Below are 461,373 nucleotides of genomic sequence, written 5' to 3' on the forward strand. Positions count from 1 at the left end.
TATCCCAGGAATCAGAAATCACCAGTTGTTCCGTATGCGGAGCATTTTTCAAAACATTATTGGTTGCATCGGCTTCACCGTTGGCAATTTCATCAATCTCTTTTTTGATAGAGATCAGTGCATCTGCAAAACGATCGATTTCTGCCTTGCTTTCAGATTCTGTAGGTTCGATCATTAATGTTCCGGCTACCGGGAAAGAAACCGTAGGCGCATGGAAACCATAGTCCATTAATCTCTTCGCTACATCAGCGACCTCAATTCCTAATGATTTGAACTGACGGAAATCTACAATACATTCGTGGGCCACTCTTCCGTTCTCATTTGAGTATAAGATCGGGAAATGCTCTGCCAGTATCTCTTTTAAATAATTGGCATTTAAAATGGCATGTTCTGTGGCTTTTTTCAGGCCTGAAGTTCCCAGCATTTTAATATAGGCATAAGAAATATTCAGGATCAGCCCTGAGCCGTATGGTGCGGCAGAAATTCCTTCAATAGCTTCTTTAGTCCCGATTCTGATATTTGCATTCGTAGGAAGGAAAGGAACCAGGTGTTTAGCCACACAGATAGGGCCAACTCCGGGGCCACCTCCTCCGTGAGGAATGGCGAAAGTTTTGTGAAGATTAAGGTGGCAAACATCTGCCCCGATGTTACCCGGACTTGTAAATCCAACCTGAGCGTTCATATTGGCTCCATCCATATAGACCTGTCCTCCGTGCTGGTGAATAAGGTTGGTAATTTCTTTAATATTGGCATCGAAGAAACCGTAAGTAGACGGATATGTGATCATCACACAGGATAAGTTCACAGAATGTTCTTCCGTTTTGGCTTTCAGGTCTTCGAAATCGATTTCCCCGTTTTCAAGGTTCTTCACTACCACGATCTTCATTCCCGCCATTGCTGCGGAAGCAGGATTGGTTCCGTGCGCAGATTGAGGGATCAATACTACATTTCTGTGGCCTTCTCCTCTTGAAATGTGATATTCCCTGATCACCATTAATCCTGCATATTCTCCCTGTGCGCCAGAGTTCGGCTGCAATGAAGTTCCTGCAAAACCTGTGATCTCAGCAAGATCTTTTTCCAGCTCACGGATCATTTCCTGATACCCGGTTGCCTGATCTACCGGTACAAATGGATGTACACTTCCCCAATGATCCCAGGAAAGCGGGAGCATTTGAGTTGCTGCGTTCAGTTTCATGGTACAGGAACCAAGAGAGATCATTGAATGCGTCAGTGACAAGTCTTTTCTTTCCAGACGCTTGATGTAACGCATCAATTCTGTTTCCGTATGGTATTTATTGAATACTTCTTCCGTAAGAATTTCGTCTTTTCTTAAGATATCTGCAGGAATATTGTAGGCTTCTTTTATTTCCAATTTGAAAGCCTGCTTATCTTTAAACTGGGCAAATGAAGTCATCAGATAGTTCAGTTTCTCCAGCGTTGTACTTTCGTTGATCGCAATGCTTACAACACCTTCTGTGAAATAGTTCAGATTAAGCTTGTGATCTCTCATCATTCTTCCTAATCTTCCTTTTTCATCCTCACTCATTAAGATTTTCACCGTATCAAAGATGGGCTCTTCTGCGGTGTTATATCCTAAAGCTTTAAGGCCGTTACGTAAAGCATTTGCTTTAAAGTGGATCTGATCAGCTATATAATTCAATCCTTTCGGGCCGTGATAAACCGCATACATCCCTGCCATTACCGCCAAAAGAACCTGAGCCGTACATATATTTGAGGTCGCTTTTTCTCTCTTGATGTGCTGCTCTCTTGTCTGTAGAGCCATTCTCAATGCACGTTTCCCGTACATATCCTGAGAAACCCCGATAATTCTTCCCGGAATGTCTCTTTTATACTCTTCCCTGCAGGCAAAGAATGCCGCATGGGGCCCGCCGTATCCCATTGGAATACCAAATCTCTGGGTCGTTCCCACAGCACAGTCAGCACCCATCGATGCCGGGGATTTCAGCTTAACCAAAGCCATCGGGTCACAGGCTACTACCACCTGAAGATCCAACCCTTTATATCCGGCGATATCTTCCGTATAATCTAAAACGATACCGTTTTTACCGGGATATTGTAACAATACTCCATAATAAGAAGCATCAAACTGGTGGGTCCTGTGATCTCCTGTTACAATTTCGATTTCCAGCCCTTCTGCTTTCGTTTTTAAAACTGATACGGTCTGAGGCAGAACCAATTCGGAGACAAAGAATTTATTGGCTCCGTTTTTCTTCTGGTCTTTAGTCCTGTTGTTGAGGAACATATGCATTGCTTCAGCAGCAGCCGTAGATTCATCCAGCAGAGATGCATTAGCTAATGCAAAACCTGTAAGATCGCATACAACAGTCTGGAAATTAAGAAGAGCTTCCAGTCTTCCCTGTGCTATTTCCGCCTGGTAAGGGGTATAAGCCGTATACCAGCTCGGATTTTCAAAAATATTTCTCTGAATAGCCGATGGTAAAAGCGTATTGTAATATCCAAAACCGATATAGCTTGTAAACTCAGTATTTTTCGATGCTAATTCTTTCGAGTGATTCAGCATTTCGTATTCTGAAAGGGGTTCTGAAATTTCAAGGTCTTTTTCTAAACGGATAGAAGATGGGATGGTCTGAGAAATCAACTCTTCAATACTTGAAACGCCAACTTTTTCCAACATCGCCTGTTTATCGGCTTCATTAAGGGAAATGTGGCGATTCACAAACTGTTCTGTATTCATTTTTTTTATTAGATTTTGTTTGTAAAAAAGATGGGTAAAAATACAATTTTTTAAGGGATTGTACAACAAGTGTAAACAGCAGATAATTCACAGATGATTTTAATGCCCCACATTGAGATCAGCAATATAAACTGTTTTACCGGATAAGTTCCAAAATCTTATCCTGTTTTCTGAAGCTGTAAAACATACCCGGCTTTAACAATAAAACATGCTGATAATCAGCTTTTAAATATTTTTCAAAAATTTATTAATTATATTTATTCTAAATTAATATATTTGTAGCATGAATATGATCGTTCCTTTCAAAGTACCCCCATTAACGCCTGTATTTGCTTTCAATAATGAAGACCTATACTGCGAGAAAAAGTCTTGCTGTAAGAAGTTCAAGAAAGGGAAAAGGTGTAAAAAGTGTCCCGGAAGAAAAAAATTAGCTTAGTCTAATTAAAGCTTTTGACCAGAAAATAAATGGCCAGTATAAGCAGTACTACGGCCAGAAATATTCTCATAATTTTCGGCTGGCCATGTGGGTTGGCAACAGTTCTACGCTGAGATTTGAACAGATCTTCCACATTATTCCTGAATTTCTCCGTATCATTTTCAAAAACCTCCGTGATTGTAATTCCTCTGACAACAGTCTTATGCAGTAATGAATTAGTTGCATGAAGCAGGATCTGGAATTTTCCGTCTCTAAACTCGGTAATCTTAAATATTCTTTCACCATACGCTTTTTCCAGACCGAAAGGCAGGACTTTCACTACATCAGCGTTGTGAGTCTGCCAATTGATGATGATTTCTTCCCCTTTTTTGGCATGGATTTTATTAGCCGTAAAGGTTTTGATCAGGGGCGGAAGATTGTATCTGAAATTTTTCTGATGGCTTTCTAAATTCTGATCGTAAGCCTTTTTTCTGACCGAATCCGTCAAGACCTCATAAGCTTCCTGAATTTCACGGAAACGATCGGCAAAGAAATCATCATTTCCGTTTTTATCCGGATGGTATTTTAAAGACAGCTTTCTATATGCCTTTTTGATGTCTTCTTCCGAAGCATCATGAGAAATTCCCAGGAAATAGTAGTAGTCTTTCATGTAACCCTGCAAAAATAAGGATTTATTTTTCGAATTTATTTTTATTTGTTGCTAAAATGGTTAGAATACTTGTCATTTAGTATGCTTTTTAAACGCAAAGGGTGCAGAAAAATTTAAAGTTTTTTACTGTTTTTGAAGAGCACAAAGGCGTTCCACTTAGCGAAGATTGGATAAAATTGCCATTCCGGACAAAATCACAGGTTTTATTTAGCATGCAATCTTTAATAAGATCTATTTATACTGTATTTATCATTCCGAATATAAATTGAAGACTTACGAGTGTAGTTCAGAAGTGTAGTGAAGGATCTCTATTCTGGCATATAATTGCTAAAGTCTCCGATATTGAAAGTATGAGCCATTAAGATTGAAATAAGTAATTCAGATTATTAAGTTTTAGATTCTTCAGGAACTACGTTCGCAAAACTTTGTTTTGTGTTCAGAATGGAATGGCAGAGGGTGTTAAAAAGAATGCTAAAATAGAATACCTATAAAAATATTTTCAGGATTTTGTTCGACATAAGGGCATTGATGTTGTATAAAAAGGCTCCGGCGCGGGAAGCTTTGCTTCCCGCGCCGGAGCTAACAATTTCAATTGAGTTTAATAGTCTGATTATGCTTCAAAACTTTCGTTTTTCTTATTGCAGCATCTTGAATTGAATTTCTTTTTAAATTTTCCTTTCATTTCCTGATACTGCTCCTCATTCATTTCCCGGATCTTATCTGCAAGGCCGAAAGGCGATCTTTCTTTAATTCCATATTCATCAAATATACCTTTCATGAATTTTTTTCTTTGTCCTACTTTTTTAGCAGCTAAAGCTACTCCTACAACGGCCAGTGCTCCCAAAGCACCTTTTAATGCTGAATTTTTCATTTTTCAAAATTTTAAATTTTACTACTTCTTGTTTTTTTATATAGACGAATGAAATTTAATTTTACTTTACTACTTCTTTAAAAATTTCAGATCATTCGTTGTTTCTGTTGAAGAATCCTCCTGCACATCTCTTTCTCCATACTTCCTTAAATTTTTCTCTCTCCTCAGGAGACAGTTTATCCATTTTCTCCATCATTTTTCTTTCTTTAAAATCCCGTACTCCTCTTCCAAATTTACCATGGAAACCTCCAAAAAGGATCTTACTTAGCACCAATATTCCCATTGCCTGCCAGAATGTAATGGATTTTACCCCAAGGATTTCGGGAAGTAAAGCATTCCAAAGCCACATCACGATCCATGTAACCGCTAAAAAGATCAATGGCGGGCATAGGATTAAAAGAGGCCAGGCTTTTTTGTATTTGTTATTCATAATATCTTCTTTCTAACTGTTTAAATCTTCGTATAACTTTCTTAATCTGTTCCTTAAATGCTTCACAGCATAATTTTTCCTGCTGATGATAGTTTTAATATTTTCGCCCTGTTCATCGGCTATTTCCTGGAGCGTTCTGTCATTTAATTCGTTTTCAACGTAAACCAGCCTCTGCTTTTCAGGAAGTTCTTCGAGGGCTTCAAAGAGCTTTTTCCAGATCTCATCCTGAAACATCTTCACTTCCGGTCCGGCGCTTTCATCCATAAGCAAAATATCTTTGATAGAAAAATCACCATCCTCATCTTCATATACAAAATCCTCAAGATTCTCTGTTTTCTTTTTACGGTAACGGTCTGTGATCTTATTGGCCGTAACCCGATACAGCCAGCCCCCGACATTCACAATCTCCGAAAGATTGGTAAGGCTGCTGAACTGATACCACACTTCCTGCAGAATATCTTCCGCATCCTCCGTATTTTTTACTTTGGGACGGATATAGGACATCAGTTTCCCGCCGTATTTAGAAACGGTCTGCGAAATGATATTTTCCTTTTCCTGTTGTGGCATTATTATTTTTTCGACGATCTCCATATTGCTATGACGATCGGCCTTTTGTTTTTACTTTAATAAATTTAAAATATTTTTATTTAAGGCTGATTTTGCTTGTCATTCTGTACACAAAACAAAGTTTTGCGAACGTAGTTCCTGAAGAATCTAAATTACTAATTAAATCTTCATGGTTCAAATTTTAAATTGCCAGGAACCTGATCAGATATTTATAAAATAAAGAGATTCTTAACTACGTTGTGCTTCATTCTGAATGACAGCACCTATATTTACAAGAAACGGAAAGCAAAATACTTTCCGTTTTATTTTTTCTGAAAATTTGTCAGTTTTTAATTCAAATAAATACCGAAATACCACGTCCATGCAATTAAAATGATCTGCATCGGAATCCTTTCCTTATAAAGATATTCCATTCCGGGACCGGTATAATCTGCCTTAAATATATTGATATTTTTCTTTGATGAATTGATATTAGCTACAAAAACCAAAAGGTAAAAAATAATCAGCAAGATAGCAGTGGTCTCCCGGATCGAGGGGATCATCAGTCCGATTCCTGCTGCAATTTCAATGATTCCCGTGGCATATACCCAAAACATTTTAGCAGGAATAAAATCCGGAATCATCATGGCCATTCCTTTCTGAAATTTAAAATGGGAAAAGCCGGTGAAAATAATGAAGACCGCCATTCCGAGATTGCCCGGGAATAAAAAATTCCAGCTCCCCTGTAATACTTTTGTCCCCAGCAAAGCCAGAATAAAGGCGCCGAAAAGGATTATCAATAACTTCATATGTAATATATCTCGCAGATTGTGCAGACCAGGCAGGTTTTTATTTTGCTTGAAATTAATAAGTTTACATGTTTATTTCTTTCTCAATAAAATACCATACTATCTGTGAAAATCCGTGTAATCTGTGGTTAATAAATACTCTCTCTAATTATTTTTTTTCAGCCAGTTCCTTTATCACTTCAAAACCTTTTATAAAGCCGGTATTCATATGCTCTTCCCAAGCTTTATCTATCTGCACTTCTGCGTGAAGCTTCGTTTTTCCGTCCAGATCGGTCAGAAAGTACTTTTCAAAGGAACCGCTCCACTCCATCACTTCTTTGCTTTGGGTATCTTCTACTCCGTTGCTTACCATTCCCAGATGTTTAAAAACAATCTGATTAGGCTCGTCCAGACTATCTATCGTAGAGACCATTCCTTCATCATTGGCATTAAGGAAGTATGTTTTTCCGCCTACTTTCCAGTCAGATTTCATTTTAGATTCCGATCCCGGACTGAAAAATTTCGTCCATTCAGTGTATGTTTCAGCTCCCCAAAGAATATCCCATACTTTTTGTAAAGGTGCATTGATCACTGTTTCAAAAGATAATGTTTCCATTGTAATACATTTTAATTTGATAATAAAGAATAATAAAAATAAACCATTAAGGTCACATTAAGTTGTTAAGAATATTAAGCTTTTGCTTTTTAATACTATTCTTATTTTTTTATGACATCAAAGTTAATTTAAAGCTGGTTTTCTGAAAGATTTTTCACGATTCCCAATGCTTTTGGAAACCTGTCTTCAAAAAATCCTTTGAATTCAACAGGTGTTTGGATTACTCCTTTCAAAAGAGTGCCTTCTTCCGTTTCTTCTAAAATATACGATTCGGTGGCTTCACCCCAATCCTGTGGCTGCTCAACACCATCGTAGATCTCTCCCAGATGCAGGAATTTCATTTCTCTGTCAGGCACATTTTTCTCTACACGGCTATACATCCCGTTATTCTCTGGGTCAAAAAATTTCACGATACTCCCTTCCTCCAGGCTTCCCTGGTAAAAAGAGCCTTCCGTGAAAGCAGTAGTCCACTGCCTGTACGTAATGTCGTTCCAAAGCACATTCCACACTTTTTCGGGAGATGCATTAATGTGAACTTCAAAAAATAACGTTTCCATATTTCTAAATAAATCTTTGTAATTAATTATCCGCCTACGAAGCCACCGCCATTGATGTGGATTACTTCTCCCGTCATATAGCTTGCATCTTCAGAAGCAAGGAAAACAAATGCCGGCGCAACTTCTGAAGGTTGTCCTGCACGTTTAAGCGGTGTATCTTTCCCGAATGTTGAAAGATCCCTGAAAGTCTCTTTTACAAGCGGTGTCCATATTGGCCCGGGAGCAATTCCGTTGACGAGGATTTTTTTCCTGGCAAGATTGGATGATAATGACCGGATAAACGATAGAATGGCTCCTTTTGTCGCTGCATAATCGATCAGATGGTCACTTCCGCGGTAGGCTGTAACAGAAGTAGTGCAGATAATCCTTCCTCCTTCTTTTATTAAAGGTAAAAACTCTCTTGTAAAGGCAATCATCGAAATAATATTGGTATTGAAGGTATCCTGTATCTGATCATCCGTGATCTTTTCAAGGGAGCTTCTGGAAGTATGGATCCCGGCATTATTCACCAGGATATCCAGATTGTCCCACTTTTCCTTAATCTTTTTCAGGCATTTTGTCCTGAAAGTCCTTTTGGTAAGGTCTCCTTTAAGCAAAACACATTGTTTCCCTTCTTTTTCCACCAGTTTCTTTGTTTCTTTTGCATCTTTGTCGCTTTCTTTATAAATGACAGCGACATCTGCACCTTCTCTTGCAAAATGAATGGCTACAGCTTGCCCTATTCCACTGTCCCCACCGGTGATTACCGCTTTTTTATTGAATAATTTCCTGCTTCCCAGGTAATTTTCACGGATAATTTCAGGGAATATCCCATCTTTAGGGACTTTTGACTTAGATTGTGACTTGTTCTGTGTTCTCATAAGCAAATCTTTTATAGATCACATCAAACAACAAGCCGAAACAACTTTAGGAATGATAAGCTTCTTCTAAATCCTTTACAATAATCTTCTGCATTTTCAGCATAGCCTTCACGACTTTCTGAGCTTTTTCCTGATCAGAGTCACTCATCAGCTGGATCAGCCTCTTAGGAACAATCTGCCAGCTGAGGCCAAATTTATCCTTTAACCAGCCGCACATGCTCTCTCTGCCACCATCAGAAACCAAAGTATTCCAATAATGATCTGTCTGCTCCTGATCATCCGTCATGACTACCATAGAGATCCCTTCGCTGAAATCAAACGGATGGTCATAAGAATTATCCATACAGAATACACTGTAATTATCGATCACAAAATGAGCATGCTGAACATTTTCAGCCGGTTCCGGGATATCATGTCCTTCAGCTCCTTGTCCATATTCCAGGACATTCCCGATTTTTGAATTAGGAAAAGTGCGGGTATAAAGTTCCATAGCTTCCATAGCTTTCCCATTATTCTGATGAATGAACATCAGGGTCGGAATAATTTTCTGGCCACTGGCTTTTTCACCCAGGAATAATTGCCATGTCACTCCATACTTATCCTTAACCCAGCCATATTTTTTGCTCCATGAGTAAGAATCCAGAGCCATTAACGCCACTCCCCCGTCCAATAACTGATCCCAATATTGCTGAACCTCATCTTCGGTTTCACAAATGACCATAAAGGATATGGAAGGATTCTTTTTAAAATGAGGCCCGCCGTTCAAAAGCATCAACTTCTGCCCAAACAGGTCTATATTGATGACCATAGGGGTATCCGCAGTAATTTTTCCATCGAATATATGGCAATAAAAATCTGCGGACTGTTTTGCGTCTCCATCATACCAGAGACATGGAAAAATATCGTTATTCATAGTTTTATATTTAAGAATGGGGTAAATAGTTTATACTTGTCATTATGAACTTAGAAATTTCTTTGTGCCGAAATCCACATTATGCTTCTGAATTTCGTTGGCAGGCCTTTCAGTCTGTATTCTGAATGACAAGGTATTTGCTTTAAATTTTTATCTATCTTTAAAAATAAGATTATTTGCTTTCATATGATCTTTCAACTTTTTCATTGTATTTTTTCCAAAACCATGGAACTGCATCACCTCTTCTTCGGAATAATTCGACAGTTTTTCCAAAGAATCTATTTTTTCTTTTTCCAAAGCCCGTCTGGCGGGCATTGCAACAATGCCCTGAAGAAAATTCCCTTTCACGATATGGTCATCAGTACAAACGGAATTTAAACATTTTGCCATTATCACCAGATTGATCATGACTGTCAGAAGAGGGATTAATGATTTTCAACGTATTTGTGGAAATGATTAAGAATAGCGTACCAGCCTTCTCTCTGCATTTCTACGGAATTCTGCTTTTCGGGATCAAAAATTTCGGTAACTTTCGTAGTGTTGTCATCCACCTTATCAAAGATCACCTCTACTTTTCTTCCATCTTCCATATGATATTTTATTTTTTCATTAGGAATAACCTCATCATAAATTCCTTCGAAATCGAATCCGAAACTTTTATCTTTTGCTTCCATCCTGTTTTTGAACTTCCCGCCGACCCTGAGATCATTTTCAGAACTTGGACAATGCCAGCTTTCATGGGCAAAGTTCCATTTTGTAATATGTTTAGGAGTGTTGAAATAGTCCCATACTTTTTCGGCAGGAGCTAAAATGGTAATATCAATTTTAATAGGTTCCATAGGATTATATTTTTATAGTGGTGGATGTAAAGGGTAACCGGAATTCAGCTACCCTTTTATAATCAGGTTAAATATAAGATTATTTTGTGTATTCTTCATTATAATTCACCATCCAATGAACACCATATTTATCCTGGAAGCTTCCGAAATAGTCTCCCCAGAACTGGTCTTCGATCGGCATTTCTACATTACCGCCTTCGGAAAGCCCTTTGAATATCCTGTCTGCTTCTTCTCTTGAGTCCGGAAAAATGGAAACATAATTGTTGTTACCCACATTCAGGGTCTGCCCGAATGCCGGAACGATATCTGAAGCCATTAAAAGATCCTGCCCGATCGGAAGGGCAATGTGCATTACTCTGTTTTTCTCTTCTTCCGATAAGTTTTCGGTTCCGGGAGCATTACCCATTCTGTGAATATCGCCAAGAAATTCTCCCCCGAAAACAGATTTGTAAAAGTTGAAAGCTTCTTCTGCTTTTCCGTCAAAGTTTAAGTACGGATTTAATTTAGCCATGATTTTTAAGTTTAAAAGTTAGTATTAAAGTTTATGTTTTTATGTTTTGAGCCTTTAAGCTTTGGTTAGTTTGTTAAGGATATAAGATCTGTTTTCTTCTTAAAGCTCAAAATCAAGATGATGTATTTTCGCTCAGCGTAATGTCTTAAAAAAGAATCTCAGAATCTGTTTAAGTTTCATTTATACATTTGATTTTTTAGCATTATTATTGTTTACAAAAAATAAGAATGATCAATTTTCATTAATTCTTAACAGTTTAAAAATTTCTCCACCTCATTCGTGGTTGTATCTATTAAACTTTTATCAATATTTCCTTCAAAGTCAGCCATCATATAGGAGCCATGAGTAGCCGGAAGGATCATTAATTGGGAATGAGGTGCCAAACGCCACATTTCGACCGTATGTTCGGCCTTCATGACGTCTTTATCTCCACTGATGAATAAAGCCGGGGATTTTATGGATGTTAAAATATCTTCACTCCAGTCCCGGAAATTCTGCATTCTTTTGCTGTCTTTATCAAAAAGGTTTTCCAGCTTTGAAAAATCAGGATTCTGGTTCAGGAAATTAATTTTAAGAGGTTCAGGCATTGACTCCAGAGTGGCTTCCTGCATTCCTTCGAAAAAACCGTCCATCATTCCGTTCCTTTTGAAAAATGCAGAGGCAACGATCAGTTTTTCTACTTTCTCAGGAAACAGATGAGCAATCTGCATCACTGTATTCCCGCCATTACTGAATCCCCAGAATGAAGCTTTCTCAATGTTGAGTTCCTGTAGAAGAGCAACTACATCACGGGCATCCTGTTCAAAGGTTTCAGGGATATCCCGGTGTTCTGTCTTCCCATGATTCTGAAGATCAATTCCGATCAGCTGGAATTTGCTTTCTAATCTTGAGATAACTTCTTTGAAGTCAAACAAAATTGATGAACCGCCACCATGTATCAATATCAACGGCTGCCCGGAACCATATATTTCATAATACATTCTGATCCCGCTAACTGTTTTATAGCCTTTTTCGCCCGGTGTCATGATTAATATTTAAGGTCTTTGTCAAAATCATATTTCATTCCTTCATAACCGAGGATTCTTCTCATCAGCCCGATCTGACCACACAGATAATCTTCCCGGCCTATGCACATTCCTACAAAGTTGAGAACTGTTTCAGGAAAAAAATCTATATTCATCCCCATCGGAAAAGCTTTTTCCAGTTCTTCATCGGAAACTTCCAATAATTTCTGATAAACAAGAGGTGAAATTTTATGAAAATCGTCTTTAAGCTGCTGCAACGAAGGATATTTTAAGGTTTCATCCAATGCTTTTCCCTGAAAGAAGAAGTCTTTATATTCGAATTCTTCACTCAGGCCCAGTACATTCCCCATTGCGTATCGCATATCCAGAAAATTACCTACCATCCAGATAATATGATTGGTCTTGCCTTCAATCCTTTTCAATGCGTTTTCTTCGGAGATCCCGTCAAGAACCATCAGGAAGTTCTGACTGTGTCCCCGAAAAGCAGGAATAATAATGTCTAATTTTTTTGATTTCGGTGTATCCATTTTGATTGATTTAATACGTTTAATCTTAACAATTATCTCTTTCTGAATAAGGTATATGAAGCCCCTCTTCTACGAATTTTTTCAGTATTCTCAAATACATTGCCCAACAGAATGAGGTCTGCCGGAAATGTTCGTTTGTATCTTTCCATCCGGTATGATAGAAACTGATCCCGGTTCTGTTCCCGGCTTCTTTGAGGATGAAGCCAACTTTGGTTCCAACCCAGTCTGCATGGGCTTCTGCCATTACATATTCCATTTCAAAAGGAGGATCAAATTTTGAAACCTTTCCTTTCCAGATGTATTCTTCGGAAAATTCAAATGTATATTCTGAGTCCGGTCCGGGATTGCCACTGCTGAAATGTGTCCACCATTCATTGAGAAATTCGGGAACGGAGACCATCTGAAAAACATTTTCCAGAGTAGCATCAACCTCTAAATCATGAAGGATTGAAAATGAGTTTTCCATAGTTTATGTAATTTAGATTTTTGTTTTTTTAGTCTCTCGCTGATTTTGCAGATTAAGCAGATGTTAAATTTACTTTTGTTAAATGAAAAGCTTCCTTTTTCATGCTTGATTTATATTTTATTTTGTGGGAGCTTTAGCTGCGCTACGTGTAGATTTTTTCTCCCGCTGATTTGGCAGATCAGGCAGATTTTTTCAATACTGCTTTATTTTATGGCTCCGGGTTTTCCGAGGATTCTTCTGATATAACCCAATTGACCACAGTGATAAATCTCGTGAAGACAAAGGGTTGAAATATCTTTTACGCTTTCTGTGCTGATCTTTTCAAGACTATTGAGTCTGTTTTCAAGTTTATCCTGACAGTTTTTCAGATAGGTTTTTAATTCTTCAAAGCTTACAAATTCATCTTTCCTGTCCAGCGGAAGCTCTCCTCTGTTATAACAGGAAAATGCATCGCTATCCCAAACAGATTCTTCTCCTAAAATATTCAGGAAAGCATTTCTGATATAGATCAAATGTCCCAATACCCAATTCATACAATTGGCATCTCCATTGGGAAAGATCATGGATTCTTCATGGGAAATCCCGGCAATATTCTGTGAAATGACCCAGTAATTGGCAGTTACCTGATTTTTTATAATTTCGATATCGTTTGACATGATTACTATTATTATACTATTTGTGGATTTATTTTTTCTCCCGCAGATTATGCAGATTAAGCTGATTTTTTAATTGAGAATGTATGCAAATAAAATTCTTACTGGTGTAAATAATTCTTCTAAAGGTCTATGAGAGGATTATTTAGATTTTTTAGTTACTCTGCCGGGAATTGAGAAATATCCGCAAAGGCAACTTCCCACTGGTGTCCGTTCAGGTCTGCAAAAGCACTCTGATACATCCAGCCGTGATCCTGCGGCTCACTGTATTTTGAACCTCCGTTCTCTATGGCTGTTTTTACAATCGTATCTACTTCGTCACGGCTATTGACTCCTATGGCAAGAAGCACCTGTGTAGTATCCCCTTTGGCCAAAGCCCTGTTGGTAAACGTCTGAAAATATTCTTCTTTCAGGAACATTGCATAGATATGGTCATCCTTAAGGACTACACATATCGCATTTTCATCTGAAAACTGTTCGTTGATGGAAAAATCGAGCTTCGTCCAGAATTCTCTAGTCTTCTGTACATCCGTAACGGGAAGGTTGATGTAAATCTGATTGACTTTCATATGGCAATTTTTTTAATGTTAAACTTTTAACCAAAATTACCAAGTCATGATGAAAATCAACTTGCCATAAGACAAGAATTAAATTTTCTTCGGATGGGAAACCAATTCTTTACGGATCCTGCTTAAAGAAGTATCTGTAACCCCCAGATAAGAAGCGATCTGTTTTAAAGGGGCATACTGTACCACCTGGGGTTTTTGTTCCAAAAGATTAAGGTAACGTTTGGTCGCCGAAAGAGTAAACATTTCTACGGAACGCTGCTTATAAGCAAAAAGCTGCTGCGACATCCATGATCTTCCCCATTCTCTAAGGTTAGGAATTTTGTGAAAGAGCTCCTGAAAGGTATCAAAACCAAATCTCCAGCATTCGCAATCGGTAATGCAGACGATATTTTCCTGGGTGGGAATTCTCTGGAACAGTGAGGAAACTTCAATCACCACTTCATTTTCTACGAAGAAATTTGTGGTTACTTCATTGCCGTTAAAATCATTAACAAATGAGCGGGCAAGGCCTTTTTCTATAATATAATATTCATTGGCCGTTTTACCTTCTTCAAGGATGAAATCTCCTTTCTGAAACTCAACTTTTTCATGAGCCTTAAATATCTCATCTAATTCTTCCGGTAAAAAAAATGGGAAATCATAAGAAATTTCTAAGGCTTTGTAACTCATCTTACAGAATGTTTTTTAAGGTATTAAAAATATAATTTTTCTTGTGTCTGAAACAAAAAAAGTTATTCTTTAACAATAAAGCTGTTTAAGTTTATAGAAAAAGAAAAAATTAAACCACAAAAGACACAAAGGTTTTTCAGGAACACTCTAGGGTTAAAATTCAATACTCTTATTGTACACCAGGTCTGTCGTTCCAGAGGAATATAAATTTTGTCAACATTTTTGAGATTCTTCAATACGCTACCGCTTCTTTCAGAATGACAACGTCGATATATAAGCTTTTGCAGCTAAATTAAAATCAATGCATTGAGGAAAATTTTAAATCCTTATGCTTTGTTTCATCAAACTTTTCATTAAATATAATTTTGTTCCCGAAAGGATCATCTACTGTAAAGGCAACCGTATCATAAAAGGTTTTTTCAAGCCCGGGCCGGTTATATTTATATTTTTTTCCTATTAATTCCCTGTGATATTCCGCAACTCCTTCACCCCAGATAAAAACCCTGCTCCCAGGTGTTCAGTCACCGTGATGCTCACTTAAATGGAGAGTAATGTTATTTTTCTTCACTTCCATATAAACCGGAGTATTTTCTTCAAAAGAATGTTCCCACACGATTTCAAAACCCAGCCAGTCAACATAGAACTCAACTGTTTTCCGGTAATCAAAGATCCTGAGGATGGGAATAACCTGTTCTGCTTTCATATTCAATAAATTCTTAAAGTCAAAAAAGCCCTGCGAAAACACGATCTCCACAAGGCTTTATAATTTATCTCTCTATAGTTATTTTAAGGCTGCAATTGCTGCCTCATAATCAGGTTCGTGGGTAATTTCGGAAACCTGCTCTGTGTAAATTATTTTATTGTTCTCGTCAGTAACAATTACTGCACGGCTCAGAAGTCCTTTCATCGGAGAGTCCGTAATAGTCACTTCATAATCATCTCCGAAGCTGCTTCTGAAATCTGAAAGTGTCTCCACATTATTCAGTCCTTCCGCTGCACAGAATCTTCCGAGTGCAAAAGGCAGGTCTTTGGAAACATTAATAACAACAGTATTGTGCATCTTTGAAGCTTCTTCATTGAACTTTCTTGCAGAAGCGGCACAAATCCCTGTATCTATACTTGGAAAAATATTGAAGACTTTTTTCTTTCCGTCAAAGTTGGAAAGAGTTTTTACCTGTAAACCGGAATCTACCAGTGCAAAATCCCTTACGGTAGTTCCTACAGACGGAAGAATTCCTATGGTATGCACTTCATTCCCTTTTAAAGTAATCGTAGTTGACATAAACTCTGTTTTTTTTAGTTTCATCAAATTTACTCAAATTGCACCGCATTTCTTTTCAAATAAAGGTTAAATAATTCTTAAAGTGCAAAAACAAAAATAATCTTTACTAAAAATTGATTCAGACATTATTTTTTAGTTATATTCGCAGACTTTACTAAAAAAACTAACCATGCAAAAAAAAATTATTGTGTTGTTATTGGCAACGCCATTTTTGGGTTTTGCCCAGTCTGCGATTGGGAATCTCAATTCAGGGGCGGTATCTGCGGATAACTTTACACATTCTGTGGGAGAGATCTATGTGATCCCCACAGATCCTAACCAGAGTAACTCCGGTACAATGGGAATGCTTTACCAGACTGTTTTACAGGTTTTAGGGGTCAATGAGCTTGAAAAGGAGAATATAAAAATCTACCCAAACCCTACCACAGATTTTATTTATGTAAAATTAAATTCAATATCAAAAATTGATGAGGCTGAAGTATATGATGCTTCGGGAAGGCTTGTTTTAAAAACAAAATTAGAATCTGAAAAACTGGATTTGAGAACATTAAGTCAGGGGATTTATACTATTTCTTTCAAAAATTCAGACATCAAACCTATTAAAATTATCAAAAAACCTTAAAAAAACTATTCATGAAAAAACTTTATACTACTATAGGATTATTTATTGCCACTTTATTCAGTGCTCAGGTTCCACAGGCTTTCAGCTATCAGACTATTGCTTTTAATGCTTCCGGAGCTCCCATTGCCAACGGGAATGTTTCTTTGAGAGTAAGCATTATGGAAAATGGTGCAACAGGAACAGTTTTATATACTGAAACTCATAATAAAACCACCAATGCCAAAGGACTGGTGAATCTTAACATCGGACAGGGAACCCCTGCTACCGGTAATTTCGGAGGGATCAACTGGGGAACCAATACCAAATTTGTAAAAGTGGAAATGGATCCGCAAGGGGGCTCCAACTACACCAATGTCGGAGTAAATCAATTGATGAGCGTTCCTTATGCCCAGGTAAGTAAAACCGTGGTTACAGGAGCAGGGCAGGGAATTACCCTAGTTTCTCCTAACGGAACCAATTATACTCTAAGTGTAAATGATGCGGGAACTTTAAGTCTGCCTACAAATTCCGGCACATCCGGTAATAATCTGCCATCAAATCTTTATATGTATGGCTCTTATAATTCTTTCAATGCTTCTTCTGCAGAACTGTTAAGAGGAAACGGACTCCCAAAAGTAGGCTATAAATATTTCCAGGCGAACACCCAAGTAAAATTTTTAGCTTCTCCGGGGAACGGGGCACAGACATATGGTTCTGATTCTTTCGGATCGCTGGTTGCCAACGGAGGTAATTACAATATTTCTTCCAATGGATTTTACCAGGTTTTGGTTGATTATAATACCGTGACGACTATAGGTGCTAATTTTGAAAATTTTAGCCCGCAAATTCAATTCACTTCATTATCAAGCCCGGTCCCTACAACTTCTGTTTCCTACAATACTTCTACAGGAAAGTTTACAATAAATGTTAATGGAGTTACTACCAGCAATGGGGGTACTTTCTATTTAAGGTTAGCAGCGCTCGGTCCAAATTCTGAAGATATAGGAGATAATCTGAATGACGGGTCCTTTGATATAAATGGTGATCCAATTACCTTTCCAAATCTTTCCCCTACCATTCCTAAGAATTATAAAATTGAATTCAATATCAATTTTGATGCAACCGGAACATATACAATAACCCAAATATAAACTGAAAGAGGCAAAAGCCTCTTTTTTTATTTAAACACTCCAATTAAACCGTGATATTTATTAAATTTGCGAGACTTAAAATTTCAAATAATAAATAACAGTATAATGTCAGAAAAATCAAAAATCTATTACACCTTAACGGATGAGGCTCCCATGCTGGCTACCCACTCGTTTTTACCTATCGTAAAAGCTTTTACACAATCAGCGGATATCGAAATTGCTGTTCCGGATATTTCTTTGGCAGGAAGAATTTTAGCGAACTTTCCTGAATTCTTAAAGGATGACCAGAAAATGGGTGATGCTTTATCAGAATTAGGGCAATTAGCCACTCAGCCTGATGCCAATATTATCAAATTACCTAATATCTCTGCATCTGTTCCTCAGCTGGACGAAGCCATTGCTGAATTACAGGCAAAAGGTTTCGCAGTTCCAAATTATCCTGCAGAGCCTAAAAATGATGAAGAGAAAGCCATCAAGTCTAAATATGCGAAAGTTTTAGGAAGTGCTGTAAATCCTGTATTAAGAGAAGGAAATTCTGACAGACGTGCTCCAAAAGCTGTTAAAAACTACGCAAAAGCAAATCCTCATAAAATGGGAGACTGGGCTTCTGACAGCAAAACTGATGTAGCTCACATGAACAGTGGAGATTTCTACGGAACCGAAACTTCAACTACTTTAGAAAACGCCACAAAATTCAGGATCGTATTCAAAGGAAATGATGGTTCTGAAACAGTATTGAAAGATTTTGCCGGTCTTCAGGCCGGTGAAGTAATTGATTCTTCCGTAATGAATTTAACAGCATTGAAAGCTTTTGTTCAGCAGGCTATTGATGAAGCTAAAAACAGAAACGTACTTCTTTCTGCTCACCTGAAAGCTACCATGATGAAGATCTCCGATCCTATTATTTTCGGGGCTATCGTAGAAACTTACTTCAAAGATGTTTTCACAAAATATGCCGGGACTTTCAGGTCTTTAGATATTAATCCAAACAATGGTCTTGCAGACCTTTTCGAGAAGATCAAAGGAAATGCGCAGGAAGCAGAGATCAATGCGGATATTGAAGCTGCTTTAGCGAACGGGCCAAGAGTGGCGATGGTAAATTCTGATAAAGGGATTACCAACTTCCATGTTCCTTCCGATGTTATTGTTGATGCTTCTATGGCTGCTTTGGTAAGAGGCGGAGGGAAAATGTGGAACAAGGACGGAAATGAAGAGGATACGGTCTGTATCATTCCGGATCGTTCTTATGCAGGATTCTACCAAGCTGTAATTGATGATATGAAAGCTCATGGAAAACTAGACCCTACCACTATGGGTTCGGTTCCGAATGTTGGTTTAATGGCTCAGAAGGCTGAAGAATATGGCTCTCATGACAAGACTTTCCAGGCTACCGCTGCAGGAACTATTGAAGCTCAGGACGAAGCCGGAAATGTTCTTCTTTCTCAAAAAGTAGAAAAAGATGATATCTTCAGAATGTGCCAGACCAAAGATGCCCCTATCCAGGATTGGGTAAAATTAGCAGTAAACAGAGCAAGATTGTCTGACACTCCTGCTATTTTCTGGTTAGATAAAGGTAGAGCCCATGACAGAGAAATCATTAAGAAAGTAGAAAAATATCTTAAAGATCATGATACAACAGGGCTTGACATCAGAATTCTTGATGTAAAAGATGCCATGACCGAGACGTTAAAAAGAGCAAGAGAAGGTAAAGATACTATTTCCGTATCTGGAAACGTATTGAGAGATTACTTAACAGACCTTTTCCCAATCCTTGAGCTTGGAACTTCTGCAAAAATGCTGTCTATCGTTCCACTGATGAATGGAGGCGGTTTATTTGAAACAGGTGCAGGTGGTTCTGCTCCGAAACATATTGAACAGTTTGTAGAAGAAGGATATCTGAGATGGGATTCTTTAGGTGAATTCCTGGCGCTTCAGGCTTCTTTGGAACATTTGGCCCAGACTCAGGGGAATACAAAATCCCAGATTTTAGCAGATGCATTGGATGAGGCTAATGCTAAGTTCTTAGCTACCGACAAATCTCCGGCAAGAAAGGTAGGACAGATCGATAACAGAGGTTCTCATTTCTATTTAGCGATGTATTGGGCCGAAGCTTTGGCCAATCAGACCACCAATGCCGAAATTGCTGAAAAGTTCAAGCCGATCGCTCAGAAGATGCAGGAAAATGAAGCGAAGATCAATGAAGAACTGATTGGTGCACAGGGTAAACCTCAGGATATCGGTGGTTATTATAAAGCTGATGAGCCTAAAACTTATGCAGCCATGAGACCAAGCTCTACATTGAATGCTATTATTGACGGAATTTAATTCAATTGATATGATAAACGAAAGCTCCTTTTTCAAGGGGCTTTTTTATTGGAATGATTTAAACTAAAAGTTTAAAAAATATCTTTTACGGGATGGCAAATATTTAAACACGTTAGTTTTATAAGTTTTCAAGCTATTCTCTTTATAATAAGTACACTTTAGAAGATTATTTTAATTGAACTTAATATTTGATTTCCAAAAAACTTATATGTTCTTCCATATATATTTAGCATTTAACTAAAGTGTTATAAAAAAGCTTTTGCGGCTTTGTGGTTAGAGAGGAAAATTTCGATTAAAGCCCGTTCACTAATAATTTATTTCATACAAAAATAAACCCTCCCAAAGTAGAATGAGAGGATCTGTCATTGAAAATTATGAGTAGAAAATATAATTTTTAAGGTTGATGCAAAGTTTAAGACAAAATCTTTTAATCTTTTAATAATTAATTATATACCTTTCTTATCCTGATCATACTTAAAATAAACAGTCCCAGCATACCCAGTATAAAATACCCTTCCGCAACCTGCAACTGAATCTCAGGCCTGATGAACGCCACAATTCCATAGCTTACTGCTGAGGTAATGATGAACGCTACCCCACCTGTTAAACCACCTGCAAGTCCCGCAGAATTTGGAAATCGTCCAAGACAGTAAGAAAAATAATTATTAAAAATAAATCCTGCAGTAACATGAATAGCAAAGGCAAAAGCCACTAAAGTATAGAGGGTACTTGTAAAATAAGATACGGCAAACATCAGGACGATCAGGGCAAGCTGAATGAAATTAGCATACCGGATCTTGGGCAGAAATGCCTTATTGATCAACGCCCGCCCTAAAAATCCCCCTACCATCCAGGCAAAGCCCAAGATCAGGGAAACATAGCCTGCAATGACTTCAGAATACCCCATTTTATGCTCAATAATGAATGCGCCGCAAAGATTAAAGAAGATCACCATGGCATAGCTCAGCCCGCACATCAGCATTCCGTAGAAGAAATCTTTGGCTTTGAACATCATCTCATATTCTTTCAACAAAAAGCTGATATGAAAAGGATTTCTCACTTTTAAGGTCTCCCCTGAAAATATCAATTCCAGGATCAGCAATAATAAACTGTATCCTGCCAATACGTAAAAATTGGACTGCCAGCCGAAATGCTTCTGCAAATACCCTCCTATAAACGGCGCAATGATAGGCCCTACTGACCATACGATCGTCATAATGCTTAAATAATGCTTACGTTCTTCTCCTTCATACATATCCACAAAGAACGCCCGTTTGGAAACTACCGCAAGCCCGGACAGCATCCCCTGCAACACCCGCATTGTGTAGATCACCATAATATTTTGAGTGGATGCGGTAATCAAAAACGTAACCACAAATAAAGCCAGGGAGATCAGGGCAATTCTGTATCGTCCAAATGAATCCACCACACTTCCGGCAAAGAACTGGGTAAGCCCATAACTGATCAGGAATATGGATAAGGTAAGCTGAATGCTGCTTTCCGGAAGATTAAGCTCTGTTGCCATACTCGGCATGGAAGGCAGGTAAATATCCGTCGCCAGGCCGGACATGGGGATCATGGCAAAAGCAAGGATCGTAGCGATAAATTTATTTTTCTCTTTAAGGGTCTTCATTTCCTTCATTCCTCTTTTTTGTAAAAATAAGGATCCCCGAATGGTTTTTCAGGAATCCTGACGATATTGATGTTTAATTATTGACCAGCTTCATAGAACCTTCGCTGTATCTTTCTCCTGTATTCGGATATTTTTTCAGAATGGCATCTATAGTATCCAGATCGGATGGAGAGAGCTCAATCCCGGCTGCTTCAATATTTTCTTCAAGGTATTTGATCCGTTTTGTCCCGGGGATCGGAATAATGTCTTCCCCCTGGTTCAACACCCATGCTAAGGCCAGCTGCGTTCCTTTTACTCCTTTGGATGCGGCAAAATCATTGATCTCTTTTGCTAAGTTCCTGTTGTTCTCAAGATTTTCCTGCTGATAACGTGGTAAAGATTTTCTGAAGTCATCATCCCCAAAGTTCTGAACTTCGTTAATATTGGCAAAAAGACCTCTCGCCAAAGGAGAATAAGGCACTAAAACAATTCCAAGTTCCCTGATCGTTGCCAGAATCTCTTTTTCAACATCTCTGGTAAGGATAGAATACTCGGACTGTAATGCTGTGATCGGATGGATCTTATTGGCTTTCCTGATCGATTCTGCTGAAGCCTCCGACAGTCCCAGATATTTTACTTTACCCTCTTTCACCAACTCAGCCATGGCTCCTACCGTTTCTTCTACAGGAACATTGGGATCTACCCTATGGGCATAATAAAGGTCTATGGTGTCTATCTTTAATCTTTGTAGACTTTGATCCACGGCCTGCCTGATCCATTCCGGAGAGCCGTCAAAATAGGTTCCCGGCGCCCCGCTGTGGCTGGCTTTCTCATCTTTGAACCTGAATCCGAATTTGGTGGCAATAAAAATCTTATCACGATTCGGGACCAGAACTTTAGAGATCAGCTTTTCATTTTCTCCGTTGGCATACATATCTGCCGTATCCCAAAAGTTGACCCCGAGATCCAAAGCCCTGTGCAATGTGCTGATGCTCTCCTGCTCGTCTGCAGGGCCATAGGCAAAACTCATTCCCATACATCCCAGTCCGATGGCAGATAACTGCTCTCCTGTGTTTCCTAATTTTCTGAATTTCATAATTGTTTGTGATTTTAATTACAGGAACAAAATTAGAACAAGAATTCGTTGCGCCCGATATAGAATTCAAACCAAGAATTATAGAATTCAAACCAGATTACTTCTCAAGGTATTGGGAGCATATCCTGTCTGTTTTTTGAAGTAGTTGGTAAAATAGGCGGGTTCCTCAAATCCAAGGCCATATGCAATTTCGGAAATATTCCAGTCCGTATGTTTTAAAAGAGCATTAGCTTCCTGAATAATCCTTGCCGTGATCTGTTGGGTCGTAGTTTTCCCGGTGATCTCTTTTACGGAACGGTTCAGGGAATTTACGTGAATAGACAGGCTTTCCGCAAAATCATTAGGTGTTTTCAGCCTGAGATATGCCTCCGGGCTGTCGATGGGAAATTGTCTTTCAAGCAGCTCCATAAACAGAGAGGCCACCCTTTGCGAAGCATTCTGGTAATGCTCAAAATTATCTGCAGGTTGCATTTTCATGGTTTCATGGACCAGAAGATGCAGGTATGCCCGAAGCATATCATATTTATGAATATAATCGGACTGAATTTCAGCTACCATTTTAAGAAACAGCCCGGAAACCGATCTTTGCTGCTCTTCGTCAACAAAGAATACCGGACTTCCCCCGATTTTGAAAAGCGGCGAGTCCTGAAGGTTTCCCATACGGTTTCCATTTTGCAGGAACTGATCTGTAAAAAGACAGAACCAGCCTGTCTGATCTTCATCTTCCGCTTCCCATGAGTAAGGCACTACAGGATTTGAAAATAACAAAGCAGGCTTATCCACATAGATCCATTTATCGGCGTAATGCAGCCTTCCTTTTCCTATGATCAGTGAGATCTTATAATAATCCCTTCTGCTGTAAGGCGTGACTGATGAACAATTTTCCCGGGAAAAAACATTAAAATGACCGATTCCGGGAGTTTTGATGCATGAAAAACCCTCTTTGGCATTACGCTCATAAAATCCTTTGACTGTTTCTATTGATTCCATGTCTCAAAATTATAAAATTCAAACATCACTTTTTCATGCAATCATCATGATCGATAAAATAAAAAATGACCGGCTCAAAAAAACCGGTCATAAAAAACTGAATATATAGTTGATCGCTGCCTAATGCTTATGGTCTTTACCATTATTCATATGAACAGCTTTGCTTTTTTTATCGATATGTTTATATTTCTTATCATTATTTTTATTTCTGTTGTATACCGCAACAGGATTCTGTCCTTTATAATATTTGTTTTTAAATTTTACATATTTATCATTTCCCAAAATCCTTTCTATCTCAGAATACCGGTCTGCTCTCCATCTGTCGGGGCTATCTCCATATACCCTGAGCCACGTGTTATAATCCGCATACCTGTCATTAAGAGCATTGAGCTGCTTAACCTGGGTGGAAGAGAGAAGCAGATCTGCAGCTACAGCCCCCCAATTAACATCTGTGACACTTCTTCTATAATCATTGTAATAATCGGACTGTGCATAACTTAAAGTGAATGCGCCTAAAAATAATATAGTCCATGCTATTTTTTTCATCTCTGCCAGTTTTCTGATTAGATTATATTTAGCAATGACAATTAAAATGCCAAATCAATTAACTCAGCTCATAATTTTTGTTAAAACAATAGGACAATTTGATTATGACTGCAATATTTTCTATATTTATATAGAATCATCAGATCTTAATTATGGAGGTCGTTATTATCATTCTTCTTATTTTGCTCAACGGCATTTTCTCAATGTCAGAGATGGCCTTAGTGTCTTCAAGAAATTTTAAACTGAAAAATGAAAAGAGAAAGGGCAATTCCAATGCTAAAAAGGCCTTAGACCTTTCTGAAAATCCCAACAAATTCCTTTCAACAGTACAAATCGGGATTACTTTGATCGGAATCCTTCTCGGGATTTATTCCGGAGACAGACTTACGGCAGGTTTGGCAGATTATATCTCAAAATATGAGTTTTTGTCTCCTTACTCTAACGGAATCTCCTCAGCACTTATTGTAATCATTATTACTTTTCTATCTATTGTTTTCGGAGAGCTGATTCCCAAAAGGCTGGGACTGAAATTTCCTGAAAAAATTGCCATGCTTGTTGCTAAACCGATGTATTGGCTTTCTATGCTTGCCTCTCCTTTCGTATGGCTTCTCACAATTACTAACGAGGGCTTTCTAAAACTTTTCGGGATCAGCAGTGATGAAAAAGAAGCGGTGACCGAAGAGGAAATAAAATCCATCATTAAAGAAGGAAAGGAAGACGGAGTTATTGAGGAAAAAGAACATGATGTCTTAAAGAATGCTTTTGAGCTGACCGACAGGAAGGTTAGTTCTCTTGCCACCCACCGTTCTAAAGTGGTCTTCCTAGATGCTGATGACTGCTATAAAACCGTAAAAGAAAAACTCAAAAACAGTACCTATTCCACCTATCCCGTGACAGAAGGAAATAATCCTGATCATATTATAGGGATTGTAAAGATGAGGGACCTGTTTGATCTGGATCATGACCATTTTAATCTACGTGAACACTTTAGAAAAGCGGTCTTCGTGAGTGAAAACTCATTCATCTATCCGCTTATGGAAAGCTTTCAGAATAATAAATCCCATATTGCCATCGTGATCGACGAATACGGAACGACTAAAGGGATCATCACTCTCAACGATATTCTGGACGATCTGGTAGGCAATATTCCTGATGGTTTCGATAAGGAGCCGGAAATTATAAAACGAAACGAAAATTCATGGCTGATCGATGGGAAGTGCTCTATTTATGATTTTAAAAGGTATTTTAAATTAGAGATTGATGAAGGAGTTGAGAAAAACTTCGTCAGTGTTTCGGGGCTGTTCATTGGCGAGAGCGGAACTGTTCCCAAAACAGGAGACAAAATAAAGATAGGTAATCTGACCCTTGAGATCATTGACAAAGACGGAAACAGGATTGATAAGATACTGGCGATGAGGACGGATAATCAATGATAAGGGATAAGGGATAAGGGATGAGTGATGGATTTGAGGTATTAAGGAATTTATGTTATTTACTTTATTATTCCTTAAACTTCGGGCTTTTCAATCATTAAATTTAAATTTAGAGTATTATATTATTTTTAATTTGTAATTTTAAAGGAGTGAATCTATACAGAGAGGTTCTCCAACCATTTTTTAATCCCAAAAATCTCAATAATTATGGAAAATATAAAATTTGGAATATCTCCATATCAGGATGAATTGCAGATATTAATTAATGGAGAAAAGGCAGGCTATATGTCCATAGAGATCGATGGAAGACTGTTAATTGTATATTATACGAAACTAAACCCCGAACATGAAGGGAAAGGATATGCAAAAATGCTTTTGGATGAGCTTGTACGCTATGCCGGAGAAAAAGATCTCCTGATCGATCCTGAATGCGACTTTGTAAGGCAGCAGTTCGAAAACCACCCCGAAAGGTATAAAGACATCTGGCATGCCTGAGCTAATCTTCCCACCATGCTCTGAAATGATGATCTGATGTATTCAGATCCATAACTTCCCCGATCATTGGGGTAAGAATAGTTAGGTTTTTCTCTTTTCCAAGGCTTGTTACCCTTTTTAAAGGCTCATCCCAGGCATGAAGCGCCAATGCAAATTTGGAAGAGTGAACGGGAATGATATTTCTGGCATTAACGTCTATACTTGCCTTGATCACATCTTCCGGAAGGGCATGTATGTATTTCCATGCATCGTTATACTGCCCGTTTTCAATAATGGCATAGTCAAAAGGGCCATAGGTATCCCCAATTATCTTAAAGTGGGTATCATAACCGCTGTCACCTCCTAAAAATATTTTTTTCGTAGGGGTCTCCAGTACATAAGAGGTCCATAATGTAACATTCCTTTTTACTTTTCTGCCTGAAAAATGCCTTGCCGGAGTAAAAGTGATCCTGATATGATTTTTCAGCTCACGGGATCCCCCCCATTCTTCTTCAATAAGCTGGTCTTCTTTATATCCCCATCTCTCCAGATGTGCACCTACTCCTAACGGCAATATTACTTTAGCGACTTTGTCTTTTATTGCTTTAACGGTCGGATAATCCAGATGATCGTAATGATCATGTGTAATAACCAGGTAATCCAGATGGGGAATGTCTGCCGGTTTAAAAATATCTGCTCCGGCAAAAGCTTTGTTAAAGTATTTGAACGGTGATCCATAACCACTTAATACAGGATCTATGAGAAAAGAAACTCCGTCTGTCCGGATATAGTATGAAGAATGCCCTAACCAGATAAATACGTCTTCATCCTTAGAAAGTGCTGCCAGATCGGTATGAATAGACGGAATATTTTTCAAAGGTTTCAGAAGGGGATCTTTTTTGGCAAAAAAGAAGTTATATATCACTCCCGGCATGCTGTATCCTTCTGTAAGAGAGGGGGTGTGGCTAAGGTTCTGAAATTGTCCATCCTTATAGTGTCCGGATTGCTGCATCCGCTTTAGCCTTTCTCCTTTTGGCTCAGCTCCGAAAACTTCCCTCGCGGTAATGATAAAATACAGTGCTGTTAAAATAACTATTGTAATAATTAAGTAAATCATTTTGTCTTTGAAAATAGGCCTCAAATGTATTAACTTTTTAGTATGTTTAAACTTTTTTAACCACAAAAGTTTCTTATTTATGAAACTCTTCTCCAAAAGTTTGTATCCTGAAGTTCACATAAGAAGAATATTTCGACCGAACTTAATATTAGATTCAGGGGCTAGAGTGTACTCATTATACTTCTTAAAACCTTTTTGATTTATGTTTTTTCATATATTTTGTCATGCTGAAAAGCATCTCCAAGTGTTTTATATTCCTTCTGAATGATAAACTGAATGCTATTAATTGTAAGTCTAAGCATGTCTATTCAACAGGTGACTGAAGTATTCATTCTGTATTTAACTAAAATTATAAAGATTTCAGAATAATTTATCAATCATTTCATCATTTAATACTCTCAAACTTTTAATTTAGCGGTTTGATAAAAAACCAAATTGCGTTGAAAAATTATTGGATCATTCTATCGGTTATTATTCTCGCTTCATGCTCGTCTGTCAGAAAGTATAATAAGCAGACAGATACTCTGATCGCTCCGGATAGACTGAAGGAAGATGTAGATTATGCCTATCTTAAGCTTCAGAAAATGCATCCGCAGCTCTATTGGTATATCCCGAAGGAAGAATTGGACCATAAATTTGACAGCGTTAAACATACCATTAATAAGCCTCTTACACCGCTTCAATTTTATTTTAAATTGCAGCCGGTGATCGCAAGCATCCGGGAAGGACATCTTGCACTCAGGGTTCCCCGGAAAGAATTCACCAGAAAAGAGATAAGAACTTTAAAAAATAAAAAGGGAATGTTCGGGCGTTTCGAATATTACGTTCAGGATGATCACTTATATATTATTGAAAACAAAGATTTTCTGGAAGGCATAAAGCCGGGGACAGAAATAGTAGCCATCAATAATATTCCTGTTGCCGAATACCTGAAAAGATATAAAAGCCTGATCAGCAGCGACGGATACAATACCACTTTCCATCCTTATTTCCTAAAGGATATGTTCTTCAATTTTTATACTGCAGAAAAAGGAATAGCCGACAGCGCTATGATTGAAACGCTTTATCTTGATGAGAGGAAAACCTATACTTTAAAAAGGGAATCCAAATCTGAAACCGATCTGAAAAGGGATAAGGAACTGGAAAAACGTACTTCTGAGAAGAAAGTAAATGATTTTGTGGCATACAGCAATTCTTACAACCGGAATTTCACCTTTCTGGATAAGGACAGTGTGATCGCTTATGTGAAGGTAAGGAGTTTTTCCCGGAATTATTCGGATAAATTTTATAAGGAAACGTTTGCGAAAATTAAAAATGCAAAGACCTCTTACCTCATCCTCGATGTCCGTAATAATTATGGCGGCTCTCTATACGAGATCAACAACCTGTATTCTTATCTGGCTCCGGAGCCTTACGTCCTGATCAAACCCTCACAGCTCAGTTCCAGGAATACCCCTTTAAAAACGAATTATTTCAGAAAAAGCAGTGTTCTGGAATATGCCCTGAAAAGCCTTGCCTATCCGACCTATTTATTTGCCCAGGCATTCAGCACTTATAAAAAAGACGGAAAAGCCTATTATAAGATGAAGGCTGATAAGTCTACAAAGCCGAATAAAGATGCCTTTCATGGAAAAGTTTTCGTACTGATCAACGGCGGAAGCTTTTCTGCTTCTTCCATCATCACTGCCAAGCTTAAACATGACAAGCGAGCCGTCATTGTGGGTGAAGAAACGGGAGGTGCCAACGATGGTACTGTAGCCGGATTTTATTCTTATCAAAAGCTTCCTAATTCTAAAATAAGTTTGCCTATAGGATTACTCCTGGTACAGCCCAATATTACTTTCTCTAATACACAAAGAGGGGTCATGCCCAATGTCATTGTTCCCGAAAGCATTCAGGATATCATCGATAAAAGAGATCCGCAACTGGATTGGGTAGTCAATGAGATTGCACGGGAAAAAAATATTTCTGCAAGATAACGGCAATCTTATGGCAAAAAACTTCCTGAAAGGGATCAAAATCCTATTGTCTTTATTGGTTATCTGGTTTGTTGCCCATTCTGTTTATAGTACGGCAGACGGATTATCTGATAATAAGCAGAAAGCTGATATCGCTGTAATCCTGGGAAGTAAGGTGAATGAAGACGGAACACTGTCCAAACGGCTTGAAAAAAGACTGGAAACCGGAATTGGCCTTTACAAAAACCATCAGGTTAAAATGCTTCTGGTAAGCGGAGGCCTGGGCAAAGAAGGATTCTATGAAGGAGATAAAATGAAGGAGTTTTTAATCTCTAAGGGTATTCCCAATTCTGTAATCCTGGTCGATAACTATGGAAATAATACCCGTGCAACGGTTGATAATACTTTGAAGTTAAGAGATCAATTAAAGTTTAACAGTCTGATTGTAGTCTCACAATATTTTCATGTTACCAGAACCAAAAAATTATTTAAGGATAAAGGCTTTGTAAATGTAAGCAGTGCATGCCCTGATTATTTTGAAGTAAGGGATATTTACTCCATGATAAGAGAATTTCCTGCTTATTATATGCAATAGTTTCGGGTTTTTCGGCGGGCTTTCAGCCCGCCGAAAAACCCGAAACTTTATTTTTTCAATTGCAGGATAAGAGCTTCTACCTGATCAATATGCCTTCCGTAAAACCTTTTAAACCACCAGGTTCCCACGACAGACAGTGTAAATAATCCTATTACAAGGGCACTGATGAGGGTAGTTGCAATCTGTATTTCCGTAAGGGGTACCGGGCGTGGAATAAACTCCAGTACAATAACCAGCTCACAAACCAGAAAGGGGGCAAAAGCTACATAAAATGACAGGTAATATTGCTTATTCAGGTTGAACTGATGTAATAATTCATTCAGGCCGTCATAGGTATTCAAAACAGGATTGCTCATTTCTTTATAAAGGGTAAAAAACTTACTGAAAAAGAAAAATGTGACAAACACCATAGAGGCAATTAATATGGCTACATAAAATTTAAATTTAAAAGGCGCTTCACACAAAGCAATCAATGCAAAAGAAAATATAAAAATGGCAACTGTGGACCAAAGCTCCATGCGCATATTTTTACGCATTTTTTCTAACGGGAGATTGATCTTATTTTTATGTTCAATACTGATCTCGGGTGTTTCTTCAAAAGAATCATCTTCGTTCCAGGTATTTTTTAATTCGTCTATATTCATTGGTAGTGGTTTAAAAATTAATATTTATTTTGTGTTTAAGATATCTTTCAGTTTATTTTTGGCGCGGTTCATTTTTACCCTTACATTTCCCTCGGAGATCCCCATCTGTTCCGCGATCTGTTTTCCGGAAAAATCTTCCAGGTAATAGAAAATAAATGCCTTATCAATGGGATTTAGCTGATGGATCGCGTTGTACATTTCAATCAGTTTTTCTTCTTTTTCGTGGTCATATTCATCCTGTACAATCCTGTAATTGGAAAAGTCTTCATTGGCAATAAAGCTTCTTTTCTTTTCCGACTTCAGGAAAACAATAGCGGTATTCAAAGCAATTCTGTAAAGCCAGGTTGAAAACTCGCTCTGTCCTTTAAATCCCGGATAAGCCTTCCAGACCTGATAGGTGATTTCCTGAAAAAGATCATCACGGTCATCTTTATCGTCCATATACATTTTGGAAATCTTAAAAATGACTCCTTTATGTTTTTCGATTCTGTTTAAAAATTCCTGTTCTGTTGAGGTCATGGCTTATTACTCTGTAGAGTTAGTTCCGGGAAAAAATAATTGTTACAAATTTTTCAAAAAATAATAAAAACCCGGCAGAAAATTTCCGCCGGATCTTTACTTTACTATCTTAAACTAAAACATTTTTTCGTTATACTAAACGATTACGATTCTTCTTTACAGAGTAATCACTCCTCCGGAATAGTAATGTGAGTTATGATGTTCATAGTCTTTGTCATACTGTAAGCATCTGAATTAAGCATAAAAAGGCAGTGTTTAGATTCTTTCTTCGTCAGAATGATCAGAGTGAGAAATCTTTTTTATAGTCTTTATCATACAGAAAACATCTCCTCTATTATTTGGATTACAGGCAATGGGAAAATATTATGTCATTAATGATACACAATATTTGTATACGGTTAAGCAGATTTAAAATTAAAAAATATAATCCGTACTCAGGAAATTAGAATCATGTTCCCTCACAATGGTATTAAGTAAGTTTTTATTGGATTCCGTTAGTTTGGCGGCCACCAATGACCTGATCGAGAATGAGCGCAATGCGTCAAAAACAGATAATGTTCCCTCCGCACTATCTTTTCTTCCTGTAAACGGGAACACATCCGGCCCTCTCTGCGCCTGGCAATTGATGTTCACACGGCTTACAAGATTCACAAACGGATCGATCAGCCTTGATACTTCCTGCGGATCTTCACTGAAAATACTCACCTGCATCCCGTGGGAAGCATTCACCTGATAATCAACAGGCTCTTCAATATCATCAAAAGGAACCACAGGAATGACAGGCCCGAACTGTTCTTCGTGGTAAAGCCTCATCTCGCTATTCACAGGATATACCACTGCAGGAAAAACAAATGAGGCTTTATTATAACCCCCATTTTCATTCAATACTTTAGCACCTTTAGCTAATGCATCATCGATACATTCTTTAAGATAATCAGGTTTATTTGTTTCGGGAAGCGGTGTGATCTTTACATCTTTTTCCCATGGCAGGCCGGGTTTTAGAGCCGAAACTGCAGCAGTCAGCTTTTCTGTAAATTCGGCAGCCACTTCTTTTTGAACAAATATCAGCTTAAGGGCGGTACAGCGCTGTCCGTTAAAAGAAAGTGCTCCCAGGACGCATTCATTTACTGCAACATCCAGATCGGCATTTTTAGTGACAATAGCAGCGTTTTTGGCATCCAAACTTAAGATTGCTCTTAAGCGGTTGACCTTCGGATGCAGTTTCTTCAATCCATTGGCCACTTTACTAGACCCGATGAACGCCAAAACATTTACCTTACCGCTTTCCATGATCGGGGTAATTATTTCCGAGCCTTTACCATACAGTGTGTTGACGGTACCTTTAGGAAATGCTTCTTTAAATGCATTTAGGAGAGGATAATGGGCCAGAACACCATGTTTAGGAAGCTTGAACAAAATTGTATTCCCCATGATCAGTGCGGGGATTAAGGTAGTGAAGATCTCATTTAAAGGATAATTGAACGGTCCCATACTCAAAACCACCCCTAATGGTGCCCTTCTTATCTGGGCTATAGTTCCTTCTGCCTGCTGAAAACGTGAAGATTCACGATCAAGATCTTTCAGCGCATCAATGGTTTGATTAATATAATCTACCGTACGGTCAAATTCCTTGGTGGCATCTGGTAATGTTTTCCCGATTTCCCACATCAGCAGCCTGATGACAAGATCACGTTCCCGGATCATCAGGTACACAAATTTCTGCATGCATTTGATGCGGCCTTCCACGGACATTGTCGGCCATTCGCCAAGGCCATTATTATAAGCACTGACACTGGCGTCAAGAGCTTCCATTGCTTCTTTGGGAGTGGTATTGGGGATGCTTCCCAACAGTTTTCTTTCCAGTCCATTTTCCGTGGGAAGGCAAACCGGGGAATATACGTTGGTTACTTCTCCTTTCCATTCTACCAGTTCACCATTCAACAGATAGGTTCTCTGGTGGATCTCAGGGACTTTATATTCTTCGGGGATTTCGTTTTCGCTTTTAAAAATGTCTTGAAATGACTGTGCTGAACTCATAGATCTTTGCTTATTTTTTGAAGAATAAAGGTAGAGGTTAAAATTTACTTACCTATAGGCTCTTTAATAGATTTAGTCTATTTGAAAATAAAATGGTTAGGCGTCTCCACCAATTCCATTGAATTCCCTGGTAGAATAATGTAAAAAAAGTAAAATCAACAAATCTTCAGCTGAATCTTCAGCCTCAATACTAAAAAAAGAATCTTTAAACCATTTTTTATGGGTTCGAATTTCTACAATTAACCTGCCTTTTTCAAATAATTGATTTATTCTGCCTAATTTAAAATGATAGATCTTCACATTTTCACCAGATTTAATAATTCTCTCTTTCGCCAGATCTGTAAAATAAACCACCTTTTCAAAATCCATAAACTCTGCATCATTCCCCAAAAAGCCTACATTTTTAATGTTGTACTTTTTTGAATGGAGAATAAGAGCATACCTTATAGAAAAAACTTTAATTTCTTCAATAATTCTCCCCAGTTCAGAATTGTCTTCTGAAAACAGGATTAAATTCGTCTTATCATTTCGGGCTGTATATTTTTTCAAAAGAAGATCAACTTATTAGCTTTGGAAATATCTTTTTCCTAAATATAAAAATAATCAATCCGGAGAAAAACAAAGCAAAAACGGAAACTATAATTCCCATTAGTTGAGATCTCCTTGATTTTTTAGTTTGAAATTTTATTTCTTTTACAACCTTTTTTTCAACATGTTCAATAACCGGTGGTGAATAAAACTTCATTCTTTCCTTTAAAACAGGATCATGAAAACCATATTCTTTGGCAAGTTTATAATTTTCAGTTGCTTCATCCCTATCACCCAATAAGTAAGACAGATTTCCCAGATCAAAAAGAAGCCGGGCAACGATCTTATCCTCTGGTTTAACGAAAAACATCCTTTCATTGAGCTGAAAGTAAAGCTGTTGCCTAAGGGCTTCCAGACTATCATTATCCATATCGGATTTGGGAAAACTGTCTTTTCCGAAATCTTTCCCAATCAAAAAACCTGATGTGATATATTTTTCTCCTTTAATTTTTGCTTTCAAAATATTGACATGAATCCATTCTGAATAAAAATGAGATTTAGAACTGATATTTATAGACTTCTCTATCCATTTTAATGCCTCCAAATTATTCCCTGTTAATTCGTAGGCCGTTCCAATATTAGAAGCTGTTGAGTACCGTCCTGGTTCAATTGATTCAATCTTTTTATAAAGTTCTATAGCCTCCTGATATTTCCCCTGGATAACTAATATATACCCCTTATCTGAAAGATAGTCCATGTCTTTCGTCTTAGCATATCCTTTTTCCAAAGAAATTAAAATTTCCTTCAAATGTTCAGCACTACCAAACTCATGACCATGCGGAACAAAGCCTTCATAATCTTCATAAAGCAATGTTCCGTTGGCTAAAATCTTTGTAGTCCCATTCAGGCAGGCCAATGCAGGAACAGAAAATAAAACACCAACTACTAAACCTAGAAAAACCTTCTTCATACTTTAATCTTCTTTCTTTTTACTTTCAATAACAATTACTCCATATTTGCCCGCTATACCATACAATTTTTCTGCTCCCTCTCCCGAAAACACTTTTATGCTTTTAACTTTATCTGCCTTAATTTTTTTCATCCTGTCTTCAGAAATTTTCTTTCCATCCAGCATGATTAAGGGCTGTGTGGATTCTATATCTTTTTTACTCGGCATTCCTAACCAATATGTCCTGTTTATTGTTCCATTGATTACTTCTACCCCATCAATTCCTTTTTTAAAGTCAACTTTTTTTACTTCTTCATTTTTTAGCTCCTGCCCGTTTACAGTGACTAATCCTCCGCCAGCTGCCAATAATCCCAATGCTATTTTACTCAGTACCGGGAATTTTAAATTTCTTCCCATCTGATTATCTGTAAATCTTCCACATAGATTCTTTTCCGGATCCAGGGAGTTTATCATCTCTTCATCTGATACATTAGTAAAATCTCTAACTGTTTTAGAGCAAATGGGGCAAAATCTTCCGCTTTCATCAAGGATCATATTCTCCCAGTTTTCATGACATGGTTTTGGTATCGTAATTTTCATAATATCTTTTTATATAAAGATGCTTTTTTAAGTAAAAAAGTTGGAATTACTCTTTTTATTTTCCTGCTTTCTGATACTCAATATTAGAAACCAGAACAGAATCATTCAATGTGGATAAGAAAGCTAAAAGATCTTCCTTTTCCTTTGCATTAAAAACAATAGGTTTTTGAAGTTCCTTAGCCAGTGTGGCACTTTTCTCTATTCCTTTTTCATAATGTTCCAATACTTCGTTCAGTGTCCGGAATCTGCCGTCATGCATATAAGGATAGGTATAGGAAAGATTTCTGAGACTTGGGATCTTGAACATCAGTTTATCTTCCGGCTCCATGGTTTTATTCCATTTTCCATAGTCTTTGAGCTCAGAGTTTATGGGAAGCCCGTTGTTCGCAAATCCGTAGTTGGAAAATAATGGTTCGGTATGACAGGAGCTGCAGTTTTGTACATATAATTGATATCCTCTTATTTCTGTTTCTGTAAACTGTGCTTTGCCCTGCCTCACTTTATCATATCTGGAACCCGTGGAAACAATGGTAAGCTGAAATTGTGAAAGCGCTTTCATGAGGCGTTCTGCTGTTGCCGCACTGTCTCCAAAACTCTGATAAAAGAGAGCTTTATATTCTTTGGATCTGTTCAGTTTCCGTACTGCATTGTTGATGTCTTCTCCCATTTCCTTCGGATGATTGATAGGTGCTAAAGCCTGAACATCTATATTAGTTACCGAACCGTCCCACATAAATGTATTTTGCCACGCCAGATTGAAAATGGCAGGTGCATTTCTTTCCCCAATCCCCTCTTCTATGCCTTTGCTTAAACTGTTTCCGGCATGAGAGAAAGCTTCATGGGCATTGTGACAGGATGAGCATGAGACCGTATTATCCCGTGATAAAATGGGATCATAAAATAATTTCTTTCCAAGCTGGATTTTAGAATCTTTTAATGGGTTTTTCTTAAAATCATAAAGCGGTTTTGGAAAATAAGAAGGATAAACCAACGAAACTTCCTGAAGGCTGTAAAATGCCATCATTACAAAAAGTAAGGGAATTCCGAAGGATTTAAGATTCATTGCCGGCAATTTACAACAAAACTTTTCAAAATTGATCGGAGATTTTAAATTGAATGCTGTGATGGTCTTTTTAACTACAAAAGAAATAAAAGTTTTTTTGCACTTTAGAACACTTAAGACTCTAAAAGCTTTACTCCTTTGAAAATAAAAAGTTCACACAAGACACCTATTTTTGAAACAAGCCTCCGCAGTTCTCCAAATATCAAAATACCAATTACTATAACTCTAATAAATCATAAAAGTTTTAGCCTTTAAGTTCTTTCAGTATAAGTACCGCAAAGAAATTCACTTAATTTTCCGGAAAACTAATATTGAATAAAATCGAAATGGTTGCGACTTGCAAAGGTGCCGGGTATTAAGAATAATGCCATTTAATAATAAGAAGTCTATGCTATAGAAGAGATTACACAAAATGGTAATTGCAGTTAATCTTAAGGTTCTGTATATTTATATAGCTTCCGTCTTCAGTATCTAAAAAAACTACAACTATGAAAAATTATAATGACAAACTCCTGATTTCTGCCAGAAAACTATGGAAAACATTAATTCACAACAAATCATTTATAGGAGGTGAACTGCTGGCAGAGCGTATAGAGCAATACAAAAAAATGCTTAATATATTTCAGGTCGGAGAGTATTATTATATGCTTTTTGATCTTGTATATGGCGAAGTAGCAAGCGTAAGTAATGAAGTAACCAATGTATTGGGATATGAGCCTGAAGTTTTGAGTTCTCAAATCCTGCTGGACAGTATACACCCCAATGAAAAAGATTTTTTTCTAAATATTGAAGAAAAAATAACGTCTTTTCTTAATTCTATCCCTGTTGAGGATTACCAGTATTATAAATTTCAATATGATGTAAGGCTGAAGACCAAAAGTGGCCAATACAAACGTATACTTGTACAATATCTTATGGCTGATTATGATGACCACAATATCTACCATAGTTTTCATATTCATACTGATATTTCCCATATCAAGCCGGAAGGAGCCTCCTGCTTTTCTATCATAGGAATAGAAGACAGGCCTTCTTATTACAATATACAGAATCTGAATCTTCAAAAATCCTTCGACCTGTTTACCAAAAGAGAGCGTGAGATCTTAAAAGAAATCATCGAAGGAAAAACAACCCTGCAGATAGCAAAAAAATTGTTCATCAGCCACTATACCGTAAATGCCCACCGAAGAAACATTATGGAAAAAGCGGAGGTCAATACACCATTAGAACTGGTAAGTAAATCTATAAAAGAGGGCTGGATATAAAAAAAATAACCATGAAAACTAATTCTAGCTTTTTTCTCACCGCCAAAAAATTTTGGAGAACGGTTGTCAGCAAAGAAACCAATCCTGATATAGAAAAATTACAGCAACAAGTAGACTTGCATAAACGTCTGCTGAATATTTTTCATGCAGGGGAATATTATTATTATGTTTTCAGTATGCATATTACTCAATTTGATATTATGAGTGATCACGTGAAAAATGTTCTAGGTTATGAATCGGAAGAGCTTACAGTTGACTTGTTTATGGAAATCATTCATCCTGACGATAAACCTTATTTTCTAAATTTTGAATATAAAGTGGTTGAGTTTTTCAAATCATTACCTCTTGAAAAGGTTCCTTACTATAAAGTACAATATGACTTACGGCTGAGAAAGAAAAATGGAAGTTATATACGTATTTTACATCAGGCTGTTCAGGTGGATTATGATAAAGAGAACTATTACCGGACATTATCTATAGACACAAATATTACTCATATAAAACCTGAAGGAAACCCCTGTTTTTCTCTTATCGGGCTTGATGGTGAGCCTTCTTACTACAATATACAAGATAATTTTTTTAAAAAGTCTTTTGATTTGTTTACCCGAAGAGAACGTGAAATCCTAAAAGAAATCATTGAAGGCAAAACCAGCCTGCAAATAGCCAAAAAACTATTCATCAGCCACTATACCGTAAATTCTCACAGAAGAAATATCATGGAGAAAGCAAAGGTCAATACTCCATTAGAACTGGTGAGCAAATCCATAAAAGAAGGCTGGATATAACCTCAAAAATAGTTAGTTCTATCTATTTTTTTGAATTTAAAAGTAAAATAGCTTTGTCATATAAATAATAAGGCTGTGAGAAATTATTTTCTTTTATCAAGTAGTACAAAGCCTTCTTAGATATCCAAAACTTTAAACTAAGAATACGTTCTGTTAAGATATGTTAGGAAAGCACGTACAAACATTAAATAACATAAAAATGAGCAGTACTGTCATTTAAAATGGTGACAGAATTAAAAAGTTTAAGTACAACTAATTCCAAATAAAAAATATAATTATGAAAAAACATTCTTCAGGTTCCTGGAACTCTGACACAACACTAACAGTCCAAGGAGGTCAAATTATGACATTCAAAGTAAAGAATACGAATATTCTTGGAACCACCCTAACTATTAACAGCGATAAAGGAGGCTTAAAATCATTAATAATCGCCCCACTTACCACAATGGATTTTGAATTTTCCTGTTTTGGAGCCGAACCCATGGGATGGAAATTTGACATTTCGACTAACAGTGATGCATTTATAGTTACATGGGAACTATTTTCAACATGGATTCAGGGAGACCCACCCAATGGATAATTTTCAATAAAAACAAAATATTAATACTTTACATTATGTCTACTACACCTACTCCCGGAGCCGGAATAGATTTAAATCTGCTTAATCTGTATAAAACAGTGACCATTAAATCTATCGGCAATTTTCAGCTAGCTCTTTATAAGAATGATAGCGATTCTGTATTTTTCACTCCTTTTATTTTTCCGGATTGGAATAAGTTTGAAGAAAGCCTGAAAAAACTTGACAAAAACAGTACCGAAATTCAAAAGATTGTTTTAAGAATTTCATTTTACACGGAAACAATGATCCAAGAAATAAAGAGCCAGTTAAGTTTATTAGGTGATACATTTTCATCAGTCAGCGTGCTTCCTCACACATTTTTCACTATTTCTGTAATACTAAATAAAAGAAAAGTCTATTTGAATACTGATGATTTGATAGATGATGAATCTGGCCAGAGTGCCAATAAGAAAATTGACTTCGTTATGAATCAAAATTTTATAATAGAAGCTACTTACTCAGAGTTATCAGAATTTTATAATACAAGATCAGTCACTCAAATTAATGCAAAACTTCATTCGGACGGATATTATTATTCAACGGAATCCATAAAAGCGCTTGCGAGTTTTTTTAATGATACAAAAATCAGAAATGAACTGACAGGAGATGAAACTTTAGTTGACAAACTCATTGTTACCAGTGAAAAATCCGGTAAAGGGGCTGCTATGAATCTATTTGGGTCTAAGAAAAATAGTAGTGATGATAAAACTATTATTACTAAAGATAACATTAAACAACGTTATGTCAACAGGCAATTTCTGGCAGAGTTCTTTAGCCGATACGAAGAAAAATTACAAATAAAAGTAATAGCAAATGATATTGAAAGTAAGGAAAAAGAGATAGATAAAATACTTGACAGATTTTTAAAACTCTGTGATGAAGTTATTTTTGAAATCAATAAAAAAGAAGATGATAATTGGGAATTGGTGTCAAAGCAATTGAATTATGTAACATCAATTCCACAGACAACTTATGAGGAGCTATTAAAGGTAAAACCTTTTAGAGACAACAAAGTAAAAGATGATGCAAACGTAAAAGTTCTTGGCAACGTAGTTGATGTTGATGTGAAGAAGGACGGCAGTATAGTAACCAGTGATGATATTGAATGGAAAAAAAGCGGGACAGAATTCATCCCGACTAAGGTTAAGATGTTCATTATTTCTGACAGCACTTTAAATAAAGGGTTCAATACATCTTTACTATATATTGATAAAGACGGTGCAAGACAGGTTGTAACGGAGTTCATATATCCTGCAGACTGGTGTGCCGATAATTCTGATCAATTAAATCAAACAATTACTAATTTCGACAACCCCGTAGGCTCTATACTACCTTATGCCGGTGTTGTTAATGAAAATATTTCAGGCTGGTTGCTTTGTGATGGCAGTAGAAAAAATATAGATGATTACTCTGCTTTATTCAACGCTATTGGTTATAGCTGGGGCAAAGGAAAGGACGATACAGAATTTAAACTACCCGATTTAAGAGGACAATTTTTAAGAGGTGTAGATTTTAGCGGAAATGTTGATCCTGATTATAAAACCAGGAATCCAAACGGGTTAGGAATAAGTAATGAAGTGGGAAGCTTTCAAAGTGACACTATACAGAATATTACCGGAGAAATTAATGGGATTCATTCTGATCAAAAAGGAAATAGTGCTACCAATGTATTCAATATAACAACATATTATGGTAATGGTGACGGGGGAGAAAATCGTGGTTGTTTTAATGTAAGATTTGATGCATCCAAAGTAGTAAGGACCTCGACAGAAACCCGGCCTAAAAATGCATACGTAAATTATATTATTAGAGCTTTTTAAGATGACTATATCTGACATTTCAAAAATTTTAGAGATCACCATTTGGCCTTTATTTTTTCTCGTTGCCTACTTAATAAACAGAAAAAAATTCAATGAATTAATTAACATCCTGTTTGAACGCATTAAAGGAGGCTCATCTTTTAAAATTAGTTCTATAGAAATAGGGGCCGTACCAAGTTCACTTCCTACAATTAATAAAGGAGAATTAATTACGGAAAACCACTTAGGAATTGTTCATACGAGTTGGAGATATCCGGTAAAGGATAAGGAGTTCAATAAAAAAATGTTTGTCATTCAGATCATAATTCAGGGAAATGAGAAAGTTTTGGATGAAATTGAATTTGTCGAATATAAACTTCACTACTCCTATCCTAATCCAATACAACGTTCTTTTGACAGAAACAGTAAATTTCAATTAAAGGAACTAGCATGGGGAGAATTTAATCTCATCGCCTCAGTTAAAATAAAGAATCAAAATGATCTCATCAAATTGAAGCGTTATATCAACTTAACTGAAACCGGACAAAATTTATTTGAGTGATTTATAAAAACCTGCCTTACGGCAGGTTTTTCATATCTAACAAGCTCTAAAACAAACTCTCATTCACAAAATTCTAAGACATTATTATACAATACAACCCACACTACTAGTCTGGCAATTTAATAAAACAAAAAACATTTTTCACAAAACAACATATTTTTATTGTTTATCAATAATTATTTATTATTTTAGCAACATGAAAATAATTTATGATGTTATGAAAAAAGTATCAATAGTATTTCTTCAGGCAGTCATTGTGCTTATCAGTATTGTAGCACTTGCCATTTTGATCCGGTTTCCTTTAACTGAAGGAAGAGCTAAAAACTTAGACTTGTTTAGCATTTACGCTGATCCGTTTATCCTGTATGGATATATATCGTCCACAGCTTTCTTTATTGCATTGTATAATGCTTTCAAATTACTTGGATATATCGGGCAGAATAAAGTATTTTCCCTGCCCTCTGTTAAAGCTTTAAAGAATATAAAGTATTGCGCAGTCGCAGTAGGCATTTTAATTGTGATCGCCGGGCTATACATCAATATGGCTCATCATAAAGACGATGATCCCGCAGGGTTCTTTGCTATTTGTTTTGTGACCTGTTTTGCTTCTGTTGTAGTCGCAACTGCTGCTGCAATATTTGAAAAGATCTTACAAAATGCCGTGGATATGAAATCTGAAAATGACCTAACCATTTAAGCTATGCCCATTATTGTAAACTTAGACGTAATGATGGCCAAGCGAAAAATTTCCCTGAATGAACTTTCTGAAAGAGTGGATCTGACGTTATCTAACCTTTCCATTTTGAAGACGGGAAAAGCAAAAGCCGTTCGCTTTAGCACCTTAGAAGCCATTTGTAAAGCATTAGACTGCCAGCCAGGTGACATTTTAGAATATATTCCTGACGAAAAAAAAGAATAATGAGGAGATAGGTGAAGTTAGATTTCTTAATTGAAAAATTCCTTAACTTTATTAGTTTAAGCCTACAAATTTGTGCTTCTCTATACTAAAATTATAAAATAAATCTTAACAATGTTTCAAGAATCAGAAATTATAAAAATTGCAAAGAATTACGTAAAAGAACGTAGTAAAAAATCTAATATTGATATGACAATCGTCACTGAACATACTATATGTAAACCATACGGAATGATATTTTCTTATGTAAGAAGAGAATATTATGAGACAAAAGATGAACAGTACAATACATTACTCGGGAATGTCCCATTTTTAGTAGAAAGTAAAACTGGAAAAATAATACCATTTGGTTCATCTCGCTCAATAGAATATTATTTGCAAGAATATGAAGCCGGAAGGTGGATTATATTAGAGGATGGATCCAGAGTAATTGTTTAAAAAATCATTTTAAATGAAAGAATTAGATGTTGGGCATTATCTTGATATTTATACCCTTAGAAAAGAGATGCAAGAGGAAGGGATTACAAACCCAAGCAAGGATATCAGAAAGTTTACCCACGAATTTGTTGAGAAATTAGAAAATATGCCATTAAATGAAAAAATTATTCTAAAAAATCATTCTTTTTTTGACAGTTCAGGAAATTTAATAATAAAATTTCCTGATAATGATAAATGGTAGTTCTTAATAAATGATCTCCTAAACATAAACCCGAAACCATGGTATTCTTCTTGAATAAAATACGAAAACCTGCTTTACAGCAGGTTTTTTTTATCTAAAAAGTCTTTAAAACAAACTCTCATCCACCAGATTCGGCAACGTCACTTTCAAATTCGGTTCCGCTTCCATTGCTCTTTTAATGGCAAAAACAGCTCCTTCATTTCTGGCCCAGCTTCTTCTTGAGATTCCGTTGTTCACATCCCAGAAGAGCATGGACTTCAATCTTCTGTCGGCATCATCGCTTCCATCAAGCAACATTCCGAAACCGCCATTGATCACTTCTCCCCAGCCTACTCCACCTCCATTATGGATGGAAACCCAGGTCGCACCACGGAAACTATCTCCTATTACATTATGGATCGCCATATCAGCCGTAAATCTTGAACCGTCATAAATGTTGGAAGTCTCCCTGTACGGCGAATCTGTTCCGGAAACATCATGATGATCCCTTCCTAAAACCACAGGCCCGATCTCTCCATTTTTAATGGCTTTATTGAAAGCTTCTGCAATCTTCATCCTACCTTCCGCATCGGCATAAAGAATTCTAGCCTGTGAACCAACCACCAGCTTGTTTTCCTGCGCACCTTTGATCCACTGGATATTATCCTTCATCTGCTGCTGGATCTCTTCCGGAGAATTCTTTTGAATTCCCTCTAAGATCTGGCACGCAATATTATCGGTTTTTTGTAAATCTTCCGGCTTTCCGCTTGTACAAACCCAACGGAACGGCCCAAAACCATAATCAAAGCACATCGGCCCCATAATATCCTGAACATAACTCGGGTATTTAAATTCTCTTCCTAAAGTCGGATTTTCCGCCATTACATCAGCTCCGGCTCTGGAAGCCTCCAGTAAAAAGGCATTTCCGTAATCGAAAAAATATGTTCCTTTTTCCGTATGCCTGTTGATCGCTGCAGCATGCCTTCTCAAACTCTCCTGGACTTTTTCCTTAAACAGTTCCGGGTCTTCAGCCATCATCTTATTAGACTCTTCAAAACTTTGCCTGACAGGATAATATCCTCCAGCCCACGGATTGTGAAGCGAAGTCTGGTCTGACCCGATATCAATTTTCAGATTTTCCTGATCAAATTTCTCCCAAACCTCCACTATATTCCCTAGATATGCTATGGAAACTGTTTCTCTATTTTGCTGTGCTACTTTTACTCTTTCCACCAACTGATCAAGATCTTCATAAATTTCATTCACCCACTTCTGATCATGACGGATTTTTGTAATCTTTGGATTGATCTCTGCACATACCGTAACACAACCGGCAATATTCCCGGCTTTTGGCTGAGCTCCACTCATGCCGCCCAATCCGGAAGTTACAAATAGCCCACCTTTCGATTCTTTTTTAATTTTCCTGAAAGCATTCAGAACAGTAATTGTTGTTCCATGAACAATCCCCTGCGGGCCAATATACATATAGCTTCCCGCCGTCATCTGTCCATACTGTGTCACTCCCAAAGCATTGAACTTTTCCCAGTCATCCGGCTTTGAATAATTCGGGATCATCATACCATTGGTCACCACCACTCTTGGTGCATCCTTATGAGACGGGAACAACCCCATCGGATGACCGGAATACATCACCAAAGTCTGCTCATCTGTCATTTCAGACAGATATTTCATAGTCAGAAGGTATTGAGCCCAGTTTGAGAATACAGCTCCATTTCCCCCATAAGTGATCAGTTCATGCGGATGCTGAGCCACCGCATAATCAAGATTATTCTGGATCATGAGCATGATCGCTTTTGCCTGCTCAGATTTTCCCGGATAATCTGTGATAGGCCTCGCCTTCATTTCATAATCCGGGCGGAAACGATACATGTAAATCCTTCCATAATCTTCCAGCTCCTGCCTGAATTCAGGTAATAATTCCGCATGAAATTCAGGTTCAAAATAACGCAATGCATTTTTTAAGGCCAGCTTTTTCTCTTCTTCACCTAAAATCTCTTTACGCTTAGGTGCATGGTTAATATTGGATTCATACGGTTTCGATTGGGGTAGTTGATTAGGGATTCCCTGTTGTATCTGTTCCTGGAAAGTCATATTGTTATTCTAAATTCAATGTTTAACATTCAAATGTTTGAAGTTTTAAAGATATTCAAATTAGAAAATACAATGCAACTAAACGTGAAAAATTCCCCTCCTCTGGAGGGGTGGATTTCAAAATTCATGGAATTTTGGAAGACGGGGTGGTTCCATACTGCCCTACAATAAAATCTTCAAGGTCTTTCATTACGATGGAAAGATTATGTTTTACATCAAAATCAGCAACTCTGAAAACAATTAATCCCAATGATTCCAGAAATGCCCGCCTTACTCCATCATAAACCTGCTTTTCATTATGGTTTGAACCGTCAATCTCGATAACAAGCCCCAAAGTTTTCACATAAAAATCCACGACATAATTCCCGATTATTCTCTGCCTGTCAAAATCAATTTGATGAAAATTTTTGGCACGTACCTGCTTCCAGAACAGCACTTCATTTAGGATTCCTGCTTTGCGTTTGTCCCTTAACAATATTTTAAATGGGGATTATAGGGCAGATTTTCCACGAAGTTCCTGCGGATGAGAACTCCTTTTATTTGAGTTAGGATTTCTTTCATTTGTGTGTGTGTTTCTTTTTTAACCACCCCGTCTTCTCCTTCCAGTCGAATCCACCCCTCCAAAGGAGGGGAATTTTTCATTTCTCAACACCGGGTAATCTCTCAAAAATAAAAAAACTCACTGAAATTCAGTGAGGTAAATTGATATTTTTAGATCAGCCACAGCTTTATGCTGTGGCTGACTATTTTAATTATTACTTTTTACAACAACCCATCCGTTAAAGGCTCTGCCATCCGGAAGAGTAATGACATACCAGTAGCTGGCTGTAGGCACTGTTCTTCCTGCTATAGTTCCGTCCCAAACAATCCGGGTATTTGTATCCTGTTCGAAAACCTTAAATCCGTAACGGTCATATATTTTCACATTGGATTTCTGATTTCCGAATATATGGAGATCCCTTACGATCCATCTGTCATTAAATCCGTCTCCGTTAGGGGTAATGGCATTTTTAATATCCAGTATTACACCGTCCTGTTTAACGATACAGTCTCCTTCCACATATTTTACATAAAAGGTGGTAATTCCTGTTGGCAGGTTATAAAAGACATTACTGTTTTGCCATGTCACTCCGTCTATAGAATACACAATAGGCTGTGTTCCCGTTGCATAAACAGTATAGGTATTACCATTAGCTTCCAGTTTTTGGATAACAGGTACATCAAAATGTTTAATCTCAAAAGTATCCGTATAAGAACATCCGTTATCTGCCGTTACGGTAAGACTGTACATTCCGACCGCAGTGATCCCTGAAATTGTGTCCGTTGTAGAGATCACCTGTCCCGAAGCATCAGTCCATACATAACTTACAATAATATAATTAGTGATCTGTACTGTATAATCCAGAGATCCGTCCGGACAGAAATATAATGTGCCTATATCAAATATAGGGGTAGGTTTAAGAGAAAGATGGATCTCCGCCACTGCCGGACAAAAGCCGGGAACGCTTACCTTTACATAAATAATATCAGGTCCCGTATTTTGATTGAACTGATAATTGGCAGGAGTGCTGATCGCATTGGTTCCTGCATTCAGGTCTGCCTGTGACGGATAATAGGTAAATGTAACATTAGCTCCGGAATACATCTGGGACTGAAACTGTGTTAAATTAACGATTTCAATTCCATCATTTCCTGTATCACACACATTATTAAGCTGGAAAGGTCCGTTATTCTGAAGAACGACTTTGGTTCCCAATATAAAATTAATACTTGCAATATCATCACATCCCGGAATGTTCTGTACTTTTACCCAGATCTGTGCAGGAAAAGGATTAGCGGTAAAGTTTTGAGGATTGGCAATGGCATTAACTCCGTTTTGAGCATCCTGCTGGGTAAGATAAAAAGTAAATGTATTGACAGGATTCGGGATATCTACCATGAGATGGGTATAACTCATCAGATTCACTTCATAGCTGCCATCCAGGTTTTCATCACATACCGTAAGGGTTGAATTAATGGCTTTAGGAGGAAAATAGGTATTTAACTGAATGGGAGCCACAGAATAACATCCGGTGGTTTGGGATTGAAATCTAGCCCAGACTTCCACTGTTGAAATACTCGTTGTAATGCTATTTCCGATCTGATTTGCCAGGTTTCCCACATTTGCTTCTGCAGCGGTACTATAATAAGAGATCGTCATATCAGACAATGGCTGTGTATTTTGTGAAGGTATGAACAACTGCGAAATGGCATTATTCAGCTGGAAAGTCTCGCTCAGGTTGAAATCCTCATCACATGTATTCAGAACAGCACTATTAAGTACTACAGGCGGCAGGAAGGTCATCTGGATATTCAATTGGGCTACGGAAAAGCATACACTGTTGTTAAATTTCACTTTAACATATACAGTGACACTGCCCTGAACAACAAACTGGGCAGGATTGGTAATTTCGCCGGAAAAGACCTGAGTTGCGGGATCATAAGAAGTATAGTAGGTAAAGGTAACATTGGATCCGCTGTATATCTGTGCCTGAGCCTGGGTCAGGTTATAGATCTCCGCTCCGTCATTATTATTATCACAAATATTGGTTAAAGAGATGGTTACCGGAGAATTGACGGCAGGAGTGGAAGCCAGACTAAGGTTAACAGGATATATCTGCTCGCAGTTGTGCGAAATGACTTTTACAAAAATCTGTTTGGTCCCCGGAACAATTACACTGGTTATGGGATTGCTGCCATTCTGCGCATCAGCCAGGGTAAGGTAAAATACCGTAGTTGCATTCTGCGTTCCTGTTATGGCTCCAGAAAACTGGGCAAGCTGTACATTCTCCGTATTGTCATTATCCATATCACAGATCGTAAAATTCGACTGCACGGCTACCGGATGAACCAAATGAACGTTGATTGCCTTCACCGTGAAACAGGTATCCGATTGTTCAAAACGGACATAAAATGTTTTCGTCACAAAATTGCCATTTGTTGTAATGACCTGACTTGAACTTATTGTGGCAGTTCCCTGCATTGCACTGTTAAAATCCGCATAAAATTCTGTTACAGGTACCGTTGTAGGAGAAACCAGCATACCGGATGACAAAGTGTTCAGATCTACCGTAACATCATCGGTACCGTTAAAACAAATGTATTCATGTTTTTCATCCACCACGATTTTGGTAAACATGACATCCATATTCACCTGAGCAACAGCAAAACACCCGTTTGGGATCTGCACTCTGATAAAGACCTGGTACTGCCCTCCTTTTATAACCCCTAAACCGGGGCTCGTACCGGCAAATGCCGCTGCATAAGTTTCATAAGCTGTAAAAGTGGCTCCTGATTGTGAAGAAACAAGCGGCCCTACGTTTACGGCAAAATCAAAAGGTTCCTGGTTATCTGCATTAATGTCACAAATCGTGTAAGGGAATGCAATGGGAGAATTAATATCAGCTCCAGGCTTAAACTGGAAATGAACCGGGCCTAAAACATAAGTACAGTTGGTATCCTGCAGCCTTACCCAGATATTGGTACTGGTAGTTATATCTGCTGTGAGGATTGCATTGGTATTATTTTGAGCTGCAGCCTGAGTGAGATGATAGGATATTCCTGAAGTTCCTGGTGCGAAAAGCTGATTATTCAGCAAACTAAGATCATAGCCCTGTTCTATTCCGTTATTATTGGTGTCACAAAGCAAAACAGTATCTTTAAGTAAATTTTTGGTAAGGAAATTCAGTGTTAGAACAGCCACCCTGAAACAGGTTGGAATTGACGGATTCTGAATTCTTGCATATAAAACGGTATTGGCGGTCAGAGAATAACTGGAGGGCAGGGCATTCTGCCCGCTCTGCGCATCCTGTAATGAGGTATGGAAGCTGAAATTAAAATTAGCGGGGTTCTGGGAAGTAAGATTAGATTGTAAGCTATTGAGGTTTACATTCACCGGGGCATTCCCGCAAAAATTCTGAGTATGATTTTTAGCAACCGGATAATTGGCAGCAAAGGTCAGCGCAAAGTCATCTGTAAGGGTAAGGATGCTGTTTCCGCAAATATTGAACTTGACATTGGCCGTATACACTTCATTCTGTGTAGGGCAAATATTGGTTTGAATACCCGTACCTACAGTCTGTCCCGCAGCATTGATCCAGGTTACCTGCGGCTGGATCACATTTCCCAGGGGACTGAACCTCCACCCTTCCTGTGAGGCCTGCCAGTTTCCGGTATTTCTGGTTGCCGGTGAAAATCCTGCCGTCCCGTCACTATTAATAACTCCTATCAGTGCATTTTCAAACTTTCTGGTAGGGCACGGAGCAGGCTTTTTATCCACAAAAACCTCAATGACATTGGTGGTTTCATGAAGAACGATCTGAGAAGATGATCGATCTGTACATCCTGCTATCCTTCCTTCATAAAAATTAATCACAAATTTCCGGTAAGGAGCTGTCCCGACCGTGGAATAATAGATCTCGGACTGATCCCCGGAAGAAAATACCATATCATGATATGCCCCGAAAATGGAATTCTTCGGAAGGCTTGTACTTGGATTCGTCCATTGTACATTGGGATAATTAATATTTCCGAGCTGGCTCTGATCGAAAGTCACCATACCGTTGGAACCTACGACAAGGGCTTCAAAATACTGGTTAAAGAAACAAAATCTGAAAGGCAGATCAAGCTTTGCAGCAAACAGGTCATCGTAATTCGCATTAAGGGAAGTCCCTTGGTTCATGGGAACAGCAGGGTTATAAGATTGGGGTCCCACTTCATAGCTTGTCGTTTCTTTAAGTACAGGATATTCTACATGAAGCTGTAAACACCCGTTCGCATCCAGGTCATTCGTACAGCTTACATTGAAATTTTCATTCCCGAAAGCATCCTTGACTTTCACGTTTACAGGTGCCTGAGAGGACGCAAAAACACTTATAAACAGGAATAAAATTTGTAAAATTCTTATCATATATATCAAAAAATTAATTCGTTATTCTATATAATAAAGTTACAAAAAATACAAAACAGAATTCATTTTTCATGAGAAATATATAATAATAAACATTTATTAATATATAATTTAAATTAATAGCGCATAATTATTAATACAAACATCTCTATTCAGTGCCGGAATACCTCACTGTTTCGGTGATCTGTCAAATAAAAGACCTCACTTTTTAACAAGAGTGAAGTCTTTTACTTTAATCTTAAAGTATGTTTAAATTTATTTTCTTTAAGCATTCAGTTTGTTATTCTGCAGGAATCCATATTGTACAGAGATGCTTACAGAATGACTAACAGAATGCTTAGTTTAACAGTATGACAGTACTAAAAATCAAAGATATAAGCGGAATTTAAACAGGCTCTTAATATTAAGAATGTTTTTAAATAAAATCAGAATTACTAAATCCTAGTGTTTTAAAATTACTGATTAGTGTTTCCCAGCATCGGAACAAATTTATATGCCCCGAATTCTTCCTTCTCAAATTCCGTCGGGGAAACTTTGGTAAACCTGAATAAAACCTGCTCGTCAGTCGGTCCTAACGGAATCACCATCTTACCGCCCACTTTTAACTGCTTCAGCAACTCCGTGGGTAGAACAGATGCCCCACAGGTAACAATGATCTTATCAAAAGGTGCAAATGTAGGAAGGCCGGCAAAACCATCCCCAAAACTCTGAAATTTGGGATGAAGATGAAGTTCCCTGAATTTTTTCTTTGAAAAATCAAACAGATCTTTTTGCCTTTCCACCGTGTATACCAAGGCTTTCATAGCCAGGAGAACAGCAGTCTGGTAACCGCACCCTGTTCCGATCTCAAGTATTTTTTCACCCGGTTTTACCTGCAAAAGCTCACTTTGCTCCGCTACCGTCGAAGGATGGGAAATCGTCTGATGTGCCAATATCGGAAATGCACGGTCTTCATAGGCATAGTCCTCGAAAATACTTTCAATGAAGAGATGCCGGGGAACCTCACTCATCGCCGAAAGTACATCCTCATCTGAGATTCCTATTTTCTGTCTGAGATAATCGACTAGGATCTTTCTTTTTCCTTTATGTACAAACGAATCATGCATTCTTAAAGTAGTAAGTATTTAGGTAGCGGGAATTAGTTTTTCACAAAAATATAAAAACAATCAGTATTTGTCAACCTAAAACCTATCATCTCTCTCCTAATGCCTAAAATTATTATATTTACAAAAATTAATATAAGCTATGTTAAAAGCAGGTTTGGTAGGTGCCGGACATCTGGGAAAAATACATTTAAGACTTCTGAATCAGTCAGATAAATATGAATTGGTAGGTTTCCATGATAAGGATGCGGAAAACGGAAGAAAACTGGAAGCCGAGTTCGGTTACAAATATTTTGAAAATTTCGATGATCTCCTGGATCAGATTGATATGCTGGATATTGTGACCCCCACGGTCTACCATTACGACTACGCATTGAAGGCCATTGAGAAAAAGCTTCATTTCTTCATCGAGAAACCCGTTACCCAAACTCTTCAGCAGGCGGAGGAAATCCTTTACAAATGCAGGGAGAATCATATTAAAGCCCAGGTAGGACATGTGGAAAGATACAATCCTGCCTTCATTGCCACAAAGGAATACATACAGACCCCTATGTTTATTGAGATTCACAGATTAGCGGAATTCAATCCAAGAGGAACGGATGTTTCCGTAGTGCTGGATCTAATGATCCATGATCTGGATATTTTATTAAGCATTGTAAAATCCAAAGTCAGAAATATTCATGCAAGCGGTGTATGCGTAGTGAGCAAAACCCCTGATATTGCCAATGCGAGGATAGAATTTGAAAACGGGTGCGTTGCGAACCTTACGACTTCCAGGATTTCGATGAAAGCCATGAGAAAAAGCCGATTCTTCCAGAAAGATGCCTATATTTCTGTTGATTTCCTTGAGAAAAAGGCAGAGGTGATCAAAATGCAGGAAGCTCCGGAAAACCCTACTCCGTTCGATATGATCATTGAGAATGCAGATGGCGAAAAGAACCAGATCTTATTTGAATATCCTAATATTCAGCCTAATAATGCCATTCTGGATGAGCTGAATTCTTTTGCGGATGCTATTACCGAAGACAAGAACGTAGAAGTTTCTCTGGAAGATGGTACGGAAGCACTGAAAATTGCCCTACAGATCATGAAGCTGATCAGTTAATTATATCCTGATAAAAAATTTACCGCAAAAGTCACAAAAGAGTTTTTGGCACTTAAGTTTACGGTTGAGATAGTATATAAAGTAAATATAAGAACATATAGGTTTTCTGAAAATCTTTAATTTTCAACTTAAGTATACTTCTATTAACTTTAACCTGATAAACTTATGATACACTAAAGTGTTAAAACCTTTTTATAGTTAAACTTTTGCTGCTTTTATAGTTGAAAAATAAAATTAAAACATTCTTCTTTACTATTAATCCATCTGAATTATTTTTTGAAGTAAAATAATAATTGTCTTAAATTGCAGATCCCTTTCAGGCTCTAAAAGGGGTTTATTTTAATTGCTCCTTCTTATGAAAAAAATAGCGCTTCTTTTTACCCTTATTTCTGCATTTACTTTTGCCCAAAAGGCGGTTTTGGAACAAAAGATCAATTCTATTATCAAAGATAAAAATGCAACCGTAGGAATATATATTCTGGGGTTTGAGGATGGTTTCAAATATCAAAAGAATGGTGATAAAAAGCTTCCCATGCTGAGCGTTTTCAAATTTCATATTGCCTGTACTGTTCTGGATCTTGTTGATAAAGGAAAATTGTCCTTAGACCAGAAGGTTTTACTGAAAAAATCCGATATGCTGCAAAATACGTGGTCTCCCATGCGGGATAAGTACCCTGACGGGAATGTTGAAATTCCCCTGAGTGAGGTCATAGATTTTACCGTTGCGCTAAGCGATAATAACGGCTGCGATATTCTTTTAAGAATGATCGGGGGCACAAAAACCGTTCAGAAATTCATGGATTCCAAAGGGGTTAAAGGCTTTCAGATAAAATTAAACGAGGAAGCCATGCATAAGGACTGGAAGGTGCTATATGAAAATTACAGCACTCCTGTTTCCGGTGCAGAAGTATTGAAAAAGTTCTATGACGGAAAAATACTTTCCAAAAAATCCACTGACTACCTGATGAAGATGATGCTGGGAACAAAAACCGGAACCAACAAGATTGTACAACAACTGCCTGAAAACACTCCCGTTGCCCACAGAACCGGCTCTTCCGGAAAAAATGAAAACGGATTAACGATTGCAGAAAATGATATGGGAATCATTACTTTACCTAATGGCAAGCATTATGCATTAGTAGTATTCGTAAGCAACTCTATGGAGACTGAAGCGGTAAACTGTAAAATGGTTTCAGATATTTCAAAGGCTGCATGGGATTATTTTAATAAATAAATTGTAAAGCTTAATTTTAGGACTTTAATAAAAACCGATCGATATGAAAAAAATATTTTTAACACTCAGTATATTTTGTTTTGCATTCTTTTATTCACAAAAGAATCAAAATTATGTGGAAATCAGCTATGCCAGTATCTGCTGCGGTCCACCATCTGCAGACCCAGTTGTCAATTATGTAACACAGTTTCAAAAGAAAAACAAACTTAAGTCTCTTGAAGTTTTACAGCGGTCTGGTTTAGGCAGAGAAGGTGAATTTAGTTTATACATTGGGGTGGATAAACTTTCAAGGACCCAGAAAAATAAATTTATCAAAGGACTGAAATCAGCCATTAATTCACAAAACAGCAAAAGAGATGAAAACAAGGACGGAATTGTGAATTTTGACAGTACAATGCTGATAAAAAAAGAGGATCTGGCAGGAAAAAGAAAACTTACTATCTATAAAAAACAAAATTCTAATTAAACAAGTAAAAATGATCAAGAACATCGTAGTTATCGGAGCAGGAACCATGGGAAATGGTATTGCACATACATTTGCACAAGGCGGCTTTAAAGTAAATCTTGTAGACGTATCCCAGGAAGCTTTAGACAGAGGCCTGAAAACCATTACCACCAATCTTGACAGGATCATTGCAAAGGGGAATCTCACCGAAGAACAAAAAGCTGAAACACTGGGGAACATCACTACTTTTACAGCACTTCAGGATGCCGTAGGTACCGCTGACCTGATCGTGGAAGCGGCTACTGAAAATCAGGAACTAAAATTAAAGATCTTCGGACAGATGGATGAGTTTTCTCCTGAGAACTGTATTCTGGCAACCAACACTTCCTCTATTTCCATTACTAAAATTGCATCAGCCACCAAAAGGCCTGAAAAGGTAATCGGAATGCACTTTATGAACCCCGTTCCGATCATGAAACTGGTAGAGATCATCAAAGGTTATTCTACTTCAAAGGAAACATTTGATGCCATTTATGAAATGAGCAAAGCTCTGGGCAAAGTTCCTGTGGAAGTAAATGACTATCCCGGCTTTGTAGCCAACAGGATCCTGATGCCAATGATCAATGAATCCATAGAAACATTATATAACGGTGTTGCCGGTGTTGAAGAAATAGATACGGTAATGAAGCTGGGAATGGCTCATCCGATGGGCCCGCTGCAATTGGCAGATTTCATTGGCCTTGATGTGTGCCTGGCTATTCTGAATGTCATGTATGACGGTTTCAAAAATCCTAAATATGCTCCCAATCCGTTGCTAGTCAACATGGTAATGGCAGGAAAATTGGGGGTAAAATCAGGGGAGGGATTCTATGATTATTCGGAAAGCAAAAAGGCAGAAAAGGTTTCGAAGATGTTCCTGAGATCATTATAATGGAAGAAAGATAAGATTATTCGTTATCCGGAAAGGCAATGATACATTGCTAAAAAATGAATTTCTTCCATGAGAAAAAAAGAAAAAACCATTCAGATCATATTGATCATCATTACTTTAATGATGATCATTTTGCGTTTTTTAATGAACGAAAAAGGAAGGGTGAATCCGGATTCCATACGGTATATGCGGTTTGCCCACGGACTGCCGGTTATTGATAATACCACTACTCCGCTAGGTTATCCTGCCAGCATCAGATTCTTCACCTTCTTCGGTTTTGATGAATTCTGGAGCAGCAAAGTGGTAGGGATTGCTGCATTTTTATTCATACTGTTCTTTGCAAAGAAAAAGAATTTCTATTTCCGGGAAGCCGTTCTTGTAAGCGCATTGTTCAGCTTTCTTTCTATTTACTCCTATACCATGAGCGAGGCCCTGATCCTTCCCTTTGTATTCCTGTTCCTGTATGCCGCCAAACTGATTATTATAGGGAATTTAAAAAAATGGGAAGGCATTCTTTATTTGTCTCTGGCACTGATTGCTCTTTATAATATACGATACAGTGCATTGTTCATGATCGCAGGGACTGGTCTTTATGGCCTGATTTCATGGAGGAAAAAAAATGCATCCGTCTTTATCTGCTCTGCTGCGATAAGCTTTGCTTTTGTGGTTTTGTATAAATTCTTATTCATTGATCATTTTAATGAAAATTATGTAAAGGAATTCCTGATCACAGGATTGAATACTACTCCTGAACTGCTGGTTGAGTTATTTCAGGGGCTTACTACCACGTTTAACCCTTTTATCCATATTGCCAACCCGGGCGGAGGGATCATTAATTATGCGATCTACGGGATCGGATTGCTGAATATTATACTGATGGTATTTCTGTTTGTGAAAAATAAGCTTTCGGAAACAGAGTCTTTCTTTATTTTTGTTGCCATGGTAAGCATTATATGCTCCTATTTCATCCAGTATTTCTATTCCGTAAACCCTATAGACTACAGACTGATGGCACCCTTCAGTTTTCCGGTATGGCTGGTCTATTTCAGAAAGCTTTTCCATATCTTCGGTATTAAAGTCTATGTCATTGGCGTCCTGAGCATTATGACCGGAGCTGCCTTTACCTGGTTATCGAGAGGAAATTATCTTGAGAACCGGAAAATCGTTGCTGATTATCTTAAAAAAGAGAAGCTTGATAAAGTACCGCTTAAATTTTACCTGATAGAAGAAAAGGATCTGGAAAAGATACAGATCGCGGAATTGATAAGTACTGTAAATCCGCAGATTACCCTTACATTCAATCCTAAGGACAGCCTGCAGAGAACTACCCTTACGAGGCATAAAGTTTTGCAAAAAATTAAAATCGACAAGAATAAATATCAATAATTTTATTATCTTTGAGAAAGTTAAAACATTAAAAAAATGAAATTACCAAAGTTTTTATTAGCAGATAATTCGGAATTTCCAGAAGATTTATTCGTTGTTCATACAGAGTATCCAAGATTTATCCTGAACGTTGAGGAAGAGGAAGTTGAGTGGTTGGATGATCTGGAAGGCGATGATGAGGAAACTATGGCAGATGAGGCTACTAAAGTAGTGGAAGCTGCTTTCAAATGGTGCGATGAGGAGCTGGCTAAATACGATGACGAAGAGGAAGAATAAGATAAAAAACAAACATAAAAAAGGAACTCAATCGAGTTCCTTTTTTTATTTCTATTCGGATTTATTGAATTTCAATAGCAGTAAATTGTCTTTATACAGCTCCAAGGTATTTCCGGAAACTACATATCTATTGGCCTTCCCCATCATATCCATAAAATTCTTCTCCACATTTATATTATCACACATCATTTTCGTGGAACCCATTTGCCCGGCAGAGAAATTACCGGTAGCCGGATCTGTTGCAGCCGTCCCGAAGTAATTATTGCATCCTGCATTTCCATTGATCTTTTCTCCTTCAATGTTTAATGTAGGAACCTTCCCTTTCACATTATCCGCCAAAGTCCATTTCGTATTGGCCAAAGATGGCTGAGATTTACCTGCTTTTGAGGTGGACGAACCAGACATTGCTCCACACGACACCAAAACCACTGCTGCACATGCACTTAAAAAAAAGTTTTTCATTTTTTTCTTTTTAGATTTAACTCAAATTTACGGAAATTATATTATCTGAACGGTTTTCGGGGTATTTTATTATTCTCTTAACATTTTGTTCTAAATAATTTTCACATCAAAATTTAACCCGTAAAACTTTCAGAATGACAATTTATACTGATTGAGTTATAATAGTTTTGCAATATTTGAGCTAAATAAAACCCATTGGAAAATCCGGACATAAAAAAACGGGCTAAAGCCCGTTTCTATTGATATGATATATTATCTTCTGTCTTTATATTAAGATCTCAGTTCTGCATTAAATTCTTTCTGGAAAGATTTGATCAAAGAATCCATCACCTCCGAGATGTCTTTTTCTTCCAGTGTCTTTTCTTCATTTAAAAGCTCAAAACTCATGGCATAGGATTTCTTGCCTTCCGGAAGGTTTTTCCCTTCGTAAACATCAAATAAGTTGATATTTTTAATGAATGGAGACTTATTTGTTTTAGCCACCTGATAAAGATCCTGATAGTTGATATTTTTATCGATCAGCAAAGCAAGGTCTCTTCTGATTTTGTTGAATTTAGGAATATCATGGAACTTCAGTTCATTTTTAGAACGTAATTCCTGAGCCAGTTCCAGTTCTATTTCGGCATAGAAACATTCCTGGTCAATATCAAAATCTTTCAGCATCGCAGGAGCTACTTTTCCTATCCTTACCAGGGTATTACCATCTGCTTCATAGGCAAGGGCATCAGAGAATCTTTCGTCTGCCAATGCTACTTCCTTATAATTCAGGTGCAGCCTCTCCAGTAAGACCTTTACATAAGCTTTAAGGTTGTAGAAACTTGTTGCTGATTTAGGCTGAAGCCAGTTTTCCGCAGCATCTCTCCCTGAAACCAAGATGGCCAGCTGCTTTCTTTCCTCGTATTTTTCTCTTTTATGATAAATCTTTCCCAACTCGAAGAATTTAATATCCTGATTCTTCCTGTTGATATTATAAACCGCATTCTGAAGAAGCCCTTCCAAAAGTGATTTTCTCATAAAGGCAAGGTCATTGCTCAAAGGGTTAAGCAGTTTTACCGCATCTGTTTCATCCTTTACCGAAGTCAGAGAGTTATTCATTACCTCGTTGAAGCCTAATCCCTGTAATGTTCTTGCCCAGTTGTTTTCAAGCTCGTCCTGGTCATTCGCATTCAGTTTTACAGGGGTGAAGGAAATCTTTTGTGGTGCATCAATTTTGTTATATCCGTAAATCCTTAAGATCTCTTCTATAACGTCTATTTCCCTTGTCACATCAGCTCTGTATGCCGGAACGGAAATTTCGAAACCGTTCTGGATTTCATTCAAAACCTGGATCTCAAGGGCTTTTAATATTTCTTTTACTTTTTCCCTGTGAATTTTAGTTCCTAAGATCTGCTCGATTTTAGAAAATCTGATGATCACATAGCTGTCCTCAATTTTTTTAGGATATTCTTCCAGAAGTTCTCCTACCATCTTTCCTCCGGCTATTTCCTCGATCATTTTGATGGCATGGGTAATTGCCGTTCTTGTAATATTCGGGTCTACACCTCTTTCAAACCTGAAAGATGCGTCGGTATTCAATCCATGGAATTTAGCCCCTTTTCTTACCGCTACAGGATTGAAATAGGCACTTTCCAGGAATATGGTTTTGGTTTCTCCGGAAACTCCCGAAGTAGCCCCGCCGAAAACGCCGGCAATACACATAGGCGTATCTTTACCATCCTTGATCATGATCTCTGAACCGTTCAACGTTCTTTCAACACCATCCAGGATTGTAAATTTTGTACCTGCTTTTACGGTTCCCACTTTTACTTTTTGATCTGCAATCTGATCTGCATCAAAGGCATGAAGCGGCTGTCCCAAACCATGAAGGATATAATTGGTAATGTCTACCACATTATTGATCGGGCTTAATCCGATGGCTTTTAACCTGTTTTTTAACCAGTCCGGAGATTCTGTCACTTTTACTCCTTCTATCACTGCCCCGATATATCTTGGACATAATTCAGCATTCTCCACTTCCAGCGTAAAACCGTGAGAACCTTCATTCTTTAAAACCTGGGAAGATACTTTCCCGAATTCTGATTTTTGCTTATTGGTTGAGAGGTAGGCATTCAGATCTCTCGCCACACCATAATGAGACATGGCATCCATTCTGTTCGGCGTAAGGCCGATCTCAAAAACGTCATCATTGGTCAGTTCAAAATAATCAGCAAATTTTTTCCCGACCTCATATTGAGCTTCATCCAGAACCATAATACCGCCGTGGTCATCACTAAGCCCCAATTCATCTTCTGCACAGATCATCCCCTGAGAAACTTCGCCTCTTATTTTTGCTTCTTTGATCTCAAAAAAGCTTCCTGTCTTATCATAGATCTTCGTTCCGACAACGGCTACAGGAACGGTTTGTCCGGCCTCCACATTCGGGGCACCGCATACGATGTTCAACACCTTCCCGTTTCCTACATCTACTGTTGTTTTCTTTAGTTTATCAGCATTCGGATGTTTTTCGCAGGTCAATACCTTACCTACAACAATTCCTTCCAGGCTTCCTTTTATGCTTTCAAATTTTTCTATCCCTTCCACTTCAAGACCTATATCTGTAAGGAACTCCCCGATCCTTTCAGGTTTCAGTTCCGTTTTGATGTAGTCTTTCAGCCAGTTATTTGATATTTTCATTATAGCAGTTTGAAAATTTTACTTGAATTTTTGAGTTTACAAATGTCGTGTTTTTTTGAGAAACAGCGAAATTTAGAGGTAACTTTAAGATACTTTATTCTTTCTGTGTTATTCTATTTTCCTATGGTGTGATCGCTTCCAGATCTCTTAGAATATAATCCGGCGGAAATTCCCCAAAGTAGCTTGTGTATTTATTTTTATAGAGGATTACATAGCTGGAACAGGGGTAATGGTACTTAAAAAAGGTATTTTCAATAATATTCCGGGGATCTTTGTGCCATTTGATCTTATTGATCGTCTTCACTCCCTTTTTATCTTTATAAATATGGATAAATTCGGATTTTTGTATCTTATTGGCTTTCTTTTCCAGTTCTTTAAACCACAAAAATGCACTTTCCGGAGTTGAGGTTCCGGTAGAGTTACACCGGTCTTTCCCAGGATGATAGATGATGATCACAGGACGGTCTTCTTTCAATTTCAGTCCTAATGATGCATTTAACTGATCTATAATTTTCCCGGAGCCGATCTCCCCGCTCTCCGATCTTTCTGATAAAATTTTTGTCGTTTTTAAAGAATCATTATAAACTTTCAGCTCTCCATTCTTAAGTTTTCTGCCGTGAAACTGTTCTTTTGTAATGGCATTATCATTTTCATCAAAAAAAGCCGACTGCGCCCATGCAAAGTTGCTTATTAAAAGGGCTGCCAAAATAAATTTTCTCATTAGTCTTTTTTTATTGACAAAAAAGAGGTTTTGAAATTCAAAACCTCTTTTTGTTCTTTATATTTTAAATGTTACAATCCAATTACAGGCATTGACAACATTAAGATATTTTCATTTTCTTCAAGACCGTCAAGAGGTTCTATAATTCCCGGTCTGTTAGGCTGAGACATTTTCATCGTAATATCATCGGCTCCGAGAATAGTCAGCATTTCTGTTAAAAACTTAGAGCTGAACCCGATATTGATGTCTTCTCCGTTGTAATCACACGGAATCTGCATATCCGCTTTGTTTGCATATTCCGTATCTTCTGCATGAAGATGCAAAATGTTCCCGGAAAGCTTAAATCTCACCTGGTTGGTAGATTTATTAGACATGATGGATGCTCTTTTGATAGCGCCCAATAAAAGATTTCTGTTAATTGTCAGTACATTTGGGTTTTCCTTTGGAATTACCGCCGTATAATTAGGGTACTTCCCGTCGATCAATCTACAGATCCATGTATGCTTGCCAAAGGTAAATTTGGCCATATTCTCATTGAAATCGATGGTAACGTCCTCATTAGAGCTTGCCAGTATGTTTTTGAAAATATTCAGAGGTTTCTTGGGCATGATGAATTCCATAGGTTCGGCATTCATCAAATCGGTTCTTTTATAAACCACCAGCCTGTGGGAGTCTGTGGAAACGAAGTTTGTCTCATTTTCTCCAAACTGGAAAAGAACTCCTGTCATTACCGGGCGAAGGGAATCATTACTTGTAGCAAAAAGTGTGTTGGTCAATGCTTCGGATAAAACCCCTGCAGACATGGTTACACTTTGAGAAGCATCAAATTCCGGCAGTTCAGGATAGTCATCCGCATTGTCCAATGCTACCGCAAAATTGTCTTTTTCGTCCAAAATTTCAAGCTGGCTTCCGGTACCTTCTGCATTGTCTTTCACAGAGAATGTGAGAGGCTGCTCGCCGTAGGTTTTGATAAAATCCTGAAAGATCTTAGCAGGAACGGCAAATTTACCTGAGTCCTCAGATTTTACTTCCAGAGAGGTTACAAGAGTTGTTTCGCCATCAGATGCTGTAATGGTAACATTATTTTCGTTTAACTCAAAAAGATAGTTTTCTAAAATTGGTCTCGATTGAGAGCTTGATATTACGCCACTTACAGTTTGCAATGCCTTCTGCAGTTCACCACTTGAAATAATAAATTTCATAGATTTAAAAATAAGTTTTTACAAATATAATAAATAGAAAACAGATTATAAAAAATAATCCGGTGAGTTATTAACAAAAATCAATTGTCTGTTTTTAAACTGGATATGACATTCAGATTTCTGTAATTATTCGTTTTTGCATCAAAAATCTCAGCCGTATAGTAAGTAATATTTACTTTTTTATTCAAAAGAGAATTATATTCTTTAGGCAAATCCAGATCGGATTCTACTGCTGATACCCAATACAGCTTATTCAGGGTTTTATTTTCACCTACCAGATGGAATACGACAAAATTTTCCTTTTCTATCTTTGTGATGGTTCCGTTCAACATAAGCTGCGGGCTTTCCGCCTCTTCTTCCGATTTTCCCATTATATCCAAAAACAGGTCAGAGCATTCCGTAGCCATCAACATTCCCACACTGGAAAACAGTTCTTCCATTGCCTTATCATTGGCCTCACTTGTCATATTTGAAACATCGATGTTATAATCCCGTTTAAGCTCTTTTTCAAAAACCATTGAAGATTTGATAACGCATAATCCGAACTGGGTATCCAGATTTTTGGCATCAGGATTTTCTGATTTTATTTTGCTGACGCATTCACAGGAAGCTTTGGCAATTTTCTTTTTATACTCCTAGGAAAAGGCAAAACCCGATATAAGAATTGAGAATACGATTAGTAATTGTTTTTTCATGGTATTAAAATTTTTCAAAGATAGTAGAATTAATGAAATATCATCAAAATGCAAATCTTATCTTTGCTAAAAATATTAAAAATGCGGAAACCATCTCTTTATAAAAGTTTTCTTAATGCTTTGCGGGGTGTTTTTCTGATGGCAGGAAGCGAAAGAAATTTTAAGATCGAGCTTTTTGTCTTTTTTATTAATGTTTTTCTGATCTTTTACCTGAAGCTTTCAGCTACCGATGCTATTCTTATCCTTATTGTTTCTTTTGGGGTTTTAGGTGCTGAGATCTTCAATACGGCTGTTGAAAAACTCTGCGATATAGTTCAACCTGATTTTGACAGGAGGATCGGTTTTATAAAAGATATTTCAGCCGGAGCTGTTTTGCTGATGGCTATTGCTTCCGTTATTGTTGGGATCGTTGTTTACTGGAAGTATGTTTTCATTCAATTCTCCACATTTTTGTCATTCTGAATGAAGTGAGGTGAGAAATCTCAATGGTTGAAAGTAGGGCTAGATTCTACCTTTAAAGAGAAGAGCATTCAATTAAACTAATAGATTCCTGAGAATACAATTCATATTCCGATTAAGAATTAAATCTCCTTTATTCATCAAAACTTCGATAGAAATTTGGGAAATAAATCCCACTAGTAAGGTATTAAGTAAAGATGAATTCTCTGCTCTATTTGTAAAATTATAAATTAAAAGTATGGAAAAAATTGTAATAGGTATTGATAAAACAAAATTATTTACAGGATTTTTACACTTATAAAAAAATGAAAAATCTCATGAAAAAAATTACATTAATAATTGTATTATGTCATAGAAATCGGAATAACGCACTTTGTGTGTAATGTCTGATTATAAAAAATAGAAATATTATAGAATCGGTGGAAAGAAAAAAGCAACCTCTTTCGAAGTTGCTTTTTATTTTGAAAATCTTTGCAGATTATTTTCTTAGACCTAGTTCAGCAATAATTGCTCTGTATCTTGCGATATCTTTTTTCTTAAGATAATCTAATAAGCTTTTTCTTTTACCTACTAATTTCACCAAAGATCTTTCTGTGTTATAATCTTTGTGATTGCTCTTTAAATGAGCAGAAAGATGGTTGATTCTGTAAGTGAAAAGGGCAACCTGTCCTTCAGCGCTTCCTGTGTCTTGTGCAGATTTCCCGTGCTTTGCGAAAATTTCTGCTTTTTTTTCTGTTGTTAAGTACATTCCAATATTGTTTAATGATTATTATGTAACGGGTGCAAAGGTACAACTATTTTCTCAGCTGACCAACGTTATTGATTTCATTTATCAAAAATGATAGAAAAAAATGTTAAAAATTTCTTAACAAGTTATATGTTATCCCATTAAAACGCAGTAATTTTGCAAACGAATCCATGATGAAAAAAATTTTACTTTTAACAGCGTTTACTTTTTTTTTAATGATCGGCATTGCCCCGGTGAAAGCACAGGAAAATGCGGATGACAGAATAAAGAAAATCTTATACTTCAACCCTGAAGTGGAACCTGATATTGAGGAAATAAAAGAACCTACCAATCACGCTTTTTTCAGTGCCGTTTCCGATAATATAAGCGGCCGGAAAAACAAAATGCTCCGTGCAGAAATACAGATCCCTTTTGATAATATTGATAAACAAACTATTACAGATTACTGTATCAACAATGATGCGGATTTTGCCGTTGTTCCCAAAGTAAGATATTTTAAGGTAGGCATCGGTAAATATGTATTTTCTAACCAGGTTGTGGTAAGCCTTAAGGTTTTTGATGCCAAAGGGAATTTTATCGCAGAGTCAGACCATGACACTTACCGCAAGAATATGCGCCTTTTGGGTTCTGCCGAAAATTCCATTAAAATCGGGACCAATGGTGCCATAAAAGGCATCCTGAAAAAATTGAGAAAAGTAAAGCATACTGCCGGATCTGATTTTTAGATTTTTATAGAGTACAATAGATTTTTTTCATCTTACAGTTTATACTCAGAAAATGAGAAGACATAAAGTTTAATTAATTCTTAATTTTATCACACCTCTACCTCATTTTAAAAATTTGAATTATTTTTGCATTGCCAAAAATTTCATGTTTTGAATTCCACGGACGAACTTATCTTTAATCCTGCCGATATTGCCGAAACACTCAGCGGACTTCCTGCTGATGAAAGGCTACTGGCATTTTTAAAAGTTCCGAAAGAATACAAAGCAGAAGTTTTTTCCCACCTTGATCCGGATTTCCAGGAAGAAACCATCAGAAGCATAGGAAGTGATGATGTTTCCGAAATTCTGAACGCCATGACTCCTGATGACAGGACTGCCCTGTTTGAAGATTTCCCGGACGAGCTTATCAAATACTCCATCAATCATCTTAATCCGCAGGAAAGAAGGATCGCTTTGAAGCTTCTGGGCTATGATTCAGATTCTATTGCCCGTCTGATGACCCCTTATTACATTCAGATCCGTAAGGAATGGACAGTAAAAAGATGCCTGCAGCAGATCAAAAAAGTCGGAAAAAGGGTTGAAACCATGAACCACCTGTATGTGGTGGATGAAAGAAACCGCCTGATCGATGATATTGCGTTAGGAAGCTTATTACTGGCAGAAGAGGATACGCTGATCTCCGAGATCACAGATAATCATTTTGTGGCTATTACCACAACGACTTCAAAAGAAGATGCGGTTACTTATTTTGAAAAATATGACAGGACTGCCCTTCCGATCATTACGGAAGCCGGAGTGCTGGTAGGTATTGTGACGATTGATGACATCTTAGACCAGATCGAGCAACAAAATACGGAAGACATTCAGAAGTTCGGGGGTGTGGAAGCACTTGATGAGCCTTATATTCAAACGCATTGGTTTGAAATGATCAAGAAGCGGGGATTATGGCTTATTGTCCTGTTCTTTCTACAGCTTATCACAGCATCTGTAATGGGTTTTTATGAAAATGAAATTGAGAAGGCTGTAGTACTTGCCCTTTTTATTCCTCTGATCATTTCAAGTGGCGGTAATTCAGGATCGCAGGCAGCAACCTTGATTATCCGTGCTATGGCGCTCCAAGAAATCACTATAAAAGACTGGTGGAGGGTAATGAAGAAAGAACTGGTAACCGGGCTGGTTCTGGGAACACTTTTGGGTGTAGTCGGGTTTTTCAGAATTATGATCTGGCAAAAGCTGGGCTGGTTCAATTATGGGGATTATTGGTATTTTGTGGCCATCAGCGCAGCAATTTCTCTTGCCATGATCGTACTTTGGGGAACTCTTTCCGGCTCTATGGTGCCATTTATCCTTAAAAAATTCAATCTCGATCCGGCCACCTCATCGGCTCCGTTCGTAGCCACCTTAGTGGATGTTACCGGACTTATCATCTATTTTACCATTGCCGGGCTTTTCTTAACCGGAAAACTTTTGTAATTTTAGGCAAAGTCTGAACATGAAAGTTATTTCTCTGGTTCCTTCTATTACGGAGGCTTTATTTGATTTGGGTCTGACTGAAAATGAAATCATCGGAAGAACAAAATTCTGTATTCATCCCAAAGAAAAGATAAAGCATGTAGAGATCATCGGCGGTACAAAAAACCTGAATATTGAAAAGATCAAAAGCTTAAACCCTGATCTTATAATTGCCAATAAGGAGGAAAATGTAAAAGAGCAGGTACAGGCCCTGATGGAGGAATTCAAGGTTGTGGTAACTCATGTGGAAAGTGTTGAAGACAATTATTACCTGCTTAAAAGCTTGGGGAATATCTTTAAACAGGAAGAGAAAGCCAAAGCCTATAACGTGAAGATCTACGAGGTTTTAAATCAGGTTAAAACAGACTCCAAAGTAAAAATAGCCTATCTGATCTGGAAAAATCCTTATATGACGGTAGGTTCAGATACTTTTATCCATCATATTTTAACGGAAATGGGGTTTGAGAATATTTTTAAAAACAGGACCCGGTATCCGGAAATCACAGCAGAGGATCTGGTCGGAGCCGAAATTATAGTGCTTTCTTCGGAACCGTTTCCTTTCAAAGAGAAACATATTGAAGATCTTAAGGTGCTTTACCCTGAAAAAAAGATCATGATTGTTGACGGGGAAGCATTTTCATGGTATGGGACACGCCTTGCGAAATGTGAGGGCTATTTTAAGGAACTATTATCCGGTATACATTCTCTCAAATAAAAACTCCGGTTGAGCCGGAGATATTTTTTACTATAAAAGTTTTTTAAACACTTTAGTTATTATAAGCTGACAAATCAGATGCTGTATAGTCCACTTAAATTGAAAATCTTTTGTTTTCAATAGTTTTTTAAGTGCTTACCTTTATGGTTATATGTAAGACTATAGGATCTTGGAAACTTCGTGACAAAGCCATTCCAATAGCTCCAGATCTTCTTTGGTAAAAGGATTTAATGTGTGTGAGTCTATATCGATTTGCCCGATATTGACCCCGTTTTTAAAGATAGGAACCACAATTTCCGCCTTTGTATCAATAGAGCAGCTTAGGTAATTGTCCTGCAGCTTTACATCAGGAACTATAAACGTTTCATTGGACACGGCAACCTGACCACAAATCCCTTTTCCGTAAGGAATAATCGTATGATCTGTAGGTGCACCTACATACGGCCCTAAGATCAGCTCGTCCTTATCTCCGTTTTTAAAGTAGAAACCCGTCCAGTTAAAGTATGAGATCTCCTGATCCAGCAGATGGCAGACTTTCTGAAGCTTTTCTTCTGTATTATGTTTCGGGCTTTCAAGAATGGAGGAAAGCCTTTTCTTTAGTTCTGACATTGTATGTTATTTTAAGAGAATTGTTTTAAGGAAAGTTCTTCCTTATATCCGAACATTCCGCGCTCTTTGATCATTTCTGAAACTCCATCAGGCAGCTGATTTTCCCAGCCTTTTATACCGCCTGCAATTTTCCTCAGTATTTCCCTGGAATAGATCTCAAGAAACTCCGGATTATAGTTTTTAATGTCTACGATACGGTTGTTCAGTTTGAAATATTTATATAGTTCTTTCAGGTTTTCTTCTACTTTAAGGTTCGAGGCATCTAAAAGCTCATGGGTTTCAGGGTCTTTATAAGGATACAGGTACACTCTCATTCCGTTACGGAAGAATTTACCGAATGCTTCCAGAATTCCTCCGGAAAGGTTTTTATAATATTTTTCGTCAAATACCATCAACAGGTTGTTCACCCCCATTGCCACTCCGATATTCCCGTTGGTATAGGACGCAAAATAATCAATCAGTCTATAATATTCCGAGAAGTTTGAGATGATAACGGTATATCCCAGTTTACCCAGGATGTCCACCCTGTCCAGGAAATCCCTTTCATCAATATCTCCATCAGCACGAAGGTTGGAAATGGTAATTTCGATCAGGATCTCTGTTTCTTCCTGGGTGCAGATCGCATCCTTCAAAAACATATCGATCCCGTTTTGCAGCATATCAATGTTTACTTTGGTTACCGGCCTGAAACTTCCTCTTACCGCAAAAATATTCTTCTTATATAAGCTGTCTGCAGGAAGCATATTATTTCCTTCAGAATTAAAGATCACAGCATCCGTCATCCCGTTCTTTACCAACTGCAGGGACATCAATCTGTTATCAACATAAGCAAAAGCCGGCCCGCTGAAATCGATCATATCTATTTCCAGATTGTCAGTAGCCACATCGTCGTATAAAGATTCAATCAGTCTTCTTGGATTATCATAATAGGTAAATGCGCCGAAAATAAGATTTACGCCCAGGTTCCCTAATGTCTCCTGCTGTAAAGTGGCATCATTTTCCTTGAATTTAACATGAATAACGATCTCGTTATAGTCTTCATTAGCTCTTACCTGGAAACGGATTCCTACCCAGCCATGCCCTCTCTGGGTTTTATCAAAATTAATGGTCGTTACTGTATTGGCATATGAAAAAAACTTTCTGTTCGGGCTGTTTTCCCTTGAGATCCTTTCTTCGATCAGGGATACTTCATAGCGAAGCATTTTACGAAGTCGGTTTTGGGTAACGTATCTGTTTTTTGCTTCTTTTCCATAGATGGCATCACTAAAATCCTTGTCGTATGCAGACATTGCTTTGGCAATGGTTTGTGAAGCGCCTCCTGCTCTAAAAAAATGCCGAACAGTCTCCTGCCCTGCCCCAATTTCCGCGAAAGTACCATAAATAGTAGGATCTAGATTAATTGTTAATGCTTTTTGTTTAGGAGTCAGTTTCTGATACATTAGAACATTAAATTTTTTGTAAATTTACCAAAATTAATACCAACCTCAAAACAAAATGAAGTTGAAATTTTTAGGGACCGGCACTTCTCAGGGTATACCTGTTATTGGCTGTACATGTGAAGTATGTACCTCGGGCAACCCAAAAGACAACCGTTTTCGGTCTTCTGTGATGGTCACTACGGAAGAGAATAAAAAAATCCTGATCGACTGCGGTCCGGATTTCAGACAGCAAATGCTGCTCAACCATGAACACCTTGTAGATGTTATCCTTCTCACCCACGAGCATAATGACCATGTCATAGGACTGGATGATATGCGCCCGCTGATTTTCAAAAGTGGAAAGCATATCCCCATCTATTGTTATGAAAGAGTCGGGAATGAAATTAAAAACCGTTTTCCCTATGCATTTACGGATGTGAGGTATCCCGGTGCTCCGGCCTTTGATCTTTATACCATAAACAACGAGCCTTTCACTGTTCTGGATACAGAAATTGTTCCTGTTGAAGTGATCCACTACAAGATCACCGTATTCGGTTATAAGTTTAAAAATATGGCCTACATTACAGATGCCAACTTCATTTCAGAAACAGAAAAAGAAAAACTGAAAAACCTTGATGTCCTGATTCTAAACTGCATTCGTAAGTTTGATCCGCATCCTGCCCATTTTGTCCTTGCAGATGTCATACAGCTTTATAAGGAGCTAAAACCTGAAAAAATGTTCCTTACCCATATCAGCCATCATTTGGGAGTGCATGACATTGAAGATAAACAGCTTCCGGAAGGGATGCATCTTGCCTACGATGGCTTGGAAATAGATTTTTAAAGAATTCTTCACGAAAAGTTTTCAAATAGTAAAAAAAGTTTTTATATTTGCACACCAATTTAAAGCAGCCCAGGTGGCGGAATTGGTAGACGCGCTGGTCTCAAACACCAGTTCTTAGGAGTACCGGTTCGATCCCGGTCCTGGGTACAAAAAACCTCTGATTTTTTCAGAGGTTTTTGTTTATATTTCACTTAAAAGTAACTATTCCAGATTTTATAAACAATAGAATTTAGTATTTGATCTCTGGAAACAATAAAACTCAGTTCCTTGTCAAAATCTTCAAACTTATTATCTACGCATTCCGGTATATAATTATTTTTAAAAAGAAATTCTATTCTTTTACTTGGAGATTTCCTATAAAATTTATCTGCATCATATCTTTTAATGAGTACATAATTAGCAACAGAATTAAGATGAAACGATACAAAATTTTCTTCTTCTTCATAATTTCTAAAATCATCTGCCGTAAAAATTGGCACTAAAATAAGTGAGGATTGTTTTCTATTCCTCATTAAATCCATAAAATCTTGTTCTTTGCTATCTAAATAATACAATAATCGCGCATAAAAATAATGATAAAATCCCCAGTTATTCATTGGTTGAAGGTTAGAAAATATATCTCCTTCTTTAGATTCTCTTATTTCATTTACTTTAGCTTTAAAAGTTTCATCTAATATGGATAAATCTGCATTACGAATATCCCTAATTAAATCATACATATAGCTTCTAATGGAGCTTTGTGTGATAGATTTTCCTTGAATAGATCTAAAAACAGTATAAGCGTCTATAAAACGGTTTACTAATTTAATTTTGGCCTCAATTATAACTTCATCGTCGGCTTTAGATAATGGAGCAAGAAATAAAGGATAAGCCAGTGATTCTGCTATAGTATAAAAATTGGTTATATATAATTCATTAAAATCTTTATTATTATAATTTCTATATTTATACAAGTCCATATAAAGAATTGAATAAAAGTCAAAATCAGATTTTATAAATAAGTAAAAGTCATCAGACTTTTTAAGATACAGACGTGTTGAATTATTTTTCACCCAAGAATGGAATTGAGTTCCTATCTGTTCAAAATCTAAATTTTCTGCTCCTTTTACATTAGATCTACGACTCTCTGCATATTTAGCTCTTAACCAATTTCGGAAAAAATCTACATCAGTATCAGCACCTACCAGTGCTTTTAGATCAAAAATCCTTTCTTTCCAAAACTCATTCATTTCTTCACTTTTCTCTTCCTCTTCAATCATAGAAAGCAAATATCCTTTTAATATTTCTGTAGGATTCAAACTCATCCCCCTATCATTCATAGTTTCAAAAATTGTATAAGCACTTTCCATACTAAAGGCTGTAATTTCTACTAACACTACATTATTTAATAACCATTCTATAAAAATTAGCAATACTTCTTGTTCTCTTAAATTTTCAGGAAATAGCAAAGTAATATCTTCATATCTCGCCAGAATATTTGGAATTGATTCATCTTTTAACTTTCTGGTGTCACTAGGAATATCCTCTAGTTCCTGCATTTCTTTAAAGGGATGCTCTGGATGACTTATCAAACTTTCAATTACATCATTCCGGGATTCTACGTTAAGAATTAAAGTATTTTTCCCTCCTCTTCTTACATAAAAGTGCTTTTTAATTTCATGCTTAATGTCTTCATCATTTACTTGGTGATATAAATATATAAGTAATAATGTAAGAGAAGTAAGGCGTTGTTGACCATCTACTATAGATAACTCTTTATTATCGTTATATAATACTACAGGCCCCATATAATAACTACCATAGTCTGCATAAGTTTCTATAGTATCACCTTCTTGATAATATTTATCAAAATTAGTAGCTAGGTCGCTAATTAAAGCTTCTATATGTTTACGTTGCCAACGATATTCGCGTTGAAACGAATCAATACGAAAACGATTATTAAATAATATATCGGCTAATTTTTGGTCTTTGGCTTCTAGAAATCTCATCGTTATTGAAGTTCTTGGATTAAAATTTGTTGAATTAGAAATGCGTATTTATAAATTTTCTGATTTGTATCAGTCGGGTTAATTTCCCCATGAAATAAAATACATCGTAGATTATATAGCATTTCAATCAATGCTTGGCTTATTAAAATAGGATTATTGACGAAGTAAATACTAAATTCTCTATCTATAGTAACACCACCCAAAGGTGCCATTTTTTTTCCATTACTTTGAATTTTAGGGTCTAGGATAATATTCTCTGTCCTCTTTGGATTCACTTGTAAAAAACATTCTTTTAAATATTTCTTTTTAGTCTGTGAAAGAGCCTGGTAGGGAAAATGATTATCAAAAAGAGTTTTATCCCATGTAGGCAAGTCCTCTAAATAAATATTTCTTAAGTTTTGGGTACTGTCAAAAATTTCACATTTTAATCTATTTTGGTTTTTGGGTATTGTTTCGTCATAAGTAACTTTGTATACGAATTTTCCTTGTGACAGAGTATGAGACGAATTGGGGTTCTTTTTCACAAATAATGATCTGAAACTAAGTTTATTGTCATGAGAAGGAACTGTATGCCCCTCTAATTCAAGATGTAATTGTGCTAAATAATGTTTAAATTCTAATCCTGTGGCTGTTGCATCCATCAAAAGATTAATAATCCTATCTCTAAATGGATTTGAATTATCTTTAATATGATCTATTATCACTCTATCTTTATCGCTATTTAATGCTATACTATAACTCACCATATACCAAGCATTAAAAGGAATCCATGCTTTTACGAATTGAGTATAATAATCAATTTTAAGTTCAGCAATATTCAACCATCGAGCTACATTATCACTGAAATTATTTTTTTTTGCCATTAGTTTTTTATTTATTTCTATAAATAGTGAAAATAATGAAATAAATATATGAAATAAATATCTTATATAATAAAAAACCGTTTAAATTCCTCAAACCTCTTTAGACTAAAGCGTCCTCTGAATTGGTGTTATATTCGTGTAATTCCTATAGCCTTCGAACCGTGTAAAAGCTCGTTCAGTGATTTACTTTTAGAAAGCACATTGAGATACTATTGAATAATCATGTTCTTTATAGTAATATAATCAAAATATTTCACAGTTTTCTTTTGATTTTCCCTAAAGGCTTATATGCAATGCAGACCGATATTATAAGAAAATAATAGTTTCTGGTTTTTAATTATTACATTTACTCAATATTCTGTACTCTTCATGATAAAAGCAGAACCAAAAACATGTAAATGACAAGCAAAATTATAGGCGTAGGCAACTACATTCCATCACAAACTATCACCAATTTATTTTTTGACCAGCATATCTTTCTCAATGAGGAAGGAGCGACATTGAAAGAAAGCAATGCAACCATCACAGATAAATTAAAGAAAATCACCGGAATTGAAGAAAGAAGATACGCTGGCAACGAACAGGTGACTTCGGATCTGGGATTAATTGCTGCCCGGACTGCTATTGAAGATGCAGGTATAGATCCTGAAACTTTAGATTATATCATATTTGCCCATAACTTCGGTGATGTACGTTTCGGTACTGTGCAGTCGGATATGGTTCCGAGCCTTGCCTCAAGAGTTAAACATTTGTTGGGAATTAAAAATAATTTCTGTGTTGCGTACGATATTTTATTCGGATGCCCGGGCTGGATCGAAGGGATGATACAGGCTAACGCATTTATTAAATCCGGTATTGCCAAACGATGCCTTGTCATTGGGGCTGAAACCCTTTCCCGTGTGGTAGATATCCATGACAGGGACAGTATGATCTATGCGGACGGTGCCGGTGCTGCCATTATGGAAATCACTGAGGATGATTCCGGGATACAATCTCATTTGTCAGCATCTTATACTTTAAATGAGAAAGACTATTTATACTTTGGGAAATCATACAATAATGAGAGCTGTCCTGATACAAAATATATCAAAATGGATGGAAGAAAAATATATGAATTTGCTCTTTCCAATGTTCCGGTTGCTATGAAGGACTGTTTTGATAACAGTGGTTATTCTATTGACCAGCTAAATAAGATAATCATACATCAGGCTAACGAAAAGATGGATGAGGCTATTGTTAACCGATTCTACCAGCTGTATGATATCCCAGTACCATCAAATGTGATGCCCATGGTGATCCAAAAGCTGGGTAACAGCAGTGTTGCGACTATTCCTTCATTGCTTGCCATGATCCTGAAAGGTGAGCTTCCACTGCATACTATTCAGAAAAATGACATTGTCTTATTTGCTTCAGTGGGTGCAGGGATGAATATCAATGCTTTTGTTTATAAGTTTTAAGAATAACCAATTGGATTCTATTTGATATTCCTGCTTTTCTTCCATCTCCGGACTCTTCCCCTTGCATTGGTATAAGGAGAAGAAGTATTCAGTTGGATCATTCTTCCCAATGTCCATTTCTCATACCAGCTTTTCCCATAGAGTTCCTCGTTGGTTTTACGATTGATGATTGATAGGATATCTTCAACCGTTTTATCAAGTTTTTGAATTAAGCAGGCAAAATCATCATTCCTGTAATCTTCATAAAATTTCTGAGCCAGTTTTCCCAGCTCATTCCATTGATATCCTGTTTCCGGAAAATCAACGGGCTCGTTGTTCTCTCTCTTTTTATTCCATTGTAAGACCAGCTCTCCCCAGCCAATAAGGTAAGCCATAAGATCATTGATGCTCATTAAAGTTCCTTTGGAATGTCCTTCCAGTTCTTTAATACTGGTTAATTCAAAAGGAATTGTATCTAAATCTTTTTTGAGCCTGCCATAATTTGCTATGATCGCATTGAGAAGCTCTTCTTTATTTGTCGGAACAGGCATTTCAATAGGTATCAGAATTATTTTTCAGATGTTACAAAGGCTATCATTTGTAAATCCACATCAAAACAGGTCTTTCAGAATCCCGGATCATAGGATCTATCTCCCGCATCGCATTATTGGAAACCGTAGGACAGCCCCAGCCTTCGGGTGAGCCTTTGGGATATACCTCGTCATCACTCATCATATCCCAGGAGTGGAAAACAATGAATCTTTTTAAAGCATTATTATTGGTCTCTTCAAGGCCATGCATTAAATATTTGATATTAATTCCCCAATCACTGTGTCCTCTTCCTTCCAGTTTATATTTCCCTAAAGAAGAAAGATGGCTTCCATCTTCATTGCTGAACTGAGGATCATCTTTAGAACCATCGCTACTCCATTGATTCGTTCCACAGCCATGTCCTACCAGATATTTTTTTGAAACGGAATGGGTTTTAAGATCCCAGACTACAAATCTTTTAACTCCCGAAGGCAGACTCATATCAATTAAAATACAGAAATCAGTATTAAAGCCTTTGGATTTACAGAACTGTAAAGCTTCTTTCCCTTTTATTTTTGTTTTGGAGATATTAATTTCAGGTTTCTTTTCAATAGTATGGGTCAGATTTTTCACCATACTACTATTTCCGTTCCCGGACTCACTTCCGCATGACAGCAGAAGCAGGAATACAACCGTTAAACCAAAAACTTTCACCGGATCTTATTTATAGTGCTGGAATATTCCGAAATCTGAAGGCGTCCAGAAAGCAGCCTTCTGCCCGGCAGCTTTCAATGCATCATTTGCCCATGTATTGCAGGTATAGAGGAAGCTATATGTTCCTTTGGCATCATAGAAAGCATCATTGTCGCTATACACAGCATCTGTAGGGATCAAAATAAAGTCCCCGTTCTGATCTCTGTCAAATTTATTTTCAACAAATGTCACAAGGTCTTTGTACTGTTTTTTGCTGATCATGATCACCTTACAATCGCTGCCTTCTTTCATCTTTTCATAGTAGGTACAGTGCATTGCAGATTCGCTGAGCCAAAATGCTGCTTTAAAAGCTGTAGAAAACTTTAGATCAGCCCAGGTCGGGGTATCCAGATAAAAGCCTTTATCTCCCCATCCTACCCCTATGTACTGGTAATCTGTTCTTTTGGAAAGCGTATTGGAAAACGGTATCCTACCACTCCAGTCCTGCAGGTCATTTTTTACCGGCATTACGATATCCGTATGTACTCCATTGGTATAAATATAGATTGGGACTTCCTTTTTCTCCCCGTCATCTTTTGCAGAGACTTCAATAAAAGGTAGCAGGTAGCCTAATAAAGCGTATACTGCAACAATTCCGACAATGATCCCCAAGGTTTTCAGGAGATACATCAATATCATTTTCACATTCATGTTTTTTAATTATATCTGAAAAATTTAATTTTTAATTTTTCGTAAAAGTATTTGTTTTAATCGAAAAAATGATTAAATTTAAGTACGAAATTTTCATAAATATGCGTAAAACTTCTAAATCAAATAAAAGATTTAAAATAAGAGTTAAAATAGCTCCTAAAAGAGTACAAAAAAAACGTTGATTTTCTGTGGGATCCTGATCTCCTGAAAGTCAATTTTTCTTTTTTAGGAAAGGCTTTAAGAACTTTTACCGATATTAATCTTTCTCTCCTTAAAAGCAAAAAATTTAAGGAATGATCTGATAACCTCATTAGTTTTGGACACTGCAATTTCCAAAGAAGGAATCATCACCAAAAAACAAACTCAAAACTGATCCGGAGAAGGCTTCAAAAATTCGATATTCCTCTTCAATCCCATGAATTTGGTTCTTTTTACAGGTGATTTCCTGAATATTTCGGAGAATAGCTCCTGGGTAAGTTCTTTCCACTCACCTTTTTTGAAATTCCTGAGTGCTTCATTCGGGGTAAACCTGCTTTGGAGATGGGGTTTTGAAAATCTGTTCCACGGGCAGACATCCTGACAAATATCGCAGCCGAACATCCAGTCTTCCATTTTGTCCTTAAAATAATCCGGTATTTCGTTTTTCAATTCTATGGTTGCATAGGAAATACATTTGCTTCCGTCAATGATTTTGTCTGAGACAATAGCATCCGTCGGGCATGCATCAATACATTTCCTGCAGGTGCCGCAATGATCGGTTGTTTCATGATCCGGAACCAGATCCAGATCGCAGATAATTTCAGCCAGGAAGTAGAAAGACCCATTTTGCTTAGTGATCAGATTGGCATTTTTGCCTACCCATCCTATCCCGGATTTCCTTGCCCAGCTTCTTTCCAGAACCGGCGCCGAATCTACAAAAACCCTGAATCCGAACTCCCCGATCTCTCTTTGCAGTTCGACTACCATATCACGAAGGATCTCTTTGATGACCTCATGATAGTCTTCGGCATAGGCATATTTTGAGATCTTAAAATTTTCCAGGGTGGAAATGGTTTCTTTCGGAAAATAATTATAGGAAAGCGAAATCACGGATCTGGAGCCTTCTACCAGCAATCTTGGGTCCAGCCTTTTATCGAAGTGATTTTCCATGTACTTCATTTCGCCATGAAAATCATTCTTCAGCCAGGTTTCCAGATGCCGGGCGTCTTCTTCCAAAAAATCAGCGTTGGAGATGCCACAGCTTTGAAATCCAAACTTTTCGGCTTTGGATTTAATTAATCGGGAATATTTTTCGGCAACTGAATTCATGATTTTACATTGCAAAACTAAGATTATTTTATAAATTTGTTGGAGTTTGGATGCCTGAAATACTTCATCATCCATTAATTATTTTAACTCTAAATATTTTTAAGCTATGTCGTTAACAGAAGTAATAAAAGCAGGAAATTATGAACTGATCGATGTCCGTGAACCTATGGAACTGGAAATGGACGGAAATATAGAAGGTGCCAAAAACATCCCGTTGGGTGAAGTAGAAGAAAGAAAGGAGGAAATCCTGTCTGTTGAAAAACCGGTGATCCTGTTCTGCAGAAGCGGAAACAGAAGCGGCAAAGCTTTGGAATACCTTAATTCCCAAGGGTTGAGGGAAGGCTATAACGGCGGTGGCTGGGCTGACTTAAAAGCAACTTTGGAAGCGAATCAGGGAACTTTTTAAAAGTTCCTTTTTTTACCTGTTTAAATTTGTTAAAAAATTAAACCACAAAAGTCTCAAAAGTTTTTCAAACACTTAAGTTTATGGTGATACCTTTTAAAAGTATAACAAGTACACATTAGTCTTTAGTCTTTGAAAATCCAATACCGAATTAGGTCGGAAAATTCATCTGATGTGAACTTTTTACTTCTCCGGATACCCGTTTTTGAGTTGAAGTATTTTATCAATATGAAACTTTTGTGGTTAAAAATTCAAACAGATTTTTTATCTAAATCTATTATTGGGAATGGAACTGAAAGAAAGATTTATACAAAATTGCCTTCTGCTTTCTGAAGACCATGATCTCTTTGAAGCCTTATGGCAGGAGATCGAGAAGAAATATTCTGCAAAAAGCAGATTTTATCATAACCTGACACATCTTGAAAGTATGTTTTATGAGCTGGATGCCGTAAGGGATTGGATCTCCAATTTCACTCCTATTTCTTTTTCGGTTTTCTATCATGATGTGATCTATGATTCAACTTCAAAATCCAATGAAGAAAAAAGTGCGGATTTTGCTGTAGAAAGGCTTAAAAAACTTCGTCTGAATGAGGAAGCCATCAGAAACATTTCCGTGCAGATACTGGCCACCAAAAAGCATCAGAAATCTAATGACGATGATATTAATTATCTTTTGGATGCTGACCTGTCTGTTCTGGGAAAGGATCCCGCAACCTATCTTGAATATACCCAAAAGATCAGAAAAGAATATTCCATTTATCCGGATCTGCTTTATAAACCGGGAAGAAAAAAGGTACTGCAGCATTTTTTAGAATTGGAAAGCATTTTTAAGACTGAATATTTTAAAATGAAATATGAAAAACAGGCGAAAGAGAATTTGCTGATGGAAATCGGGTTGTTATAATGAAGTGTGATCTGTAAAAACCACCCCGTCAAAAATTCTTTGAATTTTTGACACCCCTCCAAAGGAGGGGAATTGCGATTTCCTATCAAATGTTTTCGGAGTTTATAAAATCTGCCGATTTTTTCAAAACCAGTCCGGGAGTTTCTTTGTGCGGAGTGTGCCCAATATGGGGAATGATATACTTTTCTGTGGCTCCGCTTACCTGGGCAATTGTTTTTTCTACCTGATCCAATGTTCCGTATTCATCGGCTTCTCCCTGAATAAATAATAAGGGACAGGTAATATTTTTCAGAAGATATTCGATGTTCCAGTTTCTAAAGTTTTCACTCAGCCAGATCTCTGTCCAGGCTTTGAAAATCATTTCAACCTTATCTCCATGATATTTTTGCAGGCGTTCTGCCAGATTGGTTGTCTGGTAGGCTTTCAGGGCATCCTGAACTCCTTTCACCGTAATATCTTCTACGAAAATATGGCCTGCCTCGCAAATAACGGTTTTTATTTTCTCTGGATATTTGGCTGCGGTGATCAGGGCAATGGTACCACCATCACTGTGCCCGAACAGAATCGATTTTTCTATGTTTAATTCATTTAACAGATCATTCAGAAGATCTGCCTCCTGTTCCATATAATCATTCTGCCTTTCATGAGTAAGCATCGGGGATGATTTTCCGTAGCCTGAACGGTCATATACAAGGACATTACATTGAACAGCTTCTGCAAGTTTAGACGGAAAATCACGCCAAAGCTGAACACAGCCTAAAGAATCATGCAAAAAGACAATTGTGGGGTTGTTTTCAAATGAATTGTTGTATTCTATATAAAGGAGTTTCCCTTTTACTTCAATTAATTTACTTTCTGTCAAAGCTCAACTTCATTATAGTACCGGCATTCTTGTTTCCTCAAACTCCTTTAAAAGGTTTTTGAATACTGCTTCCACCGGAAGAATATCTTCAATTAAAGCCGAGACCTGCCCGATCTCCAGTTCCCCTTCTTCCATATCTCCTTCAAACATCCCGCGCTTTGCCCTTGCTCTTCCTAAAGCAGTAACTAATGCTTCTGCATTTCTTCCGGTCTGATAAATGGTCTCCAGTTCATTAAAAAATTTATTTTTCACCATTCTTACCGGCGCCAGCTCTTTCAGGGTAAGATGGGTATCGCCTTCCTGCAGTTCCGTGATCTTTTTTTTCCAGTTATCATGGGCACTGGCTTCAACGGTGGCCGCAAAACGGGATCCTATCTGCACGCCATCAGCCCCCAAGATCATTGCTGCTTTCATTTGGGAACCTAAGGCAATTCCTCCTGCTGCGATCAGAGGTTTGGAAATATGTTTTTTTACGTTGGGAATGAGGCAGAAAGTAGTGGTTTCGTCTCTACCGTTATGGCCTCCGGCTTCAAACCCTTCTGCGACCACGGCATCTACCCCGGCATCTTCGCATTTCATGGCAAATTTTGTGGAGGATACCACATGAGCCACTTTCAGGCCTTCTTTCTGTAGTGTCTCAGTATAGGTTTTAGGGTTTCCGGCAGAAGTAAAAACGATCTTCACTCCTTCTTCCAGAATAATGCTGATGATCTCATCAAGGTTTGGATAGAGCATCGGAACATTAACCCCGAAAGGTTTATCGGTAGCCTGCTTACACTTTTGAATATTTTCTCTCAGAATATCGGGATACATACTTCCTGCCCCTATTAATCCCAGCCCGCCACAGTTTGAAACCGCCGAAGCCAGTCTCCAACCTGAGTGCCAGATCATTCCTGCCTGTATCACCGGATATTGTATGTTGAAAAGGTTTGTAATCCTGTTTTGATTGTGCTGCATCTCCTGAAACTTTTTAGCCGAATTGAAATCTATAAAATTACCCATGCTGTAAAAATAATAAAAAACAAAGTGTTTTGAGGAATTTACCTCCTGTTTCAAATAAAAAACCTTCAGAAGTTCTGAAGGTTTTTTATTTATTTCGTTAAAGATTCTTTTTTCCAGTTGGATCTAAACTGACATGAGTCGTAACGGCTGTCAATGGATATGAACGTTGTGGATAGTTTGGAGTTGATAAACTTCCCAACCATTTCATCCCGTTTCTTGTTAAGGGCCATCTGCTTTATTCTGTCATAATCTGTTTCCAGAGTGATCTGGTGTGAAGGAATAGCGTCTTCAATTTTTACAATTTTAACCACTTTTCTTCTACTGTCTTCATCTTCAAAAGCGTTTGTAATATCTCCTTTATTTAAGCCCGCCAATTCATAGCTGATGGTTCCCGGAACACTTTCTCTTTCAATTTTACTTGAACCGTCTGCACCAGGGATCAAGCCGGCATTAAATTTAGTCCTTTTATCGTCAGAATACTTGAAGGCAGCGTCTTTGAAAGTTATTTTACCATCAACGATTAATGTCTTGATGCTGTCTAATTTTTTCTTAGCTGAAGTAATTTCCTCTTCCGTAGGGGTTGATTTCAGGAGAATATGCCTTGCATCATATATTTTCCCTGATCTTCTTACCAACTGGATGATATGGTAACCGAATTCAGATTCCACAGGGTCTGAGATTTCTCCTTCCTGAAGGTTTAAAGCGGTAGCTTCAAAGGATTTTACCATCTGCCCTCTGTTAATATTCTTATACAATCCTCCGTTGGCAGCAGATCCTTCATCTTCAGAATAGATCCTTGCCTGGCTTTCGAAAGTTTCTCCACCGGCAATATCCTGCTTGATCTTTTTAAGTTTATCGATCAATTCCTGCTTATGAGCTTCCGTTAATTTAGGATACATCATGATCTGAGCCAGGGAGACCTCATCTTTTATTTCAGGAAGCTGTAATTTATGCTTGTTATAGAAATCCGTCACTTCGTTAGGAGTAACGTCAGCTTTTTCGGTAATTCTCTGGTATTTTGACTGCCCGTAATAGGTATCCGTATCCATTTTTTCAATAGCATTCTTCATTTCATATGCCGTCCTGAACTTGTATGCCGTAAGCATCGTTTTTTCGTCCGGAAACTGGGAAAGCATTTGGTTATATTTTGCATTCGCCTGTTCTTTAATGGCCACAGAACGGTTTTCGATCAAGGTATCTTTTTTGGCTTCGTAAACAAGAAGTTTATTATTGAGCAGATTCTCCAAAAATTCACACTTATCTATATTGGAAGCTCCCTGCTGTTTTGCATAGTTCAGGTTTTCTTCTACATCGGATTCCAAAACAATTTCATCTCCTATCACAGCCGCAATCCCGTCTACCAACTGCCCCTGCTGTAACTGAGCCTGTATATGCCCGGAAAACATCATCATAAAAACTCCTACAAGAAAAGTTATTTTTAGTTTATTTATCATTTTACTATTTTAAACAAGTTGCAAATTTAGAATTCTTAACGAATTACACTAAATTTTTTATTATAAATATTTCTTAAAAAGATTTATTTATGATAGTTCAATATCAAATGTTGTCAGTTCCTTAAATTGTCTTAATCTGCTGAACATATCGGATTCTTTTACCTCCTGAAGCCTTTCTGTACCAAACTTCTCAACGGTGAATGAAGCCATTGCAGAACCTACGATCAATGCAGATTTCATGGTTTCGAAATCGAACTTTCCTTTTTTGGCAAGATACGCGGCAAAACCTCCTGCAAAGGTATCTCCGGCACCGGTAGGATCGAAAACCTCTTCTAACGGAAGAGCCGGAATGGCAAAAATCTTATTGTCATGGAAAAGAAGGGCACCGTGCTCCCCTTTTTTAATAATCACAAACTTTGGACCCATAGTATGGATCTTTTTAGCTGCTTTTACCAGTGAATATTCTCCTGAAAGCTGTCTTGCTTCTTCATCATTAATGGTGATCACATCTGTTTTGGCAATCATTTCCATGAGAGTATCCCAGGCTGTGTCCATCCAGAAATTCATGGTGTCCAGTATAACAAGCTTAGGACGCTGATTCATTTTTTCAAGAACGGATAACTGAACTCCCGGATGTAGGTTTCCTAAAAGTAAAACTTCGGAGTCCTGCATGGAATCAGGAATTTTAGGATCAAAGTTTTCCAGAACGTTTACTTCTGTTACTAAAGTATCTCTTGTATTCAGGTCATTGTGGTATCTTCCTGACCAGAAAAACGTTTTTCCGTCTTTTATGATTTCAATTCCTTCGATGTTTACGTTTCTATCGGTAAGCATATCAAGATATTCCTGTGGAAAATCTCCGCCCACTACGGAAACAATGCCCGAAGGCACTCCTAAAATGGATGAAGTGATCCCGATAAAGGTGGCAGCACCTCCTAAGATTTTATCTGTTTTACCAAATGGTGTCTCGATTGCATCAAATGCAACGCTTCCTACAACTAAAAGTTTCATATATTTTTCAATGTATTTGTAAATAATTTATTTTTTCCATTCAAATGTGTCCAGCAGGTGCATCATATCTTTTTTGATATAATTGACTGCGGGAGCCAGTGAATCCGGTTTTGGTCTTGTATTAAAGTATAAATAGGCCGTTACAAAGTGTCTTGTGCTGTCTGTAACATAGAACTGAAGGTTGGAAGCACTCTGCCCCTTTAATTCATAGAAGTTCCCGTAAACTTTTTTTTCAGGATACTCAAATGATTTTGTATCGATGGCACTGGCTCTTTTGGTATGATCATATACCATTCTTTCGGCTTCTTTGATATGGTCTGCAAAGTCATTTTGGATTGGATAATAGGTAATGAAAATCTTGGCTTTCATTTTGGGATAGCTCATGTAATACCAGCATGGCCTTTTGGCATCCGTAATCTTTGAAAAATCTGAATATTCAAAACTATAGGCACAGTTGTTCTCAAATTTCTGATACTTCGGTGTGGGATATTCCAGACGGAGCTCACCAGAGGGCTTGGGAACAGGGTCTTTTCCGCAAGACAATAAAAGAAGTGATACGAAAATAAAAATGACGTTTTTGATCATTTTGCAAAAGTACAAATTAGATTTCAGATTTCGGGAGACAAATTTCAGTCTTTCAGTAGGTTTATATTTAAATCTTTTAAAAATAAATTAAACCACAAAAGTCACAAAGGGTTTTTATTTTAATACACTTTAGAACACTTAAGTTTGAAGTTCAATATTTTGAAAAAATAACATATCAGAAGAAAATCAGAGATTTCCGGATGCTTAAGCAGGCTTTTTAACAGCAATATTTTAACTTACTACAACCAAAGTATTTAAAATTTTATGTCTTTTGTGGTTTAAAATTTTATTTCTGATTTTGAATATAGTTTTCCAAAGGTTTCGGAAAAGACTTTTCATGGGAAGCCTCAAGATCTGTAATGATATACTGATTTTGGGTTACAAATTCGTTCCAAACGGCTTCCGACGTCACTTCCACATCTACCACCTCAATGGTCAGATTCTTATGGGTCAGTTTATGGCTGATTGTCTTTGTTCCTTTACTGAATGGTTCCAGTTTTTCAGAAATGGAATCCGGAAATTCGAACAGCTTCTTCCAGATAAAGTCATCTTTCCTCTGCCGGATGAGGAATCTGCCGTTCCTATGGACAAAATAGTATTTCAAATGTAGGTCTTCAGTCTTTATTTTTTTAGTTTTTACCGGAAATTCCGAGGTTTTGTTCATTGAGAAAGCCAGACAATCTTCTTGCAGCGGACATTCATGGCATAATGGATTTTTCGGTTTACAGATCTCCGAACCCAGATCCATCATCGCCTGATTAAAATCGCCTACATTTTGAGGCATGATCATTTCCGCCAGTGCCGAAAAGTAATTGAATGCCCTGGAATTGGAAATATCAAAATTATCTGCAAAAACCCGGCTTAAAACCCGGTAAAAATTTCCGTCCACTGCCGGAATCTTACCTTCAAAGCATATACTGGAAATAGCGGCTGCCGTATACTTCCCTACTCCTTTCAGCTTTAAAATATCCTCATACTGAGACGGAAAAACACCATTATAGTCATTCATGATCTGCTGAGAGGCTTTATGTACGTTGATAGCCCTGGAATAGTACCCTAAACCTTTCCAGTATAATATAACCTCATCTTCTTCAGCATCCGCCAGTGTTTGTACATCGGGAAATCTCCGAATAAAATTGTTATAATGATTTAAGCCCTGACTGATCCTGGTCTGCTGGAAAACAATTTCACAGATCCATATTTTGTATGGGTCTTTTGTCTGCCTGAAGGGCAGGTCTCTGGCGTTTTCTTTATACCAATCCAGAAGTTTGTTGCCTATATGCTGAAAGTCTGAGTTTTGAGTATTCTTTTTCAAAAAAATCTGGTTTTGTGTGCTTAGATGCTTCGACTCCGCTCAACATGACAGAAAATTATTGATAAAAGATAATTGATGAATGATAGATTTTGATGTACCTATAATTTCTGTTTTCTGTCATGCTGAGCGGAGCCGAAGCGTCTACAATATTTGCAAAGATAAGTTTATTTGTTTTCTTTATTTACAGAATATTTCAATCACATTATACAAAAAAAGGACATCAATTGATGCCCTTTCTTTTCTAACAATTTTTGGTATAATTACCAGATTTTTATTCTTTCCTGGGGAGCTTTGTACATTTTATCCCCGGCTTTTACGTCAAATGCTTTAATAAATGCATCCTGATTCACCAGCGGCCCAAATGCCCTGAAATATCCCGGTGAATGCGGATCGGTCTTCACTTGGTTGATCATGTACTGATCGGTAGACTTGGTTCTCCATACGGTTGCCCAACTCATAAAAAATCTCTGATCCTGTGTGAATCCGCTGATCAGTCCCGGATTACCGTTATCTTTTAAATACATCTGAAGGGCATCATAAGCAACTGCTACCCCGCCTAAGTCGCCGATATTTTCACCACTTGTGAATTTACCGTTAACGAAGCTTCCTTTTACAGGCTCGTAGGCACTGTATTGTGCTGCAAGCTGGGCTACTTTGGCATCAAAATTCTTACGGTCCTCATCCGTCCACCAGTTATTGAGATTTCCGTCTCCATCGAAACGGGAACCGCTGTCATCAAATCCGTGAGAGATCTCATGTCCTATTACTGCCCCAATACCTCCGAAGTTAATTGCTGCATCAGCTTTAGGATTATAGAAAGGAGGCTGAAGGATGGCTGCGGGGAATACGATCTCGTTGTTTGATCCGCTATAATAAGCATTCACCGTTTGCGGAGGCATTCCCCATTCTGATTTATCGACAGGTTTCCCCACTTTATCCAAGCTTCTCTGATACTGCCATGCGGCCACATTCTGAAGATTGGAATACAGGGTCGCTCCCTGATCCGATGCATCTACTTTCAAGTGGGTGTAATCTTTCCATTTGTCTGGATACGCAATCTTCACAGAGAATTTGGACAGCTTCTCCTGAGCTTTCACTTTGGTTGCAGGAGACATCCAATCCAGTTTATCAATATGGGTCTTAAATGATTTTAAAAGATAATCTATATAAGTTTCCATCTGCTGCTTGGCTTCCGGCGTGAAATATTTTTCAACATAGAGCTTACCAAAGGCTTCACCCAAAACTCCGTTTACGAGCGTCAGGCCTCTTTTATTCATCGGGCGCTGTTCTTTCTGTCCCTGAAGGTATTTCGAATAGAAATCGAACCGGATCTGCTCCAGATTTTCATCCAAATTGCTTGCATTACCATTGATGACATGGTATTTTAAGTAATCTTTCAGCAACGAAAGGTTCTTTTGGGTAAGGAACTGATCCATATTCTGGTAATATTTAATCTCTCCAATGATTACTTTATCAGTTTTCACGCCTGCTTCCGTAAGGTATTTTGCCAGGTTGATATTTTTGACGAGTCCCGGTAATTCGGATACGTTTTTAGGGTTGTATCTCAGGTTGGCATCCCTGTTCTGCTCAAGGGTCAGCAGGTAATTAGCCAGCTGCTTTTCAAAAGCCACTACATTCTGAGCTGCCTGAGCTGAGTTTTTATAGTCTAAGACACCGAATAACTTAGCTATATAATTTTGATATTCTGCCAATGTTTTGGTGTTGGCCTCATTGACTTTCTGATAATAATCTCTCCCTAATCCAAGATCCGGGCCGCCAAGATATACTGCATTCATTTTAGAATCTTTCATATCTGCTCCCACTCTCCATCCATAGAAAGAGTTATCTCCGAATTTGGTTCCTTCCAAAAGGTAATTTTGCAGATCGTTAAGGTTTTTAATGGCGTCAATTTTTGCCAGATCTCCCTTGATCGGGGCCAGACCTTCCGCATTTCTTTTCGCGGTATCCATGAATGATGCATAGAGATTCTGTATCTTCTGCCCTTCGGAACCTTCAGGATACTTTTCAGATAAAATCTTATTCAAAATATCCAATGAAGCGTCATCTACATTCTCCCTTAATGCATTGAAAGAACCCCAACTTGATTTATCGGAAGGGATCTGGGTAGTTTTCACCCAGTTTCCATTGACATAGCTAAAAAAATCATCCTGCGGGCGAACATTTTTATCCATATAAGATAAATTGATCCCCTCATCTTTTATTTCTTCTTTCACCGGTTCAGACACTGCTACTTCGGTCTCTGTTTTCGTACTTACTTCAGCAGTTTTGGCTGTACCGCATGAATTTAAAAATACTATGCCGGAAAGGGCTAGTATTCCGATATTTAGCTTTTTCATTAAGGATATTTTTTGATTTTTACACAAACTTATCAAATATACGAATTTATGTTAAATGAATGTTTAGTTTTATTACAATATGGGTTTACTCATTTGAAATGCTTTATGAGCTGCATTTGAAGGTCTTTTGCCTACTGTATCTATCAACCACAAAAGTCACAAAAGTTTTTTCCCGGATTTTATTTAACACTTAAGTATAATAAGTTAAGATAATGTTTGAGGATAAAGTTCACATAAGGGAATACTTTGGCTTGGTTCAATATTAAATTAAAAAAAACGGATGTATTTTGTCCTCTTTTTTAAGCAGTATCCTAATTATGTTAAGTGTTTTAAATTAATCTTTATGGCTTTTGTGGTGAAGTAAATTCCTATAAAAAACCGCTCATTGCTGAACGGTTTAAAATATTTTTACCAGATCTTGATTCTTTCTTCCGGTTTTTTGTATAATTTATCTCCCTGCTTTACATCGAAGGCTTTATAGAATGCCTCAACGTTGATCAGCGGGCCAAAGCTTCTGAAATATCCCGGTGAATGCGGATCTGTTTTCACCTGATTGATCATATATTTCTCACTGGATAAGGTTCTCCATACGGTTGCCCAGCTCAGAAAGAATCTCTGATCCTGTGTATATCCGCTGATAGGTCCGGGATTTCCTTTGTCTTTCAGATACATTTGTAATGCATCATAGGCAATATTTACTCCTCCAAGATCTGCAATATTTTCCCCGTTGGTAAAAGTTCCGTTTACAAAAGTTCCTTTTACCGGCTCATACTTGTCATATTGGGCTGCAAGGGCTTTGGTTGCTTTTTCAAAGTTGGCTTTATCTTCGGGTGTCCACCAGTCTACCAGGTTTCCTTCCGCATCAAACTGAGCACCTGAATCATCAAACCCGTGGCTCATTTCGTGCCCGATCACGGCACCAATTCCACCGAAATTTACGGCAGCATCAGCTTTCGGATTAAAGAACGGGGGCTGAAGGATGGCCGCAGGGAATACGATCTCGTTGTTTACCGGATTGTAATATGCATTCACCGTCTGCGGGGTCATTCCCCATTCTGATTTGTCAACAGGCTTGCCGATCTTGGCCAGATCTCTACTGTACTCCCATTCTTTGATATTCAGAAGATTGTTGTATAACGTTCCTCCCTTGGATTCGGGAACGATCTCTAATTTGGAATAGTCTTTCCATTTATCCGGATAGGCCACTTTCACTGTAAATTTATTCAGCTTAGTCATTGCTTTTTCCTTTGTTGTGGAAGACATCCATGCCAGGTTATTGATATGCACCGCAAAGCTTTTCTTTAAATAATCAATCAGCTCCACCATTTGAACTTTGGCTTCAGCCGGGAAGTATTTATCTACATACAATTTCCCAAAAGCCTCTCCCAAAGTACCATCGATCAGCTCAAAACCTCTTTTGTCAAGGGCTCTTTGTTGTTGCTGCCCTTGTAAATATTTGCCATAGAAAGCAAATTCCATATCACCAAGCTTCTCACTCAGGTAAGATGAGCTCCCGTTGATCATGTGAAACTTCAGATAATCTTTGATCACCGGAAGGTTTTCTGCATTCACCAGCTTATCAAAGTTTTTATAATAATTGATCTCTCCTACGATCACTTTATCCGTATTTACGCCTACTTTTTTCAGATAAGCAGGAATGTCTGCGTCTTTTACCAGGGCTGAAAGCTCCGCCATGGTCTGGGGATTGTACTGAAGCGTTGCATCACGTACCTGCTCATTGGTAAGATAGGTATTGGCAATGTTCTTCTCATAATTTACAATTCCTTTTGCTGCCTCATCAGCATTTTTATAGCCCAGTTCTTTCAGCATAGAAGCTACATACTTCTGGTACTCAGCAAGAGTTTCCGTATTTTTTTCGTTCACTTTCTGATAATAATCCCTGCCCAATCCTAAAGTGGCATTCCCCAGGTATACGGCATTCATCTGTGAATCCTTAAGATCTGCATACACTCCCCATCCGTATAAGGTATTTTCTCCGGCTTTGGTCGCAGAAATCAGATAATTTTGCAGGTCACCAAGACTTTTGATCGCATCGATCTTTCTGATATTTTCCTGAATAGGTTTGATCCCGTCTGTATTCCTCTTCTGCATATTCATATAGGTTGCATACAGATCCTGTATTTTTCTGCCTTCGCTTCCATCCGTAAATTTATCTTTTAAAAGGGAGTTCAGAATCGTCATAGAGTTGTTATCCGTATCTTCAGCCAGCTTGTTGAAACTCCCCCAGCTTGGTTTATCTGCCGGAATTTTGGATGTTTTCATCCAGGTTCCGTTCACATAGTTATAAAAGTCATCCTGTGGGCGAACAGATTTATCCATAAGGTTAAGGTCTAATCCTTTATCTATAGAATTGACTACTGTTTTAGTTGCTTTAGTCTGAGCAACGACCATATTCTGTGAACAAATCCCTGATAATAAAAACAAAGAAAGCGTAAGTTTTTTCATTATAATTACAATTTATACAATATGTATAAATTTTCTCTAATTTGTTACCGGAAATTTTCATTTTGAAGTAACCTCATTTTGAAGTCAGATGATCTTAAATCGGATGCTATTTCAGCGGATCTGATATCAGCATTCCGATCAGATCCTGAATGACCTTCTGGGAAACAAAATTCATGAAATCCAGCCTTTCGAGATGCGGCATATAAAGTTTTGAAGTCTGTTCTTTATCTTTAATTCTGATGGTATAAAAAACAGTTCCCACCTCTTTTCCGTCTTCTCCTTTTCCCGGACCGGCTACTCCCGTGGTGGAAAGTGAAATATGGGTATCAAATAATTTCTGGCAGCCTTCTGCCATTTCCTGAGCCACCTGCTCACTTACAACGGTATATTGATTTACAGTCTCCTGTGAAACTTTTAATATTTCGATTTTTTTCTCTGTGGCATAGGCTACCATTCCTCCTAAAAAATATTTTGAGCTTCCTGAATTCGAGGTGATCATTTTGGCCAGTTCTCCTCCGGTACAGCTTTCAGCGGTAGAGATTGTGAGCTTTCTTTCGCTTAAAATCTCTCCAAGAATTGTTTCGATCTTATCCTGCGAAGTGGCAATAACATGGTCTTCAAGCAAGGGAAGCAGTTTTTGAATTTCATCTTCCAACTGATTCTGCAAAGCAAATTCTTCATCGCCAGTAGCGGTTATCCTCAATTTTACCCTGGTTCCAACGGGAAGATAAGACAGGGCTAAATTTTCAGGCAGGGAAAGTTCCCAGTCTTCAATGGTATCTGCCAGAACACTTTCCGGAACCTCCACTACGGACACTACTCTTGTACTGATATATTTCAGATTGAATTTATCTTTCAGGTATGGGACGATCTGATCTTTGATCAAAGGTTTTACTTCATAAGGAACTCCCGGTAAACTGAAACACAGTTTGCCATTCTGCTCCATCATCATGCACGGAGCCGTCCCGTAATAATTCTGGAAAACCAGAGATTTTGTTGGGACGAAAGCCTGTTCCCTGTTTCTTTCGAGGATATCAAGGCGCCCGCGTTTTTCCATATACTTTTTCAGATGTTCAAAGGTTGCTTCATTAAGGGCAATTTCGTCATTGAAAAATTCGGCAAGTGCTTTTTTGGTCTTATCGTCCCTGGTAGGGCCTAATCCACCTGTCGTAATGATCAAGTCTCCAACCTCAAATGCAGATTGTAATGTATTTTTAATGGTTTCGATCTCGTCCGAAATAGTGAAGATCTGTATCACTTTTATTCCTATATTTTTAAGTTCGGCAGCAATAAAATTAGAATTGGTGTCTATTGTATTTCCGGAAAGGATTTCATCGCCGATGGTAATCAGAACAGCTTTTTCCATATATTAATTTTCGAAAAAAATTCTTATACAAATGACGGGAAAAAGTTGTGAGCGGGCAATAGATTTAAGATGAAATTGTAAAAAGGTAAAACTGCAAATTCGTAAAACCGCTAAAAAGCGAAGTGGTATTAAGTGAATTCATATATATGGTAAAATCGCGAAACCGCAAAATCGTTAAAAAGTGAAATGGTATTAGGCAATTTTACGGTTTTACCTTTTTATTGATTATGCTTCACCCAGATCAGGTTATCGGTATTATAGCCTATCTTTTTCGCTTTTTCAAGAAACCTCTGTCTTATGCTTTCGGGAATTTCTGTGGTGCGGGACAGTATCCAAAGGTATTTTAAACTGCTTCCGGCCACCAGTGCATATTGGTAGTTATCATCAATATCGATCACATTATAGCCTGACCACAGGGGTTTAAAGAAAGATACTTTCAAGCGGGCTTCATTTTGGTTTTTTACAAACCTCGCCTCACCTGTAGCTTCTTTCCATTCTTTTTTAACGTAATTGTAACCTCTGTTATTCACGCGAATGCTTCCGTCCGGGTTTGGTGAGTAATCAGCGGTTACATTATCCATATTTTTTTCGAATTTATAATCGAAACGGGCAATTTCGTACCATTTACCCAGGTATCTCCGCGCATCAAAGTTTTTCACGGCAACCGCTCTTTTCGGAATTCCTACTGAGCATGAATGAAAAAGAGCCAATCCTAAAATTCCCAGGGAGACGGGAATTATTATTTTCTGAATATTTTTCATAATCATATAAGATTGTGGTTATGATGAAAAACGTCAAAAATGATGCCTTTGGGCTCTGAAACTAATAAAAATCCTAAGAAAAAACTTTCAGGAAATTGTCTTTAAAACTGCCCGAAACTTCAATTTCGGTATTATCTGATAAGGTTACTGTTCCACTTTTATGGTAAGATTTTACAAAACCGGTATTGATAATATGGGAGCGATGCACTCTTACGAAAGGGTTTTCCAACAGGTCATCAAAATGTTTTAGAAATCTGCAGACCATTTTTTTTGAATTATCCGTAAGGTAGACCTGGGTGAAGTTCCCATCTGCCTGCAGCCTTACAATATCTTCTGTTCTTACCACGTCGAAACCTTGCAATGTGGGAAGGATAAGCTGCTGCTTTTCCGGTTTCAGTTTTAAATTCTCGAGTAAAATTTTGTTCCTGTTAAGCTCTTCTTTTTTTTCAAGGCTTTCCACTACCTTGTTTACGGCAACAATAAGTTCCTGTATGTCTATAGGTTTTAAAATATAATAGCTCGCAGATTTATTGAGCGCCTGTAGGGAATATTGTGAGAATGCCGTGATGAAAATGGTTTCGTAAGAAAAATCTTTGGTGGCTTCGAGAACATCAAAAGCATTCCCGAAAGGCATTTCCACATCCAGAAAAACCAATTGAGGCTGTTTTTCAGCAATCAAAGGAACGGCTTCTTTTATATTTTCCGCCTCGCCCAGAATTTCGACCTGCGGGCAGTATTTTGTGAGGTAATTTTTCAAAACATCTCTTGCAATTACTTCATCGTCTACGATTACGGCTTTTATTTTCATGGATTTAGGGTTTAGGCTTTACACAGTTTAAATGATAAATGATAAATGATAATTCATAACTCATAATTTATAACTTATCTCCACCAAAACTCCCTGCTGATCTTTTTTGTCTGTGATCTCACATTGTATTTCCTGACGGTATAAATCATTTAATAAGGCTATTCTTTCGAGTGTATTTTTCATTCCCCTGCCTTTCCTGGTTTTCTGATGCTGGGTTTTCTGTTTTTTGCTTTCCTCAATCCCTATTCCGTTGTCTTCTATAGTGATCTTTAAATGCTGGTTAAGTTTTTCAAAATTCAGTTTCAAAAAACCTTTTTCCGTTCTGTACCGTAATCCATGCCAGATCGCGTTTTCCAAAAACGGCTGAACAAGCATTCCCGGAACCTGAAGGCTTTGCATACTTAGATTTTCGTCTACACTGATCTCATAATCGAATTTATCTGTAAAACGTGTTTTCTCCAGGGCAAGATAGTTCTGCAGCAGGTCTAATTCCTGCTGAAAAGGGATAAAGTCTTCGGTAGAGTTTTCCATTACCCCACGCATGAGTTTTGAGAATTTGGTTAAATACTGGTTGGCTTCCAGCTCGTTATTTGTGGCTATGAAATGATTGACACTGTTCAGGCTGTTAAAAATAAAATGCGGGTTCATCTCACGACGGAGCGACTGCAGGGCAATTTTCTTGTTTTTCACCTGCACTTTTTTCAGGGTCCAGAAAATGAAGCCAATAAGTGCAAGAAGCAAAACCAAAGCCCCTATGAGGCTGTAGTTGAAGATATTCTTCTTACGGATCAATTCATCTTTTAATTGCTTTTCCTTTTCAAGCTGTGAAATTCTCTGTTCGGTATCTTCTAAAATCTTATCATCCACAAGGCTTTTATCTTTGGAGACCAGATCAGGAAGTCTTCCCAGAAAATCCCGGTATAGCTCTACTGAGGCGGATGTATTCTCTGAAACAGCATACAGGCTGTCCAGTTTTTTAACACTTTTCTGAGCCTCCAAGGTATGGCCTTTTTCAATGGCAATTCCGTAAGCATTCTTCAACAGGCCAACGGCTTCTTCAGCATCGTTCTTCTTAATGTAAATATCTGCCAGTTCCTGTATCTGATTGACTTTTTCCTGAGAATTTTCTTTCACGAAATCTTCTTTCAGCACTTTCTTTTTGGCTTCAATGGCTTTGTCAAAATTTTTATTTTCAACATAGAAATTGGTGAGTTTCTGATTGATTTCCAAAGCTTGCTGTGGAGCCTGCTCTTTGGAGAGCTGGTAAGCATTGTTGAGGTTTTCTTCAGCTTTCGGAATGTCTTTCTGCTGGATATTAACATCTGCCATCTGGCTGTAACTTTCTGCCAGATCCCCTTTTTCATTTTCTTTTCTGCTGATATCTATATTGCTCCGGATGGCTTCGGCTTTCAATTCTGCTGACGGAGAAGCCAGCCTTGCTGCATCATTCTGATTGACGGCCCTGTTCTCTTTGGAATAGCCTATTTCCGCCGCCTTACTGTAATTGCTGATGGCGGGGTTGATTTTATTTTGCTTTTCCTGCGACTGTGCCAGTTTCCTGGTTACTGCTTCCAGATTTTTTTTATCTTTTAAATTCTGATAGGTATTTCTGGCTTTGATCAGGTATTCCTCACTTTTGGCATAGTTTCCCTGATTATAATAGTCATTGGCTATTCCTACATAAGTATCCGCAACGCCTTTTTCATCATTATTATCAACTGCCATTTTCAGTTTCGAGGCAGATTTAAGGGCTTTTGAAACCCGCGCAGAGTCTTGGGCAAAGGAAAGATTTCCAACTGCCAGTATGACGATTAATATGATCCTGAAAAGTAATTTCACTATTTCCCAATCTATAATGCAAAGTAACTAAATCTTTATCTATAGTTTCTCATTTTCCACCAAGTCAAAGCCCCTTTTCACCAAGTTTCCCTATTCAAGGCTTTCTAAATAACAAAAAAACACATCCTTGAAATTTTATAATATCTTATCCGGCTTGTTTCGTTATTTTTGTTCAAATAAAAAGAAACTTAATTAAACCATGAAAAAAAATTGTTATTTATTCCTTATTACATGCCTTCTAAGTTGCTTCATCCATACACTGCATGCACAGACTTATATTGAGAATGTCACCATTGTAGATGTTATCAATAAAAAGCTGATCCCTAACCAGACCGTTATCATTAATAAAGATATCATCTCTGTGATTAGACCCTCCGGAAAAATAAAGCCACCCCAAAATGCCAATATCGTTAACGGCAAAGGAAAATTCTTAATCCCCGGAATGACTGATGCCCACGTTCATTTCTTCCAAAGCGGAGGTTTGTATGCCAGACCTGATGCTCTGGATTTTAGGAAACATACTCCCTATGAAAAAGAAATTGACTGGGTTCACGATAATATGGAAGATTTTATGCAGCGCTACCTTAAATCCGGGATCACCTCCGTAATTGATGTAGGAGCTACCTATAATTTCCTTACTCTCAGAAATTCATTTTCGCAGAAAACTACTCTGCCTACTGTATATATGACAGGGCCTCTTTTGACGACCTATGAACCTGAGGTATATAAAAAACTGGATAAAAATGAGCCTTTCAGCCTGGTGACATCCATAGAGGATGCGAAGAAACTGGTACAGGATCAGCTTCCTTACAAGCCCGATTTTATCAAAATATGGTATATCATTGAAGGAAAAGAAGTGGAATCTATTGCAAGAAAGCACGAGCCTATTATAAAGGCAATTATTGATGAAGCCCATAAAAATAATTTAAAGGTAGCTGTACATGCTACAGAAAGGATCACGGCACAGATCGCGGTTCAAAACGGGGCAGATTTTTTGGTACACAATATTGAAGATGAGGTAGTTTCTGATGATTTTGTAAAATTGTTGAAATCAAAAAAGGTGGTTTTAAGCCCTACACTCATTGTAGCGGATAATTACTACAAAACCTATGCTCAGAAAAACGCCTACAATACCTATGAACTGGAAAATTCCAACCCCAGAGCAATCGGGTCTATAGAAGATCTGAAGCACCTGTCTGATACGGCAGATTCATTAATGATCAAAAAATTGAAGACAAGATTTAATCTGCCCCAGATCAATGCCTATGTAGCCAAAATAGATTCCATCAGGATGGCTAATTTAAAAAAACTGGCTGATGGCGGTGTGACGATAGCTGCAGGTACTGATGCGGGAAACATCGGTACCCAGCATGCTACATCATTCATTGCAGAGCTTAAAGCCATGAAAGCGGCCGGAATGAGCAATTGGCAGATTTTAGAGTCCGCCACGATTAATCCTGCCAAAATATTTAACAAGGAAAACAGCTCCGGAAGTATTTCTTTGGGTAAAACTGCTGATCTGGTCCTACTGGATTCAGATCCTGTTGAAAATTTGGACAATCTTACTAAAATAAATCTGGTATTTAAAAACGGACAGGCTTTAGAACCGGACAAAATAGTAAAAGTAACTCCTGAAATTCTGGTTCAGAAGCAGCTGAACGCCTACAATGCAAGGGATATTGATGCTTTCCTGGAGCCTTATGCGGAGGATGTGGAGCTTTACTCCTTCCCGAATAAGTTATTAAGCAAAGGAAAGGAAAGTATGAGAAAAGATTACAGTAGTATGTTCCACAGGCTTCCTAACCTTCATTGTGAATTGAAGGGAAGAATAATCAATGGTAATTTCGTCATTGATAAAGAAAGTGTTTCCGGCATGAATCCGACCAAAAAGGTGGAAGCAACTGCTATCTATGAAATTAAAAACAATAAGATCTCCAAGGTTTATTTTATACAGTAACCCGTTTTTTCAGTACCATCATATAAAGACAACTCTTATCAGGGTTGTCTTTTTTTGTTTCACCAAGTCAAAAAGAGGTTTCATCAAGTCTTCTGTTTTCAGGTTCCTGATCCGGGTAATTTTACTTCAGAAATTAAAAAAATAAATCATGAACAAACTGTTATCCATAGCATTGCTATCCCTGATCATAAATTGCGGAAATGCACAGGAATTAAAAAAAGCCCATGTGGATTTTGACTATCTGCAAGACTTAGTAACCCAGGTAAAACCCCACAGAGAAAAAAGGCTGATCGATCTTGATGAGTTCCTGAAAAGATCAAAACAAAAAAACACCGTGATCCTGGATACCAGGTCAAAAGAGATGTTTGATAAAAAACATGTAAAAGGAGCTGTTAATATTAATTTTTCAGATTTTACACAATCGGCATTAGATAATTTCTTTAGGAACTATGAAGGAAAGAATACGCGAATCCTTATTTATTGCAATAATAATTTTGAGGATAGATCAGCTGCCGATCTTCAGGATCAATATTTCATCACCAAAGCCGTACAGCCACGATCTGCCAAAATAACAGAAAACAATTCCCGGACGCTGGCCTTAAATATCCCTACCTATATCAATTTATTCGGATATGGATATAAAAATGTATTTGAGCTTCATGAACTGGTAGACGTTAACGATCCGAGAATTGAATTTGAAGGAACAGATTCAAAATCAAAATTAGCCGTAAGGTAAAAGTTAAATTCCGACATCATGAAAATAAGATTTTTAATAATAACGGCTTTCCTGTCTGTCCTTTTTAATGCACAGGAAATAAAAAAAGAAATTGAGGTAAAACAGGCAACTATTTTTTTACAGAGCGCAAAAGTTTTCGGCACCACCCATGTTAATCTTCAGAAAGGGCGAAATACGGTACGGATCGTCAATCTTCCCAACGATCTCGATGAGAATACCTATAAGATTAATCTTGAAAAGACCACCACCCTGCTTTCGATCACGCCCCAAAGTAATTCACTGAAATCAGAGGAGCTATCCGAATCAGAAAAAAAGTTTGAAGTGGAAAAAAAGAAACTTCAGAGGCAGGTCGGCCTTCTAAACATCCAGATCAAAAACCTTACCGGAGAACAGGATATTATCAATGATAACCTCAAGGTATCCACCAACGATAAATCCACTCCACAGGAACAGCTGATCAAACTTACTGATTTTTACAGGAAAAGAATGCTTGAGATAGACAATCAGGTATTTTTACTGAATGAACAGAAAAGCATACTGGATGAGGGTATTACCAAGATCGACAAACAATTTGCAGAAGAGCAGGCTCTGAAAAACAAAAATAAAAATAAGAAAGAGCTAGTGCTTGAGATTCTTGCAGAGCAGGAAATAAACCTGGATCTTGGAGTAAGCTATATCGTCGCCAATGCGGGCTGGGTTCCTTCTTATGACCTGAGGGCAGAGTCTGTAAAGAAACCTCTTGAAATAGTGTACAAAGGTAAGATCTACCAGAATACGGGCCAGGACTGGAACAATATTAAACTCTTTGTTTCCACATACAAGCCGTCTTTTAACCAGGACAGGCCTGTTTTATCCCCTCTTTATGTAGCGGAATATGCAGCTTATGATTACGAGAATGCAAAAGCAGGTTATGATAAAAAAGATGTTTCCGCACTGGCCAATGCTTATCAGATGCGTGAAGTTGCTACCAAACCTGCTCAGGTCCCGGTGGCAATCGTTTCGGACAACCAAATGAATATTTTATATGAACTGAAGTTTGATCAGACCATCATAAGCCAGGAAAAAGAACAGTATGTGATCCTGGATAAAAAGAATATAGAAGCCACCTATAAACATCATACAGTCCCTAAGCTTAGCACCCAGGTTTTCCTGATGGCTTTTGTAAAAGACTGGCAAAACCTGAACCTGATCTCAGGAGAAGCGAACATTTATTTTGAAGATAATTATATTGGGAAAACCAATATCACAAGTAATTATGTAAAAGATGAATTTCCAATTTCTCTTGGAGCAGATGAAAGAATTGTTGTAAAAAGAATAAAGCTTGAAGACAAAACTTCCCAGAAAGCACTCAATTCCAGCAAGTGGGAAACAGAATCTTACCAGATCACAATCAGGAACAATACCAAAGAAAGTATTGACCTTGAGATCCTTGATCAACTTCCAATAAGCGAAAGCTCTAAAATTCTGGTAAAAGCACTGGAACTGGGAGACGGGAATTTCGATGAAAAAACCGGAAGCATTCTCTGGAACAGAAAGATAGGCAGCGGAAGTTCAGAAAAGATCGGTTTCTCTTTTGAAGTAAAATATCCTAAAGAAATACAGGTACAGTATTACAGCAGGTAACCAGATTATTGTCAACTCAAAAAATAAAACAATCCATTCTAAAGACAGCTCTTACCGGCTGTCTTTTCTTTTGAACATTCTACCAAGTCAAAAAGCGGTTTCACCAAGTCTTCCGTTTTCGGGTTCTTAATCCGGGTAATTTTACTTTAGAATTTAAAACGAGAAATTATGAGATTGAGACATTTTTTACTGATAGGATTCTTTACCATAGGGAGTTTTATAAGTGCACAGGAAGTAAAGAAAAATGCAATTGAAGTAACGGGAATTGCAGAAATGGAAATAGAGCCGGATGAGATTATTTTTAGTATCGGGATCAAAGGCGATAACAAGAATGATCTGGCCGATAATGAAAAGAAGCTGTTTGAGATCTTAAAAGGCAATAACGTAAAAAATGAGGACATCGATTTTAAATCCATGTATCAGAATATGTACTCGAAAGCCAAAACTTTCACAAAAAGCTTTCAGTTTAAGGTAAATACCCAAACAGACATCAACCAGCTATTTGAAAGCCTGAATCAAAAGTGGGTAACCAGCCTGCACATCACCGAAGTTAAAAACACCAGGATAGCAGACTTTAAAAAGACTGTAAAAATAAATGCCCTGAAGGCTGCCAAAGCCAAAGCAGACTATCTGCTGGAAAGCATCGGTAAAAAAACCGGGAATCCGATAGAAATTACAGAAATAGAAGATTATACAAGCGATATGATAGTTCCGGCAGCTTACGCAAGACAAAAGGTAAGCAATATTCAATTGGAAGCCAGCAATGCCGGCATGGACTATTCTTTTGACAATATTGAAAACATCAGGCTGAAATACAGCATCAAAACCAGATACGAAATCCTTTAAATAATAACATCATGACCACTTTAAAAACCATAACTATAGCAATAGGCACAGCCTTTCTAAGTTCAAACAACCTTTCGGATACTCATTGCGCAGGAAGAAACAAATCTGCCGTAAGTGAAAACGCATTGATGCAAAGTGCTTCCATAGCACCTGTAACCCCTGTAAGCAAAGAAAACAAAATCCAGGTGGCCCTTTTACTGGATACCTCCAACAGTATGGACGGGCTGATCGATCAGGCAAAATCAAGACTCTGGAATATAGTAAATACCCTTACGACTTTAAAGTATAACGGACAGGCTCCCCAGATAGAGATCGCATTGTATGAATACGGAAATGACGGAATACGTGATGAAAACTATATACGTCAGGTGACTCCGCTTACCCAGAATCTGGATCTGATATCAGAAAAGCTCTTCGCCCTAAGAACCAATGGCGGAAGTGAATACTGTGGTGCCGTGATCCGTGATGCCGCCACTAATCTGAACTGGGACAACAGTGAAGCCAGCATGAAACTGATCTACATCGCCGGGAACGAACCTTTCGATCAGGGGAAAGTCAATTATAAGGAAGTGGTATCATCTGCAAAGGCCAAAAGGATCTATACCAACACTATTTTCTGCGGAGACAGGAATGAAGGTATCCAGACATTCTGGCAAAACGGCGCTGTCATAGGGGACGGAAAATATTTTAATATTGACAGTAACAAAAAGGTGATCTATATAGAAACTCCTTATGACATCCGTATCTCCGAGTGCAATGCGAAACTGAACGATACTTACCTGTACTACGGAAACAGAGGTTCTGAATATAAAAGCATGCAGCTGGTACAGGACAAAAACGCAGAAGTACAGTCTGCATCCAATGCCGTGGAAAGAACCGTAGCCAAATCCAAAAAGAACGCTTATAAGAATGATCACTGGGATCTCGTAGACAGAGCTGAAAAAGATGCAGACTTCATCACCAAGGTTAAGGAAGAGGAATTACCTGCCGAATTGAAAGGTAAAAGTAAGGAAGAAGTAAAAAAAGCAGTTGCAGCAAAGGCATCAGAAAGAGGGAAAGTTCAGAAGGAGATTGAAGAACTGTCTAAAAAACGCCAGGATTATATTGATGTGGAAATGAAAAAACGAGGCAGTGCAGATGCCGATGACCTTGGAAAAGCCATTGAAAAATCCATTTTAGACATCGCGAAGAAAAACGGATATAGTTTGTAGTTACAATGGTGTTAGGAAAGGCCGGCTCAAATGAGCCGGCCCTTCCATAAAAACACAAAAAACAAGAAATATCATCTTATCTGATGAATAGTGAATAATGATGAAGATCCTGATAAAAGATCCAGTGACGGTATAGATGCTTTAGCTCCAAAGAAAACCTGATCTCCGGATTTCAGTGCCACTATAACCTGTGTTCTTCTTGTGGCAGGAGACACGGGGATTCCGAGAAGGCTGAGATTCGTATAGCTTTCTTCCGCTACCAGTTCCGGTTCTTCCATACCTTTCTGCACAAAAATTCCTATTCCCAGTTCCCCGGCAGAAATAGCTGATGAAACCTTATATTGCACATATACCTCATAAATACCATCCAAAGGAGCTACAAATACATTGTTTGTAATATCGAAATCATTATTGTCATCTATAAGCTCCTTATCAAATAATATTTTCCCCCAATTGGCAGAAGTGGTAATTGCCACCAGAATCAAATTGCTGTTCCCCGTACCCGATACAAATGATCTGTTGCCTGGTGGAATGAGCTGCGTCTTTGAAATAGTCTGAACATATCCCTGTGTATTCTGTACCAGAATAGAATCTGCACAAGAGGATACAAGGCATTTTTCAGTGGTGCGAATACGGAAATTTCCGTTAACATCCAAGGTAGCCTGCGGATCATTGGTATTGATTCCCACCTGTGACCAGCATTGCACTCCTACCCACAAGAGCAGCAATACTGTAGTTAAATTTTTCTTTTTCATGATTTGGTTAATTTTAAATTCATTAACAAATTTAAACCCTTCGCATAAATAAATTATCACAATCATTATAAATACAGCAATTTATTAGCAAAAGTTAAGTAATTCATTAACATTTGTTAATTTAAAAACAACAAAACCTCACGCTTCATTGCTTTTTATTCATCCATAATTGCCTGATTTGAAATAATATTTTTAAATTAGTTCGTAAAAAACACACCATGAGATCTAATGAATTCACTCAAAACTACTTTGAACAGAATAGTTTTCTACATGACAGTGATAAGGAAAAATTATTGGAATTGGTACAGATGGTCACCTTTCCTGAGAATAAAATAATCTTACACCGCGGAGAGCAGATCAGCCAGGTTGGCGTTGTATTAAAAGGACTGATAAGAGTATATGATAAAAACAATAAAACCGTATGGTTCGTTCCTGAGAACAGTGTATATGGCTGCATGGAGATTTTAGCACTTAAGCGGCCTTCATCGCTCACTTATGAAGCATTGGAGGAAACCACCATGTTTCTGCTTAATTATGATGAGCTGGAAGAAACCATAAAAGATTATCCCAATATAGCAACCCTGCTTTTAATGTATTGGAAAAAAACTGCGATGGATATTTACAGTAATTTTTATTCTTTCCTTCATATGACACCTGAAGAAAGGTACCTTCAATTGCTTAGCCAAAACTCCAGACTGATCCTGAGGGTAAAATCGAAAGACCTCGCCACCTATCTGGGCATGCATCCGGTTTCGCTGAGCAGATTAAAAAAACGATATTTTAATTCCGGCAATGATAAACCCTGATTTATCTTCCGAATTTAAAATACTCTGATAAGGGATGCTTTTTATTTTTCATATAGAGAGAAACCATCTGCATACCCGTAACTGAAAAGGTAATTCCATTTCCGCCAAATCCAAGAACAAAATAAGAGTTTCTGAACCGTTCATGCGTTCCGATATAAGGAAGCCCGTCTTTAGTCTCCCCGAAAGTCCCGGCCCAGACAAAATCTGTATAAAAATGACAGTCGGGTTTTATTTTCCGTAAAGCCTTCAGAATTACTTTTTCCTTTTTATCAAGAAGAGCATCACGCTTTTCCGCATTATGAAAATCTTCATCCGCACCCCCGATCAGCATTCTGCCGTCATCAGTGGTCCGCATATAAAGGTAAGGTTCGTCCGTATTCCAGACCAAAATATCGGCAATATCTTTGAATCCGGCCTCATCTATTTCGGAAACCAGGGCATAAGTGCTCTTTAAATCGACAAAATTGTCTTTAATAAGATTTTTACTTTCAAACCCTATGCAGTAGATGACTTTCTTAGCCTTGATCTGAGGCCCGTTTGCCGTAAAAACTATATTATGTCCTTTACAATACTTAACGGATCTCATTTCCGTTTTGTCAAAAATCCTTAATCCTCTTTTTACATTGAATTTAAATAATTCATGGGCAAATTTAAAAGCATCGATACTAGCTCCCTGCTCTGATAAAATCCCCCCATAAGTATTCTCAAAGCCAAATCTTTCCGAGACATCCCCACTTTCCAGCCATTTGACTTCAAAACCCGCATTTTTCCTGGCCTCAAACTCATTTTTCAGCCACGCAACATCTTTCTTTTTCGCCACGAAATACAATGATTTTTTTCTTTTAAAACCCGCATCAGATCTTATCTTTTTTGTAAGCTTTTCAATACGGTCAATGGAATCCGAGCACGCCTTATAGCTTCCTACCGCACCTCTCTCCCCTATTTTTCCGATCAGGTCAAAAAGCGGAACATCTATTTCATACTGCAGCATTGAAGTAGTGGCCGAGGTGCTGCCATTGCAGATCTCCCTCCGGTCAATAAGTATTGTTTTATAACCGTCTTCCATCATTTGATGGGCCATAAGGCTTCCCGTAATTCCACCGCCTATGATGAGGACATCGCATTCTTCATCCGACTTTAATGAAGGATACGAAGCCATCAGCCCATTCTTCAGTAACCAGAAAGGTTCATTGGATTTCAGATCCATATTAATATTTTACACTAAAATAGCCAATATTTATGACTTTTTTAACGATCCTTATTATATACGTGGTGCAATTCTTGATGCCATTATATAATCCAACCACTTTAAATACCAGATTATGATCACGATTATTCCAGAATCACCGGATAACGTTGCCGCTTTCAATGCAACAGGTGAAGTAACTAAAGAAGATTTTGAGAATGTTGTTTTTCCCCATGTAAAAGCTAAAGTAGATGAATTTGAAGAACTTAATTATTTACTTTATCTGGATACCGATCCTGGTAATTTTACGATGGGAGCCTGGCTTCAGGATGCATTTTTGGGATTGAAGAATTTAACCCGATGGAACCGCACAGCCATTGTCACGGATAACGAAGGGGTACAGAATTTCACGGATATTTTCAGTGTTTTAATGCCCGGAGAGTTTAAATCCTTTCCAAAGGAAAACTTATACAATGCCCTTTATTGGTGTAAAAACGGCAATGAAGTGGAAGCCTGATATTAAAATTATTGATAATAATAAAGAGAAGCAATTTGGCTTCTCTTTATTATTATAGGTCATACGAAACACCTTCTGTGAAAACTTCTTTGTCTTCATCTGTCCTGGATCTGTACAAATACTTATACTACCTACTTATCATTTAGGCATTTAAAGCTTTTTGGCAGTTTATTTTTATAGGTTTTGACAGCTCAGTTCCCTTGGTTTTTTAGAAAAATATAAACCGAACCGGAAGTTTTCAGGTTTAATATATAAAATTCCGAGGAAATATTAGTTTTTACTTCTCCGATCACGATACAAACTTGCTCTGTATTAACCTTTTAAATTAACTTATTCGTTATAAACAATCAAAACAAATTCCAATGAAAATCCGGAAAGAGACCGTTGAGTTTGAAAAAGGAAAATCTTTCAAATTGTATTCTCCGTCTTCAAAAAATTGTTTTTTCTGGCATTATCATCCCGAAACAGAGCTTGTATATGTAGAAGCCGTCAGCGGAATCCGCCATGTCGGAAAAGATATTTCCCACTTTACCGAAAGTGATCTGCTCCTGATCGGGTCCAATATTCCCCATCTCAATTTTGATTACGGAATTCAGACAGAATGCCTGCAAATAGTTTTGCAGATGAGAGAAAACTTTCTTCAGGATCTTATCTTTCCTGTTCCGGAATTTGAAAACATAAAATTTCTTCTGGAACGCTCTCATCTCGGGCTGTCATTCTACGGAGAAACCAAAAAGATGGTGATCGAAAAACTTTACCTCCTCAAGAATATGTCCCCATTTAATGCTTTGATAAAGCTGATAGAAATTTTACAAATTCTGGCTGTTTCTGATGAAGTAAAAGAACTCAACAATGAGCATATCGGAATAAGCTGGTTCCTGAATGATAAGATCAGAATGGGAACGATCTACGATTACATCCATGAAAATTATGACCGGAAACCCAATGTGAATGAGATTGCCGGTATTATAGGCCTGAGTACTCCTGCTTTCTGCCGGTATTTTAAGAAACAGACCAATATAACCTTTACAGATTTTGTTAATCATTACAGGATCAGTCAGGCCAGGATATTCTTATTGAAAGATTACCCCGTCACAGAAGTTTGTTTTCAGGTTGGTTTCGAAAGTCTTTCCTATTTTAATAAACTGTTTAAGCAGCATACCGGGGAAACACCGTCTGAATTTAAGAAGAAACACCTGAAAAAGGCTGAAAGGTGATTGGTGAAATGGTAGAAAGGTAAAATCGTTTTAAAACCTATCTGTTTCTATTATAGAAGTCATCTTTGTCATTCCGAAAGAATCTCAATACGCATATTTTGTGACTATTTTAGATTCCTTCGGAATGACAAATACTGTTTATTTTCTCTGGTACATTTTTGAGCAGACTTAATTAATGATTAAATATCAATAAGGATATGAAGATATCTTAAAACGAAGTCTACTTTAATATTTTTACACTTTCAGCTTAATATTCTTCACCATTTAATCACGCCTTAATGATTCAAAATCATAGTACATAAAAAATCGCCCCAAAATGGAGCGATTATATTTTAGTGGATATGTTTTTCCGCATGATAAGAACTTCTTACAAGTGGCGAACTTTCAACATGCCTGAATCCTAAGCTTCTTGCAAAATCTCCAAATTCATCAAATTCCTCAGGTGTAATGAACTTCTTAACAGGTAAATGTTTCTTGGTAGGCTGCAGGTACTGTCCCAATGTGATCACATCCACATTGGCATTCCTGATGTCTTCAATGGTCTGGAAAACCTCATCTCTGGTTTCTCCCAATCCGAGCATCACGCCTGTTTTTGTTCTTCTTTGGCCAGCTTCTTTAAGGTACCTCAATACTTCAAGGCTTCTTTCATATTTAGCCTGGATCCTCACTTCTCTTGTCAAACGTTTTACAGTCTCCATATTATGGGAAATGACTTCGGGAGCTACCTCAACCAGCCTGTCAAGATGCTTGGTAATGCCCTGGAAGTCAGGAATTAAGGTTTCCATTGTAGTCCCGGGAGAGATTCTTCTCACAGCATTTACCGTTTCACCCCAAAGAATAGATCCCATATCTTTCAGATCATCGCGGTCTACAGAAGTAAGAACTGCATGCTTGATCTTCATCAGCTTGATCGAACGGGCTACTTTTTCAGGCTCATCCCAATTTACATCAAGGGGTTTTCCTGTTTTTACCCCGCAAAATCCACAGCTTCGTGTACAGATATTTCCTAAGATCATGAAGGTAGCCGTTCCTTCTCCCCAACATTCACCCATATTCGGGCAGCTTCCGCTTTGGCAAATTGTATTTAATTTATACTTGTCAACCAAGGTCCTCAATTCCCTGTAGTTCTTTCCTGTAGGAAGTTTTACACGGATCCATTTTGGCTTTTGAACGGTAGTATCTTGAACTGAATTTTCCATTTCTAAAATTGAAGTTCAAAGTTAAGGATTTTTTAATGGAAACCATCTAACAAAGAAATTGATGGAACATATAATTGGGATATAGTTGTATCTTAGCTTTATAATTTACCGGATGAAAAAAGTACTTTTTCTTTTATCAGTTATTCTCGGCACCTGCTGTTTTGCACAGAAAGAATTTCAGCCCAAAGGATCCGAGGTTATTGAGACCGTAGACGGAGATCTCGATGGTGACAAAATCCCCGAAAAAGTAATCGTATATAATACAAAAGACACTACGGATATGGGAAACATCCGTGAAATTCAGATCCTGAAAAAAGCGAACGGAAAATGGACCTTATTGGAAAAATCCAGAAATGCTGTTCTGGAAAGCAAAGGCGGCGGAATGATGGGCGATCCTTACGGGGAAACTTCCATAGAAAAAGGAGTCCTGATCATTCATCAATCCGGCGGAAGCAGCTGGAAATGGGGATATACTGATAAATACAGGTTTCAAAACGGGCATTTTGAACTGATAGGTTATAGCTCTACCTATGGAAGGCCCGGAGATTACTGGATAGATGTGGATTTTAACCTTTCAACCGGAAAACTTATCTATAAAAAGGAGGTAGAGGACGAAACTATTTCCGATTACGGAAAATCAGTCCAGGAAACTATTACGAAAAAGGGATTAAAAATCAATCTGCAAAACAGGAATAATAAAGAAGAAAGAAAGATTGTACTCCCAAAAACGAAAAGCGAGATTTATATTTAACCGGATCAACAGTTAGGTTTTAAAACGATTTTCCAATTCTGCAACTTTGTGATTTTACCTTTCTACCATTTCACCAATCACATTTCAGTCGCCTTCAAATTCATTATTTTTCAAAAGCTCGGCTAAGACCTTTTTAGCACGCATTACCCTTACTTTCGTATTGGCAATGGAAATCCCGAGCTCTTCAGCAATCTCTTTGATGCTCTTTTCCTCAAAAAACCTTAACCTGATGATATCCTGATAATTGGCATCAAGGGATTCTATGGTCTTGATGATCTTCTTCTGCTCTTCATCGGAGATCATTAGTTCTTCGGGAGACTTTGCATACTGATTTTTAACTTGTTCAAGGTTTTCGGTAGCATCCTGATTTTCTCTGCTTTTCTTTCTCCAGAAGTCAATAACGGTATTCTGGGCAATGGTCAGCATCCAGGTTTTAAACTGAAAATACGGATCATACATGTCCAGCTTTGATAAGACCTTCGAAAAAACATTGACGGTAATTTCATCCGCATCATTCTCATCTCTTACTTTTTTCATGACAAAAGAAAATACATCTACCCAAAAAACATTAATGAGCTTTGTCTGGGCTTTCTGGTCTTTTTCCTTCGCCTTCTGGATGAGTGAAAATAGCTGTTCGTCGTTCATGTATAACAAATATAATTTATTTTAGGTAAAATCGCAAAAAAGCGAAAGGGCGAAAGGGCTAAAAAGCAAAATCGAAAAACTGTAAAATCGTTTAATTATTGTTGTTTATATGAGCATTCTTTGTCATTTCAATCTTAAAATAAAGTTCTTTTTTAATACTTCTTATCCACTTAATCCAAACTTAATTGGTTCAAAAAATAAAAGTTTAAACTTATAATCTAAAGCACACTAGCAGAGAACCGTATTCATCACTTTGCTTTTTTACTTTTTAGCCCTTTTGCTTTTAAGCTTCTTAACCTGAATTTATTATCTTTGCACCATTAATTTTTAAAGAAAATATAAATGAATTCCTTTATTGAAGAACTTAAATGGCGTGGTCTTTTTGCCGATATGATGCCCGGAACCGATGAACAACTGAATAAAGAGGTAACTACTGCATATATTGGCTTTGACCCTACTGCTGATTCTTTACATATAGGAAGCCTTATTCAGATAAAAATCCTAGCCCACTTTCAGCAGCATGGTCATAAGCCGATTGCTCTGGTAGGGGGCGCAACCGGGATGATCGGGGACCCTTCCGGGAAATCTGCGGAAAGAAACCTGCTGGATGAAGAAACATTGCTGCATTATGTGGAATGTTTAAAAAAGCAGCTTTCAAGATTTTTAAATTTTGACGGGAATGAGCCTAATAAAGCAGAACTGGTGAATAACTATGACTGGATGAAAGACATTTCTTTTCTGGACTTTGCCAAAAATGTGGGGAAGAATATTACCGTAAACTATATGATGGCGAAAGACTCCGTAAAGAAAAGGATTTCCGGGGAAGGCGGTGCTGAAGGAATGAGTTTTACAGAATTCACCTACCAGCTTATTCAGGGGTATGATTTTCTTCATTTATATCAGAATAACCAGGTAAAACTGCAGATGGGAGGTTCTGACCAATGGGGAAACATTACTACAGGTACAGAACTGATCCGGAGAAAAGCCCAGGGAGAGGCATTTGCCCTCACGGTTCCCCTGATCACAAAAGCGGACGGCTCCAAATTCGGGAAGTCTGAAAGCGGTGAAAATTACTGGCTGGATAAGAAGAGAACCTCTCCTTATAAATTCTACCAGTTCTGGCTGAATGCTACGGATGAAGATGCTGAACGGTTCATCAAATTCTATACTTTTCTGGGAAAGGAAGAGATCGAAACTTTAATCGAAGAGCACAAAGCAGCTCCACACGAAAGAAAGCTCCAGAAAAAGCTGGCTGAGGAAGTTACGGTATGGGTTCACGGAAAGGATGAATACGAAAAGGCTCTGAAGGCTTCTGAAATACTTTTCGGGCGTTCTACCGCCGAAGACCTGGTAAGCCTTGATGAAGAAACGTTTCTTGAAGTTTTTGATGGCGTTCCGCAAAAAGAAATAGCAAAAACAGATGTATTGGGAGTAAGCATTATTGATCTGCTTTCTGAAAAATCAGGTTTTCTAAAGTCCAAAAGTGAAGCTCAAAGAGAAATTAAGGGAAATTCCGTTTCCGTGAATAAGCAAAAAGTAAATGAGACTTTTACCGCTAATGAAAAGGATCTTATCGATAATAAATTCTTATTACTGCAAAAAGGTAAGAAGAGCTATTTCATTATCAGGGTTCAATAATCCGGAAAATAGCATATAAAATAACTATAGAAACACTTTGATTACAAAGTGTTTCTTTTTTAATACAAATTAACAGCATTTCATCTGCAGCATGTTCGAAAAATATATATAATATCAAAGGCTATGAGATAAATCCTGATATTTTTCAGATAATCGGATGATAAGAACCGGATAATAAAGAATTCCGCAACCTTTATTCAGAAGGCTATCATTTTGAAGCATACGAATATAAAATTTCACCCGTAGAAGTGCCTTCTTTCTTCAGCACTCCATCTACGAAGATCTGAACTTTCAGTGTTGATGATGCATTTACACCCTGGGCATCTACTCTACTCCTAAAGACACCAACTGTCTATATCGGATAACGGACAAAAAAAAATACCGCCGGATGGCGGTATTTTTCTATATTTCAAATTTTGATTTATAATTCTAAGAAACTGTGTGCAAGGGAAACACTTTTCGTTCCGCTTCCTGTTACGGTAACCGTTTTAGCAATTTCTCCGTCAACCCAGATATTGATAGTTAGTTTAGAATCTGCATGCAGAAGTTCTGCATTAGCTGCTAAATTCAATTGTGCCTGGCTTGAATTGACAAAAAACTCCCCGCTTGACCATGTAAAGCCTGCAGGATCAAAATAAGTCTGCGAAACAGTTCCTACCTGGGTAACAACAGTCTTGAACTTACTAAATGTAGTTGGAGGAGGAGTGGATGGTCCGCCATTAACGATTTTAGCTTCAAACTGAACAATGTGGTCCGTATATTCTTCATCGTCATCATCTTTACAAGAGCTGACCAAAGAAAACGCTGAAAATAATACGATGAATAAAAATGAAAGTCTAAGTAAACTTTTTGATTTGTAAAATTGCTTCATTTCTCCAAATAGATTTTTAATGTTCCAAATATAGGTTTTTTATCAATATAAAAATAACTTTTTTGAAAAATTTCCAACAAAGATTTACAAACAATATCAAATCATCAAAAAGTAAAAAAAGAGTCATTTTGATAAAAAATTATATTAAACTAAAGTATAAATAAATTACATAATTATTTATTTATCAAATGTTAAAACAATATTTATTTAAATTAAAGTTTAAATAATAATCATCACTGTAAAATTCATTCATTTTTAATATAATTTATAAGTATATTTGTCTTATGAATTTAGATTACATCATCAGGGAACCGAAAAATATCACCTCTAAAACACCGGTTCTTTTTATGCTTCACGGTTACGGAAGCAATGAGCAGGACCTTTTCAGTTTCAGGGAAACTCTTCCCTCCGATTGGCTTATCATAAGTTACAGAGCTCCAAGAGACACTCAGTTTGAAGGATATTCATGGTATGATATAGATTTCAGTAACCCTGAGAATTTTGTGGATGTTCCGCAGGCAAAAGAATCCCTGCAGGCTATTCTGGAAAGTATCCTGTCGGTCATCAATCATTATGGGTTAACGGAGAGCCCGGTTCATTTATGCGGGTTCAGCCAGGGTGGAATTCTGTGTTATGCTTTGGCTCTAACACATCCTGAAATGTTCAGTAATGTGGCCTGCCTGAGCTGTTATCCGGAAGAGAAACTATTGGTAAATACCGTTAAAGAGAAAAAGAAACTGGAACATCTCCGTTTTTTTGTATCCCATGGAACCGACGATGCAGTCATCCCGTTGGAATGGGGAAGAAAAGCTGCCGATCTTTTATATGATCTGGGATGTTATTTTACCTTCCGGGAATATATGAGCGGACATGGTGTGAACCAGAAAAACTATCTGGATCTTATGGATTTTTTCTCAAAACAGAATTAAGGAAAAACCAAGAGTTTCCTGCTTTTTATTGAAGTTTGTATAAAGATTCTTGCTTTTGAGAATCTTTTTTATTTTTTGTAAGAATATTTCATTAAATTCAGTATATGAATTTCAGACACTTTATATGGACTCTGTTTCTATGCATTTTTGTGAATGCTCAAAATACTTTTGAAATAAACAATGCGAAAAAAACCGTCATCCCTTTTAAGCTTATTAATAATCTTATTTTCATACCGGTTAATATAAACGGTGTTGAGCTCACTTTTTTATTGGACACGGGTGTTGCCGAGACCCTGCTTTTCAGCCTGGATAATAAAGAGGTAAAGCTGAGCAATGTTGAGAAGATCAAATTTTCAGGTTTAGGCGGGGATTTAAGCATAGATGGCTTCCGGTCGGATAACAATATTGCAAAAATCGGTAATCATTTTGCCAACAATTCTCTTACTATTTTCATTATTACTAATCAGGAATTCAATATCTCAACCCATATCGGAATTCCCGTAAACGGAGTGATCGGGTATCATTTCTTCAAAAATCATCGGGTAGCGATAGATTATCTCTCCAAAAAAATTACGGTTTACAATGATGAAAACCTGTTCAGGAAAAAAATTAAAAAATACGAAGAATTCCCCATCAGCATTGAAAAAAGCAAGCCTTACCTTAATACTGACATTGAGATGACGAGGGAAAAGAAAAGCTCCAAGCTCCTGATCGACCTGGGAAACAGCGATCCTATCTGGCTCTTCCCTACCCTCATCAAAGATTTCGTTTACAACCGTCCCAATATTGATGATTTTTTAGGAAGAGGCTTTAACGGTGATATCTACGGCAAGAGAAGCAGGATCCATAATTTTTATATCGGTAATTTTAAATTTGAGAAACCTCTTACGGCCATGCCTGACGAATACTCTATTCAGCATGTACATCTGGTGGAAAACAGAAAAGGTTCCGTAGGAGGTGAAATAATGCGCCGTTTTTCCCTTATTTTCGATTATCCTAACCAGAAGCTTTATTTAAAAGCAAATAAGGATTATAACGATCCTTTCCATTTCAATATGAGCGGCCTGGATTTTAAGCAGGACGGCCTTCAGTGGGAACAGGATGTGGTATCTATAGAAACCACCAAAACCAATAAAGCAGGCAGTGAATTTACGGCAGGCAATGAGAGGTTTCAGTACAAATTTGTCCTGAAGCCCATCTTCTCTATTTCCGGGGTACGAAAAGGCTCGCCTGCGGATAAGGCTGGCTTCAAAAAAGATGATCAGATCCTGAGCATTAACGGCAGCAGAACCTCTGATATGAGTTTGGAGAGAATCATGGAAATTATGAGGTCTGAGGAAGGGAAAACAATCAACATGGCCATTCAGAGAAAATTACAGAAATTAACTTTAAGCTTTAAACTGGAAGATCCCATTCCTTATCAGGACCAATATTAATATGAAAACCGAAGAAACCACCTTAGACAAAATAAGAACCCGGCCGCGATTCAAAATGTTTACCAGCCTAAGCAAAGAAGAATACGCTGAAAACTTAAAGAAGTATCTCAGCGAACACAAGGATGAATTTTCCGGCAATATCAACAAAGAAGTGGCTACTATCCAGGTAGAAACTGAAGATGATAATTACTGGAAACCCAGATTATCCTTAAGGATAGAAATAGAGGACGAACAAACCGCCGTCAGGGGAATCTTCGGTCCCAGTTCCGCCGTATGGACCTTCTTTATGTTCCTGTATTTTTCATTTTCAATTTTATGGATGACCTTTTTCACCATGTATTATGTTGAAAAACAAATTAACAGCAAGGAATTTCCGTGGGCCTTAAGTGCTTCATTTGCCATGCTGCTGTGTATTGGATTAACATATGCCGCTGCAAGGTTTGGACAGAGTAAAGCCAAAGATGAAATGCAGAGGCTAAGAAGGTTTGCAGAGGAATCTACCCTGCCATTCGAAAAGAAAAACTAGGCAGAAGGTACTTCGGCAGGTTTTTCACTTTCTTTTGTTTCTATTTCCAGTGCTTTTGCTGCCCGGATAGAGTCCGCAATTTTTTCCCTGTTCGACTGTTCTCTGATAATCCGGTCAACATTCGGCTCGATAAGCCTGGTCATTTCTTCTACTGAAATATTATTTGCATTGGGATCATTCAAGAGTTTTCTCCAGGGTTTTCTTCCACCCCATTTGTAATCACCAAATACCATGACAGCCGTTCCTCTCGCTTTTGTGGTAGCTCCGCCAGGATTCAGGATCCAGGTATCGGCATAGGAATAGAGCCATTGGGCATCTTTCATCAGTAATCTTAAACATGAATGGGAAGCAGGATACCCGGGAAGGTCATACTGGTGCCATCCTATCCCTTCTGAGTTAAAAATATTGAAATTATACGGCAATTTCCATTCGCTGCTTACTGTGGAGATGGCCAGTTTCTTTTTCCAGTTGGCAAATGTAAGCCCTCTTTTGGTCTGTGCGGCTTTTTTCCCCATACTTGTTGGGCCCCATTTCACCAGGCTGCCGTTGGAATACACCCCGTAGGCCTGAATAGGATATGAAAAAACAACAAATTTCTTCACATTGCTCAGCACATCCAGCTGCATCGGAAAAGGTGAATAAGATATCAGCGTGGTGTCTATTTTCACAGGAACCACCAATGTGTCCGCATTCCATTTATTTTTAGAGTCCAGCCTGTTCAGTGCCAGGATCGCGTAACGTTCTTTTTCAGTATATTTCTTACTGAATACCGAGAACATGGAATCTCTGAGTTTTTTATCTTTCGGAAGTATGAAAGCTCCATAGAAACCATTATCCTTCATTTCTGCAGGAATGGATTCTTTTTTTACCATCGAATCTTGTTTGATCGAGTCGGCTTTTACTGGCGGAACTTCTGTTGAAGATGAATCTTGCAAAGTATCGCTTATCTTCTCTATTTCCTTTTTACACGAAACCAATACCATAGCTAATAAGCATGCATATAAAAATGATGTTTTCACAGATATCTTCATAAAATAATCAGGTTATTTAGTTGGTGCAAATATCAGACCTAAAATCGAATAATACTAATTATTAGGAAAAATACCGTAAAAAAACGGAGAAACATAAAAAGGAAAATCTACATATAAAAAAGTCGCCCGGAAATGGAAGGGTTCTCTGCGATCCCGAATAATATGATCCAAATTCAAAGAATCCCACAGAGCTCAAAATCTATGGCAGACATTACCAAAACCACAGGGCAGCTTAATATCGGTACATCATCCATCTAAGATGCTTTCAGCTTTTCTCTACATGGTATTGTTTTCTTCCCCTTTTAAATTCTGTATAAAATAAAATGGAGTTACCCCTACTATTTTTCTGAAGGCAGGAATAAATGCCTGTAATGAAGAAAATCCGCATTCCTGGGCCAGATAGGCTATTTTATATCCTCTGTATATGGGTTCATGGTATAGCTTATGAACAATATAATTTACCCTTAAGCCATTGATATAATTATTGAAATTCTGAAACTTGTGCTTTTTAATGATATCCGACAAATATCTCGGATTGGTCTCGAATCTGCTGGCAAGAGCCCCAATAGTAATGCTATTTTCGAGAAATATGTCCGATTGCTCAAAACCCTCCAGGTTTGTCAGTATTTTTTGTTCAGTTTTATCCGTGATGAACTTTTTGTTGCCCGGATGTTCCGATTCATTATTATTGATTTTTACCGGATTGCTTACGGACTCATTTTTTAGCTGATGAATGATCTGCTCATATTTCCGACGCATGATCCTGCTTTTTCTTATCCAAAGAATACATATGGCTGTTGCAGCCACCAGAGCCAGTACCGAAATGTATATTAATTGTTTCTCCGTGTTTTTCTTATGACTGTCATCTACCTCCGCTATCATTTCTTTCATCGTAGTATCAGCATTGAGCCTATTGGCTGTATTCAGACTGTCTTTAAGGCTGGTATATTTCCGCATATAGAATGCCGCCTTCTCTTTTTCGCCAATCTCAGCATAGCATGTGGCAAGAAACTCAAAAGATTCTACCCGGGCCGTTGGCCGCTTATACAGCTTTTCTAATTCCAGTGCACGATTGGCAAAATCAATAGATTTTTTATATTCCTTTTTCTCCAAATACAGCCAGCTCAACTGATTCAGCAGTATAGTCTTGCCAAGGGCCGGGGGTATGTTGTAATCTTTGTTTTCGTAAATCTTTTGGGCTTCCAGAAGATTTTTCTCTGCCAGTTCCAGATTACCTTTTGTAGCGGGGTACTCCAGATAGAATATACCTAAACGCATATAGATAGATTCTATTTCATTATATTTTATATACCTGGATATCTGCCCGCTATTGTCACTTATCTTTTTTCCTGCCTTAAGGGCTTCCTGGAGATAGTATAGCGTTGAGTCTTTGTATATTTTCTTATCGGACTGATTCTTCCTACTGTTATAATAACTAAACAAGTCCATATAGCATTGGGTCAATCTGAGTTGTTTCCTGTCCGCATCCTTTATAGTTCCTACATATGTGATCGCTGTTTCGACATCCTTTTTACCTGCATCATCAAGACCTAGATAAGATAAAGCGAGTCCACATGTTCGGTACATATTGGAGATCCTGCCAGAGGGGTCTTTTCTTTGATTTTGAGCTATTTTTTTCAGTTGATTCCCCAGCTCAACGACTTCTTTATTTTTACTTTGATTGAGATATAAGACCATCAAAAACTCCCCACTCTCTAATATTCCTCTTTCATACCCTCTTTTTTCAGATTCGGCTTTTAACTGAAGTAACAAAACTTCTTGTTGTTTAAGACCTATGGTATTCTGATTTTTTGCGAGAGAATCCAGCTTCTCTATAACAGATGATTCTGTCATTGGGGCAGGATCAGATTGTTTTGAATTTTGGGCAGAAGAAGTATGAAATGAAAGAAAGGTGAGAAAGAGGTAAAAAAACTTTTTCATACAATATGATATATTATTTTAATTCTGACGTGCTATAAAGATCAATAGAAAAAAACATTGCGGATATTATATGTATGCCGATCCATCATTAAAAGATTATCAGCTTAAGAAACCTAACACATCCAAAAATACGATATTAATATACAGAGAATGTAAAACCTGTGTTAAAATAATCACCAATCCCAATATGTGCAACAAAATAAATAACAATTTGATTATCATAGTATTTTATTTGTAAAACATCAATATTTCATCAGAAAGATTCAAATATCCGGTAAAAAATTCCGCATTTTTTATCAGTAACCTTTGCAAGCATTACTTAAACAGGGCTAACATTGCAAAGTTATTATGCACCCGTGTGCTTTGATATTACATCATTAAAATTATAAAGCACCTTATCTGGTTGATTTAAACAAAGATAAGTTATAAAATAATAATGATATAAAAATATAAATGATGAACTCTTTTTTAAAACACAATCTTTCAGCTTTCATTAAGAATCTTACGATTTCTTTAGTATCCGCCCGAAAGCCTATGCTTAAGGCGCATACATGTATTTTTATTTTTTTTGCAACTGCTCTGTTGGAATAGCATCATGGCAGTATTAATTAATAACACATATTAACAATCCTTTAAAAATTTATAAAAATGATGATAAAATCTACAAACACAATACTACTGACGATAATGACGGTATTAACAGCAAACTTAAAAGCCCAGAACGTTCCCAATCCCGATTTTGAATTAAAGGTAGGTTGCCCCTTCACACTTCATGGAGTGTATTATGGGTATGTCACCTCTTGGAGTTCGCCCACAGAAGGATCAAGTGATTATTTCAATACATGCGGGTTTATGCCGCCCATAGTAACTCCTTACAGCGGAACGGGCTTCGTCGGAAGTCTTGCGGAAACATCTGGAAACAGAGATTCCAAAGAGTATGTAATGAGCATGCTTTCGGCTCCCCTTGTAGCTGGAGTCACCTATACAGTTTCGTATTATGTGGCTGAGGCATTTTTTTCGAACCCTGGTATGGGAACGTTTGAAGATCTACCCATTGCGGAAAGAGGGTACCTGGGACTGTGCTTCTCTACTGTTGCTCCTACAACTGCCAATATAACGGAATGGCCAAATGACTTTGGGTCTATCCGTGATGATTTTGCACCAACTGGCAGGGTGTATATACCGGCAGATCATCCTGCTTACACTTCGCGCAACAGCTGGGTGCCGGTGACCTTACAATATACCGCAACTGGCGGGGAACAGTATATGACAGTAGGACAGTTTCGTGAGGGAATATCTTCGGCAGTGTGGAGTGCGTATTTCTTTTATGATGGTTTTAGTAATCTTTCGGTTGTACAGCCTGCAGCAACCCCGGCAGTTACAACGGGTTGCCCTGCCAACACCTATAACTTACAAAGTGCCGTTACTTCCACTACCCCATCCGGCGCAGAACTTCGATTCTTTAATAATTCAGAGCATACAGGTTCACAACTTACACCAGCACAGGTAGCCGCTGCTGCACCGGGTACTTACTATGCATTTTATTATTATACCGCCAGTGCTACATATTCTGCAGCTACCGCTATTACTGTAGCTGATGGTAACTGCTGCCCTGCCGGTGATGTAGCCCCGGTAATTCAGTAATCCTTTAATCTTTAAAGCATTTTATGATGATAGAAATAAAAAGAAATATAAAGGGGCTTTTCGGGGTGATGATGCTTGCAGGCTTCCTTGCCAATGGACAGACCGTAGACCTCTCCACCCATATAGCAGGTACTCCCCCTACTAATGCGGTAGTGCAATGGCATACCTCCGCCACCCCTTCTTCGGGTACCCTGTTAAGCAGCACCATAGTAACCGCAACACCTACCTCCACTCATTACTGGGCATTTTATTACAGCAGTAACAATGGAGGATGCTACAGCCCAGGTGCTAAAGTAACGGTGATAGGCAACGACTGTACTGTAAGCGAAACTACCGTAGATCTTACAGCATTACCTCATTCAGCGGTTCCTACAGGTGCTGATCTCGTCTGGTATACTACACCTACTCATGATCCGGGAACGGAAGCAGCCAATCCTGCAGCAGCAGAGAACGGCATCTATTGGCCTGTATTTTACAGCAGTAGTAATGGAGGGTGCTTTTCTCCGGTAGGCGATCCGGTGATCATAGAACTTACGACCTGCAGCTCTGCCTGCTATAAACCGGGAGTTTTGACAGGCGGAAGTATTTTAGACAGTAGGGCAGGAATTACGTCATTAAGCAGAGCCGGATCTGATGATCCTGACAACTGGCCAATGGTGAGAAAAGGAGGATGGCTGGTACTGGAATCTAAAACTAAAGCCTTTGTGCCCAACCGTGTAGCATTCTCCGATGCGGATAATAACCCTGCTACTCCGGATGTACCTGCTGGCATAAATGCTTCCAATTTTGTGGAAGGAATGATAGTATATGACACCACTAACCAATGCCTTAAGATCTATACTTCTACGGATGGCGGTAATACTTATGCCTGGTATTGCATCGGTACGCAGACCTGCCCGGACTAGAGAAGAATTAAAAGTGAATAATTAATAATGAAAAGATATTTCGACAAACTCAATAGGGCTATAAAATCCTAAAGCAATACAACAACACTACATGAAAAAGAATATCATAACCACAGTATTTATCTTTATGACAATCATGCTCATAAAAGCGCAAGTGGCTATTGGGAAAACAGGAGTAACCAATATTTCTGTATCCCTGGAATTTGCCAACACAGAGAATAAAGGGCTTATACTCCCCTATATAGAGAACAGGACCGCCATCACAGAAAACGGCTCAATCATTTATGATATTACCGACCATAAAGTAAAATACCTGAAAGACGGGAGCTGGTTTGACCTGAGTGTAGATACTACCGGTACTGCCGATATTTCCATACAAACCGGTAAGACAGAGATCGCAACTGCAAAAACGGCTATAGGAGCAAACGGAGCAACAGATACTGCTGATGGTATCCTGGTGCTTACCGATTCCAATAAAGCCATGATCCTTCCAAAGGTAGCCAGCCCGCACCTGAATATCATTAACCCGGCTCCGGGAATGATGGCATATGATACCGTAAAAAAGCAACTGGCTATATACAATGGGAACGTATGGAGCTTTTGGAAACCATAAACTACTATTTTCAGGTACTGTTTTTTATGATATCACAAAAAAATAAAATTTGTTGATGACATCATGGTGTTTTTAATTCTCTATTGCCTAAAAAAGAGCATATTCTATTCATTGAAATGAGGCAAAAGTCTAAGCTAAAACAATATATGATACACAGTAGTCAATAAAAACATTTTTGGTTACTATCAATCAAAAGACAGTATATTCCTGTTAATTCTGTGTGAAAACTTATTTCTATTTGACCCAGTCAGATAAAAACCCGTTTGGTATCGGTAAAGAACATGCTTTTTTCTGTATCTGCAAAATAAATAATGACAGCTATGAAATTATGTCATTCTCTACATAAGAGTATATTATTTACATTTCAACCAATACAGCCAGATCGGCATCCCAGCACTTACCCTAGTTTGAAAACTAAAATAAAAAATATAGTTTAGTATGGAGAAAGAAAATTTTAAAAAAATCCATATCGGTGAATTAGTTCGTAAAAAAGTAAAAGAATATGATATAGATATATTGCGTATATGCAATTTCTTCAAATGTACCATTGATGATATTTTGCAAATGTATGATTCGGAAACCCTTGATACGGGAATATTATTAAGATGGAGTAAGTTATTGAAATATGATTTTTTCAGATTCTACACACAGCATTTGATATTATATGCTCCTCCTTCTTCTGTAAAAGAGAAAATAAAAACGGTGAAAACATCATTTCCGAAGTTCCGCAAAAATATGTATACCCGGGAAGTCATCTACTTCATATTAGAATTGATCAGCAGTGGCGAGAAAACAAAAAATCAGGTGGTGGAAGAATACCGGATTCCCAAAACCACTTTATACAAATGGATAAGCAAATACAGCAATGAAAACAAATAGCAATGGGATCCCAAAATGGTAATGAATGGGCCTTTATTTATTCCAACTTTTCGTATGGCATATCTGTCTTTTGAAAAAATATTAAATTCTATAAAATTATATCATGACACCGGATTATAAGCGCATTTATTCTGATATAATCAAAAAAAAATTCCCTGATAAGAAAGAAGATTGCAAGATATTATTGGCTAAAGAAAATTTATCGGCTATGGATATCATTAAGCTCAATACAAAAATCTTCGGAGCATTGAACAGACAGTCTGAGAACATCAACCAGAGACATAATTCATACAACAAATCCGATATTCTGCAAATATTGGATTATCAGAAAAAAAACAGGCTGAATAACAGCCAGCTGGCAAGGCATTTTAAACTGAGCCGGACTACGGTTTCCAGGTGGCGGAAGATCTTTCAGGTTTAAGAATGACAAAAAGGTAAACACTATTTTATCTGTATAACATATTTCATACGATAGGCCTAAGGGGTATTGAAAATAACAATTTCAAAATCCGAAATCTGATATGGAATTAATCATTAAAGATCCAATATTTTATAAAACTTTATCAGTTTTTATTTGATAATACCCGAGTAAACACTCCCGATTTTTCCGTTGAAGATTACTTTTAAAAAAAACATAAACCACCCCTTCAGGCAGTTACAGTTTAATCTTCTTCAAAAATACTTAAATATAAAGGCTTTTCATTTGCCAAACATTTTTTTACGGTTTCATAAAGTTTTAATAAATCCCGTATGGCTTTATCATTACTATCTGTTGGGCGAGTATCAAGCTCAATAGTTTCTCCTTTGTAAACCACAGTATATGTACTTTTTTTATAGGAATATGAACTCTTGATGACAGCCAATATTCTATTTGCTCTTCTAAAACTTTATTGAATACTATAATTTCTTCTTTACTTAAGGAAGCATCTTTAAAATCAGATCCATTCAAATATTGAGGAATCGATTTTTCAATTATTTGTAAATAGTCTTCATCAGAATACATATATTTTGATCCATGAACATATTTATTTTCTCTGTTGGCAATAAAATCAAAAGGATCCTGAGTATATTTTATTGCATTGCTAAATGTGACTTCCATTTTATTTATTATGTAGGTGCCAAAAATTTTTGGATACTTTCTGATAAGTTTAAACAGGTTTCATATAAAAAAAAATATTACTCAATAAAAGTGGAATTAGTCAATATTCAAATTATTTCAGAGTACTATTATAACTTTTTGATCAAATATTGACTAATTCAGATATTATCAGTACTATAGTTTCCAGAAAAACCATACGGTACCATTATATACAGCAAGCTGATGCGCCTGTAGTATCTCCAGTACGTGGATAAAGATAATGACGGTAAATAACATTAACGTTTTCCGGAGCCGCACAATATAGCCTGGACATACAATTTTTATCACATTGATATTATTAATTTTGAATAATGGCGTAATAAGATTTTTCAGAAAAAGTTTATTAAGAATTTCATTAAAGGGTATCACAAAATGATACTCTTTTTATAATATGCAGTCATATAAAATTATAAAGAGAAGCCCGTCTCTTAAGAGACGGGCTTCTTTCTATTATATATAGGTTATAATTTTGAATGATTAATTAACTTCGACTGCCTGAGAAGGTTTATTCTTCTCCGGATTCTTTGGAAGAACCACAGTCAAAATACCATTGTCATATGATGCTGAAATCTGATCTTCCAGAACTTTTTCCGTAAGCTGAAATCTGCGCTCAAAAGAATTGGGATAAAATTCCTGATAGATCATATGCTCATTTTTATAATCCTCTTCATTGGTATAAGAAAGCGTTAATACCTGATCCTTCACCGCAATTTTAAACAAACTTTTATCTAGTCCTCCCGCATAAAGACGGATGGTGAAATCATTGTCATGCTCTGTTATATTTACAGGCTTGTGACTGCTCATTTTCTTGGCAAACATCTCTTTGAAAGGATGATAGCCTCCAAAATGATCTTTAAATTTCCCAAACTTTCCTCTTTCAAAACCACCATATTTATCCTGTTTTCCGAATGGTCCCTGTGCTTTATCTTGTGTATACATAATTTTTAATTTATTAATTGTTATTTTAATTTTTTAGTTCTTAATATTGTTTTGTTTTCTAATGAATAGGAATAATCGCCAGATTTTCCTTATCCATTGGGGTAAATGCAGATTTTCGCTGTACCGCAAAATCGTTATCATAAGGCAGGAATTTTTCATTAAAACGCTGGTATGGCATATGTTTTTCGCGCTTATTCCTAATGATTTTAGCTACTAATGATCCAATTGCTGCTATAAACAAGCTGGCAAGTAATAATTTGAAGACCATTGACAATACAAATGCCGCTAAACCTGCTAATACTGTTATCCCTAATAATCTCGGCAGTATAAATTTAATTCTATTGTTCATTTTTTTATTTTTACTTGTTAAACTATTCTAACTTATTTTTAAGTTCTATCTAAGTAAGACGAGAATGATTTAATTTTACTTTAAGTTTGATTTAAAGAGTTTGAAATCATTTCCTATCATCCTTTTTTCCTACAGACGAAAGTGAATATGGCTTTACTTTGTCTTTCGGGAACATTCTGTAAGATTAGCCGTTTTATAACAGAAACAAAAAACGCAAGCTATTTTGCAGGCTACCCATTTTGTTACTCTTTTTCAATGATGGAATCCTTTATTCCTTTTTTAACCGATATATACCACGATTAGCCTTTATATACCATTTTTAAAGTAATAATATGATTACCTTTGAGAAGTAAGAGTTATAAAAAAGTTTATTAAGATCCTATCAAAAAGAGAATCATATAATGATTCTCTTCTTTTATACTATACCTCATCAAAAATCTTATATAGACAGACTTTATGGTTAAAATCATCAAGAGTAATTTAAGATAGTGTATCTCAGGAAAGCTATTATAGAGATTAACATCATTGTAATTCTATTAGTATCATTTATTTATAAGTAAATGATAATCTTTTTAATGACTACTATTGTTTGTTTATTTTTAGTATCAATAGGACTATTGAGGTATCTGCTCCACCAAAATTTCATTCCCCATTTTATCGTAGTAAGTACAGGTCATTTTCTCCATACAGATTTCCCATTTTTCTATTCCAAATACCGCGCACATTCTGATAAAGGTCAGAAAGTCCGTTCTGCCATGCTGATGAGCTTTCAGCTCTGCCTTAAATTCGTCGATCTTTGCCGTATCGGCAATTGTCAACAGATCATATTTTCTTGGTACTTTTGCAGTATAGTTGTTTGCCCCATGATAGTCGATATGCCCATCGCTTACATAGGTTTCATAATGCGTTACCCCCAATGCTTTGATCTCTTGGATGTATGAAGGAAAATCTGCCCCTGATTTTACTTTACCGTGAATTTCTTTGATCTGTTCTGCCGTAAATGGAGGCTTCTGACCGGAAATATCGGGAATATGCTCTACCCAGACTTTGCTGCCGGCTTTATCAACATATGTGCAGGTCATGCTTACTAAGCAAACCGCCCATTTTTCTATTCCGTTGTTTGCCGATTGACGGCTTATTTCAAAGTAATCCGATTTTCCCTGCTGATGAGTCGCAATGTCAGCTTTCAACTGCTCTATATTTACCTGATCAGCTACTACAATGGGTTCATAGCCTGGGCCTGTGGACAGTTCGTAACCGTTTTCACCGTGGTACGTGCTGCGCCCATCCTCCATTTTGGTTTCATAATACGTTATCCCGATATTTTTCAGGTTCTTTGCCAAAGCAGGAAAATCTGCACCGGTTCTCACTTGTGAAAGTTTTTCTTTGATTTGTTCTACTGTAAACATTTTTTCTTGATTTTTAATTGCTAAACGATTGGTTGAACTACACGAAATCATAATGCATATACCTGACGAAATGACTATTGATTTTAAGATTACATTTCTCATTGCTCTTACATTAAGATTACAATGCAAAAGTGCAAATGCTAAAATCCCTGTAATTGTAAAAAATCGTTTTTATAAAAAATGTTTAAAATTTTCGGGGGTGTCGCCCGTAAACTGTTTAAAGTCCTTAATGAAGTGAGCCTGATCAAAGAAATTATTTTCATAGCATATTTCAGTCAGGGATTTTGCATTATTAAGGTTATTAAGCACCGCATTGAACCGGACAATGGAAGCAAACTTTTTTGGGGTGGTCCCTACAATTTTTCTGAACCGCTTTTCAAAAGGGCTTTGGCTGATAAACAACCTTTCATTCAGCTCTTTTATACGGATCGTTCCGTTACTTTGATCAATAAGCTTAACCGCTTCAACAATAAGTTTGTCTGTCTGAATATCTTTAAGCTGTGACAGTAAAAAACGTTCAACAATTCTGATTCGCTGCAAGTCTGTAGCAACCATTGCCAATTTTTCTTCTACTTCGGTAACGTTCTTTTTATTAAAAATATCATCGAGTGACAGACTCAAATTAAATAGTTCATTTGCCGGATGTGAGGCAAAATGAGTAAAACCGATTTCAGTAAAGAAAACCAGTATAGTACCGATATCAGCTGAATTTTAAAAAATCTTATAACTCCCTGATATTCCTGTTATTCCTGCAGAATCAAGTTTATTTTCATTATTCCCTTTTATAATTGAGAGCTTGCCTTTATACTGAAATCCAATGACCAATCCTGAAGAGGGAAAAATTTTATATTCCTCTTCCCGTTCATTCTCGGACACTACAAAATATTTGATGTAGGGCTTTAACCGGTCGGTCGGTACAAATTTATCAAATCTCATAGTTTTATACTGGCAAATTTTATAGAAGAAAAAAATTGATAAAAATATACGATCTGGGTTTTTCCATTTAGCTAATTTATACAAAGTTGGCAGGAATATTAAGAAAAACATTTTCCGACCTCTCTTTAAATAAACTAGAAGGAATGCAGCTGCATCAAAGTTTTTTAGGAAAGGCTTTGAATCTCGGAACGTTGGTTGTAACTACCGGAGATGTAACCAGTACGTACTTCATTGAAAATCCGATGGAGCTGAGGAATGCTTTAATCAATGCTAAAAAATAATTTGATTAAATGAATTATCTATTTAATTCGTAATAAATTCCAATAAAATCAGCTTCGCAAACTCTTTTCAAAAAACAGCCCAAGTAAAAGTGCTGGAAATGTTTTTGAAATATGGCTTCTCTAATTTTCTGCAAAAACGCTTTTATAACCACAAGGAGGAAGTGTCTATTTGGGATATATGAGTTAAATATTTTACTTAAAATCAATTGAATATATATTTATTTTCATAAATTTATGTAAACTAAAAACATCATGAAAATGAAAAATAAATTCTTTGCTATACTTGCATTGTTATCAATTGCCAGTATTTAGGTACAAACTTCTTTCAACAAATTTTTAGATTATCATACATCTTTTGATAACATTATTTCCAACAAGAATGAAAATAAATCAATTTTAAAATTATCGAAATTATTTTTAAATCTAAATGACGAAAGGCTCATTCAAACTGCAAATATCACCCAAAAGTGTAATTGATTATGTTTCTCCAAAATTTTAATTTTACAAAACTTACAAAAACTATAAATATGAAAACAATTTTATCCATTGTACTTATTTTTTGTACAACTTATTTTTCTGCACAGGTTTCTCACATTTTTTCGATTGGTGATAATGACACCTATTCTATTACATTTTCTAAAAATGGTAACAATTATGATTTCGATGTTTTTAAAGTAGGAGAAAATGACAAAAAGAAAAACTTTACATTGCCAAAGCTGGATATTGTAACATTTAAAAATGTTATTTTTCAAACATTAGATAGCTTAACTAGTCCTAATAAAATTGCAAGAGATGATAATAAAATAAATAAAACCATTGATGAGATTTTCTATACTGTTGTCTCAAATATTGACATTATTGATGATTTGAACTATGCTCCAATAGCCGGAAATTTGGAGACAAACAAAATTGTTAATTTATATAGGGATAGGAGATATTTAAAGCCTCCATATTCACAAATTAAAGGATTGAAATTTGAAATTACCAACACTCAAATTGTTTTTCAAAACGGATTTATCCAAGATGTAATTGTAGACGGAAAAATTATAAAAGATGCTGATTCAAAAATAGATGAATGCATAAAATTAAAAGACTTTGAAAATACTGAGTTAAGATTTACAAACACATATGGAATTGGCCTTTCAAGTAAAAAAAACATTCGTAATTTGGAACGAATCTCACTCTATATAAATCAGAAAAAAAATGTTGATAAAAATCTTTTATACAGCAAGAGAGGTGACTCTGTTGATCTATTTAAGAATAATGAGATATTTATAAAATTAGGAGAGGTCATAAAATCTTATGAATTTAAAAATGATTTATATACCAATGATTTTAGCCCTGCCAACATTAAAGTATCAATTGAAGGTGGAAAATCGACAACACTATATAAAGATAAAACATACAAAATATTGGAAGCTCGTGTTTTTAGTGATTTCTTGGGATTTGATTCCAATAAACCAAATGGGTTAATTCAATTTGAGTTGGAAAAGCAATTTAACTTCAATACAACGAGAGTAAAATTAATGACTTACCTCTTCAGGAGTGGCATCGGGTTTATGGAGTATTTAAAACTTGCAGGCGGGGTCACTAAAATAGAAGATAATAACAGGTATCTAATCCCAGAAATGCAGGATATTAAAGAAACCTCATATCTAGGACAGCCAATTCTTATCAATAAGAGATACACAACACCTATTGACGTAACCAATCATCAGGTTTGGAATATTGGTTTAACTTCAAATATTGCATTGATAGATATGCTTTTAATAAAATCTCAAGTACACATCAATGCAGGATTCAAGTTCGCACAAACAAAGGTTCAGGATAGCTTAAGAGTTTTGAACTCTGACGATACAGTTAAATCTACACTCAAAGAATATAACCTTAACCATTGGCAATTTTTCCCCGAACTTGTTCTTAATGTTTTACCAGAGACAAGATATGGATTCTATGCTTCTTGGAGACCAAAATATTTAAGTTTGCTTACAGATGGATTGGAATATTACGGAGCATTAGATCCATTGACCGGAGCCAGGAGAGGGAACATATCCAAATGGGTTAATGAATATGAACTTTTAGGGTATTTATATGTTAATGAGGAAAAACAAAATGGGAAACTTTTTGTAAGATGGCGATTAAATGCTGAAATGGGATACCGAAAAAATAATTTTTCACAATTTCAGTTAGGATATTCCTTTTATGTTTTGGGAAGAGGAAAACAAAAATAAAATAATAATTATTATTAAAATTGCAACCTTTTTTCAAAAACATCCCAAGGAAAAAGTAACGAAAATGTTTTAGAAATGTGGTTGCATCCGTTTTAAACTGCAAAAATGCAATTCCTCCCTTTGGTCGGAATTGCATTTTTGCAGTTTAAAACGGATTTTCATCGAGCGACTTTTATGGGTTGTGAATGAAAGTTTTTCAGATTAAGAAAGAAGCCTCTGTTTTCGGTTAGTCCGTTGCGGAATAAATTCCATAAAAGAGAACATCCCATTTGTGCTAATGTGGAATTGATATACAAATTCTGCTTTTCGAGAGCTTCCGCCAAACTGCAACTTGGTGTATCGTCCTGCTGTTCAGACTGCTTTAAAAGTTCGCCAAACTCTTCGGTAATAAAAGGAAGGTTATTTATCGTTTCGTATCTCTCTGATTTGGGTTATCTGATTGCTCCGACTGTTGATAATAATACCTGTCCCGTATATTAGCTGTTCCCGAAATCCAACCAATATTTTGGTTCATTGCTATAATTCCTATAGTCGCTTTTTTCTTTCAGAATTTCAGTAACACCAAGCCTTGCCGGTACATTATCAACACAGGTAATGGTAATAGTTGCATGTGCATTGTCAGACAATCTGCCGAAACTATCTTTTTCAAATTTTACGGTCTCAGCTTTCCAATTTGTTCCTGCTCAACGGTTGGCACGATTGATTAATGCTACGGATTTATACAATCCTGTTTCACTTTCAGCAAAACGCTGTCTGCCTAAATTGCCACTTGTAATAATATCATCATCCCAAAGACGAACCTGTAATCCTGCATGTCCTAATTCGATTAAACTATGGTTCATTTCCATTAAAGCAGTTAAAACTTTTGATCCTGTTCCTCCTGCACCGATAAAGTTTACCGAAATAGGATTGGTCGGACTGATTAACTCATTGTCTATAAAATGGACTATATTTTTTATATTCATCGTAATAGATTTTTAAGTGTTTTACTGTTCTTTTTTAATGTTTCAGCAGGAAAGGTTTCGCCTATTTCCATTAATGTTTTCCAAAGGTTTACACAATTTCCTTTTATCGGATTGTAGTTATCCAATAAATGACTGAAATAAGAGTTGAAAAAATAATTTTCCCAAGCAGTGGTAAATTCTTCTACGGAAGCCGAATTTTTGATATTTACATTTACTGTTCCCATACACACCGCACCATCCTCATACACATTGAAAAATGGCGCATAGTATAAAGGGGATTTTTCGGCTGGTCTTTTATCACTTGCCAATGCAAATACGGAAAGGTTTTCTTTATCAGCAAACCAAAGCATTGCAGGAACCTGTGTTTTTCCATTGGGTATTCCCAAATTCTTCACAAAGTACATCTGTCACTATTGTGATTGGGTGTACCAAAGTACGGAACCGTTTTAGCTCGGATTGATATTCAGAATGTTGGTAGGTAAAATCCCTTTTGATTTTAAAAAAGTTTTGTCCTTTTCTTCATCGGTGTTTAATGATTTTGCCAATACTTCGGCTTCGTTTACGGTCAAAGGATGCGCATTGATTAGATTTCCGTTTCTGTCCATATCAAAATGCTCAACATACATCATTGCATTTTTATCTAAGGACTTATAAAAGACCAATGCAGATTTTGGCTCATATAGTGTTCCGGTAATGGGAATATAAACAGTAGGCTCTTCAACACTTCCGTATTCACCAAACTCTGTATTAATATTTTCTTCAATATTGCTATATAAGTAACCTTTGGTATCAGCAACAACCGAAATATACATTTCCATTCCAATGGTCTTATTCTCATCATCAAAATATGGGTTTTTATCAGGGGTTGGCTGATTTCTGAATATGGTTGTTTTCGGATATTCCGAATATAGGGCAAAATCATCGAAAGCCACTTTATAGCAATCATGGTCGAAAGCAGTATGGCTGTCAAAATTATTTAAACGCTGTTCAAACATTTCCAGATTTTTACGGTTAAATAACTTTTGCTCTATCTTGTCGCCTATGGTTTTTGAGATTTTAAATTCACGCCTGAACTCCTGCATATCTTCTTCCACTTCATCACACTGTTTTATCCAATCTTCGTGCATTTCGTATATCCAATACAGATAACTTCTTTGCTATCTGTAATACGGAATGTCCGCTATATGATACATATCTTTTTTTTTGTCTCTTTTCAGAAAGAAAAGGACTTTGAATGTACTTCTCATACGCTTCATTTTATTGTTGTAAAATTAAATTCAACCTCTAAAAATGAGCAGTCTGCAAGGAGGACAATAACAGCCATTTATAAGTCAAATGCAGCCTTTTCAGCCTTTTTAGTATCTCCCTTTTGTCTGCATAAAAAAGGGGTACGATTTAGAGCACTATCTTTGGTGCTCAATGACCGTTTTATGGCTTTTTTTGTCTAAATTTGTACCCTATAAAACCATCTATATGTTGATATTTTCCCCTTTTTGTCGCAAAGTGCCTGCATAGTGGGGATTATTTCGTTTTTTTTGCGCCAAAAATAGGTAAGCTATACTTCTAAAATTACTTTTTCAGATGTCAGCCTTTGCTTTGGATTCAATTTTGGCTGGTTAGCGTCAGTTTCAGATCTTTCCCCGATTGCAACGGCAAACAATGTAGTATAATTTTCATTTTTCAGAATATCGTCATATTTATCTGCTTCTATTCCCTCCATTGGTGTAGAATCTATTCCCATATCTGCACATGCAGACAGTAAAACCCCTAATGATAAATACACCTGATTGGCCAGCCATGATTTTACGGCTGCATCACCTTTAGGCTTAACCATATTTCTGTAATAAGCAACCGCACCTTCGGGAAGATATTCTTCGATCTGCTTTTCAAAATCTTCGGGATTTCTGATCACCTGAAAAATAATCAACTGGCTGGAGTCCAAAACTTTTTCCTTATTGAAATAGGAAGCTTCTGCCAGTTGTTGTTTTGTTGTAATACTGCTTACAAAAACAAAATTCCAGGGCTGACTGTTAATAGATGACGGACTCAAACTCAAAATTTCCTTAAGCTGCTCTGTTTGTTCTTTACTAACCGTTCCCTGAGGGTTATACTTTTTAACGGTATACCTCGTTTTCATTTTTTCTAAAAAACTCATAATTTTATACTATCATTTTTATAGTTACAAAAGTAATTTAAGTTTATTATCTTTGCAATAACGGTAAAAAATGATAGTATAAAAAATGTATATAATTGATAAAAAACCATATCCCTGCTGTACAAGTGTAACGATGAGATTCATAGGCGGTAAATGGAAAGCAGTGATTCTCATTCATCTGGCTAAAGGTTCAAAAAGATATAATGAACTGAGAAAACTAATTCCCACAATTACGGAAAGAACCTTAAGCCTTCAACTCAAACAACTGGAGGAAGACAACATTATTGACCGAAAAGTTTTCACAAAAAAGCCTCCACTGATGGTAGAATATACATTAACAGCCTTTGGAAAAACGCTGCTTCCTGTTTTAAATGAAATTGCGAAATGGGGAGAGCAGGCCACTGAGAAATCAAAAAAAATAATCAGGAATGAAATTTCCTGATTATCTCCTTTCATTCTACTCTCAATAAATTTCTATTAATTTATTGGGTCTTTTCAATAGATTTTTTCACACCATCAGATTTTTTATTCGTCCGCAGATCTCCTGATTTTTCAAATTTTAACTCATTACCATCCCAATGAACAGGTTTTCCTTCAGCAGAAATATCAGCCTCATTATGTAAAACCTCAGCCATATTTTTGTCATAGTCATTGGCTAAAATTTCTTTTGGGGCAGAAAAATTTTCAAAACCTTTTCTTGTTCCTACCGCTATATATGAAAATTTCACATAGCCTGTATCATCCACCTTGGCACTAAAACCGGATGCTGTAGGTTCTCTTTCTAAGTATATCTGCGAATTTCTCCCGATCGGTGTCAGCGTAACCACAATAGAATTGTCTGCAACCAGAGTTGAGAAGTTTTTATCAAATTCAACATTGATCAGCCCGCCTTTACTAATTTCCGCAATTCCTCTGGTATAGATATCTGCAGTAGTTGATGTAGGGACATAGGTAGTAATCCTGTCAGTATGATTCTCCGCAGTACTTACATTGGCAATGATATTATTAGTATATGTTGCCCCGTCAATATACATCCCATAGCGATTACCACTAATATTCATTCCATACACATCACCTTTAAAAGCAGCCCCCATAAGATCTCCTATTCCCATTACTCCGAATCCTTTAGCTCCTTTATTATCTCTGGCCAATCTTCCGGCTCCTGTAGACATAGCCGCGTTACCATATACACCAGCATTGGCTGACGCTGATGTTCTATACCCTAAAATGCCAAAGACTCCTGCCGATTGCCCATTTCCTAATACTCCCCCTGAACGATCTACGGCAGCTGATCCTCCCACAGACAAAACTTCTCCTATCACTCCAAAAAGGTAGGAATCCGTTGTAGAAGATGTTGTAGCATTTCCCATAGAACCATACAGAGATGTATGAGCCAAGGAACTTGAAGCAGATCCTGGCCCGCTATATCCGCTTCCCTGATTATTACCTGCGGCACTCCCTATTGTTCTATCCGCCCAAATACCTGCTCTTCTGGTGCTTACGGAAGTGGTAGGGTCTACGGATCCTGTACTTGCTGTTGTATATATAGCATTAGAAGCTCCTGACTCTAATATATTAATACCATCCCCGGTATTGGCTGTTCCCTGCATTTGTATTTTAATTCCATTTCCTATAGAATTTCCGTCATGTAAGATCAATATTCCGTCACTATTATTCAGGGTATTATTATTTTGAATCCTAAGCCCCTCTCCTGTTCCGGTATGATTAATAAACCCTCCCATAGAACTATTTGTGGAATTCATCGTAATATTTAATCCTCTTGAATCAGCCGCTGTCCCATTCTGATTGATCACTAATGCCCTGTCTTGTGAGGCTGAGCCCATATCTATATACATTCCTTTAGAACCTGTTCCAACTAAGCTACCCGTCGCAGTTGCATTACTTGCCTGGCTTACAAAAATTGCAGATTGGTTGGTAGTTCCTGTTTCCGCAATATGTATTTTAGACAAAGGAAGCAGGATCCCGAAGCCTGAGTTGCCATTATTCAAAAGAGAAATACCGCTACTGGCCGTATTATTTGGCTGTAACCTCGCAAAAACTCCGGTAGATACGGATGGAGCCGCATTATTGATTATTCTTATCAGGCCATTAGTAGAATTTAAAGCACTATTAGCTGTTCCAATATCCAACAACGTACCTGTAGTTAATGCATTCGCCCTTAAAGTTAATGGCGTTTGTGTACTTGCAGTGGTCCAGTTCCAGGTTTGATCAAAATTTTTGCTGTCAATTGTATTGGCAGCTATCCCATCTGTAAGTCCTGAAATAGGAGTCTTTGCAGCAATTCCCCCATTATTTATTGCCACCCATTTTGTTAAACTATGATTATAATAGTAAAAACCGGGTGAAGTAAGATCTGCGGTAATCCCTGCCGGAGCCGTCACCGCACTTGTAGCATAAATGAGCATCGAGTTTTGCCCCATACCTAATTGCATATCCATTGTTTGGATCTGATTCCCGGTTAACCTGGGAATTAATATACCTTCCGGTCTTGATCCTGTAGTTTTAGGAGTAATCTCCAAAGAAGCACCCGGCGAGTCATTATTTATACCCACCTGGGCATAAGCACCTGAAAAAGCAGCAAGAATTGCTGCTAAACTGAGTAATTTTTTTTTCATTTGTTTTAATATTTAATTGTTCTGGCTATATAATAATTAGAACTTTATTTGATAATCCTTAATGCAATCCTTTGTAATTAAGCATATTAAAATTGCCATAAGTTGGAATATTTAAAGTTCAAATATTATATTATTTCAAATGTACAAAATGAATTCACACAAGTTGGAATTTTTAAAGCCCAAATGCAATATTATTTCAAATGTATAAAATGGTATGAAATGCAGGCAATGTCTGGTATAAAAAAATGAAACCAAAAGGGTATTTTCCTATTGGTTTCATTCAATATTATTTTATTATGGACAAGTAATAGAAACTGATAGAAACTGATGTAAACGTATCATCACTAACTTTGATACACTACCACTCTCTTTTCAATTATTAGAAAGTATCAATGTAAAACTATTTTCATTACTCTCAAACAATGAAACAGAAGAATCCAATTTTTTTTTAGTTATCCAAATAATTTTACGTTGAAACAATTCTATATCAGATACTTTGTAATGATCAATCATTATGTAACCTTTTTTATTTTTTAGATTATCATAATTACTATCTATATAAATAGAATAACTTTTTAAATATGCTTCTTCTTTCAGATTTTTGCAACTCCCTGATAAAGAATATTTTAAAATATAATCACCTTTTGTGAATCTCATTTGAAAAAAAACACAATCATTAGATATTCTATTTTCAGTTAGAATATAATTTTCGGGGATTCCAATTTCATCATCATACTTCTTACATGCTATTATGGCAAACAATATTATTGTAATTCCATAAACTATAAAGTTTAATCTACTTTTTTTTATCATAATCTTGCACCCATATATATACTTTAATGCTTGTTTTAGGTAAAACATCTTCTTTTAAATATGGTCCCACATCTTTTCCTGAGGAAAAAGACAAATCCCAACCCCAATCTTCATAAATTAAATCTGCGTGACCAGTAGCTCCATAAGCTTTAGCATCATCTGCAACATATATTATTATACCTCGCATATCATCATATTTTTCATGAATATCTGCAATCATCTTGTCAACACCTTTATTAGTTTTAATAGTATATGTTTCTGTTGGTTTTTCTTTACTCTTTAAATAGTTTGCCATACTTGCAGCATCTAATACAAAATTTCCACTATCTTCTTTTTTACCATTTTGGACTCTAACATTGCTAGGAGTTTCAGAACTTTTAGGAATTGCATAGCCAGATTTATTTGCAGCGTCAGATAATTTAATAGCACAAGTGTTAGTATTTTTATTTGCCAAATAATTGAGACTTTTTTCTCTTTGAAGAATCCCTTCTCCATAACGATCATAGTTTCTTTCAAGTTTATCATAACTCATGTCTGTTACTTTAACTTGCTTTCCATTTGGGTCTACATAAATGATAGGATTTTGGTAAGTATAAATATAAGGATTAAGATTCCCCCAAAAGAAAACTCCTCTATTATGTTCTCCGTCTCCATAGAACTGGGTTTCCATTACAGGATTGTACACTGCCAGCGGATCCACCCCATACCATATACTCGCCTTCGGATTATAATACCTGGCTCCATAATAATATAAGCCTGTTTCACTATCCAGTTCCTTGACATTAAACTTATATGGATTAACATAGGCTGTTGGTTCCTGCTGCTCTACCATAGTTTCTCCAAATGATAAGTTTAGGAAAAGATAAATAATTCGTGAGCTTAAGAAAACATTCGGATTAGCTTTAATCCGAATGTTTCTATTTTTCCGTTAAACAGTGAAAGTTTTATCCTGACAGATGTAATAGCTCCATTTTAATTAGAGAAAAATTATTGGAGAAAAATTTCTATTAAATTTATTTAAAATTTTTGTTAGATTGCCGTTTCTCGTTATAATCCATCCAAATTCAGAATTCTGCAGTCCTTCTTTATCAACATCAGTTACTATTCCGCTTCTAAAGATGACTTTATCATTCTTATAGATAATAATTTCATTCTCAACAGTAGCAATATCTGCGCCGGTATATCTAAAATTAATTGTACTTAACTTCTTAATCAGTTCTTTATCTGAACATTTAAAAACTTGACCCAAAGGTATTTCTTTTGAGATATTTATTCTTTCTTTTATTATAAGTATAGCTTTAAAATTATCATTCTTGTTAAAATCTATCTCATTAAAAAGTCTAATACTATCATTTTTTTCTGTAAAAGAATTTTGATTTTTAAAAGAATACTCTGTCTGATCTATAATTATAGGTCTATAGATAAAATATAAATATATCAATAGAAACACAGCGCTAATGGTAAAAACTTTTATTCTCATTTTTTTGTACCTTTTACTGTTACAACTTTTCCCTTATTTTCCTTTACTAATTCTTCATCTGTTCTTACACCACCATCATATTGAGTCCTTACACTACTTCCATTAACTGTTGATTTTTCATCTACTTTTTCTTGAAATTTATCAACGACACTATCATCCCAGATCCATGATTTATCAACATCTGTACGGCAGCCTCCGGTACAATTAATCCAAGTCCCACTAGAAAACGCTTTATCTCTAAGGTCTTCAGGATCAAGTGCCTCTTCTTTATTAGGATAGCCTGGATTTAAAGTACCAGGGATAGCGTGCCCTAAATAATAAAAGCTGGTTATTTGGTCTTTGTCTCTTGCATCATTTTTACCTGTTCCTTTTGTATTAATATAATCTTCAATTTGATCTACGGAATTTACTACTTTGAAGTTAATACCTAATTTTTGTGCTTTTTCTTTGTAGGATTTTAACATTTTGGCACTATGCCCATTTTTAGAAGAGCCATCATTATAAATTATCCAAGTTACTTTTTCAGAAGTATTATGTCTCTTATCTAAGGCTCTTCTTGCTCTGTCAAGTCCATTAGCCAAGAAATGTTCTTTATTCTTATGACCACCTGGTTGTCCCGAAATGACTATACCTTCTTTACCATCTGGATCAATATAATTTATCGGATTATTAAATGTATATACATACGGCGACCAGCTTGGATATTTCTCCGCTAGCGGATCCACACCATACCATATACTCGCCTTCGGATTATAATACCTGGCTCCATAATAATATAAGCCTGTTTCACTATCCAGTTCCTTGGCATTAAACTTATATGGATTAACATAGGCTGTTGGTTCCTGCTGCTCTACCATAGTTTCTCCAAATGGTAAATTTAAGAAAAATTGTGTAGGTTCTGCCATTTCGTTAGTTACGTAAGTTGCCGTACCTAAATGATCTCCGTGAAGGTAATAAACGCCTCCCATAGGTGCCGGAGCTTTGGCAAATTCTTTTTCAATCTCCGAACTATTGTAACCGGCTTTAGACAGATAATTTTTAAAGTCTGTTTCGGCGGCAGATTGTTTATTTTTAGGATCAGCACTTTCTTTACCTCCTGCAGATGCTGCCTGTCTGTTGTTAAAAATATTACCCACATCTTTAAGGTTGCTTGCAATACGCTGAGCTCCTGCAAAATAATGCTTGGTAAGTATACCATCTGAAGTGTATACAGCATAAGGATTAGGATAAACCTTAAAGTTATCGAACATTAAGCCATTATCTACCATTTCACCGTTCTGGTAAAGCTCTGAATCATTCTTCAAATTGGCTTTGATAGTACGTTCACCTTTATCGTCGTAAACATAATACTGGAATGAACCTATTTCCGGTGTATGAATAGCCCTTAGCCTGTCCTGCTCATCCCAGTAAAAACTAGTAAGGCCAGTCTGTGGTGTCATCTGATGGATCGTATTTCCATTGCCGTCATATTTAAAATGTTCTACATTTCCGGAAGCAACATCTATGATTCGTTCTACCATGTGCGTTTTTGGAATATATACATACTTATTTAAATAAGTATTATTCGTGTTTACTATACCGTCCTGCTCATGATGCTGTTCTTTTGTATCTATCCCGCTGCTCATGTTATACTGCATATTGGTATGGTACATTGATGTTATTCCCGGAATTAGTGTAGGCGGCAAACCGTCTTTTCTTTCCGGTTCAGCGTTGCCTGAGGAGCTCATAAGCCTGTTGAGAGCATCATACTGATAATTAAAAGTATACTTTCCTCCAAATCCGGTATTGGTCGTTGGGCTGGTATTTTCAATGCTCGTTATATTGCTTACGTAATCATAGCTGTATGTACCATTCAATAGTGTAGTATTGTTGGCATCATTCAACAGATGGTTCTGCAGCCTTCTCTTACCAGGCTCGTAGGTAAAGCTGGATGAAGTATCGTTTCCGAAAGCAATATTTGTACGCTGCTCGTAATGATCATACTTGATGGATTTTACGTATTCATAACCTCCATCATTAAATATTTTCTTCAGATTTCCACCTAAATCGTATTCATATCGCACTACTTCATTATCAGGGTAAACAATAGTCCGAATCCTGTTCCAGTTATCATACTCATATGAAGTGTCAAATTTTAAATTTGGCATGTAGAAACCATAGATATAGCGAAGCTCATTGATCAGTTCTCCCATTTTACCATATTCATAATAACTTACCCCTGTGCCGTCATATTTTTCTACGACTCTGCCTGTATTGTTTCCTGAAGTACCATAGGTATAAGATACATTAGCGGGATTTGCTCCTGACGGTATATCCGGTAAATTGATATTCGTCAATCGGTTATAAGAATATTTATAATGAATCGGAACACCTCCGTTATTATTAAGGTTGGTATTTAGTATATGGGTAAGCTGTCCGGCCTTGCTGTAGGTATATGAAGCTTCGCCGCGGTCCGGATGGATCTGGCTTATTCTTCTGCCGCCCATATCGTAGGTGAAGCTTGTTTCCAAACCTTCAGGATCATAAATGTTCGTTATTTCTCCTATTTGGTTATAGGAATAGAAAGTGTTTAAAACCTGCCCCGGCAAATAGTTTCGTGTTTCTACAGTTTTTCCTTCCGCATTTGTCAAAATTTCTGTGTTGATTTGAGCTGAAGCATTCTGCATTTGGGACGTTGCTGTTTTAAACATGTTGTTTTCTATGAGGAACTTATTGTCCACAGAATTTCCATCTTCGTCAATAGTAGATACCGTTCTGTCTTTATAATCATAACTCGCAGAAGTATGGTGCTGAGCAAGGGTAAGGGTAAGCTTATTATTTATTGCGGCATCCTTATTTTCAAAGACCGGATGGTACTGTACAACCGCTCTTCCCAAATTGTCATTGATTACCCTTCCTGAAACCAACATTTTTTCTTCATCATCTATCTCTATATCTTTTTTCACCTGTATCACCTTGCCTGTAACATCAGCAAAAGAAATTGTTTCAATATCGTTACCCGGATGATAAGGATCGAGATGTAACGTTTTTGCCGTGAAGAGATGTAATTTGTTACCATTACTAAGAGTCACAGGGGTATTAAAATAATCATAATTAATGGTATAAGGATGTACCTGCCAGTCATTGGGGCTGACTATTCTAAGAGGCCTTCCGTATCCGTCATGTTCATATTCCATTTTATTCCCCGTAATGTCGGTAGACTCCAAAACAGTGTCTTTCAGAGGATCATAGGTAGCATAAGAAGACAGATTAAAAATAGGATCTTTTACCTGAATTACATATTTACCCATAGGGTCATAAAAATATTGCAGCTCGGACCTCTCCATAAACTCATTCGGAGGATACTTAACGGTTTTAATATTGCCAAACGGGTCATAAGTAATATCTGTCTCAGCAATTTCTCCTGAAGTAAGCCATACTTTAACCTTGGAAATATCTCCGGTATTGAAATTTGTAATTTCTGTAGCGCGTTTACGCAATGGATTAGTAGCGGTTACTCCGGGATATACCGTGATCATTCTCGGTACATTCAGAATATTATTGTTAAGATTCACATGGTAAGATATCACACTGTTATAGCTGTTAGACGGGCTTGTATACTGATACTTGGTAAGTTGTCCCCTGTTATTATAAAATAGCTGCCCTTGTGTAGAAACCGAGCCTCCACTTTCATAAATGGTTTTAGTAATGCCGGACATGAGCACACGGCCCATTCTTCTGCCTTCCGTACCTCCAACATCATAGGTTTCAAACTGAGCGGCAGGCACCTCTATCAGCTCACTAACAGACGGATTAAACTGATAAAGTTTATAGCTGTTTGTTGAGGCAGACAAAAGGTTTGATGTTCCTGCTCCAACATAAGATTCAACTGATTTCAGTAAGCCGCGAATAAAATAATTCTGATTATAAAAGTTCTGAACAGTTGTACGGTAAATGGTAGAATTATCATACATTTCGTACGTTTTTACCTTTCCAAAACCGTATTTCTCGCGTTCCCTTCTGTCATATCTGGAATTTTCATATTCAAATCGGGCTATTACATCCTTGTCAGTTGTACTCGAAGTATATGTTCCTGAGAAGGCATCAGGATTCGGAATAATAACTTCTGACATGACCAGTTTTGCCTGCGGATCATTGTAGGATGGTTTAGAGGATCCATAGTTAATAATAAAGGCAGCACCCAGGTTTTTAGGGGTATCACCGCCATATGATTCAGCATAGGACACTCTTTTGAGTTTGTTGGTTTTACCGATCTGTGAATAGTGTATCCTTAATCCGTTATTGGTATTGATTACCAGGTCAGGAAGACCATCACCATTAACATCTCTTAAGCCTTTATTGATTTCTGACACAGATAATCCTACGTTTGCAGAGAGGTCTGCCCCGAAAGGCTTTACGTACAGGATAGGAATACCAAAAATGACGATACACGGTATGTTGATGTAATATCCTCCGTTTAAGCTGGCGTAACCGCTGTGTGTTTTTGTTTCTTCGGCAAGGCTGGCATTTAAACTTACCGGATTAGCAAAACGGTTTCCTAAATTGTACTTTACATTGGTTTGTCCGGTATTCTCATCTACCTGAACTATATCTACAAGACCATCACCATTCACATCCAGGAAGGACCTCTTTGAGGTAGCGGTAGAGGAGCCTCCGCCAATACCTCCGGAAATGGCTATTCCCAATTCAACGCCCTGAACTGCATCAATTACAGAGTTTATCCCGCCGCCTATTCCAAAAGATGAAGAATGTACAGGCTTGGATACAGGTTCTTCGAATCCTGCGAAAGATCCTGTGGATCCCGGAATACCTCCATTAACTAATCCTGTCCCAAAGTTTAGCTTGTAGTTATTTCCTTCAATCTTATCCGGCAGGCCATCTCCATTGATATCCATCCAATACTCTGTTGTCTTATTGTAGGAGTTCGGATAATTGGATGTGCCTACACTCATAGACCACGAAACCGATGTGTCCCCTGTTGCATTGGTGTCGCTGTTGTTGGTCTGTCTTCCTACTGACTTGCTTCCTGAAGGACCGAATGCCGCGGATTTGGTATTCATGAAATCATCCGTTCTTGTGATCACTTTGTCTGTCCCTTCTATACCACTCTGCGCACCCTTCAAGCCTCCCAGAATGCTGGTTTGCTGAGATTGTGTACGATACAGCATATCAGGATAATTATCACCATTCACATCGAAGAAGTCCTGGGTCTGGATATTACCGATATTTCTCAGTTCTGAAGTAGAGTTAGTGAAACTTAGACCGATTCCAATTCCTGCATTTTTTGTTTTCGACTTGCTTTTTTGTTTTTTAGAAATAGCGAACATTCTTGTATTAGGATTATTGGCTACTTCAATATCATCTTCATCGGTATCGCTGTCTATAAATGGAGAAGTAGGTGTTTCATCATCTTTGAAACTGCCTATCTTTGAATATTGTTCATGAAATATCTGGTTGATCCATTTGTGTTCTCTTATCTTATCGGTTTTATATGGGTTAAGCGGGGTGAAAGGGGATGCCGCACCAAATACCTGGTTATTGGCATAATTGTTTTGAAACTCATTGGCAAGCTGGTCTCCTACACATTCTCCATATTGTTGAGAGTTGGTAATACCCGCACAAGCTGGAAAATTTAAATTAAACTGGAAAGGGTTTTCAAGGGTTGCATCATTAATTAATGCACCATACTGATCTTTCGGAGTATTCGGATTGGTTGTATATGCCGGGGCGGTACTACTCCCGCCTGGGCCTGTTGGAACAGAAATACAATCATTTTCCTTACGCGGATCGCAACCAGGAATCAATGGAGGCTGCTGATTTGTGCTTCCTGCAGCCGGAACGATGTCTTTGGCTTCATTATAAAGAAATTGTCCCCAGTTATGATAAACAGCACTTACTCCGTTGTATTCACCGGTATTTATTGATGTTTCGGTGGTATGATTTAAAAGAGAACTACCTGACTGGTTATAAATATTAAATATATTATTGCCCAGCTGTAATTTGAGTGCTTCATAGGCAAGCCTGTCTTTATTGGTATCACAGAAAATTAAGATATTTAATTTTTCCTGATCATCAATAACACCTGCTGTAGGATCTCCGTGATAGAAAGGTATCGGGTCATTTCCGTTAATAAGATTATGATCTATAGTATATTCTTTTAATATACCATTGGATATTTCTACAATTCTTTTATCCAGAAAAACACCTTTTTTCTTGATCACGTACATGAATCTGCCAGGTACGGAAGGGCTAAAACTGAAGTTCTTATTAATAGATATTGAATACTCATCATTACCTGACGATAGATTATTCAAAGTAGAAATATCAAATTTATCTTTCAGGTCTCTGATATGGTAAGACGGATACTGGGCAACACCATAGTGCCTGTGAGATGCATTAGGATAACCTTCTACCACGATATCATTCCACTCAATCTCTTTATTGATGTGGGAGTCGGTTTCCACTAAAAATTTTAAATGCCAGGATTCACTCGGGTCATTAAGAGCTGGAACAGAATAATTAATATCCACCGGTGAAACCGTTACAGACTGTCCGGGAGACGGGCCAACAATTTCTTCATAAATGGTATTGATAGTCGTCTGTTGGTTCTGCGCCACACTGGTGTCTTCTTTAATGAGAACGATAGAATATTTCACTCTGTCAGATAGAGTGTGTATTGTGAATTCCGGAATGGTAATGCGGATATTAGCAGGTTCTGTAAATTTAAATGATTTCGTCAGGTTATTTAAAAAGAACTTGTCGTCATAATCTGTTTTATTGGGCATATAACCATCCTGTTCTTCAATAAATTTGTCAGGTAATTGATTTCCTCCATTATCAGTATAGACAACTATAGGATTGGTATTTACGATATAGTTAGTCCCTGATTTTTTGTGTAATCTGAAATATACTTTTTCACCGGACTTTACATAAATTCTGGAAGAGTTTGATACGCCCAGAGGTGTTCCCGGATAACTGTTATATTGACGTATCGTAACATTTTGACTGGCCGTGCTATTGAGCTCCCTTAGGTATAAACGACAATTTTTTGAAACATCATTCGGGTTTTTGATCTCTATGGAATAGACTGCTTTAGCAAAATTATCCTGCCCTGGCTCAATCGCTATATCATCCGAAATTTCTATAAACCCGTTTTTTGGAGCAATCCAAACCTTAACCACATCATTTTTAGGCTTAACGGGGTCAATGTCATCAGGATCTTCAGGTTCTGTATAAGGCTGAGGGTCATTATCCGTTATGACCATGTTTTCAGTTAAATCACTGGTAATAACCATTTCCTGCATAGTTCCGTTTTTTCGGTTAAACCAGACTTTATCATCTTTAATGACATCCGGTAATCCGTCAGAATTGGCATCCATCATATAAATGGGAGTTTCATTTTCACTCTCGGAATTGATATATGAAAAATCGAATCCTATTTTAAACCAATTGAAAACAACGCTTCCCCCCAGATTCCATGTGGTACCCTTTGAGTGGGAAAAATTACTGTTTAGATTTCCTACTGACTGTTGTGCACTGTTAAATACCAACTGCCCATTGTTGTCTATACTTCCGGGAATCAGCTTGATACCATTATCCCCATTTCTTTTACGGTACAAAATATCTGCTATTCCATCTCCATTGAAGTCTACCAACTCCTGCCCTCTTTTCATTCGGGGATAAGAAGCACCGCCAAAAAGAGACAGCATAAAGTTTTTTACTCCTCCCAATTGAGGCCTGAATAACGCCAAACCTCCTCCTGTTCTTAAAGACCATCCCCATTCAAAATTATTGTCTGCACTTATTTTGGAAGGGGTGGTGATGGAACTTACCACATCGGAGAAAGCGTCAGTACCCGGAGTTGCTATATTGGTAGCGGTTCCGAAGACCGTACCGTTGTCATAGTATTCAAAATTATAGTCAAAAGCTGCGCCATCGGTGCGTAGATTAATTACCTTCAGCTTCATTCTGCTCAGAAGGCTTTTCTGAAATATTCCGGTAGTGTAGGTAAAATTGTAAGACCGTATGTTTTGCTGCTGATTACCTCCGTTCTTAAAATCAACATCTATTTTTGTGAGTAAAAATGGTTCAATTCTTTTAAGGATGCCTTTGGTGTTAATCTGCTTATCGGATCTTTTCGTATCATTAAAAAATGTTACAATATAAGGTCCTTTCTGGCCATTTCTTCCCGTATAGTAAATTTTGTCTATATGAAATATCCATCCGGCATTAAGATTCTGATCATCTCCTGTAAAGTTATTGATTGACTGGTTCTTATATTCGTAAATGATATTATTCCCGTGAGCATCTTCTGTCTTCCATATTCCCCATTGAATGATGTTTCCATTATAATTTCTCAGCACAGCATTTTGAACAAGCGTTGACTGGTCGCCACCGTAATAGGTTTTTGTTCCATTGGTAGAGGTTACCACCCATCTGTAATCTGTCGGGCTTGTTCCAAATCTCTCTATCTTAGTGAAATCGTGGCCTTTTCTTAGATAAAAGGTTTTCCCTCCTGAGCCGTTTCTTGCCTGTCGGGAAGTATCAAATGTACCGTTGGGGTTAACTTTGTTATGCCTGTGAGGAAGGTACCCGTCAGGATACACTAACATTTCGCCATCGAATGAATAGAGTTCAGTTTCCTGACCTGCCGTAAAAGTCGGGGTTCCCCACCGCGTATCAACAGATATGGATGATAAGCCTGCGATATTCCAGCCTTCTCCCATCCAGCCATTTCCACCGTCACTACTATATGTAACAGATAATGACGGCCGCATACCGGAGGTACCGGCAGGCAGCATCAATGGATAATTGATATTGGCATCTCCCGTCTGGCTTGCTGTCGGAGCCTGCATCAGGGGGGCACCTACAGGATTAGCTGCTTTCAGACCGCTGATCGTTGTTGGCGTAAATGAATTCAGCTGTGGTGATTCCGGGACAGAAATAACCCCATTGATATAATCTCCGTCACCATCTCCTTCAAATGTTACCGTCTTATTTTTCTCATCTACAACCGTTGCTTCGGTAACTTTCCATTTTTTTCTGCTATAATCAAAAGAAAAGACCTTTATCTCCTTTGGGGAAAAAAGACCTAATTTTTTCTCGTCATACGGAATGGTAATTTTTACTTTCTTGTTAAGTTTTCCTGATTTAAGGGACAGCCTGTACCCTGAGTTATTTAAAGTAATATTTTTAAGGCCTCCGGATACAGCCGGAATATCTTTTTCCCTCAGTTTTAAAATCTCAATGTAAGCGGATTCTGATGTTTCCTTTTCTATTTTCAAATTCGAATCTTCATATGGTACATCCAATTCTTTGTCATTTGAAATGCTTATCCCTTTTGAATTGAAATAATTATTATCTGAAACTTTAAATGATTTCGTATCTGCAGGAATTTTGTATAACTGAGTAATTCCATTGGCTATAACTGAAAAGCTTCCGGTAAGCTTATCTTTTTCCGATAACCTGATCACTCTCTCAAACTCTCCATTTTTAGTGTTAACGTAATTACTGTTAATATTAAGATCTGCTGATGAATTGCTGAATCCTTTTACATATAGCTGATCACCTGAAAGAACAGAGTTAACAATTAAATCTTTAGATGTATTTCTGTTTTTTTCAAAAACAATTTTCAGATTTTTTATTTTGTATTTTACGCCTGTAGAAGGTGATGTAAATAAGATGGTATTAATACCGTTTTTAATAAGTTCAGAGCTTAGTGCTTCTTTTTGATGACTCCACTCTGCCTGGGGTACAATAACCTCACCACCCATCGCCAGGTTATGATTAATTGACCTTGGAACGGACTGATGTGATGCCAGGCCATACAGATCATATTCTAAATAAGCATTGGTATTTTCCTTATTAAAGTCAGTGATATCAATGGTAAAGAAATTATCTGAAATTTTGTCCTCTTCCTGATCTGAAAATATTCCCACTGTTCCTTCTTTTTCTTTAGCAGAATAAGAATTCATTACATCCGAAGTCTCTTCTTCAGAATTGAGTTTCATATCAGGTCCATGATTTAAATTTAAATCATCAGAGACTGATGAATGTACATTTAAATTTTTTATATCGGATTGATCTTCAGATATAATTTTATTTGAATGAGCAGCCAGCTGATCGATATCTTTTTTATCCGTCAGCCTGCTCATCAGGTCTTTTTTCCATTCTCTGACTTTATATCTGTCTTCTTTGGTAAAGCTGGCAAAAATAAAAATGCAGACAAAAAACAATGAATGAAGAAGAAACTTTCTTCTCAGTTTAATTTTTGATGTAATTCTCATGTTAGAAGGAAATAATTTATTCAACAATCACTTTGAAGGCCTTGATTAGTTTTTTATTTTGAGTAAGGGTTACCAGATAGATACCCTGCATGTTAAACTTGCTCTGATAAGTAACGGAAGTGGAAGAAACTTTTTCGGATGAAATGATTCTTCCTCCACCGTCATATATGGAAATTTCCAGATCGTCTGTTGCCGGGAATTTTACGGTAACGTAGTTATTCATTTTAACTGGGTTCGGATATAGCATATATTGAAGGTCTGATGATGCATCTCCGGGTCCTTTTGTGTATATAGGGTTTTGTCCCGCAGAATTGTTATTGGATTCCTTATCTCCCGCAATATTGGTAGCAAATGTAAAAACAGCAGATTCCTTTTCTTCAGGAAACTCTATACCTGAATATTCTATAACATTTTCTTTAGCTTTTCCTTCAATTTTTTGAAAGGAACCATCATCATTTTTAATAAGTATCCAGTAATTTAAACGTAAATCCTCAGGATTCATTAATCGTTTATCTATTTGAAGCACATACCCTTTTTTAGGAATAGCCTTGCCTATGAAATTGATTTCCCAGTTTCGTTTTAAAATTCTCAGATCTTTTTTTTCTTCAAAGCTGAGGTCATTATTATCATCTGACCAGATGGCAAAAGTATTATCATCCAAAGGAGACATATTCTCAAAGTTGGTTCTCGAAATTTTTTCCCGGCCAATGGTCATTATTTTATCTTCCTGGTTTCTGGATTGCTTTTGATAGAGTTCATTGGCATCGTCTCTGCCTATTCCTGTCGGCCTGTTCTTAAACTCTTTATGTTTCTGAGGATCCCAGATAACGTCACCCTTGCTGTTGAAATATTTTATCCCTTCCAATGAAATCCCATATTTTATGGAGAGATAGGAATGTATTCTTTCCAGATCTGTTTTTTTTATTTTTTGAGGGATGAAAAGGGCTTCGTATGCATTCTTGTCTTCCAGCTGTATAGAAAGAATATCTTTAGTAATATTTGAATTGGGTTTATAACTCAGGTAAGAGAAAATACTTGGTTTATGTTTGAGCTCAACAGGTTTACCGTTTTCATTTTTCCTGAAGGAATTGTTATTGAGCTCTGCAATTACATCTTTATTGTACCAGATATTCTCCGTCTCTTCAGAATGATGTACCACAATTAAGGATTGGGCATTTTTTTTATCATACTTGATAGGCTGGCTAAAATGCTCCCGAATATTACAATTGAAGTTAAGCAATGTCTCATCAGCACATTTTTTTAGGTCTCTTGAAGTTTCCGGCGCTGCTTTTTCCCAAATTTTATCTTGTTGAATGTTTATTTGGGCATTAATGCCGGGTATGCCCATGAAAAATATCGTACTATAGCATACTTTAAAAACTGATTTAAATGTCATGATTAATGTTTTTAGTTTTGTGCCTTATTGTCCAAAAATATAAACATGATAAATCATTATACAAGAAAAAGTTATGCTTTTTTATAAAAATGAATGATTAAATAAGTGTGTAATTCATTGATTTTCAACGAATATTTATTTTCCACCTCTATATGATGAGAAAAATTTATTCCTGTATGCTTTAAAGGACTTTTCTAGCCAATATATTCAGAAATTATCTCAACAATATATTTATAATATATCTTTTCATCGTTAAGAAGCTCAAATAAATGTTCCATCTTTTTCTCCTGAAGATAATGGTTAAAATCCTTCTCTAAATATTTATTGAAAAATGACAATCAATAAATCACACTGGTTTACAAAACATTAAACAGATAAAACCGTTTCCTTTTCTATGATTATTTAACGAAAATTCGCTTCAGGTGTACTTAATAAAGAGATGCAAAAATTTATTGAAGGGTTGGAATAAGGCCGAAAAAAGCCTCGTTTAAGAATTTTATTTTAATTCTTTTCGCAGAATTTTCACCATTTCATCCAATGAAACGGCATCATGAATTGCATTGGCCACCGGATAAACATATCCCCGGGAAGTTGGAATCTGTTTGAATTTGATCCCTCTTTCTGAACTTTTCCCATCTTTATATAAAAGGAGCTCTTCGTTGAATACTTCTATAAGTCTTTCTTTTTTAAAAATGTAGAATTTTTCAACTGTGCCGATCAGGAAAAATTTACAGTTGTCATTTTTCAGAATTCCGGAATCTATATACGTACCATTGAAGGCATTTGATTTTTCCTGATATTCAATATATACATTTCCGTACTTAGCGATAAGGGTATCGTTCTTTATTTCTATACCTAATGCGTTCTCACCCAGATTGTACTGTCCTTCGGGGGTAAGATATGGCCCCAGATCCAGGCTGTAATACCCCTGAAGTAGGGCTGCAATATGATTTTCAAACAGGAATGAGTCCTGCAGTTTTTCTTTATAATAATCAGTTTTGGCCCGGTCGCTCCATAAGCTTACTTTAGGCTGATAAGCTGTTCCGAACTTTTCTTTAAAAGAATTGTATTGGTCTTTATTTTGGGTGAGCCAGTCTTCTATTTTTTCTTTTTGCGGACAGTTGCTGCCCACCCAATTATTATAGGATTCAATGATCTTATCGGTGAGCTCAAATGCCGGATAATGGTCGATGGTCACTTTATCCATCGGCTTATTATCCAGCAAAATCTCATTGTAACAAAAGATCAGGAGATATTCCTGAAAATCCTGACCATTCGTAAAGATCTTAAAGTCCACAATGATGAAAACTAAGGTTGATCAGGAACGAAACCATTAGCTACAAGCCAATCTGTTCCGGCAGGTAAAATTCTGAACCCGCCATCAACCTCTTCTGCAAGGCCTAACTTTACGAATGTCTTATGCGATTTTAAATTCCTGACGATCTGAGTATATTTTTCATCGTTTCTGTTTAACAAGGGTGCCAGATCCTGTCTGTCCAGGGTAAACTGACTGCTTATTTCATCTATTAAATCGGAAGTACTGATGTATCCTGTAGGTGAATTCAGCATTGCGATCAATGCAGGTACGATAAGCTGATTCTCTGATAATGCCATAGTGATTGGTTTTTAAGTTTAATTTAGTTTTTAGTTTTTTTGAATACCTCATCCAGTTCTATCCAATTTTCATTGAGTTTCCCCGGAATGTATTCATAGCCGAAAGATAGTTCTTTTTCCGGTGATTTATTATATTCTTCATTAAAAAAGTAATACCATTTGTTATTTTCCAGAACAATCAGGCCTCCGACATAGTTTCCGCCTTTAGCATTTAACTCTTTCAGCTTTGCTGCCAGCCCTTCTGCTCTTCCCTCAGTATCTCTGGCTGTAAAACCGCTTTTCGTATCAAAAATGCCTATTCTGCCGTCTTTGAATTTCAGGATCCAGTCCGGGTAAAATAAGGCTTCTTCTCTTGAAGAGGTGTTAAAGTATTTCAGGGAGTAAAACTCCTTACCTGCGTTTCCGTTTTTAAACCACCATTCGAGAGAATCTTTCTGATGTTCCAGATAGTTTATAAACTTTAGTTCATTTTCTCTTCCTGCATAGTTTTTTCTGAGATAAAAAGGCTGAATAACACTCAGTTCAGAAGCTCCTTCCTCCTCTTTCAATCTGCTGAAGTCATCTGTAAAACCATATTCATCACTGATCCGGAACAAAGGGGCTTCCCTGCTTTCCAACTCAGCTTTCCTGCTTTTCAGGAATTCGGTTTTTATGGGGTAATATTCCTTTAATGCCTTTGTAATGGCTGACCGGAAAATACTTGCCTGTTCTTTATGGATATCATGGATGAATATCCTGTAAAAGCTGTTGCTGTCTAAATCTATATTTCTTTTGAGCCATACCCTCAATGCTGATTTTAAAGGCGACCATGAACGGGAAACGTTTGAAACCTTCGCTTCCACATCCGTCTGCTCCGAAAGAAGCCTGAAACACCAGAAATTGAAAAGTTTTTCCACATCATTTCCGGACATTTCATACTCTTCATCTTTTCCCTGTTTTGCAAATTCCAGATTGAGCCTGTCATAGTCTGAAAACTCCGCGTCTACGATGAGTTTATTGATTAATTTTGGATTCAGGTCGATTCCTTTTGCCTCAATCTTTGGTCTTGTTAAAGCCATATGCTCATTCGCTTCAATCCCGAAAAAAGCATCAAAGGACTTCAGGAAGCTCATCTGAAACCGAATCGCATTTCCCAGATCTCCATAATCAGCCCTTGAAACAAAATCCGAATACAGATTTTCAACATCCGAGCTGCCTTCTTTCTTTTTTGAGATGTAAAGAAGAGGCTTATTCTTTGAAGACTGATCCGGGATGCTTACCTCATTACGTTTATAATTGGTAAAAAGATACCCTGTTCTTAATAAAAGGGAATCTTTATAATCATCCTTATGAATCGGTTCGGGCATTCTTAAAATCCTCCCGATGGTCTGGGTAAAAAAGGTCGGTGAATTGATCTCTCTGTACATGACCAGTACATGTGCTCTGGGGCAATCCCAACCGGTTCCGGCCGCCTGTTTGAAAAGCATAAAATCCACATCGCTGTCATTGTGCGTCACAAAATCCATATTTTCCTGCTTCCCGTCAAACCACAGGGCTACTTTTCTTTCTACATCAATATTTTTCTTTCTGAGGTAATCCAATACCAATTCTTCTTTGGTTTTTTGGCCCGCATCTTTCAGCTTGCTGTCATCATTGGGTAACTGGATCAAAACCAAAGGATTTATTTTTTTATCCAGTTTTGAATATTCGTTCTCAAGCTCAGCTTTTTTCCCGATGGCCAGGTCGATCAGCAATTCGTCCAGGTCTTTATTCTTAAACTGATGCAGGTCTTCATCGGTCTGCACCACTATTTTATCCTTGATCAACCCTTCGTTTACCGCCTCATTACGGGATACACTTACATAACCGGCTTTTCCCTCCTCTATTTCATCCATATTCGGGATGTATGTAGGCGTTGCGGAAACATGCAGAATGACTTTGGGATCTATAACATCTACCACGCTTTTTTGTGCAAGCCCGGATAAATGGGTATGGCTCTCGTCCACTACCAGAATGATCTCCCTACCCTCCTTTTTTGTATTCTCAATAATATCTTCAAAGTAATAGCCCTCTTCTTTATAAAAATAGTCCTCTTCCGGCCTTCTGAGTACCCTGTTTTCCGCAGCCTTGGAAACCAGTTTCTGCCAGTTGACAAAAAGCACATCATTCTTACACAGTTTTCCCTGTTTGAAATCATCTACCGTAAGAAGATTGTTTTCAAGGGTGGTATTGAAATATTCCCTGAATTTATTTTTGCTCTGCATGGCGAGCGTATCACTGAAGGTGATCCAGATAACAGCTTTATTATAGTCCCAGTCAGGCAACCCGTTCAAACCGTGAATAAAATGGGAAACCATATAGGTTTTACCGCTTCCTGTAGGGGATTTGAAAACGAGGGCACGCTGATTATCTTCCTGCTGCCAGAGTTTCAGAAAACCGGCAGTTAATTTTTCAACAGCTTCTTTCTGGAATTGCAAAGGATTGAATCGGCTCATATACTGGTAATATTATAGATTTTTTTATATACCTCTAAAATAGGCTGAGGAATGATTTTGATAGTGACATGAGACCAATGTTCAAACGCTTCTTCCAACTCGCTCCTGTTGCCCCAACTGAAAAGGTATAATGAAACAGGCTTCTTCAGCCTTTCAATGGTTTCCATAAGCTTTTCCATCTCATCCAGCTCTTCTCTGAAGTAAACTGCAGTATATTTTTCCTGTCCTTCAAAAAGCTGGTAAAAACCGGTCTGCTCCATCTCTTCCAGAGTGTTTTCAGCAATGGCAAGCAGATATCCTGCTTTTAAAGCTAACAAAGACTTATCTTCATCGTTGACCGATAAAATATTGTGACTCCCCACAAAATCTGTTTTGTAATATTTCAGGGAGCTTCCAAAACCTTTTACCTTATTTTCTTTTTTAATGATTCCTGAAATAACAAATTTATCTTTTCTGACCTCTTGCTTAATGCTGTCATACCTTTTTTCAAATTCTCCGGAGGTGTATTCCTGAATGGCTTCCAGAATGGCTGTATTGTCTTTCAGGCTGGCCACATTCAATGGAAGTTCAAACAGAATCTCTTTCTGGTTTTTGGTCTGCTGATAGCCGTTTATTACATTGGACAACCTGGGGTAAGTAACTTCTTCAGCAATATTATTTTCGTTATTGGTACACAGGATCACCTGCCTATGGCCACCATCGATACTGTTTTGTTCCATCACGGCCTGACCTGTGGAACCGCTTCCGGCGAAGAAGTCAAGGATTTTCGCATTTTTATTCAATGTTCCTATGCTCAGGACAAATTTCAGAAAATCAACCGGTTTTTTCCCGTTCCTGAAAACGATCCCACCTTCATAACCAACATTATTGAATGCCTCCTCAAAATCCAGGAAATTAGGATACGGAACTTCTTTGGTATCGGATTTATTGAGCGGAACTCCCTGAAAATAATCTCCGTTTAATTTGGTGGTACTTGTAGGTGATAAAAAGTACCTGTGCGGCTGCTCATCACTTCCCATATCGGGAACTTTGTACAAAATGTTCAGTTTGTCTTTTTCTTTGTCCAGATGAGCCATATAAAAGCGTCCTGAACTGTTTCCTTCTTTAATAGATCCCCGGATATTTATTTTTTTCAATCCTGAAATGGATGGTTCATGCTTATGAATTCTGTATTGTCCTTCTTCAAAAACCTGAACAAGCTTGTTTCCCATCTGAACTTCCTTCGGATCATCGATCAGCTCTTCAACATAATATACATAATCTGCCAGTGAGGTATTATCCTGAAGCCTTTTAATGGTCTTATATTTGGGAGACTTCCTGTACATTAAAAGCTGCTCCGTAGTCTCATGAAAGTCTTTATCCCCTTTTAAGATCCTGTCCTCATGCCTCACTTTTACGGTGAATGAGGAGAGATAATTCAGAGGGGAAAATATTTTGTCACACAAAAGCTTTAATTGTGAGTATTCATCTTCGTTAATGGAAATGAAAATAACTCCTGTCTCTTTTAAAAGACTTGCGGCCAGCTCCAGTCTTTTGCTCATGAATGAGAGCCAGTAGCTGTGCCTCAGCGGATGATCTTTAGGCACATCTGTTCCGTCCGGGAATTTTTCAAGGATCCTTTTATCTTTATACCTGAAGCCATCCGAACCTGTATTATAAGGCGGATCGATGTAAATAAGGTCAATATTTTCTTTGTGGGTATAATTTAAGCACGTTAAAGCATGGTAATTGTCTCCCTCTATCAGGATATGGGTAGGTTTGCCGTCTTCATTTTTAATGGCTTTTTCCGACACCTCGGTAAGGACCGGCAACCGGTTTTCCGCATCATTCTCAAATGCTTCAGGAACATCCATCCAGACAATACCGTATCTGCCGGTTTTAATTCTGTTATTGGCTATTTCAAGCTGCCTTTTCAGATCTTCTATTTCCTGTAACAATTCTATTTCTCTGCACATATCTATTTCTTGTCGTTTTACCTCAACTTAATTATTGCGGGGATAAATTTAGGGTTTTTGGGGGATGAAAGGAAATGTTTGGAAATGATTATTGAATGTTTTTTCAACAACTATTCTGCTTACTTGTCTCCAGAAGTAAAGTTAAGAAAGCATCTGTTCGGGGCTGTTCAGATGAGGGCTTCTGACGGGAAATTAAAATGGCTTTTTAATACTGCAGATTTGATGTTTTAAACATTATTTTTGTAAAATATTAGACACTGAAATATCAAATAGATGAGCAATACATTTTCTGATAACAACCAGATTGGAGTGGTTTGCACTTTTTATGATCTTGTCAACACTCATTTTCAAGAAATTGTGAATGCTCTCTGTTGGCACAGAAAGTTAGATGGAGATTTTAAAGAAATTGTGCTTAAGCTTCAATTAAAAGAGAACATTACAGAGGTTTCCTCTAAAGACCTTTTAGAGCTAAAACTATCCGAAAAAGGGAATATTGCCCGGGAAATTATCTTAAATGATTTACAACTATTAACCGATTTCGGAGCATCTCCTTCTCTTAACTTGCTAAAATGCTATGACCGAGATGATGAATTCGATTTCATTTCAACAGATGTCTATTCTTACCATGTAGATCGTTCACCCATTGGTACTGATACTTTTTTATGTACTTACTACGGTACTGCGAGTGATATTATTTCCAATGATCAGGTTATACAAAAGATTTTAATTCCTGAAATCCGGCAAAAACTCAAAGAATTACACAATGGTCCGGATGAGGAATTTGAATCATTCTTGAAGGAAAATTACTTTGATCTTCATTACCATCCTAAACCTAATGCAAAACCTGTTAACTTAGGATTGGGGCATCTTTGGAGATTGGCGGTGGATCATCCGGAGCAAAAAGTTTTACCTTGTGTACATCGAGCTCCGATGGAAAAAGAAGATGAATATAGATTGTTGTTGATTTGCTAATACTTGATCGTCGTTTTTATTAAGCTCATCATGAGTATTATAAAATTACAAAGAGAGATTAAAAAGTGACCAAAAAAGTCACTTTTTTAATTATTACTTGCCGATACAAAACTTAGAAAAAATATTTCCCAACACTTCATCATTCGTAACTTCCCCGGATATTTCTCCCAAATATTCTAAGGCGTTACGCAGCTCATATGCCAATAATTCTGTAGAAATCTGAAAAGTAATAGCTTCCTTTACTTTATGTACGGCATCCAAAGATTTTCGCAATGCTTCAAAATGGCGCTGGTTGGTAATCACCACATTATTTTCTTCGGATTTCAATTGCTCCACATAGGAAGACAATTCATTTTTAAGATCCTGGATATTTTGGTTTTCAACAGCTGAGATCTTAATGAAATCAAAGGCATTAGAAATTTGCTTTCGGAAGATGTCTTCCATCGTTTCATATTTCGTAGGAATGACCTCGTCAATTTTTGTAGCACAGAGGATCAGTTTTAAATCAGGCCTTAACAAAGATTTGATCATTTCAATATCCTCTGAAAGGTCTTCTGTGCCTGCATCTGCCAGATAAACCAGGATATTAGCATTTTCAACTTTTTCTTTGGCTTTTTTTACTCCGATAGCTTCAATTTCATCCGTCGTTTCACGTAGTCCGGCTGTATCGATCAGGCGGAAAGCATGGCCTTTGATATGTAAAACTTCCTCAATCGTATCTCTGGTGGTTCCAGCAATATTACTTACAATTGCCCTTTCTTCTTTCAGCAGAGCATTCAAAAGTGTGGATTTTCCGGCGTTCGGTTTCCCGATGATGGCAACGGCTGTTCCGTTTTTGATGGCATTTCCGTATTGGAAACTCTCGATCAGGGAATTTAATTTTAATTCGATCTTATTTAACAGCTGGGTTAAAGCAGTTCTGTCCGCAAATTCAACATCTTCCTCGGCAAAATCAAGTTCCAGCTCTACGAGAGAAACAAAATTCAGCAGATCGGTCCTCAATAAGGATATTTCATTGGTAATTCCGCCTTTCAGCTGATTAATGGCTACTTTTCTGGATGCTTCATTTTCGGAGGCGATCACATCAGCAATGGCTTCTGCCTGGGAAAGATCGATCCGTCCATTGATGAACGCACGAAGAGTAAATTCTCCTGCTTTGGCCATTCTTGCTCCGTTTTTGATCAGCGTTTCAAGGATGCGTTTCCCGATGTGCGGCGAACCGTGAAAAGCAATCTCCACTGAATTTTCAGTAGTGAAACTTTTCGGAGCCAGGAAAATGGAGAGCATAACCTCATCAATCGCCTCTTGTCCATCCATGAAATAGCCGTAATGAACGGTATGGGATTTTTGCTTTTCCAGGTTTTTTGCCGGAAAACTTTTCTGAACAACGGGTAAAGCCTCATTTCCGGAGACTCTGATAATTCCCAGCGCTCCTATTCCATTGGCCGTAGCCAGTGCACAAATGGTATCATGATTCATGAAGCAAATTTACGGTTTTTAATGGTAATTTTTGAAGTGACCTATAATACAGATTGTCTATTATATTGTTTTGGAATTCAATTGGGCTATTGAAATTTTTAAGTTTTAAAGGCTATGATTATTCCGGAGCTTTATCATTCCGCAGGAATTCAGACTCTGTAATTATTATTTAAAAGTTTAGATTCCTTCGGAATGACAAAAATAGCGCTACAGTCTGGAATTTTAACGTACAGGGAATATCTGTAAAAATAAAATCATCCCGGAATGAGATGATTTTATCGCTTTTGAATTACTAAGTATATATATGAAGATATGAATGATGTCTTATTTGTTGTTACAAAGATACATCCGCCCATTCTCCGATACCTCAGGATAATCCCTAAAATTATATCCGTAAAAATACGGTTGCGTATATAAAAAACTCTGTACCGAAACATACAGAGTTTTCAAAATTTATCTGAACAATTAATATTTATATTGGTTCTTCAACCATTAAGACCATTGAATAACTAAGTATTATCATCATGATTATCAACTACATATCAATCTATTAAATTCTTAACTGCTTACCTTAAGTCTTAATGGTTCAATTCAAAATGGGCTTACCAATTGCATGAACCATTCCTTAACCTCTCCTTCGAGATAAGGTCCGATCTTTTCTTCACAGGTTTTATGATAGCTGTTCAGCCATTCAATTTCTTCTCTGGAAAGAATATCTTTTACAATAGTGTCTTTAAAGAACGGACAGAAAGTAAGGGTCTCAAATTCATAGAAGGTTCCGAATGCCGTTTTTTCCGCTTCTTTTACCGCAATAAGGTTTTCATGGCGGATCCCATATGAGCCCTCCACATAGTATCCCGGTTCATTGGAACATACCATTCCCGGCAGCAGCTCCTGAGGATTCATATCTTTCCTGATATTCTGCGGGCCTTCATGAACATTCATAAAACTTCCCACTCCATGCCCGGTCCCGTGGTTGTAATCTTTTCCATCCATCCACAACGGAAGCCTTGCAATGGCATCCAGGTGAACACCTTTGGTCCCTTTCGGGAATTTCACCATCGATAAGCGGATCATTCCCTGAAGCACCAACGTTGAGTTTCTTTTAAACTCATCAGACACGGCTCCCAAAGCCAATGTTCTTGTAATATCCGTAGTTCCTTCAAGGTACTGTCCTCCTGAATCCACTAAAATACTTCCGTCATTCGTAACCTCTTTACTTCCTTCACTCTTTGCCGAATAGTGGATCACCGCACCGTTATCTTTATACCCGATGATGCTGTTGAAGCTCTCCCCTACAAAATTCTCTCCCTGCTCACGGAAGCTTCTCAGTTTTTCCCCGATGGAATATTCGCTCATGGTTTCTTTTCCGGCGTTATGGGTAAGCCAATACAGGAATTTCACCATCGCAACGCCATCTCTTACCATCACTTTTCTGAACCCTTCCAATTCGGTTTTATTTTTCTGAGCTTTCATCAGGTTTCCTGGAACAGCTGCTTTGATAAACTGGTTGTTTGCTTTTAAAGCTTCAAAAACAGACTGATTGCTGTTCGGAGAAACCAATACGTTTTCATTACTGAATGCTTTCAGATGGTTGTAAAATTCTTCATAAGGCATCATTTTCACGAAGGAATCATCCATCTGTTTCCTTGCATCCACTTGCAGTTTTTCAAGGCCTGTGAACAGGATCGCATCATTTTTTGTGATGATGATATACCCTAAAAATACAGGATTGCTCTCCACATCGCTTCCTCTAAGGTTTAACGTCCATGCCACATCATCCAGGCTTGAGATAATATGGACCGTAGCTTCCTGATCTTCCATTTTCTGGCGGATGGCAGCAATTTTATCGGTTACTGATTTTCCCGCTCTTTCCACAGGATGTACGAATATCGGATTCTTTGACGGGATCCCCCTTTCTTTCCATATCTCTTTCAGAAGGGGAAGATCCACCAATGTAATATTTTTTGAATTTAATTTTTGAGAAAGCAGCTCCCAGTTCGCATGAGAAGTTGCCAAAGCGTTGACTGCCACTTTTCCTCCGTCGGGGATCTCAGAAATAATCCAGTCGATATAATGAGGCGTACCTTCTATACCTTCTTTGAAAAGATCGATTCCAGAACCATCCAGTTCGGCAACAGCCTGGGTAAAATACCTTCCGTCTGTCCAGAGCCCTGCTTTATCTTTAGTGACCACCACAAAACCGGCAGAACCTAAAAATCCTGACAACCAGGCCCTCTCCTGCCATTCTTCCGGCAAATATTCACTCATATGCGGATCTGCGGAGTATACTATAAATGCATCAACATTATTTTTCTGCATTTCTTCACGAAGTGCAGCTACTTTTTCCTTTGAAGTCATTTTTTAATTTTTAAAAACCGAAAGTTACAAAAAATTTGAGGTTCAAATCCAAACCAATATTTAAATGATAAATTTTTAACCTGTGAAGCAAAAATGAAAATTTTTAATGATAAAAAACTACAATTAGTATTAAAAATATAATGTTTTGGAAAGATTATTGCTATATTTCATCATATGGAAAAGCAGAATTATAAAAACCACAGAAAGTATTATCCGCCTCATCATTTCATATACCTTCCGTTACTGTTCTTACTGGGGCTTTTAGGAATTTATAATATTTGGAGTGATACTGAGAACAGACTCATATGGATATTATTTTCTGTTCTTATTTTTCTGATTTTCTACCTGGCTGTCATGGTCAGGCAGCATTATGCTTTGGGCATTCAGAACAGGATCATACGGCTGGAATTTAAGCAACGGTATTTTGAGATCTTTAATCAAAGGTCTGATGAAATAGCCGAAAAGCTAAGATTTGACCAGCTTGCTGCGTTGAGGTTTGCCCATGATGACGAATTTAAAGAGCTTCTGTATAAAGCCCTTCATGAGAATATATCGGGAGAAGAGATCAAAAGGTCCGTTAAAAACTGGAGGCCGGATGATCACAGAGTTTAAAATACTAATCACCAAAATATAAATATCATGAAAAAAATAAGCTTATATAGCATTGCTATACTCAGTTTTCTGCTGCTGACAAGCTGTGAAGCGGTAGAAACAATTTTTGAAGCCGGCATGTGGTGGGGAATTCTTTTGGTATGTGCCGTTGTAGTGATTGTTTTCCTCATCTTTTCGAAGGGTAGAAACTCTTAACCATACCTTATGGAGAAGAACACAGAACCGGATATAATTTCCCGCCTCAGGCCTTCAAAAATTATCAGAATCATGAAAGATCCGGAGGCTTCCGCAAAAGCAGTACATCTTAATATATACTAGCGATTCGGAGACCGCCGGTATTATCCGGAAGAAGGCAGGAAAAAAATACTCCTATTTCAGGGATGGGAAAATGATCAAAGATAGAGATGAAATATCCAGGATCAATAATCTGGTCATCCCTCCCGCATGGGAGAATGTATGGATATGCGCTCTGGAAAACGGCCATCTTCAGGCAACCGGGCTGGATACAAAAAATAGAAAGCAATACCGCTATCATCCGTTATGGAATGCTTTAAGAAATCACACCAAGTTTTACCGGATGCTTCAATTTGGGTATGCACTGCCTCAAATGCGCCTGCAGATTGAAAAAGACCTGGCGTTAAAAAATTTTGAAAAAAGAAAGATCCTCGCTCTTATTGTCAGCCTCATGCAGCGTACCAACATCCGCATCGGGAACAATGCTTATGAGAAATTATACGGTTCTTTCGGACTAACTACCCTAAAAGGCAGGCATGTCAAAATCAACGGACAAAAAATCACCTTTTCATTTAAAGGCAAGAAAGGCGTTATGCATCATGTTGATATAAAAAGCAAAAGGCTGTCAAGGCTTATTCAAAAATGTAAGGATATCCCCGGAAAGGAGCTTTTTCAATATTATGATGATGAAGGCAGCCTTCATTCAATAGATTCCGGAATGGTGAATGAGTATATCAGGGAGATCAGCGGGGAAGATTTTACAGCCAAAGATTTCAGGACATGGTCCGGAACGGTAAGTGCGCTGATCGCATTTAAGGAGATCGGATACGCAGAAAACAATACAGAGTATAAAAAGAAAGTCAAAGAAGCTTTGGATATTGTAGCCGCCCATCTTGGCAATACAACTGCTGTCTGCAGAAAATATTATGTTCATCCTTTGATGATCGATCTTTACGAGAATAATACGATCAGAAAATATCTGGATGAGTTGGAATGCATGGAGACAAACGATGATAAAGCCGATCTGACACGGGAAGAAAAACTGGTACTCAAAATATTGGAAAACGAGAAAATGTAAGAAATGAAGAGTCAATTATGCATGATCAACTTATTTCGCAGTCACTTTCTTATTCAACTTAAAAATTCACGATTCACTTACGAAGTAAAATTGACCATTGACCTCAAATAAATGTTGTAAATTTGTATCATTCGCAAATTAAAAATAATACAACGTAAATACTATGTCAAAAGCAATTTCGCAAGTACCGTTTGCAGTCAACGAGCCGGTAAATTCTTATGCACCGGGCACCCCGGAAGTTAAAAGCCTTATCAGTACCTACAAAAAAATGTGGGCTGAAAAGACAGAGATCCCGATGGTGATTAATGGAAAGGAAGTGAGAACTGATGATAAAGTTCAGCTTCAGTCTCCACAGGATCATGCACACGATTTCGGGTTTTATCATAAAGGGACGATGCAGCATGTAGACGATGCGATTAATGCAGCATTAGCCGCTAAAAAAGAATGGAATGAACTGGGATGGGAACAGCGTGCCGCTATTTTCCTAAAGGCTGCGGATCTCTTGGCAGGCCCTTACAGAGATGTCATTAATGCTGCAACGATGATCGGGCAGTCTAAGAACGTACACCAGGCTGAGATTGATTCTGCCTGTGAGTTCATAGATTTCCTGCGATTCAATGTAGAATTCATGACGGAAATGTATGCCGAACAGCCAGTTTCTGACAGCGGGATCTGGAACCGCGTGGAGTACAGACCATTAGAAGGGTTCTGCTTTGCGGTAACACCATTCAACTTTACGGCTATTTCCGGAAACCTTCCTACATGTATGGCGATGCTTGGAAATGTAGTGGTATGGAAGCCTTCGGACAAGCAGATCTATTCGGCTAAGGTGATCATGGATGTTTTAACGGAAGCCGGGCTTCCTGCGGGAGTGATCAATATGATCTTTACCGATGGAAAAGAAACGGCGGAAAAAGTATTGGCACACCCTGATTTTGCAGGTCTTCACTTTACAGGGTCTACAAGGGTATTCCAGGGGATGTGGAAAATGATCGGGGATAATATCCATAACTACAGAACATATCCGAGAATTGTCGGGGAAACAGGTGGAAAGGATTTCGTGATCGCCCATCCTTCCTCGAATGTTGAAGCGGTAGCGACTGCTTTGGTAAGAGGTGCTTTTGAATACCAGGGGCAGAAATGTTCTGCTGCTTCCAGAGCTTATATTCCCCAGTCTCTTTGGGCTGATGTGAAAAAGGTGATGGAAAGCCAGATTGGTTCTATCAAAATAGGTTCTCCTGAAGATCCGTCCAACTTTGTGAATGCTGTAATCGATAAAAATTCATTTGAAAAGTGTAAAGGATATATAGAAAGAGCCAAAGCATCTGCCAACGCTAATGTAGTGATCGGAGGAACCTGCGATGATTCGAAAGGATGGTTCGTACACCCTACCGTTATCGAAACTACGGATCCTCAATATGAGAGTATGGTTGAAGAAATTTTCGGGCCGATCCTGAGTATCTACGTATATGAAGATAAGGACTGGAAAGAAACTTTGAAACTTGTAGATTCTTCTTCTCCATATTCATTGACGGGTTCTGTGTTCTCACAAGACCGTTATGCGATCAGTGAAGCTTATAAAGCCCTGGAAAATGCTTCTGGTAATTTCTACATCAATGATAAACCGACCGGAGCTGTGGTAGGACAGCAGCCATTCGGAGGGGGCAGAGCTTCCGGTACCAATGACAAAGCAGGTTCTAAAATAAATCTTCTGAGATGGGTGTCTGTAAGAAGTGTGAAAGAGACTTTTGTTTCTCCTAAAGACTATAAATATCCATACTTAGGATAAGATAAGCAATGAGTAATCGGCAATAAGTAATAAAATCCCGGAATTTCGTTCCGGGATTCTTTTTTAAGTCAATTTAATTATAATCGATCTGTTCTTTAACAAATTTTAGCCGATTTTATCTGTTTTTTAATAATCCTTACCCTTCTTTCGGAATAATTATTGGACTTTTACCTACACACCAAAATAAATAATATGAAAAAGTTTTTGTTACTAACCATAGGTTTAGGAATATTTGCCGTGAGTTGTGGAACCAAAGAATCATCCATGCCTTCAAATAGTACCGACTCGACAGCGGCAGACACTACAAGGGCTATTACAGTCCCGCCTGCAACGAATGAAACGGCCACTACAAGAATGACACATCCTGAAAGTATCAGAATTAAGATCGATTCAGCGGCTACAACACCTGTTAAATAGATAAAAACCTGTAATTTAAAATGGAAAATCTGCAGATGAAAGCTCTGCGGATTTTTATTGAAAAAGATTCATCATTCATAAAGATTTTCTATATTTGATTAACCCCTAATAAAAGACTACTATGAAAAAAATATGGACAGGAGCTATTCTAGGTTTACTTTTTGTAACAGGCTGTGCTCAAAATAAGGAAAAAAGAGAAGAATTTAAAGAAAGTCATAATAAAGACTCTCTAAGGAATAGTATGGGAGACTCTGCAGTGGCCAATTCTGAACCGTCACCCGCACCCCCTGCTGATACGGTATCTATAAAAGCTGACAGTATAAAAGCAAGATAATAAGCAAAGCCACAGAGTAGTTCTGTGGCTTTTAAGTATGAAGTCATTTATTTAGTCCATACGGACTATATTGATCTTATAGGTCACCCCGTTCACGTTATTGGTTGAGCCATACACGAGGGTTTCAAAGTTGAGGATCTGCCCTGCATTCATCTTAACAAGATATTTTGCCGTGATGTACTGGCTGGCTGCAACCAAAGAACTTTCCGGGTTATAAATTTTCTTATTCATAAATTCACCGCCACCTGCTCCGGAATCATTGATAATGGCATAGGCCAGATATCCGTCCCCGGCATCTGATCCGGAAGAACGCTGCGGATAGGTTATCGTAAGAACAGCCATATAAAGCCCGGCCTGGGAAGCTGTAAAAACATTCCCGCTAAACTCATTCAGGTTATCGTATTCTTCAACCGGTGCGCTGGTAGCATTCGTGGCATAGATAATATTATTTACCGGCATATTCAGAGTTCCTGTTACACGAACGGCGCTTATGCTGTTAAGGTCCTGCTTTTTTACCACCCCTGTTGAAGTAGATACAAGTTCGTTAAGATTAGACTGATTAGATTGTAATCCCTCGACCCTAAACGGGCTTAGAGTTCCGTTTCCTTTTACATGCAGCATATGGGTAGGACTTGATGAATTAATGCCTACTTGGGCTAAAAAATTCACACTGCACAGAATGAATCCTAAAAATAGTGCTTTCATATTCAGAATTTTTAGTCTCATTATTAATCTAAACGGGTAATACTGATCCTGTAAGATGCATTGACCGATGCACCTGCTCCATAGGTTCTTGCCTGAAAACTTAAAGTATCTCCTGCATTCAGCTTGATCATGGTAGTTGCTTCGGCATAACTTTCGGCAGTAGCGACTCCCGAAGTTTCAGTAATTGCAATTTTAGCTGCATTATTTTCTGTGATCACTCCATTTTTAAGTATTACCGCATGGCCCAGGTAACCGTCCCCACTATTCTGCTGCGTATACTGAACAAGATGTGTTACCATGTACAGACCTGCCTGGGAAGCTGTAAATGTATTGCCGGAAAATTCACCGAGATTGTCATACTCCTCCGTCGGAGCAGCAGTATTATTGATGGGGTAATAGGTACCGCTTACCGATAATGTGACATTTCCTGAAGCCTTTATAGAACTTATGGAATTGGCATTTCTCAGTCTGACCACTCCATTTGCATCTGCCACCAAAGTGCCCGCAGTATTTTGAGCTGTCAACAAGCTTTCCAGCCTTAGAGGGTCAGAAGTACCGTTCCCTTTAACGTGTAAGGTGTTGGTAGGAGACGATGTATTTATCCCCACGTTGCCTGATTGTGCATTCATAAAGGCAAAGCCTGTTATAAAAGCGAATAGAAATAATTTTTTGATCATTGTAGTTTTATTTAGAATCGTGTGTTTTTAAAGCCGGATACAATGTTGTATTCAGCATACCTGATATTATATTCATTAATAATTCATGGAAGGGTATTCACAGAACGTGAAACAAGTTATCCCAGATTGTTCAAATACCTACTTGGGAATAAATGCTTATAAAAATTAGAATTTTTTTTCATGTGTCGTTTGTGTTTTAAAATTAAAAAAAATTGTTATGCGGTAAATACAAAACAAATTCTATGCAAAAATAGACAAATAATTGAATTATTAATAAAAAAAATCAATTATTTTAATTTATTCGAAAATAATTCACTATAAATAGATTTTATATTCTTATGAAAATTCCCTTTATAGCTATTAATGATAAACCGCTTCAGAAGCTATATAAGCATAAAACCAATATAAAAAATCCCTTAGCAGGGATTAGTATTGTTTATATATTTTATAATATTCAGTGCTTTTTTTGCAATTCTTAATGAATTAAGATCAGTTATTGCTTAATATTTTTGAAATTCTTCCTCCATCTGGCTATAGAATTTCTGCTTAAACTAAAATGCAGAGCTATCTGGCTATTGGTCAGCTGATATTTGGCCTGATATTCGAGTATTTTGACGACCGCTTCCCTGCTATAGGAACGATGCATGTGATTAAGAACTGAAGTTTCCTTGTTGGCAGAACCAAAGATCAGCTCATTAATTTTAATGATATCAAAAAAGGAAAGCTGCTTCTTACTTAGCAATGACTCACATACTTTCTGTTTGTGAGGATATTTAAAATGTAAAATATCTGTATAAATTTTTTTATAGTCAGGACCTGGTGTTTTCATAGATAGATTTATTTTTAAGTTCTATTCATTATTCTGATTGTTATATTTGCTGATCCATTTATAGAGTGTTGTTTTTGGGATCCGGTATTCCTGTATCACCTGCTTTTTTGTTTTTTTTCCGGATTCTACCAGATCCAGGACAAAATCTATAACTTCTCTGGTATAAATATTCTTGCGGAATTGTGGAAGATCCTGCCTGTTTTTTTCACTTTTTTTCTCTGCTGAAACGGGAGGTGAATATAATATCAGGTGCTGTGAGTAAATCCTGAAAAAATCATATCCTAACAGTTTACTCCACTTTAAAAGCATAGAAGAATCCATACTTTCCAGCTGATACATCTGTTCCGCTTCCCTTTCTGTACACTTAAAGAAGCTGCAGATACGGGATATTTCCATTTGACACTCCTCTACCCGCCGGCCGATAAGAAGACCTATATGGATTTTTTTTAAATTATCTGACATATTATATATTATTTTATAATCCTGCCGGCGCTGTTGCCGAACCTATCGAACCTCCTCGCATATAGGCCGAAACAGTACCCTGCGTATTCAGGAATGCATTATTAATCACAATGCAATGATCATTGCCTGATTTGTCCAAAGTTCTCCCATCCCTGTAATCTGCGATCAATCCTCATGCTCTGCCGCCTTAAAAAGCTGACTGTGAATTACCCGTATTCTCCCCCATTTGCGAAAAGGCTAACAAAGACTTGAATAAGGCCAATAAAATCAGAAGGTTATTTTCATAGTTCCTGAATTAAAACAGCCTCTCTAAACAATTTTCATGGATGAGTAAAAGGCAGAGAGGCCAATATAAATAATTAAAAGTGCTTTCTTAAGGTAATATTAGAGTTCGTATCGGTAGAAAGGGTGGCTGAAACATCTGCTCTCATCCTGTATTGGATCTGGATCTGGGTCCCTGCAGACAATACACCCATCCAATATAGCGGCATATCTCCCTGGGCACCCCCCGCTCCGGTTCCATAGTAAGAAACAGCAAGAACCGTTGATGTGGTTGCATTTAAAATACGGGCGCCGAAAGCCTTGGATAACCCGTTTGTAGTAGATATCCTTAATGACATATCGCCAAAAAATGAATAGAGTCCCGTGGCAGGAATCGTAAAAGTTCCACTGGTGTGAATATTACCGTTGTCCAGTCTTTCCGTGGTAAAATTTACAGTAGTCCAGGCTGAATAGGCGGAGGTCACATAGTTTGAATTTACAACGGCAGGGCTTCCCGCAAATAATACCTGGGTTGTATTTTTACCGTTGATTTCCATACGGGTATCAGAAACATCTCCTATACTTTCCCATTGCGTACCTGTCCAGAGATAAAAAGTATCCTTAAGCACATGATTTGGTGAAGTTCCGGCATCGGAAAGGTTATACACTAAAGTCCCCTGTTCCGGAGAGCTGGCAGAAGACGTTACGGGAATTGTGGAGATGTCATTGATATTTAAAAGCTGAACCCGTGGTATAAGCAGGCCTTTATTGGTACTATACAGATCCAGGATCGCATTCGGATCGGGATTATTAAGGCCTATACCCACCTGAGCTTCTGCAAAAGAGCTGAAAAACAGGCATAAAAGAAATATATATTGAATTTGTGTTTTCATATTATTGATATTTATAGATATTAAGAGTACCTGACTGTATTCTATAATTATTAGCTGTATAACTATACTTAAACGCAAGCAGGTCATTCATTGCCAGCCCTTGTGTAGTAATAACAGTAGTATACATCCTGTTGTTGATAATGTTATCCCGGCCATATGCACTGGCCAAAGATGTTGTCCCCTTTATTATCTCCTGTAATGTAGTACCGCCGTTATTCCCAGTATTAGACATTTCCGTAATAAATTCAAGCATATATATTCCGGCAGAAGGAATACTGTATTTACTGGTAGTGCTGTTCCATCCGTCAAATTTATCAAACAATATTTCCGAGGTAGCTAACATAAGTGTAGCAGGTACTCCGCCCACTGCGCTTCCGGAAGCTATAACAGGCTTCTGTCCTATTGCCGCACTGAAAACAAGCAGGGGAATTTGGGACGTTGAAATTATTTCGTCTGTAGACGCAGGAGTTGCGGCAGAATGATACCTGTTATCACTTCCCCAATACGAAATACCTTTGGCAATATCGTTAGATATGCTGGTATTGGTATTATAAAGCATCAATCCCACTGCGGGGGAACCAATAGGGTTTGCTGCATCGGTTCTGTTGGTTATGGATAAATTAGGTATTCTAAGCGCTTTATTATTAGAATCAAGTTTTAAGATAGCCGCAGGAGAAACACTACCTGATCCTATCACAACCTGGGCATGACTCATCATTATCATAAGCCCAAAGAAGAAGTTTAATAATTTAGATTTCATAAGTTTAATTATTAGATATTCTTGAAATGGAAACATTAGGATTGGTAATCTGGTAAGCCGCATTGGACGACTGTCCCCTGAAAGTAATCACATCACCGGCGGCAAGGTTTACCGTACATGTGCCGGATACTCCTCCGAACTGATATACCTTGGAAGTTCCGTAGGTACATATATTGGTTCCGTTTTTCAGGACATATACCATGGCTCCTCCAAAAGTATCTCCCGTAACATTCCTCAGATCGACATTATAAGAAATGACATACCCCCCTGCCTGTTGAACAGCATATCCGGTATACGCTCCCGAACTTCCCTGGACGCCGGCAGGCGAATTTTGATATAAGGTATTAAAAGTAAGATTCGAAATAGTCCCAGCCGCTATACTTCCGGACGAAGCCATATTACTTGCTGCAAACACAGGGGTGATGAAAGGGACTTTCTCTACTTCTGCTTTTACATTGGCCTTTGTCCACATTTTCTCCCATGCGGTTCCATTATAAGCATAGAGACCTTTATTTACCGCTGATAATCCTGAACCGGCAATCGCTTTATTATATACGATAAATCCTGTTTTAGGATTTGGAACCGTAAGGACATCAGTAGTAGAGGTAAGGGAAACCACCGGTAATTGCAACCCTTTATCGGATGATGTGACATCCAGTACGGCTGAGGTATCCGGTGTTGTAGTACCAATCCCTACACTTCCTTGCTGTGCATAAGAAAATGCAGTAAAGCATGATAGTAAAATCATTAATTCTTTTTTTTTCATTTGTGTTAATTTTATAAGGAATGTTGTTTAAAGCTCTTTAAACAGAAAAAATCAGGAAGGGACCTTATTTCAGCCTTCTTACAGAAACTTGTGTAACGGGTCCTGAGCCCGTACTTCCGCTGCTGAAAGCCCTTATTGTTAAATTGTCTGAATTGGCAACCCTGAATGAGTATGTATTGGCTGCCAACATCGGGATAGAAGTAATCAGAGTGAAGGTCTGTACCCCGCCTGTAGATGCAGTATAATCATCATTGACGCGAGCCACCCAGCTACCTGCCGTATTGTCCCAGATCCCTATTACAGGGTTTGTGTTACTTGTTGTAGATAACTGGGCATTCATCATGATCTGATAAACCCCATTAGCGGAAACTTTAAATGAATTGGCAGAAGCGGTTCCCGTATAAAGATTTTCATTATCTATAACCTCATTATTAAGATTTCCGATGGTTGTTGCTACCCCGGAAGTGGTTACTGTAAAATTCGATGTCATCTGTACGGTAATTTCCTGAGCCACAAGAAACTGACCGGCTACTGCAATAATGGTTCCCGTGGAAGAGGGAACGCCGGCAATGGTTTCCCAGGAAGGAGCCTGGCCTGGCCCGTTGGATTTGAGCACCTGGCCACTTACTCCGGAATTTCCCGGTGCAGATGCATTTCCACCCACATTTAATTCATTGGTTACCTGTAAAGCTCCATTAACATGTAAAGGCTTTTGAGGAGTTGAAGTATTAATACCTACTTGTGAAAACATCAGTTTTGAAATAGTGATCCCCAGTATCACCAGAATTCTTTTTTCCATCTTTTTGCTGTGTTTTTATGAATTATTTAAAAATTCTTTCACAAAACAAAAAAAGTATCCTGAAAAAACAAAAAAATTGAATATCACACAGATATCACAAATTTATAATCAACTGATAATCAATAACAAATAAAACATTAACTTAATTCTTCTATCCATTGATAAATATCTTCATCTGACGGAATATTCAGTTTTTTTCTAAGCCTGTTCTTACGTATCTGCACAGCACGCGGGGTGACAAAGGTGTAATGGGCAATCTCTTTTGTACTAAAGTTCAGCTTCAGATACGCGCAAAAAATAAGCTCCGAATTTTTAAAGCCCGGTTCTACATTTAACAGCTTTTGATAGAAACCAGGGTAAGCTTCTTTGAATTTATTTAAAAAGTCTGGAGAGTTTTTCCTGGCCAACAGAAGAACTTCTTCCCGGATCCTGTCCTGCTTTGTGTCTGAAAGCATATTTATCTGCTCCTCTCTTAATTTTATTTCACGTTCTTTCTGCTCTATGATTTTCCGCTTCCTTTTCTTGATCTTTGCTACGCTTATACCAGATATAAGCAAAAGAGCAATAGAGATGATGATAATGAATAGTATTATTTTTCTTCCCTCAATCGCTTTATTTTCTGTTTTTTTTGTTTCTGCAGAAAGCCTGTCTGCAGAAATTTGTATACCCGCTTTTCTTGTCTCTGCCAGGCTGTCTTTGGTAAAAATATGACGGTCAATATATAAAAGCTCTTTTTCCCTGTCTCCGAGGCATCTGTAATTATCCGCCATCAGCTTATATAGCGAGATCCTGTCTTCTATTCTCTTCTTCCGTATCACTATTTCCATGGCTTTGGCACAATATTCCAGTGATTCTTCACATTTATTCTGCCAGCTTAGGATTTTAGCTTTTTGAGAGAGTGCAAGATATAAATAGGGAGACCGGATAAGCCCGGCCCGTTCAATAGCAAGACTATTATAATAATATACCGAATCCTTATTTTTTGTAAAATTCCTGTGATAATCCGATAAGTTAAGGTAAAGAAAAAGCTCATGTTCGGGGTACGGATTTACTTTCATGATAGACGTTATCCTGTTTAGGTAATAATATGTACTGTCAGCATTGACATCTTCATAGCATGCGGAAAGCTGGTTGAGTGCAAAGACCTTTTGCGAGACCTTTTTCACCGGGTCATCATAAAGCCCGGCCAGCACAAGCTCTTTTTTAAATTCTTTTATGGCCTGCTTTTTAAATCCCAGGGCAAGATAATTCCTGCCTATCAGATCCGTCAATTTAAAGTTGAAATCAGGATTCCTGCTGATATAGTCATGATACTCTTTATTTTCCTCTATATCATCAATATAAATGAAGCTTTCTTTATAATCTCCCAGATTACACAGGCCTGAGGCAATATAAAAATTCCCCCGGATCATACCTTTATGATAAGAAATCTTCCTGGACAGCTTAACTGCATTTTTACCAAGCTGAATACTTCGGGTAAAATCGAAATTTTTGGATTTATTTTCTGCAAGCTGCAGGATAGAATCTATTTTTCCCTGATCCTTGGTTTGGGCAAAGAATAATAGCGGCCAGCTGTAAATAATGATTAGCAGGCTTCGGAAAATATAAATGTGAACTTTCAAATTCATCATCAATAGTGTTTAGTAAATAATATTCTATATAAACATTGTGCATTTTGAAAACAAAATTTTGTTCATCCTTGCAATAAGTTAAACGAAATATTTGTTTGGTTATCCGTGAGAATTAAGCTCAACAAAGGCATAACGGGTTTAATATTCATAGGATCCAAACCCTACTCCACTTTACTGATCCATACATAAAGGTCTTCTTCCGAAGGAATGTTCAGTCTTTTTCTCAGCCTGTTTTTCCGCATCTGTACTGCTCTTGGAGTTATAAATGTGTATTCGGCAATATCTTTCGTGGAAAAATTAAGCTTCAGGAGCGCACAGAATTTAAGGGTTTCGTTATTGATATCAGGATATAATTCAAGCAATGACTGGCATAACTCAGGATATACTTCCCTGAATCTTGTGACAAATTCAGGGTTATTATCTTTTGCCATTTGCACCAGCTCATTGAAGGCCGTATTTACTTTTTGTCTCAACTGGGTGTTTTCCAGGTCTTTTTCTACAATGGTTTCCTGATGTTTACTTAAAAGTATATCTTTTTCTTTCTTATTTTTCCGATAATAGGCATATCCTGAAAGGGCCCCGGCAATGATAAGCGCCAGGATTACAGTAAAAACGGAATAAATGCCACTGTACTTCTGCTCGTTCTCTTTTTCTTTTTCCTTTACATATTTGTTGACCAGAATATCCGCCGTTTTATGATTGGCATTATTTAAACTGTCATTCAGGGTAGTGTACTTTTCAAGATAGTCCCCGGATTGTTCCTTATTATCAAGTTTTTTATACGTTTTCGAAATCAGCTTATAGAGTTCCTTAATATCTTTACTCTTGTGAATTTTTTCAGAGATCTTTAAAGACTCATTATAATATTCCAGAGCTTTTTCGTATTCTTTTTTGTGAAAATGCAGGCTGCCTAATTTTTTCAGTATGATAGATTTCTGATAGATAGGAAAATTGCCGGCCTCATAATTCTTCATAGCAACATCCAGATAAAATGCTGCAGAATCATAATCTTTCTTAAATCTCATGTAATAACCGGCAATATTGGCTCCAATAATGGGAGTTGGCTGTAATAAGTATGCTTTTTTGAGATAAATAAAGGCAGAATCCGGATGAGACATCTCCTTTTCCATAAAGGCCACCCCTTTATTGAGGTAGAAATAGTTCAGCTCATTTTCCTGTATTTTTCTGTTCTTAATTTTCAGGGCAAAACCTATCGCTTTATTATAATTTTCAACTGACTTTTCAAAAAAGCCTAAAACATAATAATTCCTTGCATACTCACCATATATTTTGGCTTTCAGAAAATAGTTTTCTATTCCGCCTAATTTTTCTTCTGCTATTATCAGATACTTCATACTTTCCTCATGCCTGTTCAGTGTACATAGCAGATTACCCAAATTGGCATTACCCCAGACCTCACCTTCCATATAATTAATTTCCTGAGCCTGTTTTATGAGCTGCTTATTTAAAACAACCGCATCATCAAACCGCCCTTCTTTACGGAGCTCAAATGTTCCGGCCTTCAGAAGGCTGTCAATTCTATGACGCTGAGGATCCTGACCCAATATGAGGACATTCATTCCCAAAAGCCATATTATCAGAAGTTTATTCATAGGCAAGATATCTTAATGAAAAGTGTCAATAATAATTCAGCAAGGCCACAAACACCTGAGGAGCTCATTACCTTTTAAAGTTGATCTGTGTTAAAATTGAGGCTTATAAACAAAGTTGGCATAAGCTCAATAAAGTTTCAGCTAACTAATGAAAATATAAAACGGAATCAAATACGAATACCTACCTGGGAATTTTCATTTGGAAGATTATGTTTTTTTGTCATCATTATGTTTTTTTAAATTATATGAGCTGTGTTATGCTCCAAGCACAAACAAACATCGTGCTAAAACACAAAAATATTAAATTATATTTAATAAAAAGCATTAAATTATTGCATATTATGCACAAATAAATCACTATAATTGGATTTCAATTCAAAAACAAAGCTTAAACAAAGAAGAAATTACCAAAACAACACAGATCGTACCTCCATAAGAAATTCGCAATTATTTGTATCGGAAACTGCAGATATGCTAACATAATTATTACATTTGTAAGCAACAAAAAGTATTATGAAAAAGTTAGCAATATTCTTCTCTTTATATATCGGGGCCATTGTTTTCGCTCAGGGAATTAAATTTGAAGACAGCAATTTTACCACTATCCTGGCCAAAGCAAAGAAAGAAAACAAACTGGTTTTTTTGGACGCCTACACATCCTGGTGCGGCCCATGTAAACTTATGGTTAAAAATATCTTCCCTCTTCAGTCTGTAGGTGATTACTATAACAGCCATTTCATCAATGCAAAAATAGACATGGAAAAGGGAGAAGGTACAGATATTGCAAAAAAATATAATGTCAGGGTTTTTCCCACTTATTTATTCATTAACGGAGACGGGGAAGAAGTGCACAGGACACTGGGCTATGTGGAAGAAGATGCCTTTATCCAGTTTGCAAAAGATGCAGAAGATCCGAATAAAAAATTAAAGGCTTTAAAACAAAAATTTGAAAACGGTGAAAAAGGCCCTGAATTCCTGAAAAACCTTGCCGGGCTTACCATTTATAGCGATAATGATTTTGCAGGAAGGGTATTGGAACGTTATTTCAGTTCAAAATCAACCCTTAATCAGGAAGATATTCAAATGCTGCTTTCCGCAACTCAAAGTACGGACAGCCCTCTGTATAAGATGTTCCAGGATAAAAAAAGCGAAATTACCAAAATACTGCCTGCCGACAGGTATGAAAAATTAGACAAAAATATAAAGCTGAATACGATCGTTAAAAAATCCTACAATACCGATACAAAAATATGGAATGACAGCTATTTTTTGACCGAATCCCAGAAATTTTTAAGTGGGGAAGAAGCAGAAAAGATTTTAAGGAGAGCCAAATCCGGCAGAGCTTTGAAAGAGAAAGATTTTGCCGCCTATGAAAAATTTGCTTTAGAAACCTATAAAGATTTTTCTGCTGCATCTTCTGAAGAACTGAATTCCGCAGCATGGAATTTCTTTGAAAATATCGAAAATAAATCCTCTCTCGAAAAAGCGCTAGAATGGGCGCAGGAATCCGTAAAGAAGAAGCAGGACTATGCCAATACGGATACTCTGGCCAATCTTTACAATAAGATCGGTGATAAAAAGAATGCTAAGCTCTGGGCCGAAAAATCAATTGAACTGGCAAAAAGCTCGGGAGAAGATTATTCGGATACTGAAAAATTACTGAATACCCTTCAATAAGAAAACCCGGAAGAGTACCTTCCGGGCTTTTTTTGCATTCATTTCATATGAAAAATAAAAAAAAGCCTCCAGTCTTTCTCATCATTTGCGAGTGGCAAACTGATATAATAAGGAGGCTATGGAAGAATTAAAAATTAATCCTGATATGAGGGAACAAACAGTTACATATATTTATTGATCCATTTATACAAAGTCGTTTTAGGAATCCCGTGCTCCCTTATAATCTGCTGCTTTGTCTTTTTACCTGACTTCAGAAGCTCCAGCATACCATCTATTATTTCTTTTGTATAAGTGTTCTTGCGGAAATGAGGCAGTGAACCCTTCCCTGCTTCTGATGTATGCCGGGGTTTTTCCGGAGGACCGTAAAGCATCAGATGCTGAGAATAAATCCTGAAAAAATCATACTTTAGCAGTTTACTCCACCTAAGCAGCAGTTCAGTATCCAGATCTTCGGAACGGTACATCTGTTCAATTTCTTCTTCAGTACATTTCAGAAAATTACATATACGAGGGGTTTTGATTTCATACTCGATAACTTTGGATTGGATCAGGTGCCCGATCATAATTTCATTACAATTATACATTGATCATTTTTAATAATCATAGTGTACCTCTTTTACTCAGAAATATAAGAAACAGATATGGTTGAATTGCTTAATTTATACTGCCTGGTGTGAGCTCCCCTTACCCAAAACTGTGTACCCGCTGCCAGATAAGCTGTTCCCACAAGGTTATGATACACTTCAGGGGTTCTCTCTGAATGGTTGGTGCGGTTTTTTGCTATACCCACTCCCGCAACCGTTTCAATGATTGATGATGCTGTACCGGCCGTTTCCCCGTTTGGGTTTGTGTTCAGATCATAGGTAAGATATACCACTACCTGATAGTATCCAGCTTTAACAATAGTGAATATGCCGGTGGCAGCATTATAAGTCGCATTAGAATTATCTATTTTAGGAATACTGTTGAATACTAATGTATTATAAGGACCGCCCGCGAAGCTGCCATTTGGCGGGCTTATATTATTTTTTACTCCTACAACTGTAGTTTTAGGAATAAATACCTGTTCCAGATCTACCCATGACGGAGCAGCACCAGGACCGTTGGATTTAATAATCTGGCCTGCAGTTCCTGGGTTCCCTGCAGCAGAAGCATTTCCGCCCAGATTCAGTTCATTGGTTACCTGTAAGGCTCCATTCACATGTAATGTTTTTTGAGGGGTTGATGTATTTATCCCTACCTGCGAAAACGCGAATAAAGAAGCTAATAAAGCCTGTGATAGAATAATTTTTTTCATGTTTTGTATATTTTAAATTGTCCTTAGCGGCTATTTTATTTTTGTAAATAACCTTTAGCAAAACAAATAAAAATTCAAAAAAGACTCAAAAAACTACCTATCTCACAGGTATCTAAAATTACAAAATACTAATAATCAAATATTTATATACAATTATTCTTATTCCAAATTATTCATCCAGGTATAAATATCTTCCGCAGACGAAATATTCAGTTTCTTTCTGACTCTGTTTTTACGAAGCTGGATAGCTCTGGGAGTGATAAAATTATATTCTGCAATTTCTTTGGTTGAAAAATTCAGGCGCAACAGCGCACAGAATTTCAGGGTCTCCGGATTGATATCGGGATAAATCTTTAACAGGGCCCGGTAAAATTCCGGATAAACTTCTATGAAACGGGTAATAAATTCCGGACTGTTTTTTTTGGCCAGCTCTATTACCTCTTCAAACCCTTCATTTATTCTGGATTTCAGTTCCAGAGCTTCTTTTTCCTTCTGCTTTATTTTCTCTTCATTCTCCTTTATGATCTCTGCCAATGATTTTTGCTTACTTTGATAGACTTTAATCAAAATCCATAAAACAATCCCGGAAAATAATACTATTAATAATATGGTAATGAAAAGCTGATCTTCTTTATGTTTATACTCCTGTTCTTTATCTTGAATGTACTGCTGTATGGGAAATTCGGATTCTGGCTTCTGTGCTTTGGAAATACTGTCATATAACCTGGCATATTCATGCAGATAATGATTGGACGACTCTTTATCAAGCAGACTGTCAGAAATACGGTGCAGGAGCCAATACGTATCTCTCACCGTGACAGGAAGCCTGATTGTTTTTGCCAGCGTCAGGCTTCTGAGGTAGTATATTCTCGCACTGTCATACAGTTTCTTCTGCTCATACCACTCACCCCATGTTCTTTGCAGGCTGTATTCATCGAATTTTGAAAAATCACCAGCCTTCTTCTGAAGCTGGTCAGCCATCTTAAGATAGTATTCAGCAGACTTAAAATCTTTTTTATAATAGATATAATAGTATGCCAGAGAATTACTTGTATATGAATTCCTGACTTCATCAAAGGCTATCTTACTATAGTAAAATGCAGAATCCATTTTCTTTTGCATTTCATATATGTAAATGACACTACTATAAGAATAAACAAGTAATTTATTTCTTTTAACCCCTTTTGGCAGGTCTTTAGAAATCAATATGGATCGCCTGAATTTTTCCTGCGCCTGGGTGTATAATCCCAGTAAAGAATAATTGTTGCCTTGTTCCGCATCAATAGAAGCCTCCAGCTCTTTACTATTTAATTTTTTACTTTCCTTTTCTGCAAATTTTAACAGTAAAAAACTTTCTTTATGCTTACCCATCCTTGCAAAAATATTTCCCAGATTACAGTAGCCCTTTACTACTCCATCCGTATATTTTGCCTTTTCGCATTTTTCAATCAGTTCCTGATTCAGCCTTATCACTTTTTCATAATTACCCTTATCTGCTATATCCACAGAGACTTCCCATAGCAATTTTTCTACCTGATCTTTATCAAATCTGTTCTTTGGTGAAGCTGCAAAAGCATTACAAAACAATCCTAAAAAAGATAACGCAAATATCTCAGCAAGGTATTTTAACGGTTTCATATGCATAGATAATTCATTTCGGTTCAAAAAAATAAAACATACCTATCTCACACATATCTAAAATCACCCAATTAGCAAGTAAAATAAATTTTCAGCTTCAATATCTTTAACTAAAAATCCTGATTCATTTTAATTAAATCGATGGTTCGGCTGATCAAAGCGATTGAAAAAAGCATTCACTCATTAACAGCTGAGCGGACAATAGCTATTGACCGATAATTTATATTGGTTATTCTTCAGATACAGACTGAAGGCCTGCGGATATAGTTTAAAGAATGTAATTAATAATAAGATTCTTCATTTCACTTCGTCCTATTCAGAATGACAGGCCGAACCGGGTTGTAAGCAAAGATGAATATAAAGCTGGAATCATTATCATAAATTTTAATTATTATATACCAGTACCTGCATTTTGGTAAGCATGGCTTCTGTATCCCCATTGTACCCTGAGTAAGTGGAAGGCACGAAATTTACGATCTGATTGCCTGCCCAGGCAGAATACTGTACTTTGAAGGTATAGGTTCCTGCGGCAAGCGTCACTGCTTTCAGAAATGTTACAGGAATCGGAAGCCTCACCAATGCTGTTCCGCTTACCATTGATGTATAGGCAGAAGATATCTTGACTCCATTCTGCAGCAAATAAAAGGCACCCTGTGCATCGGTAGCTGTGGAGCTTGTAGCATAGCCCAGCACAGTAAACAGGAAGGTCTGGGTAATACCGGCAGGAACAGTTAATGTTATAGTAACTCCCGGCACATCTGCAACCGCCCCCTGGTTGATAGTCAGTGCTGTGGTTCCCTGCACATAATTTGCAGTAGATATTGTCCCGCTTGAGGTGTTCAGTGTTTTCCAAGTAGGGGCCACCCCCGCTCCGTTAGATGTCAGGATCTGGCCGCTTGTGCCCGCACTTCCTGCCGCACCGGAGCTTCCTCCTACATTGAGCTCATTCGTAATCTGTAGATCTCCGTTGACGTGTAGTTTTCTCTGGGGTGTAATTGTACCAACTCCTACATTTCCCCCGTTAATAGCCGTAAGCGCAATAGCACCATTAGTCGCAAGATGCACTGGGGATGTACTCCCTGTAGTAGATCCTACATACAGCCCGCTGGAAGCACCACTTACCAATATCTGCCCGGAACTATTTATATCCTGAAAAATGCTAAGATTGGATGCGGCAGCACCAAAACCAGCTGCAAGACGGATATTAGCTCTGGTTACCGCTGACATATTAATATTCGCGTCAGTTACAGTATGATTAAAATTAATACGATTGGAACCATTTTGAAAAAATAAAGTATTTGTCCCCATATTCACCTGCCTGTTTCCTGAGAGGGTACCATCCGAATTATAAATATTAAACGAAGTGTCCAGTTTGGTCCATACCGATCCATTAAAATAATAATAGCCTACCGTGTCAATATTCACCGCCGTACCACCGAGGGAACCTGTGGCAATACTGTTCACATAGATCAATGTAGAAGTGGGAATACTGGTCATACTTTGAGCTCTTTCCCTGTCAACTCTTGGAATCAGCATACCATCAACGTTAGAAGTAGTACCTGTAGCATTTTTAGCCGTTATGTCCAATGTGGCAGCAGGGGTAGAATTACTAATGCCTACCTGAGCATAATAAAACAAAGGAAGTAAAAAAATCCAGGGTAATAAATTTCTTTTCATTTTTTTCGTTTGTAAAAATTAGCATATCAAATTTACAATAATTAAATTTATTCCAAGTAATTATTCATTATATTTAACATAAATTAAATAATATTATTAAAAACAAAGAACAGGCAATGTTTTTTTGCCTGTTCCATATATTTTATTCTTTAATCGGGGAATTAATACTCAAATAACACACTTCCCCAGGTAAACCCGCTTCCGAAAGCAGAAAGAAGAACAAGATCCCCTCTTTTAATCTTTCCTTCCTCAATCGCTTCATTCAAAGCAATCGGGATAGAAGCAGCAGTAGTATTCCCGTATTTCTGGATATTATTATGTACTTTTTCATCCGGCAATCCGAATTTCTGCTGAACAAATTGTGCAATCCTCAGGTTCGCCTGATGCGGAATGAACATATCCAGATCTTCAATTGTTTTTCCTGCTTTCTGCAATGCTTCCTGCATGGTCTCGGGAAATCTTGTCACTGCATGCTTGAATACAAAGTTTCCGTTCATGATCGGGTACACCTCTTTATTGGTCACATTTTCAGGTTCTTTCCTCATCCTGTCACTCCATCCGTATTTGGATCCGGGGAATTGCGTGCATAGTTCATCGGCATACTTCCCTTCCGAATGCATATTAACTGCTAAAATATCCCCTGCATTCTCATCTTCCGTAGCCGAAAGTACAACAGCTCCTGCACCGTCACCAAAGATCACGGAAACCCCTCGCCCTTCATCAGAAAAATCCAGTCCGAAGGAATGAACCTCTGCTCCTACCACCAGAATATTTTTATACGTTCCGGACTTAATAAAAGCATTGGCAACACTCATAGCATATACAAATCCCGAACACTGGTTTCTTACATCCAATGCCCCAATTGTATCACATCCCAGCATATCCTGAAGAAGCACTCCGCATCCCGGAAAATAATAATCCGAAGAAAGGGTTGCAAAAATAATATAATCTATATCTTTTGCCGTTAAGCCTGCTTTCTCAAGTGCCTTTTCAGAAGCCTTAAAGCCTAAATAAGCTGTGGTTTCCTCAGAGTCGTTCCTGTTTTTTCTATGTCTTCTTTCTTTAATACCTGTTCTCTCTGTAATCCATTCATCATTCGTGGTCATCAGTTTTGCCAGATCATCATTGGTTACAACATTATCCGGGACATAAAATCCGATACCTTTTATTGTGCTTTTAATCATATAGTTTTTTAATTTTGGCAAAGATAAAACTTATTTAACACATAGTTTTTCAAATTATTACTATTTTTAACGTATGCCAATTAACACCATATACAGAGACTCCCGATGCGAATGGGTAGATGTGGAAGCCCCCGTACAGGAAGACCTTACTTTTCTTCATGAAAGATACGAGATCAATAATTTCCTTTTGGAAGATACCCTGGACCCCAACCACCTTCCTAAATATGAAGAGGACGGGCAGGTAAAGTTTTTCCTTTTGCGTGAGAGTACGGAGCTTGAAAGGAAGAACCTTAATACCATCAGCGATATCAGCACCAAGATCGGGATCTTTCTTTTAGGCAATACCATCATTACCATCCACAGGATGAAGGCCAAAAGTATAACGGAAACCAAAAAACAGCTTTCCGGGATGAATACGGAAACCGATCCGCAAAAAATCGCATTAATGATCGCATTGCTGATCATGAAAAGCTTTGATGATGAAGCCGTAAGCTTAATGGAGACTATGGACAATATCGAAAATGAGATTTTCCTCAAAAATACCAATCACACCACCCAAATCCGGAGGTTATACAAACTGAAGAGAAAATCCGGACTGAACTCCAGAGTGCTTACCATTTCCACGGATGCCATAGATAAATTCAGGTTGCTGGGGTTGCAGGATTCTGAGGTATCTGACCTGAAAGATAAGCATAAAGATGTAGTAGCCGATTTTGATCACCTGAACATACAGATCACCAACCTCATCTCTATGTTCCTGGCTTTATCGGATCAGAAGGCCAACCAGGTGATGAAAGTCCTTGCCATCTATTCCGTATATTTTTTACCGATCACCTTTATTGCCGGATTGTATGGGATGAATTTCGACAATATGCCGGAACTCCGCCACAAATACGGATATTATGTTACATTAGGCGTAATGGCACTCATCGTAATCTGTACTTTTATCTATGCAAGGAGAAAACAATGGTGATTTTACCATTCAATTAGGGTAAAAATACCTATGCTTTGGAAACCGATAATAATTATTTTTATAGTATGAAAAACCAATAATAGTTGCTGCTATTTCTATATTATATTAAGTATTAAAAGCAGCAATCAATGCCTAATACCTGTTAACTATGAAAACGGATGCTCTTAATACCATTCTTGAGGAGCGTGTTCTCTCCCGGGGATCTAAGGATAAACTGACAGCCCTGCATGAAAATATTTCATCCAAAGAGTTTTCAGACCTGCTGGATGCAGAAGGCAATCAGTATGTAGAATTTGTACAGGAAGGCGGCGGCGTATGGGGAAGTGCTCTTGTTGGCTATCTTTATGGGCTTGAAATTTTCGGGATCCGCTTCCTGAAGGTGGCCGGAACCAGTGCAGGAGCCATCAACACCATGCTCATTGCGGCCTGTAAAACCAAAGAAGAAGCCAAAAGCGGTATCATCAAGGATATCCTTTTCAACTGGAACTTTGCAGATTTTATGGATGGGAAACCTTATGTAAAATCCTTTATACATTCCTTACTGAATAATAAAAATTTCCTGAAGATCAATGCCATGATCGCAGCTGCCATCATGCTTATCCTGATCATTATTCCTTTTGCCTTCCCTTCTGAAACCACACTACAGGCCAAGCTTCTTTTCCTGATCCCGCTGATTCCTCTTGTAGTCACTTTTTTCTGTGTGAAAAAGCTCTATAATGATTTCAAAAAACAAAACAGCGGCCTTAATCCCGGAAATGTTTTTCTGAATCAAATGACTGATGTAATGAAAGGATTTGGAATAAGAACAGTTGCCGAGCTCAATGAAAAATTTATACAGCAAGAAAAGAAGCTTAATCTGAATTACCGCTACGGAAACGGAATGGAATACTATGCCATTGCGCTCAACAGCATTGAAGAGATCCGGGTAAATAATTCGGAGCATCTAGACCAGACCCGATACAGGATATTTTATGAGAGCGCCGTGAATAATGATTATTATAAAAATGATCCTTTCTACCTGCTAAAATCCGAATATATCATTATTGCCACAGACATCAATGCCAAAATAAAGGTGGAACTGCCTACAATGGCCAACCTGTATTGGTCTGAGGAAGAACTGAAACGCATCAGCCCGGCGGAATTCGTCAGGGCTTCCATGTCCGTCCCTTTCTTTTTTGAGCCATATCAAAAGAGGATCGATAAGGATCAGGACTCGGTAAAGTATGCATGGAAATTCTGGATGAATACTAAGCCGGAAGACATCTACCCTGCCGGGGTATTTATTGATGGCGGAAGTATTTCCAATTTTCCAATCGATCTTTTCCATTCCAGTGATGTTTTTTATCCGAGAATGCCTCTTTTTGGAGTACAGCTTACCAGTGACTTGGATATCCTGTCTGAAAAAGGAAAAACCAGCGAGCAGATCCTGAAAAGCCCGTTTTCCTTTGCCGGAAACATCATCGGGACCCTGAAAGGTTTCAATGATAAATCTTTCCTTACCAAGCATACTTTTTATCATCTTTTCAGCATACAAACCGTGAACTGTGGCACCAGCAGCTGGCTCAATTTCTTTATGAAAAGGGAGGAAAAAGAAGAGCTTTTCAATAAGGGGTTTCAGGCAGCCCTTGATTTCCTTAACCAATTCGACTGGGAAAGATATAAATGTGAAAGGATGATGGTCTCTATGAAGGAGAAAAAGATTCTGAAAGAGGAAGATACGAAGACGGTGGGATAAGAAATTTTGAGTATTTTTATCTTTATAATATTCTGTATCCTTAATGAAAAAAAGATATTTTTTAATATTTGGAATTCTAATATTTTTAGGTTTTGTCTCAATTCCGGTGATTCATGTTCTAAAAACAAAATGGAAGGAGCCTGATAGTAATAAAACTGAAATCCCCAAGGGGTATACGAACGATGCGAGCCAGCTAAACCTGACCAAAATTGATACTTTAATAGAGGTTCCCAACAACAAATCGGAAATCGAAATCCAGCTTCGGCAGATCCTGAAATATGCAAAGGAAAATAATTTAAAAATTTCTATTGCCGGAGCACAGCACAGTATGGGTGGACATACTATTTATCCCAACGGAATTCTTCTCAATATGCTTCCATATAAACATATGGAACTGGATCCAAAAAACAATATTCTTACTATAGGTTCCGGTGCACTTTGGGAAGACGCCATAAAATACCTTGATAAAAGAGGAAAATCAATTGCAGTAATGCAGGCTTTCAGCTCATTCTCAATTGGCGGCTCAATAAGTGTAAACGGACATGGATGGCAAAAAAACCTGCCTCCTGTTTCTTCAAGCATTATCTCATTCACTTTAATGAATTATAAAGGAGAAATCCTTAATTGCAGCAGAACTGAAAATACAGAACTTTTTAAGCTGGTCATTGGGGGATACGGGCTTTTCGGGATCATACTTGACGTTAAACTGGAAGTTGTGAATAATCCTGCATTACAATACAAGTATATCCGTTTAAGCTCGGAGAATTATGTTGGCCATTATAAAAAATTTGTTTCGGATAATCCTAATGTGAATCTGGTCTTTGGAAGATTAGGAATATCCGATAAGCAGTTTTTGGAAGAAGCTACCATCAATTATTTTGAAAAAGTAAATGAAAAACCATTATCGCTTCCTGATCAAAATGCCAAAAACGAAGAAACTAAACGCCTGGTCTTCAGAAGCACCGTAAACAGTGAATATGGAAAAAGACTTCGATGGGATCTGGAAACCGGAATGAGCAAGATGTCAAAAAATGCTGTTTATTCCAGAAACGAGCTGCTAAACGATCATGTTTCCCTTATAGAAAATAAAGATCCTCATTCTACGGATCTATTACAAGAGTATTTTATCCCTGAAAGAAACTTCAATCAATTCATTAAAGAGATAAAGCCTGTTCTCAAAGAATCTAAAGTTGACCTGCTCAACATTACCATCCGTGCAGTGAATAAGGATAAAGACAGTTATATGAATTACGCCAGGGAAAATATTTTTGGCTTTGTTCTTCTCTTCAATCAAAAGAAAACAGAAAAGCAGGAGAGCGAAATGAAAGTCCTCACCAATGAATTGACAGATATTACGATTAAAAATGAAGGAACTTTTTATTTACCTTACAGATTGCATATCGATAAAATAAAGATGCGAAAAGTTTATCCTCAGTCCGATTCTTTTTTTGAATTAAAAAGAAAATATGATCCTCAGGAAATTTTTGACAACAAATTTTATCAACACTATAAATAATTTAAAACTGAATTATGAAATTTACCTGTGAATGCTGTGGAGAAGAACACTAAGAATGGTCTGCCCTTGCCTATTCGTCACCTGCCCACTATCTGGATTAACCGAAGAAGAATTGGAACATGCAAAACTCAGTTCGGATTTATGCATGATTGAATATCCTGATCACGCGAACAGATTCATCCATGTTATATAAATGTTTATTTTTCAAATAGTTATATACTTTATTACTTAAACATAGGATCGTTGGTTGGATTGAACGATGATTTCGGATTTGCCTAGTACACACTATGGCTGGTCATTAGGCCTGTATGCCTCCATTCTTAGAGTCATTTTTAAGCTGTTCAACAAAATAAGAAGGCGTAAATCCGGTTTCTTTCTTAAAAGCGATTACAAATACCTGACGCGAGCCATAGCCGCTTTCACTGGCAAGGTATTCGATTTTGTATTCCCTGTAGACAGGCTCATCCATTAGTTTTCTTGTAATATAATCAATCCTAAGCCCGTTGATATAATCGGTAAAGTTTTTATTGCTTCGGATTTTGATGACTTCTGTGAGATAGCTGTTATTCGTATTGAGATAGTCTGACAGCCATGACCGGCTGATTTCATTGCGAAGATACTTGCCGGATTTTTCAAATTTTATAAGTTTTTGAAGTAAGGTTTTTGTTGTCTCCTCAGTAATGCCGGCACGTAATCTTATTCCATTATTATCAGTATTTATCTGAGTTTCTCTAAAGATATTTTCTGCTTCTTTTTCAGATTTTATCCTGGTGATTAATTCTTCATATTTTTTATGGATAAGCTTATTTTTTCTTTTCCAGTAAAATACTACGAATAATAAAACTAAAAGTGAAATTGTTGATACGACAATAATTTTACCCGCAAGCTTTTTTTTCTGAATTTTATCTGATTCTGAAACCAGTAATTTAAAAGATTTATCCGCGGCATTTTTTTCTGCAATCCTGATACTGTCTTTAAGATAAGAATATTCACTCATATAGAATTTTGATTTTTCCTTTTCACCAATTTCCATATAAGAATTTGCCAGAAATTCAAAAGATTCTACTCTGTTGTAAGGATTCGGAAATCGTCTTTCTAACTCTATTGCACGTTTTGCAAAATCTATTGATTTTTCATATTCTTCTTGTTCAAGATATAACCAGCTTATTTGATTCATCAACATAGTTTTGTGGTTAACCGATACATTGTATTTTTCATTTTCATGGATGCTTAATGCTTTAAAAAGATGTTTTTCTGCCAATTCCAAGCTCCCTTTGATATTGTTTTGCTCAAGGTAAAATATACCCAAACGCATATCAATGAATGCCATACTACCATATTTAAAATCATTAGGTACTGTTTCGTTATCTCTTACCTGCAAATAAGCCTCAAGACTTTTATTGAGATAATATATTGTTGAATCTCTATATTTTTTATTATTAAACTGTTTATTAACGTAATATACTGATATGTTTTCATAACACAGGCCCAGAGTATATTGTCTTTTATTCTTATCCTCAATTGTTTTTGTATAGCTGATAGCAGTTTTGAAATCCTTCAGGCCGGCATTATAAAAGCCAAGACGCACTAAAGCAAGTGCATTCATGCGATATGTATCGGATATAAGGTAAGAATATCTTTTATCCCAATTTGTGCTTTTTAGGCTGCTTACCAATTCTATTATTTTTTTATTTCTATTCTCGGCCATATATAATCTTATCAAATAATTGCTGCTTTGCAAGATGCCCAGATCGTAATTCTGTTTTTCAGATTCTGTTTTTAACTGTAATAATAAATTTTCATTTTGCTTCAGGTTGGTACCGGGATTTTTTCTATATATATCCAGTTTTTCCTGAATTGCTGCACTGGTCATCGAAATTTTATGCTCATCTTTTTTGGAGCTTTGAGCAAAAAAGCTACAGAAACAGAAAAGCACGAAAAAGAAGTAGAGTGATTTTTTCATTGCAAAGAATTCGGGTTAGCTTTTACAAAAATAATATTCTCAATCTATAATTGTATGGAAACCATAATATTAAATTTTGTTTTTCAAATTATTCCACAAAAATAAATTATATCATTAAATATCAACAGGTTAAACAACATCTTGTTTCTTGTAAAATCTCTCCGTTTTTCAAATTCTGTCACACTTTGATTGGGTCCGTGTCGATGTACTTCATGATATTGCACGTAAATCCAGTTTTTGTATAGAAACCCATGAAATCAGATTCCATTTTTCAAATTATTCCATCAAATAAAATTATATTATTAAATATCAACAAGTTAAGTTTCATTCTATTTCCTGTAAAATCTTTTTGTTTTTCAAATTCTGCCATACTTCAATTGTATATGCCCGGGTGTTCTTATAATATTGCACGCAAATTCAATCAATAAATAAGTGCTTTATGATTATTAAGACCTTACACAACTCAAAATGACTTAGAGTACTGTTGATTAATAATAAAAAAAATATGTCCGGACTTCAGATGCTGGTATAAGTTAATAAGGTCCGGAAAAACTAAGATCAAAAATTTACGAACATAAAACCCAAAAAAATGATTAGAAAATTTATAACCGGATTTGCGCTTACAATAAGTGCAATCGTATTTTCACAAGTGGGAATTGGTACTGCAACCCCTCATACAAGTGCAGACCTTGAGTTGGGTTCCCCTAACAAAGCACTCTACCTCAACAGGGTTGCCAATACTTCGTTAATAGATGACCCACAACCAGGTATGCTTATCTATGACCTGGAAGACAAATGTGTAAAAGCTTACCAAGGCGATCCTTCAGCATGGTCTGACTGTCTTATCGGCAGCCCTGTAAACGGAGTGGGAACAGTGGCATCACTTAACTGTGGATCCGCTGCATTCAGCCCTGCTTCAGGAACACAGGGTACTGCCTATACAGGTACGCTGACTGTACCGTACACAGGGGGCAATGGCGGGCCTTATGGATCACAGTCATTTGCTCAGGACGGACTCACCTTTACACTTCCTGCAGGAAACTTTGCTAATGGAGCAGGAAATCTTGTTTACAATATAACAGGTACACCCACAGCCACAGGTACAATTTCTGTAAACATAACGGCAGGGGGACAAAGCTGCAACGGGCTAGCATTGATAGTCAATCAGAATGGAACGGGAGTACTTCCTACCAACATCACTCTGGCACAAAACAGAAGGTATTTTATCGCATCAGTTTATGATCAGGATTATTTACCTTATACAGCACCTGCAGCACCTGCCAGCACAAATGTGGTAAATGCAGATGGTGCCAGTGAAACGGTTACAGTAAATGTACAGGGTGCCCTCACTACCGCAGGTATTACGGTACAGATCCCGGTAGCATCCGTTACCGGAAGTGGAACCATAAATGCATGGACCAATACCATTATTGTTCCGGCATCTCTTACAGAAGATGGTGTTTCCAGGCAGATCCAGCTCTCATGGGCATCTCAGTCATATACTGCCTCTGCAAAATTCATCACGGCAACTATTAAATCTGTTGGAGGAACATTAAATGCAAAAAAGCTCGATATCAATGCAGGAATTGGCAACGACTATATAGGTATATTATTAGGAATGTTCCAGTATCCTTACAATAATGCGGGTGCGGTAACAGGATATGAAGTTCGTGACATACCGGGAATCCCGGACAGAATGTTTGGATTAACAGATAATACACCGGCTGCCGGGCAGAGACACAACTTCCTTTACTTACCTGTACAGGCAGAAGATGGTAATATATGGCTGAACAACAATCTGGGGGCTAATTACAATAATATTAACCATGCCAGCTTTAACCCAACCCAACAGGCGACGGGCGCCGGAGATCACAACGCCTACGGTTCTCTTTTCCAATGGGGAAGGAAGCCTGACGGGCATGAGCTGATCAACAGGATGGGCAGCACCGGCGGAACAGGCGTAACCGGTACATCCACTACAAAAAGTAATAACCCTACACATTCTCTGTTTATAATCTCCAATACAGCTCCGGTAGGTGATTGGCGTGTTAATACGGACAATACACTTTGGACCACCAATGACCCTTCAGACAATCCTGTCTGCCCTGTTGGTTTCCATGTTCCTTCAGAAACAGAGTTTCTTACCTGGATCAACTCTGCAGGGGTTACTAATGGACCTACTTCTGCAGTTTCCATGCTCAAACTTCCACTTAGTGGAAAAAGAATGGGAACTACTGGCGGTACACCTTCTGCCGGTATTGTGGGTAACGAAAATTCATGGGGACAATACTGGAGCAGCACTGCTTCTACTACTTTTAATCAGTATGCCCACCCATTTGTTTTTCATCCGTCTGGTTATGAATATGGTGTTGGTTCTAATCGTGCCGATGGCTTAACTGTCCGTTGCAAAAAAGATTAACAGATAATATGGTTAATCCAATCTAAGCTTTATGTATACCAGCCTGCCGGAAATAATTTTCGGCAGGTTTTAGAAATTAAAGAGATCAGAATGAGCAAAGTAGCATTATCAGCTTTGTTCCTTCTCTAAGGTCATCTTGAACTTATAAATTATCTATTATGAATCTTAAGAATATACATATTGGTACGCATATTAAGCAAAAAGTCCGGGAATCGGATATCTCTATGCAGAGAATCTGTAATTTCTTAGCCTGTGAAGAGGAAGATATATCTGATATGTTCCTTCAGAAAAGTATTGATACGAATATACTGCTACGATGGTGTAAACTTCTTGAGTACGATTTTTTCAGGTTTTATACAGGACATCTTATTCTCTATTCACCGCCGGCCGCTCAAAAACCCAAGGTTAGAAAAGAAGAAAAAAGTAATAGTGAAAATATGAATTTCCGGAAGAATATTTATACTCAGGAGGTGAAGGATTTCATACTGGAAAAACTGGACAAAAAAGAAATGACCATCAATGAAATTATTGCTAAATACAGAATTCCCAAAACTACTCTATACAGATGGACTAAAAAAGCACCCATTAAATAATTATACCCATGAAACCAGATTACAGACAGATCTATACAGATATCCTGACAGAAAAATATCCTGAAAAAATACAGGACCAATATATAAAACACAAAATTGAACATATCAATAATGTTATGGACATCCTTACCATCAATGCACTTATTTTTGGAAAACACAACCATGAACCGGAGAATCAAAAACTACGCTCCTATGACAAAAGTTCCATATTAATTATTTTGGATTACCAAAGAAAGAATCAGATGAATAATTCTCAGATTGCAAATCATTTCAGGCTCAGTAGAAACACAATTGCTAAATGGAAAAAAATTTATGTATAATAAAAATAATATTGAAATTGTTTAAACTTTTTCTGCTGAAAGAAATTACAGAAAAATTAGCCTTTCTAAATTACGATTTTAAGGAAGATAGTAATAGTTCTGGATAGTGATTTTTTAAGTCCTCCCTATAACCATCCTAAAACAGATATCCCTAACTTAAAAATGTTAATTAATATTACGTTAACTGACAGTGAAAAATACTTAATTAATTTTGCTTGTGTTAATGGTTTCTACCATGAACATTCATACTAACAAAAAACACAAAGGGGAGTATTATTTCGTTACTCCCTTTTTATTCTGCTCCGGCAATTTAATTTTTTAAAAGCGCAATTAAAATATTTTTTATCCTTGTTTTTTTATATCCTCTCCCACATGGGTTTCTGCTCTAAAACCTTCTCATAAACAGAACACGATTCCGTATGAGCGCCCTTTAAATAGCCTATGCTCATCAGAAATTCATTAACGATCTCGCCACCGGTAAATTTGAATGTTCTCTTAAATATCTTCATCCATTCCTGTAAAGTTTTCGGATGATGATGCTCCAGCCATTTCCCGAAGGAGCCAAATTCTTTCTGTAGCTCAATGATTGTTTTTGCATTTTCAATTGCAGCGTTTACTTTTAATTTATTTCTGATGATCCCACTATCGTTAAGCAGCCTTTCACGGTCTTTCTCCGTATAAGCAGCCACTTTTCGGATGTCAAAATTGCTGTATGCATTCCTGAAGCTTTCTTCTTTCTTCAGTATGGTTTCCCAGCTAAGCCCCGCCTGATTGATCTCCATGATCAGCCTTCCGAATAATTCGTTATCATCTTGAATGGGAAATCCGTAATGATGATCATGATAATTTTTATGAAGCTCTTTCCTACTTTCAGGCTGCATTCCTTCTATAGCTGAACAATAACTCATTTCAATATATTTTTTGTTTTAATTTGATACAAAATTACTGCGAAGTAGTGACAACAGGTAGTCAGCAGCTTTTGAATATTTGTATAAAAATAACAGTATTCCACAAAAAACCTCCGGAATTTCCGGAGGTCTTGTGTTATTTAATGCATCGCTTCACTCAGATCCAGCTTTTCTTTGCTTTTCCTTTCTTTTATGAACAGGATAAACGGTATACATATTAAGAATATCACCCCTAAATAGAGGAAAACATCCATATACGATAAAACCGCTGCCTGTTTCGTTACCGTTAAATCTAAAATTTTATAGGCCGAACTCTGAGCGACGTCAGGAGCCAGTCCTTTTGCCATAAAGCTGGCTTTTAATGCCTGCAGCCTCTGCTGTACATCGAAGCTGTTGCTGTCCAGATGAGAGAGTAAATTTACCCTGTGCTTCTGGCTTTCATTAGCAATAAATGTAGTAATTGCTGCAATCCCGAAAGAACCGCCCAGCTGCCTCATCATCCCTGTAAATGCAGCTCCCTGGCCAATTTCCTGCCCTTTCAGCGTACTTAATGACAATGAGGTGATCGGGATAAATAACAATCCTAAACCAGCCCCTCTCACCATAAGCATCCAGAAAAATGCATCCTTGCCGGTATCGGGAGTAAGAATTTTATATCCCCAGAAACTGTAAATAAAGAACACAAATAATCCCAATGCAACCAAAATCTGCTGTTTAGCTCCTTTGGTCAATAATCTGCCAATAATAGGCATCATGAAAGCGGTCGTAAGCGCAGCCGGGATCATTAAAGCTCCGGACTGTAAAGCCGTCCACCCCAGAATACTCTGTGTATATAAAGGAACAATAAATGTAGAGCCATATAATCCAAATCCTAATACAAAAGACATTACGGTTCCGATCCTTAGATTTCCGTTCTTTAATACCCTGAGTTCCACAATAGGATATTTGTAGGTAAGTTCTCTCCAAAGGAATAAAATAAATCCTAAAACTGCCGTTGTCGTAAAGGCTACTATCATTCCGCTTTCGAACCAGTCTTCCTCATGCCCTCTTTCCAGAATAAACTGTAATGAGCCAACGGTAAGCGCCAGTAAGGCAATTCCCAGCCAGTCTACATCCGAAACTTTGCGTTTCTCAGCATACTTCGGGCTTTTTACGAACTGTAATGTCATCAAAGTCGCTGCAATCCCGATGGGAATATTGATATAAAAAATATACGGCCAGCTGTAATTATCAACAATATAGCCTCCCAATGGCGGTCCCAGTGTAGGGCCAATGATCACTCCCAATCCGTAAATAGCCTGTGCCATACTTCTTTTCTCCACTGGATATGACTCTGTGATGATGGTCTGTGAAGTTACTAATAACGCTCCTCCTCCAATTCCCTGGCACAATCTGAAAAATACCAGTTCCCAGATATTGGTAGCATTCCCACATAAAAATGAGAATACAGTGAATATAATAATGGAAGCCGCGAAATAATTTCTACGCCCAAACTGCTGTGAAAGCCAGCTTGTCATGGGAACAATGATCACGTTACCTATCGCATAAGCCGTAATTACCCATCCTACTTCGGAAAGTGTAGCTCCCAGATTGCCCTTCATTTCATTCAGGGCAACATTCACGATTGTGGAGTCTACAATTTCAAGCAGAGCGCAAAGAATAGCCGTTATGGTAATGATGACTCTCCTGGCTCCGTATTCTACTAATGAATCCTGCATAATTTGTCTTGCAATATTTGTAAAATGTACGATGTAAAATGTATAATGTATTGATTTTTTTTGTTTTTAAGCGTGCTAAAGCTCTCTCCTATTAATTAATTAATCAATCGTCGATGATCTATAATTTTTGATATTCCGCAAAGCATCATTCATACATTATACCTCAATACATGAATACGTATTTAATTTAAAGTCACTTCAGCTTTCACATTCATTCCGGTTCTCAGCTTTTGGGCTATCGTCTTATCCAAATTGATGAAATCGATCTTTACAGGCAGCCTTTGTACCACTTTTACGAAGTTCCCGCTGGCATTATCCGGAGGAAGAATGGAAAAGGTGGCGCCTGTTGCCGGGGAGAAAGAGCTTACTACTCCGTTAAATTCTTTGTCAGGAAATGCATCGATCTCAATTTTCACCTTTTGTCCTTCTACCATTTTATCAACCTGGGTTTCCTTGAAGTTGGCCACTATCCATTTCTGATCATTCTTAACGAGACTGAACAATTGAGCCCCGGCCTGCAAATACTGCCCTGCCTGAATAGGAACTTTTCCTACAAAACCGTCTTCAGGAGCAACAATTACAGTATATGATAAATTGAGCCTTGCATTTTCCACATCCACTTCTCTCTGTTTAGCTACTGAGCTGGCAACACCGATCTGTTGAGAACTTGCCGCAGTCTGGGAAGAAGCTACGCTGGTCTGCTGTGCCACCTGGTTTCTCTGGTCGATCAGAACCTGCAATTGCTTGTCTGCAGATTGTTTCGCTGCCAGAGCCTGCTCATACTGCTGCTCTGTGATAGAGTGATCTTTTACGAGGTTGGCGTATCTTTTTAAATCCTGTGAGGTTTTCCATACATTTACCTTTGCAGCTTCAATCTGTGCGTTAGCGGTTGCTACCGCTGCTTCTGATGTATTGATATTCCTGGAAGTGGCGGCAGTAGTCGCCTGAGCCGTTGAAATATTGCTTTTCGCTGTAGCCAAGGCTGCCTGAGCCTGTACTAATGCCATTTTCTGATCTCTGTTATCTAAAATAACCAGCGTGTCTCCTTTTTTTACCAGTTGGTTATCTTTCACTTTTACCTCAGCTACATACCCTGAAATTTTAGAGATCACCGGGGCCATATTGGAAGCGATCTGGGCATCATCCGTTTCCTCATGGGTCTGACCGTAAGAATAGGTTCTGTATCCATAAATTCCCCCTCCGATCACTACAACAGCTAAAATTATCGGGAAAAGCAGATTCTTTTTCTTTTTAGGTTCGGTGGTTTGTGTATTATTGTTTTCCATTGTTGGTAGTATTCTTTTATTTAATTGTTAAAGTTCCGGTTGTTTGTAATAGTTTTCTGTAAGCTAATACAGCATCAGCTTTGGCATTGATCACTCCTACGTTGGCAGAGATCTGTGCTGCATCCGCGTCCAGCAGTTCAGTCATGGTTGCCAAACCATTATCAAACTTATTTTTGGTAATCCTGTAATTTTCGTTAGCCTGTATCGCAGATTTTTCAAACACCGCAATTCTCTGTTTGGAATAGCCTGCATTCTGATACTCCCTGTTGACTTCAAGTCTGATATTATCATTTAGCAGTTCATTGGTCGCTTCCAGCTGCAGTTCTCTCGCATGAGACTGCTTTAAGGCTGAATTCTGCTTCCATAGATTGGCCAGATTGTAAGAAACCCCCACCCCGACATTCACTGCATTATAAATCGTGATAAACTTCGGAGCATCTGCTGCAATGTACCCACCGGTTAATGCAACTGTAGGATAATTTTCTGCTTTTGCTGCCTTTGTTCCCAATTGTGCCGCTTTTCTCTGTTGGTCCAAAGCCTGAAGATCTTTACGGTTCTGCTGTGCTTCATTTACATAATAGTCTACCGGTTTGGTATCCTCCGTTTCTTCTATATATTGAGGATCTGTCTCCAATTCTGTAGTCTGGGGAAGTCCCAGCAGCAGATCCATATTGATATTGGCAATATGGTAGTTGTTCCTGGCTTCCAACAGCTGAAGCTCAATGTTCGATGTCTGAAGATTGGCTTTTAATCGGTCATTTCTGGCGATCAGCCCATTATTTTCCATCTTTAGGAAAGTTTCATCCCTTTTTTCGGAAGCAGTAAGATTTTCTTCTAATACTTTTATCGACTGGCTGGCTTTAAACAGGTTATTATAGGCCTGTGCAACGTTATAGGCAATAGCGATCTTATCATTCTCTGTGCTTAATCTGGCCGCTTCCACAAGGTATTTCGCCGATTCAATCCCGTACCTGATCCTTCCGCCTGCATACAAAGGCATGGAAAGGCTGGCCTGGCCTAAAAATACAGATTTCGGGGCTGCCATTTCACCACCACCGGAAGCACCCGATTCCCCTAAGAATTTAAGGTCTACTTTGGCATTGGTGAGACGCATATAGCTGCCGGAAAGCTTAAGATCCGGAAGCTGCCTGTTTTTTGCATCCAGAAGGTCTGCCGTGGCTTCTTCTATTTTGGCCGCATCAATTTTCAGATTTTTACTGTTTTGGATTCCCAATTGTACAGCTTCATCCAGATTAAGCTGTTTTCTCTCCTGCGCATTGGCACTTATGCAACCTGCAAACAGGGAGAATGCAATCACTGAGTTATTTATTCTCTTCATAACCTAAAAGGTCTTTTAAAATATGTTTTATGTGGTTTTTAAGCTCTGTATAATACTTTTCGTCAAAAACTTCTTCTTCCCCGGTATCATTCAGGAACTCTTTGTACATTCCTTTGGCGTTGAAAGCATAAAATAAGGTACCGCTGACAGTCGCATGAAGCAGGTAGATCGGAGGATTCTTAGTAAAGATCCCTTTTTTCAATCCACTTTCCAGTATCTGTGAATACATAGAGATAAAGCCCATTTTCGCCTGTTTCAGGAATTCCACGATCTGTGGATTCTCAGTATAAAGCTGCTCGCGCTGCATGATCCTGTAAAAGCACTTATGGTTCCTTATTCTTCCTGTAAACTGCTCTACTATTTTCTCTACTTTTTCCCATTCATTGATATCGGTTCTCTCTAAAATATCTTTTGAGAAAAACTGCCCTTCCTTCATCCTGTATTCTACCAGACCTTCATACAGCTTTTCTTTTGAGCCGAAATAATAGGATATCATAGAGATATTCACATTGGCAGCTTTGGCGATCTCCCTTGTAGAAGTCCCTTCAAAGCCTTTCTCTGCAAAAAGCTTTTCGGCTGCAAATATTATGTTTTCTTCTTTTGAAATCATTTTGTATCTATTTTTCTGCTGCAAATGTACATTAAGATTTTATACAAATCAAACGATTGATTGATTTTTTAATTTATTTTTAATTTTAGTTAATACAAGTATTTGAAAATTACTATATTTGACTTCAGATAAAAATTAAAGAATTATGAAAAAATTTGTTTCTGCTCTGGCAGTTGTTGGCTTGTTTACATTCAGTTTTGCTCAGGAAACTCCAAAAGGTGGATGCTGCGCTGGTAAAGAAAAAAAGGAATGCTCCGTAAAAGATAAGAAGGCATGTAGCGATGATCATCACAAATCTTGTGATACGAAAGCTAAAACAGCCGAAAATGAAAAGACCAAGACAAAAACTACTGCAAAAGCGAAAAAAGCAGCTTAATATTTTATAGTATTGGCAGACAGCAATTTTGTCATTCCGCATAAACCCGGACTAAATAGGTACTATTACTTGTCGAGATTCTTCACTGTGTTCAGAATGACAAACGTTAATGCATATTAAAAAATTAAAGTCCTGAAAATTTCAGGACTTTTTTATGTGTTCTTATGGATATATCTTGAAAGCTTTATTCCAAGGTCTGTCCATATTATTTTAGGATTCCCGTTCCTTGTCAGGTGCAGGTCGGCAGTATTGATCTCTTCCAAAATGCTTTCAATATTGGCTCCGCTTATAAACCGGGAAAAACCTGTCCAGTTAAAACCGTTCGCATCGATCTTTTTATAGACCAGATCCTCGGACTGATAGTTTTGAAGTAAAGCCAGCCTGAAAATTTCCGAACAATAGTTCAGAAAGTTCTTTTGCTTCTCGCGGTTCCATCCGGATATTTCCCTTGCCCAGAAGATGATACTTTTAAGGAATTCGGGTTTCTTCTTCACTTGGAATGCATCACGCACCCATTGAATAAACAGTTTTTCGAATTCATCACTCTTATTTCCGGCATTTAAAAGCTTAATCGCTTCATTAAGGTTTCCCTGGGCTTCATGTACAATTTCTTTCACTTTTTCATCCGCTACTGAAAAACTTTTCCTCAGGCACGCCTCCAAATCTTCATCATTAATTCTCGGAACTTCCACCACCTGGGTACGTGACAGGATCGTAGGAAGAATATCATTTGTGCTTTCAGCGGTTAAAAGAATGATCGTCTTTGCCGGAGGTTCTTCTAAAAATTTAAGGAATTTATTGGAAGCGGCAATGTTCATTTTATCAGCTCTCCATACGATGAGCAGTTTTGTTCCGCCTTCATAGCTTTTAAGCGAGAATTTCTGGTTCTGGTCATCTATTTCATCTGCTGAAATAAAAAGCTGTTTATTCTCCGAATCCAGGAATGCCGTCCAGTCATCATAGCTCGCATAGGGAGAAGCCAGGATCATTTCCCTGAACTCCTCGAATTTATTCTTACTTAAAGAGTTTTTATTATCTGTATAAACCGGGAAACTGAAATGCAGGTCCAGATGATTCAGGTGCTCTACTTTTGAAGCGGCATGCTCATTTTCTCCACTCAATATTTCTTTGGCATAAGCTAAAGCCAGCGGTAAGGTTCCATACCCTTCTTTTCCGACAAAAAGTTGGGCGTGACTCACCCTATTTTCAGCGATACTGTCTTTTAAAAGTCTTTTCAGGTTTTCCTGTCCGGCTATGTTCTCCCAATTCATGTTTCAAAGATAAAGAAATTTGGGAAAGGTAAGATTGCATATGGCTGATTTATGACAACAGTAAGGAATGTCTGGTAAATTTATAGAGGTTGACGTTCTAATTTAATTTTTAATAATTGTCAAATAATTGTATATTAGAAGAAATTAATAATTAAAAAAACAAATAACTATGGCAAAAATTATTTCCTTGTTCAATCACAAGGGAGGAGTTAGTAAAACAACTACCGTTTTTCATTTGGGGTGGAAATTGGCATCACAAGGCAGAAAAGTGCTTATGATAGATGCAGATCCCCAATGTAATTTAACTGGTCTAACACTTGGTCTTGAAGATTATGATTCTTTACTTAATTTTTACAATGATGAAGAAAATACAGATATTTTTAGTAGTCTTGCGCCAATATTTGAATTGGACGCCACCGAAACAGCTGACAAAAAGAATCCAAATTCAATAACACCTACGGCAAATGAGAATCTTTTTATTTTAGCTGGTAATATCCGATTTTCAGAATTAGATATACAAATTGCTACAGCCCTAACAAGTAGTAGTACAATTCCGATCTTGAGAAAATTTGTAGGATCATTTAATAATTTTGTTAGAAAAATTGCTGATCATAATAATATTGATATAGTATTAGTTGATATGAGCCCAAGTGTATCATCAACCAATCATTGCATATTCATGAGTTCCGATTATTTCATTATTCCTGTCTCCCCCGACTTCTATTGTTATCAAGCAATTGATTCTTTAAGTAATGTTTTGCCCAAATGGGCAATTGATATTGAGCGTTTTAAAGGTACTGGAGAAGATGATTTACCAGAAAATAATCCAAAAATGTTAGGGTTTATAACACAAAATTATAGAATTTATACCGTTAATAAAAGTGACGAAGATGAAACCGATTCTCCAAAGAAAATGTCCAAGGTTTATCAAGATTGGTTAGACAAAATTAATGATATTTTAAACAGTAAACTTGTTCCTGAACTTCAGGAAAAAGATATGATTGTAGATGAAGAATTATTCAAATCGTCTGTAACGCATGGAGATCCTTATCATTTAGCCGGAATTCAAAACTTCAGCGGATTAATTCCTGTTTCGCAAGAAACATCTAAACCTATATATGAATTAACAGAGACTGATGGTAATTGGTCTGGTGCACGATGGAAACATGAAAAAAATGGAAAAGAATATGGAATTAAGGTAAATATTGAGGATGCAAATAAAGTTTATAGTAGTTTAGCGGAAGCTATAACCAAGATGATATAAAATAAAAAAACTCAATTTAGATTGCCCAAAAAACTAAACATTTTAGGGGCATTTATGTAGAGGCATGATATTCTGATTATCTTATTAAATCATTGCAATTTTTGCATAGCACCAATAAGATGATAAGACGAGGGTTTTATATGAATCAATATTTTTATGTACCGTAAGAAAAATACTTCCAAAGATTATTTTTTCTTTTTACTGTCAATTTATCTATTATAATTCCCCTATTTTTCCCTTAACAAACTTTAACCTCATGAAATTTTTACAATTCATTAATATTTAAGATATTTGCGCATTATTTTAAAAATATAGAATGAAAAAAATCTTTGTACTATCATTCATATCAGTCGGGTATTTCCTGAATGCGCAGAACCTGAGTAACTCACCTTATGCGACCTACGGAATTGGAGATGTAAAATATGATAATACGATTGAAACTGCCTCAATGGGAGGAATATCTACTGCTTTTATAAGTGATTTTACCAGCAGTTTCAACTTTGCCAACCCTGCCAATAATGCTAATTTCGAACTTACGAGTATAAGGCTGGAGGCTACTAATGAGAACAATTATTTCAAAACGGACTATAATAATACGAAGTCTACCAAGCACTCCACGTATTTATCTAATATTTCACTGGCTTTTCCATTATCACCAAAAATGAAAATGGGAATTTCCTATCAGCCCTACAGTTCAAAAAGCTATGATATCCTTCATGAGACAACCCTGCTTGACGGGACTATTATGGCCAGCCGTTTCAGAGGAAGCGGTACTTTGAATACGGCTCAGGCAGCACTTTCATACAAAGTCAATCAGGAATTTTCCGTAGGTTTAAGAGCCAATCTGTATTTTGGTAATCTTTATGATACGAATGAATTGGGATATTCCAATGCTGAGCTGATCAACGGATATGAGACCAAAAACAGTATCAAGAACTTTAATTTCACCTTGGGTGCAAGCTATCAGAAACTGAATACTAGCACAGATCGTAAATTCACGATCGGGGCTACCACTACTTTCGGGAATACCAGCAATATGACCACTGAATATAAGAACAGTACTTATTTCTATACTGATGGAGAAGTGAAAGCCGGAGAAAGCATCATTGAAGAGAAGAGAACAAATTCCAAGAATCTTTTACCTCTTCAAGCGTCTGTAGGGGTGGGCTATGGCAGCGAGAACCAGTGGTTCCTGTCTCTTCAGGCTGATTATAAGAAAGGGGAAACTATTTCTTATTTTGGCAATACCTTCGACTTTGAGGATTCTTACAGAATTTCTGCCGGAGGATGGTATCTTCCGAACTACAATAACTTCCGAAACTACTTTTCCAGAGTGGTATACCGGTATGGGGCATTTTATGAAAAAGGAAATTTAAAGCTTGCCGGAAACAATATCAATAAATTCGGGATCTCCGCAGGGGTACTTCTTCCGTTCAAAAATAGCAGCATTACCAGAATGAGCGGCCTTGAACTTGGAGTGGAAGTGGGTAAGCGAGGAACTTTGAATGATAACCTGATCAACCAGAATTTCATCAATTTCAGAATAGGCTTTAACTTTGCAGATAAGTGGTTCAGAAAGAACCTTTATAACTAGAATGAAGTTTTTAATAAATATATCATATAAAAATATAGCATACCTTTTTAGTTGTGCTATATTTTTTATACTGACCTCCTGTGAAGAGGATCTTACCAAGCGGAATGCCAACCAGAGCAAGAACTTTCCTTCGCAGATCATTCATCATGCCAATATCGTCCAAAGGGATTCCGGTTTTGTGACTTTAAAGGCTACAGCTCCTATTATTGAAAAGTACGAATTGATAGACAGTCCGTATATCGTAGCTAAAAAGGGGATGAATATCCAGTTTTTTGATAAGAAAAAACCAAAAGTTCCCGGAAAGATCGTTGCCAAATATGCTAGGATCTTCGAGTACAAAAAGTTTTACGAGGCTAAAGGAGATGTAAGGATTACCACCAATGAAGGCCAGAGATTCGCTACGCAAAGCATCTACTGGGACCAGAAAAAAAAGCGTATTTATACTAAAGATACCGTATATGTAACGATGGAAGACGGCTCAACTTTAGTGGCCGACCACGGCATGACTGCCAAGGATGATTTTTCGGAATATACGTTCTTCAAGAATTCCGGGGATTTCAGTACTAAACAAATTTCCGAAAAACAAAAATAATCCTGCATTTTAAACCATGAAGGAGAATTTAAGAAGTAAAAATAGTTAAGATTAATCATTTCTGATTTTTAATTATCTTACTACTCTTAAACAGCTTATTATATCTTAATGGTTCCAAAAATAAAAGTTTAAACAAACTATAGTTTATTTTAAAAACACCATAGTTATAGTAAGGCCATAAATATGATAATAAATTCTTATGGAAAATTCATTTATCCTATGATCTCAAGGGCTATCGGTTTAATGTCCGGAACCAGCCTGGACGGGTTAGATATTTGCTTTGCACAGTTTGAAAGGCAGGATACCCGGTGGAATTTTCAGATTCTTGAAGCTGAAACGATACCCTATCCTAAAATCTGGGAAGAAAAACTCAGAAATTCCATTCATTTGAATGCCGAAGATCTGTTGGAACTGAATTCCGAATATGGATTTTATCTGGGACAGCTCACTCATGAGTTCATTCAGAAGCACCAGCTTGAAAATATAGACCTGATTGCTTCTCACGGGCATACGGTATTTCACCAGCCTCAAAAAAAATTCACTCTGCAGATTGGCGATGGCAGGGCCATTAAACTGGAAACCGGGCTTCTCGTGATTTATGATTTTAGGTTACAGGATGTGCTGATGGGCGGAAATGGTGCTCCATTGGTACCTATAGGGGACGAACTGCTTTTCTCATCCTATGATACCTGCCTCAATCTGGGTGGATTTTCCAATATCTCATTGAAGACTAATAATAAAAGGATTGCTTTCGATATTGCCCCTGTGAATATTGTCCTGAACAAAATAGTTCAAAAGCTGAATAAGAACTTTGATGAAAACGGGGAACTGGCCAGAACAGGAAAAATTGATGAAAATTTATTAGCTAAGCTGGATTCATTAGAATTTTATAAACATTCTTATCCGAAATCTTTAGGAATTGAATGGTGCAACACCCATATTTTTCCTTTATTTGAGGGTATTGATGCGCTGGATCTACTGGCAACTTTTACCGAGCATGCCAGCAGGCAGATCTCCAAAGTGATCAATGAATACCATCTGAAAAACATTCTTTTTACTGGAGGAGGAACCTATAACACCTATCTGGTTGAAAAAATAAGAGAGAAAACCAAAGCAGAGATCATCATCCCTGAAAAAGAAATTATTGACTATAAAGAGGCATTAATATTTGCATTCATGGGAGTTTTAAGGCTCAATAACAAGATTAATGTCCTTTCTTCAGCCACAGGAAGCTCCACTGATCATAGTTCGGGAATTATTGTATAAAAAAACCTTCATTTCTGGAGGCTTTTTTTGACTTGTTGACAACAACACTATTGCAATTGAGTTTGAATTTTCTAAAGTAATATAGCCCAATTTTGCTTCCTAGCCAAAAACTATTGAATAAACAATAGAAAACAAGAGGCTTAAAATATACTTATACATTATTTTTATTTATTGTTTTGTAAGTATAATCTCATCTGGAAGACGCTCCGGAAAAGGGTCAGCATCATAATACGGGCAATCAGGTGTAATAATATCTGTAGTATTTACAAATCTCCAATTGAGTTTTGCTTAGATAGAATTTGTGAAACTAATTAATTCCATAAATTTTAACTTTTGCTGATTTTAAAATTGACTGAACTGCAATTAAAAAATCTTTGTAAGGAGTGTCTTTATCTCCTTTACTTAATCCATAAACACTATATTCCACAGACGCATCTATACTGCCAAACTTCAATGTTGTATAATCTCCATCAATTACTGTTTGAAAGTCATTCATTAAGTCAATAGGATTAATTTTTAAAATGGCATTTACAATTTCAATATATTCATTTTCCGGTAAGGTATATTTCTCGATGAGTTCTTTTTTCTCTTTTACCGAGTATTTTGTAATTTTTATTTCCGTATGGCTATCTCTTTTACCGAGGTCATAGATAGGTTTGAAAATTTCAATTTTAATATGAGACCCTATTACAATTGAGTTTGAATTTTCTAAAGTAATATAGCCTAATTTTGCTTCCTGACTAAAAACTATTGAAGAAACAATAGAAAACAACAAGCTTAAAATATACTTATTTATTTTATTTATTACTTAATAGGTATCATTTCCATAGCACTGGAAAAGGGCTGTCAAAAATTTATAATATAAAACCATAAAGTGCAAGGGCATATTTTCTCTTCTCTTTATAATAAGGTTTATTATATTTCACAATACACAAAGTTTGATAATATTCTTCAGATATATTTAACTTTACTCTTTGAGAGTTCTTAAATTTTTGTGGTTGTATTAGTGAATAATTAATAAATGGGTATGATGTTTTGTAAGGTAAAATCCATTTAGAGGTTTTATAGTATACTTTTTCAATATAGTTTTGTTCCAAACCATCTTTACCGGTTAAAATACCAATTATAGCATATTTTCCTTTCAAAGGACGCCTATATCCAAACTCATTACAATATTCAGAAGAAAATTCAATTGTGTCATTAATATACCTCCCTTTCAATATTTTTATTATTCTATATTTAGAGTAATATTCTCCGCCACCCATACAATAAGGCTTAGTGATCTTAGGATGACATCTATCATCTTCTTCGTTTTCTATACAATCCTTCCTTTCAGCAGGAATATAAGTGGAAGCATATGGTCTATGATGCTCTTCTATTTTTTCACCAATAAAATAAAACTGATTATTACTTTCTTGTGAACAGACATTATTAAAAACAAAGAATAATATAAAATAATACGCTTTCATAATTACTGCTTGGTAAGTATCATTTCCATAGGAAATGTGCTACCTCCTTGTGGATCATTAGGTGGATTTCTTACCCCCGTATTTTTATTGATTGTAATAACATGTTCCGTTTCATACATATTCATTTTAACCTGGGTAGGAGATAAGCTTTCCAATATCACATCAAAATTTTTATATTTCTTATAATCTTGAAAACGTATAGCAGAAATTTGAGAATGACAGTTCAATATGAAATGGACATTTAAACCGTAGTCTTTAGACAAATCATCAGAAGAGGTATCAGCTATTATTAAACCGTTTTCTTTATACTTATAATACCCCACTAGTCTATCCTCATAATAATCATCATTTCCATATTGATTGAAATGATGCTTTACTTGTTTTGTTAAAGTCAATGTGAATTCCCTGTTCCCATTTGTCCATTTCCATGTCCCTGCATATTTATCTAAAACATTATTGAGATCTTTGTTGTAATAATCTCCTGAGCTACGATCAAAATATGAGTCGCAATCAGTTAGGTTTACTATATGATTTTGTGCTTTACATTGCACAAATAAAAATATGATGGTTGCTAATAAAAATATCTTTTTCATAATTATTGATTTTAAATATTAAGGTTGAGGACATGGTATTTTCTGTATGCTTCCGTCGGGGTTCAGTGTCAATTTTTTCCATTGATTACTTTCATGCTGATATAGAAATACTGAGTTTCCATTACCAAAATCTTTAGTATTGAGCACTTTCATCATCATCTTTTCAGCCATATCTGCTGTATAATCTTGTTTTGTATTCATTTCTCCATCTTTTTCATAAATTTTTTTCATACGATCTTCTGCCAATGCCCTTCCTTCCTTTGTATTGAGATCCATTCCATCAAACAGTGCATCTAATGCAGTAATATCCTGCATTCTTAAAGCATAAGATGTGCCATTAAAATTAACTAAAAACATGGAAAACTCATTTTTCCTAAAGGGTACCAAATATTTATAATGATCATAAAAAGTTACCATATCTACAAACGAGAAAATAGGAATGCCTCCGGGACAATGATTATGCATCCCTGCTATATCGTAATTGCCTTGCATATTTTGAACCCTTTTTGTACCGTCAGCCTGAAAGTTTGCCTGGCTTTGGGTAATAGAATATGAAATCTTTCCTTTATACTTTTCTACTATTACACTTGTTTCGTGCATATCAGGATTGGGCATAGTTACCCTGTTTTTAATGCTGTCCATTTTATGCTTGAATGCTGCATCATCAGTTTTTTCCTTCAGCCTTTCACAATCTGTTTTTGGGTCTTCTACTTCAAGAGGTCCTAAATTCGGCAGGGTAGGTGTTCCGGTATTACACCCTTCCTGGGTTCCCAAAGTAGAATTAGGATTTTGTGGCTGGGTAATGATGCCGTTTCCTCCACAGGGATTATCCGGGTTGGTTCCATTGTTGGGGTTTGTAGGGTTTCCGCCTCCTGTCTCCGGGTAGGTTACTCCCGGTGTGGTTCCTGTCTCTGTACCGCCACCGCCTACCATAGTGCATACACGGGTTACCGTAATCACCAGTACAGACTGTACATCTGCCTCACAGGGGCCACCGTCTTCATCAGAAGCTTCCCCATGATGATGGGCGTTTTCACTACAGGAGGTATAATAAGAAACGGTTTTATAGTAACAGACCAAATCCTGCTTCATGGCAGAGGAATACGTTCCGCTTTCCAATGGGGTGTATTCTACCTTTCCCGTAAGGTCTACGGTTCCCCCTGTATTCATTATCTGTTTTTCCTGATCGGTAAGATGATAAGTGATCAGCATTTCTCTCCAGCTTCCATCCGAAAGAGGGCTTAATACCAGATTTTCTACAGGAGCATTAGCAGGGGCATTCTCTCTTTCTATTTTGAAAGTATAGGTATAAAAATCCGGTCCGTTCTCAATATAGATCACATCATCCGTATTGATGGAAACACCGTTTCCATAACTAATTACTTTCCCAAAAGCATTGGTCTTAACCTCAGCCTCTATCTTTTCTATTTTCGGAAGAAGCCTGTCTCTGTGTTTGCTTTGGTTAAGAGAAATTCTTTTAGAAGTTAATGAAAACGAAGCATTGGAGTTATTCAAATTATCTTCACTGAGGGTTTCTGTTCTACAGCCGAATAGCAGCAATAATGATACTGCTGCAAGCATCAAATAATTAAACTTTCTCATCATTTGTTGAATTAAATTATTTTACAAGTATACAATATTTTCTGTTTCAATAGTATAACTTTTACAAAAAAAATATTACTTTAGCAACTGAAATTACAACGTATAGTTATGGACACCATGGAAGTTATTATAGAAAAAATAAAGGAGTACCGCAAAAAGAAAGGGTTTTCCCATGAAAATATGGCAGAAGAGCTGCACATCAGCCAGGCAGCCTACAGCAAAATAGAAAAGAATGAAACGAAGCTTACAGTAGACAGGCTTTACCAAATTGCTGAAATATTAGAAACTCCCGTGTATGAGCTATTAGATGTAATACCCAACAATATTTACAACCAGCAAAATTTTTATGATGCTTCTGTAGGCTATCAGGATATTCAAAATTTATATCAGGAAAATAAAGATAAGACTGAAAAAATAGAAACTTTATATGAGGAAAGATTAAAAGATAAGGATAAAATGATTGAGCAGTTGCAAAGCGTTATTAATCTGTTAAAAAATAGTTCTACATAAAAAAGCGATCATTTTAAAGATCGCTTTCTATCTATAGTATATGAAACTTATTTATAAGCTTCTATCTTATCCGTCAGGGTATTGATGAAGTTCTGCAAAGGCTTCTCTACCATCATTTTGATAAAAGGATTGAAGTTCCCTTCAAAAAGCATCTGCACTTCAGTCTGGTTTTCATTCACCGGATTCAATGTAGCCGTCAGCGAAAAGTCAAGGCTTGAGCTTGCAGATTTTAAAACCGCTTTTTGGTCAGTAACCTCGTCTATTTTCAAAGCGATCTCAGGCATCCCCTGCAGTCCGAATTTAAAGCCGTTATCTCTGGTTTCAAATTTCTGAAGCCCATCCGGCATAAAATCTTTGTAATTTTCCGGAGATTTCAGGAGTTCTGACAATTCTTTAGATGATTTATTGACAATAATTTTTCGTCCTTCTAAATTCATTTTTTATTTTTGTATTTAAATTCTTACAAATGTATAAAGTTTTTGTGAACGAAAAAAAATTATTACTGTCGAAGCAGCCTGAAAATCTGGAAAAAAGACTTGAATATGAAAATTTCACAACTTTAGAAATCGGATTGGATCTTTTAGAGAACACATCAGCCAAAGAGCTGAATATCTATGGAGAAAATCTGGATGATATTTGGAAGGAATTTCAAAACCTTTTCAGGATCATAGAAGCTGCCGGAGGGATCGTGAGTAATCATCAGAAAGAAATTCTTTTTATCAGGAGGCTCGGCAAATGGGATCTCCCGAAGGGCAAAATGGAAAAAGGGGAATCCCGGGAAGAATCTGCTGTAAGGGAGATCGAAGAAGAAACCGGCCTGAAGGATGTGGAGCTGGGCCAGTTCATCAATACCACCTACCATATCTATGTGGAAAGGAACGGCGAAAAGATCCTGAAATGCACGCATTGGTTTGCCATGAACTTTAACGGCGAAGACACTTCGAAACCCCAGATAGAAGAAGGCATTACGGAGGTAGCCTGGAAAAATATTTCTCAGATAGAGAATGAGGTCTTTCCTAATACTTTTAAAAATATTAAGCTTATCATCAAAGAATTCCGGAGCAATACATAATATATAATACATAATAAAGCTACTGAAGTTCCTAAAAAATAAAACCACAAAAGTCACAAAAGTTTTTTTAACATATGAGTTTTTTCTGAACACTTTAGTTACTTAACTTTCAAAATCATGCTGTTTTAAAGTGTCACATAAGCTGAAGATTTTAACTTGGCTCTATTGGATTAAAAAACTAATGTGCTCTTGTATACACAACGGCACTAAGCTTTATAAAACTAAAGTGTTTATAAATACTTTTACGGTTATTAGGATAAAATTCAGATAAATTCTGCTGCTTTTTCCAGAGAAATCCCTCTTGAGGCTTTTAATAGAACATTATGGGACTGTATCTTATTCTGTTTCAAATATTCAATCAATTCATCTGTACTTTCAAAAGAAATGGCAGAAGAATTAATATTTTTGAAGTTTTTACCAACCGTGATGATCTCATTGAAACCTAGTTCCCCAGCCAGTTGTAAAATGCTTTCATGCTCCCCGGCACTCTCCTCTCCCAACTCAAGCATATCTCCGATAATAATGGTCTTACTGCCTTCAAAAGTGATAAAATTGCGCAGAGAAGCCGCCATAGAGCTTGGATTGGCATTGTAAGTATCCAACACCAATGTTTTATCCTCTTTCTTTACGATTTGGGAACGCATATTGGTAGGGGTATAGTTTTCTATCGCATGCTTTATCTTTTCAATATCAACACCAAAGTGGAGCCCCAGACTCGCTGCTGCACACAGATTGGTAAAATTGTATTCCCCGGTAAGCTTAGACAGCATTTCTACACCCTGATACACTAAACCTACGCAATGCTCTTTTGAAAACAATCCGAAATTATACTTTGAGCTTTCTTTTCCGAAAGTTATTTTGGGTTCGTACCCCTCCGTCTTTTCTATCTGAATGGCATCGTTTTCATTAACTAAAATAGTTTGATTGTGATTTTTCAGGTAATCATAAAGCTCAGACTTCCCTTTAATAACCCCCTCGAACCCTCCAAAGCCTTCTAAGTGGGCCTTCCCGAAATTGGTTATATATCCGTAATCGGGCCGGGAGATCGTACACAGTAATTCTATTTCCTTCTGGTGATTGGCTCCCATTTCTATAACGGCTATTTCATGCTCCGGTCTGATGGACAGAACCGTTAAAGGTACCCCGATATGGTTATTCAGATTACCAAGGGTATACTGAACATTAAATGTTTCTGAAAGCACCGCATGAATCAGCTCTTTGGTAGTGGTTTTGCCATTACTTCCGGTAAGTCCTATAACCGGAATACGGAGCTGGCTTCTGTGATGCATTGCCAGATCCTGCAAAAACTGCAATGTAGAGGGAACATAGAAAATATTTTTGTCTTCATTTTCAAAATCTTTCTGCTCTACAATGACTGCCAGCGCACCCTCTTCTACTGCTTTCTCCGCCAGGGTTGCCGCATTGAAACTTTCTCCCGAAAAGGCAAAAAAGATATCATCTTTTTGTATTTTCCTGCTGTCGATAGTAACGTTATTCGATCTTAAAAATAAAGGATAAAATTGTTCTATATTCATGGTTCAAAAATAAAAAAACCTTCCGGATATCCGGAAGGTTTTTTATAAGTATTTTTTGATAAATATTATCTTCTAGTTCTGCCTTTGTCATTTGCTCTGGCATCCTGAGCTACACGGAACCCAACCCATCCATAGGCTCTGTTCTGTTCTTTATATCTTCTCTGTCCCGGATCCAGCCAATAAGCCATATCCTGCCATGAACCTCCTTTGATTACTCTGATATCATTAGATACACCGGAAGTTCTTTCTTTAGTATCTTTCTGGAGAACAACTTTACCGCTTCCGTCTACAATAAATCTTTGCTTAGGAGCATTGTACATATCGTATGATGAAGTAGAGTCTCCGGCTCTGTAATATTCAAGAGAAGACTGTCTGTCCCCGTCTCTGTAATTTCTGTAGTCACCAATAGTTTCTCTTTCAAACTGTCCCGGTAAATTTTTATATACCAGCCTTCCGTCTGCTAAAGTATCATATTTAATGGTACTTTCATCTACCATTTTATAAGTACCGTCACCGTTTCTTACAACAGCCTGCGGCATATTTCCTCTGTAGTAGTTGAAATCACTGAAATCTTCATCAATAATTGGTCTGTATACATCCGCTGTCCATTCAGCAACGTTTCCGTACATACCATAGATTCCTAAATCATTAGAAGGATACTGTCTAACATCTGATGTTCTTGCAGATCCGTCATTTTTCCATCCAGGAATACCAGAATAATCTCCTTTACCCATTTTGAAGTTTTCAAGGAACATTCCTCTGTCTCTTCCTTTAGTCCCTCTAAGGTTTTCGATAGCTGGTTTTTTACTTATGTATTGGTTATATTCTCTGTTTTTCTCCATACCCAGTGCTGCAAATTCCCATTCAACTTCGGTAGGAAGCCTGAATTTCTGAACCATGGCAGCCGTAGGAGCCCTGTTAGCAGCAAGAAGTCTTTGGTTGGTCGTTTTCATACCTGTTCTTTGCTGTAACCTTTGCTCATTGATATATCCCTGCATTTCAGGATCGTTCGACTTGAACTTATCCATATTGAACGCAGTTCCTCCCTGGTTGTTAGACTCATTGATATATAAATCCTTAGCAATGATCCCTGCCTGCATTAAGGCTTTCTCGTTCGCTCTGTCCGTTAACCACTCGCAGTATCTGTTTGCCTGGATCCAGGAAACCCCTACTACAGGATAGTAATCGAATTCCGGAGAACGGAAATACGTGTCATTGTAATCATTTCTTGATAGTTTGTTCTCCCATAATAAGGTATCCGGCAATGCTCCATTGTAGATCTCTTTAAAACTAGGATCACTTGGTGGGAATACATACTTCAACCATGTAAGGTATTCACGGTATTCGTAATTAGTAATTTCTGTTTCACCGATGAAGAAAGAACTTACCTGCATTCTGCGAGGAGAGTTATTCCAATCGTGCATAACATCATCTTTCACTAATCCCATTGTAAAAGTTCCACCTTCTACATATACCATCCCCGGCCAACCTTTTTGCTTTTGTTGCTTTCCTGCAAAAAACCAACCTTGTTTTTCGTTTGGTTTCCAACCTGTTTTGCTGACAAATTTTTTAGTACCGCCACCTTTGCTGGTTCCTGAACCACCGCAGCTGGTTAATGCAAGTGTAGAACTTAATGCTATTAATGAAAACAACTTTAGTTTTTTCATAGTCGATATAAATATTTTCAAAGTACAAAGAAAAAATAAATTATTCAATAAATCAAGTAAAGATTTGATTTTTTTGAAAAACGATAACAAATTAATTTTATTGCATTGCAAATTAATTATAAAATTTTCATTTATTTTGTAATTTAGAAATTTCAAAAACAAATATGAAACAAAAAATCACGCTTTTATTTCTAATTTCTTTTGTATCAGCACTTTACTCTCAAAGGGTAAATATTGAATGGGAAGGCTCTAAAATCCTCGATTTTGGTGATACAAAATTAAATCTTCCAAATTTCAAAAATGAAGGTTTTTCTTTCAGCCAAAATAACATTTTTATACAAACTAAACAAAAAATAGGAGAAAAGCAGTTAAAAGTTTCAAATCCGGTTTGGGAAACGGTTTCCAACAGGGAACTATATGAGATCAATAAAGACCTGCTTCCTGATTATGAAGTGGCAGATGTTTCCTATTATTATCAAGAAGGTGAAAGATATGCAGGCATCAATGTTTCTTTATTCAAAAACGTAAAGGGAAAAATACAGCGTCTTTCCTCATTCGAAGTTTCTGAAACAACAGAATCCAAAAATCTGGGTGCCTATAAAGTAGGAACAACAACCAATCCGCTATCCAGTGGTAATTTTTATAAGATAAAGGTTGACAAATCCGGTATTTTTAAAATCACCAGCCAGTTTTTAAGAGACATCGGGATTAACCCCGCTTCGGTAAATCCAAAGAATTTAAGGGTGTATGGGAATGGAGGCATCATGCTTCCCGAACATAACCAGGATATAAAATACAGCGCATTACAGGAAAATGCTATTGAAGTAATAGGTGAAAGTGACGGAGTATGGAATGATGGGGATTATGCCCTGTTCTATGCCCAGGGGCCTAATGGATACAATCTCTATGACAACTCTAATGGGAGCGGTTTTAAAAGAAGGGATACCCGAAATGACAGAAGCAACAACGTCAAAAATATCTACGAAGATTTTTCCTATTATTACATTAATGTAGATAAAGGTGCAGGAAAAAGGGTTCAACCTGTTGATATTACCCTTCCTGCTAACTTAATTACACGATATGACAGCTATCAGGTAATCAATAATGATCAGAAAAACCTCCTGAATGTAGGAAGACTATGGGTAGAAAATACCCCTGTTATTACCGATAAGGCAGTAACTTTCACTACCAATTCCCCGATACAGGGCGGAGATCAGATCAGATACAGGGCACAGGTTATAGGCTTCAAGTCCCAGCAAAACAGTATTGCTTTTGATATCAATAATCAAAACCCTTTATCTGTAAGTGTTCCGCCCAATTCGCCTACTTACGCTTTCGAGTTTTTCCCGGCAAGGTATTCCGGGATCATTACCAATTTACAGGGAAGTCAGATTTCAATCAATCTTAAACCCAATATTGCAACCAATCCCAATGGGGCATTTTATATAGATTATGTAGAAGTACAGTATAAGGAAAACCTTGCATTCAATGGTTCTCAGATGAATTTCAGGGATTTTTCTCTTGTAAGCGGAAGCAACACGGATTACGGATTCAGCATTACCAACGCTTCAGGAATAGAGCAGGTGTGGGATGTTACGGATATTACCAATGCCAACAAAAGGGTGAATAAGGCGACCGGAAATTCTTTTTTTAATTTCGGTTATACTACTTCGGATCAGAATTTCAATAATGAATTTGTTGCCTTTAGGGCTGATGCAGCCTTTAGTCCACAATTTGTAGAAAGAATAAGCAACCAGGATCTTTCCGCATTGCAAAATGTAGACTACTTAATCATAACGGTTCCGGAAATGATGGGGCAGGCTCAGCGGTTAGCCAGTTATCACCAGACCAAAAATAATTATAATGTACAGATAGTAGATGCAAACAAAATCTATAATGAATTTGGCAGCGGCAGCAGGGATCTTACTGCAGTAAGGGATTTTGTCACAAAACTGAATACTCCTCTCGGAGCTTTAAAATACGTATTCATCTTAGGAGATGCTTCTTTTGACTATAAAAACAGGATTGCCAATAATTCCAATGTTGTTTCAGCGTATGAAAGTGAGGATTCCGCAGATTTCATCAGCTCTTTTGTGACAGATGATTATATTGTAATGACCAAGCCCCAGACCACTTCTTTTATCACAAATAACCTGCCCGACCTTCCGGTTGGAAGAATTCCTGCCGCCAACGCTACGGAAGCAGCCCATATGATAGATAAGACCCTGGCCTATTACAATGCGTTATCCGGGCAGTCCACTCCTTTCGGGGAATGGCGTATGAAACTGGATTTTGTAGTGGATGACGATCATAATGAAGATGCGAGCAGCCCCATACCGTTTCATACTTTCATGAATAATTCTCTGGTGAATATTTTTGAACAGCCGGGAAATAATCTAAAGGAATATAACGTAAGAAAACTATATCTGGATGCTTTCCAGGCACAAAGTACCGCAGGCGGACAAAGATATCCTCAGGTAAATCAGGCTATTTCCAACGATATCGGAAACAGTCTCTATCTCTTCTATTTCGGGCACGGAGGCATTAACGGATGGTCCCAGGAGAGGGTGCTTACGTCTGATGAAATTCAAAACTCCAACAATTTCTCTAATGTATACAGCAGATTCCCTTTCACATCAACCATTACCTGTGAGTTTACCTTATGGGATGAACCGGGAACATTTTCAGCCGGGGAACGATTCATTAAGCTGAAAGATGGCGGGGTTTCTACCATGATCACCTCAAGCCGTGCCGTAAGTATCGGGTATGGTATTGACTTCACTAATTTATATACTCAGGAAATGTTCAGGCTGGTAAGTGATGATTTTACATCTTTAGGGAATGCCTACCTTAATGCTAAAAAGCTAAAGGGAAGCGATCCCAATCACCTGAAGGTCAACTTCCTTGGCGATCCGGCTATGAAGCTAAGCAGACCTCAAAGATTACTGGTGATCGATAATATTGAAACTCCGGTACCAGGACTAATCAGAGGATTGGATTTTGTAAAAGTGAAAGGACATATCAATAATCCCGGAGGTACCCTGAATACTTCCTTCAACGGAAGAGTGGTGATCAACATTTTTGATAAAAGACTTAATAAACACACACTGAATAATGACGGCGGTATGACCGTATTGAATTATACCGAGGAAGGAAGCGCTATTGTAAAAGCTTCCGGAACGGCTGTAAATGGTGTCTTCACAGTAGAATTCTATGTTCCGAAAGATATCAACTATGCCGTAGGCTCTGGAAGAATACTGGGGTATGCAGATAATAAGGCTATGGATGTATTCAATAATCAGGCTGTACAGGTAGGAGATATAAATCCTAACGGTATTAATGATAATGAACCCCCGAAAGTAAAGCTGTATATGAATAATACCAACTTTGCAGATGGGGGTATTACAGATCAGAATCCTATGCTTCTCGCCTGTGTTACGGATGATACGGGAATCAATTCTACAGGTTCCGGTATCGGGCATGATATTACGGTGTACCTGGACGGGCAGATCATCAATACGATCGTACTGAACGATTTCTTCTCTTCCGGAGAAGGGAACGGATGTTTAAATCCAAGTCTGGCAGACTATCAGAAAGGAAATGTAACCTATCCTTTCCGAAATTTAGCTATCGGACAACATCAATTAACATTTAAAGTTTGGGATATAAACAATAATTCGACGACTGCTACGTTAAATTTTGAAGTTAAGGATGAATCTGACCAGCATTTGATCATCAACAGACCGCTAAACTGGCCAAATCCTTTTACAAACAAAACGTATATTCAGTTTGAACATAATTGTGATGATATTTTGGATGTGAATGTTCAGATCTATACGATAACAGGAAAACTGGTGAAAACAATATCGCAGACGGTAATGGCAGAACCTTTCCTACAGGGCTTTAGAACGCCTCGCCAGGCTATTGAATGGGACGGAAGAGATGATTTTGGGTCAACTGTTGCAAAAGGTACGTATATTTTTAAGATATTTGCAAAAAGTCAGAATCAAGAAAAATGTAAAGGAAGTGCCACAGCTGTAGAAAAAATGGTACTTTTGAAATAATTTTAAAATAACTCAGACAATAATATTAACGAAAAACTGATAATATATAAAAAACAACATATGAATTTAACTACTAAACTGTTATTAGGAATTGGTTTAAGTGCTGGTTTTTTAGGCTATTCGCAGGATTTGAGTAAAGTAAATCCAGTGCTTACCGGAGCTCCTTTTCTAAGGATCGCACCGGATGCCAGATCCGGAGGTATGGGAGATCAGGGGGTGGTTACCTCTCCCGATGCATTCTCACAATTCTGGAACGCAGCGAAATATCCTTTTAGCAGAACAAGTTCTTCCGTAGGGATCAACTACACTCCTTACATGGGAAAACTTACCAATGATGTATTTTTACTATATGGTGCATTCCATAAATTTTTAGGCCAGGAAGAAAGATCTACTATTTCCGCAAGTATTTACTACTTTAATATGGGAGAAGTGGATCTGACTCAATTGGTGGGTAATGAGGTAGCTCCTATGGGTACATCAAAACCAAACGAATTCTCAGTTGACGTTGCTTACGGACTGAAGCTTTCCGACTCCTACTCTATGGCTGTAACCGGTAGGTATATCCGTTCAGACTTAGGCGGAAGTTTCAATACCGATAATACCATTAAACCGGCAAACAGTTTTGCAGTAGATGTTTCTGCCTACTATACCTCTCCCCGGTTCTCCAGTTTCGGAGGGTATGACGGTAAATTGAATGCAGGTCTTGCTATTCAGAATTTAGGTCCTAAATTAGACTATACGGGAGATGAAGAATCAAGATCCTATCTTCCTACCATGGCCAGATTAGGTATCGGATACGATATGTACCTGGATGACTTGAACAAAGTAGGATTAAGTGTTGAAGGTTCAAAAATCTTAGTTCCGGGATCTGAATTTACCGGTAATTATGATGCTAACAGAAAACCTATTTATGAAATTCCTAATGTGGGTGTGATGTCCGGTATCGGGAAATCTTTCAAAAATAAGAACAGTATCATGTACAGTGCAGGTCTGGAATATTCTTACGACAATGCATTTGCAGTAAGAGGAGGATATTTCCACGAAAGCGAGGAGCAGGGAGCAAGACAGTTTGCTACAGCAGGTATTGGGTTAAAATACCGTTCCTTCGGGCTGGATGTTTCTTACCTGATCAATATGTCTAAAATTAATACCGCTTTGGATAACACCCTTCGTTTCGGACTAACCTGGAACATTGGTGAAGAAACCTCTAATGTGGATAATTAAAAAATAGTATAGAAAAATATAGAAAAGCCTCATAAAATGAGGCTTTTCTGTTTTTATATATCAACAGATCAATCAAAAAGCCAATAATGAATCATCATTAAATATATCCCCCCTACCTTATTACCGGACAGCATTCCCCTCCAAAGGAGGGGTGGCAAAAATTCAAAAGAATTTTTGACGGGGTGGTTAAAAAACTCCATTGTCAATTTTAATACATCCAAAAATTCACCATTTACACACAAAGTAAAATTGACAATTCACATTTAACTCTTATTTTTGCAGTATGAACTACGCAGCAGAACTCAAAAAATTTGTAACCAGCCAATATGTATATTCTGCCATCAGGATTACACTGGCCACCGTTCTGCCCTGCCTAGTTCTGGCTCATTTCGGAGTTTTAAAAGAATTCTTCTTATTTCCTCTCGGGACAAGCTTCGTTGCCCTTACCGATCAGCCCGGGCCTTTTATCCGCAGGAGAAATTCGTTAATCTTTGCCATTTTCTGCTTTATAGTTGTTTCCCTTATCGCGAGTCTGGTAATGAATATTAAAGTTCTGGTTATCCTTGAAATCATTATTTTCGGGATGTTTTTCTCATTGATCGGGGTATATGGCCAGAGGCTGGCAGCCGTGGGTTCATTATCCCTGGTGGTACTTGCCATCTTTATTGACGGGCATCTTACAGGAAGTAACATCTTCAAAAGCCTGCTTATTTTCGCTTCGGGATGCATCTGGTTCTTATTGATCTTTCTTATTGTAACCACAATCCAGCCCTATAAACTGGCCAGCCAGATGATTGGCGAGAATTATCTTCAACTGGCCGAGTTCTTAAGGATCAAAGCTAATTATTACCAAAAAAATCCTGATTTCGATAAGCTTACCACACAGGTCATTGCCAAACAGGTAGGAATTAAAAACCTGCAGGAAGAAACCCGGGAAACCGTATTCAAAACAAGGACCATTGTCAACGAGTCTACAACCACCAGCCGTTTATTAATGCTGATGTTCCTCAATTCAATGGATCTTCATGAAAAACTGATGACCTCGGAAAGTGATTATCAGAAACTGCAGCAAAGCTTTGAGGACAGTATGATCCTGGTAAATATTCATGACTATCTCAATCTGCTTTCTGAAGAGATCACCAATATCGGTATTGCACTCCAGAGCGGTACCAGAGCCAGGCCTATGTTCAATACGGAACTTGAACTTAAAAATCTTAATTCTCATTATTTCGAACTCAGAAATAAGCAGCTATCCCCTGATAATCTTGAAAATTTCATGATCCTGCGCCAGATCCTGATGCGTATCAATGAAATCACCAAGGAGGTCAACGAGATCTATAAAGTTTTTTCGCAGGATGTAAAGCTGGCCAAAAGCCTCTCTACAGGATTGGACCTGAGGAAGTTCATGCCTAATGAAGAAAAACTGAATTTCAAAGTATTAAGGACTAATATTTCACTTTCTTCATCACATTTCAGGCATGCTATAAGGATCACCACAGCTTTACTGCTTGGGTATCTGTTCTCATTCTTTCAGCTTTTAGGAATCGGGCATACCTATTGGATACTCATTACCATTGTAGCCATTTTAAAGCCGGCTTATTCCATCACAAAACAAAGGAATCTTCTCCGTCTTTACGGTACTATTGCAGGAGCCCTAATTGCTTATGCGATTTTATATTTTATAAATATTAATGGGGTTTTATTTTCCATTCTGCTGCTCAGTATGATCCTGTGTTTCAGCTTACTCAAAGGACGGTATTTTTGGGCAGTGCTGTTCATGACGATCTATATTTTCTTAAGCTTTAATTTCCTTAATCCGGGAAATGTGAATGTCATATTTAAAGACAGGATCATAGATACCATTGTAGCCGGAATTATCGCTTTTGCCGTTTCCTATATTGTTTTGCCCGTATGGGAGCATACCCAGAATCTGGATCTCATGAAAAAATCTGCAGAATGTAACCTGATCTATTTCCAAAGTGTTGTTTCCAAATTCCTTCAGGAGGATGTGGATATTGAGGATTATAAAATGAAGCGCAAAAATGCGATCATTGCCCTGGCCAATCTTTCGGATAACTTCCAGAGAATGATCTCCGAACCTAAAAACCAGCAGAAAAAACTGGAGGTGGTTCATCAATTTGTGGCTACTTCACATCTTATTACAGCTTATACCGCTTCTCTTTCACAGTATTCCCAGAACAACAAAGAATTTCCCGAAATAGATACGGAAAGTTGGAGCCGGAAAATAGAAGCGGAAATGATGCAGACCGCCACCCTTTTAAAAGGAGAAAAGATCAATGAAACCTTAAAGATGGAAAGCCGTCTGGAACCGGAAGACTCATCTATTGAAGACCTGCTGTTGAAAAGAAAAACGGAAATAGAGGAAAATGATATTGTAGACCGAAGGGATCCAGATAGGATCTCCCATTTAACGGAACTGAAAAACATCCACGATATTCTGGAACTTATTTATGATGTAACCAAAGAACAGCGAAAAGTAATTGAAAAATACAGCAACGAAGCTGAATCTACTCTTCCACAATCGTAAAACAATATTCATCAAAGAACTCCACCCTGGCCCTGAACTCATCTGAAAACTGGTCGTCATATACCCTGCATTGGATGTGATGAAGGTGTTTCAGCTCAAATGGCCTCACTTCATAGTTTTTCTTTAAAGACCAGTATTTGGAATGATGGATCTTGTACATGCTTTCTTTTACACTCCAGATAATGGTATAAAAGGTGTCTGCCTTATCCTCAGGTATAAATCCCCTTTCGTTCTCATAGGTGAACTTATCGATTACCCTTAATATTTTCGGATTAAACTTTTCAATATCAATTCCGATCTTATTTTTTGAGATCGCTATAGAGGCAAAAGGAAAAGAATGGGTAATTGAAATTTCAGCATCCTGAGGAAAAAGAAAAGGCTCCCTTTCTTTATATAAGATCTTAGACTCTGGTTTCAGGCTTTTCAGCAGTTTCCTTACCATCAGAACCTCCAAAAGCTTCTTGGGATGGTAATCTTTTACTTTTTCAGCATTTTCAGGTTCTAAAAGCTCATCCATATTCAACTCGTCATTCTCATCGTACTTCCATACGAGAATGGTGGCATTGTCATCAGAAAAATCTCGATAAAGGGGCATATTTTTGGTCAGCAGGATTTTAGTTTGTAAATTTGCAAAAAATTTTTCAGATAGATGGAAACAACAACTCAATACGTTCCTTATAAAGTAAAGGATATTTCCCTGGCAGAATGGGGAAGAAAAGAAATTACTCTTGCTGAAGCAGAAATGCCTGGTCTGATGGCGATCCGTGAAGAATACGGACCATCTCAGCCACTTAAGGGAGCAAGAATTGCAGGATGTCTTCACATGACGATCCAAACGGCTGTGCTTATCGAAACTTTAGTAGCTTTAGGCGCTGAAGTTACCTGGTCTTCATGTAATATTTTCTCTACTCAGGATCATGCTGCTGCTGCTATTGCTGCTGCCGGAATCCCTGTTTATGCATGGAAAGGTTTAAATGAAGAGGAATTTGACTGGTGTATTGAACAGACTTTATTCTTCGGTGAGGACAGAAAACCATTGAATATGATCCTGGATGACGGTGGAGATTTAACGAACATGGTTTTTGATAAATACCCTCAGTTCACTACAGATATCAAAGGGCTTTCTGAAGAAACTACAACCGGAGTACACAGATTGTACGAAAGAATGAAAAACGGAACTTTGGTAATGCCTGCGATCAACGTAAATGATTCGGTTACCAAATCTAAATTCGATAATAAATACGGATGTAAAGAATCTGCAGTAGATGCTGTAAGAAGAGCAACAGATGTTATGCTTGCAGGAAAAAGAGTGGTAGTTTGCGGATACGGAGATGTAGGTAAAGGTACTGCTGCTTCATTCAGAGGGGCCGGTTCTATTGTTACGGTTACTGAGATCGATCCGATCTGTGCTTTACAGGCTGCAATGGACGGTTACGAAGTTAAAAAATTAGATACTGTTGTAGATAATGCAGATATCATCATCACTACTACAGGGAACTTCAACATTGTAAGAGGAGAGCATTTCCTTAAAATGAAAGATAAGGCTATTGTTTGTAACATTGGTCACTTCGATAACGAAATCGACATGGCTTGGTTAAACAAAAACTACGGACATACTAAGTCTGAAGTGAAGCCACAGGTAGATATCTATACTGTAGAAGGTAAAGAAATCATCATATTAGCTGAAGGTAGATTGGTAAACTTAGGCTGTGCAACAGGACACCCAAGTTTCGTAATGTCTAATTCTTTCTCTAACCAGACTCTGGCTCAGATCGAATTATGGAATAACTCTGCGGCTTACAAAAATGAAGTGTATATGCTTCCTAAACATCTGGATGAGAAAGTAGCTGCTTTACATCTTAAGAAATTAAGCGTAGAATTAGAAACCCTTTCTTCTGAACAGGCTGAATATATCGGTGTAAATGTAGAAGGACCATTCAAGCCGGAGTATTACAGATACTAGATTGCTATCCTGAATAATTTATTACAGGATCTTAAATACTATAAACTCTCCATTTTTTGGGGAGTTTTTTCTTTTTGACCACCCCGCCTTTCAGGCACCCCTCCAAAGGAGGGGAATGGATACAATAAAATTCCCATATTTTAGTTGTGACATACAATCAATTAAAAATGATATATTTGATTCTTTAAACAAAAACATTATAATTAATGAAAAAACAAAGAGTATCAAATGCATTCGTGGCGGCGTCATGGATCGCATTGGGAGCAGGAATGGTCGGCTATATTGTAGGTCTTGCAAGGGCTGAAATGCAGCTTAATGAGAAAGGATATTATTTCACTATTCTTCTTTACGGTCTATTTGCCGTAGTTTCTTTACAGAAAGCCGTTCGTGATAAACTAGAGAGTATCCCGGTTACAGATATTTATTATGGGATCTGCTGGTTTGCCACCATCTCATCCATTGTATTGCTCACAATTGGATTATGGAATGCCACTCTTCTCCCGAGTGAAAAAGGGTTTTATGCATTTGCATTTTTACTGGCACTTTTCGGTGCGATCGCGGTGCAGAAAAATACCCGTGACAATATGATACAGGAATAAAAAATAATTTAAAATAAAAACGCTCCGAATGGAGCGTTTTTTTATTGATCATATTGATTGGGGTGCTGTGCTTTAATATCGTTTACAGTTCCCAATACCTTATCTTTTAAAGAATCCTGATAGTGCTGAAGTTTTCCGGCAATGTCCTTATCCCCGCTTCCTAAGATCTTTGCCGCTAAAATCCCGGCATTTAGAGCCCCGTTCAAAGCCACAGTTGCTACGGGAATTCCACCCGGCATCTGAAGAATGGATAATACGGAATCCCAGCCGTCAATGGAATTGCCTGACAGGATAGGAACTCCGATCACAGGCAAAGTCGTACAGCTTGCTACCATTCCCGGAAGATGGGCTGCACCGCCGGCTCCGGCAATGATCACTTTTAATCCTCTTTCCTGTGCTGTTTTTGCATAATCGAACATCCTTTCCGGTGTCCTGTGAGCTGAAACCACTGTAAGTTCATACGGGATATTTAAGCCTTTTAAAAAACCTGCTGCCTGTTCCATGATCGGTAAGTCGCTCTGACTCCCCATAATAATTCCTACCATTTTCAATTTATTAGATGTTCAAAGATAATCAATTAAAATATGTTTTTAGAGTTTCCCGGATTACAACAAAATTGTAAAGAAGCTAAAAGGCTAAAAAGTAAAAAGGCAAATTGATAAAATGTTAACGGCAAATCGTCAGTTTACAAATTCACTACTCACCATTGACGATTCACTTTATTCACTTTTAATATCTTTTGGTTGAAGTATTGAATAAAGCTTAATATCTTTGTACCATCACTTCCTGTATATTTTGAAAGACTATAAACTTATACTCGCCATCTTTACCGTTGCTATTGTCTGGGGTACTACATTCCTCGCCATCCGTATTGCAGTAGAAACCATTCCGGCATGGTTTGTAGCCGGGATCCGCCAGTTTCTGGCAGCTATTATCATGTTTCTTTTACTGATCTATAGAAAACAATTCAGATGGATCGGATGGAAGAATTTAGGATATCAGATCATTTTCTCCATACTGATGCTTATTATCGCCAATGGGATGACGACTGTAGCAGAAGAAACGGTAACAAGCAGTTTAACCTCCCTGATCAGTGCCTGCTCTCCTATCGCAGTTTTTCTGGGAAGTCTGGCTTTGGGACTTCAAAAATTCAGTTTCAGGGCATTGGCCGGGGTATTGATGTGCTTCAGCGGCATTCTTTTTATTTTTTGGGACGGTATTAATGATCTGAGGAATCCGGATTATGCATTGGGAATTTTCTTCCTGTTTATTGCTATTGCAGGATGGGCATCGGGAACTATTTATACGAAGAAACTAAATATCCAGAACGGAAATATCTCATTAAATCTTTTTTACCAGTTTGCATTTGCCGGAATTGTACAGATCATTTTGGCCTTTCTGTTTTCTGAGGATTATAATTTCGGGAACTGGAGCACCAGAAGTATTTCGGCTATGCTTTACCTTGCTGTTTTTGGTTCTGTTGCTGCTTTCTTTGCTTTTCATTATGCATTGACGAAAATTTCCCCGGTTCAGGTTTCTATTCTCGCCTATATCAATACCATTATCTCTATATTTTTAAGCTGGCTGATCCTGGATGAAAAAATTTCCGCTAAATTCCTTATTGCTGCAGTTTTGATTATCTTAGGGGTGTTTATTATCAATTATAATCCTGAAATGTTTAAAAAGAAAAAGATTGGTTAAATAATGCTTTAATTATGGTTGAAAAAAGAAAATTTAAGTTTATTCTTTTTATTATGTTATTGTTTTGGGGAACGCAATTAAGCTATGCATGTGATTGTGATTCTCAGGGAAGTTTTTTAACAGTTGCCTCAAAAACTGAATTTGTAAGTCTAGTTAAAATAAAAAAATATCTGACTTTCAAAAAAATCTATACCGAAAAAATACCAACGTCTATGGAAGTTGAGATAATTCAAATTTTTAAAGGGAAAGAAACAAGAAAAAAAATAATTGTCTGGGGAGATAATGGAAATTTGTGCAGACCTTATCTTTCGAAATTTAGGGTTAACAAACATTATGTGATCGCATTTTATTCAGGAATAAAAGGAAGTGATGATTTTGGTCATAAAGGTGAAAAAAACAATGACTATTTTATTTCAAGTTGTGGCGAATATTGGTTAGATGCAGATATTAATGAAAGAAATGCTCAAGGCCTTGTTTTGAATGATAAAAAAAGTATTAGTTTTAAGGAATTGGATGTATTTTTCGATAAAAATTAAAGGTATAATCTTTTCTGTTTTGGCAGGAGATAGAAAACAATTACATACCTTATGTTAGAATAACAATTCATATAGGTTTTGTGATACTTTTGGCTGGAAGACAAAAAATTAAAAGTAGAAAAAAAGACCGCTTTCGCAGTCTTTTATGATTATCATTCGGATATCACTCTTATCATCCCCTTCACTTTAATCAGCTTCTCCATCAGTTCCTCCCGGGAATCAGCGAGAACATTGATATGCCCCATTTTTCTGCCCGGCTTGGTTTCTTTCTTACCATACAGATGAACATAGGTTTTGGGAAGCTTCAGAACATTTTCCATCCCTTCGTAGATTACTTTTCCGGCATGGCCTTCTGCTCCTACAAGATTCAGCATTCCGCTGTAGGTTATGGTATCCGTATCGGCTAAAGGCAAATTCTTTACTACCCTGTACATCTGCTCAAACTGTGAATTGACGTTTCCTTCCTGGCTTTGATGTCCGGAATTATGTAATCTGGGAGCTGTTTCGTTGACCCAGACCTTTCCTTCTTTATCCAGGAAGAGCTCGATGGCAAAAAGCCCCGGAGAATTTACCGCGTTCAGGAATTTCTCTGTAATCAGACTGATCTGCCTCTCCACATCTTCATTAAGGAAAACCGGGCATATATTGAAATCCAGCAGGTTCAGTTTAGGATCTGCCATCATTTCCGTTACCGGGAAAGTCTTCGTTTCTCCGTTTTCATTTCTGGCTACGATCACGGAAAGCTCTTTATCTATATCTACCAGGCTTTCTATTACCGAGGGATCTTTCCACAGATTCCGGTAATCTTCTTCAGTCCTGATCACCTGAACGCCCTTACCATCATAACCGCCGGTATTCATTTTCTGAACAAAAGGCAGCGGCATGATGATCTTCTCATCACCGTTCCAGACCACCTGGAATTCCGGGCTGGGAATATTATAGGTTTTATAGAATTCTTTTTGAAGGATCTTCTGCTGGATCGTTTTGATGATTCTGGAATTCGGGACTACTTTTACACCCTGATTTTCCAGCTCGGCCAGCGCATCTGCATTCACGTGTTCAATTTCTATAGTAACCACATCTTTGTCTTTACCGAAATTCAGAACGGTTTCATAATCATTGAAATTCCCCTGCGTAAAGGATGATATGTTATGACATGGTGCATCAGAAGCCGGATCGAGGGTATAAAATTGGTCATCGTACTTCAAGGCACTCTGTATAAGCATTCTTCCCAGTTGTCCGCCTCCTAAAATTCCTATTTTCATTTTTATTGTATTAGATTTATTTAATATTTGTGATCAATGTAAATTCTTAAATTTAATCTTTAGATTTTTTCAGAGGGACAAACCTACTGTTTATCACTGCATTGTATCAATGATACTCTGCCTGAATGTATCTTATCGGATCTTATCGATTTTCAGATACCCTAATCCCATCGGGTTTTCCTGATTTTCCGCATCTGATCTTTTCAGAATGATCGTATACTTTTCTTTCATTTTTGCCGGCAGGATGTCATTCACATTGAAAATATCATCAATATCCACTCCATGCTTATCATCGATGTGGCTTACTGCATTTTCGAACCCCATGGTCTTATAAAATTCTGTTTCTTTCACTTTCTTCACAACCTCTCCCATCGACTTTCCTACCATCAGGTGCTGTTCATGAAACTCTTCAAAATGTCCTTTCTTATACCCTCCTAAATTGATAAAATACAACTGATCTTCGGAAGAAACATCTGTTCTTTCAACAATTTCCACTTCATAGCCGTCCACAAACCTGACTTCCTGATGGCAATCGATATGGATCTTTCCCTCCGCTTCCGTCCAGAACTCTTTTATATCCGGAACAAGGTCTTTGAGGCTTTCCGCAATCCCGAAAAATACATCGTGCTGTTCAATATTCCTTCCTTTAGGGGTTGCTCCAAGGATGATATAGAATAATTTCATATCACTTTTAATTTCTGCAAAAATACGCCAAAATTATCTTTTTTTAAAGTTTGGCAGAGAGCGTCAATAGTTTTATATTTGTAACATGTCAGAAATCATCATTCTCTTTCTCGGGGCTGTTTCAGCCGGCCTTTTAGGTTCACTTACAGGTTTAGGGGGGGGAGTTATCATTATCCCTTTATTGACATTGGGTTTTGGGGTTCCCATGCATTATGCCATCGGGGCTTCTCTAATTTCGGTGATCGGTACCTCTTCCGGTGCAGCCGTTGCTTTCGTTAAGGAAGGCTTTACCAATATGAGGATCGGGATGTTTCTGGAGATCGCCACTACTGCAGGAGCTGTTGCGGGAGCTTTGGTTTCCGGGATGCTCAATCCGAATACCATCGGGATCATTTTTGCCAGTATCCTTCTTCTGACTGTTATCCTTAATCTTAAAGGAAAGCCGGATCATCAGGAACCTTTGATCAAAGGAAGCCTTGAAGACAAACTTAAATTATACGGTACTTTTCCGGATAAAGGAGGAATTATAAAAGACTATTCTGCAAGAAATACCATTCCCGGATTTTTAATGATGATGTTTGCGGGCACAATGTCCGGATTATTAGGAATAGGCTCTGGAGCCTTGAAAGTCCTGGCCATGGATAATATGATGAAACTTCCTTTTAAAGTATCCACCACTACCAGCAATTTTATGATTGGGGTAACGGCAGTGGCCGGTTCACTGATCTATTTCCAAAGGGGAGAAATCATTCCTGTGATTGTTGCTCCGGTACTGATAGGTGTTGTAGTGGGAAGTTTTATCGGATCTAAAACCCTTATGGTTTCCAAGACGAAAAAACTGAAGACCTTCTTCGCCATCGTCATTACCATTTTGTCAGTATACATGATGTATAACGGTATAAATCAGAGTTTCAGATGAGAAAGAATTTCACAGATGCCGATCTGAACCGTTCCGTAGGAAATCTTCTGAGACTGGGGGTTATCCTGTCTGTTATCACGTCGTTGGTTGGGTTTATCAAGCTTTTCCTGGAAGGTTTTAAAATGCCTAAAAACTACTCTTTCCTTGATATGGGAACTTCTTCGGAAAAGGTATGGGGACACTTCTGGAATTCTTTATGCAAAGGAGAAGGGATGGCTATTATTCAACTTGGGATTCTTTTACTAATCTTCACTCCTTTGATGAGGATCGTTTTTGCCCTGATCGGGTATCTTAAAGAAAAGGATTATACTTATGTCATCATTTCGTCCATAGTACTTGTTATTATGGCGATAAGTTTCTTTACGGGATACGCTCATTAATTTTTATCCGGCATAGAACTCTAATGGCAGCCTGTCGGGATCCTGGGTAAAGAAAAACTCTTTTCCCGTGAATTCATCATTACGGATCTCCTCACAGCTCAATCCTTTTTCTACCAATTCCTTTCTTTTTTCGTGTACATTGTCAACGGAGAAAGCCAAATGACGCAAACCACATGCTTCAGGGTGTGAGAGTCTTTCAGGAGGCTCAGGAAACGAAAATAATTCAATGACATAGTGATCTCCAATAGCCAGATCCAGTTTATAGGACTGCCTTTCTTCGCGGTAAACTTCCCTGATAATACTCAGTCCCAATGTTTCCGTATAAAATTTTTTTGAAATTCCGTAATCGGAGCAGATGATGGCAATATGATGGATCTTCATTTTCAATTTTATTTTACATTCGGGCAGTTGTCCTTTCTTCTGGTATCAATTAAATACTGGATTTTCCAATGGTCATTTTGCTTTACCAGTTGAAAACTATTGGCTCCGCAATGCGAGAATTTGCCTTTATAATAGAATTGATAAGGGGTAAAGACACTCGCCAGATTTCCATCCACATGAATGGCTTCTATGGTTATCCTTTCGTCCAGATCATCTTTTGAAACTTTGGAAACAGTAGAAATAAAATCCTGAACATTGTCTGTTTTCACTGCTCCTTCTTTTGTGATAGTCTGAAAAATGGCACCTTCTGCGAAAGCCGATTTCAGAAGCTCAGGGTCGGCATTTTTCATTGCCTTAAACAAGTCATGGATGGGCTTTTCAACCTCCTGATTCCCGGATTGCTGCCCAAGGCAAAAAGTGCTTAATAATAAGGTAAAACCAAGTATTCTGTTCATATCTTCTGTTTTAAAGTCGAATAAAAATAGGGAAATATATTAAGCTATTTAGAAATTGGAATGACAAAATGGGTTGTGGTTAGGTTGTGCAGAGTTGAGACGACTTATTTAACCACCCCGTCAAAAATTCTTCGAATTTTTGACACCCCTCCATTGGAGGGGAATTTTATTTTAAAATTTCATTATATCTTTTACCACACCTTTTTTCTGGGTAAGCTGTAATAGTTCATCTTCAATGTAGGTAATTATTTTTCCTTCGGAACCATCATTTGGGAATAGAAGATGAACGTTTGCGCCTGCATCCAAAGTAAAGAATAACGGCAAGCCGGTTTCTTTCCTGAAATCCCAGATCTTATTAATGACTTCCAGTGTTCCGGTTTTCATGAGAATGAATGCAGGATCACTCATCATCATCATGGCATGCAACGTAAGGGCCTCATGCTCTACCAGTTTGATAAAGCTTTGCATATCCCCGTTTTTCAGGATCTCTTTCATCGGGACAAAGTTTTCCCTAGCTTCCTGAAATCTCTTTTCTGCATATAGATTGGTTTTCATCAGGCCATGCCCTACTGTGGAAGAGACACTCTTCTGCCCTTCATGGATCAAAAGCACCCAGTCATTAAAGTTCCTGAAAATCTGGTGAATCTCAGCATCCGGATATTTTACGGCATACAAATCTGAACTTTCTTCCACCTCATCAGACTCTCCCCAAACCACTAATCCGTTATATAAACTTCTGCATGCGCTTCCACTTCCCAATCTCGCTAAAAAAGATGCTTTTCTTAAAGATTCTTCTTCAAAAGTTTTTCCTGAAAAAGCTTCATCCAGTTTCATTAGGCATTTGGCAATCGCCCCAAATCCGGAAGCGGAACTGGCAATCCCTGAACTGTGCGGGAAAGTGTTTTCTGTATGGACGGTGTATTTTCCTTTTAAGATCCAAGGCAGGTATTGTTCTATATTCCTGAAATATTTTTCAATTTTCTCCGCAAATTTCGGTTCTTCTTTTCCGGACAGGAAGGTCTGTACAACAAACGGTTCATCAGCAGAAAATTCCATTGTAGTATTGGTTTTACAATGGTTCAGGGTATAGCTGATACTTGGATTGGCCGGAATCTGCTGATCATATTTTCCCCAGTACTTGATCAGGGCAATGTTTGACGGACAGCTTTCCGAAACGGTTTGTGTACTTAGATTAAAATTGGGGTTTCCCAGAAATTCTTGTGTTGTCATAATTTAATTTAAAATGATAAAACTTCCTGTTTTAACTATAAAATTTACAAAAGGTTAAGATCAGAATACTTTAAGTTTAAAATTAAAAGCTTACTTAAATCTTTGATCTTCAGCACTGCTAATTATTTGCTATTAATCATCTGCTTTGTCGTACTACTGTAAGCATCTTGGCTGCGTCTGTGTTCCTTCGATGTCAAAATGGGCTTTTGTTTGGTTGTCAGGGTTGAGACTGATTATTTAACCACCCCGTCAAAAATTCTTCGATTTTTTGACACCCCTCCAATGGAGGGGAATTTTGCCTTCCATTATTCCCTGATATTTTATTAATCACTTTCGGGAAAATCTCATATCGGATCGAATGATAAACTTATTTACATTTAAAAAACTTTTGTAGTTTTTATAGTTGAGTTTTATTTAATACATTTTCTCTATAATATCAGCATATTTTTTCAAGACCACATTTCTTTTTACTTTCAGTGTAGGGGTAATTTCTCCTGTACCGATCTCAAATTCCGAAGGCATCAGGGTAAACTTCTTCACTTTTTCAAAATCAGAGAGATGTTCCTGCAGTTCTTTGATCTTTTCTTTATAAAGATTAACGATCTGGTCTTTCTTCACTGTTTCTTCCCAGTTGGTAAACGGGATATTGTTTTTATTCAGATATTCCTTTAAAAATTCAAAATTCGGGACGATGAGGGCGGACACAAATTGTCTTCCTTCTGCAATCAATACGATCTGCTGGATATAGTTGTTATTGGTGAGAAGATTTTCGATCTGCTGGGGGGCAATATATTTTCCGTTAGAAGTTTTCATCAGGTCTTTGATCCGGTCTGTGATGACCAGATTTCCTTTTTCGTCAAATTTTCCTGCATCTCCTGTTTTGAACCAGCCATCTTCCGTAAAAACGGCTCTTGTTTCTTCCGGTTTGTTATAATACCCTTTCATGATACCGTTTCCTTTTACCTGGATCTCATCATTTTCCCCGATGCGGACTTCTACACCCGGAAGAGGTTTACCGCTTGTGCCGTGCTCAAAATGAATCAGCGGGAAAAGTGTTAATGTTGCCGTAGTTTCCGTCAAGCCATAGCCTACGGTTATATGAATACCCACCGATTCGAAAAATAGGGTTACTTCCGGGGATAAAGATGCTCCACCACAGGGCAGGAACCAAAGCCTGCCACCCATTTTTTCTTTAATTTTACTGAAAACCATCATATCCGCTATGGATTCTTTAAGTTGTAAGCCTAATGGAATCGGATGTTCATTTCTTTTCAGTTCTGCGATCTGTTTTCCCGTTTCCACAGCCCAATTGAAGATCTTTTTCTTTAATGATGATCCTTCTTCTGCCTTTTCCAGTACGCCGGCATATACTTTCTGGAAAAACCTGGGCACGGCACACATCATGGTAGGCTTTACTTCTTCCAGGGTTTTTGCGATGTTCTTAGTATCTTCCAAAAAATAAACCCTCGCTCCGCCATACAGGCAAAGCAGACTCCAGCTTCTTTCAAAAACGTGGCTTAAAGGCAAAAATGCGAGTGAAAGCTCTTCTTCAAAGTTTTTAAATCTGAAGAATTCAAAATGGGCATCGAAGGCTTTAAGGAAATTCCCGTGGGTAAGGATGACGCCTTTCGGGGTTCCTGTAGTTCCTGAGGTATAGATCAGAGTAGCCGTATCACCGGTTTCTTTTTTGCAGATCTCCAATTTGGGAGAGGCTTTGGCAATAAAGTCTTCCAGATAAAAACTGCTGAATTCTTTTTTGATCCAGACCGCTTTTTTGGACACAATAATAGTTTGAAGGCTGTTCTCTTTTTTTAAAATTTCAAGGCAGGCATCGTATTGCATCTGATCTCCTGCCAAAATAACTTTAGCCTGCGAGTCATTGATAATATACTCCGCCTGCTCGGCATTATTGGTAGAATAGATAGGGACCGTAACCGCACCTACAGCCATGGAAGCAAGGTCAAAGATGATCCATTCGGCAGAGTTATCCGAATAGATGGCTACTTTATCATTTTCCCGGACTCCTGCGTCCTTCAATGCGCTGGCAGTTTTAAAAACGATCTCTGCAAATTTTTTCCAGCTCAGCTCTTTCCAGGTTCCATCTTTCTTTTTGAATCCAATGGCTGATTTTACAGGATGTTTTTCTACATTTTTATGGATAATGGCCTCTGCAAGATTCATTTATTTCTTCTGCTTTTTGTCATTAATATAATTATTAAGATGAAAATCAACGCTTTCCTCTACGGGAATGAACTGATAATCCAGCTTTTCTTTAATTTTCTGATTGGATATGGTGTTGAATGAAGTGACGGATTCTATATTGGATTTTGTGATCATTCTCAGCTTCGGGATGAGCCAGCCGAAGAGTGTATTGGCCAATCTTCCGAGGTTTAATTGGGTTTTTGTCAAAATTTTCGGGTCTTTCAATCCAAGCTTTTTTCTGATCTGTTTTCCGATCTCTGCATATCTTTTTCCTTCAGAGATTATGATAAAACGTTCTCCGAAAATATTTTTCTCCATTAAATCCACGGCAGTTTTGGCTACATCTCTTACATCCACATAGGCAGAACCTCCGGAAAATGTATAGCGGTTTTTCTCAAAAATAGGGAAAATCTCTCCACTGCTCCGGCCCCAGCCGCCACTGCCCAGAATCATTCCGGGGTTTATAATTACCGTATTAAGGCCTTCTGCAGAAGCTCTCCAGACTTCCATTTCCGCCAGGTGTTTGGATATCGCATAGGCGGAATGTTCTTCTTTGGGATTGAATTCGGAATCTTCGTCCAGTTCTTCTTTTTCATTGAAGAGATCCAGAACGGCAATGGTACTTACATGCAGAAATTTCTTAACGGTTGAGTTTTCAACAGCATACAACAGCTTTTTTGTAACTTCTATATTGGTCTGATACATTTCTTTATCATCTCCGGGGTCGAAACCGACTTTTGCAGCACAATGATAAATTTCTTCAACTCCTTCCAAAGCATACTGTAGGACATTGATATCATCGAAGTCCACATCCACCCATTCTATTTCATTAAAAAAGGCATCAGGGGTTTCCGTGTAAAATGAATATGATTTTTTCATCTCTTCGAGATTGCTTTCCGACCTTTTGGAAGCACGAACCTTCTTTCCTCTTTTCAGAAGTTCTAAAGCGATTACTCTTCCTAAAATACCCGTTGCTCCTGTAACAAAAACCATTAATTATTTAATTCTCTTTTATTTTAATTTATTTCCCGCTTCCCAGCATGGTTTTCCATATGGGTTTATACACAACATTTCTTATTCCCTGACCGTGATAAGGATTTCTTTTGTTTTTTAATTCACTTTCCTGAAAAGATATCGGTTTGTCCAACGCAAATATATGATCCTTCGGTATTTTCAGGGCAGTGCATATTTCTTTCAGGGATTGGGCAGCAAGTTCATTTACATGATAGACCGCATACAAGTTTTTTTCGGGAGTCGCATTTTTTCTATAATACCACCCGGCAATTTTTCTGTTTTCTGAGTCGGAATAATCCCAACCGCCGGAAAAGCTGATCACCCTGTATACGGATGCACTATTAGCAATAAACTGAGCCATTCCTCCTCCCTGTGACTGTCCGGCAATGGCAATTTTGGTCCAGTCCGGAACTTTTCCTTTCAGATAGTCTGACCAATTTCCCTGAGGATCGTTATCTGAAAGGTATTGTAATAATTTGACAAGCCTCGGAACGATTGCATCCTGAGACTGATCCTGAATTAAGGAAAAACGGGGGGTTCCATAGATCCTCATTCTCCTGAATTCTGATGCACAATCCGGATACAGGTTTAGGGTATCTCCTGTACAAACCTCAGAAACGGCAGGCGTGGTAATAAACGAAACGGCTATTACCTTATAACCGCTTTCTAAGGCCGTGGTAAGAAAATCTACAGGAACATGGCTTGTGGTGCCTCCTGTTCCTGTAAGCCATAACAGGACTTTATTGTTTTTTACCGCCGGATCATAATATACAATATGAGGTTCGTCTGCCAGATGAACGGACCGGTCTAATGTACCGGGTTTTACTTTTATTGTTTTATAAACAGTAGAATCAATGTTTTTTTGCGCTACTATCATTAGCGGAACCCACATAAGGATCATGATCATTATTCTGTTATCAAGAGTTTTCTTCATTACTACCGTTTGTGTGTTTTCACAAAGGTAATATTTTAACTCATGATAACGTATTTTTATCCGGGTTTGTTCTGTTTTATCTTTCTTTTTCTGAATTTACAAAAGTTGATAATCGGTTTATACCAAAATAGTGTTATTTCTTCTGGGAGCTTTATCACACAGGATATCTGCAATACTTCTAGAAATAAGGTTTTCTTCCAGAAGATTATCCAGCCAGAAAAATTCTCCTGCTGCATTAATTTCTATAAAATAATATTCGTCTTCCGGCGAAACTATGATATCTATGGCTCCGTAATCGACATGGTACACATCTAAAAGCTCAAGGATTTTAGCTTCTATATCTTCAGGAAGTTCGGTTGGCACCCATTTATCGATCAGGTTGATCCCGTCTTTACGCCAGTCTACTTTAGCATCATCAAACAGCTGGGAATCTACTTCAAAAGCATAGATATCCTGCCCTACGACGGTGATCCTCAGTTCTTTTTTCTTTTCGATCTTCTTTTGAAACTGCATCGGGCAGTACAACAGGGAATCCAGCTCCTCAAGGTTCTCTTCCTTGATCACATTGGTGAATACCACATTTTCAATACCATCTTCATAAATAGCAAACCCTGTCTGCATCTTCCCGATAACATTTTTATGTTCCAGAATAAATTTTTTGGCTTCTTCCGGATTATTGGTGATGCATGTTTCCGGAATTTTGAATCCGATTTTATCTGCAATTTTCAGTTGTTCTTCCTTACTGTCAAGCCTTCTGTAAACACTCGGCTTTCCTAAGGAATAAGCATCAATGGATTCCAGAAACCCAAAAAGGGTATTTCGGATCTCTCCCATTGCTGCCCCGAAGAATTTGGCATCCAGCTCTTCTTTAAGCCCTGTCCCGAGGTTGTAGGCTCTTCTGTACCATACTGCTGCTATATCATCCAAACGGTATTTTGCGTCAGGGGTTTCCAGGATTGTCATCCATTTTCCCTCCTGAAAAATAGTGGCCAGCTTATTTTTTAAGGGATAAAGGTCTACATCAAAACGTATGACCTCAAAATCGTTTTTCGCGATATATTCCGTTACTTTTTCGATGGAAAAGTTATCCTGTGTATGTGTAATGATTAAAATTTTATTGTTCATTGATTTTCATTCTTTTTATTAGGTTATCAGCTATTTTTTCCGCAATCGGAAATCCTAATTCTTTCTGCAACATGCCCCATTCTCCCTGTGGATTGACTTCTAAAAAATAATATTCCCCGTCTCTGCCTTTGATCATATCTATGGCTCCCAGATACAGCCCCATTTCTTTCATCATGGAGGTCAGGTCATTTTTAATCCTTTCCGGAAGGTCATAAGAAGTCCATGCATGATCTTTCCTGCTTACACGCCAGTCTGCCTGTCCACTGCTGTCGATCTTTCCTGTAAAGAATTCACCGTCTACATATACGATCCTCAATTCATATTCTTTATCAATATAAGGCTGAAAGATCATGGGCGTATAGGCAATATCAGAAATATGCTCCAGACTGTCTTCTTCAATGATCGTGGTGGAAAGAAACTGCTCTCCGCTCATGGATTTCACCAATGCCCCATGTAGCTTGGCAATCGCTTTTCCATTGCAGTACTTATGAAAAAAGGCGGTAATTTTTTCTTCGTCATTGGAAAAAATGGTTTCAGGAATAACCAGATTATTCTTCCCGGCAATTTTCAGCTGATGCATTTTATTTCCGTCAATCTTTTTCTCCTTTTCATAGGGATTGATCCAGGGAAGATCTTCCAAAGCGGTCAACAGATTATATCGAAGACTGCTATATTCATTGAGAAAGATTTTCTCGTACTCTTCATCCAAATCATCCGGAACAGCAATTTTCCATGCTTTCCTGTGCCAAACGGCTTTTATATCCTGAGACCGGACGGTATTTCCCTGCTTGTCTGTCAATTCAAAAGAATCTTCTTTGATACTGATCTTCAGAAGGTGATTCACATGGTCTGAATTCAATCTGAAAAAGGGAATATTCTTAGAGGCAAGGTATTCAAAAAAAATATCGATGTTATAGAAATCATTGGAATGGGTTATACAAAGAATCATAGGAAAACTTTATTAAAAAAGGAAACTTAGATCGTAAGTTTCCTTTATGTATGATTATTGAGTATGTTTTATCTCTGTAAACAACCCATTTTATATGGACTGTACATCATCATCCCCATCCGAAGGGTATTTCTGAGTCTGGGCCATATCATAAAGAGGTTTGGTCACACTATCTCTTGCCGGAATGGTAATACCTGCTCCTCCTTTAACATTTTTAGGCTCTTTAAGCTGCTTTTCCAGGAATGATGCAAAGAAAGGCTTCTTTTTTGAATTTTTGTTTTTCATACTATTTTAATTTGGTGTTAAATGGTTATTACATATCGTCTAAATCCTCATCACTGTCAGAAGGGTATTTCATGGTAACATGATCTCCTCCGGGACGTGTAACATTGTCCTGAATAGCTGAAGTAATAGAATCTTTAAGTGCTGAAGTAACACTATCCTGAAGCGCCGATGTTATTGAACCGGTACCTCCTGTTACTTTCTCAGGGTCTTTAACTTGTTTTTCTAAAAACGAAGCAAAGAAAGGTTTTTTTAACTTTTTCTTGTCCATATATTAATATTTTTAATGATTTGATTGTTCTAAATTACAAAAAATTTAATACCGGAAAAAAAATAAATCACCACTTTAAGAAAATTTTAACACACTTGTAAAACTCGGAAAATCAAGTTAATCCAAGCCCAGAAATTGCTTTACAACATGGCTGAATTCCACCGGATTATCCACCTGTACCCAATGCGCTGCATTTTTTACCGTAACTATCCTGGCCTTCGGAAACTGCTGCCTGATGGCAAACTCATCCTGCGGAAGGATATAGTTCGATTTTTCGCCGGAAATAAACAATGTATCTCCTTCAAAAACTCCAAATTTTATAGCATTGGAAACAAATTCGTTATATTTTTCTGATAATGTTTTGAGGTTGAATCTCCAGTTCAGCTTCTTCTGGTCATCCCAGTACAAGTTTTTAGCCAGGAACTGAATGGTAGACTTTTCAGGGATATATTGCGTCAGCACAGTTTCCACATCACTTCTGGATCCTACAGTATCGAAATCTACGCTTTCCAGAGCTTTAATAATCCCCTGATGATGTGGCGGGTAAGCTTTTGGAGAGATATCCACAACAATAAGCTTCCCCATTTTTTCAGGATATTTTATAGCAAACTGCATGACCGCTTTTCCTCCCAGAGAATGTCCTAATACATGGGCTTTCTGAATTCCGTAATGGTTCATGTAACTGGCAATATCATCCGCCAGGTCATCATGCGTCATACTCTCTGAATGAAAGCTTCGGCCATGATTTCTCAGATCAATAAGGTGAACTGGCAACAGCTCCCCCATATCTTTCCCGAAACTTCCCCAGTTATCGAGCATTCCAAACAGCCCGTGAAATACTAAAAGTGGCGTATTTGATAAATTTTCGCCAAATATTTTTGAATGTAAAATTTCCATATTATAATTATTTAGAAGGAAGTGAGAAGATGGAAACGGGAAGTTAGCTTCAGGCTTCCTTTCTCCCGCCCTTTACATTACCATTTTGCCAGTCTCTTCAGATAAGCCTGCACTGTATTTTCCAGTCCCATATACAAAGCCTCAGAGATCAAAGCATGACCAATGGAGACTTCCAGCAGATCCGGAATATGATCTGCAAAATATTTCAGATTCTCCAGACTCAGATCGTGCCCCGCATTAAGGCCTATTCCGAAATCAGCAGCTACAACGGCTGTATCGTAATAGGGTTTTATAGCCTGCTCTTTATTGATCAGGTAATTTTTAGCATAAGCCTCTGTGTAGAGCTCAATTCTGTCGGTGCCTGTTTTGGCTGCATATTCAACAAGCTGCGGGTCCGGATCAAGGAAAATAGAAGTACGGATTCCTGCACTTTTAAATTCTGCAATAATATCTGTAAGGAAATCCAGATGCTTTTTGGTATCCCAACCAGCATTGGAAGTAATGGCATCATCTGCATCGGGAACTAAAGTGACCTGTTCAGGTTTCACCTCTAAGACCATATCAATAAATGGACGGTGCGGATTGCCTTCAATATTGAATTCCGTTGTAACAAGCGGCTTCAGGTCATAAACATCTTTTCTGGTAATATGCCTTTCATCCGGCCTTGGATGTATCGTAATTCCCTGTCCACCAAATTCCTGGATTTTTATTGCAGCTTCCGTTACGCTTGGCATATCGCCTCCTCTTGCATTTCTTAATGTAGCTATTTTATTGATGTTTACGCTTAGTTTTGTCATTCTTATTATAGATGTTAGATATCAGAAGTTAGATGTCAGACTGATACTTTCAGAAGAACTTCTAATCTCCAATACCTTATTAAATTATTAACTGATTATATGGAAGCTTTATATTAAAATCTGATCTTCAATACCCGGCTTCGTTTTTCTTTATACTTTTACACTTACCTGCATGACCTGCAGGTCAAATTCTTTGGAGGCCACCAGCAAATGATCGAAAATATCTGCCTGGATCACTTCGAAATGCTCCCACTGAGAATCATTGGCAAAGCAATATATCTCTAAAGGAAGCCCCTGTGGGGTAATATCCAGCTGGCGAACCATAACGACTCCTTTTTTATCGATATCGGGATCATTTTCAATATATCTTTGGGCATAATGCCGGAAAACCCCGATATTGGTAAGCTGCCTTCCGTTGATCGTTTTGTCTTTATGATCGATGCTTTCTTTTTCTTTTTTGATCTCAATGCTTTTTTCTTCCAGATAATCGGAGATTAGATTGATCTCTTTCAAACGTTCGATATCTTCATCATTCAAAAATTTGAAGGAGTTGATATTAAAATAAATAGATTTTTTAATTCTTCTCGTATTGGATTCCGACATCACCTGAAGATTCTTTATTTCTGTGGTCAGCAGGTCATAGGTAGGAATTGTGGAAATAGTCTTATCAAAATTGATGATCTTGGTAGTTAAGAGGCTTATATCTGAAATATTCCCTTCAATACTGTATTTCGGAATGCTGACCCAGTCACCTACCTTCAGATTTTTGGAGGTAGCTACATGAATTCCGGTCACAAATCCCAGAATGGTATCCCTGAATACCAGAACCAGAACAGCCGTTATAGCTCCTAAACTTCCTAAAATAGTTGTCCCTTTGATTCCAAAAATAACGCAGATCCCCACAACGGAAAATACGAAAATCCCCATGATTTTGACGGTTTCAGAGATGGCATTGATCGCCATAATCCTATAGTAATCCTGCTTAATGACAAAATAGTTCCTGAAAGCCGTCAATGACCTGTAGAGCATCCCTGCCACCACCAATACAATAGCAAGATCAACAATTCTTTCTAAAAGTGCATAGCTTTTCCGATGCCTCCAAAAAATAGAAATCAGTGCATAATTGGCAAAATACAAAGCCATGAGATGTGCAAAGGAATTGGTGATCTTAGATTGATAGATGGACTTTAAGGCCGGATATTTTTCCTTATCTAAAAATAATTTAAAGAAGCTGTTGATAAGAAATTTCACCACCAGATCCACCAACAGGACAAGCACTGCCAGAAAAAGAAATTTCAGAAAGATCTGAACAGGCAATACAAAATCCGAATGTACATTATCTTTTACAAAATAATGAATATGGTCACTAATGTTCTGCAAAAAATCTTTAGTGTCTTGTATTTCTTCTTTCATTACAGCAAATTTATGAAATTATAGCCGATGTATGCACTTATCCGAAAACATTATGGAGTAACCATTAAAAAAACAAAATAGCATGAATATTATTCAACAAAAACAAACAATTTATATATCATTTTTAAAAATTTTATATATTTATTATGCACAAAATAAAACAAACCATTAAAAATCTCACGAATATGAAACAACTCAACCTTTTTTTAAATACAGTTGTAATTTTTTTATTCAGTGGCTGTAACAGCAGCGATCCTAATGACATTAACGAAGTTACCACCCCGAAAGTTGAAATGGGAAAGGTATCCGGAAAAGTATTATCCAAAAATGGTGCAAAACAGATCGGAGGGGCTTTAGTTTTTACATTCAACGATAAGAACGAAATGTATTATGCCTATTCCAATGCCAATGGCGAGTTTACTCTGGAGGCACCTGAAGGACAGCATACTATCAATATCCAGACCGGAAACGGGTCCAACTTCCGTACGGAGGTGAATGTGGACATCAAAAAAAATGAGACCACTCCATTGGACAATTCTGTAACAAAGCTTAATCAGGTAGCCAAAATGGCCTATGTAAAAGGCACTTATGATGATATTGAAAGTATTGTGACGGGATTAGGATATACGTTGACCCAAATTTCCTACGATGATCTGAAGATTATGAATACCGTAGCACAATATGATGTCATCTTCCTGAACTGCGGTTCCAAACTGGCTGCTACTCCTAACGATCAGCTTGTTTACGACAACCTTTCCACTTTTGTAAGCAACGGCGGAAGTTTGTATGCTTCAGACTGGGCTGTATCTTATCTTACCGGAGGCGGATCCAATTCCAATGCCTGTAATATGCCGGGAGGATTTATCCCGGACACTAAATTATGCTCCATTAACAATGGAACTTCCGGAACTACAAGCAACGCTTCTATTTCGGACGTAAATCTGGCCGGTGCTTTAGGATTTAATGCTCTGGACATCCATTATGATCTTGGAGCATGGCATAAAATAAATAATTATGATACAACCTTTTGGGATGTAATGGTAAAAAAAGACAATGAGGCATTAATGATCAAAACCAATAAATATCATGATTCCACTGCCCCGCAAACTCCTATTGGAAACAGCGCTGCAGACTCATGGGTTACCATTTGCCACAATCCTTCCGGAAACAATCCCATCACGCTTACCATCAACCAGAATGCATGGCCTGCCCATCAGGCACACGGAGATACTATGGGAGCATGCAGCGGCAACAATACCAGCGGAAATATTTTTTATACTACTTTTCACAACCATGCATCCGGCAACATCGGAAATTCAGGGCTGATTCTCCAATATATTATTCTAAATCTTTAATTTCATATTATACAATGACAAGGAGGCTTTTTATAAGCCTCTTTTTTTTATCTTGCAAAAGAAAAAATCTAAACATGGACCTACCATTAATTAATGTTCTCTCCCTCATTTTATTAGTATTGGGAATACTGGGTACTTTCCTTCCTGTTTTACCGGGATTAATTCTCAGTCTTTGCGGTCTGCTGCTTTATAAATATGGAACAGATGCTGATCTGCCGATGATCTATATATGGGCTTTCGGTATCCTTACAGCCATATCTGCGGTCCTTAACTATGTGATCCCGGCAAAAACGAACAGAAAATATGGCGGTACACGCTGGGGAAGCATAGGTTCGGTGATTGGGACCATTGTGGGGATGTTTATTCCTATTCCATTGGGTTTTCTGATCGGGATGTTTGCCGGAGTGTTCATAGGGGAACTGCTCCATGACAGCAAGGATATGGATAAAGCTCTTAAATCCACTAAAGGAGCATTCATAGGCTTCATTTACGGGACCGGGTTTAGTTTTGTAATCGGCGTGGCAATGTTTTTGGTAGTAGTATTGGATATGCTTAAAGTTATTTAAAGCCATGTCACATACAATAATCATATTCTGTTTGGGGCTATTGACGCTTGTCAATTGCAATGCACAAAAAGAAACAAAGGCTCCGGCAAATGTTTCTTCAGCCTCAAACGGCACAAAAGAAATACCACCTATGAAAGAAGGCGGCATCATCTATTTCAATGAAGGTGAAAACAAATTCCTGAAAGAATTTGAAATGAATGTTACGTTCAAAGGGGTTTCCGAAGACAGCCGCTGCCCTGAGGGTGTAAATTGCATCTGGGCGGGAGCCGCCGTAACCCAAATTGAGGTGATGGGCATAGCCACCCGACCCATGATCCTAAACCTTGCCACTTTAGATCATACAGGGAAAAATTATCATCAGTCTGCCGAGTTCAATGGTTATACTATTTCCTTAGCTGAACTTACTCCGTATCCGAATCAAAAGGACGGAACAAAAAACCTTAAGGGAAAATACAGGGCAGGAATTACCATTACCAGGACAGAAATTACCACGAAATAGGCTTTTTTCCTTTGGAAACCAAATATTCATTGATCCTGGAAAAAGGTTTGCTTCCGAAAAATCCTCTGTGAACAGAAAACGGTGACGGATGTGCTGATTTCAGTATAAAATGCTTAGCCGGATCGATAAGTTCGGCTTTTTTTTGTGCAAAAGATCCCCATAATACAAAAACCACATTTTCTTTTTTATCTGAGATCTCTTTAATAACAAAATCTGTAAATTTTTCCCAACCCAGGTCTTTATGGGAATTCGGGGAATGGGCACGAACCGTTAAGGTGGCATTCAGCAATAAAACGCCTTGCTTACCCCAATCATCCAGCTCTTTGGATGTTCTTGCTATTCCCAGATCATCTTTTAGCTCAATGAAAATATTTTTAAGGGAAGGCGGTGCTGTTACCTGTTCAGAAACAGAAAAGCACAATCCGTTCGCCTGATAATCATTATGATAAGGATCCTGCCCGATAATGACCACTTCTACATCATCAAAAGCGGTAATCTCCAAGGCTCTGAAAATCTGATTCCTAGGTGGAAAAACTTTTGTCGTGGCGTATTCCTGCTTTACCTTTTCCCAAAGGTTTTTAAAGTAATCGGTATTTTTTATCGGGGCTAAAACTTCTGTCCAGGTCATATTATAATTTGAGAATTTGAGAATTTGAAAATGAGTTAATTTGAAAAGGTAAGTTTCGATTCGGATATATTTTATTCACGGATATTCAATAATATTTTTCTAAGTTTTTCATAATCTCCATCCTGTCCAAAATTTTCGGTATTTGCAAATGTACCCATAATCTCATTCTGACCACATGTAAAACATATTTTGGCAACTCCGGCAGGTTTTCCTTTTTTCCTAAAAATAAGGATATCCCTGTAAACAGGCATACATTTGGAGTATACATTATTGGTTGTCGTTTTTTCAGTAAAAATATTATTGATACCGTCAAACTCAGATTCACTAATGCGAACTTTATAGTACTTAGCAGGTTCCAGATACATCTTACCAGAAACTAATCTGCCGGTTTTTTCATTTTCATCCGCATAATAATAGTCAATCTGATCGTAATTAAAAAAAACTTTGCCTCCGGTTTCTTTACAACCTATAAGTAAAGACAATATCAGAAAAAATATATTCTTTTTCATAACGACTAATAAATAGTATCCTAATCAAATATACATATGTTTTTTATTCCATACTTTTCAAGCTAAAAACCAAATTATCCGGAAATCCCTCATCTTCTCTTCCCTCTTCCAAAACAAAATGATGTTTAATAAGCAATCCTTTTGAATTTTCATTAAATTTATTGGTAATTGCTAAGATTTCCTGCAAATGTAAGTCATCAAAACCAAAATTTAAAATCGCCTGTATCGCTTCCGACATGATTCCTTTTCTGTGAAAATCAGGCAATAACTCGTAGCCAACCTCAGCAGTTTTTCTGTCCTCAGAAAAATTCCAGAGACAGATCGTTCCAATAAGATTCGGTTGATCTTTTAAAGAAATTCCCCAATAAAAAGTCTGATTATTTTGAACCCGTTCTTTTATCGTTAAGATAAACTGCAATGCGTCATAATTTGTTTTGGGTGAATTTCTCATCACAAACCGATTGGTTACCTCATTACTCCGGATCTTCAAAATATCTTCAACATGGTTTTCAGTAACATCCTTTAAAATTAATCGTTCTGTTTCTATTATCATATTTCAAATGTACTAAAACTTAATAATTACAACATTTTCAAATTCTCAAATTCATTCATTTTCAAATTAAATTCACATTTTCTCACTAAATTTGCATTGTGTATATCAATATAGAAGACTTAAATGAATTGGAGTTTCCGGAGCTGCTTTCGGAAATTTCTCCATTTGCCTATTCTCCGAAAACGAGAGAAAAAATTCTTCAACTTCGTCCGATGGAAATTGACGAGGCAGAACTTTCTTTGAAAAAAACCGCAGAATACCTGACGAGTTTTGAAAGTTCAAATGCGATCCCATTTGATGAGTATGAAGATATTGAGAGTGAATTAAAATTAATGCTGATCGAAAATTTCCGTCTGGAAAATAATGCTTTCATCAAAATAAAGACCATCACGGAACAGATAGGAAAACTTCAAAAGTTTTTCCCTACTATGCCTGAAACTTTTCCGTGCTTAATGGAAGAAGCTGCCGTGCTTGAATTCAGAAAAGAGATCATTGAAAGGGTAGATAAGGTATTTAACCGGTTTGGTGAGGTAAAAAGTGAAGCCTCCCCTGTGTTAAAAGAGCTAAGAACAGAGATCCAGCATGCCAAAAAAGCGATCCAGGAGAACTTCAATCGTGCTTTGTTCAACTATGGTCAAAGTGAATTTCTGGATGACATCCGTGAAAGCATTATTGAGGATCAAAGGGTTTTAGCTGTAAAATCCGGGTTCAAGAAAAGGGTTCCGGGAAGGGTTTTAGGAATTTCAAAAACAGGTTCTATTACCTACATCCAGCCGGACAGTGTGATAAAGCACTACTTCAAACTGCGTGAGAATGAAGAGGAAGAGAAAAAAGAGATTGACAGGATCCTGAGGAGGCTTACCGCCGAATTAGCAGAATTCCAACCTCAGCTTACTGAATACCAGGCTTATATTTTTGACCTGGATCTAACGAGAGCTAAAGCCAAGTTTGCAGAGCTGGTCAATGGTGTTTTACCTAAGATCAACCGCCATAAAACACTGAGGTTAAAAGATGCCTTCCATCCGTTGCTATGGTTAAGAAATAAAGCGGAAAACAAAACTATTTTCCCGCAGACTTTAGCATTAACGGAACATAACAGGATCATCTGCATCTCCGGCCCTAATGCAGGAGGAAAATCGATCACTCTGAAAACAGTCGGATTGCTTCAACTGATGATCCAAAGCGGAATTCTGGTTCCTGTTCATCCTAAGTCCGAAATGTTCTTCTTTGATAAGATCATGACAGATATCGGTGACAACCAGTCTATTGAAAATCATCTTTCCACTTATTCATCCCGATTAAAGAAAATGGCGGGGATCATCCGTGAGGCGGATGCCGATACCCTTCTGCTAATTGATGAGTTTGGTACTGGTTCCGACCCTGAACTGGGCGGCGCTCTGGCAGAAAGTTTCATGGAGTTTTTCTATGATAAAAAAAGTTTTGCCATCATTACCACACATTACACGAACATCAAACTGGTCATAGAACAGCTTCCTAATGCACAGAATGCGGCAATGCTGTTTAATGAAGAGACTCTTGAACCGATGTATAAACTGGAAGTGGGACAGGCCGGGAGCTCATTTACTTTTGAGGTGGCTGAAAAGAATAAGATCCCTAGATTTATCATTCATTCTGCCAAGAAAAAAGTGGAACATGACATCGTCAACCTTGATAAAACGATCGTAAAGCTTCAGCAGGAGAAATTTGAGGTAGAGAAACTAAAATCCGACCTTACAGAAAGGAAGGAATCTATGGAGGATAAACGCGACAACCTGCAAAAGCTTAATGACCAGCTTCAGCAGAAACTCTACAATTTTCAGAAACTGTATGAGGAAGAGCATCGCAAATTACAATTCGGGAATAAGATCGAAGCTTTTATTGAAAGTTATACAAAAGGAAAGTCGCGAAAGGATGTGGTGAAGGATTTTGTAAAGCTGCTGGAGCAGGAGAAATTCAGAAAGATCGGTGCCAATAAGGATGAAAGCAAGCGGCTTCAGGTAGTTAAAAGAAAGATCACCCAACAGCTGAAAAAAGAGGAAATCATAGAAAAGATCGCTGAGACGAATGAAAAGCTGGAAGAACAGCGCAAAACAGACCGTGCTCTCTGGATGAAAGTAGGCCAGCGGGTACGTATCACCGGAAGTACAAGTGTAGGAACCATAGAAAAGATCTCGAAAAATAAGGTAACCGTAAATTACGGGAACTTCAAGACTATGATTGATGCGGATGAATTGGAAAGGATTTAAAATTAATAACAGGCTTTATGAAATTCAGCAGAGAGAACTGGAATTTAAGTGAATATGAAAACTGGCTAGATGCCGATTTTGAAAAGATCAGAGATTTCAATTTAACAGAACCCACCATAGAATGTTTACTGAAAGGCTTTCCTGAAGATGCCGCACCATTCATCAATTTTTACGGTGAAGATAACTTTCTTGAGCTGCAATATGTATCGGATTTTCATGAATTGAATTCTGAAAACATGAATAATTTTGTTATTTTTGGAAGTGACGGAAGCGGAAATCCGATTGGTCTTGACAAAGCTCATAAAGATGCGGTAAAGCTTATAGATCTTGATAATGATCTGAAGATAATAACTATTAACGAAGATCTCTGTGAATTTTTGGAATGCCTTATCACTTATAGAAATTTCATCAATAAAGTCAATGACCTTCATGGTGAAAATGCCTTTTTTGAGGATCGGTATTCATTAGAAGATATTGAGGGCTTAAAAACGGAGTTTGTGGCCATCAATGCCAAACTACCGGAAAGATCTGATTTCTGGAAAAATGAAATCGCCCTGTTAATTGCTAATAAAGGATTGTAAAAGGTAAAACATGAAAAAAACACCCCTAAGAATCGAAGGAATAAATGATAATATCTACGCTGGTTTTGGTACCCGGTTAGCATCATTACTACTGGATGCTATTATTCTTTCTCCACTAATCTTTATTATACTGTTCATTAATTCATTCAGCCTGGACATGTTTTTCTATACAATAGTACCCAACCTATTGTTCAATCTTTGGTATAACATTTATTTGCCCAAACAATATGGAGGCACACCCGGTAAATTAATTATGGGAATGCAAATCTTAAAGCTTAACGGACAGTATATTACATTCAAAGAGGCTTTTCTCAGGCATTTATTAACGTTGATGTTGACTGCTTTTAGTGTTACTTTAATGATTAACTCAATATTGAAAGCTGATGAAGTGACATTTGAAAATTTAAGCTGGATAAAGCAATCGCAGTATTTAATGTCACTTTCACCTGTTCTTTTTACCATTTACAGTTGGGTGAGTAATGCCTGGACCTGGAGCGAACTTATAGTATTATTGACAAACCCCAGAAAAAGAGCTTTACATGATTATGTAGCCGGAACTGTAATTGTAAAAAAAGATTATGTAGAAAGAATTCAACAGGAAATGGCTTCTGAAAATTTGCTGTGATGGAAAGATTATGTATTGATCATGATGAAAAATCTTACCATTCTCCAGATATTCTATGGAAAACTGCTGATTCCCACTGTTTTGTTTTCTTTACTGATCATTTCCCTCACAGGTTTTTCATACCAAAATTTCGGATTGTGTTTTTTTCTCATATTTCCCCTACTTCACTATTTCGTTTATGAAGTAAGGCTTAAAAACGAATATTATTTCTATGCGAATTTTGGATTTTCAAAGCGATTGCTCTGGATCTCAACCCTCGTCATCAGCCTGATTGTAAAAACCATTACCCTGTTTCTATGAGTACATTACATATTGATAGTGTGACGAAATCTTTTGGAAGCAGGAAGGTACTTCAGGATATTTTCTTAAGCTGTAAAACAGGTACAATTACAGGTATTCTGGGCAGAAACGGTGAAGGAAAATCTACTTTGCTTAAAATCATTTTCGGAACGGTAAAAGGGGATCATCAGTTTATAAAGCTGGATCATAAGATCCTGAGAAACCAATCTGACAGAAAGAGCAGGATCGCTTATCTGCCTCAGGAGTTTTTCCTGCCCAAAGGCTGTAAGATCAAAAACCTGATCCCACTCTTTTGTAACAATGAGAATGCAGAAAAACTGTATAAGCTGGATATAATAGCTCCATTTTTGGATCAGACTTCAAGAAGCCTCTCCGGAGGGGAAAAGAAGATCGTTGAAACATTACTCAGTGCTTTTTCCGATGCCGAATTCATATTGTTGGATGAACCTTTTAACGGACTTTCCCCAAAAGTGACAGAAGAAATGAAAAATTTAATCAAAGAGCAAGCTGTGGACAAAGGCTTTATCATTTCGGATCACCGCTATGAGGAGGTACTGGATATTTCAGATGAAATTTACCTGCTTTCCGATACTCACTTAAAGAAGATCAAAGATTTTAAGGAATTGCAATTACATAATTATCTTCCTAAAAATATTTAATTATATATTTGATGCATCAAATATTTTCATGATGACCTCTGTAAGCAAAGCATTTTATATATCAGTATTCAGTCTTTTTTCCCTATCATTTGTAAATGGCCAGCAAAAAGTTCCTTTTGGAGTGGTAAAAGCAGAAGAAGGCTATGCAATGGTTCGTGTTCCGAAAGATAATTACAGAAAAATCGTGGATAAGATCCGTATGCGTAAAGGGGATGTCTTTGTCTATGTAAAACCCGCTCCGGGTGAAACGGAATGGCTTTGGATCAAATACCCTGAGAAACCGGAAACAGAAAAGCTTTTCATAAGATACGACAGCCTTAATAAAGAGGGTATGGTGAATAAAGACCGTGTTGTTTTTATCGACCGGCTGCCTCATTTCACTCCTTCTAAATCGAAAAACGGGAAATCCCTTATTTTCACTGATGATACTGACTCAAAAATACCGGCTGCACAGAGAAGTAAGGTGATCATTGATATTTACCCATCCAATGCCGGATACCGTAAACAGGAAAAAGATGCTGAAGGAAATATTGCTGCAATAGATAAGGTAAAACCCTGGGGAATCGGTAAAGAGCTTCCGGAAGGAATGACCGAGATCAGATCTATAAAGGTTCAGCAGCCCGGAAGAGGCTCTATTTTTGTAAGGGATGCCATCAAAAATCTATTCCAGCCATCTACGGATTTTAACAATATCGGGGTAACCGCTCTCGATAAGGATCATATTTTCCTTTATATGATCAATGGTTCAGGAGAAAACAGGTATGTTACCTTTTGGACGATCAAAGAAGGAAAAGTCATCAGCCAGATTATTTACAAAAATCCTGAATAATTTAACGGAATTCCCGGCTTTATCCTTATTTTTGCTCCTGAAAAAGCTTTAAGCTTATTCATCAATAGAAATTGGTTCTGCCTAACCGCAGATTAAAAGGGAATCGTGTAAAATCACGAGCTGTCGCGCAACTGTAAACTACCAAGGTCTTTATTAATGATCCACCGTGCCCGGAGCATGGGAAGGAAATAAAGAGGGTACAAGCCAGGAGACCTGCCTTTTTCTTTAAACAAAAAACTTTCGCGATCTGAAGTTTATTGATCTGATGGATGTTTCAGGGATTTTGAGTTCCTGCTATCATTCTGTTGTTTGGTATATTTCATTTCGCTTTAATTATAATAAATGAGATATGACTACAGAAGAAAGAATTGAAGCCTCCGAAACCAGAATTTTCAAAGCCGTTTTCCCGAATACGACCAATCATTATGATACGCTTTTCGGAGGTACCGCCATGCAGCTGATGGATGAGGCTGCCTTCATCACGGCTACCCGTTTTGCCAGAAAAAGAGTGGTGACTGTAAGCAGTGACAAAATTGATTTCAAGAAACCTATTCCTGCCGGAACTATTGTTGAACTGGTCGGAAAAGTAGTTCATGTGGGAACGACCAGTATGAGAGTGAATGTAGAGATCTATACGGAGCAGATGTACAGCTATGAAAGAGAAAGGGCCATTGTAGGGGATTTTACTTTTGTGGCGATTGATGAGTTCAAGAAACCCATTCAGGTACTATAATTTAAATAGGTTCCGGCGGCCATTCTGGCCGCCGGAACCTATTTAACGTCAAAACTCAATCATTAAGTTTAGTATTTGAATTCTTCAAAATAAGCATACTCGATATTCTTTATCTTGCCTTGCGATTATTTGAAACTTATTTTAAAACCTTATCCGTTTCCAGGTTTCTGCTTAATAACAGTTCAAAAGCCTCCCCCATTTCGTCTGATGCCCTGCTAATGGCATTTTCCAGCATTTTCCTGATCTGTTTTTCCGTTATGCCAGCTTCCGTCCAGCTTTTTCCGGAAGTATGGGAGTTCAGGATAAAAGGCATAATACGGTCTATAGCACAGGCAAAAACAGCATCCGGGGTCTTTTCCTCCTCAAATTCAAGCCACAGATTAAAGAATTCTGAACGCAAAGGCTCATCTAAAATCCCGAATATTTTCTGTGCAGACAGTTTTTCCCTTTCAAACTTCCCCACCATTGCCTTTTCATCAAACAGGAAAGTATCTCCGGCTTCAATTTCCACCAGGTCGTGAATGGAAAGCATTCTTATCACCCTCAGAAGGTCTATATCAGCTCTGTTTTTGGCATAAGGATAAAGGATTTGCGCCAAAATAATAATCTGCCATGAGTGTTCGGCCGTATTTTCCCTTCTTGAATCATCCGCATTATAGTTTCGTCTCTGTACATTTTTTAAAGCATCAGCAGCTAAAATAAAATCGATTTCCTTCTGTATTTTCATCCTGCAAAAATAGGAATAGTGTTTTAAACTTCTTTGAAGATTAAATCGTAATTTTAAATGAGAAATATACATCATGGCTTCAGCATTTAATTATCCGCCCGAAATCAAAGGGAAAAGAAAACTATATTCATTGCTAAAGGGAGTGAACCATCCGCTTGAAGTATTCAGCAGGAATCATGAATTTGCGGGGGATAACTTTTACATCAATGCTACACTCACCCATAAAAAATTTATTTTCTCGCAGGACAAGGAATTCGTTGAATATATTTTAAAACAGAACCATAAAAACTATTATAAATCCGAAATCCAGTCTGTTACTTTAAGAAAATACCTGGGAAAGGGATTATTGACGAATAACGGAAAGGACTGGCTAAGGCAGCGGAGGCTGATACAGCCCGGTTTCAGCAAGGTAAAGATCATGAATCTGGTTTCGATCATGCAGGATGAGATCGACAGGTCTTTTAAACTTTTTGAAACCCGAAGTGAAACCGATCTCTATGTCTTTTTTCATAAATTAACCTTCAATATTGTAGCTAAAACACTTTTCAGTTCTGATATTGATGAAGAGATGACTGATGAACTCAGCAGGATCATCACAGATGTACAGGAAGTTTCCACCAAAGAGGTGAGACTGCCTTTTTATGCAAAATTTCTGGCTCTGTTCGGGGTAATCCGCAAGGCTGTTATGAAAAGTAAAAAAGCCCGGCAAATTATTCAGAGCATCCTGGACAAAAGAAGGGCTTCCTCTGAGGAAAAGAATGATCTTCTGGATATGCTGATCCAAACCCGGTATGAAGATACGCAGCAGCCTATGATGGATGAGCAGCTGGTAGATGAAATGCTGATTCTTTTTATCGCAGGCCATGAAACCACTGCCAATGCCCTGAGTTTTATTTTTTATGAGATCAGCCGGAACCCCGAAGCAGAAAAAAAGCTGAATAAAGAAATACTGGATGAAGGAGAATCTGTTTTCACCGCTGAATCTTTAATGAAAAGATCATATACCTTAAACATTATCAAAGAAGCAATGAGGCTCCATTCCCCGGCCTGGGCCATTGACCGCGAGGCTCTGGAAGATGACAGCTTTAAAGAATATTCCTGGCCAAAAGGTACCCAGATTATCCTTTATATAAGCGGATTACACAGGAATATAAAATATTGGGAAAACGCTGATGCTTTTATTCCGGAACGTTTTGATGATGAGAATTCCAAGAACTTTCCTTATTATCCTTTCGGAGCAGGGCCAAGGCTATGCATCGGGGAACATTTTGCCCTGATGGAAATGGCTCTTGTAGTACGAAGGTTCTATAGAGATTTTTCTTTCCAGTCGTATCAAAATCAACTAAAGAAAAAAGTTTTGGTCACTTTAAGGCCTGTAAGTGTAAAAGGAAAAATCATCTCAAAATAGAGATTTTTTATCATTAATTTAAATCATAAAATTTTACATTAAAAATAATTCAACTGATTATCAATTAGTTAAAATATTTTATATTATTTTTTTACTACTTTGTATTACATAATACCATTTTATTTACATATCTTTGTAATGTAAAATCGGAAAAGGCTCAACTAGCTAGGAGCACATTCTGAAAATATAACCTAATTAAAAACTTATTAAAGATGAATACTGAAAATACCAAAGCGCAAATGCGAAAAGGAATTCTGGAATTCTGTATTTTAAGTCTCATCAATCATCGTGAAATGTATGTTTCCGACCTTATAGATGAACTGAAAAAAGGAAAACTGGATGTAGTAGAAGGAACACTCTACCCTCTTCTGACAAGATTAAAAAATGGCGAATTCCTTTCTTACCGATGGGAAGAATCTACCGGAGGGCCTCCAAGAAAATACTACCAGATTACAGAAAAAGGCAAGTTATTTTTAGATGAACTTCAAAATACCTGGAACGAATTAACACATTCAGTAAACCAAATCACTCAAAAAATTTAAAAAACAAAGCTATGAACAAGACACTCTCAATAGGACTCGCAGGTTTTTCTTTTACCATAGAAGAACACGCATATATAAAGCTCAGCGATTACCTGAATGCCCTGAGAAGCTCACTGGACGCTTCGGAAGCAGATGAGGTAATGCATGACATAGAGATCAGAATGGTGGAGATCTTCAGAGATTCATTAAATAAACGTGACGTGATCAATGATACGGATGTGGAAAAGGTAATTGCCCAGATCGGGACTCCTGAAAAGATCGAAGAGCAGGAAGAAGCTTATTATTCTGAAAAGAACAGCTCAAAAAACAGCACAGGAACCGCATACTCAGATAAAAAACAGCTTTTCCGCGATCCTGAAAGACAAAAGATCGCAGGGGTTTGTGCAGGGCTGGCCCACTATGTAGGAATGGATATTACGGCCATGAGAGCTATCTGGCTGGGAATTTTCATCCTTGGAATTTTTACGGCCGCTATTTCATCTTCATTAATTGTATTGCTTTACATTATCCTTTGGATCGTACTTCCTAAAGCAGAAACCGCAGCAGATTTCCTGAAAATGAAGGGAAAGCCTATGAACTTCGACAATCTTAAGAATGAGTCCAACAAGTTGGTGCAGTTTGCCAACGAATCTACTCAGAGGGTCGGAGAAATGTATAACGAAAGTAAGCCGTACATCAATAATGCCGGGAGCGGAATATGGAATGTAATCCGTTATCTGTTAGGAGGATTTTTTGGGCTCGTAGCTTTCTGCATGTTGATAAGCTCTTTTGTAGTCTTCGGTTTTATGGGAAATGATGAATTTCCGCCTATTAACCATATGAACTATCTTTTTGATGACGGACAAATGAAGTATGTCCTTATGGCAATGATCGTGATCGGAACTTTAATTCCTGCCATCATCTTCGCTTTATTGAGCATTAAGCTGATCTCTCCGAAAACAAAATTAAGAAATATCGGCTGGGTAATCGGGGCACTGGTACTTATTCTGATCGGTCTGAGCACCTATTTCGGAATCAATATGGCCAAGCAGGACCTATTCTTAAAAGGTGAAAAAGAAGACACCGAAGAAGTATCGATCAATACTACCTCAGACAGCCTGTATATCGATGTGAAGCAGGTAACCATTCCTCAGGAGTTTAAAGGATTTGAAGACAATATCTACTCTGATAAAAAGTCTGTGTTTGAAAAAGACTGGATCCATGTAGATGTTACAAGGAAGGCAGATATAAAAACACCATATTTAATTATTAAAAAGGAAGCCAGAGGGTACAATATCCCGCTAAATATAAGTGTTCCTGTTGAAATTGTAAACAACAAGATCCTTCTTCCAAACTATGTAAAATACCCTTATGACCATAGGTTCAGAGATTACAGCATCAATTATGAGCTTGTTATCCCTCAAAAAACCGTTGTAATTCCTGTTAAAAAAGACAGAATTGATTTTGACGGAGACCTTAATGGAGACGGCATAAATGATGATGAGCAGGATAGAGACGAAGATGGCAATATCAAAATTGAGAACAATAAAATTACCGTGAACGGCTCTACCATTGAATATGACTCTGATGATAAAGACAGCGTTATCGTCAACGGAAAAAAAGTTCCGAGTTCTGACGCCGATAAGGTAATTGACTCTATGAAGTCCGACATCAAAAAAATGAAAGATGTAGACATCAAGATCAAAGAAGGTAAAAACGAAATTTCCATACAAACTAAATAATTAACTGCAGAGAGTGGCAAGAAGGTGTGAATGGATGGCAACCGTTTGAAATTCACACTCTTCTTCTCTCTAAAAGATAAAAAAATATGATTATTTAGTTCTTTATGTTAAAAAAATATTATACCTTCGTGTAGTTATTATAAATTTTTCCAAATCCAAAAAAATTTAACCATGATACAGTTAGCATTAGAAATTGTAATGAAAATCGTAGATTTAATCAGCGGTTTGTTTTAAGAGCGATAATATTTCGATATATTTGTAAAGTATAACCATTTTTTGGTTATACTTTTTTTGTTTTAATACAGGATATTATGAAAAAACTGATAGGCAAACTGATGTTAAAGCTCATGGGCTGGAAGGTTGTTCTGCAAGGTGATGTAAACAACCTGGACCGATGCATCCTCGTTGTAGCTCCACATACCCATAATATGGAATATATTTTGGGTAATTTTGCCTACTGGTCTCTGGAAAAACCTCTGAAAGTAATTATCAAGGATGCCCATACCAAAGCATGGTACGGCGGTCTCGTTAAAGGCTTGGGAGGAATCGGGATCGACAGGAGCCAGAAAAATGATCTGGTGAACTTTGTAGCCAGACAATTTGAAAAAGAAGACTTCAGCCTTGTGATCACCCCTGAAGGTACCAGAAGCTGGGTTCCGAAATGGAGAAAAGGCTTTTATCATATGGCTATGGCCGCTAAGGTACCTATTGTTTTAGCCGCGGGAGATTTTAAAAGGAATATTATTTACTTAGGGTATACCATCCCTTATGAAAAGATTGTTTCTGTTCCATTCTCAGAAATCATGGAAGAAATTCAGAACTATTATATCAAAAACGATATTACCCCTAAAGTTCCGGCCAACTGGAACCCTAATATTATGGGAGATGAGTAATGGGAAGTTAGAAGTTAGCAAAATTACTCATTGCCAATTACTTATTACTCATCATTTATCAATCATCATTTATCACTTATAAAAAATGAAAGGCGAAACCAAAGAAGAAATATTGGAATTTTTAAACAGCTGGGGAAATGTGACGCTGGCAAAAACTCTGGAAATAAAATTTACAGATATAGATCTGGACAATGAAACACTTACCGCTACCATGCCCGTTCAGCCTAAGGTACACCAACCTTTCGGGATCTTACACGGCGGAGCAAGCTGCGTTTTAGCTGAAACGCTAGGATCCAGCCTGTCTAATATTTTTATTGACAGCAGCAAATATTACGGAGTAGGAACAAACATTAATTCTAACCATTTAAAAAGCAAAAAGGAAGGCATCGTTACCGCAACCGCCCGCTTCATCAGAAAAGGAAAGACCATGCACGTTTCCGAAATTGAGATCCGTGATGAAAAAGGAGATCTCATCAACCATACAACCATGACAAATAATATACTCAACAGGTAATTTAAATATTTCAAAACAATGCAAGGCTCAATTTTTTGAGTCTTTTTTTATATTATTGCTGCAACCTTTTTACTTTTAATCATCTTATAAGAAAAAAGAACCATGAAAACTTTAATTTTACCTTTATTATTTTTATTAACATTCTTTATATCCTGCAGAGATAATGATATTGCTGAAACCTTAGAGAAACAGGTTGCTTCTTATGACGTATATGTTTCAGGTAAAGAAAGTGGCCAGTTATGTTATTGGAAGAACGGAATAAAGCATAACATAGCAAATAATTCAATAGACCATGTCCCATCAAAGATATATATATCCGGAAATGACGTTTACATTAAAGGAAGATACGGCTATTGGAAAAACGGAAACTATACTACTTATTATCAGGCTGCGGGCCTTACCAATCAGTCGGTAATTGATATTTTTGATTTTTATGTAAAAAATGGAAACATTTACTTTGTAGGCTATACATGGGTATTTAACAGTTCAGTAGCCGATAAATATGAATTTTGCTATTGGAAAAACGGAGTTAAAACATTATTATTCAAAGATATATCAACCTATAACGACATATGCACAATAACGGAATTTAATTCAGATGTTTATGTAGGCGCTGTAAAAAAAGAAAATGGCATCTATGAAAGTGGCTATTTTAAAAACACAACTTTTTATCCTTTGTTTAGCTCTCCAACGTCCGGGCCTCAAAGCACCAATGTAGTTTCCAACAATGACAACATCTACTTTTCCACACTCCTGTTTTACAAAAATTTACAAACCGGCAATCAGGTAAATATACCGCCATTACCTAGCGGATATCATAGCAGCAATATTCCTGCACTGGATCAAAATGACCTTTATAATAATGGCAGTCAGGATTATTATTACAAAAACGGAAATTTAATTTCCTCTCCCAATTTTTCAAAACCAATCATTAAAGATTTGAAAGTAATGGATCAAAATGTATACATGATCAGAACCGATCCAAATGATACTGAATTTAAAGTATATATTAATAATGTAGAAACGCAAACCATTCAAAATGTAAATTTTGGATCAGGTTTTAATAATATTACTGTTGTAAAACATTAAATATGCCTAAGCAGCACAACTGGCAAAAAATCTATCAGGAATATTCCCCAAAACTTTTGGGGATCTGCCGCAGGTATATACATGATATATATGCTGCAGAAGATATTATTCAGGAAAGCTTTATTACGGCAATACAAAATAACCACCAGCTCAGGGAAGAGAAAATGCTGTTTGCATGGCTTAAAAAAATTGTAGTCAATAATGCTTTACAACACCGGCGGAAAGCCAGTAAGGAAGTTTTTATCATTACCGAACCCTTAGAAATCCCAGATACCTTTTCAGAGATGAGCCATTATTCTGCGTCAGAAGAGAAAAAACACATTTTAGCATATGATTTTACACGGGAAGAGCTCTTATCATCTATTGACAGCCTGCCTTCCCATCACAGATCCGTTTTCAATTTATATTATATTGAAAACTATTCTCATGCGGAAATTTCCAGTCTTTTGGAGATTTCCGTTAATACCTCCAAATCGCATTTATTAAGGGCAAAAAAATCTATTCAGAACTATCTCATTAATACGGTCAGAAACCAAAATATCCCGAAAAGCAGAAAAAAAACCACACAGATCCTTATTTTGTTTGGATTGGGCGGCTTATTATGGGCACAGGCCTTTAAAAGCAAGTTTTCCGATTTTACAATATCTCCTTCAAAAGTTTTTGACATCCCTGAAAACCCTGAATTTAAAGCCTTAGCTTTAGGAACAGATCAAAATCTAAAAAAGAAATTAACAATCAGTGCTACCCTTCTGGTCATTATTTTGAGTTCCATATTTTTATTGAAACCTGCAAAATCATTTCCGCCGAAACATACATACACTGCTCATCCGGCTTCCAAAACAAACAAAGAAAAGACTATTGCTCAAGCAGCAGCCCTAAAAACTGCAACCAGCCAACCCGTCGTTTTTGCTAAAAATTCGGGATATTCGGATTCTAAAGAAGGCAGCCTAAAAGAAAATTTACCTTCAAAAGAAGATGTAACTGCTCTTCAACAAAGATCAAAAAAAACAATTATCAAAGACTCTCCCGACATCCCCAAAAAGGTAATTGTCGTAAAAAAAATCATCCAGAAAGATACTATATTTATAGAAAGATAAAACTAACTTCCACAACCATGTTCCTCAGAAAGCTGCTTTCCTTTTTCACAATTATTTTATTACATTTCTCAAATGCACAAAAACCAAAAACCGACACCGTCTACGTTTATGAAAAGGTGATAGTCTATGACACAGTTTATTTAGAAAAATCTCTAAAATTAAAGCCTGGCACAGTTTCTTTTTCCCATTTAAACATACAGGAAAAAGAAATCAGGAATATCGTCAGAGAAAATATTGCAGAAAATAAAACAAATTCCAATCGGCAAAATCAGTCGGCAACAAGCTTCCAATACGGCATTGAAACCGGAGCCGGGCTGAAAAAGAGCAGTTGGGCAAAAGAACTTTCAGATCAAAAACAGCAGTTTGGAGAAAATATCGGGGCCTGGGTGTCAAAAAATATTTTTGCTTCACCCTTATCAGTAATGCTATCAGCCAATGTTTATTACTGGAATTCCACCTTTGATCTGGACGCCAATAAAGAAGATACTTTTCTGAACGGATTTTACTTCAGCAAAGACCATCAGCCATTATTATTTCAGAAATTCAATAACAAGCATTTCGAGTACGCCCTTCAGCTGAAATTACTCTATGAATGGAAGAATATCCGTCCTTTCGTTGGTTTTCTGGCAAATAAGAATATCTATAAGATGCAGTTTCTGGTTCCGGAAAATGATGTTCTGAACAAATTGGATGACTTCAAGACCCATCAGATCAATTTTGGATTCTCTCTCGGGCTTCAATACCGCTTTTTCAAACGGTTTCTGCTGTCTTTTGATTACCAGTATTGTAAAATGAAGAATGTCTCATTAAAAAATCCATCGTTTGATTTTGACATCTTTGAGACTAATAATACCTTTGCTGAAAGAAAAACCAACTTAGGAATATCTTATATTATTTCTAAATAATGTTTCCGAAAAAGCATCAAGTTAATGATTTACTTCAAGTTGCCATTCAACGAAAAACTGTACACTACAGACAATGATCCTGTTAAAAGTTCTGTAAGCTTTCATTCTTTTGACGGCTTCATACAACAAAATTTCAACGGAAACTGCATTGAAGTAACCCCGGAAAGGTTTGAAAATATAAAACTTACAAATCTGTCCCTGTCAAAGGACAAAAGCCAATTTAATGCTGAAACCAAAGATGAATATTTGCATAAGTTAAACCATGTGATAGAATTCATCAAACAAAATAATCTCCCGAAGCTGGTCCTTTCCAGAAGAAAAATATTCCGGGATTTCAAAAACATTAACCTGAATGAAAGCTTCAAAAATCTTTGCAAATCTTATCCCAATGCATTCCGATATATTTTCATTAATGGAGAAAACTCATGGATAGGTGCTTTTTCAGAAGTTCTGGGAAAATTCAATAAAACGACCCATGAGTTTGAGACCATGAGCCTGGCAGGTACTTTACCGGTTCCGGAAAGCTGGTCTGAAAAAGAAATACAAGAGCAAAAGCCCGTATCATCCTATATCCGGGAAGTTCTTGAAAAATATGCCGGAAAAGTTAACATGTCCGAAACTTATGACCATATTTCCGGCTCTATAAAACATCTTCGGACAGATTTTAAAGTCAAAATTCGTCCGGAAGACCTGGAATCCATTATTAAAGAACTACATCCTACTCCGGCTGTATGCGGTATTCCGAAGGACTTTTGCATAGAAAGTATCCAAAGGTTTGAAAAATCCCCCCGTGAATTGTATGCGGGGTATATCAAAATTGAAACGGAAGAAACCGTTCAGTATTTTGTCAATCTGCGTTGTGCCAGATTATATCAGAACGCAGTTCATTTGTTCGTAGGAGGAGGCATTACAGCCCAAAGCGACCCTGAAAAAGAGTGGCGGGAAACCGAGCTGAAATCTGAAGCTGTATTGAAAAATCTGGTGATTTCTTAAAACTATTGCTTTTACTTAAAACATATTTGTGTCCTATACCCAATAGTAGGAATGTCATACCAAGCACAAAACGACATTTTGCAAATGTAGTTCTCGAAGCATCTTAACTTTTATTTTTGTCATTCCCTAGGAATATAATAAAAGAGTTGAGATTCCTTCTGAGTGACAATGATAATGCTTATTTCATACTTAATGTAACTTTAATTACAATATTATATTCATGAGGATTGTCATTCCGCAGGAATCTAACCGATCAATTTTTAAATGGTTTTGTTGAGATTCCTGCGGAATGACAAACTTTTGCGCTAAAGATAGTCTTAAATAAACAAAAACCTCTTCCAAAGAAGAGGCTTATTTATCAGTAATTAATAGTCGGAAAATTATTTCCTCACTCCTATTTTGCTCCAGGTATTCAGTACAAAAAGTAAAATAATACCAATAACAGCCGAGGCAATTGAAATGACAGACTTGAAGTTATCTTCTGCCAATATCTCTGAGTTCCAGTCTATGGTATAAAAATTAACGGCAATAAAAATAACGAACAGTACTAAAAATACTTTATAAAACTTCTGCATGATTTTTAAAAATTAATAGAATTCTGCACCAACTGAGCAAAATTTGCGGTGAATAATTTAATTGAAATTGCCAAAAGGATGATCCCGAAAACCTTCTGCAGGATAGCCAGCGTAGCTTCCCCCATTTTCTTTTCTAACCAAGTAGCCGATTTCAACACCAAATATACGAAAATTGTATTGAGTATGATGCCACAAATGATATTGACATCGTGAAATTCAGACCGGAGAGATAACGTGGTAGTCAAAGTTCCTGCACCGGCAACCAACGGAAAGGCAATAGGAACGATGGATGCCGATTTTGCTTCCTTAGATTTATTGATCTCGATACCGAGGATCATCTCCAGAGCAATAATAAAAATTACAAATGCTCCGGCAATGGCAAAGGAATTTACATCAACTCCAATAAATTTCAGGATCTTATTTCCTACGAAAAGGAAAACCATCATTAACAATCCCGCAGTAATCGACGCCTTCTTTGCTTCAATTTTTCCAAACTTCTGCTGTAAACTTACTATAATGGGAATGGAACCGATAATATCAATTACAGCAAAAAGTACCATAAAACAGGTGAGGATTTCCTTAAATGAAAAATGCTCAAAAATCTCCATGTCTTTGTAATTAAAAATTTCGCAAAAATATGAAAAATAATTGATTATTTGCTAATCTGAGAATACAAATTAACAACCGCCTTAAAAAGGTCTTCTATTCCTTCAGCCGATTTTACGGGAGCATACTTCTCTATCTGTATCCTTTGAGAAAGAGTCCTGTATTCTTCGGCAACTGATGAACCTTTGTAATTCTCCAGAAACTTTCTGAAATCTTCAGACGAACTCTGATAATACTGTCCTCTTACTTCTGCATCCATTTCATCTACAGTTTCAAAGAATTTATCATAATCATTATTATTTTTAAGATTATTCAAATAGGTAAAATAATCATTAATGTCTGTCTTCAGGCTTTCCCTTATTTCATTTTCGGTTTCTGCAACGGAGCCTAAAGGTTTTGGAGCTATAGTTTCTTTAACCAAAAGACGTCGTCTCTTCTGCCAGGTCTTAAATAACAGATAAATAACGAACAGCCCCAGGAGAATACCAATATTTGTTAAAAGGATATTCCAGTGGAACTTGCTTTTCTCCTTAACCTTAAAGGAAGTGGTTTTCAGAACCGGCGTATCTACGGTCTCCAGAAAGTTATTGGTATATTCATTCACCCGTTCCGCCGTAGTCCTCGATTCCAGGATCTGCTCATGAGAAAGTGCATTCAGCGACAGGGTTTCCTGTCCCAGGTCCACATATTCCTTACTTTCAGGGTTGAAGAATGCAAACTGTTCTGTTTTAATGGAAATAAGCCCCTGCTTTTTCGGAATAACGACAAAGTTGGCAAGGATTTCCCCTTTAATTCCTGTAGTTCCCGGAGCAACAGTAGACATTATTTTAGGGGCAAAAACTTCATAGTCAGGAGAGGACTCTATTTTTGGAAGTTCCATATCCGAAAGGTTACCTTCTCCGGTAACTTTCACAACTACATTGATCGGTTTTTTTACCTCAACTTTTTCCTTGGAAGCATTATAAACACTTACATTAAAATTTCCCACAGCATTTTTAAAGTATTCAGGAGAGCCTTCCGGAAGTTTTTTAACATTAAGCTTTACCTTGTTGGAAACAATCCTGTTCTTATTAGTATAGGAGTTCACAGAAGCAGATACTGCCGGTACTTCTACATATCCCGCTTCATTGGGGAATACCATGAACATGGCCAAAACCTGTGAAGCCATATTCCCATATCCCGAAGGATCGATCTCAGATTTCTGATAGTTGACAGAATGGACACTGATATTATCCTGCTCCGGAAGACGGATGTCTTTCACTTTTCTGAAATTGTCTATGTTTTTAGAGTATACCCTTAAAACAGCAATGGTAGGCTGATCCTGATATACTTCCCGGTCCTCAATCTCCATGTTCAGGTAAACATCATTGGATGTGTTACTGGCAACAGGTTTCCTCTCAACATCTTTAATCAAAATGTCGAAAGGCTCCGTTTTATAGATCCTGTTGTTGATGGTCACCAGAAAGGAACCTATTTTTATTTTTCCTTTTTGTTTGGGCTCCAGAGCAAGGCGTGTTACATACTGGGTAATCGCTGTATTGGTCTCCGGATCCATAAACCCGTTATTGAGCGATCCGCTCCCTATGATATTAAATTTGGAAAAATCCGGTGAACGAAGCGGGGTTTGCTGGGTATATTCGCTGCCAATGATTTCCAGCGCAATCGTCAGGTTGACAATATCTTTCCCGCTGTACTCATATTTATCCGGAGTTACGGTAATATTTACCTGGCCGTAAGAAATTACGGATATAAGAATAGATAATATGTAGGCCAGTCTGTACTGCATCACCAATCTTTCTCGTTGCTCTCAGGCATCGAATAAGAATTTTTATTTAAAATTCTTCTGGCGGTTTCTTTTTCTTTTTCGCTTACTTTATTTAAAATTGCGTTTTCAAGGTCTTTAGGCATTTTGCCTTCATTATTTTTATTCTGATCAGGATTATTTCCCTGGTCGCTTTCTCCTTTATTCTGCTGCCCGTTGCCCTGATCCTGTTTCTGATCTTTTTTGTCACCTTTCTGGTCATCTTTATTCTGATCATTTCCGCCACCGCCTTTTCCTGAGTTGTTTTGCTCGTTTTTCTTTTGCTGGTTTTCTTTTTCCTTCAGTTTGGCAATTTCATAGTTTTTTCTTGTTGCCTCATTGTAAGGATCCTGCTTCAGGGATTGCTTATAATAATCTGCAGCTTTTTCAGGCTGGTTCATCTGCATATAAGTGTTTCCCAGGTTATGAAGGGCCGCCGCTTTATCCGGAAGGGTCTGGGAAAATTTCTGTGCTTTCTCGAACTCCGCTTTGGCATCTTCATACTTTTTATTTTTATACAACGCATTTCCCAGATTATAATGTGCCGTAAAATCATTTCCGTTAGATTGTACCGCTTCCATATACCTGGAAGATGCTCCATCATAGTCCTTACCATTAAATTTCTGATTGCCTTCATACACCAAAGTCCTGTAGTTTTTCTGACCATACAGGAAATGAGAAAATGAAAAAGCAATCATTAACGATAAAAATATGATTTTAGTATTCATCATGTGCAAAATTATTCCTTTATATGTTAATAAACAGGCTTTTAATTGTTAAAATTCGGTTAAAGTACACTTTAAACCCCTTACTAATCATTAAAAAAATTAAACATTAAAGTCCCTTTTAGGATTGAAAATATAGATCAAAAAGAAAAACAGCAGAGAAACCGCCAGAAAATACTGGTAATAATGATTAGCATTCTGTGATTTCACAAGGGTTTCCGTAGATGAAAACCTCTTATTTACAGCATCTATGATCTGATCCGGAGCCACACTGATATTATTTCCGTCAATATAGGCCCCGTCCGTAGACTCGGCTATTTTTTTAAGTGCTGTCGTCTGTCTTTTTGAAATGACCGTTTGCCCGTTCATATCTGTTTTATATCCCATCAGCTGCCCGAACTCATATTCCGGCACGGGAGCCCCTTCATCAGACCCTATTCCCACTGAGGTAACAGAAATCCCTTCTTTATTGGCCAGTCGTACAGCTGCATCATCATTCCCCTCATTATCTTCCCCGTCACTTAATAATATTACCTTTCTCGATCCTTTGCTCACATTTTTAAATTTCTCTGCCGCAGCCTGCATTCCTTTCAGAAAATCTGTACCCTGGATCTGCATAGAATTCGTCTCTATTCCGCTGATATAGGTTTCGGCAGAATTGTAATCCGTTGTTAAAGGCATAATAGAGACTGCTTCACCTGCAAAGATCACGATTCCTATTTTATCGTTCTTCATTTTCTGCATGGTATGTATCATCAGGTTTTTTGCCTGGACCAAACGACTGGGTTCCATATCCTCCGCATTCATTGAATTGGATACGTCCAGCATGAAGATCACGTTATTCAGCCTCTGGCTGCTCTTAATTTCTTCGGAACCTTTTAACAGATCGATGATCGAAAAGATCAGGAAGAGCGTTCCCAAAAGGTATAAAGCCGGAAAAAATTTCGTAAAACCTGATTTCTTTTCAAACAGGTTCTCATGAAAATTGCCTTCTGCAAAGATCTCCTTTTTCTTTTTCTTCCATTTTAAAAAACGGATCAAAAAGGAAGCCAGCAGCGGCAATAACAGCAACAATAACAAATACCAGTAATTTCCCAAATACCAATCCATCAGCTTAAAATTTTATAAAATACCCATCTCAGCAGGGCATCAATGATCAGGATCCCTAATGCTATCCAAAGAAATATGGTAAAATATTCCTGATAATTATACAGTTTTGAAACTTTCACATCAGATTTTTCCAACTGGTTGATTTCATCATACACTTCTTCCAGACTGCTGTTGGAAGTTGCCCTGAAGTAGGTACCCCCGGTTGTCTGTGCCACTTCTTTCAGCGTATTTTCATCAATGGCCACTTCGGTTTCCGTAAAAATCAGATCGCCGAAAATATCCTGTGCGGTAGGCATCAGGGCATAACCATTGGTTCCAATCCCGATGGAATAGACTTTTATATTATTATTTTTTGCCAATTCTGCAGCGGCCATCGGAGGAATAGCATTTTCAATATTGCTTACACCATCTGTCATCAGGATGATCACTTTGCTTTTTGCTTTACTCTTCACCAAATGGTTCACTGCAACTGCAAGTCCTTCACCAATGGCTGTTCCGGGCTCTAACCCTGCAGAATTTAAATTCTTTATTTCATCAATAACCACCTGATGATCTGAGGTTACCGGTACTTTCGTGAACGCTTCCGCAGCATAGGCTACAACCCCTATCCTGTCATTCGGGCGTTTTTCAACAAATTTCACGGCAATATTTTTCAATGCTGTTATACGGTCAGGATTCAGGTCTTTGGACAGCATACTTAAAGAAACATCTATGGAAAGTATAATGTCTACACCTTTGGTATCATCCCTGTCCTGAGAAACTGTGAAAGTCCGCGGCCTTGCCATTGCAATGATAAGGGCCGAAAGCATAAGATATTTTGAAATCTTCAGCAGGAAAAGAACAAGCTGAATTCCCCCGCTGCTTTTCATATGCTGTACAGTGGGCACTTTTATTCCTTTTTTCTTCGGTGTGCTGATATCTCTGAAAATAAGAGGTATGAACAGGAGAAAAAGAAGCAGGAACCAGGGGCTGTAAAACTCAAAATTAAACATCCTTTCTCAAGTTTTCAAATTCCAGATCTTTTGACGACCTTTTCACAAATTCCCTGATCTCCGTAAAATCTTTTTCCATAGTTTCTTTATCCGGGAAAGTTTTGGCAAATTTCACAAGATCCCCTCTTAAGAATACCTCTTCCACCACCTTTTCATTTTCCTGGGAAATGGTATTATTTTTTTTCATAAGCTGGATAAGATCATCCGTCAAAAGAACATCTGCTGGTAAATGATACTGCCTGGTGATGAATTTCCTGGAAATATCGATCAGCTCTACATAAAACGAACGGTAATTGCCTTCTTCAATATATTTTTTCTTTTTGAGGGAGTCCAGTTCCTTTAAGGTCTGATTAGTTGCCACAACAGGTGAGCTTTTCTTCTTCCTGCCCCATTTTATGAATATGATAGTAACAATAATCAGAGCAATCAGGGCCAGTGCTGCCAGAACATACCATTTATACAACTGCCAGTAATCTGCTGTTTCCAGCTTTACTTCTTTGTTTTTCATGATATCATTGATCTGGTCTCCTTTTTTCGCCGTATTGACAACTTCTATCTCATAAGGGATTGTTTTTAAGATCCTGTCACCTACTTTAAATTCCAGTTCAGGGATGGTAAATTTACCTTCCTCGTATACGGCAAACTCTATTTTTCTTTCATAAGAATGGGTATTGACCCCAATACTGTCTTTGATCTCTTCAAAATGAAAAGGCAACAGCTCATCCTTGGCGGCAGCAGAAACATTCTGCCCGGTCAGATTGACTATTTTAATAATAAAAAGATTTGTTTCTCCCAATGCAAGGGTTTTCTTCTCAATACTGGAAGAAAGGATCTGCGAAAAGGCTGTCGCACAGATCAGGAAACATATGGTAAATAATATTTTTTTCAACTTTATCATTAAGTTTATATCCTATTTGTCATTCTGACGAAGGAAAAATCTCCATACAAAAAGAGTCTTCACTACCTTCTATATTTTTCAGCATGACAAATATAAACACATCATTATTTTCTCTGAAAATAATTATACAACAGTTTTGAATAATCCGTACCGGTATTAATGTTCATAAAACCCGCCGAACTGTTGGCAAAATCATCTTCTAAAAATCTTACTTTTTGCTTCTGGGCCTCTGCAAAAGTATATCTCCATCTCGCACTTGACGTATTGGCCCAAACTTTAGTTCCTGTTTCCACATCCTGTAAGAGGGCATATCCTACATCGGGAATTTCATTATCTTTTTCGTCATAGATCCGCATTCCCAACACCTGATGTTTTTTTGAAGCAGCCCGAAGGATCCTGGAATCATATGGATTCTCAAAATCCGATAAAAGAAAAACCAGTGATTTCCTTTTAAATATCCCCATCATATACTCCATTGCTTTATCAATATTAGAAACAGAAGGTACATAATCAGCCGTTAAGATATTACTGATAATGGAAAGGATATGTTTTCTGCCTTTTTGAGGCGGAATTACTTTATATACTTTATCTGCAAACAGGATCAGTCCCACCTTATCATTATTTCCCGCTGCGGAAAAACCAAGACTTGCCGCTATTTCCGCAACATACTCTCTTTTTAACTGGGTTTTGGTTCCATAATCCATTGAGGCAGAAATATCTACCAACAGCATCATGGTGAGTTCCCGTTCCTCTTCCATTACTTTCACAAACGGTTCACGGAAACGGGCTGTTTTGTTCCAGTCGATCCTTCGGATCTCATCTCCGAACTGATACGGGCGGACTTCAGAAAAAGTCATTCCCTGTCCTTTAAAAGCACTGTGATATTGCCCCATTAAAGTAGCCTCCGTCTTCTTTCGGGTACGGATTTCTATCTGCTTTACTTTTTTTACTATATCCTTTATTTTCATTTAAGCAGCAGGCTTTAAATATAGATTGCGGGATTAGACGGGAAACTCATAACTCATAATTTATAACTTAAAACTCAATGGAAACATTCAGCCATTCGTCATCAAACTTAGGATTATATTTTTTGTAGAAATTGATCGCTGATTCATTCCAGTTCAGTACCTGAAAGACCATTCCGCTGTATGCGTTGGATCTTCCATATTCCAGTGTAGCATCAAATAATTTCTTACCGATCTGTTTCCCTCTCATTCTTTCCGTCACCACCAGATCTTCAAGATAAAGCCTCCTCCCTTTCCATGTAGAATATCTTTTGTAATACAGTGAAATTCCTACAATTTCTCCATCAGCTTCTGCTACAAAAGCTCCCCAAACCGGAGATTTTCCAAATCCGTCTTCGGTAAATTGTTCCAGATTCAAAGTAACTTCATGCAAAGCTTTTTCATATTCTGCTAATTCTTTGATCAGCTCCAACATGGGAGCGCAATCTTCCTGAACAGCCTTTCTGATCACTATTTCTTCCATCTAAAAAAGATTAAGGTGCCTGGATTTTTGCTAAGATCCTGTTGATAATTTCTTCGGTTGAAATTTCTTCAGCCTCAGCTTCGAAAGTTAAGCCTATCCTATGTCTCAGCACATCTTTTGCAAGCATTTTTACATCTTCAGGAATAACAAATGCCCTTCCTTTCAGAAATGCGTGCGCTCTTGAAGCAATCGCAAGGTTGATGGATGCTCTTGGGGAAGCTCCGAAACTGATATAATTTTTAAGCTCCGAAAGCCCGTAATTTTCAGGATAACGGGTCGCGAACACCATATCGAGGATATATTTCTCAATTTTTTCGTCTAGGTAGATCTGGTTGACCAGCGATTTTGCATCTACAATATTCTCAAGGGAGATCACAGGCTTTACCACAGGCTGATGGGAAGTGGAAACCATTCTCATTACTGTTCTTTCGTCTTCAAACTCAGGATAATCGATCTTGCATTTCAACATGAAACGGTCGCTTTGTGCTTCAGGCAGCAGATAAGTTCCTTCCTGATCAATAGGGTTTTGGGTAGCCAATACCAAAAACGGCTTCGGAAGTTTCATGGTCTCATCACCAATGGTCACCTGCTTTTCCTGCATCACCTCCAAAAGGGCAGACTGTACTTTGGCAGGTGCACGGTTAATTTCATCTGCCAACACAAAATTGGCAAAAACAGGCCCTTTTTTTATTGAAAAATCATTTTCTTTAATATTATAGATCATGGTTCCCACCACATCTGCCGGCAGCAGGTCCGGCGTAAACTGAATTCTTGAAAAATCGCCATGAACTGCTTCTGCCAGTGTTTTTATGGCCAATGTCTTAGCTAACCCGGGAACTCCCTCTAAAAGGACATGGCCATTGCCTAAAAGACCTACCAAAAGACGGTCTATCATATATTCCTGCCCTATAATAACCTTGTTGATCTCTTGTCTCAGAAGTGAGAATAAGTAATTCTGTTCCTTTACTTTTTCTGTTAGCTGACGAATATCTTCCGCCTGATATGTATCTGACATAGCTTAATTTAAAATAATTGGTAAATTTCTAATAAATACTTGCATTAATCAACACAATTAATGCCATTTTTAAGTTAAAGTTTGTTAAATATTCCCCTGTTGGTGCACCATCCGGATCAGAATAAACTTTAAAATGCAATTGAAATACATTTTTTTGGAAAAAGACTAATAGAAATATAAAAATAAACAGAATGATTAGAACTATCTATGTATATGTATAGAAGTTGTTTAAACTTTTTATATTGAATTATTATTTACCAAGAGTTTGAAAAGTATAGATTCTTATCGAGGTAAACTGTATCATATCTGAATATGAATCCAAATTTTGATCATTTTAAACGCAAAGAAAAAAGGGGTTAAGTGTGGAGTTTAAGAAGCAAAGAGTGACAGCCTTGCTGCTGAATTAAGCTTCACAGATACTTACCGCTTCAGCTTACTCAGATCATTTTTAATTGTTTTTAATCCTGGCTGACTTAAAAACAGGAGGACTGAAGATCAATCTTTGCGTTTTTAATAGTTTAATATTCCGGATAGATCAACCACAATTCTAAGGCGGTATGAAATAGTAAACAGCTCTTTAATAAAATGTTATAATATTATTAGAATAATAAATCAAATTAAAGCTTAGATAAAATTGTTACTGCAAATAACATGATTTATTGATGTTCCCTTCCTAATTGATAAACTTCTGTAAGTTTTCAATATACATATTCAATCTCTGATGAAAAAATGAATCAATCAGTAAGAGCGCAAAGAAAAGACCTGCAAAACCTATTGATAAACCTTTATAATAATCTTTTGTGAATACGAAATATAAAATAATAAAAACAATGGTACAGAATCCCCAGACATATTTTAATATCCGGTAGCTTTTATCATCTGATTTCGCTTTCTGCCATTCGGAATCCAACGCTTGTTTCGGATTATAATGGTACTGTTTTTCAGTTTTCATGAAATGCCCGGGTTTGGAATATAGTACATAGCCTCCGTAAGCAATACTGATCAACATCAGTAAACAAACAGGAATTACAATACCTTTTTGTAGGGATAAATTGGTTTTAAAAAGAAAAACGGCAAAAGGAAAAAGGACGACCGCTATTCCGATCATCCATTTCCCCTGCTGTATTTCGCCTTTCGTAAAATGTTGCAATTGCTGTAAAAAGTCCATAATGCATTATATTTCAGAAGTAGTAATACCAAATTTTTGTTTAAATGCGTAATAAAAATGAGATAAATTCTCAAAACCTAAGTCCAGATAAAAATCTGCAGGTTTTTCCTTTTTTTGTTTAATACGGTACATTGCTTCATCCAAACGTTTATCTCTTAACCATTTTTTTGGAGTAGTGTTGAATGTTTTGGCAAAATCGCGTTTAAAGCTTGAAATACTTCGGCCCGTGAGCTTTGCAAATGCCTCCACGGAAACATTGAACATATAGTTTTGGTTCATAAACTCTTTAAGATCTATTTTATATGGTTCTGAAAAATCAAACAAAACATACTTTAAATCCGGGTCGCTTTGAAGTAAAAGTTCAATAGCTTCCCTGATTTTCAACTCTGCCAGTTTGGGTGTAGCTTCTTTTGTTTTATTGATATACGGGCTAAGTGAAAGGAAATAAGCGCTAAGAAAATCATCTGCTTCAAAGAATAATTTCTGCTTTATTTCCCGATGTTTTCGCAGTGCTATCTTGTTTTCGAATGCATATTGACGCAGTACCGGATTGTCCAAAGTGATGGAAACAAACTGGTATTTCCCTGATTTGGAAGGATATTTAATGGTTCGTATCAATTGATTTTTTTTCACTAATACGATCGTATTTTCTTTAATTACAACATTTCCGTCTGCATAAAAGGCATGAGTTTCACCGGATAACTGAAAACCCAAAAAATGCTCTGGTATGAATTCTTCATGTCCTCTGTATTTTTCAAAAGCACAGGAATATACTAATTTATCAAATATGATTTCACTCTTTGCTTCCATTTTACAAAGATCTTAAAAATTATGATAATACTTTTGCACCAGCCTCTGCAATTTCTTTATCTTGCTCAGGAGTCCCTCCTGAAGAACCAATTGCTCCAATTATATTTCCGTTTATATCTTTTATTACCACACCTCCGGCAATGGTCAGAAGTCCTCCGTTGGCATTTATCATACCGTAACTGTGCAGTTCAGCTCCTGAAATGATAGCCCCCATAGTATCGCTATTCACCCCAAACATGACAGCAGTTTTGGCTTTTTTTAAAGCAAAATCCACCAAACCATACGTACTGTCTAACCGCGCCAGTGTCATTAAATGCCCACCCGTATCTACTATTGCAATGCTTACGGGAATATTTAATTCTTTTGCTTTTTCTACAGATGCTTTCAATGCATCTGAAGCTTCATTAAATGTTATATTCATTGTTCTTTTTTTAATTATTGGCAAAAAGAAAGCACAGATTTCCCCTGTGCTTTCCACTTAATTATTTAGCTTTTTGCACTCCAGGCCTCAGTCTGCAGCTGTTTTACAAAATCCTCGGTTTCTTTAGGATGCACGTTCCTGAAATAAGAATTGTCATCCAATGCTACATTTACGATTGTATCTGCCATCGATTGCGGGTCTAATTGATCATTCAGGGATTCCCTTGCACCATTAAAAACTTTTGATGGTGTAAAGTTTTTTTCCGGATTGTACCAGCGGAAAATAGAATCTACGCCACGATCGTTGAAACCCGTACCAAATACACCCGGATTACAAGTCGCGATTTTGATATTAAATTCAGCCAATTCCGTTTTCAAACCTTCGGCGATGGATTCCATAGCGTGCTTTGAAGCACAATAAGCAGCAACATAGGGAACTGTCCAAAGCCCGCCCATTGAGGTAGTGAATACAATTTTGGCCGGTTTTTTCTGTTCAACCCATTTTTTTATAAATCCCTGCGCCAATTGCAAACCTCCGAATACATTCACATCAAACATATAGCGGATCAAATCCAAAGGCTGCTCTGCAATAGGACCCCCTTCCATAATTCCCGCATTACTGATGAGAATATCAATATCATATTTATCCACAATGTAATCAATATCACGGGTATTGGTCACATCCAACTTATCTGCTATCAACTCAATGCCCAATTCTTTCGATTCCCGAATCAGGTCACTTACCTGAGGATAAATTTCCGCGGTTGCGATGATCTTATGTCCCTTTTTAGCCAAATCAAATGCAGCGATTTTTCCAAAACCACTCGCAGCACCTGTAATTAAAATTGTTTTACTCATTTTACTCTGCTTTAATGTTTAGTAAAACAAAATTGAGCCAATTAGAATTGTTTTTTATTGCTCAAAGGCTCATATATTTATTGGAAAAAAGTTCATATTGCTTGAGCTAACAAATCTTAATATTTGTATACATTATCTAAATCTAAAGATAGATTCACAAAGCCCGGTTAAAATAGATTAACAATTAATGTATCATTCATCCACCTTAGAATATAATAAAAGAAGCTCCTTGATTTCTTACATTCAATGCAAAAAGCACTATCATTAAATTACTATCACTTCTGATTTGGGTTTTTGTAAACTGGTCAATTATATATTTTTTGTTTATACAACCCTATTTTTTCATAAAAATATATAAAATTTACGCCAAACCCCGGTTCAAAAATTGTCATTTCCAGTTTATTAAACTATTTTTGGTGATTAAAATTTTGTAAAATGAATTATCATTTTCAAGCTCACAGACAGGTAAGAAAGAACCTTCTGGATATTTTGCAGAATACGTCCCATGAAGACCTTTTGCTGATTCCGGATGGTTTTAACAATAATATTTACTGGAACATTGCTCATACGGTTGCCACACAGCAGCTTCTGCATTATTATTTAAGCGGAAATCCGTTCAGAATTGATAAGTACTGGATCGAAACTTATAAAAAAGGGACCTTGCCTAATCTCAGCGTCCAGAAGTCTGAAGTAGAAGATCTTGAATTTTTACTGACGGAAACTTCAAAGATCTTAATGAAGGATTATGACAGTGATTTCTTTTCAGATTACACCCCTTACACCACAAGTTTCGGGCTGGATCTGAAGAGTATTCAGGATGCCATTATTTTTAACAACATGCATGAAAGCCTGCATTATGGGTACGCTATGGCCCAGAAGAGGGCTATTTTAGGAGAAAAATATTAATTATGGAAGAATTAGTTTTTGGAAGCTTTCACTTTAGATTAACTGCATCAAGAAATTTGATTGGAGAATATTTCAATAATCACGGAAACACTATTTTAACCGAAAGTGCAAATTTTGCCAACAGCTTGGAAAATTCAAGTTCATTGTTTGAAGCGGAGTATATAACTTCGTGGTTAGAAGGTAATAAACCATACTCATACCGTATGAGAATAGAACGAATTCCCAATACAAATGCGTTTAATGTACTTTGGACTACCATTCGGAATAACACACCCGTTTTTAGAGGCAAAGCAGCTCTTTTAGAAGAAAACACGATATATGGATATTATTCGGGAGAAACATTTATACCAGAACATTAATGAACAATAACGATAAAAAGGATGATTTCATCTTTGGGCTTCGTCCTGTGATTGAAGCTATAGAAGCGGGAAAAACTATTGACAAGATCTTTGTGCAGAATGCATTACAGGGTGAAATTTATGCTGAGCTAAAAGCTGCTTTGGCTAAAAATAAAATACGTCCGAACTATGTTCCGGTTGAAAAACTGAACCGTTTCACAAGAAAAAATCATCAGGGAGTTGTAGCGTTTATTTCGGATGTTCCGTTTTATAAAGTGGAAGATATTGTTCCCCAATTGTTTGAGGAAGGGAAAACTCCATTTTTATTAATCCTGGACAGGCTTACGGATGTAAGGAACTTTGGAGCCATATGCAGAACGGCAGAATGCGTTGGGATTGATGCAGTGATCATTCCTGAAAAGGGAGCTTCTCCGATCAATTCAGATGCTATAAAGACCTCTGCTGGAGCCATTTACAATATCAAGATCTGTAAAGAAGCTAATCTGGCTCATACGGTTGATTTCCTTCAGCAAAGTGGAATATCTGTATTTTCTGCCACTGAAAAAGCTCAAAAACTGATCTATGATGTTGACTTTACAGAACCGTGTGCTATCGTCATGGGAAATGAGGAAACGGGAATTTCAAAAGAAGTCCTGCATCATTCCGATGAAAAAATTAAGTTACCTATTGAAGGAAAAACACAGTCTCTTAATGTTTCTGTTGCCTGTGGTGCGATCTTATATGAAGCTATGAGGCAGAAGCTTACCAAAATTAATTAGAAAATAGAAGTTAGAGATTAGCTTGGTAATGAATGCTAAGCTTTAAATTTTGAAAAATAAACCTTAAACTATTAGAAATGAAAAATATAACAGCATTAGCGCTGATTACATCCATAGCCTTAATATCCTGTAAAAAAGAAACGGCAAAAATCACAAAAATAGACCCCAAGACCGGCAAAACCATCACAGTGGAAGTCCCTGCTGATTCCGTGGCAAAAGTTGAGGAAAATCCGGCCATTAAAGATTCTGCAGGCATTTATACTCAGACCTTTAAACTGGAGAAAGGCAAAACGTATCCCCTTACCACTTATCAGAGGGATGTAAAAACAATGACCGATCCTCAGGGAAAATCGATCACAGGGACCAGCGAGTCGACAGATGAGATGAACTTCACGGTGAATGACATCAAAGGAAATGTGTATGACCTTACTCTTAACCTTGTAGGCAAAAGGAATTCCCAGACCGCTCAGGGAAAAACCGTCATTGTAGATACCAAACAGCCTCTTCCGAAAGAAGATGACCTGAAAATGATCTGGAACATCAACAAAGCCCTTACCGGAAATAAGCTGAATATGAAAATGGATACCAAAGGAAATGTGATCTCCATTACAGGCTTTGATCCTATTTATACCAAGGTATCCAATGCTGTAGGAACCCTGATCAAGGATGCTGATCAGAAAGCAAATATAGTGGCCAGTCTTAAAGAGACCTTCAATGAAAAAGTATTAAAAGACCAGTTCAACAAAAACCTTACGATCATTCCTAAAAAGGGAGCCAAAGTAGGAGAAAAATGGACAAACACTGAAAATGCAGATCCAAGCGGAAGTGTGAAAGTGAGCTCAAACTACATCTTGAAAAGTGTAGGAAACGGTATTGCTGAAATTGCTGTAACGGGTGGAATTCCTAAGAAAACAGAGAAGAAAACCCAGGGCCCGATCACACACAGTCTAAGCAGTGAGCTGGTACAGAACGGTACTATAAAGTTTGATCAGAACTCAGGATGGATCACCAATCAGAATATTACGGTAAAAACTACTCAGATCGAAACCATTTCAGACGGTAAACAATCCCAGTCTATGAAAAGTGTTTCCAATTCTTCTGTAATGGTAAACCCTTCTTCCAAGTAAGAGAGTTTGAGAGTTATAGAGTTTGAGTGTGTTGTTTTTTATTAATAAATCTTGAACTATAAACTTTAAACCCTGAACTTTAAACACATAAAATCATGAAGTACATTTTTGAGTTAGTACTCACTGCTATTATTATTTTCTTTGTCTGGAACATTCTTAAAAGGATTTTCTTTAAATCTTTTTACAGCTATAGATCCGGCAATCAAAATAAAAACAGACCACAGGATATACAAAGCTCAAATAAGAATATTGATCAGAAACTGAACTGGGATGCAGAAACTGTGGACTATGAAGAGGTGAAAGAAAATGATAATAAAAGGTAATAATTCCGGAAAACAAAAGATAAACAACCCGTATGGCAAAAAATAAAAACTTAATTTATATTGCAATTTCTTTAGTTGTATTTATAGTTTTGGCATTTTTATACTCCACTCCCGTTTTTACAGGGAAACAGCTTTTCCAGCACGACATCGTACAGTACAGAGGAGGCGCAAAAGAGCTTCTCGACTACAGAGCTGACACAGGAAAGGAAACCTATTGGAGCGACTCTATGTTTGGAGGGATGCCCACTTACCAGATGGGAAGCCAGTTCAAAGGAGATATTATCAAAAAAATTGACAGCTACCTGAATTTCCTTCCCAGGCCGGTCAATTATCTTTTTTTACTTTTTGCCGGATTCTTCTTTTTGGGAATGGTCACAGTAAGGAATTGGAAGTATGCCTTACTGGGAGCCACTTTTTTTGGACTTTCCACCTATTTTTATATCATAATTGCAGCAGGACACAACGGTAAAGTCAATACCATTGAGTACTTTGCACCCCTTTTAGCAGGGATCTTACTGGTATATATCCGGAAACAATATATCTGGGGCTTCATTGTCACTACCCTTTTCATGGGGCTTCAGATAGCCGCGAACCACCCTCAGATGACCTATTACCTGTTCCTGGCATTGGGATTCTTATTCCTGTCAGAACTTCTAAGGGCGATCCAGAAAAAAACGCCAATGAAGCATTTCCTTATTTCTTCGGCAATTATTGCCGCTTCATGCGCTATAGGGGTTGGGATGAATTCCCAGAGGATCATGGCCAATTCCGAATACGTGAAAGAAACAGTTCGTGGAAAACAGATTTTAAATAATGAAAGCCACACCTCAGGAAAATCCGGAATGGATAAAGAAAGCATGCTGATGTGGAGCTACGGAAAACTGGAAACCTTAAATCTTTTCATTCCTAGATTAATGGGTGGAGGAAGCCAGGAACCGGAAGCAAAAGAGATCATGAACAGGGTTCAGGAAATGGTTCAGGAAAACGTTTCTTCTCAGGCTGAAATGGACAGGGTTTCAAAAGGCTTCAGCGGAGTAACCTACTGGGGCGACCAGCCGGGAACTTCCGGCCCTGCCTATCAGGGAGCTGTTGTTTGTTTTCTGGCCCTTTTAGGATTCTTTTTCGGATGGAAAAAATACCGTTACTGGATCTTAGGAGCTTCTATTCTGACAATTTTACTAGCCTGGGGAAGCAATTTTATGCCTTTATCAGATTTCTTTATAGATTTTGTTCCTTTTTATAATAAATTTAGGGCTCCTTCTTCCATTCTGGTCGTTGTGGAACTATTATTCCCGTTGATAGCCATTATCGGACTGTACCGGTTTTTCACAGATGAGAAACTTACAGAAGAATATAAAAAGAAAATCCTTCTGTATGTAAGCGCCGGAACTTTGGGGTTTGTGCTCATTCTTTTAATTTTCGGAAAATCTTTATTAGGTTTTGCCACAGATAATGAGAAGACCTATTTCCCTCCTTTCCTGCTGGATTATCTTGTGGATGAAAGATTCAAGCTGTTCAGAATAGATGCTATCAAAGCATTTATTTATGTAGCAATAACTGCAGCCGCTTTATTTATGAGTATGCAGAAAAAACTGAGTCAGAATATTGCCCTGATCATCATAGGAGTTGTAAGCTTATTCGACTTATGGACTGTAAACAAGCGCTATCTGAATGACGAAAATTATGTAGATAAAGTTTTTGCAGAAAGCCCTTTTCAAACCGAAAGCTCAGACCTTCTGGTCGAAAAAGTAGCAGGAAATCCGAATCTGGAATCCATTTTAGCCAATGTCCAGGTCAATAAAACACTGGAAACCATTGCTGAAAAAGACAAAACCCATTACAGAATCTTCAATAATATCTTAGGGACATTCAGTGAAACGAATACCTCTTATTATAAATCTTCCATCGGGGGTTACCATGCGGTAAAGCTGAGAAGATATGATGATGTGATCAACGAATATTTCCAGGTCATGGACTCTGTGAAAGTCCCTAACATACTCAACCTTCTGAATGCCAAATACTGGGTGGTGGGCGGCCCGGAGCAGCCACAGGCTATCCCTAATCCCAAAGCCAACGGAAATGCATGGTTTGTAAGTGATCTGAAGTTCGCGAACACACCTAACGAAGAAATCAAATCAATCGGAATAATCAACAGCAAAACAACCGCTGTCATTGCATCATCCGATAAGTCATATTTCAGTGGCAAACCGGTTCAGGCAGATCCTTCGGCCTTCATTAATCTCACAAAATACCAGCCGAATGAACTGGAATTCAAGTCCCAGTCAAAAACACCTCAACTGGCCGTATTCTCCGAGATCTATTATCCCCACGGATGGAAAATGTTTGTCGATGATAAAGAAGTTCCATACATTAAAGCAGATTATTTGCTTCGTGCAGTGCACGTTCCTGCCGGAAATCATAACATCAGAATGGTTTTTGAACCGGAAGTGATCAAAAAAGGCAAATGGATCTCCCTGTTTTGCTTCGGATTATTCGTTGCATTGAGTGCTTTCGGTATATTCCGGATGAATAAGAACAGGAAAAAAGAAGCCCTGGTTGAAGAAAAAGCTTAATAATATATAGGTTTTGTCACTCTGAACATACCTTTAGTCTGTGTTCAGAGTGACAAAAAATCTAAATTTTAATGGAACAAAAGAAAATTCTCATCATCACCTATTACTGGCCGCCTGCAGGAGGCCCGGGAGTACAGAGATGGCTGAAATTTGCAAAATACCTTCCCGAATTTGGATGGAAGCCGGTGGTCTATACCCCGGAAAATCCGAATTATCCCTTATTGGACGAAAGTTTGCTGAAAGATGTCCCGGAAAACATTGAAATTGTTAAGACAAAAATCTGGGAGCCTTATCAGTTAGCTGAAAAACTTAATAAAAGTAATAAGAAATTCAAAGCCGGGCAATTTGATGTCGGTAAAAATCAAAGCTGGAAATCTAAGCTGTCGATCTGGGTAAGAGGCAACTTCTTTATTCCTGACGCCCGGGTATTCTGGGTAAAGCCTTCCGTACAGTTTTTAGAAAGGTATTTAAAGGAAAATAAAATAGAGGTTGTGGTCACTTCAGGCCCGCCGCATTCTTTGCACCTCATCGGCTTAAGCTTAAAAAAGAAGCTTCCCAACCTTAAATGGATCGCTGATTTCCGGGATCCGTGGACAGAGATCTCTTATTACAAGCATTTAAAGCTAACCAAAAGCTCTGACCGGAAGCACCGTCAGTTGGAAGGCAATGTTTTTAAAAGTGCAGATATTACACTGGCAACCAGCTACACCGATGCTGAAAATTTCCGTAAAAAAGGAGCAAATGCCATTTGTATTACCAATGGTTTTGATGAAAGCGACTCAGGTAAAATCGCAGAATCGCAAAATTGTAAAATTGAAGAATTGCAAAATCGCGAAACCGGAGATCAGAAAAAAGCTTCTCAAGCCCTCAAACCCTCAAACCCCCAAACTCTCAAACCCAATTTCACCTTAAGCTATATCGGTGTTTTGGAACAGCTCCGTAATCCTGAAAATCTGTGGAAAGCCCTTGATGAATTAGTAAAGGATTATCCGGATTTTGCAGAAAGCTTTATCTTAAAATTCGCTGGCAGGGTTGATGATAAGATACTGGATTCTATTGAAGATTCAGGATTGAAAAGCCACATTCTGAACCTAGGCTACCTTTCCCATGACAGGGCGATTGAAGAAATGCAGCACTCAGACCTGCTGCTGATCACTAATTTTCCCCACAAATCTTCCAAAGGCATTATTCCTGGAAAGATATTTGAATATCTGGCTACCGGAAAACAGATCATTTCATTTGGCCCGGAAGAAGCCGATGTTTCTAAAATATTGGAAGAAACCCGCGCTGGAAAGCATTTCGGTTATAATGATTTGGAAACGGTTAAAAGCTTTATTCTCGAAAAATTCACACTCTGGAAAAACGGAGATCTTCTTGAAAACACTCAGAATATTGAGCAGTTTTCAAGAAAAAACCTGACTAAAAAGCTTGCTGAAATTTTAGGTTAAACCGTCCATTGATCGTTAATCACACCGATCAGATAATATTTCCCCTGAAATTCTTCGAATACAAAGCGAAGGGTTTTCCAATCCATTTCACCATATTTTTCAGTGCCCTTGATATAATTTTCCGTAAAATCGGCTTTAGGATAGATTTCTTTCAGATTGTTCAGAGAATTTCCGCTGCCCTGAAAAATATTGAAAGAATATTGGGATGCCGTAAAATCTTTAGAAAACACCCATTTTTCAAAATATTCATTAACTGTTGCCTTATAAGGGTCTCCTGAGCCATCCATCATTCCCCAGGTAAAAAGGGTTTTAGTAGGGAAATACCTCTGAAAATCAGCTCTTGAAAATTGCTTGTCTCCTTTTGGATCCACAAATGCATACATAGAAAATCTCACTCCTTTCTCAGGATGGATAAACTCTGAAAATTTCACATAGTTCTTATTTTTCAGAGCGTGCAGGATTTCATTGTTAGCCTGTTTTAAAACTTCTTTTTTGCTCATTTCAGGCTGAACCTGAGCTTTTTCCTCTGATTTATAATGAATAATAGAGTCTTTACGCTCAACAGGTTTATCGGGTGCCTTTTTACAGGCAAAAACAATCAAAACAAGTAATGGCAGGAATAATTTTCTCATATTTCCGATATTTATTTACCTGAAAAACCACCAAAACCGATGCCATACGTAATAGTGATCATAGACAAGTTCTTTGGTAAAATTTAAGTGTCTTATAAGGTTTTGAACTAAATTTGTGAGATGGAAATTCTTGATATCCTCATTGTCGGAGGCGGGCCTATCGGTTTAAACTGTGTTCTTGAAGCTCAGAAAAATGATCTGAACTATATGGTCATTGAAAAAGGAACCATCGTCAATTCATTATACAATTATCCTTTGCATATGAGATTTTTTTCCACAGCCGAAAAGCTGGAAATTGACGGCATTCCTTTTATCTCTACCGCTCCCAAACCCGGAAGACAGGAAGCTCTGGAATATTACCAGGGAATTGCAAGACAGAAAAACATCAATATCCGTCTATACGAAAAAGTTCTTAACCTTATAAAGAATAAAGATCTTTTTGAGATTGAAACTTCAAAATCCAAATATCTGGCTAAAAATGTGGTTATCTCAACCGGTTTTTATGATATTCCTAACCTGATGAATATTCCCGGAGAAAATCTTCCAAAAGTAAAGCATTATTATAAGGAACCCTACCCCTATACCAGACAAAAAGTGGTAGTGGTAGGTTCTAGCAATTCCGCAGTGGATGCAGCTCTGGAAACTTACAGAAAAGGAGCTGAAGTCACTATGCTCATCCGCCATTCGGAGATCTCAAAAAGTGTGAAATACTGGGTAAAACCTGACATTGAAAACAGGATCACGGAAGGGAGCATTACTGCTCATTTTAATGCCGAACTGCTTGAAATCAAAGAAAATTCTGTTGTTTTTAAAGATAAAAATAACCAGATCAAAGAAATAGAAAACGATTTTGTCCTCGCCATGACCGGCTATCTTCCTGATTTCGATCTCCTGAGAAATTCGGGAATTGAATTGCAGGGAGAATGCTTAAATCCCGTCTACAATCCTGAAACCATGGAGACCAATATCCTGGGTTTATATCTAGCGGGTGTTGTCTGTGGCGGAAAAGATACCCATCTCTGGTTTATTGAAAACTCGAGGATCCATGCGGAGATGATTATGAGGAACATTCTTGCTAAAATACCTCTTTAATTGAACCACAAAAGTCGCAAAAGTTTTTAAACACTTTAGTTGTTTTAAAGTCAAATATTGATGCATACATGAGGACACTTTAGTTTTTGGAAAATCTAATACTGAGATAAGCCGAATTATTCAGCTTATGTGAACTTTAAAGCAATCTTTTTTTTAACTTAAGTAACTAATGTGTTTAAAAAACTTTTGCGGTCAATTTAATAAAGTAAAATTGTTTAGATTAACCTCGTCGCTTCATTAGGCTTCCTACAAAATGACAAAGGTTTTGAAAATTAATCTTCATATAACAATATTAAAATTTCTCTTTACCAAAAGATTATAAAACAATTTCCTCATCCGAAACCTTTTTTGGCAGCATCCACGGGATAATGAAGTAAAAAGCTATTGCAGTGATCGTGGTAATAATACCGGTCACAATCCATAAAACACTGAAACCGAATTTTTCCGCCATCATCGTTCCCAAATAAGGAGTAATGATAAATGCCAGCGAGAACGCCATTCCGTTAAGCCCCATATAAGCTCCCTTATTATTTTTTCCCGAGCGCAATGCCGTAATGGTAGACATAAATGGTAATGTCCAGATCTCCCCGATGCAAAGCAATGTCATTGAAAGCACCAATGTAAACAGACTATGATCAAAAGCCATGATCGCATAAGAAAACCCGCAGAGAAATGTTCCTATAAGCATTGTAAAAGCCAGTTTGGAATACTTTTCTGCAATCTGCACCAGCGACATTTCCAATAATACGATAAGGAAACCGCTGTATCCTAAAATATACCCTATATTCTGCTGGCTGAGACGCGCCGTATCCTTATAGAATATCGTTAATGTACTGAATAACTGGAAAAAGCATATGGAGAACAGCATACAAAAGAAACAGTAAATCAGGAATTTAGTATCGCGATAAGGTGAATTTTCCTTTATAGTAGCTTTAGCTTCTTTCACTTTTTTTATCTCTCTGATCGCCGTTTTGTTTCGTTTTCCAAAGAACCAGACGTACAATAAACCTGCCAGCAAAGCTCCTATAGCATTACTGTAAAACAGAAATTCATAAGAGATTGCAGACAATATCCCGCCCAAAGCAGGCCCGATCGAGAACCCCAGGTTGATCGCCATACGGTTCAGGGAAAATGCTCTTGTAATATTTTCCGGTTTCGCATATTTGGTGATTGCCACTGAGTTAGCAGGACGGAAAGTCTCACTTACAATACTCTGAGCTAAAATAATCCCTGCCAGTCCGGCTTCTGTAGTGAAAAGCGGGATCAGGCAAAATAACGGTACACTAAGCAACAAACTTAGGCTCTGTACCCAATACTCACCGATACGGTCGGTGATCATCCCGCCGAGCCACGACCCGATCACGGATCCTATCCCGAAAAAGCTCAGGACGATCCCTGAATTCTCAATGCTGAAATGCAAATGTGCTGTCATATACACTCCTAAAAAAGGAAGTACCATAGACCCGGAACGATTGATAAGCATTACCAGAGCCAGCATCCAGCTTTCTTTGGTAAGCCCTTTAAATGAACTTGTATATAGATGTAATAATTTCACAATTTCTAAAGTTTAGTTTTAATTTTTTTATTTAATACAAAAGCGGAAAAGATTTTATATCTCTTTAATCAGTTTACGCCTTTGCTTATCCTTAAACAGATATCATCTTTTTGGTCTGTTCTTGCGACTAAATTCAAAACGCAGTTACAAAAAATAAAAAACAGGGCCTGAAAATAAGCCCTGTTCTCTTTTATAATGATATAAAATATTCTTTACTCCGGCTTATAAGAGTCTTTTAATGTTACAGTGCGGTTGAATACCAAACGGGTATCCGAAGAGTCCTGGTCTTTTGTAAAATATCCGATTCTCTGGAATTGAAGCGGTTCTCCTACTGCCACATCTTTCAGACCCGGCTCGGCAAATCCCTGTACAACTGTTACAGATTCGGGGTTGATATAGTTTAAAAAATCCACATCTTTTTCAGCATCCGGCTGTTCTACAGTGAATAGTTTATCATAAACCCTTACTTCCACAGGCAGTGCATGCTGAGCGGATACCCAATGTAAGGTTCCTTTTACTTTTCTTAAGCTTTCCTCGGTTCCGCTTCCTGACTTACTTTTCTCGTCATAGGTTGCATAAATGGTTGTGATCTCACCATTTTCATCCTTCTCTACTCTTTCCGCTTTGATGATATAGGCTGATTTTAAACGAACCTCACCTCCAAGCTTCAGTCTGAAGAATTTATTATTGGCTTCTTCTTTAAAGTCTTCACGCTCTATATACAACTCTCTTGAAAAAGGCACTTCTCTTGTTCCTGCATCTTCCTGTTCCGGATTGTTTTCTGTTTCCAGCCATTCTTCTTTTCCTTCAGGATAGTTCTCGATGACCAGCCTGACGGGATCTACCACAGTCATCACACGCTTGGCCACTTTATTCAGGTCTTCGCGGACGCAGAATTCCAGCAATTGAAGCTCGATCAGGTTTTCTCTTTTAGCGACGCCTACTTTTTCAATAAAATTCCTGATAGATACAGGTGTAAACCCTTTTCTTCTCATTCCGGAAATGGTGGGCATCCTCGGATCATCCCATCCGGTCACTACATTTTCTGCAACCAGTCTCTGCAGCTTCCTTTTGGAAGTGATCATATAAGAAACATTCATCCGGGCAAATTCTCTCTGCTTCGGAGCTATTTTGGATTCATCATAAACCTGCTCCAGATACCAATTATAAAGCGGTCTGTGATTCTCAAATTCTAATGAACACAAAGAATGGGATACCTGCTCCAGATAGTCAGATTCTCCATGAGCCCAGTCATACATTGGATATATTTTCCATGCTGTTCCCGTTCTGTGGTGCGGTCTTTTTAAGATCCTGTACATCACAGGGTCACGCATGTTCATATTTGGAGAAACCATATCTATTTTGGCACGAAGAGACATTGCACCCTCTTCGAATTCACCATTTTTCATCCTTTCGAATAAGTCTAAAGACTCTTCAACAGGACGATTCCTGTGTGGAGATTCCACACCCGGCTCTGTAGGATTTTTTCTTTGCTCTGTGATCACTTCAGACGGCTGCTCATCTACATAAGCTTTTCCTTCTTTAATCAGCCGGACTGCCCATTCATAAAGCTGCTGGAAGTAGTCTGATGCATACAATTCTTTATCCCATCGGAAACCCAGCCATTCCACATCTTTTTTGATAGAGTCTACAAATTCCTGTTCTTCTTTTTCAGGGTTTGTATCATCGAAACGAAGGTTTACGGGAGCATTGTATTTTTCGCCCAAACCAAAATTGATGCAGATGGCTTTTGTATGCCCTACATGCAGGTACCCGTTCGGTTCGGGGGGAAAACGGAAACGGATCTGATCTTTTTTCAGACCGTTTGCCAGATCATCTTCTATAATTTGCTCAATAAAATTGAGCGGTTTTTTTTCTTCTTCCATTAAATCAGCTTTTATTTATGCAAAAAAAGTTTCACAAAGTTATGGAAAATTTGGGGTTTACGAAAATGATAATTCAGGAGTACAATTATTACCAATTCAATATTTTTTCCGAAATTTATAAAACCAACTTATCTCCTCATAAAGTATTTAAAACATGGCTGTCTATATTCTAAGTAATCGCAAGATCGTTCGCCACAAAGGTGAAAGAATAGATTCATTCTCGAATGATGAATACTCGATCCCTAATTTCAGGATTGCCAAATGTGATTTTGACAATTATAAGGAGCCTTCTGCCCAGGCCAAAAAGAAAAAAGACTATACCAACAGGAATATTCTAAACTATAAATTGTTTTCAGAGCCTGAAAAGCAAGGATATCAGGATGTCCTGGATGTTCTGTTAAATGAAAAAGGCATAAAGAAATCCGGCCTTACAGCCAACCACTTGGGCGGAACCCAAAGAATGTTTTATGAGTTATACAAAAACATGTCTTCTACCAAGTCCAGAAGTGATGTCCTGATATTCATCCACGGATATGCTTATGATTTTGATGATGAATTAAAAGCCATCATCGATCTTAAAAAACTATTTATTGACAATCCGGAATCACCTGTAGAACACATCCTGTTTGTCAGCTGGCCGGCTTCTAGCAGCATTGTCCCTCTGACCTATTTTGATGATAAGGCGGCAAGCATCAATTCCGGAAATTCCCTGATGAGGCTTTTTTATTTTTATACCCAGTTCTTAAAAGATACTTTTTCCAACAGGGATCTTGTACCATGTAACCAGAGGATTCATATTATGGCCCACTCTATGGGTAACCGTGTGCTTCAAAGTATGCTGTACAGCCTTAAAAGAGAGAATATTGTAAGGGTCATTGATCAGGTCCTGCTGCTGAACGCTGATGTGTCTTACAAGGTTTTTGAAGATTCGGAAGATTCTTTTAACAAGCTTCCTTCATTAGCCAACAGGATATCCATTTATCTGAACAGGAAGGATTTTGTTTTAGGAATTTCACAGTTTACAAAAAATATCCTCACTCCGAGGCTGGGTAAAAACGGGCCAAGCCATATTGAACCTTTTAAGGAGGTAATCTCCATTATTGACTGTACTTATATTGAGGATGATCTGCTGAATACCCTGAAATTTGATGTAGGAAACCATTGGGGGTATTTGTCGAGCTCACAGGTTCAGAATGATATTTTTCAGAACCTGAATGGCATAGACCGAAATCTTATTTCTAACCGGTTAAAAAATAATGAGAATATTTTCACCATTGTAACCTAAAAAATAAGTAAATTACTTGGCTGAATAATAATCTATATGTTAAATATTTAAACTCCCAAAGGAATGGCACAAAGATTGTAAATCTACACACAGAGAAATACTAAATTTTTTTATCATGGAAAAAGTTAAAAGAACGTTTTCTCATATATTATTATATATCAAGAAAACAATTTTCGTAAAAGACGTGATTTAATTTAACTGAGTATCAACAAAAAAACACACAAAAAAATTATTCGACCCTATCATTACTATTCTTAAAAAACAACCTGTCTCCTTTTAAATCCAACTGACTTTCAAAGTTATTCGTGAAGAGGCCTCCCGTTCCTAAACCCTGTGGCATTATGCTGTTTTTGGTATAGGTATATTGGGATATTGCGTTCAGTCCTATATTGCTTTCCAGTGCGGAAGTGATCCACCATTTTACATTTTGTTGCTCAGCAAGGGAAATCCATTCATCAGAACCTGAAAAACCTCCAATAAGAGAGGGTTTCAGGATCACATATTGTGGTTTTATTGTTTCTAAAAGCTTTTTCTTTTCATCCAGCTCAGTAATACCAATAAGTTCTTCGTCCAATGCGATCGGAGTTGGTGTTATTGCACATAAGTCTGCCATCCCTTTCCGGTTACCGGCTTTGATCGGCTGCTCTATGGAATGGATATGCAGATCGGCAAGCTGCTGCAAAACAGTTTTTGCTTCTTCCGTGGTAAATCCGCCGTTAGCATCTACCCTCAATTCCAATTGAGCTTTTGAAAATTTCCGCCTTAGCTCCTGAAGGATCTTATGTTCTGATTTCCAATCGACTCCAATTTTCAACTTGATACAATGAAAACCTTTCTTCAGCTTGTCCAGGATCTGTTCTTCCATATAGCTGACGTCTCCCATCCAGATCAGGCCGTTAATAATGATCGGGGATTTATCTTTTGTAAATTCACTTGGAAAGTAGAGATTACTTCCGTTTTTTAAATTCAATACAGCCTGTTCATATCCGAACCAGATGGAAGGAAATTCTTTTAATTCTTCTTTTAAGAATTCAGGATCCTGACGGATGTTTTTGCAAAGCCATTGTAATTTTTCTTCATAATCAGGCCTGTCATCAAAACTCAGACCTCTGAAAACCGCACACTCCCCTGTTCCTTTCTTTCCCTGATCTGATATTTCAAGAATAAAGGTCTCCTTTTCATGCAAAACGCCTCGGGATGTTCCACCCGGGCGTTTGAACTGTAATATATATCTGAAATATTCTGCTGTCATTTACTTTACGCTGTCGATTCGCATAAATTCTTCTGCTTTTTCCACCATATCGATACTTCCACAGAAAAAAGGGATCCTTTGATGAAGCTCCGTAGGTTCCACTTCTAAAATTCTTCTGAAACCGTCTGTCGCTTTTCCTCCGGCCTGTTCCGCTAAGAACGCCATCGGATTGCATTCATATAATAACCTCAGTTTTCCGTGGGGTGCCTGAGAATAAGACGGATAGATATAAATTCCTCCTTTCAGCATATTCCTGTGAAAGTCGGCTACCAAAGACCCGATATACCTTGAAGTATATGGACGGTCGCCTTCTTCCATCTGGCAATATTTAAGGTAGTTTTTAACTCCCTGTGGAAATTTGATGTAATTGCCTTCATTGATGGAGTAAATTTTACCGGTTTTCGGAAACTGCATGTTCGGATGAGAAAGATAATAAGTACCTAAAGAAGGATCAAGGGTAAACCCGTTTACACCATTCCCTGTTGTATAAACAATCATCGTTGACGAACCATAAATCACATAACCTGCTGCAATCTGGTTGATCCCTTTTTGCAAGAAATCTTCCAATTGAACCGGAGTTCCCGGTTCGGTAACTCTCCTGTAAATCGAGAAAATTGTTCCTACAGAAACGTTAACATCAATATTTGAAGAGCCGTCAAGCGGGTCGATCAGTACAACATATTTGCTCAAATGACCATTTTCTCCACATTTAATGTCAATAAAATCATCATTTTCTTCAGAAGCAATACCACAAACAACTTCTCTCTGTGACAAAGCGGTAATAAAAATATCATTGGCAATCACATCCAGTTTCTGCTGCTCTTCACCCTGAATATTCTGGTTTCCCGCCGTTCCTGTAATATCTACAATTCCTGCTTTGTTTACCTCTCTGTTTACTATTTTCGAAGCCAGTCTTATTGCACTCAGAAGACGTGAAAACTCACCCGTAGAATACTGAAAATCCTCCTGCTTATCAATAAGAAATTCTCCTAAAGTCTGTAATGATTGTTCTGACATGTTTTACTTTTTACGTTTTCTCCAAATTTCGTAAAATTTATTGCATTTTTAAAAATTAATTCACAAAACATATTAAACACTGATTTTCAATACAATACATTAATTATTTGATAATATATACAGAAATATTTGTAAAAACCACTTCCAATATTTTGAAGCAATCCGAATATTTTGAGATAATTTTTAATTTTAATAAAATCTTAAGTCCATCCAGCAACCAGGTTATTTCATATCTCAGTGTAAATTTATAATTTTGATCTCCGTAAAAAACTCAAGTGATTTTTATCTAACCATTTTATTTTTAACAATTTAATGAAAATTTTCAAGTTTGGTGGAGCATCCGTAAAGGATGCGGAGAGTGTAAAAAACGTATCTATGGTCTTAAAAAGCCAGGGTTTTTCCAAATGTCTGCTGGTGATTTCAGCCATGGGAAAAACAACTAACGAATTGGAAAAGGTTGTGGAACTTTATTTCAAGAAGGATAACTATCAAACAGAAATTGAAAATATAAAACAGAAGCACATTGAGATTGCAAAAGGGCTGTTCCCTGAAAATCATGCTGTTTTTGCCGAAATCAATGTATTCTTTGATGATATTGATTCTTTTTTAAGAAGAAATAAATCTCCCAACTATAATTTTGTCTATGATCAGGTGGTGAGCTGCGGAGAAATGATCTCCACTAAAATCGTAAGCGAATATCTGAACGAAATACAATTCACCAACCAATGGCTGGATGCCAGAGACTACGTAAAAACAGACAATTCTTACAGGGAAGGTGTAGTAGACTGGGGAAAGACAGAAGAATTTATTTCTACTTTAAATCCTGAGGTATGCTATGTCACACAGGGTTTTATTGGCTCTGATGAGAACAATTTTACGGTAACCCTGGGAAGAGAAGGTTCCGACTATTCTGCAGCTATTTTTGCATATTGTTTAAATGCCGAGGCCATGACAATCTGGAAGGATGTTCCGGGGGTGATGACAGGAGATCCGAGAAAATTCAAGGATGTTACTCTACTTTCCAATATTTCATATGAGGAGGCCATTGAAATGGCTTATTACGGTGCCAGCGTAATTCACCCGAAAACATTACAGCCTTTACAGCAAAAGAGTATTCCTTTTTACGTAAAATCTTTTGTAGATCCTACGAAAGAGGGAACCAAGGTAGGGGCATCTGATAAAAATCAACAGCAGGAGTCTTATATCCTGAAGGAAAGCCAAACTCTTTTAAAAATATCTACAAGGGATTTTTCTTTCATTGCCGAAGATCACATGAGTTTAATTTTCGGATATTTGTCCAAGTATAAAATTAAGGTTTCCCTGATGCAGAATTCAGCAATTTCCTTAGCTTTATGCCTGGAAGATAAATTTAACCATATTGACGAACTTAATGAGGAACTTCAGAAAATATTCAAGACTGAAGTGGTAAAAAATGTATCTTTATTCACCGTAAGAAATGCGAACATAGATAAGATTGATAAATTTTACCAGCAAAAAAGTGTATTACTGGAACAGATCTCGAAAAATACACTTCAAATGGTAACACAATAAAACTAATAGCGACTAAGCACACATGAGCCTAATTTCGAAAAACGATCTAATTAAAGCTTCCGGCTTAAGTAAAATCGGATTCCTAAAGAATCCGGTAGCATCTGCTGTGATGAGCATTGCTAAAATAAATGAAGTAAACAGACTGTATGATACACTAAAAGATAAGGAAGGCAAAGACTTTTTCGACTCATTTGTAAGGGAAAGAAATTTAAGTTACATCGCTTTTGAAGAGGATCTGGCCAAGATTCCCAAAACAGGACCTTTTATTCTTGTTTCCAATCATCCGCTGGGTGCCATTGACGGGATCTTAATGTGCAAAATATTAACGGAAGTACGCCCGGATTTTAAGGTAATGGGAAATTTTCTCCTGGAAAAAATAAAACCCATGGAACCCTACGTTATTTCCGTGAATCCTTTTGAAGGCAGAAAAGAGGCGTACAACAGTTCCTCCGGGATGCGCGAAACTTTAAAACATCTTCAAGAGGGAGGCTGCGTGGGAATTTTCCCGGCAGGGGAAGTTTCCAACAAAAATAATCTTTACGGGGAAATTTTAGATAAAGAATGGGAAAAACCTGCCCTTAAACTTATCAGAATGGCAAAAGTGCCGGTAGTTCCCATGTATTTCCATGCAAAAAACAGCCGCTTGTTTTATCAGGTAGCCAAACTTCATGCGAATTTACAGACCCTTATGCTTCCTGCAGAGATGATGAATGAAAGGGAAAAACCGATCCGCATCAGGATAGGAAGACCTATTGCGGTGAAAGCAATGGATGATATGGAAACCATTGAAGAACTGGGAGAATTCCTGAAACGTAAGGTTTATATGATGAAATCTTATTATGAGAAAAGAAAATCTCTCGCCCAGACCATTAACCTTCAGAATTTATCTATAAAATTCCCTTTGCTTAGAGAGGAAAATATTGTCCAGAATATTATTGATGAAACTCCGAAAGAAGATATCCTTAAAGATATCAGCAAACTGAAAGGTACTGATAAGATGCTTTTTAGCAATGGGAATTATGAAATATACTTTACTTCCTACGAAGAGATCCCTTCTGTAATGAGGGAAATCGGAAGGCAAAGGGAACTTACATTCCGTGCCGTAGGAGAAGGAAGCAATCTTCCTTTTGACCTTGACGAGTATGATAAGCATTACCATCATCTTTTCCTTTGGGATAATGCCGAAGAAAAACTTGTAGGTGCCTACAGAATGGCTTTGGGTAAGGAGGTGATGAAAAAATCCGGGATCAAAGGATTCTATACGAGTTCTCTTTTTGAATTTGAGCAGGACATCCACCCTTTCTTTAAAAAAGTAATCGAAATGGGCAGGGCCTATATCTGCCAGGAATACCAGCAGAAACCTCTTCCGCTTTTTCTTTTGTGGAGAGGGATCGTACATGTATGCTTAAGAAATCCTGATCACAAATTCCTGATGGGTGGTGTGAGCATCTCCAATAAGTTTTCCGAGTTCTCAAAATCACTCATGATTGAGTTTATGCGTTCGAATTATTATGACTCGGCAGTGGCCCAATATATCACTCCTAAAAATGAGTACAAGGTAAAGCTCAGAGACCGTGATAAAAACCTGTTCTTTGATGAAATGGAATCTGATCTTAATAAACTGGACAAGATCATTGATGATCTGGAGCCTGAATTAAGGCTGCCTGTCCTGATCAAAAAATACATCAAGCAAAACGCAAGGGTTATAGCCTTTAATGTAGACCCTAATTTCAATGATGCAATAGACGGGCTGATGTACATCCGCATCAGTGACCTTCCTGAAAGCACCATCAAGCCTGTTTTAGAGGAAATGAGCGAGCAGATCAGGAGTGAACAGGAAAATAATCCGGCTGAAAATCAATAAGTTTTATCCCGTCCTTAAAAAAGATTTGTTAATACTTGCTTCATATGCGAAAAGTTACTACTTTTGCATCACTTTAAAACAACGAAGTAAAAAACAACAAATGGTTTCTTAGCTCAGTTGGTAGAGCAATGGATTGAAAATCCATGTGTCCCTGGTTCGATTCCTGGAGAAACCACTAAAACCACCTTAAATAGGTGGTTTTTATTTTAAAGCTTGCAAAATATAGTATAATTTTATTATTTTTGCCTTACCTCGAAACGATGAAGTAAAAACAACAATGGTTTCTTAGCTCAGTTGGTAGAGCAATGGATTGAAAATCCATGTGTCCCTGGTTCGATTCCTGGAGAAACCACAAAAGTTAAACACAATTTAACTTAATCAATCAAGAAAATTCCTTTTAAACAATGTTTAGAAGGAATTTTTGTTTTAATGATGTTTAATAGTGTTTTATCAAATTTAGTCCTTTCTTGTCCCTTTATGTTGTCCCCGAGGACAATTTAAAAAGATTTTTGGTGGTATCACAGACTGATTTTGGAACAAAAAATAGAACTATGAACATTGCATTTTTTTAAAAGAGCCTAAAAAGGCAACCGAAACAATGGTATATGTTTCAGCACCGTAAAAGGTCAGAGACTAAAACGCTCCACAGGGGTAAAAGTAAAACCCTCACAATGGACAGGGACGAAAGTGAGACAACTCGCTCCCGAAGCAGTAACTAAAAATCTTAAAATCGAAAATACTATCAAAAGCCTAAAAGAGAAGAAAAAGGGAATCCTAATAGTCTTTGATAAATTTATAGAAGTTAGAAGACAAGAAAAGTCTGAAAATATAGTAAAGACCTATAGGACTTGTAAAAACCATTTAGAAAAATTTTCAAATGAAACAAAATTTAATTTATCGTTTGAAAATATCCCCTCAATTTTCATGATGAACTATAGTTAAATCATTATAATTCGTCATATAATTTTTATACTTTTAAATATGACGTGTTCAATAGACTTTCGCAAACAACTATTTAATATTAAGCATCAGGATGATCTTACTTTTGAAGAAACCAGTGAGAGATTTGGGGTTCCCATAAGAACATTGTTTCGATGGCAAAAGTGTATTGAACCTAAAATAAAACGTAACAAACCTTCAACAAAATTGGATATGGAAGCCTTACGAAAAGATGTTGAACAAAATCCTGACCGTTACCAATATGAGCGAGCCAGGAAATCTGGTGTAGGTTAGAGTAAGATATTTTATGCTCTGAAGCGTTTGGGGATTAGTAATAAAAAACATCATTCTATCCCAAAGCCAATGAACTTCTCAAGGCTTATCTTTCAACTCAAATTGTAAGCTACCCAATTTTGTCCCCATTCAAAAAGAATGAATTTACACTAAAATGCATCTACATTGTATGAGTTTCTAAGTTATTTATAGACATATGTATGTTACTTCTCTTTTAACCATTATATTAGTCAAAAAATCAAATGAGAAAAAGAATATTTATATTAATACTATTCATGGTACTTACCTCTGTATCGTCTCAGACTAAAAAAGAAACAGAGCTCTATAAAAGTAAGTTCTTCCTATATCAAAAAATAGGGGTTGACAGTGCATTATCCTATTTAAATAAGGTTTTTTCTTCAAAGGATAATATTGACCTGGCATTTGCCTATACTGCAAAGAGATACCTGCTGACTATTACCGGTAAAAACCAGAATGACAAAAACTATCTTTTAAATATTAATTCTCTTTTAAAAAAAATTCCAGAAACCGAAGAAAATTATACAGACCTGTCCCATATCTATAATATTTTAGGGAATACGGATATGGCCAATCAACTGCCAAATGATGCATTAGGAAAGTTTATTAAAGCCGATCTTTTTGCACAAAAAAATAATGATATTAAGCAGCACATAAAAATTAAAGGAAATATTGCTTACATAAAACTAAATGTAAAACAAACTGACGAGGCTATATCGGAAATCCATGAAGTCCTCCGGCTTTTAAAAGAGAACAGGCACTTATATGAAAAAGAAAGCTTCGAAATTATTTATAATAATACGTTTTCAAACTTGGGACACTTATATTCTGATAAATTCATTTCTGATGTTCAAAAAAATAAAAAGTACGCTGACAGTGCCCTACAGAACTTTTATCAATTGCTTAACATCACAAAAGATAAAAAATTGTTGGCCGGTACTTATCTGAAGCTGGGCACATTAAATAATAAAAAAAGAAATTATTCAAAAGCATCAGAATATTATGACAAAGGCATGAGTATCTATGATTCCCTGCAGCTTAAAGATGATATTCTGAATCTTAAATACAATATTGCAGTAAATCACTATGAGTCCAATGACTACAGAAGATCAAAAGCTATCTTCCTTGCATTATCCCGTTCGATGGAAAAAGATTCTATCATGAATATGGATTACATATTTGCACAGGATTATCTTTCCAAAATTTATACAAAAGAACAAAAGACAGATTCTGCAGAATACTATAATAATAAATTCTTTGATCTGTATCAGGAAAACTCTGAGATAGAGAAAAAAAATATTGCTGATCTTTACAGGGCGATCAATTCCAAAAACCTGAACGATGAAATCCATAAAAACACAGATCTTCTAAAAACCCGTTTATTTTTAATAATTATATTGGTTTTGCTGGCCGGGTGCATCACAACCTATTTAATGTATCAGCTACGCAAAAAGAAAAAGACAGAGCAACGGCTGAATGAAAGATTATCCCAGATCAAAAGCAATAGTGTAGATACGGGCAGCCCTGTTAACAAGAGCTTTACAATCAGCAACGAAAAAGAAGCTGAAATTATGACCAAACTGCAGGAGCTGGAAGAAAAAAAACATTATCTGAAAAAAGAGTATAATCAGGTATATGTTGCCAAAAAACTTGGAACCAATACTACTTACCTATCACAGGCCATCAATAAGTATATGAAAAAATCTTTCAGCGAATATAGTAATGAATTAAAGATCAACTATATCCTAAAGGAGTTATCAGAAAATAAAAAAATAAGAAGTTATACGACTCAGGCTCTGGCTGATATGATAGGGTATAAAAGTGGGATTTCTTTCTCAAGGACATTTAAAGAAAAAACGGGTGTTACCCCGTTTCAGTATATCGAAAAATTAAATGCTGAAGAATAATCCTGCATACTTTGCAGACCTTTCACCATATCCAGGCTATTATCAGCTCCCTTCCACTCCCCTGCCAATTTTTCATTTTCCTTTCCTATTTACCCCTTTAATAACTAAACAGGTATGCTTCTAACGCATTCATGATACAATAATTATAATAAAATATGCTCCGGGCAAATGTCGATACTTGGAAGCGAAAGTTTTTGCCTCTCAATACAATCCACACTTATAGTCCCGTTACCCGATCCGTTATTAGTTCCTTTAGGTTTAGTCTCTCTCTCTCCACCCATAACCTTCGATTGCTCGCTTCTTGTTAATTTTTTCAATGCTGAGTTAAATTGTGCTTTCATATTAAAGTTTTCTTTTTTGTCAATTTTTAATTCTGATTTATAATTAATGTTTATACAGTTTTTATATTTCCGCCGTTATTAGTACCTCCTCTGTTTTCATCTATTAAATATTGTTTTTTATAATAACCCTTAATAGCTTCTCTCAACAGTTTTTCGAATCTGATCTTTGCTCTCATTGCATGTATTTTTTGGTTTCTATAAAAATAGAAATTAATATTTCCGGAAAAGTAAAATAGAAATCCGGAATAAAACAAAATGAATTAAACAATTAATAATCAATAATATACATTCTAATTTACAGTAAATTTTTTATAAAAAATTATACCTCTTTTCATAAAAAGTTTGTTCAAAAGCTTTTTTATCGGCTCAAATTAAATAAGATTTGTACCAATTATTCTTGTAAGGAATTTTATGTAAAAGTTTACACTATCTAAAATCCTTTTACCACAGATCCTGGCTAATATATTAAGCATAAGGAATAAACCGATGCCTGAAAAAGAAGGTCAAATGTTTAATTATAAAATCATTCCAATGAAAAAAGAAAATCAATTACTGGAGAACTTCCAGGTGGAAGAACTTGAAAAAAGGTATGAGATGGCATGGGTCACAGTGAGGCCTATAGATCCGCATCTTCCGAACTAATTCATTATCAAATGAGGAATATATCGATGCCTTAAAAGAAGATCATGTAAAACAATAAAAACGACTACAATGAAAAAACAAAATCAATTACTGGAAAACTTTCAGGTAGAAGAACTTGAAAAAAGGTATGAAATGGCATGGGTAGAATATGTGCCTTGCCCTCAACAGCCTAATTAATCTTAAACCTTATTCAAATGAGTACCCAACAAATGATAACAGATTTTCAGGTAGAAGAACTTGAAAAAAGATTCGAGATGGGCTGGGTGGAGTATAATCCATGCGAGTGCCAGCCGAAATAGCAATATCCGGCACGGATAATTCAGGACTTATATATTCCATTAAGAAAAGAAGGACAACCTATGCCGGTTAAAAAATTATTTAATCACAAAATTTTTATCATCATGAAAAAAGAAAACCAAATTCTGGATGTCTTTTATGTGGAAGAGCTTGAACAGAGATTTGAAATGGGCTGGTATACAGTGAGCAACGGCACTACGGAATGTAATATGCTTACAGGGGAATGCTATACAAATGCACAGTGAATTATTCCAGAAACAAACCCGTATCAGGGTAAAACTTAAGATAAAAATATTTGTTTAACATTAATTCTAAAAAAATGAATACAAAAAATGAACTATTAGATGTTTTTCAGGTTGATGAACTTGAAAAAAGATATGAAATGAATATTTGGGATTGTGTCCAGCCATGTTAATTAAAAATTACATAAATGATCCAAATTCATATTATTCCGAATAATAAATCATCAAATTAAAATAGTATTTACTATGAAAAAAAGCAATCAATTACTAGAAAATTTTCAGGTAGAAGAACTTGAAAAAAGGTACGAAATGGGTGGCTGGCAACTAGAAATAGACGAACTCCCAAAGTAATGAGATCAGATTATATCCCGTAAGATATAATCTTGATTTTTATAAACATATATATCACCACAATCACACTTAATATGATCAATACAGACCAGATAAAAAAAACAGACAAATCACCGGAATATTATCAGTACTATCCCCGGCTGTTCAGTGCTTATTATCCGAAAATCAATACCTCCTTTATAGAAGACCTTTCCAAAGCAGGATACATCTATTATCAGTCTGTATTATTTACAGATTCATTGATTGATGACAAAGATTTTTCAAAAATACCTTACATCCAGATCTATCAGGAAGAAACCATAAAAATCCTTACTTCCATCTATGGCAGAGAAAGCATTTTCTGGAAATATTGGGGTAACAGGCGAAATGAATATTTTGAAGCTGTTGCCATTGAAAAAGGGCTATACATAAAAAATGAAATTGATATATCCGTTTATGAAAACCTGGCAGATAAAAAATCAGCATTTGGAAAAGTGGCGATAGACTGCCTGCATGTTCTTGACAATGAATCCGGAACAGATGTATATGAAAAACTCATTACATCTCACCACTATTTTTCGGTAGGGTTTCAATTGTATGATGACATAAAAGATTTTAAGGAAGATTTTACTAAAGATCAGTTCAACTGGGTGGTTTATGAATTATCCAAAAAAGTAAACTTCAAAGACTACGATAATAATGTGCTGATCCTCAACAAACTTATCTATATAGAAGAAATTGCCCAGAATATTCTTTCAAGATCCATAGAAAATTTCAAAAAATCAATTTCTATTCTTGAAACGCTAAACATAGAAAGTGAATGGCTCAAAATAAACCGGGACATGCAAAAAACCATTGAAAGCTATTTGGATGTCACCGAAGGATATATAAAAACTTTAGAGAAAAAATTTGAAATAAAAAATTCAGGAAACCCTGCGTCAGGCTTCTTCAATTATTCCTCTGTTGAAAATGACAGTATAAAAAAAGGACTTCAATATATTGAAAATGACAGTAAAGAAAATTTTGCGGAACTCAAACACTATATGTATCTCAGTGAACGGGAAGACTTTAACAATACCTCTCAGATCCATGCCTCCGATACCTTTCAAAGAGCAATGCTTAATGACTGTCTATGGGATGTTACCCGGAATTATAACTTAGACACGCAAATATTTTTTCATGCAGAATGTGATTACCTTGCCAACAGAACCAATAAAGATGAAGTGGGCGGATGGGCTTATTTCCCGACTGTTAAAGAAATTGCAGCGGATATAGACGATCTGGGGCAAATCATTCAGCTATTTATAAAATGTAACCGGCCGGATCTTATAGAAAATCTTTGTACAAAGCCTATCCTGACTGCTTTGGAAAACAGAACGGATGCCGACGGAGGAATAGAAACCTGGATCATTCCCAGATATTCCCAAACGGATATTCAGAAACTACAGGAGTACTTTAACGTAACAAAATGGGGAAAAGGACCTGATGTTGAAGTGGTTGCCAATTTTGTATATGCCCTGCAAAAATTACAGGATGATAAATACCGGGACTATATAGAAAATAGTATAAAATACATCCTGTCTCATCAGCACGAAAAAGGATATTGGGAAAGCAGATGGTATTATGGCAATTATTATGGCACCTATGTCTGCCTAAGGCTATTAAAAGAATTTGGCGATGTATATAAAGAAGACATCAATGAAGCTATAGATTATATTATAAATAGCCAACACGATGACGGCGGATTCTCTGTTTCACCGGAAGCATCTACCGATCCTTTGAATACTGCTTTTGCATTACTTTCATTAAAATTGTGCTTCCCAAAAGACCATCTACCGGTTAAAAAAGCCGAAAACTACCTGATAAATTCCCAGGCAGAATCCGGATTCTGGAAAGAGGTAGATTTCATTAAACCTAAAGCACAGGAACCTTATAAAAGTAAAACAATAACAACCGCTTTTGCACTGAAAGCCCTATGCTAGAAGAAAAAACAAATAATAGGATCCCTGAACTTTCAGATAACCTGCACTTTAACAAATTATCTGAAAACGATTACATACTGTCCAATTCAGACCACAGGCATTATGTAAAAATCAATACGGAGGTGTATCACCTCCTGTCACTCATTAACGGTAAAAAATGCATAGAGGAAATCACTGATGAATATAATAAAAGCTATAATGCTGCACTGGATGCCGAAAAAGTATATCTTCTCCTGTATGAAAAACTGGTCGTGTACGGCATTCTAAAAGGGCATAATGAGAAAATAAAGGAATATGAAAAACCATCTTATCTCACTTTAAGCTTCATTATCATCAATGAAAAATTACTTTCCCGGATTGTAAAAAAATTCTATTTCCTTTTTCATAAAAAGAAGGCATTTTATATCCTGTTTTTTTGCTTATTGGTGATGTCTGTCATTTTATATTTCAATTTTGACCTTTACAAATCATTCCAGTTAAACCAGAGCCTGATCTATTTCTTTATGATCATGACGATCAGCGTTACATTTCATGAGATCGGGCACGCCACTTCTGCCAGTTTCTTCGGGGCAAAACACGGCGGGATAGGCGGGGGATTTTATCTTCTGACACCAGTGTATTTTGCAGATGTAACAGATATCTGGAGATTGAATAAAACCCAACGGATCGTTGTCAACTTATCCGGAATGTATTTTGAACTGGTGATATGCACATTATTTTCCATAATTTCTCTCATTTTTAACAATTATACCTTACTGATCATTTCTGTCATCGTTTGCCTTAAAACATTGTTTAACCTAAACCCTTTCCTGAGAAGTGACGGTTATTGGGTGGTATCAGACCTTACCAATAAACCAAATTTACTTTACCATTCATCCGAAAAACTGAAAGATATTTTCAGGCTGATCTTTAAAGGAAAAAAAACGCAGTGGAAACGTACAGATTATATTTTATTATTATATGGGATGATAAGTTATTCCTTCATAATCTTTTTTCTGTATTATGTATTAATTAAAAATCCTAATTCCATCATTCATTTTCCGGAAAACCTATATGGTTTTTTTGAAAATCTCTTTAAAAAAGATTCCCATATTTCACTCGTACAGTATGGAGAACTCATAGTCCCTATCATGTTTTTTTTATTATTATACAGGTTCATAAAATCCCTTTTAAAAAGATAGATCATGGAGAAAACAATTTTCTTTATCCATAAAGCTTTTAGTATTAACACTATTTAGCACTTTCTTTATAATATTTCAAATTAAAATTAATTATCTTCGCCTATTAATTATCATTTGGAAATGAAGAAGATTATCTCTGGATTATTTATTTTTTACTCCGTTATCATATGGGCGCAGGAAGCCATTGCCTTTCAGGATGTGCCGTTCAAAGACCTTATTGCCAAAGCTAAAAAAGAAAAGAAAATAGTTTTCATAGATGCCTACACTACATGGTGCGGGCCCTGCAAAATGATGGAAAAAAATGTTTTCACCAAAAAATCAGTTGGGGATTACTTTAATGCCAATTTCATCAATGGCCGGTTTGATATGGAAAAAGGAGAAGGAAGAGAAATTGCTGCCAGATACGGGGTACGTTCCTATCCTACCTATCTTTTCCTGAATGGTGACGGGGAATTGGTCTCACAGAATTATGGATATATGGAAGAAAGCATGTTCCTGTCAATGGCACAGGACGTCAACTCTCCCAATAATAAAAAAGGCTCTCTCAAAGAACGTTTTGCACAAGGCGAAAAAGACCCGGAATTCCTGATCAATGTAATGAAGCTGAATTCTTCTTCAGATTTTGATTTTGCCAAAAAAGCTTCCGAAAGATATTTCGAAAACAAAAAGAATACTGATGAGCTTTCAAAAGAAGATGTAGGATATCTATTATATTTCTTAAAATCTACCGAAGATCCTAATTACAAAGTTTTCGCATCCAGAAAATCAGAGATCATCAAGTACTTTCCGGAAGAAACCTATAAGCAATTTGATGACCAGATAAAGCTTTCCAAAATAGTTGAGGCATCCATAGACGAAAAGAACAAAAAGATCGACGAAGAATATTTCCTGAAAAATGCAGTACCCTTGGTAGGAGAACATGAAGCAATGGCCAAACTGAACCAGACCAAGCTGGGCTATTATGAGCAGAACAGTAACTTTGCAGAATATGAAAAGGCAGCTTTGGACTATTATAAAAACCCGGATTCCTTTGAACCCAACGAATTGTTGAAAGCCGCATGGATATTTTCTGACAGTATAAAAAACAAAGCCTCTTTAAAAAAAGCCGTTGAATGGGCAGAAAAATCAGTAATGAGAGGCGAAACTTCTGAGAACACCTATATTCTGGCAAAACTCTATTTCCTTACGGGGAATAATGAAATGGCTAAAACATATGCTGAAATGTCTAAAAATTTAGCCGTTGGAGCTAAAAAAGATGCTACCCTGTCAGAAGGATTGTTAAAGCAAATTAAATAGAACCCGATGTTGAAATATAAATTCCTTACCGGTTTTCTTACCTTATTTCTATTAGGGAGTCTAAAGGCACAGGAGCAGGAAAAAAGCCTGTATGTAAAAGCTAACGCATTATTTATTCCCATCGGAGTTTTCAATGCCGGTCTGGAATATCAGCTAAACTCCAAATATACTTTGCAGGGGGATGTATTTATTTCGCCGTGGAAATCCTTTGCCGGAAATCATGCCCAGATATATATGGGGCACCTGGAAGGGAGGTACTATTTTAAAGAAGCCTTTAAACATTGGTATATAGGGATCAACGGCGGGTTAGGATTATTTGACCTTACCAAATGGAACTACAGAGGAACAGAAAAATTCCAGCGCGGATTCAATGTTATGGCCGGAGCTACCGTAGGCTACCAGTTCCAATGGAAAGAAAGATGGAATATTGATGTTTACTTAGGAGGTGGTACTTCACAGGGTTTTTATCATGGTTACGAGAGCGTTCCTCCGGACAGCTTTATCAGATATGACGGTGCGGAAGGCTGGAACAGAAGCGGGGAACTTATTCCGTACAGAGGAGGTATAATGATTTCTTATAAACTAAAATAAGTATGAAGCTGTTTGGGAAAAACCATATCATCATTTCAGTGATTACCTTTGTGATCCTTTTTTCAATGAACTACATAGGAAACGATCTTCCGGATAAACTGCAAAGAGCCTTATTAACTGCTTTTTGTGGTGTTATCGGCTTATCGATCGGACTTTTCATCATGAATAAAGGGAAAAATGACAAGAATCCTCCCCAAAACTTTGATTAATCCTCATAAATAACATATCGGGTCCTGATTTTTTCAAACTTATCAAGATCCGGTTTCCATGAAGCTTTGATCTCAGGAATTGATTTTCCTGCAATGATCTGTTTTCTCAGCTCATCATTTCCTACCAACGTATCAAACCATAAGTTCTTAAGGAAGAAGTCCTGATCAGGATTATTATAGTTCTTATAAGCCTTGATCACCCACTCCAGATTCAGTTCACGCAGATCTGTCGCGTAATTGGATAAATTTTCACCATAGCATAATTTCCCGTTTAAGAACGGGTCTTTAGCCCCGAAATTCGGTTTTGGAGTAAACTGGTAAGGAAGCCCCTTCGTCCAGGGTGAACCATATACCTGAAAAGGAATATCCGTTCCTCTTCCAGCAGATACCTGCGTGCCTTCAAAAAAACATAAACTCGGATACAGGTTGATCGCTTTATCATTAGGTAAGTTCGGAGAAGGCTTATCTGAGATCGGGTAACGCTGCTTTTTATGATAGTTCTGCATCGGGATCAGGGTGTACTTTGCCTGTATCCCGTTCTTCAGCCATTTTTCACCATTCACCATTTTCCCGTATTCGCCGATTGTGAGTCCGTACACTACAGGAACCTCATGCATTCCCACAAAGCTGGTCCATTTTTTCCTTAAAACCGGTCCGTCTGTATAACCGTCATGCGGATTCGGACGGTCAAGAACCATTACTTCCACGGCATTTTCAGCCCCGGCTTCCATTAAGTAAGTCAATGTGGAAATATAGGTATAGAATCTCACTCCTACATCCTGAATATCAAAAAGAACAATATCAATACCTTTCAACTGTTCCTGTGAAGGTTTTTTATTATTACCATACAGAGAAACAATAGGAATCCCTGTTTTGGCATCTACCCCGTTTTTCACGGTTTCCCCGGCATCAGCATTCCCTCTGAAACCATGTTCCGGAGCGAAAATTGCCTTTATTTTAATATTATTCTTAACCAGAAAGTCTACAAGATGAGTCCTGTTCTTCATAAGGCCGGTCTGGTTGGTAACTACACCAATCGTTTTGTCCTTCAGCAAAGGAAGATACAGTTCCGGGCGGTCTGCTCCGGTTTTGAAACAGTCTTTATCTTGGGTCTGAGAATAATATTGATTGAATACTCCTAAAAAAATTAGGCAAATAAAAAGTAAATTTTTAATTTTGAAATCTAAATTCATAAGCTTGAAATTTCCTTTATATTTCTCTAGAAAAATAGCATTTTCCAAAGATAACAAAAATAACCTTTCACGGGTTATTATCTTCATAGGCAGGCTTTCTGTGGCTTTAGGGATTATTGTTTCACTCATCACGGTAGCTACCGGATTCGGGTCAAAAAAAGCGATCAAAGAAAGGCTGGCAGATTTCAGCGGGCACATTACCGTAAAATCTACAAGATCAAACTCCTCCTATAATACTTCCGTTCTTGATAAACAAGGATTGAATATCCAGAAAATAAAGGAGCTTCCGGATGTGGAAAGCACACAGAAATATGCCATGATCACAGGGATCATGAGGAACGAGCACAGCTTTGCCGGGATCATCTTCAAAGGGGTCGGAAAGGATTTTGACAGCCTTCGGTTTAAAAAGTTCCTTCTGGCAGGTACCTCCCCGAAAGTAACCGAAATTGGCTACTATAACGGGGTTACCATTTCTCAGAAAATAGCCAATGACCTTCATTTAAAAGTAAAGGACAGCATCGTTACCGTATTTTCAAAAGCCGATCAAAAGCCAATCTACCGGAAGTTTGAAGTCGTAGGGATCTATAAAACGGATATCAAGATGATTGATGACCAGTTTGTGATCGGAGGAATCAACCATGTAAGAAAAATTCAGGATATGAAACCTGACGAAGTGGGCGGTATCGATATTTTCCTGAAAAATGTAAATGATATCGACAAAGATTTTCCCGAGATCGAAAAACTGATCGGCTATAAGAACTATGCGGAAAAAGCCACTGAAAAATTCCCGCAGATCACCGACTGGATAAGCATTTTTGACACCAATATTGCACTGATTATCATTATCATGTTAATTGTTGTGGTAATCAATATCATCATGGTTTTACTTATTCTTATCATCGAAAGGACCAATTCCATAGGATTATTAAAGACCCTGGGAGCCAGCAACTCACAGATCAGGGCTACATTTATCAATTATACCCTCATCATTATGATTCCCGGACTTTTGTATGGCAATGCTATAGGCCTGGGCCTGATCCTGATGCAGAAATTTTTCGGAATTATTAAACTTAACCCTGAAAACTACTATGTAAGTACGGTTCCTGTGGATTTAAATCCTATTGTAATTGTATCAATTTCACTAGGAATTCTTATCATTTCCGCATTCGCCCTGATCATTCCAAGTTATCTGATCAGTAAAATTTCTCCGGTTAAAGCAATTAAATATAACTAGTTTTAATAGTATTTCATACATCCGGACTGTCCTTCCATGTTTGCATCAGTGAGATTCCTGCGAAACGGCAAGAATATCGTTGATTGTTATGCATTGTATTCCGCATTCATAATAAGATCGTTCTATTTGAGCATTAATTCTTAATTATTCATTATTAATTACCCGAAAGCACTATCTTTGCACCGCTTATAAAACCATTTATGAAATACGCAAAAAATATTCTCGAAACTATAGGAAATACTCCTCTTGTTAAGCTTAATAAGGTATTGGGTGAAGATTTTCCGGCATTAGTTTTAGCAAAAGTAGAGACTTTCAATCCCGGGAATTCCGTGAAGGACAGAATGGCTCTTAAAATGATCGAAGATGCTGAAAAAGACGGCAGATTAAAGCCCGGAGGAACCATTATTGAAGGGACTTCGGGGAATACAGGCATGGGACTGGCCCTTGCTGCGATCATTAAAGGTTATCGATGTATTTTTGTAACCAACTCCAAGCAATCTAAAGAAAAATGTGATATCCTTCGTGCGGTGGGTGCCGAGGTCATTGTATGCCCTACAGATGTGAAGCCTACCGATCCCCGTTCTTATTATTCAGTCTCAAAAAGGCTGGCCAAAGAAACAGAAAACGGATGGTACGTGAACCAATATGATAATTTATCCAACAGAGCCGCTCATTATGAGTCTACTGCTCCTGAGATCTGGGAACAAACGGAAGGTAAACTAACCCACTTTGTAGTAGGTGCCGGCACCGGAGGTACCATTACCGGATGCGGAACCTTCTTTAAAGAAAAAAATCCAAATATTAAAGTAATTGGTGTGGACACTTACGGATCGATTCTTCAGGAATACCATCAAACGGGTGAAGTACACTTAGAGCATGCTTATACCTATATTACGGAAGGGATCGGGGAAGACATCATTCCTGAAAATTATGATATGTCCGTGATCGATCACTTCGAAAAAGTAACGGATAAAGACGGTGCAGTCTATGCGAGAAAACTGGCCAAAGAAGAAGGGATCTTCTGCGGATATTCAGCAGGTAGTGCCATTGCCTCTCTGGTACAGATGAAAGACCAGTTCACCAAAGATGATATTATTGTTGTACTTCTTCACGACCACGGTTCAAGGTATGTCGCCAAGGTCTATAATGATGACTGGATGAAGGAAATGGGCTGGTTAGATTAATCCGGCTTTTCATAAAATAAAAAATCAGGGTAAAGTTTTACCCTGATTTTTTATTCCTTAAAATTTTTTCTTATTGCCGCCGTAAGCATAATATAATCGTCAGTGCTCATTGATTTTTTTGGAAACATATAATTGTATTTTCCTTCCAGGGAAACATAATCATCATTAATATCAGCCGTCTCAAAATCCTTCCATAAGCTTGATTCTTTCTGATCGTCCATATTTATTTCAAAAGATTCATTGTTAAATCTGATCTCATAGGACTTGCTGGCTTCTACAGATTTTAAGTACTGCTCTACTCCTTTCTTCCACCTCACTACATTATTTACACTTACTGAAAGAAAAATAACGCACAGAAGGAATAAAAAGCTCAAAAAATATAAGATCCCGAGGTTTTCCTCCCCCAGCCTGTTTTTTAAAATGAGTGCTGCCAGCAGAATGGCTCCGATGATCAGAGTGGTGGTCGTTTTTCCTTTTGTAGTAGGTGATAACAACAGGCTGGCCTGATTACCATTGAAATAGATTTCTTCAAAAATTCTTCTGTCTGTTTTCAACTTAATGACTTTCTCTTCATTCATACTTATTTAATCTAAAAAAATTAAGGTACAAAATAATAAAAAGCTTTTCTAAAAACTTAAGTTTATTGTAAAACACATAAGGACTAAGGATTATAATACGTTTGAATTAACTTGTTGAAAAAATCTTTGATTTTCTTTCTTAGGTGAACTTCTTATTTTCAATATATTAGCCTTTGAAAAACTTACATGTAAGATATTTAAATAAAAGTTTAAGCAGTTTTTTGTTTAAAGTTTACAAAGCTAAATATCTTCATATCGGTCACCGATTGCCGAAAGCTTCTTCAATAATTCCTGATTGGCTTTCTTCAGTTCCTCCATTTTCTGGAGCATATCATGGATCACTTCCAGACCCGGAAGGTTGATTTCAAGATCGTAATGCCAGTTGGCAAACCTTTCAAAAGCCGGCAGGTCTTCATAAAGCAGATAGCGGATCTCATTTTCGGTCTGTATTTTCAGGAGGCCACAATCCACCAGTTCATCAAAAAAAGTGATCTCTATATTATATATTTTTACGAGTTCTTCCCGTGATATTCTTTCACTCATGGCTCAGGTATTTTTAAGTTGTTCAAAAAGTTCTTTCTGCCTGTCTGTGAGATCAGTCGGCAACTTTACTTCGTAAGTCACAAACAGATCACCAAATTGTCCCTCCTTTTTATATACAGGAAATCCTTTTCCTTTCAGTCTTACGGTTACTCCGTTCTGGATTCCGGGCTTTACCTTAAGATTCACACCTCCATCCATTGTATTGACTTTTACTTCCCCTCCTAACACCGCAGTGTAAAGGTCTACCATGACTTTTGTTTTCAGGTCATTTCCTGTTCGTTCAAAATCAGGATCCGAAGGAATATGGAAGGTAATATAAAGGTCTCCGCCCGGCCCGGCATTGAAGCCGGGGTTTCCGTGTCCTTTCAGCTTGATCTGCTGGCCGTCATATACACCCGCAGGAATGGTGATTCTTACTTTTTTACCATTGATGTCAAAAGTCTGCGGATGTGTTTTTGCAGCATCCCTCAAACTTAAATTCAGTTCGGCGTGTATATCCTGGCCTTTAAATTTTCCCGAAGCACTTCCACGTGCATTTCTTCTTCCAAAACCGTCCGTTCCTCCGAACATACTTTTGAAAAAATCTGAAAAATCCTCATCCTCACCAAAATCCCCGCCCGAAAATCCGCTGTAGTTCTGCTGCTGATACTGCCTTTGCTGCTGCTGAGCCTTCTCATATTCTTCACCATGTTTCCAGTGTTCCCCGTATTTATCATATTTGGCTCTGTTCTCAGGATCTCCCAGAACTTCATTGGCTTCATTCAGCTCTTTGAATTTCTCTTCGGCAGTTTTATTATCAGGGTTAAGATCAGGATGGTATTTTCTTGCCAGTTTTCGGTAAGCTTTCTTGATCTCATCCTGCGTTGCGCTTTTATCTACGCCTAAAATTTTATAGTAATCTATATAAGCCATAGAAACGATATTTACTCAAATTTAGGCAATCTGCCCCTGAAAATAATATAATGGTATGTTAAAAATAAGCCTATCTTTGATAAAAAGCATGGCATGGGCGAGGTATTGAAAAACTACTCCGGAATTATATTTTTGTTATTGGGGATCACTATCGGAAGCATTATAGGGATCATGGCACCCGGCGTTGTAGAGTATATCAAGCCTTTAGGAGACATTTTCCTTAATCTGCTTTTTGTAAGTGTGGTTCCTCTGGTATTTTTTGCGGTTTCCAATTCCATTGCGTCTCTGGAACAGCAATCTAAATTCGGGAGGATCATTCTGGTCATGTCTTTTACTTTTTTGCTCTTTATATTGATTGCGGCCGTTTTCACCATCTGTGCCGTATACCTGTTCCCGGTTTCCTCCGTTTCAGGAAGCACTGAAATAGTGAATGAAAGTGCAAATAACGACAGCTGGGGAAACAGGATCGTAAGCTTTTTCACCGTTGGGGAATTCACTGAGTTGTTTTCCCGGAGAAATATGCTTGCCCTGCTGATATTTGCTTTTCTAACGGGTTTTGCAGCAAGAAAATCAGGGGAAAAAGGACAGCCGTTCAGGATTTTTATAGCCTCCGGGTATGAAGTAATGAAAGAATTGCTCTTGCTCATTATGAAAATAGCCCCAATTGGGTTGGGAGCCTATTTTGCCTATCAGGTAGCTACTTTAGGACCTCAGCTTTTCGGGTTTTATGCCAAGCCCTTAGGATTATATTATATCGCCGGAATTATTTATTTCCTGGTCTTCTTCTCTTTATATGCTTTTCTGGCCAATGGGCGGAATGGAATTAAAAGTTTCTGGACCAATGCCATTTATCCCACTCTTACGGCCGTAAGCACCTGCAGCAGCTTTGCCACCATGCCTGCCAATCTGCAGGCGGCTTCCAAGATCGGTATCCCGGCTTCCATTGCCAATCTTGTGATCCCAATTGGGACTACTTTACATAAGAACGGCTCTGCCATGTCTTCCATTATTAAAATCTATGTTGCTTTTTTAATTATCGGGAGAGATTTTTTTGATCTGTCCAATCTATTGCTGGCATTGGGAATTACAGTATTTGTAAGCATTGTTGCAGGCGGTATCCCCAATGGAGGCTATATTGGGGAAATGCTGATGATTTCTGTGTATAAACTGCCGCAGGAAGCTGTTCCGGCAGTGATCATTATTGGGACTCTGGTAGACCCTTTGGCTACGGTTCTGAATGCAGTAGGAGATATTGTGGCGGCAATGTTTGTGAATAGGTTTGTGAAGACCTGATGCTTTAGTCTATACAAAAAATAAAAGTCTAAACCATTTTAATAGTAAAAATTTTATTTTTTGAACCATTAAGAATATTAAGATAAGCTTTGCTTTAAACTTAAAAATCAGAATGATTGACCTTAATGATCCTTTATTTCTTAAATTCTCCTTAATAGTTTAAAAATACCGGATACTTTTTGATAAGTCTAAACACGTTAAATTAAAAAATGTTCATGAATACTTCTTTTTTTAAGAAAATTGGTTTGTATGATTTTCTGAATATTGAAACTGAGATGAGTAAGCCCGAACTCATTCAAAAATTAAAGAAAATGAGCTATGAGAGCAGTCTCGACATCTTTTCAGTAGCAGATTATGCAATCCCCAACAGATTTGAATACAAAGGATTAATAAATGAAAATAATTTTATACTCAGACGAAGAAAACATTTTTTTGATTCGAAAAACCCAAACCCTAATATAACGGGAATCATTGATGAAAAAAATGGAAAAACATTTATAAAAACTGAATTTATGCCTGCAAAATATCTTGTTCTGATTCATATTTTGCTAAGCCTCCTTTTTCTGGCAATATCTTTCGCTGTAAATGAAACAGGTATTAAAATTTTTATACTGGTGATGTTGCTGATAGTAAATTCCAGCCATTACTTCGCAATGAAAACCGCCATTAAAAAAAACAAATATGACTTTGAAAGAGAATTAAATTACATCATTCAGAAAAACAATTATTTTAAAGGTTATCAATAAAAAACACCTCAAATAAGAGGTGCCTGGTTATTATATGATCAATTATGAATATTCATAATACCTCGCCCCCTTCAGAACCGGATTTTCCATTTCTACAGAGTTTAATCCAAACCCTTTGTAATTTGGATTGATCGACTGATTCACCTGTTTTCTGTGCAGTTTTTCATAGGTATCAAAATCAATAGCAGTCCTGTTATTCAGGTTGTCAAATAAATTCCATTTGGAAACTGCATTTTTCCAGTTCCTGGAAACCTTACCTGCAAAAACTTTGGATTTCGAACCGCTTCCGTATCCTAAAAAGCCTATCTCAGTGCCCGATAATTCTTCATTTTCGTTATAAGAGGTCTGCAATGCGGAAAGCAGTGCCATAAAAACGGATGCCGTATACATATTGCCTATTTCAGAGGATGCACGCTGGGATTTTTCTATCTTATCGCTGATAAACTGTAGATACCCTTCGGATTTTGCAACTGTTTTTTGTTCTTCGGTAGTTCCGTAAGGAAGATTGTTTTCTAAGGAATAGATCTCTGTAAATACCCTCTTACCGTGAAAGGCGTAAGGAAGATGGAAAATCAGGTATTTCCAGCTTTCATAAGGCTTATTCTTACCGGAGATTTCTTTATAATGAGCATAGGCCTCCCTTATCCTGTCCTGATAGCATTGATTGGAATACTGCCCGTCAAACACCGGCTCATCTGTAAAAATTTCTATTTTATCCGGAAATGTTTCCGGAGCATGAGCTAAGTTTTCTTTGGTATAATGACGTCTTGGTTTGAAGAAATCAAAAACACTTTCGGTAGCCACTCCCCAATGGTTTTCAATTTCCAGCAGATCAGGCCTTGAAGAAACCAATAGAGCCACAGCTCCACCTCCCTGGGTATATTCCCCGGAAGAAGCCAGCTCATATTTTGCATAATCACTGGCAATGACAATTGCTTTTTTATCGGGATTTGCTCTCACAAAATCAAGGGAATTGTGAAGGGCATCCACTGCCCCGATGCATGCGAAGGTCATATCCACCACATCACAGTTTTTAAAGCATCTTTCCCCGAATTCCTTTTCCAGCACTTTTTCCACCATCTGCATAGCATAGGAAGCAGTAGGTTTTGCCGCGTCCAGCGCACTTTCGGTTCCCAGATAAATCCTTGATATCTCTTTCGGGTCAATAGAATAATCCTGTATCAGTCTTAATAATGCCTCTGCTGCAAAGGTGGCAGCGTCTTCATGAACATCGGGAAAGCCCATTTTGTTCAATCCCAATCCTTTTTCCAGTTTTGCCGGATCAATTCCTCTTTTCTCCGCCAGATCTTTAATTTCCAAATACAAAGAAGGTACATAGTAACTCGCCGCTTCAATTCCAAAACTCATAATTGTTCTAATTTTTATACGAATTTAAAAAACTGTTTAAACTTATCAAAAGAATTCAACCACAAAGTCGGCAAAGCTTATTCGGATATTTAAGTTTATGACAAGACTCTTTTAAGAAGTATAATAAACACACTTTAGTTTTTGAAAATCTATTATAGGGCTCAATTGAAATATTCATCTTATCTGAAGTTTTTACCCAAAAATAAAAAAGCACTCCGTTAAGAAGTGCTTTGCATTTATTTAAAATCTTCGATTGATTTATTCAGGGCGTCTATCTGTTTATTGATGCTTGCTGCATTCTGGGGATTCTGCTTCAGGAATTCCATTTTTTTGCTTAATCCGTCTTTCAGCATTTGGACAACCATCATTTTCACCTGCGGATTATCTCCCATCTGACTTTTAGCCTGTCCCAAAATTTTGGTAATGCTTTCAGTAGCTTTTAAATTATCTGAGGTCATGATCCAGTTGAACCCATCTTCTGCTGCTTTCCCCAACTCCGGATTCTGGAATTTCACAAAAGGATAAAAAGCCGCAATAGGAGCAATATGAGCCATTTGGGAAGTCACTTTATTTTTGACCACAACAGGCAGTAATTGTGTCAACAGATCCTCTGAGGCTCCCTCCAGGTCAATTTTATCTGCCAGTGAACTAACTCTTGAAGGACCGATCGCAACAATGGCTCCTAAAGAGTTTCCTTTTACGGAATTGGAAACGGCATTCATTCCCTTTTCAAAGACCGGAAGGTATTTCTTATCTTTAGTTTTTGCAAGAGCAGCAAGAGCAGCTGCCTGAACCAGTGTTTTCGGGTCATTGGAAGCCAGTTTTTCAACATCTGCTCCCAAAGCTTTCATTTGTTCCGGATTGGTAAGGTCTATCAATTCCAGAGCTTTCATTCTTACTCTGAAATACGGGTCTTTCAATGCAGCTGCCAGCAATTTTACTGCTGCAGGGTTTTTCCCGACCTGATCTTTTATTCCGTCCAGTGCATTGTATCTGCTCTTAAATTCTTTAGAGTTGGTATACTGCATCAGGTATTGCTCAGGGGTTTTGCTGTCCGTAATATCCGATAAAAGAACACCGTCTGCATTAATGTTTACCAGATCCGGGTTTTTGGAGACTTCAAAATTGAATGCATTTTTAGAATCTGCTTTTACCCAGACATTATATCTTTTCGGCTTTCCGTTATCGTAGACATCAATAGCGAGAGGAAATTCAAACGGCTGCTCCTGAGTCTGGTTAATGGTTACGGAAACCTGTTTTTTTACCGGCTCGAAGGTGTATGAGTAGTTCAATTTCGGGTTGCCGTTTCCGTAATACCATTGGTTGAAGAACCAGTTCAGGTCTTTTCCTGAAACTTTTTCAAACGATAACCTTAACTGGTGTGCTTCAGCATTCTGGTATTCATTGGTTTTCAGGTAATCATTCATTCCGGCGAAAAAAGCATCATCTCCAAGGTAATTTCTCAGCATATGAAGGATTCCGCCGCCTTTCTGATAGGTTACCAGGTCAAAAACATCTTCACGGGAATTATAATTAAATCTCACCAGATTCTTCTTAAAATCTCCGGGGTTATGGATATACCTGTCCACATCTGTCATCTGATGATAATCTGCCTGGTCTTTACCGTATTTGTATTCATTCCACAGGTATTCCGAGTAGTTGGCAAAAGATTCATTCACCGTCAGGTTACTCCAGCTTTCTGCCGTTACCAGATCTCCGAACCAGTGGTGGAATAATTCGTGGGCAATGGTATCTTCCCATGTATTTTCATCAATCAGTTGTCCCGGCTTTTGCAAAATATCGCTTCCATGAAGGGTTGCCGTGGTATTCTCCATCGCACCGCTCACATAATCCCTTCCTGAGATCTGAGCATATTTTGCCCAAGGGTAATCGTAGCCTAGCTTTTTGGAGAAAAATTCCATCATTTCCGGGGTATTTCCGTAGATCTGTTTTGCATAAGGCTCATATTCTTTTTCAATATAATAATCGATAGGGATATTTTTCCATTTGTCCTTAACAACAGCATACTCTCCCACTCCCATAAAGAAAAGATAGGTGGAATGCCTTTTATCCATTACCCAATGATCTGTTCTCATGTTATTTGCCTCTTTTTGCGAAGCTTTCAGGATACCGTTGGAAAGCGTGACATACTGATCAGGAACCGTCATATAGATCTCCTGCGTCGTTTTCTGATTAGGCTTATCAATGGTAGGGAACCATGCGGATGAAGACTCGGTCTCACCCTGTGTCCAGATCTGGGTAGGCTTACCTGATTCTGTACCTTGAGCATTGATAAAATAGAGCCCTTTTGCACTATTAATGGCTGCACTTCCCTGCTGTTTCACTTCGTTAGGACGGGAAGTATATTTGATATACACCGTATAGTCCTGATTTTTCAGGTAGGTCTTATCCAAGCTGATCTTTAAGATATCATCCTTGTATTCATACTTAAGGGGAGATCTTTTACCATTGTTATCTAAAGCCACTTCGTGGATCAGCATACTTTTCGCATCGAGGATCAGTTCGTTTGAAGGGTAGAAATAAGGTGAGGCTGTCAGCCATTCTTCCCCGTTCATCTGTTCCTTCTGATAATCAAAATTGACCTTAAGTTTGGTATGTTTCAGTTCCGTTACTTTGTTGTGAGTGGCTCTGTATACTTTTTCCCTGCCGGAAGTTTCGGTTTGTGCCGATATATTTGCGGAAAACAGGAGTCCCAGTATAGCGATGGATAAAATGGCCTTTTTCATTTGAATATTTATTATTTTTTAGAATTGTCTTTTGTCAGAATATCGAAAATATCATTGACTAATGTTTCATAATCTCCTTTTTTCAGCTGTTCTTTGGTTTTTGCAAAGGCTTTTTTCAGCTCGCTTTCGGGATTTTCTTCGTCGATGATCTCTATGGATTTTACTCCTTTTAATTGAAGAAGCGCATTTTTCAATGCTTCCATGTCTGCTCCTTCTTCGGTAATTATTTTTAAATATTTCATGATGGTCTATTCTTTTTTAAAGGTAGTTGCATGTGAATTCTGGGTGATCACAAATTGTTTTTCCCCAAGGTTGAAATCTACGGTAATTCCTGCCCCATCAAATTTAAAGCTGGTCTTTGAAGTAGCTTCCAAAGGGAAAGCGCTCTGTCCCGTAGCCTGTGCCATCAATGTTTTATCTTTGATAAAAATGTTGAATTTCACTGGCATTCCGGCAGTTGAATATGTTCCTGCAAATTCTTTAAGTTCATCTTCTGACAATACAATCCCTTTAAAATCAGGCATTTTAAAATCTCTGCCCAAAGCAGCTTCCATCATCCTGCTGAAAATATTTTCACTTTTATAATCTGACTGATTGGTTACAAAACTGACTGCAGTTTTCAATTCAGGGAAATAATAAAGAACTGAGCTGAATCCATCAATCCCACCTGTATGCCCAAATCCTGAATATTTTTCAAAGGGTACTTTTACCAGCCCGTAACCATAATCATCAACAAATATTTTCATTTGTTTAAGACTTGTTTTTGTAATTAACTTACCATTTTCAAGACCCGTAATGAATTTTAAAAGCTCTGTGGGTGTGGAGATAATATTCCCTGCCCCGATCGGAATACTCATGTCTGTTTCCGGCAAAGGCTGATAGTTTCCGTTCATATACTGGTAAGAAAGGGCCTGGTTTTCAGAGGTATTTATTTTCCCGCCTACCTTTGTTAAAGTTAATTTGAGCGACCGGGCTATTTTATCCTGAACCAGCTGTGCATACTCTTTCTTGTAGACCTTTTCCAGAATAAGGCCTAATAAAATATAATTTGAATTGCTATACTCATGCTTTATCCCGGGCAAAAAATCACTTTTATATTTCTGGATAATAGAAACCAGCTGTGCTTCTGACTGAGGCTGTGTATAATAATTCCAAAATTCTCCTTCATCGGTCAGGCTGTGAATACCGCTTCTATGCTGCAGGAGATGTTCAATGGTAATCTTTTTTGCATTTTCTATTCCCGGGTAAAATTCGGAGAGTTTTGTATCGGTTGAGAGCTTTTTATCTTCAACTGCTTTCATGACCAGTACGGCCGTGAATGTTTTGGAGATAGAGCCGATCCTGTATTGGGTATTCATATTAGCTTTCTGCTGTTTAGCTGCATCTGCAAATCCCGTAACTTTTAAAAATGCCGGCTGGTCTTTCTCTGCAAAAGCAAAGCTTCCCATCACTTTATGATGAACAAATAAAGAGTCCAGATAACTTCCTAGTTTTTCTCTTATGTTATTTTGAGAGAAAACAAGGGATGAAACATTTAAAGCAACAAGAAAGCAGATCTTTTTAATCATAAACAAGGTTTAGCGATAGGTTGAAATATCCTGATAAAAGTTACAAAAAAAGTGAAGTTTTAAGCTTCACTCCTATATCTGTAAAAATAATTATTAAATGGCAACAGGCGCTTTGATGCCCGGATGCGGATCATAGTTCTCCAGTATAAAGTCTTCAAAATTAAAATCGAAAATATTTTTGATCCCGGGATTTAATTTCATTACCGGAAGTGGTTTCGGTTCTCTTGAAAGCTGCTTTTTGACCTGTTCAAAATGATTGTTGTAAATATGAACGTCCCCAAAGCTGTGAACATAGTCCCCCACTTCCAGATCACAGACCTGCGCAACCATCATCAACAGTAGTGCATAGCTCGCAATGTTAAAGGGAACACCAAGGAAAACATCTGCACTTCTCTGATATAACTGAAGCGACAGCTTTCCGTCTGCCACATAGAACTGAAATAATGCGTGACACGGTGCTAAAGCCATATTCGCGATCTCAGCCACATTCCATGCGGAAACGATCAACCTTCTGGAATCCGGATTTTTCTTAATCTGGTCTATTACTTCCGTGATCTGGTCCACCATTTTATGATCAGCCCCTTTCCAGCTTCTCCATTGTGCCCCGTAAACAGGCCCCAGGTCACCATTCTCGTCCGCCCATTCATCCCAGATAGTTACTCCATTGTCATTCAGATATTGGATATTGGTATCGCCTTTTAAGAACCAGAGCAATTCATAGATGATGGATTTCAAATGCACTTTCTTAGTAGTCACCAAAGGAAAACCCTTCGAAAGGTCATATCTCAGCTGATACCCGAAAACACTTCTTGTCCCCGTCCCGGTTCTGTCTGTCTTATCTGTCCCGTTATCTAAGATATACTGTAAAAGGTCTAAGTAATTTTGCATGATCAGGTAAGATTATTTTTTTAAGGCTTCGATTTCTTGCTTCAAATATTCTATCATTTCATCTTTCTGCTTTAGCAGCTCGGTGTATAGATTTTTTATTTCTGTTAAAGCTTCATTATTTGTATATAGATTCTCAACATATCCATTCCCGCTACCAGAGGAATAATCTCCACTAATATTAAAAATATTTCCTTTATCTATTTCCAATAAATCCAATATTTCCTCTGCTTTTATTCCCAAAGTTTCCGGTAGAAGTTTCAGCTTATCTATTTCAAGATCTCTTTTCCCGGACTCTACTCTTCCATAAGTGGTAACGTCCATCCCCAACAGATCAGCCACTTCCTGCTTGGAAAGTTTTTTAGCTGTGCGGGTAGTAAATAATTTATCTGAGAGGTTCATTATTTTTTTATTACAAATATAGTTTTTTAATATTGTTAAAAAAATTGAGAATTCGTTTAAATTAATGATTCTTATTTTTTTACAAAAGGAGCATTATGATTCTCCGTTTGTCATTCCGGAGGCATCTAAATGCTGTTAAGATGCTTCCAGCATGACAAACTGAATGTTTAAATGAATATCGGTAATAATAAAAGCAATGAAGAATCGAGTATTCTAAAATTTATTCAGCATTGATTGAAATTTATTCACATTTGAATGATAAATCCAATCCCTAATTGTATATATTTGTAATACAAACAAATAAAAAATTACACAATGAAAAAATTATTCATTATCGGTGCTGTAACTATTGGAACTATTGTGAGTGCTTTTCCTTTCAGAAGTTCTTGTGGTCTTGTTCTTCAAATCAGTGATAGTTTTGCTGCTAATGCTACATCAGAAACCTTGATTAGTACTTTAAAACAACTCAATTTTAATGCTTGCGGAACATTTCCGTCTGGTATTACTATTTACACTTCTCCAAAATAGAGAATTTATAAAGGCTAACCTATCGTAGCTATTTTGAGATTCAATCAAAATAGCTATTTCTAAACATTATGAAAAAAAGAATTTTATTTTTGATCCTCACCCTTTTTATTCCCTTAGCAAAAGCTCAAAAAAGCTTTTATTCAGAATATGAGGCAGGATATACTTTAGATTATAAGAGTATGAAGCGTCCCAATGCGAAGAGTGAACTTACTACCTTCATCCTGCTAATGAATGATAAAGAATCTTATTTTAAAAGTATGAATGTTCATGTAAAGGATTCTTTGATATTTTATAAAAAAATTAAAAACACAGAAGGTCCTAATATAGATGTAAACACTCTTTTTAAATACTCAAGTGAATATCCAGAAAATATTGGAACTACCGCCGGAAAAATATATGTTACTACTCCTATTTCCACCGCCTATGTTTCGTATGATGAACCCAACAATATAGAGTGGAAATTGATTAACGAATTCAAAACCATTGGAAATGCAAGGTGCCAAAAAGCCGTTACTACCAAATACGGAAGAAACTGGATTGCTTATTTCAATCCTAAAATCCCGTTAAATTTCGGGCCTTATAAGTTCAATAAACTTCCGGGCCTTATTGTGGAACTGTATGATGATAAAGATGACTTTCATTACAAATTGTACAGCTTCAAAAAACGAAAAGGGACTTGCCAGTTTGCCAATTCTTACAAAAATGTAAAGCCTGCAAAAAAAGAAAAAGTCTATCAATGGAGGAAAAATTATTACCTAGAGATTGATTTTTCGGAAGTTTTGGAAAATGCAGATCCGGAAACCATAAGACGGCTCAATAGAAATAGCAGGAAATCATATGAGCTATATAATCCTATTGAGCTTAAGCCCAATTAATTTCATCTACAATATTTTTATAAATCATCATAGAACTCCTACAAAATTGTGGGAGTTTTTCGTTCTTTATTTTTCCTCAGATACAAAAAAACCAGATAAAATCCATAATTCTATTTGATAAAAAAGCATTCATTTTCATGAATGCTTAACTGTATTCCTCTAAAGCCACGGCAGTGAGCCTATTTCAGGTTTTGATCAGAAGATGGCAGAAAGTATAGTTGATAATTAATGCTGAAATTCTATGGACCATCCTGTCAGTGTACCCGTATCCTGCGCAGCATCATCCACTACCTTCAATGTCCAGTTCCCGTTGATATTCTGCCCGTTGAACGTACTGAACGGCACTTCCGGCAGGAAGCTTCCCGTAAAAGGGGCCGCTCCTGATAAAATTGACATTCCCGCCACCGGCTTAAAGCAGGTATTCGTATAATTGTTCCCGTCATCCCCGTTATCGTCTGATAAAGTGATGAACGTAGTTCCGTCCGGGGCAATAAGGGTGATATCCAGATCTGCATCGTAAGTATGGGTAATATTCAGACAAACCTGAGAAATTTTGGGATAATCCGTCAAAGAAAGGGTTTTAGGAATACCGGTTACATTAATGGCATGGCTAATTCCGGTAGCATTATTATTTGGAATGGCCAGCGAAAGCGTTCCTGAAGAAAATGATGATGTGGTGGCAGCACTCTTTAATGTGGTGCTTACTTCTACCCAACGCGGAACGGCCGACGTACCGGTATTGATCCAGATAAGCCTGCTTGAAGAGTTTATCACCATAAGACCCGTGGCAGGGTTTGAAATGGCGTTAATCTGTGCAGTCGTTAAAAGGGGAATTAAAACTCCTTTATTATTCAGAGGTGCCTTCACATCCAATACAGCGGACGGATCAGGCGTTGCGGTTTGTATTCCGACTTGTCCATTATAAAGACAACAATACAACATACAGGAAATAAATGTTTTTCTTTTCATGGTCATTATTGTTTTTTTACTAATATATGACCTTTCTGACTAAAAGTTTATTAACATAAAAAAATACATACCCCAAGTAGGGATTGACACTCAACTACTTACGTGATATTTACCTACCAAATCTCCTTTATAATCTGATGTGTACTATTAACAGAAAATGTTTGCCCAGGCTTCATTCCCATCATTGCTTTTGCTAATGGGGCTTCCCCTGAAATAGTCATAATATGATTGCTATCCCATACGATTTCTCCCACAGAAGCTGAGATATAAAACAAACCTTTATCCGTTTTGATGAGTGCTCCGTTTTGAACTTTAGTGCATGGTTCGGAGGATAACTTCTGCATCAGCGACTGCTGGTGTAAGATTTCGTTAAGTTGCCGCTGAAGATTATTGATCTCCTGCTGAAGCATTTCCCGGCCTGTTTCGTATTTATCTCCCATTGAGCTTTTTGTATCATTGTTGGAAGCACGGGTTTCGGCAATAAGGTGTTCAAGGTTTTGAACCTTTTCAAGGATTTTGGTTCTGACCGTAGCCAGGACTTCAGCTTTATTCATTGTTTAATTTAATCACAACAAAAGTACATTAAACCTGATAAAAATGTACCCTCCCTTTAAGTGTTTATTTTAATCAGAGAAGCTCATTTAACATAATATTGAACATTTATTAATTTTTATTCATATTTTTTAATAATTTAATAACAAAATATCAAAATACTTATATTTACATCTTAATTTTTCAAAAAAAAACAGTCATGAGAAAAAAATTAATGATTTTTGTGTTTGCCTGTATGTACGGCCTGGCTTTATCGCAGGTCGGTATCAATACGCAGACCCCGCATCCATCGTCGGTACTGGATGTAAATTCTGATACCAAAGGGGTCCTTGTCCCCAGGCTTACTACCACTGCAGTGAACGATCTTTCTGCTACAGCAAGTGAAGGATTGATCGTTTTCGACAAGGAAAAGAAGACCTTTATGGGTTGGGACGGTTCTAAATGGCAAAATTTAGGATATGAAGAAAATAATACAGCTCCCAATGCCAGTAACGTGAATGTTACCGGAAATTACCATCCGGGGGAAACTTTAACGGCCAATTATTCTTATGCAGATGCTCAGGGAAATCCTGATGATACCAGCACATTTATCTGGAAAAAAGCCGATAACGGATCAGGAGCCAATGCAGCGGATATTCCGTCTGCCAATGCGCTAAACTATCTTTTAACGTCTGCAGAACTGGGTAAATATATCCAGTTTTGTGTAACTCCCGGTTCTTCTGTAGGTGCGTCTCCGGGAATTCAAAAATGTTCATCATGGTCGGGACCTGTAGCAGCAGTTGCTAATCAGGCTCCTACCGCTTCTGCGGTAAGTATTACCGGAACTAATACGCAAGGACAGACGCTTACCGGGAATTATACTTATAATGATACTGAAGGAGATGTACAGGGATCTTCCACTTTCCGATGGACAAGATCTGATGATGCATCCGGGCTAAATGAGGCTACAATTTCCGGAGCCAGTGCTTCCGGATATACCCTGACGGCAGCAGACATTAACAAGTATATTAAGTTCTATGTAACCCCAATAGCTTCCACAGGGACAACTACAGGTACAGAAACAGGCTCCGGCTTTGTAGGGCCAATCGCCTCTCTGCCGCAAACAAGTGTACAGTTTGTATCATCTTCTTCATCAGTATCTGAAGGTGTAGGCACTACTTCGGTTGTCTTGTCTATCACCAATCCAAGTGCTGCCACGGCAACTTCGGTAGATGTGTATATTTCAGGAGGAACAGGCAGTACAGCTGATATTAACAATTATACGACCCAAACAGTAACCTTCCCGGCCGGATCATCCGCCAACCAAACGGTAACGATTACCGTAACGGATGATTCTACAATAGAAAGTGATGAAACCATTATATTCGGATTGCAGAATGTAACAGGCGGAAATAACAACAGTGCTGATATTTCCGGAAATACTTCACATACCCTGACTATTACCAATAATGATGTTATAACACCTATTGCTTTAGGAACCTGGGATACTACCGGTTTGCCTGGTGGAACGGGAAATTTTGGACCAAGTCCATGGACAGGGACTCCGGGTACAGGTGTAAGTACAGCCAGAGTTATCAGAGAAGCAGGTGCGACTCAAACAGGTTCGGGTTCTGCCAATTCATGGGGTTCTGACGGGTTGAATGCAACTTCTCAATCAGCTGCTGAAACGGCTAATGATGCCTGGACATTTGAGTTTGTCCCTCAATCAGGAAAAAGTTTATCCCTATCCTCTATTGAGGGGTACAGCTTCAGAAAATCAGGAAGCGGGCCTAAAAACGGACAGTATCAGTATAAGATAGGAGCCGGTACCTGGACAGATATACCTGGAGCTACAATTACCGGCATATCGGGAGGTACCACCATAGTAGTAGCTCAAACAGCGATTGATTTGTCGGGTATTTCTGCATTGCAGAATGTCACTGCAGACACCACTATATCCATAAGATTGGTATTATGGGGGGCTACTGCCTCTACAGGTACTGCTAATATGGGATATCAAAACCAACCAATTATTATTAAGGGAATATCCCAGTAATAATTAAAATCAACTATAAAAAAACAGGCTGTCTTTTCAGACAGCCTATTTTATATTGACCAATGCTTTATTTATTTCTCAAAAACCGCATAATCAGAAACTTTAAAGCTGAAATCTTTTCCGTTATTAAAGTCTCTTTTTGTACCGTCAAATATATTTTTAAACGCTCCTGATAACTGCTCATCCTGAATGCTGAAATTCACAGGCTCTTTTGACATGTTCAATACGACCAGTACCTCATCTTTTCCATTTTTTCTTACATAGGCCAGGATCTTATCGTTGGCTGTTGTATTAAGCAGATATGTAGTAACACTGGGATCTCCTCCCCGCAAAGCAGGATTTGAAGATTTTAAATTCAGTAATGTCTTATAGAAAGCTGCCATCTGGTAAGTATTGGTCCATTTAATGACATCTTTCTCAAAGAATTCCAGTCTTTTCATATTAGGAAGCTCCTGTCCTGAATAGAGTAAAGGAACACCGTTCCATGTGGTAGAAAATACAGCCATTGGTTTTGTAATTGATCCGTATTTTTCATATTCTGTCCCATTCCAGGAATTTTCATCATGATTGGTAGTAAACCAGGCTCTCATGGAAGCATCTCCTATACCTGAATATTTCGTCAAAAGGTCTTTTAGGTCCTGCAACGGAAGGTTTTTCTTATAATAATCCTCAGATTTGTGCATCCAGCTCCAGGAATAGCTTGCATCGAACACTTTTCCGTATTCGGGTGTTTCCAGCTCATCAAATTCTCCCAGCCAGAAAAGGGGCTTTACGGTTTCCACTTCAGGACGGGCCTGCTCCCAGAAATCCACTTCAACCCAAGAAGCGAGATCACATCTAAAGCCATCGATATTCGTTTCTTTCACCCAGAATTTCATAGCATCAATCATGGCTTTACGCATTTCCGGGTTTTTATAATCAAGTTCAATAATATCATCCATACCGGAAGCAATGTGGAATTTCCCGTCCGGGTCCTTTAAATAGAATTCCGGGTGGGTCTTCGTCCAGATATGATCCCAGCCGGTATGGTTCGCGACCCAGTCGATAATTACCTTGAATCCCAATCTGTGAGCTTCATTCACCATATGTTTGAAATCATCCATAGTTCCGAATTCCGGGTTGATGGAGGTATAATCTGCCGCTGCATAAGGACTTCCAAGGCTTCCTTTCTTGTTCTGTTGAGCAATCGGGGTAATGGGCATAAACCACAAGGTCTTTACTCCCATAGATTTCAGGCGAGGCATTTCTTTTTCAAATGCTTTAAAAGTTCCTTCTTTTGTATATTGTCTTACGTTTACTTCATAGATATTTGTAGTATGCTTCCATTCTTTCGGCAAATCCATAGTCTTCTTATTTGTATTTTGAGTGGCACAGGAAATAATTCCCAAACCAATTACTGCGAGTAGAATTAATTTTCTCATTAATTAAATTTTAGCAAAAGTAAGGATTGTTTTTAAAACGAAAAGATGGAAAGGTAAAATCGCGGAATCGTAAAATTGTAAAATCGCATAATTGCAAAACTGTAAAATTGTGAAAAAGAGAAACAACTATTGGGAAAGGTTGGATTTGTGGTTTTAAAATTTTGTGATTCTGTCTTTAGGTAAAATTGCGAAACTGTAAAATCGTAAAACTGTAAAACAGCTAAAGTAAAAAGTTTGAATTTACGATTTTACAGTTTTGCCTTTTTACAAAAATATGAGCATAAAAAAGCCCCGGATAAAAAAAACAGGGCGCTATATTTTAAATACTATCTTTCGTCATCGTTGTCATCCTCTTCATCAAAGATATCATCGTTGTAGTCTTCTTCCTCTTCGTCATCAAAACTCTCATCATCTTCGTCTGCGAAATTATTGCTGCCTCCAAAATCCTCTTCAAAACTAAAATCATCCTCCATCAAAGGCATCACTGATCTCTTTTTTGATCCGCCTGCACTTCCGTTTTTACCGGGAGCTTTCAGAGGCACATTTCCAAATCTGTAAACTGTAATCGGGTAGTTAACCCCTTTTGTTTCTTCAATGATCTCCACGAGCTCACAAAAGAACTCCCAAAGGTCAAGAAGACCATACTGGAACTGGGCTTTATCTCCTATACCTGCAAATGCCTCATCTATATAAACATCCGACATGATCTCGCCGTCTCCGTCATCACTCATATCTTCCAAAGGAACACTCTTTACTATCGTCCCGTCATCTTCAAGTAAATTAAAAGTAGAAAGTTCATCTCCCTGAAGGCTGAACGCACTTTTAATTCCCAAATGTAAGTTCCATAGTGTCTGTTTTCCTTTAATTTCGATATCGCGGAAAATATCTTCTTTTGCATCTAATATTACACGGATCTTGTAAACCATACCAGTTTTATATTTTCTTTTTGCCTTTTATTATGATAAATTTCTGTTGCAAATATATAATAAATGATAGGTCACAAAAAAATATTTCAGAATTTTTTAAAATATTTTTTTTTCTTACATTTTGCCGGAGTTATTTACTTTTTTCAAGAACAAAACTGAACTTTGTTCCTTCCAGATATACGCTTTCTACCGTAATATTTTCATTATGAGCTTCAAGGATATGTTTTACGATAGCCAATCCTAACCCGGAACCTCCTTCACGCCTGCTTCTGCTGGTTTCCACACGGTAAAACCGTTCAAAGATCCTGGGCAGTATTTCCGGTTTTATTCCCATTCCGTTATCTATAATCTCAATCAGGACTTTATTTTTCAGAACACTCGTCTTTACCACTACTTTTGCCTCCTGTCTGTTGGCATAATGAATCGCATTCGAAATTAAATTAATAAAAACCTGTGAGATCTTTTGCTTATCTGCATCTACAAATATCTGGGGATGCAAGGTCTGGATCTGTAATGTGGCATTGTTCTTCTCTGCTTCCAGGTCCAGCAGATCAAAGACTTCTTTTATTAAAAGGTTGACATCAAACCTTGAAATGGTAAGATTAATCTCTCCTGCTTCCAGCCGGTTGATCATATCCAGATCTGTAACGATCGCGATGAGCCTTTCCACAGAAATACCGATCCTTTCCAGATATTTATCCCTGATCATAAGGTTTTCAACACCTCCTTCCCTGAGGGTTTCCACATATCCCTGAATGGAAAACAAGGGTGTTTTAAGCTCATGGGATACATTCCCGATATATTCTTTACGGTAGCCTTCCATTTCCTTCATCATATCGATCTGGGAAACCTTCTGCTGGTTGAGGTCTGAGAATCTTTCGCCCAGTTCTTTAATTGTGATATTTTCATCATGATCATGAACGATTTCCTGGGGCAAAATCTCAGAAATATTACGCACCTGTTTTTTACCGTAATAGTTGAAAAGCAGTTCTAGTACCACATAATTAATGATAAAAATAAGGATAATGCATATGAAAAGCCCTATTTTAAAGAATGGAGTCTGGTAATATACATCCTTCAGCGAATCAAAAATGATCACCAGAAGGAACATCACCAGTGTCAGAAGACATGCAGCGACGAGGGTAAGCCTGTAAAATTTCAATTTTACAACGTTTTTATGGTTGGATGATAAAGGTAAGACTTTTTAAACTGTTAAACGATAAGCTTGTAGCCGATTCCTTTTAAGGTCTGGATGGTATTGATCCCCAGCTTTTCTCTTAGCCTTCTGATGTGGACATCTATGGTTCTCTCTCCTACGATCACGTCATTCCCCCATACTTTTTCCAGGATCTCTTCTCTTTTGAAAACTTTTTCCGTATTGGAAGCCAAAAGATAAAGCAGGTCGAATTCTTTTTTAGGAAGTAAAAACTGCTGCCCGCTCTTGGATACCCTGAAGTTATCCTTATCAATGACCAGATCACCTATCTCAATAAGCTTGGCATGGTCTGAAACCTGAGAAGTAAGCTGTAATAATGCGTTTACCTTGGAAATAAGAATCTTTGGCTTGATGAGTTTTACCACATAATCATTGGCTCCTGCCTGAAAACCTGCTAACTGCGAGAACTCTTCACTCCTTGCGGAAAGGAAAACAATAAGGGTTTTCTGAAGTTCTTTTACTCTGCGAAGTTCCTGGCAGGTTTCAATGCCGTCCTTTTCCGGCATCATTACATCCAGTAAGATAAGATCGGGAATAATTTCTTTGGCTTTTTCTATTCCTTCGTTACCGTTTGTAGCGGTATAAATATCATAGCCTTCTTTTTCTAAATTGTAAGACAGAATCTCTAAAATATCCAGTTCGTCGTCTATTAAGAGTATTTTCTTTTGGTTCATTTTTAATTTTTACTGAGTCAAAGTTAACAATTTTTGAATGACAGATTAAGAAATCAGTTATCGTTTACATAAAGTTAACAATAATGTTATTTTGTTAATATATACTTAAGGAAAAATTAAATTTTGCTAAACCGTTTACACCATTAATCTTTTATTCCTTTGCACCGAAAGAATCTAAGTGTAAATAAAAGTAAGTAATGAAAATTAATAAACTTAGCATTGCCGTTTTGTTTTTATCCGGATCTGTATTTTATGCCCAGGAGACCAGGCAGGATACTGTGAGAAAGGAGAAAAAAATAGAAGGAGTAATCATCCAGGGAAACAGTAACAAGAAAACAGAAACTGCTGTTTTGGGAGAACAGAAGAAAGCTATCATTCAAAAACAGGCTGTAAGTGCCGAAGAAATTTCCAGAAAGGGAATATCCAATGTAGAACAGGGGCTTACGAAAGTAACCGGGATCACTACTGTAGAAGGAAGGGGTCTTTTCGTAAGGGGATTGGAAGAAAGGTACAATTACCTGCTAATTAACGGTCTTGGTTCGCCATCCAATAATCCTTTCCAAAAAATCATCGCTTTAAAGCAGTTTCCGACAGACGTTGTAGGTAAACTTAATATCTATAAAACATTCAATTCCAATCTTTACGGGGATTTTGCCGGAGCGACTTTCGATATTGAAACGCTGACTATTGACAAGTCTTTTTCTAAAGTTGAATTCAGTGTAGGATTTAATACATTAAGTACATTCAGAGATAATTTTAAGGTAGCCGAAGGAGCAAATGGTATTGAAGGATATTTGGGCTTAAACTCAAGAAACCGAAGATTACCCGACGAGGTAAGAGATTCCAGGCCTAACGGATATGTATTCTCAAGAGAACAGTCTTTATCCTCTTTCAAAGATTCATGGAATGTAGACAATATAAAGACCTTACCGAATACAAGCATTGGTTTTACTACTGTCCAAAAAATGAAAACAGGAGAAACAGGCAGTTTAGGGCTACTATTTTCATTAAATCAAGGATCAAAATATTCTTATCGTGAAGGCGAAAACAATCAATTCAGAGATAATGGAAAACAGATTGAAGCAAGTAACCGCCTTAACAGAAAAGTTTACGAATATGAATTAGAATCATCCGTTTTATTAGGATTAGGGTATAAAAACAGAGGAACAAATATCAATTTAAATGCAATCTATCTTCAAAACTCAAACAATATAATTGAAGATAATATTGGATTTAAAAACTTTTCTGTTCAGGATATCCGGTTTTTCAGAACAAATCAGCAGGATATTTCAAGATTTTTAGATTTGCAGCTAACCGCGTATCAGAAAATAGGTGAAAGACATCAGATTAAAGCAGGAGTTAGCTATGTTATGAATAACTACAGTCAGCCTGATCGAAAAATATTTGAACTTACACTTCCTGAGAATTTTAATAATGCTCTTATTTCTTATGGAGGAAATAGCTTTATCAGACAATATCTGGATGTTGACGGCAGATTTTACGGATCAGCTTATGGTGAGTACTCAGTATTTTTAGGAGAAAAGGGTGATCGTAAGGACTATCCTTTGCAATTGGCTGTAGGCTATAATGGTTTTTCAGATGTCAGAAAAAATTCTTACCGTTTTATTTTTGGAAATCCGGGAGCTGGGGGAAGCACACAAGCCTATATTAATATAGACCAGCCCCAATCTGTTTTGGATTCATCTATAAATAGCGGCAATTTATATTATAATGAGGGAAGTGATGCTTACGGGTATCTGTCAAATATCTACCAGTTTGTAAATGCAGGATATGCTAATATAGATTATAAGCCTAATGACAGCTGGGACATTTTATTGGGTGGCAGATTTGAAAATGATATGAGGATAATCAGATTTAATAGAATTGGTGTTTCTAACACAGAAAGCTTAACACCTAATAAAAACTATTTTTTACCTTCCCTATCCATCAAAAAATCACTTAACTCTAAGAATAATTTAAGATTATCCCTAAGTAAAACAATTACCAGACCTGTTCTTATTGAATCAATGCCTATTGAATACATTAACCCTGATAATTCATCGGTTGTAGGTAATAAAGATATTGAGAATAGTGAAAACTACAATATAGATCTAAAATGGGAATACTTCCCTACCAATAAAGAAATGTTTGCTGTCAATTTATTTGCTAAAAGAATTGACAAAGCTATAGAAAGATCTATAGCAAACTCCGGGAATGCAAGTGGTCTCGTAATCACTTTCTATAATGCCCAAAAGGCTGATATAGCGGGGATAGAATTGGAAGGAATTTTAAATTTAGGCAGAATTTCCGAGGCATTAAGCAAGTTTACTTTGGGAGCCAATGCCACTTTTATGTATTCCAATGTTGAGAGAAGTGAGAAACAATTGGAACTTGAAAGACCAGATGGTTATACTAATGATCAACTTCATAAAAGAGGTTTGCAGGGGGCCGCACCATATACCATCAATGCAGATTTAAAATATGAGTATAAAAACTCACAAAACCTGAGCAAGACTTTCTCACTTGTATATAATGTTTCAGGATCTAAAATATTTGCAGTCGGATCTTCAGGTTCACGTGAATATTTTGAGAGGCCATTCCATCAATTAGACTTTGTATATCAAAACCAACTCACCAAAAACTGGAACGTAAAATTTGGTGTTCAAAATATATTAAATTCCAAATATCGCATAGAGTTGGGAGACGAAAACTATTACCCGGTAAAAATTGATGACAATTATACTTTTGTCAACTTTTACAGAGGAACAACGTTCAATCTTACCGTAGGATACACTTTTTAAAATTAGCTTATAAAATAAAATCTTAATATAGAATGAAAAGAAATCTTTTAACCCTATTATCATTAACATTACTTTTGAGCCTTTCTTCATGTACTATTGAAGTAAATGAAGATGGTGGTAATGGTACTACTGCAAATCCGGGAACAAATGCAGGTGTTTTACCTGACGGAGCAAAATTATCCGGTGATATCACTTCTAATTTGACAATAAAAAAAGGTAATTATACATTAGAAGGTATTGTAAAGGTAGCTGACGGAGCAACCCTTACCATTGAAGCAGGGGCAACATTCACTGTATCTACAGCTGTTACGTCAAGTTTAGTTGTTTTACAAGGAGGAAAAATAATTGCCTTAGGATCTGCAAGTGAGCCAATTGTTTTCACAACTACAGCTAAAATCCCTGGTGGATGGGGCGGAATAACGCTTTACGGAAGAGCTCCCATTAAAGCGGTGAACGGAAATCCTTCTGCAGTATCTGAAGATGGCAATGCTATCACATATGGTGGAAATGACGCTAACTTCAGCTCAGGCATCTTAAAATATGTAAGAGTAGAATACGCCGGTAAAAAAATCAGTGACGGAACTTCTGAAACCAATACCTTCACATTTTACGCGGTAGGTGATGGTACTATTTTAGAAAACTTAGTAGCTTATAAGGGTACGGATGACGGTTATGAATTTTTCGGCGGAACCGTGAGTGCAAAAAATTTAGTTGCTTATGGTAACTACGATGATTCTTTCGACTGGCAGGACGCCTGGAGCGGACAAAACAATAGTAACTGGTTTGCTTTCCAGACAGTGACAGGTAATTTCGGAATGGAAATTGAAGCTTCTGCAAACATAGACAATACGGCTCCGAAAATTTCTAATATCACTTTGATCAGAGACGCAAATACAAATCCGGAAGTTGCGGGATCGGTAGAAATCTCTGCAATTCAATTTAAAAGACAAGGTACCGGTATTTTCTCAAATGTATATATCAGCGGGTATAAAAATACAGGTGGTAAAAATGCTTACGCAGTTTTAATTCAGGATGATGCAACGAATACTAACCAGGTAAATGCAAACCCTAGCAAAGTTACTGTATCTCCATTAAATTATGTAAATTCCGACAATGCCGATGTTTGGGGATATGCTCAAACTAATGGTGGAAAAACTTTTACAAACACAGCTTCAGTTACCAAAGTTTCTCTAACTACCGGAGCATGGGCTACCGTAGACGGAGTAAACCTTTTAGCAGCGCTACAATAATCAGATAATAGTTAGTTTTTTCATCTCAACTAAAAATCCGTCAGAAATAACTTCTGACGGATTTTATTTTTTATTTAAAACAAAAACATTAAGAATAATACTCAAATTTTCGCACAGCTTCCAGTGTCATATCAATTTCTTTATCCTTAATGGCATCACTGATGAAATACGTCTCATAGCCGCTTGGCGGAAGATATATCCCATGGGTCAGCATTTGGTGGAAGAAATTATTGAATAATGCATGATTAGCCTCCTGTGCCTCATCAAAATTGGATACGCTGCTGATATGGAAGAAAACGGACATCATAGATCCCTTTCTGTTGATCCTGTGGGCGATTCCTTTTTCATTCAGTATTTTAGCAATCTCAAAGTCTAAGGTTTCCGTTGTTTTATTGATCCTGTTAAAGAAATTCTCATCATTTCTGATGATCTGAAGCGTTTTTAATCCGGCTCTCATCGCAAGAGGATTACCGCTTAAGGTTCCTGCCTGGTAAACCCCGCCTTTCGGAGCCAGATGATCCATGATCTCGTTTCTTCCTGCAAAGGCCCCTACCGGAAGCCCGCCGCCGATCACTTTTCCATAAGTTACCAGATCCGCTTTTACATTGTAAAGCTCCTGAGCACCTCCAAAAGCCAGCCTAAAACCGGTCATTACCTCATCAAAGATCAGTAAAGCTCCGTTTTCATCACAGATCTTCCTTAAATTCTGTAAGAAATTGTTTTCAGGAAGCACACAGCCCATATTTCCGGCAACCGGTTCAATAATCACTGCGGCAATTTCGCCCTGATTATGACGGAAGAGGTCTTCTACCTGCTCAAAGTCGTTATAACGGGCCAAAAGGGTATCCTTAGCCGTTCCCTGGGTTACTCCCGGAGAATTCGGGTTCCCGAAAGTCGCAGCACCACTCCCCGCCTTGATCAGAAATGAATCTGAATGGCCATGATAGCAGCCTTCAAATTTGATGATCTTATCTCTTTTCGTATATCCCCTTGCCAGTCTTATCGCACTCATACAGGCTTCTGTCCCGGAGGACACCATCCTGATCTGATCGATATTCGGGACGTTTTCTATGATAAATTTTGCAATTTCGGTTTCCAGCTCTGTGGGAGCCCCGAAAGAAAAGCCTTTTTCCGCCTGAATTTTCAGTTCTTCCAGGACTTCCGGGTGCGTATGTCCCAGAATAGCCGGCCCCCAGGAATTAATATAATCAATGTAAGTATGACCATCCGCATCGGTAAGATAAGCCCCTTTTGCAGATTTCATGAAAACAGGAATTCCTCCTACGGATTTGAATGCGCGAACCGGAGAATTTACACCTCCGGGAATGTATTGGTAGGCCTCATCAAATAAAGCCGAACTTCTTTGGTATCTCATATTTAGTTGTCAGTTGACAGTTGATGGTTGAGAGTTTTAATCAAAAGCTGTTAACTATTAACTGACAACTCTCAACCATCAACTATTAATCCTTGGGTTTTTTATCTATCAGGTAAATCAGCTGTCCTGCAGATGGCTTCTGTCCTTCATCCATCCTGTTTTTTGCATACAGCTTATTTAATTTAATGCCGAACTTTTGGGCAATATCATGCATATCTTCGCCCGATTCAGCTTTATAGGTAGGCTTGTTGCCATCGGAATTCTTGGATTCAAGGAAGATGATATCATTTTTCTTTAAAACATCACTATCAAGCTCATTCCACTTCATCAGTTTGCTTTCGCTGATCCTGAATTTATTTGCAATAAACTGCAGATCAGTTTCTTCGGGGATAACAATATACTTCAAACCTTCGTTAGGGTGGCTTTTAATCAGGATAGAATTAAGGATCTCCGCTTTTGTTTTAATTTTTTCGACTCTTTTCTGCTGCTGTACGTAAGATGTCTGTTTATAGGGAACAGTAACGGTCACAGGTTCCTTTTTTACTACCTTGGCCGGTTCAAGTTTTGCCATGAAGATCCTGTCGTCTTTCAGGTCAGGATACATTTTAAGGACTGCATACAGAGCCTCTTTAGAGGTAGTATTATCGAATTCATACAGTTTATATTTTTCAATCTTACCGATCAGAATGGATGCATATCGCGGATTGGTAGCATAGCCCGCTTTTTTAAGGCCATGAGCCCATGCTTTGTAATCTTTCATATCCAGCTTGAAAAGATTGGCGTAATATTTCCTGGTGGATAAGAATATCGAGTGGTCTTCGTACGACTGTCTCGGGTCGTCATATACACGGAAGCACTCATTAGGAGCATCATCGGTATGTTTCATAGTCTTCCCTGTCCAGTCTTCCTTACATTTTATTCCGAAGTGGTTTTTGCCTTCCTGAGCCAGCCTGCTCTGCCCGCCACCGGTTTCTAAAAGTCCCTGGGCAAGGGTAATAGAAGCGGGAATTTTATATTTTTCCATTTCTTCTACTGCATATTGGGCAAATTTCTGGATATACTGATCTTCGGTAGCCCAGGTCTGAGCTGAGAATTTTGATAAAACTAAAAGGCTTACAAGTAAGAAAAGTCTTTTCATCTTATAATTTTTATTGTTTTAAAATGAAAGATGGAACACTTAGTGTTTCATGTCTTTCAATTTTACTTTATATAATTAAATTTCTGTTCTGTTTTTCCAAAAGCAGATTGGCTCCCTCTATCCCCTGCAATCCTCCGGTATGGAAGCACAGAATCCTGCTGTTTTCAGGAAAATACCCTTCTTCAATCAGTTCAAAAACCTTCTGCATCATCTTTCCTGTATAAATCGGTTCTAAAGGGATTTCGTATTTTTCTTTGAAATCATTGATAAAACGGATGTTCTCATCCTTTATTTTACCATATCCTCCCAAACCTGAATCTATTAGATCAAAATTTTTATTCAGGGTTAATTCAAAGATTCTGTTTTTCAAAGAAGAATCGTCCACTACCTTAAAGCCTATAACTTTCTGATTGTCTTCACAAAATTTTGAAATCCCCGCAATGGTTCCTCCGGTTCCGACTGCTGTGCAAAGATAATCAAAATCTTTTGTTTCATTATTCAGCATCATTTTTACCCCTTCTACAGCATCTCCATTGGTTCCGCCCTCCGGAATGACCAGAGCGTCAGGAAATTCCTGCTGTAAAAAAACCGTTAGCTTTTCCTTGTGGCGGTATTCTTCACGGGTAACAAATTTTAAATTCATGCCATTCCTTCTGGCAAAAAGCAAGGTAGGATTATCACGCCATTTATCCTGCAACTCTTCTCCTCTTATAATTCCCAGCGTTGGAATGCCGGATAATTTTCCTATGGCAGAAACCGCAGCAATATGATTTGAAAATGCTCCGCCAAAAGTAATAATGTACGGTCTTTTGCAGTTTTTATCCAGATAATGATTGATATTATAGAAAAGTTTCCAGTATTTATTGCCTGAGATCTCGGGATGAACAAGGTCTTCCCTTTTTATAAAGAGTTTCACATTTTTCCCGACCAGGACTTCAGTGATGGGGATATGGATCTCCGGAAGTTTCATTGCTACAAATTTCCTGAATTTATTTTAAATAGAAAATCTTAAATTAGTTAAACAAAACCTAAAAAATAAAGCCATGAAAAAACCGGTGGCCACTCTCATATCTGCTCTGATCGTCATTGTCTTTATAGCCGTATTAGCTTATGCCTTCATGGGAGACCTGTTCACACCCCGCTCCGAATTTGATGTCCCAAACAAGCAGAATGATAAGATCATCAGTATGTTCAACAGCCAAATCGAGCGGGAAATCGAGGATCATACCCAAAGTGTCATGCATCCCGGCTATATCCCTGAAAGCAGGCAGAATACCATTGATTATTTAAAAAGCATCAGAAGTATTGAAAGCTATTCCCGACACGGTGTGAAGTCTACCCAGCCGAGAAATTACATTGAATTAAAGATTTCCTTTAATAACGGAACCATTGCTGAAAAGGTATATACCAGCCATCCATGCTCCGGGTATATGGAACCATGCCTACTAATGAAGGTCGAAATGAAAGACGGAAAAGCAGTGAGAATTTTCACGAACGGACAGGAGAAAAAAGGCTCTCCGGACTGGATTACTCCCGATCTGAATATCCTTATTGACAGGGCTATATCTTATGATATTGGTAGAAACCATGACCGGTATTTTGCACCCAAAAAGACCCAAAGGGATTTTGACAAAGAATGGGAAGATCAGAAATAAGGTTTAAGAATTACCCAGATATTTCCAAAAGCTCCAGAATTTTCTTTTTTTGAGATAGGTGAGATCCCTTTCTTTAGCATAAGCTTCTCTTTCAAATGAGATATAGCGATAGGCCAGAAAACTGTCTTTCAGCTTAAAAAGCCAGTAATAATATTCGATAACATAAAAAATGTAAAAGAAAATCACGAGTAACTCCAATTGCTGCCTCAGATGGATCTTCTCATGATTGATAAGTACTTTATTTTCCTTATCTTCGGGTTTCCTAATGAAGATAAAGGGAAAAAGAGCAATGCCGTTAATTTTTAATTTTTTTAATGGCTTTTGGCATACAATTATCATAATAACAAATATAAAAGTTTTTGATCAAGATTTAACTTATGGCCCATTTTGATATCAAAGAGAATGAGGATTTTTACTATAATGAGCAGGGATACAAGGTTTTTACAGAAAAATTCCACCTGAAAAGAGGATATTGCTGTAAAAGCGGCTGTAAGCATTGTCCTTACGGATACGATAAAAAAACTGATACATTTATTAAAAACGATAAAAAAAATAAATAAAATGAAATCAATGATTCGCGAATTCCATAAACTAAATATCAATGTGATGAGCAAAAAATATATTTTTATTTTGTTAGTTTCGGCTGCTTTGGGTTTAACATCCTGCAGTCCTTTCCAGATACGTTCGGATTATGCTGAAACAGCTAATTTCAATTCCTATAAGACCTATAAATTGAGAATTGATGACCTGAAGTTAAATGATATCGATAAAGACCGGGTTCTGAATGAACTTTCAAGACAGTTACAAAGCAAAGGCCTTCAATCGGGTGAAAATCCGGACCTAATCGTCAACGTAAAAGCCAATCATAAGAAAGTGACCGATATTACCAATAATTCCCCTTACGGAATGTATGGCTGGGGCGGATCTTTCGGCTGGGGTATCGGAATGAGCAGAACATGGACGAGCAACTACAACCAGGGAGCTTTAATTGTTGACCTTATTGATGCTAAAAACAATAAATTGGTATGGCAGGGGATCGGAAGCGGGATTTCCGTAGATTCTCCAAGAGCCAAGCAAAAGCAGATCCCTGAGATCATGGCTGAGATTATGGCCAACTATCCTCCACAAAGGGGTAAATAAGATTTTAAATCAATCATTATAATAAAGAGTCAATACACATTGTATTGGCTCTTTTAATTTTAATATGTTAAATAAAAGGTCTGCCCGATATTTTATTCTTAAACTAATTACACTTTACGTGTTTTAACTGAGGTACACAACAATATCATAATCATCTGATTTAAAATCAAATGCGCTACATTTTAAAATTAACGGTAATGTAATTTTTTATTCAAAAAAATGTAGTATTCTTACTGAAAAATTATATTCTATGAAAAAAATTATTCTACTCCTTGTCTTAGGCGGTTTAGCCAATGCCCAGGCTCCGGCAGGATATTACAATTCTGCAAACGGGCTGACCGGGGCTTCCCTGAAAACCGCTTTAAGCAACATTATTACCAGCGGGCATCAGGATAAAGGTTACGGCGGACTTTGGAACGGATACAAAACCACCGACATCGATAAGAACTATGAAAATGACGGCTCCATATTAGACATCTATTCTGAAAATCCCTCGGGAACAGACCCTTATAAATATACGCCCGTAACCAACCAGTGCGGAACTTATTCAGTGGAGGGAAACTGCTATAACCGCGAACATATTATTCCTCAAAGCTTATTCAATGAGGCAGCTCCTATGGTCTCAGATATCCATTTCATCAGGGCTACTGACGGGAAGGTAAATGGTATGCGGTCCAATTATCCTTTCGGAAAGGTAGGAACCTCTACTTTCACTTCCCAAAACGGATCAAAACTCGGAAATTCCGTTTCGTCAGGGTATTCGGGAACTGTTTTCGAGCCCATCGATGCATTCAAAGGGGATGTTGCGAGAATGATCTTTTATTTCGTAACACGTTACCAAAGCAAGCTCTCTACGTTCACTTCAGGGAACATATTGGGAAGCTCGGCTTATCCGGGATTACAGACATGGGAACTGAATGTCCTGATGGCATGGCATACCCAGGATCCTGTTTCTCAGGCAGAGATCAACAGAAATAATGCTTCTTATACTTTTCAGGGAAACAGAAACCCATTCATAGACAATCCGAATTATGCGGATCTTATCTGGGGCTCACAACAGCCTCCTGCTGATACCCAGGCTCCAACTACCGTTACAGGACTGAATGTTTCCGGAACAACTTCCAGCAGCATTTCTCTGGCATGGAATACATCAACAGATAATGTAGGAGTCACTTCCTATGCCATTTATATGAACGGAAGCTTAAAAACTACAGTAAGCTCCACTTCTGCAACGATTACGGGATTAAATCCTTCTACAACCTACAATTTCTATGTGGTGGCGAAAGATGCAGCCGGAAATTCTTCTTCCAACAGTTCAACGGTTTCAGGAACTACTGCCGCAATAGTTACCCCACCAACCAATTGCGGAAATGAAACTTTTGAGACTATTCCTACAAGCAGCACTGCCAGCTACCTGACAAGAACATGGACCAACGGAGGAATCACCTGGACGGCCACTGATGCAAGAACAGACCAAACGATCTCCAATAAAGCCATTACGGTAAGAACCGGTTCACTAAGCTCAAACACTTCTGCCAACGGCATCGGGTCTTTAACAGTAACCACACAATTGAAGTTTTCGGGAAGCAACGGGACTTTTGACGTCAAGGTAAACGGGGTGAAAGTCGGAAGTGTACCTTACAGCACCACTGCTGCTACCACAACTATCAGCAATATTAATATTACAGGAAATGTAGTGATATCATTAGTGAACACGGATACTACCGGAAACAGGGCGGCGCTGGATAATTTAAGCTGGACGTGCTATTCGGGAAGTGCAAAGCAAAGCAATATCATTGCTTCTGAAATAAAAACAACAGAATCTGAAGTTTTACAGGTATATCCTAACCCGGTTTTGAACCAGGAGATCTTTATTAAAGGAGATACCAAAGGAGTTAAAAAGGCAGAGATCTATAATTTGCAGGGTAAAGTACTGCAAACTATCGAAAATCCTTTTAAAGATAATAGAAATTCAATTAAAATTAAGGATCTTGAGCAGGGTGTTTACATCTTAAAACTGGATCATTCAAGTCTGAAGTTTATTATTAAGTAAGCTTCGAAATCTATATCAAAAAAGACTTCTCTTATTTAAGGGAAGTCTTTTTGTATGATTAGAAATTAATATTGTTTATCATTTAGAGCCTGTTTAAATTTTTATTATTTTCTAGAATTCAGTTTGCCATTCCTGAAGGTCTACATTGTATAGATATGCTTCTAGCATGACAAACTTCCTATTTAATTTAACAGTAAAAAATTAAAGGTAGAAATAAAATTTAAACAGGTTTTTAGATTCTTCATTTCACTCAGCTACATTCAGGATGACATTATAGAATGGTGTAGTTTGTAGGATTTCAAGTGATTATAATTCCAAAAATTTAGTCTTTAAAAGTTATTCTTTTCTTTGCAGATGTGTTTTTCGGTCTTTATTTTTGCTCCATCTTTACCCGTTGAATATATCACCTCTTTCCCACATTCTATATGGTTATTATTTTTTTTCATGAGTATTATAATTCCGGCCGTTAAAAATAAAAGGCACAAACTAAAAGCAATAAAAGCTGTATGTTTCATAATCTATATTTTTCCAAATATATGCATTTCAAATTTCTCTATAACTTCAACATTTATTATGTATACAAAAAAGACCGTAAGCACGGTCTTTTTATTATCATTATTTAATCAAATAATTACTGTCCTGTTAATTCTCTCATTCTTTCCTTCATCACTTCCGGATCTGTAAGGGCATCCCAGCCTAATGTAGAGATCATTACAACCAGATAGATCAGATACAGAACACTTAATACAATACCAATAATACAAAGTATCCTACCTGTTTTCAAATTGCTATAATCGGAGTAAAGACCCGGATTCTGCTGGTACAATGCATTATCTTTACTGTATAGGGAAAGACCGATAACCCCGGTAATAATCCCCACTATTCCATAGCAGCAGCATGTTACAATAGATACAATTCCTAAAACCAGTACAGCCGTTGCGTTAGGTAATTTTTGTTGATTCATAGTTTATAATTTTAATGTTTAATTGGGTTGATTTTAAAAGAAATGTTTATAAAAGTAAGCAATTACCATTATAATTGAATTAATTATTGCTAAAAATATTAAAATATTCCCATAACTCCTTTTTTTATCAATAAAATTTAATCCTGCCATAAATAAAAAAAGTAATAAGGTATATACCGCAGGAAACATATGGAATGCTTCTGAAAACCTTCCTTCAAAAACCATGACAATGGCCCGCTGGGCCCCACAGCCAAAACATTCTATCCCTAAGAATTTTTTGCTTGGGCACGGCAGCATGAAGTCTTCAATTTTCATATGGATATTCTTGTAATTTTTTATAAAGTTATGAAGAAATTTTTGCTCGTAGGTATTGATGCGGAAAAAAGCATTCTTCCTTCATTTCAAACGAACCTTGAACCGCAATATACGGGTTCCTCAGAATTTCCCGGGCCACGAATATCAGATCGGCATCTCCTTTTTGTAAGATCTCTTCTGCCTGCTCCATCTTGGTGATCAGGCCTACAGCTCCGGTCTTTACACCTGCCTCATTCCTGACCCGTGATGAAAATGGTACCTGATACCCTTCAAAAACAGGGATCTTTGCTCCATGAATATTTCCACCACTTGAAACATCTACCAGATCTACATCATGTGTCTTTAATTCTTTCGCCAATTCTATACTGTCTTCAAGACTCCAGCCATTCTCCGCATATTCTGTTCCTGAGATTCTTACGAAAAGGGCCGTATTTTCATTTAACTCTTCATTTACGGCATCTACAATTTCCAGCAGAAAGCGGATCCTGTTTTCAAAGCTTCCACCATATTCATCTGTCCTGATATTGGATAACGGGGATAAAAACTGATGGATCAGGTATCCGTGCGCTCCATGAATTTCAATAATATCAAAGCCTGCCTTTACTGCTCTTCCGGCAGCATCTTTAAAATTTTGGATCAGATCTCTGATCTCTTCTTCCGTAAGTTCATGTGGGATCCTTTCGTTCGGATGATAAGGAACGGGGCTTGGAGCGACGGTCTCCCAGCCTTCTTCCACAGAGATCTGGATATTATTCCATGTTGAACCTTTTCTTCCTGAATGAGCCAATTGAATTCCCGCTTTACTTTCAGAGTTCGTATGGATAAATTCAACAATTTTCTGAAGTTTTTCAGCCTGCTCATCATTCCATATTCCCATACATTGATTCGTGATCCTTCCACGGAGCTCCACTCCGGTAGCTTCCACCATGATCAGCCCTGTCCCTCCCTGGGAACGGCTTCCGTAGTGTACAAAATGGAAATCATTTGCCAAACCATCTTTACTGGAATACATACACATAGGCGACATTACCCATCTGTTCTTAAGTTCTACATTTCTAAATTTTACGGGAGTATATAACATCTTTAAACTTTTTGAGTTTCAATTTATAACAGAGAATAAAATACTATTGCCCACCTGATGAAAAAGAGCTACTTTTATTCCCCTTTTTTAGTCTCGAAATATATGAAAAAAGACATACAGATCGGTTACGAATATTTTAAAAACAGCAGTGAGCTGAGCGATATAGAAAAAAAATTATTTGAAAAGGCAAAGCAAGCCCGTGAAAATGCTTATGCGCCTTACTCCCAGTTCTTGGTGGGCTGTGCCGTTTTACTGGAAAACGGGGAGATCTACTCCGGCAATAATCAGGAGAATGCAGCTTTCCCGTCAGGATTATGTGCGGAAAGAACCACTTTGTTCTGGGTAGCAGCCAATTTCCCGAATGAAAAGATCAAAAAGATCTTCGTTGTAGGCGGTCCAAAGGAGTTTTCCGAGAAAAACCCGCCTATTCCTCCATGTGGAGCCTGCAGGCAAAGCTTACTGGAATTTGAAACAAAACAAAGTGAAAACATTGATCTTTATTTTTCAAGCATGAATGAGGAAGTGATCAAAGTGCAGTCTGTGAAGGATCTGCTGCCATTTTCATTTGATGCTACGTTTTTATAAAGGCGAAATTATAAAACTGTAAAAAGGTACAATCGCAGAAAAGTGAAATCGTGGGAAGGCTGAAAGGCAAAAGGGTAAAATCGTAAAACTGCTTTTGAGGTCGTAAAACAATTTTACCTTTTTACGGTTTTGCAATTTCACGATTTTACCTTTTTGCTTAAATAAAATTACCTATATTTGCAAAAATTTTGGTTTCCAGGGTATTGGAATTAATAGGGAATTGGGTGAAAATCCCAAACTGTCCCCGCAACTGTAAATCGCATTAAAAGTTTCTACAACGAAAGCCACTGTGAAAACGGGAAGGTGTGGAAAGCGAAAGTCAGGAGACCTGCCAGAATTGTAACTCTAAAATATATTGCTTTCGGAGGAAAAGTAAAATAGTATGGATATAAAAAGGTCTTTAGTAGTACTTTTATCGTCTTATGGCTGTTTTCTCTTTGGACAGGAGAAAACAATTGATACCGTATATATTTTCGATAATCAGATGAACAAGGCTAAACTGTTCCATAAGGTTACTACTCTTTCTCCTCAGGATATTCAAAAAAATTATGCCAATCTATCGGAAGTATTGCGATTCCAGTCTTCACTTTATATCAAGGAAAACGGGCGCGGAATGGTGTCTTCCCCTTCTTTCAGGGGAACTGCAGCCAGTCATACTGCTTTTGTGTGGAATGGTATTAATATTAACTCTCAGTTTTTAGGGCAGGGGGATATTAATAATATTGCTTTATTCGGGTACGATCAGCTTGAAGTGAAAGCCGGGGGCGGCAGCGTGGTCTATGGAAGCAGTGCAATCGGCGGAAGCATCCACCTGAATAATGACCTGAAGTTTAATCAAGGGACACACGCCACTCTTTATTCGGAATCCTCTTCTTTTGAGACGTATAATAATTTTACCAAAGTGTCTTTCAGCAACGATAAGTTCAGTGTAAAGGTTTCCGGCAATCATTTTATAAGCCGGAATGATTATGAGGTAGAGGAAGAGGATTATATCAACCGGAACGGAAGGTATTTTAATACAACCTTCAATATCGGGGTTTCTTATAGAATTGCTCCCAATCAGAGTATTTCATGGCAAAGCCAGTTTTATGATTCTTCGCAGCACTATCCTATTTTTGTGGAAAACGGGAACAAAACGAAGTATGAAACTCAGAGTACAAGAAGCTTAATTTCTTGGGATGTGAGTAAAAGTAAGTTATCCAACAGCTTAAAAGCTGCCTATACGGAAGAAAACTTCCAGTATTTTGGTGATCTTAATGCTCCCAAAACAAGTGGAGCTACCGGAAAGAACTATATTTTCAAGGATGATTTTAATTATTTCATCACTTCCAATCTCAACCTGAACGTAATTTCCGAATTTCAAGTGAATAAGGGGGAAGGCTATGGTTCAGGGATTGATAAAATCAACCGGAATACAGGTTCTATAGCCGGATTATTGAGGTATTTCGCCACAAAGGATCTGCGTTTTGAGGCAGGAATTAAAAAGGATTTTGTAGAGGGATTCGATTCCCCGGTTCTGTATTCTTTTTCAGGAAAATGGAATGCTTTGAAATGGTATAGCATTGCTTTCAATACTTCAAGGAATTTCAGGTTTCCAACATTCAATGATCTTTACTGGCAACCTGGTGGAAATCCTGATCTGAAACCGGAAACATCTGTTCAGGCGGATATGGATCATGAGTTTACATTCGGAGATTTTAAACTTACCCTTAGCCCTTATTATATGAATATTTCAGATTATATCGGCTGGCTCCCCACTCAGTATGGATATTGGGCTGCCTTTAATACTCATAAGACAGAGTCTTACGGACTGGAATCCCAGCTTACTTTTTTCAAACAGTTCAATAAGCATAATGTCAGGCTGAATGCAGGGTATACTTTTGCCAGATCTGTCAATAAGGAAACCGGGAAACAGATGATGTATGTACCCCTGCACAAAGTTTACGGAAATTTAGATTATCAATATCAATTCCTGAATGTATATGTTCAGGGGATATTCAACGGACTTACTTATACTACCACTGATGAAAAAAGAGCGGATGCGCTGGATCCTTATTTTGTTCTGAATGCCGGGATTTCCGCAACTGTTTTAAAGAAATTTACTTTAGGGATCAGGGTGAATAATATAACGGATGCCATTTACAAAACAGTAGCCTATTATCCGCTTCCCAAAAGGAATTATGGCATTTACGGAACTATAAATTTTTAAAATCAAGATAATTATGAAAATAACCAGACTTTTACAACTTCTTTTTGCCCTTACACTGCTTTTCAACATCTCCTGCAGCAACAATGATGACGATATTACCGTTCCTTCGCTTGCTTATGAAAATGGGCTTTTTATTACGAATGAAGGGAATTTCGGGACCCCAAATGCGGATGTAACTTTCGTAACAAGTGACCTAAGCCTGAAACAGGACAATATTTTCGCCGCCAATAATGAAAATACTCACCTGGGTGATGTTTTGCAGATGATTGCATTCAACGGAGACAAAGCGTATCTGGTTCTGAATAATTCCAATAAAATAAAGGTAGTTAACCGATATACTTTTAAAAGTACCGGAGAGATCACGGAACAGATCGATCAGCCGCGCTATATGGCTATTGCCAACAATAATATTTACGTGACCAATGATAAATACAACGGTGCTAAATATGTAAGTGTTTACAGTGCTTCCAGCCTGTCTTTTGTAAAGAAAATCGCTTTTACAGATACGGCTGAAAGAATTGTACAGGCAGGAGGAAATATTTTCGTTCAGAATGCATCTTATGGTTTCGGGAATAAAATCACTTATATCAATACTTCTACTAATGATATTCAGTCTGTGATCACTTTACCTAACGGAAATATCAATAAAACCATTTCCAACAACAATAACGTGTATGCCATAGCCTCAGGAACAACAGATTCTTATATCTACCAGATCTCAAGTACCGGTACTATTGTAAAAACCACTACTCTGACCGGAATCGCCAATGCTACTAATCTTGAAATTGAGAATAGCAAGTTCTATTTCACAGCAGGCAATAAAGTATATTCAATGGATATGAGCGCAACAACAGTTCCTTCATCTCCATTATTTACCGTTGCAGACAATTCGTTCTCTACTTTATACGGGTTTAACGTAATAGGCGGTAAGATCTTTACCTCTGATGCCAACGGATTTACGCAGGACAGCAAGGTCACTGTTTATTCAACTTCAGGGTCTGTCATTAAGACTTTTACGGCAGGAAAAGGCTCTAACGGGTTTTACTTAAATTAAGAATAATGCCGGTACCGGTGTTCAGGAATATATATTTTTTTTCATCATTTGTGTTTTTACCCGGGCGGCTTCAAAGAAGCCGCCCGGGTTTTGATTTATTATATAAAGGTTTCGGCGGGGCATAGCCCCGCCGAAACCTTTATATAATAGCTGAATTTTTAATTCTTATTTCACTTTCAGTCCCAACTTCTCTGCTTCTGCAATCACAAAGTTTCTGGCCTCTTCCTTCTCATTCAGTATTTCACCTTCCAGAATCGCTTCTTTTACTTTTTCTTTTAAGATTCCGATCTCACGGCCGGGCTTAAGGTCGAATATTTCCATAATTTCTTCCCCGGAAATAGGCGGCTGGAAATTCCTTACATGATCTTTTTCCTCAACCTCTTTTATTTTTACCGCTACATATTCAAAATTCTTCTTGAATTTCTCCTGCTTTTTAGAGTTTTTTGTGGTTATATCTGCTTTGCAAAGTGTAAACAGATCTTCCAGGTCCTCTCCGGCATCAAATAACAATCTCCTAAGAGCCGAATCTGAAGCATCATCTGTAATTAAGGCAATAGGACGTGATGAAAGTTTTACCATTTTCTGAACATACTTCATATCGTTTCCTAATGGCAGCTTCAACCTCTGAAAAAGGGATTTTGTCATTTTAGAGCCCAGAAACTCGTGTCCGTGGAAAGTCCATCCTGTCCCGTCAACAAACTTTTTGGTAGGGGCTTTTCCTATATCATGAAGCAGTGCGGACCAGCGCAACCAAAGGTTATCCGTATTTTCAGAGATATTATCCACTACTTCCAAAGTATGGTAAAAATTATCTTTATGGGTCTGCCCTTCCACTTCCTCTATTCCCTTCAGTTCTATCAATTCCGGAATGATGAGCTTTAAAAGCCCGGTTTCTTCCATTAATTTTAATCCTACAGAAGGTTTCCCGGAAAGCATGATCTTATTAAATTCAACCATAATTCTTTCCATGGAAACAATTTTGATCCTTTCTGCTTCCTGTTTTATGGCCGATAAAGAGTTTTCTTCGATCTTAAACTGTAAAGTAGAAGCAAAGCGGAGGGCCCTCATCATTCTCAGCGGATCGTCAGAATAGGTTTGGGCAGGCTCCAGCGGTGTTCTCAGAATCCCGTTTTTAAGGTCTTCAATTCCACTGAACGGATCAATGAGTTCTCCGAAATTATCTTTATTCAGGGAAATGGCCATTGCGTTGATAGTAAAATCCCTCCTTTTCTGATCGTCTTCAAGCGTTCCTCCTTCTACTTCAGGCTTTCTGCTGTTCTCGGTATAACTTTCTTTTCTGGCTCCCACAAATTCCAGTTCCAGGTCTTTGTATTTTACCATTGCAGTTCCATACGTTTTAAAAACGGAAACCTTTAATTTCGGATCAATTTCGTGCGCAACACTTTCTGCAAGTTCAATTCCACTTTGTTCAGTAACAAAATCAATATCCGTAGACGCTTTTCTCTTCATCAGCAAATCGCGGACATAACCTCCGACAATGTATACGGACTGATAATTCCGGAAGGCCACCTCTGAAATTATTTTGAAAAGTTTTAGATTTTTATTCTGATTAAGATTAATGAACATATTTATTATTAATTTAAAACCACTAAGAGATCAAGTTTATTAAGCCTGAGCTCAATATTCTTAATACCTTAATGGTTAAATGATTTTGCAAAGATAATTAAATCTCCTTTTATTCCCGAAGAACTTTTATTCTGTTATCATTCCATATTTTTATGACGGAAGAGCCCGGATATTTTGAAATCTTTTCCCGATCCTCCTCTACCGCATAATCTACAAGTTTTATCATTTCAGCCGAAATATCTGAAAATTTCAGAGGGCTTTTATCCCCACTGAAATTGGCTGAGGTAGAAACTAAAGGTTTATTCAGTTTTGTGATCAGTTTTTTACAAAAATCGTTCTTTACCAGACGAATCCCAATGCTTCCGTCTTCCGCCAGCAGCTCTTGTGGCAAACCTCTTGGATTTTCATACACAATGGTGACCGGTTTTTCACTCAGATCAATGATCTCCCAGGCCATTTCCGGAACGTCTACCAAATCCTGCAGCCTTTTTTCAGATTCTACCAGAATGATCATGGACTTATTTTTTTCCCGCTTTTTGATCTCGAAGATCTTGTTGATGGCTTCTACATTGGTAGCGTCACAGCCTATTCCCCAAATAGTGTCTGTAGGATAAAGGATAGTGCCTCCGGATCTTAATATTTCGATAATATGTTCCATAGTTTAATAGGTGCAGGCTGTAGCCCGTCTAATTGATTGATGATGGATCAATCATGAATAACTTTCTTCTATCAATTATCATTTTATTTATCATTAATGAGCTGTTTGTTTGCCCATTCATAGAAATTCACGGAATTATAAAGTTCAAAACCACAGGCCGGATAAAGCTGATTGCCTATATCGTTACTTTTTCCCGTTTCCAGTAGAACACCGGAAGCTTTTGATAATCTGCAAAGCTCTTTGGCCTCCTCGATCAGTTCTTTAGAGTAGCCTTTTCCTCTATGATTTTCATTCACATACAGGTCATTAAGCAGCCAGTACCGGCACATTCTGGTTGAGGAAAATATAGGATACAGTTGAACAAATCCTACCAGTCGTCCATCTTTTTCAGCAACAAAAATTTCTGAATCCTTGTTTTCAATTCTGTCTTTCAAAAAAATTTCTGCAGCCGGAATATCAGATTCTTTATTATAAAAAACCCTGTACTGGTCAAATAATTTTGCCAACTGTACCAGATCCTGGCTTGTTGCTTTTCTTGTATTTTTCATATCCAAATTCTAATGGTGATCAAAGCTGAAGACACGTTTCATTTTCCATTCATTATCTTCCTTAAGCCATAAAACAGTGAACCTTGCTCTGCTTCCTTTATTCCATTTTCCGTTGAAATATTCAAAAAAATCATGTTCGCCTTCCTGTATAAATGCATATAAAACATTATTATTGTTATACATAGGATAGACTTTCATGCTGCCCGGAACCAGCTCTCGTTTTACTTTATTCGGATTTCCGCAGATATTATTTTTAATGGATGCTATAAAAGCTTCTTTCCCATCAGTAATTCCTCCTTTATCGTGATAAAACTCGAGGTCACTGCTTATAATGGAATCATAATGAGAAAGATTACATTGATTAAATCCTTCACCGAATATCAGGTGATCCAACTTCTCTACTGTTTTATAAAGCTCATCGGTATTTTTGACCTGAGAATAGGCGATCTGACAGAATCCGAAAAACAATAAACAAATAATCTTTCTCATTATAATATTATTTTAAGAAAAAGCTCTTTCCAAATCTGCAATAAGGTCTTCTTTATCTTCAATCCCTACGCTTAAACGAACCAGATCATCGGTAATACCCAATTCCGCACGGTTTTCAGCAGGAATAGAAGCATGCGTCATTAAAGCAGGGTGATTGGCTAAAGATTCCACACCGCCTAAAGATTCAGCTAATGTGAAAACTTTCAGTCTTTCTAAAAACCTGATTGCATCTTCTTTCTTACCGGATTTGAAGGTGAAAGAAACCATTCCTCCTGCTTCCTTCATCTGGGATTTTGCCAGTTCGTACTGCGGATGGGATTCCAGTCCCGGATAGATTACTTTATCCACTGCCGGATGTGTTTCAAGGTATTTTGCAATTTCATATCCGTTGTAAGAGTGTCTCTGCATCCTCAGGGCTAATGTTTTGATGCCTCTCAATACCAGGTAAGAGTCATGAGGCCCTAAGATCCCACCGCTTGCAAACTGGATAAAGTGAAGCTTTTCTCCTAATTCAGCATCTTTTGCAATAAGAGCCCCTGCGATCACGTCAGAATGCCCGCCTAAATATTTTGTAGCGGAGTGCATTACAATATCCGCTCCCAGATCCAATGGTCTTTGGATATATGGGGTTGCAAAAGTATTATCCACAGCAACAAGGATGTCTTTTCCTTTCGCAATGTCTGCCACTACTTTAATATCCACCAGTTTCATCAATGGATTGGTAGGGGTTTCGAGCCAGATCAGCTTTGTTTTATCTGTAATAACTTCTGATATTTTAGAAGCATCATCAAAACTGATAAAAGTAAATTTCAGCTGATATTTTTCGAAAAGCCTTGTGAACATTCTATAGGTTCCGCCGTATAAATCATCTACGGCAATTACCTCATCACCCGGATTTAACAGTTTCAAAACACAGTCGATAGCCGCTAAACCGGAACCGAAAGCCAAACCTCTCGCTCCATTCTCTATACTCGCCAAAGAATCTTCCAAAGCCTGTCTTGTAGGGTTAGCCGCTCTTGAATATTCATATCCGGAATGCACTCCCGGGCTTTTCTGTGCGAATGTGGAGGTTAAGAATACGGGAACATTTACGGCACCTGTTGAAGATTCGTGATGCTGCCCGCCGTGTATAACTTTTGTATTAAAGTTCATAAATTTATAATTATAATTTAACAATTGACCAGTGTAGCAATGTAGCAATAATTGGTATACTGGTACATTGATACATTGATACATTGATACATTTATTATCTTTACATTTTTATAGCTGATTTTATGGCAAATTCTTCTGCCATCTGCTCCATCCACTGAGCTACATCTTCTTCTCCTGTTGCCCTTTGATAGGTGCTTCCCAGGGAGATAAGAATCTGGTGGATAAACATTTTCATCTGATCCACAGGCATTTCTTTTGTCCAGAGATCAATTCTTAAGGCTTCCATTGCCTTATCATCCCATACTGAGATCATGGTTGCTTTGGTTTCTTCTTTTTCTACCCCTCCGTCCTGTGCATTCCAGGTAATATTTTCGGGAATATGGTTTTCATCCAATTCAACATCTATCGTTATCTGGGTTTTTCTCATTATCTATTTTTTCTGATTTTTATTTACTACTTAGCTTTTGGTTTGTATCCTGACTGATTGAAAATCTCGGTGGCATCCATTTTCAGAAAGTCCTGTAATTTGGTATCAGGTTTTTCTTTAAAATAGGCTTTGCAGATCTGCCATCCGGTAAAAATTCCGATCTGGGGAGAAGATTCGTTGTCTATTTCCGTATAGAATTTGGAAAACGGTCCGGGAGATATAAAACGTTCAACGAGCCTTGGGTCATCCCCGAAAATCAAATTACTTTCCACGAAATAGTTCCAGATATTGGCTTCATTGGCTACAGCCCATTCATACTGTTTCTGGGTATAATTCATTTTCAGATAATCCGGAAAATCCGGCAGGAATGCATCCTGAAGCATCATAATTTTTCCGTTAAGGATCAATTGATCGATAAACTTCTGATGATCTGCAGATGCTGTTACAGCATTTTCAGCAAAGATCTGTGAAACTTTCGGGACAATATTCTGCGGGTTCATGGATTTCTGGAAATATAATTCCAATCCTTTATAATTAGGATTATTCTCCCCCATAAATCCTGTAACATCTATAAAAAGGAAGTTTTCCTTCGGATCATAAAATACAGGATCCTGCACCATCTGAAGGGCAGATGAAAAAAGATAGACTTTAGGGCTTTTAAATTGAGGGAAATAATATTTAACGTGAGAAAACAGCTCCTGAAGCTCTTTCTGGAGCTTAGTCTGATCTATTTTGCCTATTGCTTCCGTATAGAGTTTTATTTCTCCTGCATCGGATCTTCTCTTTATATAATCTTCATCAGAAACAGTCCCCTGAAACCACGGAAATCTGGCTTTAAACTGATCCAATGATACCTTCTGATCATAAAATTCTTTGGAAATATCTGTAACCTCAACTTTCTCTGCCGGATTTTTCATTTCTACCTTCCATTGGTTTTCGGCTTCTTTTTTGCAGGAATTAAAAGTCAAAACTAAAATGGAAGAAAGCACAATAATTTTAAAAATCTTCATTATTTTTACATGAAATTAATGTTTACAAAAATAATCATTTTAAACGCAATACTAGGATGAAAAATAAAATATTTACAGTTCTCAGCCTGTTCTTTACCCTTTCATTTTTCTACAGCCAGAACCTGAATTTCAAGGATAAGAACCTCGAAAAGGCTGTGGTAGAAAATTTCGATCTCAATAAAGACGGTTTTATCAATCAGTTGGAAGCGGATATGATTTCTAATTTATTTCTGGTTCAGAAAGGAATTACGTCAACCGATGATCTCGTTTTTTTTAAAAACGCCAAAATGATCGTCCTGGATGATAATGCCATTCCGGATGCATCTGTGAAGAATCTGGATAAGCTCCAGCTGTTTTCATGTACCGGCTGCAAAATTTCAACATTCAAAGCAGAAAACCTGAAGAGCTTAGCTTCTTTATATCTTGATAATAATCTTATTGAAACCGTTTCGCTGAAAGGTACGGCAAGAATTGACCAGTTAACGATATCTTTAAATAAACTCAAGTCCATAGAGCTGGCTTCACTTAAAAACCTGAGAAAATTAAACGTTGAACACAATCAGATCCAAAAGCTGGATATCTCAGGAAATCCCGGGCTTCAGACTCTGAATGTAGGCGGAAACAAAATGAAGGAATCCGACATTAAAAAAGGAACCAAAACCGATATTACCATATTTGGGGCCGAGCAATAAACAGTATAGCATGCAATTAGAAACCGAAAGACTTATCTTACGAAAGTTTGAAGAGAATGATACTGAACGTATGTTCCTTCTTGACTCCAACCCGGAAGTCATGAAATATATTGGCATTCCTCCCGTAAATGATATCAAAGAGTCAGAGAATATTATTAAAATGATCCGGCAGCAATACACTGATAACGGTATCGGAAGACTGGCCGTAATTGAAAAGGAAAGCGGTTTACTGATAGGCTGGAGCGGACTGAAATTACTGACCCAGCCCATCAACGGCTATACTCATGTTTATGATCTGGGTTACCGTTTTTTACCTGAATTTTGGGGTAAGGGCTATGCCATAGAATCGGCAAAGGCCTCACTTGATTTCGGTTTTAATGAATTAAATGCAGACATCATTTATGCCCATGCCCATTCTCAGAATGAGGGTTCTAATCATATATTAAAAAAGCTGGGCTTTGAAAAAACCGGCGAGTTCACAGAACCGGACGGAATATGCTTCTGGTATGAACTGGTCAATACAAATTATACATCAATTACAAAACATGAATAAACTTTTATTGATATTCATCATTTTTCCCATCACTATTTTTTCCCAGAAAATCCAGTTTAAAGATAAAAATTTTGAAAAGGCTATTTTAGAAAGATATGACATCAATAAAAATGGCAATATAGATGAGAACGAATATGCTGCGGTTACCATTATTAATCTCAAAGGAATAGAATTGGCAACTTATGAAGATGTTTATCTGTTTAAGGCAAGAAAACTAATACTTGGGGATTTTCCTATTAAAAATCTTGTTCTGAAAGACCACCCCACTTTAAGGATCATATTTTGTGACAATTGCAGCCTTACCCAATTCGAGGTTGAAAATATGCCGTACCTCGTAAGTATTGAAATAGTCAGAAATCAGCTTAAAAGTATATCCATCAAAAACAGCCCCAATATTTACAGCTTAAATGTTTCTGATAATATGCTTTCAGAAATTAATATTGACCACCTTACGCAATTAGAAAGCCTGTATGTCTCAAATAATAAACTTCATTCCTTAAACCTTCAGAATTTTCCTAAACTTCGCTGGCTGTCTCTGGATGGGAATAATATTAAAAATCTCGATATTTCAAAAAACCCTGAATTATATTCAGTAGCTGCCTATGGGAATGGCTTAAGTGATTCTAATATTAAAAAAACAAAAGATTCCAAAGTAAAAATAGAGCTTCAGGAAAGGAAATTAGAAAGCTTCCCACCACCTCCGCCCCCGCCGGCAAAATAAATCAAGTTTAAAAATTACTTCATAAAAATATAATTTCAAATAAATAAACAATGCAGACACAAAAAACGATAGATCATATTGTAAACTGGCTGAAAGACTATGCAGCAAAAGCTAATGTAAAAGGTTATGTAGTGGGGGTTTCCGGAGGTGTGGATTCCGGAGTGGTTTCTACTCTGGCAGCCATGACGGGACTAAAAACATTACTGATCGAGATGCCGATCCGCCAGAAAGAAGATCAGGTAAACCGTGCCTGGGAACATATGAATGACCTGAAATCAAAATTTGCCAACGTAGAAACCCTATCTGTAAACCTGACTCCTGCTTTTGAGGAGCTATACGGCATTTTTGATGTAAAAGACGATCTGTATCCTAATGAAAAGCTGGCTTTTGCCAATACCAGAGCACGATTAAGAATGCTTACCCTATACTATTACGGGCAGATCAACGGATTGCTTGTCTGCGGAACCGGAAATAAAGTGGAAGATTTCGGGATCGGATTTTATACTAAATATGGTGACGGAGGAGTGGATGTCTCTCCTATTGCCGATCTTTACAAAACAGAGGTTTATAAGCTTGCCAAAGCTTTAAATCTTGTTAAAAGTATTCAGGAAGCCATTCCTACAGACGGGCTTTGGGATGTGGACAGAACTGATGAACAGCAGATTGGAGCTACCTATCCCGAGCTGGAAAAAATTCAGAAGGAATATGGCACTAAAACAGCTGATGACTATGAAGGCAGGGATAAAGAAGTGTTCCTGATCTTTGAAAGAATGCATAAAGCTGCACAGCATAAAATGAACCCTATCCCGGTTTGTGATATTCCTGAGGAGTGGAGATCGTAGTGATGAGTTATAAGTTTTGAGTTATGAGTGATAAAAAACCTTTGCTTTTTTCTTCTTTGACTGTTTTATTTGCATTATTCGCGCTGTTTTTTGTGAGTAACTGCGATAAAAAGGATATTCTGGCCGTTGATAAAAATTCCGGATACAATATTCCTGAACAAAGAACTGATGGACGGCACATTGCTGGTCTCACGGAAGAAAAGAAAGTAATCAGCTATGTTAAACGGAATCACCGGCTTCCGGATTATTATATCACAAAAAGTGAGGCAAGAAGGCTTGGCTGGAATCCTTCCAAAGGAAATTTGTGTGAAGTTCTCCCCGGGAAGGCTATCGGCGGAGATAAATTCAGCAACAGGGAGAGAAAACTGCCGGGGAATGAAAAATATTTTGAAGCAGATGTCAACTATAGGTGTGGAAACAGAAATGCCGACCGCATTGTCTATACCAAAGACGGAGATGTATATCTTACCAAAAATCATTATAAAAGCTTTGAAAAACAATAACTTTTGTCTGCTGATTCTCTTTTGCGCATTTTTTATCGCTTCCTGTTCTGATAAGCAACAGAAAACAGGCGGGGAAAAAGGTATGGCCATATTAGTACAGCCTTTTAAGGATATCAAACCAGAGAGTGTAAATTTTGTAACCACCGAAATCAGGAAAGTTTACCCCAATGTAAAGGTTCTGGAAGCTGAAGATTTGCCTGAAAATGCCTACTACAAGGAACGGAACCGTTACAGGGCAGATTCCATTATCAAAGTTCTGAATAGTAAAACGAAGGAAGGATATGTTACCATAGGCCTGACCTCAAAAGACATCAGTGTAACAAAAGGGAAGGTAAAAGATTTTGGAGTTATGGGACTGGGATACCGGCCCGGAAGAGCGTGTGTAGCTTCTGCATTCAGGCTGAACAAAGAAAACTCAGACGAGCAGCTTTTTAAAGTTGCTATTCATGAGCTCGGCCACACCCAGGGCCTAAAGCATTGCCCTGAAAAAATATGTTTCATGAGAGATGCGGAAGGCAGAAACCCGACCAATGAAGAGGTTGATTTCTGTACTCAATGCAAAACTTTCTTAATCAGTAAAAACTGGAAATTCAATTAATATGAAAACAATATATATAGACTTTACGGATATAGGCGACTATGAGGATTTTTATACCCAACTGAAGGAAAAGCTCAGTCTTCCGGAGCATTTTGGGGATAACCTTGATGCTCTTTATGACATTATTACCGGTGAGCTGGAAATGCCGTTGCATATAGAGTTTGTGAATATGAGTGTAGATCAGCTGGAAACATTTGAAGATTTGCTGACCACTTTGGAAGATGCTGAGGAAGAAATGGAAGAGGGATTTACTTTTGCTTATTACCTGGAACAGTATGAAGATGAGGAATGATCTAATTTTTAAAACTATTCCTTAAAGCTTATAAAGACTAAAACACAAAAGCTTTAAACACTTGAGTTTAATAATGAAATTGCTTTAAAGGTCTGTTTAGTATGCATTAGTCTTTGTAAGTTTTCGATTTTCATCTTACGTATAAACTTTTTACTTTTCCAGATACTAAACTGTTAAACTTAAGTGCAGTAAAGTATTTCAGATTTTTTGTGATGAAAAATAGAAGTTTAAACATTAAACTTGTTTAAAACTTTTGTGTTTATTCTAAAAATTTAAACAGCTCTATTTTATATAGAAACAAAACCCGCAGAAAATCTGTAAGCTTTTTGGTCAGCCTTACCAAAAATGCTAATTTTTACTTTAAAGCTTTATGAATTTGAAATTATTCTGTGACTCTTCCCTTTTCACAAAAAATTGCAATACATATTTTCCCCTTTAGCAAGGAGCATATATCAGGGTTACAGCATTGAAGCATCTTATTTTTTGGCCGACACCTTTGATTAAAGTACATTCTTTAAAGGATTAGAATAAACAGATATTGTGCATTATTATTTCTTATATTTCCTGCTTTTATTTTTTATTATAAAGGCCAGAAAACAAAACCGCAAATACCAGAAAGAAATTCGGCAGCTGATATGATCTTAAAAAAACAGACTGTTCTAAAAATAGAACAGTCTGTTTTTTATTTTATTCCAATAAATCTATTTTCCGATAGCTTCAGTGATCGGATTTCCTATATTTCCGCTTGGGAACTGTATTTTCAGTAAGGAGGAGATCGTTGGTGCAATATCCGTCATATGATAAGGTTTATTGCTTTCCCCATGCTGAATACCCCACCCCATAAATATCAGAGGAATATGGGAGTCATAAGAATTCCACACACTGTGTGTAGTTCCTGTTTTAGAATAAGGCGGAAGCATAGAATCATGGGAAATCAGCTGAATATCACCGCTTCTTTGCCTGTTGATCCCGTTAATGATTCTTTGCTTGATAGGCTCAGGAATAGTAGCTTCCTGAACTTCTTTTACAGAAACAGCATATAAGACCGTAGGGTCCTTCTCAAGTTCTTCTATCGTGAAATCTCTTACATCATCCAGTTCTATTTTATTGTCTTTTAATAATTTCCTGTCGAAATAGATCTGGTAATTGTCAACAGCATTGATCAGCCGATCAACCCCGAATTTATCTTTCAGCTTCTGATTGATCTCTTTCTCCATACCTTCTCCGAAAAAGCCTGTTGTTATTTTATGCTCTTTCAGAAAACCTACGGAATGAGCACCGCCATGATCTGCAGAAAGGAAAACCGTGTATTCTCCTTTCCCCACTTTGGAATCCAGGTAATTAAAAAACTGAGCTAAATCCTGATCCAGCCTCAGATAGACATCTTCAACCTCAATAGAATTCGGCCCGAATTTATGCCCTGCATAATCCGTAGATGCCAGGTTAATAGCTAAAAAGTCGGTAATGCCATCTTCGCCCATTTTTTCTCCTTCCACAGAGGCTTCAGCCAGTTTCAGGGTCAGCGTGTTTCCAAATGGTGTGTAACGGATGTTATCTTTTTTTAATTTATAATCTGCAGCTAAGTTAGTATAAGGAAAAGTCGGGGTTTTTGAGCTCCCCAGCAATCCTTCCCAAGGAGAATTATCTGGTGAGCTTTCCGTATACTGAGTGATCGGCAACAGAGTATTCCAGCCATTTGCCACCAACTGATCCGGTAAATTCTGAGCGTTAAATGATTTCAGCCATTGCGGCAGATCGTTCATATACCATGAGCTGGTGATGAAATCCCCGGTAGAATCATCAAACCAGAAAGCTCCCGTCGGGGTATGGCCCGCTGGAAGAATAGAAGCACGGTCTTTCAAAGATACCCCGATCACCTTCGACTGAAAATTAGTAGCCAGCCTCAGCTCATCTGTCACAGTTGTTGACCAAAGGTTTTTTGGAGAATGACTCCCCACTCTGGTATTGGTAGTACCTACAGGTTGAACACTTTCATCAGCAGTACAATACACATTCTTTCCTGTTTCCTTATCCGTCCAGTCATTTCCTGCAATCCCATGAATAGCCGGAACCGAACCTGTATAGATGCAGGTATGTCCCAAAGCCGTAACCGTAGGGACATAATTGATATGAACATTATTCAGGGAATAACCTGTATTTAATAGCCTTTTGAAGCCATCGTTACCATATTTACTATAATAACGGTATAAATAATCCCAACGCATCTGGTCTACTACCAGACCAACCACTAATTTGGGCCTTTCTAATGAAGTATTTTTTTTTCTCTGAGCATTGATGGTAATCACGGACAAAAAAGTAAGCGCCGCAATAGAGATGTTCTTAAGCATCCTGTAAATTTTTATTGGAAGCAAATTTACGGGTTTTGGAAGTTCTGTAAAGTGAAATTTTATTTAAATTTCATCATTAAGCAACTTTTAATCCTAATTAAATTTGAACACAATAAAACTCAGGACGCTTTTATGAGTGGTTTTAATTAAAATATTTATTTTCAGGTACCTGAAATTCAATAAATTTGATTGGGTAAACGATAATGAAATACGATCAACCTGTAATTAAAAAAACATCTTATGGATTATTTTCAGAAAATCATCTACGATATTGAAGTTTTATCTCCGGAAGGGATAAAGGAATGTTTTGAAAACGGAGTGGATCCCAATGGTACTTTCAGAGACAAACCTCTTATCAATGAACTCATTACCGGATACCTGAGATCGGAAAGATTTAAAGAATGTATCAGGGTTTTTACAGAATATGGACTGGATTTTAATGATCAGCTGCTTTTGGCTGTTCTGACGGACGATGCATCGTCATTGGAAGAAATTCTAACCCGCAATCCGTCCGATATTCACAGAAAATATTCTTTTAACTGTGCTTTTACTCCGCTGCATGAGGCTTCACTGCTTCATATCTGTGCTGAATACAATCATCTAAGCTGTGCCAAAGTTTTAATCGCTCATGGTTTTGATGTAAACACCAAAGCAGGAATTGATGAAAATGGATTTGGCGGGCATACAGCCATTTTTCATACGGTTAATCAAAACTCCGGGGATTTTCTTGAATTCACGAAGCATCTCATTTCGGAATCTTCGGATCTTACTTACACTGTTAAAGGGCTTATTTGGGGGGAAAATTATGAATGGGAGACTTTTATTCCGTCTGTCAACCCTATGAGTTATGCTATGATGGGACTTCTTCCTCAGTTCCAGAGGACTGAAAGGCAAATTTATGACACAGTTTCTGTCTTATTAAAGGGAGCATATGGAATTGATTATATTCCGGTAAATGTGCCTAATACATATTTGGGGAAATAACTGAACATTATTAAATATAATTTCATAAATTTATTCTTAAAAGTATTGATGAATTTCAAGATACGTCTGTTTTTAAAGTAAAAATATGAAATGAAAGATTTTGAAAATATTCTCATCGAAAATGGCTGGAAAAAACACATAGAAAATTCTGAAAATTCTAGCCTAATTTTCGAAGACATTGAAAAAATGATTGGATTTAAACTTCCTGATGATTATAGTGAGTATGTGCAAAATTTTTATGGAGGCGAAAACTTCATTGGAAATGAATACATCATTCTATGGGATCTAAATGATTTAGTTGAATATAACCAGGATTATGAAATCATTCAAAATCTTAAAAATATAATTGGAATTGGAGGAAATGGTGGTGGAGAGTTTATCGGGATAGAATATTTAAAGGATTCTGAATACAGAATTGTCCTTTGCCCTCTTATAGGCATGAACGAAAAAGATTTTATGGAAATAGGCAGCTCGTTTTCTGATTTTTTAATGCGTCTGCAGTTGGGCAAAAATTGGTTTAAATAATATTTCCTATATATAAAAAAGTTTTGGCGCGGCATTTAGGCCGCGCCAAAACTTTTTTATGTAAGATTCTATCTTAAAACTTCAGATCTCCGTTCACCTCTCTCACCGCTTTCGCAGCTTCGGCAAACTTTGCTTTTTCCTCTTCAGTCAGGGTAATATTTACGATTTTCTCAACACCATTGGCACCGATGATCGCAGGAACCCCTAAACAGATATCGCTTTCTCCGTATTCACCGTCAAGCATTAAAGAACAAGGGATCATTTTCTTCTGGTCGCAGGCAATAGCCTGAACCATTACAGAAACTGCCGCACCCGGTGCATACCATGCTGATGTTCCCAATAACTTGGTAAGAGTAGCACCACCTACTTTAGTTTCTTCAATAACGTATTTTTGTTTTTCTTCATCCAGGAATTCAGTTACAGGAACTCCGTTTCTCGTAGCCTTGCTTAGTAAAGGAAGCATTCCTGTATCACTGTGGGCAGCGATCACCATTCCGTCTACGTCAGAAATCGGGCTCTCCAATGCTTCAGCCAATCTGTATTTGAATCTTGCAGAATCCAGGGCGCCTCCCATTCCGATGATCTTATGTTTTGGAAGCCCTGAAGTTTTGTGTACCAGGTAAGCCATTGTATCCATTGGGTTAGAAACCACAATGATGATCACATCCGGAGAATGTTTTACTAAATTGGCCGTAACTTCCTTTACGATCCCAGCATTGATGCCGATCAGCTCTTCTCTTGTCATCCCCGGTTTTCTCGGAATACCCGAAGTGATAACAGCTACCTGAGAGCCTGCTGTTTTACTGTAGTCTCCTGTTGTTCCGGTAATTTTGGTATCAAAACCGTTCAATGATGCAGTCTGCATCAAATCCATTGCTTTACCTTCGGCAAAACCTTCCTTAATGTCTACTAAAACCACTTCCGAACAGAAGTCTTTCATAGCGATGTATTCTGCACAGCTTGCTCCTACAGCGCCTGCACCTACTACAGTTACTTTCATAATATTTACTTTTTTAATTTTTTAATGGTTATGATGGAACCTTACGGTTTCATTTTCACTATTTTTTGTTGAATTTGTTTTTTGATGCCCAAATTTAATAATTCCTGAAAAGTTGAGCAATTTTTAAGGAATATAATTAAGCACGAAATAAATAATGAAAAAAAACGGAAACATTTAATGAGTATTCAGCAAAAAAGAGTATAATTTCTTAGCACCAGAGAGTACCTTATCATAATTTTCTTCTGCCACTTCCGCATCAAGAATTTCCTTGAAATTTTTCCACATAGAGCCTGTATTTTCCTGGTAGCATCCGAAAAAATGGAAAGTTACCTCATCAAAACCCTCCGTTTTAGAGAGCTGTTTGGCAATCACATTCCCGCCTAAAGTAGAGCCTTCGATCACATACAGCATTCCAAGAGCTTCATACTCATTATCAATATCAAAAGACGAAATAACGGCCGATCCCGGCTCTAAGGACAGGCTTTCAATATCTTTCTCAATGAGGGGAAGCTTTCTCCGCTGTTTAAGATGAAGCTTTTCAGAAAATTTTTCAGAAAGGACATTAAAGATACGGTCTTCCGAATGCTGCAGCATCAGGTAATTGGCATAGACCATCTTTTTATAGTCCTCAAAAGTGAAGGTCTTATTGAAAATTTTTTCAGAATTAAAAAGTTTTTCGGCAGCGTCATGGTATTGCGCTGTATGATGCTTAAGATATTCAGATATCATATTGAAATTGAAGGTTTAAATATCTTCAAATGTAGGTTTTTTGAATGTTAAATAAAAAGATGTTCCCTCTTTGCTGCTTTCATACTCAATATTCCCTCCTATCCTTTTCATAATTCTGTGAACGATGGACAATCCTACTCCGTTTCCCTTAAACTTTTTTGCGTTGTCCATCCTGTTGAAGATCCTGAACATCTTATGTTTTTCTTCTTCCGGAATACCGATCCCATTATCTGAAATTCTGTATGTGACAAAAGATCCATCCTCTATTCCTTCGATCTCTACCCTAGGCTGTTCCTTTTGTGAAGAATATTTTACGGCATTATTGATAATGTTTAAAAAGGCCTGATGCAGCAGAGTTTTATCTGCCAGAACGTTCGGGCATTCTTTAATGATGACCTCACTTTTCGGGCTTTCAAAAGTAATTTTGGCATTTTCGGAGATCTTTTGGATCATCAGATTGGTCTGAAGGCTTTCTAGCTTTATCTCACTGTATTTGGCACGACTTAGCTGTAAAACGTCATGCATCATTTCAGCCATGCTATCAATCTCCTCAATGATGGCGTTGATCTTACTTTTACTCTTTTCCGAACCGTCGGTAAGGCTGTTTAAAAGCATCTGGGCATTCAGCCTCATAACAGTTAAAGGAGTTCCCAGGTCATGGGAGATCGTATAGGAAAAGCTGTCAAGCTCTTCATTCACCTTTTTTAGCTCATCATTAAGCTTTCTGATGATATTATATTGCTTATGGGAAGTCTCCAGGATCACATCGCGGATAGCCTGCACGGCACTTATATTCCTTGAATTCCATCTTTTGGAGTTTCCTTTTATACTTTTGGTGAACAGCCGGAAAGATGTTCTTGGGGAAACGATGTGCTTTTCTATTCCGCCTTGTGAAACTACGGCTATTTCCTTTTCCGGATTTCCGGCCCAGCTGATATGCTCATCGAACTCTTTCCGGAACCATATCAGCATTTCATTCTTATTCCGCTCAATAAAATAGATGATGATTCCTGCCACACTTTCATCCAATCCCAGATCCTCCCCATATTCTTTCAGAAAACTCCGGTTTATATAGATACTTTCGTTCGTATTTTCGTAAGCCCACCGGACTATCTTTTGAATGGTTCCAGATGCAGGGGTGATTCCTTCGGTCACAATATCCTCATCAGAAACAATGGCCAAGCCATCCGCTTCAGGCAAATCTTTGATACTTGTCTTATTTCCTGCCAGAGAATCAAATAAAGAGTTTTGTTTTAAGAATTCTGTTTTTAATTGTGTGGCTTTCTCATTCAGGTCCAGACGGTATTCCAGTTCCTTTTTAGATTTAAATGAAGAATAGGCATTCGAGGCGAGTGCCGTGAAGATTCCGGCCTGCACTCTGTCTTCCAGGTCAATGTGTTTCGGCTCTGAATTCTGGCAGGTTACCAGTCCCCAAAGATAGTCATCAATAATAATGGAAATACTGAAACTTGAAGATGCTCCCGAATTTTTAACATATTGCCCGTGAATAGGCGACATTCCTCGTGAAGCTGTAAAAGTCAGATCTACAGGTTCTTCACTTTTACTCAAAAGCGGAACTGCCTCGGCATACACATTACTAAAGATCCTCTTTCTTTTTTTCATGTAAAGCGCTCTTGCCTGCTTCGGAATATCAGATTCCGGATAGTGCAGCCCCAGATAGCTTTCCATATGTTCGCTTTTCCTTTCGGCAATTACTTTCCCTGAACCGTCCCTCATGAACTTATATACCATCATCCGGTCATAATTCACAGTCCCTGCAAGAATATTCAGTAAATGCTCCCATATTTCCTGTTCATCATCTATGATATAAAAATTATCATATTTATTAGAAATACGTTTGCTAGGATTAGGTACAACTTCTTCAAGCTCTAAAAAAATATGCTTTTTGCTCCTGAAAACGGAGAAGTGGTATTCTTTATCACTGACAAAGATCTTATCAAAATAGGTTTCGTTCTCTCTTTTGGTAAACCGGTGCAAAGAAGTATAAATATCTGACTCGATGATGCTCTGAAAACTTCCCGGAAAATCCGTGATCTTCTTATCGAAAAGCTGTTCTATATTCCCGATATTGAAAATTTCTGTAATATTCCTGCTGAAAAAAGTAATGGAAAATGACTCTGCATCAATGCCAATCAGATATCCAAAACTTTGTATATAACCGGGAATATGGATGGGTTCTTCATGACACTCTACAAAATTCATACTATTCTTATATCTACCAAATATAACGAATTTTTTAAAGTTTTATGATGATTGAGCCAAGTTTAGATTCCGCAAAATATCAAAAAAGCTTATGCTTCTTTATCAAAATAGAGCATATAATATTTCCCTTTTTCATCCTGCCCCTGTGCAAGCATCTGCCGGTCTCCGTGGATATAAATATGGAAGTTCTTGTCTAGTTTAATAATGCTTTTGAAATGCCTTTGTGTTTTCTTTACAGCCGTTTCATTGATCGGGAATTCTTCGGCAATATTGATCTGCATATCCTGCTCGTAGTCTGTTTTGAAATTCACAAAACTTTCGATCACATGCTCATCACCCAATACTTCATTGGTAAACTCATCCAGATTGAACTGTTCTTTTTCTTTAAAGAAGTTGATAGACTTATTTAAAAAATCCGCCTGATCTGCCCTTGATACTTCAAATTCCTGCGGAAGCTGTTTTGTAATATAATCCTTATAAACCATAAGGGCCTCCTGGGTATGGAAATACTCATCATCACGCTGCTTCACTTTCAGGAAATCCTCAAACCAGTAGTACATATCCCCATTTTTGTTGTTATCCACTACAGAAAGGACATAACCGCTTTCTTTGTTATTATTATAGATCAAAGCTGCCTTATCAATTTTGGATAATCCGATCCCCAAGTCTTTTTCCAATTCAAAGGTTTCATTTTTAGGGAATATCTTTAGGAATGATTCTCTTTTTTCGGTTTTGAAAATCCCGATCTTATCCACTTTTTCAGCTCCTTCCCCATCGCCTTCAAAATACACAATAAACAATTCACCGCCTTGCACTCTCGGATTTTCTGCCGCTTCAAAAAGGTGCTTGGCAATATTTTCAGATTCCCACAGGAATTTGGCCTTGTCATCAAAAATTTCGGACACAGCACTGTAAACAGGATTATTAACCAAATAAGAATCACTGTAAAACTGATAGGTTTCTTCCGTCTTAAAGGCGCCTAAAAAATAGTTTTCAAGCAGTTCCGCCATCCCCTCATCCAGCTGTAATTCTTCCTGAGAAAGGATCAAAGATTCCCCGTTGATTTTATTTCCTACCCTGTGAACTATAATTTTTGAAAACATTTTCGATTTTTTTGAGGGGACAAATATAGCAGTAAACTTCAAAGACAGCAAGAGATAAACCCTGTATTTCAGTTTAAGATATAATTCCTATTTTAGTCTCTGTAAGAATCAAACTTAAGGCATCCTATACAATGAAAAAACTGATCTTTATTTTTTTATTAATTCTTTCCTGTACCATGCAGTCTCAGCAAACTCATATTTATATTGTAAGACATGCAGAAAAAGATATTTCCGATAAGACCAATACCAATCCTGATCTTAGCAAGCCCGGAAAACAAAGAGCTGAAAAACTGCTCTCGGTATTGAAGAAAGTAAAGTTTTCAGCTGCTTACTCTACTCCTTATAAAAGGACTCAACAAACCCTGAAACCCATAGCAGAATATAATGCCGTTGAAATCACTGATTATGATCCTAAAAACAATCAGCAACTGGCTGAAGAGATCCTGAATATATATTCCGGTAAAAATGTCATTATCGCAGGACATTCCAATACCATCCTCGAAATGGTGAAAGCATTTGGAGCAAAGAAACCTTTTGAGGAGATCTCTGAGGATGATTATTCCAACCTTTTCCATATAATTATTGAAAAAGATAAAGTAAATCTTGAATCTTCAAAATATTAAATGATATAGGGTATTTTTAAACCTTTCTGTGGCTTTTGTGGTTAATAATTCCCACTTAAAAATTCGGAAAAAGTTTATGTAAGTATCTCGTTTTGATAATGATCCTTATCATTTTGACACTACTTTTATTCATAAACTGATTAAAAAAAACACATAACAAACTTATTTACAATAATTTATAAAAACTTATTTTTGAAGGAATAGGATTGGTATGTCTCTTCTAAAATCAGAAAAAATGAATTATAGACAGGCTGTTCAGGAAATCACAAAAATATTTCCTGAGATAGAGAATGAGCTGCAAGAAAACAAAACCCGAAATTCTTACAATGTCATCCGGACGTTTACCAATCACATAAACAAAATGATTTTGGGAAACAGGAAAAAACAATTATTCAAAAGCATGAAGATGATGAATGATCTGTATAAAAACGGTGATGCCTCTCTCAGAAATGCCATAGAGAATACTTTTATCTATTCACTGGACAACTGCACCGTATTTTGCAGCAAGGAGTACAGAAAAGTGGTTTTTAATCTTATTTCCTTTGATCTGCAGAAGATCTACCTGAAACAGATTTACAGACATGGCATGTAAAACTTTTATTACATTTTTCAACACGTTCATTACAAAAATCAGAACATTATGAGATCTAAAATCAGAAAAAAAATTGACTGGAAACAATGGGAAACATCCAATTCCAGGCACCATATGGAAATACTGGCAACTCACATTGCCGTCATTATCGGTGTATTTATTTTTAGTTTGGTATAATTTTAGCGGCAATAAAACAGTTTGAAAAGTATTAATTATGATGAACGGACAAATGAGAACTATTAATCAAAAAATAGCTACAGAATATTTAAAATTTTTCTATCCGCCACTTCGAAATGAGATCATTCAACTGTCAGCGCAAAATAATTTCGCAGGGATCATTCAGGCAACCATCAATTACTTAAAGGATCTGCTGGAGGAATCCAGGATCAATATTATTGCCCACCATATCAAACTGATGGACTGGCTGTACAGGAACGGAAATTCCTATGTAAAAGGCATGATCGAAAATCTTTTTGTAAGGTCATTTGAAAGCTTTAAAAAGCATGCTAAGCTTCAGCACTGGAATCTTCTTTATGAATATATGCCTGTAAAGTTTCAGGAAATCTATCTGGAACAGCAGAAGAAGGATGAAATATTCTTTGGTAAGAACTAATTTTGAAAAAAAAACAAAAGCTCTCTGATAAATAATTCAGAGAGTTTTTTATATTTAATGCATGAAAATAAGGGTTACTTTTATAATTCTCCTCTATGCAATTCTCATGAATGCTCAGATCTCAGAGAAGGTGAAAGAATTAGCCAAACCATTAGACACTGTTTCTTATGCTGAATCATCCCATGTTGGGGTGGGGAGGTGAAGAAAGCAAAATTTATAATTATTTTAAAAAATTATCTGAAACTGCCAGTAATGATGAGCTTTATTTCTTTGCCAGACATGGAAGTAATTCATTAAGAATATATTCCAGTGAAGAACTTCTCAGAAGAAATGATAAAAGATTTTTAAACATTTATAAGTTTTATTCTGAAGATCCCCTATTTATAACTTACCATATGGGATGCAACGGATCAAGAAAAGATATGACTCAATTATTAAAAAATGAGATTTTTTAATAAGACAGGTTTTTGCCTTTATTAAGGGATGGAAAGCTCAAAAGAACGACAATACATGGGAAAAAGAAGATCTGAATAAACTAGAACGGAAATATAAAAATATTACCCAAACTGATCTGGATTTCTATGAAAAAGAGATGAAAAAAATTGATAAAACCTATGTTTACAGAAAATTACAAATTATAGAAGAATACAAAAAGATTCAGATTGAATAAAAAAGAATTCCCCGGGCTTCGCCCGGGGAATTCTTTTTTATTCATCAGTCTAAGACTGTATTATTTCACTTCTTCAAAGTCTGCATCCTGCACATCTTCGCTTCCGGCACCAGCACCACCAGTATTCTGCTGAGCTCCGGCATCAGCACCCTGAGCCTGCTGCCCTGCTGCATACAACTCTTCTGAAGCCGCCATCCATGCTGCGTCCAAAGCTTCTGTTTTAGCTTTCACATCATCGGAATTCTTAGCTTCGAAAGCTGTTTTAAGTTCAGCTGCCGCAATTTCAATCGCTGCTTTTTTATCAGCAGAAAGTTTGTCTCCAAACTCTTTCAATTGTTTCTCCGTTTGGAAGATTAATCCGTCAGCTTTATTGAAGATCTCAACCTCTTCTTTTTTCTTCGCATCGGCAGAAGCATTTTCCTGGGCCTCTTTCTTCATTTTTTCGATCTCCTCATCTGAAAGTCCTGAAGATGCCTGAATCTTGATAGACTGTTCTTTTCCTGTTCCTTTATCTTTTGCAGATACGTGAAGGATACCGTTCGCGTCAATATCGAAAGTTACTTCGATCTGAGGAACCCCTCTTGGTGCAGGTGGAATATCTGTTAAATCAAATCTTCCGATCTCCTTGTTATCATTGAACATTGGTCTTTCTCCCTGTCCTACTCTGATGCTTACAGCCGGCTGGTTATCGGATGCCGTAGAGAATACTTCAGATTTTTTAGTCGGGATTGTAGTATTGGCTTCGATCAGCTTAGTAAATACAGAACCCATTGTTTCAATACCTAAAGAAAGCGGGGTAACGTCAAGAAGCAATACATCTTTTACGTCTCCTGTTAAAACTCCACCCTGAATAGCAGCACCTATTGCTACTACTTCATCAGGATTCACTCCTTTTGAAGGGGATTTTCCGAAGAATTTTTCTACAGCTTCCTGGATAGCCGGGATTCTGGTAGAACCTCCTACAAGGATGATTTCATCAATATCAGAAACACTCATTCCTGCATTCTTAAGGGCAGATTTACAAGGCTCTATCGTTCTTTGGATAAGACTATGGGCCAATTGCTCAAATTTAGCTCTGGTCAAAGTCTTCACAAGGTGCTTAGGGCCTGTGGCCGTAGCTGTAATATAAGGAAGGTTGATCTCTGTCTGTTGAGAAGAGGATAACTCTATTTTAGCTTTTTCAGCCGCTTCTTTCAATCTTTGAAGAGCGATTGCGTCAGATTTCAAATCTACTCCTTCCTCAGCCTTGAACTCATCAGCCATCCAGTCGATGATCACATTATCAAAGTCATCTCCTCCCAAGTGCGTATCCCCATCTGTAGCTTTTACCTCGAAGGAATCATTGCCATCTACTTCATACAATTCAAGAACGGAAACGTCATGGGTACCACCACCGCAGTCGAAAACCACAATGTTCATATCTTTTTTACCCACTTTATCCAATCCGTAAGCCAAAGCTGCAGCAGTAGGCTCATTGATAATTCTTTCTACTTTAAGTCCTGCAATTTCTCCAGCCTCCTTAGTAGCCTGTCTTTGTGCATCATTAAAATAAGCCGGCACAGTAATTACCGCTCTGGTCACTTCCTGTCCAAGGTAATCTTCAGCCGTTTTCTTCATTTTCTGAAGGATCATGGCAGAAATTTCCTGAGGAGTATATTCTCTGTCGTCAATTTTTACTTTTACGGTATCATTCGGGCCGCTTACCACTTCATAAGGCACTCTTGAAATTTCAGAGGCATCATCTTTAAAATGAGTACCAATAAATCTTTTGATAGAATATACGGTCTTCCTTGGATTCGTTACAGCCTGTCTTTTTGCAGGATCCCCTACTTTTCTTTCTCCATCTTCCGTGAATGCTACAATAGAAGGTGTAGTCCTTTTCCCTTCTGCATTAGGAATAACTACAGGGTCTTTACCCTCCATTACAGCAACACAAGAGTTGGTAGTTCCTAAGTCAATTCCAATTATTTTACTCATAATATTGTATATTTTTTCTAATTTTTAATTTTAATTTACACTCTCAAATTCTCAATATTTGTACCATAGAGAAATATCTGACAAATTGACACACTCTCCGGTATAACCAATAAATTCACGATTTAAACGGTGATAGATAGTGACAAAGTTTAAAAATTAATCAAAGTTTAACCTGATGCATTGGCCATAGAAGGTTTTGAATTACTATTTTTGATAAATTTTATCATTTTATATGTCATTACAATTCAATCCCAGGGATATTACATGGTTAGCTTTTAATGAAAGAGTATTGCAGGAAGCAATGGATGAAAAGGTTCCCCTTCATTTACGGATCCGCTTTCTCGGGATTTTCTCCAATAATTTAGATGAGTTCTTCAGGGTACGTGTTGCAGGATTAAAGCGGGCTATGGATTTCAAGGAAAAAGTAATTGCCGAGTCCTTTTACCAGACACCTTCCAAAATATTACAGAGAATTAATGATATTGTGATCAGGCAGCAGCAAAATTTTGATAAGACCTGGAAAAAAATTCAGGTTGAAATGGCAGATGAAAAGGTCTTTATTAAAACCTCCAAAAACCTGACAGGAAAACAAAAGGAGTTTGTAAGAAATTATTTTGATGAAGTGGTGGAATCCAATGTTATTCCCATCCTTCTTCATGATAACACACCTATGCCCTATTTAAGGGATAAAAGCCTTTATCTGGGTGTAGCCATGAGAAAAAAAGACTGGCAGTACCAAAGCAATTATGCGATTATAGAAATTCCTTCACGCTTCGTAGGACGGTTTGTATTACTGCCTACCGAAGATCCCGAAGAAAAAAACGTCATGCTGCTGGAAGATGTCATTACATTTAACCTTCCCCATATTTTCTCCTATTTCGGGTATGATGAATTTTCTGCCAATGCTTTTAAGGTGACAAAAGATGCCGAACTGAATCTCGATAATGACATCAAAACCAATTTTGCCGAGAAAATAGAAAAAGGGATAAAAAACCGAAGAAAAGGAAAACCTACACGTTTTGTTTTTGATAAGGATATGGATAAAGCATTATTAGAACTGCTTATCCGCAAACTGAACCTGACCAAAAAAGACAGCATAATTCCGGGAGGTAAAATTCATAATTTCAAGCATTTTATGGATTTTCCTGATGTTTTTGAAACCTATGAAAGGCCTGAGGAAAGAACTTCCTTCTCACACCCCGCATTTGAAAACGGGGAAAGGGTAACGGATGTCATCTTAAAAGACGATGTACTGCTTACTTTTCCCTATCATAAATACAATCCTGTTATCGACCTGCTACGCGAAGCTGCAATGGACCCCGATGTAAAGTCAATCCAGATCACAGCTTATCGTTTAGCAGGCAGCTCAAAGATCATCAATGCATTGGTATATGCCGCCAGAAATGGCAAAGAAGTAACCGTCATGCTGGAACTTCAGGCAAGATTTGATGAAGAATCTAACCTTGAATGGAAAGATACGCTGGAAGCAGAAGGAATTAATGTTTTGATAGGGATTCCCAACAAAAAGGTTCACGCCAAACTCTGTATTATCAAAAAAAGAGCCCATAACAAGACTATTCAGTATGGCTTTATAAGTACCGGAAATTTTAATGAAAAAACGGCCAGAGTATATGGAGATCATCTGCTGATGACTGCTGACCGGGGCATTATGGCAGATATCAATAAGGTGTTCAATGTTTTGAAAAAGCCTAAGGATGATTATTTACCTGTCCTGAAAACCTGTAAAAGCTTATTGGTATGCCCCCAGTTCATGCGTGAAAAAATAGTTCACCATATTGACCGGGAGATTGAAGAGGCCAAAGCCGGCAGAAAAGCTGAAATGATCGTCAAGGTTAATTCGTTAAGCGACCGGGCCGTCATTACAAAGCTATATGATGCAGCCAAAGCAGGAGTGGTCATACGGCTGATCGTGCGGGGAATTTATTGTGCCGTCAATCAAAAGGATTTTAAAGAAAAAATAAAAGCCGTCAGCATTGTGGATGAATATCTGGAACATGCAAGGGTGATCTATTTTTATAACAGGGGTTCCGAAGATATGTATATTTCCTCAGCAGACTGGATGACGAGAAACCTGGATTACAGGATTGAAGCAGCCGCCAAAATCACGGACAAAAATCTGAAAAAAGAGTTAAAGGATATTCTTGACATTCAACTGAAAGACAATGTAAAAGCAAGGATACTGGACAAAAAACTGAGCAACGAATATGTAAAAAATGACAAAAAGGAATGCCGTTCTCAGATTGAAATTTATAAATATTTAAAAGCTAAAACAAGTACGAAATGAAGATCGCTGCCATAGACATAGGAAGTAATGCCGCAAGACTTTTGATCAATGAAGTAAAGATCAATAACAGAAAACCCGAATTCATCAAGCTTAATCTTCTAAGGATTCCCTTACGGCTGGGAATGGACGTTTTTACCCTTGGAAAGATAGGGGAAGAAAGGGAAAAAATGGTGATTGATTCCATGAAAATCTTCAGTGATCTGATGAAAATCTATAAAGTAGAGCATTACAGGGCCTGCGCGACGAGTGCCATGCGTGATGCCGCCAACGGACAGGATATCATCAGAGAAGTAAAGAAAGCTTCCGGGATCGATATTGAGATCATCTCAGGAGATGAAGAAGCCACTTTGGTATATGAAAACCATGTTGCCGAGGGACTGGATAAAGAATTTTCTTACCTGTATGTAGACGTGGGTGGCGGTTCTACCGAACTTACCTTCTATGAAAACGGTAAAATGAAATATGAGAAGTCATTCAATATCGGAACCATCCGTTTGCTGAACAACCTGGTAACCCTTGACAACTGGAAGGAGATGAAAGAGGAGATAAAAGATAATATCGTAAGCAAAAAACCCATTGTTGCTATTGGTTCAGGAGGGAACATCAATAAAGTGTTCTCCATGAGCAAAACCAAAGACGGAAAACCCATGTCATTATCCCATCTTAAAAAGGTGTATAAAGAATTTAACGCCCTTACCGTAGAAGAAAGAATGACAAAATATAATCTGAGAGAAGACAGAGCCGATGTTTTGGTGCACGCTTTGAAAATTTATAACAATGTGATGGCATGGGCAGATATCAGCAGGATATTTGTTCCTAAAATCTCTGTAGCAGACGGTCTTATACACAATATTTACAGTCAGTTGAAGAATAAAAAATAAACTTTCAATTGATAATTTTTAAAAGTCAACTGCATTTTTGTAGTTGGCTTTATCTTTTTTAAAGTAAATTAAAGGCATCAATCGTCATGCTATTATTAATTATAAAAAATGAACCCTAACCCAATCAAAATAATCCTCACTGGAGCTACCGGAATGGTAGGTGAAGGCGTATTAATGGAATGCCTTGATAACCAGGGTGTTTCAGAAGTCTTAAGCATAGGCAGGAAACCCTCGGGAAAGAAGCATCCTAAATTAAAAGAATATATGGTCCCGGATTTCCTGAAAATTGATGGAAATGATGAAAATTTAAAAGGATATGATGCCTGTTTTTTCTGCGCAGGGATCAGCAGTGTGGGAATGAGTGAAGAAGATTATACCAGAATCACTTATGATACCACTCTGCATTTTGCCAAAGCTGTTTTACATCAAAATCGGGAAATGGTTTTCAATTATGTTTCAGGAGCCCATACCGACAGTACGGAAAGCGGAAAGCTGATGTGGGCCCGTGTAAAAGGAAAGACAGAGAACGATTTAAAAAAACTCGGTTTTAAAGCAGCTTATAATTTCCGTCCCGGATTTATGAAACCTGTAGACGGACAGATCAATGTCAAATGGTTTTTTAGGCCTTTCATCTGGTTTTTCCCTATTCTGCTACCTTCAAAATCATTGACCTTACATCAGGTCGGGCAGGCCATGATCAATGCGGTGAAGAAAGGATATCCGACTTCTACTCTGGAGATCCGGGATATTAAAAATTTAGCACAATAATAACAATTGTGAAAAGGATCTTTTGGGAAGAATCTGTTACTGCACTGAAAATGATCCAAGGAATTAAAAATATGAATAATTAAGAATTGTAGTTATGTTTGCATTCGCCATTGATACATTACATGAGCCACAAATCATTGCTTATATTGAGAATGTAAAAAATCTGGAAAGCATTAAAACAAATCTTGGTTATCGGGAATTAAGGCTCATCAATGTTGATAATATTCAAAGTTTAAAATCTGCAATAGAAAAAGCTACTAAAAAGTATGAAAACAATGGTTTTATTTATATGCTGGATGAAAACAAATCAATTTTAACCGGAACTTTCGTCAGTAATATTAAAGTAATCAAATCTTCAAAAACTAATATCCATCTGAGTGGTAATGTCTGGCATCATCCTAAGGGATATCATAAATCTTGGGAACTGAAAATCAATAACCAAATGAGCGAAAAGAATATCTGGAAAGACCTTAGAAAAGATGAATTACAAGGCTGGCTGGTTTATGCATTACATACTATGAAAATAACTTCCGCAAAAGAAAATATTAAAATTCAAATTGACGGGAATGATTTTCACAATTTAGATGAGTTTTTCTGTACAATTGGTGAAGAAGTGAATGGCATAGGAGGTTATTTTGGACGAAATTTGTATGCTTTACATGATTGCATGAGGGGTGATTTTGGGATAAAATCTATTTCAGAGTTAACCTGGCAAAATCATGAAAGAAGTAAAAAACTTTTTAAAGCCAGATTTAATAAAATACTTAAGATTTTTGAGGAATATAAGACCGATGTTATATTAAAATAAGTTTCGGGTGGCGGGAAGCTTCGCTTCCCGCCACCCGAAACCCTCAAACAACAAAAAAGACAGGCCAAAAACCTGTCTTAAAAAAATATATCTTTTGCTATTTTTTACTCTACACTGATCACTTTCTCAATTTCCGGAGCGTGCTGTTTAATAGTATTTTCAACCCCCAGTTTCAGTGTTGAAAAATTCAATGAGCATCCGGAGCAATTCCCCAAAAGCTTTACAAAAACCTGATTATCCTTCACATCAATAAGCTCAATGTCTCCGCCGTCTTTATTCAGGAATGGGCGTATGCTGTCCAGAGCTTCCATTACTCTTGTTACGGTATCTTCGTGTGTTATATTTGTTTCCATATTTTTTTAGTTCAATTCGGTTTTTGAAATTAATTGAATTATTGTTTAGCTTTGGGTGAGCATCCTGCCATTGTGGTGATCTTTACCGCTTCAGTCGGAGGAAGATGTTTATTTCTTTCCACAAGGCTTTCTACCATTCTTTTAGCCGTTTCTGTATAGATCTCTGTTATTTTGGAATTCTCCTGCAAAGCAGCCGGCCTCCCTACGTCTCCTGCTTCTCTGATGCTTTGTATCAACGGAATTTCTCCCAATACAGGAATTCCCAGATCCTCTGCCAGATATTGTGCCCCCTGATTCCCAAAGATATAATATTTATTATCAGGCAGTTCTTCCGGTGTAAAATACGCCATATTTTCGATTAATCCAAGAACCGGTATATTAATACTTTCCATCTGGAACATTGCAATTCCTTTCCTTACATCTGCCAGAGCTACGTGCTGAGGTGTACTTACGATCACCGCTCCTGTTACGGGAACTTCCTGGATAATGGATAAATGAATATCTCCCGTTCCCGGAGGCAGGTCGATCAGTAAAAAATCAAGTTCTCCCCATGCTGCATCCCTGATCATCTGATTCAATGCTTTTGAAGCCATAGGCCCTCTCCATACGACCGCCTGGTTAGCTCCTGAAAAATATCCTATCGAAAGCATTTTCACCCCATAATTTTCAACAGGCTTCATTAAGTTCTTTCCGTTGACCTCTACTGAGACCGGCTTCTGCCCTTCCGTATCGAACATGGTAGGAACAGACGGCCCGTAGATGTCAGCATCCAATAGTCCCACCTTAAAACCCATTTTAGCCAGAGTGACCGCCATATTGGCAGATACCGTAGATTTCCCAACTCCTCCTTTTCCGGAAGCGATGGCAATAATATTCTGAATACCGGGAATTTGTTTTCCTTTGATCTGACTTTGCTGAATTTCACTGGGTTCCGGAGAAACGATTTTCAGTTTCAAATGTACATCCTCTCCAAACTCACTGGCAAAAGCCTGCTTCATGGCAGCTTCCAGTTTCTTTTTTTCATGCATGGCAGGAGAATGAGCGGTCATATCAATATATACATCATTACCCATAATCTGCAGATTGTTCACCAAATCATCAACTTCTATCTCTTTAAGGAAATCCTGAACCTTTTCTTTCGTCAACATAAATTATATAAAATTGTCTACAAATTTACGGAAATTTTAGCTATTTAGAATAAGTAAACACAATCATAGACAAATTCTTTTTCAGGAGTAAATTTTATAGTATTTTTAAGGAATTTTAATTTGAAAATGAAAAAAGTATTTATCGTTCTTTTAGTGATTATTGCTCATAATCTGTTTTCTCAAAATTATTCACAATATGTAAACCCATTTATAGGAACCGGAGGCCACGGCCACACCTTTCCCGGGGCTATCGTTCCCTTTGGAATGGTACAGCTTTCTCCGGATACAAGGATTGACGGAAGCTGGGACGGATGCAGCGGTTACCATTATTCGGACTCTGTGATCTATGGTTTTTCCCATACCCATCTCAACGGTACCGGGGTTTCCGATTATGGGGACATTATGCTGATGCCTACTATGGGAGATCCAAACCTCAGTAATAAAGACTATTCTTCAAAATTTTCACATAAGAACGAAAAAGCAACAGCAGGATTTTACGCTGTTAAATTAGATAAACATAATATTGATGTACGTCTCACGACAACAAAAAGAGTAGGCTATCATGAATACACTTTCAACAATTCCGGAAATGCCAATATCATCCTAGATCTTAACCATAGGGATAAATTACTGGAAGGCGAAGTAAAGATTGTTGATCCTAAAACCATTGAAGTTTTCAGGAGAAGTGAAGCCTGGGCAACCAACCAGTACATCTACTCAAGAATTGAGTTTTCAAAACCCATGAAAATTTCAAAGAAAGAGGTAAACGGAAAACAGGAAGATCAGCTTTATACAGGAACCCGGCTGGCCTTAGCTTTTTCAGCTTCTGTTAAAAAAGGAGAAAAGATTAGTATCAAAGTTGCCGTTTCACCCACAGGCTATGAAGGTGCTGCAAAAAACATGCTGGCTGAAGGCACATCCGATAATTTTGAAGCCGTAAGGAAACAAGCTGTAGAAGACTGGAATAAAGAACTTTCAAAAATTGAGGTAAAATCCGGTGATAAAGATAAACTGACCGTTTTTTATACCGCACTCTACCATGTTTTTACCCAGCCGAATATCAATATGGATGTAGACGGAAGATACAGAGGCAGAGATAATAAACTCCATATGGCCGATGATTTCGGGTATTATTCGGTTTTCTCACTTTGGGACACTTTCAGAGCTGCTCATCCTTTAATGACTTTGATCGACAGAAAAAGAACAGCTGATTTCATCAATACCTTTATTAAACAATATGAACAGGGCGGAAAGCTTCCGGTCTGGGAACTGGCCTCCAATGAGACAGAATGTATGATCGGTTATCATTCGGTTTCCGTAATTGCGGATGCCATGGCAAAAGGGATCACCGGATTTGATTATGAAAAGGCTTTTGAAGCTTCAAAAAACTCGGCCATGCTGGATATCTTCGGATTAAATGCTTATAAAAATAATAATTACATCAGTATTGACGATGAGCACGAAAGTGTTTCAAAGACAGTGGAATATGCTTACGATGACTGGTGCATAGCTCAAATGGCTAAAATTCTGGGTAAGAAAGAAGACTACCAGTATTTTATGAAACGTTCCCAAAACTGGAAAAATCTTTACAATCCTAAGAACGGCTTTATGCAGCCCAGAAAAAATGGGAACTGGCACGAACCTTTTGACCCGAGAGAGGTCAATAACAATTATACGGAAGGTAATTCATGGCATTACTCCTATTCCGTTCAGCAGGATATTCCGGGACTGATCCAGGCGCACGGGGGTAAAGAAAAATTTGAACAGTTTATTGATGCTATTTTCTCAGCTCCTGACCAAACCACCGGCAGAGAACAGGTGGATATTACCGGCCTGATGGGACAATATGCGCAGGGAAATGAACCCAGCCATCACATTGCTTACCTCTATAATTTTGTAGACAAGCCTCAGAAAACAGAAGAAAAAATTAAATATATTCTCGATAACTTCTATAAAAATGCTCCGGACGGCCTCATCGGGAATGAAGATTGCGGGCAGATGAGCGCCTGGTATGTTTTAAGCGCTATGGGAATTTATTCCGTAACTCCTGGAAAACCGGAATGGGAAACAGTAACACCTTATTTTGATGAGATCAGGCTTCATCTGGAAAACGGAACTACAAAAGTTATCACCAAAAACACCAGCAAAGCCGACCTTAAAAAACTTGGTTTTGAAAATATAAAACCTGCAAAAGATATTAAGTACGATGAGCTGACCGCTTCTCCGGTAATTGCAGCAGACAGGTTGTTTGATTTTTCTACAAAAGTGGAGATCACTCCCCTTAATGATAAAGATAAAATTTTTTATATGACTTTGGATGAAGGGGATGCCAATGTAAGAAAAACTTTTACGGCTTATAAAGGCCCATTCGCTATTTATAAAACCACCCAGGTTCATGCCTATGCTGAAAGAAATGGTGAGAAAAGCTCTGTTACGGTTGCTAACTTCAACAGAAGGCCTAATCATTGGGATATTACCGTAAATTCAACCGTAAATCCCCAATATACTGCAGGAGGTAAATTTGCCCTTATCGATGGCATCAACGGGGATGTGAACTGGAGAAAAGGAGAATGGCACGGCTATCAGGGACAGAATTTCGAGGTTATTATTGACCTTAAATCTCCCCAGCAGTTTACCCATTTGTCTTCTACCTATCTTCAGGACAATAGGGCATGGATACTAATGCCTAAAAAAGTGGAATATTATGCCTCAATGGATGGCAAAAGTTATATTCTTCTTAAAACTGTAGAAAACACCATAGATCCTAAAGACGAGAAAATGCAGATCAAAGATTTTGCAGCGGAAGTCCTTCCGACCGAAGCCCGCTATGTGAAGGTAAAAGCATATTATTTCGGGAAACTCCCGGAGTGGCATCAGGGTGCAGGCGGTGAGGCCTATATATTTATTGATGAAGTTTCAGTAAAGTAATACTAATACAATAAATAGGATATTAAAACTGCTTAAAATTTTTATAACAACCTCATTTAAACATATGATTTTATTTTAGGACATCATTCTAAGAAAGCAATGTTTTACAGGTAAAATCTTTCCTGAGGAGTACGTTTAGCCATCCATTCCTGGCGGAGATTCCCTTACTTTCTTCCTTCTTCAAAATGTACCTTACTCCTTTTTCTTATTTTTTAATACTTCTTCTTATATTCATTCTGCAGTTACATAATTCAGATAATGACAAGATAGTTTAAAAAGATTTAGATGAGCGTTTTAATTTCCCATGGAAATACTATTCAACACATATCTCCTTAATAAACAAGAGATCACAACAACAAAATAATCTCACTACATATTGAATTATTAGTAATTTTTATCACGAAATAATTACAATTAATTGTTAAAATATTAAAATTACACTCAATATTAGTTTATATAGCTTATTATTTTTTATATTTGTAGAATAACAACAAATATGAAAAAAACAATTTTTCCATGTATAATTGGCATATTTTGCTTTTGTACATCCATGAATGCCCAAGTAGGAATTAACACAGACACTCCTGAGGCAACCTTTGATATTACTGCTAAAAATCCAACCGGAACTTCGACCGATGTAGATGGGCTTTTACTTCCCAGAGTTGACAGACAAAAGGCTCAGAGCATGACGGGTGTTCCCGTTTCTACCCTGATATATGTCAACAGTATTGCTACCGGAACACAAACCGGAACCGCAGCTAACATAGATTCTGCAGGCTATTACTATTTTAATGGCTCCGCCTGGATAAAACTCAATATAAACAATCTGAATATATATAATTCCAATGGCACACTTACTGCAAACAGAGTTGTAACCACAGCTGGAAATTCATTATCTTTTACCAACGGAGCTAATAATATATTAATAGGGACTACAGGAACGCAGGGCATTATTACAGCTACAGGCTCCACAAGAGGGGCATTACAGCTTAACGGAGGTTCAGGACAGATCAATGCTTTTGTAGACAATAACAATGCCGCCCAAATTAATTCAACAGGAAACAGTACAGAATTAAACATAGGTACTCTTACTGCTACTCCTGTCAATATTCTGACCAATGGCAGCAACAAAGTTACGATCACCAGTGCTGGACAAGTAGGTGTTGGAACTTCCGCTCCCTCTGAACTTCTGGATATAAATGGACGTGCAAGAGTGAGAACAATGGACATGGCAACAGGTTCCAACTTTATAACACCGGTTTACTCTGACTCAAACGGGGTTCTTATAAAAGCTTCTTCATCAGCCGTTTATGGAGGCATCATTTCCTCGTCTTCTACTATTGCAAGTGGTGCTACAGGAGCATTAATTACCGGTATGGCTGCCGGTGCCGTGTACAAAGCTATCGTAACTGTTGGTGACGGCTGTTCATATATTACTGTTGCGGAGTATATGGTAACTAACTATTCTTTCAATAATAATTATGCCATTAAGGGCTTAGACGGACTTTTCAGTAACGGATCTGCCAAAGCACCTACATTTACAGAAACAAACAGAACAACTACAGGTACTACCTGGGCAGGTAAACCGACATGTGCAGATGGTGGAAATTCTTCTTCTTTAAACTATACATTAACCATGCCTTCTGCGGGAACCATAAACGTTACGAATAACGGAAATGTGGGCAGAACCTACAATATTGTTCTTACAAGGATTATTTAATAACAGCATAGTAAAGATCAATAAATTTCAACTTTTGACATCAGGAACAATATAAAATCTCACATTATTTCCAAGCGTACTTCTCTGACCACTTTAGCCCTTCGGGAAGTTCACTAGCAGAGAATTCAATGTGGATAACTCTTCGTTTCCTGCCATTGGTTGTCCTGCTTGAGCCGTGAAGAAGGAGTGGTTTCATGATCATCACCCCTCCTTTTTCTACTTTGCAGATCTCTTCGGTCTACCCTCCACTCAATGGTTTCAGGCCTGTAGATCCCTTTGGAATGGGACTTCGGAATAACTTTCAGGGCACCATTATCTTCATCCGTATCATCCAGATGGATCCTGATCGTATAAATATTTTCCAGAATGTCTAGGGGAGGCTGTACGGCAAACTGATCTTGCTTTGTGGTCCAAGGCCCGAAACCGGGTAGATCTGTTTTTTTATCTACAGAAATGGTCAGATCCTGATGATAGGCAACATACCAGTTGGATCTTTCAGACTTATCAAAATAGATACTTTTTACTGTAAAATACCTCTCATCGAAAATATCTTTGATGATCGTTTGAATATTGTCATTAAAGATAAGATCTCTTACATCCGGAATTTCCTTTAAAAACTGTCTTATGGCAAACAGATCCTCAGATTTCCTGAAATTTTCCCTGGATGTATCTATATTCTGAATAACATCTGCTATCCGTCCGATCTCTTCTTCGGAAAAAATAGCATTAATAACAGTATAACCATTTTCCAGAATACGTTTTTTGTGAGCTTGCAGATTTTTACCTTTCATCAGAACCGGATTTACATATCCCCGCCATGATTATCCAGCTGCCCCTCCCATTTAGAGACCGCTGAGGTAGCAAGGGCATTCCCCAATACGTTGGTCATACTTCTACCCATATCGCAGAAGTGATCGATAGGCAGGATAAGTGCAATTCCTTCAGGCGGAATACCAAACATGGAGCATGTAGCCACAATAATTACCAGAGAAGCCCTCGGAACTCCGGCAATTCCTTTTGAAGTAAGCATCAGTACCAAAAGCATGGTCACCTGCTGCCCTATACTCATTTCAATACCATAGATCTGTGCAATAAAGATGGACGCAAACGTCATATACATCATACTGCCATCCAGATTAAATGAGTATCCTAATGGTAAAATGAAAGACACTACCCTGTTATTACAACCGAATCTTTCCAGTTCTTCCACCAGTTTAGGGAATACGGCCTCAGAACTTGTGGTTGAAAATGCTATTAGCAAAGGTTCTTTGATTCTTCTTATCAACTCGAAAAGACGTTTTCCCAGGATCAGGTAGCCTACCAGTAATAAAACAGCCCAAAGTATAGCTAATGCAAAGAAAAAGTCCCTTAAATAAATGGCATACACTTTAAAAATTTCAAAACCGTTGGTTGCCACCACGGCCGCAATTGCTCCTAACACCCCAAGAGGGGCAAACCACATGATATAGCCTACCATTTTAAGGATAGCATGCGCTATAATGTCAAACAATTTAATAACAGGCTTAGCATATTCTTCCCCTAAATTGGCCAAAGCAACCCCGAACATAATAGAAAAAACTACAATCTGCAGCACTTCATTAGTAGCAAATGCTTCAAATAAGCTTTTAGGAATTACATGCTTTACAAAATCTTCAAGAGAGAAGCCTTTGCTGCTTTTCAGCAATTCCTCGGCAGAAGCGGCATCCTGGATCGGCAATTTGGTCACATGCCCCGGTTCAAGCCAGTTCACAAGCACCAGCCCTATAAAAAGGGATATCAGGGAAGCGGAAATGAACCATAGCATAGCTTTTGTTCCTACTCTTCCGATCATTTTAATGTCACTCATTTTGGCAATACCTACGACCAATGTTGTAAATACCAACGGGGCAATGATCATCTGAACAAGCCTGATGAAAATAGTTCCCAGAAGTTTTATGTTCTTAGAAAAAGGTTCTGCACTTTCCGGATACTGTACATGAACGAAGCCTCCGATTCCCACGCCTAGAATAAGGGCTACAATAATGGCTATAAATAGTTTATTTTGTCCTTTCATATTAATAGTTCAAGTTGCACAAATATAATAGTTTTTCCGTTGGGCACAGGATTTTATTGCACCCTGCTTGATTTCACATTAAATTGGCGATGCATTAAAATTAATTTACTGATTATGAAAAACTTGCAAGAAATTTAAAAAACATTTATATAATTTTTAACCTTTTGGTATAAATTTTATTATTACATTTGACTGTATTAAAACATTAATAAATATACAACTATGAAAAAAACAATTGCAATGGCTGCTTTAGCATTAGCAGTATCATTCGGAGCTATCTCTTGTAAGAAGAAAGTTTCTGATGCAGACCTTCAAACTCAAGCTACAACAATCGTAACTTCTAACCCGAATGCTTCTGTTGAGGTAAAAGATGGTGTTGCTCACCTTAGCGGAACCTTTGCAGACCAGGCGTCTAAAGATGCTATGATTACTCAGTTAAAAGCGATCAGCGGTGTAAAAGATGTGATGGATATGTCTACTATCGCTGCTGCACCTGCTCCGGTAGAAACGACTACTGCAGTAGATCCGGCTGTTCAGCAAAAAGTTCAGGATGCTGTTAAAGACTTCCCTTCTGTAAAAGTAGAGGTGGTAAACGGAGAATTAACACTTACAGGAAATGTTTCTCCTGAGCAGGCAAAAAAAATCAAGCAGTCTGTAGATGCATTGAAAGTAGGAAAAGTAAACTTTAACTATACTGTAAAATAATTAGAAATGAGCACATTACAAGATAAATATTCAAGTGTAGTTGCTGCGGCTCAGTCTGCAGGGATTTCAAATCTTCAGGTTCAAGAGCAGGACGGGATCCTTTATGTTTCCGGAAATGCTTCAAACACTGCTGCTAAAGATTCTGTATGGAATGCTTTAGGAGCCATTGACTCTACTTATTCTGCTTCAGACATCAATATCGATGTACAGGTGGCAGGTCTTGCTGCAGGTGCGGCTCTTACTGTTGCTACAGAAGACTCTAACCTGAACATCAGACAGGAGCCTTCTACTGAAGCTGCTGTGGTTGGAAAAGCTGCAAAAGGTGCTTCTGTAACTTTAATTGAGCAGACTTCTGACGATTGGTGGAAAGTAAAAACCGATGACGGACAGGAAGGTTATGCTTATTCAAGATATTTGAGAGCATAATTTTTCAAAAAATATTAACGGAACATCCCAGCAATGGGATGTTTTTTTTTATTTTTGCCTCTTAAAAAAACAATATAATGAAGAAAGCTCTATTGCTGCTGCTGATTTCCATTAGCAGCCTGGCAATTTTACATGCACAAAAAATCAATATTGACGGAAAAGTAGCTGATTATGAAAAGAAACCCGTAGAGAACGCCACCGTATATCTTCTCAAGGAAAAAGACTCATCGATCATTAATTACACGGCCACTAATAAAGAGGGTAAATTTTCCCTTAAATTAGATGAACTGGAAGAACCAACCGTTCTGAAGGTTGACGCAGAAAAACTGATCTCTTACTCCAAAAAATTTGAAAAAATAAGCCAATCCTTATCTTTAGGAGATATTGAGCTTGAAAAGAATTCGGTCTTTAATATCGAGGAAGTAAAGATTACCGCTTCTCCTGTAAAGATAAAAAAAGATACCATAGAATTTAGTGCATCTGCCATCAAAGTCCGGCCAGACAGCAAAATCGAAGAGCTGCTGAAGCAGATCCCGGGAGTTGAGATCAGCAATGAAGGAAAGATCACGGTTAACGGGAAAGAGGTAGATCAGATCATGATCAATGGCAAACCTTTCTTTGACAAAGACGGTAAAATTGCGCTGCAAAACCTTCCGGCAGATATTATTAAAAATATTCAGTTCACCACCACCAAAACAAAGGAAGAGGAACTAAGTGGAAAAACGGCAAAATCAAATAATACCACGATCAATTTCAATATTGATGAAAAGAAAAACAAAGGGCTCATTTCAAGGCTTACTCTGGGATATGGCTCAGATAAGCGTTATGAAGGCAGTGCTCTTTTAAGCTATTTTAAGAATGACACCAAAATAAGCCTACTCGCTTCTTCGAATAACATCAACTCTCAGGGGTTTTCCAATGATGAGGTGTTTGACAGCATGGGCCACGGAAGAAATTCATGGCTGATGCAGGGAGCCAGTGTTTCCAGAATTGGTAATACCACCTATTATATGCAGGGAGGAAATGCGAAAGGAATTCAAAGATCAACAACCGTAGGCTTTAATTACAGTGATAAGCTGGCAAAGGATGCTGACCTGGAATCTTTAAGCATCATCCATACCAATAACAACCTTGAAACCCGGTCTAAAGTTTCAAGAACAACCCTGCTTCCCGATTATACTTTAAAAACCAACTCTGAAAGTAATGGTGAAAATGAAAACAGGCAGTATAGTTTTGATACTTCAGCGAGGATCAAACTGGACTCCCTGACCAACATTTATGTTTCCCCTTCTTTTTCCAGAACGGAAGGATTTACATTCAACAATTCGAAATCTTCCACACTGCGGAATGATGTTCTTCTTAACGAGAATGAGTCTTATACAAGTACTGATTCGGAAGGCAATACTTTCAGTCCCAGCATTTATTTTTCAAAGAAGTTCAGGAAAAAAGGAAGGGTAGCCTCTGCTAATATGGATACTTCCATTTCGGAAACTAAAAATAGCAATCTGAACAGGTCACAAACCCTGTTCTATCAGGGAACGGAGCCCGATGATATCAGGAATCAGCTTTCCAGGAGCAGGAATCAGAACAGCAGCTATCGTTTCAGCGCAGGCTATACCGAGCCTCTTTCCGATTCTGCCAATGTAAGCTTTAACCTGAGCTATGAAGCCAAAGTATCCAGGGGTTTAAGAGATGTAAATGATTTTGATGCAAATACGGGAGAATATTCCAATTATAATACGCTTCTCTCCACAAGTATGGACCAAAAGATCAATCAGATCTCCCCTGAGCTGTCTTTTGATATGAACAAAAAGAAGTTCAATATCTGGGGATCGGTAAGCCTTGATATTTCTGATATGAAAGTAAATTCCGTTTTTAACGGGCAGTCGTACGGACTTCAGAAAAACTTCGGCCTTCCCAGCCATAACGTAAGTGTGCAATACGAATTCTCGGAAAATAAAAGGCTGAGTTTATACAACTCGTCAGATTTCACCATCCCTACTGCTGAGCAGCTTACCCCTTACACGGATCTTTCCAATCCGTTAATTGCTTACCAGGGAAATCCGGACCTTAAAAATCCGTGGGCCAACAGGACTTATCTTTATTTCAACAATTTCAATATGGTAAAGAATACCAGCTACTACATCAATATGGGCTTTACCTACGGAAATAATAATATTATCAATTATTCTTATTACGATGAGTCAGGGAAGCAGTTCGTCACGTATTCCAATGTCAGCGGTAACAAGAATTTTAACTTAGGAGCAGGTTACAGCAAGACTTTCAAATGGAAAGACAGTAAAATGACCATCAATCCAAGATTGAGCATGAACTATGATTACAGCAGGGGTTTCATTAACGGGCAGGCTTTTACCAGCAATTCCTACAGATTTTATCCCGGTTTGAATCTCACCTACGAAATCAAGGACAAGCTTACCCTGAAACCGTCTTACAGTATTGGCTACAGCCTTTCAAAATACACCAATTACAGTATTGATAAAGTACAGGCAAGCAATCAGGCATTAAAGCTGGAAACAACCAATTACCTGTTCCAGAGCAGGCTGGTTTTCGGAAATGATTTTGAATATAATACGAATTCCAATATTGCCCCGGGATTTAAAAGGGATTTTTATTTCTGGAATACGAGTTTAGGCTATTCGTTTTTCAATAAACAGCTTACGGCAAAGGTTAAGGTATATGATGTCCTGAATCAGAACCAGAGTGTAAGACGATCGATCATGAATTCTTATTTTGAAGACCGTGAAGACCTCATCCTGAAACGTTATGTGATGTTTTCCCTTACTATGAAGCTTAATAAATTTGCAGGTAAGAAAACACAGGGCAAATAAATATAAAAACTTTCATCTATATAAAAAACCGGAAAAGTTCTGGTTTTTTTTCATTTTATGATGAATATAAATATTTCAACAGACATATTAAAAAATCCTGTATCTGAAAGGTTTACTCTTCAATGGTTCTGAACGTAAGATTGACTCTCGGGGTTTTCACTTTTGTGGTCGGGGGAAGCCGATGAAGCCAGTGATCCTGTGTGGTTCCCTTCATCACCAGCAAGCTTCCGTTTTCCAGCCGGATCTCCACTTTTTCCTTAGTATGCTTATGCTTAAATAAAAACTTCCTTTCCGCACCAAAAGTCAGTGAGGCGATGGCACCATGTTTCTTCAGATCCTTTTCGCCATCACTGTGATAGGCCATTCCTTCACTTCCGTCATGATACAGGTTCAGGAGACAGGAATTATACGTTTCACCGGAAACCTCTTCACATTTCTGTTTCAGTTCCAATAACTCCGGGGTCCAGGGTATTGCATATTTGGTCCGGTTAGAATAGGTGTATTCAAATGCTTTTTCGCCGAACCATGCTACTTTTCTTTTGGTTAAAATCAGCTTACCAAAGATAACTGCTTCATCGTTCTCCCAGGGAATATGATTGAATAGATAATTGTAATAAAAGCCTGATCTGTCTTCAGAAAAAATTTTGCCATAGTAATGAACGTTTCCGTCTTTGGGAAGTATATTAAGTGGAAAGTCTGATATTTCCTCGAATAGACTCATCATTGTTTTACTGTTTTGAACATAGAGTTAATGTAAAATGTTTAGACTAAAAAAGTTAAGATCATACACACTTTTTTTGACTATAAAAGCCTCAAAGATTTTGAACACTTAAGTTTATTTTGAAATTACCCTATAAAAGTTATAAAAAGGGCATTTGAGCCAGGATTCGGCTAAAGCCCATCCCTATTAATCAGATTCTTTGTATTTTTTAAAGGTGGTTTTCTTCTTATTCTTAACTTCTGAAAAAACCTTAAGTGATATTTTCGGAATATATTCGTGAGCTTTCCCAGCCAACGATAAGCTGCTTTCTTTCACTACCCCATCTGTAGCCCCCGATATTCCCGGAAGACTGGATCACCCTGTGGCATGGAATAAGAAATGCTACCGGATTACTCCCGATGGCTGTTCCCACGGCTCTTGAGGCTTTAGGATTCCCGATCTTCTCCGCCAGGTTTCCGTAAGTGGACAATCTTCCCATTGGTATGGAGAGAAGGCTTTCCCAAACCTTAAGCTGGAAATCGGTTCCTTTTAGGTGCAATTTTACTGTGCTGAGCTTGCTCCAGTCTTTATTAAAAATAGACAGCGCATTTTCTTGAAGGAGATCCTGTTTTTCAAAAAAAGAAGCATTAAGAAACTGATTTTTCAGGTTGCCTAATGCTGTTTCTTTATGATCTTCAAAAGCCATATAGCAGATCCCTTTTTCCGTAGAAGCAGTGATCACATTTCCGAAAGGGCTTCCGGAAAAACTGTAGTATATGGTAAGGTTTTTTCCGCCATTCTTATACTCTGCAGGAGACATTCCTTCTATTTTCACAAACAGGTCATGAAGCCTGCTTGTGCTGGAAAGGCCGGTTTCATACGCAGCATCGGACAGGCTTGCGTTCTCTTCTTTCAACAGGTTTTTAGCATGTTCAAGGCTTATGAACTGTAAAAACTTTTTAGGACTGGTTCCTGCCCAGTCTGTAAATATTTTCTGGAAATGGGCGGGACTCAGATGAATCTTTTCTGCCACTTCATCCAAACCCGGCTGAAGCCTGAAATTACTTCTGATATATTCTATCGCTTTAGCAATCCTGTTATAATCTATCTGACTTTGTGTGGACATATCTTTTTGTTTTATCTCACAAATTTCCAAAGAATATACTGCATAAAAAATCCGATTCCTGCGGAATTTTAATCCTGATTGATATGATAATAAGCGAGCATCTTATAATACAGCTTAGCGGCTAAGAAAGCTGAAGGCTTAGCCATCGGGGAATCCATTAATTCTACAATATCAAAAGCCACTACGTTGCATTTTTCAAATACTTTTCTCAATAATTCCAGGGTTGGATACCATTGCAATCCTCCCGGTTCCGGGGTTCCCGTAGACGGAGCAATCGAAGGGTCGAAAGCATCCAGGTCTATCGTTATATACACATTTCCTGAAACTTTTTCCAAAACGTCATTTACCCAGTTCTCATTATTGGCAATCTCATGAGCGAAAAACACTCTTCCTTCGGGCAAATATTGGTACTCTTCCACATCCATGGAACGGATTCCCACCTGAACCAGATTATGCTTCCGGCTGGCTTCAAAAACCGCACAGGCATGATTAGAAGTGGAACCATGGAATTCCGGACGAAGGTCTGTATGGGCATCTAACTGAAGAACGGTCAAATTCTCATATTTTTCCCCTACTGCACGAATAGAACCTATAGAAACGGAGTGCTCACCACCGAAAAGTGTAAATAACTTACCATCATTCTGCAAAAGCTCTGTGGTTTTCTGATATACTGCTTCCGTCATGGCTTCGGGAGTAGAGTTTTCGGAAACTTCTCCTGCCAGGTACACTCCTTCAAGATAAGGCTCGGTTCCGGTTTCAATGTCGTACAGTTCCATATTTTCTGATGCATTCAGGAACAATTCAGGGCCTTTATCAGCTCCTTTCCCCCATGTTGAGGTACCATCATAGGGAACGGTTACCAGCATTACTTTTGAATTTTCTAACGTAGCATTTTCTTCAGGAATTCCTGCGTATGTTTTCATATATGATTTATTAATTAAAAAATTAAATGATTAAAAGATTTAATAATTAAAAGATTACACAAAGATACAAAATAGTACTTGAGTTATAAGTTATGAAGATGAGTTATGAGTTGCGGAATCGTTGAATATTCATCGGTCTGTAGCCTAATTCTTCAATTATTAAATCTTTTAATCTTTAAATTTTAAAAGCTATTTTTGCAAAAACTTTTCAATATGTCTTTAAAAGCCGTGCTTTTCGATATGGACGGGGTCATTGTAGATACGGAACCATTGCACAAAAAAGCTTATTATCAAATGTTCAGTGAATTGGAAATTGAGGTTTCGGAGGATCTGTATGCTTCTTTCACAGGAGCTTCTACCAAAAGGGTGTGTGAAACCCTGATCCGGAAGTATAACCTCAGCCATACTCATGAAGGTCTTACGGATATCAAAAGAACTTATTTTAAAGATTACTTCTACAATGATGAGGATTTTGATCTTATTCCCGGGGTAAGAGAACTGATGAAGCATTATCATGAAAATGGCATTAAACTGATCGTAGCCTCTTCTGCCAGCATGGTAACGATTAAAATGGTTTTTGAAAAATTCGGAATTGAAAAATACTTCAGCGGAAAGATAAGCGGAGCTGACCTGAAGGAATCCAAACCTCATCCTGAAATTTTCCTTTTAGCGGCACAAATGGCCAATGAGCCTAATGAAAACTGTATGGTGATCGAAGATTCCACCAATGGGATCTTAGCTGCGCATAAAGCGAATATCTTCTGTGCAGCCTATAAGAGTTTACATTCAAAAAAGCAGGACTATGCTCTGGCTAATATTGTGGTTTCTGATTATTCTGAACTGGAACTGGATAAAATCTCCGGTTATTTTAAATAAAAAAGCCATCGCATTGATGACTTTTATTTTATCTCACTATTTGTCATTCCTACTTTCGTCGGAATGACAATTATGTACTTATTGATTATAACCTAATAACTTCAATATGTCTTCCGGTTCCTGTTTTTCACGGAAAATCTCATACTGGAATTCCCCGTTTTCATCTTTCTGGATCAGAATGTGTCTTGGCTGAGGCATCAGGCAGTGATGCACCCCTCCGTAACCTCCAATTGTTTCCTGATAAGCTCCCGTATGGAAGAAACCGATGTACAGAGGTTTTGTATCACTGAAAACAGGCAGATAAATGGCATTGGTATGCTGCTCAGAATTATAATAATCATCTGAATCACAGGTAAGGCCACCCAGGAATACCCTTTCATACGTATCGTCCCAACGGTTAAGCGGAAGCATGATAAAGTGCCTTGAAATAGCCCAAGTGTCAGGAAGTGTAGTCATGAAAGAAGAATCGATCATATTCCATTTTTCCCTGTCATTCTGGCGTTTCTGGGAGATGATCTTGTAAAGGTTGGCCCCGCTTTCTCCCACGGTAAAGCTTCCGAATTCCGTATAAATATTAGGTTCTTCCACTCCTTCTTCTTCACAGAATTTTTTGATCTGGGAAACGATCTCTTCTATCATATACTGATAATCGTAATCGAAATTCAAAGAGGTTTTGATAGGGAAACCGCCACCTATGTTCAGTGAATCCACTTCCGGGGCAATTTTTTTCAAACGGGCATATACGCGGAGACATTTGTATAATTCGTTCCAATAGTACGCCGTGTCTTTGATCCCGGTATTAATGAAGAAATGAAGCATCTTCAGCCTGGCATTCGGATGTTCTGCAATTTTCTGGCTGTAATACGGGATAATGTCTTTATATCCTATCCCCAGTCTTGAGGTATAAAATTCGAATTTCGGCTCTTCCTCGGAAGCGATCCTGATCCCGATATCGAACGTGGTATCAATGCTTTCCGTAAGTTTATCAAGCTCACGGTAATTATCTAAGATCGGGGTAATATTCTCAAAGCCGCTGTTGATCATCTCTGAGATCTTGGCCAGATAATCATCTGTCTTGAAACCGTTACAGATCACTTCTATGTTTTTATCCACTTTTCCTTTTCTGTAAAGGGATTTTACGATATCCATATCATAAGCGGAAGATGTTTCGATGGATATATCATTCCTCAGGGCTTCTTCAATTACGAAATTGAAATGACTCGACTTTGTACAGTAGCAGTAGGTATAATTATTCTTGTACCCTGTTTTTTCAAAGGCTTCTTTAAACCAGCTTTTTGCTTTCTGAATATTTTGAGAAATTTTCGGGAGGTAACTTACCTTCAAAGGGGTCCCAAACTTTTCAACAACTTCCATGAGTGGAATGTCGTGAAACAACAAATTGTTCTCAGACACATTAAATTCTTCCGTAGGAAAATACAATGTCTGGTCAATAAGTTCCGAGTATTTTATTTTCATTTTTCGACAAGTGAATTAAGGATGCAAAATTGCTAAAAAAGTTTGGTTTTTTAATTTAATTTTTCTTAAAATTTATGTGTATCTCAAAGTTTCCTTATGCACTCATTCCTGCCTGTTCTATATTGTCATACTTTCGCCATCTTCCGGAATAAAGGTTTTATCTGAAAGACCTTCTTTTTTCAGATCCTGAAATAGCCGGTCTCTTTTTACCGGACAATGATTCACTGCTTCCAGATGATTGGCAATTACTTTTCCGGGGGCTTTTCTGATGAACTTTATAATGTCTTCCATATTCATCAACAGGGGCTGGAAAACATCCAGCTGTGCAGATCCGCAGGCTAAAACAGAAATACCGGGCTTAAATTCTAAAAGGACTTTGTCTACAGCCTCCGTATAGATGGTATCTGAACTCAGGTAAACCGATTTTTCATCGGGGAATTCGATATAATATCCCATTACATTTCCCATTGGCCCGGCAATAAATCCGTAGCCATGCCTCGCAGGAATTCCCTGGATTTTTCCTCCCAGAAAAGCTGTTTCTTTCCAATAATCTACCGTCTGTATTACATTCAGCCCTCTTTTCTGTAAAATTTCTTTGTCCTTCACGCTACAGATAACGGGAATATTTTTGGCTTTCAGAAATCTTTCAGCTTCTTTATCAAGGTGATCAGGATGCAGGTGTGTAATCAGACAATGAGTGGTTTTATTGATAATTTCATAAGCATTATCAGGCAGGTCGATAACAGGATTTCGCTGAGGCTTAAATCTGAACAACGTGAATGTAGGCCCAGCTTTCCCCTTTTTACTTAACATTGGATCAATCAGGATTACTTTATCCCCGGTTTCTATCACCATCGTGGCATTTCTTATGTGATGTATCTTCATTTTCGTATTATTTTAAAACGTAAAGTTCCGAAAATCCTCCCTGTTTCCTGATTGACCGGAATCAATAAATCATGTTCCGCGTTTACGGATCCTGCTTAAAGTCTCAGGGGTAATACCCAGGTAAGAAGCAATGTGGTACTGTGGGATAAGCTGTATCCAGTCCGGATTTTCTTTTAATATATCATAGTATAGCTGCTCTGCGGTGTTAATGAACTGGTTAAATTCTTCTTTCTCTTTTCTGGCCACTATTCTCTGGAATATCGTCTCAATGAAAAATTTGCCACAGCCGTATTTTTCGGTAAACGATTTGAAGCTTGGTTCGGGTAAAATTCTTAAAGTAACATCCGACAAACATTGCTGGTATTTTTTAGTCGGGGTATTATTGATAAACGAATTGAAATCTGTAATAAAATCACTGGCAGTAATAAAATTAATGTTTTTCTCCCTGTCATCTATGGCGTAATATTCTCTGATCACACCATTATCCAGAAACCGAAGCTCGTTTTCCGTTTTGCCCTGTTTTAATATAACATCCCCTTTTTTATAGTGCATCATCGTAAACGATCCTGCAAATTCCTCCAGTCCTTCTTGATTAAAGGGGAATTCCTGATTGAAAAATTCAAAGATCTTATCCTTCTCCATGAAAAAAATTAAAGATAATTTCCACCAACAAAGATCAGAAGATCCCCTTTCTCATATTCAATGGAAACTTCATCTTCAACGGCAAAGTTTCTTGTCCCCAGTCTTTCCGTAATACTCAGGTTTCCATTCGTCAAAGGCCAGTTAAGCCCGTTGGTTGTAATATTTTCAACAACCGGGAACGGATATAAGGAGATCATTTTGTCTTTTACTCCTTTTAAAGTAAAACTTTTCGGAACAAAATAGTATTCTGAAAATTCATCATAAAACCGGATATTTAATTGCTCTTTAAAGGAATAAGCAACGGTAAGGTTTCCTAAAAAATGGTCCTGCTCTCCTCCACTGCCTCCCAGAACATCCACATCATGATATCCTTTTTCCGAAATAATCTCCAATGCTTTGTGAAAATCCGTTTTGTCCTGATCAGGAGTATGGATAAATTTCTCTTCATAAATATTTTCATCCACCCCGGAATGGGAATCAAAATCCCCGGAAATGAAGTCTAATTTCTCCAAAGGAAAGCCAAGGTTTTTCAGATAATGAAAAGCCCCGTCCGTGCAGGCGATCAGCCTATAATTTCCAAGCCCGGGAAAAGATTTCGGGGCTTCTCCGTTGATGAAAAGTAATGCCCTATCTTTCATTCGGATTCCAGTATTCTTCCGATTCGCCGTTCAATTTCGAAACATATCTTGCCAGAACAAAAAGATAATCTGAAAGCCTGTTCAGATACTTGATGAGCTCGGGGCGTACTTCTTCCGATTCGTTCAGGAAAACCAGAGAACGTTCTGCTCTTCTGCAGATGGTTCTTGCCGCATGCAGGAAAGTTGCTGATTTTCCACCTCCCGGAAGGATAAAATATTGAAGTGGCTCAAGCTTTTCGTCAAAAGCATCCATCCAATGCTCCAGTTCTTCGATCTCTGTTTCGGAAATCATCAGTGTAAGACGGGATTTTCCGTTGGCCAGCATTAACTTATCTACCGGTGTTGCGGCTTCCGAGCCTACAGTAAACAGATCAAACTGTATTTTTTTCAGCTGCTGTAAAACCTCTGCATCATCGATATGGCTTTTGGCAATTCCTATGAATGAATTAAGCTCATCTATATTTCCATAGCTGTCAACTCTTGCACTGGCTTTAGAAACCCTTGTTCCGCCATATAAAGCCGTCTGTCCTTTATCTCCTGTTTTCGTGTAAATTTTCATAGGACTAAATTACTTCATTTTGTACAATGTAAAAAGTAAAATGTATTCCTGATTTTTAATGGATCAAAATCAGACCCAGAACACCTCATAATTTATATTTTTACACAAAAATGACCGATCAAAACCGGCCACTTTCAAATTATTTATCTACCTCAACATATTGCAGTACGGTCTGATCTTTCGGATTATAGATGATCGTACTGCTATTCGGAAATCTTTTCAGTTTATAATATTCAATATTCTTATCATTTTTAATATCTTCCAAGATCCTGGCATCAATAGTGTTTTCCGGAAGAAACTTTTCGATAAAACCGATCTTATCGATAATACTTTGTCCGTTGATTTTGCGGGCCGTTTTATCCGAACGGTTTTCGTCTGTTGTGGTCTGTCCCTCTAAAAAAGGGATTAAGGCTGTTTTATCCGCTTTATATTTGAAGATATAATTTTCTGTACCGTTGGGAAATGTAAACTTTTTTCCTTTTGTTTCCTGACTCACGATCTTATCTGCGTTTGGAAATACCTGACTAAACGGAACATCTTTGGAATTGGTAATGGAATTAATGGATTCATTGACCGTTTTCTTTACGGTCTCTTCCACTGCTTCCTGAGCCTTTTGCTGAACCTTTTCTGTGGTTTTCTGAACGGTCTGGTCTATTTTTTCTTCAATTTTATTACATGCCGTCAGTAAAAAAGCTGTCATAGTAGGCAGGATATATTTTTTCATGTCTGAGGAATTCCTGGTCAATTATTATAGATACATTTTCCTATTTAACGGAAAACTCTTCCTGATATTTTAAAGTAAAAATAAATATTTTTCTTTGTAAAAACCTACTGACAAACTGTTGTCATAATCTCCTATTACCTTTGTCTTAACATTAACAAATAAAAACAAAAAATTATGACAACTACAGCAACAGCCACCAAACAGTTCATGACTTCTGAACAATTACTAAATCACTGGCAGGGACACAGAAACCTGACCAGAAGGGTGATCGAAGCATTTCCTGAAAAAGACCTGTTCGAGTTTTCGGTAGGAGGTATGAGGCCATTTGCAAAACTGGCAGTAGAACTCATCAGCATTGGAGGACCAGCTTTGAAAGGGATTGTGGAAAAAAATACGGAAGCCTACAATGAAGAAGGCTTTGCTCCGAAGACAAAAGAAGAACTCTTAAAGAAATGGGATGAGGAAACTGAAACCATCAATCATTATTTCAGCCAGATCTCCGAAGAACGTTTTCAGGAAACTTTCAACCTGTTCGGGCAGTACGAATTCCCGGTGTATGAAAATATCCTTTATTTTGTAGATAATGAAATTCATCACCGTGGACAAGGATATGTTTATCTGAGAGCTTTGGGAATTGAACCACCTTTTTTTTGGGAGAGATTCTAGCCTCACTGATGCCTTTGTTAAGATTGAAAGCCCTGATCAGACTGAACATACAGAATCAATCGCTAAATAGCATAAGCAGAAAGATGGAATAGCAGAATTGCGGAAAACATTATGTATATCCATAATTAAATTTGACAAATGTTTTCGCTTTTCTGCTTTTCTCCCCGATTATGCTTTCTGCTTAATGATATTCATTTCAAAACCCGGTGATTACCGGGTTTCATGTATGTTTGGCAGATATTTTAATTAACAGATCATTGAGCTTTGTACGAAGGCTTTCAGGTTCCAATACCGTTGCATAATCTGCAAAAGTGATCAGCCAGCGGGGAAAACCTTCATCAATCCACTCTGTTTCAAAAGTGAGCTCAAACCCTTTATCAGTCTCAATTTCTTCAGTTAACCCATAATATTTTTTTGAGTTACTAAGATGTCCTATTATTTTTTTGTCAACCAGCAGCCTTACCTTCATACGGTTTCCTTCAGGGTTTCTTCTGTAATCATTAATCTGCCCATATTCCTGTGAAAAAGGATTTTGGGTTTTAGAGATCTGCAGGATCCTGTCGACCCGGAATTGCCTGAAATCTTTCCTGAGTGTGCAAAAAGCCATAATATACCAGTAATTGAATTCAAAGAAAACCCCCACCGCTTCAATTGTTCTTTGAGAAACTATGGAATCCACTGTTTTATATTCTATGCTCAGCTGGTTTTTTTCCGCGATACTTTCCAGGATCGTCGGAATTATATTTTTGACGGAATCTTCCGTCTTAGGCCGATAATTAAAAACCGCAATCTGTTTTTCAATATGCTGGATCAGATTTCTGTCAGAATACTTCAAAACGGAACGCACCTTCTCCATCGCAGTCTGGTAGTGTGTTCCCAGACTCTGATGGGAAAATCTCTGCATCAGCTTTTCAGCTGTGATAAAGCTCAACACCTCTTCTTTGGTGAACATTACCGGGGGAAGTTTGTAGCCGTCCATCAGGGAATATCCACTTCCGGCCTCTCCTACAATAGGAATTCCGGCATTTTCCAGTGTTTTTACATCGCGGTAAATGGTCCTGATACTCACATCGAATTTTTCTGCCAGATCCTGAGCCCTTACAATCGGTTTTGACTGCAGTTGTGTGAGAATAGCCGTTACCCTGTCGAGTTTCTTCAGATAATGATCGTTCATTAATCTTCTTTATACGTTTTAACCAATCGTTCTAAGTTAAGACTTCTTGCCGAGGCATCAAAAATCTCACGATAAGTACCGTTCATCTGAACCAGTTCATCATGAGTCCCGTTCTCAACTACCCTTCCCTTTTTCATCACATAGATCCTGTCAGAGTCCAGAATCTGGGATAAGGAATGTGAAATAATAATGACGGTTCTGCCTTTTTTAATGGCATCCAGTGAATTTTTGATCTGTTCCGTAGCGATCGCATCCAGGCTTGCCGTAGGCTCATCCAGAAAAATAACCGGCGGGTTTTTCAGGAACAGCCTTGCAATGGCTATCCTCTGCTGCTGGCCGCCCGATAACTGGGTCGCATCATGCCGGTACTGATCCGGAAGATCCAGGATCTGATCATGCAGATAAGCTTTTTTAGCAGCTTCCTGAATTTCTTCAAAAGAAGCATTCATATTTCCGTAGCGGATATTGTCTTCAATACTTCCCTGAAAAATATGGTTTTTCTGAAGCACCAATCCCAGGTCATCCCGCAAGAAAGTATTGTTATAATCATTCAGATTAACGTTATCCAGTAAAATCTCCCCGGAATCGGGCAGGTAAAATTTGCATAAAAGATTAATCACTGTAGATTTTCCGGCTCCGCTCAGCCCTACCAAAGCAGTGGTTTTCCCGTTTTCAATAGTCATGGAGACGTCATGCAGTGCCTGAGTCCCGTTAGGATAAGTGAAATTGACATTCTTTAATTCAAAATTCCCTTTGATCTCATCTTCTACAAAAGTACCGTTGGATTCTTTCTCATTATCAGCATTTAAAATATCAAAATATCCTTCCGCATAGATCATGGCATCATTCATATCATCATAAATGCGATGCAGTTGGCGGATCGGAGCAGAAACGTTGTTGAAAAGCATAATATGAAGCATAATGGCTCCTATAGTCATCTGCTTGTCAAGAACAAGGTAAACCGTCAAAAGAATGATTAAAACTACTCCAAACTGTTCGATAAAAGTTTTTAACCCGTCGTAGATAAAATTGGTTTTTCTTGTGAACATCTGGCTTTCCATCAGCTGCATCTGAAGATCGTACTGTTTTTTACCTTCAAATTTTTCACGGACAAAGCTTTTGATCACCATAATGGAATTGATCAGGTTCAAAAGCCCCGAAGTTTTCTGCTCCCTCTGATTTCTCAGCTGCCGGCGCACTCCGCCCAGTTTTTTAGCCTGTAACGAACTGATATAAAAATAAATCGGAACAATGACCGTGGAAACCGCACCTACATATACATTCTGCATATACATGATCACAAGGGCAATGATGGCATTGGAAAAAAGAGGTAAAATATCAATGAAAAAATTCTGTACCAGCCGGGTGAGGCTTTCAATTCCCCTGTCGATCCTTATCTGGAGCTTTCCCGACTCGTGGTTTTCATCGTTGAAATAAGCAACTCTGTAGGTCAGGATCTTGTCAATTGCCGATTGTGCAAGAACAGAGCTTACATTGATCCTAATTTTTTCACCATAGAATTTCTGCCCGAAATTGATGAAAATATTCAGCAGTTCTTTTCCGAGTAAAATAATGGAAATTACGACCAGGATATGGATGCCTTCTGACATTGGATCCGGAAGATGGGTCAGTTTCGTTACCTCATCCACCGTATATTTCAATACTACAGGGTTCACCTGTGCGGCAAGAGCGCCTAAAAAAGTAAGGAACAGGGTTCCATAGATCATTAAACGATAAGGCCTTATAAATGGAATAAGCTGTTTATAAATTCCAAATAAAGTAACTGTCCGGTTAAAAGGTTTTGCCATGAAAATTATTTAACTAAAAAACGTACCGTTCTGAAACAAAAGGTACGCTTTATTCTATTTTTCAATCAATAAATTGATTCCGTCTTATAAAACAGAAGTTATCCTTCATAAAAATAGGTTGTGAGGTAGTGCAGTTCAGGCCTGCCTGCCACCTTAGATTCTGCCTCCGCCTGTTCTGCCGTATACTGTGAGGTAATTTCTTTCTTCTGGAATACAAATGCATTATTGGCATTCTTATCTACCACATCTGTAAAAATATGTTCAATTTCAGAATTTGCCAGCGAGGCAAAGCTGATATCTTCAAAACCATACATCAGCCTCAGATCATCGAACTGCTGAAAATTGTCATTGACAAAGTTCTGAAGCTGGGATTTTGAGTCAAAGTTCCCGGCCCAGATATTATAAGCATAACTTTTCTTTTTTGGCTTATCCAGAATGCTCTGATACACGAAGTTTTCACCAAGATAAGCTTCTCTTACCTGCGGATCATTGGCCAGATCTTCCGGAAGGCCTTCTTTTAAGATCCTTCCTTCAAACATAATGTATGTTTTGTTAGTAATGGCCAGCGTTTGCTGAACGTTATGATCCGTAATTAAGATACCGATATTTTTATCTACAAGACTTCTTACGATCTTCTGGATATCCTCAACGGCAATAGGGTCAACTCCGGCAAAGGGCTCATCCAAAAGGATAAAGTTTGGGCTGGTAGCAAGGCATCTTGCGATTTCCGTTCTACGTCTCTCTCCTCCCGAAAGAAGATCTCCTCTGTTTTTACGAACGTGCTGTAGGGAAAATTCTTCAATAAGCTCATCACACTTGATCTGCTGCTCACGTTTTGAGAGCCTGGTCAGCTGCAATACTCCCATAATATTTTCTTCCACAGAAAGTTTCCTGAAAATAGATGCTTCCTGAGCCAGATAACCGATACCCTTCTGCGCTCTCCTGTACATGGCATCAGTCGTAATTTCCTGTTTATCCAGGAAAATTTTTCCGGAAGTCGGCTTCACCAAACCCACGATCATATAAAACGATGTGGTTTTCCCGGCTCCGTTAGGGCCAAGCAAACCTACAATTTCTCCCTGCTGAACTTCTACAGAAACGCCTTTTACCACTTTTTTAGGACCGTATTCCTTAATCAGGTTTTCTCCTCGTAAAATCATGAAGCAAATATATCAAAAATATAAACTTTGTTTATCCCAAATATAAACTTGTTTATATTTTAAATTATATGTAACTACTTATAATATTCAACGACTTATCTCAAAAGAAATCATTTAACCAATAAATATAAACATGGAAAATTACGGATACTCCAAAACAGAAAACAATTTCAACCAGCAAACCAATGCTCCTTACCGTTCGGAGAAGAAAATCCCTGCAGCTTTATTGGGAATTCTTGTAGGATGTTTTGCTTTAAATAAATTTTACCTTGGCTATACCAAAGAAGGGATTATTCAGATCGTTCTTAATATCGTAACATTTGGTTTTGCCACGATCATCCCCTTTATTGAAGGAATTTTATACCTGTTCATGAGTGATAAGCAGTTTGATGATACTTATGTGTACGGTAAAAAAGGCTGGTTGTAAGATTTAACATCCAATTTCTGATTTATTTCCATACATTTATAAGACCAATCAACAATCAGATTTATTATGGAAAGCAATAAAGAATTGACAGAGCTGCTGGCATTGGATCTTGGGATCAATATTGTTGACAGAAGGCCTTATGCAAAGGAGATTTTCAAATGGCAGGATATGGATCTGCTTCCTCATTCCTCTGCCGATACTTTACTTTGCGAAATCTTTGAATGGAACGGAAGGAACTGGAGAACAACCGGCAATAATCTTATCGGATATTTATTTTCCGGTGACGAACTAAATACAGTCAAAAATAAATTGATCACTAATCCCAAATACCCTGCTTTGGTTCCCGACTTTGAGTTTACCAAAGACAGCATGATAGAATACGGGCTTTCTCTTCCTTCTTTATTCAATATAGGAGTTACGGGAAATATAAAAAACGCCAAAGATTTTTCGGTGAAAGTAAACGGGGTAACCAAATCCCGCATTACGAATATTGACTCTCCCGGAATTGAAATTTTAAAAAGTTATTCTTCTTTCACCCAAAACAAATCCAAGACGTACCGCAAGAATATTAAATTTAATTATTTAAGTACTTCTTTATTCTATGCTGAAAGCGTGGAAATTTTTCTGGAAAAAGAATCCAGTGTTGGTATAGATGTAAGCTTTCAGACCACCAATGTAGAGGTGGATGCTAAGGCAGATACAGACACCAAAAAACATTTTATCTTAAAATATTCCGGTAATCAGGCTCCTTTTGCAGCCAAATTTACAAAAGGAAAAGATTTTAATATCATGTAAGAAGTTATAAGTTATGAGTTGAGAGTTATAAGTTTGATGCTCATTATTTAAAGAAAAGCAGGTTTTAATGACTCATAATTCATAACTTATAACTCTCAACTCTTTTAATTATTCAGTAACATTGCCGCTTCTTTTGCAAAGTAGGTGAAGATCATATCTGCACCGGCTCTCTTGAAGCATGTTAAGCTTTCGATGATGGTTTTATCATTATCAAGCCATCCGTTCTGGGCAGCTGCTTTTACCATTGCATATTCTCCGCTTACATTGTACACAGCGATCGGAAGGTCAATAGCTTCACGAACTTTCGCCACGATATCGAGATAAGGAAGCCCCGGTTTGATCATAATGATATCTGCTCCTTCTTCTATATCTTTAAAAACTTCATTCAAAGCTTCGCGGGAATTATGGAAATCCATCTGGTACGTTTTCTTGTCCTTCGGAATATCTATACTGTCTTTCGGGGCACTGTCCAGGGCACTTCTGAACGGCCCATAAAAAGAGCTTGCATATTTCGCCGAATAGCTCAGGATACCTACATCCGTAAATCCGTTTTCTTCTAAAGCTTCACGAATCACCAATACTCTTCCGTCCATCATATCACTCGGCGCTACGATATCAGCTCCCGCTTCCGCATGGGATACGGACATTCTTGCCAAAGCATCATTGGTGGCATCATTGATGATCTTCCCGTTTTCGATAATTCCGTCATGGCCATAGATTGAATAGGGATCTAAAGCAACATCCGGCATTACGATCATTTCAGGAACGGCATCTTTTATCGCTTTGATGGTATTCTGCATCAGGCCGTCTTTGTTCCATGCTTCTTTGCCTGTATTGTCTTTTAAATGATCCGATACTTTCATATACAAATTGACAGATTTTATGCCTAAAGAAAATAATTCCTTACATTCTTTCACCGTTAAATCTATGCTCCTCCTGAAAATTCCCGGCATCGACGCGATGGGCTCCTGTTTGTTTTCCCCCTCCATTACGAAGATCGGCATTACAAAATCATGAGTGGTAAGAATGCTTTCTCTTACCATACTTCTGATTGATTCATTTACTCTCAGCCTTCTGTTTCTTGAATGTATCATTTTTGGAATACTTTTTGAATAATAAGTTTATGCAAATTTACTACAACTTCTATAAAAAACTATTGCATGTGAATATAGAATTGTTTACTTTTGTTTGTAATATACTTGAGAAATTATATTTTGATGAAAAAACTTTTACTTTTATTTATACTTTTAGGAGGCATTGCTGGGTTTTCCAGTAATTTAAAAGCCCAATTAAGAGAACCGGGTTCCATCTCACAAAAGTCTGATGACGGTGTTTTGGTAGCATATCCGAATCCTGCCAAAGATTTTCTTGTGGTAAAAGCTAAAGATTCTTCTCTGAAAATAAAAAATGTAATTTTTTATTCCATCCTAGGAACACAGGTGGCTAATTACGCAGTAAATAAAAATTCCGGTGAGATCAATATTGAAAAACTGAAACCCGGAAAATATCTTATCCGCTATATTTTAAGCGATAACACACAAAAAGTTACCCAGATAGTAAAACAATAAATAAAATCCTGATAATCATCAGGATTTTTTCTTTTAGATCCATTCAATTTTAATTATTCCGTAACTTTCGGAATATTTTTATACTAACTACAGAAAAATAATTGAATGCTAAAAGCTGAACATATTACGAAAACCTACAATGCGGGAAAAAAAACAGCATTGGATGATTTCAGCATACATGTCCCGAAAGGGAGTATTTACGGTCTTTTAGGGCCTAACGGTGCGGGAAAGACTTCATTCATCCGTATCATCAATCAAATTACCCAGGCTGACTCAGGAAATGTCTTCATCAATGGAGACAAGCTCAATCCCAGCCATATTAAAGATATCGGCTATATGCCTGAAGAAAGAGGTTTGTATAAAAATATGAGTGTCGGGGACCAGATCCTTTATTTTGGAGAACTGAAAGGAATGAGTAAAAATGATGCCCTGAATGAAGCTAAAAAATGGTTTGAAAAACTGAACATCGATCAATGGTGGAAGAAAAAGCTTTCAGAACTGTCAAAAGGGATGGCTCAAAAGATCCAGTTTGTGGTTACCGTTCTTCACAGGCCTCACCTTTTAATCCTCGATGAGCCTTTTTCAGGTTTTGACCCGGTAAACGCCAATCTGATCAAAGACCAGATCATTGACCTTAAAAATAACGGAACCACGATCATACTCTCTACCCACAGGATGGAGAGCGTGGAAGAAATGTGTGATTATGTGGCATTGATCAATAATTCTAAAAAGATTATTGACGGAAGGGTTTTCGATGTAAGGGAAAAATTCAAGAAGAATATTTTTGGGGTTACTCTTTCCGAAGTTAGCAGTGATCATCTTGAAAATTTCAGAAATAAGTATGAGATCTTCAATTTCACCAATGAAAATAACCTGGTTTCCTTTGACCTGAAAAATGAAAGCGACCAGAACAATATCCTTCTGGATCTGGTGCATGTGGGAAAAGTGAGATCATTCGACGAGAGAATTCCGAGCATGAATGAAGTGTTTATCAATGCCGTAAGTAATCATTCTTAACTATGAATAATATTTTTTTAATTACAAAAAGGGAGTTTCTTACTCAGGTTAAGAAAAGATCCTTCATTATATTGACTTTACTGGCACCTATCATGATCATCGCCTTTGGTGCGGTGATCGGGCTGATGTTCAAAGCCAATGAATCCCACAGCATTATTGAAGTAGTAGACAAAAGCGGGCTTTTTAAAGACCAGTTAAAATCTGATGAGAAGCTCAATTATGTGTTTATCTCTACAGCTGATGAGAAATCCAAGATCAATAATTTAAAGAACAATGAGTCTTTGGACGGTATTCTTATTCTTCCTGAACTTGATAACCAAAACTATGACGGGTTGGAAAAAAACGCAAGGCTGGTTGTGAACTCAAAGATAGGTTTTGATACCAAACAGCGTATCGTTTCAGATATTACCAATGTGATCAAAAAGGAAAAGATCAAGCAACTGGGTATCGCAGAAACCCAGCTGGACAATCTTGATAAAAGCTTTACCTTAAAGACCATCAATGTATCCGAAGGCAATAAGGAAGACTCTGATCTCAGTTTTGGTATAAAAACAGGCCTGAGCATGGTGCTGATGTATGTAACATTCATGTTCATTATTATCTATGGAGTAAGGGTGATGAGAAGCGTTCTGGAAGAAAAAAACAACCGGGTGGTTGAAATTATCATTTCATCGGTAAAACCGTTTGAACTGATGATGGGAAAAATCCTGGGAGTTACCCTGGTTGCCCTGACCCAGTTCATTATATGGATCACCATGTCTGTCATAGGTGCTTTGGTCTTAAACACAGGTTTCTCTTCCATTCAAAAGAATATTCCGGGCGGAAATGAAGAAATGATGGGTAAGATGGATATAACGCAGATTGCCACTCAGGTTTCCCATAGCCTGCTAGAACTGAATTTCCCGCTGATCATTTTCGTATTTATCATATTTTTCCTTCTGGGGTATATTTTTTACAGTTCCATTTATGCAGCCATAGGTTCTGCCGTAGATAATGAAACCGAGACACAGCAATTCACATTGTTTGCTATTTTACCACTGACTTTAGGAATGTACGGAAGTTTTTCTTTAATGAACAATCCTGACGGGCCGCTGGGCTTCTGGTTATCAATGATTCCGTTTACCTCACCTGTGGCTATGATCGCCCGAATTCCTTTCGGAGTCCCGGCATGGCAGATTGCACTGTCCATTACATTATTACTGGGAACTACCGTATTTATGATATTTCTGGCCGGAAAAATTTACCGGGTAGGTATTTTAATGTACGGTAATAAAGCTACTTTAAAAGAGCTTTGGCGATGGATCAAAGGATAAAATAAAAAACCGGGAAATTTTATTCCCGGTTTTTTACTTATAGTTTAAAAAACACTCTTATTCAAAGATATAGCTTACGCCTAAACTGATTACCTGCTCAGATTTTCCTTTGGAAGTACCTCCGGGTTCTTTTGCCAGATCCGGATAGGTATTGGTGATCCCAAGGTCATACTTCAGAGCCACTTCCAATTGTCTCTTATAACTGTATCCTACTCCCAGTCCTATTGCAAAATTAAAGCCACTCGCTTTTCCGCTAACTCCCGGAAGCTTCGGATCTGTAACATCCGGATCATAATATGGCCTTCCTACAGGTGCATTCTTCACATTTTGGTTCAAGAGGAAATTAAATCTCGGACCTATCATTCCAAAGAATTCTGATTCAGCTTCTGAAAAGTATCCTTTGAAATAAATGGGTACACTCAGGTAATTATTGCCATATACCGCATCATAACCGTCTCTTCCTTTAGCATCTTTATCCTTCCCTGTTTCTCCGGCTCCGTAATACAGGACTTCAGGCTGAAGGTAAAACTGATTGTCTTTGCCCATCGGGATCAAAGCCAATACACCACCCTGAAACGTAAATCTTGGCCCGGAAGGGTTGTGTGCATTTCTTACTCTGGAATAGTTACCTCCTGCCGTAACACCAAACCTTGTACTGCTAAGATCTATTTGTGCGAATGATAGTGCAGAAAAAAGTAAAGCCGAGGCTAATAAAATTTTTTTCATATCGTCATTTTTAAATTATGCTAGAACTTTTGCCACAGTTTCACCTATGTCAGCAGGAGAATCAACAACATTGATACCATTCTCTCTCATGATCTCCATTTTTGCCTGAGCCGTATCTTCCGCACCTCCTACAATAGCCCCTGCATGTCCCATTGTTCTTCCTTTTGGAGCTGTCTGACCCGCGATGAAACCTACAACCGGCTTAGTAGATCCGCTTGCTTTATACCATCTTGCTGCCTCAGCTTCTAATCCACCACCAATCTCTCCGATCATTACTACAGCATCAGTTTCAGGATCGTTAATAAACAATTCCAAAGCTTCTCTTGTAGTTGTCCCGATGATAGGGTCACCACCAATACCGATAGCAGTAGAAACACCAAAACCAGCTTTTACAACCTGATCAGCAGCTTCGTAAGTTAAAGTACCTGACTTGGAAACGATACCTACTTTCCCTTTTTTGAAAACGAAACCTGGCATAATCCCAATTTTAGCTTCATCAGAAGTAATGATTCCAGGACAGTTAGGGCCGATCAATCTGCAGTCTCTGTCAGCAATATAAGATTTTACTTTTACCATATCTGCTACCGGAATACCTTCAGTAATACATACGATCACCCCGATACCTGCTTCCGCAGCTTCCATAATAGCATCTGCAGCAAATGCAGGGGGTACGAAAATGATACTTACATTAGCTCCTGCTTTTTCAACAGCATCAGCCACAGTATTAAAGACAGGCTTTCCTAAGTGTTCGCTGCCTCCTTTTCCGGGAGTAACACCTCCTACTACGTTTGTTCCGTATTCAATCATCTGGCCTGCATGGAAAGTACCTTCGTTCCCTGTAAATCCTTGTACAATTACTTTAGAATCTTTGTTTACTAAAATTGACATTTTATTGTTGTTTTAATTTATTTTATTAATGCTCACAAATTTACTTATTTTTCTTTGATTCTGGATAAAACCTTCCAATTTGTTTATTTGAGATTTCTCAGCTTCACTTCTTTTTTCAGATAGGTTTTAAAATCTTCTGCAAACATCCCTATATAGGTTCCTTTTTCCAGGTCCCGGTTGACTCCCGTTTTTCCCAACAATACGGTTCCGCCTTCAATTGTATTGCCTGAGGCGATACCCACCTGTCCCCATAACGTCACCTCATCTCCTATGACACAGCAGCCGGCAATTCCCACCTGTGAAGCGATCAGGCACTTTTTCCCGATAACGGTATCGTGCCCTATCTGGATCTGATTGTCCAGAACAGATCCTTCTCCAATAATAGTAGAATCTGTAACTCCCCTGTCTATTGTACAGTTGTTACCGATCTCCACATTGTTTTCAATCACAACATTTCCTACCGAGATCAGGCGATCAAAGTTTCCGTTCAGCTTTCGGTAATAGAAGGCGTCGCCACCTAAAACAGTTCCTGACTGGATGATAACATTATCGCCAATGACAGTTCTGTCCCCAATAACGACATTCGGAAAAATAAGGGTATTCTTCCCAATCCTTACATTATTGCCGATCACGGCTGAACGGTGTATCCTGGTCCCTTCTCCTATTTCTACATCGTGAAGCTCTTCCGTGAAGTTATATATTCTTGTAAAATGGGTATTGATCTTATTAAAATCCCTAAAAGGATCATCGGAAACCAAAAGCGCCTTTCCTTCCGGACATTCTACTTCTTTATCGATTAAAATAATCGTAGCTGCGGAATTCAGTGCTTTATCATAGTATTTGGGATGGTTAACGAAAACAATCTCTCCCTGTTTCACCCTATGGATCTCATTGGTTCCCAATACTTCAAAATCTTCAGAGCCGACAAATTTTGCCCCGATAAGATCAGCAATGGTTTTAAGTTTTTGCGGAGAATGGAATCTCATAATTTAAGTTGGAAGTTAAAAGACAGAAGCTGGAAGACTTCTTGCTTCCAGCTTCCGACTGTATTTATTATTTTACTCTTTCCAGGTAGCTACCATCTTCAGTATTTACCTTGATCTTGTCTCCTGGTTCAATGAACAAAGGAACCATTACTCTTGCTCCTGTTTCAACGATCGCATTTTTAAGAGCGTTGGTAGCCGTATTCCCTTTTACTCCCGGATCAGCTTCTATAACATCCAGATATACAGATTGTGGAAGTTCTGCAGAAAGCGGGGTTTCGTCAGCTTCTTTTAAAATGATCGTCACTTCTTCACCAGCCTTCATAAACTGGGCATTCTCGATCATCTCCTTATTGATATATAATTGAGAGAAGTCCTCATTATTCATGAAATGAAATCCGTTCTCATCATCATAAAGGTACTGATATTTTCTCGTGATCACTTTTACTTCATCAATTTTATGACCTGCAGAGAATGTATTGTCAATCACTTTCCCGTTGGTCACTGATTTTAATTTTGTTCTTACGAAAGCAGGCCCTTTACCCGGTTTTACGTGAAGAAACTCGATTACTTTATAAATATCATTGCTGTATTCGATGCAAAGCCCTTTTCTGATATCGTTACTTGTTGCCATTAATGTATATTCTCTTTTTAATTATTGCTTTATTTATTGGTAAAATCGCGAAATTGCAAATCAGCCTTTTTACCTTTTTACTTTTTTGTCAATTATTCTTTTCCTGTTCCGTACCCTTTTACAATACCTCTCGGAGAGTTCTGGATAAACTGGAGGATCTCATCCCTTTCAGCTGTAGGAAGCATTTCCTTCTCGATGTAGTTGATTGCTTGGGAAACGTTCATTTTCATCTGAAAAATTGCTCTGTATATCTTCTGGATCTCAAATATCTTTTCATTGGTAAAACCTCTTCTTCTTAATCCTACGGAGTTAATCCCTGCATAAGACATCGGTTCCCTTGCTACCTTCACATACGGCGGAATATCTTTTCTTACCAGCGTACCTCCTGAGATCATCACGTGCTTCCCGATCTTTCCGAACTGGTGAACGGCACTAAGACCTCCCATTACGGTATAATCTCCTATTTCCACATGCCCGGCAATACCGCAACCGTTAACAATAATAACATGGTCTCCGATAACGCAATCGTGAGCAATATGGGAAGTAGCCATGATGAGGCAATTTTTACCAATTTTAGTATATCCCAAGGCTTTTGTTCCCCTGTTTACGGTTACACATTCCCTGATCGTCGTTTCATCACCAATGATCACTTGAGTATCCTCACCATCAAACTTCAGGTCCTGCGGAATGGCAGAAATGACCGTTCCCGGAAAAATCCTGCAGTTTTTTCCTATTCTTGCTCCATCCATGATGGTTACATTGGGTCCGATCCAGGTTCCTTCTCCAATTTCCACATCGCCTGCAATTGTAGTAAAAGGTTCTACAATAACGTTTTTGCTGATTTTCGCACGTTTATCTACGGCAGCTAATTGATGAATCATTTAGTCAACTTTATTTTTTGCAACTTGTGCCATTAACTCGGCTTCCACCGCTATTGAATCACCTACATACCCATACCCCTGCATGTGTACAATACCTCTTCTGATAGGCTCTATCAATTCAATCTTGAAGATAATGGTATCTCCAGGAACTACTTTTCTTTTGAATTTCACTTTATCTATTTTAATAAAGTAAGTAGAGTAATTTTCCGGATCCGGAACACTTGCCAAAACCAGAATACCTCCTGTCTGCGCCAAAGCTTCTACCTGCAGAACTCCCGGCATTACCGGTTCTTTTGGGAAATGTCCCACAAAGAACGGTTCGTTCATGGTTACATTTTTCAATCCTACCACATGGGAATCTGACAATTCAAGGATTTTATCGATCAATAAGAATGGCGGCCTGTGCGGCATAAGGCGCATGATGCCGTTGATGTCGAATACAGGTTCCTTCGTCAGGTCAAAATCAGGAACATTTTTCTTTTTCTGTAATTTCCATTGGCGGTTCAGCTTCTTTGCAAACTGGGTGTTTACATAGTGCCCCGGTTTGTTGGCAATCACTTTACCTTTGATCTTTACTCCCGCTAAAGCCAGATCACCGATTACATCCAGTAATTTGTGTCTTGCGGCTTCGTTCGGATAGTTTAGGTTAAGATTATCAAGAATTCCGTTAGGCCTGATCGCTACATGGTCTTTGCCAAATGCTTTCTTTAATTTTTCCGTGGTATCCGGCGTTAAATCCTTATCCACATATACAATGGCATTGGAAATATCGCCGCCTTTGATCAATCCATGATCCAAAAGCATTTCCAATTCATGTAAAAAGCTGAATGTTCTTGCAGAAGAGATTTCTTCTTTGAACTCTGAAATATTTTTAAGGGTAGCATTCTGGGTACCTAAAACTTTGGTTCCAAAATCTACCATGGTTGTAATTTCGTAGGTATCCGAAGGGATTATCGTAATTTCCGAACCGGTAGCCGGATCGGTATAGCTAAGTACTTCCTTCACCACCAGATATTCTCTGGCAATATTCTGATCCACCACTCCAACACTTTCGATGGCTTCAACAAAGAATTTTGATGATCCATCTAAAATGGGAGGTTCGGAAGCATCCATCTCCAATATGGCATTATCTATATCACAACCTACCAATGCTGCCAAAAGATGCTCACAGGTAGTAATTTTTACTCCTAATTTTTCTAATGTCGTCCCTCTTTCTGTTGCTACCACATAATTAACATCCGCTTCAACCTGAGGATTGCCCTCCAAGTCTGTTCTTACAAACACAAAGCCTGTATTTTCTTTTGCAGGCTTAATGGTAAGCTTTACTTCTTTGCCCGTATGAAGGCCGATTCCAGAAAGCGTTACTTCTTCCTGAAGTGTTTTTTGCATATCACTCATTAGTTTTATCTTTTGAGTTATTCTCAAGATTATTTATTCTACTTACGATTTCTGTGAAATTCCTGAAATGTACATAATTTCTTCGGAAGTCAGATGCTGATATCGCAGGAGAACCGTATAATACTTCCTTATCTTCCACATTATTGTTCACACCACTCTGAGCCTGAATTTTAACCTGATCTCCTATATTGATATGTCCTACAATACCGACCTGCCCGCCGATCTGGTTCCAGTTTCCGATCGTGGTAGAACCTGCAATTCCGGCCTGTGCGGCGATCACATTGTTTTGTCCTATTTTAACGTTATGGGCGATCTGGATCAGGTTATCTATTTTGGTTCCCTTCCCTATAATTGTAGATCCGATGGTTGCACGGTCTATACTACAGTTGGAGCCTATTTCAACATCATCTTCGATAATTACATTTCCTAATTGGGGAATTTTTTTAAATCCGTCAGCAGTCGGCTGAAACCCGAAACCGTCTCCTCCCACTACCGTGTTGGAATGGATAACACAATTGTCTCCGATAATACAATAATCATAGATCCTGGCACCACTGTCTATTTTACAGTTTTTGCCAACCTTCACTCCCTTGCCTATATATACGTGCGGATAGATCTGTGTACCCTCACCAATTTTTGCCTTTTCGGAAACATAAGTGAATGCCCCTATATAGGCTTTATCACCAATCATAGCAGTAGGATGGATGGAGGAGCCATCTTCAATCCCTTCTCTTCTCCCCTGCATTTCCTGATAGAGATTCATAAGGACCTGAAAAGAAAGATAGGCATCCTTTACCGCAATAATGGTAGGATTATAAGTGTCTTTTACCAAAAGTTTTTCCGAAACAATAAGGACGGAACATCTGGAAGTATCCAGAAAATGTGAGAATCGATCCTGAGCTATAAAAGAAAGATGACCGGTTTCTCCATTCTCAATTGGTGAAACTCCAGTAATAAGTGCCTCTTCGTCACCTATTATTCTGCCGTTAATAAAACTTGCAATTTGCGAAGCTGTAAATTCCATATTCTGCAAAGATAAGAAATTCTATAATTCGCAAACATTTTTTAGTTTACAGACATCAATTTTATTATTCTTTAAGAATTTATTTTAGAGAACTCTCTGGGAAAGGTAAGAATGTATCGTGTAGTCATATTCACCATCAATCCTGATAAAAGCTGATCTTCCGACTCATCCATCCTGATCTTCTTACCGTCTTTCTGCAATAGATAAATAGGCTGCTTATCTGTGTTGTAAGGCAATAGTTTCCGTTTAATTTCGTGTACCAGTTCATTACCATTATCGATTCCGAAAAATTCATTGGTATTTTTTATTTTTTCTTCAATGAATTCCGGTTCAAAAGGATGGGATGAAATAATCGTTTTAGGAAGGTTTCTCTGAATGATGCATGTACACCAATAAGAAAGAATAAAATCGTCAGAATTCTGCCATGATTTCATCGCCTGGATCACATCATTATCATCCATTTGTGTAAATCTCTGAACATCTTCATCGGTTGCAGAACTTTTCTCACGGTACAAGAAATATTTCAGATTTTCTGTTGCCGGCAGGTCAATACCCTGAGAGACCAGATATTTGGCTCTTTCTAAAATCCTGACCAAAAGAAATTCCGCCAAAGCAGATGTTTTATGATAATATACCTGCCAGTACATGAACATTCTGGCGGTCAAAAAGTTTTCAATGGAATAAATACCTTTCGCATCGATCACCAGCTCTCCTTCTTCGCACACATTCATCATAGAGATAATCCTCTGGGTATTAATATTCCCCTCCGAAACTCCTGTAAAGAAACTGTCCCGCTTCAGATAATCCAGCCTGTCAACATCCAACTGGGACGAAATAAGCTGATTAAAGAATTTCCTGTGATATTTGCCCTGAAACATTTCAATAGCGGTTGACAACTGCCCGTCAAATGTTTCATTCAGCCTGTTCATGAGCAACAAAGAAAGGTTTTCATGATGCCAATCGTCCATCAGCATACTTTCCAACGCGTGAGAGAATGGCCCGTGACCGATATCATGCATCAAAATAGCCAGCATTGCCCCTTTTTCTTCTTCCTTTGAAACTTCAACACCTTTCAGCTTTAGGGTTTCCAGTGCTGTAAACATCAAATGCGTTGCTCCCAAAGCATGATGGAATCTTGTATGGGTTGCTCCGGGAAAAATCAGATTCAAAAGTCCGGTCTGGGAAATCCGCCTCAATCTCTGAAAATAAGGATGCTCAATAACATCGAATAAAATTTCATATGGAATTTTGATAAATCCGTGAACGGGATCATTGATGATTTTTAGCTTGTTCTGCATGGAAAGGTCAGTATTGGTAAACAAAGTTAGGGAAATTTAACTTTAGCTTTTGTTTAATTTTGATTAATGATATTATGATAACCATAATAGGACTTCAATCACAAAAGACACAAATATTTGAAAACATAAAGGCTATTGTATTCTATTTGTCATGCTGAAACCTTTAGGTTCGACGTAGTCAAAGCATCTCTACGGAAATATTTAAGATTCCTGCGGAATGACAAACTCTCCGTAATAATAGCTTAAATAAATGTCCGGAAAAATTTTTGTGCCTTTTGTGGCTGAAATTAAAGCAACAATTGCTTTATCTTTGAATATGATCATAAACCCCGGTAATTATTCATGAGAAGTTTCTCTTTTTTAGTCATATTATTTTTAAGTATCGGTATTCCTGCACAAACCGTCTCTGAAGCTCAAAAGCTGGAATCGCTATGCAAGGTCTGGGGATTTTTAAAGTATTATCATCCGCAGGTGGCAAAAGGGGCTTTTGACTGGGACCAACAGCTTTTCCAAAAGATAGATGAACTGGAAAAAGTAAATGATAAAACCCAATTGAACGAACTTTATTTGCAATGGATCAATAGTCTTGGAAAAGTAGGTGCATGCAAAGAATGTAAAAAGCAAGAACAAAAAACCTATTTCCTTAAAAATTTTGATTTCAACTGGATTCATGACCGGAATATTTTTTCTGAAGCCGTCATTCAAAAACTTAGCTATATTCAGGACAACCGAAACATTGAAGACAATCATTATTTTGGGAAAGGTGGCAGGAAAGTATTTTTCAGGAATGAGAATTCTTACGGCTCAAAATTCATTTCCCGGCAGATTGTTCTTTTGGAGCTGTTCCGATACTGGAATTATGTGGAATATTTTTTTCCTTATAAATATGAGACGGATCAGAACTGGAATGATGTTTTGCAAGAGATGATCCCGAAGTTCAATGCGATCAGCAATGATGAAGGTTATCACCTGACTCTGGCGGAACTGGTAACTAAAACTGATGATTCTCATGCCTATCTGTTTTCACCACTTATCAGCTTCAACCAATATGGAAGAAGAAAAATTCCTGTAGAATATGGCTATGCTGAAGGAAAGCTCATCGTAACAAAAATCAATTCCAATAAATTCCATGAAGAAACCCTTCTGGAACCCGGCGATATCATTTATGATGTAAACGGGAAAACTATTCCGCAAATGGTCAACAGCTTCGGAAAGTATATCCCGGCATCCAATTCCTGGGGGAAGATCAAGAAAGTGAGGAATCTTTTTTTATTTTCCAATAGTGACTCCATCACTATCAGGATTGAAAGAGATGGCAGGAATATGGCTCTGACTGTAAAAACCTACCTTCTTAAAGATATTATTTACGAAAAGCCCGCAACTGCTGAAAAATGGAAATTCCTGGACGAAGCGAAAAAAACAGGTTATGTGAACATGGGAATCATTGAAAGGAAAGATTTGGACGAAATGTACCGGAATTTGAGAACAACCGAAGCCATTATCTTTGATCTCAGAAATTATCCTAAACAAACCATTCTTCCATTAAGCAGGCTATTACTCCCTGAAAATACGATTTACTACCAGTTTATTTTTCCTGAAACGAATTATTTAAGTAAATTTTACATCAGAAAAAACAGCATCGGAAGAAAAAATACAGAATATTATAAAGGAAAGGTAGTAGTTCTGGTAGATGAGAATACCCAGAGCCAGGCTGAAACCACTGCCATGATGCTTAAACAGCACCCAAATGCAAAGATCATAGGAAGCAATACCTCGGGAGCTAACGGAGATATCATCCGTTTTAAAATTGCCGGTCTGGAGACAAGCTTTACCGGTCTTGGAGCCTATTACCCGGATCAAAGAAAGACCCAGAGAATAGGGATTATTCCCGATATTCTTATAAGACCTACCATAAAAGGGATAAAGAAAGGAAAGGATGAAGTTCTGGAAAGGGCCTTGGAATATATCCGGACAGGAAATTAATTCTTAGAGCGGATGAAAATATTTTTCCTTACTTTCCGTTTAACTAATATTTAACTTTTTAACTGCTCATTTTGGCAGTTTTTATAAAGATTTGGTCAACAATTTGATGCAATAACCATGTAAAAAAATAAATTATGTCGGAAAAGATATTATGGATAGATGATGAAATAGATTTACTTAAACCTCATATCGTATTCTTAGAGAAAAAAGGTTATCAGGTAACCCCTGTTAACAACGTGAATGAAGCGTTAGAACTTATAGATTCAGAGAAGTTTGCCTTGACACTCATTGATGAAAACATGCCCGGAATTTCCGGATTGGAAGCCATTCCCATGATCAAAGAGAAGGATAATTCCCTGAAAATAGTAATGGTGACCAAAAGTGAGGAGGAACACATTATGGAGGAAGCCATCGGTTCTCAGATCGCTGACTATATTCTAAAACCTGTAAATCCTAATCAGATCTTATTATCATTAAAGAAAAACCTCCAGCAGGATGACCTTGTTGAACAAAAAACCATTTTACAGTATCAGCAGGAATTCAGAAACCTTTCTATGGAGCTGTCTTACCTGAGAACTTATCAGGATTGGGCTGAATATTATAAGAAGATCCTGAATTGGGAGATCAAGTTCGATAAAGTGGCAGATAACGAATTTGCAGATCTTTTGCAGTCTCAGAAGGAGGAGGCTAACATCCAATTCGCTAAATTCATAGAAAATAATTATGAAGACTGGCTGCACGATTCTGAAAAACCAGTCATGAGCCATACACTTTTCAAAGAAAAAGTGAAGCCTGAGGTGGAAAAAGAAAAAGTTCTTTTGCTGATGATTGATAACCTTCGCTATGATCAGTGGAAGGTGATCGAGCCTTTATTCACCAAGCATTACAATAAGATTTCGGAGGATTATTACTACAGTATTCTTCCTACAGCTACCCAATATGCAAGGAACTCTTTCTTTGCCGGCCTGATGCCGTCCGAGATCGAAAAACGTTTCCCTGAAAAATGGTTCAATGATAATGAGGAAGGTAACAAGAATGAATATGAACGTGATTTTCTGGAAGATCAGATGAAAAGGATAGGCCTGGGTTCAAAATCCATGAAATATTTAAAGGTATTGAATGCTGATTTTGAAAAAAAGATCTACGATGATTTTAACCAGCATAAAAATAATGATCTTTTGGTAATTGTTTACAATTTCATTGATATTCTTTCTCACGCAAAAACGGATAATCATATTGTAGATCAGCTGATCCGTGACGATAAAACATTCAGATCTCTAACGTTGAACTGGTTTGAAAACTCATCTTTAATGAAGATCATAAAAGCTGCTGCTGAAAGCGGCTACAAACTGGTGATCACAACTGACCACGGGACAATCTATGTAAAAAAGCCAAGCAAAGTGGTCGGAGACAGGGAAACTTCTACAAACATCCGTTATAAGACTGGTAAGAGTTTAACATATGATGACAGTGATGTGTGGGCTATTACCGCTCCGGAAAAGCTGTTTTTACCTAAAGGAAATTTAAGCTCCAAATATATTTTTGCCAAGAGCAATATTTTCCTGGCTTATCCCAAGAATTATAATCACTTTGTAAACTACTATAAAGAAACTTATCAGCATGGGGGGATTTCATTGGAAGAATGTATCATTCCTATAAGCATTTTAGAACCCAAGTAGTTTTTTTCATAGTTTATTTAATTTGGGTTTAGGCGGAAAAAATCGATGATTTTTTCCGCCTGTTTTTTAATATTTTTGGAGTATGAAACTTATTACTTATAATGTAAATGGAATCAGAGCCGCATTTACCAAAGATTTTTTAGGCTGGCTCACTACGGCAGACCCTGATGTGGTCTGCATTCAGGAAAGTAAAGCAGGAAACGACCAGATCGATATTGAAAGCCTTGAAAAGCTGGGATATCACAGCTATTGGCATTCTGCTTTAAGAAAGGGCTACAGCGGGGTTGGGATTGCCTCAAAAATAAAGCCCGATCATGTCGAATACGGCTGCGGAATTGAGAGCTATGACAATGAAGGAAGGATCATCCGTGCAGATTTTAATGGCTATTCTGTAATTTCAGTCTATGTCCCTTCTGCGTCCAATATTGACAGGTTAGATTTTAAAATGCAGTTCTGCCATGATTTTCTGGAATACATCAGGAGTTTAAAGAAAACGATCCCTAACCTTATAATTTCCGGGGACTTCAATATCTGCCACCAGGCTATTGATATTCATGATCCTGTTCGCTTAAAGAACGTTTCGGGATTCCTGCCAATGGAAAGGGAATGGATGACCAATTTTATTGAGGAATGTGAACTGATCGACAGTTTCAGGTTTTTCAATAATGAACCGGATCATTATACATGGTGGAGCTACCGCCAGAATTCAAGAGCTAAAAATAAGGGCTGGAGACTGGATTACAATTTTGCTTCTTATTCTTTAAAAGAAAAGCTTTCCAGGGCTGTTATTTTGAAGGAAGCACTGCATTCTGATCATTGCCCGGCTTTATTGGAAATTGATCTTTAGTTTTTAAACCGCAAAAGTCACAAAAGTTTTTTGAAACGCATTATAAGCATATTAGTGCTAATATTAAGGAGAATAAGAAGTTCACATAAGATAAAGATCAAAGATTTTCAAAAACAAAAGTGTTTAAACCTTTTGTAATTATGATAAAACAAAAAGCCTGCTGAGTCAGCAGGCTTTAATTTAAAATCATAAATTTAATCGACAATTTCATATTCCACCGGGATGGTACCATGACTGGTGTTCCCGATTTCGTTGAACGCAGCTTTAGAAATATCTAATGCTCTTGATGAATGAAAAGGTCCTCTGTCATTTATCTTCACTATCACCTCTTTTCCATTATTCAGGTTGGTCACCTTAATTCTTGTCCCAAATGGGAGCGTTCTGTTGGCTGCGGTAAGCTTTGTATTATCAAAGATCTCTCCGCTGGCTGTTTTTCTACCATTAAACTTATCGTGGTAGTACGATGCATAACTTGTTTTTTTCGCATCTGTGGTATTATTACTGAAAGAATAAATACCAAGGGTTGAAATCATCATTATGATTACGAGAATGAATCTTTTCATCATTTTGAATTTTATTGGTTTTGACGGAGCAAATGTATTGTGAAACTTCTGAACTCCCCAGTCTAAACGTTAAAAAACGTTAACGAAAACCAAATTTTAAGTTAACACCTTCTGTAACCTTCTATTAACAGGCTATTTAGAGCACACTGTTAAAAAACGTTAAAAAACATATAAAAAAGTTAACAGAATTAACTAATTATTGCATAATTTAAGTTTTCTATTTTTTATAACACCATGAAAATCAATACAATTACAAATATATGCTTCTGCAATTAAATAAGAAAAGCATACATAGATTTTTAAGGATAAGATTATTTCAAACTCACCTATCAGGAATTACCGATTCTTAGAAATTACAAAAGAACGACTATAAATTCTTTGTTCTTATATTTTTTATTATATCTGCCAATCTATTTAAAAAGCATCAGAGAATTAATTTTAAAGCAAATAAAAAAGCCAATGAAATTCATTGGCTTAATAATTAATTATTGATAAAGATATAATCTTATTATTTAAAATATTCTACAGTATAAGGGTAATCACCTGAAGGAAGTACTACAGAAATATTAGGAGATCCCGTAATCAAGGCTCCGGTTGCAGTATCATATGAATATACAGTTGTAGAATACACACCGCTACCATTAGGATTAAAGATCGTCACCCGATATAACCCGTCAGTAGCCGTATTAGGAATAGTAATAGGTCCATCAGGATTATATGAAATAGGAGATGTACTTGTTCCGTTTGTTTGGAAATTACCTTTTCTAGCATATACCTGAGCTCCAGCAACTGAAATATTGGTAACAGTCTCTGTAGTTTTTATATCTACTGTAGATGAGGCTCCTAATGGCATCCACACCCCGTCAGCTACACTTAAAGTAGATGACCCGGTAGGGTTATAAAAATAGTAAAAACCAGGTTCTAAGTTCGCTGTTTGAGTATTCAACGCAGGGTCAGCTGTGGTACCTGTTCCAGTATTATATACAATCATTCCATTGAATGCATTGGAAAATGATATAGGCGAAATTCCATCAGTCTTAAACTGAAACTGTGCTAAATCTGTTTCCGGAAAAACCAAACCTTTGGATTCTGAAGGTCCCCAACCATTGCCAGCAGAGTAAGGAGAAGCATCCAAAAATGCATTCTCACCTGTTATAATCTCTTGAGGAACAGAAGGAATGTTAATTTGTGCATGAACAGAAGTTGCTGACAAACCAACTATAAGGGAAAATAAAATCTTTTTCATATATTCATTTATTTTTTTTATTATTAAATTAAATTTTAATTGTATCCTCCAATTATCTGCCAAACTGATCCATCACTTACCATCAGTAATCCTCTACCTCCTTGTATTGTAGCTACATTCAAAGGTCTGAATGCAACATTACCAGCACCTGTAACAAAAGTTCTGGTACCTCCTGTCTGATTTGTCAAAGAAATTACTCTTCCTGAATTAGTCGTAGCATCCGGTAAGGAAATGTTATTTGTAGTTCCGGTTAATACAATATTATAATCATTAGCCTGCCATGTGCCTGCTACCAAATCACCAACTACAGAACGAGTCTTAGAGTATACAGCCCCCTGAGTTTCAAAGGTACCGTTAATAATAGTTCTGGCCGTACCTGTAGTAAAAGTCAGATTATTATTTGCCTGATCAACTGTTCTTACACTTGTTAAAGTACCGTTTCCGGTATAGATACTAGTATCAGTGGCAGATCCACCACCTACGGGAACCCATCTGGTAGTACCGCTGTTATAGTAATAAAATCCTGTACCTGTAACATTTTCTGTTCGGGTACCTGCCGTACCGGTTCCGCTAAGAACGAATACCAAAGCTCCGTTTTGTTCAGCATTATATGCACTATTCTTGGCACCCAATTCTGCAGCAGTCATTCTAGGAACTAAAACCGCATCCGGCATACCAGGATCTGCATTGTTTGCAACGACATCTAATGTAGCGGCCGGTGTAGTTGTATTAATACCCACACCTCTCTGCTGGGCATGAGAAAGCGCCGTGAAGGAAACGAGCATAGTCGCTGTGAATAAAAATTTTTTCATAAGTTTTTAAAATAGATTTTTTTTAATTACATTTTCATCAATAATTTTCTTTCATCAGGCTGGGTGTTTTATCCCAACTTGTGCTTTCAAACATTATCCAAAATTTAATTATTTAACCAATACTGTTTATTTAAGTAACTGATTTTTAACAATGCTTTTTAGATAAATACACATTTATATTGCAAATTTAAGATATAATTTTCAAAAATATGCTTTTAAAATAAAAAAAATACATATATTTTTACAGTGAAATATTCAAAATTCTGATTATCAACGATTTAAATAAATTTATAGTGTATTAATTTTTTATTAAAAAAATATGAGTTATTCCTTTAATAGTTATTGAAAAAAAATTCAAATTAATTTTTATCTGATTAAAGAAGTACACCATAAAGATCAAATTCTTCTGCAGAAGTGATCTTTACATCCGCAAATTCCCCAATTGAGATATAGGTATCATCAGCCGGGACCAAAACCGTATTATCTACATCCGGCGAATCATATTCTGTTCTTCCGATAAAATAATTACCTTCTTTTCTATCAAAAATACATTTGTACACTTTGCCCACTTTCTTCTGGTTTTTCTCCCACGAGATCTGAGACTGCAGTTCCATGATCTCTTCTACCCTGGCTTCTTTTACTTCCTGAGGAATATTATCTTCCAGTACATAGGCCGAAGTATTTTCTTCATGAGAATAGGTAAAGCATCCGAGCCTGTCAAACTTCTGCTCTTTTACCCAGTCTTTCAGTTCGTGAAATCTTTCTTCGGTCTCACCCGGATATCCTACTATTAAGGTAGTCCTGATGGCCATATCCGGAACTTTCTCCCTGAATTTTGCCAGAAGGGCGTCTGTTTTCTCATGGGAGGTCCCTCTTTTCATTGATTTCAGTAATTCGGAATTGATATGCTGAAGAGGGATATCTATATAGTTGCAAACTTTAGGTTCTTCCCGGATAATATCCAGTACATCTTCCGGAAATCCGCTTGGGAAAGCATAGTGAAGACGAATCCATTCAATTCCTTCTACCTTAACGAGCTCTTTCAGCAAATCTCCGAGTGCCCGTTTTTTGTAGATATCCAATCCGTAATACGTAAGGTCCTGAGCGATCAGGATCAGTTCTTTGGTTCCTGCTTTTGCCAGCTTTTGGGTTTCGGTAACCAATTTCTCTATCGGGGTAGAAACATGCCCGCCTCTCATTAAAGGGATTGCGCAGAAAGAACACGGCCTGTCGCAGCCTTCGGATATTTTCAGGTAAGCATAATGCTTGGGGGTTGTGGTTAATCTTTCTCCTACAAGCTCGTGCTTGTAATCCGCTCCAAGATGCTTTAAGAGGATCGGAAGGTCCCTTGTTCCGAAATATTGGTCTACATCGGGAATTTCCTTTATCAGATCCGGCTTGTATCTTTCGGAAAGACATCCTGTAACAAAAACTTTTTCTACCTCTCCCCTGCTTTTGGCTTCAACATAGTCAAGAATGGTATTAATGGATTCTTCTTTGGCATTATCTATAAATCCACAGGTGTTAATTACTACTATATCGCCTCTGTCTTCGTGCACCACTTCCTTACCATTCGCTTTAAGCTGGCCCATCAGAACTTCCGAATCATATACATTTTTGGAGCAGCCAAGTGTTACGATATTTATTTTTTTCTTCCCTGTAGACTTTGTACGCATCTTTTTGATTTTGAGTCTGCAAAGATACAAAATATTGAAGAGTAAGGGTTAAAAAAATAAAAACCACCTAATCAAGTGGTTTTCAAAAATATATTTAAAAGTTCTTTTCTTTAAAGCCTGGAGCAGTCTGGTCCTTATCTGATAAGATCATGTCCTCTTCTTTTACTTTCCAGTCTATATTGAGTTCAGGATCATTGAATTTCACACTTCCTTCGGATTCCTTATTATAGAAGTTATCACATTTATAGGCAAACACAGCAGTTTCACTCAACACCGAAAAACCATGCCCGAAACCTCTCGGTATATACAACTGAAGTTTATTTTCACCGGTAAGCTCAAGTCCGAACCATTGTCCAAAAGTAGGTGAATCTTCTCTCAGATCAACGGCAACATCCCAGACTTTTCCCTCAAGGCAGGAAACCAGTTTGGCTTGGGCTTGCTCTCCCTTCTGCAAATGCAGCCCTCTTAAAACACCAAAAGATGATTTTGAAATATTATCCTGTACGAAATGGCCATTCAGCCCTGTAAGTTCTTCAAATTTTTTCTCATTAAATTTTTCGTAAAAATAACCTCTGTCGTCCTCAAAAATTGAAGGTTCTATAATATAACAGTCTTTAAGCGGGGTTTCTTTGATCTTCATAGTTTAAAATTTCTCAGATATTATAGTTACAGGCCATACTGTTTTTTTAAGCTCCATTTTAATCCCAGATAGACTCCTCCGGCAGGGATAAAGATAATCAATATAAGCATCCAGAGCGGAAGTTCTGAACAGATCAGAAAAATATTGATAATGGACTGGAAGAAGGCGTACATAAAACTTATTACCAGATGTGAAACTTTCTTCTCATTGGCAAAAAGCTGATACAAGTGTCTTCTATGAGCCTCAAAAATATTTTCCCGGAGTATTATTCTTTCAATGATTGTAAGGACCACTTCCATACCATAAATAGATAATAATAAAATATATTTGTAATCCTGGGTTTTCATAATTAATAAAGTAATAAGGGCTATTACCCAAAAAGCAATTCCCATGCTTCCTACATCTCCTGCAAAACATTTTGCTTTCTTTCTGAAATTAAAAAACAAAAATACCAGGCAGGCCAGAAGAGGATAAATGATGAAGGCTTCATCAGTAAACATTATTACTTCTTTATTGATATATAATAATGAAGAGAGCGTAACCAGACTGTACAGCCCGGTCATCCCATTAATGCCATCCATAAAGTTATATGCATTGAGCGTTCCGATGATCAGTACAAACATAACAGGCCATACCCAAAAAGGCATCAGATTAAAAGCATCCGTAAAGTACAGTAACAGGATTACCGATACAAAATGAACAGACAGCCTTATCTTATTAGACAGGTTTCTGATATCATCTATAAAACTAATGGCACAAATAGCCAGCAGACCCAATCCAAAAGGCCAGTAATGGTCCACCGCATCCCTAACATGAAATAAGCAGAAAACAATAAATGCGATGGGAAAAATAATTCCCCCACCCCTTAAGGTGATCTGGGTATGAGCACTTCTGTGATTGGGCCTATCAATAATATTATATTTATCGGCAACCCTGAAATACAATACTATTGAAATGAATAAAATAATTATTACCGCTATATATTCCATTATCTAGACTGAAAGCTTTTAATAGTTTTCATTAATCCTTCTTTTGCTGATATAGGAAGTTTTTGTATACCCAATCCGTTTTTGATCTTTTTATTAGAAACCATATAGCTTTCCGTGAGTTTTTTTAATCTTTCCGAATTCAAAGGCAATTTAATCTTATCTCCTGTTCTGGCTGCAAAAGTGATCAACCCGGAAGATATTTTCCACAATTTACTTTTTTTACCGGAAGCTTCCCCGATTATTTTAATCAGCTCATTGGTAGAAATAAATTCATCATCCGCAAAATTATAAATTCCGGATCGAATATCTTTATTTTTAAGGATCTCCGATATTAAAAAATTAAGATTATCTATACTTAAAAACGAACGTTTGTTCTCGAATGAGGCAAGAGGCCAGGGAAGACCTTTTTCCACCACTTTATAGAGAAGGTTCAGGTTTCCTTTGTTTCCCGGCCCATGGATCATACAGGGACGGATAATGAAAAGCCTTTTACCACCAGGAAGGGGTTTTGACAGCAAATATTGTTCTGCCAGCAACTTCGATTTCCCATAAGGGGTCTGAGGATCAGATGAATGTTCTTCATCCAAAACTCCCTCCACGGAATCCGCAGCAGCTTTTACACTGCTAAAGTATATAAAATCTTCAGTTTCGGAATCCAGGAATTCATCAAATAATTTTTTGGTCAGATCTGTATTCACCGCAAAATATTCTTCTTCAGCCGAAGTATTCGCTGTATCGTGAGCTTTACCTGCAAGATGAATAACTGCATCTGCCTTTCTATTTAATTCCCAGTTTTTTCTTAAGGAAAGGCTTTCTATATGATGCCCCTCACTTTTCAGATGCCCGGAAAGATTGCTTCCTACAAATCCTGAAGCCCCGGTAATTACAATATTCATTTTTGAGCAATTATTTTTTCAAGATTGGAGATGCATTCCTCCATTTTATAGTGTTTTTCATAGAATTTTTTCCCATTCATCCCCATAGTTTCCAGTTCTTCCATGCTTTTAAAGAAGGCATTCTCTATTTCCTGAGCCAGTTTTTCACTATTGCCCGCAGGAACTGCAAACCCGCATTTTGCTTCTTTTATATTTTCGGCCCCTTCACCATTTAGCATAGCCATGATAGGCTTGCCGGAGCTCATATAGGCCTGAACTTTTGCGGGTACGGTAAGGTTGAAGATGGGATCGTCTTTGAGACTTACCAATAATATATCAGCCACATTAAAGAAGGATGCCATTGCCTCTACCGGGAATCGTCCTACGGTATATACGGTGTCTTCGAGATTATTCTCTTTAATGAAGTTCTGAACATAAGACATTTTTCTTCCGTCACCCACCAGAATGAATTGGATATCTTTATTGGATTTAAGTTTCAAAGCTGCCTCCATAATGCTTTCCATATCCTGTGCCTCACCTATATTTCCTGCAAACATCACTTTAAAACCTTCCGGGAGTTCCGGGACAGGAAAGTTCAGGTCACCCGATGAGATCGTGTCTTCTGCCCAATTAGGAAAATATTCAATTTTATGATCAAAATCTCCTTTTTCTACAATTGATTTTCTAAAACCTTTTGAGGTAATAAGAATTTTTTCAGATTCTTTATAAAATTTCTGAACCATTTTAGTGAAAAAATTCAAAACGAATTTATTCTTTACTCCGCCTGCAATTTCAAGGCTTTCCGGCCACAGATCCATGACCCAGAAATAAATCGGGGTTTTATGTATTTTCTTTACGGCCAAAGCCGGATAGAACTGGGTAATCGGAGACGGTTCATGAACGATCACCGCATCAAATTTTTTACGTACAGATAAAGTCCGTGCTTTTAATGAAGCAAAAAAGGCCCAACTGAAATAGTTAAGGAAAAGTCTTACTCCCCCACCCTTACCTCTGGGCAGGAGAAGGGCTCTTATAATTTCAACTCCTTCAATGACCTGGTTCCTGTTTTTGGAAAAACTGTAGCCTTCATATATTTTTCCTTCGGGATAATTGGGAATCCCTGTTAAAACAGTAACCTCATGGCCTCTTTTTTTAAGTTCAAAGGCCATATCATTGCTCTTGAAATTTTCAGGATAAAAATATTGAGTTACAATGAGTATTTTCATTACTTCTTACTCCAAACTACTCTGTTAATATAATCCGTATAACTCAGGATGATCCTTACCATTTTTTCGGAAACATTGGGCATTGAATAATCTGCTACCGGCCTGTAATTTCGTTCTTCTTTTCCCGTTTTCTGCTGCTGAAGCTGAACCAGACCCTGTAAAATTCTTTCAGGTGACAGACCTACCATCATTACGGAAGCTTCTTCCATAGATTCCGGTCTTTCGTGAGCTTCCCTGATATTAAGCGCCCTGAAATTAAGAATAGAAGATTCTTCAGAAATAGTCCCTGAATCGGACAAAACTGCATAGCTTCTCATCTGTAAGGCATTATAGTCATGAAAACCAAGGGGTTTAAGGAACTGGATCTCCGGCCTTACTTCCACCTTCATTTTATCGATCATATTCCTTGTTCTAGGGTGAGTGGAAACAATGATCGGGTATCCGAATTTCTCAGCAATGGCATTAAGGCTGTCTATCAATCCTCTAAAGTTCTTCTCAGAGTTAATATTTTCTTCTCTGTGGGAAGAAACTACAAAATATTTTCCTTCTTCCAGATTCAACCTTTGTAATACGTCTGAACTTTCGATCTGAGGTAAGTAATGAGTCAGCACTTCAAACATCGGAGAACCGGTTTTAATGATCCTGTCGGCAGGAAGGCCTTCTCTCAGCAGGTATTCGCGGGCAATGCTTGAATAGGTTAAGTTCACATCTGCCACATGGTCTACAATTTTCCTGTTGGTTTCTTCGGGAACACGCTGATCGAAGCATCTGTTTCCGGCCTCCATATGGAAAATAGGAATTTGTTTTTTCTTGGCAGGAATTGCACATAAGCAGGAATTCGTATCTCCTAAAACCAAAAAGGCATCCGGTTTTAATTCTTCCAAAAGAGGGTCTATTTTTATTAATATATTTCCAACAGTTTCTGTAGCCGTTTTTCCGGCTGCTTCCAGAAAATGATCCGGCTTACGCAGACCTAAATCTTCAAAAAAGATCTGGTTAAGCTCATAATCATAATTCTGTCCTGTATGTACAATGATATGCTCTACCGCTTCGGAAGCATCCAAAGCAGATAATACTCTTGATAATCTAATGATCTCCGGCCGTGTTCCCACGACTGTCATTACTTTTAATTTTTTCATTATTATATTTTATATAACCTAAACCTATTAATGCTCCGCTAAAATACCAAAATTCAAAAGATAAATAAATATTTCCTGAAGTTTGCACCAAAACGAAGTACTGTAAAAAAAACAAAGTTAAAATACCTGCTTCTTTATATTTATAAATATTCCTGGCAATTTTTACAAAACTTCTGATAACGAATTGGAAATAAGCGATAAAAAGAAGCATTCCCACTAATCCTGTTGCCATAAGGATATCAATGAACATATTATGAGAATACATCCCGCTTTCGAATAAAATTCTTCCTCCCAACACCGGATTTGCAAAAAACTCATCCAGACCTTTATCAAAAAAATAAGACCTTCCTGAGGCATTGCCTTCGAAAAGCGCAGCATTAATCCTTTTTAAAAATATCATATCCTGACCAATACCGTAGGTATAGGCGATGAACAACAGAAGAACAGTCATAATGACCAAAAGGCAGAAAGCGATCCAATATTTTCTATTATTTTTAAGAATAATCAGCAACAACGCTATGGCAAGAAATGCTAAAAGCGGGCTGCGGGCTGCTGAAATACAGATAGGAAATAAGCCTAGAAAGAGCGCAATCCCGTGTGAAATGTTCCATTTTTTAAGGATGAAAAAACTGTACACACACATTACTACAAGGCTTAGCCCATAATGCCCTACCAATATATAGTAAGCCCGGAATGCGCCGCCGCCGCTTTTCAAAAATTCCATAAAGAACATGGAGTACAAAAAATTAAGCCCTAAAATAATGGTAAGAAACCAAAAGACATATTTGTAAAAAAGTTCGAAGTTTACTTTTCCATAATCCAGGCTTATCATGCTTATTACAGGAACCGGAATGATGACCAGACTGTAATAATAAAATGTCTTTTTCAGTTTTTCAAGGGTATCCGGAAGGAAAGTGTAATTCCTGAAGGTATATTCAGCTTTTAATAGATAAAGTCCATAAAATAAAAGGAAAGTGATGATCATCCATTTCCTTTTTTTCACCAAATCGATATTTTTTACCAGAAAATATAGGGCTGAAAAAAAAACAGTTCCTCTGATCAGGATATTCATCGTGTGGGACAACCGTTCTGAGGAAAAGGGATCAAAATAGGAAATAATATACCCGAATAACGCAAGAACCAAAAAAAAGGTTTCCGGACTGGCAGGAGCCAACGTTTTTATATGGGTAGTTTTTTCCATATTACATCAGACTTTTACGAAGTAGGTGTCTGCATCATCCGGATTAAAGGGTTCATTAATCCAGAAAATGGTATATAAGTCTTCTTGTCCTATATTTTTGATATTATGGGTATACCAAATCGGCATATCTACATAGGCTGGCTCATTACCATCCAGATAAAAATCCAATACCTCGGCCGTATCTATTTTTCTCAGTTGTATCAATGCTTTTCCTTTGATCACCGTAAATCTTTCTATTTTTCTTGTATGAAAATGGTTTCCTCTCGTGATCCCGGAAACGGTGGTTGAAAATGAGCACTGTCCTCCAACTCCTAATCTTATGATCTCTACAAAGGCCCCTCTTTCATCTTTACATTCATTAAGCTTTACCGGATAATGAGTTTTAAGATCAAAGTAGCTTCTGAAAGTATTGAATAAATTAAGTTCAAAAGTATCTTTAATTTCAGGAATCTCTCCTTTCTCAAAATAAGCGTCTTTGTAATTCTTAAGTTTTTCCAGGATCTCTGAAACCTTTTTTACGGATGTATAAGGTACATGATAGAGTTCTTTGGTTTCTTTTTCCTCAATCCGGGCAATAATTTCCCGGGCAAGCTCTGATACATAAATAAGTTTTATCTCTCCGTCATTGTCAATTACGGGAGTTTCTCCATGAGTAAGTTTGTGACAAAAAGTAGCAATAAAGGAATTATAATTGGGTTTCCCGAAAGGCCCGAAAACATTAGGAATAACAAGCCCTGTAAATTTTCCGCCATTTTTAAGGGTACGGTCTGCTAAAATTTCGCGGCCCTGTTTTTTTGATTTTCCATATAAATTATCTCTTTCTTCCTGGGATGAGGATGAAAAGATAACATGTGCCTTTGAATTTGTTCTTTCCAAAGAGTCTGCAAGAATATTGACAAGTTCTATATTTTTGGTATAAATCACCTCCGGATCGTCATGTCTGTTTAAAGCAGCCAGATGAACAATAGCATCACACTGTCCTACAAAGTTGTCCAGCAATTCTTTGTCATCAAAAAAATGCTTTTCAAAGTTTATTATTGTATAGCGTTCGGGCTGTAATCTTAAGGTATTGGTAAGGTGCGAACCTATGAAACCATTATTCCCTGTAATGCCAATTGCAATCATAATTAAATTACAAAATAATCTATTGGAAATTTATATTCATCATCTATTTCATGAAGCCGGTAATCTGACATGACCATGAGTTTAGAATTATCTTCAATAGCCTGGATGGAACTTATATATCCCGGAGGAATGTGCAGTACATCAAAGTTTTGAGCATTAATCTCAAAATTCAACCTTTTACAGTCCTGCCCCGGCTTTTCCCAATTATCGATTTCAATTAAATTAATATTAAATGCTCCTTCGGTAGCCATATACCATCTCTGCTCAATCTTATGCCCCTGCCAGCCCCGTATAAAATCTGTATCGATATTCTCGATAAAGTATATCCTTTTGGCCTCAGAAGCATCGAAATCGTTATTGAAAATAACTTTTCCTCTGCTATCTGAAAATAATTTTCCGGGGATAAGCTTAGGCTCTTTCATTAATCCGGGTATTGCATTACATCTTCTCCTAAAACTTCTTTTCTTATCAGAGGAAGCTTTAATAAAAGTTTTTTCATGCCTTCTACATCCTGCTGCTGAGTGTTATGGGAATGGTAGTCTTCTATTTTGGATATATCTTCCACTCCTTCGGAAAAATATTGTGCATAATTCAGATCTCTGTTGTCTGCAGGTATCCTGTAGAAGTCACCCATATCTTCCGCTTTCAGCATTTCTTCACGGGTACACAGGGTTTCATATAGTTTTTCTCCGTGGCGTGTTCCTATCACTTTCACAGGATTATCAGCCTTAAGCATCTCTTTTAAAGCCTGTGCCAGATCGCCTATAGTACCTGCCGGCGCCTTATTTACAAACAAATCTCCCGGATTTCCATGTTCAAATGCAAACAATACCAGATCTACAGCTTCCTCCAATGACATTAAAAAACGGGTCATATTCGGATCTGTGATGGTAATGGGATCTCCATTTTTGATCTGCTTAACAAATAAAGGAATCACGGATCCTCTGGAAGCCATTACATTCCCGTATCTTGTAAGGCAAACCACTGTATTTTCCACATTTCTGGACGCGGCTACGGCTACTTTTTCCATCATAGCCTTGGAAATTCCCATAGCATTGATGGGATATGCCGCTTTATCGGTACTTAAGCAGATCACTTTTTTCACATGGTTTCTGGCCGCAGCATCAATAACATTCTGCGTACCCTCCACGTTTGTTTTCACAGCCTGCATCGGAAAAAATTCACAGGAAGGAACTTGTTTCAGTGCCGCAGCATGAAAAACAAAATCCACTCCTCTCATGGCAGGTTCGATGCTGTTGTAATCTCTTACGTCTCCGATATAAAATTTCAGTTTATCATTTTTAAACTGGTTTCTCATATCGTCCTGCTTTTTTTCGTCACGGGAAAAAATACGGATCTCCTTAAAATGGTCTGTATTGATAAACTTTCTTAATACTGCCGTCCCAAAGGACCCTGTACCTCCTGTAATTAAGAGTGTTTTATTTTTTATCTGCATAGTTTAAAATAATTCTTTTTTCTCATCCTTGTTAGGATAATTGATTAATACGGCTTTATATACGCCTTTAAAAACAAACAGGCTTCCTGCGGCCACTCCTATTATTCCATGTTTATCGATCACCTGTTTAATATCATTTAAAGAACCGGCTCCGCCTAAAACGGTAAGCGGAAGGGATATTCTTTCTCTTATTTTATCGATCAGCCCCATATCAAATCCTTTCATCACCCCGTCCTGGTCTATGGAATTGATGATAATCTCACCGGCTCCCAGCTTTTGGGCTTCTTCTACAAATTTGAATGGATTGATCCCGGTAGATTTTTTTCCGTTATGGGTATATACGTCATATCCGCCAAACATTTTCTTTTTTATATCTAAAACCACAATCACACTTTGAGAGCCTACTCTTTCCGCAATCTGGGTAATAAGACCCGGATTTTGAAGCACCGCGGAAGAAAGGGCTATTTTTTCGATACCCAAGCCAAAGATCCTTTGGGCCTGTTCTACGGTTTTAACACCTCCTCCATAACAAAGGGGCATTCTGGATTGGTTGGCAATTCTTTCTATCAGGCTGTAATTCGGTTCCAGACCTTTTGCAGTAGCATCAATATCGAAAATGGCAAGCTCGTCCACTTCTTTTTCATTAAAGATCTTTACAGCATTGATGGGGTCTCCCACATATTTGGGATTTTTGAAGTTGACTGTTTTTACAAGTCCGTTATCCTGGATCAAAAGACTGGGTATAATTCTTGGCCTTAACATTGACTCTTAAAGTTTTGCAAAATTGTGTAATAAGATCTCACCATAATGGTGACTTTTTTCCGGGTGGAACTGTATTCCATACTTATTTTCATGATGGGCAGCAGAAGCAAACTCCCCGCCATATTCCGTTACAGCCATTATATCTTCAGCATTATTGCAATGGAAGTAATAGGTATGAAGGAAATAGAAAATGGAATCATTTTCCAGCCCTTTGAACAGTTCAATGTCTTTCACCGGCTTCACATCATTCCATCCCATATGGGGAAGTCTTGTTACCTGATTGATTTTTGCTTCATCAAATTTCTTCACGGTGGCATCTATCCACTTCAACCCGTGAAGCTTTCCTTCATCGCTATTATTAGCCATCATCTGCATTCCCACACAAATACCGATAACGGGTATTTTTTTATCCAATACCAGATCGTCCAGTTTATCTCTCATTCCTGAGTTATTCAGCTGGGTCATTGCGTGATCAAAATGCCCGACACCGGGAAGGATCAGCTTTTGTGCATCTTCCAGGTCTTCTTTTGCTCTGGCTATTTTTACGGGAACATCTACTCTTTTGTAAACATTCACAAAGGCATTGATATTCCCTACCCCGTAATCTATAATTGTTATCATCTGAATAATCTCTTTTCCAATCCTAACTTCTGCATCGCCTGGGCTCCAAGCTTAATGATACCCATTTTATTTTTATAGTCTTTGTAGGTTTTGTTTTCCCCTTCAAAGATCTGCTGTAATTCTTCTGTTGTAAGATCCAGTTTATTGGCCACATACTCAAACTCTTTCTGAAGGAATTCTTCGGACAGCTCCGGTCTTGAAACCCTGTCCAATGCTTCTTCGCGGGTCATCTGTCCTGTTAAGACCAATGATGAGAAGTGTGCTTTTCTTTTCTGATAACCAAATTTCCTTGGCAACCAGTAATCTTCATAGAATCTGGTAAACCTGGATTCGTGATGCTTATGCTGGAAGGGTTCCCATCCAAATTTCTCCATCAAAAGGTTTTCTGCATCTTTTTTTACATAAGGTACAAGGTTCAATGGTTTAAAAACCTCCATCCCGTAAATATATTTGTAATAGATTTTATAGGATAATATGTCTACCAACGGGAAGGTTTTCAGCTCTTTCTTCCCAAATTTTTTATGGATATCTTTAACCAATGTAACGTCGATACCCGGGAAACCACCCCATTCTTCCGGTTCTCTACAGCATTCTGTGGAAAAATTTCCGCCTGTAAGTACATAGTTGATCTTGTGCTTTCTGGCAAATTTGTACAGGGCGGAGAAGAAGGCATAATCCTGTGGCAAATCCTGATCCGAGATCTGAGATTTCAAAAATGCAACCTGAAGGTCTTTCATTTCTTCCCAGTTGATCACTTCTGTATACAGATCCAAATCTAAACCATTGATAAGCTTTTCGATGTTTCCTACTGCTTTATCCGTATTCCATCCTGCATCTACATGAAAGATCAAAGGTCTGATCCCCATGATCTCCTTAGCTACATAGGCTGCATAGGAACTGTCAAGTCCACCGCTTAACCCAATGATGCAGTCAAAATCTTTATTTTTTGATGTTTTTTTGATCCTGTCGGCAATTTTCATCAGCTCGTCGTAGCCTCTTTCATCTGTATGCCAGTTAGGTTCTATATTTTCTTTAAAATTGGTATAGTAATCACTTTCACCTTTTTCATTAAAAACAATATTAGGATCCGTAGTATCCATAATTGTTTTAGTACAAATCTGGTATGGTCTTTCTGTTGTGTTCATATAATTTTGCAAATATACAAATGCTATTTTTAATATGTTCTTTAATTATTTCTTATTCCAGTTCTGAATGATCTGGGTAGCTTTTTTTGACAGCTTTCTGCTGTTAAATTCTATATATTCTTTTTTACCTCCTTTATATTCATTGGTTATATTAGGGGCATCTGTTCTTCCGTAAAAAAAATCATCGGCACCCCACCAAACTATCCCATCCACATGCTTTTTATTGACTTCTGCTGAGCTGATCCCCGAAATATAATTCTTCCATTTAAGGTCATCCATCTGCTTCCATCCCACTTTGGCATTACTGGGATGGTACCTGTGCAAAATAAAAGGGAAAACAGGCTTCTTATATTTTATTGAAAGAGAGATCGCATTTTCTGTATTCTTTTCAAGATAATTATCATTACCTATGCTTTTGATCATATCTACATCCTCGTCATAAAACATATACATGGAAGGATAAAAAACATCCACTTCTTTTAACAAAGCTGATATTTTGTCATTTTTCCTAAAATATCCTGTATATATTTCCCAAAAAGTAGTGAACGGAACGGCATAAAACCCCCACTTTATCATAGGCCTTTCTTCTTTGCAGATCCTGACGATCTGTATGAAGTAGGCTAAAGCTTTTTTAAACTCCGGGTCTCCCGCTTCTTTGTCCCTTATCATCTCTATATAAGGTGACTCCAGATTGATATAGGCATATCCAGCCTTACCTGCATCCGGAAAAATCTCTTTTATCTTTTGTCTCAGCTTCACTGCATCTACGACAAATTTTTCTTTTGAAAAAAAGCAGCTTTCATCAACGAAATTAATTTCTTCAAATCCATAGGTATTGAACTGCTTTTTGGTATCATTGCTCAGAACTCCCAACTGATAAAGGACTTTGACGTTTTCTTTCGGGATTGCCGCCAATTCGTTCTTTTCATTTTTATTTTTCTGAGAATTGCAGGAAGTACTTATGAGTAAACAAAAAAGCAGGTTGACAAAAACGGTTTTCATTTCTATTTCTCTTTTATAAATTATCAAGAAGTTGAACGGTCTTTCTCATACTGATCTGAAAACAGCTTCAAGATCTTGTCCTGATAAATACCGGTCCTATATTTTTCTAAAGCTTCATTTCTGTTATGAATAGCAATTTTCATAAGGTTTTCTTTCTCAGAAATAAGCCCTTTCAAAGCGTTGTTTAAAGAGGTTACAGATTTTTTCTCAACCATTAATCCGTTTACCTTATCCTTAAAGATATAGGGTATCCCACTATGATTGCTTGTAATAACCACACACCCAGTGGCATAACCTTCCAAAATGCTTATAGGCTGACCTTCGAACGGATAATAGGTAGGCAGGCAAAAAACATGGCTTTGGCAATATAGTTTTCGTTTTTCCTCACCATCGATAAATTTCCCCAGATATTTAAATCCTGTGTTACCATCTATTTTCTTCAGGAATTTCTTTTCACTTTCCTCACTTTCAAACCCTCCGACAAAGCTTATCTTTATCTGGGCCTGTTCTTCCGGTGAAAGCGACAAATAAGCATCCGCAAGTTCATCATATCCCTTCCCGGGTATTAAGTTACTCAGATAAAGCAATTGAATCGGTTCTAAATTTTCAAATTTCCCTTTTATCTCTTCGTCTGTGACAAATAGGAAATCCTCGGCAAAATTGGGAACTATGTGTATTTTTTCTTCCGGAACGGCTTTTTTGAATGTTTCATAATTCACAGGTCCTTCTACTATTACTCCGGCAAGCTTTTTCATGAATCCTGAATTGATGTTCTTTTGCCAGCCTTCATTGGAAAGTATTTCTTTCATTCCTGCTCCTCCAAGCATGTGTATGAATGTTTTATGAAGATCTTTTTTGCAAAGGTTGTATATGGCCAGATCTCTCATATTTCCGGCAAAAGACTCTGCTAAAGAGATATAAATGATATCGTTGTTACTTTTTTTCCTGTTCACCTCTTTTAAAATCCCAATGATCTCAAAAAGCCTTCCGAAGGAGTTAGCACCGTTTTTAAGACTGGATTTACTCAGGTTCACAATCTCTACCTCATGCTTGTCTATGAGAGCATCCAGCAAAACTTTTGAAGCTTTGCTTTGCCCGTTAACAGGAGGCGGAACAGGTGCTATAAATAGGATTTTCATTTTTTATTTCAGATTTTACCTGTAAATGTTCTCTTGGTATTTTAATTATTTCACTTTAATAAAGGATAGTTCTTCCATGCTGTCGGATACTCCGAATAGTTTGTATCCATGCTCTTCCAATAAGGAGAGTAGCTTTCGGGTCCTGTCTTTTCCATCTTCAAAAAATCTTTCGTGGATCTCTATTAAAAGCTGTTTTATTTCTACTGGGGTATTAAGAATGTTTTCTATGATCTTATATTCCGATCCTTCAATATCCATTTTAAGGAGATCAACAGAGGTATGGCCCAGGTCCTGAACAATATCGGAAAGGCATTTCATGGGAACTTTTACCACTCTTTGCTCATTCACATTCTTCTGTTTGATGGCGCTTCCTGAAACATAACTTTCATTTTTAGGCAGCATAAATTCAACATCTCCGCTTCTGTCATCTATCCCAAAAGGGAAAAAATTGAATTCTGTAGGGACATCCGTATTGTTTTTGACCCATTTTATCGATTTGGGCGTAGGATCAAAAGCAAATACTTTGCAGCCAAATTTTTCAATAACGGCCTTATCAAAGGAAATATCTTCTCCTATTCCGAAAGAGTATACCACAGAGTCTTTATTCAGCTTGCCGGATGCTATATAAAAGCCGCCATACTGATTCCCGAACCATTGATGGTCAATCGATATATTTTTTTTCAGGTATGTGATCTTTCCCAGGAAAGCATTTACCTTTGTTTTTAATCTGGTTATCATATTCATTTGTTTTTTGTTTTATTTTTTATGCTAATGAAGACTGCTTTTTGCCATCTTCAAAAATCTTTCCACCATAACATCCACATTATAGCTTTCTCTTGCTATTTTTTTTACATTCCGGCTCATTTCGTTGAGGTTTTCCGGGGAATCTAAAAGTTCTATCACCTTTTTCGCCAGATCCGAAGCATCGTCCTCTTTAAAATTCTTCCCTGTCTCATCATTGACAAAAGCTCCGTATTCCGGGCCATGCATGGCTTCATTCGGGTTCACTACAATTGGCAATCCGTACCCGAAAGCATGAATGATACTTAGCCCTACGGATGCAGGATGTATAAACAGCTTTGTGTTTAGAAAAAATGGTGCCAATTTATCTTCTTCATAGATCTGGCCTGCAAAATAAATATATTTTTCAACATCCAGTTTTTTTGCAAGGGATTTTAAATGTCCTTCCTCTTCTCCCGAACCTACCAGGCACCAGCAAATATCCGGTACCTTTGCAGCAATTTCCGGTAAAGCCTCAATCATCTGCTCAAATTTATTTTTGGACACCAACCTTGCAATGGAAAGAACAAGGGTTTTGTTATCCAGACCTCTGTCTTTTTTCCACTGATCCAGTTTTTCGGGTGGCCAGTTTTGGATCCCTGCATCAATCTTTTTCTGATCCAGCCCATTATTCATTCCCAGTATATTCTGCTTCGAAAATCCTTTGGCCCTAAGCATATTTACTTCTTTGTCCGTATAGACAAAAATATTCTTAAACAGGGATGTCCATTTCAATCTCAGCCATTCTGTATACTTGTTTGCCCCAAAGGAATGTGCCATCGTCCAAATTACCATTTTTTTTCCGGTAAAAGACAATATAATCCCCAGTAATATATTTGAGAAAATTCTAGGATTCCCATCAAGGAAAATAACATCAGCCTTTTTTATTTTCCCGACAGGCAAAAACTGGAAGGCCAGTTTCTCGTTTTTCAAGGACATGCATTTTACCAGATGTACTTTTTCTCCATATTTTTTGTGAATGGATTTTACATTAACTCCAGGAATGTTATCCTGACAATAAACAGTGACCTTCACACCTTCTTTATTCAAAAGCCTGTCGTAAAATCCCTCACGGTAGGTAGTGATCACATTCGTAATTATGGCTACTTCCATCCGATAAAACTTTTCTTATATAAAATAAAATGATAAACCAGTAACATGGTAAGGGTCTGATCCTGATAAAATGCTCCTGAAACCATACTGGAAGAAATTAACTGAATTAAGATGAGACTGATCCAGAAGTGAGGATGATCATCATGAATATTTTTATAACAGCACTTCAAAGCTGACCACAGTATATAAACCATCATCATTCCCCCCACAATTCCCAGGGCAATTAATGAATCCAGTATAATATTATGGGCATAGGCATATTCTCCATTCTTATTGAAAATAGCAAACTGATCGCCTATAAACGGGTGTTCATAGAACACTTTGAGGGCCTCCTCATGCAATAAGCTTCTTTCATCCGGGCCACTTCCGCTGATGGTTTCTCTCAGCCTGATCTCAATAACCGGAGAGATATCTCCCATTAATGACAATATGGGATCCTGCAGAAGGTAAATGACCAATAATAATATAACTGAAATACCAATCCCTGTCATAATATTCTTTCCCTTTGAAAAAAACCAGAAAAAAACCACCACTAAAAAGGAAAGTATAGGCCCACGGCTTCCTGAACGCAATAAACTGTAAACGGATAATATGAAAACCAATATAATCCCTATTTTCAACAACAGCTTATGTTTTTCTTTGAAAAGCATGAACAGTGACATATACATTCCCATTACCCCGAGATTACCATATGAAATGGTATTCAGAGCGACGTTGGCATCGGCTCTGTACTCATTGTCTGTATTACTGATGAGGGCCTGATTGGAGAACAGTGTTATTGTCAGAATGATAATTACGGATATATAAACAGCATAAAATGCTTTGTTTAAATCGATATATTTAAAACTTTTGATGGTGGAAACTAAAGCAGCCATACATATTCCGAAAATGTACAGCCAAAGCTGGGAAGTACCTTCAATGAAATAATCCGTCCTCAAAAAGTTGTCTGAGAATATCCTTACAATAAGGGCAAGCCAATAAATGATCAGCACGACCAACGGTAATGATTTGAAATCTGATATATTTCTGATATTGATATAAATAACCGCCAACATGATAGCAAGTGCTAAAGCACGGTAAGGCACGGTAATTGCCCTGGAAATATTCTCAAAATCCGAGGATGAAGGCAGAAATATAGTTGTTACCAACTGGTATCCTATGATACACAGGATAAAGCTGAGGGTACTTAAAAAAATATTTATTTTATGCGTTGCCAACTTAATATACGATTAGAATTTCGGAAGGTTATTATTTAAATATTGTTTCCCGTTTTTATTGTAAAACTCTAAAATCTGTTCATCATTCAGTTCTGCGACTTCAAAAGTATCGGATAATTCATAGACCCCGGTTTCTTTGGATTCCGGAAGTATATAGCGTAAGTTCTTTCTTAAATGAAAGATGATCCTGTCTTTCCAAGCCTGAAAATAATACAACTTAATTTTAAATCCGGATATATCCGGATTGCTTTCACTTTCTTTTGCAATGGTAGATTTGATACGATCTTTATAGGGGGTATCAAAAACCAGACACATCGCATAAAGATAATTATAATTAATTTTTTTTAACAGGTCTTTTTTTCGAAGTCTTTTGAGTGCCTGCAGCATAGATTCTGCATAGATGGTATAGCCGGACCAATAGAAGGGTACTTCCTTTGACCAGTTATCTGCCGTATCTTTCGGAAGATGCTTGAAGTTTGAAATTTCCCCAATATGCCTACCGCTTGCGCCCATTCCACCACCACTGGATTTTGAGTGTCCGGAAATAACATAAGGGATATCTATCAGAATATGGTTTCTTACATTGATCCCCAATGCAACAGCATTAGCCATATCCGGGCTGGGCCCAGGAAAAAAAGATCCTGTACTTTCTTTAATTTCCTTAAGTACTGATAGTTTAACAATTCCATGGTAAACCCTAGGAAGGTCTAGTATATCCGTTCCTCCACATTTCAGAAGCTTATCCATTTCTTCACGAGGCTTGATCTCAGTAATTTTACCTGAAACCGAGGTCTGTGTAAATTTACCTGAAAGCTTGTTCCCGTATAGTCTGGATTTGATATCCGGCCAAGAATATGAACCTTTAAGAGGCAATACTGAATCTATATTTTTCGATCTGATCTCTTTTACCAGATCTATAATGTATTTACTGAAAATATCATCATCTCCAATGAATGTCACATACTCCCCTGTTGCCTGGGATAGGGCAAGATCTGAATTATCTATTACCGAAATACTTTCTTTCACATAATTATAAATAATTCTGTCATCATTTAGGTTCTGAAGACTGTTGAAAAATTTTTTCTGAGCTTCATTATCATCACTATTATCCTGAATCACGAGCTGCACTTCCCTGCAATCCAAATCATGAAAATAATTGACCAGATATTCGAGATAATAATGCCTGTTCTTGGTAGGAACAATAATACTTAATATAGGGAATGTAGTATCTACTGTCATTTTTTAAAAAGTTTATGATTAAAAACGATCTTTTTCAGATTTATCTTTTCATTCTGCGGAATGAAGATCAGGAAATTGACCAGCAATGAGAATAATCCTATTACCGATAGTAATAAAAAGGAAAAGATCCTGCTGCCAAAAAAATACCTGGCAAGGAAGTAATGTGAAACAAATGTTATACATCCTGCCAAAATTAATGGCAACAATAAATCCTTAATACAAAACACTGCAAAAGGCTTTATATGTAAGAACTTTTTATTTATAAAATACAAATAAACGATTGTTGAAATAATTTGTACAGCTGCAAAAACCACTGCCACACCGTAAACTCCCCATCGTTCAGTAACCATCCAATATCCCGGGATTGCAATGAAAATACTGGCTATTCCCAGATAATTATTTATTTTGGTATAACCATTGGCAATGGCTATATTATAAGGTAATACGGAAAATGCCAACATGGAGTAAGCTATTACCATATATATTAAAACGTCCGCACTTTTTTCTGCAATAGTATGGTCCCCTGTCCATATCCATATGATTTCTTTTGCAAATACGGCCATCATCCCTACCACGCAAGAGATGATGACAGAGGTATAAAGATTGGTTATTTTAAATAATGATAAAGCTTCGGATCTACTACCGGAAGAAAATAATGCCGTGAATCGAGGTAATATAGCCGTAGCAATCGGATTGACGAGAACAGCAACACTTGTAGCCAAAGAAACGGCAAGGGTATAGTATCCCAATTGTTCTATTGGCAATAGTTTACTGATCGTCAATTTATCCAGTTGGGTATTGACCGCTGCTACAAGCGAAATAAGTAGCATTCCTCCAGCAAATTTCCATACATCCTTAATAACAGGTTTTTCTATTTTGAAGTTAAATGTTTTAAAGTAACCGCCATATAAGGCTTTTGCAACAGAAAATCTGAATAGCAATGTAAATATGATGGTAGATAGAGACTGCCACAAAAAGAAAATATAAAGGCTGGGGTTAAACAAAATAATTAGTACGACGACTCCATTCCTTATAATTCCCCAAAACATTTGCAGCAAATTGGCCTCCACCTGCTTTTCGAAACCCAGTAATCCCCCCATATAAAAACGAAGCAACATCTGAAATCCGAAATCAAAGCTGATTATCATAATAAACTTCGCCATATTGTCATTGCCTGACGTATGAAGCCAGTCTTTTGCAATGGTGGGGGCCAATAGAACAACCACTATGATGATGATACTTACAATAATCAGATAAATAGATTCCAGCGTTACAAAGGTGCGCACTTTATACTCATGGTCATGGTCATTTCTCGCAAATCCTCTTGATAAGGTAGCTGTAAGTCCGGAATCGAAAATAGCCATTATTCCAGCTATCACCAGTGTAAAACTAACGATGGAGTAGCTCTCAAAGCCCAGAAACTTAATGTAGAGCGGTATGAACAGGAAATTGGAAACAATGCTCCAGAATCGTCCTAAAAAATTGGCCAAAATATTCCTAAACATATTGTGTTTCATTATATAGCTTTTGATGACTTACCCAATATGTTCCAATGAATTCTTTCTTCTGTCAATACTTCATCATTACACAGGCTGGCCGTTTCAAATAGATTAATTGGGTAAAAACCTGGCTTTATTATTGTAAAGATATTTATATACCTTTCTTTCTAAAGCCGAATTTGATTTGTTGAATGTTTTATTAGTTAAGAAGAAAACTCCCTTATCACTATTATCCTTTTCATTTGTTGTAAAAATAACGCGATCATTTCCTTCCTCTAAAACCGTTTCGGAAGTATTTTTGTTTATACTGACTGCCGGATTTAGCTTAACAAAATCTTCAAGCCAGCCATTCAGCATTTCAAATTTTTCACTGATTGTCTTTTCAATATAAAAATTAGCTTTCTCCATTAATTTGGCAGGGCTGCCTGCATAAGCTCTTCCAGGCTCTGTATCTTTTGTAAGAACAGAATTGATCAAAGCGGTACTTTTTTTTCCTAAAGTAATTCCTGAACCAACAACACAACTGCCCACCAACCATACATCATCTTCAATAACGGTCTTTCTCATGGCATAAAGTGTACATCCTTCGATCTGTTCACCACTTGCCACATGTGTCCAGATTTGGGAATACATTCCTACCCTTACACCATTGCCAATATGCAAACCTCCGGTAGCATCCAGTATCGTATTTTGTCCAAACCAACAATTATGGCCTATTTCCATTTCTTTTTCAGCCATCATCAGCATATCGTTATGAAATACATTCCAGTCTCCGATACTTAACTTGCTATGTACAAATATCCTTGTATTATCATTGATAATATTATTATCTCCAATGGTAATTTTCGCATTCGGATCATTCCCAAGTATCTCAATTACTACATTTTTCCCGATCCTGTTAAATGCTCCTATTTTTACATTTGGATGGATCTGTGCTGTTTCGTGGATTTGATTATTGTCCATTAATATTAATGCTTTTTGATTATAGTAAAAAACTATAGCTTAACCCACCATCCCGAAGGAAGGGCTAAGAATTTAGAGTAGAATTCATTCACCCCCGGCAAATCTGTATATTCGCCAAATAAAGAGTATCTGTTATTATTCAGGTGCACTGTAGAAGCCCAAAAACCTTTATCCCGAAAATAATCCATCATCTCTTCTTTTTTCTCCGTAAACATCCCGAATACCCAATATATAGGATTGGAATCGGCTACATTTTTTATAGGAGTACATGGCAGATTTTCATTTTTCAGATACTCTGACCATTTCCTTGCATTTTCCCTCTGTTTTGCGAAGAGTTCAGGAAGAATTTCCATCTGCTTCAGGCCTATATATGAGCTTACCTCATTAGCGGTCGCTCCGTATCCCTGTATGGTAACATCATACTTTTCGCTGATCTCTCCTTTGGCATCCCTGAATAATGGTCTTTCTAATCCCAAGTCTCTTTTGATCTTAGCTTTTTCCACATATTCCGGATCTTTAAAAACAATAGCTCCAGCCTCCATTGCATTGGGAAGCCTTACGGCATGAAAAGAAATAACGGTAGCATCACTGCCACAATTCCCTACTTTATTTCCTTTATATTCCTGCCCCATACCATCTACACAATCATCAATGGTAAAGATACCATGCTGCCTGGCAATTTCATTGATCTCATCAATATAGCCCGCATATCCCAGATGCATATTGTGAAATATAGCCTTGGTATTTTTAGATATTTTCTGTTTTACACTTTCCGGGTCTAAAGTACCGGTTTCAGGATCAATATCTGCCCACATGATTTTTAAGCCTTTTGCAGAAAGGGGTTGTGTAGACTGTAAACAACACATAGGAGACATAATGATCTCGTCTCCTGCTGAAATATTCAAAGTATCTAAGGCAATATTTAATGCCGAGGAATATGAATTTACGATAAGCAGGGATTCTGTTCCTATAAATTCTGTAAGTTTCTGCTCAAAAAGCTTTCCCCATTTTCCGAAAGCCAGCTGCCCGGAATACAAAATCTCATTGACCCCGTCTGAAATACCTTCCGGCATATAGGGTTTAAATAAAGGAATCATAATTACCAGCCTTTTTTTATGGTATCTGCTATTCTCTCCCGATCTTCATCGGAAACCCACCATCCGCAAGGAATGTGAACCAGTTTTTCATAAAAGTGATCCATTCCCGGCAATTCTCTTTTAGATTCTGCAAAGATACTGTGCAGGTCATTTCTATGATGTAATGGTGATGCTGAAATATCATTCTCGGTCATCAAAGCTATAAAATCATCTCTGCGGTCTACCTTCATGGTATATAACCAGTATGAAGGTTCGGTATTTTTATTATAATTTACCAGTTCAATACCCTCTATACCTTTTAGAGCTTCATCATAAAATTTACCGTTTCCTATGTATTTTCCTAATACTTCTTCCAGATACTTCATCTGCACCAGGCCAATAGTAGCATTCACATTGTTCATGGCATATTTGTAACCTGTTTCGGTAATATCATTCTCCAGCCTGCTTTTCCCTTTATCTAATCCGAACCATCTCATCTTTTTGGCTCTTGGAAGCTGATCCGATCCTTTAAAGGTCAGAAAACCTCCGTCAACCGTGGTCATATGCTTTATAGCCTGAAGTGAAAAAATAGTATACGGAGAGTTTGACCCCACGTATTGTCCGTTATATTTGCTTCCTAAAGCATGAGCTGCATCTTCTATAATGGGAATATTAAATTCCTGTGAAATTTTGTTGAATTCATCCATATCGCAGACCATTCCTGCATAATGAACGAGGAGAATGGCTTTGGTCTTTTCTGTAATAAGTGATCTCACAGACTCTGGTGACAGCAGCCCTGAATTAGGATCTACATCACCCCATACCACTTTACCACCTACCATAGTAATGGCAACATTGGTAGGTTCGGCCGTCATAGGGGTACTTATTACCTCATCCCCAAATCCTACTCCTGCCAATAATAATGCTATATGAAGTGCATCTGTCCCCGAATGAAGGGCCAGTACATTCTTATTATCCAGAAAGTCTGCAAATTTTCTCTCAAATTCATATACAGGTTCTCCTTCTGCTATATATCCGCTGTACAGAATCTTCTCTACTTCTGGGATAAGATCTTCACGAGGAGGCAAATATGGTTTTACTATAGGTATCATATCTTATAAATTATAATCTGGCGTCTACAAATTCTTTGTCAATAAGCCCCTTCACATCATAGATCACTCTTTTCCCGTCATTCAGCGTTTTGAAATCATATTCTTTAAATTCGTCATGGGCAACAGCCAGCACGATCACTGAATATTGTGACAGATCCGGAGAGTCGGAAAGTAACTGAACGCCATATTCTTCATTCACTTCTTCTTTATTTGCCCAGGGATCATAAAGGTTAACCTCTAAACCGAACTGTTTCAGCTCAGAGTAAATTTCCACTACTTTTGTATTTCTCACATCCGGACAGTTTTCTTTGAAAGTAACTCCCAGAATCAGGGCTTTTTCACCTTTGATCTGCATTCCTTTCTGGATCATCAGTTTAACCACTTTTCCCGCAATGAACTGCGCCATCATATCATTCACACGTCTTCCGCTAAGAATAACCTGTGGATGGTATCCTAATTGGGTAGCTTTATGGGCCAGGTAATACGGATCTACTGAAATGCAGTGTCCTCCAACCAGTCCCGGCTTATATTTCAGGAAATTAAACTTGGTTCCTGCTGCTTCCAGTACTTCATTGGTATCTATTCCTACTCTGTCAAAAATGAGTGCCAACTCATTCACAAAAGAAATGTTGACATCTCTCTGGGCATTTTCAATGGCTTTGGAAGCTTCTGCCACTTTCAGGTTCGAAGCTTTATGGGTTCCGGCAGTGATAATTGTTTTATACAGGTTATCTACTACTTCTGCAATTTCAGGTGTAGATCCTGAAGTCACTTTTTTAATGGTCGTTAAAGTATTTACTTTATCTCCCGGAACAATTCTTTCAGGTGAATATCCTACAAAGAAATCTTCATTAAATACCAATCCTGAAACCTTCTCCAGAATCGGAACGCATTCTTCTTCCGTACATCCCGGATAAACTGTAGATTCGTATATTATGATATCTCCTTTTTTAATCACTTTTCCCAGCATTTCACTTGCTTTCAGCAAAGGGATGAGATCAGGTGAGTTAAATCTGTCAATAGGTGTAGGTACGGTAACAATAAAAACATTGGCATTACTGATCTCCTCCAATGAGGCTGATGCCTTATATCCTTTTGCAAAGTTGCTTTGCTTAGCTTCATTAATTACATTCGACAATAAATCCAAGTCTGCTTCCAGTGTATGATCTTTTCCTGAGTTCAGTTCTTCAATCCTCTGCGGATTAATGTCAAATCCATATACCGGAAAGTGTTTAGCAAATTCTAATGCTAAGGGAAGCCCCACATATCCTTGTCCAATAACTGCTATTGTATATTTCATTTAAGTAAGTTTATTTTTAATTTTTTCTAACCATTTTTGTTCTCTTGCATTATTGTATCCGTAGCCATATTTATTGCTATAGCCTAAATTTTCCCTGCTTACATCATTTAGTACAAATCCTACATTTTTGATCTTATTCTGATCGATATTGCTATTGGCAAATTCCAGCAATGCTTTTTCAGTATATTTCGATCTTGAAACATAAAGGGTAATATCTGCCAGATCTGATATAAGGAATGTATCTGTTACCAGCAACAACGGTGCTGTATCCAGAACTATATAATCATATTTAGGTTTTAATTCGCTTAAAAGCTTCTCGTAACGGCCGTTAGACAATAGTTCTGCCGGGTTAGGAGGAATCATCCCAGAATAAATAACATCCAAATGAGGATTGAATGAAGATATATGAATGATATCTTCTAATTTGGTCTGATCCGAGTAAAGGTATTCTGTAAGACCTTCCAAGCCTTTTCTGGAAGGATTATAACGCTGTAGCTGAGGGTTTCTGATATCTGAACCTATGATCAGAATTTTTTTGCTTGGTGTAGCCAGTGTTAAAGCCAGATTAACTGATGCAAAGGTCTTTCCTTCTCCTTTTACCGTGGAGGTTACAAAAACAACCTTTCCGTCTTTGGCATTATTACCGGAGCTGCTTTTAGGAAGCATAAAATTCATATTGGTAATAAGGATCCTGAACGCTTCCGCCATAGGGGTAATATCGTTGAGTTTAACGATATCAGAATCTCCGTTTTCAAGGCTCGGCAATTCAGCAATAACCGGGGCGTGAACAAGCTTTTCCAGATCATGCTTAGTAACAATCTTATTATTGAATAGTTCCTTAAGATAGATGATTGCAAACGGAATGATAAGCCCTATAACAAGTGCTGCCAGAAGTACCATTCTTGGTTTGGGAGACACTGGTATTCCGGAAGCATATGCCGTATCTATCACCCTGGCTTTAGGTGCCGTAATGGATTGTGCAATTGCCGTTTCTTCTCTCTTCTGAAGCAAGAGTAAGTATAAATTTTCTTTGATCTGCTGCTGTCTTTCTATACCTCTGAACATTTTTTCAATGGAAGGCAGCTTAGATACTTTATTTGAGATCTTATTCTGCTCGCCTAAATATTCGTTTCTGGCCAGCTCCAGCCCCTCTCTGTTTCTTTGCAGGTTTTGCACAATAGATGTACGCATGGTGTTAATCTGCTTGGTAACATCTACTACCGCAGGGTTTTCTGTGGTGGCAGATTCCAGTAATCTGTTTCTATGAAGGATTAATTGATTGTATGCAGTGATCCCTGAAATAGCTTCCGGGTTATTCAGACCTACATTAGCCGGCAAAACCTGAAACTGCCCCTGTCTTGATACGAAACCGATCAGTGCATTGGTCAATTCCAACTGGGCATCAATATCGAGCTGCTTGTTTCTGGCTGCTGCAGAGCTTTCAAGGCTTATTTTGGCTTCGGTTTCGAGATCCGTAAGATTATTTTTCGATTTAAAATCGGCTTTCTGGTCTTCTACCTGGCCTAATTCAACAGAAAGCTTTTTAATTCTTTCCTCTATAAAATCCAGGGTTTTTTTGGATTCTGAATTTTTATCAAGAATCGCATCGTTATTATAAGCAACAACCAAAGCATTCAGGACATCCTGAGCTTTTGATATCTGCGGATAGATCATCAATAACCTGAGTAATGTTGCGTCTTTATTAACCAGGCCTACATTTACGGCTCCCTGTATACTGTTTGTTCTCGCTTCTATGGATGAAATATACAGGTCAAGGTTATTAACATCTATTCCTTTGGTCTTAGCCGGATTGTAGCTCTTGTTTTTTGTAATGATGATATTGGCTACCGGTAAGTTTATTGTTTTCCCATAGGTAGTTACAATTTCTTTGGCAAGTTTCTCTGAGGTAATTACCAGTTTTTCTCCTTTTATCTCTAATTTGAAGAGGCCATTCGGATTATCTGGTTTTTCATTGATCACATTGACTTCTATAGGAGAGGTTTCTTTATAAAGCTCTGTACTTTTTACTCTGGTTTTTGCAACAATACTGGCCTGAAGATTTTTTGCAATCACTACTTCCCTGATCAGCTTCTTGGATTTAAGAATCTCTATTTCATTGGCAATACTATTTGTTCTCAGCCCTCCAAAACCTGACAGGTCCGGCAATATTCCCAAATCACTTCCCGTCGCCGGAGAAGCCCCTTTGGAGTCTTTTATAAGGATGGTTGTTTGCACTTCATATATAGGAGTCATAAATTTCAGGGCAATAAAGCCTATTATTAAGGATAATATGGCACTGATAATAAACCAAGGCCATTTTCGGACATATGGTTTTATGATCTCGCTGAGAATAATATTGTTTGAATTATTATTTCCTGCTTCAGAAGATGGTGAAGAGTGGTATCTGTTTTCCATTAATCTTTTTATTTCGTGAATAAGCCTATCACTACTGCTACAGCAGTAACTGCTATTGATATGGCCGTTAAATACAGACCGGTATTCGGGTTTTGTTTTGCCAGAGTATCTTTTGTATTATTGGAGTACACCATTATGGCATCACCCTGCTTTAAATTATAATAAGGAGAATTAATCAGATTGGCATCCTGCAGATTGATTCGCCCATGCGTAACCTTACCGTCCTCAGTCCTCACTATTAATACATTGTCTCTTTTTCCGTACATGGTGAGATCGCCTGCCAGACCAAGCGCATTAAATATGGTGGCCTGCCCGTTGGTGATGGTATAGTCTCCCTGTCTGTTAACTTCTCCTAAAACCGTAATTTTAAAATTGGCCAGTCTGACGTTTACTGTAGGATTAATTATATAACGGGTCATTCTGTCTCTCAGTTCGTTTTTAAACTCTACTAATGACTTTCCGGTAGTACTTAGCTTTCCTAATACCGGAAAATCTATATCTCCTTCAGTATCCACCGTATATGTTGGTCCGGAAATGGTAGTAGTTCCCTGTGAAGGCGTATTGCCTCCGGCCATTGTATTGGGCTGTACGATTTCTGACGAAGAATAGTTTTGGTTAAATGGCTTTACAACATCCATATCTTTTGCTGTAATCAGAATAACCAATTGATCCCCCACCTGTATCGTAGAATTTGAATTTCTTGATGATGCTTCTATGGCTGCCTGTTCTATATTCTGCATATAGTTCAGATCATTTTGAGCATTTTGATTGGTTTTACATGAAACCAATAAGAATACAAGTAATATTGCCAGTATTTTACTCTTCATATTTTTAAGTTGTGCAAATATACGTTTCTATTTTTCTATTTATCTAATATCTCATAGACAGAGTTATTGCTCCTGAATTCAGGAACAATCGTTTTCAGGATCCTTACGATCTCTACCTTATCCCTTCTTATCGATGCTTTAGTAATAAGATTCACCAGGGATTCTATTTCAAAAAACTCCATACTCGGATCTTTGGAGATCATAATCTTATCATTATGGGTAGGAAGTGTCTTCGCATTATCACTTAACAGCTCTTCGTACAGCTTCTCACCCGGCCTTAACCCCGTATAGATAATTTTAATATCTATATTAGGCTCAAATCCTGACAGTTTTATCATTCTGGTGGCCAGATCCAATATTTTTACGGGCTCTCCCATATCAAAAACAAAAATCTCACCTCCTTTCCCCATGGTTCCTGCCTGTAAAACCAATTCACAGGCTTCAGGAATAGTCATGAAGTACCTTACAATATCCGGATGAGTAATGGTAATCGGACCTCCTGCTTCAATCTGTCTTTTAAAATGAGGAATGACCGAACCATTTGATCCTAATACATTCCCAAACCTTGTAGTTATAAATTTAGTAGTATTTCCATCTACATTCTGTAATGACTGTACAAACAATTCTGCAGCACGCTTGGACGCCCCCATTACATTAGTAGGATTCACGGCTTTATCTGTAGAAACCATGACAAACCTGTTCACATTATATTTACTGGACAGGGTGGCAATATTTTTGGAACCCAAAACATTGACCAGTATGGCCTCATGCGGATTCTCCTCTACCAACGGAACATGCTTATAAGCTGCAGCATGATATACCATTGAAAAATTATGTGTTTGGAATAGGGGTTCTATCCTATGCTTGTTCGAAACATCTGCCAACACAAATTTGAATCTGATATGAGGGAACTTCTCCTTCATTTCAAGCTCAATATCATACAACGGTGTTTCTGCCTGATCCAGTACAACAATCAGAGAGGGATCGAACTGGGCTACCTGTCTTACGATCTCGCTTCCAATAGAACCTGCTCCGCCTGTTACGAGAACAGCTTTATTGAAATGCCTGCTTTTTACCTCCTCATTCTCAATCTTAATAGGCTTTCTGTTCAGTAAATCTTCGATCTGAAGATTTCTGATAGAACCTCCCAAATCGCTGTCCCTTAATTTCTGTACGGACGGGGCCTTGAAAATATGCAGGTCTTTTTCTAAAAACAAATTCACCCATGAGTTCATTTCATCTTTAGACATCATTTCTTTTATAATCAATACTCCGTCAACAATAAGGTCTTCTTTTGTATTATCTTCAATTTTTTTCTTCTCATAGATGGGTTTTCCCAATAAAGAAGCTCTTTTTGAGTCGGTTCTCTGGGTAAGGAAACCTACGACCTGATAAGGCAGGCTCGGGTTATCTAAAATGGCTCTTGCGATAGCTATAGACTGCTCGTCTATTCCCAAAACCAAGATCCTTTTCTTTAAGGTACTTCTCCTATATTCCCTTACTATATGAAAGAATTCTTTCACATAAAGCCTAAAAAGAAACAATCCCATAAAGGAAACGATAAAGTATAGGATAAGATATGGAGTAAGTATGAATTTCCCGCCTGTGATCCAGAAGTAAGTAATATTTATAGCGCCTACTACCATCATTGTAAAGAAACAGGAGATCAACAGTTTAAAAAGATCGATAAATGTTGAATGCCTTATAATTCCTGCATATGTCTTGAAAATGTACATAAACACAGTATTGATCAGAATAATAAAAGCAAAGACTACACTTTTATCCTTATGATAAATAAATTCCTTCTGGGTGATCTTCTCGATAATATAGGTAGAAAGGAATAAGGATATAACCAGAATAATAATATCTATTACAAGTATTATCCATCTGGGAAGATATCTTACATCCGAGAGATTGACAACGTTATCTCCTCCAAATATTTTTCTTCTAAGAGAATTGTACATTGTCTTTATTTGTGTTCATGTTTAATATGCTATTAAGTCTTACTTTATAAAAAAAACAGTGTTGCTATAATCATGCAAAATTAAAATAAAATTTTATCTATACTTTAAATTTAAAACAAATTAATGCCCTACCATAGATTTTCCAGAACCTTTGCAATCCTATCTTTGCAACCCTCAGTTAAATTGGTTCCTGATGGGAGGCACAAACCATTGTCAAAAAGCGTACCAGAAAGATCATTTCCAAAAAAATCATATGCGCAATATAATGGCTGCAGATGCATTGGCTTCCACAAGTATCTGGTTTCTATATTATTTTCTGAAAACTTTTTCCTCACCTCTTCCTTTGAAGTACCACTCTCTTTTTTTATCAGAATCGTATTTAACCAATAATTGGAATAAAAATCATCATCAGGTTCAGAGAAAAGTTCAATATTTTCAATTTGAGCTATCTTTTCCCGGTAAAAATCATGGTTTTGTCTTTTTTGGTCAATTCTTTCATTTAAAATTTCCATCTGTCCGATTCCGATGCCGGCTAAAATATTGCTTATCCGGTAATTGTATCCCTGTTCGGAATGGCTGTAATACTCTTTGTTCTCTTTCGCCTGGGTCGCAAGGAAAAGTGCCCTGTTTTTATAATCCTCATTTTTTGAGACCAGAATCCCGCCTCCGGACGTGGTAATGATCTTGTTCCCGTTAAAACTAATCACCGACAGGTCTCCAAAGGTACCGCTGAGCTGTCCTTTATACCTGCTTCCTAATGCTTCCGCACTGTCCTCAATAACAGGGACCTCATATTTTCTGGAAATTTCGAGTATCTCATCAGCCTTAAAAGGCATTCCGTATAATGAAACCGTAATGATAGCCTTGGGCTTTTTGCCTTTTTGAAGGGAAGATTTAATGGCATCCTCCAGAGCATTGGGGCACATATTCCAGGTATCGGCCTCACTGTCTACAAATACGGGAACTGCTTTTAAATACAGGATAGGATTGGCTGTGGCCACAAACGTAAATGACTGGCAAATGACAATGTCTCCTTCTTCAACATTCAACAGTTTCAATGCTAAATGGATAGCGGCTGTACCAGATGACAAAGCCGTTACAAAAGAATTATTCCCCAGATAGTTCTCCAGGCATTCCTCAAATTCATCTATATTGGAACCATATTGAGAAATCCAGTTGGTATCAAATGCATTCTGTATATATTTTAACTCACTTCCTCCCATATGCGGAGGTGAAAGCCAGATTTTCTGTTCCTTCAATCTCTATTTATGTTTATTCAAAAATATCATTTATTTTTTCATATTCAAAACCTTTACTTATCAAATACTTGATGGTTTTGGATTTTTTCTGGTACTCTTTTAGTCCTTTCTGCTTAGCGTAATAGTCTTCGAATTTTTTTTTCAGGGTCTTCTCATAATCGCGTTCGTCTATTTCATCGAAACATTTGTTGATCAGTTTTTCCGAAACATGTTTTTGCTTCAGGTAAATACGGATCTTGTTCCGGCCCCAGTGTTTCATGTAAAACTTTCCTCTTATGTAGCTCCTGGTAAATCGTTCTTCATTCAAATAATTTTCTTTCAGGAGATATAAAATGATTTCCTCCTTAGCTTCCGGGATCAGTATGAATTCCTTCATTTTCTGCTCTACTTCAGCATGGCAACGGTCTTGGTAGACACAATAGTTGACCAGTTTTTGCCTGATCTCCTCAAAAGTGAAAGATTTCTTTTCCATCGTATAAAAAAAGAATGAGCACCAGCCCATTCTTTCTATATTAATTTTGATCCGTATTAATAGTTAAATAAAGCCTTGCCTTCCATCAGTTCATTAACCTTCTTTCTTACGGAAGCAAGAACTTCTTCATTTTTTATGTTATCTACCACTTCGGAGATCAATCCTGCAATAGTATCCATATCCTGCTCCTTCAGGCCTCTCGTTGTAATTGCTGCTGTCCCCAGTCTGATCCCGGATGTTGTGAACGGTGATTTATCATCAAAAGGAACCATATTTTTATTACATGTTATATCTGCCAATACCAGTGCTTTTTCCGTTTCTTTCCCATTTACCCCTTTATTTCTGAGGTCTACCAGCATCAAATGATTATCCGTCCCGCCGCTTACGATATTGAAACCCCTGTCGATCATTGCTTTTGCCAAAGCCTGAGCATTGGATCTCACTTGCTTTGCATAAGTTCCGAACTGACTGTCTAAAGCTTCACCGAAAGCTATTGCTTTACCTGCAATAACGTGTTCCAACGGACCTCCCTGAATTCCCGGGAAAACTGCTCCATCCAATACCTGGCTCATCATTTTGATCTCTCCTTTCGGAGTTTTGTGGCCATAGGCATTTTCAAAATCTTTCCCCATCATGATCATTCCTCCTCTTGGCCCCCTTAACGTTTTATGGGTAGTAGTGGTCACCACATGGCAGTGCTCGAATGGAGAATTCAATAATCCTTTTGCAACCAGACCGGCAGGATGAGCAATATCAGCCCAAAGGGTTGCCCCGATCTCATCAGCGATCTCTCTGTATTTTGCATAATCCAGGTCTCTAGAATAAGCTGAGAAACCTGCGATCATCATTTTTGGTCTTTCTCTGAGGGCAACTTCTCTCATCTGATTATAATCAATAAGTCCGGTCTCTCTTTCTACTCCGTAAGAAACCACTTCATACTGAATTCCGGAGAAGTTAACGGCCGAACCATGAGTCAAATGTCCTCCCATAGACAGATCCATACCCATAATTTTATCTCCGGGCTTTAAAACCGCAAGATAAATAGCTGCATTGGCCTGAGAACCGGAATGCGGCTGAACATTTACATATTCAACCCCGAAAAGCTCTTTTGCCCTGTTGATTGCTAAAGTTTCAACCTCATCTACTACTTCACATCCTCCGTAATACCTTTTTCCGGGGTATCCTTCTGCATATTTGTTAGTCAATACACTTCCCATTGCTTTCATTACGTTCTCAGAAACAAAGTTTTCTGATGCTATAAGCTCCAATCCATGGGTCTGTCTTTGTCTTTCTTTTTCAATAAGGTCAAAAATAATATCCATCTAATTATAAGTTTTGAGATTTTCACCCCAAATGTACGGAATTTTCATCCAGGTTTCAGCATAGGGAAATATGATTTTGGAATTAAAATCAGGAAAAGTAAGGGTCTTTCTAAAATTTATCAATTTTATTTTTTGCAGTGTATCTGAAAGGAATTCATACCCTGCAGAGATGCTTACAGCATGACAGGATAATTTTTACAGAAATTATAAAAATATACATCCTCTTAAAAATCCTCCTCCGCAAGCTCTTTATTTACCATAGCACCGGTAAAATTCCCTTGGGATACCGCATTGGCTACAGACCTCATCATCGTCACATTATCACCACACGCAAAAACTCCCGGAACATTCGTTTTCTGCATGGGATCAACTTTTATAAAGCCATGCTCCGTCATTTCACAACCCAGATCTTCCGAAACATTTAAATTTTGCAGGAAAGGTATTTTAGCATATAAAACTTTCAACTGAAGCTCTTCTCCGCTTTTAAAAACTACTTGTTGGATCCGCCCTTCCTGATGTTCGATCCTTTCAATTTCACCTTCTTCAATATGAATGTTATTTTGGTTCAGTTTTTTAATCTGTTCATCAGTCAGGGTAGATTTTCCATTGGTCAGCAGGGTTAATTTTTTGGTCATATTAAAAATGAGCTTTGAGAAATCGAAAGCAATATCTCCGTTGTCCATAATTCCTGTCACTTCATTTTTCACTTCATAACCATGACAATACGGGCAATGCAGAACAGAAATTCCCCAGCATTCATCAAATCCCGGAATGTCAGGTTTCAGGTCTTTGATCCCGGTTGCTATGATCAGCTTTCTGGCATAGAACTTTTCATCTGACCGTGTTATCACTTCAAAGCCTCCGGAATGTTTCAGAGCTTTCAAGACTGTTCCACTATGAAATTGTACGGTATCATATTTCTCAACCTGCTCTCTGGCCAATGTACTTATTTCCTCTGGAGTCTTACCGTCATGAGTCAAAAAATTATGTGAGTGAGGTGTTTGCCTGTTACAAGGCAGCCCACTGTCAATGATTAAAACACTCCTTAAAGATCTTCCCAGTGCCATTCCTGCTGAAAGGCCTGCATAACTCCCTCCTATTATAATTACCTCAAAGTTCTTGCTTTCCATAACTGAATATTTTTGTTTACAATGAATTGTCAATAATGAATGAGTCAATTTCCCGTATTACTCATTATTCATTGCCTATTACTTATTTTATATGATGGACAAAGTTAAAACAAATTCTCACTAATGCGACAATATCGCAATAATAATTTTTATCTTTGCATATGGCCAAAAGGAATACAAAAGCAAAACAGCTGATCTTAGACTCTTTAAAAAACACAAGATCGGCAATCAGTCAGGAAGTTCTGCAGAAAGAATTGGGTGAAACGGTAGACAGGGCTACCATTTACAGGGTTTTAAACAGTTTCTGTGAAGACGGCATAATTCATAAAATATTGAGCGATGACGGAAAATATTATTTTGCCGTTTGTATGAATTGTTCTGAAAAAGCCCACAAGCACAATCATTTTCATTTCAGATGCTTACAGTGCGGAAAAATTGAATGCCTTCCCAATGAGATAGAGGTTAAGCTGCCGGAAGGTTACAGGTCCGTTAATTTCAACGGATTTATTTCCGGGTATTGCTCAGGCTGTTCATAATTTTACTTATTCTCTGAATAGTTTTATCGTATAATCCAGAAGTTCCGTTCCTCCGGTCTTACCATGCCCCGGAATAATGATCTTAGCTTCCGGATAGGCTTTTTTCACCTTTTCCACGGTTGCCGGCCATGCATTTACATTGGCATCTTCAAGGTTTCCTTTGGAAGCTCCGGCCTCTTTGATCAGGCATCCGCCAAACATCGCATTCTCAACAGGAAAATATCCTACCACATTATCTTTCGTATGTCCTTCTCCGTAAAATGTGGCATATACCTTTTGCTTTCCTACATTGAGTGTCAAAGCATCGTCGAAGCCGTGATCCGGTACATTGAAGCCTTTTTCCTTGGCAAAACCGATCGTTTTGTTGCTGGCATAGGACGGAATCTTATTCTTACTGAATTCTTTCAGTCCTCCTACACAGTCTTCATGAAAATGGGTCGGAATAACCGCATTTATTTTAGAATGCAGGTTATTTTTAATCCATGAAATCAATTCCCCGGAACTCTTATCATCTACCGGAGTATCAAAAATTACGGTCTCATTCCCGTCTTTTACAATCATTCCGTTGCAGGGAACTTTCCCGAATGTTTCGGAATTAAAATAGGAAATATGCTGGTAAACATTCTTTGAAAGCTGTGTAATGATAAGGTCATCTGACTGATACAGGATTTTGCCATCTCCCGCAGCGGATTTCTGAGAATTACAGCTTAAAATAAACAGGACTGATAATAGAAACAGAAATTTGGATACTGACTTCATATAGATTTTTTATCTGTAACGAAAGTATAGAATCTTTCAAAAAAAATCGCAATATAAGAGAGTTAATAAAGTGTTAAGATTCCTTCTAAATGATACAAGTGTATTTTTAAAATATAATTCAATAAAAAATCCCGGGAAAACAAACTCCCGGGATCCAGATTAATTATAGTTTTAGTTTATTATTTTTTCTTTTCTTTGAGCTCTTCCTTATCTTTATCAGATGGATTCCATACTTTCACTTCGGAGTCTTTGGTAATTCCCGATCCCGGAAGGATCTGTACATTGATCCCGTCACTGGCTCCTAATTTCACATATACTTTTTTAAATTTCCCATCCTGCTGTTTTACTTCAACAAAAGGCTTATCTTTTCCGTTGCTTTTCTCATACTGGACAAGAGACTCATCCAGCAGCAAAGCGTTTTTCTGGGAAGTCAGCACAATTTCCCCGTTAGCGGAGAATCCTGCTCTGATGTATTCATTATTCGGGTTATAAACATTCCCTTCCACAGGGAATTTTATGGTCCCGTTATTATCTTTTCCTTTAGGCGCGATCATGGTCAGCTTTCCCGGGAAAGTTTTGTTCTGTAAAGCACCGATCACGATATTCATATCCATTCCCTGCTTCAATTTCCCTGCCTGGGCTTCATCTATCTCACCCTGGAAAATCAATGAATTAAGGTCGGCGATAGAACAAATAGTAGTTCCTGCATTGAAAGAGTTGGCCTCAATCACTTGGCTTCCTACTTTTACAGGCACTTCAAGAACGGTTCCCGAAGCCTTGGAACGGATCTGGGTGGTTGCTAAACCCTGTAATTCAGGAGTTGCTCCTGTTTTTACGATCTGTAACCTTTTTTGTGCTGTCACTAATTGCTGTCCTGCATTTTTAACGGCCTGTTGCGTTGAGAACAATTGTTGCTGGGAGTTCAGGTACTCCTGTTTGGAGATCACTCCCTGACTGTATAGTTTTTGCTGCATGGCAAACTGCTTCTGCATATTATCCACATTCATCCTGGCATTGCTGATCTGAAGCTGGGCATTCTGAACATCCTGCTGGGCATTGTTTACTTCGGCAACATTCGGGATGATCTTTACAGTAGCGATCAGCTGTCCTGCGGTTACCTTATCTCCTTCATCTACCAGAATCTTATCAATGATCCCTGCAATATTGGGCTTAATCTCAATTTCTTCTTTAGGAATGATTTTTCCTGTGGCCATCACCTTATCATCCATATTCTGAATGGTAGGTTTCCGGGTAAGGAAAGCTTCACTTTCTTTAGAATTGGACTTGATAAGATATCCGACCCCTGAGAATAATGCCACTACAAATAAAAGCCCCAAGAGTATGTAAACGGCCTTTTTCCAAGTGAATTTCTTTTTCATATATCTAGTTTATTTTTTTATTTAAATGATTGAAGTATTGAATGATTTAAAAATTAAAACTCATAATCATCAACTCAAAACTTATAACTTTTACTCTGTCCTTAATGCCTCGATCGGGCGTATCTTCACCGCCCTTTGTGCCGGGATCATCCCGATAATAAGCCCCAACAGCACCATTACTGACATCGCCGCAAAAACATTCCCGTAGTTGACCGTAGGATTGTAAAACGGGAACGAGTCCTGATTCTGTGTCGCTGCACTCAGGATCATCAGGACAAAAATCCCAAAAATAAATCCGAGCAATCCGGAAGAGAGGGTGATCACCACACTTTCCAGCAGGATCTGGTTCCTTACTTCTGCGGGTTTTGCCCCCAGAGCCCTTCTGATACCGATTTCTTTGGTTCTTTCTTTTACGGTGATCAATAAAATGTTTGAAATGGCAATTACGCCCGCAAGGATGGTCAACGTTCCCACAATAATGGTGAGAAGCTGCATTCCGCTTAAAAATCCGGTCAGCTTTCCGAATTCTTTTCCGAGGTTGAAAGTTCCGAAGGCATTGGTATCTTCCGGTGAAACTTTATTTTTGGTTTTAAGCTCAGCCTTTACTTTATCCTCCACTACATTCAGATCTGCAGTAGGTTTCCCTACCACTGCAAAGAATCCTACCTTGTCTCCGTTATTATACATTTTGGTAAATGTGGAAAGAGGAATAAAAACGGTCTGATCACTTTCCATTCCGCCTCCTTTTTTCACCCTGAAAACTCCGATCACATTAAAGAAAATTCCTTTTATATTGATTGATTTACCGATCGGGTTTTCATTCTTTTTGGAATCAAAGAAGTTTTTATATACTTCTTCTCCGATCACGGCTACATTTTTATTCATTGAAATATCCGCATCATTCAGATATCTTCCGAAGATCAGTTTTTTCTCCGAAATCTTGTTTCCTATAGGGTAATCTCCGTTCAGGGTATAGGTTGCAGATTTTCCGTTCCTGGACATCTGCTCTCCCGGGCTCCCGAAGTTTCCTCTGGAATTCTGAGGAGAAATGTAATCTATTTCCGGGATTTTCCGTTTCAGAAGCTCCATATCGCTCAAATGCAGGTCCATCTGCCTTCCTTTTGGAAATCCTTCATACGGAATGGAGGTATTCTGAGCCCAAAGGAAAATGGAATTCGTAGCAAAACCGGAAAACAGCTTATCAAAACCGTTCTCCATTCCTTTGGCAGCTCCAAGCAGACTTACATAAAGGAACATCCCCCAGCCTACGCCTATCATGGTAAGGAATGTCCGAAGCTTATTATTCCTTAATGAATAATAAATTTCCTGCCAGGTATCTTTTTTAAATATGATGTTCACTTCTCTTAAATTATAAGTTATAAATGATAATTGATCGTTAATTATTAACTCAATTTTCAAATTCTCTCATTACCACATTTTCAAATTTATTCTACTCTTAATGCTTCTATCGGTTTAATTTTCGAAGCCCTGTAAGCCGGAACAAACCCTGCGATCAGCCCGGAACAGACCAAAGCTATGAAAGCAGCAAAAATAGCTCCCCAACCCACATTAGGGTCTTTTATAAAAAATTCTTCCAGGCTGTCTCCTATTAAACTGAGTGCCAATACGCCCAGTCCTACTCCTACGAATCCTGAAACAACCGTAATCAGAACACTTTCCTGAACGATAAGGGCTACAATACTTTTCGGTTTAGCTCCTATAGCCTTTCTTACTCCTATCTCCTGGGTTCTTTCTTTTACAATATACACCATAATATTACTGATCCCGATAATCCCCGCCAACAGAGTCCCAAGACCAATGAATGATACAATGGCAGTAATAACAGCCAAAAACATAAAGGTTTCATTCATATTCTGGGCATTGTTCCATACACGGACTCCGTTTTCATCATCCGGCGAGACATTTTTTCTGGATTTTAATCTGTTTTTCAGCTCATCCCCATATTTTATGGCCTCCTGCGGGGTCAGTTTTTCGTTATAGGCAATATATACCGTACTTACCGTATCAGAACCCTTTTTCATTTGCTGCAGGGTGGTGATAGGAATTGTGATATGTCTTTCATCCCAGTCACCCCCGTCATCCGAAAACACTCCCACAACTTTAAACATGGTTCCGTTGATATTCAAGTCTTTTCCTATCGGGCTTCCGTTCTTGATCAGATCCCTCTGTACCATTCTCCCTATCACTGCCACATTCTGCTTTCTTTCCAGATCAGTTGGGGTAAGGTAACGTCCTTCGAGCAGTTTTCTGTTCTCGATGAATTTTTCTTCAGGACCAGCGCCATTAATCTGATAGCTGCCACTTTCTTTTCCATACTTTACGAGTAAACCGGATTGGTATCTCGGGGTAGAATAGCCTACTTTTTCTTTATCCAGATTCACCAGGAAGTCATAGTCTTCATTGTTCATACTGACATCCCTGTCACTTTGAAGACCATTATATGCGATGGTAGTTCTTCCCGTAAATATAGAGATCAGATTCTGGGCATCTCTTGCGAAACCTGCCGTAAAAGCATTCTGCAATCCTTTACCGATCCCGAAAAGAACAATAAAAATGAATAAACCCAAAGCTACCGTAAACCCTGAAAGCACCGTCCGCAATACATTACTGCGGATAGAACTGAATATTTCCTGCCAACGATCAAGGTCAAACATAGTTTTCTAATATTAAATATTAAAAGATTGAAAAAATTCAAAGATTAAAACCTCCCTAAATTTTCAAATGATTTCATTTTCAAATTCTCAAATTCTTACAAAACCACCTGCTTTATAAATTCATCACTTTCTATAATCCCGTCTTTCAAAACGACATTCCTTTTTGTTTGTGCTGCCACATCAGGCTCGTGGGTCACGACAATGATAGTTTTTCCTTCATTATTGATCTGTTGAAGGAGTTTCATGATATCATGGGTTGTTTTGGAGTCTAATGCTCCGGTAGGCTCATCCGCAAGAACGATCTTAGGATTTGTGATCAGCGCTCTTGCAATAGCTACCCTTTGTTTCTGGCCTCCGGAAAGCTCATTCGGAAGATGCCCCGCCCATTGGGCAAGCCCTACTTTTTCCAGATATTCCATTGCTTTCTGGTTGCGCTCTTTTCTCGGCACATTCTGATAATATAATGGGAGTGCCACATTTTCCAAAGCAGTTTTATATCCTATCAGGTTAAAAGACTGGAAAATAAAACCCAGAAACTGGCTTCTATACTCTGCTGCTTTTACTTCAGACAAATGCTCGATCGGCACATTGTCCAATTCATAGATCCCGGAATCCTTTTCATCCAGAATACCGATAATATTAAGAAGAGTTGATTTTCCGGACCCCGAACTTCCCATGATGGAAACAAACTCGCCTTCATCAATATTGAGATTAATTCCCTTGAGAACGTGCAGCTTACTTTTCCCGGTATCGTATGACTTATGTAAATCCTGAATTATTAACATTAAGTGATGTCTGTATTATATATCCAATAAGTAGAAAGTATGTCCGTTTTGTTACGGGGAATAAAAATTTCTTTAATTAAATTAATGTTTAATTATATAATCCTCTATTTATAATATTTTACGATATACCGTTTAACCATAACTCCTCAATTATATGCATTTTTCCATAATAATTGTATTCAGGCCCATATCAGAGCAAGTTTCATGTAAATGTGGAAAACTTTTGCTGTTAAAACTCAGCCAATTAGTGTTTAGCCCTTTCAAAATCAGTTCGGGTTTTCTAACTTTGTGCTTGCACGCAACAAAAAATAAAAACACTTTTCTTGTGAAAAACTTTTAAGCTTAAGTTTCAACAAATCAGATTGTTAATTGTTTTTTGAACTTTATCCACATAGATCTAATTATTTAATTTTAAAGACATTTTTAGTATGGGAATTTTTGATAAGAGAGTAAGTTACAAGCCATTTGAATACCCTGAGGTCCTTCAGTTTGTAGAAGCCATCAACAAATCATTCTGGGTACATTCTGAAGTGGATTTTACTGCAGACGTTCAGGATTTTCATTCACAACTGGAACCGCATGAGAAACATGCCGTAAAAAATGCACTTTTGGCCATTGCGCAGATCGAAGTATCCGTGAAGACATTTTGGGGGAATTTATACAATCACCTTCCGAAGCCTGAATTCAATGGACTGGGAGCCACTTTTGCAGAATGTGAATTCCGTCACTCTGAGGCCTATTCCCGTTTACTGGAAGTATTAGGATATAACGAAGAGTTCCTGAATGTAGTGGAAATTCCTGCGGTAAAAAAGAGGATCGATTTCCTGTCAAATGTTCTTAAGCATGCGAATTCTGCAACTCCTAAAGAGTATGTTTCTTCTCTTTTATTATTCAGCATCCTGATCGAGAATGTATCGCTTTTCTCACAGTTTGCTATCATCCTTTCTTTCACAAGATTTAAGGGATATATGAAAAATGTTTCTAATATCATTGCATGGACTTCCGTAGATGAACAGATCCACGCGAATGCGGGAATTTACCTGATCAATAAGATCCGTGAAGAACAACCCGGCTTATTGACTGATTCTGACATTGAGGATATCTACACTCTGGTAGATCAGTCTGTAGAACTGGAAGGCGAAATCTTGGACTGGATCTTCGAACTGGGAGAATTAAGCGTTTTCTCAAAAGAAGACTTGCTAAACTTCATGAAGTATCGTGTTGATGACAGCCTGAAGAAGATCAACATGAATACACGCTACAATGTTTCTCCTGAACAATACAGGCCGATGGTTTGGTTCGAGGAAGAGGTTTTTGCAAATTCTCTGGATGATTTCTTTGCTAAAAGACCGGTGGATTATACGAAGCACGATAAGAGTATTACGGCGAACGATCTGTTTTAATTGAGTTGAGGACGCGAGCGAAGCGAGCGTCAAAGCAGATAGTATTAGCGATGTGTCATGCTGAGCTTGCTGAAGCATCTCTTTTAAAACAAAGTTTAAACTTAATATCCTTAAAAACTTAACCAAAATTTTTAATGGTTAAAATTTAAAACATTAAGAAGCAATTGAGAAATCTAAGAAAGTTAAGAGATCCTTCAAAATAACAAACCAGCCGGAGGATAAAAAAGATAACATGATTAATGTAGTAGTAACTTATACCGTAAACCCTGATTTTGTTTCAGAAAATAAAGTCAATATTCAGAAGTTTCTGGATGATTTCAAAAAACTGGATCCCTCCACATTTGAATATAAGGTATATGTAAAAGAAGACGGGATTACATTTTTACATTATTCCAATTACATGAATGAAGAAATTCAGCACGAGGTTTTGAATGTACCCTCTTTTAAGGAGTTTCAGAGATTAAGGGACGAAAGCGGACTGAACGGTTCGCACAAAGTGGAAATTTTACAATCACTATAGCAACAAAATTCCCGGATAAGATAATATTCAGGGATTCGAAAATATAAACAACTATGGAAGAACAAAGCACACATATATGGTGGCTCAATGAAGAGTCTGAGCAGATGCTGAACCGTGGCTACCTGCTGAAAGGAGAAACAGTGGACGGAGCCATCGACAGGATTACGACCGCAGCAGCAAAGAGGTTATATAAGCCTGAGCTTCAGCCGGCTTTCAAAGAAATGATCACAAAAGGATGGATCAGTTTCTCTTCCCCTGTATGGGCAAATATGGGAACCCAAAGAGGGCTTCCTATCTCTTGTTTTAATGTTCATATCCCTGACAGTATTGAAGGAATTACCCACAAAATGGGCGAAGTGATCATGCAGACGAAGATCGGAGGCGGAACTTCAGGATATTTCGGGGAACTTCGTAACAGAGGTACCGCCGTAACGGATAACGGAAAATCTTCGGGAGCCGTTTCTTTCATGAAGCTCTTTGATACTGCTATGGATGTGGTTTCACAGGGCGGTGTAAGAAGGGGGGCTTTTGCCGCTTATCTGGATATTGACCACGGGGATATTGAAGAATTTTTATCTATAAAAGATATCGGAAGCCCTATCCAAAACTTATTTACGGGCATTTGTGTTCCGGATTACTGGATGCAGGATATGATCGACGGGGATATGGATAAGCGTAAAACCTGGGCAAGAGTACTGGAAAGCCGTCAGCAAAAGGGCCTTCCGTACATCTTCTTTACAGATAATGTTAACAGGAATAAGCCACAGGTTTATAAGGATCTGGGATTACCTGTAAATGCTAGTAATCTTTGTTCCGAGATCATGCTTCCTTCTTCTATGGAAGAGTCATTCATCTGCTGCCTGTCTTCTATGAATTTAGAACTGTATGATGAGTGGAAAGACACCAATGCCGTAAAACTGGCCATCTATTTCCTAGATGCTGTTTTATCTGAATTTATTGATAAAACGGAAGGAAACTATTACCTGCAGGGAGCAAGAAACTTCGCAATGCGCCACAGAGCGCTTGGACTGGGTGTTTTAGGATACCATTCTTATTTGCAGAAGAACATGATCCCGTTCGAAAGCTTCGAGGCCACGCAATTCAATGCAAGAGCTTTCAGGCACATTAAAGAACAGGCAGAGCAGGCATCAAGAGAATTAGCCAATATTTATGGAGAACCTGAAATATTAAAAGGATATGGACTTAGGAACACTACAACAATGGCTATTGCGCCCACTACTTCCAGTTCGGCTATCTTAGGGCAAACTTCTCCTGGGATCGAGCCATTCGCATCCAACTATTACAAGGCAGGTTTGGCGAAAGGAAACTTCATGCGTAAGAATAAGTATTTAGCTAAATTACTCGAAGAAAAAGGCTTGGATAATGAAGAAACCTGGAGAACGATCATGCTGAATCACGGCTCTGTTCAACATCTGAATGAACTGACTGACGAAGAAAAAGCAGTATTCAAGACATTCAAAGAGATATCCCCTATGGAAATCATTTCTCAGGCTGCACAGAGACAGCAGTATATTGACCAGGCACAGTCTCTAAACTTGCAGATCCCGTCAACCATGCCTGTAAAGGATGTTAATTATCTCTATATAGAAGCATGGAAAAAGGGCGTTAAAACATTATATTATCAGAGAAGTTCCTCTGTTTCCAAGGAACTTATGGTTAATTTCGTATCATGTTCCAGCTGCGAGGCTTAGAATACAAATAATAAACATCAATATATTTCAAAAAGACACACTCTTAAGAGTGTGTCTTCTACTATTTTAAGTTTTCATTAAAATTTAATTTCGGTAGTAACCTTTATTCAGTTTTCATATTATCAACCATAGGCTAGTATCAAAAAACATATAATTATATCCTATGGTTCAGAAAATTTATAAGACGCTTGTCAATTAAAATATACTTGTATTTTTTTACAGATGAATTAAAACAATTAAGTTTTTTTAATATCATTTACATACAATTTATTAAAAATTAAAAAGCATGAAAAAATAATTTATTAAGTTTGCAAAAAATATCAGATCATTTGATTTGATTAAATGGAAAAACACAATAACAATGAATAAAATTTTACTTACTCTAAGTATAAGCTTATCTTCTATGGCTTATTCTCAAAATCTTAATTTTACAGATTCAAAATTTAAAGCTTTACTATTAAGTTCAAATACCAATAATCAGATTGCGAAAGATTCCAGCGGGAACTTTATTGCGATTGACACAAACGGAGATGGAGATATCCAGGTTTCAGAAGCAGCACAGATAACAGCTTTAACAATAAAGCAGGATCCCAACCAGATGTATATTGATCCCGACGGAAATTTATATGATCCTAACAATGTAAACACAGCTTATTATAATAGCCATTTGCCAGATGGGATTTCAGATGCATTACTTTTCCCCAACCTAGAAGAACTGTATTTCTGGGATACAAAAGCTGCAAATATTGGTTTTATAAATAACAGTAAAATCAGAAAGGTACAAGGAATGCCTGTTTATTATGGTTTTACTTCATCCAGTATAGTGACCAATCCTGCTCCAATAAATCTTTTATTCGATAATTGTTCCGGTATTCAAAATATAAGTGATGTAATTGCTTATCAGGCAACAATGCTTCCCTGGACCTCACCAGAAAACAGCTTAACAATAAAAAACTGTTCACAAATTAACAGCAATGCTGTTGTTGATTCTGCCGGACTTCAGGAATTATATATTGAAAATTCGAATATTGGTGTGTTGACATTCAATTCATGTGCATTGCTGGAAAAGATTTCTGTTCCTAATTTAAATACTTTAACCAGTATCTCCGTATTAGGAGACACAGGGATGGTACACGATTTGGAGTTAATAGCAAATAACTGTATCAATTTACAGGAAATTGTTGCGGAAACGAATATTGGCACTTTTGTCCGAAATTATTTTACATCTGTCAACCTTAACGGGTGTACTTCTTTAAAAAAGATAGTAGGGCTCAATCCTACTTCTATTAATTTTTCCAGTGCCGGCCTTATAAATCTGGAGGAACTTGACTGCTCTTATTATAATAAACTCGGCTATTATGCAACTCCTGGAATAACTTTCGGAAATCTGACTTATTTAAATTTAGCCGGTCTTCCTAAGCTCAAAAAATTAAAAGCATTTAATCAGCCTATCACGAACGATATCAACTTCTCCACAGCAACTACTTTGGAAAAAATAGACATTACAAATTCTTGCGGATATATGACTGCCGTAAACGCAAATAATTTACCTAACCTTACTACTCTGAAAACTGACATCATTTTGATAAATGCCACATCACCCGACCTTCATTTTGATCTGCAGCAGATTAATGCCCAAAACTGTACAGCATTAACTGATCTTCAAATTGGAGGAAATTATGATTTAAAGAGCTTAAACCTACAGAACTGCTCAAGCTTACCAACCTTAAACCTGGGTACTTCTCCCATAAGTCCTTCGATTTATTTCCCGGAACTCAATAGTTTGAATATAAAACAGTGTACTGCTCTTGAAGATTTAAGCATCACACATACAAAGCTAACTGAGCTAAATGCATCAAATTGTATCGCCCTATCTTATCTGACCCTTGAATACAATGCTAATCTCACTTATGCCAACATCCAAAATGGCTCAATAGAAAATACTATTTTTTCTAATAACAATGCTAATCTGGCAATGTGTGTAGACTCTTCGCAATTATCCGATTTACAAAATACCTATCCTGATATTATCTTCACTTCTAATTGCGAAAACGTCCTAAGTACAAATAGTGTATCAAAAGAGAACGAAATTGATATTTTCCCCAACCCGGCAAAAGACTCCGTTCAGGTAAAATCTTCGGATATTATTAAAAACATACAGCTATTTGACCAACAGGGAAGATTGATATTAGAACGTATATTCAATCAGAATCTTGTTAAAATTGACCTCTCTTCTTATCCGAACGGCATTTATATGATGAAGATAATAACCGGAAAAACAGAAATATCAAAAAAAATAATAAAAAATTAATACTAATATTTAATCACTAAACCATGGAAATTTCCATGGTTTTTATTTTAGATAATTGTTCGGCCGTTTAATTTATAAAAAATATAAATTCCCGAATATTCAACTAATAATAAAAATGATTGA

439 protein-coding genes, 3 tRNA genes, 3 pseudogenes and 2 riboswitches (1 of these 447 cut by a window edge) are annotated in these 461,373 nt (G+C 37.6%); of the genes and pseudogenes, 179 read left to right on the forward strand and 266 right to left on the reverse strand.

From position 1 onward, the window contains the following. The 21 genes and pseudogenes from gcvP to tpx form a co-directional block, all read right to left on the reverse strand. Positions 1-2,716: the 5' portion of an aminomethyl-transferring glycine dehydrogenase gene (gene gcvP, locus HNP38_RS05165; RefSeq protein WP_184185474.1), read on the reverse strand. It extends 143 nt beyond the left edge of the window; the window shows 2,716 of its 2,859 coding nt (coding positions 1-2,716); the start codon lies at positions 2,714-2,716; its stop codon lies beyond the left edge, outside the window. A 437-nt stretch (positions 2,717-3,153) separates the two neighbouring features. Continuing rightward, positions 3,154-3,801 (reverse strand): J domain-containing protein, encoded by a 648-nt coding sequence (locus HNP38_RS05170; RefSeq protein ID WP_184185477.1) that lies wholly within the window; start codon positions 3,799-3,801, stop codon positions 3,154-3,156. A gap of 610 nt (positions 3,802-4,411) precedes the next feature. Further along, positions 4,412-4,672, reverse strand: coding sequence for a hypothetical protein (locus HNP38_RS05175; RefSeq protein ID WP_184185480.1), 261 nt, complete (start codon positions 4,670-4,672; stop codon positions 4,412-4,414). A 91-nt stretch (positions 4,673-4,763) separates the two neighbouring features. Then, the gene (locus HNP38_RS05180) at positions 4,764-5,102 is read right to left on the reverse strand and encodes a hypothetical protein (RefSeq protein WP_184185483.1); all 339 of its coding nucleotides are present in this window, start codon (positions 5,100-5,102) and stop codon (positions 4,764-4,766) included. Between the two features lie 12 nt (positions 5,103-5,114). Further along, complete coding sequence (locus HNP38_RS05185) at positions 5,115-5,669, reverse strand: RNA polymerase sigma factor (protein ID WP_184185486.1); 555 nt, start codon at positions 5,667-5,669, stop codon at positions 5,115-5,117. A gap of 329 nt (positions 5,670-5,998) precedes the next feature. Next, positions 5,999-6,457 (reverse strand): hypothetical protein, encoded by a 459-nt coding sequence (locus tag HNP38_RS05190; protein WP_184185489.1) that lies wholly within the window; start codon positions 6,455-6,457, stop codon positions 5,999-6,001. A gap of 148 nt (positions 6,458-6,605) precedes the next feature. After that, positions 6,606-7,052, reverse strand: coding sequence for an SRPBCC family protein (locus tag HNP38_RS05195; RefSeq protein WP_184185492.1), 447 nt, complete (start codon positions 7,050-7,052; stop codon positions 6,606-6,608). Between the two features lie 128 nt (positions 7,053-7,180). Beyond that, positions 7,181-7,609: an SRPBCC domain-containing protein gene (locus HNP38_RS05200; RefSeq protein ID WP_184185496.1), complete on the reverse strand. Its 429-nt coding sequence runs from the start codon at positions 7,607-7,609 to the stop codon at positions 7,181-7,183. Positions 7,610-7,635: 26 nt separating this feature from the next. After that, positions 7,636-8,469: an SDR family oxidoreductase gene (locus tag HNP38_RS05205; protein ID WP_184185499.1), complete on the reverse strand. Its 834-nt coding sequence runs from the start codon at positions 8,467-8,469 to the stop codon at positions 7,636-7,638. Positions 8,470-8,515: 46 nt separating this feature from the next. Beyond that, complete coding sequence (locus HNP38_RS05210; protein WP_184185502.1) at positions 8,516-9,382, reverse strand: VOC family protein; 867 nt, start codon at positions 9,380-9,382, stop codon at positions 8,516-8,518. Positions 9,383-9,532: 150 nt separating this feature from the next. Beyond that, a complete protein-coding gene (locus HNP38_RS05215) occupies positions 9,533-9,772 on the reverse strand; it encodes a DNA-directed RNA polymerase subunit alpha C-terminal domain-containing protein (RefSeq protein ID WP_228460942.1) in 240 nt (79 codons plus the stop codon). A gap of 35 nt (positions 9,773-9,807) precedes the next feature. Then, complete coding sequence (locus HNP38_RS05220) at positions 9,808-10,221, reverse strand: SRPBCC family protein (protein ID WP_184185508.1); 414 nt, start codon at positions 10,219-10,221, stop codon at positions 9,808-9,810. A 79-nt stretch (positions 10,222-10,300) separates the two neighbouring features. Next, on the reverse strand, positions 10,301-10,732 hold the full coding sequence (locus HNP38_RS05225; protein ID WP_184185512.1) for a VOC family protein: 432 nt from the start codon (positions 10,730-10,732) through the stop codon (positions 10,301-10,303). A gap of 248 nt (positions 10,733-10,980) precedes the next feature. Then, positions 10,981-11,757, reverse strand: a complete 777-nt coding sequence (locus HNP38_RS05230; protein WP_184185515.1) for an alpha/beta fold hydrolase — start codon at positions 11,755-11,757, stop codon at positions 10,981-10,983. Between the two features lie 2 nt (positions 11,758-11,759). Next, entirely contained in the window at positions 11,760-12,284 is a 525-nt protein-coding gene (locus HNP38_RS05235) for a DinB family protein (RefSeq protein ID WP_184185518.1), read from the reverse strand. A gap of 25 nt (positions 12,285-12,309) precedes the next feature. Continuing rightward, complete coding sequence (locus HNP38_RS05240; RefSeq protein WP_184185521.1) at positions 12,310-12,750, reverse strand: SRPBCC family protein; 441 nt, start codon at positions 12,748-12,750, stop codon at positions 12,310-12,312. 203 nt (positions 12,751-12,953) lie between these two features. After that, entirely contained in the window at positions 12,954-13,406 is a 453-nt protein-coding gene (locus tag HNP38_RS05245) for a hypothetical protein (RefSeq protein ID WP_194299328.1), read from the reverse strand. Positions 13,407-13,561: 155 nt separating this feature from the next. After that, a complete protein-coding gene (locus tag HNP38_RS05250) occupies positions 13,562-13,972 on the reverse strand; it encodes a VOC family protein (protein WP_184185524.1) in 411 nt (136 codons plus the stop codon). 78 nt (positions 13,973-14,050) lie between these two features. Further along, entirely contained in the window at positions 14,051-14,641 is a 591-nt protein-coding gene (locus HNP38_RS05255; protein WP_184185527.1) for a Crp/Fnr family transcriptional regulator, read from the reverse strand. Between the two features lie 298 nt (positions 14,642-14,939). Then, positions 14,940-15,344 (reverse strand): annotated as a pseudogene (locus HNP38_RS05260) (glyoxalase superfamily protein). A gap of 78 nt (positions 15,345-15,422) precedes the next feature. Beyond that, positions 15,423-15,923 carry a thiol peroxidase gene (gene tpx, locus HNP38_RS05265; protein WP_184185530.1) on the reverse strand — a complete coding sequence of 167 codons (501 nt, stop codon included), beginning with the start codon at positions 15,921-15,923 and terminating at the stop codon, positions 15,423-15,425. Between the two features lie 169 nt (positions 15,924-16,092). Here tpx and HNP38_RS05270 point away from each other — a divergent pair, with 169 nt between their 5' ends. From HNP38_RS05270 to HNP38_RS05280, 3 genes are all read left to right on the forward strand, one after another. Further along, positions 16,093-16,545 (forward strand): T9SS type A sorting domain-containing protein, encoded by a 453-nt coding sequence (locus tag HNP38_RS05270; protein ID WP_184185533.1) that lies wholly within the window; start codon positions 16,093-16,095, stop codon positions 16,543-16,545. Positions 16,546-16,556: 11 nt separating this feature from the next. Next, a complete protein-coding gene (locus HNP38_RS05275; RefSeq protein WP_184185536.1) occupies positions 16,557-17,675 on the forward strand; it encodes a hypothetical protein in 1,119 nt (372 codons plus the stop codon). 105 nt (positions 17,676-17,780) lie between these two features. Beyond that, complete coding sequence (locus tag HNP38_RS05280) at positions 17,781-20,000, forward strand: NADP-dependent isocitrate dehydrogenase (RefSeq protein ID WP_184185539.1); 2,220 nt, start codon at positions 17,781-17,783, stop codon at positions 19,998-20,000. Positions 20,001-20,442: 442 nt separating this feature from the next. Here HNP38_RS05280 and HNP38_RS05285 read toward each other — a convergent pair whose 3' ends face one another. From HNP38_RS05285 to HNP38_RS05300, 4 genes are all read right to left on the reverse strand, one after another. Further along, positions 20,443-21,633, reverse strand: coding sequence for an MFS transporter (locus HNP38_RS05285; protein WP_184187593.1), 1,191 nt, complete (start codon positions 21,631-21,633; stop codon positions 20,443-20,445). Between the two features lie 73 nt (positions 21,634-21,706). Beyond that, a complete protein-coding gene (locus tag HNP38_RS05290; RefSeq protein ID WP_184185542.1) occupies positions 21,707-22,708 on the reverse strand; it encodes an aldo/keto reductase in 1,002 nt (333 codons plus the stop codon). An 87-nt stretch (positions 22,709-22,795) separates the two neighbouring features. Beyond that, positions 22,796-23,698 (reverse strand): helix-turn-helix domain-containing protein, encoded by a 903-nt coding sequence (locus HNP38_RS05295; protein WP_184185545.1) that lies wholly within the window; start codon positions 23,696-23,698, stop codon positions 22,796-22,798. A 120-nt stretch (positions 23,699-23,818) separates the two neighbouring features. Further along, positions 23,819-24,244, reverse strand: coding sequence for a hypothetical protein (locus tag HNP38_RS05300; protein WP_184185548.1), 426 nt, complete (start codon positions 24,242-24,244; stop codon positions 23,819-23,821). Positions 24,245-24,396: 152 nt separating this feature from the next. Between HNP38_RS05300 and HNP38_RS05305 the strand changes: the two genes are divergently transcribed. Further along, the gene (locus HNP38_RS05305) at positions 24,397-25,677 is read left to right on the forward strand and encodes a hemolysin family protein (protein ID WP_184185551.1); all 1,281 of its coding nucleotides are present in this window, start codon (positions 24,397-24,399) and stop codon (positions 25,675-25,677) included. A 207-nt stretch (positions 25,678-25,884) separates the two neighbouring features. Then, positions 25,885-26,172, forward strand: coding sequence for a GNAT family N-acetyltransferase (locus HNP38_RS05310; protein WP_184185555.1), 288 nt, complete (start codon positions 25,885-25,887; stop codon positions 26,170-26,172). Position 26,173: 1 nt separating this feature from the next. On the opposite strand, the gene HNP38_RS05315 is transcribed toward HNP38_RS05310, so the two are convergent. Then, the gene (locus HNP38_RS05315; RefSeq protein ID WP_184185558.1) at positions 26,174-27,268 is read right to left on the reverse strand and encodes an MBL fold metallo-hydrolase; all 1,095 of its coding nucleotides are present in this window, start codon (positions 27,266-27,268) and stop codon (positions 26,174-26,176) included. Positions 27,269-27,708: 440 nt separating this feature from the next. On the opposite strand from HNP38_RS05315, the gene HNP38_RS05320 reads away from it, so the two are divergent. Further along, positions 27,709-29,247, forward strand: coding sequence for a S41 family peptidase (locus tag HNP38_RS05320; RefSeq protein WP_184185561.1), 1,539 nt, complete (start codon positions 27,709-27,711; stop codon positions 29,245-29,247). Between the two features lie 10 nt (positions 29,248-29,257). Continuing rightward, positions 29,258-29,821 (forward strand): YdcF family protein, encoded by a 564-nt coding sequence (locus tag HNP38_RS05325; protein ID WP_184185564.1) that lies wholly within the window; start codon positions 29,258-29,260, stop codon positions 29,819-29,821. A gap of 47 nt (positions 29,822-29,868) precedes the next feature. On the opposite strand, the gene HNP38_RS05330 is transcribed toward HNP38_RS05325, so the two are convergent. The 7 genes from HNP38_RS05330 to HNP38_RS05360 form a co-directional block, all read right to left on the reverse strand. Next, the gene (locus tag HNP38_RS05330; RefSeq protein WP_184185566.1) at positions 29,869-30,465 is read right to left on the reverse strand and encodes a hypothetical protein; all 597 of its coding nucleotides are present in this window, start codon (positions 30,463-30,465) and stop codon (positions 29,869-29,871) included. Positions 30,466-30,489: 24 nt separating this feature from the next. After that, positions 30,490-30,984 (reverse strand): RNA polymerase sigma factor, encoded by a 495-nt coding sequence (locus HNP38_RS05335; protein WP_184185569.1) that lies wholly within the window; start codon positions 30,982-30,984, stop codon positions 30,490-30,492. Between the two features lie 414 nt (positions 30,985-31,398). Beyond that, the gene (locus tag HNP38_RS05340; protein ID WP_184185572.1) at positions 31,399-33,021 is read right to left on the reverse strand and encodes an NADP-dependent glyceraldehyde-3-phosphate dehydrogenase; all 1,623 of its coding nucleotides are present in this window, start codon (positions 33,019-33,021) and stop codon (positions 31,399-31,401) included. Between the two features lie 96 nt (positions 33,022-33,117). Next, positions 33,118-33,570, reverse strand: coding sequence for a hypothetical protein (locus tag HNP38_RS05345; protein WP_184185575.1), 453 nt, complete (start codon positions 33,568-33,570; stop codon positions 33,118-33,120). Between the two features lie 7 nt (positions 33,571-33,577). Further along, on the reverse strand, positions 33,578-34,519 hold the full coding sequence (locus HNP38_RS05350) for a tetratricopeptide repeat protein (protein ID WP_184185578.1): 942 nt from the start codon (positions 34,517-34,519) through the stop codon (positions 33,578-33,580). A gap of 3 nt (positions 34,520-34,522) precedes the next feature. Then, on the reverse strand, positions 34,523-35,098 hold the full coding sequence (locus tag HNP38_RS05355) for a hypothetical protein (RefSeq protein ID WP_184185581.1): 576 nt from the start codon (positions 35,096-35,098) through the stop codon (positions 34,523-34,525). 55 nt (positions 35,099-35,153) lie between these two features. Next, positions 35,154-36,161 (reverse strand): cytochrome-c peroxidase, encoded by a 1,008-nt coding sequence (locus HNP38_RS05360; RefSeq protein ID WP_184185584.1) that lies wholly within the window; start codon positions 36,159-36,161, stop codon positions 35,154-35,156. A 488-nt stretch (positions 36,162-36,649) separates the two neighbouring features. On the opposite strand from HNP38_RS05360, the gene HNP38_RS05365 reads away from it, so the two are divergent. The 9 genes from HNP38_RS05365 (at position 36,650) to HNP38_RS05405 (ending at position 42,786) form a co-directional block, all read left to right on the forward strand. Then, positions 36,650-37,426, forward strand: a complete 777-nt coding sequence (locus tag HNP38_RS05365; protein ID WP_228460944.1) for a response regulator transcription factor — start codon at positions 36,650-36,652, stop codon at positions 37,424-37,426. Positions 37,427-37,437: 11 nt separating this feature from the next. Continuing rightward, positions 37,438-38,211: a LuxR C-terminal-related transcriptional regulator gene (locus HNP38_RS05370; RefSeq protein ID WP_228460946.1), complete on the forward strand. Its 774-nt coding sequence runs from the start codon at positions 37,438-37,440 to the stop codon at positions 38,209-38,211. Between the two features lie 277 nt (positions 38,212-38,488). Continuing rightward, a complete protein-coding gene (locus tag HNP38_RS05375) occupies positions 38,489-38,791 on the forward strand; it encodes a hypothetical protein (RefSeq protein ID WP_184185587.1) in 303 nt (100 codons plus the stop codon). 35 nt (positions 38,792-38,826) lie between these two features. Further along, positions 38,827-40,650, forward strand: a complete 1,824-nt coding sequence (locus HNP38_RS05380; RefSeq protein ID WP_184185590.1) for a phage tail protein — start codon at positions 38,827-38,829, stop codon at positions 40,648-40,650. A gap of 1 nt (position 40,651) precedes the next feature. Further along, positions 40,652-41,191: a pYEATS domain-containing protein gene (locus tag HNP38_RS05385; protein WP_184185592.1), complete on the forward strand. Its 540-nt coding sequence runs from the start codon at positions 40,652-40,654 to the stop codon at positions 41,189-41,191. A gap of 217 nt (positions 41,192-41,408) precedes the next feature. Continuing rightward, positions 41,409-41,888: a DUF2975 domain-containing protein gene (locus HNP38_RS05390; RefSeq protein ID WP_184185595.1), complete on the forward strand. Its 480-nt coding sequence runs from the start codon at positions 41,409-41,411 to the stop codon at positions 41,886-41,888. Positions 41,889-41,891: 3 nt separating this feature from the next. Then, the gene (locus HNP38_RS05395) at positions 41,892-42,110 is read left to right on the forward strand and encodes a helix-turn-helix domain-containing protein (protein ID WP_184185598.1); all 219 of its coding nucleotides are present in this window, start codon (positions 41,892-41,894) and stop codon (positions 42,108-42,110) included. Between the two features lie 111 nt (positions 42,111-42,221). Further along, the gene (locus tag HNP38_RS05400; protein ID WP_184185601.1) at positions 42,222-42,545 is read left to right on the forward strand and encodes a hypothetical protein; all 324 of its coding nucleotides are present in this window, start codon (positions 42,222-42,224) and stop codon (positions 42,543-42,545) included. Positions 42,546-42,558: 13 nt separating this feature from the next. Further along, entirely contained in the window at positions 42,559-42,786 is a 228-nt protein-coding gene (locus HNP38_RS05405) for a hypothetical protein (RefSeq protein ID WP_184185604.1), read from the forward strand. 105 nt (positions 42,787-42,891) lie between these two features. Here HNP38_RS05405 and HNP38_RS05410 read toward each other — a convergent pair whose 3' ends face one another. From HNP38_RS05410 to HNP38_RS05425, 5 genes are all read right to left on the reverse strand, one after another. Next, positions 42,892-44,877, reverse strand: coding sequence for a urocanate hydratase (locus HNP38_RS05410; protein ID WP_184185607.1), 1,986 nt, complete (start codon positions 44,875-44,877; stop codon positions 42,892-42,894). A 124-nt stretch (positions 44,878-45,001) separates the two neighbouring features. Next, a complete protein-coding gene (locus HNP38_RS05415; protein WP_228460948.1) occupies positions 45,002-45,352 on the reverse strand; it encodes an endonuclease domain-containing protein in 351 nt (116 codons plus the stop codon). Further along, the gene (locus HNP38_RS17920; protein ID WP_228460950.1) at positions 45,346-45,519 is read right to left on the reverse strand and encodes a hypothetical protein; all 174 of its coding nucleotides are present in this window, start codon (positions 45,517-45,519) and stop codon (positions 45,346-45,348) included. The genes HNP38_RS05415 and HNP38_RS17920 overlap by 7 nt, the downstream gene beginning before the upstream one ends. A 106-nt stretch (positions 45,520-45,625) precedes the next feature. After that, on the reverse strand, positions 45,626-49,825 hold the full coding sequence (locus HNP38_RS05420; RefSeq protein ID WP_184185610.1) for a T9SS type B sorting domain-containing protein: 4,200 nt from the start codon (positions 49,823-49,825) through the stop codon (positions 45,626-45,628). A gap of 455 nt (positions 49,826-50,280) precedes the next feature. Next, on the reverse strand, positions 50,281-50,931 hold the full coding sequence (locus HNP38_RS05425; RefSeq protein ID WP_184185613.1) for a protein-L-isoaspartate(D-aspartate) O-methyltransferase: 651 nt from the start codon (positions 50,929-50,931) through the stop codon (positions 50,281-50,283). Between the two features lie 139 nt (positions 50,932-51,070). On the opposite strand from HNP38_RS05425, the gene HNP38_RS05430 reads away from it, so the two are divergent. From HNP38_RS05430 to HNP38_RS05455, 6 genes are all read left to right on the forward strand, one after another. Then, positions 51,071-52,033, forward strand: a complete 963-nt coding sequence (locus HNP38_RS05430) for a Gfo/Idh/MocA family protein (RefSeq protein ID WP_184185616.1) — start codon at positions 51,071-51,073, stop codon at positions 52,031-52,033. Positions 52,034-52,388: 355 nt separating this feature from the next. Beyond that, a complete protein-coding gene (bla-A, locus tag HNP38_RS05435; RefSeq protein WP_184185619.1) occupies positions 52,389-53,267 on the forward strand; it encodes a CGA/CIA family class A beta-lactamase in 879 nt (292 codons plus the stop codon). A gap of 43 nt (positions 53,268-53,310) precedes the next feature. Further along, positions 53,311-53,733, forward strand: coding sequence for a hypothetical protein (locus HNP38_RS05440; RefSeq protein WP_184185622.1), 423 nt, complete (start codon positions 53,311-53,313; stop codon positions 53,731-53,733). Between the two features lie 13 nt (positions 53,734-53,746). After that, positions 53,747-54,643 (forward strand): 3-hydroxybutyryl-CoA dehydrogenase, encoded by an 897-nt coding sequence (locus tag HNP38_RS05445; RefSeq protein WP_184187602.1) that lies wholly within the window; start codon positions 53,747-53,749, stop codon positions 54,641-54,643. 69 nt (positions 54,644-54,712) lie between these two features. Beyond that, entirely contained in the window at positions 54,713-56,029 is a 1,317-nt protein-coding gene (locus tag HNP38_RS05450; RefSeq protein WP_184185625.1) for a hypothetical protein, read from the forward strand. A gap of 36 nt (positions 56,030-56,065) precedes the next feature. Continuing rightward, positions 56,066-56,305, forward strand: coding sequence for a hypothetical protein (locus HNP38_RS05455; RefSeq protein ID WP_027380779.1), 240 nt, complete (start codon positions 56,066-56,068; stop codon positions 56,303-56,305). Between the two features lie 51 nt (positions 56,306-56,356). Here the strand turns inward: HNP38_RS05455 and HNP38_RS05460 are convergent, their stop codons facing one another. From HNP38_RS05460 to HNP38_RS05480, 5 genes are all read right to left on the reverse strand, one after another. Beyond that, the gene (locus tag HNP38_RS05460; protein WP_184185629.1) at positions 56,357-56,767 is read right to left on the reverse strand and encodes an META domain-containing protein; all 411 of its coding nucleotides are present in this window, start codon (positions 56,765-56,767) and stop codon (positions 56,357-56,359) included. Between the two features lie 270 nt (positions 56,768-57,037). Continuing rightward, a complete protein-coding gene (pheT, locus tag HNP38_RS05465) occupies positions 57,038-59,440 on the reverse strand; it encodes a phenylalanine--tRNA ligase subunit beta (RefSeq protein ID WP_184185632.1) in 2,403 nt (800 codons plus the stop codon). A 121-nt stretch (positions 59,441-59,561) separates the two neighbouring features. Beyond that, entirely contained in the window at positions 59,562-60,161 is a 600-nt protein-coding gene (locus tag HNP38_RS05470; RefSeq protein WP_184185635.1) for a hypothetical protein, read from the reverse strand. A 71-nt stretch (positions 60,162-60,232) separates the two neighbouring features. Continuing rightward, complete coding sequence (dnaN, locus tag HNP38_RS05475; protein ID WP_184185638.1) at positions 60,233-61,363, reverse strand: DNA polymerase III subunit beta; 1,131 nt, start codon at positions 61,361-61,363, stop codon at positions 60,233-60,235. Between the two features lie 80 nt (positions 61,364-61,443). Beyond that, complete coding sequence (locus tag HNP38_RS05480) at positions 61,444-61,881, reverse strand: hypothetical protein (RefSeq protein WP_184185641.1); 438 nt, start codon at positions 61,879-61,881, stop codon at positions 61,444-61,446. 258 nt (positions 61,882-62,139) lie between these two features. On the opposite strand from HNP38_RS05480, the gene HNP38_RS05485 reads away from it, so the two are divergent. Next, a complete protein-coding gene (locus tag HNP38_RS05485) occupies positions 62,140-62,520 on the forward strand; it encodes a diacylglycerol kinase family protein (protein ID WP_184185644.1) in 381 nt (126 codons plus the stop codon). Positions 62,521-62,995: 475 nt separating this feature from the next. Here the strand turns inward: HNP38_RS05485 and rpsO are convergent, their stop codons facing one another. Then, positions 62,996-63,265: a 30S ribosomal protein S15 gene (gene rpsO / locus HNP38_RS05490; protein ID WP_184185658.1), complete on the reverse strand. Its 270-nt coding sequence runs from the start codon at positions 63,263-63,265 to the stop codon at positions 62,996-62,998. A gap of 173 nt (positions 63,266-63,438) precedes the next feature. On the opposite strand from rpsO, the gene HNP38_RS05495 reads away from it, so the two are divergent. From HNP38_RS05495 to HNP38_RS05505, 3 genes are all read left to right on the forward strand, one after another. Continuing rightward, the gene (locus tag HNP38_RS05495; protein WP_184187605.1) at positions 63,439-63,990 is read left to right on the forward strand and encodes a pyruvate decarboxylase; all 552 of its coding nucleotides are present in this window, start codon (positions 63,439-63,441) and stop codon (positions 63,988-63,990) included. 150 nt (positions 63,991-64,140) lie between these two features. After that, the gene (gene mgtE, locus HNP38_RS05500; RefSeq protein WP_184185661.1) at positions 64,141-65,463 is read left to right on the forward strand and encodes a magnesium transporter; all 1,323 of its coding nucleotides are present in this window, start codon (positions 64,141-64,143) and stop codon (positions 65,461-65,463) included. A 19-nt stretch (positions 65,464-65,482) separates the two neighbouring features. Next, positions 65,483-66,217: an ABC transporter substrate-binding protein gene (locus tag HNP38_RS05505; RefSeq protein ID WP_184185665.1), complete on the forward strand. Its 735-nt coding sequence runs from the start codon at positions 65,483-65,485 to the stop codon at positions 66,215-66,217. A 159-nt stretch (positions 66,218-66,376) separates the two neighbouring features. Here HNP38_RS05505 and HNP38_RS05510 read toward each other — a convergent pair whose 3' ends face one another. Together HNP38_RS05510 and HNP38_RS05515 are read right to left on the reverse strand one after the other, a co-directional pair. Beyond that, a complete protein-coding gene (locus HNP38_RS05510; RefSeq protein WP_184185669.1) occupies positions 66,377-66,826 on the reverse strand; it encodes a GAF domain-containing protein in 450 nt (149 codons plus the stop codon). An 11-nt stretch (positions 66,827-66,837) separates the two neighbouring features. Then, positions 66,838-68,265 (reverse strand): TonB-dependent receptor, encoded by a 1,428-nt coding sequence (locus HNP38_RS05515; protein ID WP_184185672.1) that lies wholly within the window; start codon positions 68,263-68,265, stop codon positions 66,838-66,840. Between the two features lie 55 nt (positions 68,266-68,320). Here HNP38_RS05515 and HNP38_RS05520 point away from each other — a divergent pair, with 55 nt between their 5' ends. Both HNP38_RS05520 and HNP38_RS05525 read left to right on the forward strand, forming a co-directional pair. Continuing rightward, positions 68,321-69,088: an MBL fold metallo-hydrolase gene (locus tag HNP38_RS05520; RefSeq protein WP_184185675.1), complete on the forward strand. Its 768-nt coding sequence runs from the start codon at positions 68,321-68,323 to the stop codon at positions 69,086-69,088. A gap of 67 nt (positions 69,089-69,155) precedes the next feature. Next, a tRNA-Leu gene (locus HNP38_RS05525) sits at positions 69,156-69,235 on the forward strand. Positions 69,236-69,279: 44 nt separating this feature from the next. On the opposite strand, the gene HNP38_RS05530 is transcribed toward HNP38_RS05525, so the two are convergent. Continuing rightward, positions 69,280-71,076 carry a DUF262 domain-containing protein gene (locus HNP38_RS05530; protein ID WP_184185678.1) on the reverse strand — a complete coding sequence of 599 codons (1,797 nt, stop codon included), beginning with the start codon at positions 71,074-71,076 and terminating at the stop codon, positions 69,280-69,282. A 2-nt stretch (positions 71,077-71,078) separates the two neighbouring features. Further along, positions 71,079-71,939, reverse strand: coding sequence for a hypothetical protein (locus HNP38_RS05535; RefSeq protein ID WP_184185681.1), 861 nt, complete (start codon positions 71,937-71,939; stop codon positions 71,079-71,081). Between the two features lie 398 nt (positions 71,940-72,337). On the opposite strand from HNP38_RS05535, the gene HNP38_RS05540 reads away from it, so the two are divergent. Further along, entirely contained in the window at positions 72,338-73,396 is a 1,059-nt protein-coding gene (locus HNP38_RS05540; RefSeq protein WP_184185684.1) for a 3-oxoacyl-ACP synthase III family protein, read from the forward strand. A 17-nt stretch (positions 73,397-73,413) separates the two neighbouring features. On the opposite strand, the gene HNP38_RS05545 is transcribed toward HNP38_RS05540, so the two are convergent. The 4 genes from HNP38_RS05545 to queG form a co-directional block, all read right to left on the reverse strand. Beyond that, complete coding sequence (locus HNP38_RS05545) at positions 73,414-73,926, reverse strand: ClbS/DfsB family four-helix bundle protein (RefSeq protein ID WP_184185687.1); 513 nt, start codon at positions 73,924-73,926, stop codon at positions 73,414-73,416. Positions 73,927-73,969: 43 nt separating this feature from the next. Beyond that, positions 73,970-74,620 (reverse strand): murein L,D-transpeptidase catalytic domain-containing protein, encoded by a 651-nt coding sequence (locus HNP38_RS05550; protein ID WP_317166703.1) that lies wholly within the window; start codon positions 74,618-74,620, stop codon positions 73,970-73,972. A 6-nt stretch (positions 74,621-74,626) separates the two neighbouring features. Next, positions 74,627-75,304, reverse strand: a complete 678-nt coding sequence (locus HNP38_RS05555) for a TIGR02117 family protein (protein WP_410493758.1) — start codon at positions 75,302-75,304, stop codon at positions 74,627-74,629. A gap of 369 nt (positions 75,305-75,673) precedes the next feature. Beyond that, positions 75,674-76,618 (reverse strand): tRNA epoxyqueuosine(34) reductase QueG, encoded by a 945-nt coding sequence (gene queG / locus HNP38_RS05560; protein ID WP_184185693.1) that lies wholly within the window; start codon positions 76,616-76,618, stop codon positions 75,674-75,676. 106 nt (positions 76,619-76,724) lie between these two features. Between queG and HNP38_RS05565 the strand changes: the two genes are divergently transcribed. After that, positions 76,725-77,024 (forward strand): rhodanese-like domain-containing protein, encoded by a 300-nt coding sequence (locus HNP38_RS05565; protein WP_184185696.1) that lies wholly within the window; start codon positions 76,725-76,727, stop codon positions 77,022-77,024. A gap of 283 nt (positions 77,025-77,307) precedes the next feature. Next, positions 77,308-77,925: a hypothetical protein gene (locus tag HNP38_RS05570; RefSeq protein WP_184185699.1), complete on the forward strand. Its 618-nt coding sequence runs from the start codon at positions 77,308-77,310 to the stop codon at positions 77,923-77,925. 85 nt (positions 77,926-78,010) lie between these two features. On the opposite strand, the gene HNP38_RS05575 is transcribed toward HNP38_RS05570, so the two are convergent. The 12 genes from HNP38_RS05575 to HNP38_RS05630 form a co-directional block, all read right to left on the reverse strand. Continuing rightward, positions 78,011-78,787 (reverse strand): alpha/beta fold hydrolase, encoded by a 777-nt coding sequence (locus tag HNP38_RS05575; protein ID WP_184185702.1) that lies wholly within the window; start codon positions 78,785-78,787, stop codon positions 78,011-78,013. A 12-nt stretch (positions 78,788-78,799) separates the two neighbouring features. Next, the gene (locus HNP38_RS05580; RefSeq protein WP_228460952.1) at positions 78,800-79,789 is read right to left on the reverse strand and encodes an NAD(P)H-dependent flavin oxidoreductase; all 990 of its coding nucleotides are present in this window, start codon (positions 79,787-79,789) and stop codon (positions 78,800-78,802) included. 89 nt (positions 79,790-79,878) lie between these two features. Next, the gene (locus HNP38_RS05585) at positions 79,879-81,243 is read right to left on the reverse strand and encodes a peptidylprolyl isomerase (RefSeq protein ID WP_184185705.1); all 1,365 of its coding nucleotides are present in this window, start codon (positions 81,241-81,243) and stop codon (positions 79,879-79,881) included. An 87-nt stretch (positions 81,244-81,330) separates the two neighbouring features. After that, positions 81,331-82,254: a PfkB family carbohydrate kinase gene (locus tag HNP38_RS05590; protein WP_184185708.1), complete on the reverse strand. Its 924-nt coding sequence runs from the start codon at positions 82,252-82,254 to the stop codon at positions 81,331-81,333. A 27-nt stretch (positions 82,255-82,281) separates the two neighbouring features. Continuing rightward, positions 82,282-82,839, reverse strand: coding sequence for a gliding motility lipoprotein GldD (gene gldD, locus HNP38_RS05595; protein ID WP_184185711.1), 558 nt, complete (start codon positions 82,837-82,839; stop codon positions 82,282-82,284). 286 nt (positions 82,840-83,125) lie between these two features. Beyond that, positions 83,126-84,154: an A/G-specific adenine glycosylase gene (gene mutY, locus HNP38_RS05600; protein WP_184185714.1), complete on the reverse strand. Its 1,029-nt coding sequence runs from the start codon at positions 84,152-84,154 to the stop codon at positions 83,126-83,128. Positions 84,155-84,414: 260 nt separating this feature from the next. Then, positions 84,415-86,511 (reverse strand): M13 family metallopeptidase, encoded by a 2,097-nt coding sequence (locus tag HNP38_RS05605; protein WP_184185717.1) that lies wholly within the window; start codon positions 86,509-86,511, stop codon positions 84,415-84,417. Between the two features lie 408 nt (positions 86,512-86,919). Then, complete coding sequence (locus tag HNP38_RS05610; RefSeq protein ID WP_184185720.1) at positions 86,920-88,977, reverse strand: M13 family metallopeptidase; 2,058 nt, start codon at positions 88,975-88,977, stop codon at positions 86,920-86,922. A gap of 106 nt (positions 88,978-89,083) precedes the next feature. Then, on the reverse strand, positions 89,084-90,343 hold the full coding sequence (locus HNP38_RS05615) for a CinA family nicotinamide mononucleotide deamidase-related protein (protein ID WP_184185723.1): 1,260 nt from the start codon (positions 90,341-90,343) through the stop codon (positions 89,084-89,086). A 218-nt stretch (positions 90,344-90,561) separates the two neighbouring features. Then, the gene (locus tag HNP38_RS05620) at positions 90,562-91,104 is read right to left on the reverse strand and encodes a lipocalin family protein (RefSeq protein ID WP_184185726.1); all 543 of its coding nucleotides are present in this window, start codon (positions 91,102-91,104) and stop codon (positions 90,562-90,564) included. A 73-nt stretch (positions 91,105-91,177) separates the two neighbouring features. Beyond that, positions 91,178-91,912 carry a LytR/AlgR family response regulator transcription factor gene (locus HNP38_RS05625; protein ID WP_184185729.1) on the reverse strand — a complete coding sequence of 245 codons (735 nt, stop codon included), beginning with the start codon at positions 91,910-91,912 and terminating at the stop codon, positions 91,178-91,180. 60 nt (positions 91,913-91,972) lie between these two features. Continuing rightward, positions 91,973-93,751 carry a histidine kinase gene (locus HNP38_RS05630; protein WP_317166704.1) on the reverse strand — a complete coding sequence of 593 codons (1,779 nt, stop codon included), beginning with the start codon at positions 93,749-93,751 and terminating at the stop codon, positions 91,973-91,975. Positions 93,752-93,950: 199 nt separating this feature from the next. Here HNP38_RS05630 and HNP38_RS05635 point away from each other — a divergent pair, with 199 nt between their 5' ends. The 5 genes from HNP38_RS05635 to HNP38_RS05655 all read left to right on the forward strand — a co-directional run bounded on the left by HNP38_RS05635 (position 93,951) and on the right by HNP38_RS05655 (position 100,124). Further along, entirely contained in the window at positions 93,951-95,708 is a 1,758-nt protein-coding gene (locus HNP38_RS05635; RefSeq protein ID WP_184185743.1) for an amidohydrolase family protein, read from the forward strand. A gap of 148 nt (positions 95,709-95,856) precedes the next feature. Further along, positions 95,857-96,444, forward strand: coding sequence for a rhodanese-like domain-containing protein (locus tag HNP38_RS05640; RefSeq protein WP_184185746.1), 588 nt, complete (start codon positions 95,857-95,859; stop codon positions 96,442-96,444). A gap of 18 nt (positions 96,445-96,462) precedes the next feature. Next, entirely contained in the window at positions 96,463-98,067 is a 1,605-nt protein-coding gene (locus HNP38_RS05645) for a DUF4139 domain-containing protein (protein ID WP_184185749.1), read from the forward strand. 168 nt (positions 98,068-98,235) lie between these two features. Further along, a complete protein-coding gene (locus tag HNP38_RS05650; RefSeq protein ID WP_184185752.1) occupies positions 98,236-98,913 on the forward strand; it encodes an SIMPL domain-containing protein in 678 nt (225 codons plus the stop codon). 11 nt (positions 98,914-98,924) lie between these two features. Beyond that, entirely contained in the window at positions 98,925-100,124 is a 1,200-nt protein-coding gene (locus tag HNP38_RS05655; RefSeq protein ID WP_184185755.1) for a vWA domain-containing protein, read from the forward strand. Between the two features lie 71 nt (positions 100,125-100,195). Here the strand turns inward: HNP38_RS05655 and HNP38_RS05660 are convergent, their stop codons facing one another. Then, a complete protein-coding gene (locus HNP38_RS05660) occupies positions 100,196-100,879 on the reverse strand; it encodes a C1q-like domain-containing protein (protein ID WP_184185758.1) in 684 nt (227 codons plus the stop codon). A 218-nt stretch (positions 100,880-101,097) separates the two neighbouring features. On the opposite strand from HNP38_RS05660, the gene HNP38_RS05665 reads away from it, so the two are divergent. Next, a complete protein-coding gene (locus HNP38_RS05665; RefSeq protein WP_184185760.1) occupies positions 101,098-101,685 on the forward strand; it encodes a Crp/Fnr family transcriptional regulator in 588 nt (195 codons plus the stop codon). Position 101,686: 1 nt separating this feature from the next. On the opposite strand, the gene HNP38_RS05670 is transcribed toward HNP38_RS05665, so the two are convergent. Continuing rightward, positions 101,687-102,892, reverse strand: coding sequence for an NAD(P)/FAD-dependent oxidoreductase (locus HNP38_RS05670; RefSeq protein WP_184185763.1), 1,206 nt, complete (start codon positions 102,890-102,892; stop codon positions 101,687-101,689). Between the two features lie 115 nt (positions 102,893-103,007). On the opposite strand from HNP38_RS05670, the gene HNP38_RS05675 reads away from it, so the two are divergent. Together HNP38_RS05675 and HNP38_RS05680 are read left to right on the forward strand one after the other, a co-directional pair. Continuing rightward, positions 103,008-103,388, forward strand: coding sequence for an STAS/SEC14 domain-containing protein (locus HNP38_RS05675; RefSeq protein ID WP_184185766.1), 381 nt, complete (start codon positions 103,008-103,010; stop codon positions 103,386-103,388). A gap of 362 nt (positions 103,389-103,750) precedes the next feature. Further along, positions 103,751-104,605: an AraC family transcriptional regulator gene (locus HNP38_RS05680; protein ID WP_184185769.1), complete on the forward strand. Its 855-nt coding sequence runs from the start codon at positions 103,751-103,753 to the stop codon at positions 104,603-104,605. Between the two features lie 332 nt (positions 104,606-104,937). Here HNP38_RS05680 and lipA read toward each other — a convergent pair whose 3' ends face one another. Next, positions 104,938-105,804: a lipoyl synthase gene (gene lipA / locus HNP38_RS05685; protein ID WP_027374985.1), complete on the reverse strand. Its 867-nt coding sequence runs from the start codon at positions 105,802-105,804 to the stop codon at positions 104,938-104,940. A 112-nt stretch (positions 105,805-105,916) separates the two neighbouring features. Here lipA and HNP38_RS05690 point away from each other — a divergent pair, with 112 nt between their 5' ends. Next, complete coding sequence (locus tag HNP38_RS05690; RefSeq protein WP_184185772.1) at positions 105,917-106,555, forward strand: hypothetical protein; 639 nt, start codon at positions 105,917-105,919, stop codon at positions 106,553-106,555. Positions 106,556-106,639: 84 nt separating this feature from the next. Here the strand turns inward: HNP38_RS05690 and HNP38_RS05695 are convergent, their stop codons facing one another. Next, the gene (locus tag HNP38_RS05695; RefSeq protein WP_184185775.1) at positions 106,640-107,200 is read right to left on the reverse strand and encodes an RNA polymerase sigma factor; all 561 of its coding nucleotides are present in this window, start codon (positions 107,198-107,200) and stop codon (positions 106,640-106,642) included. A gap of 342 nt (positions 107,201-107,542) precedes the next feature. On the opposite strand from HNP38_RS05695, the gene tyrS reads away from it, so the two are divergent. Next, complete coding sequence (gene tyrS, locus HNP38_RS05700; protein WP_184185778.1) at positions 107,543-108,838, forward strand: tyrosine--tRNA ligase; 1,296 nt, start codon at positions 107,543-107,545, stop codon at positions 108,836-108,838. 421 nt (positions 108,839-109,259) lie between these two features. Here tyrS and HNP38_RS05705 read toward each other — a convergent pair whose 3' ends face one another. Next, positions 109,260-109,709: a hypothetical protein gene (locus HNP38_RS05705; RefSeq protein WP_184185781.1), complete on the reverse strand. Its 450-nt coding sequence runs from the start codon at positions 109,707-109,709 to the stop codon at positions 109,260-109,262. A 284-nt stretch (positions 109,710-109,993) separates the two neighbouring features. Here HNP38_RS05705 and HNP38_RS05710 point away from each other — a divergent pair, with 284 nt between their 5' ends. The 3 genes from HNP38_RS05710 to HNP38_RS05720 all read left to right on the forward strand — a co-directional run bounded on the left by HNP38_RS05710 (position 109,994) and on the right by HNP38_RS05720 (position 112,600). After that, positions 109,994-110,638, forward strand: a complete 645-nt coding sequence (locus tag HNP38_RS05710; protein WP_184185784.1) for an alpha/beta hydrolase — start codon at positions 109,994-109,996, stop codon at positions 110,636-110,638. 104 nt (positions 110,639-110,742) lie between these two features. Then, positions 110,743-112,074: a PDZ domain-containing protein gene (locus tag HNP38_RS05715; protein ID WP_184185787.1), complete on the forward strand. Its 1,332-nt coding sequence runs from the start codon at positions 110,743-110,745 to the stop codon at positions 112,072-112,074. Position 112,075: 1 nt separating this feature from the next. After that, positions 112,076-112,600: a hypothetical protein gene (locus tag HNP38_RS05720; protein ID WP_184185790.1), complete on the forward strand. Its 525-nt coding sequence runs from the start codon at positions 112,076-112,078 to the stop codon at positions 112,598-112,600. On the opposite strand, the gene HNP38_RS05725 is transcribed toward HNP38_RS05720, so the two are convergent. Next, positions 112,597-113,631: a L,D-transpeptidase gene (locus HNP38_RS05725; RefSeq protein WP_184185793.1), complete on the reverse strand. Its 1,035-nt coding sequence runs from the start codon at positions 113,629-113,631 to the stop codon at positions 112,597-112,599. The genes HNP38_RS05720 and HNP38_RS05725 overlap by 4 nt on opposite strands. A gap of 132 nt (positions 113,632-113,763) precedes the next feature. Between HNP38_RS05725 and HNP38_RS18070 the strand changes: the two genes are divergently transcribed. After that, positions 113,764-113,889 (forward strand): hypothetical protein, encoded by a 126-nt coding sequence (locus tag HNP38_RS18070; protein ID WP_262888899.1) that lies wholly within the window; start codon positions 113,764-113,766, stop codon positions 113,887-113,889. 18 nt (positions 113,890-113,907) lie between these two features. Here HNP38_RS18070 and HNP38_RS05730 read toward each other — a convergent pair whose 3' ends face one another. Continuing rightward, complete coding sequence (locus tag HNP38_RS05730) at positions 113,908-115,572, reverse strand: helix-turn-helix domain-containing protein (RefSeq protein ID WP_184185796.1); 1,665 nt, start codon at positions 115,570-115,572, stop codon at positions 113,908-113,910. A 648-nt stretch (positions 115,573-116,220) separates the two neighbouring features. Here HNP38_RS05730 and HNP38_RS05735 point away from each other — a divergent pair. From HNP38_RS05735 to HNP38_RS05755, 5 genes are all read left to right on the forward strand, one after another. Next, entirely contained in the window at positions 116,221-117,216 is a 996-nt protein-coding gene (locus HNP38_RS05735) for a hypothetical protein (RefSeq protein ID WP_184185799.1), read from the forward strand. Between the two features lie 26 nt (positions 117,217-117,242). Further along, on the forward strand, positions 117,243-118,121 hold the full coding sequence (locus HNP38_RS05740; protein WP_228460954.1) for a hypothetical protein: 879 nt from the start codon (positions 117,243-117,245) through the stop codon (positions 118,119-118,121). 91 nt (positions 118,122-118,212) lie between these two features. Further along, a complete protein-coding gene (locus HNP38_RS05745; RefSeq protein ID WP_184185805.1) occupies positions 118,213-118,734 on the forward strand; it encodes a hypothetical protein in 522 nt (173 codons plus the stop codon). A gap of 438 nt (positions 118,735-119,172) precedes the next feature. Then, a complete protein-coding gene (locus tag HNP38_RS05750) occupies positions 119,173-119,613 on the forward strand; it encodes a transposase (RefSeq protein ID WP_184185808.1) in 441 nt (146 codons plus the stop codon). 103 nt (positions 119,614-119,716) lie between these two features. After that, complete coding sequence (locus tag HNP38_RS05755) at positions 119,717-120,034, forward strand: helix-turn-helix domain-containing protein (protein WP_184185811.1); 318 nt, start codon at positions 119,717-119,719, stop codon at positions 120,032-120,034. A 315-nt stretch (positions 120,035-120,349) separates the two neighbouring features. Here the strand turns inward: HNP38_RS05755 and HNP38_RS05760 are convergent, their stop codons facing one another. The 6 genes from HNP38_RS05760 to HNP38_RS17935 all read right to left on the reverse strand — a co-directional run bounded on the left by HNP38_RS05760 (position 120,350) and on the right by HNP38_RS17935 (position 124,384). Further along, positions 120,350-120,712, reverse strand: a complete 363-nt coding sequence (locus HNP38_RS05760; RefSeq protein WP_184185814.1) for a hypothetical protein — start codon at positions 120,710-120,712, stop codon at positions 120,350-120,352. Between the two features lie 516 nt (positions 120,713-121,228). Continuing rightward, positions 121,229-121,690, reverse strand: a complete 462-nt coding sequence (locus HNP38_RS05765) for an Hsp20/alpha crystallin family protein (protein ID WP_184185817.1) — start codon at positions 121,688-121,690, stop codon at positions 121,229-121,231. A gap of 58 nt (positions 121,691-121,748) precedes the next feature. After that, positions 121,749-122,039, reverse strand: coding sequence for a hypothetical protein (locus HNP38_RS05770; protein WP_184185820.1), 291 nt, complete (start codon positions 122,037-122,039; stop codon positions 121,749-121,751). 614 nt (positions 122,040-122,653) lie between these two features. Beyond that, positions 122,654-123,448, reverse strand: coding sequence for a DUF1398 domain-containing protein (locus HNP38_RS17925; protein WP_228460957.1), 795 nt, complete (start codon positions 123,446-123,448; stop codon positions 122,654-122,656). 171 nt (positions 123,449-123,619) lie between these two features. Then, on the reverse strand, positions 123,620-124,069 hold the full coding sequence (locus tag HNP38_RS17930) for a helix-turn-helix domain-containing protein (protein ID WP_228460959.1): 450 nt from the start codon (positions 124,067-124,069) through the stop codon (positions 123,620-123,622). A gap of 90 nt (positions 124,070-124,159) precedes the next feature. Continuing rightward, positions 124,160-124,384 (reverse strand): hypothetical protein, encoded by a 225-nt coding sequence (locus tag HNP38_RS17935; protein WP_228460961.1) that lies wholly within the window; start codon positions 124,382-124,384, stop codon positions 124,160-124,162. Between the two features lie 86 nt (positions 124,385-124,470). Between HNP38_RS17935 and HNP38_RS05785 the strand changes: the two genes are divergently transcribed. Both HNP38_RS05785 and HNP38_RS05790 read left to right on the forward strand, forming a co-directional pair. Further along, entirely contained in the window at positions 124,471-124,665 is a 195-nt protein-coding gene (locus HNP38_RS05785) for a PH domain-containing protein (protein WP_194299330.1), read from the forward strand. 527 nt (positions 124,666-125,192) lie between these two features. Next, the gene (locus HNP38_RS05790; RefSeq protein WP_184185823.1) at positions 125,193-126,896 is read left to right on the forward strand and encodes a hypothetical protein; all 1,704 of its coding nucleotides are present in this window, start codon (positions 125,193-125,195) and stop codon (positions 126,894-126,896) included. A 158-nt stretch (positions 126,897-127,054) separates the two neighbouring features. Here the strand turns inward: HNP38_RS05790 and HNP38_RS05795 are convergent. From HNP38_RS05795 to HNP38_RS05805, 4 genes and pseudogenes are all read right to left on the reverse strand, one after another. Then, positions 127,055-127,861 (reverse strand): annotated as a pseudogene (locus tag HNP38_RS05795) (PRTRC system ThiF family protein). After that, positions 127,858-128,265 carry a hypothetical protein gene (locus tag HNP38_RS18175; RefSeq protein ID WP_410493761.1) on the reverse strand — a complete coding sequence of 136 codons (408 nt, stop codon included), beginning with the start codon at positions 128,263-128,265 and terminating at the stop codon, positions 127,858-127,860. Before HNP38_RS18175 ends, HNP38_RS05795 begins: the two are co-directional and overlap by 4 nt. 42 nt (positions 128,266-128,307) lie before the next feature. Continuing rightward, entirely contained in the window at positions 128,308-128,988 is a 681-nt protein-coding gene (locus tag HNP38_RS18180) for a hypothetical protein (RefSeq protein ID WP_410493762.1), read from the reverse strand. Positions 128,989-129,416: 428 nt separating this feature from the next. Beyond that, a complete protein-coding gene (locus tag HNP38_RS05805) occupies positions 129,417-130,016 on the reverse strand; it encodes a nitroreductase family protein (protein WP_184185826.1) in 600 nt (199 codons plus the stop codon). A gap of 85 nt (positions 130,017-130,101) precedes the next feature. Between HNP38_RS05805 and HNP38_RS05810 the strand changes: the two genes are divergently transcribed. After that, positions 130,102-130,458: a winged helix-turn-helix transcriptional regulator gene (locus tag HNP38_RS05810; protein WP_184185829.1), complete on the forward strand. Its 357-nt coding sequence runs from the start codon at positions 130,102-130,104 to the stop codon at positions 130,456-130,458. Positions 130,459-130,498: 40 nt separating this feature from the next. On the opposite strand, the gene HNP38_RS05815 is transcribed toward HNP38_RS05810, so the two are convergent. The 10 genes from HNP38_RS05815 to HNP38_RS05860 form a co-directional block, all read right to left on the reverse strand. Next, positions 130,499-132,652, reverse strand: coding sequence for a hypothetical protein (locus tag HNP38_RS05815; protein ID WP_184185832.1), 2,154 nt, complete (start codon positions 132,650-132,652; stop codon positions 130,499-130,501). 372 nt (positions 132,653-133,024) lie between these two features. Next, entirely contained in the window at positions 133,025-133,465 is a 441-nt protein-coding gene (locus tag HNP38_RS05820) for a hypothetical protein (protein ID WP_184185835.1), read from the reverse strand. Further along, positions 133,449-134,378, reverse strand: coding sequence for a T6SS effector amidase Tae4 family protein (locus HNP38_RS18130; RefSeq protein WP_317166716.1), 930 nt, complete (start codon positions 134,376-134,378; stop codon positions 133,449-133,451). Before HNP38_RS18130 ends, HNP38_RS05820 begins: the two co-directional genes overlap by 17 nt. A 63-nt stretch (positions 134,379-134,441) precedes the next feature. Beyond that, positions 134,442-134,945 carry a hypothetical protein gene (locus tag HNP38_RS05830; RefSeq protein ID WP_184185841.1) on the reverse strand — a complete coding sequence of 168 codons (504 nt, stop codon included), beginning with the start codon at positions 134,943-134,945 and terminating at the stop codon, positions 134,442-134,444. Then, complete coding sequence (locus tag HNP38_RS05835) at positions 134,942-145,231, reverse strand: SpvB/TcaC N-terminal domain-containing protein (RefSeq protein WP_184185843.1); 10,290 nt, start codon at positions 145,229-145,231, stop codon at positions 134,942-134,944. The genes HNP38_RS05830 and HNP38_RS05835 overlap by 4 nt, the downstream gene beginning before the upstream one ends. A gap of 16 nt (positions 145,232-145,247) precedes the next feature. Next, positions 145,248-146,627, reverse strand: a complete 1,380-nt coding sequence (locus HNP38_RS05840; protein ID WP_184185846.1) for a T9SS type A sorting domain-containing protein — start codon at positions 146,625-146,627, stop codon at positions 145,248-145,250. Between the two features lie 496 nt (positions 146,628-147,123). Continuing rightward, positions 147,124-147,924: a hypothetical protein gene (locus HNP38_RS05845; protein ID WP_184185849.1), complete on the reverse strand. Its 801-nt coding sequence runs from the start codon at positions 147,922-147,924 to the stop codon at positions 147,124-147,126. Between the two features lie 11 nt (positions 147,925-147,935). Next, a complete protein-coding gene (locus HNP38_RS05850; protein WP_184185852.1) occupies positions 147,936-148,241 on the reverse strand; it encodes a hypothetical protein in 306 nt (101 codons plus the stop codon). Positions 148,242-148,264: 23 nt separating this feature from the next. Beyond that, entirely contained in the window at positions 148,265-150,715 is a 2,451-nt protein-coding gene (locus HNP38_RS05855; protein ID WP_184185855.1) for a DEAD/DEAH box helicase, read from the reverse strand. Then, positions 150,712-152,670: a site-specific DNA-methyltransferase gene (locus HNP38_RS05860; RefSeq protein WP_184185858.1), complete on the reverse strand. Its 1,959-nt coding sequence runs from the start codon at positions 152,668-152,670 to the stop codon at positions 150,712-150,714. The genes HNP38_RS05855 and HNP38_RS05860 overlap by 4 nt, the downstream gene beginning before the upstream one ends. Before the next feature lie 273 nt (positions 152,671-152,943). Here HNP38_RS05860 and HNP38_RS05865 point away from each other — a divergent pair, with 273 nt between their 5' ends. Next, positions 152,944-153,642 (forward strand): DUF1826 domain-containing protein, encoded by a 699-nt coding sequence (locus HNP38_RS05865; protein WP_184185861.1) that lies wholly within the window; start codon positions 152,944-152,946, stop codon positions 153,640-153,642. A 93-nt stretch (positions 153,643-153,735) separates the two neighbouring features. On the opposite strand, the gene mnmE is transcribed toward HNP38_RS05865, so the two are convergent. Together mnmE and HNP38_RS05875 are read right to left on the reverse strand one after the other, a co-directional pair. Further along, positions 153,736-155,121, reverse strand: coding sequence for a tRNA uridine-5-carboxymethylaminomethyl(34) synthesis GTPase MnmE (mnmE, locus tag HNP38_RS05870; RefSeq protein ID WP_184185864.1), 1,386 nt, complete (start codon positions 155,119-155,121; stop codon positions 153,736-153,738). 591 nt (positions 155,122-155,712) lie between these two features. After that, entirely contained in the window at positions 155,713-157,482 is a 1,770-nt protein-coding gene (locus tag HNP38_RS05875; protein ID WP_184185867.1) for an aminopeptidase P family protein, read from the reverse strand. Positions 157,483-157,656: 174 nt separating this feature from the next. Between HNP38_RS05875 and HNP38_RS05880 the strand changes: the two genes are divergently transcribed. The 6 genes from HNP38_RS05880 (at position 157,657) to HNP38_RS05905 (ending at position 161,946) form a co-directional block, all read left to right on the forward strand. Then, on the forward strand, positions 157,657-158,094 hold the full coding sequence (locus HNP38_RS05880) for a DUF6526 family protein (RefSeq protein ID WP_184185870.1): 438 nt from the start codon (positions 157,657-157,659) through the stop codon (positions 158,092-158,094). Positions 158,095-158,121: 27 nt separating this feature from the next. Further along, positions 158,122-158,289, forward strand: coding sequence for a phosphatidate cytidylyltransferase (locus HNP38_RS05885; RefSeq protein WP_184185873.1), 168 nt, complete (start codon positions 158,122-158,124; stop codon positions 158,287-158,289). A 193-nt stretch (positions 158,290-158,482) separates the two neighbouring features. Then, positions 158,483-159,406 carry a DNA topoisomerase IB gene (locus HNP38_RS05890; protein WP_228460963.1) on the forward strand — a complete coding sequence of 308 codons (924 nt, stop codon included), beginning with the start codon at positions 158,483-158,485 and terminating at the stop codon, positions 159,404-159,406. Positions 159,407-159,569: 163 nt separating this feature from the next. Next, positions 159,570-161,195 carry an L-glutamate gamma-semialdehyde dehydrogenase gene (gene pruA, locus HNP38_RS05895; protein ID WP_184185876.1) on the forward strand — a complete coding sequence of 542 codons (1,626 nt, stop codon included), beginning with the start codon at positions 159,570-159,572 and terminating at the stop codon, positions 161,193-161,195. Positions 161,196-161,387: 192 nt separating this feature from the next. Further along, a complete protein-coding gene (locus tag HNP38_RS05900; RefSeq protein ID WP_184185880.1) occupies positions 161,388-161,612 on the forward strand; it encodes a cytochrome C551 in 225 nt (74 codons plus the stop codon). 121 nt (positions 161,613-161,733) lie between these two features. Continuing rightward, entirely contained in the window at positions 161,734-161,946 is a 213-nt protein-coding gene (locus tag HNP38_RS05905; protein ID WP_184185885.1) for a hypothetical protein, read from the forward strand. A gap of 51 nt (positions 161,947-161,997) precedes the next feature. Here HNP38_RS05905 and HNP38_RS05910 read toward each other — a convergent pair whose 3' ends face one another. From HNP38_RS05910 to HNP38_RS05955, 11 genes are all read right to left on the reverse strand, one after another. Continuing rightward, the gene (locus HNP38_RS05910) at positions 161,998-162,651 is read right to left on the reverse strand and encodes a hypothetical protein (RefSeq protein ID WP_184185888.1); all 654 of its coding nucleotides are present in this window, start codon (positions 162,649-162,651) and stop codon (positions 161,998-162,000) included. Between the two features lie 23 nt (positions 162,652-162,674). Then, the gene (locus tag HNP38_RS05915; protein ID WP_184185891.1) at positions 162,675-163,328 is read right to left on the reverse strand and encodes a hypothetical protein; all 654 of its coding nucleotides are present in this window, start codon (positions 163,326-163,328) and stop codon (positions 162,675-162,677) included. Positions 163,329-163,821: 493 nt separating this feature from the next. After that, entirely contained in the window at positions 163,822-164,157 is a 336-nt protein-coding gene (locus HNP38_RS05920; RefSeq protein ID WP_184185894.1) for a helix-turn-helix domain-containing protein, read from the reverse strand. A gap of 21 nt (positions 164,158-164,178) precedes the next feature. Further along, on the reverse strand, positions 164,179-164,619 hold the full coding sequence (locus HNP38_RS05925; RefSeq protein ID WP_184185898.1) for a transposase: 441 nt from the start codon (positions 164,617-164,619) through the stop codon (positions 164,179-164,181). A 13-nt stretch (positions 164,620-164,632) separates the two neighbouring features. Next, on the reverse strand, positions 164,633-164,788 hold the full coding sequence (locus tag HNP38_RS17940; protein ID WP_228460965.1) for a hypothetical protein: 156 nt from the start codon (positions 164,786-164,788) through the stop codon (positions 164,633-164,635). 190 nt (positions 164,789-164,978) lie between these two features. Then, the gene (locus HNP38_RS05930; RefSeq protein ID WP_184185901.1) at positions 164,979-165,773 is read right to left on the reverse strand and encodes a hypothetical protein; all 795 of its coding nucleotides are present in this window, start codon (positions 165,771-165,773) and stop codon (positions 164,979-164,981) included. 1 nt (position 165,774) lies between these two features. Further along, entirely contained in the window at positions 165,775-166,533 is a 759-nt protein-coding gene (locus tag HNP38_RS05935) for a hypothetical protein (RefSeq protein WP_184185904.1), read from the reverse strand. A gap of 4 nt (positions 166,534-166,537) precedes the next feature. Continuing rightward, complete coding sequence (locus tag HNP38_RS05940) at positions 166,538-167,299, reverse strand: hypothetical protein (RefSeq protein WP_184185907.1); 762 nt, start codon at positions 167,297-167,299, stop codon at positions 166,538-166,540. A 64-nt stretch (positions 167,300-167,363) separates the two neighbouring features. After that, entirely contained in the window at positions 167,364-168,098 is a 735-nt protein-coding gene (locus tag HNP38_RS05945) for a hypothetical protein (protein WP_184185910.1), read from the reverse strand. Positions 168,099-168,235: 137 nt separating this feature from the next. Beyond that, entirely contained in the window at positions 168,236-169,729 is a 1,494-nt protein-coding gene (locus HNP38_RS05950) for a helix-turn-helix transcriptional regulator (protein ID WP_184185913.1), read from the reverse strand. Between the two features lie 161 nt (positions 169,730-169,890). Then, a complete protein-coding gene (locus HNP38_RS05955; RefSeq protein ID WP_184185917.1) occupies positions 169,891-171,342 on the reverse strand; it encodes a tetratricopeptide repeat protein in 1,452 nt (483 codons plus the stop codon). 513 nt (positions 171,343-171,855) lie between these two features. On the opposite strand from HNP38_RS05955, the gene HNP38_RS05960 reads away from it, so the two are divergent. Beyond that, entirely contained in the window at positions 171,856-173,019 is a 1,164-nt protein-coding gene (locus HNP38_RS05960) for a thioredoxin family protein (protein WP_184185920.1), read from the forward strand. A gap of 161 nt (positions 173,020-173,180) precedes the next feature. On the opposite strand, the gene HNP38_RS05965 is transcribed toward HNP38_RS05960, so the two are convergent. The 5 genes from HNP38_RS05965 to HNP38_RS05985 all read right to left on the reverse strand — a co-directional run bounded on the left by HNP38_RS05965 (position 173,181) and on the right by HNP38_RS05985 (position 178,815). Next, a complete protein-coding gene (locus HNP38_RS05965) occupies positions 173,181-173,603 on the reverse strand; it encodes a helix-turn-helix domain-containing protein (protein ID WP_184185923.1) in 423 nt (140 codons plus the stop codon). Positions 173,604-173,635: 32 nt separating this feature from the next. Continuing rightward, positions 173,636-174,316: a hypothetical protein gene (locus HNP38_RS05970; protein ID WP_184185926.1), complete on the reverse strand. Its 681-nt coding sequence runs from the start codon at positions 174,314-174,316 to the stop codon at positions 173,636-173,638. Positions 174,317-174,475: 159 nt separating this feature from the next. Continuing rightward, positions 174,476-175,954, reverse strand: coding sequence for a tetratricopeptide repeat protein (locus HNP38_RS05975; protein ID WP_184185929.1), 1,479 nt, complete (start codon positions 175,952-175,954; stop codon positions 174,476-174,478). Positions 175,955-176,338: 384 nt separating this feature from the next. Then, the gene (locus HNP38_RS05980; protein WP_184185932.1) at positions 176,339-177,631 is read right to left on the reverse strand and encodes a hypothetical protein; all 1,293 of its coding nucleotides are present in this window, start codon (positions 177,629-177,631) and stop codon (positions 176,339-176,341) included. Positions 177,632-177,792: 161 nt separating this feature from the next. Beyond that, positions 177,793-178,815, reverse strand: a complete 1,023-nt coding sequence (locus HNP38_RS05985) for a 3-oxoacyl-ACP synthase III family protein (RefSeq protein ID WP_184185935.1) — start codon at positions 178,813-178,815, stop codon at positions 177,793-177,795. 73 nt (positions 178,816-178,888) lie between these two features. Here HNP38_RS05985 and HNP38_RS05990 point away from each other — a divergent pair, with 73 nt between their 5' ends. The 3 genes from HNP38_RS05990 (at position 178,889) to HNP38_RS06000 (ending at position 183,039) form a co-directional block, all read left to right on the forward strand. Beyond that, the gene (locus tag HNP38_RS05990) at positions 178,889-179,788 is read left to right on the forward strand and encodes a CorA family divalent cation transporter (RefSeq protein WP_184185937.1); all 900 of its coding nucleotides are present in this window, start codon (positions 178,889-178,891) and stop codon (positions 179,786-179,788) included. A 148-nt stretch (positions 179,789-179,936) separates the two neighbouring features. Continuing rightward, on the forward strand, positions 179,937-181,523 hold the full coding sequence (locus HNP38_RS05995; RefSeq protein ID WP_184185940.1) for a patatin-like phospholipase family protein: 1,587 nt from the start codon (positions 179,937-179,939) through the stop codon (positions 181,521-181,523). Positions 181,524-181,566: 43 nt separating this feature from the next. After that, the gene (locus tag HNP38_RS06000; protein WP_184185943.1) at positions 181,567-183,039 is read left to right on the forward strand and encodes an FAD-dependent oxidoreductase; all 1,473 of its coding nucleotides are present in this window, start codon (positions 181,567-181,569) and stop codon (positions 183,037-183,039) included. Positions 183,040-183,337: 298 nt separating this feature from the next. On the opposite strand, the gene HNP38_RS06005 is transcribed toward HNP38_RS06000, so the two are convergent. After that, positions 183,338-185,002: an AraC family transcriptional regulator gene (locus HNP38_RS06005; protein ID WP_184185946.1), complete on the reverse strand. Its 1,665-nt coding sequence runs from the start codon at positions 185,000-185,002 to the stop codon at positions 183,338-183,340. Positions 185,003-185,591: 589 nt separating this feature from the next. Between HNP38_RS06005 and HNP38_RS06010 the strand changes: the two genes are divergently transcribed. From HNP38_RS06010 to HNP38_RS06020, 3 genes are all read left to right on the forward strand, one after another. Continuing rightward, positions 185,592-187,421, forward strand: a complete 1,830-nt coding sequence (locus HNP38_RS06010) for an FISUMP domain-containing protein (protein ID WP_184185949.1) — start codon at positions 185,592-185,594, stop codon at positions 187,419-187,421. Positions 187,422-187,579: 158 nt separating this feature from the next. Further along, positions 187,580-188,014, forward strand: coding sequence for a transposase (locus HNP38_RS06015; protein WP_184185952.1), 435 nt, complete (start codon positions 187,580-187,582; stop codon positions 188,012-188,014). An 8-nt stretch (positions 188,015-188,022) separates the two neighbouring features. Continuing rightward, positions 188,023-188,334, forward strand: a complete 312-nt coding sequence (locus HNP38_RS06020) for a helix-turn-helix domain-containing protein (RefSeq protein WP_184185955.1) — start codon at positions 188,023-188,025, stop codon at positions 188,332-188,334. 356 nt (positions 188,335-188,690) lie between these two features. Here HNP38_RS06020 and HNP38_RS06025 read toward each other — a convergent pair whose 3' ends face one another. From HNP38_RS06025 to HNP38_RS06045, 5 genes are all read right to left on the reverse strand, one after another. Then, positions 188,691-189,242: a DNA-3-methyladenine glycosylase I gene (locus tag HNP38_RS06025; RefSeq protein WP_184185958.1), complete on the reverse strand. Its 552-nt coding sequence runs from the start codon at positions 189,240-189,242 to the stop codon at positions 188,691-188,693. Between the two features lie 140 nt (positions 189,243-189,382). After that, positions 189,383-190,960, reverse strand: coding sequence for a DHA2 family efflux MFS transporter permease subunit (locus tag HNP38_RS06030; protein ID WP_184185961.1), 1,578 nt, complete (start codon positions 190,958-190,960; stop codon positions 189,383-189,385). A 182-nt stretch (positions 190,961-191,142) separates the two neighbouring features. Continuing rightward, the gene (locus HNP38_RS06035) at positions 191,143-192,246 is read right to left on the reverse strand and encodes an HlyD family secretion protein (RefSeq protein ID WP_184185965.1); all 1,104 of its coding nucleotides are present in this window, start codon (positions 192,244-192,246) and stop codon (positions 191,143-191,145) included. Between the two features lie 16 nt (positions 192,247-192,262). Further along, positions 192,263-193,585 (reverse strand): TolC family protein, encoded by a 1,323-nt coding sequence (locus tag HNP38_RS06040; RefSeq protein WP_184185968.1) that lies wholly within the window; start codon positions 193,583-193,585, stop codon positions 192,263-192,265. After that, on the reverse strand, positions 193,569-194,195 hold the full coding sequence (locus tag HNP38_RS06045) for a TetR/AcrR family transcriptional regulator (protein ID WP_184185971.1): 627 nt from the start codon (positions 194,193-194,195) through the stop codon (positions 193,569-193,571). The genes HNP38_RS06040 and HNP38_RS06045 overlap by 17 nt, the downstream gene beginning before the upstream one ends. A 145-nt stretch (positions 194,196-194,340) precedes the next feature. Here HNP38_RS06045 and HNP38_RS06050 point away from each other — a divergent pair, with 145 nt between their 5' ends. Beyond that, a complete protein-coding gene (locus HNP38_RS06050) occupies positions 194,341-194,571 on the forward strand; it encodes a hypothetical protein (protein ID WP_184185974.1) in 231 nt (76 codons plus the stop codon). Between the two features lie 152 nt (positions 194,572-194,723). Here HNP38_RS06050 and HNP38_RS06055 read toward each other — a convergent pair whose 3' ends face one another. Next, positions 194,724-195,842, reverse strand: a complete 1,119-nt coding sequence (locus tag HNP38_RS06055) for an ATP-binding protein (protein WP_184185977.1) — start codon at positions 195,840-195,842, stop codon at positions 194,724-194,726. Between the two features lie 169 nt (positions 195,843-196,011). Here HNP38_RS06055 and HNP38_RS06060 point away from each other — a divergent pair, with 169 nt between their 5' ends. The 4 genes from HNP38_RS06060 (at position 196,012) to HNP38_RS06075 (ending at position 200,558) form a co-directional block, all read left to right on the forward strand. After that, on the forward strand, positions 196,012-197,106 hold the full coding sequence (locus HNP38_RS06060; protein WP_184185980.1) for a ParA family protein: 1,095 nt from the start codon (positions 196,012-196,014) through the stop codon (positions 197,104-197,106). A gap of 316 nt (positions 197,107-197,422) precedes the next feature. Then, a complete protein-coding gene (locus HNP38_RS06065) occupies positions 197,423-198,700 on the forward strand; it encodes a hypothetical protein (RefSeq protein ID WP_184185983.1) in 1,278 nt (425 codons plus the stop codon). Between the two features lies 1 nt (position 198,701). Further along, positions 198,702-199,292: an LPS export ABC transporter periplasmic protein LptC gene (lptC, locus tag HNP38_RS06070; protein ID WP_184185986.1), complete on the forward strand. Its 591-nt coding sequence runs from the start codon at positions 198,702-198,704 to the stop codon at positions 199,290-199,292. Between the two features lie 183 nt (positions 199,293-199,475). Then, positions 199,476-200,558, forward strand: a complete 1,083-nt coding sequence (locus HNP38_RS06075; protein WP_228460967.1) for an anhydro-N-acetylmuramic acid kinase — start codon at positions 199,476-199,478, stop codon at positions 200,556-200,558. 307 nt (positions 200,559-200,865) lie between these two features. Here the strand turns inward: HNP38_RS06075 and HNP38_RS06080 are convergent, their stop codons facing one another. The 4 genes from HNP38_RS06080 to HNP38_RS06095 all read right to left on the reverse strand — a co-directional run bounded on the left by HNP38_RS06080 (position 200,866) and on the right by HNP38_RS06095 (position 204,225). Continuing rightward, entirely contained in the window at positions 200,866-201,333 is a 468-nt protein-coding gene (locus tag HNP38_RS06080; protein ID WP_228460969.1) for a hypothetical protein, read from the reverse strand. A 79-nt stretch (positions 201,334-201,412) separates the two neighbouring features. Then, positions 201,413-202,027, reverse strand: a complete 615-nt coding sequence (locus HNP38_RS06085) for a hypothetical protein (RefSeq protein ID WP_184185992.1) — start codon at positions 202,025-202,027, stop codon at positions 201,413-201,415. Between the two features lie 2 nt (positions 202,028-202,029). Then, positions 202,030-202,620: a DUF6705 family protein gene (locus HNP38_RS06090; RefSeq protein ID WP_184185995.1), complete on the reverse strand. Its 591-nt coding sequence runs from the start codon at positions 202,618-202,620 to the stop codon at positions 202,030-202,032. Between the two features lie 18 nt (positions 202,621-202,638). After that, a complete protein-coding gene (locus HNP38_RS06095; RefSeq protein WP_184185998.1) occupies positions 202,639-204,225 on the reverse strand; it encodes a hypothetical protein in 1,587 nt (528 codons plus the stop codon). 105 nt (positions 204,226-204,330) lie between these two features. On the opposite strand from HNP38_RS06095, the gene HNP38_RS06100 reads away from it, so the two are divergent. Next, complete coding sequence (locus HNP38_RS06100) at positions 204,331-204,732, forward strand: helix-turn-helix domain-containing protein (protein ID WP_228460971.1); 402 nt, start codon at positions 204,331-204,333, stop codon at positions 204,730-204,732. A 47-nt stretch (positions 204,733-204,779) separates the two neighbouring features. Here HNP38_RS06100 and HNP38_RS06105 read toward each other — a convergent pair whose 3' ends face one another. Further along, entirely contained in the window at positions 204,780-205,169 is a 390-nt protein-coding gene (locus HNP38_RS06105; RefSeq protein WP_184186001.1) for an SRPBCC family protein, read from the reverse strand. A 29-nt stretch (positions 205,170-205,198) separates the two neighbouring features. Here HNP38_RS06105 and HNP38_RS06110 point away from each other — a divergent pair, with 29 nt between their 5' ends. Then, a complete protein-coding gene (locus tag HNP38_RS06110; protein ID WP_184186004.1) occupies positions 205,199-205,804 on the forward strand; it encodes an NUDIX hydrolase in 606 nt (201 codons plus the stop codon). 263 nt (positions 205,805-206,067) lie between these two features. Here the strand turns inward: HNP38_RS06110 and HNP38_RS06115 are convergent, their stop codons facing one another. Further along, positions 206,068-207,339 (reverse strand): UDP-N-acetylmuramoyl-tripeptide--D-alanyl-D-alanine ligase, encoded by a 1,272-nt coding sequence (locus tag HNP38_RS06115; protein WP_184186007.1) that lies wholly within the window; start codon positions 207,337-207,339, stop codon positions 206,068-206,070. A 65-nt stretch (positions 207,340-207,404) separates the two neighbouring features. Next, a complete protein-coding gene (gldJ, locus tag HNP38_RS06120) occupies positions 207,405-209,006 on the reverse strand; it encodes a gliding motility lipoprotein GldJ (protein WP_184186010.1) in 1,602 nt (533 codons plus the stop codon). Positions 209,007-209,170: 164 nt separating this feature from the next. Here gldJ and porU point away from each other — a divergent pair, with 164 nt between their 5' ends. The 3 genes from porU (at position 209,171) to HNP38_RS06135 (ending at position 216,842) form a co-directional block, all read left to right on the forward strand. Further along, on the forward strand, positions 209,171-213,070 hold the full coding sequence (gene porU, locus HNP38_RS06125) for a type IX secretion system sortase PorU (protein ID WP_184186029.1): 3,900 nt from the start codon (positions 209,171-209,173) through the stop codon (positions 213,068-213,070). A gap of 60 nt (positions 213,071-213,130) precedes the next feature. Then, positions 213,131-214,294, forward strand: a complete 1,164-nt coding sequence (gene porV, locus HNP38_RS06130; protein ID WP_184186032.1) for a type IX secretion system outer membrane channel protein PorV — start codon at positions 213,131-213,133, stop codon at positions 214,292-214,294. Positions 214,295-214,577: 283 nt separating this feature from the next. Further along, on the forward strand, positions 214,578-216,842 hold the full coding sequence (locus tag HNP38_RS06135; RefSeq protein ID WP_184186035.1) for an FUSC family protein: 2,265 nt from the start codon (positions 214,578-214,580) through the stop codon (positions 216,840-216,842). Here HNP38_RS06135 and HNP38_RS06140 read toward each other — a convergent pair. Continuing rightward, on the reverse strand, positions 216,823-217,437 hold the full coding sequence (locus HNP38_RS06140; RefSeq protein ID WP_184186038.1) for a 4'-phosphopantetheinyl transferase family protein: 615 nt from the start codon (positions 217,435-217,437) through the stop codon (positions 216,823-216,825). The two genes, HNP38_RS06135 and HNP38_RS06140, sit on opposite strands and share 20 nt — an antisense overlap. 54 nt (positions 217,438-217,491) lie before the next feature. Here HNP38_RS06140 and ahcY point away from each other — a divergent pair, with 54 nt between their 5' ends. Further along, entirely contained in the window at positions 217,492-218,805 is a 1,314-nt protein-coding gene (gene ahcY / locus HNP38_RS06145; RefSeq protein ID WP_184186040.1) for an adenosylhomocysteinase, read from the forward strand. 206 nt (positions 218,806-219,011) lie between these two features. Then, complete coding sequence (gene yiaA, locus HNP38_RS06150; RefSeq protein ID WP_184186044.1) at positions 219,012-219,404, forward strand: inner membrane protein YiaA; 393 nt, start codon at positions 219,012-219,014, stop codon at positions 219,402-219,404. 41 nt (positions 219,405-219,445) lie between these two features. Here the strand turns inward: yiaA and purE are convergent, their stop codons facing one another. Beyond that, positions 219,446-219,949 (reverse strand): 5-(carboxyamino)imidazole ribonucleotide mutase, encoded by a 504-nt coding sequence (gene purE / locus HNP38_RS06155; RefSeq protein WP_184186047.1) that lies wholly within the window; start codon positions 219,947-219,949, stop codon positions 219,446-219,448. Between the two features lie 250 nt (positions 219,950-220,199). Between purE and HNP38_RS06160 the strand changes: the two genes are divergently transcribed. Together HNP38_RS06160 and HNP38_RS06165 are read left to right on the forward strand one after the other, a co-directional pair. Continuing rightward, positions 220,200-221,105 carry a DMT family transporter gene (locus tag HNP38_RS06160; protein ID WP_184186050.1) on the forward strand — a complete coding sequence of 302 codons (906 nt, stop codon included), beginning with the start codon at positions 220,200-220,202 and terminating at the stop codon, positions 221,103-221,105. A gap of 14 nt (positions 221,106-221,119) precedes the next feature. Beyond that, positions 221,120-221,641, forward strand: coding sequence for a hypothetical protein (locus HNP38_RS06165; protein WP_184186053.1), 522 nt, complete (start codon positions 221,120-221,122; stop codon positions 221,639-221,641). A gap of 152 nt (positions 221,642-221,793) precedes the next feature. On the opposite strand, the gene HNP38_RS06170 is transcribed toward HNP38_RS06165, so the two are convergent. Together HNP38_RS06170 and HNP38_RS06175 are read right to left on the reverse strand one after the other, a co-directional pair. Beyond that, complete coding sequence (locus tag HNP38_RS06170) at positions 221,794-222,906, reverse strand: 5-(carboxyamino)imidazole ribonucleotide synthase (protein WP_184186056.1); 1,113 nt, start codon at positions 222,904-222,906, stop codon at positions 221,794-221,796. Between the two features lie 132 nt (positions 222,907-223,038). Continuing rightward, the gene (locus HNP38_RS06175) at positions 223,039-223,590 is read right to left on the reverse strand and encodes a DUF1543 domain-containing protein (RefSeq protein WP_184186059.1); all 552 of its coding nucleotides are present in this window, start codon (positions 223,588-223,590) and stop codon (positions 223,039-223,041) included. A gap of 85 nt (positions 223,591-223,675) precedes the next feature. Here HNP38_RS06175 and HNP38_RS06180 point away from each other — a divergent pair, with 85 nt between their 5' ends. Continuing rightward, positions 223,676-224,509, forward strand: coding sequence for a sulfite exporter TauE/SafE family protein (locus HNP38_RS06180; protein WP_184186062.1), 834 nt, complete (start codon positions 223,676-223,678; stop codon positions 224,507-224,509). Continuing rightward, positions 224,506-224,889, forward strand: coding sequence for a DUF1634 domain-containing protein (locus HNP38_RS06185; RefSeq protein ID WP_184186065.1), 384 nt, complete (start codon positions 224,506-224,508; stop codon positions 224,887-224,889). Before HNP38_RS06180 ends, HNP38_RS06185 begins: the two co-directional genes overlap by 4 nt. A gap of 3 nt (positions 224,890-224,892) precedes the next feature. Here HNP38_RS06185 and HNP38_RS06190 read toward each other — a convergent pair whose 3' ends face one another. The 13 genes from HNP38_RS06190 to HNP38_RS06250 form a co-directional block, all read right to left on the reverse strand. Further along, positions 224,893-225,270 carry a VOC family protein gene (locus HNP38_RS06190; RefSeq protein WP_184186068.1) on the reverse strand — a complete coding sequence of 126 codons (378 nt, stop codon included), beginning with the start codon at positions 225,268-225,270 and terminating at the stop codon, positions 224,893-224,895. 8 nt (positions 225,271-225,278) lie between these two features. Further along, positions 225,279-225,725, reverse strand: a complete 447-nt coding sequence (locus HNP38_RS06195; protein WP_184186071.1) for a nuclear transport factor 2 family protein — start codon at positions 225,723-225,725, stop codon at positions 225,279-225,281. 171 nt (positions 225,726-225,896) lie between these two features. Further along, complete coding sequence (locus HNP38_RS06200; protein WP_184186074.1) at positions 225,897-226,955, reverse strand: diphosphomevalonate/mevalonate 3,5-bisphosphate decarboxylase family protein; 1,059 nt, start codon at positions 226,953-226,955, stop codon at positions 225,897-225,899. A gap of 414 nt (positions 226,956-227,369) precedes the next feature. Beyond that, entirely contained in the window at positions 227,370-229,136 is a 1,767-nt protein-coding gene (locus tag HNP38_RS06205) for an AMP-dependent synthetase/ligase (RefSeq protein WP_184186077.1), read from the reverse strand. Then, entirely contained in the window at positions 229,137-230,150 is a 1,014-nt protein-coding gene (locus HNP38_RS06210; protein ID WP_184186080.1) for an NAD-dependent epimerase/dehydratase family protein, read from the reverse strand. 28 nt (positions 230,151-230,178) lie between these two features. After that, complete coding sequence (locus HNP38_RS06215; protein ID WP_184186084.1) at positions 230,179-231,105, reverse strand: BPSS1187 family protein; 927 nt, start codon at positions 231,103-231,105, stop codon at positions 230,179-230,181. 117 nt (positions 231,106-231,222) lie between these two features. Next, positions 231,223-232,230 carry an MvdC/MvdD family ATP grasp protein gene (locus HNP38_RS06220; RefSeq protein ID WP_184186086.1) on the reverse strand — a complete coding sequence of 336 codons (1,008 nt, stop codon included), beginning with the start codon at positions 232,228-232,230 and terminating at the stop codon, positions 231,223-231,225. Next, positions 232,220-233,179, reverse strand: a complete 960-nt coding sequence (locus HNP38_RS06225) for an MvdC/MvdD family ATP grasp protein (protein ID WP_184186089.1) — start codon at positions 233,177-233,179, stop codon at positions 232,220-232,222. Before HNP38_RS06225 ends, HNP38_RS06220 begins: the two co-directional genes overlap by 11 nt. 90 nt (positions 233,180-233,269) lie before the next feature. Then, the gene (locus HNP38_RS06230) at positions 233,270-233,464 is read right to left on the reverse strand and encodes a microviridin/marinostatin family tricyclic proteinase inhibitor (RefSeq protein WP_184186103.1); all 195 of its coding nucleotides are present in this window, start codon (positions 233,462-233,464) and stop codon (positions 233,270-233,272) included. A gap of 28 nt (positions 233,465-233,492) precedes the next feature. Next, entirely contained in the window at positions 233,493-233,732 is a 240-nt protein-coding gene (locus HNP38_RS06235) for a microviridin/marinostatin family tricyclic proteinase inhibitor (protein ID WP_184186118.1), read from the reverse strand. A gap of 117 nt (positions 233,733-233,849) precedes the next feature. Further along, positions 233,850-234,629 carry an alpha/beta fold hydrolase gene (locus HNP38_RS06240; RefSeq protein WP_184186121.1) on the reverse strand — a complete coding sequence of 260 codons (780 nt, stop codon included), beginning with the start codon at positions 234,627-234,629 and terminating at the stop codon, positions 233,850-233,852. A gap of 77 nt (positions 234,630-234,706) precedes the next feature. Then, positions 234,707-235,426 (reverse strand): pyridoxine 5'-phosphate synthase, encoded by a 720-nt coding sequence (locus HNP38_RS06245; RefSeq protein ID WP_184186124.1) that lies wholly within the window; start codon positions 235,424-235,426, stop codon positions 234,707-234,709. A 150-nt stretch (positions 235,427-235,576) separates the two neighbouring features. Further along, complete coding sequence (locus HNP38_RS06250; protein WP_184186127.1) at positions 235,577-236,839, reverse strand: mechanosensitive ion channel family protein; 1,263 nt, start codon at positions 236,837-236,839, stop codon at positions 235,577-235,579. A 185-nt stretch (positions 236,840-237,024) separates the two neighbouring features. Between HNP38_RS06250 and HNP38_RS06255 the strand changes: the two genes are divergently transcribed. The 3 genes from HNP38_RS06255 (at position 237,025) to HNP38_RS06265 (ending at position 239,259) form a co-directional block, all read left to right on the forward strand. After that, complete coding sequence (locus HNP38_RS06255) at positions 237,025-238,194, forward strand: carboxypeptidase-like regulatory domain-containing protein (protein ID WP_184186131.1); 1,170 nt, start codon at positions 237,025-237,027, stop codon at positions 238,192-238,194. Between the two features lie 74 nt (positions 238,195-238,268). Then, complete coding sequence (locus HNP38_RS06260; RefSeq protein WP_184186134.1) at positions 238,269-238,760, forward strand: DUF456 domain-containing protein; 492 nt, start codon at positions 238,269-238,271, stop codon at positions 238,758-238,760. Positions 238,761-238,764: 4 nt separating this feature from the next. Next, a complete protein-coding gene (locus tag HNP38_RS06265) occupies positions 238,765-239,259 on the forward strand; it encodes a hypothetical protein (RefSeq protein WP_184186137.1) in 495 nt (164 codons plus the stop codon). On the opposite strand, the gene HNP38_RS06270 is transcribed toward HNP38_RS06265, so the two are convergent. The 3 genes from HNP38_RS06270 to HNP38_RS06280 all read right to left on the reverse strand — a co-directional run bounded on the left by HNP38_RS06270 (position 239,246) and on the right by HNP38_RS06280 (position 240,949). Further along, positions 239,246-239,887 (reverse strand): uracil-DNA glycosylase, encoded by a 642-nt coding sequence (locus HNP38_RS06270; protein WP_184186140.1) that lies wholly within the window; start codon positions 239,885-239,887, stop codon positions 239,246-239,248. The two genes, HNP38_RS06265 and HNP38_RS06270, sit on opposite strands and share 14 nt — an antisense overlap. Before the next feature lie 71 nt (positions 239,888-239,958). Then, positions 239,959-240,396 carry a hypothetical protein gene (locus HNP38_RS06275; protein WP_184186144.1) on the reverse strand — a complete coding sequence of 146 codons (438 nt, stop codon included), beginning with the start codon at positions 240,394-240,396 and terminating at the stop codon, positions 239,959-239,961. A gap of 43 nt (positions 240,397-240,439) precedes the next feature. Continuing rightward, on the reverse strand, positions 240,440-240,949 hold the full coding sequence (locus HNP38_RS06280; protein ID WP_184186147.1) for a GNAT family N-acetyltransferase: 510 nt from the start codon (positions 240,947-240,949) through the stop codon (positions 240,440-240,442). Positions 240,950-241,047: 98 nt separating this feature from the next. Between HNP38_RS06280 and HNP38_RS06285 the strand changes: the two genes are divergently transcribed. From HNP38_RS06285 to HNP38_RS06315, 7 genes are all read left to right on the forward strand, one after another. Beyond that, the gene (locus tag HNP38_RS06285; RefSeq protein ID WP_184186151.1) at positions 241,048-243,195 is read left to right on the forward strand and encodes an endonuclease MutS2; all 2,148 of its coding nucleotides are present in this window, start codon (positions 241,048-241,050) and stop codon (positions 243,193-243,195) included. Between the two features lie 17 nt (positions 243,196-243,212). Continuing rightward, the gene (locus HNP38_RS06290) at positions 243,213-243,776 is read left to right on the forward strand and encodes a hypothetical protein (protein WP_184186155.1); all 564 of its coding nucleotides are present in this window, start codon (positions 243,213-243,215) and stop codon (positions 243,774-243,776) included. Between the two features lie 10 nt (positions 243,777-243,786). Continuing rightward, a complete protein-coding gene (locus HNP38_RS06295) occupies positions 243,787-244,401 on the forward strand; it encodes an RDD family protein (RefSeq protein WP_184186158.1) in 615 nt (204 codons plus the stop codon). A gap of 21 nt (positions 244,402-244,422) precedes the next feature. Then, entirely contained in the window at positions 244,423-244,701 is a 279-nt protein-coding gene (locus tag HNP38_RS06300) for a hypothetical protein (protein ID WP_184186161.1), read from the forward strand. Continuing rightward, positions 244,698-245,360, forward strand: coding sequence for an ATP-binding cassette domain-containing protein (locus HNP38_RS06305; RefSeq protein ID WP_184186164.1), 663 nt, complete (start codon positions 244,698-244,700; stop codon positions 245,358-245,360). Before HNP38_RS06300 ends, HNP38_RS06305 begins: the two co-directional genes overlap by 4 nt. Positions 245,361-245,388: 28 nt before the next feature. Next, complete coding sequence (locus HNP38_RS06310; RefSeq protein WP_184186167.1) at positions 245,389-246,189, forward strand: hypothetical protein; 801 nt, start codon at positions 245,389-245,391, stop codon at positions 246,187-246,189. Between the two features lie 55 nt (positions 246,190-246,244). Continuing rightward, a riboswitch (cobalamin riboswitch) is annotated at positions 246,245-246,425 on the forward strand. 113 nt (positions 246,426-246,538) lie between these two features. Continuing rightward, entirely contained in the window at positions 246,539-246,922 is a 384-nt protein-coding gene (locus tag HNP38_RS06315; protein ID WP_184186170.1) for an acyl-CoA thioesterase, read from the forward strand. 136 nt (positions 246,923-247,058) lie between these two features. On the opposite strand, the gene HNP38_RS06320 is transcribed toward HNP38_RS06315, so the two are convergent. Further along, positions 247,059-247,649: an HD domain-containing protein gene (locus HNP38_RS06320; RefSeq protein ID WP_184186173.1), complete on the reverse strand. Its 591-nt coding sequence runs from the start codon at positions 247,647-247,649 to the stop codon at positions 247,059-247,061. A 73-nt stretch (positions 247,650-247,722) separates the two neighbouring features. On the opposite strand from HNP38_RS06320, the gene HNP38_RS06325 reads away from it, so the two are divergent. The 9 genes from HNP38_RS06325 to HNP38_RS06365 all read left to right on the forward strand — a co-directional run bounded on the left by HNP38_RS06325 (position 247,723) and on the right by HNP38_RS06365 (position 256,811). Then, positions 247,723-249,057, forward strand: a complete 1,335-nt coding sequence (locus tag HNP38_RS06325) for a cytochrome P450 (RefSeq protein WP_184186189.1) — start codon at positions 247,723-247,725, stop codon at positions 249,055-249,057. A gap of 212 nt (positions 249,058-249,269) precedes the next feature. After that, the gene (locus tag HNP38_RS06330; RefSeq protein WP_184186192.1) at positions 249,270-249,599 is read left to right on the forward strand and encodes a PadR family transcriptional regulator; all 330 of its coding nucleotides are present in this window, start codon (positions 249,270-249,272) and stop codon (positions 249,597-249,599) included. 11 nt (positions 249,600-249,610) lie between these two features. Beyond that, positions 249,611-251,320 carry a PspC domain-containing protein gene (locus tag HNP38_RS06335; protein ID WP_184186195.1) on the forward strand — a complete coding sequence of 570 codons (1,710 nt, stop codon included), beginning with the start codon at positions 249,611-249,613 and terminating at the stop codon, positions 251,318-251,320. 311 nt (positions 251,321-251,631) lie between these two features. Continuing rightward, positions 251,632-252,213 carry a 1-acyl-sn-glycerol-3-phosphate acyltransferase gene (locus HNP38_RS06340; RefSeq protein ID WP_184186198.1) on the forward strand — a complete coding sequence of 194 codons (582 nt, stop codon included), beginning with the start codon at positions 251,632-251,634 and terminating at the stop codon, positions 252,211-252,213. Positions 252,214-252,298: 85 nt separating this feature from the next. After that, on the forward strand, positions 252,299-252,727 hold the full coding sequence (locus HNP38_RS06345) for a PaaI family thioesterase (RefSeq protein WP_184186201.1): 429 nt from the start codon (positions 252,299-252,301) through the stop codon (positions 252,725-252,727). A 102-nt stretch (positions 252,728-252,829) separates the two neighbouring features. Continuing rightward, entirely contained in the window at positions 252,830-253,816 is a 987-nt protein-coding gene (locus HNP38_RS06350; RefSeq protein ID WP_184186204.1) for a hypothetical protein, read from the forward strand. Positions 253,817-253,818: 2 nt separating this feature from the next. Next, positions 253,819-254,913, forward strand: coding sequence for an RNA polymerase sigma factor (locus tag HNP38_RS06355; protein ID WP_184186207.1), 1,095 nt, complete (start codon positions 253,819-253,821; stop codon positions 254,911-254,913). Between the two features lie 17 nt (positions 254,914-254,930). Then, on the forward strand, positions 254,931-255,818 hold the full coding sequence (locus HNP38_RS06360) for a hypothetical protein (protein ID WP_184186210.1): 888 nt from the start codon (positions 254,931-254,933) through the stop codon (positions 255,816-255,818). Between the two features lie 24 nt (positions 255,819-255,842). Then, entirely contained in the window at positions 255,843-256,811 is a 969-nt protein-coding gene (locus tag HNP38_RS06365) for a chorismate-binding protein (RefSeq protein WP_184186213.1), read from the forward strand. 380 nt (positions 256,812-257,191) lie between these two features. On the opposite strand, the gene HNP38_RS06370 is transcribed toward HNP38_RS06365, so the two are convergent. From HNP38_RS06370 to HNP38_RS06435, 14 genes are all read right to left on the reverse strand, one after another. After that, complete coding sequence (locus HNP38_RS06370) at positions 257,192-257,386, reverse strand: hypothetical protein (RefSeq protein WP_184186216.1); 195 nt, start codon at positions 257,384-257,386, stop codon at positions 257,192-257,194. Positions 257,387-257,391: 5 nt separating this feature from the next. Continuing rightward, the gene (locus HNP38_RS06375) at positions 257,392-257,994 is read right to left on the reverse strand and encodes a MarC family protein (RefSeq protein WP_184186219.1); all 603 of its coding nucleotides are present in this window, start codon (positions 257,992-257,994) and stop codon (positions 257,392-257,394) included. 44 nt (positions 257,995-258,038) lie between these two features. Then, positions 258,039-259,778, reverse strand: a complete 1,740-nt coding sequence (locus tag HNP38_RS06380; RefSeq protein ID WP_184186222.1) for a BatD family protein — start codon at positions 259,776-259,778, stop codon at positions 258,039-258,041. Then, positions 259,778-260,524 (reverse strand): tetratricopeptide repeat protein, encoded by a 747-nt coding sequence (locus HNP38_RS06385; RefSeq protein ID WP_228460973.1) that lies wholly within the window; start codon positions 260,522-260,524, stop codon positions 259,778-259,780. Before HNP38_RS06385 ends, HNP38_RS06380 begins: the two co-directional genes overlap by 1 nt. 96 nt (positions 260,525-260,620) lie before the next feature. After that, positions 260,621-261,628 carry a vWA domain-containing protein gene (locus tag HNP38_RS06390; protein WP_184186225.1) on the reverse strand — a complete coding sequence of 336 codons (1,008 nt, stop codon included), beginning with the start codon at positions 261,626-261,628 and terminating at the stop codon, positions 260,621-260,623. Then, the gene (locus HNP38_RS06395; protein WP_184186230.1) at positions 261,628-262,620 is read right to left on the reverse strand and encodes a VWA domain-containing protein; all 993 of its coding nucleotides are present in this window, start codon (positions 262,618-262,620) and stop codon (positions 261,628-261,630) included. Before HNP38_RS06395 ends, HNP38_RS06390 begins: the two co-directional genes overlap by 1 nt. Continuing rightward, positions 262,613-263,509, reverse strand: coding sequence for a BatD family protein (locus tag HNP38_RS06400; RefSeq protein ID WP_410493764.1), 897 nt, complete (start codon positions 263,507-263,509; stop codon positions 262,613-262,615). The genes HNP38_RS06395 and HNP38_RS06400 overlap by 8 nt, the downstream gene beginning before the upstream one ends. 113 nt (positions 263,510-263,622) lie before the next feature. After that, on the reverse strand, positions 263,623-264,486 hold the full coding sequence (locus tag HNP38_RS06405) for a DUF58 domain-containing protein (protein ID WP_184186236.1): 864 nt from the start codon (positions 264,484-264,486) through the stop codon (positions 263,623-263,625). Positions 264,487-264,553: 67 nt separating this feature from the next. Beyond that, entirely contained in the window at positions 264,554-265,006 is a 453-nt protein-coding gene (locus tag HNP38_RS06410) for a GNAT family N-acetyltransferase (RefSeq protein ID WP_184186239.1), read from the reverse strand. A 10-nt stretch (positions 265,007-265,016) separates the two neighbouring features. Continuing rightward, entirely contained in the window at positions 265,017-266,021 is a 1,005-nt protein-coding gene (locus tag HNP38_RS06415) for an AAA family ATPase (protein WP_184186242.1), read from the reverse strand. A 673-nt stretch (positions 266,022-266,694) separates the two neighbouring features. Further along, positions 266,695-267,189 (reverse strand): hypothetical protein, encoded by a 495-nt coding sequence (locus HNP38_RS06420; protein WP_184186246.1) that lies wholly within the window; start codon positions 267,187-267,189, stop codon positions 266,695-266,697. A 6-nt stretch (positions 267,190-267,195) separates the two neighbouring features. Then, positions 267,196-267,999 (reverse strand): helix-turn-helix domain-containing protein, encoded by an 804-nt coding sequence (locus HNP38_RS06425; protein WP_184186249.1) that lies wholly within the window; start codon positions 267,997-267,999, stop codon positions 267,196-267,198. Between the two features lie 19 nt (positions 268,000-268,018). Continuing rightward, positions 268,019-268,420: a GlcG/HbpS family heme-binding protein gene (locus HNP38_RS06430; RefSeq protein WP_184186252.1), complete on the reverse strand. Its 402-nt coding sequence runs from the start codon at positions 268,418-268,420 to the stop codon at positions 268,019-268,021. Between the two features lie 65 nt (positions 268,421-268,485). Further along, on the reverse strand, positions 268,486-269,277 hold the full coding sequence (locus tag HNP38_RS06435; RefSeq protein ID WP_184186255.1) for an SDR family oxidoreductase: 792 nt from the start codon (positions 269,275-269,277) through the stop codon (positions 268,486-268,488). A gap of 435 nt (positions 269,278-269,712) precedes the next feature. On the opposite strand from HNP38_RS06435, the gene HNP38_RS06440 reads away from it, so the two are divergent. The 7 genes from HNP38_RS06440 to HNP38_RS06470 all read left to right on the forward strand — a co-directional run bounded on the left by HNP38_RS06440 (position 269,713) and on the right by HNP38_RS06470 (position 276,771). Next, positions 269,713-270,183, forward strand: a complete 471-nt coding sequence (locus HNP38_RS06440) for a DinB family protein (RefSeq protein WP_184186258.1) — start codon at positions 269,713-269,715, stop codon at positions 270,181-270,183. Between the two features lie 2 nt (positions 270,184-270,185). Further along, complete coding sequence (locus HNP38_RS06445; RefSeq protein WP_184186261.1) at positions 270,186-270,542, forward strand: hypothetical protein; 357 nt, start codon at positions 270,186-270,188, stop codon at positions 270,540-270,542. Next, on the forward strand, positions 270,542-271,300 hold the full coding sequence (gene rlmB, locus HNP38_RS06450) for a 23S rRNA (guanosine(2251)-2'-O)-methyltransferase RlmB (protein WP_184186264.1): 759 nt from the start codon (positions 270,542-270,544) through the stop codon (positions 271,298-271,300). Before HNP38_RS06445 ends, rlmB begins: the two co-directional genes overlap by 1 nt. A gap of 77 nt (positions 271,301-271,377) precedes the next feature. Continuing rightward, positions 271,378-272,427: a DUF6263 family protein gene (locus HNP38_RS06455; protein ID WP_184186267.1), complete on the forward strand. Its 1,050-nt coding sequence runs from the start codon at positions 271,378-271,380 to the stop codon at positions 272,425-272,427. Positions 272,428-272,522: 95 nt separating this feature from the next. Beyond that, positions 272,523-272,750, forward strand: coding sequence for a hypothetical protein (locus HNP38_RS06460; RefSeq protein WP_184186269.1), 228 nt, complete (start codon positions 272,523-272,525; stop codon positions 272,748-272,750). Positions 272,751-272,782: 32 nt separating this feature from the next. Beyond that, entirely contained in the window at positions 272,783-275,323 is a 2,541-nt protein-coding gene (locus tag HNP38_RS06465; protein ID WP_184186273.1) for a YfhO family protein, read from the forward strand. A 71-nt stretch (positions 275,324-275,394) separates the two neighbouring features. Continuing rightward, positions 275,395-276,771 carry a glycosyl transferase family 1 gene (locus HNP38_RS06470; protein WP_184186276.1) on the forward strand — a complete coding sequence of 459 codons (1,377 nt, stop codon included), beginning with the start codon at positions 275,395-275,397 and terminating at the stop codon, positions 276,769-276,771. Here HNP38_RS06470 and HNP38_RS06475 read toward each other — a convergent pair. After that, positions 276,768-277,403 carry a hypothetical protein gene (locus tag HNP38_RS06475; RefSeq protein ID WP_184186279.1) on the reverse strand — a complete coding sequence of 212 codons (636 nt, stop codon included), beginning with the start codon at positions 277,401-277,403 and terminating at the stop codon, positions 276,768-276,770. The genes HNP38_RS06470 and HNP38_RS06475 overlap by 4 nt on opposite strands. A 120-nt stretch (positions 277,404-277,523) precedes the next feature. On the opposite strand from HNP38_RS06475, the gene HNP38_RS06480 reads away from it, so the two are divergent. Further along, positions 277,524-278,495, forward strand: coding sequence for a YpdA family putative bacillithiol disulfide reductase (locus HNP38_RS06480; RefSeq protein WP_184186282.1), 972 nt, complete (start codon positions 277,524-277,526; stop codon positions 278,493-278,495). Positions 278,496-278,811: 316 nt separating this feature from the next. On the opposite strand, the gene HNP38_RS06485 is transcribed toward HNP38_RS06480, so the two are convergent. Together HNP38_RS06485 and HNP38_RS06490 are read right to left on the reverse strand one after the other, a co-directional pair. Then, positions 278,812-279,993, reverse strand: coding sequence for an MFS transporter (locus tag HNP38_RS06485; protein ID WP_184187646.1), 1,182 nt, complete (start codon positions 279,991-279,993; stop codon positions 278,812-278,814). 269 nt (positions 279,994-280,262) lie between these two features. Then, a complete protein-coding gene (locus HNP38_RS06490) occupies positions 280,263-281,936 on the reverse strand; it encodes a glutamine--tRNA ligase/YqeY domain fusion protein (RefSeq protein WP_184186285.1) in 1,674 nt (557 codons plus the stop codon). 154 nt (positions 281,937-282,090) lie between these two features. On the opposite strand from HNP38_RS06490, the gene HNP38_RS06495 reads away from it, so the two are divergent. Next, complete coding sequence (locus HNP38_RS06495; protein WP_184186288.1) at positions 282,091-283,221, forward strand: alpha/beta hydrolase; 1,131 nt, start codon at positions 282,091-282,093, stop codon at positions 283,219-283,221. A gap of 229 nt (positions 283,222-283,450) precedes the next feature. On the opposite strand, the gene HNP38_RS06500 is transcribed toward HNP38_RS06495, so the two are convergent. Together HNP38_RS06500 and fbp are read right to left on the reverse strand one after the other, a co-directional pair. Next, positions 283,451-284,473, reverse strand: coding sequence for an o-succinylbenzoate synthase (locus tag HNP38_RS06500; RefSeq protein ID WP_184186291.1), 1,023 nt, complete (start codon positions 284,471-284,473; stop codon positions 283,451-283,453). Further along, the gene (gene fbp / locus HNP38_RS06505; protein WP_184186294.1) at positions 284,474-285,490 is read right to left on the reverse strand and encodes a class 1 fructose-bisphosphatase; all 1,017 of its coding nucleotides are present in this window, start codon (positions 285,488-285,490) and stop codon (positions 284,474-284,476) included. Positions 285,491-285,802: 312 nt separating this feature from the next. Between fbp and HNP38_RS06510 the strand changes: the two genes are divergently transcribed. The 7 genes from HNP38_RS06510 to HNP38_RS06540 all read left to right on the forward strand — a co-directional run bounded on the left by HNP38_RS06510 (position 285,803) and on the right by HNP38_RS06540 (position 292,063). Continuing rightward, the gene (locus HNP38_RS06510; protein WP_184186297.1) at positions 285,803-287,041 is read left to right on the forward strand and encodes an aspartate kinase; all 1,239 of its coding nucleotides are present in this window, start codon (positions 285,803-285,805) and stop codon (positions 287,039-287,041) included. 22 nt (positions 287,042-287,063) lie between these two features. Continuing rightward, the gene (locus HNP38_RS06515) at positions 287,064-288,905 is read left to right on the forward strand and encodes a lysophospholipid acyltransferase family protein (protein WP_184186300.1); all 1,842 of its coding nucleotides are present in this window, start codon (positions 287,064-287,066) and stop codon (positions 288,903-288,905) included. Positions 288,906-289,007: 102 nt separating this feature from the next. Beyond that, a tRNA-Phe gene (locus HNP38_RS06520) sits at positions 289,008-289,080 on the forward strand. A gap of 104 nt (positions 289,081-289,184) precedes the next feature. After that, positions 289,185-289,257 (forward strand) — tRNA-Phe (locus HNP38_RS06525). 335 nt (positions 289,258-289,592) lie between these two features. Beyond that, positions 289,593-289,847: a phage integrase SAM-like domain-containing protein gene (locus HNP38_RS18185; protein WP_184186303.1), complete on the forward strand. Its 255-nt coding sequence runs from the start codon at positions 289,593-289,595 to the stop codon at positions 289,845-289,847. A gap of 39 nt (positions 289,848-289,886) precedes the next feature. Continuing rightward, positions 289,887-290,138, forward strand: coding sequence for an IS630 transposase-related protein (locus HNP38_RS06535; RefSeq protein WP_184186306.1), 252 nt, complete (start codon positions 289,887-289,889; stop codon positions 290,136-290,138). A gap of 242 nt (positions 290,139-290,380) precedes the next feature. Beyond that, complete coding sequence (locus HNP38_RS06540) at positions 290,381-292,063, forward strand: helix-turn-helix domain-containing protein (RefSeq protein WP_184186309.1); 1,683 nt, start codon at positions 290,381-290,383, stop codon at positions 292,061-292,063. Positions 292,064-292,206: 143 nt separating this feature from the next. On the opposite strand, the gene HNP38_RS06545 is transcribed toward HNP38_RS06540, so the two are convergent. Together HNP38_RS06545 and HNP38_RS18085 are read right to left on the reverse strand one after the other, a co-directional pair. Further along, positions 292,207-292,404: a hypothetical protein gene (locus HNP38_RS06545; protein WP_184186312.1), complete on the reverse strand. Its 198-nt coding sequence runs from the start codon at positions 292,402-292,404 to the stop codon at positions 292,207-292,209. Positions 292,405-292,454: 50 nt separating this feature from the next. Next, complete coding sequence (locus HNP38_RS18085; RefSeq protein ID WP_262888900.1) at positions 292,455-292,580, reverse strand: hypothetical protein; 126 nt, start codon at positions 292,578-292,580, stop codon at positions 292,455-292,457. Between the two features lie 331 nt (positions 292,581-292,911). Between HNP38_RS18085 and HNP38_RS18090 the strand changes: the two genes are divergently transcribed. The 7 genes from HNP38_RS18090 to HNP38_RS06575 all read left to right on the forward strand — a co-directional run bounded on the left by HNP38_RS18090 (position 292,912) and on the right by HNP38_RS06575 (position 299,174). After that, on the forward strand, positions 292,912-293,046 hold the full coding sequence (locus tag HNP38_RS18090) for a hypothetical protein (RefSeq protein ID WP_262888901.1): 135 nt from the start codon (positions 292,912-292,914) through the stop codon (positions 293,044-293,046). Positions 293,047-293,447: 401 nt separating this feature from the next. Continuing rightward, positions 293,448-293,588 (forward strand): hypothetical protein, encoded by a 141-nt coding sequence (locus HNP38_RS06550; protein WP_184186313.1) that lies wholly within the window; start codon positions 293,448-293,450, stop codon positions 293,586-293,588. A gap of 422 nt (positions 293,589-294,010) precedes the next feature. After that, on the forward strand, positions 294,011-295,897 hold the full coding sequence (locus HNP38_RS06555) for a prenyltransferase/squalene oxidase repeat-containing protein (RefSeq protein WP_184186316.1): 1,887 nt from the start codon (positions 294,011-294,013) through the stop codon (positions 295,895-295,897). Continuing rightward, a complete protein-coding gene (locus HNP38_RS06560) occupies positions 295,891-297,078 on the forward strand; it encodes a peptidase, M50 family protein (protein WP_184186319.1) in 1,188 nt (395 codons plus the stop codon). The genes HNP38_RS06555 and HNP38_RS06560 overlap by 7 nt, the downstream gene beginning before the upstream one ends. Before the next feature lie 120 nt (positions 297,079-297,198). After that, positions 297,199-298,374, forward strand: a complete 1,176-nt coding sequence (locus HNP38_RS06565) for a thioredoxin family protein (RefSeq protein ID WP_184186323.1) — start codon at positions 297,199-297,201, stop codon at positions 298,372-298,374. 9 nt (positions 298,375-298,383) lie between these two features. Beyond that, positions 298,384-298,965, forward strand: coding sequence for a DUF3575 domain-containing protein (locus HNP38_RS06570; RefSeq protein WP_410493766.1), 582 nt, complete (start codon positions 298,384-298,386; stop codon positions 298,963-298,965). 2 nt (positions 298,966-298,967) lie between these two features. Next, positions 298,968-299,174, forward strand: coding sequence for a hypothetical protein (locus HNP38_RS06575; RefSeq protein WP_184186330.1), 207 nt, complete (start codon positions 298,968-298,970; stop codon positions 299,172-299,174). Here the strand turns inward: HNP38_RS06575 and HNP38_RS06580 are convergent. After that, the gene (locus tag HNP38_RS06580) at positions 299,171-300,367 is read right to left on the reverse strand and encodes an exo-beta-N-acetylmuramidase NamZ domain-containing protein (RefSeq protein ID WP_184186333.1); all 1,197 of its coding nucleotides are present in this window, start codon (positions 300,365-300,367) and stop codon (positions 299,171-299,173) included. The genes HNP38_RS06575 and HNP38_RS06580 overlap by 4 nt on opposite strands. A 4-nt stretch (positions 300,368-300,371) precedes the next feature. On the opposite strand from HNP38_RS06580, the gene HNP38_RS06585 reads away from it, so the two are divergent. Together HNP38_RS06585 and HNP38_RS06590 are read left to right on the forward strand one after the other, a co-directional pair. Then, the gene (locus HNP38_RS06585) at positions 300,372-301,601 is read left to right on the forward strand and encodes an ABC transporter permease (protein ID WP_184186338.1); all 1,230 of its coding nucleotides are present in this window, start codon (positions 300,372-300,374) and stop codon (positions 301,599-301,601) included. A gap of 200 nt (positions 301,602-301,801) precedes the next feature. Next, positions 301,802-302,785: a PLP-dependent cysteine synthase family protein gene (locus HNP38_RS06590; protein WP_184186342.1), complete on the forward strand. Its 984-nt coding sequence runs from the start codon at positions 301,802-301,804 to the stop codon at positions 302,783-302,785. A gap of 50 nt (positions 302,786-302,835) precedes the next feature. On the opposite strand, the gene HNP38_RS06595 is transcribed toward HNP38_RS06590, so the two are convergent. The 3 genes from HNP38_RS06595 to HNP38_RS06605 form a co-directional block, all read right to left on the reverse strand. Further along, positions 302,836-303,363: a hypothetical protein gene (locus HNP38_RS06595; protein WP_184186346.1), complete on the reverse strand. Its 528-nt coding sequence runs from the start codon at positions 303,361-303,363 to the stop codon at positions 302,836-302,838. 240 nt (positions 303,364-303,603) lie between these two features. Next, positions 303,604-303,906 carry a chaperone modulator CbpM gene (locus HNP38_RS06600; protein WP_184186349.1) on the reverse strand — a complete coding sequence of 101 codons (303 nt, stop codon included), beginning with the start codon at positions 303,904-303,906 and terminating at the stop codon, positions 303,604-303,606. A gap of 3 nt (positions 303,907-303,909) precedes the next feature. Next, positions 303,910-304,818 carry a DnaJ C-terminal domain-containing protein gene (locus HNP38_RS06605; protein ID WP_184186352.1) on the reverse strand — a complete coding sequence of 303 codons (909 nt, stop codon included), beginning with the start codon at positions 304,816-304,818 and terminating at the stop codon, positions 303,910-303,912. A 93-nt stretch (positions 304,819-304,911) separates the two neighbouring features. Here HNP38_RS06605 and HNP38_RS06610 point away from each other — a divergent pair, with 93 nt between their 5' ends. Both HNP38_RS06610 and HNP38_RS06615 read left to right on the forward strand, forming a co-directional pair. Continuing rightward, a complete protein-coding gene (locus HNP38_RS06610; RefSeq protein ID WP_184186355.1) occupies positions 304,912-306,111 on the forward strand; it encodes a dicarboxylate/amino acid:cation symporter in 1,200 nt (399 codons plus the stop codon). Positions 306,112-306,326: 215 nt separating this feature from the next. Further along, positions 306,327-306,857: a hypothetical protein gene (locus tag HNP38_RS06615; RefSeq protein ID WP_184186358.1), complete on the forward strand. Its 531-nt coding sequence runs from the start codon at positions 306,327-306,329 to the stop codon at positions 306,855-306,857. Between the two features lie 42 nt (positions 306,858-306,899). Here the strand turns inward: HNP38_RS06615 and HNP38_RS06620 are convergent, their stop codons facing one another. The 6 genes from HNP38_RS06620 to HNP38_RS06645 all read right to left on the reverse strand — a co-directional run bounded on the left by HNP38_RS06620 (position 306,900) and on the right by HNP38_RS06645 (position 313,827). Then, positions 306,900-308,225, reverse strand: coding sequence for a hydroxymethylglutaryl-CoA synthase family protein (locus HNP38_RS06620; RefSeq protein WP_184186361.1), 1,326 nt, complete (start codon positions 308,223-308,225; stop codon positions 306,900-306,902). 236 nt (positions 308,226-308,461) lie between these two features. Beyond that, positions 308,462-310,972, reverse strand: a complete 2,511-nt coding sequence (locus tag HNP38_RS06625) for a M1 family metallopeptidase (protein WP_184186363.1) — start codon at positions 310,970-310,972, stop codon at positions 308,462-308,464. 11 nt (positions 310,973-310,983) lie between these two features. Beyond that, positions 310,984-311,214 (reverse strand): hypothetical protein, encoded by a 231-nt coding sequence (locus HNP38_RS06630; protein ID WP_184186366.1) that lies wholly within the window; start codon positions 311,212-311,214, stop codon positions 310,984-310,986. 6 nt (positions 311,215-311,220) lie between these two features. Beyond that, positions 311,221-312,540, reverse strand: coding sequence for a serine hydrolase domain-containing protein (locus HNP38_RS06635; protein ID WP_184186369.1), 1,320 nt, complete (start codon positions 312,538-312,540; stop codon positions 311,221-311,223). A gap of 93 nt (positions 312,541-312,633) precedes the next feature. Continuing rightward, positions 312,634-313,428 (reverse strand): thymidylate synthase, encoded by a 795-nt coding sequence (locus tag HNP38_RS06640; protein WP_184186373.1) that lies wholly within the window; start codon positions 313,426-313,428, stop codon positions 312,634-312,636. Between the two features lie 12 nt (positions 313,429-313,440). Next, complete coding sequence (locus tag HNP38_RS06645) at positions 313,441-313,827, reverse strand: helix-turn-helix domain-containing protein (RefSeq protein ID WP_184186376.1); 387 nt, start codon at positions 313,825-313,827, stop codon at positions 313,441-313,443. Positions 313,828-314,142: 315 nt separating this feature from the next. Between HNP38_RS06645 and HNP38_RS06650 the strand changes: the two genes are divergently transcribed. Next, positions 314,143-314,355 (forward strand): hypothetical protein, encoded by a 213-nt coding sequence (locus tag HNP38_RS06650; RefSeq protein WP_184186379.1) that lies wholly within the window; start codon positions 314,143-314,145, stop codon positions 314,353-314,355. 68 nt (positions 314,356-314,423) lie between these two features. Beyond that, positions 314,424-315,230, forward strand: coding sequence for a GLPGLI family protein (locus HNP38_RS06655; protein ID WP_184186382.1), 807 nt, complete (start codon positions 314,424-314,426; stop codon positions 315,228-315,230). A 225-nt stretch (positions 315,231-315,455) separates the two neighbouring features. Here the strand turns inward: HNP38_RS06655 and HNP38_RS06660 are convergent, their stop codons facing one another. Both HNP38_RS06660 and HNP38_RS06665 read right to left on the reverse strand, forming a co-directional pair. Further along, a complete protein-coding gene (locus tag HNP38_RS06660; protein ID WP_184186385.1) occupies positions 315,456-316,199 on the reverse strand; it encodes a proprotein convertase P-domain-containing protein in 744 nt (247 codons plus the stop codon). Between the two features lie 113 nt (positions 316,200-316,312). After that, positions 316,313-316,753 carry a hypothetical protein gene (locus HNP38_RS06665; protein WP_184186388.1) on the reverse strand — a complete coding sequence of 147 codons (441 nt, stop codon included), beginning with the start codon at positions 316,751-316,753 and terminating at the stop codon, positions 316,313-316,315. Between the two features lie 197 nt (positions 316,754-316,950). Here HNP38_RS06665 and HNP38_RS06670 point away from each other — a divergent pair, with 197 nt between their 5' ends. Then, a complete protein-coding gene (locus HNP38_RS06670) occupies positions 316,951-318,786 on the forward strand; it encodes a Calx-beta domain-containing protein (protein WP_184186391.1) in 1,836 nt (611 codons plus the stop codon). A 71-nt stretch (positions 318,787-318,857) separates the two neighbouring features. Here HNP38_RS06670 and HNP38_RS06675 read toward each other — a convergent pair whose 3' ends face one another. From HNP38_RS06675 to HNP38_RS06690, 4 genes are all read right to left on the reverse strand, one after another. After that, positions 318,858-320,207, reverse strand: a complete 1,350-nt coding sequence (locus HNP38_RS06675; protein WP_184186394.1) for an alpha-amylase family glycosyl hydrolase — start codon at positions 320,205-320,207, stop codon at positions 318,858-318,860. A 326-nt stretch (positions 320,208-320,533) separates the two neighbouring features. Then, complete coding sequence (locus HNP38_RS06680; protein WP_184186397.1) at positions 320,534-321,133, reverse strand: IS1096 element passenger TnpR family protein; 600 nt, start codon at positions 321,131-321,133, stop codon at positions 320,534-320,536. Positions 321,134-321,263: 130 nt separating this feature from the next. Continuing rightward, on the reverse strand, positions 321,264-322,295 hold the full coding sequence (locus tag HNP38_RS06685) for a sensor histidine kinase (protein ID WP_184186400.1): 1,032 nt from the start codon (positions 322,293-322,295) through the stop codon (positions 321,264-321,266). Between the two features lie 50 nt (positions 322,296-322,345). Continuing rightward, entirely contained in the window at positions 322,346-323,023 is a 678-nt protein-coding gene (locus tag HNP38_RS06690; RefSeq protein WP_184186402.1) for a response regulator transcription factor, read from the reverse strand. Between the two features lie 197 nt (positions 323,024-323,220). Between HNP38_RS06690 and HNP38_RS06695 the strand changes: the two genes are divergently transcribed. Continuing rightward, on the forward strand, positions 323,221-325,824 hold the full coding sequence (locus tag HNP38_RS06695) for a TonB-dependent receptor plug domain-containing protein (RefSeq protein WP_184186404.1): 2,604 nt from the start codon (positions 323,221-323,223) through the stop codon (positions 325,822-325,824). Positions 325,825-325,856: 32 nt separating this feature from the next. Then, positions 325,857-327,074 (forward strand): hypothetical protein, encoded by a 1,218-nt coding sequence (locus HNP38_RS06700; protein ID WP_184186406.1) that lies wholly within the window; start codon positions 325,857-325,859, stop codon positions 327,072-327,074. Between the two features lie 88 nt (positions 327,075-327,162). Here HNP38_RS06700 and hemL read toward each other — a convergent pair whose 3' ends face one another. The 3 genes from hemL to HNP38_RS06715 all read right to left on the reverse strand — a co-directional run bounded on the left by hemL (position 327,163) and on the right by HNP38_RS06715 (position 330,557). Then, on the reverse strand, positions 327,163-328,449 hold the full coding sequence (gene hemL, locus HNP38_RS06705) for a glutamate-1-semialdehyde 2,1-aminomutase (protein WP_184186408.1): 1,287 nt from the start codon (positions 328,447-328,449) through the stop codon (positions 327,163-327,165). Between the two features lie 85 nt (positions 328,450-328,534). Further along, positions 328,535-329,587: a glucosaminidase domain-containing protein gene (locus HNP38_RS06710; RefSeq protein WP_184186410.1), complete on the reverse strand. Its 1,053-nt coding sequence runs from the start codon at positions 329,585-329,587 to the stop codon at positions 328,535-328,537. A 67-nt stretch (positions 329,588-329,654) separates the two neighbouring features. Then, positions 329,655-330,557, reverse strand: a complete 903-nt coding sequence (locus tag HNP38_RS06715) for a 1-aminocyclopropane-1-carboxylate deaminase/D-cysteine desulfhydrase (protein WP_184186412.1) — start codon at positions 330,555-330,557, stop codon at positions 329,655-329,657. A gap of 73 nt (positions 330,558-330,630) precedes the next feature. Between HNP38_RS06715 and HNP38_RS06720 the strand changes: the two genes are divergently transcribed. After that, positions 330,631-331,242, forward strand: coding sequence for a hypothetical protein (locus HNP38_RS06720; RefSeq protein WP_184186415.1), 612 nt, complete (start codon positions 330,631-330,633; stop codon positions 331,240-331,242). A 3-nt stretch (positions 331,243-331,245) separates the two neighbouring features. Here HNP38_RS06720 and HNP38_RS06725 read toward each other — a convergent pair whose 3' ends face one another. Then, entirely contained in the window at positions 331,246-331,581 is a 336-nt protein-coding gene (locus tag HNP38_RS06725) for a hypothetical protein (RefSeq protein WP_184186418.1), read from the reverse strand. Between the two features lie 38 nt (positions 331,582-331,619). Here HNP38_RS06725 and HNP38_RS06730 point away from each other — a divergent pair, with 38 nt between their 5' ends. The 3 genes from HNP38_RS06730 (at position 331,620) to HNP38_RS06740 (ending at position 334,435) form a co-directional block, all read left to right on the forward strand. Beyond that, positions 331,620-331,802, forward strand: coding sequence for a DUF5522 domain-containing protein (locus HNP38_RS06730; RefSeq protein ID WP_184186421.1), 183 nt, complete (start codon positions 331,620-331,622; stop codon positions 331,800-331,802). A gap of 1 nt (position 331,803) precedes the next feature. Then, positions 331,804-332,382 carry a DUF4136 domain-containing protein gene (locus tag HNP38_RS06735; RefSeq protein WP_228460975.1) on the forward strand — a complete coding sequence of 193 codons (579 nt, stop codon included), beginning with the start codon at positions 331,804-331,806 and terminating at the stop codon, positions 332,380-332,382. A 250-nt stretch (positions 332,383-332,632) separates the two neighbouring features. After that, complete coding sequence (locus HNP38_RS06740) at positions 332,633-334,435, forward strand: endonuclease (protein ID WP_184186424.1); 1,803 nt, start codon at positions 332,633-332,635, stop codon at positions 334,433-334,435. Positions 334,436-335,066: 631 nt separating this feature from the next. Here the strand turns inward: HNP38_RS06740 and HNP38_RS06745 are convergent. From HNP38_RS06745 to namA, 3 genes are read right to left on the reverse strand one after another with little or no spacing between them, the layout of a single operon-like run. After that, positions 335,067-335,399 carry a CCC motif membrane protein gene (locus HNP38_RS06745; protein ID WP_184186428.1) on the reverse strand — a complete coding sequence of 111 codons (333 nt, stop codon included), beginning with the start codon at positions 335,397-335,399 and terminating at the stop codon, positions 335,067-335,069. 33 nt (positions 335,400-335,432) lie between these two features. After that, the gene (locus tag HNP38_RS06750; protein WP_184186431.1) at positions 335,433-335,714 is read right to left on the reverse strand and encodes a DUF2752 domain-containing protein; all 282 of its coding nucleotides are present in this window, start codon (positions 335,712-335,714) and stop codon (positions 335,433-335,435) included. A 28-nt stretch (positions 335,715-335,742) separates the two neighbouring features. Continuing rightward, positions 335,743-336,795 (reverse strand): NADPH dehydrogenase NamA, encoded by a 1,053-nt coding sequence (gene namA, locus HNP38_RS06755; RefSeq protein ID WP_184186434.1) that lies wholly within the window; start codon positions 336,793-336,795, stop codon positions 335,743-335,745. A gap of 102 nt (positions 336,796-336,897) precedes the next feature. Here namA and cdd point away from each other — a divergent pair, with 102 nt between their 5' ends. From cdd to HNP38_RS06770, 3 genes are all read left to right on the forward strand, one after another. Then, a complete protein-coding gene (cdd, locus tag HNP38_RS06760; RefSeq protein WP_184186437.1) occupies positions 336,898-337,380 on the forward strand; it encodes a cytidine deaminase in 483 nt (160 codons plus the stop codon). Between the two features lie 172 nt (positions 337,381-337,552). Further along, positions 337,553-337,731, forward strand: a riboswitch (cobalamin riboswitch). A 31-nt stretch (positions 337,732-337,762) separates the two neighbouring features. Further along, positions 337,763-339,589 (forward strand): TonB-dependent receptor plug domain-containing protein, encoded by a 1,827-nt coding sequence (locus HNP38_RS06765; protein ID WP_184186440.1) that lies wholly within the window; start codon positions 337,763-337,765, stop codon positions 339,587-339,589. A 13-nt stretch (positions 339,590-339,602) separates the two neighbouring features. Beyond that, positions 339,603-340,643: a YncE family protein gene (locus HNP38_RS06770; RefSeq protein WP_194299331.1), complete on the forward strand. Its 1,041-nt coding sequence runs from the start codon at positions 339,603-339,605 to the stop codon at positions 340,641-340,643. Between the two features lie 165 nt (positions 340,644-340,808). Here HNP38_RS06770 and HNP38_RS06775 read toward each other — a convergent pair whose 3' ends face one another. The 7 genes from HNP38_RS06775 to HNP38_RS06805 all read right to left on the reverse strand — a co-directional run bounded on the left by HNP38_RS06775 (position 340,809) and on the right by HNP38_RS06805 (position 346,515). Further along, the gene (locus tag HNP38_RS06775) at positions 340,809-342,230 is read right to left on the reverse strand and encodes a CCA tRNA nucleotidyltransferase (RefSeq protein ID WP_184186444.1); all 1,422 of its coding nucleotides are present in this window, start codon (positions 342,228-342,230) and stop codon (positions 340,809-340,811) included. A gap of 109 nt (positions 342,231-342,339) precedes the next feature. Then, positions 342,340-342,888, reverse strand: a complete 549-nt coding sequence (locus HNP38_RS06780; RefSeq protein WP_184186447.1) for an L-threonylcarbamoyladenylate synthase — start codon at positions 342,886-342,888, stop codon at positions 342,340-342,342. Positions 342,889-342,971: 83 nt separating this feature from the next. After that, complete coding sequence (locus tag HNP38_RS06785) at positions 342,972-343,436, reverse strand: GNAT family N-acetyltransferase (protein WP_184186450.1); 465 nt, start codon at positions 343,434-343,436, stop codon at positions 342,972-342,974. A 9-nt stretch (positions 343,437-343,445) separates the two neighbouring features. Beyond that, the gene (locus HNP38_RS06790; protein WP_184186454.1) at positions 343,446-343,925 is read right to left on the reverse strand and encodes a nuclear transport factor 2 family protein; all 480 of its coding nucleotides are present in this window, start codon (positions 343,923-343,925) and stop codon (positions 343,446-343,448) included. Positions 343,926-343,937: 12 nt separating this feature from the next. After that, positions 343,938-345,077 (reverse strand): cystathionine gamma-synthase, encoded by a 1,140-nt coding sequence (locus HNP38_RS06795; protein WP_184186457.1) that lies wholly within the window; start codon positions 345,075-345,077, stop codon positions 343,938-343,940. Between the two features lie 101 nt (positions 345,078-345,178). After that, on the reverse strand, positions 345,179-345,505 hold the full coding sequence (gldC, locus tag HNP38_RS06800; protein ID WP_184186460.1) for a gliding motility protein GldC: 327 nt from the start codon (positions 345,503-345,505) through the stop codon (positions 345,179-345,181). Positions 345,506-345,531: 26 nt separating this feature from the next. Beyond that, positions 345,532-346,515 carry a gliding motility protein GldB gene (locus tag HNP38_RS06805; RefSeq protein WP_184186464.1) on the reverse strand — a complete coding sequence of 328 codons (984 nt, stop codon included), beginning with the start codon at positions 346,513-346,515 and terminating at the stop codon, positions 345,532-345,534. Positions 346,516-346,571: 56 nt separating this feature from the next. On the opposite strand from HNP38_RS06805, the gene HNP38_RS06810 reads away from it, so the two are divergent. The 7 genes from HNP38_RS06810 (at position 346,572) to HNP38_RS06840 (ending at position 350,716) form a co-directional block, all read left to right on the forward strand. Next, a complete protein-coding gene (locus tag HNP38_RS06810; RefSeq protein ID WP_184186467.1) occupies positions 346,572-347,207 on the forward strand; it encodes a leucine-rich repeat domain-containing protein in 636 nt (211 codons plus the stop codon). Positions 347,208-347,217: 10 nt separating this feature from the next. Further along, the gene (locus HNP38_RS06815) at positions 347,218-347,760 is read left to right on the forward strand and encodes a GNAT family N-acetyltransferase (RefSeq protein WP_184186470.1); all 543 of its coding nucleotides are present in this window, start codon (positions 347,218-347,220) and stop codon (positions 347,758-347,760) included. Further along, a complete protein-coding gene (locus HNP38_RS06820; protein WP_184186473.1) occupies positions 347,753-348,481 on the forward strand; it encodes a leucine-rich repeat domain-containing protein in 729 nt (242 codons plus the stop codon). Before HNP38_RS06815 ends, HNP38_RS06820 begins: the two co-directional genes overlap by 8 nt. A gap of 50 nt (positions 348,482-348,531) precedes the next feature. Beyond that, positions 348,532-349,323, forward strand: a complete 792-nt coding sequence (gene nadE, locus HNP38_RS06825) for an NAD(+) synthase (RefSeq protein WP_184186477.1) — start codon at positions 348,532-348,534, stop codon at positions 349,321-349,323. Positions 349,324-349,346: 23 nt separating this feature from the next. Beyond that, entirely contained in the window at positions 349,347-349,826 is a 480-nt protein-coding gene (locus HNP38_RS06830) for a ribonuclease domain-containing protein (RefSeq protein ID WP_184186480.1), read from the forward strand. Positions 349,827-349,908: 82 nt separating this feature from the next. Continuing rightward, positions 349,909-350,424, forward strand: a complete 516-nt coding sequence (locus HNP38_RS06835; RefSeq protein ID WP_184187655.1) for a matrixin family metalloprotease — start codon at positions 349,909-349,911, stop codon at positions 350,422-350,424. Position 350,425: 1 nt separating this feature from the next. After that, entirely contained in the window at positions 350,426-350,716 is a 291-nt protein-coding gene (locus tag HNP38_RS06840; RefSeq protein ID WP_184186483.1) for a barstar family protein, read from the forward strand. A gap of 701 nt (positions 350,717-351,417) precedes the next feature. Here the strand turns inward: HNP38_RS06840 and pafA are convergent. Further along, positions 351,418-353,064 (reverse strand): alkaline phosphatase PafA, encoded by a 1,647-nt coding sequence (gene pafA / locus HNP38_RS06845; protein WP_184186486.1) that lies wholly within the window; start codon positions 353,062-353,064, stop codon positions 351,418-351,420. A 240-nt stretch (positions 353,065-353,304) separates the two neighbouring features. Here pafA and HNP38_RS06850 point away from each other — a divergent pair, with 240 nt between their 5' ends. Beyond that, positions 353,305-354,048 (forward strand): ankyrin repeat domain-containing protein, encoded by a 744-nt coding sequence (locus tag HNP38_RS06850; RefSeq protein ID WP_184186489.1) that lies wholly within the window; start codon positions 353,305-353,307, stop codon positions 354,046-354,048. 90 nt (positions 354,049-354,138) lie between these two features. After that, complete coding sequence (locus HNP38_RS06855; RefSeq protein WP_184186493.1) at positions 354,139-354,573, forward strand: SMI1/KNR4 family protein; 435 nt, start codon at positions 354,139-354,141, stop codon at positions 354,571-354,573. Between the two features lie 73 nt (positions 354,574-354,646). On the opposite strand, the gene HNP38_RS06860 is transcribed toward HNP38_RS06855, so the two are convergent. From HNP38_RS06860 to HNP38_RS06875, 4 genes are all read right to left on the reverse strand, one after another. After that, positions 354,647-355,573 (reverse strand): malate dehydrogenase, encoded by a 927-nt coding sequence (locus tag HNP38_RS06860; protein WP_184186496.1) that lies wholly within the window; start codon positions 355,571-355,573, stop codon positions 354,647-354,649. Positions 355,574-355,747: 174 nt separating this feature from the next. Continuing rightward, positions 355,748-356,302, reverse strand: a complete 555-nt coding sequence (locus HNP38_RS06865; protein ID WP_184186499.1) for a biliverdin-producing heme oxygenase — start codon at positions 356,300-356,302, stop codon at positions 355,748-355,750. Between the two features lie 15 nt (positions 356,303-356,317). Next, positions 356,318-358,525, reverse strand: coding sequence for an ATP-binding protein (locus tag HNP38_RS06870; RefSeq protein ID WP_184186516.1), 2,208 nt, complete (start codon positions 358,523-358,525; stop codon positions 356,318-356,320). Positions 358,526-358,614: 89 nt separating this feature from the next. After that, positions 358,615-359,628, reverse strand: a complete 1,014-nt coding sequence (locus HNP38_RS06875; RefSeq protein WP_184186519.1) for a nucleoid-associated protein — start codon at positions 359,626-359,628, stop codon at positions 358,615-358,617. Positions 359,629-359,759: 131 nt separating this feature from the next. On the opposite strand from HNP38_RS06875, the gene HNP38_RS06880 reads away from it, so the two are divergent. The 5 genes from HNP38_RS06880 to HNP38_RS06895 all read left to right on the forward strand — a co-directional run bounded on the left by HNP38_RS06880 (position 359,760) and on the right by HNP38_RS06895 (position 361,911). Beyond that, positions 359,760-360,251, forward strand: coding sequence for a phosphoglycerate mutase family protein (locus HNP38_RS06880; RefSeq protein WP_184186522.1), 492 nt, complete (start codon positions 359,760-359,762; stop codon positions 360,249-360,251). Positions 360,252-360,486: 235 nt separating this feature from the next. Next, positions 360,487-360,843, forward strand: a complete 357-nt coding sequence (locus HNP38_RS06885) for a hypothetical protein (protein WP_184186525.1) — start codon at positions 360,487-360,489, stop codon at positions 360,841-360,843. A 48-nt stretch (positions 360,844-360,891) separates the two neighbouring features. Then, complete coding sequence (locus tag HNP38_RS18095) at positions 360,892-361,020, forward strand: hypothetical protein (RefSeq protein WP_262888904.1); 129 nt, start codon at positions 360,892-360,894, stop codon at positions 361,018-361,020. A 37-nt stretch (positions 361,021-361,057) separates the two neighbouring features. Continuing rightward, positions 361,058-361,456: a hypothetical protein gene (locus HNP38_RS06890; RefSeq protein WP_184186528.1), complete on the forward strand. Its 399-nt coding sequence runs from the start codon at positions 361,058-361,060 to the stop codon at positions 361,454-361,456. 167 nt (positions 361,457-361,623) lie between these two features. After that, positions 361,624-361,911, forward strand: coding sequence for a hypothetical protein (locus tag HNP38_RS06895; RefSeq protein ID WP_184186531.1), 288 nt, complete (start codon positions 361,624-361,626; stop codon positions 361,909-361,911). Positions 361,912-362,186: 275 nt separating this feature from the next. On the opposite strand, the gene dnaK is transcribed toward HNP38_RS06895, so the two are convergent. Beyond that, the gene (gene dnaK / locus HNP38_RS06900; protein ID WP_184186546.1) at positions 362,187-364,103 is read right to left on the reverse strand and encodes a molecular chaperone DnaK; all 1,917 of its coding nucleotides are present in this window, start codon (positions 364,101-364,103) and stop codon (positions 362,187-362,189) included. A gap of 232 nt (positions 364,104-364,335) precedes the next feature. Here dnaK and ppk1 point away from each other — a divergent pair, with 232 nt between their 5' ends. The 4 genes from ppk1 to HNP38_RS06920 all read left to right on the forward strand — a co-directional run bounded on the left by ppk1 (position 364,336) and on the right by HNP38_RS06920 (position 368,865). Next, positions 364,336-366,408, forward strand: coding sequence for a polyphosphate kinase 1 (gene ppk1 / locus HNP38_RS06905; protein WP_184186550.1), 2,073 nt, complete (start codon positions 364,336-364,338; stop codon positions 366,406-366,408). Beyond that, positions 366,405-367,289, forward strand: a complete 885-nt coding sequence (locus HNP38_RS06910) for an exopolyphosphatase (protein ID WP_184186553.1) — start codon at positions 366,405-366,407, stop codon at positions 367,287-367,289. Before ppk1 ends, HNP38_RS06910 begins: the two co-directional genes overlap by 4 nt. A 108-nt stretch (positions 367,290-367,397) precedes the next feature. Beyond that, positions 367,398-368,057 carry an NAD-dependent epimerase/dehydratase family protein gene (locus HNP38_RS06915; protein ID WP_184186556.1) on the forward strand — a complete coding sequence of 220 codons (660 nt, stop codon included), beginning with the start codon at positions 367,398-367,400 and terminating at the stop codon, positions 368,055-368,057. 94 nt (positions 368,058-368,151) lie between these two features. Then, the gene (locus tag HNP38_RS06920) at positions 368,152-368,865 is read left to right on the forward strand and encodes a barstar family protein (RefSeq protein ID WP_184186559.1); all 714 of its coding nucleotides are present in this window, start codon (positions 368,152-368,154) and stop codon (positions 368,863-368,865) included. A 104-nt stretch (positions 368,866-368,969) separates the two neighbouring features. Here HNP38_RS06920 and HNP38_RS06925 read toward each other — a convergent pair whose 3' ends face one another. Together HNP38_RS06925 and HNP38_RS06930 are read right to left on the reverse strand one after the other, a co-directional pair. Further along, positions 368,970-369,218, reverse strand: a complete 249-nt coding sequence (locus HNP38_RS06925) for a NifU family protein (RefSeq protein WP_121460316.1) — start codon at positions 369,216-369,218, stop codon at positions 368,970-368,972. Positions 369,219-369,256: 38 nt separating this feature from the next. Continuing rightward, a complete protein-coding gene (locus HNP38_RS06930; RefSeq protein ID WP_184186562.1) occupies positions 369,257-370,366 on the reverse strand; it encodes an Mrp/NBP35 family ATP-binding protein in 1,110 nt (369 codons plus the stop codon). Between the two features lie 126 nt (positions 370,367-370,492). On the opposite strand from HNP38_RS06930, the gene HNP38_RS06935 reads away from it, so the two are divergent. Then, positions 370,493-373,294 carry a GH92 family glycosyl hydrolase gene (locus HNP38_RS06935; RefSeq protein WP_184186566.1) on the forward strand — a complete coding sequence of 934 codons (2,802 nt, stop codon included), beginning with the start codon at positions 370,493-370,495 and terminating at the stop codon, positions 373,292-373,294. Between the two features lie 550 nt (positions 373,295-373,844). Then, positions 373,845-375,014, forward strand: a complete 1,170-nt coding sequence (locus HNP38_RS06940; protein ID WP_184186569.1) for a hypothetical protein — start codon at positions 373,845-373,847, stop codon at positions 375,012-375,014. A gap of 125 nt (positions 375,015-375,139) precedes the next feature. Here HNP38_RS06940 and HNP38_RS06945 read toward each other — a convergent pair whose 3' ends face one another. Further along, positions 375,140-375,805 (reverse strand): phytanoyl-CoA dioxygenase family protein, encoded by a 666-nt coding sequence (locus HNP38_RS06945; RefSeq protein WP_317166708.1) that lies wholly within the window; start codon positions 375,803-375,805, stop codon positions 375,140-375,142. Positions 375,806-375,816: 11 nt separating this feature from the next. Then, complete coding sequence (locus tag HNP38_RS06950) at positions 375,817-377,067, reverse strand: dicarboxylate/amino acid:cation symporter (protein ID WP_184186572.1); 1,251 nt, start codon at positions 377,065-377,067, stop codon at positions 375,817-375,819. Positions 377,068-377,289: 222 nt separating this feature from the next. Between HNP38_RS06950 and HNP38_RS06955 the strand changes: the two genes are divergently transcribed. From HNP38_RS06955 to HNP38_RS06965, 3 genes are all read left to right on the forward strand, one after another. After that, entirely contained in the window at positions 377,290-377,772 is a 483-nt protein-coding gene (locus tag HNP38_RS06955; protein ID WP_184186575.1) for a BON domain-containing protein, read from the forward strand. 6 nt (positions 377,773-377,778) lie between these two features. Then, positions 377,779-378,198, forward strand: a complete 420-nt coding sequence (locus HNP38_RS06960) for an SH3 domain-containing protein (RefSeq protein ID WP_184186578.1) — start codon at positions 377,779-377,781, stop codon at positions 378,196-378,198. A 77-nt stretch (positions 378,199-378,275) separates the two neighbouring features. Then, on the forward strand, positions 378,276-381,047 hold the full coding sequence (locus HNP38_RS06965) for a TonB-dependent receptor (RefSeq protein WP_184186581.1): 2,772 nt from the start codon (positions 378,276-378,278) through the stop codon (positions 381,045-381,047). Between the two features lie 112 nt (positions 381,048-381,159). Here HNP38_RS06965 and HNP38_RS06970 read toward each other — a convergent pair whose 3' ends face one another. The 3 genes from HNP38_RS06970 to speB form a co-directional block, all read right to left on the reverse strand. Beyond that, positions 381,160-381,768, reverse strand: a complete 609-nt coding sequence (locus HNP38_RS06970; protein WP_184187658.1) for an alpha-ketoglutarate-dependent dioxygenase AlkB family protein — start codon at positions 381,766-381,768, stop codon at positions 381,160-381,162. Positions 381,769-382,018: 250 nt separating this feature from the next. Next, entirely contained in the window at positions 382,019-382,873 is an 855-nt protein-coding gene (locus tag HNP38_RS06975; RefSeq protein ID WP_184186584.1) for a bifunctional helix-turn-helix domain-containing protein/methylated-DNA--[protein]-cysteine S-methyltransferase, read from the reverse strand. A gap of 68 nt (positions 382,874-382,941) precedes the next feature. Then, a complete protein-coding gene (gene speB, locus HNP38_RS06980) occupies positions 382,942-383,796 on the reverse strand; it encodes an agmatinase (protein ID WP_184186587.1) in 855 nt (284 codons plus the stop codon). A 213-nt stretch (positions 383,797-384,009) separates the two neighbouring features. On the opposite strand from speB, the gene HNP38_RS06985 reads away from it, so the two are divergent. Next, entirely contained in the window at positions 384,010-384,672 is a 663-nt protein-coding gene (locus HNP38_RS06985) for an HAD family hydrolase (RefSeq protein WP_184186590.1), read from the forward strand. 78 nt (positions 384,673-384,750) lie between these two features. Here HNP38_RS06985 and HNP38_RS06990 read toward each other — a convergent pair whose 3' ends face one another. The 6 genes from HNP38_RS06990 to HNP38_RS07015 all read right to left on the reverse strand — a co-directional run bounded on the left by HNP38_RS06990 (position 384,751) and on the right by HNP38_RS07015 (position 389,596). Then, on the reverse strand, positions 384,751-386,148 hold the full coding sequence (locus tag HNP38_RS06990; protein WP_184186594.1) for an arginine decarboxylase: 1,398 nt from the start codon (positions 386,146-386,148) through the stop codon (positions 384,751-384,753). A gap of 117 nt (positions 386,149-386,265) precedes the next feature. Then, positions 386,266-387,033 (reverse strand): MBL fold metallo-hydrolase, encoded by a 768-nt coding sequence (locus HNP38_RS06995; RefSeq protein WP_184186597.1) that lies wholly within the window; start codon positions 387,031-387,033, stop codon positions 386,266-386,268. A gap of 69 nt (positions 387,034-387,102) precedes the next feature. Further along, the gene (locus tag HNP38_RS07000; protein ID WP_184186600.1) at positions 387,103-387,675 is read right to left on the reverse strand and encodes a Crp/Fnr family transcriptional regulator; all 573 of its coding nucleotides are present in this window, start codon (positions 387,673-387,675) and stop codon (positions 387,103-387,105) included. 8 nt (positions 387,676-387,683) lie between these two features. Continuing rightward, positions 387,684-388,313, reverse strand: coding sequence for a thiamine diphosphokinase (locus tag HNP38_RS07005; protein WP_184186604.1), 630 nt, complete (start codon positions 388,311-388,313; stop codon positions 387,684-387,686). Then, positions 388,303-388,872 carry a cob(I)yrinic acid a,c-diamide adenosyltransferase gene (locus HNP38_RS07010; RefSeq protein ID WP_184186607.1) on the reverse strand — a complete coding sequence of 190 codons (570 nt, stop codon included), beginning with the start codon at positions 388,870-388,872 and terminating at the stop codon, positions 388,303-388,305. Before HNP38_RS07010 ends, HNP38_RS07005 begins: the two co-directional genes overlap by 11 nt. A gap of 139 nt (positions 388,873-389,011) precedes the next feature. Further along, positions 389,012-389,596, reverse strand: coding sequence for a hypothetical protein (locus HNP38_RS07015; RefSeq protein WP_184186610.1), 585 nt, complete (start codon positions 389,594-389,596; stop codon positions 389,012-389,014). A gap of 174 nt (positions 389,597-389,770) precedes the next feature. On the opposite strand from HNP38_RS07015, the gene HNP38_RS07020 reads away from it, so the two are divergent. Next, the gene (locus tag HNP38_RS07020) at positions 389,771-390,262 is read left to right on the forward strand and encodes a DinB family protein (protein WP_184186613.1); all 492 of its coding nucleotides are present in this window, start codon (positions 389,771-389,773) and stop codon (positions 390,260-390,262) included. A gap of 220 nt (positions 390,263-390,482) precedes the next feature. Here the strand turns inward: HNP38_RS07020 and HNP38_RS07025 are convergent, their stop codons facing one another. The 3 genes and pseudogenes from HNP38_RS07025 to lptB form a co-directional block, all read right to left on the reverse strand. Beyond that, a complete protein-coding gene (locus HNP38_RS07025; RefSeq protein WP_184186616.1) occupies positions 390,483-391,436 on the reverse strand; it encodes a helix-turn-helix transcriptional regulator in 954 nt (317 codons plus the stop codon). Continuing rightward, a complete protein-coding gene (locus HNP38_RS07030; protein WP_184187661.1) occupies positions 391,436-393,163 on the reverse strand; it encodes an ABC transporter ATP-binding protein in 1,728 nt (575 codons plus the stop codon). The genes HNP38_RS07025 and HNP38_RS07030 overlap by 1 nt, the downstream gene beginning before the upstream one ends. A 515-nt stretch (positions 393,164-393,678) precedes the next feature. Further along, a pseudogene (gene lptB, locus HNP38_RS07035) lies at positions 393,679-394,404 on the reverse strand (LPS export ABC transporter ATP-binding protein); the annotation flags it as partial. Between the two features lie 133 nt (positions 394,405-394,537). Between lptB and HNP38_RS07040 the strand changes: the two are divergent. Then, a complete protein-coding gene (locus HNP38_RS07040; RefSeq protein WP_184186622.1) occupies positions 394,538-394,831 on the forward strand; it encodes a TM2 domain-containing protein in 294 nt (97 codons plus the stop codon). A 66-nt stretch (positions 394,832-394,897) separates the two neighbouring features. Beyond that, the gene (locus tag HNP38_RS07045) at positions 394,898-395,626 is read left to right on the forward strand and encodes a hypothetical protein (RefSeq protein WP_184186625.1); all 729 of its coding nucleotides are present in this window, start codon (positions 394,898-394,900) and stop codon (positions 395,624-395,626) included. Between the two features lie 104 nt (positions 395,627-395,730). Here the strand turns inward: HNP38_RS07045 and hemB are convergent, their stop codons facing one another. Continuing rightward, positions 395,731-396,720 carry a porphobilinogen synthase gene (hemB, locus tag HNP38_RS07050; protein WP_184186628.1) on the reverse strand — a complete coding sequence of 330 codons (990 nt, stop codon included), beginning with the start codon at positions 396,718-396,720 and terminating at the stop codon, positions 395,731-395,733. Between the two features lie 123 nt (positions 396,721-396,843). On the opposite strand from hemB, the gene HNP38_RS07055 reads away from it, so the two are divergent. The 3 genes from HNP38_RS07055 to HNP38_RS07065 all read left to right on the forward strand — a co-directional run bounded on the left by HNP38_RS07055 (position 396,844) and on the right by HNP38_RS07065 (position 399,524). Beyond that, entirely contained in the window at positions 396,844-397,194 is a 351-nt protein-coding gene (locus HNP38_RS07055; RefSeq protein ID WP_184186631.1) for a T9SS type A sorting domain-containing protein, read from the forward strand. 105 nt (positions 397,195-397,299) lie between these two features. After that, the gene (locus HNP38_RS07060; RefSeq protein ID WP_184186634.1) at positions 397,300-398,211 is read left to right on the forward strand and encodes an ABC transporter ATP-binding protein; all 912 of its coding nucleotides are present in this window, start codon (positions 397,300-397,302) and stop codon (positions 398,209-398,211) included. Between the two features lie 2 nt (positions 398,212-398,213). Next, on the forward strand, positions 398,214-399,524 hold the full coding sequence (locus HNP38_RS07065) for an ABC transporter permease (RefSeq protein WP_184186637.1): 1,311 nt from the start codon (positions 398,214-398,216) through the stop codon (positions 399,522-399,524). Between the two features lie 57 nt (positions 399,525-399,581). Here the strand turns inward: HNP38_RS07065 and HNP38_RS07070 are convergent, their stop codons facing one another. From HNP38_RS07070 to HNP38_RS18100, 9 genes are all read right to left on the reverse strand, one after another. Further along, positions 399,582-400,250: a porin family protein gene (locus HNP38_RS07070; protein WP_184186640.1), complete on the reverse strand. Its 669-nt coding sequence runs from the start codon at positions 400,248-400,250 to the stop codon at positions 399,582-399,584. Between the two features lie 15 nt (positions 400,251-400,265). Then, positions 400,266-401,138, reverse strand: coding sequence for a succinate--CoA ligase subunit alpha (gene sucD / locus HNP38_RS07075; protein ID WP_184186644.1), 873 nt, complete (start codon positions 401,136-401,138; stop codon positions 400,266-400,268). An 83-nt stretch (positions 401,139-401,221) separates the two neighbouring features. After that, positions 401,222-402,124 (reverse strand): LpxD N-terminal domain-containing protein, encoded by a 903-nt coding sequence (locus HNP38_RS07080; RefSeq protein WP_184186647.1) that lies wholly within the window; start codon positions 402,122-402,124, stop codon positions 401,222-401,224. Between the two features lie 67 nt (positions 402,125-402,191). Then, a complete protein-coding gene (gene efp, locus HNP38_RS07085) occupies positions 402,192-402,755 on the reverse strand; it encodes an elongation factor P (RefSeq protein WP_184186650.1) in 564 nt (187 codons plus the stop codon). Between the two features lie 92 nt (positions 402,756-402,847). Further along, a complete protein-coding gene (gene lpxA, locus HNP38_RS07090; protein WP_184186653.1) occupies positions 402,848-403,636 on the reverse strand; it encodes an acyl-ACP--UDP-N-acetylglucosamine O-acyltransferase in 789 nt (262 codons plus the stop codon). After that, positions 403,637-405,034 (reverse strand): bifunctional UDP-3-O-[3-hydroxymyristoyl] N-acetylglucosamine deacetylase/3-hydroxyacyl-ACP dehydratase, encoded by a 1,398-nt coding sequence (locus tag HNP38_RS07095; RefSeq protein ID WP_184186656.1) that lies wholly within the window; start codon positions 405,032-405,034, stop codon positions 403,637-403,639. Beyond that, positions 405,027-406,058 carry a UDP-3-O-(3-hydroxymyristoyl)glucosamine N-acyltransferase gene (lpxD, locus tag HNP38_RS07100; RefSeq protein WP_184186659.1) on the reverse strand — a complete coding sequence of 344 codons (1,032 nt, stop codon included), beginning with the start codon at positions 406,056-406,058 and terminating at the stop codon, positions 405,027-405,029. Before lpxD ends, HNP38_RS07095 begins: the two co-directional genes overlap by 8 nt. 71 nt (positions 406,059-406,129) lie before the next feature. Continuing rightward, the gene (locus HNP38_RS07105) at positions 406,130-407,356 is read right to left on the reverse strand and encodes an HD domain-containing protein (protein ID WP_184187664.1); all 1,227 of its coding nucleotides are present in this window, start codon (positions 407,354-407,356) and stop codon (positions 406,130-406,132) included. 201 nt (positions 407,357-407,557) lie between these two features. Further along, the gene (locus tag HNP38_RS18100; protein ID WP_262888905.1) at positions 407,558-407,680 is read right to left on the reverse strand and encodes a hypothetical protein; all 123 of its coding nucleotides are present in this window, start codon (positions 407,678-407,680) and stop codon (positions 407,558-407,560) included. Between the two features lie 18 nt (positions 407,681-407,698). Between HNP38_RS18100 and HNP38_RS07110 the strand changes: the two genes are divergently transcribed. The 3 genes from HNP38_RS07110 to HNP38_RS07120 all read left to right on the forward strand — a co-directional run bounded on the left by HNP38_RS07110 (position 407,699) and on the right by HNP38_RS07120 (position 411,865). Beyond that, positions 407,699-409,339, forward strand: a complete 1,641-nt coding sequence (locus HNP38_RS07110) for a S41 family peptidase (RefSeq protein WP_184186662.1) — start codon at positions 407,699-407,701, stop codon at positions 409,337-409,339. Positions 409,340-409,473: 134 nt separating this feature from the next. Further along, positions 409,474-411,018, forward strand: coding sequence for a bifunctional response regulator/alkaline phosphatase family protein (locus HNP38_RS07115; protein ID WP_184186665.1), 1,545 nt, complete (start codon positions 409,474-409,476; stop codon positions 411,016-411,018). 82 nt (positions 411,019-411,100) lie between these two features. Beyond that, entirely contained in the window at positions 411,101-411,865 is a 765-nt protein-coding gene (locus HNP38_RS07120) for an exodeoxyribonuclease III (protein WP_184186668.1), read from the forward strand. 194 nt (positions 411,866-412,059) lie between these two features. Here HNP38_RS07120 and HNP38_RS07125 read toward each other — a convergent pair whose 3' ends face one another. The 34 genes from HNP38_RS07125 to HNP38_RS07290 form a co-directional block, all read right to left on the reverse strand. Further along, positions 412,060-412,431, reverse strand: a complete 372-nt coding sequence (locus HNP38_RS07125) for a septal ring lytic transglycosylase RlpA family protein (protein WP_184186671.1) — start codon at positions 412,429-412,431, stop codon at positions 412,060-412,062. Between the two features lie 505 nt (positions 412,432-412,936). Then, positions 412,937-413,674, reverse strand: coding sequence for a hypothetical protein (locus HNP38_RS07130; RefSeq protein ID WP_184186674.1), 738 nt, complete (start codon positions 413,672-413,674; stop codon positions 412,937-412,939). 35 nt (positions 413,675-413,709) lie between these two features. After that, positions 413,710-414,486: a hypothetical protein gene (locus tag HNP38_RS07135; protein ID WP_184186677.1), complete on the reverse strand. Its 777-nt coding sequence runs from the start codon at positions 414,484-414,486 to the stop codon at positions 413,710-413,712. A gap of 374 nt (positions 414,487-414,860) precedes the next feature. Then, the gene (rimO, locus tag HNP38_RS07140; protein WP_184186680.1) at positions 414,861-416,162 is read right to left on the reverse strand and encodes a 30S ribosomal protein S12 methylthiotransferase RimO; all 1,302 of its coding nucleotides are present in this window, start codon (positions 416,160-416,162) and stop codon (positions 414,861-414,863) included. Positions 416,163-416,256: 94 nt separating this feature from the next. Next, the gene (rfbC, locus tag HNP38_RS07145) at positions 416,257-416,802 is read right to left on the reverse strand and encodes a dTDP-4-dehydrorhamnose 3,5-epimerase (protein ID WP_184186684.1); all 546 of its coding nucleotides are present in this window, start codon (positions 416,800-416,802) and stop codon (positions 416,257-416,259) included. 26 nt (positions 416,803-416,828) lie between these two features. After that, complete coding sequence (locus HNP38_RS07150; RefSeq protein WP_184186687.1) at positions 416,829-417,791, reverse strand: MraY family glycosyltransferase; 963 nt, start codon at positions 417,789-417,791, stop codon at positions 416,829-416,831. Further along, entirely contained in the window at positions 417,791-418,687 is an 897-nt protein-coding gene (locus tag HNP38_RS07155) for an NAD-dependent epimerase/dehydratase family protein (protein WP_184186690.1), read from the reverse strand. Before HNP38_RS07155 ends, HNP38_RS07150 begins: the two co-directional genes overlap by 1 nt. Next, the gene (locus tag HNP38_RS07160) at positions 418,684-419,892 is read right to left on the reverse strand and encodes a glycosyltransferase family 4 protein (protein ID WP_184186693.1); all 1,209 of its coding nucleotides are present in this window, start codon (positions 419,890-419,892) and stop codon (positions 418,684-418,686) included. Before HNP38_RS07160 ends, HNP38_RS07155 begins: the two co-directional genes overlap by 4 nt. Then, a complete protein-coding gene (wecB, locus tag HNP38_RS07165; RefSeq protein WP_184186698.1) occupies positions 419,892-421,031 on the reverse strand; it encodes a non-hydrolyzing UDP-N-acetylglucosamine 2-epimerase in 1,140 nt (379 codons plus the stop codon). Before wecB ends, HNP38_RS07160 begins: the two co-directional genes overlap by 1 nt. Further along, positions 420,979-422,232, reverse strand: coding sequence for an O-antigen ligase family protein (locus tag HNP38_RS07170; protein WP_184186701.1), 1,254 nt, complete (start codon positions 422,230-422,232; stop codon positions 420,979-420,981). The genes wecB and HNP38_RS07170 overlap by 53 nt, the downstream gene beginning before the upstream one ends. Positions 422,233-422,238: 6 nt before the next feature. Then, entirely contained in the window at positions 422,239-423,357 is a 1,119-nt protein-coding gene (locus HNP38_RS07175) for an NAD-dependent epimerase/dehydratase family protein (protein ID WP_184186704.1), read from the reverse strand. A 2-nt stretch (positions 423,358-423,359) separates the two neighbouring features. Continuing rightward, positions 423,360-423,779 (reverse strand): WxcM-like domain-containing protein, encoded by a 420-nt coding sequence (locus HNP38_RS07180; RefSeq protein WP_184186708.1) that lies wholly within the window; start codon positions 423,777-423,779, stop codon positions 423,360-423,362. Further along, positions 423,779-424,813 carry a polysaccharide biosynthesis protein gene (locus HNP38_RS07185; protein ID WP_184186711.1) on the reverse strand — a complete coding sequence of 345 codons (1,035 nt, stop codon included), beginning with the start codon at positions 424,811-424,813 and terminating at the stop codon, positions 423,779-423,781. The genes HNP38_RS07180 and HNP38_RS07185 overlap by 1 nt, the downstream gene beginning before the upstream one ends. 3 nt (positions 424,814-424,816) lie before the next feature. Further along, positions 424,817-425,575, reverse strand: coding sequence for an AglZ/HisF2 family acetamidino modification protein (locus HNP38_RS07190; RefSeq protein WP_184186714.1), 759 nt, complete (start codon positions 425,573-425,575; stop codon positions 424,817-424,819). Between the two features lie 6 nt (positions 425,576-425,581). Further along, positions 425,582-426,196, reverse strand: a complete 615-nt coding sequence (gene hisH, locus HNP38_RS07195) for an imidazole glycerol phosphate synthase subunit HisH (RefSeq protein WP_184186717.1) — start codon at positions 426,194-426,196, stop codon at positions 425,582-425,584. Beyond that, entirely contained in the window at positions 426,193-427,341 is a 1,149-nt protein-coding gene (locus tag HNP38_RS07200) for an N-acetyl sugar amidotransferase (RefSeq protein ID WP_184186732.1), read from the reverse strand. The genes hisH and HNP38_RS07200 overlap by 4 nt, the downstream gene beginning before the upstream one ends. Before the next feature lie 45 nt (positions 427,342-427,386). Beyond that, on the reverse strand, positions 427,387-428,343 hold the full coding sequence (locus HNP38_RS07205; protein WP_184186735.1) for a hypothetical protein: 957 nt from the start codon (positions 428,341-428,343) through the stop codon (positions 427,387-427,389). A 23-nt stretch (positions 428,344-428,366) separates the two neighbouring features. Next, positions 428,367-429,482: a glycosyltransferase family 4 protein gene (locus HNP38_RS07210; RefSeq protein WP_184186738.1), complete on the reverse strand. Its 1,116-nt coding sequence runs from the start codon at positions 429,480-429,482 to the stop codon at positions 428,367-428,369. 45 nt (positions 429,483-429,527) lie between these two features. Continuing rightward, positions 429,528-430,220 (reverse strand): FkbM family methyltransferase, encoded by a 693-nt coding sequence (locus tag HNP38_RS07215; RefSeq protein ID WP_184186741.1) that lies wholly within the window; start codon positions 430,218-430,220, stop codon positions 429,528-429,530. Positions 430,221-430,250: 30 nt separating this feature from the next. Beyond that, positions 430,251-431,375 (reverse strand): glycosyltransferase family 4 protein, encoded by a 1,125-nt coding sequence (locus tag HNP38_RS07220; RefSeq protein WP_184186744.1) that lies wholly within the window; start codon positions 431,373-431,375, stop codon positions 430,251-430,253. After that, on the reverse strand, positions 431,366-432,592 hold the full coding sequence (locus HNP38_RS07225; RefSeq protein ID WP_184186747.1) for an O-antigen ligase family protein: 1,227 nt from the start codon (positions 432,590-432,592) through the stop codon (positions 431,366-431,368). The genes HNP38_RS07220 and HNP38_RS07225 overlap by 10 nt, the downstream gene beginning before the upstream one ends. 12 nt (positions 432,593-432,604) lie before the next feature. Next, positions 432,605-433,831, reverse strand: coding sequence for a glycosyltransferase (locus tag HNP38_RS07230; protein WP_184186750.1), 1,227 nt, complete (start codon positions 433,829-433,831; stop codon positions 432,605-432,607). Further along, a complete protein-coding gene (locus HNP38_RS07235) occupies positions 433,828-435,348 on the reverse strand; it encodes a lipopolysaccharide biosynthesis protein (RefSeq protein ID WP_184186753.1) in 1,521 nt (506 codons plus the stop codon). Before HNP38_RS07235 ends, HNP38_RS07230 begins: the two co-directional genes overlap by 4 nt. A gap of 93 nt (positions 435,349-435,441) precedes the next feature. Beyond that, positions 435,442-436,293, reverse strand: a complete 852-nt coding sequence (locus HNP38_RS07240; protein ID WP_184186756.1) for a hypothetical protein — start codon at positions 436,291-436,293, stop codon at positions 435,442-435,444. Between the two features lie 32 nt (positions 436,294-436,325). Further along, complete coding sequence (locus tag HNP38_RS07245) at positions 436,326-437,390, reverse strand: DegT/DnrJ/EryC1/StrS family aminotransferase (RefSeq protein WP_184186759.1); 1,065 nt, start codon at positions 437,388-437,390, stop codon at positions 436,326-436,328. A 2-nt stretch (positions 437,391-437,392) separates the two neighbouring features. Beyond that, entirely contained in the window at positions 437,393-438,481 is a 1,089-nt protein-coding gene (locus HNP38_RS07250) for a DegT/DnrJ/EryC1/StrS family aminotransferase (protein WP_184186763.1), read from the reverse strand. 10 nt (positions 438,482-438,491) lie between these two features. Beyond that, complete coding sequence (locus HNP38_RS07255; protein ID WP_184186781.1) at positions 438,492-439,781, reverse strand: nucleotide sugar dehydrogenase; 1,290 nt, start codon at positions 439,779-439,781, stop codon at positions 438,492-438,494. Then, the gene (locus tag HNP38_RS07260; protein WP_184186784.1) at positions 439,782-442,196 is read right to left on the reverse strand and encodes a GumC family protein; all 2,415 of its coding nucleotides are present in this window, start codon (positions 442,194-442,196) and stop codon (positions 439,782-439,784) included. An 8-nt stretch (positions 442,197-442,204) separates the two neighbouring features. Beyond that, positions 442,205-443,023, reverse strand: a complete 819-nt coding sequence (locus HNP38_RS07265) for a polysaccharide biosynthesis/export family protein (protein WP_184186787.1) — start codon at positions 443,021-443,023, stop codon at positions 442,205-442,207. Positions 443,024-443,058: 35 nt separating this feature from the next. Next, positions 443,059-444,987, reverse strand: coding sequence for a polysaccharide biosynthesis protein (locus HNP38_RS07270; RefSeq protein ID WP_184186791.1), 1,929 nt, complete (start codon positions 444,985-444,987; stop codon positions 443,059-443,061). A gap of 128 nt (positions 444,988-445,115) precedes the next feature. After that, a complete protein-coding gene (locus HNP38_RS07275) occupies positions 445,116-446,246 on the reverse strand; it encodes an aminotransferase class I/II-fold pyridoxal phosphate-dependent enzyme (protein WP_317166709.1) in 1,131 nt (376 codons plus the stop codon). Between the two features lie 13 nt (positions 446,247-446,259). Next, complete coding sequence (locus tag HNP38_RS07280) at positions 446,260-446,718, reverse strand: regulatory protein RecX (RefSeq protein ID WP_184186794.1); 459 nt, start codon at positions 446,716-446,718, stop codon at positions 446,260-446,262. Positions 446,719-446,774: 56 nt separating this feature from the next. Beyond that, entirely contained in the window at positions 446,775-448,040 is a 1,266-nt protein-coding gene (gene glyA / locus HNP38_RS07285; protein ID WP_184186797.1) for a serine hydroxymethyltransferase, read from the reverse strand. A 224-nt stretch (positions 448,041-448,264) separates the two neighbouring features. Then, positions 448,265-449,170 (reverse strand): NAD(P)/FAD-dependent oxidoreductase, encoded by a 906-nt coding sequence (locus HNP38_RS07290; protein ID WP_184186800.1) that lies wholly within the window; start codon positions 449,168-449,170, stop codon positions 448,265-448,267. Positions 449,171-449,331: 161 nt separating this feature from the next. On the opposite strand from HNP38_RS07290, the gene HNP38_RS07295 reads away from it, so the two are divergent. Next, a complete protein-coding gene (locus tag HNP38_RS07295; RefSeq protein ID WP_184186804.1) occupies positions 449,332-449,706 on the forward strand; it encodes a Fur family transcriptional regulator in 375 nt (124 codons plus the stop codon). A gap of 6 nt (positions 449,707-449,712) precedes the next feature. On the opposite strand, the gene bla is transcribed toward HNP38_RS07295, so the two are convergent. The 5 genes from bla to HNP38_RS07320 all read right to left on the reverse strand — a co-directional run bounded on the left by bla (position 449,713) and on the right by HNP38_RS07320 (position 455,304). Then, positions 449,713-450,465, reverse strand: coding sequence for a subclass B1 metallo-beta-lactamase (bla, locus tag HNP38_RS07300; RefSeq protein ID WP_184186807.1), 753 nt, complete (start codon positions 450,463-450,465; stop codon positions 449,713-449,715). A gap of 179 nt (positions 450,466-450,644) precedes the next feature. After that, positions 450,645-451,844 (reverse strand): efflux RND transporter periplasmic adaptor subunit, encoded by a 1,200-nt coding sequence (locus HNP38_RS07305; RefSeq protein WP_184186811.1) that lies wholly within the window; start codon positions 451,842-451,844, stop codon positions 450,645-450,647. Positions 451,845-451,934: 90 nt separating this feature from the next. Beyond that, on the reverse strand, positions 451,935-453,203 hold the full coding sequence (locus HNP38_RS07310; protein WP_184186815.1) for an ABC transporter permease: 1,269 nt from the start codon (positions 453,201-453,203) through the stop codon (positions 451,935-451,937). 86 nt (positions 453,204-453,289) lie between these two features. Then, on the reverse strand, positions 453,290-454,519 hold the full coding sequence (locus tag HNP38_RS07315) for an ABC transporter permease (RefSeq protein WP_184186818.1): 1,230 nt from the start codon (positions 454,517-454,519) through the stop codon (positions 453,290-453,292). Positions 454,520-454,614: 95 nt separating this feature from the next. After that, positions 454,615-455,304 carry an ABC transporter ATP-binding protein gene (locus HNP38_RS07320; protein ID WP_184186821.1) on the reverse strand — a complete coding sequence of 230 codons (690 nt, stop codon included), beginning with the start codon at positions 455,302-455,304 and terminating at the stop codon, positions 454,615-454,617. Between the two features lie 428 nt (positions 455,305-455,732). Here HNP38_RS07320 and HNP38_RS07325 point away from each other — a divergent pair, with 428 nt between their 5' ends. The 4 genes from HNP38_RS07325 (at position 455,733) to HNP38_RS07340 (ending at position 461,250) form a co-directional block, all read left to right on the forward strand. Continuing rightward, positions 455,733-456,707: a ribonucleotide-diphosphate reductase subunit beta gene (locus HNP38_RS07325; protein ID WP_184186824.1), complete on the forward strand. Its 975-nt coding sequence runs from the start codon at positions 455,733-455,735 to the stop codon at positions 456,705-456,707. 232 nt (positions 456,708-456,939) lie between these two features. Continuing rightward, positions 456,940-457,227: a hypothetical protein gene (locus tag HNP38_RS07330; RefSeq protein ID WP_184186827.1), complete on the forward strand. Its 288-nt coding sequence runs from the start codon at positions 456,940-456,942 to the stop codon at positions 457,225-457,227. A 53-nt stretch (positions 457,228-457,280) separates the two neighbouring features. Further along, positions 457,281-458,939, forward strand: coding sequence for a ribonucleoside-diphosphate reductase subunit alpha (locus HNP38_RS07335; protein ID WP_184186830.1), 1,659 nt, complete (start codon positions 457,281-457,283; stop codon positions 458,937-458,939). 361 nt (positions 458,940-459,300) lie between these two features. Continuing rightward, positions 459,301-461,250: a T9SS type A sorting domain-containing protein gene (locus HNP38_RS07340; protein WP_184186833.1), complete on the forward strand. Its 1,950-nt coding sequence runs from the start codon at positions 459,301-459,303 to the stop codon at positions 461,248-461,250. Positions 461,251-461,373 lie beyond the last annotated feature (123 nt).

The organism is Chryseobacterium defluvii (genome assembly GCF_014204415.1).
GTDB lineage: Bacteria > Bacteroidota > Bacteroidia > Flavobacteriales > Weeksellaceae > Chryseobacterium > Chryseobacterium defluvii_A.

Bases quoted from the DNA above. Each gene is read 5' to 3' on its own strand.
- HNP38_RS05170 (WP_184185477.1), bottom strand. From the start codon at position 3,801: ATGAAAGACTACTACTATTTCCTGGGAATTTCTCATGATGCTTCGGAA.
- HNP38_RS05175 (WP_184185480.1), bottom strand. From the start codon at position 4,672: ATGAAAAATTCAGCATTAAAAGGTGCTTTGGGAGCACTGGCCGTTGTA.
- HNP38_RS05180 (WP_184185483.1), bottom strand. From the start codon at position 5,102: ATGAATAACAAATACAAAAAAGCCTGGCCTCTTTTAATCCTATGCCCG.
- HNP38_RS05185 (WP_184185486.1), bottom strand. From the start codon at position 5,669: ATGCCACAACAGGAAAAGGAAAATATCATTTCGCAGACCGTTTCTAAA.
- HNP38_RS05190 (WP_184185489.1), bottom strand. From the start codon at position 6,457: ATGAAGTTATTGATAATCCTTTTCGGCGCCTTTATTCTGGCTTTGCTG.
- HNP38_RS05195 (WP_184185492.1), bottom strand. From the start codon at position 7,052: ATGGAAACATTATCTTTTGAAACAGTGATCAATGCACCTTTACAAAAA.
- HNP38_RS05200 (WP_184185496.1), bottom strand. From the start codon at position 7,609: ATGGAAACGTTATTTTTTGAAGTTCACATTAATGCATCTCCCGAAAAA.
- HNP38_RS05205 (WP_184185499.1), bottom strand. From the start codon at position 8,469: ATGAGAACACAGAACAAGTCACAATCTAAGTCAAAAGTCCCTAAAGAT.
- HNP38_RS05210 (WP_184185502.1), bottom strand. From the start codon at position 9,382: ATGAATAACGATATTTTTCCATGTCTCTGGTATGATGGAGACGCAAAA.
- HNP38_RS05215 (WP_228460942.1), bottom strand. From the start codon at position 9,772: ATGGCAAAATGTTTAAATTCCGTTTGTACTGATGACCATATCGTGAAA.
- HNP38_RS05220 (WP_184185508.1), bottom strand. From the start codon at position 10,221: ATGGAACCTATTAAAATTGATATTACCATTTTAGCTCCTGCCGAAAAA.
- HNP38_RS05225 (WP_184185512.1), bottom strand. From the start codon at position 10,732: ATGGCTAAATTAAATCCGTACTTAAACTTTGACGGAAAAGCAGAAGAA.
- HNP38_RS05230 (WP_184185515.1), bottom strand. From the start codon at position 11,757: ATGACACCGGGCGAAAAAGGCTATAAAACAGTTAGCGGGATCAGAATG.
- HNP38_RS05235 (WP_184185518.1), bottom strand. From the start codon at position 12,284: ATGGATACACCGAAATCAAAAAAATTAGACATTATTATTCCTGCTTTT.
- HNP38_RS05240 (WP_184185521.1), bottom strand. From the start codon at position 12,750: ATGGAAAACTCATTTTCAATCCTTCATGATTTAGAGGTTGATGCTACT.
- HNP38_RS05245 (WP_194299328.1), bottom strand. From the start codon at position 13,406: ATGTCAAACGATATCGAAATTATAAAAAATCAGGTAACTGCCAATTAC.
- HNP38_RS05250 (WP_184185524.1), bottom strand. From the start codon at position 13,972: ATGAAAGTCAATCAGATTTACATCAACCTTCCCGTTACGGATGTACAG.
- HNP38_RS05255 (WP_184185527.1), bottom strand. From the start codon at position 14,641: ATGAGTTACAAAGCCTTAGAAATTTCTTATGATTTCCCATTTTTTTTA.
- tpx (WP_184185530.1), bottom strand. From the start codon at position 15,923: ATGTCAACTACGATTACTTTAAAAGGGAATGAAGTGCATACCATAGGA.
- HNP38_RS05270 (WP_184185533.1), top strand. From the start codon at position 16,093: ATGCAAAAAAAAATTATTGTGTTGTTATTGGCAACGCCATTTTTGGGT.
- HNP38_RS05275 (WP_184185536.1), top strand. From the start codon at position 16,557: ATGAAAAAACTTTATACTACTATAGGATTATTTATTGCCACTTTATTC.
- HNP38_RS05280 (WP_184185539.1), top strand. From the start codon at position 17,781: ATGTCAGAAAAATCAAAAATCTATTACACCTTAACGGATGAGGCTCCC.
- HNP38_RS05285 (WP_184187593.1), bottom strand. From the start codon at position 21,633: ATGAAGACCCTTAAAGAGAAAAATAAATTTATCGCTACGATCCTTGCT.
- HNP38_RS05290 (WP_184185542.1), bottom strand. From the start codon at position 22,708: ATGAAATTCAGAAAATTAGGAAACACAGGAGAGCAGTTATCTGCCATC.
- HNP38_RS05295 (WP_184185545.1), bottom strand. From the start codon at position 23,698: ATGGAATCAATAGAAACAGTCAAAGGATTTTATGAGCGTAATGCCAAA.
- HNP38_RS05300 (WP_184185548.1), bottom strand. From the start codon at position 24,244: ATGAAAAAAATAGCATGGACTATATTATTTTTAGGCGCATTCACTTTA.
- HNP38_RS05305 (WP_184185551.1), top strand. From the start codon at position 24,397: ATGGAGGTCGTTATTATCATTCTTCTTATTTTGCTCAACGGCATTTTC.
- HNP38_RS05310 (WP_184185555.1), top strand. From the start codon at position 25,885: ATGGAAAATATAAAATTTGGAATATCTCCATATCAGGATGAATTGCAG.
- HNP38_RS05315 (WP_184185558.1), bottom strand. From the start codon at position 27,268: ATGATTTACTTAATTATTACAATAGTTATTTTAACAGCACTGTATTTT.
- HNP38_RS05325 (WP_184185564.1), top strand. From the start codon at position 29,258: ATGGCAAAAAACTTCCTGAAAGGGATCAAAATCCTATTGTCTTTATTG.
- HNP38_RS05330 (WP_184185566.1), bottom strand. From the start codon at position 30,465: ATGAATATAGACGAATTAAAAAATACCTGGAACGAAGATGATTCTTTT.
- HNP38_RS05335 (WP_184185569.1), bottom strand. From the start codon at position 30,984: ATGACCTCAACAGAACAGGAATTTTTAAACAGAATCGAAAAACATAAA.
- HNP38_RS05340 (WP_184185572.1), bottom strand. From the start codon at position 33,021: ATGAGTTCAGCACAGTCATTTCAAGACATTTTTAAAAGCGAAAACGAA.
- HNP38_RS05350 (WP_184185578.1), bottom strand. From the start codon at position 34,519: ATGAAGAAGGTTTTTCTAGGTTTAGTAGTTGGTGTTTTATTTTCTGTT.
- HNP38_RS05355 (WP_184185581.1), bottom strand. From the start codon at position 35,098: ATGAAAATTACGATACCAAAACCATGTCATGAAAACTGGGAGAATATG.
- HNP38_RS05360 (WP_184185584.1), bottom strand. From the start codon at position 36,161: ATGAATCTTAAATCCTTCGGAATTCCCTTACTTTTTGTAATGATGGCA.
- HNP38_RS05365 (WP_228460944.1), top strand. From the start codon at position 36,650: ATGAAAAATTATAATGACAAACTCCTGATTTCTGCCAGAAAACTATGG.
- HNP38_RS05370 (WP_228460946.1), top strand. From the start codon at position 37,438: ATGAAAACTAATTCTAGCTTTTTTCTCACCGCCAAAAAATTTTGGAGA.
- HNP38_RS05375 (WP_184185587.1), top strand. From the start codon at position 38,489: ATGAAAAAACATTCTTCAGGTTCCTGGAACTCTGACACAACACTAACA.
- HNP38_RS05380 (WP_184185590.1), top strand. From the start codon at position 38,827: ATGTCTACTACACCTACTCCCGGAGCCGGAATAGATTTAAATCTGCTT.
- HNP38_RS05385 (WP_184185592.1), top strand. From the start codon at position 40,652: ATGACTATATCTGACATTTCAAAAATTTTAGAGATCACCATTTGGCCT.
- HNP38_RS05390 (WP_184185595.1), top strand. From the start codon at position 41,409: ATGAAAAAAGTATCAATAGTATTTCTTCAGGCAGTCATTGTGCTTATC.
- HNP38_RS05395 (WP_184185598.1), top strand. From the start codon at position 41,892: ATGCCCATTATTGTAAACTTAGACGTAATGATGGCCAAGCGAAAAATT.
- HNP38_RS05400 (WP_184185601.1), top strand. From the start codon at position 42,222: ATGTTTCAAGAATCAGAAATTATAAAAATTGCAAAGAATTACGTAAAA.
- HNP38_RS05405 (WP_184185604.1), top strand. From the start codon at position 42,559: ATGAAAGAATTAGATGTTGGGCATTATCTTGATATTTATACCCTTAGA.
- HNP38_RS05410 (WP_184185607.1), bottom strand. From the start codon at position 44,877: ATGACTTTCCAGGAACAGATACAACAGGGAATCCCTAATCAACTACCC.
- HNP38_RS17920 (WP_228460950.1), bottom strand. From the start codon at position 45,519: ATGAAAAATTCCCCTCCTTTGGAGGGGTGGATTCGACTGGAAGGAGAA.
- HNP38_RS05420 (WP_184185610.1), bottom strand. From the start codon at position 49,825: ATGATAAGAATTTTACAAATTTTATTCCTGTTTATAAGTGTTTTTGCG.
- HNP38_RS05425 (WP_184185613.1), bottom strand. From the start codon at position 50,931: ATGCATGATTCGTTTGTACATAAAGGAAAAAGAAAGATCCTAGTCGAT.
- HNP38_RS05430 (WP_184185616.1), top strand. From the start codon at position 51,071: ATGTTAAAAGCAGGTTTGGTAGGTGCCGGACATCTGGGAAAAATACAT.
- bla-A (WP_184185619.1), top strand. From the start codon at position 52,389: ATGAAAAAAATAGCGCTTCTTTTTACCCTTATTTCTGCATTTACTTTT.
- HNP38_RS05440 (WP_184185622.1), top strand. From the start codon at position 53,311: ATGAAAAAAATATTTTTAACACTCAGTATATTTTGTTTTGCATTCTTT.
- HNP38_RS05450 (WP_184185625.1), top strand. From the start codon at position 54,713: ATGAGAAAAAAAGAAAAAACCATTCAGATCATATTGATCATCATTACT.
- HNP38_RS05455 (WP_027380779.1), top strand. From the start codon at position 56,066: ATGAAATTACCAAAGTTTTTATTAGCAGATAATTCGGAATTTCCAGAA.
- HNP38_RS05460 (WP_184185629.1), bottom strand. From the start codon at position 56,767: ATGAAAAACTTTTTTTTAAGTGCATGTGCAGCAGTGGTTTTGGTGTCG.
- pheT (WP_184185632.1), bottom strand. From the start codon at position 59,440: ATGAAAATATCAAATAACTGGCTGAAAGACTACATCAAAACGGAACTG.
- HNP38_RS05470 (WP_184185635.1), bottom strand. From the start codon at position 60,161: ATGAGAAAATTTATTTTGGCAGCCCTTTTAATAAGCAACTTTGCATGG.
- dnaN (WP_184185638.1), bottom strand. From the start codon at position 61,363: ATGAAATTTATTATTTCAAGTGGTGAACTGCAGAAGGCATTGCAAACT.
- HNP38_RS05480 (WP_184185641.1), bottom strand. From the start codon at position 61,881: ATGGTTTTTGAAAAAGAGCTTAAACGGGATTATAACATCGATGTTTCA.
- HNP38_RS05485 (WP_184185644.1), top strand. From the start codon at position 62,140: ATGCGGAAACCATCTCTTTATAAAAGTTTTCTTAATGCTTTGCGGGGT.
- rpsO (WP_184185658.1), bottom strand. From the start codon at position 63,265: ATGTACTTAACAACAGAAAAAAAAGCAGAAATTTTCGCAAAGCACGGG.
- HNP38_RS05495 (WP_184187605.1), top strand. From the start codon at position 63,439: ATGAAAAAAATTTTACTTTTAACAGCGTTTACTTTTTTTTTAATGATC.
- HNP38_RS05505 (WP_184185665.1), top strand. From the start codon at position 65,483: ATGAAAGTTATTTCTCTGGTTCCTTCTATTACGGAGGCTTTATTTGAT.
- HNP38_RS05510 (WP_184185669.1), bottom strand. From the start codon at position 66,826: ATGTCAGAACTAAAGAAAAGGCTTTCCTCCATTCTTGAAAGCCCGAAA.
- HNP38_RS05515 (WP_184185672.1), bottom strand. From the start codon at position 68,265: ATGTATCAGAAACTGACTCCTAAACAAAAAGCATTAACAATTAATCTA.
- HNP38_RS05520 (WP_184185675.1), top strand. From the start codon at position 68,321: ATGAAGTTGAAATTTTTAGGGACCGGCACTTCTCAGGGTATACCTGTT.
- HNP38_RS05530 (WP_184185678.1), bottom strand. From the start codon at position 71,076: ATGAGATTTCTAGAAGCCAAAGACCAAAAATTAGCCGATATATTATTT.
- HNP38_RS05535 (WP_184185681.1), bottom strand. From the start codon at position 71,939: ATGGCAAAAAAAAATAATTTCAGTGATAATGTAGCTCGATGGTTGAAT.
- HNP38_RS05540 (WP_184185684.1), top strand. From the start codon at position 72,338: ATGACAAGCAAAATTATAGGCGTAGGCAACTACATTCCATCACAAACT.
- HNP38_RS05545 (WP_184185687.1), bottom strand. From the start codon at position 73,926: ATGCCTGTTCCGACAAATAAAGAAGAGCTTCTCAATGCGATCATAGCA.
- queG (WP_184185693.1), bottom strand. From the start codon at position 76,618: ATGAATTCAGTTGCCGAAAAATATTCCCGATTAATTAAATCCAAAGCC.
- HNP38_RS05565 (WP_184185696.1), top strand. From the start codon at position 76,725: ATGTCGTTAACAGAAGTAATAAAAGCAGGAAATTATGAACTGATCGAT.
- HNP38_RS05570 (WP_184185699.1), top strand. From the start codon at position 77,308: ATGGAACTGAAAGAAAGATTTATACAAAATTGCCTTCTGCTTTCTGAA.
- HNP38_RS05580 (WP_228460952.1), bottom strand. From the start codon at position 79,789: ATGGGTAATTTTATAGATTTCAATTCGGCTAAAAAGTTTCAGGAGATG.
- HNP38_RS05585 (WP_184185705.1), bottom strand. From the start codon at position 81,243: ATGATAAATAAACTAAAAATAACTTTTCTTGTAGGAGTTTTTATGATG.
- HNP38_RS05590 (WP_184185708.1), bottom strand. From the start codon at position 82,254: ATGAAACTTTTAGTTGTAGGAAGCGTTGCATTTGATGCAATCGAGACA.
- gldD (WP_184185711.1), bottom strand. From the start codon at position 82,839: ATGATCAAAAACGTCATTTTTATTTTCGTATCACTTCTTTTATTGTCT.
- HNP38_RS05605 (WP_184185717.1), bottom strand. From the start codon at position 86,511: ATGAAAAAGCTAAATATCGGAATACTAGCCCTTTCCGGCATAGTATTT.
- HNP38_RS05610 (WP_184185720.1), bottom strand. From the start codon at position 88,977: ATGAAAAAACTTACGCTTTCTTTGTTTTTATTATCAGGGATTTGTTCA.
- HNP38_RS05615 (WP_184185723.1), bottom strand. From the start codon at position 90,343: ATGGAAAAAGCTGTTCTGATTACCATCGGCGATGAAATCCTTTCCGGA.
- HNP38_RS05620 (WP_184185726.1), bottom strand. From the start codon at position 91,104: ATGAAAAATATTCAGAAAATAATAATTCCCGTCTCCCTGGGAATTTTA.
- HNP38_RS05625 (WP_184185729.1), bottom strand. From the start codon at position 91,912: ATGAAAATAAAAGCCGTAATCGTAGACGATGAAGTAATTGCAAGAGAT.
- HNP38_RS05635 (WP_184185743.1), top strand. From the start codon at position 93,951: ATGAAAAAAAATTGTTATTTATTCCTTATTACATGCCTTCTAAGTTGC.
- HNP38_RS05640 (WP_184185746.1), top strand. From the start codon at position 95,857: ATGAACAAACTGTTATCCATAGCATTGCTATCCCTGATCATAAATTGC.
- HNP38_RS05645 (WP_184185749.1), top strand. From the start codon at position 96,463: ATGAAAATAAGATTTTTAATAATAACGGCTTTCCTGTCTGTCCTTTTT.
- HNP38_RS05650 (WP_184185752.1), top strand. From the start codon at position 98,236: ATGAGATTGAGACATTTTTTACTGATAGGATTCTTTACCATAGGGAGT.
- HNP38_RS05655 (WP_184185755.1), top strand. From the start codon at position 98,925: ATGACCACTTTAAAAACCATAACTATAGCAATAGGCACAGCCTTTCTA.
- HNP38_RS05660 (WP_184185758.1), bottom strand. From the start codon at position 100,879: ATGAAAAAGAAAAATTTAACTACAGTATTGCTGCTCTTGTGGGTAGGA.
- HNP38_RS05665 (WP_184185760.1), top strand. From the start codon at position 101,098: ATGAGATCTAATGAATTCACTCAAAACTACTTTGAACAGAATAGTTTT.
- HNP38_RS05670 (WP_184185763.1), bottom strand. From the start codon at position 102,892: ATGGATCTGAAATCCAATGAACCTTTCTGGTTACTGAAGAATGGGCTG.
- HNP38_RS05675 (WP_184185766.1), top strand. From the start codon at position 103,008: ATGATCACGATTATTCCAGAATCACCGGATAACGTTGCCGCTTTCAAT.
- HNP38_RS05680 (WP_184185769.1), top strand. From the start codon at position 103,751: ATGAAAATCCGGAAAGAGACCGTTGAGTTTGAAAAAGGAAAATCTTTC.
- lipA (WP_027374985.1), bottom strand. From the start codon at position 105,804: ATGGAAAATTCAGTTCAAGATACTACCGTTCAAAAGCCAAAATGGATC.
- HNP38_RS05690 (WP_184185772.1), top strand. From the start codon at position 105,917: ATGAAAAAAGTACTTTTTCTTTTATCAGTTATTCTCGGCACCTGCTGT.
- HNP38_RS05695 (WP_184185775.1), bottom strand. From the start codon at position 107,200: ATGAACGACGAACAGCTATTTTCACTCATCCAGAAGGCGAAGGAAAAA.
- tyrS (WP_184185778.1), top strand. From the start codon at position 107,543: ATGAATTCCTTTATTGAAGAACTTAAATGGCGTGGTCTTTTTGCCGAT.
- HNP38_RS05705 (WP_184185781.1), bottom strand. From the start codon at position 109,709: ATGAAGCAATTTTACAAATCAAAAAGTTTACTTAGACTTTCATTTTTA.
- HNP38_RS05710 (WP_184185784.1), top strand. From the start codon at position 109,994: ATGAATTTAGATTACATCATCAGGGAACCGAAAAATATCACCTCTAAA.
- HNP38_RS05715 (WP_184185787.1), top strand. From the start codon at position 110,743: ATGAATTTCAGACACTTTATATGGACTCTGTTTCTATGCATTTTTGTG.
- HNP38_RS05720 (WP_184185790.1), top strand. From the start codon at position 112,076: ATGAAAACCGAAGAAACCACCTTAGACAAAATAAGAACCCGGCCGCGA.
- HNP38_RS05725 (WP_184185793.1), bottom strand. From the start codon at position 113,631: ATGAAGATATCTGTGAAAACATCATTTTTATATGCATGCTTATTAGCT.
- HNP38_RS18070 (WP_262888899.1), top strand. From the start codon at position 113,764: ATGGAAGGGTTCTCTGCGATCCCGAATAATATGATCCAAATTCAAAGA.
- HNP38_RS05730 (WP_184185796.1), bottom strand. From the start codon at position 115,572: ATGAAAAAGTTTTTTTACCTCTTTCTCACCTTTCTTTCATTTCATACT.
- HNP38_RS05735 (WP_184185799.1), top strand. From the start codon at position 116,221: ATGATGATAAAATCTACAAACACAATACTACTGACGATAATGACGGTA.
- HNP38_RS05740 (WP_228460954.1), top strand. From the start codon at position 117,243: ATGATAGAAATAAAAAGAAATATAAAGGGGCTTTTCGGGGTGATGATG.
- HNP38_RS05745 (WP_184185805.1), top strand. From the start codon at position 118,213: ATGAAAAAGAATATCATAACCACAGTATTTATCTTTATGACAATCATG.
- HNP38_RS05750 (WP_184185808.1), top strand. From the start codon at position 119,173: ATGGAGAAAGAAAATTTTAAAAAAATCCATATCGGTGAATTAGTTCGT.
- HNP38_RS05755 (WP_184185811.1), top strand. From the start codon at position 119,717: ATGACACCGGATTATAAGCGCATTTATTCTGATATAATCAAAAAAAAA.
- HNP38_RS05760 (WP_184185814.1), bottom strand. From the start codon at position 120,712: ATGGAAGTCACATTTAGCAATGCAATAAAATATACTCAGGATCCTTTT.
- HNP38_RS05765 (WP_184185817.1), bottom strand. From the start codon at position 121,690: ATGTATACACAAGATAAAGCACAGGGACCATTCGGAAAACAGGATAAA.
- HNP38_RS05770 (WP_184185820.1), bottom strand. From the start codon at position 122,039: ATGAACAATAGAATTAAATTTATACTGCCGAGATTATTAGGGATAACA.
- HNP38_RS17925 (WP_228460957.1), bottom strand. From the start codon at position 123,448: ATGTTTACAGTAGAACAAATCAAAGAAAAACTTTCACAAGTGAGAACC.
- HNP38_RS17935 (WP_228460961.1), bottom strand. From the start codon at position 124,384: ATGAGATTTGATAAATTTGTACCGACCGACCGGTTAAAGCCCTACATC.
- HNP38_RS05790 (WP_184185823.1), top strand. From the start codon at position 125,193: ATGAAAACAATTTTATCCATTGTACTTATTTTTTGTACAACTTATTTT.
- HNP38_RS18175 (WP_410493761.1), bottom strand. From the start codon at position 128,265: ATGTACTTTGTGAAGAATTTGGGAATACCCAATGGAAAAACACAGGTT.
- HNP38_RS18180 (WP_410493762.1), bottom strand. From the start codon at position 128,988: ATGCACGAAGATTGGATAAAACAGTGTGATGAAGTGGAAGAAGATATG.
- HNP38_RS05805 (WP_184185826.1), bottom strand. From the start codon at position 130,016: ATGAGTTTTTTAGAAAAAATGAAAACGAGGTATACCGTTAAAAAGTAT.
- HNP38_RS05810 (WP_184185829.1), top strand. From the start codon at position 130,102: ATGTATATAATTGATAAAAAACCATATCCCTGCTGTACAAGTGTAACG.
- HNP38_RS05815 (WP_184185832.1), bottom strand. From the start codon at position 132,652: ATGAAAAAAAAATTACTCAGTTTAGCAGCAATTCTTGCTGCTTTTTCA.
- HNP38_RS05820 (WP_184185835.1), bottom strand. From the start codon at position 133,465: ATGATAAAAAAAAGTAGATTAAACTTTATAGTTTATGGAATTACAATA.
- HNP38_RS05830 (WP_184185841.1), bottom strand. From the start codon at position 134,945: ATGAGAATAAAAGTTTTTACCATTAGCGCTGTGTTTCTATTGATATAT.
- HNP38_RS05835 (WP_184185843.1), bottom strand. From the start codon at position 145,231: ATGAGAATTACATCAAAAATTAAACTGAGAAGAAAGTTTCTTCTTCAT.
- HNP38_RS05840 (WP_184185846.1), bottom strand. From the start codon at position 146,627: ATGACATTTAAATCAGTTTTTAAAGTATGCTATAGTACGATATTTTTC.
- HNP38_RS05850 (WP_184185852.1), bottom strand. From the start codon at position 148,241: ATGGCATTATCAGAGAATCAGCTTATCGTACCTGCATTGATCGCAATG.
- HNP38_RS05855 (WP_184185855.1), bottom strand. From the start codon at position 150,715: ATGAGCCGATTCAATCCTTTGCAATTCCAGAAAGAAGCTGTTGAAAAA.
- HNP38_RS05860 (WP_184185858.1), bottom strand. From the start codon at position 152,670: ATGTGCAGAGAAATAGAATTGTTACAGGAAATAGAAGATCTGAAAAGG.
- HNP38_RS05865 (WP_184185861.1), top strand. From the start codon at position 152,944: ATGAGCAATACATTTTCTGATAACAACCAGATTGGAGTGGTTTGCACT.
- mnmE (WP_184185864.1), bottom strand. From the start codon at position 155,121: ATGAATCATGATACCATTTGTGCACTGGCTACGGCCAATGGAATAGGA.
- HNP38_RS05875 (WP_184185867.1), bottom strand. From the start codon at position 157,482: ATGACTTCAAAGGAAAAAGTAGCTGCACTTCGTGAAGAAATGCAGAAA.
- HNP38_RS05880 (WP_184185870.1), top strand. From the start codon at position 157,657: ATGGAAAAGCAGAATTATAAAAACCACAGAAAGTATTATCCGCCTCAT.
- HNP38_RS05885 (WP_184185873.1), top strand. From the start codon at position 158,122: ATGAAAAAAATAAGCTTATATAGCATTGCTATACTCAGTTTTCTGCTG.
- HNP38_RS05890 (WP_228460963.1), top strand. From the start codon at position 158,483: ATGATCAAAGATAGAGATGAAATATCCAGGATCAATAATCTGGTCATC.
- pruA (WP_184185876.1), top strand. From the start codon at position 159,570: ATGTCAAAAGCAATTTCGCAAGTACCGTTTGCAGTCAACGAGCCGGTA.
- HNP38_RS05900 (WP_184185880.1), top strand. From the start codon at position 161,388: ATGAAAAAGTTTTTGTTACTAACCATAGGTTTAGGAATATTTGCCGTG.
- HNP38_RS05905 (WP_184185885.1), top strand. From the start codon at position 161,734: ATGAAAAAAATATGGACAGGAGCTATTCTAGGTTTACTTTTTGTAACA.
- HNP38_RS05910 (WP_184185888.1), bottom strand. From the start codon at position 162,651: ATGAAAGCACTATTTTTAGGATTCATTCTGTGCAGTGTGAATTTTTTA.
- HNP38_RS05915 (WP_184185891.1), bottom strand. From the start codon at position 163,328: ATGATCAAAAAATTATTTCTATTCGCTTTTATAACAGGCTTTGCCTTT.
- HNP38_RS05920 (WP_184185894.1), bottom strand. From the start codon at position 164,157: ATGAAAACACCAGGTCCTGACTATAAAAAAATTTATACAGATATTTTA.
- HNP38_RS05925 (WP_184185898.1), bottom strand. From the start codon at position 164,619: ATGTCAGATAATTTAAAAAAAATCCATATAGGTCTTCTTATCGGCCGG.
- HNP38_RS05930 (WP_184185901.1), bottom strand. From the start codon at position 165,773: ATGAAAACACAAATTCAATATATATTTCTTTTATGCCTGTTTTTCAGC.
- HNP38_RS05935 (WP_184185904.1), bottom strand. From the start codon at position 166,533: ATGAAATCTAAATTATTAAACTTCTTCTTTGGGCTTATGATAATGATG.
- HNP38_RS05940 (WP_184185907.1), bottom strand. From the start codon at position 167,299: ATGAAAAAAAAAGAATTAATGATTTTACTATCATGCTTTACTGCATTT.
- HNP38_RS05945 (WP_184185910.1), bottom strand. From the start codon at position 168,098: ATGGAAAAAAGAATTCTGGTGATACTGGGGATCACTATTTCAAAACTG.
- HNP38_RS05950 (WP_184185913.1), bottom strand. From the start codon at position 169,729: ATGATGAATTTGAAAGTTCACATTTATATTTTCCGAAGCCTGCTAATC.
- HNP38_RS05955 (WP_184185917.1), bottom strand. From the start codon at position 171,342: ATGAATAAACTTCTGATAATATGGCTTTTGGGAATGAATGTCCTCATA.
- HNP38_RS05960 (WP_184185920.1), top strand. From the start codon at position 171,856: ATGAAAAAGTTAGCAATATTCTTCTCTTTATATATCGGGGCCATTGTT.
- HNP38_RS05965 (WP_184185923.1), bottom strand. From the start codon at position 173,603: ATGTATAATTGTAATGAAATTATGATCGGGCACCTGATCCAATCCAAA.
- HNP38_RS05970 (WP_184185926.1), bottom strand. From the start codon at position 174,316: ATGAAAAAAATTATTCTATCACAGGCTTTATTAGCTTCTTTATTCGCG.
- HNP38_RS05975 (WP_184185929.1), bottom strand. From the start codon at position 175,954: ATGAAACCGTTAAAATACCTTGCTGAGATATTTGCGTTATCTTTTTTA.
- HNP38_RS05980 (WP_184185932.1), bottom strand. From the start codon at position 177,631: ATGAAAAGAAATTTATTACCCTGGATTTTTTTACTTCCTTTGTTTTAT.
- HNP38_RS05985 (WP_184185935.1), bottom strand. From the start codon at position 178,815: ATGATTAAAAGCACAATAAAAGGTATCGGATTTTATGTCCCGGATAAT.
- HNP38_RS05990 (WP_184185937.1), top strand. From the start codon at position 178,889: ATGCCAATTAACACCATATACAGAGACTCCCGATGCGAATGGGTAGAT.
- HNP38_RS05995 (WP_184185940.1), top strand. From the start codon at position 179,937: ATGAAAACGGATGCTCTTAATACCATTCTTGAGGAGCGTGTTCTCTCC.
- HNP38_RS06000 (WP_184185943.1), top strand. From the start codon at position 181,567: ATGAAAAAAAGATATTTTTTAATATTTGGAATTCTAATATTTTTAGGT.
- HNP38_RS06005 (WP_184185946.1), bottom strand. From the start codon at position 185,002: ATGAAAAAATCACTCTACTTCTTTTTCGTGCTTTTCTGTTTCTGTAGC.
- HNP38_RS06010 (WP_184185949.1), top strand. From the start codon at position 185,592: ATGATTAGAAAATTTATAACCGGATTTGCGCTTACAATAAGTGCAATC.
- HNP38_RS06015 (WP_184185952.1), top strand. From the start codon at position 187,580: ATGAATCTTAAGAATATACATATTGGTACGCATATTAAGCAAAAAGTC.
- HNP38_RS06020 (WP_184185955.1), top strand. From the start codon at position 188,023: ATGAAACCAGATTACAGACAGATCTATACAGATATCCTGACAGAAAAA.
- HNP38_RS06025 (WP_184185958.1), bottom strand. From the start codon at position 189,242: ATGAGTTATTGTTCAGCTATAGAAGGAATGCAGCCTGAAAGTAGGAAA.
- HNP38_RS06030 (WP_184185961.1), bottom strand. From the start codon at position 190,960: ATGCAGGATTCATTAGTAGAATACGGAGCCAGGAGAGTCATCATTACC.
- HNP38_RS06035 (WP_184185965.1), bottom strand. From the start codon at position 192,246: ATGGAAAACAATAATACACAAACCACCGAACCTAAAAAGAAAAAGAAT.
- HNP38_RS06040 (WP_184185968.1), bottom strand. From the start codon at position 193,585: ATGAAGAGAATAAATAACTCAGTGATTGCATTCTCCCTGTTTGCAGGT.
- HNP38_RS06045 (WP_184185971.1), bottom strand. From the start codon at position 194,195: ATGATTTCAAAAGAAGAAAACATAATATTTGCAGCCGAAAAGCTTTTT.
- HNP38_RS06050 (WP_184185974.1), top strand. From the start codon at position 194,341: ATGAAAAAATTTGTTTCTGCTCTGGCAGTTGTTGGCTTGTTTACATTC.
- HNP38_RS06055 (WP_184185977.1), bottom strand. From the start codon at position 195,842: ATGAATTGGGAGAACATAGCCGGACAGGAAAACCTGAAAAGACTTTTA.
- HNP38_RS06060 (WP_184185980.1), top strand. From the start codon at position 196,012: ATGGCAAAAATTATTTCCTTGTTCAATCACAAGGGAGGAGTTAGTAAA.
- HNP38_RS06065 (WP_184185983.1), top strand. From the start codon at position 197,423: ATGAAAAAAATCTTTGTACTATCATTCATATCAGTCGGGTATTTCCTG.
- lptC (WP_184185986.1), top strand. From the start codon at position 198,702: ATGAAGTTTTTAATAAATATATCATATAAAAATATAGCATACCTTTTT.
- HNP38_RS06075 (WP_228460967.1), top strand. From the start codon at position 199,476: ATGATAATAAATTCTTATGGAAAATTCATTTATCCTATGATCTCAAGG.
- HNP38_RS06085 (WP_184185992.1), bottom strand. From the start codon at position 202,027: ATGAAAGCGTATTATTTTATATTATTCTTTGTTTTTAATAATGTCTGT.
- HNP38_RS06090 (WP_184185995.1), bottom strand. From the start codon at position 202,620: ATGAAAAAGATATTTTTATTAGCAACCATCATATTTTTATTTGTGCAA.
- HNP38_RS06095 (WP_184185998.1), bottom strand. From the start codon at position 204,225: ATGATGAGAAAGTTTAATTATTTGATGCTTGCAGCAGTATCATTATTG.
- HNP38_RS06100 (WP_228460971.1), top strand. From the start codon at position 204,331: ATGGACACCATGGAAGTTATTATAGAAAAAATAAAGGAGTACCGCAAA.
- HNP38_RS06105 (WP_184186001.1), bottom strand. From the start codon at position 205,169: ATGAATTTAGAAGGACGAAAAATTATTGTCAATAAATCATCTAAAGAA.
- HNP38_RS06110 (WP_184186004.1), top strand. From the start codon at position 205,199: ATGTATAAAGTTTTTGTGAACGAAAAAAAATTATTACTGTCGAAGCAG.
- HNP38_RS06115 (WP_184186007.1), bottom strand. From the start codon at position 207,339: ATGAATATAGAACAATTTTATCCTTTATTTTTAAGATCGAATAACGTT.
- gldJ (WP_184186010.1), bottom strand. From the start codon at position 209,006: ATGAAAAAACTAAAGTTGTTTTCATTAATAGCATTAAGTTCTACACTT.
- porU (WP_184186029.1), top strand. From the start codon at position 209,171: ATGAAACAAAAAATCACGCTTTTATTTCTAATTTCTTTTGTATCAGCA.
- porV (WP_184186032.1), top strand. From the start codon at position 213,131: ATGAATTTAACTACTAAACTGTTATTAGGAATTGGTTTAAGTGCTGGT.
- HNP38_RS06135 (WP_184186035.1), top strand. From the start codon at position 214,578: ATGAACTACGCAGCAGAACTCAAAAAATTTGTAACCAGCCAATATGTA.
- HNP38_RS06140 (WP_184186038.1), bottom strand. From the start codon at position 217,437: ATGCCCCTTTATCGAGATTTTTCTGATGACAATGCCACCATTCTCGTA.
- ahcY (WP_184186040.1), top strand. From the start codon at position 217,492: ATGGAAACAACAACTCAATACGTTCCTTATAAAGTAAAGGATATTTCC.
- yiaA (WP_184186044.1), top strand. From the start codon at position 219,012: ATGAAAAAACAAAGAGTATCAAATGCATTCGTGGCGGCGTCATGGATC.
- purE (WP_184186047.1), bottom strand. From the start codon at position 219,949: ATGGTAGGAATTATTATGGGGAGTCAGAGCGACTTACCGATCATGGAA.
- HNP38_RS06165 (WP_184186053.1), top strand. From the start codon at position 221,120: ATGGTTGAAAAAAGAAAATTTAAGTTTATTCTTTTTATTATGTTATTG.
- HNP38_RS06170 (WP_184186056.1), bottom strand. From the start codon at position 222,906: ATGAAAATAGGAATTTTAGGAGGCGGACAACTGGGAAGAATGCTTATA.
- HNP38_RS06175 (WP_184186059.1), bottom strand. From the start codon at position 223,590: ATGAAATTATTCTATATCATCCTTGGAGCAACCCCTAAAGGAAGGAAT.
- HNP38_RS06180 (WP_184186062.1), top strand. From the start codon at position 223,676: ATGTCAGAAATCATCATTCTCTTTCTCGGGGCTGTTTCAGCCGGCCTT.
- HNP38_RS06185 (WP_184186065.1), top strand. From the start codon at position 224,506: ATGAGAAAGAATTTCACAGATGCCGATCTGAACCGTTCCGTAGGAAAT.
- HNP38_RS06190 (WP_184186068.1), bottom strand. From the start codon at position 225,270: ATGAAGATCCATCATATTGCCATCATCTGCTCCGATTACGGAATTTCA.
- HNP38_RS06195 (WP_184186071.1), bottom strand. From the start codon at position 225,725: ATGAACAGAATACTTGGTTTTACCTTATTATTAAGCACTTTTTGCCTT.
- HNP38_RS06200 (WP_184186074.1), bottom strand. From the start codon at position 226,955: ATGACAACACAAGAATTTCTGGGAAACCCCAATTTTAATCTAAGTACA.
- HNP38_RS06205 (WP_184186077.1), bottom strand. From the start codon at position 229,136: ATGAATCTTGCAGAGGCCATTATCCATAAAAATGTAGAAAAACATCCT.
- HNP38_RS06210 (WP_184186080.1), bottom strand. From the start codon at position 230,150: ATGGTTTTTGTTACAGGAGCAACGGGTATTTTAGGAAGAGTAATCGCT.
- HNP38_RS06215 (WP_184186084.1), bottom strand. From the start codon at position 231,105: ATGAAGAAAACTCTTGATAACAGAATAATGATCATGATCCTTATGTGG.
- HNP38_RS06220 (WP_184186086.1), bottom strand. From the start codon at position 232,230: ATGAACAATAAAATTTTAATCATTACACATACACAGGATAACTTTTCC.
- HNP38_RS06225 (WP_184186089.1), bottom strand. From the start codon at position 233,179: ATGATTCTTTGTATAACCCATTCCAATGATTTCTATAACATCGATATT.
- HNP38_RS06230 (WP_184186103.1), bottom strand. From the start codon at position 233,464: ATGAAAAACAAAAATTCAAAAAAGAAGCCTTTCTTTGCATCATTCCTG.
- HNP38_RS06235 (WP_184186118.1), bottom strand. From the start codon at position 233,732: ATGGACAAGAAAAAGTTAAAAAAACCTTTCTTTGCTTCGTTTTTAGAA.
- HNP38_RS06240 (WP_184186121.1), bottom strand. From the start codon at position 234,629: ATGGAAATTTTACATTCAAAAATATTTGGCGAAAATTTATCAAATACG.
- HNP38_RS06245 (WP_184186124.1), bottom strand. From the start codon at position 235,426: ATGACAAAACTAAGCGTAAACATCAATAAAATAGCTACATTAAGAAAT.
- HNP38_RS06250 (WP_184186127.1), bottom strand. From the start codon at position 236,839: ATGAAAGAAGAAATACAAGACACTAAAGATTTTTTGCAGAACATTAGT.
- HNP38_RS06255 (WP_184186131.1), top strand. From the start codon at position 237,025: ATGAAACAACTCAACCTTTTTTTAAATACAGTTGTAATTTTTTTATTC.
- HNP38_RS06260 (WP_184186134.1), top strand. From the start codon at position 238,269: ATGGACCTACCATTAATTAATGTTCTCTCCCTCATTTTATTAGTATTG.
- HNP38_RS06265 (WP_184186137.1), top strand. From the start codon at position 238,765: ATGTCACATACAATAATCATATTCTGTTTGGGGCTATTGACGCTTGTC.
- HNP38_RS06270 (WP_184186140.1), bottom strand. From the start codon at position 239,887: ATGACCTGGACAGAAGTTTTAGCCCCGATAAAAAATACCGATTACTTT.
- HNP38_RS06275 (WP_184186144.1), bottom strand. From the start codon at position 240,396: ATGAAAAAGAATATATTTTTTCTGATATTGTCTTTACTTATAGGTTGT.
- HNP38_RS06280 (WP_184186147.1), bottom strand. From the start codon at position 240,949: ATGATAATAGAAACAGAACGATTAATTTTAAAGGATGTTACTGAAAAC.
- HNP38_RS06290 (WP_184186155.1), top strand. From the start codon at position 243,213: ATGAAATTCAGCAGAGAGAACTGGAATTTAAGTGAATATGAAAACTGG.
- HNP38_RS06295 (WP_184186158.1), top strand. From the start codon at position 243,787: ATGAAAAAAACACCCCTAAGAATCGAAGGAATAAATGATAATATCTAC.
- HNP38_RS06300 (WP_184186161.1), top strand. From the start codon at position 244,423: ATGATGAAAAATCTTACCATTCTCCAGATATTCTATGGAAAACTGCTG.
- HNP38_RS06305 (WP_184186164.1), top strand. From the start codon at position 244,698: ATGAGTACATTACATATTGATAGTGTGACGAAATCTTTTGGAAGCAGG.
- HNP38_RS06310 (WP_184186167.1), top strand. From the start codon at position 245,389: ATGATGACCTCTGTAAGCAAAGCATTTTATATATCAGTATTCAGTCTT.
- HNP38_RS06315 (WP_184186170.1), top strand. From the start codon at position 246,539: ATGACTACAGAAGAAAGAATTGAAGCCTCCGAAACCAGAATTTTCAAA.
- HNP38_RS06320 (WP_184186173.1), bottom strand. From the start codon at position 247,649: ATGAAAATACAGAAGGAAATCGATTTTATTTTAGCTGCTGATGCTTTA.
- HNP38_RS06325 (WP_184186189.1), top strand. From the start codon at position 247,723: ATGGCTTCAGCATTTAATTATCCGCCCGAAATCAAAGGGAAAAGAAAA.
- HNP38_RS06330 (WP_184186192.1), top strand. From the start codon at position 249,270: ATGAATACTGAAAATACCAAAGCGCAAATGCGAAAAGGAATTCTGGAA.
- HNP38_RS06335 (WP_184186195.1), top strand. From the start codon at position 249,611: ATGAACAAGACACTCTCAATAGGACTCGCAGGTTTTTCTTTTACCATA.
- HNP38_RS06340 (WP_184186198.1), top strand. From the start codon at position 251,632: ATGAAAAAACTGATAGGCAAACTGATGTTAAAGCTCATGGGCTGGAAG.
- HNP38_RS06345 (WP_184186201.1), top strand. From the start codon at position 252,299: ATGAAAGGCGAAACCAAAGAAGAAATATTGGAATTTTTAAACAGCTGG.
- HNP38_RS06350 (WP_184186204.1), top strand. From the start codon at position 252,830: ATGAAAACTTTAATTTTACCTTTATTATTTTTATTAACATTCTTTATA.
- HNP38_RS06355 (WP_184186207.1), top strand. From the start codon at position 253,819: ATGCCTAAGCAGCACAACTGGCAAAAAATCTATCAGGAATATTCCCCA.
- HNP38_RS06360 (WP_184186210.1), top strand. From the start codon at position 254,931: ATGTTCCTCAGAAAGCTGCTTTCCTTTTTCACAATTATTTTATTACAT.
- HNP38_RS06365 (WP_184186213.1), top strand. From the start codon at position 255,843: ATGATTTACTTCAAGTTGCCATTCAACGAAAAACTGTACACTACAGAC.
- HNP38_RS06370 (WP_184186216.1), bottom strand. From the start codon at position 257,386: ATGCAGAAGTTTTATAAAGTATTTTTAGTACTGTTCGTTATTTTTATT.
- HNP38_RS06375 (WP_184186219.1), bottom strand. From the start codon at position 257,994: ATGGAGATTTTTGAGCATTTTTCATTTAAGGAAATCCTCACCTGTTTT.
- HNP38_RS06380 (WP_184186222.1), bottom strand. From the start codon at position 259,778: ATGCAGTACAGACTGGCCTACATATTATCTATTCTTATATCCGTAATT.
- HNP38_RS06385 (WP_228460973.1), bottom strand. From the start codon at position 260,524: ATGATGAATACTAAAATCATATTTTTATCGTTAATGATTGCTTTTTCA.
- HNP38_RS06390 (WP_184186225.1), bottom strand. From the start codon at position 261,628: ATGGATTGGTATTTGGGAAATTACTGGTATTTGTTATTGTTGCTGTTA.
- HNP38_RS06395 (WP_184186230.1), bottom strand. From the start codon at position 262,620: ATGTTTAATTTTGAGTTTTACAGCCCCTGGTTCCTGCTTCTTTTTCTC.
- HNP38_RS06405 (WP_184186236.1), bottom strand. From the start codon at position 264,486: ATGAAAATAAAGGATATAGTAAAAAAAGTAAAGCAGATAGAAATCCGT.
- HNP38_RS06410 (WP_184186239.1), bottom strand. From the start codon at position 265,006: ATGGAAGAAATAGTGATCAGAAAGGCTGTTCAGGAAGATTGCGCTCCC.
- HNP38_RS06415 (WP_184186242.1), bottom strand. From the start codon at position 266,021: ATGTCAGATACATATCAGGCGGAAGATATTCGTCAGCTAACAGAAAAA.
- HNP38_RS06420 (WP_184186246.1), bottom strand. From the start codon at position 267,189: ATGGACTTTTTACAGCAATTGCAACATTTTACGAAAGGCGAAATACAG.
- HNP38_RS06425 (WP_184186249.1), bottom strand. From the start codon at position 267,999: ATGGAAGCAAAGAGTGAAATCATATTTGATAAATTAGTATATTCCTGT.
- HNP38_RS06430 (WP_184186252.1), bottom strand. From the start codon at position 268,420: ATGAATATAACATTTAATGAAGCTTCAGATGCATTGAAAGCATCTGTA.
- HNP38_RS06435 (WP_184186255.1), bottom strand. From the start codon at position 269,277: ATGAGTAAAACAATTTTAATTACAGGTGCTGCGAGTGGTTTTGGAAAA.
- HNP38_RS06440 (WP_184186258.1), top strand. From the start codon at position 269,713: ATGAATTATCATTTTCAAGCTCACAGACAGGTAAGAAAGAACCTTCTG.
- HNP38_RS06445 (WP_184186261.1), top strand. From the start codon at position 270,186: ATGGAAGAATTAGTTTTTGGAAGCTTTCACTTTAGATTAACTGCATCA.
- rlmB (WP_184186264.1), top strand. From the start codon at position 270,542: ATGAACAATAACGATAAAAAGGATGATTTCATCTTTGGGCTTCGTCCT.
- HNP38_RS06455 (WP_184186267.1), top strand. From the start codon at position 271,378: ATGAAAAATATAACAGCATTAGCGCTGATTACATCCATAGCCTTAATA.
- HNP38_RS06460 (WP_184186269.1), top strand. From the start codon at position 272,523: ATGAAGTACATTTTTGAGTTAGTACTCACTGCTATTATTATTTTCTTT.
- HNP38_RS06465 (WP_184186273.1), top strand. From the start codon at position 272,783: ATGGCAAAAAATAAAAACTTAATTTATATTGCAATTTCTTTAGTTGTA.
- HNP38_RS06470 (WP_184186276.1), top strand. From the start codon at position 275,395: ATGGAACAAAAGAAAATTCTCATCATCACCTATTACTGGCCGCCTGCA.
- HNP38_RS06475 (WP_184186279.1), bottom strand. From the start codon at position 277,403: ATGAGAAAATTATTCCTGCCATTACTTGTTTTGATTGTTTTTGCCTGT.
- HNP38_RS06480 (WP_184186282.1), top strand. From the start codon at position 277,524: ATGGAAATTCTTGATATCCTCATTGTCGGAGGCGGGCCTATCGGTTTA.
- HNP38_RS06485 (WP_184187646.1), bottom strand. From the start codon at position 279,993: ATGCTGGCTCTGGTAATGCTTATCAATCGTTCCGGGTCTATGGTACTT.
- HNP38_RS06490 (WP_184186285.1), bottom strand. From the start codon at position 281,936: ATGGAAGAAGAAAAAAAACCGCTCAATTTTATTGAGCAAATTATAGAA.
- HNP38_RS06495 (WP_184186288.1), top strand. From the start codon at position 282,091: ATGGCTGTCTATATTCTAAGTAATCGCAAGATCGTTCGCCACAAAGGT.
- HNP38_RS06500 (WP_184186291.1), bottom strand. From the start codon at position 284,473: ATGACAGCAGAATATTTCAGATATATATTACAGTTCAAACGCCCGGGT.
- fbp (WP_184186294.1), bottom strand. From the start codon at position 285,490: ATGTCAGAACAATCATTACAGACTTTAGGAGAATTTCTTATTGATAAG.
- HNP38_RS06510 (WP_184186297.1), top strand. From the start codon at position 285,803: ATGAAAATTTTCAAGTTTGGTGGAGCATCCGTAAAGGATGCGGAGAGT.
- HNP38_RS06515 (WP_184186300.1), top strand. From the start codon at position 287,064: ATGAGCCTAATTTCGAAAAACGATCTAATTAAAGCTTCCGGCTTAAGT.
- HNP38_RS06535 (WP_184186306.1), top strand. From the start codon at position 289,887: ATGACGTGTTCAATAGACTTTCGCAAACAACTATTTAATATTAAGCAT.
- HNP38_RS06540 (WP_184186309.1), top strand. From the start codon at position 290,381: ATGAGAAAAAGAATATTTATATTAATACTATTCATGGTACTTACCTCT.
- HNP38_RS06545 (WP_184186312.1), bottom strand. From the start codon at position 292,404: ATGAAAGCACAATTTAACTCAGCATTGAAAAAATTAACAAGAAGCGAG.
- HNP38_RS18085 (WP_262888900.1), bottom strand. From the start codon at position 292,580: ATGAGAGCAAAGATCAGATTCGAAAAACTGTTGAGAGAAGCTATTAAG.
- HNP38_RS18090 (WP_262888901.1), top strand. From the start codon at position 292,912: ATGTTTAATTATAAAATCATTCCAATGAAAAAAGAAAATCAATTACTG.
- HNP38_RS06550 (WP_184186313.1), top strand. From the start codon at position 293,448: ATGAAAAAAGAAAACCAAATTCTGGATGTCTTTTATGTGGAAGAGCTT.
- HNP38_RS06555 (WP_184186316.1), top strand. From the start codon at position 294,011: ATGATCAATACAGACCAGATAAAAAAAACAGACAAATCACCGGAATAT.
- HNP38_RS06560 (WP_184186319.1), top strand. From the start codon at position 295,891: ATGCTAGAAGAAAAAACAAATAATAGGATCCCTGAACTTTCAGATAAC.
- HNP38_RS06565 (WP_184186323.1), top strand. From the start codon at position 297,199: ATGAAGAAGATTATCTCTGGATTATTTATTTTTTACTCCGTTATCATA.
- HNP38_RS06575 (WP_184186330.1), top strand. From the start codon at position 298,968: ATGAAGCTGTTTGGGAAAAACCATATCATCATTTCAGTGATTACCTTT.
- HNP38_RS06580 (WP_184186333.1), bottom strand. From the start codon at position 300,367: ATGAATTTAGATTTCAAAATTAAAAATTTACTTTTTATTTGCCTAATT.
- HNP38_RS06590 (WP_184186342.1), top strand. From the start codon at position 301,802: ATGAAATACGCAAAAAATATTCTCGAAACTATAGGAAATACTCCTCTT.
- HNP38_RS06595 (WP_184186346.1), bottom strand. From the start codon at position 303,363: ATGAATGAAGAGAAAGTCATTAAGTTGAAAACAGACAGAAGAATTTTT.
- HNP38_RS06600 (WP_184186349.1), bottom strand. From the start codon at position 303,906: ATGAGTGAAAGAATATCACGGGAAGAACTCGTAAAAATATATAATATA.
- HNP38_RS06605 (WP_184186352.1), bottom strand. From the start codon at position 304,818: ATGGCTTATATAGATTACTATAAAATTTTAGGCGTAGATAAAAGCGCA.
- HNP38_RS06610 (WP_184186355.1), top strand. From the start codon at position 304,912: ATGGGCGAGGTATTGAAAAACTACTCCGGAATTATATTTTTGTTATTG.
- HNP38_RS06615 (WP_184186358.1), top strand. From the start codon at position 306,327: ATGAATACTTCTTTTTTTAAGAAAATTGGTTTGTATGATTTTCTGAAT.
- HNP38_RS06620 (WP_184186361.1), bottom strand. From the start codon at position 308,225: ATGAGTTTTGGAATTGAAGCGGCGAGTTACTATGTACCTTCTTTGTAT.
- HNP38_RS06625 (WP_184186363.1), bottom strand. From the start codon at position 310,972: ATGAAAAAGGCCATTTTATCCATCGCTATACTGGGACTCCTGTTTTCC.
- HNP38_RS06630 (WP_184186366.1), bottom strand. From the start codon at position 311,214: ATGAAATATTTAAAAATAATTACCGAAGAAGGAGCAGACATGGAAGCA.
- HNP38_RS06635 (WP_184186369.1), bottom strand. From the start codon at position 312,540: ATGATTAAAAAGATCTGCTTTCTTGTTGCTTTAAATGTTTCATCCCTT.
- HNP38_RS06640 (WP_184186373.1), bottom strand. From the start codon at position 313,428: ATGCAAAATTACTTAGACCTTTTACAGTATATCTTAGATAACGGGACA.
- HNP38_RS06645 (WP_184186376.1), bottom strand. From the start codon at position 313,827: ATGAACCTCTCAGATAAATTATTTACTACCCGCACAGCTAAAAAACTT.
- HNP38_RS06650 (WP_184186379.1), top strand. From the start codon at position 314,143: ATGAAAAAATTATTCATTATCGGTGCTGTAACTATTGGAACTATTGTG.
- HNP38_RS06655 (WP_184186382.1), top strand. From the start codon at position 314,424: ATGAAAAAAAGAATTTTATTTTTGATCCTCACCCTTTTTATTCCCTTA.
- HNP38_RS06660 (WP_184186385.1), bottom strand. From the start codon at position 316,199: ATGAAAAGAAAAACATTTATTTCCTGTATGTTGTATTGTTGTCTTTAT.
- HNP38_RS06665 (WP_184186388.1), bottom strand. From the start codon at position 316,753: ATGAATAAAGCTGAAGTCCTGGCTACGGTCAGAACCAAAATCCTTGAA.
- HNP38_RS06670 (WP_184186391.1), top strand. From the start codon at position 316,951: ATGAGAAAAAAATTAATGATTTTTGTGTTTGCCTGTATGTACGGCCTG.
- HNP38_RS06675 (WP_184186394.1), bottom strand. From the start codon at position 320,207: ATGAGAAAATTAATTCTACTCGCAGTAATTGGTTTGGGAATTATTTCC.
- HNP38_RS06680 (WP_184186397.1), bottom strand. From the start codon at position 321,133: ATGGTTTACAAGATCCGTGTAATATTAGATGCAAAAGAAGATATTTTC.
- HNP38_RS06690 (WP_184186402.1), bottom strand. From the start codon at position 323,023: ATGAACCAAAAGAAAATACTCTTAATAGACGACGAACTGGATATTTTA.
- HNP38_RS06695 (WP_184186404.1), top strand. From the start codon at position 323,221: ATGAAAATTAATAAACTTAGCATTGCCGTTTTGTTTTTATCCGGATCT.
- HNP38_RS06700 (WP_184186406.1), top strand. From the start codon at position 325,857: ATGAAAAGAAATCTTTTAACCCTATTATCATTAACATTACTTTTGAGC.
- hemL (WP_184186408.1), bottom strand. From the start codon at position 328,449: ATGAGATACCAAAGAAGTTCGGCTTTATTTGATGAGGCCTACCAATAC.
- HNP38_RS06710 (WP_184186410.1), bottom strand. From the start codon at position 329,587: ATGAAAAGACTTTTCTTACTTGTAAGCCTTTTAGTTTTATCAAAATTC.
- HNP38_RS06715 (WP_184186412.1), bottom strand. From the start codon at position 330,557: ATGAAACTTCCGGAGATCCATATCCCCATCACTGAAGTCCTGGTCGGG.
- HNP38_RS06720 (WP_184186415.1), top strand. From the start codon at position 330,631: ATGAAAAAACCGGTGGCCACTCTCATATCTGCTCTGATCGTCATTGTC.
- HNP38_RS06725 (WP_184186418.1), bottom strand. From the start codon at position 331,581: ATGATAATTGTATGCCAAAAGCCATTAAAAAAATTAAAAATTAACGGC.
- HNP38_RS06730 (WP_184186421.1), top strand. From the start codon at position 331,620: ATGGCCCATTTTGATATCAAAGAGAATGAGGATTTTTACTATAATGAG.
- HNP38_RS06735 (WP_228460975.1), top strand. From the start codon at position 331,804: ATGAAATCAATGATTCGCGAATTCCATAAACTAAATATCAATGTGATG.
- HNP38_RS06740 (WP_184186424.1), top strand. From the start codon at position 332,633: ATGAAAAAAATTATTCTACTCCTTGTCTTAGGCGGTTTAGCCAATGCC.
- HNP38_RS06745 (WP_184186428.1), bottom strand. From the start codon at position 335,399: ATGAATCAACAAAAATTACCTAACGCAACGGCTGTACTGGTTTTAGGA.
- HNP38_RS06750 (WP_184186431.1), bottom strand. From the start codon at position 335,714: ATGAAAATTGAAGACTTCATGCTGCCGTGCCCAAGCAAAAAATTCTTA.
- namA (WP_184186434.1), bottom strand. From the start codon at position 336,795: ATGTTATATACTCCCGTAAAATTTAGAAATGTAGAACTTAAGAACAGA.
- cdd (WP_184186437.1), top strand. From the start codon at position 336,898: ATGAAAAAAGACATACAGATCGGTTACGAATATTTTAAAAACAGCAGT.
- HNP38_RS06765 (WP_184186440.1), top strand. From the start codon at position 337,763: ATGGATATAAAAAGGTCTTTAGTAGTACTTTTATCGTCTTATGGCTGT.
- HNP38_RS06770 (WP_194299331.1), top strand. From the start codon at position 339,603: ATGAAAATAACCAGACTTTTACAACTTCTTTTTGCCCTTACACTGCTT.
- HNP38_RS06775 (WP_184186444.1), bottom strand. From the start codon at position 342,230: ATGTTCATTAATCTTAATCAGAATAAAAATCTAAAACTTTTCAAAATA.
- HNP38_RS06780 (WP_184186447.1), bottom strand. From the start codon at position 342,888: ATGGAACATATTATCGAAATATTAAGATCCGGAGGCACTATCCTTTAT.
- HNP38_RS06785 (WP_184186450.1), bottom strand. From the start codon at position 343,436: ATGAAAAATACAAGAAAAGCAACAAGCCAGGATCTGGTACAGTTGGCA.
- HNP38_RS06790 (WP_184186454.1), bottom strand. From the start codon at position 343,925: ATGAGAAAGATTATTTGTTTATTGTTTTTCGGATTCTGTCAGATCGCC.
- HNP38_RS06795 (WP_184186457.1), bottom strand. From the start codon at position 345,077: ATGAACTTTAATACAAAAGTTATACACGGCGGGCAGCATCACGAATCT.
- gldC (WP_184186460.1), bottom strand. From the start codon at position 345,505: ATGAGAAAAACCCAGATAACGATAGATGTTGAATTGGATGAAAACCAT.
- HNP38_RS06805 (WP_184186464.1), bottom strand. From the start codon at position 346,515: ATGAAGATTTTTAAAATTATTGTGCTTTCTTCCATTTTAGTTTTGACT.
- HNP38_RS06810 (WP_184186467.1), top strand. From the start codon at position 346,572: ATGAAAAATAAAATATTTACAGTTCTCAGCCTGTTCTTTACCCTTTCA.
- HNP38_RS06815 (WP_184186470.1), top strand. From the start codon at position 347,218: ATGCAATTAGAAACCGAAAGACTTATCTTACGAAAGTTTGAAGAGAAT.
- HNP38_RS06820 (WP_184186473.1), top strand. From the start codon at position 347,753: ATGAATAAACTTTTATTGATATTCATCATTTTTCCCATCACTATTTTT.
- nadE (WP_184186477.1), top strand. From the start codon at position 348,532: ATGCAGACACAAAAAACGATAGATCATATTGTAAACTGGCTGAAAGAC.
- HNP38_RS06830 (WP_184186480.1), top strand. From the start codon at position 349,347: ATGAGTGATAAAAAACCTTTGCTTTTTTCTTCTTTGACTGTTTTATTT.
- HNP38_RS06835 (WP_184187655.1), top strand. From the start codon at position 349,909: ATGGCCATATTAGTACAGCCTTTTAAGGATATCAAACCAGAGAGTGTA.
- HNP38_RS06840 (WP_184186483.1), top strand. From the start codon at position 350,426: ATGAAAACAATATATATAGACTTTACGGATATAGGCGACTATGAGGAT.
- pafA (WP_184186486.1), bottom strand. From the start codon at position 353,064: ATGCTTAAGAACATCTCTATTGCGGCGCTTACTTTTTTGTCCGTGATT.
- HNP38_RS06850 (WP_184186489.1), top strand. From the start codon at position 353,305: ATGGATTATTTTCAGAAAATCATCTACGATATTGAAGTTTTATCTCCG.
- HNP38_RS06855 (WP_184186493.1), top strand. From the start codon at position 354,139: ATGAAAGATTTTGAAAATATTCTCATCGAAAATGGCTGGAAAAAACAC.
- HNP38_RS06860 (WP_184186496.1), bottom strand. From the start codon at position 355,573: ATGAAAGTAACTGTAGTAGGTGCAGGCGCTGTAGGAGCAAGCTGTGCA.
- HNP38_RS06865 (WP_184186499.1), bottom strand. From the start codon at position 356,302: ATGATATCTGAATATCTTAAGCATCATACAGCGCAATACCATGACGCT.
- HNP38_RS06870 (WP_184186516.1), bottom strand. From the start codon at position 358,525: ATGAATTTTGTAGAGTGTCATGAAGAACCCATCCATATTCCCGGTTAT.
- HNP38_RS06875 (WP_184186519.1), bottom strand. From the start codon at position 359,628: ATGTTTTCAAAAATTATAGTTCACAGGGTAGGAAATAAAATCAACGGG.
- HNP38_RS06880 (WP_184186522.1), top strand. From the start codon at position 359,760: ATGAAAAAACTGATCTTTATTTTTTTATTAATTCTTTCCTGTACCATG.
- HNP38_RS06885 (WP_184186525.1), top strand. From the start codon at position 360,487: ATGAATTATAGACAGGCTGTTCAGGAAATCACAAAAATATTTCCTGAG.
- HNP38_RS18095 (WP_262888904.1), top strand. From the start codon at position 360,892: ATGAGATCTAAAATCAGAAAAAAAATTGACTGGAAACAATGGGAAACA.
- HNP38_RS06890 (WP_184186528.1), top strand. From the start codon at position 361,058: ATGATGAACGGACAAATGAGAACTATTAATCAAAAAATAGCTACAGAA.
- HNP38_RS06895 (WP_184186531.1), top strand. From the start codon at position 361,624: ATGCTGAATCATCCCATGTTGGGGTGGGGAGGTGAAGAAAGCAAAATT.
- dnaK (WP_184186546.1), bottom strand. From the start codon at position 364,103: ATGAGTAAAATAATTGGAATTGACTTAGGAACTACCAACTCTTGTGTT.
- ppk1 (WP_184186550.1), top strand. From the start codon at position 364,336: ATGTCATTACAATTCAATCCCAGGGATATTACATGGTTAGCTTTTAAT.
- HNP38_RS06910 (WP_184186553.1), top strand. From the start codon at position 366,405: ATGAAGATCGCTGCCATAGACATAGGAAGTAATGCCGCAAGACTTTTG.
- HNP38_RS06915 (WP_184186556.1), top strand. From the start codon at position 367,398: ATGAACCCTAACCCAATCAAAATAATCCTCACTGGAGCTACCGGAATG.
- HNP38_RS06920 (WP_184186559.1), top strand. From the start codon at position 368,152: ATGTTTGCATTCGCCATTGATACATTACATGAGCCACAAATCATTGCT.
- HNP38_RS06925 (WP_121460316.1), bottom strand. From the start codon at position 369,218: ATGGAAACAAATATAACACACGAAGATACCGTAACAAGAGTAATGGAA.
- HNP38_RS06930 (WP_184186562.1), bottom strand. From the start codon at position 370,366: ATGTTGACGAAAGAAAAGGTTCAGGATTTCCTTAAAGAGATAGAAGTT.
- HNP38_RS06935 (WP_184186566.1), top strand. From the start codon at position 370,493: ATGAAAAAAGTATTTATCGTTCTTTTAGTGATTATTGCTCATAATCTG.
- HNP38_RS06940 (WP_184186569.1), top strand. From the start codon at position 373,845: ATGAATGCCCAAGTAGGAATTAACACAGACACTCCTGAGGCAACCTTT.
- HNP38_RS06945 (WP_317166708.1), bottom strand. From the start codon at position 375,805: ATGAAAGGTAAAAATCTGCAAGCTCACAAAAAACGTATTCTGGAAAAT.
- HNP38_RS06950 (WP_184186572.1), bottom strand. From the start codon at position 377,067: ATGAAAGGACAAAATAAACTATTTATAGCCATTATTGTAGCCCTTATT.
- HNP38_RS06955 (WP_184186575.1), top strand. From the start codon at position 377,290: ATGAAAAAAACAATTGCAATGGCTGCTTTAGCATTAGCAGTATCATTC.
- HNP38_RS06960 (WP_184186578.1), top strand. From the start codon at position 377,779: ATGAGCACATTACAAGATAAATATTCAAGTGTAGTTGCTGCGGCTCAG.
- HNP38_RS06965 (WP_184186581.1), top strand. From the start codon at position 378,276: ATGAAGAAAGCTCTATTGCTGCTGCTGATTTCCATTAGCAGCCTGGCA.
- HNP38_RS06970 (WP_184187658.1), bottom strand. From the start codon at position 381,768: ATGAGTCTATTCGAGGAAATATCAGACTTTCCACTTAATATACTTCCC.
- HNP38_RS06975 (WP_184186584.1), bottom strand. From the start codon at position 382,873: ATGTCCACACAAAGTCAGATAGATTATAACAGGATTGCTAAAGCGATA.
- speB (WP_184186587.1), bottom strand. From the start codon at position 383,796: ATGAAAACATACGCAGGAATTCCTGAAGAAAATGCTACGTTAGAAAAT.
- HNP38_RS06985 (WP_184186590.1), top strand. From the start codon at position 384,010: ATGTCTTTAAAAGCCGTGCTTTTCGATATGGACGGGGTCATTGTAGAT.
- HNP38_RS06990 (WP_184186594.1), bottom strand. From the start codon at position 386,148: ATGAAAATAAAATACTCGGAACTTATTGACCAGACATTGTATTTTCCT.
- HNP38_RS06995 (WP_184186597.1), bottom strand. From the start codon at position 387,033: ATGAAGATACATCACATAAGAAATGCCACGATGGTGATAGAAACCGGG.
- HNP38_RS07000 (WP_184186600.1), bottom strand. From the start codon at position 387,675: ATGGAGAAGGATAAGATCTTTGAATTTTTCAATCAGGAATTCCCCTTT.
- HNP38_RS07005 (WP_184186604.1), bottom strand. From the start codon at position 388,313: ATGAAAGATAGGGCATTACTTTTCATCAACGGAGAAGCCCCGAAATCT.
- HNP38_RS07010 (WP_184186607.1), bottom strand. From the start codon at position 388,872: ATGAAAATTTACACGAAAACAGGAGATAAAGGACAGACGGCTTTATAT.
- HNP38_RS07015 (WP_184186610.1), bottom strand. From the start codon at position 389,596: ATGAAAAAATATATCCTGCCTACTATGACAGCTTTTTTACTGACGGCA.
- HNP38_RS07020 (WP_184186613.1), top strand. From the start codon at position 389,771: ATGACAACTACAGCAACAGCCACCAAACAGTTCATGACTTCTGAACAA.
- HNP38_RS07025 (WP_184186616.1), bottom strand. From the start codon at position 391,436: ATGAACGATCATTATCTGAAGAAACTCGACAGGGTAACGGCTATTCTC.
- HNP38_RS07030 (WP_184187661.1), bottom strand. From the start codon at position 393,163: ATGATCTATGGAACCCTGTTCCTTACTTTTTTAGGCGCTCTTGCCGCA.
- HNP38_RS07040 (WP_184186622.1), top strand. From the start codon at position 394,538: ATGGAAAATTACGGATACTCCAAAACAGAAAACAATTTCAACCAGCAA.
- HNP38_RS07045 (WP_184186625.1), top strand. From the start codon at position 394,898: ATGGAAAGCAATAAAGAATTGACAGAGCTGCTGGCATTGGATCTTGGG.
- hemB (WP_184186628.1), bottom strand. From the start codon at position 396,720: ATGATACATTCAAGAAACAGAAGGCTGAGAGTAAATGAATCAATCAGA.
- HNP38_RS07055 (WP_184186631.1), top strand. From the start codon at position 396,844: ATGAAAAAACTTTTACTTTTATTTATACTTTTAGGAGGCATTGCTGGG.
- HNP38_RS07060 (WP_184186634.1), top strand. From the start codon at position 397,300: ATGCTAAAAGCTGAACATATTACGAAAACCTACAATGCGGGAAAAAAA.
- HNP38_RS07065 (WP_184186637.1), top strand. From the start codon at position 398,214: ATGAATAATATTTTTTTAATTACAAAAAGGGAGTTTCTTACTCAGGTT.
- HNP38_RS07070 (WP_184186640.1), bottom strand. From the start codon at position 400,250: ATGAAAAAAATTTTATTAGCCTCGGCTTTACTTTTTTCTGCACTATCA.
- sucD (WP_184186644.1), bottom strand. From the start codon at position 401,138: ATGTCAATTTTAGTAAACAAAGATTCTAAAGTAATTGTACAAGGATTT.
- HNP38_RS07080 (WP_184186647.1), bottom strand. From the start codon at position 402,124: ATGAGATTCCATTCTCCGCAAAAACTTAAAACCATTGCTGATCTTATC.
- efp (WP_184186650.1), bottom strand. From the start codon at position 402,755: ATGGCAACAAGTAACGATATCAGAAAAGGGCTTTGCATCGAATACAGC.
- lpxA (WP_184186653.1), bottom strand. From the start codon at position 403,636: ATGATTCATCAATTAGCTGCCGTAGATAAACGTGCGAAAATCAGCAAA.
- HNP38_RS07095 (WP_184186656.1), bottom strand. From the start codon at position 405,034: ATGAGTGATATGCAAAAAACACTTCAGGAAGAAGTAACGCTTTCTGGA.
- lpxD (WP_184186659.1), bottom strand. From the start codon at position 406,058: ATGGAATTTACAGCTTCGCAAATTGCAAGTTTTATTAACGGCAGAATA.
- HNP38_RS07105 (WP_184187664.1), bottom strand. From the start codon at position 407,356: ATGCAGAACAAGCTAAAAATCATCAATGATCCCGTTCACGGATTTATC.
- HNP38_RS18100 (WP_262888905.1), bottom strand. From the start codon at position 407,680: ATGATCATATTCAAAGATAAAGCAATTGTTGCTTTAATTTCAGCCACA.
- HNP38_RS07110 (WP_184186662.1), top strand. From the start codon at position 407,699: ATGAGAAGTTTCTCTTTTTTAGTCATATTATTTTTAAGTATCGGTATT.
- HNP38_RS07115 (WP_184186665.1), top strand. From the start codon at position 409,474: ATGTCGGAAAAGATATTATGGATAGATGATGAAATAGATTTACTTAAA.
- HNP38_RS07120 (WP_184186668.1), top strand. From the start codon at position 411,101: ATGAAACTTATTACTTATAATGTAAATGGAATCAGAGCCGCATTTACC.
- HNP38_RS07125 (WP_184186671.1), bottom strand. From the start codon at position 412,431: ATGATGAAAAGATTCATTCTCGTAATCATAATGATGATTTCAACCCTT.
- HNP38_RS07130 (WP_184186674.1), bottom strand. From the start codon at position 413,674: ATGAAAAAGATTTTATTTTCCCTTATAGTTGGTTTGTCAGCAACTTCT.
- HNP38_RS07135 (WP_184186677.1), bottom strand. From the start codon at position 414,486: ATGAAAAAATTTTTATTCACAGCGACTATGCTCGTTTCCTTCACGGCG.
- rimO (WP_184186680.1), bottom strand. From the start codon at position 416,162: ATGCGTACAAAGTCTACAGGGAAGAAAAAAATAAATATCGTAACACTT.
- rfbC (WP_184186684.1), bottom strand. From the start codon at position 416,802: ATGAAGATCAAAGAAACCCCGCTTAAAGACTGTTATATTATAGAACCT.
- HNP38_RS07150 (WP_184186687.1), bottom strand. From the start codon at position 417,791: ATGGAATATATAGCGGTAATAATTATTTTATTCATTTCAATAGTATTG.
- HNP38_RS07155 (WP_184186690.1), bottom strand. From the start codon at position 418,687: ATGAATATTGTAATTACCGGGGCTTCAGGATTTGTAGGAAGCAATCTT.
- HNP38_RS07160 (WP_184186693.1), bottom strand. From the start codon at position 419,892: ATGAAAATACTCATTGTAACTCAATATTTTTATCCTGAAAATTTCAAG.
- wecB (WP_184186698.1), bottom strand. From the start codon at position 421,031: ATGAAAAAATTAAAAGTAATGACAGTCGTGGGAACACGGCCGGAGATC.
- HNP38_RS07170 (WP_184186701.1), bottom strand. From the start codon at position 422,232: ATGGAAAAAACTACCCATATAAAAACGTTGGCTCCTGCCAGTCCGGAA.
- HNP38_RS07175 (WP_184186704.1), bottom strand. From the start codon at position 423,357: ATGATTGCAATTGGCATTACAGGGAATAATGGTTTCATAGGTTCGCAC.
- HNP38_RS07180 (WP_184186708.1), bottom strand. From the start codon at position 423,779: ATGAAAGAGCCTAAGCTTATCCCCGGAAAATTATTTTCAGATAGCAGA.
- HNP38_RS07185 (WP_184186711.1), bottom strand. From the start codon at position 424,813: ATGCAGATAAAAAATAAAACACTCTTAATTACAGGAGGTACAGGGTCC.
- HNP38_RS07190 (WP_184186714.1), bottom strand. From the start codon at position 425,575: ATGTTAAGGCCAAGAATTATACCCAGTCTTTTGATCCAGGATAACGGA.
- hisH (WP_184186717.1), bottom strand. From the start codon at position 426,196: ATGATAACAATTATAGATTACGGGGTAGGGAATATCAATGCCTTTGTG.
- HNP38_RS07200 (WP_184186732.1), bottom strand. From the start codon at position 427,341: ATGAACACAACAGAAAGACCATACCAGATTTGTACTAAAACAATTATG.
- HNP38_RS07205 (WP_184186735.1), bottom strand. From the start codon at position 428,343: ATGAAAACCGTTTTTGTCAACCTGCTTTTTTGTTTACTCATAAGTACT.
- HNP38_RS07210 (WP_184186738.1), bottom strand. From the start codon at position 429,482: ATGAAAATCCTATTTATAGCACCTGTTCCGCCTCCTGTTAACGGGCAA.
- HNP38_RS07215 (WP_184186741.1), bottom strand. From the start codon at position 430,220: ATGATAACCAGATTAAAAACAAAGGTAAATGCTTTCCTGGGAAAGATC.
- HNP38_RS07220 (WP_184186744.1), bottom strand. From the start codon at position 431,375: ATGGAAGTAGCCATAATTACGAATGTGATCACTACCTACCGTGAGGGA.
- HNP38_RS07230 (WP_184186750.1), bottom strand. From the start codon at position 433,831: ATGACAGTAGATACTACATTCCCTATATTAAGTATTATTGTTCCTACC.
- HNP38_RS07235 (WP_184186753.1), bottom strand. From the start codon at position 435,348: ATGAAACACAATATGTTTAGGAATATTTTGGCCAATTTTTTAGGACGA.
- HNP38_RS07240 (WP_184186756.1), bottom strand. From the start codon at position 436,293: ATGGACAATAATCAAATCCACGAAACAGCACAGATCCATCCAAATGTA.
- HNP38_RS07245 (WP_184186759.1), bottom strand. From the start codon at position 437,390: ATGATTCCTTTATTTAAACCCTATATGCCGGAAGGTATTTCAGACGGG.
- HNP38_RS07250 (WP_184186763.1), bottom strand. From the start codon at position 438,481: ATGATACCTATAGTAAAACCATATTTGCCTCCTCGTGAAGATCTTATC.
- HNP38_RS07255 (WP_184186781.1), bottom strand. From the start codon at position 439,781: ATGAAATATACAATAGCAGTTATTGGACAAGGATATGTGGGGCTTCCC.
- HNP38_RS07260 (WP_184186784.1), bottom strand. From the start codon at position 442,196: ATGGAAAACAGATACCACTCTTCACCATCTTCTGAAGCAGGAAATAAT.
- HNP38_RS07265 (WP_184186787.1), bottom strand. From the start codon at position 443,023: ATGAAGAGTAAAATACTGGCAATATTACTTGTATTCTTATTGGTTTCA.
- HNP38_RS07270 (WP_184186791.1), bottom strand. From the start codon at position 444,987: ATGTACAATTCTCTTAGAAGAAAAATATTTGGAGGAGATAACGTTGTC.
- HNP38_RS07280 (WP_184186794.1), bottom strand. From the start codon at position 446,718: ATGGAAAAGAAATCTTTCACTTTTGAGGAGATCAGGCAAAAACTGGTC.
- glyA (WP_184186797.1), bottom strand. From the start codon at position 448,040: ATGGATATTATTTTTGACCTTATTGAAAAAGAAAGACAAAGACAGACC.
- HNP38_RS07290 (WP_184186800.1), bottom strand. From the start codon at position 449,170: ATGGAAAGCAAGAACTTTGAGGTAATTATAATAGGAGGGAGTTATGCA.
- HNP38_RS07295 (WP_184186804.1), top strand. From the start codon at position 449,332: ATGGCCAAAAGGAATACAAAAGCAAAACAGCTGATCTTAGACTCTTTA.
- bla (WP_184186807.1), bottom strand. From the start codon at position 450,465: ATGAAGTCAGTATCCAAATTTCTGTTTCTATTATCAGTCCTGTTTATT.
- HNP38_RS07305 (WP_184186811.1), bottom strand. From the start codon at position 451,844: ATGAAAAAGAAATTCACTTGGAAAAAGGCCGTTTACATACTCTTGGGG.
- HNP38_RS07315 (WP_184186818.1), bottom strand. From the start codon at position 454,519: ATGTTTGACCTTGATCGTTGGCAGGAAATATTCAGTTCTATCCGCAGT.
- HNP38_RS07320 (WP_184186821.1), bottom strand. From the start codon at position 455,304: ATGTTAATAATTCAGGATTTACATAAGTCATACGATACCGGGAAAAGT.
- HNP38_RS07325 (WP_184186824.1), top strand. From the start codon at position 455,733: ATGGGAATTTTTGATAAGAGAGTAAGTTACAAGCCATTTGAATACCCT.
- HNP38_RS07330 (WP_184186827.1), top strand. From the start codon at position 456,940: ATGATTAATGTAGTAGTAACTTATACCGTAAACCCTGATTTTGTTTCA.
- HNP38_RS07335 (WP_184186830.1), top strand. From the start codon at position 457,281: ATGGAAGAACAAAGCACACATATATGGTGGCTCAATGAAGAGTCTGAG.
- HNP38_RS07340 (WP_184186833.1), top strand. From the start codon at position 459,301: ATGAATAAAATTTTACTTACTCTAAGTATAAGCTTATCTTCTATGGCT.